The following is a 461373-nucleotide window of genomic DNA, read 5'->3' as shown; positions in this document are numbered from 1 at the left end:
GCCCTGCACGGCCCGGCCCAGGACGAACACCCACATGGCCCCGGCGGTCCCGGAGACGACGAGCCCCGAGGCGAACGAGGCGATGCCGACGGCCAGCGGCCGCAGCGGCCCCTGCCGGTCCGCCCACTGCCCGGCCAGGACCATGCCGAAGAGGCTGGTCGTGAAGTAGGCGGAGAAGGCGAACGCGTAGAGCCCGATCCCGTCCAGCTCCCGCGCGGCGACGGGCATGGCCGTGCCCACGGCGGTGGCCTCGAAGGCGATCAGGAAGACGACGGAGATGATCCCGATGCTGATCGTCCGGTACGCGGGCCCCAGGATCCCGTCCTGCGGCAGGGGCGGGACCGGCGCGGTTCTCTGGGGCACACGGGGTTCTAGGGCGCTCATCGCCCCAGAGTAAGGTGCGTACCCGCTCTGTGACCCTGTCAATTCGACGGATCCCGCCCTGGTCCCCGAGACCTAGTCCCACGGTCCCGTGTGAACGCGGCATGGCAGTCACATTGCGGCGCCCCCGAAGCCCTTCCCCGCCCCGGGGACCCCCCGTACGGTCATGGACATCACCACCTCACAGCCGTGTGCCCGAGTGGTTGAGGGACTCGCCTGCAAAGCGAGTTACGCCGGTTCGATTCCGGTCACGGCTTCTAATGGCCCGACCAGCCAAAACAAATGGGCGGCACCCCACCCGGGGTGCCGCCCATTCGGCTGTTCGTCTCAGTTCCCGTCTCAGTTGGCCGGTACGAGCACGCCGGCCGCACCGTCGTCGTCCTCATCCGGCCGGTCCGTCTCGGTCTTCCAGATCAGTCCGTCGACCTGCCTCGCCACGTCGGTCCGCACTGCGTCGACCATGTGCTGATACCGCGCGGCCATGGCCGTGGTCGACCATCCCATGAGGCCCATCACGGCCCGCTCGGGCACTCCGAGGATGAGCAGCACCGTGGCCGCAGTGTGCCGTGCGTCGTGGAGCCGTCCGTCACGAACCTTCGCTTCCACGAGCAGGGCCTTCCACTCCGCCCAGTCCCTTCGGTGCGAGGGGCTGCGCCCGTGCTCGTCGGGGAACACCCACTCCCCTTCTACCCAGCGCTTCCCAACTGCCTGTCGCTCCGCGTCCTGGGCCTCGCGGTGGGCTCGCAGTAGGTCAACGAGCTGTTCCGGGAGACCGACCGCGCGGCGACCGGCACGCGACTTGGTGACGGAGGTCTCCGGGTTGCTGCGCCGCTTCTCCGGGCAGTACCCGGCCTTCCGGCCGCAGGGGGCGCTGCACCCGTGCGCGTACTGCGGGCGGTGGCGACTACGGCGGACCACAAGGAACCCACCCTCAAGATCTACGTCATCCCACTTCAGGGCCAGCACCTCCCCCTGACGCAGCCCGAGGGCGAGCGCGACGGCCCAGCGCGCAGAATTCCGCTGCCGACCAGAGGCCTCCAGCAGCCGCTGTACCTCTTTAACGGTGTAGGGCTCCGCCTCGTAGTCGCCCGTCTTCGGCGCCTTGGCCAACTGGACCGGGTTCTTGCCGAGATGCCCGCGGCGTACGGCCTCATTGAGGGCGGTGCGGAAGGTGCGGTGCACCTGATGGGCAGTCGCGGGCTTGCTGCCGTTGGCCTGCATCTTCGCGTAGAAGATCTCGATGTGCTCGGGCGTGAGCCTGTCGAGACGGTGAGCTCCCAGGCCGGGGATGAGGTGCTTTCGCACGGCGACTCCGTACCCGACCATCGTGTTGTCGTTGACCCCGAGCGGGGCGACGTTCTCGATCCAGTGCGTCAGCCAGGCCTTGACCGTCATGGCCTTGCCCGGCTTCCGCACCGCCTTAGCCTCTCGCTCCTTCTCCAGTTTCCGTACGGCGGTCGTGACTTCGGCACGGGTCTTGCGCTCGACGTGGCGCCGGTCAGGTGAGCCGTCGTCGCGCACGCCGACCGTGACGCGGCCGTGCCACTTTCCGTCCTTCCCGAGATAGATGGAGCTGCGGCCGTTGGGCTGGCGGGTCCGCTTGTTCTCTGTCATGGGCAGCCCCTTCAGGCAGCGGTGGAGGTAGGGCGGTGCGCTTCGCGGAGCCGTGCGAGGAAGTCGTTCACGGCTTCCGCCGGCACGCGGCGAAGCCTGCCGATGGGCACGGACTCCAGCTGTCCGGAGCCGATGAGGTGAAAGCACGTGGTCCGGCCGATGGAAAGTCGCCGGGCGGCTTCCTCGACGGTCAGCAGCACCAGCGTTGAATCTGCCGCGTGGGACGCGGCGACATGGGTGTCGTGCATGGCTCGCTCCTTGGCGGGCCGCCACAGAAACCACGAAATACACAGAAACCCGGGGTGGGGCCGCTGACCTGCGGGAACGGCGGGGTGGGGACCGGTGGGTGGGCTGCCACAGAAAGGGCGGGAAGTCCCACAGAAATAGGCGGGCCGGGGTGGGCTCGTATTTGTGTGGCTCTTCTGCGGGTTTCTGTGGCAGCCGCCCGGGAGCCCTCCTTGAGGACATTCGCGCAGGCCAGGGGCCGGGTAGGGCTATTTCTGTGATTCTGTGGTTTCTGTGGCGGGGGTCAGATGGTGGGTTCGCTCAGCTGGGGGTGGATGAGGTAGCGCGGGGACGGCGGCCGGCCGCGCCCGCCGGTGCGCTGGGCGGGCTGAAAGCGGACGTAGCCGTGGTCTTCCAACAGGTCCAGCGCGGGGTCCAGATCGGCGACCGTGGGGAACTCCGAGCGGGAGAGCTTCACCATGAGGTCGCGCTTGCTGACCTCGCTCCACTTCTGGGTGCGCAGCAGCTCCAGCACGGCGTGAGCGCGGGGGGCGGTCTGGTCGGCGCCCATGAGGTCAAAGACGGCGAGGGCGTGGCCGGTGAAGTAGTCCGAGAGCTTGACCGCATCGCGCATGGTGTCGGCGGTGATGGGCTGGGTGTGCCCGTTCTCGGTGTGGGCGGCCAGGTGCAGCAGCCCTGCCAGGCGGCAAGTGGCACCGCCCAGTTTCGCGGCCCAGTTCCTGATGTGGCCGAGGTCTCCGCCGCGCTTGCGCAGCCGCGGTTCCTGTCGCCGCTCGTAGGCGGCCAGCGCTTCGTTCGCCTCGGGCGTGAGTTGGAGTACTGCCGGGTCGGTCCAGCCTGCGAGGGACATGGTCAACGCGGTGACGCGCTCCTCGTAGGCATCGGCTACGTCCTCAGAGAGAGGCTCGGGGAGCACTTCCCGGTAGCCCACGAGGTCTTCGGGCAAGGAGTAGAGAAACCGCCCCAGCAGTCCCCTGTCCCCCGCTCCTTTGATGCGGCTGATGTCTTCCAGAACCGAGGGCTGCACCGTCTGCCCCATGGTTAGAGCGGGGGATTCGATGAACTCCTCGCGCCCCCGGCGGTCGACGCGCAGCCGGTCGCCCGCCTGCCCCTTGAGGAAGACTTCCATGTTGGGGGTGCCCGAATAGCGTCCGGCGATGATGTCGAAGATGCCGCCCTCGGCGGACATGACCGAGAGCCTGCCGCCCTGTTCGGCCAGCAGCGAGGCGATGACCTCGGGGGTGGCGTCGTCGGCCAGGAGCCGGGGCTTGGTGGGCACGACGATGGACTCTGCGACCTGCGCGAGGCCGATGGCCTCGGCTACAAGCTGGTCGCGCTTGTCTGCCTCCGCGCGGGCTGCCTTCGTGGCTGCGTTGTCGGCAACCTCCTTGGCAAGTTTCGCCGTGAGCTCGGCTTCGATGATCGCTCCGGCTGACGCTGCTACAAGCAGTGCCTCGCACCTGTAGAGCGGGTTGGTCATCAGGGCGAACACCGCCGATTTCCGGCTGCCCGGGGGCAAGGCCATGACGACGAACACGTTGACGGGCTCGCGCCACCGACCTCGGACGTGAACCACGGCGCGGCCCCCAGCGGCCGTGGACAAGACCGCGAGGGCAAGAGAGGCGGCCGCATCCACGGACGTCTGCGTCTCCTCTGCCACACCGCGCACGAAGTCTCCGAGCCAGACCGGGAAGACCTCGGTGGGGAAGGCGGGGAGTTCGCGGCGGGCGGTAAGCGGGATGGGGTCTTCCCACGGCGCGGTGACGGCCTGCTGAGCGTCCAAAGCCTCGAATCCGGCCCACAGTTCCGAGCTGTCCACAGGCTGTGTGGTCATGCCGCCCCTCCCATGGCGTTGCGGGTACTGCGGTGGATGCCGTCGCGGATGCTGGCCGCGATGCGGGAAGGCGCGAGCCCCTCCGGGGCGGCGTCGGTGAGCGCGTCGGTGACCTCCGACTCCGTCAGGGTCCCCACGGCGATGAGGCGGCCGAGGGCGTACGCCGCGTTGTAGAGCGTCGTGTTCTGTGCTCCGGTGACAGCAGCCGCGACCTTGGCGACCTCGCCGTTCAGGGCGGCTGTCGCGTACCGGTCTGCCTTCCCGATGCGGGCGCGGAGCACGGCCACGGGGACCGGGTCGGGTGCGGGTGGCGTGGTGAGGAGGTCACAGAGCCACGTGGGGAGGGGGGCCGGGGGCGTGTCGTGAATGATGTCGTACGAGCCGGTGCCGACGGTGCTGCTGGCCGCGACCACGTACCCGCCCCAGGCGCGCGTGTCGACCTTCCACCCCAGGCGTCCTGCGCTCCCACGTAGCTGCTTTTCGGCGGGGGCGGTGAAGTACAGGTGCTGTCCGCCGCGGCGGGTGCGCACCGTGAACGTCTCGGTCGGCAGCCTCTCACCGGCCCGCTCGCAGATCATGGCGAACACGTCCAGGCCATCGGTCGCCCCCGCCCAGTCTGCGGGGGCGGGTCCGTCGTCGTCCTTCGGGATGTCGAGATCCACCACCAGGAGTCCGGCGGGGCCGGTGGCGATGCCGACGTTGTAAGGGGCCGCCTGCCAGCAGGCGTTGATCTGCTCGGCAGCAAGGGTGGCGCGCTGTTCGGGGGTGCGGTGGCCGTCCGTGCAGCGGCCGGTGCGGGGGCAGTTGCGTTCGGGGTGTCCGGCGGGCCGCTTGTCTCCGGGGCGGAGCGGGAAGACGGGCCAGCCGCGTTCCGCGGCGGCCAGGGCGGCGCGCAGCAGCGCGGGGTTGGGGGTTGGTGTCATGCTGGGGGTCTCCTGTTTCTGCGAAGGGACGGAGAAGCCGGGGCGGTCGGGTCTTGTGGTGAGAGGCGACCGCCCCGGGCATAGCTAGAGGTCGGTGAGTGCGGCGGTGGGGATTTCGTAGACGTCGATGACGTCGTTCACGCCGTGCCAGCGCCCGGGGGTGTGGTGGATGTAGACCACGTGCAGCGGGATTCCGTCGCGGCTGGTGAAGGCGTAGACGTTGACCGCGTCGACGTTCTTGGGGCTCTTGCGGGCGCTGCGGATGTGGGACAGGGCCGCGATCACGCTGATGCGCTCGGGCCGGTAGCTGAGACCGTCGACCTGCGTGTGCATCGTGGGGTGCTGCGTGGTGCTCAGGGCGGGGCTGGAGCTCATGGCGATCTCTCCTCAGTGGTGGCGGATCCAGAGGGCGTATTCCTGGCGGACGTAGCCGCGGGGCTCGCGGATGCTGTCCGGGTGGTCGGGGGTGTAGGGGCCGTCCGCGTAGCCGGACGGTCCGAGGCCGGCGGCGTGGTCGATCTCCATCAGCCGTCGGGCCGCTTCGACGGCGAGGGTGGCGGCGTCGCCGTGGACGGGGTCGTCGTCGGTGAGGGCGATGCGGTCCAGGAGTGCGGCCTTGCGGAGCCAGAACTCGCGGATCGCGATGCCGTGCAGGCAGTCCCGGGCACCTCGGAAGGTCCAGCCGATCTCGCTGATGATGCTCGGCGCGGTGGCGTAGGCGGTCTCGGGTGCCGGCCAGTGGCTGGGCTGCTGTTCGCCGGTGACGTAGAGGCGGACGCGGTCCCCGTCGCGGGCGGGGAGCTGGCGTACCGCGCTGGTCGCGAACGTCTCGGACAGGGCCTTGGTGATCTCGTCGGCTTCGGTCGGGGCGCAGATGACGCGGATCTCAAACATGGCTTCCTCTCGGTCAGAAGGGCGGTTCGTCGCTGTAGCCGTTGGCCCAGGGGTCGCGGTGGGCGCGTCGCCAACGGCGGGGCAGGCGCGGCAGGGGCAGCAGGGTCCAGCGGCGGTCTTCGTTCCAGCAGTGGCAGGGCTCCCAGTCGGAGCCGTCGTATTCGCCGGTCTCGGGGTGGCCGTGGGGGTGCTCGATGCCGCCGTTGCCGTCGCAGGTGCGGCAGTCGGGGCGGGGCGTGTCGGTGAGGAGCAGGGCCGGGCGCGGCCATGTGGTGCGCTGGATGCGCAGCCGCATCACGCGGCGCCCTCGGAGGCGTCTTCGGTGCGGTCGGCCATCTCGTCCAGCTTGAGGAGGAGTTCACCGAGCTGGCGGCGGGTGAGGCGTCGGGAGTAGGCGCGGTTCCAGTCCCAGCAGTCGAGTTCGACGGTCACGATCTCGTCGGGGTCGGTGTCCATGTCAGATCTCCTTGCGGTGGACGCTGGGGAGTTTGGGCAGCCCGGCGTCCGTGAGGGCCTGCGGGTTGAAGCCGGGCAGGGCGGCGCGGGTGATGAGGGCGTTGGCGAGCTGCTCGGCGTAGGCGGCGCCGGAGCGGGCCACCTCGATCTGCGCTCCGGCGCGCAGCGCTTCGACGCGTTCGACGTGGGCGTGGTCTTCGCGCCGGCCGAGGGTCTGCCGCTCATGGGCGACGCTCTCGCGGCGGTCGGTGCGCCAGTAGCGGGCCGCGAGTCCGTAGGCGACGGCGGTGGCCAGCGCCCACAGGAGGATCGGCAGTGAGAGGCCGTCGGCGTATCCGGCGACTCCGGCGAGGGCCAGGCCTCCGGAGGCGGCGAACGCGGTTCCGGCGATCACGCTGTCACCGGATCGGCCGCCGGAGGCGAACGCGCCGGCCGCCGCGGCGCCGGTGGCGAGGACGACCATCAGCGCGGCGTTGCCGACGGAGTGTTCGGCGCCGTTGGCGTTCCAGATCCGGCCCAGAATGAGCACGGTCGTGGTGGCCAGGGCGGGGGCCGCCTTGGGGGCGAGGTCGATGGCCCAGTGCTGGTAACTGATGGGTTCCATCACTGACCCCCGAGGTCGGAGACGGCGCTGATGACGGCGGTGGTGAGTTCGTTGATGGGGCCGGAGGCGCCGGTGGAGGCGAGGAAGAAGCCGAACATCATGGCGACGAACGCGGAGCCGTAGCCGAGGGTTTTGGAGCGGAGCAGGAAGAACAGGACCAGCCCGAATAGGGCGACGAGGGAGAGGGTGATGGCCATGGGTTATCCCTTCGGGGCGAACGTCTTGCGCGGGGCGGGGTTGGCGTCGCGGTAGAGGTGCAGCCAGAGGTTGTAGAGGTGGCGGCCGAGGCGGATGCGCTTGCCGTGGCCGTCGCAGCGGCGGCAGTGCTTGCCGCGCTTGAGGCGGCCCTTGCGGTCAGTCTTCATCGCGTAGCCGAAGCCCTTGCACTTGCGGCAGTTGCCGAACGGCGAAGACGCATACAGGCTGATGTAACCGACGGTGACGAGGAGCAGGCAGGCGCTAGCAAGGAAGGTGAGGGTCATGGGGTGCCTCTCGGGCGGGGTTTCCGGTGTTTTCGCAGGTCGGCTGCTAGGTGCGAGATCGCTGATGGGAGCCGGTTTGGTCTGCTAGTAGGGGTGCTAGACCTAGCAGCGCGGGCTGCTAGGTCTAGCAGCGGTGCGCGTCAGTTCGCAGACCGCTTCCCGTCACGGTGAGTGATGGCGGTGGTGATGTCGGCGCGGGCGACGCCGCGTCGGGTGGTGCCCTTGCCGGCGGTGGTGGAGCCCCATACGTCCTGGGCGGTGATGCCGTGCGGCTTGAGGTTGGTGGTGACCGTTTCGGCCTTCCAGCCGCTGTAGATCTCGGGGCGCAGGGCGGCGAGGCGGGCGGCGACCTTCTCGTTCCAGACCTTCTCTTCGTCGGCCGGCACGACCTTGAGGATGTCGGCGAGGAGGTCGAAGGAGGCTTCGCCGCTTTCGGGTTCCTGGCCGATGGCGTGGCCGGTGACGTTGCCGTACTCCTCGCGCATCCGGCGGGCCCGGACGACGACTTGTTCGGCGCCGAGCGCGTCCACGAACGCGGAGGCGACGATGCGGGGGTCGTCTCCTTCACCGGCCATCCAACAGATGCCGCGGTCGGTGCGGGAGAACATCGTGGCCCGGTATCCGGCCTTGTACATCGAGGTGCCCAGCACCATGTCGTTGGCGGGCTGGCCCATGACCTTCAGGCAGAACCGCAGCACCGCGTTCGCGGAGATGCCGGTGGGCAGCGACTTCGCGTCGGGGCGCTGCGTCCCGAACAGGGTGACCATGCCGAGGGCCGGGCCGCGCTTGCCGAGGTCAGTGCAGATCTCTTCGATTTCGGCACCGTACTTGTCGTGCTCGAAGGGAACTTGGCACTCATCGAACGCGGCCACGATCGGGTGCAGGCCCAGGCTCTTGTCGTTGGCCAGGTCCGGGGTCACCTTCGACTCCGGGCACCGCGAACGCGGCAGAGACTTGATGACCTTGGCCCTGCGGCGCAGTTCCTGGCGCAGCTCCCGCAGCGATTCGAGGACGTAGAGGATGTCCTCGTCGTCGTCCCCGGCCCGGTAGCGGTGGCAGACCGGCTCCAGCGCCCCGAAGTCGCCGGTGCCCTTGAAGTCGAACGCGTACAGCTGGGCGCGCGGGTCGAGTGCGGCGATGAGCAGGAACAGGCGCATCAGGAACGTCTTGCCCATGCGCGGGATGGAGCCGACGACCACACTGGCGAACATCAGGGTCACAGCGACGTCGCCCATGCGCTGGTCGTTGCCGAAGACGACCGGCTTGAACAGGTCCACGCTGCCCGACTTCAGCAGCGGCCACGCGGGCTTCTTGGTCTCGTTCATGGGCTTGTCACCCACCCACAGGATCAGTCGGCCCTCGTGCTCCTCAGGGTCGGACGACGGCCACACGGAGCCGACCTTGCGACGCAGGCCGGAGGCGAGCGGCTTGCGGGCCTCCATGATGTCCTCGGGGGTGACACCCCAGGGAAGGTCAAGGTCGGCGCGGTAGCCGGGCCCGTCCCGGGTGATCTCCGAGGTGAACCTCAAGCCGTTCATGTCGCCGCCCTTCTTGATGGCGGCCGACAGCTTCGCGTTGCCGATGTTGTCCAGAGCCCGGAGCACGATCGCCCCGGTCAGCTTCTGGATCTCGGTCTTGAGTACGGCGGGACCGATCACGGGCTGGTCCTGCGGTGCGCCCCAGAATCCGGCGGTGAGGACTGCGGCCGAGGCCAGGACCGCGAGCCAGCCGGGGGCCATGACGTACATGGTCAGCGCGAAGCCAGCGCCGAAGATCAGCGCCACTGTGGTGACCAGCGTCCGCAGGCGTACCCGGCTGTCGCGCTGCCGCGACAGCTTCAGGTATTCGGCAGTGTTCTCCTTGTAGACCTCGTAGGCGCGGAGGGGGGCCGCTTCGGCGTCCCACACCCAGCGGTTGGTGTCACGCACCAGACGGGCCACGCCGCGCGGGGCGTGCAGCCCGAGCTGCAGCGCGTACCAGGGGGTGCGAATGCCGTGGAAGACGGTCGAGTAGAACGCGTTGCTCGCGGCGCGCTGGGTGGTGGAGACGAACCCCGGCTTCGACTTAAGCCAGGTCGGAATGATCGGGAGCCGCTTGTAGGTGGTGACGCCCGGGGCCGGCAGGTCGGGCGAGTCGACGGGCCGGAGGGGCGGCGACTCGTCCTCGTCGTCGTCAGGGTCTGCCGGCGGGGCGGGGGCGGGGTTGGTGGGACGTTTGGTGGTGATGTCGAAGACCTCGGCGCCGGGACGCTCGGGCTCTTCGTTCTGGCCGGTGACGTAGACATCGGACACGGTGGGTCTGCTCCCTCAGATCGAGTGGGATGGAAGGGGGACCCGGACGGCGAGGCGTCCGGGTCCCCCTGAGCAGCAGAGGTGCAGGTCAGGCGGCGCGCTGTTCTTCGGGGTAGGCACAGGGCACGCACATGCCGAGCGATGCCGGGATGACGTATCCGGCGTCGGTGGAGCACTCGGGGCAGGTGCGGCGGGCGAGCATCGCCAAGGCGAGCGCGCCCCACTTGCGTGAGGTCATGGGCCGTACAGGCTTGGCCAGCTCGATGCGGTAGAGGTAGGCCACCAGCGGCCCGCGCCTGAACCGAGGCCGGAGGAGCTGCGCGGCGATCGGCTGGCCACCAGGCCGTAGCCCCTCGGCGCGGAGCTGCCGGCGGGTGGCCATGCCTTCGGGGGCGAGGCGCCACGGGTAGGTGGGTATCCCGAAGCGGGCGCCATCCGGGTCGAGGCACTTGCCGTATGTCAGCGACCTCATCAGGCAGCCGCCCGTTCGGCGCGCTCGGCCTTGAGCGTGTCGCGCAGGAGACGGCCGTTGGCGGACGAGGTACGGACCGCCTTGCGGATGGCCTCGGCTGTCAGCTCGCCATCGGTCCAGTTGGCCGTGACCGACCGGGCCTCGTCCAGTAGCTCATTCGAATCGCGCGTCGGTCGGGGAGTGCGGGCCGACTTCGGTACCCGGCCGGTCGCCCGACGCGGAACCGACTCCGCAGCGGCGACCGACTTCACCGGGGCCGACTGGGGAAGCTCGACCGGCTCGACTACCGCAACCGCCTCGGCCAGCTTCACCGACTCGATGACCGGTACCGGGTCGGCCGACTCGGGGGCGGGGAGTTCGGCCGTCACAAGCGGGGCCTCGGGGGCCGACTCCCGCAGGTCAGACCCCAACCGATTTACGGTGAACTCTGCCGTTTCATGCTGGTTTGCGGGGGCGGTGAACATGGCGGCCAGGGCGGCGTCCGCACCGCTGGTGAGCCGGTCGCGCTGGACGTCCAGGAGTCGCGCACCCAACGACGCGTCACCCAGCCCGACCTTCCGGGCCAGCTTCCACGATGTCCGGTCGGACGACTTCCGCACCCATGCCTGCGGGTGGTTCACCGCGCGGGCCCGGTGGTAGGCCAGAGACCGCACCACGGCGGCTGCCTTCGCTTCCGCCTCGATGTCGCGGCCGTCCTGGTGGACCACGATCCGCCGGGCGAGGAACGCCATGCCCTCTGCCGCGACGCACATGCCCATCGGCGTCACGGCGTAGATCACGGTGCGGCCCGGGTCATCGGCGGCCATCGCGGCCATCACCGACGCGGCGGCCGGCAGGGCCCACAGGCCCACCCGGATGATTCCCGGGGAGGACTGGCCCAGCATCGTCAGCCCGAGCAGTACCAGCGCCAGAACGGCGGTCGCGCCCTCACCGGCCGCCACCGCGCCCAGCGCCGTACCCGAGCCGTAGGCGCGGCTGATGTTGCTGAACGTCCCCACACCACCGGCGACACCGGTAGCGAGCATGGGCACGAAGGCAGCCGTCAACACGATCTTCTGCGCCTTGGTCAGTGCCTTGCGGGTCGCCATCACGCCGCCTCCCCGCTGGTGCCGCGGCGGCCGTCACGGCGGCCGTTGACCGTGCCCGCCGCAGGGACCGTCAGCCGGTGAGCGATGCGCCAGCCTCCGCCGCGCTGCTTGGCCTTGTACATCTGCTCATCCGCCAGCCGCAGCAACTCGGAGAGGCCTGCCTGATCCGCACGAGGGTTGAAGACGGCCGCGCCGATCGAAGCGCTGACCGTCAGCACGTGGCCCCCCGCCACTACCGGCTGCTCTAGTGCGGCGAGCAGGCTGTCGAGAGTCTCGGTGAGCTGACCCTGGCTGTAGGCAGGGGCGACGGCTGCGAACTCGTCGCCGCCCAAGCGGCCCACGACGGCGGAGTTGTTGAGGGCCCACTCACTCAGCCGCTCGCCAGCAGCACGGATGACCGCGTCGCCGGCGGCATGGCCGTAGGTGTCGTTGATCTGCTTGAACTTGTTGAGGTCGATCAGGCAGACCGCCCTCGGCCTGAATCGCAGCCAACGCTCGGCACGCTCCGTAAAGCCATCCCGAGTCAGCAGGCCAGACAGGGGATCGCGGCGAGCGGCCTCAATCCGGCGCCGCATCCACAGACTGTGTACGGACCAGCCCGACAAGAGCGGAAGCGCTGCGGCCAGAGCCGTCATGGTGTGGCTCATGCCGCTTCCCCCATCCGGGCGGAACGGCCGGCGTCGCGGGCAGCGCCCCGCAGGAAGGGCACCGTGCGAGTCAGCGCGTCGGCGTAGAGCGCGTCCCACGCGGCGATCTCGTCGCCACCCTCCCCCAGGGCGGCCAGCTCGGCGATGACCTCGCGGGCTACCGCCTCACGGGCGGCCCGCTCCTGGAGCGTCTCCGGGGTCAGCGGGCCGCGGAACAGGTCACGGTCGAGCCCGAGGGGCAGTTCATCGAAGCCGAGCGCCAGCTCTTCGAACTCAGCCGGGTTCACGATCTGGTGGTTACCGATGTACGAACGCATGTCGATCTCTCCTGATGAGCGAAGGGAACCGGGGCGCCTCGGTCCGTGGTGAGAGGCAGCGCCCCGGGGGTGAAGCCCGAACTTCGCGGCTCCCCTCCACCCCGCCCGTACGTGACGGGCGGGGGAGGCAACCGGCCGCAGCGCTGCGAGCACTGCGGAAGGGAGAGCGGGCCGTGCGAGCAATGCCGGGCGGTGAAGCCTGGAGATGCCTCGCAAGGCGGTTGAGCGGTGACGCGAGGGGCGCGGCTGGCCGTACCGGTCCAGTACGGCGAGCGCCCGTAGATGTCGGTGGATGACAGGAGCCTCCAAGCCGGAGGGGCGAGGCTTCACCGGCGCACCGTTGCCACGGCGCTCCGGTCCCGAGCCTGGGAGTCGGGTGCGTCATCGTCACTGCTCTGACGCCAGCAGGGCGGCGCGTAACGGGTGGCACCCCCTTTGAAGCGAGGTGTTCTCCAGAGCCAGAACGCAAGACAAGGTGTTGCCGCCGACGACTGCCCGTCGCCATGGGGACGGGGGTCACGCCCCGTCTCGTTTCGCTTGGCACTCTGTTGAGTTCTTAAGGAACGGAGGCTTCCGGCGAGGCGCGGTAGGCCGAAGACGACCTCCCGTGAGCACGGGCACACGGGACACACGCCGGAACCGAGCGGCAGCTCAAAGAGCCGCCTGGTGGTGCAGAGCCCCTCCGTGCCCTGAGGAGCACGACGAGGCCAGGCATCTCCACAGGCTTAGGGGCCCGTAGAGCAAAGCGACCTAGGTCACTTGCCGTTGATGAGAAAGCTACCTAGGTCGCTTACGGATCGTCAAGTGGCACGCTGTCCGATTCGAATCGACCTAGGTCAAGTACGCTTTCGGGATGGATTCAGAGCCGAAGAGGAAGCCCAACGCCCGTGAGATCGCCGCCAGGATCAGGGGCGAGATCGCCGCGGGGACGTTCGGCCCTGGGGACCGACTCCCCGGAGGACGGGCCTACGCCAAGAAGCTCGGCGTTTCCCTCATGACAGTCCAGAACGCATACACCCAGCTGCGGGATGAGGGGCTGGTGGAGGGTGTCTCGGGGAGCGGTACCTACGTCCGCGAAACCACCCCTGGCGAGCAGGGACCCCGCGAGGCTGCCCAGAGTCTGGCCGACTTGCAGGCCGAGGTCACGCGCGTCTCGACCGAACTGGCCGGCCTCATCAAACGAGTCGGTCAGCTGGAGGAAGTCGTGAGGTCCGCTGAGGGGCAGTCCGGCCCCTAGCGTCTCTCGCGGTGCGCATGTCGTCATGCATTAAGAGTGTCGCGGGGGAGGCGTTATGTGTACGCACTCTTGCAGCGCCCGCACCGAACTAATCCGAACTTCCACTCCCTTACGGGGTGTTGGCGCAGTCCAGCCTGCTGCAAGACTGGGGGGCATGGCCGAACTCAACGGAAACCCCGTCACCCTCGACGACCTCCAGGGCCTCGCGCTCACGAACTACGGGCACTTCACCTCCATGCGGATGGAGGACGGCACCATCAGGGGTCTGTCGCTCCATCTTGACCGCCTGGTACGCGACTGCCGCATCGTCTTCGGCGTCGAGTTGGACCGCGCACGGACGCTGAACTACATCCGCCAGGCAGCCAGCGGCATTACCGGGACCGCCGGCCTGCGCGTCACCATCTTCGACCCTGCACTCGACATGGGGCGTCCCAGCGACGCGAAAGACCCGCACATCCTGGTGAACCTGCGGCCCGCAGGTGCCATGCCGCCGCCACCTCTCACGGCCAAGACCTACGCCTTCACCCGCGACAGCGCGGCGGTGAAGCACATCGGCCTTCATCCTCAGCTGCGCCTACGCCGTGACGCCCAGATCGCTGGGTTCGATGACGCCATTTTCGTCGAACCGAACGGAAGGGTGTCCGAGGGCGGAACCTGGAATCTGGGGTTCATCGACCGGGACGGTACGGTCATCTGGCCGGACGCCCCTGTACTCCCTGGCACGACGATGCTTCTCCTCCAAGCACTCAACGCACCCAAGCAGATCTCTGCACCGGTACTCCTCGCGGACATCCCGAACATGGCGGCCGCGTTCGCCACGAACACGACGATCGGTGTGCGCTCAGTCAGCGCAATCGACGACGTGCAGTTCCCCATGGATCACCCCACGCTCACCGCATTGCGTGACGCCTACGCCGGAATCCCCGGCGAGCGCCTGTAGACGACGTGCGCCGCCGCCCAAGAGGGTGGCGGCCCTCGACAGAGGTAGCCCATGCCGCTCGTTACGAAATGGACCGGACGTGAAGTTAAGGCGCTACGCGAAGCCGTACGGATGAGTCTCATGGAGTTCGCCGACAAACTTGGGGTATCCGATCGGATCGTTTCCCGGTGGGAGGCGGACGGCGAACAAGCGTCCATCCGCATGGTGAATCAAGCGGCGTTGGACACTTTGCTCGCCAAGGCCGATAAGGACACCCAAGGCCGCTTCGTCGGCATTCTGGCTGCGGACGACGTGCCCACACACACTGTCATCGAACCTGAAGGCGAGGGGACGAGCAGCGGCGACTACGTCAAGTATCCGGGTGATGGAAGGCTCATGGCATGCGTTCCGGAAGGGATCTTCCTGTCTGGGCCCCGCGATGAACCCATCTGGGTGGACGAGTTCCTCATAGACACGTTCCCTACGACCAACGCCGACTACGCGCGGTTCTGCGCGGCAACCCGTCACGCCGTGCCCGAGCACTGGGAGAACGGCCGATGTCCCCGTGACCTCTACGACCACCCCGTCGTGCACGTAACTTGGCGAGACGCCGATGCCTACGCGACGTGGGCGGGGAAGTCGCTGCCAACAGCCGAGCAGTGGGAGAAAGCAGCGCGCGGCACGTCCGGGCGCACTTTCCCTTGGGGCGATCAAAAGACAGCGGCCAAATGCAACGTCCGAGAAACCGGCGTGGAGAGCACGACGTCCGTCTCCCGGTACCACAGCGGCGTCTCGCCGTACGGCGTGTACGACATGGTGGGCAACGTGTGGGAGTGGCTCGCAACGGCGACCACGCCAGGTCGCTACGAACTCCGCGGCAGTGCCTTCACAAGCCCACTTTTTCGGGGAGCCCCAGCTGTCCCCAACGATGCCAACAACATGATGCACGACGACGACACCGGGTTTCGCTGCACGGCGACGCCGGCGCAGATGGCATCCCAAAAACGGTGATCACGGCTGGATAGGCGCGGGAGGCTAGGCCGTGCCCTCTCAGGCCGCAAGCAATATCGCGTGCCGCCTCCACTGCAAGGCAGGATGATGTGGAGCAGAAGGCGACGGAGGATCGACATGGAGCGGCTGGAACTGATTGTCGTGCAGCTCGAAGAGGCCAAGGGCCTGATCGAGAAGGGGCGTGTGCCCCACCTGCGACTGGCGTTCATACTCCTCGACAGCGTGACCGAGCTGATTCTTCACCGGACGGTTCAGTCAGCGCTCTGGGACCAGAAGATACTCACGGGCATGCTAGCCACGTGCAAAGAGCTGGCCGCCAGCGGGCACGCAGAAGCAGCGGCAGAGATCCCTTCGATCGAGGCCAGGATCATTCCCAAGTCGGAACTGAAGAACATCGACCGCAACTTCGACGCCAAGGTGACGCTCTTGGTCGATCGCGGGACGCTCGATCCGGCACTCGGCCCCGTCCTGGAGAAGTTGCACAAGTACCGCAACGAGATGTACCACCGCGACAAGCTGAGGCGCGAAGTCCTCATGCCGGCCACTTTGATCTACTTCGACTCCGCCTGTACCGCGCTGGAGTCATATAGCCGGTTCATGGCCTTTGGCAGTGCCCCTCTAGGGCCGGAGATATCGCGGTTCACCGGAGGCGGCTCGGGCTTCATGCAGCAGAACCTCCCGCAGAAGATCGCCGCGCAGCTACGTCGCGAGGTAGGACTCGACCTGCCCCAGGTCCGCAGCGCTCTGGCCCAGTACCTCGATGCCCGGCTGGACGAAATCAGCGACAGTCTCGCGTTCATCGAGGACAACCTTGGTGTCCCGCAACTCGTGCGCGGCGACGCTCTTCGTCTCGTGCAGGCGAACCTCGCCACGAACCCAACTCTTGAACAGGTCCGCGGGAAAAAGTACCCGTACTCCAAGGCAGACATGGAGCGGTGGCGAAACGAGATCTCCGCACTGGAGTCCATCAGCGACAAGCACGACCTCGTACGCGAGTACGCAGCCATCGAAGACGCCTTCGAACCCTTCGAGCAGCTTGTCGAGAAGGCGGCGTTGGACGTCGATCGAGAAGTGCAACTCCAGATCGACATCGCCCGCGGCAAGTAGCAGGGGGCGGCCTCCTGGCTGGAACCTGCTTGCCATCGTGGATCAGGGTTTTGGGAATTTCGCTCCGCTTGAGCGTTCCCAGTGGGATCCTCCGCTCATGAGACGCAATATAGCTGCGGGAATCGCGATAGCAGTTGGCACCGGAATGATGTTAGTCAGTTGTGGGGAGCCGGCGGACTCGCCCAGGGCTGCGCGCTCCGCGACTGCGGGGCCGTCCCCGTCCCCCACCCTCGCCGTGCCGACCCCGTCTCCTGCACCGGTGTTGCCGCCGACCCCTGAGGGGGAGATCGACAGGCTTGCGGCGACGAACGGCTGGGATGTCGATGAGCTCTACCCCTCAGCATCAGCCTTCGTGCGAGACATGTGTGAATCACTTCCCGTCAGCGCCATCGACGGGGCTTCACGACCTCAATGGTTGGCGGAATACCTGGAGGGTGACGGCCGAGCAGTCTTGGAGGCGGGGATCCCGAAGCTCTGTCCTACGTGGACAAAGACCCTGAAGGAAGCGGCGTCAGGGGACTACGAGGTCTGGTTCAGCAGCGGCGGCTATGAGGTCAACTCAGAGCTGAAGCCTGGCGAGAACATGATCAAGCCTGGTACTTACCGAATCAAGGGAGACCTTAAGAACTGCTACTGGGAGCGACTGACTCGCTCTGGCGAGATCATCGACAACAACTTTGCCTCTGCTGCCCGAGAGATCACCGTAACCATCCGAGCATCTGACGGACTGTTCAGGTCCGAAGGGTGCGGAGGAGCCTGGAAGCCTGTGAGCTAGCACCGGCCAACGGTGCCGGAGTTCTGCCACCGTCTCAGTCTCCGTCTCATTCGTCTCCGTCCGCGGGCGTCCAGACCCGTTCAGATAGCGCTGGTGATCGCTGACCGCGTACTGGGTTGAACGTCCTTGAACGACTCCGGATCATGCTCTAGCTGGCGTGGACAAACCTGCAAAACGTGCGTTGCGGAGTCACACTCACCGACGGCGGGTAGCGCTGGTGCGTTGGAGTAGCCGCCCGGCGGCGCAGCTAGCGGTCGCGCCGACGGCGCGCGAAGCGGCGAACGCCTCCCCGGGTCGCTGCGGCCGCTCCAGATGTCGGGGTGGTCGGGGCCCAGTAGGCGCATGGAGTCCTCTAGGGCGCACCGCATCAGGTCGACCGCCTCCAAGTACTCACTCTCCTCAAACCAGAGCGGCACCAAGGTTTTTGCGGCTGCACCGGCCTGGCCCAACGTGTCACCAACGCCCTCACCCGGCTCGATGCCCTCCTGGGCCCTGAGCCGACCACCGGCGTCCTGCTCCTGCTCCTGCTCCTGCTCCTGCTCCTGCGAGCAGCAACGCCCCTGAGCCGTGGAACCCGGCGCGGCAACTGGGACCATCAACCTGCCCACACGCAGACACCTCCGCTGTGAACGAGCAGAAAGGGGCCGTCAGCAAGCTGACGGCCCCTCACGCAAGATCGAGGTTAGGGCCAGTCGCGGCGTGCCCGTATCACGTCGTCGACAAGGCCTGGGCCGCCGGCCGCGTAGTTGACCATTTCTCCATCCGCACTGTCCGATGACTGAACCGCAATGATGCGGGGATTGTCCGCACCAAAGAAGGTGAACATCGGGCCGCCGGAATTACCGGGAGTGATGTCGCCGTAATGGCGGCATTCCACGCCTCCATTGATGTCACTATAGGCGGCGTTGATACTGATGCCACTCTCGTAGCTGGTCCCCAGGAACCACATTTGGCCGGGGTAACCCATGTGGGTCCACCACCGCTGGCCGTTCCAATCAGGATTGTAGTGCCCCAATCCGAAGTAACCGAGTGGGCCCCCGAGCGGCTCGTACAGTCGGCAAACGGCCCGGTCGTAGGCCGCTGTCGCGCCGCCCGCCAAGTCTGGGTCGAAGCCATATACATCCGAGACGTAGGATTGAACGCCAGCGCCATGGAGCGACTTGCCGTTGTAGTACGCAGGCACGAAACGCATCCACCAATTGCCTGCTGCGACGTCATCCCATGGCACCACATGGCCGGCTGTGAGGAGAACGCGGCCGCCAACGAGTGCCCCTGAGCCTGCCTCTCCTGCGCTGGTAAAGATTTTACCCACGCAGCCCCAAGGCCAGCTTGTTTCGTTTAGTTCCTGCCGGTTGTCGGGACCGATGACCCATTTCGGCTGCAGCGTATCCCTGTCCAGTGGTCTGATCGGCTTTTTCCTGCGGCTGGGAAGAACGCGTGGCACATAGAGGAGGTCGAGCCACTCCGGACGATAGGGTGCCAAATCAACCTCGGGATCGGTCCCGGACATCGGCTCTCGCGGAAAGCCGCGGATCGCCGTTCTGCCAGGCAAGGCAACGTCGCCTGCGGTCCCAACCGGCACATCGACACGCCACAAATTACCCCCGGCTCCATCCACGCGGCAGATCTCCGGCTCAGGGGGGCCGTCACCATCGGCGAAGACATGGATGCGCTGGCGGCTGGCGAGCTCAACCATCTCGGCAGGCCGTTCCCCTGTTCCTAGGCTGGGTCGCAGCTGCGTGAGTTCCCACGGCGTCAGGGGCCGCGCGCCGTTACTGGCGTAGCGCAGGGGAGTCACCATCTGCTTCTGGATGGTCATCGAGTACCTCCGGGGCGACTGGACGGCGATCAGGCTCGGCTGCTTGTTGTGCCCACGAAGCGACTGGCAGACGCCGCCCGGGAGTCTGCACGGGCCATACCGAGCGTGTGCCGTATGCCCGCCTCTAGCAGAGCCCTAGCGATCACGGGGTGCCAAATCCTCCTTCCAGGCAACCACTGATCAGGCGGAGTCGCATCCGCTGCGGGTCGCTTCCTCTGTCTCTCGGCTTGGCCGTCGCAGGCAGGTGACCAAGACGCCAAGAGGGGCCCTGCACGCCGTAGGGAACCGGTCGCTGCAGAGCTCCGGTCGACACGCCCCGGAGGCATCACGGCGCGGGGCCGATACAGGTCGACCCATCGACGCATCCGGCAACTAGCCGCGCCTGGCTGGCTGGTTCAGCCATGACCGTCTCAGTTTCCGTCTCATTCGTCGTCGTACGTGGACGTCCGGAGCGGTTCAATCGACACCGAGGCCCAACATGGCTGCGCGCGATTGAATGACCATGAACGAGCCCGAACCAAGCTCTTCTCAGCGCGGACAAACCTGCAAAGCGAGTTACGCCGGTTCGATTCCGGTCACGGCTTCGCGGCGGGCTGCTCGGGGGAAGGCGCACCCCCGGGCAGCCTTCGCCATGTCCGAGGCCTTACCCGCCGCACTGGTTCTGCTGCTTGGCCAAGTCCATGAACTTCTTCATCAGGGCGGCGAACGTGGGGCGCCGGTCCTCCTGCTTCAGCGTGGCGGGCACAGAGGCATTGACGAACAGATCAAGATCGAAGGAGTCCGTGGGGCCCTTGCAGTTGAGGACGACGGCTGCCCCGGTGTCCCACAGCCTGCTGTTGCCCGCGTAGGGCAGCGCCTCCGGATTGCTCTTCTCGATTTCGGGGCCGAACGGCATGTTCAGCCCCGCGGGCTTACGGGTTGCCAATGCGCTGAAGCGACCCTGACCGTCGACGAGGATGCGACAGTTCGCCTCTTTCCAGTCCGCGGTCAAGCGGAGGTCGGCCGGAGCGTCCACCTGCACTTCTTTCCCCGTACCCATGAGGGGGGCAAGATCCGCAGGAGTGAACGCTCCGAAGCAGGTGGAGTCGGGCAGGACCGGGGCGGCCGCCTCCTTCTCTCCGGCACAGCCGGTCAGCAGTGCTGAACCGGCAACGACACCGGCAACGACAGCGAGCAGCGCGCGCGAGGCAGGGAAGCACAACATTCAGGAGCCGCCGTTCGACGTGGCGACCAGGTCACGGCCGACGGAATGGGCATTGGCCGTCTCGGTGGACGCCACACCGGCGAGAGCGTCGACAGTGCGTTGGGACAGGCCCGTTCCTTCCGCCGCGAGGCGCACCGAGGTCGCCGCGGACGAGCCCGCGATCCGCTCCGATTCCGCGTAGTCGATCCCCGCCTGCTGATTGCCGCCCGCGACCTTGTCCTCGATCTCCTTCTTGGCGCTCTCGACCGCGCTCGCCGCGATGTCCTCCTGAAGCGCCCCCACGACATCCCCGGCCAGCGGCACCATCTCCAGGTACTTCCCGCCGGCCGCGCTGATGACGCGGTTGACCCACTTGGCGTTGTCCTCGACGCCCTTGACGTACTCCTCCACCTTGTGGCCGTTCTCGGCGAAGACGCCCTCGGCCCGGGCCTCGGACAGGATGCCTGCGATCTGGCCGCCCGGGTGCACCGCGACCTTGATCGCCGCGTCGAGATCGTCGTGCTCGCTCCGATGGGCGAAGACGTCGTTGACGAGTGCCGTGGTGAAGGTCCGCTGGGCCGTGGTCATCGCGCCGTAGGCGTCCGGGTCCTGTCCCACCACCCCGATGAAACTGGCCATACCGGACTTGCCGAACTCGGCCATCTCACCGTTGGCCTTGATCATCCGGCTGTCGTTGCCCGCCGCCGCCTGGATGTCCGGCATGTACTCCGCCGCCATCTGCCCGAAGTGCCCGGACAGGCCGTTCAGCGGGCCCTCCGGGTCCCCCGGCTTCGCCACGACCAGTTCCGGCTTGTCGCCGATCTTCTCGACGACCCGTTCCATGACGGCCGCCATCTCCTTGGTGTGCGCGACCGGCGGCGCGTCCTCGTCGCCGGGACTCCGGTGGGAGACCGCCGCCACCAGCGCGTCGCCGAGCGCCTGCTGGGCCGGGTGCAGGTCGCCGGTCCGGGTGATGTCGAAGCTGTCCATGTACGGCTTCTTGTCGAGCATGTAGTCGACCATGCCCCGGTCCTGGCCGTGCTGCCCCTTGACCGGCTTGTCGTCCTTCGTGACGATGCCGTCCTTGTCGGTGTCCTCGCGGACCGGCTCGTTGAAGAACGCCGTCGCCGCGTCCGGGTTGTTGCCCAGCGCCTCCATGAGCCCGGTCAGCGGGTAGAAACCGCGGCCGCCCTCCTTGCCCTGGTTGAGGACCGACTCCAGGCCGTACGGAGTGTGGAACTCCCACGCCCTCGGGTCCTTGCGGTCCATGGCGATCATGTCGCGGCCGACCGAGGTCAGGAACTCCGTGTCGTACTTTCCCTCGCGCAGCAGCGCGCCGAGGGCCTGGTAGCCGTAGATCTGCCGGACGCCGCCGAAGACGTCCAGCTCCTTGCGTCCGGCCTTCATCAGCTGGGTCGTCCAGGCCGCGTCGAGGTGGTGGGGGACGTCCTTGTGCGTGGCCAGGCCGAGCATCGCGCCCATGTCGCTCTGGATGTTCGCGACCATCAGCGCCCGGTCCTTGCCGGCGGCGCCCAGGCTCGTCGCGTCCAGGGACATCTTGGAGTACATCTCCAGGGTGCCCTCGGCGCCGATCGTCCGGTAGAAGCCCGTGGAGAACTCGGGGTCCGTCCGGTTGTCGTCGAGCAGCTCCTCCAGCTCGCGCAGCGCCTCGACGTTGCGCGCCGTGCCGCCGTCGCCGGTGACCTTCTTCATCAGGTCGGCGGCGCGGGCCGCCTGCTCGGCGTCGAGGGTGTTGAACTTCGGCCCGCTGAAGTCGTGTTCGTCGGCGACGTTCGCCTGGAGGACGCGGACCAGGGAGTCGTCGGCGTCCTGTGCGTCCTCGACCGCCCGGTCGATACGGGCCTGCCACGCGTTGCGGTTCGCGTTCAGGGTCTGCTGGTAGTCGGGATCGTGCCGGGCCGCGTTCCGTTCCGCCTCCGTGGGGAGGGGGATGGCGGTGACCCGCCCCGTGGCGTCGACCTGGAAGCCGGCCGCCGGGGCCTCCGTGGCGAGCTTCTTCAGCTCGGCCTGGGCGGCCTTGAAGGTCGCGTACGCGTCGGCCAGGACCAGGTGCATGCCCTTGGCGGCCTTGGCCGCGTCATCGAACTCCTTGGCCGTCTTGTCGACGAACGGCCGCGCCACTCCCGCCGTGACCCCGCTCCACTCGGCCTTGTCGGACTTGACCTTCATGCTGTTGCGCGCGGCCTCGGCCATTTCGTCCAGCTTGCCGGCCATCGCCGTCCAGTCGGTGACCGCCGTCTGGAGTTTGTCGAGGGGTGCGTTCATGACGTTCTCGTACGTCAGCATGCCGGCGCCTACTTCAGGTACTTGTCGATGGCGGACGCCGTGAAGTCGGCGTGGAGCTGCTGCTCGTCCTTGGCGTGCGAGGCGAGCGAGTAGTTCAGGCCGTTGGAGATCGTGGCGCAGGCCGCCACGAGGGTCTTCACCTGGCTCTCCCAGACGCTGTTGGCCTTGAGCAGCGCCGCCCCGCTCGCGAAGCCCTCCTTGGTGAGGGCCCCGGCGGCCTCGGCGGTCGCGGTGGCGGCGTGCTTGCCGTCGGTCTGCAGGCGGGTGTGCAGCTTGTACGCCTCGGAGCCGATGGCACCGATGTGGTCCTGATTGAGATCGAGGCCGCCGCCGCTGCCGCTGCCGCCGCCCGGATCGGTGGGGGCCTGGTTGAGCCGCATGGAGACGTGCGCGGTGGCCGTGGCGCGAGCCGCCGACCATTCCTCGTCGAACGACATCGCGTGAACTCCCGAGTCAGAGCCGGTCGGATCAGGTCAGGTCAGGTCAGGTCGGATCAGGTCGTGCCCGTTCAGGTGGTGCGGGTTCAGATGGATCAGCGGTTGCGGCGTACGACGACCACGGTCACGGCCCCACCGATCAGCACGCAGGCTCCCAGCCCGAGCCCGATCCAGGGAAGCACGCTGCCGCTCTTCTTCTCCTCGGCCTGGGGCGCGGGCTTGGGCGCAGCCGAGTCGGGGGCCTTGGCGTCCGGCGAGCCGGACGGCTTCTTGCTCGCGTCCGCCGCGGCCAGGTCGGGCAACGGATAGACGTCGGCCGGGCCGGGGTCGCCGGGGGTCTGGAGCGCGATCCGGGGGCGGGCGATGCCATAGCCGATGTAATCGTTGCGCTGCGAGCCGTCGGTGGGCTTGCCTGCGGTGTTCAGGAGGACCCGGAGGACCTGGTTGTTGGTCCACTCGGGGTGGGCGGACCAGATGAGGGCGGCGGAGGCGGAGGCCAGGGCGGAGGCGTCACTGGTGCCGCTGGTCTTACAGACGCCAGATTTAGCGGTGCAAGCCGTGATGACGTCCTTGCCTGGCGCGGCCAAGTCAACCTGCGGACCGTGTTGAGACTCGCTAGTTGGTTCGCCCGTGGAGTCCACCGCACCAACTCCGACTACTCCCGGCGTCCCGGCCGGGTATTCAAGCTCGTTGGTCGAATTCCCTGTGTTGCCGACAGAGGCAAAGATCAGCTTGCCCTTTGAGAGGGCGTACTTCACCGCCTCGGCACGTTCCCGATCATCCTCCGGCTTGCCGGACCTACCCTGGGAGATGTTGATGATCTTGGCGTCCGAGTCTGCCGCGTATCGAATGGCCGCGACTTTCGATGGAGCCTTTGCATCCTCCAAGATGTCGGGCACACGGATCGGGAGGATCTTGACGCCAGGTGCAAGCCCGTAGGCCCCGTCACCACTCGGGTGCTTTCCAGTCCCTGCGATCATCGCCGAAATGCCGGTGCCGTGACCGTTGTAGTCGTTGTCCTTGTCACCTGGAGCATCGCCAACAGGAAAGACCGCGCCGGGCAGGACTTGCCCTTCGAGTTCCGGGATTCGGTTAACGCCCGTGTCGATCACCGCGACGGTGATTCCCTTACCTGTGCTGATCTTCCAAATTTCGTTAGCCTTCATGGCGTCGAGATGCCATTGCTGCGATCGAATGGTGTCCGCGTGAGCCGGGGTCGCGGCAACCCCGGCCAGCAGGAGACCCACCAGAGCCGCGGTCGCCTTACGCATGTGCATCCCGTGCGATGTCCGTTCTACTCAGTCGATCACCGGCGGGACAACACGACGGTTGCCCTGCCAGGTCTCTTCGTCTTCGGCCAGGTAGTCGGGGCGTTCGCCCCGCTGGTCGTCCCGTCGCCTGCCCGGAGTCTGCGCACCGGCACCCGCATGCCCCATGGCACCGACGCCCGCACCACCCGCGCCGTTGCGGACGAGGCCCGAGCCACCCTGGGTGAACGGCTGACCGGCCACGATCGGACGACCCGCCACACCAGACTGGCGCCCTCCGACGACGCCGCCCGGCTCCGAGGCCAGTCGACGGCCCGCCGGGAAGCCACTCTGGCTGCCGTGGCCACCACCGACGCCGGGACCCATGCCGCCACCGCCCACGGGGCGGCCGGCCTGAGTGCCTTCGCCGATGACAGTGCCACGCGGGATGCCCGCACTGGGGCCGGTGGACGTCACGGGGCGGCCGCCCATGATGCCGGAGTCACGTGGCGGTACGCCCGCCGGCATGCCGCCGAACCGGCCACCGGAAGCACCGGGACCGCTCGGACCCGGGAACGGACCGATTCCGCCCGGGCCGGTGACCATGCTGGGCGGCTTCCCACCGCCGACCCCGGGGAAGGTCAGGGGCGGCGGAACGGGACCGGGGTGGGGGCCGCCGGGGCCTGTGGGCAGCGGGCCACCGGGCGCGGTCGTCACCGGAGGCGCGGTCCGCTCCGGGAGCGTGGCAACCGAGTCGAGGTCCACGTTCACATCGCGGTCCGGGATCGACGGCACGGACACCGATGGGACCGTGTTGTCCGGCCGCGGCTGGTGCCCAGGCACCCATCCAGGCTCGTTGGAGGACGCTCCGCCAGGACTGCCGGACGGCGTGTAGGAGCCAGTGCCCGAACCTCCCCCGCCATGCGCCGTGCTCCCTCCACCGGAACGCGCCATCTCGCCGTTGTCGTAGCGAACCTCTGGCACCAGCACCGCCGGCGGAGGCGGGAACGTCGGGATCTCCGCCTTGTTCATCTGCAAGGTCGACTGCTCGTACGCCCCGGCCAGCTTGTTCAGCGCGATCACGGCGCGATTGTGGTTGTCATTCAGCTCATGCCACGCCGTCTGGCCGAGCGCGATCGCATCCGGTTCGTTGCGGTGCTCGCGTGCGATCTCGAGCGCTTGCTTGCGCGAGGCGTCCTCGCCCGCGTTGTAAGGGGGCATGCCCCCCTTGTCGTCCGCGGTGGGCTTGACCTCGCGCATGACCTGGGCCGCGTCGGTCATGTACTTGCCGCCGTCGGCGCTGTACTTGGACAGCACGAGCGTGGCGCTGCCCGCCTGGTTCACCCAGTTCTGGAACGCCGTGGCCGCTTCGCCCTCCCAGCCCTTGACCTTGTGATCCTTGAGCTTGTTCCCGATCGTCTCGATCGTCTTGGCGGCTTCGGTGAGCTGCGTGCCCAACTCTTCGACCTTGCCCGGGTCGAGCGACGCGACCATCGCGTGGAGCTGGGCGTGTGTGTAACCCTCAAAATCCGTCATCAGAAGCCACTGCCCTTGTCCGTCGCGTCGGCCATCTTGTCCGCGTACGGGTCGCGCTTCGGGACGTAGTCCTCGTGGGCCTGCTTGGCGATCAGGGCCATCCGCCGCTTCGCTTCTTCATCCACCTCGGCGTAGCCGCCGCCCGCCGACTGGATGGCGATGCCCAGGCCCTCGATCTGCGCCGCCAGCCCCTTCGACAGCTTCTGCAGCTCCGAGTGGACGGTGTTGTACGCCTTGTAGAGGTTTTCGGCCTCGGCGAAGCCCTTGCCCAGTGCACCCGTCGGCAGGGTGCCGTCGGCGATCTTCCCGTGGTGCGCCGGGGACTCCTGAAGCGTCGTCAGGAGGCCGTCCACCAGGTTCTTGTAGCCCTTCAGGTCCTCGTACTGGATCCGCAGCGCAGCGGCGGCCTGCGCGGTCGCCTGTGCGGCGATCGCCGCGCTCGTCGCGCCCATGGCGGTGCCGATTCCGGCCAGACCCGACCCGTTGTCCTCTGCCACGTTGGTCTCCCCGACTCCCCGTCTCCCCGAGGTCGCAGCGCCAGCGCCGCTCCCCGTCCCCGTTCGCACCAGTGTCCACGCGCGCGTGCACACTCGTACGGATCACTCTAGCGACCGGCACCGACAGCCCCAAGTCCGGGGTTGCACGTGCAATGCGGGTCACACGGTCACGAGTTGGGCGCGGCCACCGCTGCAGAGGGCCTGATCGGGAGCCTGTTGACCGGGCGGCCCGTGGCCGCGCGGACCGCCGAGGCCACCGCCGCCGGGGTCGTGACCACGGGGATCGCGCTCGCCGCCTTCGCGCCGAACGGGGCCACCACGTCGCGTTCCTCGACCAGTTTGACGATGCGAACGGTCGGGGCGTCCAGCGAGGTCGGCAGGGCGTAGCCGGTCAGGTCCGGGTGGCGGACCAGGCCGGAGACCGTGCGGAGGTTCTCCGTCAGGGCCGCGCCCACGCCCTGGGTGACGCCCGCCTCGATACGGGCTTCCAGCTGGCGGGGGTTGAGGATGCGGCCCACGTCCTGGGCGACCGCGAGTTCCACGACCCGTACCGAGCCCAGCTCGATGTCCACGTCCACCACCGCGCGGATCGCGCAGAAGGCGAGGCCCACGAAGGCGTCGCCCTGGCCGTCCGCGTCCAGGGGTTCCGTCGGGTGGGGGCGGCACTGGGCCGTCGCCCAGAGTTCCTTGCCCTCCATGGCCTCCGTGACCGTCATCGAGAACGCGCCGTCGTACGACGTGATCCGGCCGTCCGCGATCTGGAGCAGCTCGGTGGACATGCCCAGCTTGTGGGCCATCGGCTGCAGGAGCTGCGTGCGGACCATCTTCGCCGCGCGCTCCACCGCGCCGCCCGACACCCACGTGTGGCGGCCGTGCGCCGCCGGTCCGGCCGGCGGCTGGTCGGTGTCCACCGGGGCCACCGCGACCTGGTCGACGCCCAGGACCTCCTGGACGATCTGGCGGGCCAGCGTGCCGAAGCCCTGGCCGGTGTCGACCGCCGCGCAGATGACCGTGGCCACGCCGTTGACCACCTTCACCGTGGCGGTGGAGACCTCGTCGGCGCCCTCGGCGCCGAGCATGTGCACCATGCCGACGCCGTAGCCGACCCCGCGCCGCACCGCGCCCGGTTCGCCCGCGCCCTCCGGGCCGCCCGGCAGCAGCCATTCGTCCTCGGGGGTGTCCTTGGGGAGGGCGGGCAGCTCGCAGTCGCGGACCGCGCGCAGGAGTTCCGCCACCGGAGCCGGGCAGGTCACCGTCTGGCCCGTGGGCAGCAGGTCCCCCGTCGCCAGGACGTTGCGCATGCGCAGCTCCGCGCCGTCGATGCCGAGGGCGGCCGCGAGCTTGTCCATCTGGCCCTCGTACGCGGCGCACACCTGCATCGCGCCCTCGCCGCGGACGTGGCCCGACGGCGGGTTGTTGGTGCGTACCGCCCAGCCTTCGACGAAGGCGTGCGGGACGACGTACGGGCCGCAGGCGAAGGCCACCGCCGCCGCCAGGGACTCGGAGGAGGCGTCGGCGTACGCGCCCGCGTCCATCAGGATCTGCGCCTCGACCTTGACCAGCCGGCCCTCCGCGTCCGCGTGGTGGCGGTAGCGCAGCAGGGTCGGGTGGCGGTGGGTGTGGCCGAGGAAGGACTCCTCGCGGGTGGCGGCCAGCTTGACCGGGCAGCCGGTGCGCAGGGCGAGCAGGCCGAGCGGCAGCTGGAAGGCGGCGTCCTCGCGGTCGGCCGTCGCGCCCGGCACGCCGGTGACCACCACGCGCACGCGGTCCGGTTCCAGCCCGAAGCAGGCGGCGGCCAGGTCGCGGTCGGAGTGCGGGTCGGTGGAGGCGGTGTAGAGCTCGACGCCGCCGTCGGGGCGCGGCACGGCCAGCCCGGCCTCCGCGCCGATGGGGGCGGGGTCCTGGCGGCCGATCCGGTACAGGCCCTCGACGACCACGTCGCCGGTCGCCTCCGGGTCGCCGTAGCGCAGCGGGATGTGCCGGATCAGGTTGCCGTCGGGGTGCAGCGCGGGGGCGCCGAAGGACTGCTCGGGGTCGGTGACCGGGTCGAGGAGTTCGTACTCGACGGCGATCGCGGCCGCGGCGAGCCGCGCGGTGTCCGGGTGGTCGGCGGCGACGGCGGCGATGGGCTCGCCGTGGTGGCGTACCACGTCATGCGCGAACACCGGCCGGTCGGCGATCCGGCGGCCGTGCGTGGTGGCGCCGGGGACGTCGGCGTGGGTGACGACGGCCCGCACGCCGGGCATCTCGGCGGCGGCCGTGGTGTCGATGGAGAGGATGCGGGCGTGGGCGTGCGGGGAGCGCAGCACGGCGGCCCACAGGAGGCCCTCGGCCCACAGGTCGGCGGCGTAGGGGAAGGTCCCCTCGGTCTTGGCGCGGGTGTGGTCGGAGGGGACGGACGCGCCGATTCCGCGCGGTACGTGCGGCTCCGCGGACTCGTCCTCCGTCGCGGCCAGGGCCGTCACCATCGTGTTCAGCGCCGTCGTCGCCGTCGCCGCGTCCTGCCCGCTCACGCCGTGCCTCCGTGGTGGATGCCGCCCTCGCCGGGCGCTGCCTGATGCGGAATGCGCGGCTCGGACAACGCCTGAGCTGCCTGAGGCGCATGGGGCGCATGGGGCGCCTGCGGTACCGGCTCGGACGCCGCCGCCTCGCGCTCGGACACGACCTCGCGCACGGCGTCGATGACCCCCGCGTAGCCGGAGCAGCGGCACAGATTGCCGCACAGCGCCTGCCGGGTCTCCAGCTCGCTCGGGGCGTGGTTGCCCTCCAGCAGGTCGTGGATGGTCATCGCCATGCCGGGCACGCAGAACCCGCACTGCACCGCACCCGACCTGCACAACGCCTGCTGCACGTCCGAGAGTTCCCCGTTCGTCGCGAGGCCCTCGACGGTACGGACCTCGCTGCCGGCGGCCGTCGCGGCCGGGACCAGGCAGGAGGCGACCAGCCGGCCGTCGACCTGCACGGCGCAGGCGCCGCACTCGCCCTGCGAGCACCCGTCCTTGGCGCCGGCGAGGCCGAGGCGCTCGCGCAGCACGTAGAGGAGGGACTCGCCGATCCAGGCGCCGGTGACGGGCCGGTCGGCGCCGTTGACGCGCAGTACGTAGGACGCGTGCGGGTGCTCGTGATGGGCGTCGGCCCCGGTGCCCGTTTCCTCTTCGTACGTCGGCACCGCAGCCGGGAGCCGTTTGCCGGTTCCCTCGTCCGGGAGCTCCGAAGCGCTGTCGGCGGTGTCCGCACCCGGTGTCCGGTCGGCCGGGAGCTCCGCCGCGGCCAGCCCGGTCTCGGCGGGGCCGTGCCCGTCCGCACCGTCGGGCTCCGGCGCGGCCGGCTCCGCCTCGGGCTCGGCGTCGTGCGCCTCGACGGGGACGGGAACAACCGGGACGGGGGCGGAGACGGCGGCGGAGACGGGGGCGGGCTCGGGCGTGTGGCCGAAGGCCGAGAAGCCGCGGCCGTCGGTGCCGGCGGGCTGCGCGGGCTCGGCGGGCTCCGCCTCGGCCCGCATGGAGCCGAAGAGATCCAGTCCACCGGAAGCCACCGGCTGCCCGGCGGCGGTCGCGGCGGGCTCGGCGGCCCCGCCCGGTTCCGGTGCCCCGGGGAAGAACGCGAAGCCGTGCCCGTTGGTGCTCAGGGGCTGCGCGGGCTCGCCGTGCCCCGCGTGGTCGCCGTGCCCCGCGTGGTCGCCGTGCCCCAGGTGCCGGGCCGACTCCGCGTGCTCGGTGTGCTCCGCGTGCCCGGCCTGCGTCAGGTGTCCGGCCTGCCCCACGTGCTCGGCGAGCTGCGCGTGGTCGCCGCCGCGGGCGCCCTCGGCCTGCTCCGCCGCCGGGCCGTGCGCGACCTCGATGTCGTGCGGGGCCGGATGCGCCGGCTCGCCCTCGGGCAGCGGGGTGCCCACACCGGGGCCGCCCAGCACCCGCGGCCCGCGCCCTGCCGCGCCCACGCCGGGCCCGCCGACCAGCCGGCCGGCGGCGTGCGCCGTGGCGGCGGCAGCGGCCGAAGCGGCTGCGGCCGCGTCCGTGCCCGGCAGCATGCCCGCGTCCGCGTGCAGGTTCTGGCTCTGGTTGTGGTTCTGGTTCGGGTTGTGGTTCTGGTGGTCCTGGTCCCCGGCCGGCTGCTGCGTCAGGTAGGCCCACGGGGTCGGGGCGCCGCCCGGCAGCGTCGCCGGAGCCTGGCTCCAGTCGGCGTCCAGCGTGCCCGGCCGGAAGTCACCCTGCTGTTCGGGGTATTCGGCGAAGCCCGGAACGGCCCACTGGCCGGTCGTCGAAGCCGCGGCCCCGGGCTCGTGCGTCGCCTCGGGGAAGCGCCACTCCGCCGTTTCGCCCGGATCGGACGCCGGCTCCGGCTCCGCTTCGGCGAACGCCGCCGCGACCGACGCCGGGATCGGGATCGATGCCGGGATCGGCCCGCCCACGGACCCGGCCCCTGCCCCGGAACCCGCCCCGGGCGCCGGTTCGGCCGGAACCGAACCCGCCGCCTCCGGCCACTGCACCGGAATCGTCCAGGTCCCCGTGGCCGCCGGATCCGTGCTGGCCGAGCCGAGCGGCACGATCATCGGCGGCGGCACGTACCCGTGCCCGGGCGCCGCGAGCGGCTCCCCGGTGCCGAGCGCGTCCAGCATGTCCTGCGGCAGTTTCACGAAGGCCGTGGCGTCCGAGTCGTACTCGCCGCCCTGCGGGACCGGTTCCCAGCCCCAGCCCGCCGTGCCGTTCCCCTGGGTCACGTTCTCGTTCTCGTTCTCGCTCATGAGGTCAGCGCCCTCCCGAGGGCCCTGCGCGCCAGCACGGCCACCGTCCGCCGCAGATGCAGTACACCGGGAGCCACCGGTTCCCCCTGGTCGGGCACACAGGCGGCCGCGACGTACTCGCCGAAGGCCTCCAGCGCCTCGGGGGCCAGGCCCCGCTCGCCGTCCCAGTCGATCAGCGAGGCCACCCACTGCTCGGCCTCCAGCGGCCGCAGGGGCATCGGGGCCACCGCACCGATCGCACAGCGCACACCCCGGTGCGCGGGATCCAGTACGAGCCCCACGGACGCCACAGCGCGCCCCGGCCCCGTACGTCCCGTGGCCTTCAGGAACACCTGCGGCGCGTGCAGCAGCGGCACCCGCACGAAGCCGATCAGCTCACCGGGACGCAGCATCTCCCGGCCGGCCAGCAGGTGCGACACCGGGATCTCCCGCTGCCCGCCCGGGCCGACGATCACGAGTACGGCCTCCAGCGCGGCCAGCACGGGCAGCGCGTCGCCCGTGGGGGCGGAGGTGGCGATGTTCCCGCCGAGGGTGCCGGCGTTGCGGATCTGCGGGGGCCCTGCGGCGCGCGCGGCGGCCGCCAGCGCGGGGATCAGGGCGGCGAAATCCGGCCGTCCCATCCGCGCGTGGGTGAGGCCGGCACCGAGCAGCGCGTGGCCGTCCTGGTACTGCCAGCCGCGGATCTCGTTGATCCGGCCCAGGCCCACCAGGGCGGCGGGCCGCAGCAGCCCGGCGTTGACGGCGGCCATGAGGTCGGTGCCGCCCGCGACGGGCACGGCGGCGGGCATGGCGGTGAGCGCCGCCACGGCCTCGTCGAGCGAGGCCGGCAGCGTCACGGACTGCGCCGCCTGCGGGCCCCGAGGCCCCTGAGGTGAGTCCAGTGCGTGCGGTGCGTGCGTGGTCAACCCAGCTGCCCCTTCCCGATGTCCCGGTCCCGGCGCTCACGCCTGTCCGCCGTACGGTACGTCCTCACCGCCGGGACGTGGCAACTCTGGCACATCTTCCGGGCCGCCCGGCGCGAGGGTCCGCCCGGCGCCCCCCGGCCTCCGCGCGGTGCCCCGTAAGGCCCGTACGCGCCGCCGTGCCGCCTTCACCGCCGCTCCTCCCCGATCGCCCGTTTTTCCCTGTATAGGGGTGAATCGAGCCAGAGTTCCACTCCCGTTCCCTTTCGGTTCCGGTGCGCGCCCCCGCCCCCGTGTCACACGATCGGGGGCGCGCCCTCGATCGGGCGGCCGAGGACCCCGGGCCGCCGCTGCCACGGCAGCGGACCGCCCGGTGGCCGGTAGGCGACCCCGAGCGCGTCCAGCCGCGCGTAGTGCGCCGCGGCCATCCGGCCCTCGAACCAGGCGAAGTCGCGCTCCTCCGGGGCGGGCTGCCACGACCAGACCACCTCGGCGAAGGCCGCCAGCCGCGGGAACACCTGGTAGTCGACCCGGTCCTGGTTCTCCATCGCCTCGGTCCACACGTTGGCCTGCGCGCCCAGCACGTGGGCGGCCGCCTCCGGCGACAGTTTCGGCGGCACGGGCTCGAAGCGGTAGACGTCCTCCAGGGAGCGCACGTACCCGATGGGCATCGGCTCGTCCCCGGCCGCCTGACGGTGGTCCAGGTACACCTGCTGCTCGGGGCACATGACCACGTCGTGCCCGGCCTCGGCGGCGGCGATCCCGCCCGCGTAGCCGCGCCACGACGACACGGCCGCCCCCGGCGCGAGCCCGCCCTCCAGGATCTCGTCCCACCCGATCAGGCGGCGGCCTCGCTCGGCGAGCCAGCCGTCGAAGTGCCGGACGAACCAGGACTGCAGACCGTCCTCACCGTCCACCCCCAGCGCGCGGATCTGCTCCTGCGCGGCGGCCGAGGCCCGCCACTGCGTCTTGGGGCATTCGTCCCCGCCCACGTGCACGAAGGGGGAGACCTCCGCAGGGAACAGCTCCAGCAGCTCCTCGAAGACCCCCTCGTAGAAGCGCAGCACGGCCTCGGTCGGGGCGAGCACGTTCTCGCTGATCCCCCAGTCGTCCCACACCCCCAGCGCCGCGGTGTCGACGACGTCCGCGTTCCCCAGCTCCGGGTACGCGGCGATCGCGGCCTGCGAGTGCCCCGGTACGTCGATCTCCGGGACCACCCGGACGTGCCGTTCGGCGGCGTACGCGACGATCTCGCGGATGTCGTCCTGCGTGTAGAAGCCGCCGTGCGGGGTCTCGTTCCACAGCGGCGAGGCCCGGTGCCCCCACCGGCTGCGCGCCCGCCACGCGCCGACCTCGGTGAGGCGCGGGTGGCGCTTGATCTCGACCCGCCAGCCCTGGTCGTCGGTCAGATGCAGGTGCAGCACGTTGAGCTTGTGCGCGGCGAGCAGGTCGATGTACCGCAGCACCCCGTCCTTGGGCATGAAGTGCCGGGCCACGTCCAGCATGATCCCGCGCCAGCCGAACCGCGGACCGTCCGCGACGGTCACGTACGGCAGGCTCCACGTGCGGCCGGGCAGCGGCGCCTTCCGGTACGCGTCGGGCCCCAGCAGTTGACGCAGCGTCTGAGCGCCCCAGAACAGCCCGGCGGCCGTCGCCCCCGTCAGCTCCGCGCCGTCCGGGCCGATGTCGATGCGGTACGACTCCGGCCCCCGGTCCCCCGCGACGTCCGGGTCGATGGACAGCCGCAGCTCGGCGACCACGCCGGCCCCTGCGGCAGGCAGTTCCCAGCCGGTGGCCGCCCCCAGCTCCCGCCGCAGCCAGCGGGCAACGGAACCGGTGCCCGGCCCGGCGTCGAGGACCGGCTCGGGTCCGCACGCGAAGCGGCGCCCGTCCTCGTCGAGGAGGACGACCCGGGGTGCGGGGATCAGGTCCATGCGTCAGCCCTTCGCAGCGCGTTGCACTGTGCGCAACGGCCGCTGCGCAGAGTGCTCGTCGCCGCCGACCCTAACGCGGCCCACGGGCACGGAAAAGGCCCGTGGGCACGGCAAAGGCCCCCGGACGCACCGAAGCGCACCGGGGGCCTTGGTCCCGCGGAAGGGCGAGGACCTCGGGGCGGACTACTTGTCCTTGCCGCCGCCCTTGTCCTTGTCCCCGCCGGGGCCCATGGACTCGTAGATCTCCTTGCACATGGGGCAGACCGGGTACTTCTTCGGGTCCCGGCCCGGTACCCAGACCTTGCCGCAGAGCGCGACGACGGGGGTCCCGTCGAGCGCGCTCGCCATGATCTTGTCCTTCTGGACGTAGTGGGCGAAGCGCTCGTGGTCGCCGTCACCGTGCGACACCTGCGGCGTCGGCTCTACGAGGGTCCCCGTGCCAGTCCCGCGCTCGGGCTCAAGAGTGCTCATGGCACCCAGGGTACTTAACCGCGCGCCCGTCAGTTGAGCGACGGGTCGTCCGGATAGGTGGCGACCATCGCGAGCTCGTTGCGCTGACGGCGCAGGACCGCCCGCCACAGCCGCTCCGGGTCCGGGAAGGACACGTCCCCGGGCTCGGACTCCACGACGTACCAGGCCCCCTCGCCCAGCTCCTCCTCCAGCTGGCCCGGGCCCCAGCCCGAGTAGCCGGCGAAGATGCGCAACGCCCCCAGGGCCGCGGCCAGCAGCTCCGGCGGCGCCTCCAGGTCGACCAGCCCGATCGCCCCGTGCACCCGCCGCCAGCCGAGCGGACCCTCCTCGCCCGGGATGACGGCCAGTCCCAGCGCCGAGTCCAGGGCCACGGGCCCGCCCTGGAAGACCACGCCCGGGGCGCCGGCCAGGGGCGCCCAGGGCAGCAGGACGTCGCCGACGCCCACGGGGGTCGGTCTGTTGAGGACCACGCCGAGGGAGCCCTGCTCGTCGTGGTCGAGCAGCAGCACCACCGCGCGGTCGAAATTCGGGTCCGCGAGGGTGGGGGTGGCCACGAGCAGCCGCCCTGTGAGGGAGGACACCTCGGTCATGCCGCCATGATCCCGCACATTCGCCTTTTGCGGGGAGCGGGCGGGGAGATCGGATCTCGCGCAGCTCAGGGCGCACGGCAGCAGCGAGGAGCGCGCGCGGACGGAGCAGCCGGAACGCAACACTCCGCCATGTGGTGGGTACGGAGGGTGTTGTGCCGAATTCATGACAGTCCTACGGCCACGTCGGCCTTACGAACAAGGGGGTGGTGGCCCTTACCCTTTTCCCTGGCCCCCTGCCCACCCCTCTCCGGAACGCGAGATTCATGACCGGCACAGACGATGTCCTGCTTGTCCACGGCGGTACCCCGCTTGAGGGCGAGATCCGTGTCCGCGGTGCGAAGAACCTCGTGCCCAAGGCCATGGTCGCCGCTCTGCTCGGCAGCGAACCCAGCCGGCTGCGCAACGTTCCCGACATCCGTGACGTGCGTGTCGTACGCGGGCTGCTCCAGCTCCACGGGGTGACGGTCCGTCCCGGCGAGGAGCCGGGCGAGCTCGTGCTCGACCCCACCCACGTCGAGAGCGCGAACGTCGCCGACATCGACGCCCACGCGGGCTCGTCGCGCATCCCGATCCTGTTCTGCGGCCCCCTGCTGCACCGCCTCGGCCACGCCTTCATCCCCGGCCTCGGCGGCTGCGACATCGGCGGCCGGCCGATCGACTTCCACTTCGACGTGCTCCGCCAGTTCGGCGCGACCATCGAGAAGCGCGAAGGCGGCCAGTACCTCGAGGCCCCCCAGCGGCTGCGCGGCTGCAAGATCCGCCTGCCCTACCCGTCGGTCGGCTCGACCGAGCAGGTGCTGCTGACGGCCGTCCTGGCCGAGGGCGTCACCGAGCTCAGCAACGCCGCGGTGGAGCCGGAGATCGAGGACCTCATCTGCGTCCTGCAGAAGATGGGCGCGATCATCTCCGTCGACACCGACCGGACCATCCGGATCACGGGCGTCGACCGCCTCGGCGGCTACAACCACAAGGCCCTCCCGGACCGCCTGGAGGCCGCCTCCTGGGCTTCCGCGGCGCTGGCCACCGGCGGCAACATCTACGTGCGCGGCGCCCAGCAGCGTTCGATGATGACCTTCCTGAACACCTTCCGCCGGGTCGGCGGGGCGTTCGAGATCGACGACGACGGCATCCGCTTCTGGCACCCGGGCGGCCCGCTCAAGGCCATCGCGCTGGAGACCGACGTCCACCCCGGTTTCCAGACCGACTGGCAGCAGCCGCTGGTCGTGGCCCTGACGCAGGCCTCCGGCCTCTCGATCGTCCACGAGACGGTCTACGAGTCCCGGCTCGGCTTCACCTCGGCGCTCAATCAGATGGGTGCTCACATCCAGCTGTACCGCGAGTGCCTGGGCGGCTCGGCCTGCCGCTTCGGCCAGCGCAACTTCCTGCACTCGGCGGTCGTCTCCGGCCCCACCAAGCTGCAGGGCGCCGACCTGGTCATCCCGGACCTGCGCGGCGGATTCTCGTACCTGATCGCGGCGCTGGCCGCCGAGGGCACCTCGCGCGTCCACGGCATCGACCTCATCAACCGCGGCTACGAGAACTTCATGGAGAAGCTCGTCGAGCTCGGCGCGAAGGTCGAGCTCCCGGGCGGCGACCTCGTCTGAGTCCGCCTGTCCGTGCGGCCGTCGGGAAGCACGGCAGTACGGCAGTACGGACGAAAGCCCCCCGGGCCCCGCAAGGGGCCCGGGGGGCTTTTCCGTGGCCCGGCGCGGGGGCGGGGGTCACCCGGGGGCCCGACGCGCCCTGACGGGGCCTCACGGGGCCGTGCAGGGCCCGCCGGTCACGCCCGGGCCCGGACAGGCCGAAGGGCGGCCGCCCCGCCCGGGGTGGCCGCCCTTCGCCGTACTACGTATCACTGCGGCACTTCTGCCGTGCATGCCGTTCCAAAGGCCTGTGCGGCCTTCGGCGCCGGGGGCAGGACTACTTGCCCTTGGCGGCTTCCTTGAGCTTGGAGCCCGCGGAGACCTTCACGCTGTAGCCGGCCGGGATCTGGATGGGGTCGCCGGTCTGCGGGTTGCGCGCGGTGCGAGCGGCACGGTGGGTGCGCTCGAAGGTCAGGAAGCCGGGGATGGTGACCTTCTCGTCGCCCTTGGCGACAATCTCGCCGACGGTCTCGGCGAGCGCGGCCAGAACGGCGTCGGCGTCCTTGCGGGTCACCTCGGCGCGCTCGGACAGAGCGGCCACCAGCTCACTGCGGTTCATGTTGTACTCCCGTGTTCAACTTGCCTTAGAGGCGTGAGATCGAAGCCGATGCTGCCAGGGCCCTAGGACAGTCCCCGGACCCGGGTCTGAACGTCAGACCCTCTCGCCCGGTTACGCATCCTGCCCCCACCAGCGGCGGGAAAGCCAATCCGGCACCCGCCGGGGTCACACGAAAAGCGCCACAGTCACCCCGCGGTGACACTCCGTCCACGCCCTCGCTCGCACGCCGATGCGGACCGCGGACGACGCGGGCATCCCCGCAACCCTAGAGGCGCCCCGCCGGGGCCGCATCTCGCGACGCGCCGGTACGAGCAGGCCGTGAGGGCCGTCACAGACGGCCCCCGGCGCCCTCAGCCGGCGGAGGCGGCCTTGCGGACGGCGCCCGCGACCGCGCCGGCGACCTTGTCGTTGAACACCGACGGGATGATGTAGTTCGCGTTCAGCTCGTCCTCGCCGACGACGTCCGCCAGCGCGCTCGCGGCGGCCAGCATCATGTCGGTGTTCACCGTGCGGGACTGGGCGTCCAGCAGGCCGCGGAAGACGCCCGGGAAGACCAGCACGTTGTTGATCTGGTTCGGGAAGTCGGAGCGGCCGGTGGCGACGACGGCGGCGGTCTGGCGGGCGATGGCCGGGTCCACCTCGGGGTCCGGGTTCGCGAGCGCGAACACGATCGCACCCTCCGCCATGGCGGCGACGTCCTCGCCGGACAGCACGTTCGGGGCCGAGACGCCGATGAAGACGTCGGCGCCGACCACGGCCTCCTTCAGCGTGCCCGTGTAGCCCTCGGGGTTGGTGTTGTCGGCGATCCAGCGCAGCGGGGAGTCCGAGGCCGCGTCGACGAGGTCGGGGCGGCCCGCGTGCACGACACCGTGGATGTCGGCGCTCACCGCGTTCTTGACGCCCGCCGCGAGGAGCAGCTTGAGGATGGCGGTGCCGGCCGCGCCGGCGCCCGACATGACGACCTTGACGTCGCCAACTGCCTTGCCCACCACGCGAAGTGCGTTGGTGAGGGCCGCGAGCACGACGATCGCGGTGCCGTGCTGGTCGTCGTGGAAGACGGGGATGTCGAGGGCCTCGCGCAGCCGGGCCTCGATCTCGAAGCAGCGCGGCGCGGAGATGTCCTCCAGGTTGATGCCGGCGAAGCCCGGGGCGATGGCCTTGACGATGGCGACGATCTCGTCGGAATCCTGGGTGTCGAGGCAGATCGGCCAGGCGTCGATGCCGGCGAAGCGCTTGAAGAGGGCGGCCTTGCCCTCCATGACGGGCAGTGCGGCCATGGGGCCGATGTTGCCGAGGCCCAGCACGGCGGAGCCGTCCGTCACGACTGCGACGGAGTTGCGCTTGATGGTGAGGCGGCGCGCGTCCTCGGGGTTCTCGGCGATGGCCATGCACACGCGGGCCACGCCCGGGGTGTAGATCATCGAGAGGTCGTCACGGTTGCGGATGGGGTGCTTGGACGCCATCTCGATCTTGCCGCCGAGGTGCATCAGGAAGGTGCGGTCGGAGACCTTGCCGAGGCTGACGCCCTCGATCCCGCGCAGCTTCTCGACGATCTCGTCGGCGTGGGCGGTGGAGGTGGCGGCGATGGTGACGTCGATCCGGAGCTTCTCGTGGCCGGAAGCGGTCACGTCGAGGCCGGTGACCGAGCCGCCGGAGGACTCCACGGCGGTGGTGAGCTGGGAGACCGCGGTTCCGCTCGCGGGCACTTCCAGACGGACCGTCATCGAATACGAGACGCTGGGCGCCGTTGCCATGGCCGTGTTTCCTCTTCTGTCCCTGGTTCGCTTAACACACAGGGCCCCGCTCCACAGCAGGTGTGGCAGGACCTGTTGTCCGATCGTCCCACCTACCGGCCGGTACAAGGTAACCAGCTACAAATTCCGGAAAGACTCTTCCACCATACGAGATAGCAGGGGTGTTCGGAATGGTGGGTCCATACAAAACAGGTCCGCGCCCTCCACTGGTGGAGGGCGCGGACCTGGTGATTCACACGTTGATGACACCGACCCGCCATGCTCGCCTCGCGGCAAGTGGTCGCTCTAAGCGACGAAGGTTGGGCCCGGGGGCTTGGATCGAGTCGGTGCCGTACCCAGGCTAACAAAGGATCCCGGAATGTGATCCCCCTGCTCGCAGCCGGTTCGTCACACCACGCTCCCGGCCGCGGACCATACGGCCGTACGCGGCCCCGAGCAGGGCGGGACCCGGGTCTCGAGGGCGGGACCCGGGTCCCGGACCGCCGGCCCGGGCCGTCCCCGCTACGGAAGCAGCAGCTCCGCCACCCCGTCCGCGTCGGGCTTGTCCCGGTCGGACGAGACCACCGTCAGCTGCTGCGTCGCACGCGTCAGCGCCACGTACAGCACCCGCAGGCCCGCCGGGGACTCGTCCGCGATCTCCGCCGGGGAGACGACCACCGTGGCGTCGTACTCCAGGCCCTTGGCCTCCAGGCTGCCCAGCGCCACCGCCCGCTCGCCCAGGTCGGCGAGCCAGCCCGCGGCCTGCTCGCGCCGGTCCATGGCCACGACCACGCCGACGGTGCCGTCCACCTGCTCCAGCAGCCGCCGGGTCTCCTCGCGGACCGCGGTGCCCAGGTCGCCCCGCGCGGCCGTGAAACGGGGCTCCAGGCCCGTGGAACGCACCGCCGTCGGCGGCTCCATGCCGGGCATCGCCAGGCGCAGCACCCGGGAGGCGACCTCGGCGACCTCCGCCGGGTTGCGGTAGTTGACCGTCAGTGTGAACCGCCGGCGCGGCCGGCTGCCCAGGGCCTCGTCGCGGGCCGCGGCCGCCTCCTCCGGGTCGGTCCAGGAGGACTGCGCCGGGTCGCCGACCACCGTCCAGGTGCCGTGCCGGCCCCGGCGGCCCACCATCCGCCACTGCATCGGCGTCAGGTCCTGGGCCTCGTCCACGATGACGTGCGCGTACTCGGTGCGCTCCGCCGCGAGCCGCTCGGCCCGCTCCCACTGGGTCTCCTCGCGGGTCGGCATCAGCTCCTCCAGCCCGCTGAGCTGGTCGAGCGGGTCCATCTCCCGCCTCCGCCTGGGCCGCGCGGGGGCGCCCAGCAGCTGCTGGAGCTCGTCGAGCAGCGCCACGTCGTGCACGGACAGCGGACCCTTGCCGTCCGGGCCCACCCGGCGCAGCGAGCGGGCCAGCTGGCGGGTCTCGCGCGGGTTCAGGTCGCGGCGCGACCAGCGGCCGAGGTGGCGCTCGTCGGCCAGCGCGGCGAGCACCGTGCGCGGGGTCAGCTCGGGCCACCAGGCGTTCAGGAAGCCGATGAAGGCGTCCTCGGTGGAGATGTCCTCGTCGAAGGCGGAGCGCAGCTCGGCGGCCAGCTCCGGGTCGCTGTGCCGGCCGGCGCCGCCGGACTTCGCGTACAGGGCGTCGAGGAGCAGCTTGCGGGCGCGCGGGCGCAGCAGGTTGACCGGGGCGGTGCCGCTGAGCACGTTCTGCCGGATCCGGTTCAGCTCGTCGGCCTCCAGCTCCTGGCGGCGGCCGAAGGCCACCACGCGCAGCCGATCGGGGGCGCCGCCGAGCTCCAGTGCGCCCCGTACGGCCTTGCGGAGCACCTTGAGCATCCGGGAGGAGCCCTTGACGCGGGCGACGGCCGGGGAGTCGTAGGTGGTGGCCTCCGCGCCGTCGACGAGCGAGCCGAGCGCGCGGATGGCGACCTGGCCCTCCTCGCCGAGGGAGGGGAGCACGCCCTCGGTGTACGCGACGAGCAGCGGCGTCGGGGAGACGATCAGGATGCCGCCGGAGTAGCGGCGCCGGTCCTGGTAGAGCAGGTAGGCGGCGCGGTGCAGGGCGACGGCGGTCTTGCCGGTGCCCGGTCCGCCGGCGACCTCCGCGACGGAGGCGGCGGGGGCCCGGATGACCAGGTCCTGCTCGGCCTGGATGGAGGAGACGATGTCCCGCATCGAGTGCGTGCGGGCGCGGCCGAGCGCGGCCATGAGCGCGCCGTCGCCGATGGCGGGCAGCTCGCGGCCGTCGAGGAAGGCCGTGACCTCCGGCCTCATCAGGTCGTCCTCGACGCCGAGCACCTTGCGGCCCTTGGAGCGGATGACGCGGCGGCGCACGACGCGGCCGGGCTCCTTGGGCGTGGAGCGGTAGAACGGCGCGGCGGCCGGGGCGCGCCAGTCGATGACCAGCGGCGCGTAGTCGGAGTCCAGGACTCCGATGCGGCCGATGTGCAGCGTCTCGGCGATGTCGGCCGTGAGGTCCTCGCGGATCGCGTCGTCGGCGGGCTCGACGGAGGTGTACGCGCCGTCCGCGCCGCGCTCGCCGTCCTTGCCGAGCACCAGGTCGACGCGGCCGAAGAGGAAGTCCTCGAACTCGTTGTTCAGCCGGTTCAGGTGGATGCCCGCCCGGAAGACCTGCGCGTCGCGCTCGGCGAGCGCGCCGGGCGTCCCCACCTGGCCGCGCTTGGCGGCGTCGTTCATGAGGAATTCGGCCTCGTGGATCTTCTCCTCCAGACGTCGGTACACCCGGTCGAGATGCGTCTGCTCGACCGCGATCTCCCGATCGCGGACGGAATCCGCCGTGCTGTCGACAGCGGCATTCTGCGCGGCCACCAAGGCCCCCTTCTGACGTGCATGGGCGACCGTCAACCGTACGCGACCCGGCCCCCTGTCCGCACGCCCGTTCCGGAACCGGTCTCGCGGGGTGGTACGGGCGCCTAGTGCGATCCGGCCGCCAGGACGCGGCGGCGGTGCCGGGCGACGCGCTCGCGGTTGCCGCACAGCTCGCTGGAGCACCAGCGGCGCCGGTGTCCGCGGGAGGTGTCCAGGTAGACGCGGGTGCAGCCGTCGCCCTCGCAGGCCCGCAGCAGGGCGAGGTCGCCGGGGTCGGTCAGCAGCTCGACGGCGTCGCGGGCGACGGCGGCGAGCAGCGCGCCGCATTCCACGCCGCCGCACAACTCCCGCACGAGGTGACCTTCTTGGTCCCGTACGGCGCACACGCCCGGGGGTGGTCCGGCGGCCAGCGCGTTGACCCGGGCGAGGGCGTCCTCGTCGGGATCGCTCCCGAGCAGCTCCGCCCGTACGAGGGTTTCCACGTCGCCGCGCAGGGCCCGGAAGGCGGCGACCCAGTCGGCCCCCACCCGGGCGAGCGGCGTCCGGTCGGGCACCAGCCCGGCCCCGGCGAGCCACAGCCGCAGCTCGTCGCCGTCCCGGATCCACTCGTGCGGGGTGAAGGTGGCCACCAGGTCCAGGCAGACCCGCCCGGAATCGAACCGCATGCCGTCAGCCTCCCGTCGTGGGGTGCCGTACCAGATTGCCCCCGGGCGGGTCACAGCGGAAGCCCCCGAACCGGTACGGTCCGGGCCGCTCCGCGGCCCCCTGGGGCTCCGCCCCAGACCCCGCGCCTCAAACGCCGGCGGGGCTGGATTTCGCCGGCGCCGTCCGCAGGCAATCTCAGCCTCGCCGGCGTTTGAGTCGCGGGGGTCCGGGGGCAGCGCCCCCGGCAACGGCGCCGCGCGCCCCGCATCACCGCACCGCACCCCGCCTAAGGGGCCGGCGGGTCGTCGTGCAGGAGGCGCTGGAAGAGGCGGTGGTCCCGCCACGCACCGTTGATGTGGAGGTAGCGCGGCGCGAGGCCGTACCGCTCGAAGCCCGCCTTCGCCAGCACCCGCTGCGAGGCCAGGTTGTCCACCAGCGTCCCGGCCTCCACCCGGTGCAGCCCGATCTCGTCGCGGGCGGCCCGGCAGACCTCCTCCAGCGCCGCGGTGGCCAGCCCCTTGCCGTGCCAGGCGGGGTCGACCCAGTAGCCCACGCCTCCGCTGCACAGCGGCCCGCGCACGATGTTGCCGAGGTTGATCGCGCCGACGGGCGCACCCGTGGCCGTCTCCACGAACACGTACGGGACGATCCGCCCCGCCTCCCGCTCGGCGAGGACCCCCTCGATGCGTTCCCGCTGCCCCTGCTCCGTGTAGTACGCGTCCGACCGGATCGGCTCCACGTACGCCATGAACGCCCGGTTGCGCGCGAACGCCTCGGCCAGCCCGGCGGCGTCGCCGAGCGCGAGGCCCCTCATCTCCACCCCGTCAATGATCATCCCGGCACGCTAGCCGAGGACGCCCCTGGCCGTCACGGCGTCCACGGGAAGCTCCCCGTACTTGGCGTCGCCGCCCGCGTCCAGCGACAGCCGGTAGCCCCGCTTGACCACCGTCTGGATCAGGTTCGGCGCCCCCAGCGCCGCCCTCAGCCGGGCCATCGCGGTCTCCACGGCGTGCTCGTCGCGCCCCGCGCCCGGCAGGGCCCGCAGCAGCTCCGCGCGGGACACCACCCAGCCGGGCCGCCGGGCCAGCGCCCGCAGCAGGGCCATCCCGGCCGGCGGCACCGGCCGCAGCACGTCGTCCACCAGGACCGCGTGCCCCCGCAGCTCCACGCGGTGCCCGGCCACCGGCAGCACCCGGGCCCGGCCGGGCAGCTCCTTGCAGAGCAGCTGCACCAGCGGGCCCAGCCGGAACCGTTCCGGCTGCACCGTGCCCACCCCGTGCGCCTGCAGCGGCAGCGCGGTCACCGGACCGACGCACGCGGTCAGCAGCCTGCCGCGCAGCGCGTCCAGTACGGCCTCCAGTACGCCCCGCTCCTCGGCGCGGGACAGCAGCGAGGCCGCCGCCGGCGCCGAGGTGAAGCTGACGGCGTCCACGCCCCCGACGACCATCGCGTCCAGCAGCCGGTCCAGCGGCCCGAGGTCTTCCGGCGCCATCCACCGGTACACCGGGACGACCACCACGTCGGCCCCGCCGGCCCGCAGCGCCTCGACGAAGCCGGGCAGCGGCTCCCCGTGCAGCTGGAGCGCGATCCGCCTTCCGGCCACCCCCGCCGACAGCAGCCGCTGCAGTACCTCGGCGAGCGATTCCGAGTCCGGGGACCAGGTCTCGACGAGCCCGGCGGCCCGGATGGCCCCCTTCACCTTCGGTCCGCGCGCGAGCAGTTCGGCGGCCCGCAGCCGCTCCAGCAGCTCCTCCCCGACCCCCCAGCCGTCGGCCGCCTCGATCCACCCCCGGAAGCCGATGGCGGTGGTGGCCACGACCACGTCCGGTGCGCGGCCGATCAGTTCCCTGGTGGCGGCCAGCAGCTCGCTGTCGTCGGCGAGCGGCACGATCCGCAGCGCCGGCGCGTGCAGCACCGCCGCTCCGCGCCGCCGCAGCAGCGCGATCAGCTCGTCCGCCCGCCGGGCGGCGGTCACCCCGACGGTGAAGCCCGCGAGGGGACCGGTGTTCGTGTCGTCCATCGTGACCTGCCTAGTGACGCAAGGGGGGCGGTACGGGTGGACCGAGCCTGTCAACTCGGCGTGTCGGACTCGGTTCACCTGTATTTCGCCCGGGTTACACCGACGTGAGCTGCGGTTTCGTCTCGACCCCGGTGGTCTGGATCACCGCGGCCGCCGGCCGGCGAAGGTATACCGCCCACGTCACCGCGCAGCACACGGCGTAGAAGGCGAGGAAGGTGACGAAGGCCGCCGTGCCCGAGCCGGAGGTGAGGAACGCCTCCCGGAAGACCAGGTTGATGCCCAGCCCGCCGAGCGCCCCGACCGCCCCGATCAGGCCCATGGCGGCCCCGGAGAGCCGCCGCCCGTAGGCCGCCGCGGTCTCGCCGCTCATCCCGCGCGCCAGCGCCTTCGCCTGGAAGATGCCCGGGATCATCTTGTACGTCGACCCGTTGCCGAGCCCGCTCAGGACGAACAGCGCCACGAACCCGACGAGGAAGACCGGCAGCGAGGACCGCTCCGAGGCGAAGACGACCACTCCGGTCGCCGCCGCCATCGCCACGAACGTGCCCAGGGTGATCCGCGCCCCGCCGAACCGGTCCGCCAGCGCGCCGCCCACCGGCCGGATCAGCGAGCCGAGGAGCGGTCCGATGAAGGTCAGCGAGGCGGCCTGCAGCGGGGTGCGGCCGAACTGGGTCTGGAGCACCAGCCCGAAGGCGAAGCTGTAGCCGATGAAGGAGCCGAACGTCCCGATGTAGAGGAACGCCATGATCCAGGTGTGCGCGTCCTTGAGGGACTCGCGGACCGCGCCGGTGTCGTTGCGCACGGGCGCCAGGTTGTCCATCCGCGCGGCCGCCAGCACCGCCGCGATCACGATCAGCGGGATGTAGGCGGCGAGCAGGAGCCGCGGGTGCGTGGCTCCGGCGGTGGCGATGACCAGGAGTCCGGCCAACTGCACCACGGGCACGCCGATGTTGCCGCCGCCGGCGTTCAGGCCGAGGGCCCAGCCCTTCTTGCGCAGCGGGAAGAAGGCGTTGATGTTGGTCATGGAGGAGGCGAAGTTGCCGCCGCCCACCCCCGTGAGGGCCGCGACGAGCAGGAAGGTCCCGTACGAGGTGCCGGGCTCCATCACCACCAGGGCGGCCACCGTCGGCGCGAGCAGCATCAGCGCGCTGAAGACGGTCCAGTTCCGGCCGCCGAAGCGGGCGACGGCGAAGGTGTACGGCACCCGCACCAGCGCGCCCACGACGGTCGCCGTCGCGATCAGGAAGAACTTTGCGGCGGGGTCGATGCCGTATTCGGGCCCCATGAAGAGGACCATCACGGACCAGAGCGACCAGATGGAGAAGCCGATGTGCTCGGAGAGCACGGAGTAGACGAGGTTGCGGCGGGCGGTCCGCTCCCCCGTCTCCTTCCAGAAGGTCTCGTCCTCGGGATCCCACTGCTCGATCCAGCGGCCTCCCCTGCGCGGTGCGGTCGTACTGGTCATCACACGCCTCCACAGCTGTCGCGTCCGTGGTGACGACCGTAGGAAGGGCGCGTTTCGGCCTCGGTCCCCGCCGGATGACCGCCGGGAAACCTTGGTCTCACCCACCGCCCGGGCCGTGTGTGAGCCGTGCGGGCAGACGGCTGCCGGGCGGCTGTTCGAGCCATCCCCGCTCGGCCGCCAGTTCGGCGGCCGCGGCAAGCAGGGCGTCCAGCCCGGGGTGGCGCAGGCCCTCGCGCCACACCATCGACAGCGGTGACAGCGGCACCGGATCGGTCAGCGGCAGCTTCACGCATCCCGGCATGTCCAGGAAGTCCACGGTCGCCAGCACCGGATTTCGGGTCTTGGCCATGACCCGGCGGAACTCGTCCTTGCCCACGGCGACCGGCGCGGGCGGCGCCATGAGGATCCCCCGCCCGGCGAACAGCTCGCGCGCCAGCCCCGTCCACTCCAGCGTCCGCGGGTTCCCGGCGCCCACGTACACGGTCTCCCCGGCGAGCGCGTCCAGCGGTACGGACGCCTGCCCGGCCAGGGCGTGCCCCTCGGGCAGCAGCACGGCGAGCGGCTCGTACCGTACGGGGCTGCGCGCGAGCGGCGCCCGCAGCACCGGGTCCAGTCCGTCGGCGTACCCGAAGGAGACGTCGAGCCGCCCGGCCGCGATCTCGGCGGCGGCGTGGGTGAGCCCGCTCTCGAAGCGGGCCATCAGCTCGCAGTCCGGGGCGAGTTCGCGGGCCCGCTCCAGGACCGTGCGGCCGGTGCCGGGCCCGTCGGTGTTCAGGTCGACGAGCAGCGGGCGGGGCTCGGCGTTCCGGCCGAAGGCGGCGGCCAGCTCCTCGTGCGCGCGCAGCACGCGCCGGGCCGGCGGCAGCAGCCGCTGCCCGTCGGCGGTCAGCTCCACCTGCCGGGTGGTCCGTACGAACAGCGAGGTGCCCAGGACCTGTTCGAGCCGCCGGATGTCGCGGCTGAGCGCCTGCTGGGCGACGTAGAGGCGGGCGGCGGCGCGGGTGAAGTGCAGTTCCTCGGCGGCCGCGACGAACCCGCGCAGCAGCCGGGGGTCCACATCACGGGGCATCATCCCCGGAGACTAACAACAAATCCGGGTGAATGGCCTCGGAACAGGTGTTGGACCGGGGCGGGGAGGCGGCCCGAGGCTTTTCCCATGCCCGCCTCGACCACGACCACCGCCCGTGCGCCCCGCATGACCGTCACCGGCAACACCCTCGTCCTCGCCGCCGCGCCCGCGCGTTCCGCCCGCTCCCCCCGGCCGGGCCGGGGGCCCCAGGGCCCGTACCGCCGCCTGTTCGCCCTGCCCGGCGCCCGCGGGTTCACCGCCGGGAACCTGCTCGCCCGGCTCCCCATGGGCATGTTCGGCGTCAGCGCGGTCATGATGATCGCCGGCCAGCGCGGCTCGTACGCCCTCGCCGGCGCGGTCACGGCGACCGGCCTGGCCGCCACGGCGCTGGTCGCACCCTGGACCGCCCGGCTGATCGACCGCCACGGCCAGGCCCGGATCGCCGTCCCGGCCACCCTGATCGCGGTCCTCGGCTCGCTGGCCCTGATCGCGTGCGTCCGTACCGGGGCCCCCGCCTGGACCCTCTTCGCCGCGTACGCCGCGACCGCCACCACCCCCAACATCGGCGGCATGTCCCGCGCCCGCTGGACCCACCTGCTGCGCGACTCCCCGGCCTCGCACCACACGGCGATGTCCTTCGAACAGGCCGCCGACGAAATGTGCTTCATGCTCGGCCCGGTCCTGGCGGCCTTCCTCTGCGGCGCCGTCTTCCCCGAGGCGGGCACCCTCGCCGCCGCCGCCCTGCTGCTCACCGGCATGCTGGTCTTCACCTCCTGCCGCTCCACCCAGCCCCCGGTCACGGCGGCGCCCCGGCGCGGCTCACCGCTGCGCGCCCTCGGCCCGCTGCTGCCCCTCTTCCTCATCACGGGCGTGATCTTCGGCTCGATGGAGATCGCCTCGATCGCCCACCTCGACGCCCGGGGGCTGGGCGCCGCCTCCGGCCTGGTCCTGGCCCTCCAGGCGGCGGGCTCCTGCGCGGCCGGTCTGCTCTACGGCACCCTGCGCCCCCGCTCGTTGAAGGCCTGCGTGTGCGCCCTGGCCGTCCTCATGGCCCTCCCCTGGGCCGCGGCGGCCACCGGCTCGCTGCCCGCACTCGCCTGCGCGCTCCTGCTGGCCGGCATGGCCACCGCCCCGACGATGGTCACGGCGATGTCCCGGGTCCACGCCCTGACCCCCGAGGGACGCCTCAACGAGGGCATGACCCTCGCGGTCACCGCCATCTTCGCGGGCATCGCGGTCGGCGCGGCCGCCACCGGCTGGGCCGTGGAGAACGTGGGCCCGACCGCCGCCTATGCGGTGCCCACCACGGCCGCGCTGCTCGCCCTCGCGACGACCGTGCCGGGCCGATTCATGCGGCGGCCGAGTGATCATGCCCGCGTGGTACGCACGGCGGCCGCGCGCGATCCGCAATAACTGGGGGTGCCTTCCCCAGCGCCCTTCCCTTTGCGGAGGAACACCCCTTGCTGTCTGCTTCCCGCTCCCTGTCCGCGGCCCTGATCGTCGCGGCCGTCACCGCCGGCGCCCTGGTGCCCGCGACGCCGGCCCTCGCCGACTCGACGCTCCGGTTCTCCCAGCCCTACGTACCCTCGATCGCCCCCGGCAAGACGGGCCGCGTCGTCATCGCCGCCCTGGGCGGGACGGAACCGGCCGTCAGCGGAACCTTCCGCATCGCCGCTCCGGACCGGACGACCTTCCCGGAGACCCGCTTCTACTGGAACGGCCGCCGCGCCGCCGCTCCCTGTACGCGGTCGGCCGACGCCCGGCTGCTGACCTGCGACGCCGGAACCCGCGCCGGCTTCCAGTTCCCCGCGGAGGCGCAGACCCAACTGGGAGTGTCCGTACGGGTCGACGCGGACGCCCCGGAAGGAACGACGCTGACCGGCGGCGAGTGGGCGACCGACGTCCACGCGCCCGCCCTGTTCGCCGTCGCCACCGCGGTGGCCGGCCCCAAGGGCGACAAGGGAGACGACGGGCACGACGGCAAACCGGGCCACGACGGACGGCCCGGGCACAAGGGCAAGCCCGGCCCCAAGGGCGACAAGGGCGACAAGGGGGAGCGCGGCGAGAAGGGCGACGCGGGCCCCCGGGGCGAACGCGGCGACACGGGCAAGAACGGCGCCGCGGGACCCGCCGGCCCCCGCGGACCGAAGGGCCCGCAGGGACCCGTCGGACCTCAGGGGCCCCGGGGGCCACAGGGCGAACAGGGCCCGTCCCAGGGGCCGAAGGGCGACCCGGGCAGGCCCGGCCCCAAGGGACCGCAGGGGCCGAAGGGCCACAAGGGTGACCAGGGGAGGCCCGGCCAGCAGGGACCGAAGGGGCCCCAGGGGCCGAAGGGCCCGAAGGGCGACACCGGCAAGCCCGGCGACTGCAAGTGCGGCGGCGGCCACCACGACACCCCGAAGGCCAAGATCGTCACCCCCGGCAAGGGCCTCGGCGTCCGCTCCGGCCCCGGCACCCACTACAAGCAGCACGGCAAGATCCCGACCGGCACGGTGGTCGCGCTCCAGTGCAAGGTCAACGGCCAGAACGTCGAAGGCAATTCGATCTGGTACAAGCTCGCCGACGGCAGCGGCTGGATCTCCGCCCGCTACGCCCTGAACCTCAACAAGGTGCCGTTCTGCTGACGCCAACCAGCCGGGCATGACGAAGGCCCCGCAGCCGAGAAGCTGCGGGGCCTTTGCACACTCGCACCAGTTTTTCAGTACCAGTCCCGTACCGCAGACTCGTACAAGTCAGAGAGGAGCGGACACCATGTCCATAAGCGCCAGCGAAGCCAGGGCGACCCTGCTTCCCCTGATCGAGCGCGTCAACACCGACCACACCCCGGTGCGCATCACCTCAAAGAGCGGTGACGCCGTCCTGATGTCCGCCGACGACTACGACTCCTGGCAGGAGACCGTCCACCTTCTGCGCTCCCCCGCCAATGCCCAGCAGCTGATGGAAGCTGTCGCACGCGACCGGGAGGGCGCGTCCACGTTCATGAAGACACTGGATGAGCTGAGGGAGCTGGCCGGAGGCGAGGAGTGAGGAGTGTCCACTTCGCAACCCGGGTGGGATTGTTCCAGACATGACGAAGGCCCCGCAGCCGAGAGGCTGCGGGGCCTTTGCCCACATGGGATGAGTGGAGATGGCGGGAATCGAACCCGCGTCCAACGGTGCAGAAGCAGGGCTTCTCCGAGCGCAGTCCGCTGCGCTTTTCTCAGCCCCGGAGATCACACGGACAAGTCTCCGACGGGCTCAGTCACTGTTTGGTTTCCCTCCAACCCCCGTGACCGGGGCTAGAGGTTTAGATCCCTAATTGACGCCAGGATCCGGACCGGGACCACTTCCGGGCTGACGCTCCTCACAGAGGCTTCAGCTCACTGTTATTAGGCAGCGAGGGTGAAGCGGGAGTTATCGCTCTTGGAGTTGGCGATTATTGTTTGCGACATGTGGTTTGCGAGATCATTGCCGCTTCCTCGGCTCGCTTCCCCTGCATCGACATCCGCTGTCGAAACCGATCATCCCCATGTTTTTTTAACAATGTGCTCCACCCGCAAGCGGGGGGTGCTGACGCCATGGTACGCGAAGTGGACCACCGCGTGCCAGGAGATTAAACCGTACCCCGCTGACGGCGGCGAATCGCCGAGATCGTCCGGTTCGTCTCGCGGGTGTCCTGCTTCTCCCGCATGGTCTGGCGCTTGTCGTACTCCTTCTTGCCCTTCGCCAGCGCGATCTCGACCTTCGCTCGGCCGTCCTTGAAGTACAGCGACAGGGGCACGATCGTGTGACCCGTCTCCTCCGACTTGCGCTCCAGCTTGTCGATCTCCTCCCGGTGCATGAGGAGCTTGCGCTTGCGCCGGGCGCTGTGGTTGGTCCAGGTGCCCTGGCTGTACTCCGGCACGTGCACGTTGTAGAGCCAGGCCTCCCCGCCCTCCACCGACACGAAGCCGTCCACCAGCGAGGCCCGGCCCTGGCGCATGGACTTGACCTCGGTCCCCGTGAGCACGAGACCGCACTCGTAGGTGTCGATGATCGTGTAGTCGTGCCGCGCCTTCTTGTTCTGGGCGATCAGCTTGCGCCCTTTTTCCTTAGCCATAGTGCGGTCATTTTCGCACTATGGACCCACCCCGAGGCCACCCAATACCGTGACGGCCCGTTCCTCGACCCGGTCGCCCGCCGCCACGTCCGGCGTGATGCCGCTGCCGTCCAGGCTGCGGCCCGCCGGCGTGCGGTACGTGCCCACCGTCAGCTCGGCCACCGAGCCGTCCGGGAGCTCGGTCGGCATCTGCACCGAACCCTTGCCGAAGGTCCGGCTGCCGACCGCCACCGCCCGGCCCCGGTCCTGGAGGGCGCCCGTCACCAGCTCGGCCGCACTCATCGTGCCGCCGTCGACGAGGGCCACCAGCGGCCGGGCCGTGTCCCCGCCCGGGGCCGCGTGCAGGACGCGCTGGTCGCCCCGTACGTCGTACGTCGCCACGAGCCCGCCGTCCAGGAAGGCTGAGGCTGCCGTGACCGCCTCGGCGACCAGCCCGCCCGGATTGCCGCGCAGGTCGAGCACCACCCCGGCGCCGGGCGGTGCCGCGCGGACGGCTGCCCTGACCCGCTCGCCGGAACCGCGGGTGAAGGAGATGACCTTGATGACGGTGACGCCGTCCGCGCGCTGGCGTACGGTCACCGGCTCGGTGCGCAGCTGCTCGCGGCGGACGGTCTCGGTGAGGTCGGCGCCGTCCCGGCTCAGGTTCAGCACCACGGGGGTGCCGGCCGCGCCGCGCAGCAGGGCGACCACGTCGGTCACGGTGAGGCCGGTGACGGCGTGCCCGTCGACGCTCAGCAGCCGGTCCCCGGCGCGCAGGCCGGCCCGTGCGGCGGGGCTGCCGGGCTGGACCTTGTCGACCTTGATCACGCCGTCGTGGGCGCGCCCGGCCCAGACCCCGACGCCGGTCCAGTGACCGTCGAGGCCCTCGGCGAAGGCGGCGTACTCGCCCTGGTCGTAGACGGTGCCCCAGCGGTCTCCGCTGCGGCTGACCACGTCCTGGGCCGCCTTCTTGCCCGACTTCCCCTCGGCCACGGCCTCGGCGGCGGCGCGGGCCACCGCGTCGCGGTCGGCGGTGCCCGCCTCACGGGGGGCACCGGAAGCGGGGAGGTCCGTACGGACCGCGGCGGCCGCGGCGGCCGCGGCGGCGTCCTCGCGGTCCCAGCATCCGGTTAAGGCACCGGTGGCGACGGCGGCGAGGAAGGCCAACGTCAAAACGGCCCCGCGACGCAGGTCGCGGGGCCGGAGACAGAAGGCGGGCAGACCCGGCATGGCGCCGAGTCTAGGACAAGCCCCGCTCCGGTACGGATGGTTGGCCGGACCGCTAGCGGGGCGCTTGTCACACCTTCAGGTACTTGCGCAGGGCGATGAAGGCGGCCATGGAGGGCATCAGGAGGCCGATGAACAACACGTACGGGAGCTTGGCCAGCACCGATCCCCAGCCCATGAAGTCGATCAGCTGGATCTTGTCCCGCAGTCCGACGCCGTGGTCGATCACGAAGTACTGCCCGGAGACGAGCATGGCGCAGGCGAAGAGCGCGCCGATGAGGCCCGCGACGGCGGCCTCCATGATGAAGGGGACCTGGATGTAGAAGCTGGACGCACCCACCAGCCGCATGATCCCGGTCTCCCGCCTGCGGCTGAACGCCGAGACGCGCACGGTGTTGACGATCAGCAGCAGCGCCACGATCAGCATGATCAGCATGATCGCGATGGCGGCGATGTTGAGGTAGTTGAGGATCCGGAAGAGGTCGTCGATCGCCTGGCGCTGGTCGTCGACGGTGTGGATGCCGTCGCGGCCCACGAAGGCGGAGGTGACCACCTTGTACTTCTCCGGGTTCTTGAGCTTGACCCGGAAGGACTCCTGCATCTGGTCGGGCGTGATGGAGGAGGCCAGCGCGGTGTGGCCGTACTGCTCCTGGTAGTGCTTGTACGCCTCGTCGGCCGACTCGTAGGCCACCGACTTGACCAGGGACATCTGCTTGAGCTCGGACTCGATCTGCTTCTTCTGCTCGTCGGTCACGGCGCCCTTGCCGCAGACCGTGACCCCCGTGGCGCCCGATTCCTTGGCCTTGGCCGCGGCCTCACCGGCCTCCTGGGCGTCCTGCTTGTTGCAGAGGTAGATCGAGATGTTGGCCTTGTCGTACCAGTAGCCCTTCATCCTGCTCACCTGCTCGCTCATGAGCAGGGAGCCGCCGAACAGGGCCAGTGACAGGGCCACCGAGATGATGACCGCGAAGGTCATGGTGAGATTGCGACGGAGGCCGACGCCGATCTCCGACATGACGAACTGGGCGCGCATGACGTCTCAAGGGCCTTTCAGTGCTGGTAGCCGTAGACGCCGCGCGACTGGTCGCGTACGAGTCGGCCCTGTTCGAGTTCGATGACGCGCTTGCGCATCTGGTCCACGATCTGCTGATCGTGCGTCGCCATGATCACGGTGGTGCCGGTCCGGTTGATCCGGTCCAGCAGCTTCATGATCCCGACGGAGGTCTGCGGGTCGAGGTTGCCGGTGGGCTCGTCCGCGATCAGCAGGGCGGGGCGGTTGACGAAGGCGCGGGCGATGGCCACGCGCTGCTGCTCACCGCCGGAGAGCTCGCCGGGCATCCGCTCCTCCTTGCCGCCCAGACCGACCAGTTCGAGGACCTGCGGGACGGCCTTGCGGATCTCGCCCCGCGGCTTGCCGATGACCTCCTGCGCGAAGGCCACGTTCTCGGCCACCGTCTTGTTGGGCAGCAGGCGGAAGTCCTGGAAGACGGTCCCCAACTGGCGCCGCATCTGCGGGACCTTCCAGTTGGAGAGCTTGGCGAGGTCCTTGCCCAGGACGTGCACCTGGCCGTGGCTCGCCCGCTCCTCGCGCAGCAGGAGGCGCAGGAACGTGGACTTGCCGGAGCCGGAGGAGCCGACCAGGAAGACGAACTCGCCCTTCGCGATGTCGAGGGAGACTTCTCTGAGTGCGGGACGGCTCTGCTTCGGGTAGGACTTGGAGACACTGTCGAATCGGATCACGGGTGCACCACGGTCGCCGGGAGTAGGTGTGCGTGACCATACGCGAACGGGCGCGAGGTGTGGACCCGGCATCCGGACTTGCCCGATTTATCCCGGGGTCATGGGGGGTCCTGAGCGTGATTGCCCGGACGGGCCGCGCCGAATGTCGGCGAAGCTGGCACAGTGGTAGGGGGAACGGTCTGGTTCCCCACGCCGTTATAGGCATCGACACGACCGAGGGGACGAGAGGAGGAGCGCATGACATATGACCGGCTCGTGTGCGCGAACTGCGCCGCACCCGTCAGCCAGGGCCGCTGCCCGGTGTGCCGGGCGAACCGGGAGCGCCTCCAGCAGCAGGAGGGCCCCTTCTCCGGCCTGAACCCCGTGGCCCTCATCGTGCTCATGGTGGTCCTCGTGGCCGCTCTGGTACTGGTGGCCCAGCAGACCGCCTAGTCGCGGTGCCCGCGGTCTCCGTGCCGCGTACCGATCACACTCGAACACGAGGGCCCGGACACCATCGGTGTCCGGGCCCTCGTGTGTTGCGTCTGCGCGCGCTCCGCGTGATGTGGTCTGCGTTACGCGGTCTGCTCCTGCTGCTTGCGCCAGCGGATCCCGGCCTCCAGGAAGCCGTCGATCTCGCCGTCGAGCACCGCCTGCGGGTTGCCGACCTCGAACTCCGTCCGCAGGTCCTTGACCATCTGGTACGGGTGCAGGACGTAGGAGCGCATCTGGTTGCCCCAGGAGCTTCCGCCGTCCTTGAGGGCGTCCATCTTGTCCTTCTCCTCCTGGCGGCGCCGCTCGAGCAGCTTGGCCTGGAGGACGTTCATCGCGCTGGCCTTGTTCTGGATCTGCGAGCGCTCGTTCTGGCAGGACACCACGATGCCGGTCGGGATGTGCGTGATGCGCACCGCCGAGTCGGTGGTGTTGACGCCCTGGCCGCCGGGGCCGGAGGCGCGGTACACGTCGACGCGCAGCTCGGCCTCGTCGATCTCCACGTGGTCGCTGGTCTCGACGACCGGGAGCACCTCGACGCCCGCGAAGGAGGTCTGGCGGCGGCCCTGGTTGTCGAAGGGCGAGATCCGCACGAGGCGGTGGGTGCCCTGCTCGACGGAGAGGGTGCCGTAGGCGTACGGGGCCTTGACGACGAAGGTGGTCGACTTGATGCCGGCCTCTTCCGCGTACGAGGTCTCGTAGATCTCGGTGGAGTAGCCGTGGCGCTCGGCCCAGCGCAGGTACATCCGCTGGAGGCGCTCGGCGAAGTCGGAGGCGTCGACGCCGCCGGCCTCGGCACGGATGTTGACCAGGGCCTCGCGCTCGGCGTACTCGCCGGAGAGCAGGGTCCGGACCTCCATCTCGTCCAGCGCCTTGCGGACGGAGACCAGCTCGCTCTCCGCCTCGGCGAGGGTGTCCGCGTCGTCCATCTCCTGGGCGAGCTCGAAGAGCACCGCGAGGTCGTCGATGCGACCGCGCAGGGTCTCGGTCTTGCGCACCTCCGCCTGGAGGTGCGAAAGCTTGCTCGTGATCTTCTGAGCTGCCTCCGGGTCGTCCCACAGGGACGGCGCGGCGGCCTGCTCCTCGAGCACGGCGATATCTGCCCTCAGCTTGTCGAGGTCCAGGACGGCCTCGATCGACCCCATGGTCGAGGAGAGGGACTTCAGCTCTTCGGAAACATCGACGACTGCCACGGGTCCAGCGTAGCCGGTCCTCGGACAACGCCGTCCGGGCAGGCCGGATCACCCGTACTGATGACGGCTCGCACGGGCGTACGCTCACCCTATGACCGTTCTCCTCGTCAAGCGCCGCCATGTGGACCACATGCGTGTCACGACGACGAGCTGTCTGCCGCCGGACCAACCCCAAGCCTGATCCACCCCGATCCGACTTGGTCCTGTACGCGGCTCACGCGGTCCCGGCACCATCCCCGCCGGCGACCCTCCCCGCCCGCGGCCCCCGACACCACAAGGGGAACAGGACCCCGTGACATCCGAAACGGAGCCGTCATGCCGTCCGCGCACACTCTCCCCGTCCTGGACCTGTCCCAGGCCGACGACCCGGCCCAGCGGGCCGACTTCCTGAAGCAGCTGCACGCAGCCGCCAGGGACACCGGTTTCCTGCACCTGACCGGGCATGGCGTGACCGCCGCCGAGAGCGCCCGCATCCTGGACCTGACCAGGGCCTTCTTCTCCCTCCCGGAGGCCGACCGGCTGGCCGTGAGCAATCTGAACTCCCCGCACTTCCGCGGCTACACCCGGATCGGCCACGAGCTGACCGGTGGGGCCTCCGACTGGCGGGACCAGCTGGACGTCGGCGCCGAGCGCCCCGCGCCGGCGGTGGGGCCGGACGACCCGGCGTACCTGTGGCTGGAGGGCCCCAACCAGTGGCCGGCCGCCCTGCCGGAGCTCCGCACGGCGGTCCTGGACTGGCAGTCCCGGCTCGCGGCGGTGGCCCACCGTCTGCTCCAGGAGCTCCTCACCTCGATCGGCGCCCCGGCGGACTTCTTCGACGAGGCCTTCGCGGACCGCCCCCATCTGCACACCAAGCTGATCCGCTACCCGGGGTCGGCCCCGTCCGGCGCGGACCAGGGCGTCGGCGCGCACAAGGACTACGGCTTCCTGACCCTGCTGCTGCAGGACTCGGTGGGAGGCCTCCAGGTCGTCCGCGACGGGGGCTACGTGGACGTGCCGCCGCTGCCGGGCGCGTTCGTGGTGAACCTGGGCGAGCTGCTGGAGATCGCGACCGAGGGCTACCTGACGGCGACCGACCACCGGGTGGTCAGCCCGCCGGGTGCGGTGGAGCGGTATTCGGTCCCGTTCTTCTACAACCCGCGCCTCGACGCGGTCGTCGACACGGTCCCGGGCGACTACCTGCGCTCGGCGCCGGGCATCGCGCACGACGCGTCGAACCCGCTGCACGCCGAGTACGGCCGCAACGAGCTGAAGGGCTGGGTCCGCGCGCACCCGGCCGTGGCGCGGCGCTGGCACCCGGAACTGGTCGGCGTCTAAACGGGGCTCCGCCCCGCACCCCGCCGGGGCTCCGCGCCCGCACCCCTACGGCGCTCCGCGCCCGCGCCTCAAACGCCGGCGGGGCTGGAAAACCCAGCCCCGCCGGCGATCTTTCCAGCCTCGCCGGCGTTTGAGGCGCTCTTCCAGCCCCGCCGGCGTTTGAGGCGATCTTTTGAGCCTCGCCGGCGTTTGAGGCGCGGGGTCTGGGGCGGAGCCCCAGGAGGCCGGGCCGCAGGCTACGGGACCCGCGGGACCGACTGCTTGCTGTCCTGGGGTGGGGGCTCATCGCCCCCGGAGAAGGCCAGCCAGCCGCCCAGGCCCACGGCGGCGGCCAACGCCACGGCACACACGGACAGCACCAGCCGCCGCTTGCGCGCAGCCTCCGCCCGGTGCCGGGCCGCGCCCGGCCGGTGCCCGCCGGCCGGCCGCGGGACCCGCGCCGTGCCCAGCGCCCCGCCCGCCAGCTCGTCCGGCCCCGGCACCCGCATCGAGGTGTGGGTGTCACGGTTGGAGTCCGTCGCGGACCCCGGCACCAGCGGGACCACGCCCCGCCGCCGTACCGGATCGGCGGCCGGCTCCTCCGAGGGCTCGGGGTCCGGTTCCGCGTCGTCCGGCTCGTCCACGTCCAGCGGCGGCATGCCGGCCAGCATCGGCAGCATGTCCCGCAGCCGGACCGACAGCTCCGAGGCCCGCAGCCGCGAGGCCGGGGCCTTGGCCAGGCACTGCACGATGAGCTGCCACAGCTCGTCGGGGATCCCCGGCAGCGGGACGACCGTCTCGGTCACGTGCCGCCGCAGGACCGCGCCGGGGTGGCCGCCGCCGAAGGGGGTGAAACCGGCCAGCAGCTCGTACAGGACGGTGGCCAGGGCGTATATGTCCACCGCCGCCCGCGGGGGCAGGCCCTCCACGATCTCGGGGGCCAGGTAGTCCGGGGTGCCGATGATCCGGGTCGTGGGGGCCGAGGCCCGGCCCGCGGAGGCCCGCCGGGGCGAGTCGATCAGCTTGGCCACGCCGAAGTCGGTCAGCAGCGCGGGATGCGCGCCGCCGGGGCCGAGCGGGCCCTGCATGTCCAGCAGGACGTTCTCCGGCTTGACGTCCCGGTGGACGACCCCCGCCGCGTGCGCGGCGGCCAGCGCGTCGGCGACGTCCGCGACGATCGCGACGGCCGCCTCGGGGGCGAGCCGCCGCTCGCGGTCGAGGCGCGTGCGCAGGTCCGTACCGCGGACGAGGTCCATGACGAGGGCGAGGTCGTTGCCGTCCACGACGAGGTCGCGGACGGAGACGACGTGCGGATGGTCCAGGCCGAGGAGCGCGCTGCGCTCCTGGACGAACCGTCCGACCAGTTCCTGGTCGGACGCGAGGTCCTCGCGCAGCAGTTTGACGGCGACGGGCCCGTCAGGACCCTCGCCCAGCCACACCGTGCCCGCGCTCCCGCGCCCCAGGATCTGGTGCGCGGTGTACCGGCTGCCGATCTTCCGTGCCACGACTGCTCCCTCAGCGGCTGGCGTACGCACCAAAGCTACGCGGCCGGATGGGCGTTGGAGGCCGCCAGGGGGCCGGATTCGCGGCGACCTTCACTTCTGCGGGCGAAATCACGCCCCAGAAGTCGACAAATCCACGAAGTCGGCGCTACCGGGGTTCCCTTCAGGGCTGGGTGGACCCCGAGGAGCCCGTCGAGCCCGTGGCGTCCCCGACCGTGCCGACCCAGTCGACGACGTCCGAGCCCCAGGTCCACAGCTGGTCCCACCAGCCCCGGCCCGTGCCGACCCACTCCTGGAGCGGGGTGAGCTCCCAGACCAGCCAGCCCGCCACGAAGAACATCAGGATCACGACCAGGCAGCCCTTGAGGCAGCCGAGGCCGGGGATCCGCACCGGGTTGGCGCTGCGGCGGCGCGGCTCGCGCGGCTCCCGGGGAGCCGGCCGCTGCGGCGGCGGAGCCTGCGGGGGCTGCTGCTGCGGCTGGGGCTGGCGGTACTGGGGCTGCTGCGCCTGAGGCTGCTGCTGGTACGGCTGGGGCTGGTGCTGCTGCGGCTGGTAGTGCTGCGGCGGCGGGGGCGGCGCGTACTGCTGCTGGGGCGGCTGCTGCGGCCGGCGGTACTGGGGCTGCTGCGGCTGCTGGTACTGCTGCTGCGGCGGACCCTGCCCGTACGGCTGCTGCTGGGGCTGCTGGGGCCGGTGCTGCGGCGGCGGGGGCGCCTGCCGCTGCGGACGGCGGCGCAGCGGGTCCTCGTTCGGGTCGAGGTACTGGATCTGCGTCTGCTCGTTGCGGTCGCGGGCGGCCTGCATCTGCGACTGCCACGGATGCGGCTGGTCCGGCCGCTGTACGGGGGGCATCACGGAGGTCGGGTCGGCCCCGGGGGTCCCTGTGCTCTGCAGCACCGAGGTGGCGTCGGCCGCGCCGACCGGCGGCATGACGCTGGTCATGGCGTTCGGGTCGTAGGCGCCCGCGGGCCCGCCCGCCCCGGACGGGAGCATCTGGGTGGGGTCCGCGGCGCCCGGGGTCTCGGGGACCGGCGCCGGCGAGGGGTCGGGCGCGAGCAGCGCGCCGACGCCGAGCGCGGCCTCGACCTCGGCGGCCGAGGAGTGCACGCCGATGCCGGCGGCGACCACGCGCAGGCCGCGGGCCAGGCTCACGGCGCTGGGGCGCTCGTTCGGCTCCTTGCGCAGGCAGCGCTCGATGACCGTCCACAGCGGCTCAGGCACGGTCGAGGGGCGCTGCGGCTCCTCGCTGAGGTGGCGGTGGAGCACTTCGAGCGCGTTGCCGCCGGCGAACGGCGGGCGGCCGGTGAGCAGCTCGTAGAGGAGGATGCCGGCGCCGTAGATGTCGACGGCGGAGGTCTGCGGCCGGCCCTCCGCGGACTCGGGGGCGACGTAGGCCGGGGTGCCGACGAACTCGTGGGTGCGGGTCAGGCCCGGGGAGTCGGCGAGGCGGGCGATGCCGAAGTCGGTGAGCATCGGCTTCATCTGGCCGCCGCGCTCGTCGAGCAGCACGTTGGCCGGCTTCAGGTCGCGGTGCACCACGCCGTCGGCGTGGCTGGCGGCGAGCGCGTCCGCGATCTGGGCGGTCAGCAGGCTCGCGGCGACGGGTGTGAAGGGGCCATTCTCGCGGAGGTACTTGTGCAGGTCCGGGCCGTCGATCAGGTCCATGACCAGGGCGAGCAGATCGCCCTCGACGACGAGGTCGCGGGTGCGCACGATGTTGGGGTGGGTCAGGCGCAGCAGGACCGAACGCTCGCGCAGGAAGCGCATCACGATGTCGGGGTCCTGGGCCAGCTCCTCCTTGAGGACCTTGATGGCCACGGTCTCGCCGGGCTGCCCGGCGACCGCCGCCTCCGCGCCGGCGGCCTCCCTCTGGCGTGCACGCCAGACAGTGCCCGTGGCGCCGCGCCCGAGCGGCTCCTCGAGCAGGTACTTGCTGCCGACTGGCCGCACGTCTCGCGCTCCCCTGCTGTCGTCTGCTGTCGTCTTGCTGTGGTCGATCCCCTGATGGGTTTTCCGGCCCACTCTAGGGGGTGTCCCCCGGGAAGACGCCGGTCCCCGGAGGTTGGTTGCCGCACATATGCGCGAAGGGTGATGTTTGCGGGGTATGCCGGAGGCGTTTTTCCCCCTCTTTCCCCGGCTCGCCGTCGGTATCCGGTCGAGGTCCGCCGCGGGCCGTGATCAATCAAGATCATTTATCGGTGGGCCCCGGGCGTGTTGTCCGCGACAGGTGCGAGGATGCACCCGTACGGACGGCACGGGACGGGAGCCCCGCCATCCGGCAGACCTGACCGGACGACGCGTCCGTGCCGGGTGGGGGGCGACCGGGCAGCCATGCCCCGGACCTCCCTGCCGGGCGCACGCACCGCGCAGAAGGGACCGCTGACGGCGATGCAGATCCGGCTGACCGTCCTTGGGTCGCGCAGCGGCCACCAGACCGCGCCCGCCCCCGCGAGTTGTGACGTACTCGTCACCGCACCCGCCGGCACCCCGCTGGCCGCGGTCGCCTCCGGGCTCGCGGCGACCGTCGGCGGGCCCGACACCGGGGGCACGGTCGTGCTGTACGCCGGTTCCGAGCGCCTCGACCTCCAGCGGCGGGTCCTCGGCGAACCGCCCCTCGTCGACGGTGCGGTCCTGGCGCTGCACGCGCCGGTGCCGGACGTCCTGCCCGAGGACGGCCTCGGCGCACCCCAGCTGCACGTGGTCGCCGGACCCGACGCGGGCGGCGTGCACCTGCTGCACAGCGGGCAGATCCGGGTGGGCCGCTCCTCCGACGCCGACGTCCCGCTGGACGACCCCGACGTGTCGCGGATGCACTGCGCCGTGACGGTGATCCGCGACGGACGGGTCGCGGTGGCCGACCTGGACTCGACGAACGGCACCACGCTGGATGGCACCCCCGTGGGACCCCAGCCGGTCGCCCTGCCGCCGGGGGCGCTGCTGCGGGTCGGCGAGTCCACCCTGCGACTGGCGCCCGCGGGCCCGCCCCCGCTGCAGGTGACCCCGGACCTGGAGGGCCACCTCGCCCTCCCCGGCCCCGCCGCGCCCGTCCCCGGGCCGCGCACGCCCGCCTCCGGCACGGCGCCCGACGCCTCCGGCACGAACATCCCGACCGGCACGAACCCCCCGGCAGGTCCGACCGCCCCGGCAGGTCCCGCCGGGCCCGCGGCTGGACCCGCGGGCGGGCCCAGCCTGCCGACCCACCCCGCCCCGACCGGCTCCCCCGCACCCGGCGACAGTCCGACGGACGCCGACGCGCCGTCCGGGCTCCGCCCCGGCGCCCCCGACGCAGGACCGGGCCGCCGCAAGGGGCTCGGGGCATGGGCCCGCAAGTGGGTGCGCGGGGAGGACGTCCCCGAGCCCGCACCGCAGGCCGTGGCCCTCGCCGCCGCACCGGACCCCGACGACCCCGCCGCGCTGCTGCTGGCCGCGATGGGTCCCACCGAGCGCCTGTGGTCCCGTACGCCCGGCCGGCCCGGCCACGCCGCGGCGCTGCAGGTCGGGCTCGGCGCCGGCAGCCGGGTGTCACTGCCCGCCGTCGGCGCCCTCGGCCTGGCCGGCCCGCGGGCCCGGCTGGCCGGGGTCGCCCGCTGGGCGGTCGCCCAGCTGGCGGGGCTGCACGCGCCGGGGCAGCTGGAGATCGTGCTCGTCTCCACCGACCGGGCCCGCCCGCTCGCCGACCGGCGGCGCGACTGGGGCTGGCTCGGCTGGCTGCCCCACGTACGGCCCGCGCACGGCCAGGACTGCCGGCTCCTGCTCGCGTACGACCGCGACCAGGCCGCGGCCCGCACCGGTGAACTGACCCGGCGCCTCGACGACGGTCCGCTCGGCACGCACTGGGCCGCCGCCGACCCCGCGCGCGTGCGGCAGGCGGCCGAGGCCTACGAAGGCCCGTACACGCTCCTCGTCCTCGACGGCGATCCCGGGGCCGGTCCGCTGCGCGACATCACCGGACGGCTCGCCTCGCACGGCCCGGCCGCCGGGATCCACGTGCTCGCGCTCGCCGACGCCCCGGCCGCCACCCCCGCCTCACCGGTCACCGAGACGTACGAGGCCGCGTGCGCGAGCACGCCCGCCTTCCGGGACTGCGGCGCGGTCGCCCTGCTCAGCGGTGACGTGGCCACGGCCGTACGGACCTTCTCGGTCAGCGGCGGCAGGCCGGTCCCGTCCGGGGGCACCGCCACCGCCGACGCCGTCTCCGCCGCCTGGGCCGAGCGCTTCGCCCGCGCCCTGGCGCCCCTGCGCACCGGGGACGGCGGCTCCACCGGGCCCTACCGCACGACCGCGGCCGCCCTGCCCGCCACCGCACGGCTGCTGGACGAGCTGGGGCTGGCCCGGGCCACCCCGGCCTCCCTGATGGCCCGCTGGGCCGCCGCCACCGACCAGGGCCAGGGCAAGGGCGGCCTCGCCGAGATCGTGCTGGGCAGCGGGCGGCGCGGACCCGTCGGCACCGAACTGGTCCACGACGGCCCGCACCTGTTCATCGAGGGACCCGCGGGGAGCGGGCGGACCGAGCTGCTGCGCTCGGTGGCCGCGTCCCTGTCCGCGGGCGCCCGGCCGGACCGGCTCGGGCTGGTCCTCCTCGACGGGGCGGGCGGCGAGCGCGGCGACGGGCTGCTGCCCTGCACCGAACTCCCCCACGTCTCGGCCCATCTGGTCGCCTCCGATCCGCTGCGCATGCGGGAGTTCGCGCAGGCGCTGGGCGCCGAGCTCAAGCGCCGCTCCGAGCTGCTGGACGGGGTGCCGTTCGCCGAGTGGCACGCACAGCGCGAGGTCTCCGACCGGATGGTCGCGCCCCGCCAGCCCACCTCGGGCGAGCTGCGCGGCGACCTCGAACCCCAGCGCACGGGAACGCTCCGGCTGCGCGCCTCCGCCGCCCGCACGGACCCGGCCGGACCGAGCCCGCTGCCCCGCCTGGTGGTCCTGGTGGACGACCTCGACGCGCTGGTCGCGCCGGGGCTCGGCAGTACCGGCCGCCCCGCCGCCGGATCGGTGGTCCGGGCGCTGGAGGCGGTGGCCCGCGAGGGCGCCCGCCTCGGCGTGCACCTGGTGGCCGCCACCGCCCGCCCGGACCGTACGGCGGACACCGGGCCGGCCCGGATGGCCACCCTGCGCGTGGAGCTCGACGCCCCCGACCAGCCGGGCCCCGGCCGCGGCCTGCTCCGGTTCGCGGACGGCCGTACGGTCCCCTTCCAGGCGGGCCGGGTCACCGGCCGGATCCCCCGGACGGCGACCCAGCGGCCGACCGTGGTCCCGGTGGAGTGGGAGCGGATGGGCGATCCGCCGGCCCGCCGCCCGGTCCGTGAGCTGGGCAACGGGCCGACCGACCTCGCGCTGCTGGCCAGCGCCCTGGACCGGGCCTCGCACCTGGTCTCGGCGATACCCGTGCTCTTCCCGCCGTCGCCCTGACCCGCGCGTCCGCCCCCGCGACGCGGTATTGCGGGGGCGCGCGGGTCGGCGTAGACCTTGTGGTCCGGGACACACCACGGGCATCGGGGGCAGAGCCATGCGCAGGCACGGAACGAGCCGCACGACACTCACCTGGACGGCGCTCGCCGCCGCGGGAGCGCTCGCGCTCACCGCGTGCGGGGGCGACGGGGAGAAGGAACCGCAGGCACCCCAGGGCGCCACGGCCTCGCCCCGGGTGGAATTACCGAAACTGACCGGTGAGAAGGTCGAGGTCGCGGCGGTCTGGACGGGCCCGGAGCAGGAGAACTTCACCAAGGTCCTGAAGGAGTTCGAGAAGCGGACGGGAGCCACGGTCACCTTCGTCCCGGCCCAGGACCCGATCGTCACCTTCCTCGGAACGAAGATCGCCGGCGGGGCCCCGCCGGACGTCGCACTGCTCCCGCAGGTCGGGGCGCTGGTCTCGGCGGTGCAGAACAAGTGGGTGCAGCCGGTGGGACCGGAGGCCAAGGCGCAGCTGGACGCGAACTACTCGGCGGGCTGGAAGGACCTCGGCGCGGTCGGGGGCACCCAGTACGGCGTGTACTACAAGGCCGCCAACAAGTCGCTGATCTGGTACAACGCGAAGGCCTTCGAGGCGGCGGGCGTCAAGCCCCCGAAGACCTGGAAGGAACTGATCACCGCAGCCGACACCCTCTCCGCGTCGGGCACCCCGGCCGTCTCGGTGGCGGGCGCGGACGGCTGGACCCTCACCGACTGGTTCGAGAACGTCTACCTCTCCCAGGCGGGGCCGGAGAAGTACGACCAGCTGGCCAAACACCAGATCAAGTGGACGGACGACAGCGTCAAGCAGGCCCTGACCACGCTCGGCGAGCTGTTCGGGCGCAAGGACTTCCTGGCGGGCGGGACCAGCGGGGCGCTGTCCACGGAGTTCCCGAAGTCGGTGACGCAGACCTTCACCGGCGGCGACCGGCCGGCGGCCGCGATGGTCTTCGAGGGCGACTTCGTGGCGGTGAACATCGCGCAGACCGAGGCGAAGGTGGGCACGGACGCCCTCGTCTTCCCGTTCCCTGCGGTCGGCGCGAAGGCGCCGGTGGTCTCGGGCGGTGACGTTGCCGTCGCGCTGAAGCCGTCGAAGGGCGCGCAGGCGCTGCTGACCTTCCTGGCCTCGCCGGACGCGGCGGAGATCCAGGCCCGCGAGGGCGGTTTCCTCTCCCCGAACAAGGCGGTGGACCCGGCGGCCTACCCGAACGACATCCAGCGCGGCATCGCCAAGGCGCTGATCGCGGCGGGCGACGACTTCCGCTTCGACATGTCGGACCAGGCCCCGGCGGCCTTCGGCGGGACCCCGGGCGCGGGCGAGTGGAAGGCGCTCCAGGACTTCCTGGCGAACCCGTCGGACGTGGCGGGCACCCAGGCGAAACTGGAGGCGGACGCGGCCAAGGCCTACGGGAACTGATCCCGGTGAAGGCCCCGTCCCCGTCGGACCCTTCGCCCCCGTCCTCCTCGTCCGACTCCTCGTCCTCGTCCACCTCCTCTGCCGCGTCCGCCGCGTCCGCCGCGTCCGCCGCGTCGGCCCGGTCGCAGGCCTCCCGCGGGCTGTCCGCGGAGGCCCGGCGCCGCCGCCTGATCGCGGCGGCGTTCCTCCTCCCGGCCCTCGTACTGCTGGGCGCGCTCGTCGTGCACCCGATCGGCTACTCCCTCTACCGCAGCTTCTTCGACCGCTCCGGCGGCACGTTCGTCGGCGGCGACAACTACCGCGAGATCCTGAGCGACGACACCATCCGCACCGCCCTGGAGAACACGGCGGTGTGGGTGGTGCTCGCCCCGACCACGGCCACCGCGCTCGGCCTGATCTTCGCGGTGCTCACCGAACGGGTCCGCTGGGGAACGGCGTTCAAGCTGCTGGTGTTCATGCCGATGGCGATCTCGATGCTGGCGGCGGGCATCATCTTCCGGCTCGTCTACGACCACGATCCCGACCGGGGCGTCGCCAACGCGGTCTGGGTCGGGGTCCACGACACCTTCGCCGAGTCCTCGGCCTTCCCCAAGGCCCGCCCGGGCCGGGACTCGCCGCTCGCGGACGCCGGCGGGGGCGCCTTCGTGACCCGCGACCCCGTCCGCGCGGGCACCCCGGTGCTGCTGCCGCTGGTCGGGGTGGCCCCGGAGGCCCTGCCCGAGGGGACGCGGACGGCCGGCAACTCCGAGCCCGTACCGGGCAAGGTCACCGGCACCGTCTGGCAGGACTTCACCCGGGGCGGGGGCGGTGCGACGAACGTGGTCGACCCGACCGAACAGGGCTTCGCCGGGATGCGGATCGAGGCGGTCAAGGACGGCCGGGTGGTCGACACGGCGACGGCCCGCGCCGACGGCACCTTCACCCTGTCCGCGAAGGCCGACGGGGCGCAGCTGCGGCTGCCCGCCGCCAACTTCCGGGAGGCGTACGCCGGGGTGGAGTGGCTCGGCCCGTCGCTGGTCACCCCGGCGGTCATCGGGGCGTACGTATGGATGTGGGCCGGTTTCGCGATGGTGCTGATCGGGGCCGGGCTGGCCGCCGTACCGCGTGAGCTGCTGGAGGCGGCGCGCGTGGACGGGGCGAACGAGTGGCAGGTGTTCCGCCGGATCACCGTCCCGCTGCTGGCGCCCGTCCTCGCGGTCGTGCTCGTCACCCTCGTCATCAACGTCATGAAGATCTTCGACCTGGTCTTCGTGATCGCGCCGGGCGCGGTCCAGGACGACGCGAACGTGCTCGCGCTCCAGCTGTACCGGACCTCCTTCGGCACGGACGCCCATCCGGGGCTGGGCAGCGCCATCGCCGTGCTGCTGCTGGTGCTGGTGATCCCGGTGATGCTCGTGAACATCCGCCGGCTGCGCAAGGAGAGGTCCCGATGAGCCGTTCCGACGCGCCGCCGGACCCGACGGGGGGCACCGGTACCCCGGCCGCGGCGAAGGCCCCGTACGCCAAGGCCCCGTACGCCGCGACCTCGTACGCCAAGGCCTCGTACGCCAGGCTCGCCTCCGCCAAGCTCGCCGCGGGCGCGGTGCGCGTGTTCCTGGTCGCGGCCGCGCTGTTCTGGCTGCTGCCCACCCTGGGGCTGCTCCTCTCCTCCTTCCTCTCCCCCACCGACCTCAACAAGGGCGGCTGGTGGCAGGTGCTGACCGCGCCCTCGCGGCTGACCGCCGGCAACTACGAGCGGCTGCTGGCCAACGACACGATCACCGGCTCCCTCCTGAACACGTTCGCGATCGCGGTGCCGGCCACCCTGCTCGTGCTCGTCCTGGGCTCGTTGGCCGGATACGCCTTCGCCTGGCTGGAGTTCCCCGGCCGGGACTGGCTCTTCCTCGTCGTGGTCGGGCTGCTCGTCGTCCCCGTACAGGTGGCGCTGATCCCGGTCTCCGAACTCTTCGGCACCATCGGGCTGTTCGAGACCACGGCGGGAGTGGTCCTCTTCCACACCGCCTTCGGCCTGCCCTTCGCCGTGTTCCTGCTGCGCAACTTCTTCGCGCAGATCCCGCGCGAGTTGCTGGAGGCGGCCCGCCTGGACGGGGCGGGCGAACTGCGGCTGTTCACGCGGGTGGTGCTGCCGCTCGGCGGGCCGGCGATCGCCTCGCTCGGCATCTTCCAGTTCCTGTGGGTGTGGAACGACATGCTCGTGGCGCTGGTCTTCGCGGACTCGGCCAGCCCGCCGGTCACGGTCGCGCTCCAGCAGCAGGTGCGGCAGTTCGGGAACAACATCGACGTGCTGGCGCCCGGCGCGTTCCTGTCGATGGTGATCCCGCTCGTGGTCTTCTTCGCCTTCCAGCGGCAGTTCGTCTCGGGGGTGATGGCCGGAGCGATCAAGTAGCGGCAGCGGGGGCGGCCGGTCCGGCGCACGCGGGTCGACGCACCCGGCCGGCGCGCCCCCGGCAGGCGCACGCCGGCCGACATGCCACGGCCGACGTGCGCCGTTGACGCTGCGTAACCCGAATGCCACACGCTGCGTAACCCGATCGCCACGCCGGGGGTTCCTGGGCCATATGCCCGCGCCGACCCCTGGATGTGCCGTGCCCCGGTTCAGCGTCATCGTGCCCGCGTACAAGGTCCAGGCCTACCTCCAGGAGAGTCTGGACTCGGTCCTGGCGCAGTCGTACCCGGACCTGGAGCTGATCGCGGTCGACGACGCCTCCCCGGACGCCTGCGGTTCGATCATCGACGAGTACGCGGCGCGGGACCCCCGGGTGACCGCCGTGCACCTGGCGCACAACCTGGGACTGGGCCCGGCCCGCAACGCGGGCCTGGCCCGGGCCACCGGCGACTACCTGCTCTTCCTCGACGGCGACGACACCCTCGCCCCCGGCGCCCTCCAGGCCATCACCGACCGGCTGAAGGCCACCGGCTCCCCCGACGTCCTGGTCTACGACTACGCGCGCGCCTTCTGGTCGGGCGAACTGGTGCGCAACCGCCTCGCGCACCGGCTGTCCGAGGAGGGCCCGGCCAGCTTCCGGCTCGCCGACCGCCCGGCCCTGCTCGCCATGCTGATGGTCGTGTGGAACAAGGCGTACCGCCGCGAGTACGTGGAGCGCGAGGGCCTCGCGTTCCCGCCCGGCTTCTACGAGGACACCCCCTGGACCTACCCGGCGCTGCTGGCCGCGGAGTCCGTCGCCGTCCTGGACCGGGTCTGCGTCCACTACCGCCAGCGGCGCACCGGCTCGATCGTGACCACCTCCAGCCGCCGCCACCTCGACATCTTCGACCAGTACGACCGGGTCTTCGGCTACCTCGCGGGCCGCCCCGAGCTGGAGCGCTGGCGCCCGGCCGTGCACCGCCGGATGGCCGAGCACTTCTGCGCCCTGTACGCCGACCCGCGCCGCCTCCCGCGCGCCGGCCGGGCCGAGTTCTTCGGCCGGGCCTCCGCCCTGCTGCGCCGCTACCGGGCCCCGGGCGGCCGCAGCGCCCTGCCGCTGCCCCTGTCGCGGACCGACCGGGCCCGGCACACCCTGATGCGGCTGGGCACCCGGCGCACGTACCGGCTCCTGTCGGCGCTGCGCGCGGCCGGGCTGGCGCTGGGCCGCACGGCCTCGGCCCTGTGGCGGGGGCTGCGCGAAACGGGCCTGCGCGCGCACTACCGGATCCAGCGCCTCCTCCCCCTGCGCCCGGGGCTGGCGGTCTTCTCCGCGTACTGGCACGGCGGTTACGCCTGCAACCCGGCGGCGATCGAGGCCAAGCTGCGGGAACTGGCGCCGCGGATGCGGACGGCCTGGATCTGCGACCCGGCGCACGCCTCGACGCTCCCCCGGGAGACGGCGGCGCTGCGGCCGGGCTCGGCCGCGTACTGGACCGCCCTGGCCCGGGCCACGTACCTGGTGACGAACGTCAACTTCGACCGCTCCCTGGTCAAGCGGCCGGGCCAGATCCTGCTCCAGACCCAGCACGGCACCCCGCTCAAGCGCGTCGGCCTCGACCTGCAGGACCGGCCGGCGGCCACCCCGACCACGGACTTCGCGGGCCTGCTGCGCGGCGCCGACCAGTGGGACTACCTGCTGTCCGCGAACCGGCACTCCACGCTGGTCTGGGAGAAGGCCGTCCCCTCCGCCTACACCACCCTCGAATACGGCTACCCGCGCAACGACGTCTTCCACCGGGCCACCCAGGCGGACGTCCTCGAACTGCGCGAGCGCCTGGGCATCCCGGCGGGCTCGACGGCGATCCTGTACGCCCCCACCCACCGCGACTACCGGCGCAGCAGGCCGGACCACCTGGACTTCGAGCGGGTCCTGCGCGACCTCGGCCCGCGCTTCACGCTGCTGACCCGCACGCACCTCACGTACGCGGACACCGCCCCCTCGTGGGAGCCGCACCCGCGCCTCCTGGACGTCTCCTCCCACCCCTCGGTGGAGGAACTCTGCCTCGCCTCCGACGCCCTCGTCACGGACTACTCGTCCCTGATGTTCGACTACGCGGCGCTGGACCGGCCGATCGTGATCCACGCGGACGACTGGGAGGCGTACGAGGCGGCCCGCGGCACGTACTTCGACCTGCGGTCGTGCCCGCCGGGCGCGATCGCCCGGACCCAGGACGAGCTGGTGGACATCTTCACCACGGGCCACTGGCAGGGCTCGCGCTCCGCCCAGCTGCGGGCGGCGTTCCGCGCGCGCTTCTGCTCGTACGACGACGGCCACGCGGCGGAACGGGTGGTGCGCCGCGTCTTCCTGGCCCAGCCCACCCCGATCCCGGCCATCCTCCCCCTGGAGGACCGCCACCCGACCCCGGCGGCTCCTGTTGCCACTGCCCCGGACCCGGAGCCGACGCTGGCCCCGCTGACATCGAGCCCGTGGCCGTAGGGGATCAGATTCGACCTCCCCGGGGTCCGCACTCCGACGGCCCCCGGGCCGGCCACCGCGCTCAGCCCGCGTCGAGCGCGTCCAGAATCGTCCCGTCCAGATCGAGCGGGGCTCGCACCAGCGCCTGTTCCACGGTCCCTCTGGCAATGGCCGCCATGTCCACCTCGATGTGGCCGGACCCGTCAAGGCTGAAAGTCCCGCCACGTTCGAACATCAGTATGAGCGGCTCGAAAGGTGACGGCAGGTCCGGGAGGCCGGTGCGGGTGTCCGAGAGGACCGCGAAGTTCAGGGCCCACTTGAGGGTGTCCAGAACGACCGGCTGTTGCAGCCCGATCTTCTCCGCGATGCTCTTCACCAACTCGTCATCGATCCGCGCCGAAGGATCGATGCGCCCGGCGATGTCGAAGAACGGCCACTCCGTGGAACCGGTCGCCCCGGCCCACAACGCTGAGCGCCGCAGGAACTCGCGCATGAGCGCGACGCGCGAACGGGTCCGGTCGAACGAGCCGACCCAGTCGGCCCTTTCGAGCCTCGCCGCGAGGGTCACCGTCGCCGGCCCACCGGCCTTGCCGGCACCCGAGAACGCACCGCCATGACGTTTGATCACGCCGGGGAAGAGCCTGCCTTCAGGCCCGCCACCACCTGGCGGGCCAGGGTGTCCAGTTGGGCGGCCGTCACCGCGTCGCGGACGACGACCTGGCGCCAGTAGAGCGGGCCGATCAGCAGGTCGAGGGCGTGATCCGGGCTGATGCCCGCCGGGAGTTCGCCGCGGGCGACCGCGTCCGCGAGGATGCCCTGCGCCATCCTGTGCTGGCCGTCGAGCAGGGCGCCGCGTACCGCGTCCGCGATCTCCGGGTTCCGTGCCGCCTCCACCAGGAGGTCCGGGATCACCGCCGAGGCCACGGGGTGGCGCAGTACGTGGGACATGACCTCCAGCAGGGCCCGTACGTCGCCGTACAGCGAGCCCGTCGCCGGTACCGGCAGGCCGTCCACCGCGAAGGCTCCGACCAGGTCGAGCACCAGGTGCAGCTTCGACTTCCAGCGCCGGTACACCGCGGTCTTGCCGACCCCGGCCCGCCGGGCGATGCCCTCGATGGACATCTTCGAGAACCCGACCGCGGCCAGTTCCTCCACCACCGCGTTGCGGATCGCCTCGGTCACGTCCTCGCGCAGGACGGCTGCCCCGGCGGGGGCGCGGCGGGCGGGAGCGGGAGCGGGGGTGGGGGATGGAGTGGAGGCGGCAGGGTCCGTGGTCATGGGCAGAGCATATCCGGGCATCGTCACGACGATACGGTTGCGTTCCGTCGCTGCGCGCCCTAACCTCGCCGTAGCGACGATACGGGACCGTCCCATCGTCAGCGCCGACGTCCCGACCCGTCGAAAGCGACCCCTGTGACGACCGCGACCGCACCCGAAACCGCGCCCGCGACCGCGACCTCCGCGGACCTCGCGGATCTGGCCGCCGCCCACGGCCTCACCCTCAGCGGCGCCCGCCCCACGCTCCCCCGCTACATCGCGGAGCTCTGGGCCCGCCGCCACTTCGTGACCGCGTACGCGACGGCCCGCATGCAGGCCACGTACAGCACGGCCAAGCTCGGCCAGGTCTGGCACCTGGTGACCCCGCTGCTCAACGCGGCCGTCTACTACTTCATCTTCGGCATCGTGATGAAGGCCAGCCACGACGTGCCGGACTACGTCCCCTTCCTGATCACCGGCGTCTTCGTCTGGGACTTCATCGGCAGCTCCGTCAACGCCGGCACCCGCGCCGTCCACAGCAACCTCGGCCTGGTCCGCGCCCTGCACTTCCCCCGCGCGAGCCTGCCCATCTCGAGCGTCGTCCAGCTCTTCCAGCAGCTGCTCGTCACCATGGGCGCCCTGGTCGTCCTGCTGCTCGCCTTCGGCCAGACGCCCGCCCTGTCCTGGCTGCTGGCCGTCCCCGTCCTCCTGCTGATGGCCGTCTTCGCCGGCGGCTGCGCCATGATCATGGCGCGCATCGGCAGCAAGAGCCCGGACGTCAGCCAGCTGATGCCGTTCGTCCTGCGCACCTGGATGTACTCCTCGGGCGTCATGTGGTCCATCGACCAGATGCTCAAGACGGACCACCTGCCGCACTGGGTGCTGCTGATGCTCAAGGCCAACCCGGCGGCCGTCTACATCGACCTGATGCGCTTCGCGCTGATCGACAGCTTCGACGCGCACTCGCTCCCGCACCACGTGTGGCCGATCGCCATCGGCTGGGCCCTGCTCGCCGGCGTCGGCGGCTTCATCTGGTTCTGGAAGGCAGAAGAGGAGTACGGCCGTGGCTGAGACCGCGACGAAAACCGGCACCCGTGTGCCCACCGTGATCGCGGACGGCGTCCACGTCGTCTACAAGGTGAACGGCGGCGGCCGCAAGGGCGGCGCCACCGCGGCGCTCAGCCGCCTGTTCTCCCGCGGGCAGGCCCCCGGCATGACCGAGGTGCACGCCGTCAAGGGCGTCACCTTCACCGCGTACGAGGGCGAGGCCATCGGCCTGATCGGCTCCAACGGCTCCGGCAAGTCCACCCTGCTCAAAGCCATCGCCGGCCTCCAGCCGGTGGCCCGGGGCAGGATCTACTCCCACGGCCAGCCCTCCCTGCTGGGCGTCAACGCCGCCCTGATGAACGATCTGACCGGCGAGCGCAACGTCGTCCTCGGCGGCCTCGCGATGGGCATGTCCAGGCAGCAGATCCGCGAGCGCTACCAGGGCATCGTCGACTTCTCCGGCATCAACGAGAAGGACGACTTCATCTCCCTGCCCATGCGGACGTACTCCTCGGGCATGGGCGCCCGCCTGCGGTTCTCCATCGCCGCCGCCAAGGACCACGACGTCCTGATGATCGACGAGGCGCTGGCCACCGGCGACGCCGCCTTCCAGCGCCGCAGCCAGGCCCGCATCGAGGAACTCCGCGAGCGCGCCGGCACCGTCTTCCTGGTCAGCCACGGCATCAACACGGTCCGCGACACCTGCGACCGCGCGATCTGGCTGGAGTCGGGCACCCTGCGCATGGACGGCCCGTCCGACGAGGTCTGCGCCGCGTACGAGGCCTTCACCACGGCCAAAAAATAGCCCCGCCGACCCACCCCAGCCCGGCCGGCCCACTCCAGCCCGGCCGGCCCACTCCAGCCCCGCCGGCCCACTCCAGCCCCGCCGGCGTTTGAGGCGCGGGGTCCGGGGCGGAGCCCCGCTCTTTCAGCCCGGCCAATCCAGCCCCGCCGGCGTTTGAGGCGCGGGGGCCCGGGGGCAGAGCCCCCGCAACGGCGCCGCACCCGGCACACCCACGCTCACACCCACACCCACACCCACAACGGGCCGGGCCCGGGACCACAAGGTCCCGGGCCCGGCCCGTTCGGTACACCCCGCCGATCAGCTGTGCGTGCGCAGCAGCGACCGCATCGTCCGCATCGCCACCGACAGGTTCGCCAGGTCGAAGTCGTCCGAGCCCCGGATCTCGTCCAGGGTCGTCCGCGCACGCCCGATGATCGCCGTGTTCTTCTCCTCCCACGCCCTGAAGCGCTCCTCGGGAGTCGAGCTGCCGTTGCCCACCGACAGCACGTCGGCGGTCAGCGCCGCGTGCGCCGCGAACAGGTCCTCGCGGATGGAGGCGCGGGCCATGGACTGCCAGCGGTCGGCCCGCGGCAGCTCGATGATCCGGTCCATCAGCTGGGTGATGTCCAGGCGGTCGGCGAGGTCGTAGTAGACCTCGGCGACGTCCAGCGGGTCGACACCGGTGCGGTCGGCGATCGCGACGATGTCGAGCGTCGGGAAGGCGGAGGAGAAGCCGGCCACCTTGGCGGCCAGTTCCTCCGGGACGCCCTCGCCGGTCAGCTCGTCCACGATCGACTGGTACCACTCCAGGTCGGCGCCGCGCACCAGCTTCGGCACCTCCGCCCAGACCAGGCCCACGCGCTCCTCGAAGATGGCGATGGTCTCGGTGATCTGGAGCGGCTGCGGCCGGTTGTTCAGCAGCCAGCGGGTGGCACGCTCGACCAGGCGACGCGAGTGCAGCCGCACCCGGGTCTGGACGTCGGCCGCGACCTTGTTGTCGAGCGCCTCCACCGCGTCCCAGACATCGGCCAGGCCGAAGATCTCGCGGGCCGCGAGCTGCGCCCGGACGATCTCCTCCGTGGAGGCCCCGCTCTCCTCGCGCAGACGGTGCAGGAAGGTCGAACCACCGGTGTTGACGGTGTCGTTGACCAGGATGGTCGTGATGATCTCGCGGCGCAGCGCGTGCGCGTCGATCTGCTCGGCGAACTTGTCGCCCAGGGCGGCCGGGAAGTACGCGAAGAGCAGGCGGCGCAGGTACGGGTCGTCCGGCAGCCCGGTGGCGATGAGCTCGTCCGCCACCGTGATCTTGGTGTAGGCGAACAGCACGGCCAGCTCCGGCTGGGTCAGGCCCCTGCCGCTGCCCAGCAGCTCGCGGATCTGCCGGTCGGTGGGCAGGAACTCCAGCCCGCGGTCCAGCAGCCCGGCGCCCTCCAGGCGGCGCATGTAGCGCTGCTGGGCGTGGAGCAGGCTGGGGGCCTGGGCCGCGCCGTTGGCGAGCGCGGTGTTCTGCGCGTAGTTGTTGCGCAGCACCAGGTGGCCGACCTCGTCGGTCATCTGGGCGAGCAGCTTGTTGCGCTGCTTGACGGTCATGTCGCCGTCCGTGACGACCGCGTTGAGCAGGATCTTGATGTTCACCTCGTGGTCCGAGGTGTCCACGCCCGCGCTGTTGTCGATCGCGTCGGTGTTGACCTTGCCGCCGCTGCCGCCCGCACCGCTGTGGGCGAACTCGATCCGGCCGAGCTGGGTCAGACCCAGGTTGCCGCCCTCGCCGATGACCTTCGCCCGCACGTCGGAGCCGTTGACGCGGATGGCGTCATTGGCCTTGTCGCCGACGTCGGCGTGCGTCTCGGCCGTCGCCTTGACGTACGTACCGATGCCGCCGTTCCACAGCAGGTCCACCGGGGACTGGAGGATCGCCTTCATCAGGTCGGCCGGGGTCATCTTGGTGACGCCCGCCTCGATCCCGAGGGCCTCGCGGACGTGCGCGTTGACCGGGATGGACTTCGCGGCACGCGGGTGGATGCCGCCGCCCGCGGAGAGCAGCGAGGTGTCGTAGTCGGCCCAGGAGGAGCGCGGCAGCTCGAACAGGCGGCGGCGCTCGGCGTACGAGGTGGCCGCGTCCGGGGTCGGGTCGATGAAGATGTGCCGGTGGTCGAAGGCCGCGACCAGGCGGATGTGCTCGGAGAGCAGCATGCCGTTGCCGAAGACGTCGCCGGACATGTCGCCGACGCCGACGACGGTGAAGTCCTGGGTCTGGGTGTCGTGGCCGAGCTCGCGGAAGTGCCGCTTGACGGACTCCCACGCGCCGCGGGCGGTGATGCCCATGCCCTTGTGGTCGTAGCCGGCCGAGCCGCCCGACGCGAAGGCGTCGCCGAGCCAGAAGCCGTAGGCCTCCGCCACGCCGTTGGCGATGTCGGAGAAGGTCGCGGTGCCCTTGTCTGCGGCGACGACGAGGTAGGTGTCGTCCTCGTCGTGGCGGACCACGCCCTTCGGCGGCAGGACCTCGCCGGCGACCATGTTGTCGGTGATGTCGAGCAGCGCCGAGATGAAGATCTTGTACGAGGCGATGCCCTCGGCGAGCCAGGCGTCGCGGTCCACCGACGGGTCGGGCAGGTTCTTGGCGACGAAGCCGCCCTTGGCGCCGACCGGCACGATGACGGTGTTCTTGACCATCTGCGCCTTGACCAGGCCGAGGATCTCCGTACGGAAGTCCTCACGGCGGTCGGACCAGCGCAGGCCACCTCGGGCGACCTTGCCGAAGCGCAGGTGGACGCCCTCGACGCGCGGGGAGTACACCCAGATCTCGAAGGCCGGACGCGGGGCCGGCAGGTCCGGGATGGCCTGCGGGTCGAACTTCATCGACACGTAGGCGTGCTGCTCGCCCTTGTCGTTGAGCTGGAAGAAGTTCGTGCGCAGGGTGGCCTTGATGAGCGTGAGGAAGGCCCGCAGGATGCGGTCCTCGTCGAGCGAGGCGACCTGGTCCAGGGCCCCGTCGAGCTCCTCCATCATGGCGTCCACGAGCTCGCTGCCGGCCGTCTGGCGGACGGGCGCCATCCGGGCCTCGAAGAGCGAGACCAGCAGCCGGGTGGTGTGGACGTTGTTGCGGAGGGTGTCCTCCATGTAGTCCTGGCTGAAGGTGGAGCCGGCCTGGCGCATGTACTTGGCGTACGCGCGCAGGACGACGGCCTGCCGCCAGGTCAGCCCGGCGCTCAGCACCAGGGCGTTGAAGTTGTCGTTCTCCGCGTCGCCCTGCCAGACCGCGGCGAAGGCGTCCTGGAAGCGCTCGCGGGCGTCGTCGCCGAGGTAGACGTCGCCGTTCCCGGAGGAGACGGGCAGCCGCAGGCCGAAGTCGTAGATCCACGCGCTGACCCGGTCGGAGCGGCGCAGCTCGTACGGACGCTCGTCGGTGACCTCGACGCCGAGGCGCTGCAGCACCGGCAGGACCGCGGAGAGCGAGACCTGGTCACCGGCCCGGAAGATCTTGAACCGGCGCTCGCCGGGGCCCGCGCCGACGGGCTCGTACAGCGAGAGCGCGAACTCGCGGTCGCTGGCGGCGAGCCGCTCCAGGTGGAGCAGGTCGGCGACCGCGGCGCGCGGCGAGTGGTCGGCCTTGTAGCCCTCGGCGAAGGAGGTGCCGTAGCGGCGCAGCAGCTCGGCGGCGCGCTCCTCGCCGCACTCGGCGATCAGCGCTTCCTGGAAGCCGTCGGCCCAGGAACGGGCGGCCTCGACGAGGCGGGCCTCGAGGCGCTCGACGTCGGAGTCGGTCAGGACGGGCAGCTCGGTGCCCTGCGGGACGCGGATGACGAAGTGGATCCGGGAGAGGATCGACTCGGTGTTCCAGGCGGTGAAGTCGACGCTGGTGCCGCCGAGCTCCTCCCTCAGGATGTCCATCAGGCGCAGCCGGACGCCGGTGGTGAACCGGTCGCGCGGCAGGTAGACGAGCGCCGAGTAGTAGCGGCCGTACTCGTCCTGGCGCAGGTACAGCCGCAGCCGGCGGCGCTCCTGGAGGTACAGGACCGAGGTGACGATGGTCTGGAGCTGGTCGACGGGCGTCTGGAACAGCTCGTCGCGCGGGTAGGTCTCCAGGATCTGCGTCAGGTCGCGGCCGTCGTGGCTGGCCGGCGAGAAGCCGGCCCGCTCCAGGACCTCGGCGACCTTGCGGCGGATGACCGGCACGCGGCGCACGGACTCGGTGTACGCGGCGGAGGAGAACAGGCCGAGGAAGCGGCGCTCGCCGACGACGTTGCCGTCGGCGTCGAACTTCTTGACGCCCACGTAGTCGAGGTACGAGGGGCGGTGCACGGTGGAGCGGCTGTTGGCCTTGGTCAGCACCAGCAGGCGGTGCTCGCGGGCCTTGGCGCGGGCGTCGGCCGGCAGCCGGTTGAAGGACGGCGAGACCGGGTGGCCGTCCTCCTTGCCGCTGTGGTGCGGGTCGGATCGCAGGATGCCGAGGCCGGTGCCGGGCACGGCGGACAGGGCGTCGCCGTCGACGAGGTTGTACTCGCGGTAGCCGAGGAAGGTGAAGTGGTCGTCGGCGAGCCAGCGCAGCAGCTCGCGGGCCTCTTCGAGCTCGTACTCGCGCAGGTCGGGAGCGGTGGGCTCGTCGGGCAGGCCCTCGGCGATGCGCAGCGCGGCGTCGCGCATCTTCTCCCAGTCCTCGACGGACTCCCGTACGTCGGACAGGACGCGCTGCAGGTCGACGGTGATCTGCTTGAGGTCGGCGCGGTCGGTCTCGCGGTCCATCTCGACGTGGATCCAGGACTCGACGAGGCAGTCGTGGGGGCGCTCGGTCGCGGGGCCGTGCGCGTCGCAGTCGGGACCGAGGATCTCGATCAGCTTGCCGGTGATGTCACGGCGGACGACGACCTGCGGGTGGATCACGACGTGGATGCCGCGGCCCTGGCGGGACAGCTCGTTCGTCACGGAGTCCACGAGGAAGGGCATGTCGTCGGTGACCACCTCGACGACGGAGTGGCTGGAGGTCCAGCCGTTCTCCTCCACCGTGGGGGTGTGCACGCGTACGTTCGCGGTGCCCTGCGGCCGGTTCTCGGCCAGCCGGTAGTGCGAGAGCGCGGCGCCGAACACGTCGTCCGGGTCCCGGTCCGTGAGGTCCTCGGGCGCCGTGTGCAGGTAGTAGCGCTGGAGATAGGAAAGCACCGCGTCCTGGTCTGGACGCCCTCCCCGCTCGGACCCAGACGGAAGTAGCCCCCCGGCCGGGCTGTGCTCAGCTACCCGGGCCGCCCGTGTGAGCAGCTCGGCCTTTGCTTCGTCCAGCTTGGTCTGCATGTCCTCTGGCTCCTGTCGCGCGCCATTGCGTGACGTAGGTGAAGGAAGGAATGACATAGCGCCGCGAGGCGGGGTGTCCGTTCGGGATCGACGCTATGCCGTCGAGAGAGCCGACCGGGAGGGAATGAGCCATGATCGGCCTGAGGTCCCGGTGGCGGGGATCAGCGAAGGCCCGGGCACGGTCGTGCGCCGGGCGCAGGCCGGAGGCTCCAGTGCCCCCGATGACTATCGCGCTGATCACGGGTACCAGGCTATCCCGACCTACCCCCAGGTCGTCATTCGCTGCATCTGTACAAATCTTGGGGTGGAACTTTGACACTCTGGCCAGCGACACGGCCGGGCGGTCGTGCAGCGGCCTGTCCAGTCGCTATTCGGCCAGCTCACGAGCTGTTCGTACGGCCTCTGCCAGGGTGTCCACGACGGGTACACCGGCTGATTCCAGACTGCTGCGGCTGTGCGAACCGCCCGTGTAGAGGACCGCCCGCGCACCGACGTGGGCGGCGGCGAGGGCGTCGTCCACGGCGTCTCCGATGAGGACCGTACGGCCTGCCGTCACGCCCGTCCCGTCCAGGGCGGCCAGGTGACGTACGAGGTGTCCCGCCTTGGAGGTGTGGGAGGGCCCGACCCGCCCGTCGACGCGCAGGAAGTGCCGGTCGATGCCGTGCGCCTCCACCAGCGGTACGAGCTTCTCGTGGGGCGCGAGGGACAGCAGGGACTGGGTCAGCCCGTCCCGCTGCCACTCCTGGAGCAGCTCCCGGGCGCCCTCGGCGAGCGCGGCGCCCGCGGCGGCGGCCCAGTAGTGCCGGTGGAAGGCCTCGTCCATGACCACCCACTCCTCGTCGGTGGGCAGCCGCCCCATCAGGCGCTCGTAGAACTTCGGCACCGGCACGACGTACAGGTCGCGGTAGGTCTCCAGTGTGATCGGCGCGAAACCGAGCTCGGCGAAGGAGGCGTTGGTCGCGGTGATGACGGCGTCGATGTCGTGGAGGAGCGTGCCGTTCCAGTCCCAGACGATGTGGTTCGGACGGTTCGCTTCGGTCGTCGGCTGGGTCACTTCAGCAGCCCCGGAATCTCCTGGACCCCGAACCACAGCAGCTCGTGGTCCTCGGCGCCGTCGACGACGAACTGCGCGTCCGTGTCCCCGCCGTCGGCGGCGTCCAGGGCCCGTACGGCGGCGTCCACGTCCTCGTCGGCGTCATCGGCATCCACGTGCACGGCGGCGGCCACGGAGAGCCGCACGGCGGCGCCGAGGCTCACCTGGCCGAGGGTGGCCTCGTCGACGCCGGGGGTGGCGGTGGCCGCCTTGTCGTCGACGTCGAGGGCGACGACGACGCGCCGGCGCGGCGCGGCCGCGTCCGCGGCGAGCAGGCGCAGGGAGGCGGCCGCGGCGCGGTTCAGGGCCGCGTACTCCAGCTCCTCGATGTCGTCCGACACGTACCACTCGCGGAGCCCGGGGGTGACGGCGTACGCCCGCAGCGGGGCGGGGCCCAGCTCACCCGCCTTGTGCACCTCGGCGAGCCCGGGGAGGGTCAGGGGGACGTACACGCGCATGGCCGGCTGCTTTCAGTAGTCGGAAACGCCCCCAGGATACGACTCGCAGGGGGCCGGCCGGGTGAGGGACTCCGTCCCCCATCGGGCTGCGCGGCCGCGGCCGCCGGCCGTCCACCCCGGTCCCCTTCCGCGCCCCGCCACCGGCCGCGGAGGGGCCGCCGCGCACTCGGATAGGTGAACCGGGCCGCGGGGCGGCCGGGCCTCGGGCGTGGTTGCGGAGCGTGGTGGGCAACCGTAGAAGATCCCCATCAAGTTACCGCCCGGTACCGCTCCGGGCCCGGACTTTCGGGGGCAGATCGCGATGGACACCACGACGCGCGGCACGATCGGCAACGACGGGAACCGGCGCCGGCCCGGAGGCCGGACCCGGACCCGGCCCGCCGGCCGGCGCGACCCGCGGCGCCCGGCCGGACCCCCGCGCACCCTGCGGCTCGGCCCGCACCACTGGTTCGCCGAACGCCTCCTGGCGGTGGTCAGCGGCCTGCGCCCGGTCCACTCGCTCCTGGGGCACACCGTCGGCCCCGCCTACCAGCAGCTGGTCACCCTGGCCCCCGCGGACCCCCTGCGCGACCGCCTGCGCCCGGTCATCCGCCAGTGCGGCCGCTTCACCCCCGGCCCGGGAGTCATCGAAGCCTTCGCCCGCATCGCCACAGGCGACCGCCTGACGGCCATGGCCTTCCGCCTGGAACAGGGCCCAGACCTCCGCTGGCGCTGCGCAGCAGTAGAAATCCAGGGCCCCCGCCCGTAACCCCTTCCAGCCCGGCAATCCAGCCCAGCCCCGCCAATCCAGCCCCGCCGGCGTTTGAGGCGCGGGGCAGGGGGCGGAGCCCCGATCCTTCAGCCCCGCCAATCCAGCCCCGCCGGCGTTTGAGGCGCGGGGCAAGGGGCGGAGCCCCGATCCTTCAGCCCCGCCAATCCAGCCCCGCCGGCGTTTGAGGCGCGGGGCAAGGGGCGGAGCCCCGATCCTTCAGCCCCGCCAATCCAGCCCCGCCGGCGTTTGAGGCGCGGGGGCCCGGGGGCAGCGCCCCCGCAACGGCGCCGCACCCCACCCGCCACGCACGCACCACGCACGGCACGCACAAAAACACGGCCGGGGCCGGACACCACCCACGGTGTCCGGCCCCGGCCGACAGCAAACGCCCAGCCCCAGCGGGGCTACTTCTTACGGCGACGCCCGCCGGCAGCCTTCTGCGCCTTGCGCCGCTCGGCCCGCGTCATCCCGTCCCCCTCGCCGGAGGCGACATCGCTCTCGAAGTCGCCCTCGACCACGCCGCCCTCCCCGTCGACCGTAGGAGCCGAGAAGTGCAGCCGGTCCGGACGCTGCGGAGCGTCCAGCCCCTTCGCCCGGATCTCCGGCCGCGCACCCGCGCCCGCCGCGGCCGGCGCCTTCGTCAGGGACGGCGCCGCATCCTGCACCAGAACCTCCTCGACCTGCTGCTCGACCTGGACCTCCAGGTTGAACAGGTAGCCGACGGACTCCTCCTTGATGCCGTCCTGCATGGCGTTGAACATGTCGAAGCCCTCGCGCTGGTACTCGACCAGCGGGTCCTTCTGGGCCATCGCCCGCAGGCCGATGCCCTCCTGCAGGTAGTCCATCTCGTACAGGTGCTCGCGCCACTTGCGGTCGAGCACCGACAGGACCACGCGCCGCTCCAGCTCACGCATGATCTCGGAGCCGAGCGTCTTCTCACGCGTCTCGTACTGCTCGTGGATGTCGTCCTTGACGGACTCCGCGATGAACTCGGCGGTGATGCCCGCACGGTCACCCGCGGCCTCTTCGAGCTCCTCGATGGTGACCTTCACCGGGTAGAGCTGCCGGAAGGCGTTCCACAGCCGCTCCAGGTCCCACTCCTCGGCGAAGCCCTCGACCGTCTCGGCCGCGATGTACGCGTCGATCGTGTCGTCCATCATGAAGCGGACCTGCTCCTGGAGGTCCTCGCCCTCCAGGACGCGGCGGCGCTCGCCGTAGATGACCTCGCGCTGGCTGTTGAGGACCTCGTCGTACTTCAGGACGTTCTTGCGCGTCTCGAAGTTCTGGGTCTCGACCTGCGACTGGGCGGACGCGATCGCGCGCGTCACCATCTTGTTCTCGATCGGCACGTCGTCGGGGACGTTGGCCATCGCCATGACGCGCTCGACCATCTGCGCCTTGAACAGGCGCATCAGGTCGTCGCCCAGCGACAGGTAGAAGCGGGACTCGCCCGGGTCGCCCTGTCGGCCGGAGCGGCCGCGCAGCTGGTTGTCGATACGCCGCGACTCGTGGCGCTCGGTGCCCAGCACGTACAGCCCGCCGAGGTCCTTGACCTCCTCGAACTCCGTCTTCACCGCGGCCTCGGCCCGGGTGAGCGCCGCGGGGAGGGCGTGCGCCCACTCCTCGATGTGCTCCTCCGGGTCCAGGCCCTGCTGGCGCAGCTCGGCCTCGGCGAGGTCGTCCGGGTTGCCGCCGAGCTTGATGTCGGTACCGCGGCCGGCCATGTTCGTGGCGACGGTGACCGCGCCGCGGCGGCCGGCCTGGGCGACGATCGTCGCCTCACGGTCGTGCTGCTTGGCGTTGAGCACCTCGTGCGGGATGCCGCGCTTGGAGAGCTGCTGGGAGAGGTACTCGGACTTCTCGACCGACGTCGTACCGACGAGGATCGGCTGGCCCTTCTCGTGCTTCTCCGCGATGTCGTCGACGACGGCGGCGAACTTCGCGACCTCGGTCCGGTAGATCAGGTCCGGCTGGTCCTTGCGGACCATGTCGCGGTTGGTCGGGATCGGGACGACGCCGAGCTTGTAGATCTGGTGGAACTCGGCGGCCTCGGTCATGGCCGTACCGGTCATGCCCGACAGCTTCGAGTAGAGGCGGAAGAAGTTCTGCAGGGTGATCGTGGCGAGGGTCTGGTTCTCGTCCTTGATGTCCACCCCTTCCTTCGCCTCGATCGCCTGGTGCATGCCCTCGTTGTAGCGGCGGCCGGCGAGGATACGGCCGGTGTGCTCGTCGACGATCATGACTTCGCCGTCGATGACGACGTAGTCCTTGTCGGCCTTGAAGAGCTCCTTGGCCTTGATCGCGTTGTTGAGGTAACCGACGAGCGGGGTGTTCACCGACTCGTAGAGGTTTTCGATGCCGAGCCAGTCCTCGACCTTGGCGACACCGGTCTCGTGGATGGCGACGGTGCGCTTCTTCTCGTCGACCTCGTAGTCGCCGGTCTCCTCGATGCCCTTCAGCGGCTGGCCGGCCTCGCCCTTGGTCAGGCGGGTCACCAGCTTCGCGAAGTCGCCGTACCACTTCGTGGCCTGATCGGCGGGGCCGGAGATGATCAGCGGGGTACGGGCCTCGTCGACCAGGATCGAGTCGACCTCGTCGACCACGGCGAAGTTGTGGCCGCGCTGGACGAGCTCGTCCTGCGACCAGGCCATGTTGTCGCGCAGGTAGTCGAAGCCGAACTCGTTGTTCGTGCCGTAGGTGATGTCGCAGCTGTACTGCTCGCGGCGCTGCGCCGGCGACATGTTCGCGAGGATGCAGCCGACCTCCAGGCCGAGGAACTTGTGCACCCGGCCCATCAGCTCGGAGTCGCGCTCGGCGAGGTAGTCGTTCACCGTGATCAGGTGGACGCCCTTGCCGGACAGCGCGTTCAGGTACGCGGGCAGGGTGCCGACGAGGGTCTTGCCCTCACCGGTCTTCATCTCGGCGACGTAGCCGAGGTGCAGCGCCGCGCCGCCCATGATCTGGACGTCGTAGTGACGCTGGCCGAGGACGCGCTTGGCGGCCTCGCGCGTGGTCGCGAAGGCCTCGGGCAGCAGGTCGTCCAGGCTCTCGCCGTCCTGGAAACGCTGCTTGTACTCGTCCGTGAGCGCCCGCAACTCGGCGTCGGAGAGGTTGACGAAGTCCTCTTCGATGGAGTTGACCTGGTCCGCGATGCGGTGCAGTTTGCGCAGGATCTTGCCTTCGCCTGCACGCATGAGCTTGTTGAAGACGGACACCGAGGTTTGTCTCCTTGCCGGTCGGGCCTGGGCACTGTACGTACACGGGCACGGCAGGTGGGCCCCACCGCAACGGCCATCGTAAGCGAGGACGTGGCCACGTCGGGAGGTCCGCCGTTCCCGTGAGGGCACGGGTGCCCGGATTGAGAACGTACGGGGGCCGCCGAAGGTGCCGCACCGCCCGGGGGGATTCCCGAAAAGTGTTCGCCCCGGACACCGCGACGGCAGCAGAATCCGTTCATGGAGCCCACCACACTGACCACAGAGCGCCTCGTGCTGAGACCGTTCGCCCCCTCCGACGAGGACGAGGTGTACGCCGCCGCCCAGGACCCGGAGATCCAGCGGTGGACCGAGGTCCCCTCCCCCTACGAGCGCGCGCACGCGCACAGCTGGGTGAACGAGATCGTGCCGGCCGGCTGGCGCGAGGACACCGCGTACAGCTTCGTGATCCGGCTCGGGGCCGAGGGTCCGCTGGTGGCGGCCCTGGGCGTGCACCCGCGCGGCGAGGCCGTCTTCGAGATCGGCTACTGGACGGCGAAGGAGCACCGGGGCCGCGGCTACATGACCGAGGCCGTCGGCGCCGCCGCCCGCTGGGCGTTCACCGAGCTCGGCGCCGGACGCGTGGAGTGGCGGGCCGACGTGGCCAACGGGCCCTCCCGGGCCGTCGCGGAGAAGGCCGGCTTCCGGATCGAGGGAATCCTGCGCGCCGGGATCACCCACCGCGGCACCCTGCGCGACTGCCGGGTCGGCTCCCTGCTCGCCTCCGACCTCGGCCTGCCCTCGCGACTGCCGTACCTGCCCGCTGTCAGTGGCGCGTCCTAAGCTCCGCACCATGACGATGCTCTCGCTGTCCGCCGACGAGGCCCGCCGGATCGCCCTGCGCGCGCAGGGCTTCCTCGGGGCCCCCGACCGACGCGGCGGGGTCCGCGGGGTCCTGCGCCACCTGGGCGCCGTGCAGCTGGACACCATCTCGGTGCTGGCCCGCTCGCACGAGCTGATCCCGTACGCGCGCCTCGGCGCGGTCGGCCGGGACACCGTGGAGCAGGCCTACTGGACCGAGCGGCACGCCTTCGAGTACTGGTCGCACGCGGCCTGCATCCTCCCCATCGAGGAATGGCCGCATTTCGCCTTCCGCCGCCGGGCCAACCGGGCGCGCAGCCACCGCTGGCACGTCCTGCGGGACAAGGAGCTCTCGACGCGGGCGGTCCTGGACCGGCTGAAGTCCGACGGCCCGCTGACCGCCACCGAACTGGGCGGCGCCAAGAACGGCGGCGAGTGGTTCGAGTGGTCCGAGACCAAGATCGCGGTGGAGTGGCTCCTCGACACCGGCGAGGTGGTCTGCAGCGAGCGCCGCGGCTGGAAGCGGGTCTACGACCTCCCCGAGCGGGCCGTGCCCGACGCGCTGCTCCACGACGACCTGGACGACCGCGAGTGCGTGCGCCGCCTGGTCGCCCTGGCCGGCCGGTCCCTGGGAGTCGGCACCCGCGCCGACATCGCGGACTACCACCGCCTCAAGGGGGAGCAGTTCGACGCGGTGGTCGCGGATTCCGGGCTGGTCCCGGTCGAGGTGGAGGGCTGGTCCAAGCCCGCCTGGGCGGACCCGTCGGCGCTCGCGACGGACCCCCGGGGCCGCCACCGCACGACGCTGCTCTCCCCGTTCGACTCCCTGGTCTGGGACCGCCCCCGCACGGAGCGGATCTTCGGCTTCACGCACCGCCTGGAGGCGTACGTCCCCAAGCCGAAGCGGATACACGGGTACTTCGCGATGCCGCTGCTGGCGGGCGGCCGGCTCCAGGGCCGCGTCGACCCGGCCCGCGAGGGCCGCACGCTGGTCGCCCGGCAGCTCTCCCTGGCCTCCCCGAAGGCCGCCGGCCCGATGGCGCAGGCCCTGCGGGAGGCGGCGGAGTGGGTCGGCTGCGAGGACGTACGGATCGAGCGCGCGAGTTCGCCCGCGGAGGCGGCGGCCGTCGCGGCGGAACTGGCCGCCCTCTAGCGGCCGGCCGGCTAGCGGATTTCGAGGATCTTCTCGCGCATCGCGTAGACCACGGCCTCCATCCTGGAGTGCAGCTGCAGCTTCTCCAGGATGTTGCGCACGTGGTTCTTCACGGTGTTCTCGGAGATGAACAACTCCTTGGCGATGTCGCGGTTGTTCATGCCGGTGGCCACCAGTTTCAGGACCTCCAGCTCCCGGTCCGTCAGCCGGGGCGCCGGCACCAGCCTCCGCTCGTCGGTGCGCTGGATCATCGACTTGAACTCGGTGAGGAGCTTCGACGCCATCGACGGGCTGATCTGCGACTGGCCGTCCGCCACCGCCCGGATCGCCGTGGCCACCTCGTCCGTCGAGATCTCCTTCAGGAGGTACCCGGTCGCGCCCGCCTTGATCGCGTCGTAGAGGTCGGCCTCCTCGTCGCTGATCGTCAGCATGATGATCTTCGCGGAGGGGGCCACCTCCTTGATCGAGGTGCACGCCTCGATCCCGCCGCGCCGCGGCATCCGCACGTCCATCAGCACGATGTCGGGCAGCAGGTCGGCGGCCTTGTCCACCGCCTCCGCGCCGTCCCCGGCCTCGCCGACGACCTGGATGTCCTCCTCCTGCGCGAGGACGATCTCCAGTCCCCGCCGGAACAGTGCGTGGTCGTCGACCACGAGCACCCGGATGGGTTCCCCGGCCGGTTCCCCCGCCGAAGTCCCCGCGGGATCGGCCGACGGGTCCGCCCCGCGGCAGCCTGCGCCGTCTTCCCCGCGCACCGGCCCGAAGCTGTCCGCCATCGTTCCTCCCCCTGCATGTGCTGAGCTGCTGGGCCAACCGGACCCCCACAGGAGCCGGTTGACTGCCCGCCATGATTCCATGCCCGCGCCACGGCGCGGGGGAATGCCGGTGACCCTCCTGGCGGATACGCGTCATGCAGGTGCCCCCGCGGAGGCGCCGGAGCGGCCCCGCGAGGGCAACGAAGAGTGTGCTCAGCCGCCGAGCGCGCCGCCGGCGCCGCCTCGCGGCTCCTCCGAGCTGGAGGCACCGTCGGGGTTCACGTGGATGACGCCGTAGTCGTATGCGTGACGCCGGTAGACAACGCTGGGCAATTTCGTCTCGGAATCGACGAAAAGATAGAAGTCGTGGCCGACCAGTTCCATCTCGTACAGGGCCTGGTCGAGCGACATGGGTGCGGCCGAGTGGGTCTTCTCGCGGACGATGAGCGGGCCTTCGCCCTGCACTTCGAGGGATCCGATCCGGGTGATCGGGACCCCGCCCGTCTTCTCCTCGGTGACCGGCTGGCCGCTGCCGTTCAGCGACGCGATGCCCGGCACGACGTCGGCGACCTCGGCCGCCGAGATCCGGCCCGCGCCCCTGCGGGTGTAGCGCTTGTCGTGCTGCTTGCGCAGCCGGGCCTCCAGCTTGTCCTGAGCCAGGTCCAGTGCCGCGTACGGGTCGGCGGCTGCTGCCTCGGCACGGATGACGGGGCCCCGTGAATGCAGGGTGATCTCCACGCGGTCGGAACGGTCGGCCTGGCGCGGGTTGTGCTCCTTGGACACCTCGACGTCCAAGCTGATCACCTTGGCGTCGAGCTTCTTGATCCGCTCCGGATTCAGCTTCTCGGCCACGTGCTTGCGGAACCGCTCGGGCACCTCGGTCTTGCGGCCCTTGACGACGATGTCCACGCAGAACTCCGTTCCCGGATGGCTCCGCCCGACGGGGCGAAGCGTCTCCCTTTCGCACCAGACTCCGGTGAAGGCCGGAGCCTCGGACTTGGCGACTTCACCTCCTCCTCCCCCATCGGCAAGATCTAAACCCCACCGACTTCGGAGTCGAGAGACAGCCTCCTGAGTTCCTTACAACCGAACATATCCCTCTATGACGGTTGTCGGCACCCGCTACCGGAATGTACTTCCAGTCACTTGGCTGTTCCCTCGCACTACCTGCAACGATGGGCCTTCCCCGCCAGTTCCAAATCTATTCACAAGATTTTTGTTCTGTGGGAGTTGTGAGCACTTGCGCTCCCGAAGGAACCGGCCCGAAGGAGTCCGCCGGCGCGGCCACCACCGCGGCCCTCAGCACGTCCCCCGCGCCGCCGGCCAGGCCCGCGGCGCGCACCGCCCGGGCCGCCTCCGCCAGCGTCGCCCCCGTGGTGATCAGGTCGTCCACCAGCACGAGCCGGGCCCCGGCCGTCAGCCGCGCCCCGTCCCGGCACACCGCCAGCGCCCCCGCGAGGTTCTCCCGGCGCTGCCGGGCACCCAGCCCCGCCTGGTCCGCCACCGCCCGCCGCAGCCGCAGTACGGGGGCCACGCGCGCGGGAACACCGGCCCACCGCAGCCGCCCCGCGGCGGCCCGCGCGATCCTGCGCGCCGGATCGTGCCCGCGCGCCCGGACCTGCCGTCGCGCCGAGGGGACCGGCACCAGCACCACGTCCCGCGCCCCCGGACTTCCCGCACCCCCCGTGCTGCCCGTCGCCCCCGGCGCGTACGCCCCGTGCGCCACGACGGCCGCCGCCAGGGCGGCGCCGAGCACACCGGCCAGCGGCAGCGCCCCGCGCTCCTTGTGGGCCAGCAGGAGGCTCCGTACGGCCCCCTCGTAGACAGCGGCGGCCTGGACCACCGGCAGCCCCTCGGGCCGCGGAGACGGGCGCACGGGCCCCGCCCCGGCCCCGCTCAGCGCGCCCCCGCAGTCGGCGCACACCAGCATGCGGACCGCCCCGCAGCCGGCGCAGTCGACCGGCAGGACGAGCCCGGCCAGCTCCTGCCACCACCCGCGCACGACTCCACACTGACGGGCCCGACCGGAGCCCGCCACCCCTGTGGACGACGCGCCCGGCGGCAGGTCGGCCCGGGTACATCAGCGGCAGGTCAGCCCGGGTAGACCGGAGCCCGGCCGCCGGCCGCCACCGTCACCGTGCGCCACTGCGCCCCCGGCGGCAGCCACACGATCCCGTCATCGTCCGAGTACGCCACCACGGGCTTCGGCTTCGACTCGTCCTCCGTGGCCGCGACGGCGACCGCGGACAGCCCGGTCGCCCCGGGCAGGCTCGCCGCGACCATCGAGCCGTCGGCCAGCATGTAGCGGGCCTGCTGGACACCGCCGCTCTCCCGGCCCACCACGAGCAGCCGGCCGTGCGGCGCCCAGCTCATCGCCGTCACGTCCGCCATCTGCGGGGCGGCCGGGCGCAGCTCGCGCACCGACACCGCCGAGGAGTCGCCCTTGCCGTCGGGCCGTTCGATCCGCCCGGTGTACAGCTTCTTCAGGGCGCCCTCCTCCACGAGCAGCGCGATCCGCACCCCGTCGGAGGACACCTTCAGCGAGGCGATCCGCCTGCCGTCGAGCCCGGCCACCGGGACCTTCTCGGCGGTCCCGGCCCCTCCCGGCACCCGCCACAGCCCGAGGTGCTGCGGGTCGCGCTCCGCGACCCACAGGTCGCCCGACGCGTCCCAGCTGGGCGCGGTGAGCGTGACCGTCTTGCCGCCCCGGCCCGGCAGCATCGGCTGCGGCATGGGCCCGCCGCCGACCAGCGACACCACGTACAGTCCGTGCCCGTCGTCGGAGACCACGGCCGCGCGCCGCTCGTCGTACGACACCGCCGCCGAGTTGACCTTGAACCCGGGAGGGGTCGTCAGCGGCCCCGGCACCGTGTCGGGGCTGTTCTGCTCGTCCTCGCTGCCCGTGTCCAGCTTCATCCGGACCAGGCGCTTGTCGTTGTCGACGAAGTACTGGAACTCGGGGATCTTGGGCCGGCCCGCGATCGCGGCCGCGCTCACCTCGGTCACCGAGCACAGCGAGGTCGACGACTTGCCGTCGGAGCGCAGCACTTCGACCTGGTCGAGCCGGGAGCCCGTCAGGTCCTTGACCGTGTACAGGAGTTGGGTCGCCATCTTCTTGCACTGCGGCTGCGCGACGTTCTCGACCTTGTCGTTGAGCGGCACGCGCAGCGTGTTCTGGCCGTCGTACGAAAGGGACTTGGTGCCCTCGCGCAGTTCCGTCCCGGTGGGGAAGCTGGACTCCACGACGGGACCGAGCCACCTGGACGGCCCGGCGAGCAGCGACTGCACGGTCTGCGTGGTCGGGTCCATCCGCGAGTCGGGGTCGGTGCGCTGGCGCACGTAGACGGGGTCGGCGACGAGCGAGCCGCCCGCGAAGTAGTACTTGTTGACCGGCATGTAGATGCGCTGGAAGTCCGACTCGCTGAGCACGAGGCCGCTGGGCGGGGTCGAGATCCGCCACTGCTTGTCCTCGTCCTGGACGAGCTGGAGGAACTCCTCGTACTGCCCGTTGCCGGTCTCCGGCTGGTAGGCGCTGCGCTCGTCCACGGTCGCGAGCTTCTTGCCGGTCACCTTCCAGCGGGGCCCGTCGGGGTCCTTCTCGCCGCGGACCGAGACCCGGTTGAGGCCGGAGGAGAGCACGGTGACGGCCGAGCCCGGCCTCCACTCCTTCGCCGCGGTCTCGGTGAGGTACTTGCGGGCGGTCTCCAGCTGCGGGTCGTCGCTGGTCATCGCCTCCAGGAAGCCGTCGACGATGTCGGCCGCGCTGGCCTTGTCGGCGGGCGGTACACCGAACACCCGGACCTGGGAGTCGACGCCCTGCGACGCCTGCACCGGGCGGATCTCGCCGTGGTCGGGCATCGACGCGCAGCCGGCGAGCAGCAGCCCGGCCGCGCCGAGGGCGTACGCCCGTACGGTGCGCGACCGCCGGCCCCGTACCCGCGCACGCCCGGCGCGCGCGTCCTCGGGCTCAGCGTCCATCGGCTCGGTCCTCCTGTTGTGCCTGCTCGGCCTGTTGTGCCTGCTCGGCGGGTCGGGCCACGACACGGGCCCCGTTGCCCGGCAGGGCCGTCGGGTCGGCGGGCACCGGCAGCGCTCCGCCGACCGGCGACCGCGGCGGTATCGGCGACCGGTCACCGGCGTCCGCGGGCGGGTGGTCCGCGGCGGCCCGGCCCGCGGCCTCGGTGGCGGCCCTGGCCCGGTTGGCGCGGGAGTCCTCGGGTTCCAGCGGGATGGGCGAGCCCCGCAGCGGCTCGTCGGCCGTGCGCGGCAGGGTCAGGCGGAACTGCGAGCCGCCGCCCGGCTCGCCCCAGGCCTGCAGCCAGCCTCCGTGCAGCCGGGCGTCCTCGACGGCGATGGACAGGCCGAGGCCGGTCCCGCCGGTCGTGCGCGCCCGCGCGGGGTCGGCCCGCCAGAAGCGGTTGAAGACGCGGGTGGCCTCGCCGGGCTTGAGCCCGACGCCGTAGTCCCGTACGGCGACGGCGACGGCGCCGCCCGCGGACGCCAGCCGGACCACCACGTCGCGGCCCTCGCCGTGCTCCACGGCGTTGACGACCAGATTGCGCAGCACCCGCTCCACGCGCCGGGCGTCCGCCTCGGCGATGACCGGCTGGGTGTCCCCGAGGACCCGGATGCGGGTGCCCTTGTGCTCGGCGAGCGGCTCGGCCGCGTCGATGACGCGGCGCACGACGTCCCGCAGGTCGATCGGCTCGGCCTCCAGGGCGGCCGCGCCCGCGTCGAACCGGCTGATCTCCAGCAGGTCGGCGAGGAGCGACTCGAAGCGGTCGAGCTGCCCGGCGAGCAGCTCGGCGGAGCGCGCGGTGATCGGGTCGAAGTCGACCCGGGCGTCGTGGATGACGTCGGCCGCCATCCGTACCGTCGTCAGCGGGGTGCGCAGCTCGTGCGAGACGTCCGAGACGAAACGGCGCTGCATCCGGGACAGCTCCTCCAGCTGCTGGATCTTGAGCTGGAGGTTCTGCGCCATCTTGTTGAAGGCCTCGCCGAGGCGCGCGATGTCGTCCTCGCCGGTGACCTTCATCCGCTCCTGGAGCCGGCCGGCCGAGAGCCGCTCGGCGATCCCGGCGGCCATCCGCACGGGGGTCACGACCTGGCGCACGACGAGCCAGGCGATGCCGCAGAGCAGGACGACGACGAACAGCCCGGCGGTCACGATGGTGACCTTGATCAGGTTGAGGGACTCCTCCTCCTGCGTGAGCGGGAAGAGGTAGTACAGGTCGTACGGGTCCCCGTTGATGTCCGAGAGCCGCTTGCCGATGACCAGCGCGGGCTCGGGCGCCTTCTTCCCGTCCCCGCTGGTGTACCGGATCTCGGAGAAGGTCTTGAAGGCGCCGGTGGCGTGGTTGACGGCCCGGCGCAGCGACAGCGGGACGCTCGCGGTCGGGTCCACGTTGCCGGAGGCGCGGGCGCCCTTGACGCCCTGGGCGCCGGGCAGCGGCTGCTCACCGGTGCCCGCACCGAGCACGACGACCTCGAAGGCGGTCTGGCCGCCACTGGCCAACTGCTTGACCAGCGAGTTCATCCACGTACTTGCGTCCCGGCCGACCTTGTTGTCGATGGCGTCGGGCCCGTCCACGGTGGCGGGGGCGTTGGCCTTCTCCTGTGCGACCGCGAACCCTCCCGCGGCCTGGCTCTGCGCGGCCTCCTCCTTGGCTTCGAGGAGGCCCCTGCTGACCTGGGCGATGACGACGAAGCCCAGCGCGAGGACCACGGCGAGCGAGATCAGCAGAGTGGCGGCGACGACCCGGAGCTGGATGTTGCGGCGCCACAGCCGGACAGCCGGAAGCAGCGGCCGGCGTACGAGGCGTACGCACAGCCGCAGCACGGAGCTGCCCGGCGCTCCCTCACGGAGCAGCCGGCCGGCGCGCAGGTTCCCCCAGCGGGAACCGCGCCGGTCCCCGCCGGACGTGCCGGACTGCACCTCAGCTGGGTCCGGCCTTGTAGCCGACACCGCGCACCGTCACGACGATCTCGGGGCGCTCCGGGTCCTTCTCGACCTTGGAGCGCAGGCGCTGCACATGCACGTTGACCAGACGGGTGTCCGCCGCGTGCCGGTAGCCCCAGACCTGCTCCAGCAGCACCTCACGGGTGAACACCTGCCAGGGCTTGCGCGCGAGGGCGACCAGCAGGTCGAACTCGAGCGGGGTCAGGGCGATGGAGGCACCGTCCCGCTTGACCGAGTGCCCGGCCACGTCGATGACCAGGTCACCGATGGCCAGCTGCTCGGGCGCGGGCTCCTCCGAGCGGCGCAGGCGGGCCCGGATACGGGCCACCAGCTCCTTCGGCTTGAACGGCTTGACGATGTAGTCGTCGGCCCCGGACTCCAGGCCCACAACCACGTCCACCGTGTCGCTCTTGGCGGTGAGCATGACGATCGGCACGCCGGACTCGGCACGAATCAGCCTGCAGACCTCTATGCCGTCCCTTCCGGGCAGCATGAGGTCGAGCAGCACCAGGTCCGGCTTCGCCTCCCGGAAGGCAGCAAGTGCCTTGTCACCGTCTGCTACGAACGACGGCTCAAAACCTTCTCCACGCAGCACAATGCCGAGCATCTCGGCCAGCGCGGTGTCGTCGTCGACGACAAGGACGCGTCCCTTCATGGTTGACATCATCCCATTAGCTAATCGTTACCCGGCGGTGAGCTGTCCCACAGCCAAAAGGGCTGGAAATCGCCCCTCGGACCTGCGTGGAGATCAGCTCGACCAGTCTGCCCGGGATCCGGGCGACAATTGAAGGTACGGGCTGGCGGAGATCCGGGGGGACGCCTGATCCGTTCGAGGCCCCTACGTGGCACGATGGCAGCGACCAGCGCCCCCGCCGCAGCAGGTGCACGTGAAGGAGCGACGATGAACGACTCTCCGGGCTGGGCTACGCCCGGATCCTCTCCGTCCGACGGCGAGCGGCCGGATACCCCCGCCGACCAGCCGTCCGCCGACGGCGGCGCGCAGCAGCCCGGCCGGCCCGCAGGCGACCCGAAGTGGTCCGCCGAGCAGCCGCCCCCCGGCCAGTGGTCGAGCCCGGGCAGCAGTGAGAACCAGCCGCCCGCCGCCACCCCGCAGCCCGGGACCGGCTGGGGCGCGTACCCGCAGCAGCCCGGACAGGGCCCGTACGGCGGCCAGCAGGCCCCGCAGGGCGCCCAGTGGGGTCAGCCGGGCGCCTGGGGCAAGCCCCCGGCCGCCAAGCCCGGAGTCATCCCGCTGCGCCCTCTGGGCCTCGGCGAGATCCTCGACGGCGCGGTCGCCACCCTGCGCACCCACTGGCGCTCCGTGCTGCCCATCAGCTTCACCGTGGCCATCTTCGCGGTCCTGGCGATCACGCTGCTGCAGGGCTTCATGGTCGACCGGATCGCGGAGCTGGACCGCCCCTCCTCCGATTCCGACGAAGCCGTCATCAGTGCCGTGTCGGGCACCCTGGTGGCAGGCGCCGGCGCCCTGGTCGTCACGTTCGTCTGCACCATCGTGGCCACCGCCATGCTCACGATGATCTACAGCCGCGCCGTCCTCGGCCGCCCCTCCTCGGTCGGCGAAGCCTGGCGCGACTGCCGCCCGCAGCTGCTGCGACTGGCCGGTCTGACCGCGCTCGTCGCCCTCGGCGGCGGCCTGATCATCGCCATCGGCTTCGTACCGGCCGTCATCGCGGGCGTCGCCGGCATGTCCGCGGGCGGCGTCCTCGCCCTCGCCATCATCGGCGGCCTGGCCGGCTTCGCCGTCTGGGTGTGGCTGTACGTCCGGGTCAGCCTCTCCCCGTCCGTGCTGATGCTGGAGCGCAGCAGCGTCTTCCGCAGCCTGAGCCGCTCCGACAAGCTCGTCCGCCACTCCTGGTGGCGCATCCTCGGCATCTCGGTGCTCGCCTCGGTCATCGCCGGCGCCGTCGAGTTCGTCATCGGCATCCCGTTCACGATCGTCGCGCTCGTCAGCGAGGGCGTCTCCGGCGGCTTCGACCCCGACGCCCCCGCGATGAGCTGGACCTACCTGATCATCCTGGGCATCGGCCAGGTCATCGCCATGACCATCACCCTGCCCTTCAAGGCCGGCGTCTCGGTGCTCCTCTACGTCGACCAGCGCATCCGCCGCGAGGCCCTGGACCTGGAGCTGGCCCGCGCCGCCGGGGTCGAGAACTACGACGGGGCTCCCGGCACCCCCGGTACGCCGGGCACCCCGGGCGTCCCCGGCCCCACGCCCCCTCCGACCGGGAGCTGATGCGATGACCAGCCCGGGGGGACTGCCCATCAGCGAGACACCGCCGGTGACGACACCGCGCGAGGCCGCCAGCGAGGCCGCCGAACGCGAATTGTCCAAGCCGATGTACCACGAGAACGACCCCAGCCTGCTGGACCGCGCCGTGCGCCGCCTCCTCGACTGGGTGGACGACCTGTTCGGCGCCGCCGCCGGGGCGACCCCCGGCGGCACGCTGGGCGTCGTCGTGATCGTCCTGCTGATCGTGCTGGCCGTGGCGCTGCTCTGGTGGCGCCTCGGCACCCCCGCGAAGGTCCCCGCAGGAGCCGGCGCCCTGCTGGGCGAACGCGTCCGCAGCGCCGCCGACTACCGCACCGAGGCCGACGCGCACGCCGCCGCCGGCCGCTGGACCGAGGCCGTCCAGGCCCGCATGCGGGCCCTCGTCCGGTCCCTGGAGGAGCGCACCCTGCTGGATCCCCGCCCCGGCCGCACCGCCGACGAGGCCGCGGCCGAGGCCGCGGTCACCCTGCCGGGCCACGCCGCGGACCTCCGCACGGCCGCCCGCGTCTTCGACGACGTCACCTACGGCGGCCGCGTCGGCGACCAGGCCATGTACGCACGCCTCCGCGACCTCGACACGGCCGTCGAACGCACCCGGCCCGCCCTGACCGGGATCACGGGGGCCACCGCATGACGCACCCTCACGACCCCGGCACCCCGGGACGCCCTCCCAGCATGACCCACCCTCAGGACCCCGGCACGACCGGCCACGCCCCCGGCATGACGCACCCTCACGACCCGGACGCATCAGGCCGGGACGCCGACACGACCGGCCCACACCCGGCCGTCACACCGGCAGCACCAGCCACCGACCCGGCGGCCCCGGCCTCCACACCGGCGGCCCCGGCCTCCACACCGGCGGCCCCGGCCTCCACACCGGCGGCCCCGGCCTCCACACCGGCGGCCCCGGCCTCCACACCGGCGGCCCCGGCCTCCACACCGGCGGCCCCCGGCACCTCCACCGCCCTCGGCGCCGCCGCCGTCTGGCAGCGCGCCCGCGGCTTCCTCCTCGCCTTCGCCATGCTCATCGCCACCGGCGTCGCGCTGGCCGCCTTCAACTCCGGCGAGAACCGCGGCGCCCTCGACCCGCGTTCCGCCGACCCCAGCGGCAGCCGCGCCGTCGCCGAACTCCTGAAGGAACGCGGGGTCACCACCCGGGTGGTGACCCGCACTCAGGACGCCGCCGACGCCGCCGGTCCCGGCACCACCCTGCTGGTCACCGACCCCGACCTCCTGGCCCCCCGGCAGCTGTCCGCCCTCAAGGCCGCCATCGACCTGTCCGGCGGACGCACCGTCCTCGTCTCCCCCGGCCGCGCCTCCCTCGCCACCCTGGCCCCCGGCGTCCGGGCCCGCCCCTCTGGTTCCGACGAGCTCCGCGCACCCTCCTGCGCGCTGCCCGCCGCCCAGGCGGCCGGATCCGCCGAGACCGGCAGCCAGTACGGCTACCGCACCGGCGACCCCAAGGCCACCGCCTGCTACCCGGACGACGGCCACGCCACCCTGCTGCTCCTGCCGGCCCAAGCCGGCGGCGACACCGTCCTCCTCGGCTCCGGCCGCATCCTGCAGAACGAGGCCCTCGCCTCCGAGGGCAACGCCTCCCTGGCCCTGCAGACCCTCGGCAGCCACCCCCGGCTCGTCTGGTACCTGCCCTCCCCCGCCGAGGCCGCCGCGTCCGGCGGCGAGGCCGGGGACAAGAGCCTCTTCGACCTCATCCCGGCCGGCTGGTCCTGGGCCCTGCTCCAGCTCTTCCTCGCCGCCGTCCTCGCCGCCCTCTGGCGCGCCCGCCGACTGGGTCCCCTCGTCACCGAGAACCTCCCCGTCGTCATCCGCGCCTCCGAGGCCACCGAGGGCCGCGCCCGCCTGTACCGCAAAGCCGGCGCCCGCGACCGCGCCGCCACCGTGCTGCGCGCCGCCACCCGCGAACGCCTGGCCGCACTGGTCGGCGTACCGCACACCCAGGCCCACGAACCCGCGGCCCTGGCCCCGGCCGTCTCCGCCCGCCTCTCCGGCGAGCCCCGGGACGTGACCGCACTCCTCTTCGGCACCACCCCCTCCGACGACGCGGCACTCGTCGCGCTCGCCGACCACCTCGACGCCCTCGAAAGAGAGGTCCGTACGTCATGACGTACCCGGCCACCGAGTCCACGGCTGCGACCGCGGACAGCGCCCGCGCTTCCCTCGAAGCGCTCCGCACCGAGATCGGCAAGGCCGTGGTCGGTCAGGACTCCGCCGTCACCGGCCTCGTCGTCGCGCTCCTGTGCCGCGGCCACGTCCTGCTCGAAGGGGTCCCCGGCGTCGCGAAGACCCTCCTCGTACGGGCCCTGGCCGCATCCCTGGAACTCGACACCAAGCGCGTCCAGTTCACCCCGGACCTGATGCCGAGCGACGTCACCGGCTCGCTCGTCTACGACGCCCGCACCGCCGAGTTCTCCTTCCAGAACGGCCCCGTCTTCACCAACCTGCTCCTCGCGGACGAGATCAACCGGACCCCGCCCAAGACCCAGTCCTCGCTCCTCGAAGCCATGGAGGAGCGCCAGGTCACGGTCGACGGCACCCCCCGCGCCCTCCCGGAGCCCTTCCTCGTCGCCGCCACCATGAACCCGGTCGAGTACGAGGGCACGTATCCCCTCCCGGAAGCCCAGCTGGACCGCTTCCTCCTCAAGCTCACCGTCCCCCTCCCCTCCCGCGACGACGAGATCGGCGTCCTGACCCGGCACGCCGCCGGCTTCAACCCCCGCGACCTGCACGCCGCGGGCATCCGCCCGGTGGCGGGCCCCGCCCAACTCGAAGCCGCCCGCGAGGCCGTGGCCAAGGTCTCCGTCTCCCCCGAGATCGCCGGCTACGTCGTCGACATCTGCCGCGCCACCCGCGAATCGCCGTCGCTCACCCTCGGCGTCTCCCCGCGCGGCGCGACCGCCCTGCTGGCCACGGCCCGCGCCTGGGCCTGGCTCACCGGCCGCGACTACGTCACCCCCGACGACGTCAAGGCCCTCTCCCTCCCGACCCTGCGCCACCGCGTCCAGCTGCGCCCGGAAGCGGAGATGGAGGGAGTCACGGCCGACGCCGTCATCACGGCGATCCTCTCCCACGTCCCCGTCCCGCGCTGATGGCCCTCACCGGACGTGCCGCACTGCTCGCGGCCCTCGGCAGCATCCCGGTCGGCATCCTCGAACCCAGCTGGACGGGGATGCTCGCGGTCAACGGCCCGATCGCGCTGGCCTGCGCGGTCGACTACGCCCTCGCGGCGCCGGTCCGCAGCCTCCTGCTGGCCCGCTCCGGGGACACCGCCGTCCGCCTCGGCGAACCCGCGGACGTCCACCTGACCATCACCAACCCCGGCCGGCGCAAGCTGCGCGCGCGCGTCCGCGACGCCTGGCCCCCGAGCAGCTGGGTCCCGGGCACGGAGGCCGCGGCATCCCGCCACGAGGTGGTCGTCCCCGCCGGCGAACGCCGCCGGCTGACCACCCGCCTGCTCCCCACCCGCCGCGGCGACCGCCAGGCCGCCCGCGTCACCGTCCGCTCGTACGGCCCCCTGGGCCTGTGGGCCCGCCAGGGCTCCCACCTGTCCCCCTGGACGGTCCGGGTCCTGCCGCCCTTCACCAGCCGCAAGCACCTCCCGTCCCGGCTTGCCCGCCTGCGCGAACTGGACGGCCGCACCAGCGTCCTGACCCGCGGTGAGGGCACCGAGTTCGACAGCCTGCGCGACTACGTCCCCGGCGACGACACCCGCTCCATCGACTGGCGCGCCACGGCCCGCCAGAACAAGGTGGCCGTCCGCACCTGGCGCCCCGAACGCGACCGGCACATCCTCATCTGCCTGGACACCGGCCGTACGTCGGCGGGCCGCGTCGGCGACGCCCCCCGCCTGGACTCCGCCATGGACGCCGCCCTGCTCCTGGCCGCCCTGGCCACCCGCGCCGGCGACCGCGTGGACCTCCTGGCCCACGACCGCCGCCCGCGCGCCCAGGTCCAGGGACGCGCGGCAGCCGACACCCTTCCGTCCTTCGTGAACGCGATGGCACCCCTCGAACCGGAACTGGTCGAGACGGACTCCCGCACCCTGGTCTCCACCATCCTCCGCAGCGCCCCGCGCCGTTCCCTGGTGGTCCTCCTGACGAGCCTGGACGCGGCCCCGATCGAAGAGGGCCTGCTCCCGCTGCTCCCGCGTCTCACGCAGCGCCACACGGTTCTGCTGGCCTCGGTCGCCGACCCCCACATCGCGGACATGACCAAGGCCCGCGGCAGCGTGGACGCGGTCTACGAAGCCGCGGCCGGCACCCAGACCCAGGCCCAGCGCAGCCGCACGGCCGACCAGCTCACCCGCCACGGCGTCCACGTGGTCGACGCCACCCCGGACACCCTGGCCCCGTCCCTGGCCGACGCCTACCTGGCCCTCAAGGCCGCCGGCCGCCTCTGAGGACTGGGTTCTGTCTCTTTGGTCAGCGTCGTGCCCAGATGAGGATGGCGGCGAGGTGGAGTGCTGCCTGGTAGGCGATGGCGAGTTTGTCGCATCGTGTGGCCAGGGGGGCCATAACCGCTTCGAAGGCAGGTGCGTCGCCGGCCTGGCCCGCGGTGACGGTCAGGGCCAGGGACCGAGCTCGTCGGGCAGGTCCCGCCAGGGCGCGTTGGTGCGGTACTTCCACGCGATGGCCTCGAGCGTTCGGCGGCGATCAGCCCACCGCCGTCCACGGACCGGATCGGCCGGCATCAGCGGCTCGATCCGGCCCCACATCGCATCAGTGATCACTAATCGGGCAGACACATCCGATCAACTGACCAACCCGTCAAAGAGACACGCGCCGGCCGGGAGACCCCAGCCGGCTGCTCCCGCGGGGCAGTCGGGCCCTGGTCAGATCGTGACCGGGCCGTGGGCGGTGGCGAACTCGACCGAGACCAGGCCCGGTTCCTCATCCTCGACCCAGGTGACGTCGATCTGGTCGAGGGGGTGGTCGGCCGGTTCGCCGAGGAATTCGGCGATGGAGGCGGCGTCGCCGGCGATGGAGACCCCGTGGATGGTGGTGGAGGTGCGCGGGTCGGCGCTCGGGCGCTCCTCGATGGGGACCAACCACTGAAGGAAGTAGGGCAGTTCCGGGTCCTCCAGCAGTTCCAGCAGGCCGATCTGCTTCCACCTCAGGTCGAACCCGTCGGGGCGGACACGGTGGCCCTCGGCCGAGGTGCGGCCGAGGCGGGCCTCGACCGGGGCGATGTCGTCGACGGAGACCACCCAACCGAGCCAGCCGCCGCCCTCGGCGGCGCGGCGCGCGACCGCCTGGCCGAAGGGTGCGCGGTCGGCGGCGGGGTGGTCGAGTGTGGTGACGACCTCGACGTAGGTGCCGCCGCTCAGCGGGAGAATAAAATTGCGGGTTCCGAATCGCGGGTGCACGCCCCCGTCGACGAACCCGGCGCCGAGGGCCGATCCGATCCACTGGACGGTCGAGACGAAGCTGTCGCGGGCCACCGCATAGGACACATGATCAAGTCGCACTGCGCGATCATCACCCGACAACCCGTACAAATCCCGACGCCACGCCCGCCGCCCCGGCCGCGTCCGCCGTGGATTCAGCCGTGGAGCGGATCGATCACCGTCATCCCGGTGGGGGAGGCCCGGTCCAAGCCAGGCAGCAGCGCTGCCGCCTCGTCGAGGCCCACGACCCGCTCGATCAGCCGCTGCGGGGCGAGCGCTGCTGCCACAGGATTTCGATCCGGCATGCAGCACCATGCGCGCCGCACTTCCAAGAGACAGGCTCTAGTACTGCCAGCGGGGCTGGCTGCCGTCCAGACGGCAATGGATCAGGCGCCCGTTCCCGGCGTGCGTGGACCGGCCGAGGTCGGCCTTCCGGCAGAACTGGCCCGCGTTGTAGCAGTTCCCCGCGTTGGAGACGATCTCGCACTCGGTCGTCGCCGGCCGGGTCGGCGCCTTCGTCGTCGGCGGGGCCGCCGGCTTGGTCGCGGGCCTCGTCGCGGGCTTCGGCGCCTGCGTGGCGGGCGGCTTCGGGTCGGCCGTGGTGACCGAGGGACTCGGCAGGGCCGAAGGGGACACCGAGGGACTGGGCGTCGGAGACGGCGAAGGCGAGGGGTCCGCGGACGTCTGCGACGGGACCGCCGAGGACGCGACCGGCGGCAGGGACACGGCGGGACGCTCACCCTCCGCCGGACCGCAGGCGACGGTGACGCCGGCCACCACCAGACCGACCAGCACCCGCCGGACGAGGCCCCTCTTACGTCTTCCGCCTCTGTCGTCGCCACTGATTGCGCTGCGCATCGATACCCCCACCTGAAGCCGTTCGAAGGAGGGACATCATAGGAACGGATGTCCGCCTCGGCCGGTTTTCCCGCACATCGTTACGTACGCGCGCTTGGCCGTGGTGACGGCCCGGGTCCCTGCGCGTCAGTGGCCGGTGCCAGGATGACGCCCATGACGATCAAGGACATAGCCCGGCATGACGTGAGTGAACAGCGCATCGAGCAGGCACTCGACGGCATCGAACGCCAGGCCCGCCACCGCTGGCACACCATGCAGTACGACTGCTACTCCGATGACGAACTGCAGGCCCTGCGCGACGCACTCCTCGACCACACGGCCGCCCGCACGGTGGCGGACCCCCGGCCCGGCACCGCCCCGTCAGGCACCGTCCTGCGCACGGCAGCCGAGTGCGCCCTGGGACTCCTGAGCCTGGCCTGCTTCCCCAACGGCGACCAGGAGATCTCCTTCACCCTCATCGACGAGCAGCTCAGCAGCGAGGACACGGACTTCGCCGCCGTGGTGGAACTGGCGGCCACCGCGACGATCTGGCTGGACGCCTTCGCACTGTCCGTGATCAGCGGCATGGTCTGGGAACGCAACCTGGTCCTCGGACTGCTGCTGCGCAGCGACTACGCGCCTGCCATCCGTGACGGCGCCCCGCACTCGACGCTGGAATCGAAGTCGGACCCGGGCGAGCTGGCGGAGATGAACGCCCTGTGCGGCTACCTCGCCCAGGCCGAAGGGCACCTGCCCCGGCACTGGCCATCGGTCACGCTGTGCAAGCCGACCGCCGACGAACGCGCCGAGGCGACGCGGCAGCTGGATGCCCTCGCTGCACCGACGCCGGACCAGCACCTCCTGCGCGCGCTCTTGAAGGACGACCAGCCGGCCTTCGAACAGGCCCTGGAAAATCGCCTCGTCCAGCACCGGGAGAGCGCCCCTTCCGATGCGGCGCCCCGCACCCTCCTGCCGCAGAAGACCATCGCACTGGCCGCGCTGGCAGTCCAAGTACACGGCTGGGACATCCACGTCCGATCCGCCTACCTGCCGCAGACCCTGCTGAACGCCCCGGAAGGCGCCCCATCGATCAATGCCTGAACCACAGCCCTCCCCCCGGACGCGTATGAACACATACCCGGGGGGAACGGCACAGGCCTTCTCACGGGATCCCCGCCACCTCGGCCGGCCCCAGCCCGACCTCGCCCAGGCTCGCGACCGTGGCGGCCTGGCGCTCGGGAGTGAGCACGCTGCATGCTCGACATGAAGAAGATCTCTCCCCGCACGGTCCGGATCTCCGGCGGAGAGGCTGATTGTCCGAGGAAAACTGCAAACCGACCCTGAACGCAGAAAAGCCCCGCACCGGACCCCGAAGGGTCTGGTGCGGGGCTTCCCGCAATGATTGTTCGGCGGCGTCCTACTCTCCCACAGGGTCCCCCCTGCAGTACCATCGGCGCTGAAAGGCTTAGCTTCCGGGTTCGGAATGTAACCGGGCGTTTCCCTAACGCTATGACCACCGAAACACTATGAAATTTGAACGCTGGCATGAACACAGCTGTTCGTTATTTCAGAACTAACACAGTGGACGCGAGCAACTGAGGACAAGCCCTCGGCCTATTAGTACCAGTCAGCTTCACCCGTTACCGGGCTTCCACATCTGGCCTATCAACCCAGTCGTCTACTGGGAGCCTTACCCTCTCAAGGAGGTGGGAATACTCATCTTGAAGCAGGCTTCCCGCTTAGATGCTTTCAGCGGTTATCCCTCCCGAACGTAGCCAACCAGCCATGCCCTTGGCAGGACAACTGGCACACCAGAGGTTCGTCCGTCCCGGTCCTCTCGTACTAGGGACAGCCCTTCTCAATATTCCTACGCGCACAGCGGATAGGGACCGAACTGTCTCACGACGTTCTAAACCCAGCTCGCGTACCGCTTTAATGGGCGAACAGCCCAACCCTTGGGACCGACTCCAGCCCCAGGATGCGACGAGCCGACATCGAGGTGCCAAACCATCCCGTCGATATGGACTCTTGGGGAAGATCAGCCTGTTATCCCCGGGGTACCTTTTATCCGTTGAGCGACGGCGCTTCCACAAGCCACCGCCGGATCACTAGTCCCGACTTTCGTCCCTGCTCGACCCGTCGGTCTCACAGTCAAGCTCCCTTGTGCACTTACACTCAACACCTGATTGCCAACCAGGCTGAGGGAACCTTTGGGCGCCTCCGTTACTCTTTGGGAGGCAACCGCCCCAGTTAAACTACCCATCAGACACTGTCCCTGATCCGGATCACGGACCGAGGTTAGACATCCAGCACGACCAGAGTGGTATTTCAACGACGACTCCACCCCAACTGGCGTTGGGGTTTCAAAGTCTCCCACCTATCCTACACAAGCCGAACCGAACACCAATATCAAACTATAGTAAAGGTCCCGGGGTCTTTCCGTCCTGCTGCGCGAAACGAGCATCTTTACTCGTAGTGCAATTTCACCGGGCCTATGGTTGAGACAGTCGAGAAGTCGTTACGCCATTCGTGCAGGTCGGAACTTACCCGACAAGGAATTTCGCTACCTTAGGATGGTTATAGTTACCACCGCCGTTTACTGGCGCTTAAGTTCTCAGCTTCGCACGCCCGAAAGCGCACTAACCGGTCCCCTTAACGTTCCAGCACCGGGCAGGCGTCAGTCCGTATACATCGCCTTACGGCTTCGCACGGACCTGTGTTTTTAGTAAACAGTCGCTTCTCGCTGGTCTCTGCGGCCACCCCCAGCTCACGGAGTAAATCCGATCACCAGTGATGGCCCCCCTTCTCCCGAAGTTACGGGGGCATTTTGCCGAGTTCCTTAACCATAGTTCACCCGAACGCCTCGGTATTCTCTACCTGACCACCTGAGTCGGTTTAGGGTACGGGCCGCCATGAAACTCGCTAGAGGCTTTTCTCGACAGCATAGGATCATCCACTTCACCACAATCGGCTCGGCATCAGGTCTCAGCCTTATATGAGGGACGGATTTGCCTACCCCTCGGCCTACACCCTTACCCCGGGACAACCACCGCCCGGGCTGGACTACCTTCCTGCGTCACCCCATCGCTTACCTACTACCACCTTGGATCGGCGGCTCCACCACTTTCCCTTGCCCGAAGGCTCCGGAACGGCTTCACGGCCTTAGCATCAGAGGATTCGATATTGGGCGTTTCAAAGCGGGTACCGGAATATCAACCGGTTGTCCATCGACTACGCCTGTCGGCCTCGCCTTAGGTCCCGACTTACCCTGGGCAGATCAGCTTGACCCAGGAACCCTTAGTCAATCGGCGCACACGTTTCTCACGTGTGTATCGCTACTCATGCCTGCATTCTCACTCGTGAACCGTCCACAACTAGCTTCCGCTGCTGCTTCACCCGGCACACGACGCTCCCCTACCCATCACAGCGGGCGTTGGCCCTATTGCTGCAATGACACGACTTCGGCGGTACGCTTGAGCCCCGCTACATTGTCGGCGCGGAATCACTTGACCAGTGAGCTATTACGCACTCTTTCAAGGGTGGCTGCTTCTAAGCCAACCTCCTGGTTGTCTCTGCGACTCCACATCCTTTCCCACTTAGCGTACGCTTAGGGGCCTTAGTCGATGCTCTGGGCTGTTTCCCTCTCGACCATGGAGCTTATCCCCCACAGTCTCACTGCCACGCTCTCACTTACCGGCATTCGGAGTTTGGCTAAGGTCAGTAACCCGGTAGGGCCCATCGCCTATCCAGTGCTCTACCTCCGGCAAGAAACACGTGACGCTGCACCTAAATGCATTTCGGGGAGAACCAGCTATCACGGAGTTTGATTGGCCTTTCACCCCTAACCACAGGTCATCCCCCAGGTTTTCAACCCTGGTGGGTTCGGTCCTCCACGAAGTCTTACCTCCGCTTCAACCTGCCCATGGCTAGATCACTCCGCTTCGGGTCTAGAGCGTGCAACTCAATCGCCCTATTCGGACTCGCTTTCGCTACGGCTTCCCCACACGGGTTAACCTCGCTACACACCGCTAACTCGCAGGCTCATTCTTCAAAAGGCACGCAGTCACGACCGTTGTTCCGAAGAACAACGGCGACGCTCCCACGGCTTGTAGGCACACGGTTTCAGGTACTATTTCACTCCGCTCCCGCGGTACTTTTCACCATTCCCTCACGGTACTATCCGCTATCGGTCACCAGGGAATATTTAGGCTTAGCGGGTGGTCCCGCCAGATTCACACGGGATTTCTCGGGCCCCGTGCTACTTGGGAGATTCTTAAGCAAGCCGCTGATGTTTCGTCTACGGGGGTCTTACCCTCTACGCCGGACCTTTCGCATGTCCTTCGACTACATCAACGGTTTCTGACTCGCCGACCGGCCGGCAGACCGATCAAAAGAATTCCCACAACCCCGCATGCGCAACCCCTGCCGGGTATCACACGCATACGGTTTGGCCTCATCCGGTTTCGCTCGCCACTACTCCCGGAATCACGGTTGTTTTCTCTTCCTGCGGGTACTGAGATGTTTCACTTCCCCGCGTTCCCTCCACACTGCCTATGTGTTCAGCAGTGGGTGACAGCCCATGACGACTGCCGGGTTTCCCCATTCGGACACCCCCGGATCAAAGCTCAGTTGGCAGCTCCCCGGGGCCTATCGCGGCCTCTCACGTCCTTCATCGGTTCCTGGTGCCAAGGCATCCACCGTGCGCCCTTAAAAACTTGGCCACAGATGCTCGCGTCCACTGTGTAGTTCTCAAACAACGACCAGCCACCCATCACCCTGACCTATACAGATCAAGTTCACTGGGGCCGGCACTGAAGACATGACCTTACGGCCGTACCTTCAGGACCCAACAACGTGCCAGGCACGATCCCGTCCACCATCGCTGTTTTCCACGCCGAAGCAGTACTCACAGGAGGTTTCAGAAACCGTGCCAACTAATCAACGTTCCACCCTGAGCTGACCGTGCAGAACGTTTGTCTGCAATCGGTACTGTGCTCCTTAGAAAGGAGGTGATCCAGCCGCACCTTCCGGTACGGCTACCTTGTTACGACTTCGTCCCAATCGCCAGTCCCACCTTCGACAGCTCCCTCCCTTACGGGTTGGGCCACCGGCTTCGGGTGTTACCGACTTTCGTGACGTGACGGGCGGTGTGTACAAGGCCCGGGAACGTATTCACCGCAGCAATGCTGATCTGCGATTACTAGCAACTCCGACTTCATGGGGTCGAGTTGCAGACCCCAATCCGAACTGAGACCGGCTTTTTGAGATTCGCTCCACCTCACGGTATCGCAGCTCATTGTACCGGCCATTGTAGCACGTGTGCAGCCCAAGACATAAGGGGCATGATGACTTGACGTCGTCCCCACCTTCCTCCGAGTTGACCCCGGCGGTCTCCTGTGAGTCCCCATCACCCCGAAGGGCATGCTGGCAACACAGGACAAGGGTTGCGCTCGTTGCGGGACTTAACCCAACATCTCACGACACGAGCTGACGACAGCCATGCACCACCTGTATACCGACCACAAGGGGGGCACTATCTCTAATGCTTTCCGGTATATGTCAAGCCTTGGTAAGGTTCTTCGCGTTGCGTCGAATTAAGCCACATGCTCCGCTGCTTGTGCGGGCCCCCGTCAATTCCTTTGAGTTTTAGCCTTGCGGCCGTACTCCCCAGGCGGGGAACTTAATGCGTTAGCTGCGGCACCGACGACGTGGAATGTCGCCAACACCTAGTTCCCAACGTTTACGGCGTGGACTACCAGGGTATCTAATCCTGTTCGCTCCCCACGCTTTCGCTCCTCAGCGTCAGTAATGGCCCAGAGATCCGCCTTCGCCACCGGTGTTCCTCCTGATATCTGCGCATTTCACCGCTACACCAGGAATTCCGATCTCCCCTACCACACTCTAGCTAGCCCGTATCGAATGCAGACCCGAGGTTAAGCCTCGGGCTTTCACATCCGACGTGACAAGCCGCCTACGAGCTCTTTACGCCCAATAATTCCGGACAACGCTTGCGCCCTACGTATTACCGCGGCTGCTGGCACGTAGTTAGCCGGCGCTTCTTCTGCAGGTACCGTCACTTTCGCTTCTTCCCTGCTGAAAGAGGTTTACAACCCGAAGGCCGTCATCCCTCACGCGGCGTCGCTGCATCAGGCTTTCGCCCATTGTGCAATATTCCCCACTGCTGCCTCCCGTAGGAGTCTGGGCCGTGTCTCAGTCCCAGTGTGGCCGGTCGCCCTCTCAGGCCGGCTACCCGTCGTCGCCTTGGTGGGCCATTACCCCACCAACAAGCTGATAGGCCGCGGGCTCATCCTTCACCGCCGGAGCTTTCAACCCCTACCCATGCGGGCAGGAGTGGTATCCGGTATTAGACCCCGTTTCCAGGGCTTGTCCCAGAGTGAAGGGCAGATTGCCCACGTGTTACTCACCCGTTCGCCACTAATCCACCCCGAAGGGCTTCATCGTTCGACTTGCATGTGTTAAGCACGCCGCCAGCGTTCGTCCTGAGCCAGGATCAAACTCTCCATGAATGTTTACCCGTAATCGGGTGCACACATCACTTAGAGCGGGCACGTCAGGTCGGAATAAGACCGACGCGCCACAACGTCCTCGCTGTGTAATTGCCTGCGAGCATCATCCGAAGACGACCCCGCAGGTCTTTTTCAAAGGAACCTCATCCACCGAAATGGACGGGGTATCAACTTTTGGCGTTGATTTTTGGCACGCTGTTGAGTTCTCAAGGAACGGACGCTTCCTTTGTACTCACCCGCAGCTACATTCGCTGGGGCTTTCCTCCGGGCTTTCGTTCTGTTCTTGCGTTTCCGACTCTATCAGACTCTTTCGTGTCCGACTTCCTCGGTGCTTTCCAGGTATTCGCTTTCGCGCTTTCCTTTCCGGCGATTCCGACTCTATCAGAAGTTTTCCACCGGATTTACCGGCTTCGGATTCCTGAATGAGGAGTCGGCTGCACCCCGTTGGAATTCGATTCCTTGTGGGGTGAGAGAGAGTTTAAACCATCGCTGCCGAACTTGTCCAGTTCGGGGCAACCGTTCGAATCTACCTCCCCGCGAGCTCCGTGTCAACGGTCTTTGCGGGACAGACGAGGAGACTAGCAGCTCGGCAGGCTCCTGCGCACATCAGGCCGCGGTCGGGAGCGTCGCCGTCTGATCCGCGGCCTCGACGTCGCCGATCTCGCCGGCGCGGGCGGCCCTGCCGCCCAGGATGAAGACGTAGAGCAGGAAGGCGGCCTCGGCGACGACGCCGATCGTGATGCGGGCCCAGGTCGGGAGGCCCGACGGGGTCACGAAGCCCTCGATCAGGCCCGAGATGAACAGGACCACCGCGAGGCCGATGGCCATGCCCAGGGCGGCGCGGCCCTGTTCCGCGAGGGCGGTGCGGCGGGTGCGGGGGCCCGGGTCGATGACCGTCCAGCCCAGGCGCAGGCCCGTGCCCGCCGCCACGAAGACGGCGGTCAGTTCGAGCAGACCGTGCGGGAGGATCAGGCCGAGGAAGACGTCGAGGCGGCCGGCGGAGGCCATCAGGCCGAGGCCCACGCCGAGGTTGGCCATATTCAGGAAGAGGATCCAGATCACGGGGAGCCCCAGGAACGCGCCCAGAACCAGGCAGATCGCTGCCGCCTGGGCGTTGTTCGTCCAGACCTGGGCGGCGAACGAGCTCGCGGGATGGCTGGAGTAGTACGTCTCGTACTGGCCGCCCGGCTCCGTGAGCGCCTTCAGGTGCTCCGGCGCCGCGATGGCGCTCTGGACCTCGGGGTGCGTGGCTATCCACCAGCCGATGAGCACGCCGACCGCCGTCGAGAGCAGGGCGGTCGGTATCCACCAGCGGCGGCTCTTGTAGACGGCGGCCGGGAAACCCACCGTGAAGAAGAGGGCGACGTCGCGCCATCCGCCGCGGCGGGTGCCCGTCACCGTGGCGCGGGCGCGGGCGACCAGCTGGGTCAGCCGGCCCGTGAGCATCGGATCGGGGGCGCTGGACTGGATGAGGGAGAGGTGGGTGGACGTGCGCTGGTAGAGGGCGACGAGTTCGTCGGCCTCCTCGCCGGTGAGCCTGCGCCCGCGCCCCAGGAGCTGCTCCAGGCGGTCCCATTCCGCGCGGTGTGCCGTCACGAAGACGTCGAGATCCATCCGGTTGCCGCTCCCCTGTCCCAGGTCCCCTGGCCACTGCCTATTCCTAGTGTGGTCAGCTTGGCAGACTGGATGCCGAACGGGCGGGGCAGGTCACATGAGAGGTGCTGTGGTGAGCGATCTGGTGACGGGGGACGCGGTCGTCCTGGGGTTGCGGCCGGCGAGGCTGCCGAGCCGTGCGCTGGCGATCCTGCTGGACCTGGCCGTGTACGTCACCGGATACCTGATCCTCACGATCGGGCTGACCGCCGCGACCGCGTCCCTGGACGAAGCCGCCCAGGCGGCGGTCGCCGTGGCGAGCTTCCTGTTGTTGCTGGTCGGCGTGCCGATCGCGGTCGAGACGCTGTCCCACGGACGTTCCCTGGGCAAGCTCGCCTGCGGGCTGCGGGTGGTGCGGGACGACGGCGGGCCGATCCGGTTCCGGCACGCGCTGGTGCGCGGGGCCATGGGCGTCGTGGAGCTGCTGATGACCTTCGGGTCGGTGGCGTGCATCGCCTCGCTGGTATCGGCACGCGGTCGGCGGGTCGGGGACGTGTTCGCGGGGACGCTGGTGATCCGCGAGCGGGTGCCGGGGGCCCGGGTGATGCCGGTGCCCGCGCCGCCGCCGTGGCTGGCCGGGCGGTTCACCGGGCTGGATCTGTCGGCGGTGCCGGACGGGCTGTGGCTGGCGATACGGCAGTACCTGACGCGGATGAACCAGCTGGATCCGCAGGTGGGTGCCGCCATGGCGGCGAGGCTCGCGGACGATCTGGTGGCGCGCACCGGGGCTCCGCCGCCGGCCGGGGTGCCGGCGGCCGCCTTCCTGATGGCCGTGGTGCACGAGCGCCAGACGCGCGACGCCACCCGGGCCTTCCACTCCGCCGGCGGCTCCGGGTTCGCGCCCGCGCCGGTGGCCGTGACCGCACCGGCTCCGGTTCCGGTTCCGGTTCCCGCGGTGCCGACGATGCCGGTTGCGGTTCCGGGGTCCGCGCCGGTCGCGGCGCCTTACGCGGCTCCCGCTCCCGCGCCCGTGGCTCCCGTGGAGGCTCCGCGCGCCGGCGGGTTCGCGCCGCCGGCCTGAGGGGTCACTGCTCCTCGAAGGCCGAGGGCGGGGTCTCCAGGTGTTCGAGTTCGATGCCGGGGGCCGAGAGGACCACGTCGCCGGCGATGTGGACCGTGTGGACCTCGCCCGTGTCCAGGGCGCTCACCTGGTACTCGTCCACCAGGAGCGGGCCGCTGTCCGTGGGGTGTTCCTCGCGTGCCAGCAGGGCCCACGCCTGGTCGACCGTACGGGGGGCCAGTACCGGGTCGGTGAGCGCGAGGAGCCTGACGCGGGTGGCGGGGGCGCCGGGGGTCAGGCGCAGCAGGCGGGACGTCGCGACGAGGAAGGCCGGGGAGGTGCCGGTGAATCCGGGGGCGGCGATGTTGCCTTCGGTGGCCTCGGCGCCGGTGGGGTCGGTACGGACCCAGGTGACGCCGTCGATGGCGGCGCCGCGGACCTGCCAGCTCGCGGCGTTGACCTCGAGGCGGATGGGGCGGCCGAGCTCGTCGATCGCCAGGTCGACGGAACCGCGGTGGTCGCCGTTCGGTGCCGTGAGCTGGGAGACGTAGCGCCAGCCGGAGGGCCCCGGGGCGCAGTGGAAGTGCTCCTCGCCGAGGGGGGTGTGGTCGTGCGGGTCGTGGAGCGAGTAGCGGCCGCGGGGCATGGTGCACACACTTCTTGGGATCGGGGGGATTCCGGTACGGGGCAGGCCCCCGGCACGCGTGCCGGGGGCCTGCTTCACGTTCTGCCGCCGCTGATCAGGGGGTGATCAGTAGCGGTAGTGGTCCGGCTTGTACGGGCCCTCGACCTTGACGCCGATGTAGGCGGCCTGCTCGGGGCGCAGGGTGGTGAGCCTGACGCCGAGGGCGTCGAGGTGGAGGCGGGCGACCTTCTCGTCGAGGTGCTTGGGGAGCACGTAGACGTCGGTCGGGTACTCGGACGGCTTCGTGAAGAGCTCGATCTGGGCCAGGGTCTGGTCCGCGAAGGAGTTCGACATGACGAAGGACGGGTGGCCGGTCGCGTTGCCGAGGTTCAGCAGGCGGCCCTCGGAGAGGACGATCAGGACCTTGCCGTCGGGGAACTTCCAGGTGTGGACCTGGGGCTTGACCTCGTCCTTGACGATGCCCTCGATCTTGGCCAGGCCGGCCATGTCGATCTCGTTGTCGAAGTGGCCGATGTTGCCCACGATGGCCTGGTGCTTCATCTTGGCCATGTCGGCGGCCATGATGATGTCCTTGTTGCCGGTGGTCGTGATGAAGATGTCGGCCGTCTCGACGACATCCTGGAGCGTGGCGACCTGGTAGCCGTCCATGGCCGCCTGGAGGGCGCAGATCGGGTCGATCTCGGTGATGATGACGCGCGCGCCCTGGCCGCGGAGGGACTCGGCGCAGCCCTTGCCGACATCGCCGTAGCCGCAGACGACCGCGACCTTGCCGCCGATGAGGACGTCGGTGGCGCGGTTGATGCCGTCGATCAGGGAGTGGCGGCAGCCGTACTTGTTGTCGAACTTCGACTTGGTGACGGCGTCGTTCACGTTGATCGCCGGGAAGAGCAGCTCGCCGGCCTGCATCATCTCGTAGAGGCGGTGCACACCGGTGGTGGTCTCCTCGGTCACGCCGCGGATCTCGGACGCGAGCTGCGTCCACTTCTGCGGGTTCTCGCCGAGGGTGCGGTTGAGAAGGGTGAGGATGTACGCGTACTCCTCGGAGTCCGCGGTGGAGGGGTCCGGAGCCTCGCCGGCCTTCTCGAACTCGACGCCCTTGTGGACGAGCAGGGTGGCGTCACCACCGTCGTCGAGGATCATGTTCGGGCCGCCGGTGGGGGTGTTCGGCCAGGTGAGCGCCTGCTCGGTGCACCACCAGTACTCCTCCAGCGTCTCGCCCTTCCAGGCGAAGACGGGGACGCCCTGCGGGTTCTCCGGGGTGCCGTTCGGGCCGACCGCGATGGCGGCGGCCGCGTGGTCCTGGGTGGAGAAGATGTTGCAGGAGGCCCAGCGCACGTCTGCGCCGAGGGCGACGAGGGTCTCGATGAGCACGGCCGTCTGCACGGTCATGTGCAGCGAGCCGGTGATGCGGGCGCCGGCCAGGGGCTGGGCCTGCGCGTACTCCGCGCGGATCGACATCAGGCCCGGCATCTCGTGCTCGGCCAGGGTGATCTCCTTGCGGCCGAAGGCGGCGAGGGAGAGGTCTGCGACCTTGAAGTCCATGGGTGCTGCTCCTCATGGTTCGAGAGGGTGGGTACGGCTGAGCCGTGCGCCGTCCTGGGGACGGGCACCGAGCACAGTCCGTCGGGGGTCCTCTCTCCCCTCGGCCGGTCGCGAGACCGCCCGACCCGCCATCAGCAGCGACGTCTGACACTGAGCACGAATCTACACCGATCGGCGGAGCGGGCCGCAGTCAGACGAGGAACTGGCTGTGTCTTTCCTGCGGGCCGGCCGGCGGGAGGCTTTGGGGCCTTTCGGACTTTTGATCCACGCCGTGCGTGGGGCAGGATGCCGGTGGATCGGAAGCGGGCGCGATCCCCGCAGGGCCCGTGGCGCGAAGGAGATCTCAGTGACCAGTCCGGCAGAACGTCCCGTAGGCGGAGGGGCGAGCGGGCACAGGCGTCTGAAACTGCTCGCCGTCACCGCTTGTCCCACGGGGATCGCGCACACCTACATGGCCGCGGAGAAGCTCCAGCAGGCCGCCGACCGGCTCGGCGTCGACATGAAGGTGGAGACCCAGGGCTCCATCGGGGCCGGGAACGTCTTCTCTGACAACGATGTCAGGGAGGCGGACGGCGTCATCATCGCCGCGGGCAAAGAGGTCGGCCGCGAGCGCTTCGCGGGCAAGCGGGTCCTGTCCACCGGCGTCGCGGACGGCATCCACCGGCCCGAGGAGCTGATCGAGAGCGTGCAGAGTGCGCCCGTGCAGACGGGGGCCGCCGCGGTGGGCGGCGGAGGCGGGAGTGGCGGAACCGGAACCGGAGCCGGAGCCGGCGGGAGGGAGCGCAGCGCCGCGTACAAGGCGCTGATGAACGGCGTCTCGCACATGATCCCCTTCGTGGTCGTGGGCGGCCTGCTCCTCGCCGTCTCGATCGCGCTCGGCGGGCACACCACCCCCGAGGGGATCACGTTCGCCCCGGACTCCTTCTGGTACTACGTCAACGCCCTGGGCGGCCTCGGGTTCAAGCTGATGCTGCCGATCTTCTCGGGCTACATCGCCCACGCGCTCGGCGACCGGCCCGCGCTCGTGCCGGGCATGATCGGCGGCTTCCTGGCCGCCGACGCCGTGAACATCTACGGGGCGGATGCCAACGCCGGCTTCCTGGGTGCGATCGCGACCGGCTTCCTCGCCGGCTATCTCGTCGTGTGGATCAAGAAGGTCAAGGTCCCCGCGTTCGCCCGGCCGATCATGCCGATCATCGTGATCCCGATCGTGTCGACCCTGGCCCTCGGCCTCTTCTACATCTACGTCATCGGCCGGCCCATTTCGTGGGTCTTCATGCAGCTGACCGACTGGCTGAACGGGCTGACCGGCTCCAGCGCGATCGTGCTCGGCGCCCTCATCGGCCTGATGATCGCCTTCGACATGGGCGGTCCGGTCAACAAAACGGCGTTCCTCGTCGCGGTGGGCCTCATCGGCACCAACAACGCGGTCATGGGCATGGCCGCCGCCGCGATCCCGGTCATGCCGCTCGGCCAGGGCCTGGCGACGCTGATGCGCCGCAAGTTCCACAGCGTCCAGGAGCGGGAGACGGGGATCGCGGCGCTGTTCATGGGCTTCTTCGGCATCTCAGAAGGTGCCATTCCGTTCGCCGCCGCACGGCCGGCGCAGGTCATCCCCGCGAACATGCTCGGTGGCGCCGTGGCCGGTGCGATCGCGGGGCTGGCGGGGGTCGAGAACTCGGTGCCGCACGGCGGTCCGATCGTCTCGCTGTTCGGCGCCGTCAGCGGGGTCGGGATGTTCTTCGTCGCGATCGCGGCGGGTGTGGTCGTGACGGCGGTGACGACCAACGCGCTGATCGGGATCAAGCTGCGCAAGGACGGCGCGGCCGGTCGCAAGGTGCCCGAGCCGGTACTGGTGGGCGTGGGTACGGGTGCGGGTGCGGGTGCGGGCGGGACGGCCGTCGCGGCGCAGGGCGCGTCCGCGGCGCCCGCGGCCACCCCCGCCGCCGAGGCCGGGCCGCCGGAGGTGCTCTCCGGCTACCTCACGGAGCGGACGGTGAAGCCGGAGCTGGCCGCGGACTCCAAGGAGGCGGCGATCCGCGAGATGGCGCAGCTGCTGGCCGCCACCGGCAACGTCCGGGACGTGGACGAGCTCGTACGGGTCGCCCTCGCGCGGGAGGCGCAGGGCACGACCGGCCTGGGCGAGTCGATCGCGATCCCGCACGCCAAGACGGACGCGGTGACCCGGCCCACGGTGGGCTTCGCCCGCTCCGCCGAAGGCATCGAGTGGGGTGCGCTGGACGGGACGAAGGCCCGGCTGGTGTTCATGATCGCGGTGCCGGAGGCCGCGGCCGGCGACGAGCACCTGCGGATCCTGGCACTGCTGTCGCGCAAGCTGATGGACGGCGGCTTCCGGGAGCGGCTGCGGGCCGCGCCCGACGGGGCCGCGATCCTGGACGTGCTGCGCGGGATCCGGTAGCCGCAGCTGCGCCCGACGGGGTCCCTCACCTGGTGCGGGACCCCGTCGGCGTTCCCGGCGCGGCCGGCCCGTACAGTTCGGCCGCACGTCGGATCGAGCGGAGCAGGGGCGGGAGTATGGGGATGCAGGGCCGGGTGCCGGGTCGTCGGCTCGGGGTGACATCGGTGGTGCTGCTGGTGCTGGGTGCGGTTCTGGGCTGCGTCGGGGGTCTCGGCGGGTACTTCTTCATGCCGACGAGGGTCATGCCGTCGGACCACATGAGGCCGACCCACCCCACGGGCGCGTCGGTGGTCTTCAACCTGTTGACCGTCAAGGTGAACCGCGGCGACGTGGTGCTCTTCGACGCCGCTGCCTGGGGTGAGCAGCACCTGTCCGTGGAACGGGTGGTCGCGGTGGGCGGCGACCGCATCGCCTACACACCCGGGGACCGGACGCTGACCTTGAACGGGAAGCCGCTGGACGAGCCGTACGTCCTGAACGGCGATCCGGTGGCGGGGTCGCCCGGCGCGTTCAGTGTGACGGTGCCCGAGGACCGGCTGTTCGTGCTGGGCGACAACCGCGGCAACTCCGCCGACTCCCGCTACCGGTTCCAGGAGTCGCAGGGCGGAACCGTTCCCGTGTCGGACGTGAAGGGCGCGCTCATCGACGAGGGCCATCCGCTGGTCGTCGGCCTGCGGTCCGCGGCGCTCGCCGGCGTCGCGGTGCTGGGCGCCGGTGCGGTGTTCGGCGCCGCCTCGCTGCGGCTGCGCCGCCGGGCGGGGGCGGCCGCGGTGCACCCGGCGTACGCGGGGCTGGTGCCGCCGCCGGGGGTCTGAGGGCCCCGAGGCGCGGCAGGAAGGCCCCCGCGGGCTGTTGCTCGCGGGGGCCTTCGTGCGCAGTGCCAGGGGTACTGCGCCGAGTACTACTCGGCCGGGGCGGCCTCGGGGCGGTAGATGTCCGGCTCCAGGTAGATCACGCGGGCGATCGGGACCGCCGCGCGGATGCGCGCCTCGGCGGCGTTGATCGCGTCCGCGACCTGGGTCGCCGTGTCGTGGCCTTCGACCGCGATCTTGGCGGCGACCAGCAGCTCCTCCGGGCCGAGGTGCAGGGTACGCATGTGGATCACGCGGGTGACGACGTCCCCGTCGACGAGCGCGACCTTGATCTTCTCGACCTCTTCGGTGCCCGCGGCCTCGCCGAGCAGCAGGGACTTGGTCTCCGCGGCCAGGACGATCGCGATGACGATCAGCAGCACGCCGATGCACAGGGTGCCGATGCCGTCCCAGACGCCGTTGCCGGTGAGCAGGGCGAGGCCGACGCCTCCGAGGGCCAGGATCAGGCCGACGAGCGCGCCGAGGTCTTCGAGGAGGACCACCGGCAGTTCGGGGGCCTTGGCCCGCCGGACGAACTGGGTCCAGGTCTGCTTGCCGCGGATCGCGTTCGACTCCACGATCGCGGTGCGGAAGGAGAAGGACTCCGCGATGATCGCGAAGACGAGGACGCCGACCGGCCAGTACCAGGCCTCGATCGGGTGCGGGTGGTTGATCTTCTCGATGCCCTCGTAGATGGCGAACATGCCACCGACGGTGAAGAGGACGATGGAGACGAGGAAGGCGTAGATGTAGCGCTCGCGCCCGTACCCGAAGGGGTGCTGCGGCGTCGCCTCCCGCTTGGCCTTCTTTCCGCCGAGGAGCAGCAGCCCCTGGTTCCCGGAGTCCGCCAGCGAGTGGACGCTTTCCGCGAGCATCGACGAGGAGCCGCTGAAGAGGAATGCCACGAATTTGGCTACAGCGATGGCGAGGTTGGCGGCGAGTGCCGCCACGATCGCCTTGGTACCGCCCGACGCGCTCATGGGTGCAGGGTGTCCTTCCTAGCCAGTGCCTACCGGCCGCACATTGTTGCAGCCCCTGAGGCGGACGCTACGTCAGACCACCACGGTCGCGCGGAAGACCGTACCGGTTCCGGATAGTTCGACCTTTTCGCCCGCCGGCACGAAGACCGATTCGCCCGGCCCCAGCGGCAGTTCGCCGGCCTTCGGGGAGCCCGCGGTGCAGAGCAGGATCTGCGGGGTCTCGTGCGGGAGCACCCGGGAGGCGCCGCCGGGCGCCAGCAGGAAGCGGGAGAGGCGGAATTCGTCGATGGGGACCTCGTAGACCTCCTCGCCGTTGCCCTCGGGGCGCAGCACGCCGGGGTCGTCCGGCTCGAACTTCGCGATCTTCAGCAGTTCGGGCACGTCCACGTGTTTGGGGGTGAGCCCGGCGCGCAGGACGTTGTCGGAGTTGGCCAGCAACTCGACGCCGAGGCCGTCGATGTAGGCGTGCGGGACGCCCGCGCCGAGGAACATCGCCTCGCCGGGCTGGAGTCGGACGTGGTTGAGCAGCATGGCCGCGATGACGCCCGGGTCGCCCGGGTAGTCGTGGACCAGGCTGGCGTACGGGGTGTACGGGCCGCCGAGGCGCTCGACGGCCGCCGCCACCTCGTGGACGGTGTGGGCCATCTCGACGCGGTCCGCGGTCAGGACCGCGGTGAGCATCTCGCGCAGGGCGGCCTCTTCGGGGTGGGCGTGCAGCAGGTCGACGTACGGCTTGAGGCTGTCCACCTCCAGGCCCGCGAGGAGTTCGGCCGCCTCCAGGGGCGGGCGGAAGCCGCACAGCCCGTCGAACGGGGTGAGCGCGCAGATCATCTCGGGCTTGTGGTTGGGGTCCTTGTAGTTGCGGTGGGCCGCGTCGATGGGGATCCCGCGGCGCTCCTCGTCCTCGAAGCCGGCCTTCGCCTGGGCCAGGTCGGGGTGGACCTGCAGGGACAACGGGGCACCCGCGGCGAGGATCTTGAGGAGAAAGGGCAGCCGGGGGCCGAACTTGGCGACGGTGGCGGCGCCCAGCTCGCCTTCGGGGTCGGCGGCGATGACGTCCGAGAGCGCCCTTTCGCCGGCACCTCGGTCGATGCGTGAGGGGGCGCCCGGGTGGGCCCCCATCCACAACTCGGCCTGCGGCTCACCGGTGGGTTCGACGCCGAGGAGCGCGGGGAGGGCCGTGGTGGATCCCCAGGCGTAGGGGCGGATCGTGTTCGTCAGGCGGTCCATCGTCGTCTTCCTGGATAGAGCCGGGCCACTTGCGTGACCCTCAGCTGTGTCCCCCGGAAGCCAACGCCAGGTAGGCGGTGGCGAAATCCGTGACGGCGAGGAGTTCGGCGAGCTGCTCCAGCTCGGCTCCCTCCTCCGGTTCGAGCTCGCTGATCGCCGTGTCGTGGCTGAGGGCGAGCTCGCGTGCGGCGGGGGCGGCGGTGAGGCCGCCGGTCGGCCGGTCACGCAGCAGGACGATGCGGGCACGAAGGGCCTGGGGCTCTTCGACCCGGTCACGGAAGAAGTCGTCGGGGTCGGCGCCGGCGGCGAAGGCACCGGCGAGCAGGATGCCGTGGGCGGGCAGCGCCTCGGGGAGTACGGCGGCCAGCGCGGGGCGGCCGGCGAGCTCGGCGAGGGTGGCGGCGAAGCGGCGGCCCGCGGGGGCGGCGCCGGTGCCCTCGCTCCAGATGAGCGGGAGGGAGTCGGCCAGCTCGGAGGCGAGGGTCTTGGCGGGGTTGGAGTACGTGGCGATGGCCGGCCCGCAGCGTTCGGCCGTGCGGTCGAGCCGGTCGGCGACGAGCTGGAGGGTGTCGGGCGCGGCGGTGATCAGGCCGACCCGGTCGAGGAGCAGCAGCAGGGGCGTGAGCAGGGCCCACAGCGCGCCGGGGCCGGCGGCGGCGGACTCGTCGTACTCCTGGTACGGAGCCTTGGCCATCGGTACGAGGAGCCCGTGCGCGCCGGCCACCGCCTCGCTCAGCGGTGAGCGCTCGGGGGCGACGGCGACGACGGTGCAGCCGCGCCGGTAGGCCTGCTCGGCGAGGACGGCGAGCCCGGGCTCGGTGCCGTCGGTGGTGGCGAGCAGCAGCAGGTCCACGGGCCCGGCCCAGCCGGGCAGGGACCAGCGCAGCGCGCCGGCGGCGTGGGCGACGCCGGTGGGGTCCAGCCGGATCACGGGCGCGCAGGCTCCGGCGAGGGCGCCCAGCAGGTCGGCGACGCCGGTGGCGGCGGTGCCGGGCCCGGCGATCAGGACGGTGCGCGGGCGGCCGTCGGGGCGCAGCTCGGCGAGGCCCGCCTCGTTGGCGTGGCGGGCCGCGGTACGGACTCTGGCTCCGGCCTCGGCGGCGCCGCGGAGCAGGCCCCGTCGGTCGACGCGGGCGAGATCGTCCGGTGCGTCGAGGAGCGACTCGTCGAGCATGGAGGCCTCCGGCGGTGTTGACGGATCCAGGGTGGCGGAATCGGTCTCAGCGTCTGCGCTCGCGGCGTCTGCGGCGGCTCGCGGCGCGGGCAGAGCGGGGCGGGTGGATCAGGCGGGGCGGCGGGCCTCGTCCACGAGGAGGACCGGGATGCCGTCACGAACCGGGTACGCGAGGCCGCAGTCCTGGCCGGTGCAGATCAGCTCGGGGGCCGTCTCGTCGGCCGACTTGTCCTCGAGGGGCGAGTGGCAGGCGGGGCAGGCGAGGATCTGCAGGAGGCCGGCTTCGAGCGGCATGGGGCGGTTCCCTTCGGGCATGCGGTTGGGGCGAGGTCAGCGTACCGCCGAGTCACCTCCGGTGCGGCCTGGAGTGTCTCGGTTCGGGCGTGGTGGGGTTGGTGCGGCGGCGTGGTGGGGAACCCGGCTCCGCCGGGCACCGGGCGCTGCCCGGACCCGCGCCTCAAACGCCGGCGAGGCTGGATGGGTGCGGCCAAGGCTGGAGGGGCGGGCCGAAAGTGGCTTGGTGCGGCGCCTCAAACGCCGGCGGGGCTGAATTGCCCCGCCGGCGTTCATGTCAGGCGCGGATGAGGGCGAGGACCTCGTCGCGGACCTTTGTCAGGGTGGCCGCGTCGCGGGCCTCCACGTTCAGGCGCAGGAGCGGTTCGGTGTTGGAGGCGCGGACGTTGAACCACCAGTCGGCGCCCGTCACGGTCAGACCGTCCAGCTCGTCCAGCGCCGCACCCTCACGGGCCGCGTAGGTGTCCTTGACCGCCCGCAGGCGGTCGGCCTGGTCGGCGACCGTCGAGTTGATCTCGCCCGAGCCCTCGTAACGGTCGTAGGAGGCCACCAGTGCCGACAGCGGACCGTCCTGCCCGCCCAGCGCCGCCAGGACGTGGAGCGCGGCGAGCATGCCGGTGTCCGCGTTCCAGAAGTCCTTGAAGTAGTAGTGCGCCGAGTGCTCACCACCGAAGATCGCACCCGTCTTCGCCATCTCCTCCTTGATGAAGGAGTGCCCGACGCGGGTGCGGACCGGGGTGCCGCCGTTCTCGCGGACGACCTCGGGCACCGACCAGGAGGTGATCAGGTTGTGGATCACCGTGCCGGAGCCGCCGTTGCGGGCCAGCTCACGCGCCGCGACCAGCGCCGTGATCGCCGAAGGGGACACACCCGCACCGCGCTCGTCGACGATGAAGCAGCGGTCCGCGTCGCCGTCGAAGGCGATGCCCAGGTCCGCGCCCTCGGCAAGGACACGGGCCTGCAGGTCCACGATGTTCTTCGGGTCCAGCGGGTTCGCCTCGTGGTTCGGGAACGTGCCGTCCAGCTCGAAGTACATGGGGACCACGTCCAGCGGAAGGCCCTCGAAGACGGTGGGCACCGTGTGGCCGCCCATGCCGTTGCCCGCGTCCACCACCACCTTCAGCGGACGGATCGACGCAAGGTCGACCAGACCCTTCAGGTGCTCCGCATAACCCTTGAGGGAATCCTGCTCCGTCACCGTGCCCGGCACCGTCCCCGCGGGAACCGGCGGAGCGCCCTCGTCCGTCCACCGCTCCACCAGCTCACGGATCTGCGACAGACCCGTGTCCTGGCCCACCGGGGCCGCACCCGCACGGCACAGCTTGATGCCGTTGTACTGGGCCGGGTTGTGCGACGCCGTGAACATCGCACCCGGCAGATTCAGGGAACCCGACGCGTAATACAACTGGTCCGTGGAACACAGACCGATCAGGGTCACGTCCACGCCACGCGCGGACGCGCCCGCCGCGAACGCCGCCGACAGACCCGGCGACGACGGACGCATGTCATGACCCACCACGATCGCCGAAGCACCCGTCACCTCGACGAACGCCGCACCGAACAGTTCCGCCAACGACTCGTCCCACTCGTCCGGCACGACACCTCGCACGTCGTACGCCTTGACGATGTTCGTAAGATCTGCGGCCACTGCCTGCCCTCCTGAAGGTCCTGTGCGGACTGTCAACCTACCGTGCGCCAGGAGCGGCTCTTCAGACGATCGGGGCGTCAGGAATCAGGCGATCTGAGGACGCGCAGGTGACCACGGCGGGTCTCGCCGGTGACCCGGCCGCTCTGGCCGGGCCCGCCGGCCTCCGCCGCGCGCCCCGGCGGGCGGGCGGCCTCGCGGACGGCGTTGGCGAGGGCTTCGAGGTCGTCTCCGCTGGGGCGGGACGGCCCGGAGCCGTCGGACAGGCGCACGACGTCCCAGCCCCGCGGGGCTGTCAGGCGCTCCGAGTGCTCGGCGCACAGGTCGTAGCAGTGGGGTTCGGCGTAGGTGGCGAGCGGGCCGAGAACTGCGGTCGAATCGGCGTAGACGTACGTCAGTGTCGCGACGGCAGGGCGGCCGCACGCGGTGCGCGAACAGCGACGTACAAGGCTCACGACGTTGGACGGTACCGCACTCTTGACCGGGCCGCGACGACTCCACCGCCGCTCACTCCCCCGTGTCGTGCTCAGGGCTACCCTGCGGGGGTGACGGACACCCCTCTGCCTCCCCGCCCTGCCGAGTCCCCCGCCGGGCTCCCTTTCGAGCCCCGCCCGCGCCGTCGGGACCGGCACGGACGCGGGATGCGCGGTCCGGTGGCCCCTCCGCAGGTGCCGCTGTCGGCGAGCCGGGCGGAGCTGTTCGGGGACCTCGTACGGGACTCCGTGGAGCGGCTGGAGCGGCGCTGGCCGCAGCTGGCCGAGGTGGAGTTCCTGGTCGGTGACGTACCGGGACCGCCGGGCGGCGCGGACGCCGGCTGGAACGACGAGGCGGTGCCGCTGGGCGCGGTGTCGGAGCCCCGGGAGGGGCGGCCGGCCCGGATCGTGGTCTTCCGCCGTCCGGTGGAGATCCGCACCAAGACGCGGGACGAGAAGGCGATGCTGGTCCACGAGATCGTGGTGGAGCAGGTGGCGGAGTTGCTCGGGCTGTCGCCCGAGACCGTGGATCCGCGGTACGGGCAGGACTGACCGGAGCAGCCTGTCCCCGGCGGGGCCGAGGGTGCGTGCGGCGCCGTTGCGGGGGCTCTGCTGCCGAGCCCCCGCGCCGACGGCGTCGACGGGCTGATCTACCTGGTCAGGACGGAGAGGTCCTGGGCGGCCCTGGGGACCGAGACCGTGGAGTGGTCGTCCGACAGGCCCTGGACGGTGAACATCGCGATGCCCTCGTGCGGGAGGGACAGGGTGCGGGCCGCGTGGACCGGGCCGCCCGAGAGGGTCTCGACGGTGAGGGCGTAGGAGCCCTTGCCGCCCGCCGGGGCCAGGGACAGCGTCTGCGTGGTGCCCGCCTTGAGGGTGACCTCCTGGGAGGCCGGCTCACCGCCGCCGGTGCCCGGCGATGCCGTCACCCTGACCTTCGCGTCGGCCGTCGGGGCCGTCAGCGCCAGCACGGTGGCGTCCTTCTCGGGCCGGTTGTCGGCCACGGTCGCGCGTGCCCCGACGGGCCCGGTGGCCGGGACGAAGCCCAGCTCCTGCTTGGCGCCGCTGCCGCGGACCACTCGTACCGCCGCGACCACGGGGGCGGCCTTCTTGGCGTCCGCCGGGGTCAGCAGCAGCGAACCGGGCTCGCCTCGGGTCAGGTCCTTGAGGTCCATGACCGCCGTCATGCCGGCCTTGACGTGCAGCTGCTCGCTTCCCGCCGGGCTGATCGCGCCGCCCGGCCCGGCCAGGCGCAGCTTCAGGTCCGCGTCCTCCTCGCCGGGCACGAAGACGACGAGCCGTACGGAGGCGGCGTCCGCCGGGATGCCCGGCAGGACGAGCGAGGCCGACGGGTCCGCGGAGGCCGGCAGCCAGTCGGCTCCCACGCCCTCCTCACTGACCTGTACCGAGGCGCCCACGCGGCCCGCGCGGGTGGTCACGTGGGCGGTGGCGTCCGCGAGCTGGGCGCCCGGGACGAGGGAGGAGAGCAGGACGGTCTTGGTGGACTTGGGGTCGACCCGGATGCTCTCGCTGGTGCCGGCGTCGGGCTTGGCCAATCCGTCCGGGCCGAAGAGCTTGATGTCGACGACGGCCGCGGCGTCGTCGGGGTTGGTGAGGTGGACGTAGTCCTCGCGCCCCTTGGCCGTGCTGACCGCCGGGAACCAGAAGTCGGTGCCGGGCGCGGTGCAGCCGGCGCCGAGCACGCCGCGGGCCCGGCCGACCGAGACCTTGGTGGTCAGCTGCGCCGTCCAGCCGGGGGCGAGGACCCCGTCGGCGCTGCCGGTGAGGGCGGGTGCGTCGGCGCCGTTGGCGGTGGCCCCGACGGGCTTGCCCGGCTCCTTGGGCTCCAGCACCGCCTTGGCGTCCTTGGTCGCGCCGAGCAGGCGGGCCGAGCCCTTGCCCTCTCCGGCGGGGGCGCCCGGGGTGAAGGAGGTGTACGTGGTCTCCGCGATGTCCGAGGAGCTGGGTCCCGGGCACACGAGCAGGGACCGCTCCACCGGCATCCGGGCCGCGGCCGCGCCCTTGCCGTCGGCTGCGGTGCCGTCGGCGGCAGGCGTGGTGAGGGCGGCGATGCCGGTGAGGGCGGCGAGCGCCGCGGTCACGGCCGCGAGCGTCAGGGGTGCGCGCTGCTTCACTGCTGGGGGCTCCCGTCAGGACGCGGGTCGTGCTGTGCGTGGGGGTCGTAGGGCTCGTACGGCTCGTACGGGTAGGGGTACTGCTGCTGGTCCGGGTCCTGGACCGGCTGGTGCTGCGGCGGGTACGGGGCCTCGTAGCCCTGGCCCTGCTGGCCCTGGCCCTGCTGGTCGTACGACGGGTACGGCTCGTACGGGGCCTGCTGCTGCGGCTGCGGCTCGTACGCGTAGCCGCCCTGGTCGCCGTACGCCTGGTACGCGTACGTCTCCTCCCCGTACACCGGCTGCGCCGGGATCTGCGCGTACGGGTCGGCGGCCGCCGCGGTCTCCACCGGTACGGGGGCGGGCTCGGCCTCGGCGCGCAGGCGGCGGGCGCGGCGGCCCTCGCCGGCCTCGCCCGGGCCGGGCTGGGACGGGAGTGCGGCCTCCTCCTCCGGCAGGTCGTCGTCGAGCTGTGCGCGGCGGCCCGGCAGCGCCATCACCAGCAGGAGCAGGGCGAGGAAGCCCTGCGCCCAGTACCAGGCGGTCCGCAGGAGGGACTCCTCGTGGACGAGGTCGAGGCGGCCGCCGTCGGCGGGCAGTTCGAAGCCCTGCGCCCAGCCGTCCAGGGTCTTCGGCTTGAGGGGCTTGCCGTCGAGCGTGGCCCGCCAGCCGGCGTCGGCGCGGTCGGCGAGGCGCAGGGCGCGGCCCGCCTCGCCTGCGGGGATCTTGCCGTGCGCCTCGACGGGTCCGGAGGCGACGGGGATCGGGGCCTCGCCCTGCTTGCCGGGGACGATGACGGTGCGGGGCAGCCAGGGTTCGACGCCCCACAGGGCGGTGCCGTCCTGCTGGTGGCGCCGGCTCAGGCCCGGGGTGGCGTCGAGGACGCGGCGGATCTCTTCGGGGCCGCCGGGGCGGAACATGACGAAGCGGATGGCGTAGGCGCTGAGCTGGCTGGACTGGTCGGCTCCGGAGCCGGCGACCAGGTTGGAGACGACCTTGTCGAGGCGGGGGTCGCCGCCGGTGCGGGCGGTGACGTCGGCGTCGCCGAGGCGTCCGCCGGAGCCGCGGACGAGGCTGTAGGAGACGGTGGCGGGCGGGTCCAGGTCGAGGATCAGGGTGCGGGTCTGGTTGTCGTCACCGCCCGCGTCGGCGACGAAGGCCGGGACCTGCACCGGGTCGCGGCGCTCCAGCGGGCCGTCGGCGCCGGCGAGCATCCAGGTGGCTCCGGCGAGCAGCGGGCCCGCGGCGGCGGCCAGGGCGATGAGGGCGGCCAGCGGCTGGCGCCAGCCGAAGCTGCGGGCGGCGACGCGCTCCTTGGCACCGTCCGCGCCGACCGCGGCGGCCGCGATCAGGGCGAGTCCGTAGACGAGGGTGGCGGGGCCGGCCCAGGCGGTGCGGTTGACGACGACGGCCAGGAGCAGGGCGGCCAGGGCGGCGGCCCAGGCGACGGCGACCGCGAACCGGCGGTCGGTGCGCAGCAGTGCGGCCAGGGCGGCGAGGACGAGGCCGACGAGCAGCAGGCCGGTGCCCGTGCCGGGGCCGCCGGGGCTGATGCCGAGCAGGTCCAGGGCCCCGGCCGAGCCGGCTCCGTAGGGCAGTCCGGCCTCGTGCAGGAGCCGGCCGGGGTGCGTGAGCAGGCCCAGCGACCAGGGGGCGAGCACCAGGACCGGGACGGCGAGGGTGGCGAGCAGCCGCAGGCCGTACGCCTTCCACTGGGCCCTTCGCAGGACGAGCGCGGCGGTCCCGAGGACGGCGGCGAGCGGCCAGACGACGGGGGTGAAGGCGGTGGCCAGGGTCAGCAGGAGCGTGTACGTCCACACCGCGCGCCGGCTGCCCCGCGGCTCGGCGTTCCCCTCGCCGAGCGCGAAGGCGGCGACGGCGGAGCGGGCGATGAGCGGGAGCACGACGGCGAGGACGGCGGTGCCGAGGCGGCCGCCGGCGAGGGCGCCGGTCACCGCGGGGAGGAAGGCGTAGGCGATGGCGGCCCAGGCGCGCAGCAGCCGGGACTCGACGAGCGGCCGGGAGGCGAAGTAGGCGGTGAGGCCGGCGAGCGGGACGGATCCGACGAGCAGCAGCGTCAGGGCGGCCTGGGTGGAGCCGAACAGCAGGGTGGCGAGGGCGCCGAGGACGGCCAGGTAGGGCGGTGCGGCGGCGGTGGAGCCGGTGCCGACGGCGTGCCAGCCGTCGGTGTAGGCGCGCCAGAGGGCGGGGCCGGTGTCGGGGGCGGGCAGCAGGGCGCCGCCCATGAGGGAGCCGCCGCCGATCAGGCCGCGGCAGGCGGCGAGGGAGACGAGCAGGAGGAGGGCGAAGAGGACGGGTGCGGGGTTGCGGGCGATCCGCTTGAGGCGGGCGAAGCGCTCCTCGGCCACCGCGTAGTCGCCGTCCTCGCCGGGCGCGGTCAGGATGCTGCCGCCGCCGTGCCGGCCGGCGGGGGCGGTGTCGGTGTCGCGGTCACCGCCGAAGTAGCCGGCGAGCTGTTCCGCGTTGGCCCGCAGGGAGGCCCCGGGCGGGGGGAAGAGCGGGCGCAGTTCGGCGGCGGGGACGGCGGGGCGGCGGCGGGCCTTGCGGGCGGCGAGGAGGCGGCCGGGGCGGAGCAGGGTGGCGAGGAGGCCGGTGAACTCGTCGACGGCCTGGCCGGGTGCCTTGCCGACGAGGTAGGCGAGGGTGCGCAGCACGGTGCCGAACAGGACGCGCAGCAGGACGTAGGGCAGGGCGCGGCCGGAGCTGTTGGCGAGGATCGTGTAGACGGCGCCGGCCTTGTCGACGCGGTGCGGGCCGGCCGCGGTGCGTCCGGCGCAGTCGACGGTGCGGCGTTCGCGGGCGGAGGCCTCGGCGTGGCGCAGGACGGCGTCGGGGGCGACCAGGACGGTGTGGCCGGCGCTCTGGGCGCGCCAGCACAGGTCGACGTCGTCGCGCATCAGGGGCAGGCGCCGGTCGAAGCCGCCGAGGGCGTCGTAGACGTCGCGGCGGACCAGCATGCCGGCGGTGGAGACGGACAGGACGGGGCGGACCTGGTCGTGCTGGCCCTGGTCCTGCTCGCGGCGGTCGAGGCCGGTCCAGCGGCGGCCGCTGCGGGCGATGGTGACGCCGGCTTCGAGGAGCTGCTTCTTGTCGTACCAGCCGCGCAGTTTGGGGCCGATGACGGCGGCTTCGGGGTTCTCCTCGGCGACGCGGAGCAGTTCGGTGAGTGCGTCGGGTTCGGGGGCGCTGTCGTCGTGCAGGAGCCAGAGCCACTGGACGGGTTCGCCGTGGGGGAGGTCGGGGAGGTCGTACGCGTCGTCGCGCCAGGTGCGGCTGACGGGGTCCCAGCCGCTGGGGCGCTTGAGGTACGGGAGGTCCTCGGGGGTCAGCGTGCCCGCGGTGCGGGCGGCCTCGTCGACGGCGGTGCCGAATCCGGTGCGGCGGGCGAGGTGCAGGACGTGGTCGTCGCCGAAGGCCTCGGTGAGCAGTCGCGCGGAGTCGTCGGCGCTGCCGGTGTCGGCGGCGACGTGGTTCTGCGCGGGGCGTTCCTGGCCGAGGAGGCCGGCGAGTGTCCGGGGCAGCCAGCGGGCGCCGTCGTGGGCGACGAGGACCGCGGTGACGACGTGCCGGGGGAACTCGGGTGTGGCGGGGGCCTGGTAGGAGGCCGTCGACTGGCTGTGCAGGGACATCGCGGTACGGGCCCTCCGGCCGGGGGTCCGGGGGTGGTGTGCCCTCGGAGGCTGCTGGACAGCGCCCCACCCTAACGGCTGCCAAGACAGCGGTCCGCCTCCTGCGGGGAAGGTGCAGGAGGCGGACCGTGTGACGTGCTCTGTGACGTGCGTTCGATATGTCGTGCGGCGTGCGGTGGGAGCCCGGCCGGTGGTGCGTCGGGCGTCTCAGACCGCTGCCTTTTTCAGGCGGCGGCGCTCGCGTTCGGACAGGCCGCCCCAGATGCCGAATCGCTCGTCGTTGGCGAGGGCGTACTCAAGGCATTCGGAGCGGACTTCGCAGGCGAGGCAGACCTTCTTGGCCTCGCGGGTGGAGCCGCCCTTCTCGGGAAAGAAGGACTCGGGGTCGGTCTGGGCGCACAGAGCGCGCTCCTGCCATCCGAGCTCCTCGTCCGCCTCCTCGACCAGCAGTTCCTGAAACAGCTCGGTCATGTGCGCCCCTCGCTCTGTCTGTGCGTCCCCGTGATGATGTCGTCACTTATCGCTACGTAACGACACGAGTGAAATTACAAGTGCGTGGCTCCGGAGCAGTCAAGCCGAGATCTGCTATTGGGCCCCTTATTCACTCTGCGGAACCAAGCGTATGCAGTAAGTGTTCATATCGCCAAAAATCGTGACACATACATTCGGGGTCGCCGGATGCCGCCTTCACCCGTCATCCACGCCTCCCCCTCGGATGGGGTTGCGGTCCCGCCGGAGAAGCGGCGCAGATCACATTCCGGTTACGACATGGCGGGTTCTGGTTTGAGGCCCGGCACAGCGCCACATCCCCTGGCGCCCACTGCACAAACCTTTCTCCGCGCACAGCAACCGGATGAGGTGAAACTTTTCCGCCAAACCGGACATTGGGTTGACAGTCCGACCCCCGACCCGTTCTCCTTGTTCGCATGTCAGCGCCCGCAGTCGCCACCCGGACCCCCATTCGTGGGTTCCTGTGCGCTGCCCAGGTTCGCTGTTGCTGTTGCAGCTGTTGATGCCCGCGGAGCCCCCGGCTCCTCCGAGCTCCGGCCCTCCCCCCAGCAACCGCCAGCACGACTGACATCCGTCGAGGTACCCCCACGATGAACAGCACCTCCCGCGCCACCACCGCTCCCGCCCCCGTCGAGAGCGACCTCCAGATCGCCGGCGACATCCTCGCCGTCCAGCACCTCCTGCAGCCCGCCCGGGAACACCCGGCCACCGTCGCCGAGTTCGCCGGCCTCGCCCGCTCCATCGCCGAGGACCGCGCCTCCTGGGAGCACCTCGTCCAGTACGACGCCACCACCCGCTGGTACCACCGGCTGCGCACCGGCCCCGGCTACGAGGTCTGGCTGCTCAGCTGGGTCCCGGGCCAGGGCAGCGGCCTGCACGACCACGGCGCCTCCTCCGGCGTCCTGACCGTGCTCGAAGGCGAGCTGACCGAGCACACCGCCCGCGGACGGCTCACCCACCGCCCCGGGTCCCAGCGCGTCTTCGCCCCCGGCTACGCCCACGAGGTCGTGAACGACACCCTCGACGGAGCCGTCAGCCTGCACGTCTACTTCCCCGGCCTGACCGAGATGCCGATGCACAGCTGCTCCCCGGCCGAATCGGCGTCCGTACCCGCCTGACCTCGATCGGCCTGACAAACTTCGGTGCATGCGCATTGTTGTTCTGGCCGGCGGTATAGGCGGCGCCCGGTTCCTGTCCGGACTCAAGTCGGCAGTGCCCGACGCGGACATCACTGTCATCGGCAACACCGGTGACGACATTCACCTCTTCGGGCTCAAGGTGTGCCCCGACCTCGACACGGTGATGTACACCCTCGGCGGTGGCATCAACGAGGACCAGGGCTGGGGCCGCACCGACGAGTCCTTCACCGTCAAGGAGGAACTCGCGGCGTACGGGGTCGGACCCACCTGGTTCGGCCTCGGCGACCGCGACTTCGCCACCCACATCGTCCGTACGCAGATGCTCGGCGCGGGCTACCCGCTGAGCGCCGTCACCGAGGCCCTCTGCGACCGCTGGCAGCCCGGCGTGCGGCTGCTGCCCATGTCGGACGACCGGGTCGAGACCCACGTCGCGATCACCGAGGCCGGCACCGGAGAGCGCCGCGTCATCCACTTCCAGGAGTACTGGGTCCGGCTGCGCGCGTCGGTGGACGCGGAGGCCGTCGTACCCGTGGGCGCCGAGCGGGCCAAGCCCGCGCCCGGCGTGCTGGAGGCCATCGCCGCCGCCGACGTGATCCTCTTCCCGCCCTCCAACCCCGTGGTCTCCGTGGGGACGATCCTCGCGGTGCCCGGCATCCGGGAGGCGGTGGCCGCCGCCGAGGCGCCGGTCGTGGGCCTCTCCCCCATCGTCGGGGGCGCGCCCGTGCGCGGGATGGCCGACAAGGTGCTCGCCGCGGTGGGCGTCGAGTCCACGGCCGCGGCGGTCGCCCTGCACTACGGCACCGAGCTGCTCGACGGCTGGCTGGTGGACACCGCCGACGCGCATTCCGTCGCCGAGGTGGAGGCCGCCGGGATCACCTGCCGCGCGGTGCCGCTGATGATGACCGACCTGGCGGCGACCGCGGAGATGGCCCGCGCCGCGCTGGAGCTGGCGGAGGCCTCCCGATGACCGCCCCGGACCTGCCCGCGTACCAGGTGGTGGCCGTCGGCGGGATGCCGGAGGTCAGGCCCGGCGACGACCTGGCGAAGCTGATCGTGACCGCCGCGCCCGACCTGCGCGACGGGGACGTCCTGCTCGTTACCTCGAAGATCGTGTCCAAGGCCGAGGGCCGGATCGTGGAGGCGGACTCGCGCGAGGCCGCGATCGACGCGGAGACCGTCCGCGTGGTCGCGCGCCGGGGTCCGCTGCGGATCGTCGAGAACCGGCAGGGCCTCGTGATGGCCGCTGCCGGGGTGGACGCCTCCAACACCGCCCCCGGCACGGTGCTGCTGCTCCCCGAGGACCCGGACGCCTCGGCCGCCGCGATCCGGGCCGGGGTGCGCGACGCCCTGTCCGTCGACGTGGGCGTCATCGTGACGGACACCTTCGGGCGGCCGTGGCGCACCGGTCTGACGGACGTGGCGATCGGCTCGGCCGGGGTACGGGTCCTGGACGACCTGCGCGGCGGCACGGACGCGCACGGCAATCCGCTGAGCGCGACGGTGGTGGCGACCGCGGACGAGCTGGCCGCCGCCGGCGACCTGGTCAAGGGCAAGTCGGCAGGGCTGCCGGTGGCCGTCGTGCGCGGGCTGGCCCACCTCGTGGGCGAGGGCTCGTCGGCGCGGGACCTGGTGCGCACCCCGGCCGACGACATGTTCCGGCTGGGCACCTCGGAGGCGGTACGGGAGGCCGTGGCGCAGCGCCGTACGGTCCGGGACTTCACGGCGGAGCCGGTGGACCCGGGCGCGGTGCGGCGGGCGGTGGCGGCGGCCGTGACGGCCCCGGCTCCGCACCACACGACGCCGTGGCGGTTCGTGCTGCTGGAGTCCGAGGAGTCGCGGGTGCGGCTGCTGGACGCGATGCGGGACGCGTGGATCGCGGACCTGCGGGCGGACGGCAAGTCCGAGGAGTCCATCGCCAAGCGGGTCAGGCGCGGGGACGTGCTGCGGCGCGCCCCGTACCTGGTGGTGCCGTGTCTGGTGACGGACGGCGCGCACCACTACGGGCACGCCCGGCGGGACGCGGCCGAGCGGGAGATGTTCGTGGTCGCGATGGGCGCGGGCGTGCAGAACCTGCTGGTCGCGCTGGCCGGTGAGCGGCTGGGGTCGGCGTGGGTGTCCTCGACGATGTTCTGCCGGGACGTGGTGCGCGAGGTGCTGGAGCTGCCGGACGACTGGGACCCGATGGGCACGGTGGCGGTGGGGCACCCGGCGCAGGAGCCCCGGGAGCGGCCCGCGCGGTCCGCCGCGGACTTCATCCGGGTCCGGTAGGGCGTGTCTTCCGGATCCTGCCGGCCCGGCAGGATCCGGAAGACACGCCCTGGTGCTGTGGCCGGAAGGGTTTGCCGGGTCGCGGCGTCCGGTGCGGTGCATCGCAAGGCGGAGGGCCGCGGCTCGTACTGGACGTACTTGCGCGGTCCGACAACGCGGCGAGGTGCCGTGCCGGGGGCCGTGACCCGGTGAACCTTGCCGGTCACAGCACTGGCCGCGTTCAGAGACGGCCGATGTCGCTGCGCGGCATGCGGGGCGTGCGGCGGGGCGGGGTGTGGCCCGCGAGGAGGATCAGACGGGCGGCGCGGTGGCGCTGGCCCGCGTACGGGGCGAGGAGCTCCAGCATGGTGGCGTCGTCGACGTCGCGGTCGCCCGCGAGGGCGTAGCCGACGATGCCGGGGAGGTGGAGGTCGCCGGTGGTGACGGCGTCGGGGTCGCCGTTGCTGCGCTGGAGGGTTTCGGCGGAGGTCCACGGGCCGATGCCGGGGACGGCCTCCAGCCGTCGCACGGCCTCGGGCAGGGCCATGGCGGCCGCCTCCTCCATGCGGTGCGCGGCCCGGGCGGCCCGGACGATGGTGGCGGAGCGCTTGGCGTCGACCCCGGCCTTGTGCCAGTCCCAGGACGGGATCATCGCCCAGGCCCGGGCGGTGGGCATGACGTACAGGCCGGCCTCCGGCGGGCCGGGCGCGGGCTCCCCGTACTGGCGCACGAGGCGGCGCCAGGAGCGGTAGGCCTCGTCGCTGGTGACCTTCTGTTCCAGGATGACCGGGATCAGGGACTCCAGGACCAGGCCGGTGCGGGTGAGGCGCAGGCCCGGGCAGCGGCGGTGGCTGGCGTGCACGAGGCGGTGGCGGGGGACGAAGACGGCGGGGTCGTCGCCGGCGCCCAGGAGTGCGGGCAGCTGTTCCAGGAGCCAGTCGGCGCCGGGTCCCCAGGCCTCGGCGTGCACGTCCGGGCCGTGCCCGGCCACGCGGAGGGTGCCGGGGCCCGCGGGCGTCTGGCTTGTCTTCCAGACCGAGCCGTCGGGGGTCGTGCGGAAGGTGGGGTCGGCCGGGCCGCGTCTGAGCGGGCCGAGGGTGAGCCCCAGGTCGACGGGGCCGTCGGGGGTCCAGCGGCGGTCCTTGGCGCCGGCGCCGGCCGTCCGGCCCTGGCCCGCGGGCACCTCGGTGCGGCCGCCTCGTACGACGGTGCGGGTGAGGGGATCGAAGCGGCCGGCCATGTCCCGAGCGTAGCCCTGCGGGGCCTTTCCCCCGCCCCGCACCTTCCCGGAACCGGGTTCTGCCCGGACCCGCGCCTCAACCGCCGGCGGGCTGGTTGCGCTACGGCCGGCCCTGGAGCTTGGCCGACGTGGTGCGGGTGGTTCCCAGCTTGCCGTAGAGCTTCGCGCCCGGGCAGGCGGTGGCGAAGCCGTCGCGGTGGCCCGAGATGACCTTCATCGACACGTTCCTGCCCTTGGCGTAGAGGTTGCCGCCGCCGGACACCAGGGTCGTCTTCGCGCGCGGGTCCCGGCCGAAGAGGCCGAGCTTCCAGGCCGTGAGGCGGGCGACGGCGTCGACCGCCGCCGCCGACGGGGCCGTGGACGTGTAGGTGCCCAGCACCGCGACGCCCATGCTGTTCGTGTTGAAGCCCATGGTGTGCGCGCCAAGCACCGCCTTGGAGACGCCGCCCGCGCGGCCCTCGTACACCGTGCCGCACTTGTCGACGGCGAAGTTGTAACCGAAGTCCCGCCAGCCGCTGCTGATGACGTGGTAGCGGTACAGGCTGCGCAGGACCGCGGGGGCGTCCTTGCAGGCGTAGTTGTTGCCGGAGGCGCTGTGGTGGACGAAGGCGGCCTTGACCGTGCTCGTGTAGACGAAGCCCGACTCGCGCAGGCTCTCGTCCGCGCCCCAGCCCTTGCGCGTGACGATCCGCGGGCGCGGACCGATGAACGGGGCCGCGGCGGCGGTCAGCTCGCCGTCGCTCGCGAAGATCGCGTCTGCGGTGGAGTCGGCCTTGTCCAGTGCGGTGATCTCGTTCGCGCCGAGCGCGGCGTGCGGCACGTTCGCCGCGGAGGACTCCGCCGTCTCCATCGACATGGCGGGCGCCGCAACCTCGCCCTTGTCGTCGCCCTCGGGGCCGCTGTTCTTGCCGTCGGCCCCCTCCGCGGGCGTCTGCGCGCCCGGGTCGACGAGTTCGATCCGCAGGCCGGTGGGCAGCCGGGACCCCGCGCGGGTGGCCTGGGCGCCGGGTTCCGCCTGGACGCGGACCTCCACGCCGTCGGATGCGCCGACCCACAGCGGGGCGGTGGCGCCGCGGACCCGGCCGGAGCCACGTTCCGCCGCGTCGAGATCGGCCGCGTGCTCGCTGTTGTGGATCTCGACGTCCTGCCAGTCGGACCAGGTGGCGGTCCGGGCGGAGCGGGTGCGGACCTGGACCCGGCCGTGGAGTTCGGTGGCCACGTCGTCCCAGACGACGCCGACCAGCGAGAACGTCTTGACCTCGCGGGCGGCCAGGCCCTGCGTCTCGGGTCCGCCGGGGGAGGCGCTCATGCCGGGGACTCCGGGCGTGCGATCCACCGCGGGTCCCACGGGGACGAGCGGCAGCGACTGGGTGGACCCAGCCGGGTTCGCCGAGGTGACCGCGCCCGCGGAGGAAGCGGCCAGGGCCGGAATAGGGAGCGCGAGGGGCAGGGCCAGTACGGCGGCCGTCGCGACGCCGATCGAGGAAGCAAGGAATCCACGCATGACAAGGATGGTGGGGACCCGCCGGAGCGGGCGCCATCCGAGATCTGACGCTCCGTCCACTGCGCCCCGTCTCCTGCTCCCTCGTACGGAGGAGCCGGTGGCCGCCGTACGGGGGACGGGCCCGCGTACGCTGGGCCGGGTGAACGCCACTGACCGCACCCCTGCCGACCTGCTGCGATCCGCGCTCGCCGCCGATCCGGGCCGCCCGCTCGTCACCTTCTACGACGATGCCACCGGCGAACGCGTCGAATTGTCCGTCGCGACCTTCGCCAATTGGGTGGCCAAGACCGCCAATCTGCTCCAGGGCGACCTGGGGGCCGAGCCCGGGGACCGGCTCTCGCTGCTGCTCCCGGCGCACTGGCAGAGCGCCGTGTGGCTGCTCGCGTGCGACTCGGTCGGGGTCGTGGCCTCGGTGGGCGGACACCCGGGCGACGCCGATCTCGTCGTCAGCGGACCGGACACGTTGGAGCGGGCCCTGGGGTGCGACGGTGAGCGCGTGGCGCTCGCGCTGCGGCCGCTGGGCGGACGCTTCCCGCAGCCACCGGCCGGGTTCGCGGACTACGCGGTCGAGGTGCCGGGGCAGGGCGACCGGTTCGCCCCCTTCGTACCGGTGGAGGCGGACGGTCCCGCGCTGATCGTCGGCGGCGAGGAGCTCTCGCACGCGGCGCTCGTGGCCCGCGCCCGCGAGGACGCGGCGAAGCTCGGGATCGGCGAGGGCTCGCGGGTGCTGACCGGGCTCGGCTACGACACCTGGGACGGGCTCTCGGCGGGGCTCTACGCCGCGCTGGCCACGGGCGCGTCCGTGGTGCTGTGCCGGAACCTGGACCGGCTGCCGGCGGACGCGCTGGCCCAGCGGGTCGAGAGCGAGCGCGTCACCCTCACCGTCTAGGACGGGCCCGCGGTCCGCACCTCCCTTCCGCCCGCCCGGCCCTTCCGGCCCGCCCGGCCCTTCCGGCCCGCCCGGCCCTTCCGGCCCTCCCCGCCCGGCCCTTCCGGCCCGCCCCGCCGGTCACCCTGGACCGCTCATTCGCAGGATCGGGCGATTTGTCACCCGGACGGCCCTAGACACCCCCCTTCCCCCGGGCTGCTCCGACGGCCCGGGGGCAGGATCGGCAGTGGCCGGGCCCACTCGCGCGGCCGACGGTTCCGAGCTCATGGGCGAGGGGACGGACGCCAGTGACGGACAGCGCAGGCATACCGGGCGGCACCGCCGCGGCCGGAGGCGCGGGACGCCCTCCGCGCAGCCGCCGGCGCCGCCTGCTGCGCTGGATCGGCCTCGGGGCGACCTTCCTGGTCCTGGCGGGGGCGGCCACCGGCTGGTGGCTCTACAACAAGCTCGACGGGAACATCACCGAGGACACCTCCGCGGCCGCCGAGCTGAACCGCTACGAGCGCGACCGCCCGACCCACGCCGCCACCGGCGCCCAGAACATCCTGCTGATCGGCTCGGACTCGCGCTCCGGCAAGGACAACGCCGGGTACGGGCAGGACGGGGGCACCCAGCGCTCGGACACCACGATCCTGCTGCACCTGCCCGAGGACCGCAGGAGCGCGACCGCCGTGTCGATACCCCGGGACCTGATGGCGGAGATCCCGCCCTGCCTGAGGGCGGACGGGAGCCGCACCGGCGAGCGGTTCGCGCAGTTCAACTGGGCGTTCCAGTGGGGCGGGGCCGCCTGCACGATCCGTACGGTGGAGAAACTCACCGGGATCCGGATCGACCACCACATGGTGATCGACTTCGGCGGGTTCAAGAAGATGGTCGACGCGGTCGGCGGGGTGGAGGTCTGCCTCAAGGAGCCGGTGGACGACGCCGAGGCCAAGCTGAGGCTGGCCGCCGGGCGCCAGACCCTGCGGGGCGAGCAGGCCCTCGGCTTCGTCCGCGCCCGGTACAGCCTGGGCGACGGCAGCGACACCGAACGGATGGAGCGCCAGCAGCAGTTCCTCGGCTCGCTGGTCAAGAAGGTGCAGAGCAACGGGGTCCTGCTGAACCCGGCCCGGCTGTACCCGCTGCTGGACGCGGCGACCTCCTCGGTGACCACGGACCCCGGGCTGGCCTCGCTGCGCGGCCTCTATGAACTCGTAAGGGGCGTAAGGGACATACCGACCGATCAGGTGAAGTTCCTGACCGTACCCCGCCGGCCCTACGCCGCCGACCCGAACCGGGACGAACTGGTGGAGCCGGACGCGGCGCGGCTGTTCGGGCAGTTGCGGATGGACGAACCGGTGACGGTCGCCCCGCCCGAGCCCGTGACCGCAACCTCACCCCCGACCTCGGCCCCCACCACCCCCGCGGCGTCCCCCACGACACCCCCCACCACACCTCCGACCGCGTCCGCGTCCGCGCCGGACGGGACCGCCGGAACCGCGACAGCGACGCCGACCGGCCCGGAAACGGCAGGTCCGGGAACCGCCACGCCCCTCGGACCCGTCCCCACCTTTACCGGAACCACAGCCGGTAACGCCGACTGCCGGTAAAGCAATCCCAAAAGCCGGTGACCGAACCGAGTGTGATGGGCGGTTCGCCCCGTTATAAGGGGAGTGGAATTTGTCACCAGCATGGTTTGCGGCCGAACAGGGCGGATAGGGTGAGCGATCCGGTGCCCGGCCGGACCAGAGACCGGGCGCCAGCAGCCGGATCGTTGACCGGGCGCCTTGGGGGAGGCGCGTCGCGAGGCACCGACGGAGGATTCGAGCAACCGTGGATGCGCAAAGCCGTGGACGGGCGGACGAGATCGACCCCGCCGACCAGTGGGTGCTCAATCCCCGCACTGGCAACTACGAACTGCAACTGGGCGACTCCACTGCGCAGCAGCGGCCCAAGGTCGCCGCTCCGCGCAGGTCGGCGCCGGCCCCCGCCCCCACCGCTCCCTCCCCGGGCGTGCCCAAGCCGCGCCGCGGCGACGGCCCGCCCGGCGGCCGGCGCGGTGGCCGCTCCCGCAAGGGCGGAGGCGGCGGGCGCCGCAAGAAGGCGCTGCTCATCACCAGCGGGACGCTGGCGTTCCTGCTGGTCGGCGGCGGCGTCGCGGCGTACCTCTACTACGACCACCTGAACGGCAACCTCAACGTCACCGATGTCGCGGGAGCGGGCACCGGCGGTTTCAAGAAGGACCAGGCCATCAACATCCTGGTCATCGGGACCGACAAGCGCACCGGCGCCGGCAACGAGAGCTACGGCGACAAGGACAGCGTCGGCCACGCCGACACCACGATCCTGTTCCACGTCTCGAAGGACCGGACGAACGCGACCGCGCTGTCCATCCCCCGCGACCTGATCACCAACATCCCGGCCTGCCCGACGAAGCAGCCGGACGGCTCGACGAAGACGATCCCGCCCGCCAAGGGCATCCGCTTCAACACCAGCCTGGGCCAGGGCGGCCGTGACGCGGGCTGCACCATGCGCACGGTCAAGGAACTCACCGGGATCGAGGTCGACCACTTCATGATGGCCGACTTCAACGCCGTCAAGACGCTGAGCACGGCGGTCGGCGGAGTACCGGTGTGCCTGGACAAGGCCGTGAACGACGAGGGCGGCTCCCAGCTCAAGCTGGGCCCCGGCGAACACCGGCTGTCGGGCGAGCAGGCCCTGGCCTTCGTCCGCACCCGGCACGGCTTCGGCAACAACAGCGACCTCGACCGGATCAAGATCCAGCAGCAGTTCCTGGGTTCGATGATGCGTCAGATGAAGTCGCAGGAAACGCTGACCAGCCCCAAGAAGTTCCTGTCCCTCGCGGAGGCGGCCACCAAGTCGCTGAGCGTGGACTCGGGGATCGGGTCCATCGCCAAACTCACCGACCTGGCCGGTGAGTTGAAGGACATCGACACGAAGAACATCACCTTCACCACCCTGCCCGTGAAGGACAACCCCGCCGAACCGGAGGGCCAGAAGGCGACCGTCGTCGTCGAGAATTCCCTGGCCGACCCGCTGCTGCAGATGATCCGGGGGGACATCTCGCTCACGGAGGTCGAGAAGAAGGAGCAGGCCGCGAAGGAGGCGGCCGACGCGGACGCGAAGGCCAAGCAGGACGCGCTGCTCCAGGGCAACAAGGCGCCCGCGGCGAGCGTACGGGTGGATGTGTACAACGGCGGTGGCCCCACGGGCGCCGCCTCCACCACCCAGAACTGGCTGAGCGGCAAGGGCGTGCCCAAGGTGGGCAAGACCGGCAACGCGCCCGAGAAGGTCGGCGCCACGCAGCTGGAGTACGCGCCCAACCAGGCCGACCAGGCCCGGGCGCTGGCCGAGCTGCTGGGTCTGCCGGCCACCGCGATGAAGATGGGCACGGCCGACGCCGGGGCGAAGACGGCGATGAAGCTGACGCTGGGCGCGGACTTCAAGGAGCCCGGAGCCCCGCTGTCGGCGGCCCCGGACGTGCCGGCGCTGTCCGACGACGTCCAGCAGGCCCAGGCGGACAAGGCTATCTGCGCCAAGTAGCGGGACCCGGCCGGTGATACCGGCACGGCATCGACCAAGAAGGATCTTGAGGGGGACGTGTGAGGCACAGCAACGTGCGGGAGGAGGGGGCGAACGCCCGGTCCGGCGAGGACATATCCGGCGGCGGTGCGGACGCGCCCGGCGCGGTGCCGCCGCCACGGGGCGGCTCCAGAGCGGCCCGCCGTTCCGCCGGCGGCCGTCCCACCCGAAGGGGCCGGCGGCGCGTGCTGCGCTGGGTGTCCTCCGTGCTGTCCCTGCTCATACTCGGGACGGCGGCGGCCGGATACCTCTACTACCGCCACCTGAACGGCAACATCCAGACGGACGCGCTGAACCTCGGCGAGAACAGACTGGGCGGTTCCAAGCCCAACGCCTTCGGGCAGACCCCTCTGAACATCCTGCTCATCGGCTCGGACGCGCGCAACGACGCGGAGAACCAGGCCCTCGGCGGGGCCTCGGACACCTTCGACGGCCCGCCGCTGGCGGACGTGCAGATGCTGCTGCACCTGTCCGCCGACCGCAGCAACATGTCCGTGGTCTCGATGCCGCGCGACACGATGCTGATGATGCCCAAGTGCACCGAGCCGAACGGCAAGGTGCACCCCGCCAGCAAGGGGCTCGTCCAGACCAACGAGTCCCTCCAGCGCGGCGGGCCCGGCTGCACGGTCGCCGCCTGGACCGAGCTGACCAAGATCCCCATCGATCACTTCATGATGATCGACTTCAAGGGCGTGGTCTCGATGGCCGACGCCATCGGCGGCGTCCCGGTCTGCGTCGAGCAGAACGTGCACTCCCGCACCCGCGACGGCAAGGGCTCCGGCCTGAAGCTGCCGGCGGGCGAGAGCATCATCCAGGGCGAGACCGCCCTCCAGTGGCTGCGCACCCGCTACGGCTTCGAGGACGGCACGGACATCGGCCGCACCCACGCCCAGCACCAGTACATGAACTCGATGGCCCGCGAGTTCCGCAAGAACGCCAAGCTCACCAACCCGGTGAAGCTCAACAGCCTGGCGCAGGCGGCCATCGAGGCCATGGTCGTGGACACCGGCCTGAACAAGATCGACAAGCTCTTCGACCTCAGCATGGAGCTCAAGAAGGTCCCGCCGGGCCGGATCACCATGACCACCATGCCGTGGGTCTACAGCAACAAGGCCGGCCTGGAGGGACGGGTCGAGCCCAAGACGGGCGAGGCCGAGGACCTGTTCAGGATGGTCCGCGAGGACATCGCCCTCGACGGCCAGGGTTCGGCATCGCCGGCCCCCGGGAACGCCTCCACCCCGCCGGGCGCATCCGCCTCCGCGGGCACCCCGTCCGGACCGGCCCAGCAGCCGACCACCGCCCCGACCACGGCGGCGCCCGCGTCGCCCGCGAAGATCGCGGTCAGCGTCCGCAACGCGACCGGAGGCAAGGACGGCGCCGAGGTCAGGGCCAAGAACCGGGCGACCGACGTCGCGGCCCTGCTGGTCGGCAAGGGCTACACCAAGGCCACCGCCGCGACCCAGACGGGCGCCGAGGACACCACGGTGATCCGCTTCGCCGGTGACGCCCAGGCGGCCGACGCCCACGCCCTGGCCACCGCGCTGGGCCTGCCGGCGACCTCGGTGCAGAAGACCGACGAGGTGGCCGGGATCGTCCTGTTCGTCGGCAAGGACTGGCGCACCGGCAACGCGCCGACCCCGCCGCCGCCGGCCCCGACCAAGGCCCCGGACTCCGCCCGGGCGCTCAACGGCGACGACGCGAAGGCCTGCATGAAGATCCAAGAGGGCTTCACCTGGTAGGGCTTCACCTGGCAGGGCGTTCGCGCAAGGGGCCCGGTGCTGCTGCACCGGGCCCCTTCGTGCGTTCGCGCGCGCCTCAGACCTGCGAGGAGTCCCGGTGCACGGCCGGGCGACGGCTCGCGATGAGCTTGTTCGCCAGCGAGCGCGGGCTGGTCAGGAAGCCGAAGCCCCAGCACAGGTGCATGGTCGCCAGCGCGACGGGGATCTGTGCCCGGGCCTTCAGGCCGAGGCCCTTGCCCGCCGGCACGGAGCCCGCGACGATCGCCGCGACGTAGCCGGCCGGGACGGCGAAGCCCAGGGGGCTGACCGTCACGCCCACGACCACGCCCGCGGCGAGCGCGCACACGAGGGTCGGCGGGGCCAGGTAGCGCACGTTGATGGAGCCCGCGTGGTAGCGGGCCACCACGTGCCGCCACCGCCCGTAGTCCTTGTACTGCTTGGCCAGGGCCCGTACGGAGCGCCGCGGGCGGTACTGGACCTTCAGCTCCGGCGAGAACCAGATCAGACCGCCGGCTTCGCGGATGCGGAAGTTCAGCTCCCAGTCCTGGGCGCGGATGAACTCCTCGTTGTATCCGCCCTGTTGTTCCAGCGCCTCGCGCCGGAAGACACCGAGGTAGACGGTCTCGGCCGGCCCCGCCTGGCCACCGGTGTGGAAGGGCGCGTTGCCGACGCCGATCTTCGAGGTCATCGCGGCGGCGACGGCCTCTTCCCAGGCGTTCTCGCCTTCGGCGTGCATGATGCCGCCGACGTTCTGCGCACCGGTCTCCTCCAGGAGGCGGACCGCGGTCGCGATGTAGTTCGGCGAGAGCATGCCGTGGCCGTCGACGCGTACCACGATCGGGTGACGCGAAGCCTTGATGGCGGCGTTCAGCGCCGCCGGGGTCCGGCCGGTGGGATTCGGGACGGTGTGAACTCGGGGATCCTCGGCGACGAGTTCGGCGGCGATCTCGTCGGTGCGGTCCGTGGACGGCCCGAGTGCGATCACCACCTCCATCTCGCCCGCGTACTCCTGTTCCAGGATGTGGCGGACGGAATCGCGGAGGTAGTGCTCCTCATTGAGCACCGGCATGATCACCGAGACTGCGGGCTGCTGGGCGGGCATGTGGTCCTTCAAGGTCGGGTATCGGTGTCACGTTACCGCGTACGGGGGAACCCGGTGCGCGCCGAGTGATCGGTAAGGACAACGGCTGATCGTATGGGCCTACTGTTCTGTCGAATCAGCTGATCCGGCCCGTCCCCCGACTGGCCTCCCTGCTGCTCCCCGCGGAGGTGTCCACCGTGCCCCAGCCGCACCGCCCCACCCGTCCCGCCGGGCCGTCCCAGCCGCAGCGCGCCCGCCGCGGCGCCGGCGGCGGCCCGGCCCGGCGCCGGGGCGACCGCCCCCGGTGGGGAGTGCGGCTCGCGGCCGGGCTGTCGGTGGCGGTGCTGGGCTCCGGGGCCATCGGGCACGCCGTGATGACCGGCCTGGACACCGGGATCGAGCGGGTGGACCCGTTCAAGGACATGAAGAACCGCCCGCAGGCCGGGCACGGCATCAACTTCCTGCTGGTGGGCACCGACGGCCGCGAGAAGATCACCCCGGAGGAGAAGCGCGAGTACCGCCTGGGCGGGGCGCCCTGCCGCTGCACGGACACGATCATGCTGGTGCACCTGTCGGCGGACAAGGAGCGGGCGAGCGTGATCAGCCTGCCCCGCGACAGCTACACCGAGGTGCCCGCGCACCGGGACCTGGTCACCGGCAAGACCCACAAGGCCCACCCGCTGAAGCTGAACGCGGCGTACGCGGAGGGCGGGCCCAACCTGACCGTGCGGACCGTCGAGAACATGACCCGGGTGAAGATCGACCACTACCTGGAGGTCGACTTCACCAGCTTCATGAAGACGGTCGACGCGATGGGCGGCGTGGAGATCTGCACGGCCAAGACCATGCGCGACCCGAACACCGGCCTCGACCTGCTGCCCGGCAGCCACCGGCTGAGCGGCGGACAGTCCCTGCAGTACGTGCGCTCGCGCCATGTCGACGGGGCCTCGGACCTCGGCCGGATGCAGCGTCAGCAGCGGTTCATCGCCGCACTGATCAAGCAGGCGACCGGTGGCGGGGTGCTGCTGAACCCGGTGAAGTTCAAGGAGGTCAGCTCCACCCTGCTCGGCTCGGTCCGGGCCGACAAGGACTTCGGCTCGGAGCAGATGCTGGCGCTCGGACAGGCGATGCGGGACTTCACCCCGTCCTCCTCGGAGTTCGCCTCGGTGCCCGTCGGCAACCCCTCGTTCCCCGTCAAGGGCATCGGGTCCACCGTGAAGTGGGACGAGCCGAAGGCCGCCAAGCTGTTCGAGGCGCTGCGCGAGGACCGGCCGCTCGCCCCGGTCCGGCCCGGGAAGGCCGCCGCCGCCCGGCCCGCGGCGGTCCCGGTGGACGTGCCCCCGCAGCAGGTCCGGGTGCAGGTGGAGAACGGCACGCGGATCGACGGGCTGGGCGGGCGGGTCGACGCGGCGCTGCGCGCCACCGGCTTCGACACCACCCGGGCCCCGGGCAACGGCGCCAGCCGCGAGGTCAAGCGCACGGTGATCGCGTACGACCCGCGCTGGGACCGCTCCGCCCGGTCGGTGGCGACGGCCCTGCCGGGCAGCAGGCTGCGGGCGGTGGCGGGCCAGGGGCGGACCGTGCTGGTGACCGCGGGCGCGGACTACCGCAAGGTGGTGCCGGTGCGCGCGGAGGATCCGTACCAGGGCGCCTTCGGGGTGGTCACCGGCGACCAGGTGGTGTGCGGGAACTAGCCTCCGGCCCGACCTGGTTGTCCGGCTCATCCCGGTTGTCCGGTCCGCCTGCCTGTCCTGCCGTCAGTCGTCGAAGCCCTGGGCCGAGCGCTCCTCGCGCAGCGCCATGATGGCCTGGCGGCGGGCGAGGCGGTGCGTGCGGCGGATCTGGGCCTCCTGGTAGCGCCGCTCGTCCTGTTCCGTCTCCGGGAGGACGGGCGGGACCTCACGGGGCTTGCCGTCGGCGTCCACGGCCGCGAAGACGAGGTAGGCGCTGCCGACCTGGGTGGCGGGGGTGGACTCGTTCCACCGCTCCGCGAGGACCCGTACGCCGATCTCCATGGAGGAGCGGCCGGTCCAGTTGCACTGGGCCTTCACGTGGACGAGGTCGCCCACGCGCACGGGCGCGAGGAAGGCCATCTCGTCCATGGATGCGGTGACCGCCGGGCCGCCGGAGTGGCGCCCGGCCACCGCGCCGGCCGCGTCGTCCACCAGCTTCATGATCACGCCGCCGTGCACCGTGCCGAGGAGATTGGTGTCGTTGGCGGTCATGATGTGGCTGAGGGTCGTACGGGAGGCCGCGGTCGGCTTCCCGGGCAGCTCGCCCGGTATCTGTGTCATACGGACACCTTAGATCCGTACCGGAGGCATCAGCTCTGCAACAGCACCGGCACGGATCCACCCCCGGGCTGTCGGACCGCATGCCGGGGAAGGCATCCTTGGCGCATGAATGACTGGCCAGAAGGTCGTGACGACGCGTACGGGCGCGGCAGCGCGCAGCCGCAGCCCGAGGGTGTGCAGCGGATGCGGCACATCCGGCGGCAGCCGCAGCAGCAGCCGCCGCTGCCCGCGCAGCCCCCGCGCCCGGACCGGCCGGCGGGCCCTCCGCCGGCGTACGGCGTCCCTCCGCAGCAGGCGGGGAGCCACGACACGTACGGCGGTTACGACAGCGGTTACAACACCGGCCAGGTCTACGGTGCTCCCTCGGGCGGAGCTCCGGGCGGGCCGGGCGGTCCCGGCGGACCGGCGGGGCCCGGCCGTCCCGGGCGGGCGCCCGGCCCCGCGCCGGACTGGCGCAAGCGGATCAAGGTCGGTTCGATCGTGCTGGTCTCCGCGCTGGTGGTGACGACGGTCACCACGTACTTCTGGGCGGACTCCAAGGTGCGCCGCGAGGTGGACCTGTCCAAGGTCATCGAGCGCCCGAAGGAGGGCGACTGCACGACGTACCTGATCGTGGGCTCCGACAGCCGCGAGGGCATGTCCGCCGAGGAGAAGAAGAAGCTCCACACGGGCTCGGCCGAGGGCAAGCGGACCGACTCGATGATGATCCTGGCGAAGTGCTCCAGCGGGAACACCATGATCTCGCTGCCGCGCGACTCGGACGTGGAGATCCCGTCCTTCGTCGGCTCCCAGTCGGGCAAGAAGTTCCCCGCGCAGGGGCGCCGGGTCAAGCTCAACGCGGCGTACGCGGAGGACGGCCCCGAGCTGCTCGTGCGGACGGTGGAGCACAACACCGGTCTGCGGATCGACCACTACGCGGAGATCGGCTTCGCCGGCTTCGCGAACATCGTGGACGCGCTGGGCGGGGTGGAGCTGAACATCGAGGAGGGCTTCAAGGACGAGAAGTCGGGCGCCGACTTCAAGGCCGGCAAGCAGACCCTGAACGGCGAGCAGTCGCTGGCCTTCGTACGGACCCGGTACGCCTTCGCCGAGTCCGACCTCCAGCGCACCAAGAACCAGCAGAAGTTCCTGTCGGCGCTGGCCAGTCAGGCCGCGACGCCCTCGACGATCCTCAACCCGTTCTCGCTGTACCCGATGCTGGGCGCGGGCCTGGACACGCTGATCGTGGACAAGGACATGGGCCTGTACGACATGGGCCAGATGTTCTTCGCGATGAAGGGCGTCAACGGCGGTGACGGCGTCTCGATGAACATGCCGATCTCCGGCCAGCGCGGCGGCAACCTCGTCTGGGACAAGGCGAAGGTGCAGCAGCTGGTGAAGCAGATCCAGAACGACGAGAAGGTCACCGTCCGCGGGAACTGACCGCGGCGGCGCTTCCTCCCCGGCCTGCCCCGCGTCCCCGGTCTCGCCGAAGTGCCCGGTCTCCCGGGCCTCCCCGGGCCGGGGTCAGGCGTCCGGGGAGAAGCGGATGGCGGCGGCGGGCAGCTCGGCCTCGCACCACACCCGGGCCCCGGCGCGCAGTTCGTTGTCGGCCCCCACGACGGCGCCGTCGCCGACGACGGTGCCGTCCAGCACGGTCCGCGCGCCCACCGAGGCGCGGGCGCCGATCAGGCTGGCGCTCACCTGGGCGTCCGGGCCGATGACCGCGTCGTCGAGCACGATGGAGCCCTGGACGACCGCTCCGGCCTCGATCCGGGCTCCGGCGCCGACGACGGTGCCTCCCGACAGCTTGGCCCCGGCCGCCACCCGGGCCCCGGGCAGCACCAGGAACTCACCGCGGCGTCCGGGGACGGCCGGGGAGGAGACCACGCCGCGGACCAGGTCGGCGGAGGCCTGGATGATGGACTCGGGCCTGCCGAGGTCCATCCAGTAGCTGTTCTCGGTGACGCCGTGCAGCCGGGCTCCGGAGGCGAGCAGGCCGGGGAACGTCTCGCGCTCCACGGAGACGGGCCGGCCGACCGGGATGGAGTCGATGACGCTGCGGCGGAACACGTAGCAGCCGGCGTTGATCTGGTCGGTGATGATCTCTTCGGGGGTCTGCGGCTTCTCGGTGAAGGCCAGCACCCGCCCCTCGGAGTCGGTGGGGACCAGGCCGAAGGCGCGCGGGTCCTCGACCCGGACCAGGTGCAGGGAGACGTCGGCGTCGGCCGCCCGGTGCGACTCGACCAGGCCGGCGATGTCCAGGCCGGTGAGGATGTCGCCGTTGAAGACGAGGACGGCGGAGTCCGGGTCCCCGGTGAGCAGCCGCGCGGCGTTGCGGATCGCGCCGCCGGTACCGAGCGGCTCGTCCTCGACGACGTACTCCAGGTGGACGCCGAAGTCGGATCCGTCGCCGAAGTAGGGCTCGAAGACCTCGGCGAGGTAGCAGGTGGCCATCACGATGTGCGTGACACCGGCGGCGGCGGCGCGGGCTATCTGGTGGGCGAGGAACGGGACGCCTGCCGTGGGGACCATCGGCTTCGGCGTGTTCACCGTCACGGGGCGCAACCGCGTCCCTTGTCCGCCGACCAGCAGGATCGCTTCCGTCATTGCGTTCTCCCCAACCCACTCCGGCGTACGAAGGTCCAAATTTAGCCCATCGGAGTGGTGCCGAAGCGCCGCAGCGGGGCCCAGGACTCAGGTGACAAACGCCACGGCCCGCTCCCCCGGGGGAGCGGGCCGTGGCGTCGTCCGTCAGCCTCCGGTCGCGGGCGACTTCTTCGCCGACTCCGGGATCTTCGTTCCCTCGCGCAGCGCCTTCCACAGCGTGGACGCCTGCGGCTCGGCGGCCACCACGCGGTTGGGGTCGGCCTTGTCGTACGCCACGGGCAGCATGATGGTCTCCATGCTGTTGGGGTCGACGCCCTTCATGCTGCGGGCGAAGGTGGCGAGCGAAGTGAGCGACGCGAGCTCGGAGTCGGTCGTCATCGACTTGGTGGCGGCATCGGCGATCTCGAAGGTCTTGGCCGGGCTGCCGAACAGGTCCTGCTGCTTCACCTCGCTGAGGAGGGCCGTCAGGAACATCTGCTGGTTGCTGATGCGGCCGAGGTCGCTGCCGTCGCCGACGCCGAGCCGGGTCCGGACGAATCCCAACGCCTGGGTGCCGTTGAGCTTCTGGGGACCGGCGGCGAGGTTGAGGCCGCTCGCGCCGTGCCTGATCGGTTCCTTCAGCGTGATGTGCACCCCGCCGATCGCGTCGACCAGGTTCTTGAAGCCGGCGAAGTCGACCTCGATGTAGTGGTCCATCCGCACGCCGGACATCTTCTCGACGGTCTTGACCACACAGCCGGGACCGGCCTGCGGAAGGAGGGAGTTGAACATGACGCGCTCCCGGGACCCGAGCACCGTGCCGTCCTTCTTCTGGCACTCGGGTCTGGTTATCAGGGTGTCGCGCGGAATGCTGACCACCACCGCCTGCTGCCGGCCCTCGGGTATGTGCACCATCAGCGTGGTGTCCGAGAGGCCGCCGCTGCTGCCTCCGGCCAGCTCCCCGTTGGCGCCGGCCCGGGAATCGGAGCCCAGTATCAGCAGGTTCGTACCGCTGGAGGGGAGCTTCTCGGGACGGTCCGGGCCCAGGGCCTTGTTCAGGTCCACGGCGCTCAGGTTCGAGTCCAGACGGTGGTACATCCACCAGCCGGTGCCCCCGGCCACCAGCACCAGGCCCAGCGCCGTCCAGGCGATGCCGCGGCGGATGCGCTGCCCCCGCGTACGCTGCGTGCCCCCGGCGGCGGCATCGGGGCCTTGGGGCTTGCGGCGGCTGGGTGTGACCGTGTCTGTGGTCATGTTCAAGTCCTTTAGCCTAGGTGGACGTGGCCGCAGGAGTGGTGGCTGTCGGCCTGTCAGCGCCTCTGTTCATACGGCCTGTACGGCGGCGACCAGCCCGATGCGACAGCATCATAGATGCCCTTGGGCCATATTCGAACGGTGGTTCTGCGCCACTTCCCGCAGGGGCGCGGAGGGTTGTCCGGGGCAGACAACGCGAACGACCCCCGGCATGACGCCGGGGGTCGTTCGCGTATCCGCGGGGCGGGCCCGTTACGGCAGGTTGCGGGCAACTGTCACTGCTCGCCGTCGAGGCCCAGCACTGCCTTGGCCTTGTCTGTCACCTCTCCGCCGGCCTTGCCTGCGAGGGTGCCCAAGTAGCCGTCCCGCCGTGCCTTCTTCAGGTGATCCTTGACCGTCTCGGGCCGACGTTCGATCAACCGGGCGAGCCAAGGAATTGGGGCTGGAGCGCCACCTTCCGCCATAGCCGAGTAGGCCAGCGTGAGCGTCGCCAGATACCGCTCCGAGACGCCCTCGGCCGACAGGAGGCGCCCGGCAGCCTCACCGGCGGCTTCCACTTGGCGGGTGAGGTCCTCAAACGTTCGCTGGGCCTCTGGAGCCATCTTGGCCAGGGTCAACGCGGCCGCGATGTCCAGCCTCCTGAGAACGGTCGTAGAGATGCCGCGTGCAAGGTCACGTGGCTCGGCGCCATCGACGGGCTCCACGGTCATGCGCTGCGGGCCTCCCGTGATCGACCCAACCGGCCACCACATTCGGATCACCCAGCTGCCTTGCTGCTGGGTGATCTCGAATCCGCTCTCGTCTGCCTTCACGCCCCCACCGTACACCACCTAGGGTGATCCACCCTGTGTTGACAACCCAGGGTGGCCACCGTGCAGGCTGAGGCCGGGGCGGCCATGCACGACATGGGGACGGCCCATTCATCGACGGAGGGGCCGGCACCGCTGTGGCAAGAGCATGGGTAGCGCGCTCGAAAGACGGCGAGAAGAAGTGGACGACGTTCTGGTACGACCCGGGCGGCAAGCAACGTCAGAAGTCGTTCGAGACCAAGAAACTCGCCGACGACCACCGGAAGCGGAGGGAGCAGGAGCTAGACGCAGGGACTTACCTGGACGACAAGCTGGGGAAGCAGCCCGTGACGGCGGTCTGGGAGCAGTGGACCACTCAAAGGAAGCTGGAGAACAGCACCACGAAGCAGTACCGCTCGATCCAGAACACGACCCTGGAACCGTTCTTCAAGGCCCGCTCCATCGCGTCCTTGAAGGTCACGGACATCGAACAGTGGCTGCTGTGGATGGAACAGGACCGGAATTTGTCGGCCCGGACCCGGCGCCAGCGGTTCTCGTTCTTCTCCGGGATGATGGACTGGGCCGTCGTCAACGAGATCATCGGGCGCAACCCGTGCAAGAAGATCAGGCACGCGGGCAGCCGCGCCAAGGAGATACGCGAGCACAAGAGCAACGCCCGGCGGCTGACGACTCGGGAAGTGCTGGCCATGCTGAACGGGGCCCCGCCACGGTACCGAGCGATGCTCTGGCTCATGGCGGGATGCGGTCTCCGGATCGGTGAGGCCATGTCGGTCTCACGCGATCAGATCGACTTCCAGGCCAAGGTCCTGCGCGTCGATTTCCAGATTGCGGAGGACGGCGAATCCGAGTCGGGGAAGAACAGTGCGCTCCAGCGGCGGCACGTCAAGGCCCGCGACGAGGAGGAGCCGGGGCGCATCGTGCCCCTCCCGCCGAACGTGGCGCTCGAGCTGCGCAGGCACATCAAGAACCACGGCGTCTGGGGGCCGGAGCGCCTTCTGTTCCCGAACGTCACACGGACCGGGTATGTGTATGCCTCGTACTTCTACCGGCAGATCTGGTTGGCGGCCCTGACGAAGGGCGGGGTGCCCTACTGCAAGCCGCACTCCATGCGGCACTACTACGGGTCCCGGTTGCTCTACGCGGGCGTCCCTGAGAACGATGTAGCCGACTGGATGGGGCACAGCAGCACGGACGTGCTTCGTGAGCACTACCACTACATCTTCGAAGGAGCCGAGCAGCGCGGACGTGCAGCCATCGCAACCATGCTGACTCCCGGTGCCGACGACCCCACCGACCGGGCCGAAATCGCCTGACCCTGCACGAAGGGAAGGGCCCCCGGCGACATGCCGGGGGCCCTTCCCTTCGTGCAGGGTCAGCACGCGTTTCCAGCCCAGTGTCCGCCCAGGATTTCCCCAGCACGACGCCCAGGAAAGGCCCGGAACGGGCCCGAACGGACCAGAAGCCGATCACTGCTTCCAGATCACCGGAGAAGGCTCCTGACCTGCGAAAACCTTGCTACGGCAGGTTCCTGGCCATGACGATCCGCTGGACCTGGTTCGTGCCTTCATAAATTTGGGTGATCTTGGCGTCGCGCATCATGCGCTCCACCGGGTAGTCGCGGGTGTAGCCGTAGCCGCCGAGGAGCTGGACGGCGTCCGTGGTGACCTCCATGGCCACGTCGGAGGCGAAGCACTTGGCCGCGGCGCCGAAGAAGGTGAGGTCCTCGTGGGGGCCACCGCCGGACACGCGCTCCGAGCGGGCCGCGGCGGAGTACGTCAGCTGGCGGGCGGCCTCGATCTTCATGGCCATGTCCGCGAGCATGAACTGCACGCCCTGGAAGTCGCCGATCGGCTTGCCGAACTGCTTGCGCTCCTGGACGTAGCCCTTGGCGTAGTCCAGGGCGCCCTGGGCGATGCCGAGCGCCTGGGCCGCGATCGTGATGCGGGTGTGGTCCAGGGTCTTCATCGCGGTGGCGAAACCGGTGCCCTCGGCGCCGATCATGCGGTCGGCGGGGATCCGGACGTTGTCGAGGTAGACCTCGCGCGTCGGGGAGCCCTTGATGCCGAGCTTCTTCTCCGGGGCGCCGAAGGACACGCCCTCGTCGCCCTTCTCCACGACGAAGGCGCTGATGCCCTTGGAGCGCTTCTCGGGGTCGGTCACGGCCATGACCGTGTAGTACTCGGAGACGCCCGCGTTGGTGATCCAGCGCTTGACGCCGTTGAGCACCCAGAAGTCCCCGTCGCGCACGGCGCGGGTCTTCATGCCGGCGGCGTCGGAGCCCGCGTCCGGCTCGGAGAGCGCGTACGAGAACATCGCGTCGCCCTTGGCGAGCGGGCCGAGGTACTTGGCCTTGAGCTCCTCGGAACCGGAGAGGATCACCGGGAGCGAGCCGAGCTTGTTCACGGCCGGGATCAGGGAGGAGGACGCGCAGACGCGGGCCACCTCCTCGATCACGATCACGGTGGCGAGGGCGTCGGCGCCCGCGCCGCCGTAGGTCTCGGGCACGTGGACGGCGTGCAGGTCGCTGGCGACCAGGGCGTCGAGGGCCTCCTGCGGGAAGCGGGACTCCTCGTCGACCGCGGCGGCGAACGGCAGGATCTTCGCCTCGGCGAGCGAGCGGACCGACTCGCGGAGCATGTCGTGCTCCTCGGCCGGGCGGTACAGGTCGAAGTCGGCAGAACCCGCCAAGATCTCTCACTCCCCAGGGTGATGCGTGATGCTAACTACCGTTAAGTAACCCAAGCTTAGTGGCCCGGTCACGGATGGCGATATGGACGGCCTACGTGAGTTGCATGACAGCGGTGTCGACAGCAGTGGGCTCCTGGGGAACGTCCCCGCTGGTGGGCCCGACTATGCTCAGTGGCCGCAAACGGCCCCGCACCTCTGGAGCACCCATGGCCCCCCTCAGGATCACTGTGATCGGCACCGGATACCTCGGCGCGACCCACGCCGCGGCGATGGCGGAGCTGGGGTTCGAGGTGCTGGGGCTGGACGTGGTGCCCGAGAAGATCGAGCTGCTGGCGTCGGGCCGGGTGCCGATGTACGAGCCCGGGCTGGAGGAGCTGCTGGCCAAGCACGTGGCCGGGCTGCCGGGGTCGACGGGGCGCCTGCGGTTCACCACCTCCTACGAGGAGGTCGGCGCGTTCGGCGACGTCCACTTCGTGTGCGTGAACACTCCGCAGAAGCACGGCGAGTACGCCTGCGACATGTCCTACGTCGACTCCGCGATGGCCTCGCTCGCCCCGCACCTGACCCGGCCGGTGCTGGTGGTCGGCAAGTCCACGGTCCCGGTGGGATCGGCGGAGCGGCTGGCCGCGAAGCTGGTGGAGCTGTCCCCGGCGGGCGAGGACGTGGAGCTGGCCTGGAACCCGGAGTTCCTGCGGGAGGGCTTCGCCGTGCAGGACACCCTGCACCCGGACCGGATCGTGGTCGGCGTCCAGGGCGAGCGCGGCGAGAAGGTGCTGCGCGAGGTGTACGAGACGCCGATGTCGGAGGGGACCCCGCTGGTGGTCACCGACTTCCCGACCGCCGAGCTCGTCAAGACCGCCGCCAATTCCTTCCTCGCCACCAAGATCTCCTTCATCAACGCGATGGCGGAGGTGTGCGAGGCCGCCGGCGGTGACGTGGTCAAGCTGGCGGAGGCGATCGGCTACGACGAGCGGATCGGCGCGAAGTTCCTGCGGGCCGGGATCGGCTTCGGCGGCGGATGCCTGCCGAAGGACATCCGGGCCTTCATGGCGCGCGCCGGCGAGCTGGGGGCCGACCAGGCGCTCACCTTCCTGCGCGAGGTCGACTCCATCAACATGCGCCGGCGCGGCCACATGGTCGAGCTGGCCCGGGACGCCGTGGGCGGGTCGTTCCTCGGCAAGCGGGTCGCCGTGCTCGGTGCGACCTTCAAGCCGGACTCGGACGACGTACGGGACTCGCCCGCCCTGAACGTGGCCGGTCAGATCCACCTCCAGGGCGGGCAGGTCACCGTCTACGACCCCAAGGGCATGGACAACGCCCGGCGGGTCTTCCCGACGCTGGGGTACGCGGACTCCGCGCTGGAGGCGGCCCGGGGTGCGGAGGTCGTGCTGCACCTGACCGAGTGGCGCGAGTTCCGGGATCTCGACCCGGCGGAACTGGCGGCCGTCGTCACCGACCGGCTCGTCCTGGACGGGCGCAACGCGCTGGATCCGGTGCGGTGGCGGGCGGCCGGGTGGACCTACCGGGCGATGGGGCGTCCGCGGGCCTGAGCCCTCTGGGGTCGGCGGGTGGTCGGGGTGCGGGTGGTCGGGCGGGTGCGGCGCCGTTGCGGGGGCGCTGCCCCCGAGCCCCCGCGCCTCAAACGCCGGCGGGGCTGAAGATCCTGAGCGGCGAGGCTGAAGATCCTGAGCCGGCGGGGCTGAAGACCGAGGCTGGACTAGTGGGCTGCGCGGCGGGCGGTGAATTCTGCGTCGCGGAGGACGCGCTGGGCGTTGCCCCAGGTCAGCATGGTGACGTCGGACTCCGGCCAGCCCCGGTCCAGGAGTTCCGCGATCAGCCGCGGGTAGCCCGAGGGGTCGGTCAGGCCGGCCGGGCGGGGGCCCGGCGGTTCGGCGCCGAAGGCGGCGCCGAGTCCGACGCTCTGCGGGCCCGCGATCGCCCGTACGTGGTCGAGGTGGTCCGCCACGGCGTGCAGGGAGTCGCCGGTGCGCGCGGTGTCGAAGGTGACCATCGCGAGGCCCTTGGCCTCCCGCACCGCGATCAGGACCTCGTCCGGGACGTTCGCCGGATGCGGGGTCAGTGCGGCCGCCGCCGTGTTCGAGATGATCACCGGCGACTTGGAGGCGCCCGCGAGCTGGCAGGCGACCGCCGGCGGGCAGCCGGTGATGTCCAGCAGCACCGCGAGGCGGTTCGCCTCGCGGACCACCTCGTGGCCGAAGGCCGTCAGTTCCTGCTGCGCCCACGGCGCTCCGGCGGGCGCGAGGATCCGTACGCCCAGCGCGTGGAAGGCGCGCAGCGCGCCCAGGGAGTCGGTCAGCGTGCGACCGGGCACGGGGCCCAGGAACGAGGCGATCCGGCCCCGGTTGCGGGCGTCCGCCATGTCGTCGGCGCTGAGCGCCAGGCAGAGGTGGTCGGGGTAGCGGTGCATGAGGGTCAGCGCGACGTCGATCTGCTCCAGGGTGTCGGAGACCACCTGGTCGCTGGTCGCGTCCTCGCGCAGCCGGCCGGGCGGTACGAGCAGGGACCAGAACTGGGCCCCCACTCCCCCGGCGCGCAGCCGCGGGATGTCGGTGTCGACGCCGCCGTCGGGCGTGTCGATGTCGTGGTACGGGCTCTGGCGCAGGGTCCAGACGAACGTGTTGCACCCGTCCGCGACGGGATGGACGGACAGCAGCGCGGCGGCCCGTTCGAGGGCGCTCGCCGCCGTCTCGGGTGCGAGCGGGGCCGGAAGGTCCTCGGCCCCGATGCCCACGGAGTGGGGTTCATCCTGCAGGTCGGCCATGGCTTTTTGCTCCGGTCTCGGAGGCAGCAGGGAGAGATGGTGCCACCGTGACACGTGGGACGGCAGGGACGCCCGGCGGATGCGGCGTTCGGGTGACATCCCTGAAATGTGCAGGTCACACCCGTCGCCGCAACCGCCGTATCCGCGGTCCCTGCCGCCTACGCCGCTAGATCACCGCGTTCGACGGGCCCCGGGACGCCGACAGCTCGCGCGCCACCGCTTCCGCGTCGCGCAGCGCCCGTACCGCGTTGGACCAGGTCAGCTTGGCCAGGTCCGCCTTGGACCAGCCGCGCGCCAGCAGCTCCGCCACCAGGTTCGGGTAGCCGGCCACGTCGTCCAGCCCGGACGGGGTGAAGGCCGTGCCGTCGTAGTCCCCGCCGATGCCGATGTGGTCGATCCCGGCCACCTCGCGCATGTGGTCCAGGTGGTCGGCCACCGTGGCGGCCGTGGCCACCGGGCGCGGGCTCCGCGCTTCGAAGGCCCGGTGCAGGGCCATCGCCTCGGGGGTGGTGTCCAGGTGGTGGAAGCCGTGGGCCCGCAGGTTCTCGTCCGCGGCCAGGGTCCATTCGACCGCCGCCGGGAGGATGAACTTCGGGACGAAGGTGGCCATCGCGACGCCGCCGTTGGCCGGCAGCAGCGCCAGCACGTCGTCGGGGATGTTGCGCGGGTGGTCGCAGACGGCCCGCGCCGAGGAGTGCGAGAAGACCACCGGCGCGGCCGAGACCGCGAGCGCGTCCCGCATCGTCGTCGCGGCGACGTGCGAGAGGTCCACCAGCATGCCGACGCGGTTCATCTCGCGGACGACCTCGCGGCCGAAGTCGGTCAGGCCGCCGTGCCGGGGCTCGTCGGTCGCCGAGTCCGCCCAGTCGATCGTGTCGTTGTGCGTGAGCGTCATGTACCGCACGCCCAGCTGGTGCAGGGCGCGCAGCGTGGCGAGCGAGTTGTTGATGGAGTGGCCGCCCTCGGCGCCCATCAGGGAGGCGATCCTGCCGTCGGCGCGGGCCGCCTCCATGTCGTCCGCCGTCAGCGCCCGTACGAGGTCGCCGGGGTAGCGGTCGATCAGCTGGGCGACGACGTCGATCTGCTCCAGGGTGGCGCTGACCGCCTCGTCGCCCGCGTAGTCGGAGCGGACGTACACGGACCAGAACTGGGCCCCGACGCCCCCGGCGCGCAGCCGGGGGATGTCGGTGTGCAGGTGGGCGGACTGGTCGCCCGCGATGTCCCGTTGCGTCAGGTCGTAGCGCACCTGCTCGCGCAGCGCCCAGGGCAGGTCGTTGTGGCCGTCCACGACGGGGTGCTCGGCCAGCAGCTCGCGCGCCTGTGCCAGACGCTGCGCCGCGCTCACTTGCCGAACCCGAAGGAATCCGCGCTCGCGACCTTCGTGCGCAGCCGCTTGCCCTTCTCGGTGGCCTGGTCGTTGAGCTCCTGCAGGAAGTCGTTCATGCGGGCCAGCAGGTCCGCGTCGTGCGCGGCCAGCATCCGTACGGCCAGCAGCCCCGCGTTGCGCGCCCCGGCGATCGAGACGGTGGCGACGGGAACCCCCGCGGGCATCTGGACGATCGACATCAGCGAGTCCATGCCGTCGAGGTACTTCAGCGGCACGGGCACGCCGATGACCGGCAGCGGGGTGACCGAGGCGAGCATGCCGGGCAGGTGGGCGGCGCCGCCCGCGCCCGCGATGATCGCCTTCAGGCCGCGCTCGGCGGCCCGCTCCCCGTACGCGATCATCTCGCGCGGCATCCGGTGCGCGGAGACGACGTCGACCTCGTAGGGGATCTCGAACTCGTCGAGGGCCTGGGCTGCGGCCTCCATGACGGGCCAGTCCGAGTCGGAGCCCATGACGATGCCGATGACGGGGCCTGCGGCGGTGGTGCTCATACGGTGACCGTTCCTCTGAGGTAGTCGGCAGCGTGGCGTGCGCGCTCCAGCACATCGTCCAGGTCGTCGCCGTAGGTGTTGACGTGGCCGACCTTGCGGCCGTGTTTCACGTCCTTGCCGTACATGTGGATCTTCAGCTGGGGGTCGTGGGCCATGCAGTGCAGGTACGCCGCGTACATGTCGGGGTAGTCCCCGCCCAGCACGTTCGCCATGACCGTCCACGGGGCGCGGGGGCGCGGGTCGCCCAGCGGGAGGTCCAGGACCGCCCGTACGTGGTTGGCGAACTGGGAGGTGACGGCGCCGTCCTGGGTCCAGTGGCCGCTGTTGTGCGGGCGCATCGCCAGCTCGTTGACCAGGATCCGGCCGTCGGTGGTCTCGAACAGCTCCACGGCCAGGTGGCCGGTCACGCCGAGTTCCTTGGCGATGCGCAGGGCGAGGGCCTGGGCCTCGCCCGCCAGTGCCTCCGAGAGGTTCGGGGCGGGGGCGATCACCGTGTCGCAGACCCCGTCCACCTGGCGGGACTCGACGACGGGGTAGGCCACGGCCTGGCCGTGCGGGGAGCGGACGATGTTCGCCGCGAGCTCGCGGACGAAATCGACCTTCTCCTCCGCGAGGACCGGGACGCCCGCCTTGAAGGGGGCCTCCGCGTCCTCGGGGGTGCGGACGAACCACACGCCCTTGCCGTCGTACCCGCCGCGCACGGTCTTGAGGATGACGGGGAACCCGCCCACCTCGTCCGCGAAGGCCGCCACGTCGTCCGGATCGCTCACGATCCGGTGGCGGGGGCTGGGCGCGCCGATCTCGTCGAGCTTGGCGCGCATCACCCCCTTGTCCTGGGCATGCACCAAGGCGTCAGGCCCCGGGCGGACGGGGATGCCGTCCGCTTCCAGGGCCCGCAGGTGCTCCATGGGTACATGCTCGTGGTCGAAAGTGATCACATCGCAGCCGCGCGCGAAGGCGCGCAGCGTCTCCAAGTCGCGATAGTCGCCGATGACGACATCGCTCACGACCTGGGCCGCCGAGTCCTGCGGGGTGTCACTGAGGAGCTTGAATCTGATGCCGAGGGGGATACCCGCCTCGTGGGTCATGCGGGCGAGCTGACCGCCGCCGACCATGCCGACTACCGGGAACGTCACTCCTCCAGGGTATCCGCCGGTATTCCGCCATCCGGACGGGCCCTGGCGCGGACCCGCCGGTGTGCCGTGCGTCGCAGGGTGTCCGAAGGCACAGACGGGCCACAGGGGCGACACTTACCATGAGCGGGTTGACGGAGGACTCCGGACGCCCCCCAGCGGGGCGGTGACCGACAGGGACTGAACCATCAGATGAGCACTCCGGGGAACGGATCTGTTCTCGAACGCGTACGCGGCCTCGTGCGTGAGGTCGCCAAGTTCGGGGCGGTCGGGGGTCTGGGTGTGCTGGTCAACCTGGGTGTCTTCAACCTGATCCGCAACACGACCGATCTGCAGGTGGTGCGCGCGAGCGTGATAGCCACCGTCGTGGCCATCGTCACGAACTACATCGGTTTCCGCTATTTCGCCTACCGGGACCGCGCCCAGAGCGGCCGCACCCGCGAGATGGTCCTGTTCGCCGCCTTCAGCGGGATCGGCCTGGTCATCGAGAACGGCGTGCTCTACACCGCCACCTACGGCTTCGGCTGGGACGGCCCGGTCGCGAGCAACGTGTTCAAGTTCATCGGCATCGGCACCGCCACGGTCTTCCGCTTCTGGTCGTACCGCACCTGGGTCTTCAAGGCCCTGCCCGCGGCCGCACCGGCGTCCGAGCCGATACCGGAGCCTGCGCCCCTGCCCAGGCCGGAGCGCAGGCCCGCGCCGGAGCCCGCGAACAACTAGGACGGACTTCCAGTACGGCCCTCGTGCGGGCTCCCCCGTACGGACTCGCGTACGGGCCCTCGTACGGCCTCTCCCCGCGGCTAGCGCACCGTGGCCGACGGCTCGGTCCGCTCCGGCGCCGTCCGGCTGAGGAACAGCGCGAACACCGGCGGCTGCGTCTGCAGCAGCTCCAGGCGTCCGCCGTCCGCCTCCGCGAGGTCCCGGGCGACCGCGAGGCCGATCCCGGTGGAGTTGCGGCCGCTGATGGCCCGCTCGAAGATCCGGTTGCCGAGGTCGGGCGGGACCCCCGGCCCCTCGTCGGTGACCTCCAGCACCGCCTGGTTGCCGATCACCCGGGTGCGCAGGGCGACCGTGCCGCCGCCGTGCATCAGGGCGTTCTCCACCAGGGTGGCCAGGACCTGCGAGACCGCGCCCGGGGTGCCGACGGCCCGCACGCCCTGCTTGCCGGAGCGCACGATGGCCCGGCCGGCGCTGCGGTAGGCCGGCCGCCACTCCTCCACCTGCTGCTTGACGACCTCGTCGAGGTCGAAGGGGACCGCCGAGCCGGTCCGCGGGTCGCGCGAGTTCGTGAGCAGGCGCTGGACCACGTCCGTGAGCCGCTCCACCTGGGTCAGGGCGATCGTCGCCTCCTCCCGTACGGTCTCCAGGTCCTCGGTGACCGTGATCTCCTCCAGCCGCATCGACAGCGCCGTGAGCGGGGTGCGCAGCTGGTGCGAGGCGTCCGCGGCCAGGCGCCGCTCGGCGGTCAGCATCCGGCCGATCCGCTCGGCGCTGGCGTCCAGCACGTCCGCGACGCGGTCCAGCTCGGGGACCCCGTACCGCTTGTGCCGGGGCCGCGGATCGCCCGATCCGAGCCGCTCGGCCGTCTCGGCGAGGTCGGTGAGCGGGGAGGCCAGCCGGTTCGCCTGCCGTACGGCGAGCAGCACGGCGGCCACGACGGCCAGCAGCGCCACCGCGCCGACCACGGCCAGGGTCCGCCCGACCTCCCTGGTCACGGTGGAGCGGGCCTCCTCGACGATCACCATCTCGCCCTGCTCGCCGCGCGCGGTGCCGCGGATGACGCTGTCGGGGATCGGGGTGCCGACCTCCAGGGCCGGCTGCCCGGGGATGGTGATCCGCGCGTAGTGCCCGGCGCCCAGCTGTTCGGCGAGGGCGACGGGGTCGACCTGCTTCTTCTCCAGGACGTTCGCCTCGACGATGCCCACCAGCCGCAGCGCCTCGGACTCGATGCGGTCCTGGGCGCTGCTGGTGATGGTCCGGGTCTCCACGATGACGAGGGAGACCCCGAACACGGCGATCACGACGAGCACCACGGCGAGCGTGGATTGGATGAGGCGGCGGCGCATGCCCTAGAGCATGCCCTAGGGCGTCTGCGGAGCGGACCGCTCAGCTCTTCTCGAAGCGGAAGCCGACGCCGCGGACGGTGGCGATGTAGCGGGGGTTCGCGGCGTCGTCGCCCAGCTTCTTGCGCAGCCAGGAGATGTGCATGTCGAGGGTCTTGGTGGAGGACCACCAGGTGGTGTCCCAGACCTCGCGCATGAGCTGGTCGCGGGTGACGACCCGGCCCGCGTCGCGGACCAGGACCCGCAGCAGGTCGAACTCCTTGGCGGTGAGCTGGAGCTCCTCCTCGCCCATCCAGGCGCGGTGCGATTCGACGTCGATCCGCACGCCGTGGGTGGCGGGGGGCTGCACGGTCTCGGCGGCGCCGCGCCGGAGCAGGGCCCGGACCCGGGCCAGCAGCTCGGCCAGGCGGAAGGGCTTGGTCACGTAGTCGTCGGCGCCGGCGTCCAGGCCGACGACCGTGTCGACCTCGTCCGCGCGGGCGGTGAGGACCAGGATCGGGAAGCCGTGGCCCTCGGCGCGCAGCCGGCGGGCGACTTCCAGGCCGTCCATGCCCGGCAGTCCCAGGTCCAGGACGACGAGGTCGACGCCACCCTGCAGTCCCGCGTCCAGGGCGCTGGGGCCGTCCTCCCGGACCTCGACCTCGTACCCCTCCCGGCGCAGGGCGCGGGCCAGGGGCTCCGAGATGGATGCGTCGTCCTCGGCGAGCAGTACACGCGTCATGTGGGTGATGGTAGTCCGCGGCGGGTGGAACGAGAGGCCTGCCTACAGACCCCTCTCTATCTGGCCTTGTGAACGGCCGACCACCTTCGAATGTGATCGAACGGTTCCCCGCCAACCTTGTGATCCATCTCTCAAGTCCTTTCAAATCAGGCACTGTCGTGTCGTATGGTGGCGAGACGCCTGATGCACTACCTCAGGGACCTTTGTGCCGAAAAGCGCGCCGAAGGTCTCTACTTCTGTCCTGAACGGACGGGCAGTCTGAATGGACTCACCTGTCCGGGCTTGATGACAGTGAATGACCTGTGGGCCGGCCCCCTCGCGCGAAGACGAGCGAGGGGGCGTGGATCCCGGTTACGGATGTTCCTTCGCCTCCCACCCCATTGGAGGGCGAGACCCCCGGGCGTGGGGTGGAAGATCCGTCGCCGGTGCCGGCCACCCCCCACCGGGCGCGGATGAGCTCACGAAGCCAAGCGTCCCGAGCAAGCAAGGATCGACATGGCTTCCAGCCTGACGACGGCCTCACCGAGCCCCGCTCACGAGAAGACCGTCTTCGGCCACCCGATCGGCCTGGCCACGCTGTTCATGACCGAGATGTGGGAGCGCTTCTCCTACTACGGCATGCGTGCGCTTCTGGTGCTGTACCTGGTCTCCGGCGGTGTGGACGCCGCGACCGGCAGCCAGGGCGGAGGGCTCGGCTTCACGGCGGCGACGGCCACGGCGATCTACTCCGTCTACGTGGCCATGGTCTACCTCATGGCCATGCCCGGCGGCTGGTTCGGCGACCGTGTCTGGGGCGCCCGCAAGACGGTCGCCGTCGCCAGCTTCATCATCATGGCGGGCCACGTGGCGCTCGCCCTGCCCGGCCAGATGGCGTTCTTCGTCGGCCTGCTGCTGGTCGCGGTCGGCTCCGGCCTGCTGAAGGCCAACATCTCCACGATGGTCGGCCACCTGTACAAGGGCGTGGACGACCCGCGCCGTGACAGCGGCTTCACGATCTTCTACATCGGCATCAACGTGGGTGCCTTCGCGGCGCCGATCGTGATCGGCACCATCGGCGAGGTCGTCAACTGGCACCTCGGCTTCCTGCTCGCCGCCATCGGCATGGGCGTCGGCCTCGTGGTCTTCCTCGCCGCCGGCCGCACCCTGAGCCCGCAGAGCAGCCTGGTCCCGAACCCGCTGTCCCCGGCCGAGCGCAAGGCCGTGATCGTCAAGGCCCTCGCCGTCCTGGCCGCCGTCGCGGTCTTCTACACCGCGGTCGTCTCGGCAGACATGTTCACCATCAAGTGGGCGCTGTACCCGATCACGATCGCCGGTCTGATCATCCCGGTCGCGGTCCTCGTGCGCATCAAGCGGGACAAGGACCTGTCCGCCGGCGAGCAGTCCCGGATGAGCGCCTACATCTGGTTCTTCGTGGCCGCCGCCGTCTTCTGGATGATCTACGACCAGGGCGGTTCGACCCTCTCGCTCTTCGGTGACAAGAACTCCGAGCGCAGCCTGCTCGGCTGGGAAGTCCCCACCGTCATCTTCCAGTCGCTGAACCCGCTCTTCGTGGTGGCCCTGGCCCCGATCTTCGCCGCCGTGTGGGTCGCCCTGGCCCGCCGCAACCGCGAGCCCAGCACCATCGTGAAGTTCTCGGTCGCCCTGATCATCATCGGCGCCTCGTTCTTCGTCTTCTCCGTGCCGCTGAGCCAGGTCGCCGGCAACGACGCCAAGGTCACCATGTGGTGGCTGGTGCTGATCTTCCTGATGCACACGATCGCCGAGCTGTTCCTCTCCCCGGTCGGCCTGTCGGTCACGACGAAGATGGCGCCGAAGAAGTACGCCTCCCAGATGATGGGCGTCTGGTTCCTGGCCGTCACCGCCGGTGACTGCATCACCGGTCTGCTCGCTCTGGCCGACGTGAAGCTGGACGGCGTCGGGGTGATCCTCTTCCAGGCGGCCGCCGCCGTCCTCGCCGGTGTCGCGATCTACATGTACCGCAAGAAGGTCAACGCGCTCATGGGCGACGTGAACTGACCCGTCCCCGCCCCGTCGGACGAATGGCCCGGCACACCGGAAGGTGTGCCGGGCCGTTCGCCGTGCCGTGACCGGTGCCGGCGGGTGCCGGCGGGTGCTAGCGGGTGCCGCGCAGGCGGCGCCACGGGGTGAAGGTGAACACCGCTGCCCCGAGCAGGATCACCGTGCCGGCGACCAGGGCCAGGGCCTTGATGCCGCCCTCGTCCTCCGCGCCGGTCTCGGCGAGGCCGCCCGAGGTGGTGCTGCCGGTGGCCGTGGTGGTCGAGGAGCCGGATCCGCCCGGCTGGGCGGTGGTGTCCAGTTCCAGCGAGACGCCGCTGCTGGCCGCCTTGCAGGGAACGTTGATCGGCGTGGAGCCCGGCGCCATCGTGACGTCGATCGTCAGCTGGTCCGGGCTCAGCGTGACCTTGCCGCTCTTCCCGGGCTTGTAGGTGCCGGTCATGTCGTTGAGGCTGACCGGGGCCTTGTCGGGAATCGGCTCCGCGTTGGCCGGTCCGGAGACCTTGACCGTGCCGCTGTCCGCCCCGCCGAGCTTCACGTTCATCGAGGGCTTGAGGGCACCGGCGGGCAGGGCCATGGGCGCCGCCATGGCGCCCTTGGCGGTCTTGACCGTCAGGTCGTAGCTGCCGCCGTTCTTCTTGGCGTTGATCGTGACCGGGGTCTTGATGCCCCCCGGGACGACCGGCCCGCAGTCGAAGGCCACCTCGACCGGCTTGCCCGGGAAGTCGGTCTGGCCGCCTCCGCCGCCGCTGCCGCCGGAGCCCGAGGTGGAGCCGCCCGTGGTGGTCGTGGAGCCGCCGGTGGTGGTGGAGCCTCCGGTGGTCGTTCCGCCGGTCGTCGTACCGCCACTGGAGCCCGCGGACACGTCGATGGTGGCCCCGCCCTTGACCTCCCCGATCGGCGCGCACTTGGTGACGAAGGTGCCGAAGGAGAACGTCACGGCGACGTCGTACTTGCCGGGGGTCAGGCTGATCTTGCCCGCCTTGGTCAGCTTCAGCTTGCCCTTCATCGTGGACATCTGCATGGGGGCCTTCTTGGGGATCGGCGGGTTCTTCTTCTCCCCAACGACCTTCAGTTCCCCGCCCCCGCCGCCCACCGTGATCCAGCCGGTGGGCTGGACCGCGTCCTGCGGGATGTCCATCAGGTCCGTGTTGTTCGAGGCCGGCTTGACCGTCTCCCAGGACACGTCGACCTCGTCACCGACCTTGGCCGTGGCCGGGGCGGTGATCTTGGCGGTGGTCTCGCCCTCCACCGGGGCGCCGCCGCCGGCCGGTGGCACGCACTTGACCTTGAACGTGGCGTCGGCGGCCAGTGCGGGAGAAGCCGCTGTGGCAATGCCCGCGCCGCCGAGCAGCAGCGCGACCACGGCCGCGCTCACCCTCCGTTGGGTCTTCACGATGGTCCCTTCGTCGTCGAACGGTTCTCAGACGGTGCGGACGTCTGTGGTGCTGTCTCCGGCGCGCTGTCCGGGGTGAACCACGGCAGGACCGCCGTGGTGGTCCGAGGGGGCTCCGCCGGCTGGTCGGAGCGGGCGGGCGCGGCTCCCCGCAGGGCGGGCAGCCGGGGGAGGCGGGCCGTCACGGCCGAGACCGCTTCGGAGGGCCGCGCGCCGCGGTGGCGGCCGGCGGCGGGCGCGGCGCGCGCGGCGCGCGGCCGGACCCGGTCGACGACGGCCATGCCGATGCGGAAGACCGCGGCCGGGATCACCAGCAGGAGCAGGCCCCAGAAGAGCAGGACCCCGTACGGGCGGTCCACGCCCCAGGGCTGCGTGGCCACGACGGTCTCGCCGTACTTGAGGGAGATCGTGTAGTCGCCGTGGGCGCCCGCGGCGAGGGCGACGTCGAGCGCGATCTCCGCCTTGCCGCCCGGCGGGATGGTGCCCTTCCACCGGACCTCCTCCCACAGGGGGGCGAACACCCCGTGGGCGGTGCCGAGCTGGAAGACCGGGTCCTTGACGGGGGCCGAGCCGAGGTTGCCGACGGTGACCTCGAACTTCCGGGCGGGCGGGGCGCCGAACCAGGTCAGCACCCCGTCCTCGCCCTCCAGCCGGACCCCCGTGAGCATCGCCAGGCGGGCCGTGCCCGATTCCGCGGGCAGTTCGGCCACCGGATGGTCGGTGATCTTCAGGGGGGCCGCGACGGTGGACTGGTCGCCGTTGACGGAGGTGACGTTGACGACGCAGGGGCAGGGCTTGGGCGGTGCCACCACATTCAGCTGGGCGGCGAAGCGCCCGTCGTCGCCGACCGAGACGGCCGCGCCGTCGGCGTTGGCGCAGCTGTTGGTGCCGCCGATCATGTTCTGCCCGCAGACCAGCAGCATCACCAGCGTCTTGGCCCGCCAGCCGGTGCCGGTGACCGTGATCTCCGTGCCCTTGGCGGCCTCCTGGAGCGAGAGCGCCACGGTCGGCTTGGCCTCGTCGGCGGTGGCCGCCGGGGCCGCCGGGAACAGGGCGAGGACGCAGGCCGCCAGCCCCGCGAGCAGGCACCGGACCGTGCCGCCGGTCCTGCCGCCGGACTCGTCACCGGCCTTGCCGCTGGCCCTGCCGCGGGTCTTGTCGCCGGCCACGGCGTCGCTCACCTGGGCGCTCACCTGGAGGCTCCTGTCAGTTCGTGTTCCGGTGCAGGGCGCGGACCGCGCTCCTCGGGCGCCTCGCCGCGGGTCACGCCGTCCGCCGGCCGCGGCCGGGTGCGGCGGCCGCGTACGAGGAACAGCGCGGCCGACGTGGTCCCGCCGAGGGCGAGCAGGCCGAGGCCGGTCCAGCCGGCCGCCCGCCACGGCACGAACCAGGCGGAGGCCGTCCCGGTCGCCCGGGCGCCGCCGGGGGCGGTGACGGTGACCGTGACGCGGACCCGGTCGAGGACCGGCGCTCCGGGCCAGGGTTCGGTCAACTCGACCCGCCGGCCCGGGAGCAGTTCGACCGGCAGGGCGCGGGAACCGCGGCCCGGGACGTCTCCGAACCGGCCCTCGGCGCGGATCTCCAGCTCGGGGGCGAGGGTGACGTTGCCGCGGTTGACCAGGGTGTACGCGACCACCGCGGCCGCGCCCTCGCCGCGTACGGCGACGTCCTCCACGGTGAGGGCGGCCAGGGTGGGGCCGCTGACCCGCAGGTGGACCCGCACTCCCGCCTCGCGGCCGGCCTCGGTGGCGACCACGGCGGCCGGGTGGTCCCCGGGCGGGGACGCGGGCGGCACGGTGACGGTGAAGGGGACCACCGCGCGGGTGCGGGGCGGGATCTTCACGGTGGCGCCGGATCCGAAGCTGATCCAGGCGCCCGCGCCGGTGGAGACCGGGCCCTCGGAGTCCGGGCCCGTGGAGCCGGAGCCGGTGGCGTTCGGGCCGGGGCGGACCGCGAAGGCGCCGTCGGCGGTGTTGTAGGCGTCGGCCCCGCGCAGGGTGACGGTGCGCTCCTGGTCGCTGGTGTTGGACAGGGCGAGGCGGTCCTCCAGCACGGTGCCGGGGGCGCCCGCCATGTAGAAGTACGGGCGCGTGGGGTACGGGCCGCCGCCGGGGCGGGTGGTGTCCGCTCCGGCGGCGGGCTCGGCGGTCCAGCCCGGTTCGTCGGCGGCCGCGGGGTGCGCGGGGGTCGCGTACAGCGCGGCGGCGGCGAGCAGGAGCACGCCGGCGCGCTTGAGGGTGTGGAGCACGGGCATGGCCGGGGGTGCTCCGTTCAGGACCGGGCCCGCTGGCCGCGCCGGGTCAGCCAGAGCACGCCGGCGGCGCCGGAGAGCAGCACGGTGCCGCCGAGGGTGCCGAGGGCGAGGGCGGAGTCGTTGGGTCCGGTCTGCGGGAGGGTGCCCTCCGTGGTGTCGCCGCCGGACTGCGCACCGCCGCCGCCGGGGGCCGTCACGTCCAGTTCCAGCGAGGGCCCCGGGTTGTTGCCGGGGGTGCAGGTGGTCGTGGTGCCCATGGCCTTGATGGTGAGCACACCGGCGGTGAAGGTGACCTTGCCGCTCTTCTTGGGCGTGTAGGTGCCCGAGAGGTCGGTGATCTTGATGGGTGTGTCGGCGGGCGCGGCCTCGGGGTTGGGCGGACCGGAGACCGGTACGGACACCTTCTCCGCGCCGCCGACGAGGATGACGGCGCTGGGGCTCATCGCGCCCTTGCCGAGTTCGATGGGGCTGGAGGAGACGCCCTTCTGGAAGGACATCGTCAGCTTGTACGCGTCGCCGTCCTTGACGGCCTTGATGTCGATGGGCGATACCGCCGACTTGTCCCCGATGGGGGTCTTGCAGTCGTAGGCCACGTCGACGACGGCGGCACGGGCTGCGGGGGCGGCCAGCAGGACCGCCGATCCGGCCAGCGCGGAGGCCAGCGCGAGCGCGGTGGAGCGTTTCCGGTCGGACACCTTCGTCTTCCCCTCGGGCCACAAATAACTGACGACACATCAGATTGGTGGCTCAAGGTACGCCCGGGGTCTTACGGAGGGAAGACAAAGGACAGCCCCGGATTGACTGTTCGTCAGTACACCCGGCGGCCCCGCTGCCAGACGGCCGAAACGAGCGGAACGCCCGGGCGGTAGGCGAGGTGGACGTGGCTCGGGGCGTCCAGCAGGGCCAGGTCGCCGCGGGCTCCGGGGGCCAGGACGCCGATGTCGTCGCGGCGCAGCGCGCGGGCGCCGCCGGCGGTGGCCGCCCAGAGGGCCTCGTCGGGGGTCATCCCCATGTCGCGGACGGCGAGCGCGATGCAGAAGGGCATGGAGCTCGTGTAGGAGGAGCCGGGGTTGCAGTCCGTGGACAGGGCGACGGTCGCGCCCGCGTCGATCAGGCGCCGTGCGTCCGGCCACTGGGCGCGGGTGGAGAACTCGGCGCCGGGCAGCAGGGTGGCGACCGTGGTCGAGGCGGCCTGGGCGAGGGCGTCCACGTCGGCGTCGGTGAGGTGGGTGCAGTGGTCGGCGGAGGCCGCTTCCAGCTCGACGGCGAGCTGGACGCCGGGGCCGTACGAGAGTTGGTTGGCGTGGACGCGCGGGATCAGGCCGGCGGCGGCGCCGGCGGTGAGGATCGCGCGGGCCTGGTCGCCGTCGAAGGCGCCCTTCTCGCAGAAGACGTCGACCCAGCGGGCGTACGGGGCGCAGGCCGCCAGCATCTCGCCGGTGACGAGGTCGACGTAGCCGGCCGGGTCCTCGGCATAGTCCGGGGAGACGATGTGCGCGCCGAGGTAGGTGACCTCCTCGGTGTGCGCGGCGGCGATGCGCAGCGCGCGGGCCTCGTCGGCGACGGTCAGGCCGTAGCCCGACTTGGTCTCGAAGGTGGTGGTGCCCTGGCGCCGGGCCTCGTGGAGGTGGCGCAGCAGGTTGGCCTCCAGCTCGTCGTCGGAGGCGGCGCGGGTGGCGGCGACGGTGGTGCGGATGCCGCCGGCGGAGTAGCTGCGGCCGGACATCCGGGCGTTGAACTCGGCGGTGCGGTCGCCGGCGAAGACGAGGTGCGAGTGGGAGTCGACGAAGCCGGGGATGACGGCGCGGCCGGCCGCGTCGTACGCGGTGTCGGCGGCCGGAGCCTTGTCGGCGGGGCCGACCCAGGCGATGCGGTCACCGTCGATGACCACCGTCGCGTTCTCGACCAGGCCGAGCAGGCCCCTTCCGAGGGCGGGGTCGTTGGTGACGAGGCTGCCGATGTTGGTGATGGCCGTGGTGGTCATGGGGGGTTCCTCTCAAGGCTTGCTTGTCCCCCACCCCGCCCCTTCCCGAAACCGGGGCTCCGCCCCGGACCCCGCGCCTCAAACGCCGGCGGGGCTGAGTTCTTCAGCCCGTCCGGCGTTTGAGGACCGGGCCCGGGCAGAGCCCGGTTACGGGAAGGGGCGGGGTGGGGGAAAGGCCCGCCGCAGGCGCCGCGGTCAGGCGCGCAGGGCTGCGATGGACTCGGACAGGGCCGTCGGGACGTCCCCGACCAGGGTGTGGTGACCGTCGCGGACCACGTGGCGGCCGCCGACCACCGTGTGGCGGACGTCCGACGCCGTAGCGGCGAACACCGCCGTCTCGGCGCCGAGGCGCGCCGGCGCCCCCGCCGTGCGTACGGAGTCCAGCGCGATCGTGGTGAAGTCCGCGAGCGCGCCCGGCTCCAGGCGGCCCGCGTCGGGCCGGCCCAGGGCCGCGTGGCCGTCGGCGGTCGCGGCGGTGAGCAGGGCGTTCGCCGTCCAGTGGCCGCGGGTGCGGCTGCTCAGGCGCTCGTTCAGCTCCATCGCCCGGGCCTCTTCGAGCAGGTCGATCACGGCGTGGCTGTCACTGCCGAGGGAGAGCGGGCTGCCCGCGTGCTGGAGGCGGACCGCCGGGCCGATGCCGTCCGCGAGGTCGCGTTCGGTGGTGGGACACATGCAGGTGCCGGTGGTGGTCCCGCCGAGCAGGGCGATGTCCGCGTCGGTGAGGTGCGTGTTGTGGACGCCGGTGGTGCGCGGGCCCAGCACGCCGTGGTCGGCGAGGAGCTGGGTCGGGGTGCGGCCGTGGGCGGCCTGGCACGCGTCGTTCTCGGCGGTCTGCTCGGAAAGGTGGACGTGCAGGGGCGCCCGGCTCTCCTCGGCCCAGCGGGCGACGGTGGCCAGCTGGTCGGCGGGCACGGCGCGGACCGAGTGGATCGCGGCGCCGATCAGCGCGTGCTCGCGGGGCTTCAGCCCGGAGACCCGCTCGGCCCAGGCGTCGGCCGTGCCGTCGGAGAAGCGCTGCTGGTGCGGGCTCGGGGCCTCTCCGAAGCCGGAGGAGAGGTAGGCGGTGTCGAGGAGGGTGATCCTGATGCCGGCCGCGGCGGCGGCCTCGATCAGGGCCTCGCCCATGGCGTTCGGGTCGGCGTACGGGGCGCCGCCGGGGGCGTGGTGGACGTAGTGGAACTCGCCGACGTTCGTGATGCCGGCCAGCGCCATCTCGGCGTACACCGCGCGGGCGAGCGCGAAGTAGCGGTCGGGGGTGAGGTTCTGGGCGACCTTGTACATGAGGTCGCGCCAGGTCCAGAAGGTGCCGGAGCCGACCTGGACCGTGGAGCGCAGGGCCCGGTGGAAGGCGTGGCTGTGCGCGTTGGCGAGGCCCGGCAGCGTCAGGCCGCGCAGGACCTCCGCGCCGGGGGGCGGGGTGTCCACGCCGGTGCGCAGCGCCCCGATCCGCCCGTCGGCCGTGACCTCCAGGGCGACGCCCGGCTCGGTGTGGGTGCCGAGCCAGGCGTGCTCCAGCCAGTACGTCTTGTGCGCAGTCACCTGCACGCGAGTCCTTCCAGTACGTCGGCGAGGGCCAGCACTCCGGCCACGCAGTCGTCCTCGGCGGCGAACTCCCGCGGGGAGTGGGAGACGCCGGTCGGGTTCCGTACGAACAGCATCGCGGTCGGGACGGCGGCGGAGAGGATCCCGGCGTCGTGTCCCGCCCCGGTGCCGAGGACGGGGACGGCCCCGCCCAGGATCCGGTTCATCTCGTCGCGCAGGGCGTGCTCGAACTCGACGACCGGGGTGAAGGACTCCCGGACGATGCCGAGGTCGATGCCGTCCTGGTCGGCCCGCTCGCGGGCGGCCTTCTCGATGGCGGTGACGACCGTGTCGAGGGTGGCCTGGTCGGCGGCCCGGGAGTCGAGCCAGCCGCGCACGAGGGAGGGGATGGCGTTGACCCCGTTGGGTTCGACCGAGACCTTCCCGAAGGTGGCGACGGCTCCGGCGAGGGCCGCCTCGGTGCGGGCCGCCAGGACGGTCGCCGCGTAGGTGAGCATCGGGTCGCGGCGGTCGACCAGCCGGGTGGTGCCGGCATGGTTGGCCTCGCCGCGGAAGTCGAACCGCCAGCGGCCGTGCGGCCAGATCGCGGAGGCGATGCCGACCCGGTCCCCGGACAGGTCCAGGGCCCGGCCCTGTTCCACGTGGAGTTCGACGAAGGCGCCGATGCGGGCGAGCCGTTCGGGGTCGGCCCCGATGGCCCCGGGGTCGTATCCGGCGGCCTCCATGGCCTGCGGCAGGCCGATGCCGTCGGCGTCGCGCAGCTCGTACGCCTTCTCCTTGGTCAGCTGCCCGGCGGCGAGCCGGGAGCCGACGCAGGCGAGCCCGAAGCGGGCCCCTTCCTCGTCACCGAAGTTGGTGATGGCAAGTGGCCTGGCGAACTCCGCGCCCCTCCGGCGGAGTTCGTCCAGGGCCGCGAAGGAGGACACCACCCCGAGGGGGCCGTCGAAGGCCCCGCCGTCAGGGACGGAGTCCAGGTGCGAGCCGGTGACCACGGCGTCCCCCGCGAGGGGGTCGCCGAGCCAGGCCCACTGGTTGCCGTTGCGGTCGGTCTCGTACGTCAGCCCGCGCGCCTCGGCCTGCTCCTGGAACCAGGTCCGGCAGTCGGCGTCGGCCCCACTCCAGGCGTACCGGCGGTACCCGCCGGTGTCGGCGTTGCGGCCGATGGGTGCGAGGTCCGCCCACATGGCGTGGAACGACGGGGCTGCGCCCCCGGACCCGCCCGGCAGGCCCACGGCTTCGCCGGGGCCGCCCTGGCCGGAGGCCGGGCTCACCACTTCGGCCCCGCCGGCGTTTGAGGCCCGGGGGTCCGGGGGCAGAGCCCCCGGCAGCGGCGCCGCTGCCGGCCCGGAGCCCCCCGCGCCCGGGAAGTCTGCCTCGCTCACGCGTCGTCGCCCTCGCGCATCGGGATGCGGACGCCGCGCTCGTCGGCGACCGACTCGGCGATGTCGTAGCCGGCGTCGACGTGGCGGATGACGCCCATGCCCGGGTCGTTGGTGAGGACGCGGCGGATCTTCTCGCCCGCGAGGGGGGTGCCGTCGGCGACGGTGACCTGGCCCGCGTGGATGGAGCGGCCCATGCCGACGCCGCCGCCGTGGTGGATGGAGACCCAGGAGGCGCCCGAGGCGACGTTGACCATGGCGTTGAGCAGCGGCCAGTCGGCGATGGCGTCGGAGCCGTCGAGCATGGCCTCGGTCTCGCGGTACGGGGAGGCCACCGAGCCGCAGTCGAGGTGGTCGCGGCCGATGACGAGCGGGGCGGCGAGGGTGCCGTCGGCGACCATCTCGTTGAAGCGCTCGCCGGCCTTGTCGCGCTCGCCGTAGCCGAGCCAGCAGATGCGCGCGGGCAGGCCCTGGAAGTGGACGCGCTCGCCCGCCATCTTGATCCAGCGGTGCAGGGACTCGTTCTCCGGGAAGAGCTCCAGCAGTGCCTTGTCGGTCTTGTGGATGTCGGAGGCCTCGCCGGACAGGGCGGCCCAGCGGAAGGGGCCCTTGCCCTCGCAGAACAGCGGCCGGATGTAGGCGGGGACGAAGCCGGGGAAGGCGAAGGCGCGGTCGTAGCCGGCCAGCTGGGCCTCGCCGCGGATGGAGTTGCCGTAGTCGAAGACCTCGGCGCCGGCGTCCATGAAGCCGACCATGGCCTCGACGTGCTTGGCCATCGACTCGCGGGCGCGGACGGTGAAGCCGGCCGGGTCCTTGGCGGCGTAGGAGGCCATGTCGTCGAAGTCGACGCCGGTCGGCAGGTAGGCCAGCGGGTCGTGGGCGCTGGTCTGGTCGGTGACGATGTCGATCGGGGCGCCCTCGGCCAGCATCTGCGGGAGCAGGTCGGCGGCGTTGCCGAGCAGGCCGATGGAGAGCGGCTTGCGGGCGTCGCGGGCCTCGACGGCCAGCTGCAGCGCGTGCTGGAGGCTGTCGGCCTTCACGTCCAGGTAGCGGTGCTCGATGCGGCGCTCGATGGCGCGCGGGTCGACGTCGATGCAGATCGCGACGCCGTCGTTCATCGTCACGGCGAGCGGCTGGGCGCCGCCCATGCCGCCGAGGCCGGCGGTGAGGGTGATGGTGCCGGCGAGGGTGCCGTTGAACTTCTTCGCGGCGACGGCCGCGAAGGTCTCATAGGTGCCCTGGAGGATGCCCTGGGTGCCGATGTAGATCCACGAACCGGCGGTCATCTGGCCGTACATGGTCAGGCCCAGCTGCTCCAGGCGGCGGAACTCCTCCCAGTTGGCCCAGTCGCCGACCAGGTTGGAGTTGGCGAGCAGGACGCGCGGCGCCCACTCGTGGGTCTGCATCACCCCGACCGGGCGGCCGGACTGGACCAGCATCGTCTCGTCCTGCTTGAGGGTCTGCAGGGTGCGGACCATCGCGTCGTACGAGCGCCAGTCGCGGGCGGCCTTGCCGGTGCCGCCGTAGACGACGAGCTTGTCGGGGTGCTCGGCGACCTCGGGGTCGAGGTTGTTCTGGAGCATCCGCAGCGCGGCCTCCTGCTGCCATCCCAGGGTGCTGAGCTCGGTGCCTCGCGCGGCACGTACGGGGCGGGGTCCTGACATGGCGGGTGCCTCCTCCGATGTTGGTCAATCCATTCACATCCTCGCCCCCTGAATAGATTCAGTCAACAGCTGCGGTCGGCCCCGTCGAATGATGGGATGGTCCACATGGCTGCACACACGGATGTGGGCGAGGACGCCGCGGCGCGCCGGGACCGGGCCGTACGGGCCGCGGTCGAGCAGGGCCTCGTGGGCGGGGCCGACGCCGCGGAGCCCCTGACCTGCCTCCTGGACACCGCCGGGATCCGGGCCTCCGCCGCCGCCCTGACCAGCGCCTTCGCGGGCGTACTGGCCCCCGGCACCCCCGTCCTGCACGCCTTCGCCGTGAAGGCGGCCCCGCTCGTCCCGGTGCTGCGGCTGCTCGCCGACGCCGGCCTCGGCTGCGAGGTGGCCAGCCCCGGCGAGCTGGCACTGGCCCGGGCGGCGGGGGTCCCCGCCGGGCGGACCGTCCTGGACTCCCCCGCCAAGACGGCGGCCGAACTGCGCGAGGCCCTGGCGCTGGGCATCGCCGTCAACGCCGACAACCCGCAGGAGCTGGAGCGCCTCGACGCGCTGCTCGCCGCGGCGCCGACCACGGCGCCGATCGGCCTGCGGATCAACCCGCAGACCGGCGCGGGGGCCATCGACGCGCTGTCCACCGCGACGGCGACCTCGAAGTTCGGGGTGGCCCTGCGTGATCCGGGCGCGCGCGCATGGCTCGTACGGGCCTACCTGGACCGGCCGTGGCTGACCCGCCTGCACATCCACTCGGGCTCGCAGGGCGTCCCGCTCGCCCTGATCGCGCAAGGCGTACGGGAACTGCACGCGCTCGCCGAGGAGATCAACGCGGCGGCCGGGCGCCGACAGGTCGACACCCTCGACATCGGCGGCGGCCTGCCGGTCAACTTCGCCTCGGACGAGGAGACGCCGACGTTCGCGCAGTACGTGACGGCCCTGCGCGAGGCGGTCCCCGCGCTCTTCGACGGCTCGTACGGCCTGGTCACCGAGTTCGGCCGGGCCCTGCTGGCCAAGCACGGGCTGGTCCTGGCCCGGGTCGAGTACACCAAGACCAGCGGATCCCGGCCGATCGCGCTCACCCACGCCGGGGTCCAGCTGGCGACCCGCACCGCGTACGCGCCGGCGGCCTGGCCGGTGCGGATCCTGGCGTACGACGCGAAGGGCGCGGCGAAGACCGGCGACGTGGTGGCGCAGGACGTCGCGGGGCCGGCGTGCTTCGCGGGGGATCTGCTGGCGGTGGGCCGTGAGCTGCCGCGGCTGGCCCCCGGCGACCTGATCGGTGTCCCGGACACCGGCGCGTACTTCTTCACGGCCCACTACGGCTACAACAGCCTGCCCCGGCCGGCGGTCCACGGCTTCACCGTGGGCCCGGGGGGCGAGGTCCGCTTCCGCCTCGCCAGGCCGGCGCAGTCGCTGTCCGCGATCGTGGCGGAGGCGGGCGGCGCGCTGGGGGACGCCCTGCTCTAGCCCTGGGCTCCGCCCAGACCCGCGCCTCAATCGCCGGCGGGGCTGGATCTGCCCGGCGCGGCCCAAGACCTGGGGCTCCGCCCCAGACCCCGCTCCTCAAACGCCGGAGGGGCTGAAATACAGCCTCGCCCGGCCAATCCAGCCCCGCCGGCGATTGAGGCGGCTACTCCACGAACAGCCCCCTCGCGGCGGCCCTGGCGTCGAAGGCCTCCAGACGGGCCTGCGCGTCAGGCAACGCATCCGCCATCGCCTCCAGCAGCACCCGCCCCAACAACATCGGCGCACACGCAGTGTCAAAGGCCAGCCCGGTCCCCACCGGCGCCGGAATCAGCAGGTCCGAGTGGCCGGCCACCGGCGCGAACGCCGAGTCCGCGACCGTCACCACGGTCAGGCCGTCCCCCCGGGCGCGCTCCAGGGTGTCCACGACCTCCCGCGGGTGGCGCGGCAGCGCGAAGCACAGCAGCGCCGTGGCCCCCTCGGAGCGGGCCGCGTCGATGCGGTCGTCCAGCATCGAGCCGCCCTCGTCGAGGAGGCGTACGTCCGGGTGCACCTTCGCAGCGAAGTACGCGAACCCGCGCGCCTGCGAGGACGCCGCCCGCAGCCCGAGCACCGGCAGCGGGGTGGAGGCGGCGAGCAGCCGCCCCGCCTCCTGGACCGGCGCGGGATCGGCGAGCATCTCCGCGAGCCGGCGCAGGTTCTCGATCTCGCCGAGGACGGCCTGCTGGTACTCGTTGTGCGCGTCCTCCTGCGCGGCGTCGGCCCGCTCGGCGGGGGCCACCTCGCGCAGGTGGCGGCGCAGCGCGGGATAGCCGTCGAAGCCGAGCGCCACGGCGAACCGGGTCACCGACGGCTGGCTGACCCCGGCCAGTTCGGCGAGCTCCACGCTCGACAGGAACGGCACCTCCGCCGCCCCGCGCACCATGCAGTGCGCGATCCGCCGCTGGGTCGGCGTCAGCCGGTGCCCCTCGAACAGCTTCTGCAGCCGCGCCGCCGGGCTGTCACTCATGCCGTCCCCTCCGTCCCGGTGAGATATTCAGTCACGGAGCACTCTGCATTCAGTTATGCAGTGGGGCAAGCCGTGCCCGCGATCCGGATACGGGGGCTAGCCCCAGTGCCCGGGCGGGCGGCCGTTCCTACGGTGGGGGCATGGACGCCCACGCCCAAGAGCTGAAGAAGGAACTCGACGCGACGCTGGACGCCCGGCGGGAGCTGGGTCCGGAGTACGAGTCCGCGCTGGTGGACTCGTTCGTCGAGAAGGTCGACACACAGGTCCGGCGCCGGCTCGCGGAGGAACGCCTGTCCGCGGCGCGCGGCGACGCGCGGAGCCCGGCCGCGGCGGGGGTGCCGGGGGTGGACGGGAACTTCGGCGAACGCTTCGGCTTCGCGATCATCACCCTGGTCCTGGCGATCCCGCTGTCGGCCATTGCCGCGGCGCATGCGGATCTGGAGGGGCTGCTGGTGGCGTGGGCGGGGATCGTGGGCGTGAACTTCATCCACGCCAGTCGCCTCCGGCGCGGTCGGCCGAAACCCCTGGACTGAATCCGGGTTGCGCGTCCGGGTGCGGCGCCGTTGCGGGGGCGCTGCCCCCGAGCCCACGCGCCTCAAACGCCGGCGGGGCTTCAAGATCGGGGCCCCGCCCCGGACCCCGCGCCTCAAACGCCGGCGGGGCTGGAGATGGCCCGGAAAAAGGTTTGGCGGGGACCGCCGCACCCTCGGTTGCCCGAGGGGCGGGACAACGGCGGTCCCCGCGAAGGACACGGCCGGGTCAGGGCCGTCCGCGTCCGTGGCGGCCGCGCGGTCCGGGAGCCGCTCCGGAGGTGCGCAGACGCCGTTCGGTGGTGCCGGCCGGGTTCCGGTCTCCCGGATCTCCCTGCCGACAACCACCACTGTGCCGGAGCCTTGTTAAGCGGGTGCTGCCGTCACGTGTCGGGCCCGTACCGATTGTGCGAAGGCCTCGCGCGGCCCCGTGGGGACTACTTGGCGGTCTTCGCCAGGAACGCCAGCAGGTCCTGACGGCTCACCACACCGGTCGGCTTGCCCTCGACCAGCACGATGGCCGCGTCCGCCTCGCCGAGCACCGCCATCAGCTCGGACACCGGCTCGCCGGAGCCGACCTGCGGCAGCGGCGAGCTCATGTGCTTCTCCAGCGGGTCGGTCAGGGAGGCCCGCTGGGCGAACAGCGCCGCCAGCAGCTCCTTCTCGACCACGGAGCCGATGACCTCGGCGGCCATCACGTCCGGGTGACCGGCGCCCGGCTTGACGATCGGCATCTGCGAGACGCCGTACTCGCGCAGGACCTCGATGGCCTCGCCGACGGTCTCCTCGGGGTGCATGTGGACGAGGGAGGGGATGCCGCCCTCCTTGTCGTTCAGCACGTCACCGATGCGCGCGGCGGGGCCGGCCTCCTCCAGGAAGCCGTGTCCCGCCATCCACTCGTCGCTGAAGATCTTGCTGAGGTAGCCGCGGCCGCTGTCCGGCAGCAGGACGACGACGACGTCGTCCGGGCCGAGGCCCTCGGCGGCCTTGAGCGCGGCGACGACGGCCATGCCGCAGGAGCCGCCGACGAGCAGGCCCTCCTCCTTGGCGAGGCGGCGGGTCATCTGGAACGAGTCCTTGTCGGACACCGCGATGATCTCGTCGGTGACGTTCGGGTCGTAGGCGGTCGGCCAGAAGTCCTCGCCGACACCTTCGACGAGGTACGGACGCCCGGAGCCGCCGGAGTAGACCGAGCCCTCGGGGTCGGCGCCGATGACCTTGACCTTCCCGCCGCTGACCTCCTTGAGGTAGTTGCCGGTGCCGGAGATCGTGCCGCCGGTGCCGACGCCCGCGACGAAGTGGGTGATCTTCCCGTCCGTCTGGTCCCACAGCTCGGGGCCGGTGGTCTCGTAGTGCGAACGGGGGTTGTTCGGGTTGCTGTACTGGTCGGGCTTCCAAGCGCCGGGCTCGCGCGCGAGGCGGTCGGACACGTTGTAGTACGAGTCCGGGTGCTCGGGGTCGACGGCGGTCGGGCAGACCACGACCTCGGCGCCGTACGCGCGCATCACGTTGATCTTGTCCATGGACACCTTGTCAGGGCAGACGAAGATGCACTTGTAGCCCTTCTGCTGGGCCACGATGGCGAGTCCTACACCCGTGTTGCCGCTGGTCGGCTCCACGATGGTGCCGCCGGGCTTGAGGGCTCCGCTCTGCTCGGCGGCCTCGATCATCCGTACGGCGATCCGGTCCTTCACGGACCCACCGGGATTGAAGTACTCGACCTTCGCAAGGACGGTGGCCTGCAGGCCTTCGGTCACACGGTTGAGCTTCACCAGCGGGGTGTTGCCGACGAGGCTGATCATCGAGTCGTGGAATTGCACCATGTTCTCCAAGGAGGGGACTCCACGGGTTCTCCGGGAGGTCCGGCCAGAGTATGCCGAAAGGGATTGGCCGACCGTCCGTACGGGGCAGGTAGGGGTCAATGAGGACCGAGGAGGTGGCCTGAAGAGTGTCCAGGGCGAGAACGGCCCGCCGGATCGCGGCGGGGGCAGCGTACGGCGGGGGCGGACTCGGACTGGTCGGGGCCGCCGCGGTGGGGCTGGTGCTGGCGGAGGTCCAGTTCGCCAAGCGCACGGTGGGGTCCGGGCTGCCTGATCCGCCGCGCGCCGACGGACTGTACGGGAGCGAGTTCGGCGGACCGGAGCAGAGCCCGGGCCCGCTGCGCCTGGGCATGCTGGGCGATTCCACGGCTGCCGGGCTCGGCGTGCGGCGGGCCCGGCAGACGCCGGCGGCCCTGCTGGCCTCCGGGCTGGCCGCGGTGGCGGAGCGGCCCGTGGAGCTGCGCAACGTGGCCCTGTCGGGGGCCATGTCGGACGACCTGGACCGGCAGGTCGGCCTGCTGCTGAACGGCGACGCACCGGCCCCGGACGTGTGCGTGATCATGATCGGCGCGAACGACGTGACCCGCCGGATGCCGCCGACCCACTCGGTGCGGTGCCTCACCTCGGCCGTGCGGCGGCTGCGCCTGGCGGGCGCCGAGGTCGTCGTGGGCACCTGCCCGGACCTCGGCACCATCGAGCCGGTCTACCAGCCGCTGCGCTGGGTGGCGCGCCGCGTCTCGCGCCAGCTGGCCGCCGCGCAGACCATAGGAGTGGTCGCGCTGGGCGCCCGTACGGTCTCCATGGGTGACCTGCTGGGCCCCGAGTTCGCCGCCAACCCGCGCGAGATGTTCGGCCCGGACTCCTACCACCCGTCGGCGGAGGGGTACGCGACCGCCGCCATGGCCATGCTGCCGACCGTGTGCGCGGCGCTCGGCCTGTGGCCCGAGTCCGACCGGCTGGACGTGTCCCGGGACGAGGACATGCTCCCGGTGGCGAAGGCCGCGTCCGCCGCCGCGGGCCAGGCGGGTACGGAGGTCACGGCGGTCCGCGGCCCCTGGGTGCTCCTCAAGCACCGCCGCCGGCGGCGGGTCCCGGCCACGGATCCGGCCCACACGGCCGGCGCCCCCTCGGGAGGCACGACCGCCGCGCCCGACTCCGTGTGAGGTCCGGCGGGCCGGCGGGCCGTATCGGGAGGGGTCCCGCCCCCGCCCGGGCCCCTGCCGGAGCAGACTGGAACGGGGCGGCGGCGCCGCGGTGCGGGCCGCAGGAGCGACCGGCATCACACCGCACGGCCGGTGACCTGGACCGTACGGGGCGGTAACTTCGCATGCGGTCCCGCTTAGAGCCGCAACACACCCTTGGAGTCCCGATGCCCGAAGCCGTCATCGTTTCCACCGCCCGCTCTCCCATCGGGCGCGCCTTCAAGGGATCCCTCAAGGACGTCCGCCCGGACGACCTGACCGCGACGATCATCCAGGCCGCCCTCGCCAAGGTCCCCGGGCTGGACCCGCGCGAGATCGACGACCTGATGCTGGGCTGCGGCCTGCCGGGCGGCGAGCAGGGCAACAACCTGGCCCGCATCGTGGCCGTGCAGATGGGCATGGACTTCCTCCCGGGCACGACCATCACCCGCTACTGCTCCTCCTCGCTGCAGACCTCCCGGATGGCCCTGCACGCCATCAAGGCGGGCGAGGGCGACGTCTTCATCTCCGCGGGCGTGGAGACGGTGTCGCGCTTCGCGAGGGGCAACTCGGACTCCTGGCCGGACACCCACAACCCGCTCTTCGGCGACGCGGAGGCCCGTACGGCCGCCGTCGCCGAGAGCGAGGGCTCGTCCTGGCGCGACCCGCGCGAGGACGGCCTCGTCCCCGACGCGTACATCTCGATGGGCCAGACCGCGGAGAACCTGGCCCGCCTCAAGGGCGTGACCCGCCAGGACATGGACGAGTTCGGCGTCCGCTCGCAGAACCTGGCCGAGGAAGCCATCAAGAACGGCTTCTGGGCCCGCGAGATCACCCCGGTCACCACCCCGGACGGCACGGTCGTCTCCACCGACGACGGCCCGCGCGCCGGCGTGACCCTGGAGGGCGTGCAGGGCCTCAAGCCCGTCTTCCGCCCCGACGGCCTGGTCACCGCCGCCAACTGCTGCCCGCTCAACGACGGCGCCGCGGCGCTGGTCATCATGAGCGACACCAAGGCCCGCGAGCTGGGCCTGACCCCGCTGGCCCGGATCGTCTCCACCGGCGTCACCGGCCTGTCCCCCGAGATCATGGGCCTGGGCCCGGTCGAGGCGTCGAAGCAGGCCCTGAAGCGGGCCGGCCTGACGGTCGGCGACATCGACCTGTTCGAGATCAACGAGGCCTTCGCGGCCCAGGTCATCCCGTCGTACCGGGACCTGGAGATCCCCCTCGACAAGCTGAACGTCAACGGCGGGGCCATCGCCGTCGGTCACCCCTTCGGGATGACCGGTGCCCGCATCACCGGCACTCTGATCAACAGCCTGCAGTTCCACGACAAGCAGTTCGGTCTCGAGACGATGTGCGTGGGCGGCGGACAGGGCATGGCCATGGTCATCGAGCGGCTGAGCTGAGCGGTAGCGGAGGGTAGGGGCTGCCCCGAGGAACGAGGGGCGGCACCTGCCCGCAGCGGTGGCGAAGATCAGCGCGACCAGGGAAAACGAGCGGCTGAGCTAGTTGGATCAAGAGCAGGGGCCAAGCGCCGCAAGGGATCCGGCCGGATCCCTTGCGGCGTACTGACGCGGGATCTAATCCCGTCGCGGCCGACCTGTGACCGAATCTCCCCCAGGATGTGACCTATCTCCTGGGGGATCGGTGTTTGTGCAGGTCAAAGGCGATACAGGGGGTTCGCATGTGACGAATGACCTGTCCATTTCGTGACGTAATGCACTGCACGCCATTCCCAGGTCGGGACACTCTGATGTAGGAAGTCGGGGGATCGAATCACCTCAGGAGTTAGTCAGTGAGCGCCATGTCTCTTGCCCTGCTGCTGACCACGGCCGCTGCCACGGCCGTGGGCGCTGCTGCGCTGCACGCCGTCCACGGTCTGCGCAAGCAGGTCGCCGCCCTGCGCAACGACCTGTCGGCGCCGGTCCACCCCCGTGGTGTGACCGTCCCGCACGCCCGTAGCGCCGTGGAGTCCCCCGCCGCCGAGATACGAGCCGCCGTGGCCGAAGCCCTCGCCGAGGAGCGCGAGCGCGAGCTGGCCGAGGCGCGTGCCTTCTGGGCCGCGCAGGAGGCCCGCGACGCCGCCGACGCCCCCTCGCTGCTGGGCGGCCTGTCCGGGCTCGGCGACGACGTCCCGGTCTTCCTGCCCCGGCAGGCGGACATGGTGGGTCTGGAGCCGGTCCTCGGCGAGGACCACCTCGACGAGCTTCCCGGCTATCCCGAGGATTCGGCCGAGCTGGCCGCCGCCCGCCGGCGCCACCCCTCGCACCCCGACTTCGTACCGGCCCAGGCCTCGCACCCCGGTGCCGACCACGAGCGCACCGTGAGCCGCCTGGAGGAGCTCGCGGAGGCCCGTACGGCCCTCGCGGACGTCCGGCCCGGCCCGCTGGGCACGCTCGACGTGTACGTCTTCACCGACGGCACGACGCTGTGCATGACCCCCGGGCACCGGGAGACCGCGGAGCGCCTCGCCGAGGCCCTGCGCGCGGGCACCGCTCCGGTCCTGCTGGGCGGCTCGGGCATTTCCGGCGCCTACGCCCTGACCTTCTCCTGCGGTGACTCCGAGGACCCCGACAGCAACGTCTACATCCTCGCGGACCGCGTCATCGCATCGCTCTGACCTCTGCCCGCTCCACCAGCCGCACGGCCTCGTCCAGCATCCCGGACGGGGCCTTCGCGCCGTCCGGGGCGAGCGCCGCGGCGCGCAGTGCCTCGGCGAGGTCCAGCCCGGTCACCGCCACCTGGTCCCCGACGACGAAGAGGCCCGCGTCCGGCACCTCCCGCGGCGCCTCCCCGGGCGCCTCCAGCCGCTGCGCCCGTACGGACAGCTCGCGGGCCAGCTCCAGCGCCGCGGCGGCGGCTCCCTGCTGCAGGCGGCTCTGCGGCGCGGCCCGCAGTCGGTCGGCGAAACGTTCCACGACGGCGGTCAGGGGCGAAGTATCAAGCACCCGGCCGACCTTACGCGCCGCCCGGGCACCATTGCCAACGGGCGAACTCTCCGGCACGGTGGCGTGAAGAGAACAGCACGGCGATACCTCCGGAGGCGCCCATGTCCGTAGAGTTCTCCGAGCAGACCCACCGCAACATGATCGACAGAATCCCCCAGACCACCGGTCGTGAGCTCTCCGACTGGCTCCGCGCCGTCGACGAAGGCCCCTCACTCGTCCGGTTCGAGGAGAAGGTCAGCTGGCTGCGCGGCGCGCACGAGCTGTCGTACGGCCAGGCCAAGGCGATCATCCACGAGTACGACCTGCGCAGAGCCGCCCGCCGGTTCGGCTGAGCCCCCCTCCCCCGACTCCCGTGTCCCCTAGACGCGGGAAGGCCCCGCGAGCGGTGTGCTCGCGGGGCCTTCCCCATGCTGTGCGCAGGCCGGGTGGCGTGCGGGTCCCGCTAGTCGTCGCCCGAGAGGATCTGGAAGATGCGCAGCATCTCGATGTAGATCCACACCAGGGTCATGGTGAGGCCGAAGGCCGCCAGCCAGGCCTCCTCGCGCGGGGCACCGTAGGCGATGCCGTCCTCGACCTGCTTGAAGTCCAGGGCGAGGAAGCAGGCGCCGAGGATGACGCCGATGGCACCGAACAGCAGGCCGAGGCCGCCGCTGCGGAAGCCGAGGCCGTCACCGCCGCCGAAGACCGCGAACAGCGTGTTCGCGAGCATGAGGAGGATGAAGCCCAGGGCCGCGGCCATCACGAAGCCGTAGAAACGGCGGTTGACGCGGATCCAGCCCATCTTGTACGAGAAGAGCACCGCGGCGAAGACGGACATCGTGCCCAGGACGGCCTGGATGACCACGCCGGCGCCGAAGTACGTGCTGGTGGCCGCGCTGATCACGCCGAGGAAAACGCCCTCGAACGCCGCGTAGGCCAGGATCAGGCCCGGTGCGGCCTTCTGCTTGAACGACTGGATGATCGCGAAGACGAACGCGACGAGCATCGCGCCGATGGCGATGCCGTAGGACTTGCCGAGGTTGGCCGGGTCGACCGGCAGCAGCACCCAGGAAAGGGTCGCCGTCACGATGAGCGTGCCGAGCGTCATGGCCGTACGGCTCACGACGTCGTCGATGGTCATCGCGTTGGCGCGCGCCGGTGCCTGCGGCATACCCGTCGCCGGGTCGGTCGCGTACGGGTTGGTCGCGTACGGGTTGGTCCCGGCCTGCTGGTGCTGCTGCTGGGCGTCGAAGCCCGCGTAGCCACCGTTGTCGCGGCTGAACCCCCGTCGCGAGAAGACCGGGTTACTGCTCCTCATCTCACTCCTCCGTGGCCACCGAGCGCGGCCTTGCCTCAAGAGTAATGCGCTCGCAAAGAAAGCACCCTACTGCTGGAGGAGGATCTTAGGAGAAGGCATGGCGAAGCGCAGGAGATAAAGGCGGGAGCCTCGCGAGACCTGCTGAGTGCCCGGAGCCGGACTTGAACCGGCACGGCCCGAAGGCCAGCGAGGTTTAAGCTCGCCGTGTCTGCATTCCACCATCCGGGCAGGGCGTGGCGGCCCCCGTGGAAAAAAGCCTTGAACGCAGAGCCGAGCCTATCCGGAACGCCCTCGCCGCCGACCGGCCGTCAATCCGATGTTGTCTGATTTTATTGGCGCTTGAGGGACCGTCAGGCCCCAGAACGCACGGTCGGCCCGTTCTGGACGGCGATCACCCCCTTTAAGGGAATGACGGGATTTCGATGGCCTGCGCCACCCCCCGCGCCACCCTCCCCGCCACCCCGGGCCACCGCCCCTCGACCAGGGCGCCTCCACCCCTCGACGGGGGCTCCTGTCATACCAGAGGAGGAGGCGCCCGCCCTCGCCGTCAGACTCCAGTGGGCCGGTGAACAGGCACGGCGGCTGATCCGGAGCACGGGTGGCCGCGGCGAGGATGGAAACGTCCCCGCACGACAGACCGAGGAGCCGTCCCGTGACCACCATGAACTACGCCCAGCACACCACCCAGGCCGTGGCCGCCCGCGCCACCGGCCTCTCCAAGGTGTACGGCCAGGGCGAGACCCAGGTGGTCGCCCTGGACAAGGTCTCCGTGGACTTCGCCCAGGGGCAGTTCACCGCGATCATGGGCCCCTCGGGCTCCGGCAAGTCCACGCTGATGCACTGCGTCGCCGGCCTGGACACCTTCTCCGAGGGATCCGTCCGCATCGGCGACACCGAGCTCGGCTCCCTGAAGGACAAGCAGCTCACCCAGCTGCGCCGGGACAAGATCGGCTTCATCTTCCAGGCGTTCAACCTGCTGCCGACCCTGACGGCCCTGGAGAACATCACGCTCCCCATGGACATCGCCGGCCGCAAGCCCGACAAGCAGTGGCTGGACAGCGTGATCAGCATGGTCGGCCTCTCCGAGCGCCTCTCCCACCGCCCCACCCAGCTCTCCGGCGGCCAGCAGCAGCGCGTGGCCGTGGCCCGCGCCCTTGCCTCCCGTCCCGAGATCATCTTCGGTGACGAGCCCACCGGAAACCTCGACTCCCGCTCCGGCGCCGAGGTCCTCGGCTTCCTGCGCAACTCGGTGCGCGAGCTCGGCCAGACCGTCGTGATGGTCACCCACGACCCGGTCGCCGCGTCCTACGCGGACCGCGTCATCTTCCTCGCCGACGGCCGGATTGTCGACGAGATGCTCAGCCCCACCGCGGACGGCGTGCTCGACCGCATGAAGGCGTTCGACGCCAAGGGCCGCACCAGCTGACCCGGGGTCTCCCCCGAAGCCCTCCTCCAGACTTCCAGCCCCAGGACTGAGACCCCCATGTTCCGTACCGCCCTGCGCAACGTCCTCGCGCACAAGGCCCGGCTGCTGATGACGGTGCTCGCCGTCACCCTCGGCGTCGCCTTCGTCTCCGGCACCCTCGTCTTCACCGACACCCTCAAGAAGTCCCTGTCCAGCCAGTCCGCCAAGGACTACGAGGGAGTCGCCGTCTCCGTCACCTCGTACGGCCAGGGCCGCGACGAGAACGGACAGAAGGAGGGCGAGCCCGGCCTCAGCCAGCAGACCCTCGACAAGGTCAAGGCGCTCCCGGGCGTCGACTCCGTCTCCGGCCGCGTCTCCGGCTTCGCCGGCGTGGGTGACGAGAACGGCAAGCTGATCGGCTCCGGCTGGTCCAACAAGGGTGGCAACTACACCCCCGTCAAGGACGGCAAGGACCCGCGCTACGCCTTCATACAGGGCGCGGGCCCGGCCAAGGCCGACGAGGTCGCGCTCGACAAGGCCACCGCGGACGCGGGCGCGTACAAGGTCGGCGACAAGGTCCGTGTCGCCACCAACGGCCCGGTCAAGGAGTACTCCCTCGCCGGCGTCTTCACGACCGAGGACGGCGCCGTCCAGGCCGGCGGCAGCCTGGTGCTCTTCGACACCAAGGTCGCCCAGGAGCTCTACCTCAAGCCCGGTTACTTCCAGGAGCTGTCGGTCGGCGCCAAGAACGGCACTTCCGCCGACAAGCTGCTCGCCGACATGAAGCCGCTGATCGACGGCAAGCACACCAAGGCGCAGACCGGCGCGGCGCTCGCCGCGGAGCAGGCCAAGCAGATCGAGGAGGGCCTCGGCCAGATGGGCACCATGCTGCTCGTCTTCGCCGGCATCTCGCTCTTCGTCGGCATCTTCCTGATCTACAACACCTTCACCATGCTGGTCACCCAGCGCACCAAGGAGCTGGCCCTGCTGCGCGCCGTCGGCGCCAACCGCGGTCAGGTCATGCGTTCGGTGCTCGCCGAGGCCCTGGTCGTCGGCTTCGTGTCCGCCGCCATCGGCCTGGTCAGCGGCGTCGGCCTGGCGGTCGGCATGCGCTCGGTGATCGGTTCCTTCGGCGCCAAGCTGCCGGGCGGCGACCTCGTGATCGCCCCGGGCACCGTCATCGCCGCCCTGGTCATCGGCGTCCTGGTCACCACCCTCGCGGCCCTGCTGCCGGCCTGGCGCACCGGCCGGATCGCCCCGGTCGCCGCCATGGGCAGCGCCCACCTGCCGGCCACCTCGAAGTCCCTGGTCGTGCGCAACGTCCTCGGCTCGATCATCAGCGTCCTCGGCATCGGCCTCGTCCTGCTCGGCGTGTCCTCGGGCGGCAACAACGGCCGCATGAGCATCGGCGCGGGCGCCTTCTTCATGCTGATCGGCATGATCGTGCTGCTGCCGCTGCTCTCCAAGCCGGTCATCGGGGCCGTCCGCCCGCTGCTGCAGAAGGTGTTCGGGATCCCCGGCAAGCTGGCCTCCCAGAACGCCGTCCGCAACCCGCGCCGCACCGCCGTCACCGCCGCCTCCCTGGCGATCGGCCTGACCCTGGTCACGACCCTGTCCGTGCTCGGCATCACGGTGGGCAAGGTCGTCGACCGCATGAGCACCGAGAAGCTCAAGGCGGACTACCGGGTCTCCATGGCCGGCGACATCGGCGGCCTCGACGAGTCGGTGGCCGAGACCCTGGCCAAGACCCCCGGCATCACGGCCGTCTCCCCGCAGACCGCCGGCTACTTCATGGTCGGCGAGAGCTTCCGGTCCGCCTCCGGCGTCAACCCCGCCGCCATCGGCCGGCTGCTCAACGTGGAGGTCCTCAGCGGTTCGCTGGACAGCCTCGGCAAGGGTGAGCTCGCGGTCGCCGAGAAGACGGCCAAGGAACAGAAGCTCAGTGTCGGCTCCACGCTCCAGGTCCAGTACGAGGACGGGGAGAAGGGCTCCCTGAAGGTCGGCGCGGTCTACAAGGACATGGAGGGCCTGCTCTCCCCGTACGTCATCGACGACAAGATCCTCAGCCCGCACAGCGAAGAGCCGTACATCCGCGAGGTGTACGTCAACGTCGACGGCGGGGCGTCCAAGGCCGGCCAGCAGAAGGTCGTCGACGCCCTGGGCAAGAACCCGGCCATCACCGTCGCCACCCAGCAGGACATGCGCAACGAGATGGGCGGCATGATCAACACGATGCTGAACGTCATGTACGGCCTGCTCGGCATGGCGCTGATCATCTCGGTGCTCGGCGTGGTCAACACCCTGGCGATGTCCGTCTTCGAGCGGACCCAGGAGATCGGCATGCTGCGGGCGATCGGCCTCGACCGCAGCCGGGTCAAGAACATGATCCGCCTGGAGGCCGTGGTGATCTCGCTCTTCGGCGCGGTCCTGGGCGTGGTCATCGGCGTCTTCCTCGCCTGGGCGGTCGGCACCACGCTGGCGAAGGCCATGCCGAACTACGAACTGGTCCTCCCGTGGGACCGGATCGGCATCTTCCTCCTGCTGGCCGCCGTGGTCGGCGTGCTGGCCGCCATGTGGCCGGCCCGCAGCGCCGCCCGCCTGAACATGCTGACGGCCATCAAGACCGAGTAGCGCGAGCGGCCCGTACGGGCCGGGCAGGGACACCGCAGGGCCCCGGGGCGACACGCCCCGGGGCCCTGCCCGTTGTGCGCATGCGTTTCCGCTAGGCGCCCGCGCCCCAGGTGCGCAGCCGCAGCGGCAGCCCCGCGTCGCCGGCCGCCCCGGACTTCACCGCGAGGACCTGGTTGACCCCGAGCCGGCCCCGCTCGAAGCCGAGCGCGGAGGCGGCCATGTAGAGCTGCCAGACCCGGGCCCGGCCGGGGGAGGTGAGCCGTACCGCCTCGGCCCAGTGCTCCTCCAGCCGTGCCACCCAGGCCCGCAGGGTCAGCCCGTAGTGCTCCCGCAGCGCCTCCACGTCGCGGACCTCGAAGCCGGCCCGCTCCAGCTCGCCGACGGTGCTGCCGAGCGGGGACAGTTCGCCGTCGGGGAAGACGTAGGCGTCGATGAACTCGTCCACCCGGTAGGCCTCTTCGTCCGGCTCCGGAGGACGGGCGATCTGGTGGTTCAGCAGCCGCCCGCCGGGGCGCAGCAGGGCGTGCAGGGTGCGGGCGTAGTCCCGGTAGCGGTCGGCTCCGACGTGTTCGGCCATCCCGATGGAGGAAATGGCGTCGTAGGGGCCGTCCTTGACGTCCCGGTAGTCCTGGATCCGCAGCTCGACGAGGTCGGCCAGGCCCTCTTCGGCGACCCGTTTGCGGCCGAACGCGGCCTGCTCCCGCGAGAGCGTGATGCCGGTGACCCGCACGCCGTACTCGCGGGCGGCGTGCAGCGCCATGGAGCCCCAGCCGCAGCCGACGTCCAGGAGGCGGTCTCCGGGCCGCAGGGCGAGCTTGCGGCAGACCAGGTCGAGCTTGTCGTACTGGGCCTGCTCCAGGGTGGCACCGGGGCTCCAGTAGGCGCAGGAGTACACCATCGAGGGGCCGAGCACGTGGCCGTAGAAGTCGTTGCCGACGTCGTAGTGGTGGCTGACGGCCTGCCGGTCGCGTCCCTTGCTGTGCCGCTGACCGTCCTTCAGGGCGGCCTCCTCGGCGGGCGGCGCGGGCGGCGGCAGCGGCCCGGCGAGGGCGATCAGCTCGCGCACGGCGGCCCGGTGTCCGGGCTCCCGCAGCAGCCGGGTGGCCTCCGGCAGGGCGAGCGGGCGGGCCCGCTTCGCCCGGCGCGCCAGGCTCCCCAGGGCCCCGAGCGGCCCGGGCCGGCCGGCGGGCGGCAGCGGCCCGCTGTGCGCGGGCCGTTCCCACAGCAGGCCCGCCACCTGCTCCAGCAGGGCGAACAGATCGCCCTCCACCGTCAGTTCCCCCGCCACCCAGGCGCGGGCCAGCCCCAGCTCACCGGGCTTCCACAGCATCCGCCGCACGGCGCGGCGGTCGTGGATCACGAGCACGGGACCGGTGGGCGGGCCCGCCTCGGTACCGTCCCAGGCCCGGACGCGCACCGGCAGCGGGGCACCCAACAGTGTCTCGGCAACAGCGGCCAGCCGCGGCGCGGCGTCCGTCATGGCGCACCTCCACAAAAGCTCCGACCCATCCGTCTACCCATCCCGGGCGCCGGGTACGCCGAAGGGGCCGCCCGCACCACGGATGGCGGGCGGCCCCTTCGGGGTCGTACGGGTCGAGCAGGTCCTGCGGGCCGTGCTCGGGTCCTACCGGTGACGCCGGATCAGGACGCCTTGGCCTTCTCGGCCGGGGCCGCGGCGGCGGCCGGAGCCGGCGCGGGCTTGGCGGCCTCGTAGAACTCCTCGCGGGGTGTCTCCAGAGCACCGAGGGAGACGACCTCGCGCTTGAGGAACATGCCGAGGGTCCAGTCGGCGAAGACGCGGATCTTGCGGTTCCAGGTCGGCATGGCCATGCCGTGGTAGCCACGGTGCATGTACCAGGCGAGCCGGCCCTTGAGCTTGATCTTCGTCTTACCCATGACGATCATCGCGACGCCCTTGTGGAGGCCGAGACCCGCCACCGCACCCTTGTTGGAGTGCGAGTACTCGTGCTGCGGGAAGCCCCGCATGCCCGAGATGACGTTGTCGCCGAGGACCTTGGCCTGGCGCAGCGCGTGCTGGGCGTTCGGCGGGCACCAGGCGTTCTCGACGCCGGCCTTGCGGGCGGCCATGTCCGGGACCTGGGCGTTGTCGCCCGCGGCCCAGATGTAGTCCGTGCCCGTGACCTGGAGGGTCGGCTGGGCGTCCACGTGGCCGCGGGGGCCCAGCGGCAGGCCGTAGCGGGCCAGCACCGGGTTGGGCTTGACGCCGGCGGTCCACACGATGGTGTTGGAGTCGACCTCGAGGCCGTTCTTCAGCACCACGCGGCCGTCCACGCAGGAGTCCATGGAGGTGTTGAGGTAGATCTCGATGCCGCGGGACTCGAGGTGCTCCTTGCCCCAGGTGCCGAGCTTGGGCCCGACCTCGGGAAGGATCTTGTCGGCCGCGTCGACCAGGATGAAGCGCATGTCGTCGCGCTTGATCGTGGAGTAGTACTTCGCGGCGTCACGGGCCATGTCCTCGACCTCGCCGATGGTCTCCGCACCGGCGAAGCCGCCGCCGACGAAGACGAAGGTGAGGGCCTTGCGGCGGACGTCCTCGTCCGTCGTGGACTCGGCCTTGTCGAGCTGCTCGAGGACGTGGTTGCGCAGGCCGATGCCCTCTTCGACGCCCTTCATGCCGATGCCCTGTTCGGCGAGGCCGGGGATCGGGAAGGTGCGGGAGACGGCGCCGAGCGCGATCACCAGGTAGTCGAAGGGCAGCTCGTACGCCTCGCCGACCAGCGGCGTGACGACGGCGACCTTGCGGTCCTGGTCGATGCTGGTGACCCGGCCGGTGAGAACCTCTGCCTTGGGCAGCACGCGTCGCAGCGGGACGACGACGTGCCGAGGCGAGATGCTGCCTGCGGCCACTTCAGGGAGGAAGGGCTGGTAGGTCATGTACGAGCGCGGGTCGACGACCGTGACGGTCGCCTCGCCGTAACGCATCTTCTTCATGATGCGCTTGGCTGCGTACAGGCCTACGTACCCACCTCCTACAACGAGGATCCTGGGACGCTCCGTGGTGCTCATGGAACGAGTATCCAGCACCCAAAGGGGTGTCGCTCGTGAGCCCCTTCACAAGGAGTCGGAGACCCTCTGCTACACTCCGCCGCCCACGTGACGGACGTCATGGCGCCGAACGGGAACCACGGTGTAACGGGAGTCGTTGTGCACCCGTCCTGAACTGGCCTCCAAGGCCTCAAGCGGACTGGACCACCGGGATTCGTCCATACCTCTGAGGCGGAACCGGCAGGGTCCGCCGATCGCACGAACGGGAGCCGAGAGGGGCCTCAAGGCCTCCGGAGAGGCCCAAAGAACCCCTTCGTTGACCCACCAGGCCCCTTTTCCTTGTGAAGAACTTCACGAACTTCATGTGGATCACGGTCGTGGCGACCCCCCGCGAGGCCCCCTCGACGGCCGTTCCGGCGTGGACAGGACGGTTCCGTCCCGCATTTCCTCTGGAGTCCTGCCCGTACGCGAACGATTCAGAGGGCGCAGGCGCTCCTGACCGAGGGCGCCCGAGCGTGACCGCGCCGTCACCGCCGCCGCCGTCACCGTCACCGTCGCCGCCGTCACCGTCACCGCGGCGGGTCGCCGCGCTCGGCGCGGAACGGACCCGGGTTGACCCTCGACCTGGTGGAGGGCACAGGGTTCGGGTGTGGAGAGCGAGATGCGCAGTATCGGGGAGATGGCCCGCGACAGCGGACTGGGCGTGAGCGCCCTGCGGTTCTACGACGGCGCCGGCGTGCTGGTCCCGGTACGGGTGGATCCGCTGACCGGCTACCGCTGGTACGGCCCCGGCCAGGTCGCCGAGGCCCGGCTGCTGGCGCGGCTGCGCCGGGCCGGGATGCCGCTGGCGGACATCCGGCTGGTGCTCGCCGGCTGGTCCGGCGCGGACACCGACCTGGTCCGCACCCTGCTCCAGGCGCATCTGCGCCGTCTCGAACGGGGGCTGTCCGACGCCCGCAGCGAGTTCTCCGCGGTCCGAGCGCTCCTCGAACACAGGGAGATCCCCATGACTGCCCGCAGCACCGCCACCGCCCGGTTCACCGTTTCCGCGCCGGAGTTGGCCGCCTCGTTGGACGCGGTCCGGTTCGCCGTCAGCACCGACCCGGAGCTGCCGATGCTCGGCGGTGTCCTGTTCGACGCCGAGGACGGGGCGCTGCGCGTCGTGGCGACGGACCGGTACCGGATGGCCGTCGCCCGGGTCCGTACCGGCGGACACGCCGGGCCCCGGGCGCAGGCCATCGTGCCGGCGCCGCTCGCCGACGCGATGCGGGCGCTGCTGGGTGACGACGCGTCCGTCGCGCTCACCCTGGACGGTGCCCGCGTGACGCTGGAGGCGGGGGACCGCCAGACGGCCGGCCCGTGCCTCGATCACGAGTTCCCCGACTACCGCCGCCTCGTCAGCCTGCCGGCGGGGCGCCGCGTCCTGGTCGACGTGCCGGCTCTGCGCGAGGCCGTGGAGACCGGCCCCGTCCGCGCCGACGAGCGCGGGCCGGAGGGCGTGGTCCACGACGTCAGCGTGCTCAGGGTGACGGACGACGGCACGGTGTCCGTCCACGGGGACGGGGACGGAGAGGAGGACGGAGCCGGCGGCGGCGACATCGCCGTGAACCGTACGTTCCTGCTGCAGGCCCTCGCCGCCGGAGCCCGCGACCGGCTGATCCTGGAGCTCGGCGCCCCCACGGCGCCCCTGGCCGTCCGCCGGCCCGAGGACGACGGCGCCTTCTCGCTGCTGATGCCGGTCCGGCTGGAGGACTGAGGGGCGTCTTGGACGGGGAACGGCGGCGCCCCCGGCAGGTGATCACCGGGGGCGCCGCCGCGTCGGCGACCTCGTTGCGCGTGCGGTCAGGACCGCCGCTTGTCCGCCTCGACCTCTTCCGCGATCTTGATCGCGATGCCGTCCAGGATGTCGTGCTCCGAGACGACGACCTCCGAGGCGCCGGTGCGCTCCATGATCGCCAGCAGGACCAGCGCGCCGGCGCCGATCACGTCCACCCGGCCCGGGTGCATCACGGGGATCGCCGCGCGCTCGGCGTGCGTCGTCGTCAGCATCCGCTCGCTGATCTCGCGGACCTGCTCGTAGGAGATCCGGGAGTGGTGGATGGCGGACGAGTCGTACTCCGTCAGCCCGAGCGCGATCGCGGCGACCGTGGTCACCGAGCCCGCCAGGCCCACCAGGGTGCGCGCCTCGGCCAGCGGGACGGTCTCGGCGGCAAGATCCAGCGCCGCCTCGACGTCGGCCCGTATCGCGGCGATCTGCGCCTGCGTCGGCGGGTCGGTGACGACCCCGTCGACCACCAGGTGACGCTCGGTCATGCGGACGCAGCCCACGTCCACGGAGCGCGCGGCGCGGGCGTGTTCCTCGCCGACGACGAACTCGGTCGAGCCGCCGCCGATGTCCACCACCAGGAACGGCCGCTCCAGGTGTTCGTGCGCCGTGAGCTCCTTGGTGGCGCCGGTGAAGGAGAACTCCGCCTCCAGGTCACCGGAGATCACCTCGGGCTCGACGCCCAGGATGTCCAGTACGCCCCGGACGAAGTCCTCCCGGTTCTCGGCGTCCCGGGAGGCGGAGGTCGCCACGAAGCGCACCCGCTCCGCGCCGTGCTCCTTGATGACTTCCGCGTACTCGCGGCAGGCGGCGAAGGTGCGCTCCAGCGCCTCCGGGGCCAGGCGCCCGGTCTTGTCCACGCCCTGGCCGAGCCGGACGACGGTCATCCGGCGGTCCAGGTCGGTCAGCTCGACCGTGGGGCCCGCGCCGGAGGCGCTTTCGGACACGGTGCAGTCCGCCACGAGCAGCCGGATGGAGTTCGTACCGCAGTCGACGGCCGCGACCCGGGTCACGCCTGCGGCTCCTTGTCGTCCGCCTTCGCCCCGCACGGGGTGACGCAGGCGCCCTTGGCCCACCACTCCGGCAGCATGGCAAGGGCCTCGTCGCCGAAGGGGTTCACACCGGGGCCGGCGGCCAGGGAGTGGCCGACCAGCACGTGCAGGCACTTCACCCGGTCGGGCATGCCGCCGGCGCTCGGGAAGCCCTGGAGCACCTCGATGGCGTCGCGGCGCTCGATGTAGTCCTCGTGCGCGGCCTGGTAGGCGGCGGCGAGTTCCGGGTCCTCGGCGAGCCGGGCCTGCATCTCCTTCATCACGCCGTTGGCCTCCAGCGTGCCGATCGCGGAGGCCGCGCGCGGGCACGTCAGGTAGTACAGCGTCGGGAAGGGGGTGCCGTCGGGGAGCCGCGGGGCGGTCTCCACCACGTCGGGCTGCCCGCAGGGGCAGCGGTGCGCGATGGCGCGCAGCCCGCGCGGCGGGCGGCCGAGCTGCTGCTCGAACGCCTCGATGTCCGCGTCGGTCGGCTCGGTCCGGTCGGTCTGGGGCGGGGGCGTCTGCATGCCTGGAGGAAGTCTCTTCGTTCTCGTGGATGGGTACTGCGGTGTGCGGTTCAGTCGCCGGGACGGTCGGCCTTGTCGACGCCGTCCCAGACGTTGGAGTACCAGGGGCGGTCGGAGCCGGCCTGGCCGGTCCGGTGCGGTTCAGGGGGCCGGGACCCCGCGTCGCCCATGATGTAGCCGATCTCCCCCGGGCGCAGGAAGTGCAGGTGCTTGCGCGCCTGCTGCTCCGCGTACGCGTCGTCCTGCCAGCGGGCCTTCTCGTCGCGCAGCCGCTCCAGGCGGTCCCGCGCGGACGCGGCGTCCCGCTGCTGCTCCGCGATCTCCGTACGCTGGGAGACGTACTGGCGCATCGGATACGCGAGGGCGACGACCAGGGTACAGAGGACGAGCACCAGGAGCGCGGCCCGGCCCGTGAGCCGGCTGCGGCGGACCTGTCGCCGCGACTGCGAGCGGTAGACGTGGGCGGCGGTCCGCTCGCCGAGCTGCTTGAGCCTGGTCGCGGTGGAGAAGGTGGAGAACCGATCGCGGTTCCCGGCCATTGATCCGCCTCCCCTATGTACGCACTACGCAATACGTCCCCGCACACGGTACGGGACCGAGTGCGGGGACGTACGGAGGCTAGGCGCAGCCGTCAGGCATGGCTCGGCCCGAGGGTGATCAGCCCTTGAAGCGCGGGAAGGCGGAACGGCCCGCGTACACCGCGGCGTCGTCGAGGATCTCCTCGATGCGCAGCAGCTGGTTGTACTTGGCGACACGGTCCGAACGGGCCGGGGCGCCGGTCTTGATCTGACCGCAGTTCACGGCGACGGCGAGGTCGGCGATGGTGACGTCCTCGGTCTCACCGGAACGGTGCGACATCATGCACTTGAAGCCGTTGCGCTGGGCCATCTCGACGGCGTCCAGGGTCTCGGTCAGCGAACCGATCTGGTTCACCTTCACGAGCAGGGCGTTCGCGGAGCCCTCCTCGATGCCGCGGGCCAGACGCTCCGGGTTGGTGACGAAGAGGTCGTCGCCGACGATCTGGACCTTGGCGCCCAGCTTGTCGGTGAGGGTCTTCCAGCCGGCCCAGTCGTCCTCGTACAGCGGGTCCTCGATGGAGACCATCGGGTACGCGGAGACGAGCTCCTCGTAGTACTCGGTCATCTCGGCGGCCGAGCGGGACTGGCCCTCGAACTCGTACTTGCCGTCCTTGTAGAACTCGGACGCGGCGACGTCGAGCGCGAGCGCGATGTCCTTGCCCGGGACGTAGCCGGCCTGCTTGATGGCCTCGACGATGAGGTCGAGCGCGGCGCGGTTGGACTCCAGGTTCGGGGCGAAGCCGCCCTCGTCACCGAGACCGGTGGACAGGCCCTTGGTGTGCAGGACCTTCTTGAGGGTGTGGTAGACCTCGGCACCCCAGCGCAGCGCCTCGGAGAAGGACTCCGCGCCGATCGGGGCGATCATGAACTCCTGGATGTCCACGTTGGAGTCGGCGTGCGACCCACCGTTGAGGATGTTCATCATCGGAACGGGCAGCAGGTGCGCGTTCGGACCGCCGAGGTAGCGGAAGAGCGGAAGGTCCGAGGCCTCGGACGCGGCGTGCGCGACGGCGAGGGAGACGCCGAGGATGGCGTTGGCGCCGAGCGAGCCCTTGTTGTCGGTGGCGTCCAGGTCGAACATGGCCTGGTCGATCAGGCGCTGCTCGGTGGCGTCGTAGCCGACGAGCTCCGGGCCGATCTGCTCGATGACGGCGAGGACGGCCTTCTCGACACCCTTGCCGAAGTAACGGTTGGGGTCACCGTCACGCAGCTCGATGGCCTCGAATGCACCGGTGGAGGCGCCGGACGGAACTGCAGCACGGCCGGTGCTGCCATCGTCGAGGCCCACCTCGACCTCGACCGTGGGGTTGCCTCGGGAGTCCAGGATTTCCCGGGCTACGACGACGTCGATGGACGGCACGAGCATCTCCTTCTGGGATGTGACGCTGAGTGTGCGGTGGCGTGTCAGGCCGTGGGATGGCCTTGCCGCCTAGAGCCTAACCGGATCCGGGGACTCGACCGGCCGACCGCCCGGCCCCTGGGACGAAAAAGGGACCGAATACCCCTCTTCCGGGACATACGTCTCTTGATCACCGGCCCTCGGCCGGTGGCGCGCACCGCACACACCACCGCCCGGCGCGTGAGGGGAAGACGCGCCGGGCGGTGGGAAACCTGTGCTTCGTGCACATTTCTGCGGCTATGGCCGCAGTGTTCAGCTGAGCTTCAGCTTCTGACCGGGGTAGATCAGGTCGGCGTCCGAGACGATGTCCTTGTTCAGCTCGAAGAGCTTCTCCCAGCCGCCCTTGACGCCGTTGGCCTCGGCGATGGTGCCCAGGGTGTCGCCGGACTTGACCTCGTACGAGCCGTTGCCGGTCTTCGGCGCGACCGGAGCCTCGGCGCGCTCGGAGCGGGTGACCGGCGCCTCGGGGCGCTTGGTCTCCTTCTTCGGCGTGGCCTTGGTCTCGGTCTTCTTCGTCTCGGTCTTCTTGGTCTCGGTCTTCTTCGGCTTGGTCGGCGTCGTGGTGTCGCCGCCACCGGTGGACGAGGAGTTCGACAGACCCTTGCCGCAGTGCGGCCAGGCGCCCTTGCCCTGGACCTTGAGGACCTTCTCCGCGACGGCTATCTGCTGGGCCTTCGAGGCCTGGTTGGCCTGCGGGGCGTACGACTTGCCGCCGAACCCGGCCCACGTGGAGGACGAGAACTGCAGACCGCCGTAGTAGCCGTTGCCCGTGTTGATGGCCCAGTTGCCACCGGACTCGCACTGGGCGACCTTGTCCCACTCCGAGGCGGTGGCGGCGCTGGCGGTGCCCGCGGCCATCAGAGGAGCGGCGACGGCCACACCGGCGACACCGGCGAGCGTGACGATGCGGACGGCCTTGGAACCGCGGCGGTGCTTGCCCTTGCCGGAAAGCAGCATGGAGATTCTCCTCACCGACGCCTACGAGGTGAGCTGTCGGGTTCGGGCGAGTGAGTTGCCCGGCCGTGCGACCTAGCGCACGTCTTAACCCCTAGCCGGTGGCGTGACCGTCTCTCAACGGCCGCTCCCGGCACTTACCTTGGTTCCCCCGCTCCTGCCTTCGGCGCTTGACGCGACGACTGTTCCCTCCGGCCGCCGGCAGGATTCGGCGATGCGGTCGAAGGAGCCCGCGGTGGCGGGCGATTCAGAAGGTAGACAGGTCTCTCCCCGATGTTCAACGAGGAACATCGGGGAGAGAGGGCCCCTACTTGCGCTCTCCTCAAGGACATTTGCGCAGGTGAGGGCGGGGTTTGCGGAAGCCCCCAGGTGGGACACGCCAGTTGACCGAGAGAGACACATGTCTCACTTGCCGAAAACCGACATTCAACTCTTACCGGACGACTGAACTGTCCCTATTACACGGTTAGATCCAGGTTCTGGCCGGGCTTGATCAGATCGGCGTCCTCGCCGATGACCTGCTCGTTGGCCTCGTAGAGACCGTTCCAGCCGCCCTTGACGCCCTTGGCAGACGCGATGGCGGTCAGGCTGTCGCCCTCCTTGACCGTGTAGGTGGGGTTCGGCGCGCCGTCAGTCACGCCGTGCGCCTCGGGGGCGGGAGCACCTCGGTGCTTGCCGCTGCCCTCGGCGGGAGTGGCGCCCGGGGTCGCAGGGGCCGTCGTGTCGACCGGGGGCAGGCCCGGGGTCGCGGGCGGCGTCGCGGGCGAGGTCGGGTCCACCGGGAGGACCGGGACCGTCGGGTCGCCGCCGGGGGTCGCCGGGGGCGTGCCCGGGTCGCCCGGAAGGGTCGGAACCGCGGGCGGCGTCGTCGGGACGTCCGGCGCCGGCATGACGGGCAGTCCGATCGACGGGGCGTCGGGGATCAGGAAGGGGGTGCCGGACGGGCTCGGGACCGCCGGGGTCGGAGCGCCGTAGTCCGTGGAGGGCTTGCCGCCCCCGGTGGTGGGCACGGTGTCGTCGGGGCGCGACGGCGTGGGGCCGAGGGTGCTCTGCCCGCCGGGGAGACCGGGGTCCACCTGTGCGGGGGGACCCTGCCGGTCCAGTCCGGCCGAGGTCGCGCACAGCGGCCACGCCTGCGGTCCCTGCGATTGCAGCACCCGCTCGGCCACGGCGATCTGCTGGGACCGGCTCGCGAGGTCGGGGCGCTCGGCGAATTCGAGGCCGCCGGCGCTCTGCCACTGCTCCTGGGTGAACTGGAGCCCGCCGTAGGCGCCGCTGCCGAAGTTGGCGCTCCAAGAGCCGCCGCTCTCGCACTCGGCGACCTTGTCCCACGTGGAGGTGTCGGCGGCGGTGGCATTGGTGGCGGCTAGCAGCGGCAGAGCCAACGCGGAGCCAGTGACTCCGGCTGTGACTACCAGCGCGGGGACCTGGCGGGGGCGTCTGTGGCGGCCGTTCCCGGAACGCATGAGGTGCACCTTTCGCATAACAGCGGGGTAACGGCAGAACCTAGCGGCCTTTGAACGATTGTCACAAGTTCAGCCGGAAACTGACTGCAAATCAGGCGGCCTTCAGATGTTTCAACCTGTGAAGCGCACGGGAAGGGTGCGCAGGCCGCGCATGATCAACCCGCCCCGCCAGCGCAGGTCTTGGGGCGGAACAGCGAGTTCCAGATCCGGCAGACGCGTCAGCAAAGTCGCGAGCGCGGTCTGCCCCTCAAGTCGTGCGAGCGGGGCGCCCAGGCAGTAGTGGATGCCGTGTCCGTACCCGAGGTGCTGGTTGTCGGCCCTGGAGAGATCGAGGGTGTCCGGCTCGGTGAACCGTTCGGGATCCCGGTCGGCGGCCGCGAGGACGACCAGGACCGGGTCACCGGTCTCGATCCGCCGGCCGCCGAGGGTCAGCGGCTCGGTGGCGAACCGCCAGGTCGCCAGCTCCACGGGACCGTCGTAGCGCAGCAGTTCCTCGACACCGGTGGCCAGCAGTCCGCTCTCGCCGGCGGCGAGGGAGCGCTGCAGGCGCTCGCGCTGGTCCGGGTTCATGAAGAGGGAGTGGACCCCGTTGCCGATGAGGTTCACGGTGGTTTCGAAACCGGCGAAAAGCAGGATAAAAGCCATGGCGGTCGCCTCGGCCTCCGTCAGGTGGTCGCCGTGGTCGCTCGCCCGGATCAGGTCCGAGATCAGGTCATCGCCCAGATCATCCCTTTTGCGATGGATGAGCTCGCCGAGGTAGGTGCGCATCTGTTTGACCGACCGGGCGACCCCGCCGCGCGGGCCGCCGCCGTGGCGGATCATCATGCCGGCCCAGTCGCGGAAGTCGTCCTGGTCCTCGCGCGGTACGCCGAGCATCTCGCAGATGGCGTAGATGGGGAGCGGGAAGGCGAACTCGTGGATGAGGTCCGCCTCCCCCTTCCCGTCGACGCGCGGCTTTTCGACGATCCGGTCGATCAGCTGGTCGGTGAGCGCCTGCACCCGCGGGGCGAACTCGGCGACACGGCGCGGGGTGAACGCCTTCGACACCAGCCTCCGCAGCCGGGTGTGGTCCGGCGGGTCGATGTTGAGCAGGTGCGTCATCAGCTCCGCCTTGCGCTCCCCCGGGATCCCGGTTTTGCCCTTGGCGTGCGCGGGCTCCGCGTGGTGCGCCGGATTCTTGCTGAGCCGCTGGTCGGCGAGGGCCTGGCGGGCGTCTGCGTAGCGGGTGACCAGCCAGGCCTCGACCCCGCTGGGGAGCTTGGTGCGGTGCACCGGGGAGTGCTCGCGCAGCCATGCGTAGGCCGGGTACGGGTCGGTCGCGAACTCCCAGTCGAAGAGGGTCGGGCCCTCGGTGGAAGGGGTGTCGGCCGGAGTTGCGGGGGTCTGCTCATGCACCCGAAGACCGTATCCCGGCGCCGGGCCGCCATCCCATATGGCCCGTTCGTCGCGGCTGTCCGCAGATCGGCCATCACTTGACCTCACCTTCTCCGACACTCCTACTTTCGGGTTTGTGGATGTGAGGATCTTGAAAAGCAGTTTCGCTGTGGTGGAGAGACGGGCCGAGCACGCGGTCAAGTTCTTCTACTCCCACCTCTTCTGGCACAACCCCGGCATCCGTGACCTCTTCCCGGCCCACCCCGAGGACATGGAACGGCAGCGCGACCGGCTCTTCGCGGCGCTCACCCACGTGATCGCCCACCTGGACGACGGGACCCTCGGCCCCTACCTTCGCGACCTGGGACGCGACCACCGCAAGTTCCTGGTCGGCCCCGAGCACTACGCGGCCGTCGGCGCCAGCCTGCTCGCCGCGCTCGCCGAGACCTCCGGCGAGGCCTGGACCCCGCAGGTGGAGAAGGCCTGGACCGAGGCCTACCAGGTGATCGCCGACACCATGACGGCCGGCGCCGACGCGAGCGCGGACCCGCCGTGGTGGGACGCGGAGGTCGTACGCCACCTCCAGTACGGACAGGACATCGGCGTTCTGACCCTGCGCCCGCACGTCCCCTTCCCCTATGTCCCCGGCCAGTACACGAGCGTGAGCAGCGAGCGGGTCCCGACGACCTGGCGCACCTACTCCATCGGCAACGCCCCGCGCGCCGACGGAACCCTCGACCTGCACGTCAGCCGGATCGAGCGGGGACGGCTCAGCACCAGCCTGGTCCGCGAGACGCAGCCGGGTGACCTCCTGCGCCTCGGCGCCGCCGGCGGGCAGCTGACCTTCCGCCGCGAGGACCGCCCGGCCAGCCTCATCGCGGCCGGCACCGGCTGGGCGCCGATCCGGGCCATCCTGGAGGACCTCGCAGAACACCCTCCTGACCAGGACGTACGGCTCTTCGTGGTGGCCCGGGACGGCGCGCACCTCTACGACCGGCCGCTCATCGACGCGTACACCGCCTCCTGCGGCTGGCTCGGCGTCACCTACATCACGCCCGCCCCCGGGCAGCACCGCAACCAGGCCACCGACCGGCTCGCGACCGCGCTCGGCCACCGCGCCATGTGGCCGGACCAGGACGTCTACCTCAGCGGGCCGGCGCAGTTCGTCGCCGAGACCGCCGCCCTCCTGGAGGAACTGGGCGCCCGCCCCGGCCGCCTCTTCCACGACTCGGTGCCGGGCCTCGGTCAGGGCAGCGGGCCGGCGGGCCGGCCGCTGGGCTTCGGCGAGTGGTTCCTGAACCGCCCGACGCCGCACTGGTACGACCCCTCGGCCCGCGCGCCGAGGGAGTACTAAGCCGAGGGAGTACCAAGGGGGACACTGCCCGGGGCTACGCCCCCGCGTCGCCGACGCCCTCGGCGGCCCGGATCGCGTCCCGGTAGACGCGGGCCGCCGCGCGCAGCGCGGTCTCGGGGTCGATCCCCGCCGCCTCGGCGCGCGCCGCCAGCTCCAGCAGCTCGTACCCGATGCCCTCGCCGCGGGGCAGCTCGACGTCCACCCCGCCCGTACGGACCCGGCCCGCGAGCTTGGCCGCGAGCGCCAGACCGGGCTGGCCCACCGGGATCCCGTCGGTGACCGACTCCCGCTGCTTCTCGACCGCCTTGGTCCGCTGCCAGTGCGCGTGGACGTCTTCCGGGGTCTCGGCCTTCGCGTCGCCGAAGACGTGCGGGTGCCGGTGGATCAGCTTCTCCACCAGGGCACCGGCCACGTCGTCGATGGAGAACGCCTCTTCGCCGTCCTCACCGTCCCCGTCTGCCTCCTCGGCGATCCGCGCGTGGAAGACCACCTGCAGCAGGACGTCGCCGAGCTCCTCGCGCAGTTCGTCCCGGTCCCCGTCCTCGATGGCCTCGACGAGCTCGTACGCCTCCTCGATCGCGTACTTGGCCAGGCCCCTGTGGGTCTGCTGCGAGGTCCACGGGCACTCGCGCCGGACCCGGTCCATCACCTGGACCAGGTCGAGCAGGCGCGCGCCCGGCAGGTCGTAGGAGCCGGGCAGCAGTTCCAGGTCGGGCATGGAGACCCGGCCGGATCCGGCCAGGCGGGCCAGCCCGTCGGTGAGCCGCTGGTCGCCCTCGCCGCCCGGGAGCACCACGACCGTGCGGCCGCCCGCGCAGGCCTCGACCAGCTCGTGCGCGTCCGGGGTCCCGTGCGTGACCTCGATGCCCGCCTCCCGCAGGTACGGCAGCTGCGGGTGGCCGGGGTCGGCGCACAGCACCCGGTCCGCGGCGTGCAGGGTCTGCCACGCCGGCCAGGACAGCACGCCGGGGGCGACCCGGTGGCTGGTGGTCAGCAGGACGATGCGGCCCGTGGGCTCGGCGGCGGTGGGCTCGGAGTGGTCGGTCACCCTCCGAACCTACCTCCGGTCGGCGGTGTCAGGCTCCGGCGGGTGCCTGCTCGGGACGGGTCCGCTGGGTGATCCAGGGGGTCTCCCCGACGCCGAGCTTGATCTGCTTGGCGTCCCAGGCTCCGTAGCGCGGGTTGACCTCGATGTCCAGGGCCTGCACGGCGGCCCGGGCGGGCTCCTCCAGCTTCCCGTTGCCGTACTTGGCGGACAGCTTGGTCAGGAGCACCCGGTCCCGCAGGAAGCGGTCGACCTGGCCGGGGGCCATGGCGCCCTTCTGCAGGAGCAGCGCCTCGAACTGCTCGGCTCCGCCGTTCTCGTCGACGTACGCCTTGCGCTCGTCCTCGATGTCCTTCTGGGTGGCGGTGAGCCCGGCCGTCCGCGCCATCTCGTCGATGATCCGGCTCTGGAGGATCGAGTCGAGCTTCTGCCGCTCCAGGTTGGGGGTGCTCGCGATGAGTTCGGCGGCGGCCTGACCGGCCCGGTTCTGTGCGGCGCGGACGTCGTTGACCTGGGCCTGGAGCGCGGAGGTGGTGATCCGTTCGCCGCCGACGACGGCCGCGGTGCCGGGACGTGCCTCGCCCGAGCAGGCGGACAGCAGGGGCGCCGCCAGGAGCAGGGCGGTGGAGACGGAGAGCGCTGTGCGACGGTGCAAAGGAGCCTCCAGGGCCGGGAGATTGTGCGTCGGTGCACAAAGGGGCCGTGCGGTGATCGATGTTATGCAGTCAGGGTGATGCGAGCCACCGGTTCGGCCAACGATTCGCGCGCGGACTGAACACGCACCGTTCATAGGCGAGTCAGCCCGCATCGGCGGGCCCGCCGCGCCACCCGTCACCCGTACCGGTGACCCGATCGGCCGGGCGACGGCCGGATCGGCGGGCGGCCATGCGCAGGCCACCCTCCGGTCACCCGGTGGTGCCAGGGTCGGCCCACTATGCCGACACCGCACCACTCGCCGAACCACTCGCCGCACCCCTCGCCGCGCCGCCGGAGCCTGCTCGGCTCGGCGCTCGCCGCCCTGCTCACGGCGGTGGCCGTGTGCGCCGGGGACGCCGCCGCCCGCGTCTTCCCGTACGGGTCGCGCCACCGCAGCATCAACGACCTCGGCAATCAGTTCGTGCCGTTCCACGCGCACCTGTGGGACCTGCTGCACGGCCGCGCGGAGGGCGGGCTGCTGTTCAACTGGCGGTCCGGGTACGGCACGAGTCTCCTGCCGGACCTGGGCACCTATCTGGCCAGCCCCTTCGCGATCCTCGTCGGACTCTTCCCGCGCGCGGACATCGACCTCGCGGTGTACGCCGTCACGGTGCTCAAGACGGCGGCCGCGGCGGCCGCGATGGCCTGGCTGCTGCGCACGCAGCGCCGCGGGCCCTGGTGGGCGGCCGGGCTGCTCGGGGCCTCGTACGCGCTGTGCGGCTGGTCGGTGATCGAGGCCTCGTACAACCCGATGTGGCTGGACGGGCTGATCGCCTTCCCCCTGCTGTGCCTGACCGGTGAATGGGCCCTGCGCGGGCGGCGGATGGTGCTCGCGCCGCTGGTCGTTGCCGTGTGCTGGACGGCGAACTTCTACACCGCCTACATGGCGACGCTGGGTGCGGCGCTGGTGCTGCTGGTACGGGTGGTGCTGACCCGGGAGGGAGTCCGGACCCGGGTGGCGGTGATCGCGCGGGCCGCGGGGACGACCCTGCTGGGGATCGCGCTCGCGGCGCCCGTGCTGGTTCCGCTGTTCCTCAGCTCTGGGCAGGCGTACCCGGGGTGGGCCAAGGAGTTCCGGCCGGTGTCCTGGGCGGACTTCTTCGCCCGGCTGCTGCCGGGGACGTACTCCTTCTCCTCCCCCGCCGTCTTCGTGGGCACCGGGACGCTGCTGCTGGTGGCCGCGCTGCCGTTCCACCGGGCGGCGCCGGCCCGCACCCGGCTGTGGTGGGCGGGGCTCACGGTGGCCGTGGCGCTCTCCCTCCAGTGGGCACCGACCCACCTGGCCTGGCACCTCTTCGCGACCCCGAACGGAAGCCCGTACCGGCAGACCTTCGTCCTGGCCGGGATCGCCGTGATCGCCGCCTGGACCGGGCTGGCGGCGGGCCCGCCGCGGCCGCCGGCGCTGGCGGCGGGGGCGGGCGTGCTCGCGGCCGCCGTGCTGTGGGCGCACGGGAGCACCCTGGTCACGACCGGGGGGTACGTGCTGTTCGCCGGCGGGCTCGTGTCGGCGGGCGCGGCCTGGTGGGCGCTGCGCCACCGTCGGCTGGTCCTGCCGGCCGCCGGGCTGCTGGCCGCGGTGCTGCTGGCCCAGGCGGCCGCGACCACCGCCTACGGCCACAAGGGCAAGCTGGGCGGCCTCGACGACTACCCGTCCTGGGGGCCGGGCCACACCGCGCGCGCCGAGGCGCTGGCGGGGGCCGAGGGCTGGCCGGCGTACCGCACGGATCCGAGCAGGCCGGCCCTGTCGGGCAACGACCCGCTGCTGCTGGGCGGGGAGGGCGGCTCGTACTACAGCAGCCACACCCCTGCGGTGTTCACGCACACGATGGTCGCCCTCGGGGCCGGCTGGACCTCACGCGGACGCAACGTCCAGAGCATCGACAACCCGGTGACGGACGCCCTCTTCGCGGTCGGCGCGCGCCTCCAGCCCGACGGCACGGTCCGCCGCGCGGAGGTCCCCCCGCTGGTGACGACCCGCCCGCCCGGCGCGCCCGTCTCCTACGGCGAGTCCCCCTTCGCCAACCAGGAACTGCTGCTGGGGGCGCGGGTGTACGAGGACCCGCTCGCGCCCGGGACCTGCCGCGCGGGCACGGAGGCCTACCTGTGGGCCCCGGAGTACAACGCGACGGCCCGCCTCGCGGACGGTCCCGCCTTCCGCCTGAACGGCAACGCGCCCCGCAACCGGGCGGCCCTCCAGCCGATGGGCGTCTCCCGCGGTCCCTCCTCGGCCCTGGTCTTCGACGCGGCCCCGCCCCCGCGGTGGACGCTGTCCTGCCTGGACCGTGCCCGGCTCGACACCGCGGTGGCCGCCCTGCGGGCCTCGGCGGCGACCTCCCTGCGCGTCGGCTCCTCGCAGATCCGGGCCGACCTGCCCGAAGGGGCCACGGGCACGGCGGTCCTCTCCGTCCCCGCGATCGCCGGGTGGACCTGCAACGGCCGCCCGGCCGGGGCCCACCTGGGCCTCGTCGCCCTTCCCCTGGACGGCCGCACCACCACCCTGGCCTGCAGTTTCCGGCCTCCCGGCCTGATCCCGGGCACGCTGGCGGCCGGGGCCGCCCTCGTGGTCCTGGGCGGCCTGGCGCTCGGGCGGCGTCAGCGGACCTGACCCAGCCAGTGCAGGGTGCGGCGTATCTCGGCCGGGAAGGGGTGCGCCGGGCCGTGCAGGCGCTCCGCGTCGAACAGCAGGCGGGCCAGGGTGTCGTGGGCCGCCGGCCGGTCGCCGAGGGAGAGCAGCAGGTGCCCGATCCGGCGGCGGACCTCCAGGGGCAGGCCCGGGTCCGGGTTGGCGTAGTGGTTCTCGAAGAGCGGGAGCAGCGCGCGGTACTCCGCCAGGGCCGCGGCCGGCTCGCCCAGTTGCTCCAGGCACTGCGCCGCGTCGTAGCGGAAGCGCAGGGCCTGGGGATCGCCGGCCGGGAACTCGTCGGCGAGGCGGCGCAGTTCGGGCAGGGCGCGGCGGTACTGGCCGTCGTCCATCAGCGTGGCGGCGTACTGCTTGCGCAGGGAGCGCACCACCGGGGAGTGCTCCCCGTGCTCGGCGGCCGCGGCCGGCAGGATCCCGCCGAGGATGTCCACGGCCTGGGTGAGCCGCCCCTGGTCCAGGAGCTTGCGGGCCTCGTCCACGGCGCCCGGGACGTCGGCCTTCGGCGGCGCCGGCGGGGTGCTCGGCCGCGGAGGGACGACCGCGGCCCGGTCCGGCCAGGGGGCGTGCGGGCGCAGGAAGGGCCGGGTCGGGTCGAGCGGGCCGGCCGGGGGACGGCTGTCGCGGGCGGGCAGCAGCGAGGCCAGGGCCTCGTAGACCTCCTGCGCGGAGGCGGGCCGGTCCTGCGGGTCCTTGGCGAGGAGGTGCAGCAGGAGCTTCTCCAGCTCCGCCGGGACCTCCGGGCGCAGCCGGCGGACCGGGACGGGGGGCTCGTACAGGTGGCGGTGCAGGACGCCGAGGGCGGTGGACCCGGCGAAGGGCACGTTGCCGCTGAGGAGTTCGTACAGCAGCACGCCGAGGGCGTAGAGGTCGGTGTACGGGCCCACCGCGCCGCCCATGGCCTGCTCGGGCGCCATGTACGCGGGGCTGCCGATGGGCGAACCGGTGCTGGTGAGGCGGGTGGTGTCGGTGTCCATCACCGAGGCCACGCCGAGGTCCAGGACCAGCACGGTGCCGTCGGGGCGGATCATCACGTTGCGGGGCTTCAGGTCGCGGTGCACGATCGGCACCGCGTGCACGGCCGAGAGGACCGCGCACAGCTGCGCGACGACCGCGACCGCCCACTGCCAGGGGTACGGGTCGTGCTCGGCGAGGTGGTCGGCGAGGTCGGCGCCCTCGACGTAGCCCATGACGAGGTAGAGCTCGTCGCCGTCACTGCCCGCGTCGTGCACGGTGACCAGGCCGGGGTGGTCCACCTGCGCCGTGACCCGGCACTCGCGCACGAAGCGGCGGCGCAGTTCCTCGGCGACCGTGCCGGGGCCGGCGACCTTGTCGGGGCGCAGCAGCTTGACGGCGACGCGTCGGTCGAGGCGCCGGTCGTACGCCGTCCAGACCTGGCCCATGCCGCCCTGGCCGAGGATGGTGGCGAGCTGGTAGCGGTCGCCGATGAGCCGGTCGGTCACTGATTCGGGTCCTGGAAGGCGGTCTGGTTCGGGTCCTGGCGGGGGCCGCCCGGCGGCGGGGTCTGCTTGCGCAGCAGCTCGCTGAGCTCGTCGAGTTCGGCGCGGACCTGCCCGATGCGCGGCGGCGGGGTCGCCTGCGGCGGCACCTGCGGCGGGGCCGGGGCGGGGGTCGGCGCCGGCGTCGGGGTGGAGTGCACGGTGGGGGCCTGGGCGGGCGGGTAGCCGTAGGAGGGCGCGCTCTGCTGCGGGTGGGCGTAGGGCGCGGGCCGGGACGGGTACCACTGCCCGGCCGGCACGCCCGTCCGCACGGCCTCGTGGTGCTTGATGTCGGAGACGAGGAAGTACACGCAGGCCGCCAGGCCGGTGATGAGCGTGCCGAAGCCCCCCGTGTCGCTCTGCCAGCCGGTGGTGTCGCTCGTCGGGTCGAGGCCGAACAGCACGAACCAGAAGACGGAGAGGACGCACGTGGCGACCATCAGGACCCAGTCACGGGTCTTGCGGGTGACCAGTGCGAGCCGCAGCATCGAGCCCCAGGCCAAGAAGCCGCAGCTCAGGATGGGCAGCAGCGTGAACAGCACGCGCAGGCCCACCACCCCCCCGGACGAGGGCTGGGGGCCGTACTGCGGCGGAAGGCCGGGGCCGTGCATCGCTGCTCCTGACGGGCCGTGCGGAAGAAGTTTCGGCTCTGAGGGTATACAGCGTTCCCGGCCAGGAGTGAGGGGATGCGCGCAACCGTTGCACGGTCGCCGCACGGGCCCTCACTCCGGGGTGACGGTGCCGTCCGACAGGCCGTCGTGGAAGCCCTGTACGAGTTGCTCGCCGAGCCGTCCCGCCAGCCGCAGCGCGTCCTCGAACTCGGCGAGCGCCCGGAACCGGGTGCCGTAGCGCTCCTGTTCCGCGAGGGGCAGCCGGGGCAGCCGCAGCCGGCGCACGTCGAGCCGGGTGGCGGTGGAGGCATGGCTGCTGGCGCGGCGGTTGTTGGCGGTGCCGCGTACGAATCCGGCCAGGAACCACGGGTCGAGGGCGGCCGGGTCGGGGCGCAGCAGGGCCACGCCGCGGCCCGGGACGGCGCCCGCGGTGGCCTCGTCGACGACCCGGGCGACGGCGGCGCCGCCGACGAGGGGGACGAGGACGTCGCCGGGCGTGGTGAGCAGGGGCGCGTCGGCGGTGGGCGCCAGGGTTCCGGACGGGCCGGTTCCGGCGTACACGTCGTGCTCGGTGAGGACGGGGGCCGTCCCGCTCCCGCCGCCGGTGCCGGTGTGCAGCTCCAGGGCTCCGGCGCGGGCGAGTTCGCCGATGGTGGTCAGCGGCAGCCGGGCCGCGGCCCGGGCGGGCGGGGCGGCGGGCGGCGGGGTGAGCCGGACGGCCCGGCCGAGGGTCTCGCCGAGCCGCTCCCGTACGGCGCTCAGCTCGGCCGGTCCGCCGCCGGCGGCCGGAGGCGGCAGATGGCGGGCGGGGGTGAGGTCGACGTCGTCGTCCAGGAGCTCGATGACGGGCACGACGCGGCTGACGCCAGGGACCTCGGGGGCGGCGCCGGCGGCGTCGTACGCGTTCCAGGCGCCCTCCACCGTGTCGTGCACGGCGGGCCAGGCGGCCCGGAGCCCGCCGTCGGCGGCGAGGGCCGCGGTGTCGACGAGCAGCAGTCCGGCCGGGGGCGCCGCCTGGGGGGCGGGCCGGCGCAGCACCCACAGGTGCAGCGGGATCCCGTACGGCGGCGCGGCGCCGGCCGGGAGGGCGACGACGGCCCGCAGCGCGCCGCGGCGCAGCAGGTCGGCGCGGATGCGGCGGCCGGAGCGGCGGGCGGCGACGGCGGGCGGCATGAGCAGCACGGCGGTGCCGCCCTCGCGCAGGTGGGCCAGGGCGTGCTGGACCCAGGCGAGTTCGGATTCGGTGCGGGCCGGGAAGCCGTACTCCCAGCGCGGGTCGTAGGCCAGTTCCTCGTGGCCCCAGTTGCGTTCGTTGAACGGCGGGTGGCAGAGCACCGCGTCGACGGCGTCCTGGGCGAAGGCGTCGGCGCGCAGGCTGTCGGCGGCAACCGCGCGGACGGCGGCGGGCCCGTGCAGGGCGAGGCGCAGCGCGGCGAGGGCGGCGAGTTCGGGTGAGGAGTCCTGCGCGTGCAGGGCGGTGGCGCCGGAGACGGCCCGCAGCAGGGTGCCCGTGCCGCAGGCGGGGTCGAGCACCGTGAAGGGCGCGGCGCCGGCCGCTCCGGTGGAGCCGGTGCTTGCACCGGAGGGCCCGGCGAGGGCGGCCATGAGCGCGGCGAGGCCGTCCGGGGTGAGCGTGTACTGGCGGGGGTTGGCGTCGAGGTGGCGGCCGAGGAGGAACTCGAAGGCCTCGCGGGCGCCGAGTTCGGCGCCGAGTTCGGCGGCGGCCCGCAGCAGCGGCATGGCGGCGGGGCGCAGCGGGACCTCGGCGAGCGCGTGGCCCGGCCCCAGGCGCGCGCCGAGCACCCGGTCGAGGACGGGCCGCAGCCGGGCGGCCATGCGCTCGTCGGGGTCGGCGGCCAGTTCCGGCCAGTCGGCGGGCCGGTCGTGTACGACGAGCAGCGCGCTGCCGGCCTTGACGAGTGCGCTGACGGCCCCGCCGGGGTGGGCGGTGATCTGCTGCCAGACGCGCTCGCGCAGCGGGACCTCGGCGAGCTTTCCCTGGGCGCGCAGCCAGTGCTCCACCTCACCCAGGGAGAAGGAGGGGCTGGTCTCGGTACCACCGACGGGCTTGGGGAAGTCGGCGTGGCGGCGGCGCCAGTTGCTGACTGCGGCGCGGCCGACTCCGGCCAGGCGTGCGACCTCGGCCGCGGTGACCTCTGCGGCGTTCTCCTCGGACATGCCCGGGAGCATACCCCGTTGCGCGAGAGAGACCACTTCACACCGTGAACTCGGAATCTTTTGTGAACCGTGTTGACTCGGTTCACAGCTCATGATGTGATCAGGACGTCGAACAGAGCAGCCGCAGTAGTCCAAGAACAGCCGGAGAGGCAGGAGTCACACCCCATGTCCCACACCTCGCGCACGTCCTGGATCACCCGCCACACGAAGCTGACCGGCTGCGGCGCGGTCCTCGCGCTGATGACGGTCGGCGCGTGCGCCGCCCCCGACGAGGCGGGCGAGGGTTCGGGGCCCAAGCCCGCGGCCTCGGCCCCGGCCGCGAAGGGCGGCGACGCCGCGCAGAAGCCGGCCGAGGAGAAGAAGAAGGCCGCCGTCCGCGGCAGTGGCACCTTCGAGGTCGGCAAGGACGTCCAGCCGGGCACCTACCGCACCTCCGGCAACGGCGGCGGCTGCTACTGGGAGCGGAGCAAGGACTCCTCGGGCGAGATCGACTCGATCATCGCCAACGACAACGTGGTCGGCGCGAGCTACGTGACCATCGCGGCCACCGACAAGATCTTCAAGTCCAGCGACTGCAAGGACTGGGAGGCCGTGGACCCCCAGGCGGCCGGCGGATCCCCGAAGACCGAGTTCTCCGGCAAGGCGGGGATGCTCAAGGTCGGCACCGACATCGCCCCCGGCACCTACAAGTCCGCCGGCCCCGCGGAGGAGGGCGGCGGCTGCTACTGGGAGCGCGCCAAGTCCGCGGGCCACGACGTCGACTCGATCATCGCGAACGAGAACCCCACGGGCCCGGCGGTCGTGACGATCGCCGCCGGCGACGCCTACTTCAAGACCACCGACTGCGCGGACTGGAAGAAGGCGGGCTGACCCCCGTCCGGACCCCCGCCGGAATAGATCATTCCGTTTGTCCTTACGCTTGCTCGACCCCCCCTTTTCGATTCCTGCCGTAGAGAGTCCCCATGCGCACCATGCACCGCCTCACCGCCACCACCGCCCTCGCCTGCGCCGCCGCCCTCGGCCTGACCGGATGCTTCGGTCCCGACGGCCCGTTCCCCGAGCTGTCCGGCTCCGAGGTGGCCGACAAGTCCGTGACCGCCCTGCGCGGCGCGTCCTCGCTCACCGTCAGCGGGAAGATCTCGGACGAGGGCAAGCCCGTGGAGATCAACATGGCGGTCAGCAAGACCGGCGACTGCAAGGGGACGTTCTCCGGCCAGGACGGCTCCTTCGAGCTGATCCGCAACGGCGAGTTCGTGTTCATCAAGGCGGACGAGCCCTTCTACCGCGCCCAGATGAAGGACCTGCCCAAGGACCAGGCGGACCAGGCGGTCAAGCAGCTCTCGGGCCACTGGCTGAAGTCGAAGACCTCGGACGCGGACGCGAAGGAGCTGTCCGCCCTGTGTGACCTGGACGAGCTGCTCAAGGACTTCGAGGAGAGCAAGGGCGCGCAGAAGGGCAAGGTCACCACGGTCGGCGACCAGGAGGCCCTGACCCTGACCACGGAGACCACCGAGGGAACCGAGACCCTGCTGGTGGCCACCAAGGGCGAGCCGTACCTGCTGAAGGCGAGCATCACCGGCACGGAGGCGGCCGAGGTCACCTTCACCGGGATCAACCAGCCGGTGAAGGCCGACGCTCCGGCCGGCAAGGACGTCATCGACGCGGACCAGCTCGGCTGACGCGGGCCGGCTCGGCTCGGCTGAGGATCGTCCACCGGTGGAGGCCGGGCCCGCACGGGCCCGGCCTCCACGGCGTGTCAGGACCCGAGGATGGTGGTGAGGAACTCCCCCGTCCAGGCGAGCAGTTCCCGCCCGACCACCGGCTTGCCGCCGATCTTGCCCGCCTTGGGCCGCGGGATCAGCACCTGTGAGGTGGCGGGCTTGAGCACCGACCCCGGGTAGAGGCGCTTGAGCCGCAGCTCCTGCGACTCGCGCAGCTCCACCGGCCCGAACCTGATGTTGTGGCCCTGCAGGGTGATGTCGCCGACGCCGCAGGCCCGGGCGAGCATCCGCAGCCCGGCCACCAGCAGCAGGTTCTCCACCGGCTCCGGCAGCTTGCCGTAGCGGTCGGTGAGCTCCTCCCGTACCGCCTTGATGTCCGCCTCGGAGTTGGCGGAGGCGATGGACCGGTACGCCTGCAGGCGCAGCCGCTCGCCCGGCGCGTAGTCGTGCGGGACGTGCGCGTCGACCGGCAGCTCGATCTTGACCTCCAGCGGCGGCTCCTCCTCCACCCCGCCCTCGATCGCGGCCCGGTAGTCGGCCACGGCCTCGCCGACCATGCGGATGTAGAGGTCGAAGCCGACGCCCGCGATGTGGCCGGACTGCTCGCCGCCGAGCAGGTTGCCCGCGCCGCGGATCTCCAGGTCCTTCATCGCCACGTACATGCCGGCGCCCATCTCGGTGTGCTGGGCGATCGTCGCGAGCCGCTCGTGCGCGGTCTCCGTCAGCGGCTTCTCCGGCGGGTACAGGAAGTACGCGTACCCGCGCTCGCGGCCGCGGCCCACCCGGCCGCGCAGCTGGTGCAGCTGGGACAGGCCGAAGTTGTCGCCGCGCTCCACGATGAGGGTGTTGGCGTTGGAGATGTCGATGCCGGACTCGACGATCGTCGTCGACACCAGCACGTCGAACTTCTTCTCCCAGAAGTCCACGACGACCTGCTCCAGGGCCTGCTCCGACATCTGGCCGTGCGCCGTCGCGATCCGCGCCTCGGGCACGATCTCGCGCAGCTTGGCCGCCGCCCGGTCGATGGACTCGACCCGGTTGTGGATGTAGAAGCACTGGCCCTCGCGCAGCAGTTCACGGCGGATGGCCGCGCCGATCTGCTTCTCCTCGTACGGGCCGACGAAGGTGAGCACCGGGTGTCGCTCCTCCGGCGGGGTGGTGATCGTCGACATCTCGCGGATGCCGGTCACCGCCATCTCCAGGGTGCGCGGGATCGGCGTCGCCGACATCGTCAGCACGTCGACGTTGGCGCGGAGCTTCTTCAGCTGCTCCTTGTGCTCCACGCCGAAGCGCTGCTCCTCGTCGACGATGACCAGGCCCAGGTCCTTGAACCTGGTCTCCTGCGAGAACAGCCGGTGGGTGCCGATGACCACGTCCACCGAGCCCTCCCCCAGGCCCTCCAGGGTGGCCTTCGACTCGGTCTCGTTCTGGAAGCGCGACAGCGCCTTCACGTTGACCGGGAACTGGCTGTAGCGCTCCGAGAAGGTGCCGAAGTGCTGCTGCACGAGCAGGGTCGTCGGCACGAGAACGGCGACCTGCTTGCCGTCCTGGACCGCCTTGAACGCGGCGCGCACGGCGATCTCGGTCTTGCCGTATCCGACATCGCCGCAGATCAGCCGGTCCATGGGGACCGACTTCTCCATGTCCTCCTTGACCTCGGCGATCGTGGTGAGCTGGTCGGGCGTCTCCGCGTACGGGAAGGCGTCCTCCAGCTCGCGCTGCCAGGGGGTGTCGGGGCCGAAGGTGTGGCCGGGGGCCGCCATGCGCGCGCTGTAGAGCTTGATGAGGTCGGCGGCGATCTCCTTGACCGCCTTCTTCGCGCGCGCCTTGGTCTTCGTCCAGTCGGCGCCGCCGAGCCGGTGCAGGGTCGGGGCCTCGCCGCCGACGTACTTGGTGACCTGCTCCAGCTGGTCGGTGGGGATGTAGAGCCGGTCGCCGGGCTGGCCGCGCTTGGCGGGGGCGTACTCGACGAGGAGGTACTCGCGGGTGGCGCCCTGCACCGTCCGCTGGACCATCTCGACGTAGCGGCCCACGCCGTGCTGCTCGTGGACGATGTAGTCGCCGGCCTCCAGGGTCAGCGGGTCGATCGTCTTGCGGCGCCGGGTCGGCATCCGCCCGAGGTCCTTGGTGGCGGTGCGCTGGCCCGTCAGGTCGGTCTCCGTGAGGACGGCCAGGCGCAGCACCGGGTCGACGAAACCGTTGTCGAGGGAACCGCACGCGACGTGGACCAGGCTCGGCTCCAGGGTGCGCAGGTCCGCCTCCAGCCGGGCCGCGATGCCCTCGCCGCCGAGCACCTCGACGGTGCGGGCGGCGGGGCCGTGGCCCTCGGTGAGGTAGACGGTGTGCCAGCCGTCGGCGATCCAGCCCTTGGTGTCGGCCAGTGCCCGGGCGGTGTCGCCGCGGTACGCCTCCGGGGCGTGCATGGCGAGCTTGAGCGTGTCGCCGCCCGCCGTCTCGTCGGCGGCGAAGGGGGAGACCGACCACCACATCATGTTCAGCTCGCGGGCCCGGTCGCGGACCTCCGCGATCCCGCGCAGCGAGGCCGCGCCGACGTCGATGGGGGCCTCGCCGCCGCCCGCCGTCGCCGCCCAGGACGCCATCAGGAACTCCTGGCTCGTCGCCACGAGGTCGGAGGCCCGGGTCCGGACCCGCTCCGGGTCGCAGACCACGGCCATCGACCCGGCCGGCAGGACGTCGATCAGCAGTTCCATGTCGTCGACCAGGACCGGTGCCAGGGACTCCATGCCCTCGACGGCGATCCCCTCGGCGATCTTGTTCAGCAGCTCGCCGAGCTCGGGGTGCGCCTCGGCGAGGGCAGCGGCCCGCTCCCGTACCGAGTCGGTCAGCAGCAGCTCGCGGCAGGGCGGGGCCCACAGCCCGTGCTCGGCGACCTCCAGGGACCGCTGGTCGGCGACCTTGAAGTAGCGGATCTCCTCGACCTCGTCGCCCCAGAACTCGACGCGCAGCGGGTGTTCCTCGGTGGGCGGGAACACGTCGAGGATGCCGCCGCGCACGGCGAACTCCCCGCGCTTCTCGACGAGCTCGACGCGCGCGTACGCGGCGGCGGCCAGCGCCGCGGTGATCTCGCCGAGGTCGCCGCTGCCGCCCTGGCGCAGGCTGACCGGGACCAGGTCCCCGAGCCCCTTGACCTGCGGCTGGAGCACGGACCGGATGGGGGCGACGATCACGCTCACCGGCCCCGCGGCCGGGTCGTCCTTGCTCGGGTGCACGAGCCGGCGCAGGACGGCGAGCCGGCGGCCCATGGTGTCGCTGCGGGGGCTGAGCCGTTCGTGCGGGAGCGTCTCCCAGGACGGGTAGTCCACCACCTCGTCGGGTGGCAGCAGGGAGCGCAGCGCGGCGGCCAGGTCCTCGGCCTCGCGCCCGGTGGCGGTGACCGCCAGCACGGTCCGCTCGGTCTGCCGGGCCAGCGCGGCGATCGCGAAGGGCCGCGCGGCGGCGGGGCCGACCAGGTCCACGTGCATGCGGTTGCCGTCCCCGGCCGCGGTGACCGCCTCGGCGAGGGCGGCGTCCCGGGTGACGGCGTCGAGCAGTCCGTGCAGGCTCATGAAGAGGCTTTCCGTCCGGTGAAGGTCAAAGGGTGTGAGGGGCAACGCGAAGGACCCGACACGTCGCACGGGCCGGGGGTTCCACCCTACGACTCTCCCCCCACCCACGCGCGAGGGATTCGGGTCACCCGCCGGGGTGACGGCGCAGGCGTCACGCCCAGGCCGGCGCCCCGCTCTACGATGTTCCTGTTCTGACTGTCTGAGCTCGCCGCGTCGTCTTCCGCCGGGGAGACGCCTACCGGCCGAGGAGCACGAGTCCGTGACGAGCGATGCGATAGCGCGCCCGGCGCCCGTGGCGCAGGCTGCGGCGAAGCCGCGCCCCGGCTGGTGGGCGGGGCCCTGGGCGGTGGCCGCCGGGCTGTTCCCGGTCTACCTCGTGCTGTCCGTCGGACGGTTCCGGCGGATGGACTGGGCCTCCTGGGACCTGGGGATCTTCGAGCAGGCGATCCGCGCGTACGCGCACCTGCAGGAGCCCGTCGCCGACCTGAAGGGGCCGGGGGCCAACATCCTCGGCGACCACTTCAGCCCGATCATCGCGCTCGTCGCACCCGTCTACCGGGTCTTCCCGGGGCCCGTCACCCTCCTGGTCGTGCAGGCCGCGCTGTTCGCGCTGTCCGCCGTGCCCGTCACCCGGGTGGCCGGGCGGCTCCTCGGCCGGGCCCGCGGGCTCGCCGTCGGCGTCGCCTACGGGCTGTCCTGGGGCATCCAGCGGGCCGTGGAGTTCGACTTCCACGAGATCGCCTTCGCCGTGCCCCTGCTGGCCTTCGCCCTGGAGGCGGTGATCGCGCGCCGCTGGCGGGCCGCCCTGCTGTGGGGGCTGCCGCTGATCCTCGTCAAGGAGGACCTGGGCTTCACCCTCGCCGCCCTGGCCGTGGTGGTGGCCTGGCGGGCCCGGCCCACCGACCGGCGGATCGCCTGGACCGCGCTCGGCGTCGCCGCCGCGGCCTGCGTCTTCGCCGTCCTCGTCTTCACCGTCGTCATACCGGCCTTCGCCACCGCGGGCTACGGCTACTGGGACAAGATCGACGGCGACGGCCCGCTCGGCGGCATCGGCACCAAGCTCGCCACCCTGGGGTGGGTGCTGATCCCCACCTCCGGGCTGCTCGCGCTGCGCTCGCCGCTGCTGCTGGTGGCCGCCCCCACCCTGGGCTGGCGCTTCCTGTCCGGGGACGACCACTACTGGTCCACCGACTGGCACTACAGCGCCGTCCTGATGCCCGTCGTGGCCCTCGCCCTCGTCGACGCCATCGACACCGTCCGGCGCGGCGAGCGGCCCCGGCTGCGCGCGTACGCCCTCCAGCTGCCCACCGCCGTGCTCGCGGCCTCCCTCGCCCTGGCCGCGACCAGCATGCCGACGGCCAAGCTCGCGGAAGCGCACACGTACGAGAAGCCCGAGCGGGTCACGGCCATCGAGCGGCTCCTCGACCGGATCCCCGACGGGGCCACCGTGGAGGCCGACACCACGCCGCTGACCCGGCTGACCTCCCGCTGCCGGGTGCTGTGGATCGGCGGCAGCAAGGGCGTGGTCCCCGACTGGATCACCATCGACAACTCCTCCCGGTGGGCCGGCGAGGACCCCACCGGCTACGCCCGCCAGCTCCACCCCGGCGAGCAGTTCACCGTGGTGGGCGAGGCCGGGGGCGTCGTCCTCATGCAGCGGGGATGACACGACGCCGGTCCGGAACCCCCCAAGGTCCCGGACCGGCGCCTTCCCCCGTACGAACGCGGGCCCGACTACTCGCTCGCGATCGCGTTCAGGACGTTCATCCGCCCCGCCCGGAAGGCCGGGACCAGCGCGGCGAACAGGCCCACGAAGGCCGAGGCGGCGAACACCCCGAGGATCGTCGGCCACGGGATCTCCAGCACCTTCAGGCCCTGGAGCGCCAGCAGCTGCTGCGCGCTGGCCCCCCAGCCCATGCCCAGGCCCAGGCCGAGCAGGGCGCCGAAGAGGGCGATGACCACCGACTCCAGGCGGATCATGCGGCGCAGCTGGCGGCGGGAGAGGCCGATGGCGCGCATCAGGCCGATCTCGCGGGTCCGCTCGACCACCGACAGGGCCAGGGTGTTCACGACGCCCAGGACCGCGACGATGATGGCGAGGCCCAGGAGCCCGTAGACCATGTTCAGCAGCTGGCCGACCTGGTCCTTCAGGGCCTGCTTGTAGTCGGTCTGGTTGAGGACCTTGTACTGCGGGTGCTCGGCCATCGCCGCCTTGACCCCGTTGTAGGCGGCGGCGTCGGACTGCCCGTCCTTGGCGGTGGCCAGCAGCATGAAGGGGAGCGGGAGCCGGTCGGCCGGGACGTTCGCCTGGGCGACGGCGGTGCTGATGTACTTCATGCCCTTGTCGAGGTTGCCCTCGTCGCTGGTGATCGCCGCGACCTTCAGCTTGACGGTGTTGCCGCCGGTGAAGGCGACCGTCAGCTCGTCGCCGACCTTGACGCCGTGCGCGGTGGCGTAGTCCGAGCCGACCGACATGGAGTCCTTGCCGTACGCCGCCGCGTGCTCGCCGGCGACCATCTTGCGGCGGATGTCCTTGGCGTACGTCGGGTCGGTGGCGCCGAGGCCCACCTCCTCGGTGGCGCCGTCGGGAGCGGTGAGCTTGGCCTCGACCTCCCGGTAGGCGGTCACGTGGTCCAGGCCCTGGGTGGCGCGCAGGGCCTGCTCGGCCTGCGGCAGCACGGGCTGTCCGGTCATGGAGTTGACGATGTAGTCCGCGCCGACGGACTTGTCGAGCTCGTCGGTGGCGGAGGCCACCATCGAGGAGCCGACCACCGACAGGCAGGCGACCAGCGCGAGGCCGATCATCAGCGCGGCGGCGGTGGCGCCGGTGCGGCGCGGGTTGCGCAGGGCGTTGCGCTCGGCGAGGCGGCCCACCGACCCGAAGGGCCGCAGTACCACACCGGAGAGCACCCGCACCACGCCCGCGGCGAGCAGCGGGCCGATCACGATGAACCCGATGAGGCTGAAGACGACGCCCAGGCCCAGCCACATCGATCCGGGTCCGGCCTCCTCGGCGGCCGCGGCGAGGAACAGGCCCGCGCCGCCGATGCCGGTGAGGACCAGACCGAGGACGGCGCGGATGACGCCGGCCTTCTTGTCGCCGGGGGTGCCGGACTCGCGCAGGGCGGCCATCGGGGACACCTTGCCCGCCCGGCGGGCAGGGACGAACGCGGCGACGACGGTGACGACGACACCGAGGAAGACGCCGATGACCGGGGTGGTCCAGGCGACGGTCAGATCGTCCGTCGACAGGTGCATGCCCATCTGGCCCATGAGCTCCATGAGTCCGACGGCCAGGCCCACGCCCGCGCCGACACCCAGCACCGAGCCCACGACACCGAGGAGGAAGGCCTCGACGACCACGGACTTCAGGACCTGCCCGCTGTCGGCGCCGATGGCGCGCATCAGGCCGATCTCGCGGGTGCGCTGGGCGACCAGCATCGAGAAGGTGTTGAAGATCAGGAAGATGCCGACGAGGAAGGCGATGCCGGCGAAGCCGAGCATCACGTACTTCATGACGTTGAGGAAGGAGCCGACGTCCTTGCGGTTGGCGTCCGCGGACTCCTTGGCCGTCTGCAGCTTGTACGTGTCCGCGCCGACCGCGGCCGCGACGTGCTGCTTGAGCCGGTCGTCGCTCACCCCGTCCTTCGCGGTGACGTTGACGTGCGTGAACACGCCGGGAGCGCCCAGCAGCTGCTGCTGCGCGGTGGCGGTGTCGAAGTAGACGACGGCCGCACCCGGGTTGGTCACGGTGAAGGCGGCGATACCGGTGATCTTGGCGCGGATGTCGCCGGTGATGGCGATGGTGCGCAGTTCGTCACCGAGCCCCAGACCGTGCTTGTCCGCCGTGTCGGCGTCGACCATCACCTCGGTGGGGCCGCGCGGCGCCTGACCCGAGGTGATCTTCATGGACTTGAGCTCGTTGTCGCTCCAGTTCCCCGCGATGGTGGGGGCGCCGGTGGTCGAGCCCATGTTCTCGTTCTTGGAGTTGACCACCGTGACGGACATCGAGACGACGCCGCCTTCGGCGCTCTTGACGCCCTCGGCCTTGCGGACCTGCTCGACGACCGCGCCGTCCAGCACCTCGGGCTTGCCGCGCTCGGAGATCTCCTCCCCGCTCTCGGCCGTCTTCGGGCTGACCGTCACGTCGGAGCTGGTGACGGCGAACAGCTTGTCGAAGGTGGTGTTCATGGTGTCGGTGAACACCAGGGTGCCGCAGACGAAGGCGACGGAGAGCAGGACCGCGACGGCGGAGAGCGCCATCCTCCCCTTGTGCGCGACGAAGTTGCGCCGCGAGGTCTTCAGGACCATGTTGCTCATGACGTCCGCCCGCGCGCGTCGAAGTCCTTCATGCGGTCCAGGACCTGCTCCGCGGAGGGCCCGTACATCTCGTCGACGATCCGGCCGTCGGCGAGGAAGATGACGCGGTCCGCGTAGGAGGCGGCGACCGGGTCGTGGGTGACCATGACGATGGTCTGCCCCAGCTCGTCCACCGAACGGCGCAGGAAGCCGAGGACCTCGGCGCCCGCCCGGGAGTCCAGGTTTCCGGTCGGCTCGTCGCCGAAGATGATCTGCGGGCGGGCCGCGAGGGCGCGGGCGACCGCCACGCGCTGCTGCTGGCCGCCGGACAGCTCGGTCGGGCGGTGCTTGAGGCGGCCGGCCAGGCCCACCGTCTCCACGACCCGGTTCAGCCACTCCGCGTCGGGCTTGCGGCCCGCGATGTCCATGGGGAGCGTGATGTTCTCCAGGGCGTTGAGCGTGGGCAGCAGGTTGAAGGCCTGGAAGATGAAGCCGATCCGGTCGCGGCGCAGCTGCGTGAGCTTCTTGTCCTTCAGCCCGGTGATCTCGGTGTCGTCCAGGTGGATCTGCCCGCTGGTCACCGTGTCGAGCCCGGCGAGGCAGTGCATCAGCGTGGACTTGCCGGAGCCCGAGGGGCCCATGATCGCGGTGAACTGGCCGCTCATGATGTCCACGTCCACGTCGTCGAGGGCGACGACACGCGTCTCCCCGGAGCCGTAGGCCTTGACGACCTTCCGCGCCCGGGCCGCGACGGCTGCATGCCCTCCAGTGCCCCCGTGCCTGGTTTCGGTCATAGCCGTTGTCACGGTCTTTCTCCTTCTTCGGATGCGTGCGTCTGTTGGTGCGTCTGTGCGTGCGTTCCGTGCGTGCGTTCAGTGCGTGCGTCGCGTCATGAAGTCTCCGGCGGGCGGAGGTCCGGCGCGCTGGTGCCCATCGCCGTATCCGCCCGGGGGTTAACCCCACCCCCCGGCCCCTGGTCCGTAGGTTCCAGTTAAGGAGACGCCCGGGCCCCTCACCTCCTCCGCCGGGAGGAACGACCCCTGGCCCGTTGTGCGGAGCCACCCCTAGGGGTTGTCCACCCTTCGGGGGACCGGCCCTGAGGGATACCGCCGGACACCCGGCGGTGAGAAGGTGTTCCCCGCAGGTACGTGCAGGGGGAAGGGATCTCGGTGGCCGCTGGGGAGAGCACGGACGGAAGTCCGGACGGCATACCCGCCGGCCCCGCCGACACCACGCCGGGGGCAGCCGTTTCGGCCAAGGACGCGGCCGGCGGCACGACCGCGGACCGGTCCGCCGCGCGCCCCCCGGCCGCCGTGGTCGCCTCGCTGATGCTGGGCATGGCCCTCGTCGCCCTCGACAGCACCATCGTCGCCACCGCCGTCCCGCAGATCGTGGGCGACCTCGGCGGCTTCTCCGTCTTCTCCTGGCTCTTCTCCGGCTACCTGCTCGCCGTCACCGTCACCCTGCCCGTCTACGGCAAGCTGTCCGACACCTTCGGCCGCAAGCCCGTGCTGCTCTTCGGCGTCGCCCTCTTCCTCGTCGGCTCGCTGCTGTGCGCGCTCGCCTGGAACATGGCCGCCCTCATCGCCTTCCGGATCATCCAGGGCCTGGGCGGCGGCGCCCTCCAGGGCACGGTCCAGACCCTGGCCGCCGACCTGTACCCGCTCAAGGACCGGCCGAGGATCCAGGCCCGGATGTCCAGCGTCTGGGCCACCTCGGCCGTGGCGGGCCCCGCGCTCGGCGGACTGCTCGCCTCGTACGCGCACTGGCGCTGGATCTTCCTGATCAACCTGCCGCTGGCCGCCCTCGCCCTGTGGATGGTCGCCCGCCACCTGACCGAGCCCGTACGGTCACCCGGGCGCCGGGGCCCGATCGACTGGGCGGGGGCGCTGGGCGTCTTCGCCTGCGGCGGCCTGCTGCTCTTCGCGCTCGTCCAGGGCGGGGTCGCCTGGCCCTGGCTGTCCGCGCCCTCGCTGGGGCTGCTGGGCGCGAGCGCTGTGCTGGCCGCGGTCGTGGTCCGGGTGGAACGCCGGGCCGAGGAGCCGATCCTGCCCGGCTGGGTGTGGCGCCGGCGCACCATCGCCGCCGTCAACCTGGCCATGGGGGCGCTCGGCCTGCTGATGGTCGCCCCGATGGTGTTCATGCCGACGTACGCCCAGTCCGTGCTGGGCCTGGGCCCCGTCGGCGCCGGACTGGTCATGTCGGTGATGACCCTGAGCTGGCCCCTCAGCGCCGCCCTCAGCCAGCACGTCTACCGGCGCATCGGCTTCCGCAACACCGCGGCCGTCGGGATCGGGCTGGCCGCGCTGATCCTGTACTCCTTCACCCTGCTCCCCTACCCGGCCCAACCCTGGCAGCCGGCGCTGATCATGCTGCTGCTGGGCGGCGCCCTCGGCCTCTTCCAGCTCCCGCTGGTCGTCGGCGTCCAGTCCACCGTCGGCTGGTCAGAGCGCGGGACCACGACGGCCTCGGTGCTGTTCTGCCGGCAGGTCGGCCAGAGCGTGGGCGCCGCCCTCCTCGCGGCCGTGGCCAACGCCACCATCGCCGCCCGCCTGGTGGACGCCCCCGGGCCCGGACTCCCCGGCGGCCTGGACGACGTGGCCAAGGCACTGGACCGGCCGGGGCTGCTCCCCCGGGCCGCCGCCGACCACCTGCGCGAGGCCGTGGCCGCCGCCGTGGAGCACATCTTCCTCGGCGCGACGGCGGCCGCCGTGGCCGCGCTGCTGGTCCTGCTGCTGGTGGCGCCGCGCAGGTTCCCGGTCCTGCCGGAACAGCGCGAGGAGTAGCTGCCGAGGAGCGCGAGGAGCAACCGGCAACAGGCCGTGCGGAAAGCCGACTTGTCATGCCCGGGGCCAGTGGGTGACCCTCGTGCCAGGACCGTTTCCGGGGGGACCACGCATGGCATCCGCACTCTGCGCACTGGCGTTACTGGCCGCACTGGCCGGCCCGATCTGCCTGCGGCTCCACCGCCGCCCGGCCTTCATCACCGGCCGCGACGGCCGCCTGTCCACCTCGACCGCGCTCGCCCTGGCCTGGACGGTGATCCTGGTCTGGCTGCTCCTCGCGATCCTCGGCTACGGGCTCACCGCGGGCGGCGGAGTCGCGTACTTCCGGGGCACCGACGGCCCGCTGTCCACCCTGACCACGGTGTACCTGCCGCTGCTCGGCGGCCCGTACGTGGCGCTGATCGCGGCGAAGACGGTCGTCGGCCTGCGCGTGGCGAACGGCAGCCTGGCCAAGCCCGCCGCGAAGCCGACGGAGTCGGGGCGGCGGCCGCTGCGGGAGCTGATCGCGAACGACAGCGGGCGCACCGACCTGGTCGACCTCCAGTACGTCGCGCTCAGCGCCGTCACCATGCTGTACGTGGTGCTGTTCTTCCTCGCGGACGTGGGCACGGGCCTCCCGCGCCTGCCCGCCGAGATGTGGGCCCTGACGGGGGCCCCGGCGGGTGCGTACCTGGTGAACAAGATCGCCGTCCGCCCGAACCCGGTGATCACGAACGTCTCGGCGGACCACGGGCGGCTGACGGTCGAGGGCGGCGGCTTCACCGACGCCCACCTCACGGTGGACGACACCGCCCTACCCGCCACCGCCGACCCGACGGGCGCCCTGACGGCCACCCTTCCGGACACGGCGAGGCCCCCGTTCACGGTGGTGGTCACGGCCCGGGGCCTGCGCAGCGACCCGTACAGGTACGAGCCTGCGGCTCTGCCGGCGCAACGCCCGAGAGACACGCCCTGATCCTGTCCTGCACCCGGGGCATGGCGACGGGGACGGACTGACGACCCCCGCAGGGCACCCTGCGCGCCGGTCGTGACGGGGACGGGTGCGTGCCGGGGCGTCCCCGCAGGGCGCCGAACGAAACCACTCCGCACCCTCCGACGCCCCGCACGTTCGGCGCCCGAGGAGACGCCCCGGCGCGCGTCCGGCCCCGGCGCAACCGGCCCGCTCCCCTGCTCAGGCTGTCTCCTGCGGAGCGAGCCCGCCCTTGTGGCGGGCGTAGTAGCGGGCGACGCGGGCCCGGTTGCCGCAGACCGATGCCACGCACCAGCGGCGGCGGGGGTGCGCCGGCAGGAAGAGCAGGACGCAGTCGTGGGCCTCGCACTCCCGCACCTCCCCCACCTTCGGGCCGGTCAGGAGCTCCGCGACCGCCTCGGCCAGTTCCGCCGCGAGCCGCCGGGCCGGGTCGGCCGGCCGGTGCGCGGCAGCGGTCAGGCCGCCCTCCCGCGTCCAGTCCAGCACGCGGTGGGACGGCGCCGCGGACAGCGCCCCGTTCAGCACGCGCAGCGCCTCGGCCGGGGGCCGCTCACCGCTGCGCGCGGCGGCGAGCGCCGGGCGCGCGGCCTCCCGTACGGCCAGTACGGCGGCCACCTCGGCCGCGCCGACCGCGCCGAGCGGGGTCAGCCGCCCGGCCTGCGCCGGCTCGGCCAGCCAGGCCGCGAGCCCCGCCGGGTCGGCGACGAGGTCACCCTCGGCGGTGCGGGTGTTGAGGAGGTCCAGCGCGAGGGGCTCACCGGTGAGCGGGAAGGTCACTGTCACGCCGCTAATGCTACTGCAACCACTTGACCCATTAGCGATCACCGGGGAAACTAATGGAATCAAGGACACGGGAGGCATGTGATGACCGCTCGCCGCACCATTCCCACCATCCGGCACCGCACCGTCGACGTGGACGGGGTCCGCGTCGCCTACCGCGAGAGCGGCCCCGCCGACGGACCCGTGCTCCTGCTCCTGCACGGCTTTCCCACCGCCTCCCACCAGTTCGCCCGCCTGATGGACGCCCTCGGCGACACCCCGTACCGCCTGATCGCCCCCGACTACCCGGGCTTCGGCCACACCGAGGCCCCCGCCGGATTCACGTACACCTTCGACCGGCTCGCCGACATCGTGGAGGGCTTCACCGACGCCCTCGCCCTGGAGCGCTACGCCCTGTACGTCTTCGACTTCGGCGCTCCCGTCGGACTGCGGCTCGCCGCGCGCCGCCCGGAGCGGGTCACCGGCCTGATCGTCCAGAACGGCAACGCCTACGACGAGGGCCTCTCGGATGCGGCCCGCGCGTTCGCCGGACTGCGGCGCGAGGTCCCGGGCAACGAGGAGCAGGTCCGCGGCCTGTTCACCCCGCAGGGCACCCGCTTCCAGTACGAGACCGGCGTCGCCGACACCAGCCTGGTCTCCCCCGACCACTGGACCCTCGACGTCCACCACCTCGGCCTGCCCGGCCGCGCCGACGCCCAGGCCGACCTGGCCTTCGACTACGCCTCGAACCTCACCCACTACCCCGCCTGGCAGGCATGGCTGCGCGGCGCGCGGATCCCGGTGCTGGTCGTCTGGGGCGCGGGCGACCCCTTCTTCACGCCGGCGGGCGCGAAGGCGTACCTGCGGGACGCCCCCGACGCCGACGTACACGTCTTCGAGGGCGCGGGCCACTTCGCCCTGGAGACCCACCTCCCGGAAATCGCCCCACTGATCGAGGACTTCCTCCGCGAGCTGCGACCTTTCAGCCCCGCCGGCGTTTGAGGCGGTCTGTTCAGCCCCGCCGGCGTTTGAGGCGGTCTGTTCAGCCCCGCCGGCGCTTGAGGCGGTCTGTTCAGCCCCGCCGGCGCTTGAGGCGCGGGCGCGGGGTCAGCCCTCCGCAGGCGCACGCCCCGTCAGCGCCGCCAGGCTGGACCGGACATGATTCATGTGGGCCCGCATCTCCTCCTGCGACTCCGCGTGCTCCCGCAGGATCCGCTCCGTCTCCCGCCCGGCCCGCTCCTCCGCCACCCGCGCCTCCGCAAGCAGCTCCGCCGCCCGCGCCTCCGCGTCCTCCTGCCCGTGCCGCGCCGACTCCTCCGCCTCCGCGAACCCGCGCCGGGCCTCCGCCAGACGCCCCTCCGCGTGCCGATCCAGCTCCGCGTGACGCGCCTCCAGCTCCGCCTCGCGCGCCACCAGCTCCCGCTCCGCCGTCTCCCAGCGCTCCGCCTGCTCCTGCTCGCGCTCCGCCAGCGCCGCCTCCGCCCGCCGCCGCGTCTGCGCCAGCGCAGCCGCCGCCTCCGCACGCCACCCCGCCGCGTCCTGCCGCGCCTGCGCCCGTACGTCGTCGGCCTCCCGCTGCGCCCGCAGCAGCCCCTGCCGGGCCCGTACCTCCGTCTGCTCGCGCACCGCCTCCGCGTCGCCCCGCGCCAGATCCGCCGCCCGGTCCGCACGCGCCTCGGCCGCACCCAGCGTCGCCGACGCGTCCGCCCGCGCCTCCATCCGCAGGGCGTCCGCCTCCTCCTCCGCCAGCAGCAGGATCCGGCGGGCCCGCTCGCTCAGCTCGTCGTACGCCTGCGGGGCCAGCGCCGACACCGCCTCGCGCAGCCGCGCCGCATCCGCCTCCATCTGCTTGGCCAGGACCGTCAGCCGCGCCACCCGCTCCCAGGCCTCGTCACGGCTCCGGGAGAGCCGGGCGAGATACCGGTCGACCTCTTCCATGCGGTAGCCGCGACCGCGCACGGTCGCCATGGGTGCACTCATCCTGGATGCGCCTCTCTCCCGGGGATTCCCGTCAAGGATGCGCCATTTGATCCCAGAAGCCCGAATGGCCGGGCCGAGACCCCGTTCCAGGGTCCCGACCCGGCCACTGCGCCGATCACTCGTTCAGGCCGACGTCACAGCAGTCCGTCCCACATCTGCTCCAGCAGCACCGACCACCAGCTCTCCGGCGACGACAGGGCCGCACTGTCGAGCCCGGCCAGATTCGCCTGGAAATCGACCGTCCAGCGGCCCGCCTGCTCCGGCGTCAGATGCTGCCGCAGCCGCCACATGTGACCCAGCATCGCCAGGGACCGCACGAACTGCGGCAGGCTCGAATTCACGAACTGCGGCGGCACCGGAGCGCCCCCCGGACCGCCTTCCACCGGCACCGCCACGATGTGCGCGGTCCCGTACTGCACGCACAGCGCCTTGCCGAAGTCGCTTCCGACGACGAGGTACGAGCCCGCGTCCGAAGCCGGCTGCACCTGCCGCTGCGCCGCCATCTCGGCCAGCGTCGGCACCGGTTGACCCGGCACCGCCTGCGCCCAGAAGAACGGCCCGAAATCGACCGGCAGGCCCGACCACATCAGCGTCTGCGCCACGATCTCCGGCACACCCTGACGGGACACCGCCCGCTGGTCGAAACGGAACACACCCTGCGGACCGAACGCCCCGGCGAGCTCCTGCGCGATGGCATCCAGCGGGATCGCCGGCTGCAGCGGGACCTGCGGCAGCGGCGCCCGAACCGGCGCCGGGCGCGCCGGACCGTCCGCCACCTGGTGCAGCTCGCCCTGATGGGTGAGCAGGTGCCGCATGCCCTGCTGACGGCCCGCATGCTCCTTGCCGTACGGGGCCACGCTGGTGATCCGCACCTGCGGCCACGTCTCCCGGATCATCCGGGCGCAGTAACCGCCGGGCAGCTCACAGGACTCCAGCTCCGTGTGCAGCTCCAGCACCTGCTGCGGCGGCACGTTCATCGCGCGCAGCTCGTGCAGGATCTGCCACTCCGGGTGCGGGGTACCGGGCGCCGAGCGGCGGATGAGCTGCTGCTCGGAGCCGTCGGGCGCGCGGTAGCGCAGCACCGCCTGGTAGCCGGGGCCGACCGTCGGCGCGCCGGTCGGGACCGGGGGCTGCTGCGCCACGGGTCCGCCCGGCGGCGGGCCGGGGGGCGCGGGCGGCTGACCCACGGCGGGGCCGGCCAGCATCGTCGCGGCATGGTCGATCCCGCCGCCGGGCGCTCCAGGAGCACCGGGCGGACCGGGCGGCTGCGGTACGCCGGGACCCGCGAGCATCGTCGCGGCGTGAGGGGCGCCGCCACCGGGGGCCCCGGGCGGACCGGGCGGCGTCGGCGGCTGACCCGTCACGGCGGGACCCGCCAGCATCGTGGCCGCATGGTCGATCCCGCGGCCGAGCGAACCGGGAGCCCCCGGCGGACCGGGAGGACCGGGAGGCTGGGGCGCACCCGCACCCGGAGCACCGGGCGGACCCGGAGGCGCCGGCGGCTGACCCGTCACGGCCGGGCCCGCCAGCATCGTCGCGGCATGGTCGATCCCGCGGCCGAGCGAACCGGGAGCCCCCGGCGGACCGGGAGGACCGGGAGGCTGGGGCGCACCCGCACCCGGAGCACCGGGCGGACCCGGAGGCGCCGGCGGCTGACCCGCACCGGGCGCGCCGGGCGGGCCGGGCGGCTGCGGGACACCGGGACCGGCCAGCATCGTGGCGGCGTAATGCGCCCCGCCACCGGCCGAACCACCCGCACCGGGAGCACCGGGCGGACCAGGAGGCGTCGGCTGCCGACCCGCACCCGAACCCCCCGCACCACCGGCGGAAGCACCCGCACCGGGCGCGCCAGGCGCACCGGGCGGACCGGGAGGCGTCGACGGCTGACCGGCGGAGCCACCCGGACGGGAGACCTGGGCCTTGCTCGTCGGCGCGTCCGCGATGTCACTCGCCGACGCACCCAGCGCGGGCACGACCGCGGTCCTCGGCAGCTGGCTGCCGCCCGCCATCAGCGTGGTCTTCGCCTCCGAAGCCGTCCCGGACGACGGCGCGTCCTCCAGGTCCGACCCGGACAGCGGCGGCGCGAACACGGTCGCCGGCAACGGCACGGACACGTCGTCCGCACCGGAGTTCACATCGGTCCCCGCCCACGGCGTGGACCCGGTCGGCACCGCGGCCGCGGCCGGAGCCACGGCCGCCGGCACCCCGTCGTTGGCCGTCGGCTCGTACGGGATCTCGCCCCCGCGCCGCAGCGGCACCGCGTCCACGGGCGCCGAAGCCGCCACAGGCGCAGACGCGGGAACGGAAGAGGGAGAGGGAGCGGGAGCGGACGGGACATCGACGGGAGCCGCGGCCCCGGCCCCCGCCCCGCCACCCGACGCACCCGAGACCCGAGACGAAGCGGGCGGAATCCCCGCCCGGTCCGCGGCCTCCTGCAACCACTCCGGGGGACTGAGCATGAACGACGTCTGCTCCGAGTCGATCCGCGGCGGCGGAACCGAAGCCTCCGAAGCAGCGGCCGCAGCCACCGCCCCGTACTCCTCCTCGTACCGGCGGATCACCTCGCCCACCGGCAGCCCCGGCCACAGCGTCACCTCACCGCTGTCCCGCGCGATGACCAGCCGCTGCCGCCCACCACCCGACACCGGACCCGCCGCACGGTCCTCCGCCCACACCACGAACCCGAGCCCGAACTCCCGTACGCGCACCTCCCGGTGCTGGTACGCGGGCACGTCCCCGTTGATCCACTCCTCGGCGCGCTCCTGCGCCTGCGCAAAAGTCACCATCGCGCCGTCACCCCTCATCCGAACCGGACCGCGCCACGGGAACCGACCGCGCGAATCCGCCGTCCACCATCAGACCGGCCACCGTCTCCAGCTCCGGCGGGTTCCCCGCCAGTCGCTCCAGAAAGGCGTCGAAATCAGCACCGCACGGCAGCAACAACCGCTCCACGCGCTCCTGCACCGACCAGCCGTCCCGGTCGCGCGCGTCGTCGTACGGGGAGAACCACACCGAGCCGATGCCCTCGCCCTTCACCTTCAGGGCGAGCAGCCCGCCCTGCACGAAGGCCACGCACAGGTAATCCTTCGTCAGGTGGTCCCGCAGACACTTGTTGACGTACACCAGGTCATTGATCGCCGCCTCCTCACGCACCGTGAAGAACGGCTGGTCCACCAGCAGACCCAGGTCCACGTCCAGGCCCGCGCCCACCGGAGCGCAGCCACCCGCGGCCTTCAGGAACGAGCGGTACGCCTCCGGCAGCCGGTACCCGAGGTCCTCCTCGACACCCTGAACCTGCTCCTCGGCGACCGACACCACCGACTTCGGCAGCCCCAGGTGCGCCGGACGCACCTCCTGCAACGGCCGCGTCCCACGCTTGTCGTGATCCACCGGAGCCGTCACCAGCCCCGCGTGATGCCGCAGCAGCGCCTTCACCTCGACCGGGACCAGCTCCATGCGCCGCGAACCCGCCACGTGGTGCCACGTCCAGCCGTGCGGCGTCGCCACCGGCCCGACGGTGTCCCACAACTCGTGCCCTGCGGCCTTCATCGCGGCGTTCGCGGACACGTAGTCCGTCAGCCGCAGCTCGTCCACGCCGAAGCCCTCCGGCGGTTCGGCGATCTCCACCGCCGCGCGCGCGTACGCGGAGAAGTCCGGATGCCCGTTGCCGTCCATCCGCACCCCGTGGGGATGCCGAGCGGCCCGGACCGGGTCCGGGAAATGCACGACCTGCCCCGAGTAAGCGGCGTTGGGTGGCGCGGCCTGCTGCCCGAGCCGACCTGTCGTCATGGCGGTAGCCCCCTGCTGGATCTGGCTGGTTCACCACAGCCTATGCGCTGGGGCAAGAGCCTCACCCGCCCACGACCTGCGCACCTACCCGAGGGCCAGGAACATCCGAATTGATACGAATATTCGACCCCGCTTCCGCATGACAGGTGACATTTGGCAGGCTGTCCCCGCAGCACGGGGGCGTGCGCGACAGCGGTCACCACCGCCGCCACGGGAGGGAAAGCGCGACCATGCACCACACGGCAACACGCACAGAACCGGGCGACACCGCTCCGGAAGCACCAGGCACGCCGGCAGCCGCAGGCCCGGCCGGCGAAGCGACCGGTCCCGCAGGCGACCCCCGCCTGCGCTGGAGCAGCACCGACGGCCGCCCCACCGCGCCCGTCCTGCGCTTCCGCCGCGACGGCATCCTCCCCACCATCGCCGCCGCCCTCTCCGTACGCGGCGAGACCCTCACCGGCACCGCCGGCAAGGCCGACCAACCCCCCGTGCTCCACCCCCTCGTACAGGACTTCCTCGACACCCTCACGAGCGGCCAGCGCGAACGTTTCACCGGCCGATGTCCCGAAGCGATCCTGATCTCCCGCCACCTGGCCGCCGTCGAAGGAGCCCGCTCCCGGCGCGCCTCCCGCAAACCCCTCTCCGCCGGCGAAGCCCGCCGCTCCCTCAAACACGCGAAGATCACCGCCCGGCGCATCCGCGAGGACGGCGACCCCCTCCACGGCAGCTACGCACCCCCCTGCCGCTCCTGCGACGCCCTCCTCGCCCACTTCGGCGTACGCTCCGTCGACCTCACCCCATCCGAGTAGCCATGACCACCACCTCAGCCTCGTACGACCGCTCCTCGGCCACCCGCTTCCCGGTCGCCGTGGACTCCGCCCTGCGCACCGCCGGCTGGGAACCCGGCCGCTGGGACATCAAGCAGGCCGAGTACTGGGCCGACGCCCTGCGGGACCACACCACCCCCGCCGGCCACCGGCACACCGTCTTCCCCGCCGCCGTCGAGGCCTGGGCCGAATTCGGCGGCCTCACGATCACCGCCCCCGGACCCGGCCGACAGATCGCCCCCACCCCCGTCCGGCTCGACCCCCTCACCGGACTCCACCTCGCGCGCACCTTCGCCGACCTGGGCCGAGCCCTCTCCACCCAGCTCTGCCCCCTCGGCGTCGAGGCCGACGCGGGCTCCCACCTCGCCCTCGACCGCGAAGGCCGCGTCTACGGCATCGACCACACCGGCGACTGGTACCTGGGCCCCACCATCGACGAGGCCCTCACCCTCCTCCTCACCGGCCTCCAGCCCACCCGCCTGACCACGGCCTAGCCGAGTTCCGGAAGCCGCTCGCCGGCTTCCGGGTACCGCCCCTCCTCCAGCCGGAACAGGTACGCCCGCAGGTCGGCGGCAAGCCCGTCGGCCAGGTACGCCTGGAAGTCCAGCACCCCGAGCACGGCGTCATCCTCGTAGCGGTCGCGGCCGCGCCCGAACTCCGCCAGCGCCCCCACCATGTGCTCAGCGACCCGGGCGCGCTCAGCCCACCACTGCCGCACCGCCGGCGGGGTCCACCGAAGGTCCCCGTCGCAGGCGTACTCCCCGAAGGACTCCTCGTTCGCCGCGGCCACCACGTTCCGCACCTCGCGGGGATCGCGCGGCTGCCGGAACACGTACTCGACGCTCTCGCACCCGGCCGCGTAGAGCACGTTGTCCGGCGCGTGGAGCCGCCCGGTCCAGCAGGTGTCCGTCTCTGCCGTGTAGAACGGCCCGGGCACGTTCAGCCACAGCCGCTCCTCCCAGCGCCCCCCGAACAGCTTCTGGTCCTCGTCCGTCAGTTCCCCCACCGGATCCCAGCCCATCGCTACCCCCGCTCACTCGGAAGTACCGCCGACACCCGGAAGCCCCCCGCGTCCGTCGGCCCGGACACGAACACCCCGCCCAGCCCCAGCACCCGCTCCCGCATCCCGACGAGCCCGTTCCCCCCGCTGGGGAGCCCCGGCTCGGTGGCCTTGCCGTCGCACGGGCCGTTCTCCACCTGCATGGCGACCTCACCCGACCGGTGCGCGAGCCGCACCACGACCCGCGCACCCGGGGCGTGCTTGTGGCAGTTGGTGAGCGCCTCCTGCACCACGCGGTACGCGGTCTGCTCGATCTCCGCCGCGTACGCCGCCCCCTCACCGTGCACCAGCATCTCCACGGTCATCCCGGCCGCCCGCGACTGCCCGACCAGCACCTGCAGCGCGTCGAGCGAGGGCCCGTCCTCCGCACCCACCGCGAGCGCCACCGCCGCGACGGCCACGGCCGGCACGGGATCCACCACGGCCGGCTTGGGCGCCGCCCGGAGCACGCCGAGCATCTCCCGCAACTCCGTCAGCGCCTGCCGCCCCATGTCCCCCACCAGCGCCGCGTTCTTCGCCGCCCGCGCCGGATCCTTCACCGCCACCGCCTCCAGCGCGGCCGCGTGCACCACCATCAGCGACACCCGGTGCGCGACCACGTCGTGCATCTCCCGCGCGATCCGCGTCCGCTCCTCGGTACGGGCCCACTCGGCCCGCTCCTCCGCCCGGTCCGCCAGCAGCGACAGCTCCCGCTCCAGCGAGTCCGCCCGCTCCTGCAGGCTCTCCATCAGCCGCCGCCGCGCCCCGATGTACAGCCCGAACAGCACCGGCGGCACGGTCAGCGCCACCGCCACGAACCCGGACAGCACCACCACGAGCGTGGGGTCGGCCTCGACGTCGCCCCGGGTCCGCAGGTACATCACGACGAAGGTCGCGGCCAGCGACATCGAGGCCAGCGTGGCCGTGATCCGCCGCGGCACCTCGGACGAGGCCAGCGTGTACATCCCGACCACCGCGAGCAGGAGCCCCATCGCGGCCGGCGACACGGCGATCCCCACGAGCACCACGGCGATCGGCCACCGCCGGCGCAGCACGAGCGTGGCCCCCACCACGAAACCGAACAGCACCCCGACCGCGGTCGGCACCCCCGCCTCCCCGGCGAAGGCCACACCCTCCCAGGCGCACTCGACGGCGGACACCCCGCCGAGCACCACGTCCCCCACGGCATCCCGCCGCCGCACCCACCACAAAGGCGGCCCAGCGCGGCCTTCCACTTCCCCCGTACTGGTCATGCCGTCCAGCGTAAGGGCGGCCCTCAGCACAGACCCGATCAAAATTCCAGCAACCCGGCGGTAATCGCACGCACGACTGAAAGGTCCGGCCACCGAGACCTGAATCCCGCATTCCGGACGCCATTGGCGAAATGAGGCCCACGCGCGCCGGAAGGCCGGGGACGAGGAGACGCGCGCGCCGAGCAGCAATGGAGGGAGGTCGCGGGACTCGGCGCCTCCCATTTCGGCAAGACACGCTCAAGCGTCACAACCCGCGCACGAACCGCAAGAAGACGGGCGACACGCACAACGACCGCCTCTCGGTGCGCGTCCTCCAAGGCGCCGATCTTTACCGTCGCGTTGAGGGCTGGTGGTGCGGCATAGTAGGTGCCGTCGATCCGACCGCGAAGGCGTAATGTCCGGTTTAGTTGACAACGGTCCCCTGTGGTGTAATTGGCAGCACTGAGGCTTTTGGTGCCTTATGTCCGGGTTCGAGTCCTGGCGGGGGAGCTCAATCAAGTTCGGGTCCTGACCGTCACGGTCTGGACCCGCGTTCGTTTGGGGGCACTGGGGCCCCGGTATCCTTCACGGGTCCACCCCCGAAGCCGAAGGGCACACCCGTGAGCGCCAACCGCCCGGCAGCCGTCGTCGTACTCGCAGCGGGTGAAGGCACCCGCATGAAGTCGGCCACTCCCAAGGTTCTGCACGAGATCTGCGGGCGCTCGCTCGTCGGTCACGTCGTCGCCGCCTCCCGCGAGCTGGACCCCGACCACCTCGTCGTGGTCGTCGGGCACGCCCGGGAGCAGGTCACCGCGCACCTCGCCGGCATCGACGCCGGCGTCCGCACCGCCGTCCAGTACGAGCAGAACGGCACCGGGCACGCCGTCCGCATGGCCCTCGAAGAGCTCGGCGGGACCGTCGACGGCACCGTGATCGTCGTCTGCGGCGACACCCCGCTGCTGACCGGGGAGACCCTGGGCCGGCTCGCGCAGACGCACGCCGCCGACGGCAACGCCGTCACCGTGCTCACCGCCGAGGTGCCGGACTCCACCGGCTACGGGCGCATCGTCCGGGACGCCGGCGGCGCCGTGACGGCCATCGTCGAGCACAAGGACGCCACCGACGCCCAGCGTGCGATCCGTGAGATCAACTCGGGTGTGTTCGCGTTCGACGGCGCCCTGCTGGCCGACGCGCTCGGCAAGGTCCGCACCGACAACAGCCAGGGCGAGGAGTACCTCACCGACGTCCTCGGCATCCTGCGCGAGTCCGGGCACCGCGTCGGCGCGGCCGTCGGCAGCGACCACCGCCAGATCCTCGGGATCAACAACCGCGTCCAGCTCGCCGAGGCCCGCGCCCTGCTGAACGCGCGCCTGCTGGAGCAGGCCATGCTCGCGGGCGTCACGGTCGTCGACCCGGCCGGCACGTTCGTCGACGTGACCGTCACCTTCGGGCAGGACGCGATCGTCCACCCCGGCACGCAGCTGCTGGGCACCACGCACATCGCCGAGCGGGCCGAGGTCGGTCCCAACACCCGGCTGAAGGACACGCACGTGGGCGTGGGCGCCCGCGTGGACAACACGGTCGCGGAGGGCGCGGTCGTGGGTGCGCAGGCGACCGTGGGGCCGTTCGCGTACCTGCGTCCCGGCACGAACCTGGGTGTGAAGGCGAAGGCCGGCACGTACGTCGAGATGAAGAACGCGACGATCGGCGAGGGCACGAAGGTGCCGCACCTGTCGTACGTGGGCGACGCGACGATCGGCGAGTACACGAACATCGGTGCCGCGAGCGTCTTCGTGAACTACGACGGCGAGCACAAGCACCACACGACCGTCGGCTCGCACTGTAAGACGGGCTCGGACAACATGTTTGTGGCGCCGGTCACGATCGGGGACGGCGCCTACACGGCTGCCGGATCGGTGATCACGAAGGATGTGCCGCCCGGTGCGCTGGCCGTGGCCCGTGGCCAGCAGCGGAATATCGAGGGCTGGGTGGCTCGCAAGCGTCCGGGAAGTGCCGCTGCCACGGCGGCGCAGTCGGCGGCCTCGGAGGACGCCGAGGGCCACTGAGGTGAACTGACCGGAAACAGGTACGCCCGCGACGGCGTACCGTGATACGTGCACGCAATTCGGCTGGCTCACCGTGTGCGGGACGGACGCACATGGGGGCGAGCAGCTTCAACACGTCTGAGGAGACAGTGCTGTGACCGGGATCAAGACGACCGGCGAGAAGAAGCTGATGCTCTTCTCCGGCCGCGCCCACCCCGAGCTGGCCGAGGAGGTCGCGCACCAGCTGGGAGTCGGCCTCGTGCCGACCAAGGCTTTCGACTTCGCGAACGGTGAGATCTACGTTCGCTTCCAGGAGTCGGCTCGTGGCGCGGACTGCTTCCTGATCCAGAGCCACACGGCTCCGATCAACAAGTGGATCATGGAGCAGCTGATCATGATCGACGCGCTGAAGCGCGCGTCGGCACGCTCCATCACCGTGATCGTCCCGTCCTACGGGTACGCCCGCCAGGACAAGAAGCACAAGGGCCGCGAGCCGATCTCGGCGCGTCTGGTGGCGGACCTGCTGCGGACCGCGGGTGCGGACCGCATCCTCACGGTGGACCTGCACACCGACCAGATCCAGGGCTTCTTCGACGGTCCGGTGGACCACCTGTCGGCCCTGTCGGTCCTCGCGGACTACGTCGGCGCCAAGGTGGACCGCACCAAGCTGACGATCGTCTCCCCGGACGCCGGGCGCGTGCGCGTCGCGGACCGCTGGTGCGACCGTCTGGACGCGCCGCTGGCGATCGTGCACAAGCGCCGCGACAAGGACGTCGCCAACCAGGTGACGGTCCACGAGGTCGTCGGTGAGGTCCGGGGCCGCGTCTGCGTCCTGGTCGACGACATGATCGACACCGGTGGCACGATCTGCGCCGCGGCCGACGCGCTGTTCGCGCACGGCGCCGAGGACGTCATCGTGACGGCCACGCACGGCATCCTGTCGGGCCCGGCCGCCGACCGTCTGAAGAACTCCAAGGTCAGCGAGTTCGTGTTCACGAACACGCTGCCGGATCCGTCGGACCTGGAGCTCGACAAGATCACGGTGCTGTCGATCGCCCCGATGATCGCGCGTGCGGTGCGCGAGGTCTTCGAGGACGGTTCGGTCACGAGCCTCTTCGAGGAGCAGCAGTAATCGCTCCGCGGTAGATCCTTTTTGGTACGGCCTCCCCTGCCGGGTACACTCCATGAGTTGCTCGGCGAGGGAGGCCGTACCTGTTTCCGGTACGGATGCTCCGTTATCGACGCGCTCTTCGTAGCAGGCCGTTCCGGCCGGGTGACTTTCGTCCATTTCCGTCACCCCACGAGGAGTGAGCATGTCCGAGGTCAAGCTTTCCGCGAAGGTCCGCGACACGTTCGGCAAGGGCTCTGCCCGTCAGGCGCGTCGTGACGCCCTGACCCCCGCCGTCATCTACGGCCACGGCACCGACCCGAAGCACGTCAGCGTCGACGCCCACGCGCTGCAGCTGGCGCTGCGCACCCCGAACGTCCTGATCTCCCTGGACATCGCGGGCGCCGGCACCGAGCTGGTCATCCCGAAGGCCGTGCAGAAGCACCCGCTGAAGCGTTCGATCTCCCACGTCGACTTCCTGATCGTCAAGAAGGGCGAGAAGGTCACCGTCGACGTCGCGATCGTCACCGAGGGCGACCTGGCCGTCGGCGGCAACATGCTGGAGACCCTCCAGAACACCATCTCCGTCGAGGCCGAGGCCACGCACATCCCGACCGAGGTCACCGTCTCGATCGCGGGCCTCGAGGCCGGCGCCACCATCCACGCCAAGGACCTGGTCCTGCCGGCCGGCACCACGCTGGCCGTCGACGGTGACATCGCCGTCCTGCAGGTCGTCGCCCCGCAGGCCGAGGAGCCGACCGCCGAGGCCGCCGAGGGCACCGAGGCCTGAGCCTCGCCCTTTCCTCTCAGCAGTTGCTGACCGACCGCCGTCCGGCTCCACTGGAGCGGGACGGCGGTCGTCTCGTTTAAGGAGCGTGTGATGTCGGACGACGCGGCGGCGCCGTGGTTGATCGTCGGTCTGGGGAATCCCGGGCCGGAGTACGCGGGCAACCGCCACAACATCGGGTTCATGGTGGCGGACCTGCTGGCGGAGCGGATCGGCGGGAAGTTCAAGGCGCACAAGGCGCGGGCGCAGGTCGTCGAGGGACGCATGGGCCCGCCGGGGCCGGCGAACCGGCGGGTGGTGCTGGCCAAGCCGATGACGTTCATGAACCTGTCGGGCGGCCCGGTGACGGCGTTGCGCGACTTCTACAAGGTGCCGCTGGACCGGATCGTGGCGGTTCACGACGAGCTGGACATCGACTACCCGACGCTGCGCCTGAAGCTGGGCGGTGGGGACAACGGCCACAACGGGCTGAAGTCGATGACGAAGTCGATGGGTGCGGACTACCACCGGGTGCGGTGCGGCATCGGCCGGCCGCCGGGCCGGATGCAGGTCGCGGACTTCGTGCTGAAGGACTTCTCCTCGACGGAGCGCAAGGAGCTGGACTGGTTCGTGGACCGGGCGGCGGATGCGGTGGAGTGCCTGATCCAGGAGGGTCTGGAGCGTGCCCAGTCGACGTACAACTCCTGAGGACTCGGCCTTGTTCACGGATCGTTACTTCAGACAAACGATCCACGAGGGGCCAACTCTGTACGAATGCTGATGCATACCTCTTGACCGGGCCGGGCGGCCCTCAGCATGCTGAGCCGCCGCCCCCCCCCAACCGGCCCATTCCTCCCAGCGTCATCAGAGGTACCACCATGCCCATGCACAGACTCCGTTGGGCAACGACCGCCCTCCCGGTCGCGGCATCGCTCGTACTCGCGGCGGGCGCTCCCGCTTTCGCGACCGACTCGTACACCGTTCCGGTGCACCAGGCCCTCCCTCTCACCGCCACCTCGCAGGGCGTGGAGAACCAGGCCAAGTGTGCGTCGATACCGTCGTCCCAGGACGGCTGGCACTTCGTGCTGCCGGGCAACTCCACGACCTTCAAGAAGCTGACGGTGACCTTCGAGCCGGGTGGCCAGCAGGTCGTCACCGTGTTCGGCCCGCCGTCCGACAAGCACGCCTACGTGGCCTCGGTGCCGGGGGCCAAGCTCACGGCGGCCTCCGCCGAGGTGGTGGGCGGCTCGGTGGAGTGGTTCAACCTGTCGCACACCTGCCCGTCCACGGCGACCGCGTCGCCGAGCCCGTCGCAGTCGACTTCGGCCTCGCCGTCGGCCTCGACCTCGGCGTCGGCTTCGGCCAGCACGTCCGCGTCGGCTTCGGCCAGCACCTCCGCGTCGGCTTCGGCCAGCACCTCCGCGTCGGCCTCGTCGAGCACGTCGCCGTCCGGCAGCACGCAGCCGTCCGGCTCGGCCTCCTCCCCGGCCCCGACCGGTTCGACCGCCGCCACCGGTGGTTCGACGGGCGGGGGCGACCTGGCGAAGACCGGTTCCGACGCGCCGATCGGGCTGCTGGCCACGATGGCCGCCGCGCTGATCGCCGCCGGTGCCGTGCTGGTGGTCCGCCGCCGCAAGGCCGGCGCCGAGGGCTGAGTCCCGTAGGTCCGTGACACGACGGGGCCCCCGCACCACGAAGGTGCGGGGGCCCTGTCGTTCGTACGGCGGTCTGTCAGCCGGTGTTGCGCAGGCCCGCGGCGACGCCGTTGACGGTGAGCAGGAGGGCTCGGGCGAGCAGGGGGTCGGGGGTCTCGCCTCGGGCTGCGGCCGCGCGCTGGCGGGCGAGGAGGGAGACCTGGAGGTAGGAGATGGGGTCGAGGTAGGCGTCGCGTACGGCGAAGGTCTGCTGGAGCACGGGGTTGGAGCCCAGGAGGGTGTCGCCGCCGGTGATGCGCAGGACCTCGCGGACGGTGAGCTCGTGTTCGGCCTCGATGCGGGTGAAGACGTGCTTGAGGTGCTCGGGCACGAGGGTGTCGACGTAGTGGCGGGCGATCCGCAGGTCGGTCTTGGCCAGGGTCATTTCGACGTTGGACAGGAAGTTGCGGAAGAAGTGCCAGCGGGCGCCCATTTCGGTGAGGGCGTCGGCGTGGCCGGACTCGCGCAGGGCCTTGAGGCCCGAGCCGACGCCGTACCAGCCGGGGACGATCTGGCGGGACTGGGTCCAGCCGAAGACCCACGGGATGGCGCGCAGGCCGTCGAGGCCGGCGCCGGAGTCGGGGCGGCGGGAGGGCCGGGAGCCGAGGTGGAGGTCGGCGAGCTGGTCGACGGGGGTGGCGGCGAAGAAGTACGCCGGCAGGTCCGGGTCCTCGACGAGCGCGCGGTAGGCGTCGTGCGCGGCGTCGGAGACGATGTCCATGGCCGCGTCCCAGCGGGCGAGGGCCTCGTCGGACTGGCGGGGCGCGGTGTGCAGGGCCGAGGCCTGCAGGGTGGCCGCGACGGTCAGTTCGAGGTTCTCGCGGGCCAGGGACGGGACGAGGTACTTGTCGGAGATGACCTCGCCCTGTTCGGTGACCTTGATCTCGCCTTCGAGGGTGCCCCAGGGCTGGGCGAGGATCGCGTCGTGGGAGGGGCCGCCGCCGCGGCCGACGGTGCCGCCGCGGCCGTGGAAGAGGCGCAGGCGGACGCCGTAGCGGTGCGCGACGTCGCGCAGCCGGCGCTGGGCGCGGTGGATCTCCCACTGGCTGGTGGTGATGCCGCCGAACTTGGAGGAGTCGGAGTAGCCGAGCATGACCTCCTGGACGTCGCCGCGCAGGGAGACGAGGCGCCGGTAGGAGGGGTCGGCGAGCATCTCGTCGAGGATGACGTCGGCGGCGCGCAGCTCGTCGGTGGTCTCCAGGAGCGGCACGATGCCGATCTTGGCCCAGCCGCCGTGGAGGTCGATGAGGCCGGCCTCGCGGGCGAGGACGGCGGCGGCGAAGACGTCGTCGGCGCCCTGGCACATCGAGATGATGTAGGACTCGACGACTTCGGGGCCGAACTTCTCGAAGGCGTCCTTGATGGCGCCGAAGACGCCGAGGGTCTTGGCTCCGGCGGCGTCGAGGGGGGCCGGGGTGGGGGCCAGCGGGCGGCGGGAGCGGAGTTCCTTGGCCAGGAGCTTCTGCCGGTAGTCGCGCGGCATGTCGGCGTAGCGCCAGGATTCCTCGCCGAGCCGGTCGAAGAGCTGGCCGAGGGCGTGGTGGTGGGCGTCGGCGTGTTCGCGTACGTCCATGGTGGCGAGCTGGAGGCCGAAGGCGGCCAGGGTGCGGATGGTGCGGTCCATGCGGCCGTCGGCGAAGAGGGCGCCGCGGTGCTCGCGCAGGGAGGTCTGGATGAGGGTGAGGTCGGTGAGCAGCTCGGCGGTGCCGAGGTAGTCGCGGCCTTCCTCGTGGGGGGTGCCCTTGGCGAGGCGCCGACGGGTGTTGACGAGCTTCTGCCGGATGCAGGTGGCCTTGAGGCGGTACGGCTCCTCGGCGTTCAGCCGCTTGTAGCGCGGGCTGATCTCGGGGAGGCGCTCCAGGTCGGCCTGGAGGGAGGCGAGGAGTTCCTCGGTGGCCCCGGTGTAGCGGATGGAGTTGGAGAGGAGTCCGCGCAGGAAGTCGACGAGTTCGAGGGCGTCGGTGATGCCGTGCTCGTGCTGGAGGATCAGCACGTCGCGGGTGACCTCGGGGGTGACGTTGGGGTTGCCGTCGCGGTCGCCGCCGATCCAGGTGCCGAAGGTCAGCGGGCGGGTTCCGGCGGGCAGCTCGACGCCGACGCGCTGGAGCTCGGCGGCGAGGTCCTCCAGGACGTCGCCGACGGCGCCGGCGTGGAGTTCGTCGAGGTAGTAGATGGCGTTGCGGGCCTCGTCGGCGGGCTCGGGGCGGACCACGCGCAGTTCGTCGGTCTGCCAGACGAGGTCGATGTTCTCGGCGAGGCGCAGGTCGTGGCGGCGGCGGTCGCCGGCGCCGGTGACGGGCTCTTCGAGGAGGGCGGCGATGCGGCGCAGCTTGTTGAGGACGCTGCGGCGGGCCGCCTCGGTGGGGTGTGCGGTGAAGACGGGGCGGACGTTGAGGTTCTTGACCGTCTCGCGCAGGTGTTCGGGGTCGGCGTCCTTCAGCATGTCGGCGGTACGGGCGAGGAGCCCGCCTTCGGCGGCACGGTGGGCGCGCAGTTCCTTGCCGCGGTGCACCTGCTCGGTGACGTTGGCGAGGTGGAAGTAAGTGGAGAAGGCACGCACCAGCTTGGCGGCGGTCTCCAGGTCGGTGTCGCCGAGCAGGGCGGCGGCGGCTTCGCCGTCGGTCCGCGTCAGGGCGCGTACGCGTTCGACGAGGTTGAGGAGGTCCTGGCCCTCCTGGCGTACGAGGGTCTCCCCGAGGAGGTCGCCGAGGCGGCGGATGTCGGCGCGCAGCTCCGCGTTGGCGGTGGCGGCCGGGGTGACGGGGGCCTGGCCCTGGGGGGCCTGGTCAGCACTGCTCACAGGTGCGGCTCCTTGCAGTGTTCGAGCGCTACTGGGCGGTGGGCTGCCGGCCGTGCGCGGTGATGCCGCTCCCGGACTTGGTTCCGGGGGGGGATCTCCGCTCCTGGTGCGCAGCTCGGGCTGCCCGTGCGGACCGCGCTGTCCGACGTGACCAGGATAGGTGTCCGAGGCGTGTGCCTGGGCAAACGTCTCACCAGACGGCGCGTGGGCCGCCGGGGCGCACTGCGGCGCCCGGCCGCGCTCCTCTTGCCTCGGGACCCTGTTTTGCCATACTTACGATGCCGTAGGTTACGGGTCCGTAGGGTCCATGACCGGGAGCCCGTCTACTTCTCTCACCCCCCAGGGGACACCATGACCACCAGTCCCGATCTGATCGAGGGTGCAGCTACGCCCTCCGACACATCCGAACCGTCCGCCACTCTCGGCGGCGAGAACAAGCGGTCCATCGAGCAGATCGCCCTGCTGCTGTTCATCACCGTTCCCTTCGTGGCCCTGCTGGCGGCGGTGCCGCTGGCCTGGGGCTGGGGGGTGAGCTGGCTGGACCTGGGCCTGATGGTGTTCATGTACTTCCTGGCCTGCCACGGGATCACCATCGGTTTCCACCGCTACTTCACGCACGGTTCCTTCAAGGCGAAGCGGCCGCTGCGGATCGTCCTGGCCGTGATGGGCTCGATGGCGGTGGAGGGGCCGCTGGTGCGCTGGGTGGCGGACCACCGCAAGCACCACAAGTTCTCGGACCACGAGGGTGACCCGCATTCGCCGTGGCGATTCGGGGAGACGCTGCCGGCGCTGATGAAGGGGCTGTGGTGGGCGCACATCGGCTGGCTCTTCGACGAGGAGCAGACCGATCAGCAGAAGTACGCCCCCGACCTGATCAAGGATCCGGCGATCCGCCGCATCTCGCGCGACTTCATCTACTGGACGATGTTCTCGCTGGCGATCCCGCCGCTGGTGGGCGGTCTGGTGACGATGTCCTGGTGGGGCGCGTTCACGGCGTTCTTCTGGGGTTCGCTGGTGCGCGTCGCGCTGCTGCACCACGTGACCTGGTCGATCAATTCGATCTGCCACGCGGTCGGCAAGCGTCCGTTCAAGTCCCGGGACCGCAGCGGCAATGTGTGGTGGCTGGCGGTGCTGTCGTGCGGGGAGTCCTGGCACAACCTGCACCACGCCGACCCGACGTCGGCGCGGCACGGTGTGCTGCGCGGTCAGATCGACTCCAGCGCACGGCTGATCCGCTGGTGCGAGCAGCTGGGTTGGGCCACGGACGTGCGGTGGCCGTCGGCCGCCCGCATCGACGCCCGGCGCAGGGAAAGCGACGCGAAAGCGGCATGATGGGGGGCGTGGCGATCGACGGCGGTAATTCCAGCAGCGACAAGCCCCGGCGCGGCCGCCGGGTCCGGATGACGGGTGCGGAGCGCCGTCAGCAACTCCTGGACATCGGTCGGACCCTGTTCGCGGAGAAGGGCTTCGAAGGCACGTCGGTGGAGGAGATCGCGGCGAAGGCCGGGGTGTCCAAGCCGGTGGTGTACGAGCACTTCGGCGGCAAGGAGGGGCTGTACGCGGTCGTCGTGGACCGGGAGATGCGCCAGCTGCTGGACGGGGTGACGGGCGCGTTGACGGCAGGGCATCCCCGGGAGCTGCTGGAGCAGGCGGCGTTCGCGCTGCTGGACTACATCGAGTCGTACACGGACGGTTTCCGGATCCTCGTGCGGGACTCGCCCGTCGCGCAGTCGACCGGTACGTTCGCCTCGCTGATCAGTGACATCGCCACGCAGGTCGAGGACATCCTGGGACTGGAGTTCAAGGCGCGGGGGTTCGATCCCAAGCTGGCCCCGCTGTACGCGCAGGCGTTGGTGGGCATGGTGGCGCTGACGGGGCAGTGGTGGCTGGACGTCCGCAAGCCGAAGAAGGCCGAGGTCGCCGCGCACCTGGTGAACCTGGCCTGGCACGGGCTGGACAGGCTGGAGTCGAAGCCACAGCTGGTGGGCCGCCGCAAGAGCTGAGTCCCATTCCGCGCGCACACGACGGCGCCCCGTCACCGGAGGTCCGGTGGCGGGGCGCCGTCGTGTGTGCGCGTCGTCCTACGCGCCGCGGTCCTCCGGGCTGTGGTCCCCCGGGCTGTGCCGTTCCGGGCTGTGCCGCTCCAGGAACTCGAGCCGGTTGCCGACGGGGTCCTCGGAGTAGAAGCGCCGGTGACCGGGGAGGGCGTCGTCCCACACGACCTTGGCTCCCCGCTCCTCCAGTCTGTTCGCGTAGGCCTCGATGCCGGTCACCCTCAGTCCCGGGTGGGCCTTGCGGGCGGGCCGGAAGTCCTCCTCGACGCCGAGGTGCAGCTGCACCGGCCCGGCGGCGAACCAGCAGCCCCCGCGCGCGGGGAGCACGGGCGGCTTGGGGATCTCGGTCATGCCGAGGACGTGCGTGTAGAAGGCGCGGAGCCGGTCCTCCGAGTCCGGCGGCGCGGCGAGTTGGACGTGGTCGACTGCGGTCAGCACGGTCAGGCCTCCTTGCGGGCGACGGCGAAGATGCGGCGGAACGGGAAGACGGTGCCGCGTGGCCCGCTCGGGTAGGCCACGCGCAGCCGGTCTCGGTATTCGCCGAGGAAGGCGTCCGCGGCGTCCTTGTCTTCTCCGAGGGCGGTCAGGACGGGGCGCAGGGCGGTGCCCTTGACCCACTCGAGTACGGGGTCGGGACCCTGGAGCATCTGGTGGTAGGTGGTCTCCCAGACGTCGGCGGCGCAGCCGAGCGCGGTGAACCGGGCAAGGTATTCGGCGGGTTCGAGCAGGTGGATGTAGCGGGCGCCGTGGCCGGCGAGCCGGGGCCGCCAGCGCGGGGTGTCGCAGAGTTCGGCGAGCAGGGCGTGGCTGGGGGCGGTGAAGTTGCCGGGGATCTGGAAGGCGAAGGTGCCGCCGGGGCGCAGGCCGTTGATCCAGGCGCCGAAGGAGCCGGCGTGGCCGGGGACCCACTGGAGGGCCGCGTTGGAGACGATCAGGTCGTAGGGCTCCTCGGGGAGCCAGGTCGCAAGGTCCCCGTGGCGGAAGTCGAGGCTGCCGCCGCCCTTGGTGGGGCCGGCGTACTCGCCGGTGGCGCGGTGGAGCATCTCCGGGGAGAGGTCGAAGCCGGTGATGCCTGCCTCGGGCCAGCGGCCGGCGAGGAGCGCGGTGACGTTGCCGGGGCCGCAGCCGAGGTCGGCGATGCGGGCGGGGCGGTGGGGGAGCTCGGGTATGCGGGTGAGGAGGTCCAGGAAGGGGCGTGTGCGATGGCTGGAGTGCCGGAGGTACTGCTGGGGATCCCAGGTCGGGGCGGACGGCGCGGTGGACGTGGGGGTCCCGGCGCGCGCGGTATCGGAATACATGTTCGAGCCTCCCTGCTGGCGGGGCGGTCGGAAGCGGAATCTGTTCCGGCCCCCTCCATGCCCCATGCTCGCCTCACTTATATCTCGACGTCAAGATACTCATTATCAAGATACTTGTTATGAAGAGACTTCACGTCGACAGACCCCTTACACTGATCGGCATGGAGGACGAGGTCGACCGACTGGTGGCGGCATGGCGGCGGGAGCGCCCTGACCTCGACGTGGAACCGCTCGAGGTGCTCAGTCGCGTCAGCAGGCTCGCGCGCCACCTCGACCGCGCCCGCAGGCTGGCGTTCTCCGAGCACGGCCTGGAGCCCTGGGAGTTCGACGTCCTGACGTCCCTGCGGCGCGCCGGCGCACCCTACCAACTCTCCCCCGGCCAGCTGTTGACCCAGACCCTGGTCACCTCCGGCACCATGACCAACCGCATCGACCGGCTCGCCAAGAAGGGCCTCGTCGAGCGGCTCCCGGACCCCAGCGACCGCCGCGGGGTCCTGGTGCGGCTCACCCCCGAGGGCCGGGACCGCGCCGACCAGGCCCTCGCCGGGCTGCTGGCCCAGGAACGGGCGATCCTGGCCCAGCTGTCGCAGAACCAACGCGGTGATCTCGCCGGCCTGCTACGCCAGTTGACCGCTCCGTTCGACAACATCCCCGGCTAGGTCGGCCGGTCGTACGCCCGCCCGCCGGGCCAGTGCCACCGCGGCCAGGGTGGAGTGCACACCGAGCTTGCCCAGCACGTTCTGCATGTGGGTGCGGACGGTGTGCGGGGACAGGAACAGCCGCGCCGCCACGTCCTTGCGGCCCAGCCCCGCCACCATGCAGCGCAGCACCTCGTGTTCGCGCGGGGTGAGCGACTCCACGAGCCGCTCGCTGTCCGTACGGTGCTTGCGCGCCGCGGTCAGTTCGCGCAGCACTCCGGTGAGCAGTGCGGGCGGAAGGTGCGTCTCCTCGCGCAGGACCCCGCGGATCACGGCCAGCAGCCGTGAGAGCGAGCAGTCCTTCGCCACCCAGCCCGAGGCTCCCGCCTGGAGCGCGAGCGCGGCCCGGCGCGGGTCGTCGCGTTCGGCGAGGACGACCGTGCGGACCCCGGGGTGGGTCACCCGTACCCCGGCGACCAGCGCGATCCCGTCCGAGGCGGGCTGCGGTGGCCCGGCCCCCGGCTCCCGCTGGGCGGGCACGGCCCCGGCGACCGCGCCGAGATCGGCGTCGACCAGCAGGACGTCGAAGCGGCGGCCCTCGGCCACCGCGCGTTCGAGGCAGCGCAGGGCGGCGGGACCGCTGCCGGCCGCGGACACGTCCACGTCCGGCTCGGCCGCGAGCGCGGCTGCGAGCGATTCGGCGAAGATGCGGTGATCGTCGACGACGAGAACCCGGATACGAACCACAAAACCCCCAAGGGTAGGGGAACGGACGACGGCGGGTACGGCGCCCGGACCGGGTGATCCGCAGCTGCCCGGCCGCCGCCGAGACATCTCTGCACTACCCCGGACCGGACGCCGTACCCGACTTGTCTCGACCCCTGAATCAACACCGGCCCCCACCGGTGTCGCTCATCAGCGTAGGGCCGGGGGCCGCTCACGGTTGGCCGAATAGCAGAAGTTTTCCCGGCGATTTTCCGGCGCGAGCGTCCTGAACGGGCTTTGTGGTGGCTTGAAATCGCCTGCACCGAAGGTCCGGATGGCGGCTTCCGCACCGGCGCGTGCCACGGGCAGTTGCACGGGGGGCATTTCACCCGGCGCGTGCACGCCGGGCGCCCGCGCACGGCGCCCGCCCGCAGCGCACGGCCCGAACGCACGCGCCCCCCGCACCGGGCACGGTGCGGGGGGCGCGCAGGACAGCGGTGGTCCAGGGGGTACGGGTGGTTCAGGAGGCGTGCGTACGCGCGAAGTTCCACGCGTCCGTGATGATGCCGGTCAGGTCCGAGCGGCTCGGGGTCCAGCCGAGGCGCTCGTGGGCCGTGCGGGCGGAGGCGACCAGCATCGCCGGGTCGCCGGCCCGGCGCGGGGCGACGACCTCGGGGATGTCGCGGCCGGTGACCTTGCGGACGGTCTCGACGACCTCGCGGACCGAGAACCCGCTGCCGTTGCCCAGGTTGCAGATCAGGTGCTCCCCGTCGGCGGCGACCCGCAGGGCGGCCAGGTGGGCCTCCGCCAGGTCGGCGACGTGGATGTAGTCGCGGACGCAGGTGCCGTCCGGGGTCGGGTAGTCCTCGCCGAAGACCGAGATCGACTCGCGCTCGCCCAGCGCGACCTGGAGGACCAGCGGGATCAGGTGCGTCTCGGGGGTGTGACGCTCGCCGAACTCGCCGTAGGCGCCCGCCACGTTGAAGTAGCGCAGGGACACCGCGGCCAGGCCGTGCGCCACGCACTCCCCCGCGATCATGTGGTCGACGGCCAGCTTCGAGGCGCCGTACGGGTTGGTCGGCGCGGTCACCGAGGCCTCGGTCAGCAGGCCCTCCGCCGGCTCCCCGTAGGTGGCCGCGGTGGAGGAGAACACCAGCTTGCGCACGCCCGCCTCGCGCATCGCGCCCAGCAGGGCGAGCGTGCCGCCGACGTTGTTCTCCCAGTACTTGCCCGGGTTCACCACGGACTCGCCGACCTGCGAGGAGGCCGCGAAGTGCAGCACCGCCTCGTAGGAGTCGTCCAGGTGGCGGGCCGCGTCCTGGATGCGGCCCTCGATGAAGGCCGCGCCCGCCGGGACGCCGACGCGGAAGCCGGTGCTGAGGTCGTCGAGGACGGTGACCTCGTGGCCGGCCTCCAGGAGGTGGGCCGCCACCACGCTGCCGACGTATCCGGCGCCACCGGTTACCAGGTACTTGCTCACTCGCCTACTGCCTCTCGCGGGGGAGCACGCGCGGCTGGATGCGCGTGCTTGGAGACTGGCTTACCCGATTCCGCGCCCGCGGGGAAATCGGCGGCCGGCTGAGGCGCCCGCCTCAGCCGCGCGGGGCGGCGGACGGCTGCCCGGGCAGGGCCCGGTCCAGCAGGCCGGTACGGGCGGCCAGCGCGGCCGCCTCCAGCCGCGAGCCCACGCCCAGCTTCATCAGCACCCGCTGCACGTGCGTACGGGCGGTGCTCGGCGCGATCTCCATGCCCGCGGCGATCAGCCGGGTGTCCTCGCCCTCGGCGACCCGCACCAGGACCTCCACCTCGCGCGGGGTCAGCAGCCGCAGCAGCCGGCTGCCCTCGTCGTCGGGCTGGGCGGCGGGGTTCAGGAGCTCCGCGAAGGCCCCCTGCAGCAGCTGCGGGGCGATCGCCACCTCCCCCGCCCGCGCCTTGGCCAGCGCCCGCTCCACGCCCTCGATGCGCTCGTCCTGGCGTACGTACCCCGAGGCCCCGGCGGCGAAGGCGGCCGCTATCCCGCGCGGGCTGGGCACCGGGCCCAGGACGACGACGGCGATCTGCGGACGCTCCCGCTTGATGCGGACGACGGGCTCGAAGACCCCGGGCTCGGCGGGGGTGGCCGTGCCGAGGAGGCAGACCTCCGGGGCGCGGCTGATGACCAGCTCGGCGGCGCCCGCGGCCGGGGCGGCCGCGGCCAGCACCCGGTGACCGCGCAGCTTCAGGGCAGAGGCGAGCGCCTCGGCCAACAGCCGGTGCTCGTCGACCACCACGACCCGTACGCCCATTGCGGAACCACCCCCCACCCTTCTGACCCGGCAAGCTACACGCTTGTTCGACGGTGCGCGGGTGATACCGCGCAGAAGCCCCCGATCGGTGCGGACCGTTCGGGGGCTTCTGCGGTGGTGTGCGAATCAGCTCGCGGTGAAGGAGGCGAAGAGGAACTCCGCGTCGAGCTTGTCCCCGTAGGGCTTGCTGACGTTCGAACGGGACATGAAGAGCTTGCCGTTGTGGTACCGGTATTCGCCGTATTCGGGCGAGAAGCCGGTCTCGATGCGCTGGCTCGCCTTGTCCGCCGGGTTCTCCATGAGGACGGTCTCCTTCATCGTCATGCCGTCGATGCTGACGATCTGACCGCCCTTGTCGTACGGGGGGTTCTTGTAGGCGATGATGTTCGACCCGTCCATGCGCAGCGGGTGCAGGATGTACCGCTCGCCCGCGTCGGCGCGGTCGGTGGTCTGCTTGCCGGTCTCCAGGTCGAAGGAGAGCAGCTCGTTGGTGCGGCCGCTGGAGGAGCCGCCCTGGTGCTCCTGGGAGGGCACGTAGAGCTTGCCGTTGCCGACCAGCATGTTCGTGCACTTCTCGACCTCGGTGGCCCCGCACTTGGCGGCGAAGTTGCCGGAGGCGAGCGGAATGCGCGCCTTCAGCTCACCCTTCGGGTCGACGACGAAGAGGTCGCTGACGCCCTTGCCGCCCTTCGCGTTGTCGCCGACGTCGGCCGCCACGATCAGGGGCTTGGTGGAGACGATGTGGGCGTAGTCGATGCCCGCGGAGAGCTTGTACGAGGACGTGGGCGCGCCCGTGGCCGGGTCGAGGATCTGCCCGTGCAGGGTGTAGTTGGGGCTCTGGCCGCACTTGCGGATGACGCCGAGCGCCTCGCCGCCTGCGTAACCGGTGTCGCGGCAGCCCTCGTTGTCGACCTTGGGCAGCCACAGGGACTTGCCGTCGGCGAGGTTCCAGGCGGCGCCGCCCGCGGAGACTCCGGCCGCGGCGACGGTCTTGCCGCTGATGGTGACCTCGGAGAAGCTGACGGGCTTGTCGCCGCCGGTGGCGCTCTTGGCGTTGCCGGACCAGGCGAGCTTGCCGGTCTCCAGGTCGATGACGCCGACCTCGCTGCACTGCGGGTACTTGTTCTCGGGCGTGGCCGCGGTGGCCTTGAACAGGACCGCCGTCTTCTTCTCGCTGACGTGGTGGGTCGCGCCGCAGAGCTCGCCCGGGAAGGGCAGCTCCCACTTCTTGCCGCCGTCGACGAGGTTGTAGCCCACGACCTTCGACACGTCGGACTTGACGTAGGTGGAGTCGGTGAGCCAGGAACCCGTGACGGACACGATGTCGGTCACCGTCGGGAGCGGGTGGTTGTAGAGCGACTTCGACTTGGTGTTGGAGGGCACCTTCTCGGTGCCGGGCGCCGAGGCCTGGTTCTTGTCCGTGCCCGGGGAGGCGCTGGGGCCGTTGTCGGGGCCGGCCTCGGCGCCGCCGTCGCCCGACGTGTACCAGAGGCCGCCGCCGACGATGAGGACGATGGCCAGCACGGCCGCGCCGACGATCATCAGCTGGGTGCGCTTGTCGTTGCCGCCGGCCGGGGGCCCCACCGCCGGCGCGGGCGGGGGCGCGGGTGCGCCGAAGGGCGCCGGGCCGCCGGGCTGCTGCGGGTAGCCGTAGCCGGGCCCGGGCTGCGGGTACCCGTACGCGGGCTGCGCGGCGGGCGGCTGCTGTGGGGGCGCGGAGGGCGGCGCGGGCGGGCCGGGGGGCGGCGTGGGCGCGCCGAACCCGCCCGGCGGCGGATCCTGGGGCGCGCCGAAGCCGCCGGACGGCGGCTGGCTGGGGGGCGGCGGGGTACTCATGGGGTGCTCTTGCCTCTCGCTGGGCGGCTCGTGGGACGCGGTGCGGTTTTCACTTTCCGAAGACCATCAGGAACTTCTCGTCCTTGTCCTGGGCGAGCAGGCGGGACGCGGAGATGAAGAAGCGCCCGTCCACGTAGTCGACCTCCGGGGAGTAGAAGGTGCTCTCGATCGGCGCGGCGGGGCCCGAGGGGTGGCGCAGGAGTGCGGTGGGAGTGCTGCCGTCGGCCGGGATCGAGAGGACCTCGCCGCCTCGGTCGGTCTCGGCCTTGCGGTAGGCGATCAGCTGCCCGTTCGCGGCCTTGAGCGGCACGAGGGTGCGCCCCTCCCCTGCCGGGACGCGCCACTTGGCCTTGCCGGTGGTCAGGTCGAAGGCGACGATCTCGTTGGCCTTGCCGATGCCTGCCTCGGTGGGCAGGTAGAGGGTGCCCGCGTCGACGACGGCGGTGGCGCAGCCCTGCAGGGAGTCGTCGTGGCTCACGCTGCACTCGGTCGAGAAGTTGCCGTCGCCGGAGAGCGAGGTGCGCTTCTTGCCGTCGGGTCCGAGGACCACGATGGAGCGCTCCTTCGAGGTCTCGTTGGCGAGGTCGAGGACGATCGGGTCGAGCGCGTAGACGCGGGTGACCCTCCAGCCCTTGGGGAGCTTGTGGGTCCAGGTCTTCTTGCCGGTGACCGGGTCGGCGTCCTGGACCTCGACGGTCCGGTCGGCGTCGTAGCAGGTGGCGACGCCGATCAGCTTGCCGCTGCCGGCGGCGTACGCGGACGGCACGCAGCCCTCGGCCGGGCTGGCGAAGAGCTTGTCACCGGTGCTGATCCTGAAGGCGGTGGCGCGGGTGAGCCGGTTGACGGTGACGGTGTCCCCGGTCATGGCCAGGCTGGGGTCGAGGAACATGTCGAAGTCGCTCTCCTTCGTCACCTCCTTCGACCAGCCCTCCTTGCCCGCCTTGAGGTCGATCATCTTGAGCTGGTTGCAGTCGTCGGTGTCCGACGGGCCGCCGCGGTACATGACGAGGGTCTTGCCGTCGTCGGTGGTGCGGTCGGCCATGCCGCAGATCTCGGCGGGGAGGGTGATCGTCCACTTCTCCTTGCCGTCGGCGACCGCGTAGCCGTTGACGGTCTTGCCGATGGTCTTGGCGACGGTGTCGCCCACGATCCACTGGCCCTTGCTGGTCACGCCGGCGCCGGGGCCGTCGATTTTGGTGGTCTTGAGCCACAGGACCTTGTCCTCGCCCTGCTTGCGGCCCGAGTTGAGGTCGGTCTGGTGGCCGTTGCCGCCGTTGCCGTCGCCCTTGTCCACGGACGGGGAGGCGGAGGGCTTGGCGTCGGTGGACTCCTGCGCGACGGGCTTCTTCGGGTCCTCGTCGCCCATGAAGAAGGCGACGTAGCCGACGGTTCCGAGGACGAGGACGGCGGCGACCGAGGCCGCGATCAGCAGGGTCGTCTTCTTCTTCGGCGTCGCGCCGGGGGCGCCGGGCGGGGGCGGCGGGTAGCCGTGGCCGGCCTGCTGCTGCGGGACGGTGGGGGGCTGCTGCGGGTACGGGGCCGGCTGGGCGTACGGGTTCTCGCCCGCCTGCGGGTATCCGTAGCCCTGCGGCTGCGGCGGGCCGGGCAGGTGTCCGTAACCGGAAGGTGTCGGCGGCTGGTTCGGCGGCTGGGGCGGCTCGGTCATCAGCGCACACTTTCGGCTTCGTGGGGGTCGGGGAGGATGACCTTTCTATCACTGACGCCGCTCATACATCGGGCCGGTCCGCCCCCTGTTCCCAAGGGAGGACCGGCCCGTGACGCCGCCGTTATCCGGCAAGTCGGCCCGCGGAGCGGCGGAAAGCGGGGGTCCCGGGCGGTCGGGGCCGCCCGTGGTCCTCCCGGCGGCCGCTACGCCTCCTCGGCCAGCTCCAGCCAGCGCATCTCCAAATCCTCGCGGTCCGCGAGCAGTTCGCGCAGCTCCGCGTCGAGCTTGGCCACCTTGTCGTAGTCGGTGGAGTTCTCGGCGATCTGGGCGTGCAGGATGCCCTCGCGGTCGGACAGCTTGTTCAGCTGCCGCTCGATCTTCTGGAGTTCCTTCTTCGCGGCGCGCGAGTCCCCGGAGGCGGTGGACTTCGGCGCGGTGGCGGCCTGGACGGGCGCCGGGGCGGCCGCCTCGATCATCCTCAGCCGTCGCTCCAGGTACTCGTCGAGGCCGCGCGGCAGCATCCGCAGGCTCTGGTCGCCGAGCAGCGCCATCACCGTGTCGGTGGTGCGCTCGATGAAGAACCGGTCGTGGGAGATCACGATCATCGACCCGGGCCAGCCGTCGAGGAGATCCTCCAGCTGGGTCAGGGTCTCGATGTCGAGGTCGTTGGTGGGCTCGTCGAGGAACAGGACGTTGGGCTCGTCCATCAGCAGGCGCAGGATCTGCAGCCGGCGGCGCTCACCGCCGGAGAGGTCGCCGACCGGCGTCCACTGCTTCTCCTTGGTGAAGCCGAACTGCTCGCACAGCTGGCCCGCCGTCATCTCGCGGCCCTTGCCGAGGTCGACGCGGTCGCGCACGCGCTGGACGGCCTCCAGGACCCGCAGGGACGGGTCGAGTTCGCCGACCTCCTGGGAGAGGTAGGCCAGCTTGACGGTCTTGCCGACGGTGACCTTGCCGGCGGCGGGCTGGACGTCGCCCTGGGTGCGGGCGGCCTCGGCGAGGGCGCGCAGCAGGGAGGTCTTGCCGGCGCCGTTGACGCCGACGAGGCCGACGCGGTCGCCGGGGCCCAGGTGCCAGGTGAGGTGCTTGAGCAGTTCCTTCGGACCGGCGTGGACGCTGACGTCCTCGAGGTCGAAGACCGTCTTGCCGAGGCGGGCGTTGGCGAACTTCATCAGCTCGCTGGTGTCGCGCGGCGGCGGCACGTCGGCGATGAGCTCGTTGGCGGCCTCGATGCGGTAGCGCGGCTTGGAGGTCCGGGCGGGGGCGCCGCGGCGCAGCCAGGCCAGCTCCTTGCGCATCAGGTTCTGCCGCTTGGACTCCTCGGTGGCGGCGATCCGGTCGCGCTCGGCGCGGGCGAAGACGTAGTCGCTGTAGCCGCCCTCGTACTCGTGGACGTCGCCGCGCTGCACGTCCCACATTCGGGTGCAGACCTGGTCGAGGAACCAGCGGTCGTGGGTGACGCAGACGAGTGCGGAGCGGCGCTCCTGCAGGTGCCGGGCCAGCCAGGCGATGCCCTCGACGTCGAGGTGGTTGGTGGGCTCGTCGAGGATCAGGAGGTCCTGGTCGGCGATGAGCAGCTTGGCGAGGGCGATGCGGCGGCGCTCGCCGCCGGAGAGCGGGCCGATGACGGTGTCGAGGCCCTGGTCGAAGCCGGGCAGGTCGAGGCCGCCGAAGAGCCCGGTCAGGACGTCGCGGATCTTGGCGTTGCCGGCCCACTCGTGGTCGGCCATGTCGCGGATGATCTCGTGGCGGACGGTGGCCTTGGGATCGAGGGAGTCGTGCTGGGTGAGGACGCCCATGCGCAGGCCGCCGGACTGGGTGACCCGGCCGGTGTCGGGCTCCTCCAGCTTGGCGAGCATCCGGATGAGGGTGGTCTTGCCGTCGCCGTTGCGGCCGACCACACCGATGCGGTCGCCCTCGGAGACGCCGAGGGAGATGCCGTCGAGCAGGGTACGTGTGCCGTACACCTTGCTGACTGCCTCGACATTGACCAGATTGACGGCCATCAGACGCGCTCCAGGGAAGGGGTGTGGATCAGCCCCTCAGCCTAACGCTCCGGGGAGTGCCGGACCGTTCCACCAGGAGCCAGCCGCCCAGAGCCATGCCGATCGCGGCGGGCGCGGTGACCGGGAGGGCGATCAGGGTGGCGCTGTGGCCGTCGAGCAGGCCGCCGAGTCCGGTCATGGACAGGCCCAGGACGCCCAGGAGGCACAGGGTGATCCCGAGGGCGGCGACGGGGCCACCGCCGGCCCGGGCGGGGGCGGCCGGAGCGGATGCGGCGGGGGCCGGAGCGGCTCCGGCGGGGGCGGCCGGGCTCCGCCGGGCGGGGGCCTCGAAGCGGCGGAACAGGGCGACGAAGACGCCGGTCAGCGCGGCCGCGGCGAGGATCCGTACGGGGACCTGCGCCCACCAGGCGGCGGTGGCGGGGGCCGGCAGGGCCAGACCGAGGGCGAGCTGGGCCCCGTACACGCCGAGCATGGCGGTGAGGTGCCACAGGAAGGCGGTCATGGCGATGCCGTTGGCGGCGACGACCCCGCGCCAGACCTTGGGGCGGCGCAGCCACGCGCCGGCCGGCCGGGCGAGCAGCTGCACGGCGCCGACGAGCCACATGCCGTGGCACAGCAGGGCGAGGGTGGGCGGGGCCATGTTGGACACCTTCTCGCCGGGCATCCCCACCATGGACAGCGGGTACGGGCCGTACGCCACCAGCAGGACGGCCCCGGCGAGGCCCGCCACGGCGAGGACGGCGGGCCTGCGGATCCGCCCGTCGGCGCGCAGGAAGCCGAGCTGGTGGACGGCGAGCCAGACGAGGGCGAAGTTCAGGAACTCGACGTAGGGGACGCCGAGCGCGAAGCGCAGTACGTCGACCAGCGCGGCCGCCCCGGCCAGCGCGGCGAAGGCGCCCCAGCCGTGGCGCTCGTGCAGTTTCAGCAGCGGCGGGGTGAAGGCGACCATCGCCAGGTAGATCCCGATGAACCACAGCGGCTGGGTGACCAGGCGCAGCGCGGCCCCGGTCAGCCGGCCGTCGCCGTGCCCGGCGAGCTGCACGGCGAGCGCGGCCGCGGCCCACACCAGGACGAAGACGAGGGTGGGGCGCAGCAGCCGCTGGAGGCGGGCCCGGAGGAAGGCGGCGTAGACGGGGTGGCCGTCGCCGCGGCGGGCCAGCGAGCGGTAGGACAGGGCGTGCGAGAAGCCGCCGACGAAGAAGAAGACGGGCATGATCTGCAGCGCCCAGGTGAGCACCTGGAGGGCGGGCACGAGGGCGAGCAGATTGCCTATGCCGTCGCTGCTGACGGCGGCCATCAGCCAGTGCCCGGCGATGACGGTGCCGAGCGAGGCGACGCGCAGCAGGTCGACGTACCGGTCGCGGTGGGCGGGGGTGGCGGCGGCGAGGGCGGTGGCGCTGGCGCTGGCTGTCATGGGCCTACGGTCGCCCGCGGCCCGGCTCCCCCGACAGGGTGCGGGTACTCAACTCCCGCATGAGTACGGGACCGTTCCCGGGGCTCCGCCCCAGACCCCCTACGGCGCTCCGCGCCCGCGCCTCAAACGCCGGCGAGGCTGAAATACCGGGGCTCCGCCCCGCCCCCCGCTCCTCGAACGCCGGAGGGGCTGGATATGCAGCCGAGGCTGCGCAATTCCAGCCCCGCCGGCGATTGAGGCGATCTTTCAAGCCCCGCCGGCGTTTGAGGCGCGGGGGTCCGGGGGCGGCGCCCCCGGCAGCGGCGCCGCAGGGTCAGGTCGGCAGGACTGTGGCGCCCCGCGCCGGGGACGTGGCCACGCGGGTGGCTCGGCACGTGCCCGAGGCTTCCAGCGCCGCCGCGACCTTGGCCGCGGACTCCTCGTCCGCGACCAAGAAGGCCGTCGTCGGCCCCGAGCCGGAGACCAGCGCGGCCAGCGCCCCGGCCCCGGTGCCGGCCGCCAGCGTGTCGGCCAGCGACGGCCGCAGGGACAGCGCGGCCGCCTGGAGGTCATTGGCCAGCACACCGGCCAGCTCCCGCGCGTCACCCGACGCCAGCGCCGCGAGGAGCGCCGGCGAGGCCTCCGGCTCCGGGACCACCACGTCGGCGGTGAGCCGGTCGAACTCGCGGAACACCGCCGGGGTGGACAGGCCCCCGTCCGCCACCGCGAACACCCAGTGGAAGGAGCCGGCGGCCACGGGGGTGAGGACCTCGCCCCGGCCGGTGCCGAGCGCGGCGCCTCCGACCAGGCTGAAGGGGACGTCGCTGCCGAGTTCCGCGCAGATGTCGAGGAGTTCGGCGCGCGGGGTGTTCAGGCCCCACAGCGCGTCGCAGGCCAGCAGGGCCGCCGCCCCGTCCGCGCTGCCGCCCGCCATGCCGCCCGCGACCGGGATGTTCTTGGCGATGTGCAGGTGCACCAGCGGGGAGAGGCCGTTGCGGGCGGCGAGGATCTCGGCCGCCCGCGCCGCGAGGTTGGTGCGGTCCAGCGGGACCTTGTCGGCGTCGGGGCCCTCGCAGGTGACGGTCAGCGCGTCGGCCGCGGTCGCCGTCACCTCGTCGAACAGCGACACGGCGAGGAAGACGTTGGCCAGGTCGTGGAAGCCGTCGGGGCGCGCGGCGCCCACCGCCAGCTGCACGTTGACCTTCGCGGGGACCCGTACGGTCACGGCCGCCTCGCGCGCGCTCACAGGGCGGGCCTCTGCGCCGCGGGCTTGTGCTCGGCGATCGCGGCGAACTCCTCCACCGTCAGGGACTCGCCGCGGGCCTGCGGCGAGATGCCGGCGGCGACCAGCGCCGACTCGGCGCCCGCCGCAGAGCCGGCCCAGCCGGCCAGCGCGGCGCGCAGCGTCTTGCGGCGCTGCGCGAACGCCGCGTCCACGACCGCGAAGACCTCGGCCTTCGAGGCGGTGGTCTTGATCGGCTCGGTGCGGCGCACCAGCGAGACGAGACCGGAGTCGACGTTCGGGGCGGGCCAGAACACCTTGCGGCCGATGGCTCCGGCGCGCTTGACGTGCGCGTACCAGTTGGCCTTGACGGAGGGCACCCCGTAGACCTTGTTGCCGGGCTCGGCGGCCAGCCGGTCGGCGACCTCCGCCTGCACCATCACCAGGGTCCGCTCGATGGTCGGGAAGCGGTCGAGCATGGTCAGCAGGACGGGCACGGCCACGTTGTACGGCAGGTTGGCGACGAGCGCGGTCGGCGCCGGGCCGGGCAGCTCGGTCACCAGCATCGCGTCGGAGTGGACCAGCGCGAAGCGGTCCTTCCTCGCGGGCATGCGGGCCTCGATGGTGGCGGGCAGTGCGGCGGCCAGGATGTCGTCGATCTCGACGGCGACGACCCGGTCCGCGGCCTCCAGGAGCGCGAGCGTCAGCGAGCCCAGGCCCGGTCCGACCTCGACGACCACGTCGTCCGGGCGGACCTCGGCGGTGCGCACGATCCGGCGCACCGTGTTGGCGTCGATGACGAAGTTCTGCCCCTTCTGCTTCGTCGGGCGTACGCCGAGGGCGGCGGCCAGCTCCCTGATGTCGGCCGGGCCGAGGAGGGCGTCAGAAGGGGTCTCGTTGGGCTGCTGCTCTGCGGTGCTCACCGGTAAAGCGTCTCAGATCGGCCGAGTGGTGCTGAGCCGGACCGGGCCCGCGGCTCCCGGAGGTGTCGCCGCCGCGTGCTCATGGCCTGCTCATGGCCTGCTCACTGGGTGAGCCGGCGCCCGCAGTGCGGCCACGGACTCGCCCCCCGCTGCACGTAGAGCTTCTTCGCCCGGTACGTCTGCTCCGCCCCTGACGCGTCCTGTGGGCGTCCGCTGCCGCCAAGGCCCTGCCAGGTGCGGACGTCGAACTGGTAGAGCCCGCCGTACGTCCCCGAGGGGTCGGTGGCCCCGGGCCGCCCGCCGGACTCGCACTGGGCCAGCGCCGCCCAGTCGAGGCCGTCGGCGCCGCCGACGGAGCTCGGCAGGGCCTTGGTGCCGACCTTGACGAGCTGGGTGACGGGCTCGCGGACGACCTCGTCGGCGATGGGGCGGGGCTTCTGCCGGACTCCGTTGACGGTGCGCAGGCTGTACGTGACCCTGCGCGCCCCGGGCCGGCCCGCCCGCTCGACGACCTCGGTGCCGGCGAAGAGCCCGGGGTCCTTGACCTTCTCGGTCTCGTACGGAATGCGTTCCTCGCGGACCTCGCGGCTGCCGGTGATGCGCAGGACGGTGACGGTCTGGCCGTCGCGCGGGAAGTCGGTGGGGGGCACGGAGGTGGTGTCCTGGCCCTGCAGGGTGATGCCGGCCTGGTCGAGGGCCTCCTGGACGGTGGCGGCGTTGGTGCGGATGGTGCGTTCGCGGCCGTCGGCCATGAAGGTGACACTGCGTTCGGTGCGGACGCTGAGGGCCAGGCCGGCGCGCGGGACGGGGGCGGTGCGGGGGGCGGAGAGGTAGGCGCCCTCGGCGCGGATGCCGAACTGGTGCAGTGCGCCCTCGACGGTGCGGGCGGTGGTCCACACCTGGCGCTGCTGCCCGTCGAGGGTCAGGCGCAGGGGGCGGCCGTAGCGGACGACGACTTCCTCGCCGTCGTCGAGGGGTTGGCCGGGGGCGGGGGCGACGAGGTCGTGGGGGCCGACGCCGAGGCCTTCCGCGGCGAGCAGTTCGCCGATGTCGTCGGCGAAGGTGTGGAGGTTGCGCGGGACTCCGTCCACGGTGAGCCGTACCGACTTGTCGGCGGCGACGAAGGCGGTCGTGCCGCCGGCGAGGAAGGCGACGACCAGGGCCTGCGGCACGATCCGCCGCCAGTGCCCGCCGGGCGCGGCCGGAGGTTCGGCGGGGGCGGTGCGGGCGCGGCGGCGGCCGGAGCCGGGTGCGACGGGTGCCGGGAGGAGGCCGGCGGCGGCCGGGGAGTCGGCGGGGGAGTCGGCGGGGGCGCTGCGGCCGCGGGCGCGGCGGCCCGTCCCGGTGCCGGGGCCCGGCGGGGCGGGGACGACGGGGACGACGGGGACGGCCGGGCCCGCGGGACCGGCCGGGTTCGTGGCGCGGCGGCGGCCCGAGCCGGGCGCGGCCAGGGTGTCGGCGTCGGCCAGCTCGGCCGGTGACCTGCCGTCGTGGCGGCCGGGCCCGTATCCGGGTCCGTATCCGGGGACGGTGGCGGTGGCCGTCGCAGTGGCGGTGGCCGTCGCACCGGCGGAGGCGGAGGGCGCGTCCGCGGTCCGGCGGCGGCGACCACCCCGCCGGGCCCCGCCCCGCGGGGCGGGAACCCCCGCTTCGAGGTCCCGGGCTTCGAGGTCGCCGGGCGCGGGCCCAGGACCGCCCGCACCGGCCGGCCAGGCCGGGCGCTCGGCCCCGTACGCCTCCGGGAGGGGACCGCCACGGCGGTGACTGCCCTGCGTATCGCTCACGACGCTCGCTCCACTGGTGATCCGGCACCCTCTGGTTCGGGGCACGGCACCCTAGCGGAGGAGTCGTCACGCACCAAAGCCGGACGACTACCCAGCGTGTCGGAGCGGGGGGAGGATCAGTAGGCGAAGGCGCGGGCCGTGTTGGCGGCCAGCGCGGTGGCCATCGCGTCCTCGTCGATCCCGCGGACCGCGGCCATCGCCCGGACCGTCAGCGGAATGAGGTACGGCGCGTTGGGCCGTCCGCGGTACGGCGCCGGGGTCAGGTACGGCGCGTCCGTCTCGACGAGCACCAGCTCCAGCGGGGCGACGGCCAGCGCCTCGCGCAGCGGCGCCGCGTTCTTGAAGGTGACGGTTCCGGCGAAGGACATGTAGTACCCGGCGGCGGCGCACTCCCGGGCCATGTCGGCGTCGCCGGAGTAGCAGTGGAAGACGGTCCGCTCGGGGGCGCCCTCCTCGCGCAGCACGCGCAGCACGTCCGCGTGGGCGTCGCGGTCGTGGATGACGAGGGCCTTGCCCTGCCGCTTGGCGATCTCGATGTGCGCGCGGAAGGACCGCTCCTGCGCGGCCATCCCCTCCGGCCCGGTACGGAAGTAGTCGAGCCCGGTCTCGCCGACCGCCTTGACGTGGTCGAGGGCGGCCAGCGCCTCGATCTCGGCCAGCGCGTCGTCCAGGGCAGCCTCACCGCCGCCGGACCGGGCCCCCTGCCGCGACCAACTGTCCGGATCGCCGTGGACGATCCGGGGGGCTTCGTTCGGGTGAAGGGCGACGGCCGCGTGGACGTTCGCATACGCGGCGGCCGTCTCGGCGGCCCACCGGGAGCCCTTCACGTCGCAGCCCACCTGGACGACGGTGGTCACACCGACCGAGGCGGCCTTCGCCAGGCCCTCCTCGACGGTGCCCGCCTGCATGTCCAGGTGGGTGTGCGAGTCCGCCACCGCCACCCGGAGGGGCTCGGGCAGCGGCGGCGGTGCGTCCTTCGAAGCGGTGCTCATACGGCCGATCTTATGACCGGCGGAAGAACCCCATCAGCCGGGAGAGCAGGCCCCGGCCGCGTTCGGCCTCTTCGATCGAGACGGGTCCGGGGGCGTCGTGCGCCGCGGGCGACCTGCGGGGCTTCGGGGTCCGGGGGAGGCTGGCGCCCGCCGGCACGGGCCCTGCGATCCCGGGGGCGATGCGGTGGTGGTAGAGGTGGTCGATCATGCCGAGCACGGAGGAGACCTGCCCCTCCCGCATGATCCGCACCACGTGGCCGCCGCAGTTCAGGCAGGTCGGGTTGGACAGCGGGGACGGGACCCGTTCGCCCTTGATCGTGTAGATGATGAAGGGCTCGCCCCCGGCTCCCACGTGGTGCTCGATCTGGTAACCCTGCTCCCAGCCGTACCCGCACCTCATGCAGGCGAAGGAGTACGCCTCGTGCACGACCTGCACACCCGTCGCCGGGACCGGGGCGGGGGCGGGGACAGGGGCGGGTGCTGCGACGGGCGCGGGTGCCGGGGTGTCTGCGATCTCACTCATGCCAGCTCCTCTTGTTCCACTGGTGCCATTGCCAGTGGACGCCTCTCAAGGCGGGAGCGCATCAGGCCCTGTCTACTGTTGGACGGTCTTTGGGCGACTCCATGCCGAAAGCGCCCGGTGCGCGGTCTGAGCTTTGCCTTTCAGGTTAGCTCTTTACCGACTTACAGCACCTTTTGTGCCGCATTCTTTGCCGCGACGACGGCGTCGAACACCTCGCGCTTGGGTACCCCGGCCTCGGCCGCGACCGCCGCGATGGCTTCCTTGCGCCGCTCCCCCGCCTCCTCGCGCACCCGCACCCGGCGCACCAGCTCCTCGTCGTCCACGTCGCCGGGCCCGGCCGCGGGGGCGCCCTCCACGACGACGGTGATCTCGCCGCGCACGCCCTCGGCGGCCCAGGCCGCGAGCTCGCCGAGCCCGCCGCGCTTGACCTCCTCGTAGGTCTTCGTCAGTTCGCGGCAGACCGCGGCGCGGCGCTCGGCGCCGAAGACCTCGGCCATCGCGGCCAGGGTGTCGTCGAGCCGGTGCGGGGCCTCGAAGTAGACGAGGGTGCGCCGCTCGCCCTCGACCTCGCGCAGCCGGCCGAGGCGCTCGCCCGCCTTGCGCGGCAGGAACCCCTCGAAGCAGAACCGGTCCACGGGCAGTCCGGACAGGGCGAGCGCGGTGAGCACCGCGGACGGCCCCGGAACGGCGGTGACCTTGATGTCCTTCTCCACGGCGGCGGCCACCAGCCGGTAGCCGGGGTCGGAGACCGAGGGCATGCCGGCGTCGGTCACCAGCAGCACGCGCGCCCCGCCGGCCAGGGCCTCGACCAGCTCCGGGGTGCGCGCCGACTCGTTGCCCTCGAAGTACGACAGGACGCGCCCGGTGGTGTGCACGCCGAGCCCCTGGGTCAGCCGGCGCAGCCGCCGGGTGTCCTCGGCGGCGACCACGTCGGCCCGCTCCAGCTCCGCCGCGAGGCGCGGCGGGGCGTCCGCGAGATCGCCGATGGGGGTGCCGGCGAGGACGAGAACGCCGGTCGTCGAGGTGGGCTCGGTACCGCGGGGCTGGTCAGTTGTCACCCGCCCATCCTCTCAGTCCCGCGCCCCGACGCCCCCCGCCACTGGGGCGCACACAGATCTCTTCCCTACGATGTGCCGGTGACCAGTACCGCGACGCCGCCGCCCAGCCCCGCGGGGGCCCCTCCCGCCTCATCGGCGGGACGCGAAGATGAGCCGCCCACCTGGCTGCGCCGCCTGCGCGGATTCGGCTACGCGCCGGCCGCCGGCGCGTCGCCGCGCGCGGACGTCCGCAGCCGCCTGGTGCCCCCGTACGCCAAGCCGTCCCGGCAGCTGTGGATGACCTTCGGGCTCCCGCCGCAGGTGTGGGGGACCTGGCAGCGCATCCTCGCGTGGGCGGGGCCGCTGCTGGTGGCGCTGGTCGCCGGGGTGCTGCGGTTCGCGCACCTGGGCAGCCCGAAGGCGGTGATATTCGACGAGACGTACTACGCCAAGGACGCCTGGGCCACGATCCGCCAGGGCTACGAGGCGAGCTGGCCCAAGGACATCGACAAGTCGATCCTCGCCAACCCGGACGGGGTCGCGCTCCCGCTCGACCCGGGCTACGTCGTGCACCCGCCCGTCGGCAAATGGGTGATCGGGCTCGGCGAGTGGATGTTCGGCTTCACCCCCTTCGGCTGGCGGTTCATGACCGCCGTGCTCGGCACCCTGTCGGTGCTGATGCTGTGCCGGATCGGGCGCCGCCTCTTCCGCTCGACGTTCCTGGGCTGCCTGGCGGGCGCGCTGCTCGCGGTGGACGGCCTGCACCTGGTGATGAGCCGCACCGCGCTGCTGGACCTGGTGCTGATGTTCTTCGTGCTCGCCGCGTTCGGGGCGCTGCTCATCGACCGGGACAAGGTCCGGGCCAGACTCGCGGACGCGCTGCCGGTGGATCCCGAGGGCCGGACCCGGCCCGACATGACGATCGCCGAGACGCTGCGGCTGGGATGGCGTCCGTACCGGATCCTGGCCGGAGTCTGCCTGGGACTCGCCGCGGGCACGAAGTGGAACGGTTTCGTCATCCTGGCCTTCTTCGGCATCCTCACGGTGCTGTGGGACGCGGCCGCACGCCGCACCGCGGGCGCGGGCGCCCCGTACGCGGCGATGCTGCGCCGCGACGCGCTGCCCGCCTTCGTGTCGACGGTCCCGGTCGCGATCGTCACGTACGTGGCCTCGTGGTCGGGCTGGATCTTCAGCCCGGACAACGGCAAGGGCGGCTATCTGCGCGACTGGGCCGCCAAGTACGACCAGGGCAGCTCGCTGTCGTTCCTGCCGGAGTGGCTGCGCAGCCTGTGGCACTACGAGACCGAGGTCTACAAGTTCCACGTGGGGCTGACCTCGGGGCACACCTACGAGTCCAACCCGTGGAGCTGGCTGGTCCTGGGCCGGCCCGTCTCCTACTTCTACGAGTCCCCCGAGCCCGGCACCGACGGCTGCCCGGCGACGGCGGCGGGCAAGTGCGCCCGCGAGGTGCTGGCACTGGGCACCCCGCTGCTGTGGTGGGCGGGCTGCTTCGCGCTGCTGTACGTGCTGTGGCGGTGGTTCTTCCGCCGCGACTGGCGGGCGGGCGCGATCGCGTGCGCGGTGGCCGCGGGTCTGCTGCCCTGGTTCAACTACCAGGAGCGGACGATCTTCTACTTCTACGCGGTGGTCTTCGTCCCGTACCTGTGCCTGGCGGTGGCGATGATGATCGGCGCCCTGCTGGGCCCGGCGGGCTCGTCCGAACGCCGGCGGGCACTGGGCGCGATCGGGTCGGGCGTGCTGGTCCTGCTGATCGTCTGGAACTTCATCTACTTCTGGCCCATCTTCACCGGCCAGACCCTCCCGATGGACTCCTGGCGCGGCCGCATGTGGCTGGACACCTGGGTCTAGCAGCGAAAACGACGGGCCCGGCACCTGATGGTGCCGGGCCCGTCGTGTGTGGCGTGGTGTGGTGCGGGTCCCCGTCGTGGTCGTGGTCGGGCCGGTGTCAGGGGGGTGGCAGGAGGGCCGTGATCTCGTCGGGGCTCCAGTGGCCGGCCGCGCCGGGGCACCGGGCGAGGTAGTCGGCGATGGACCGTGCGTGCCAGGCGCCGGACTCCAGCAGGCCCGCCGCCAGGTGCGTCACGTAGGCGGCTGCCGGGCTGACCCAGTCCACCGCGTGCATGTCCCAGGGAGCGGTGAAGGTCAGCACCGGGATGCCGTCCAGGGCGCCGGAGCAGATCAGGGTCTCGTACCGGCCCGGTCCCAGCTCGTCGCGTCCCGTGCGCAGGACCTGGGTGAGGTCGACGTCCGCCCCGGGCTCCCGGTGCATCTCCTGGGCGGCGATGTCGGAGAACTGCTGGACGGTCACCAGGTGGGCCCGCGCGCGCAGGCGGCCCGGCGCCGACGGGTCGTAGAAGGCGCGGCCGCCCGTCCACACGACGGACTCCGTGGCGAAGTACAGGCGGCCGGGCAGTTCGACGGGCACCGAGCGGGTCGGCGCGCGGGGGTCGCGGCAGCCGGGATAGCCGCGGGCGGCGCCCGCGGGGGTGCCTCCGGCCAGGTACGCCGGGGTGCCTCCGGCGAGGTAGCAGGCCAGCCGGCCCCGGTGCATGTTCGAGCCGTAGGAGGTGTACCAGATCCGCTCGGGCAGCGGTCCGCGGCTGCCGAGCGCTTCCACTGCCGGGAGCCTCGTCGTGGTCATCAATCCATTCAACGATCTTCGCGGGCGCGATGTTCCGGTCCGGTAACAACGGCCGGAACGATCCGCTCCGCCACGTAGGGTCCACATGAAGAGTTCTTTGAACATGTTCAGAGAACTGGGGCTCCTGGGGAGGGGACGCAGTGAACGGGGCAGCGAAGGGTGCCGTCGTCGGCGGGGTGTTTCTCGCACTGCTCGGCGGCGCCGGGTACGGGGTGTACGCCCTGGTCGGGGATACCGACGGCGATGGGAAGGACGGCGACACCTCCGTCCAGGCCGGGAAGGGCAGCGGGCCGGTCGGCGCGAAGGAGACCGCCGCGACCGCCAAGGCCTTCCTGGCTGCGTGGGCGGCCGGGGACGAGCGCAAGGCCGCCGACCTGACGAACAACGCCGCGGCCGCGCAGGCCGCGGTGGGGGACTTCGAGACCAAGGCGTCCGTGTCCAAGGCCGTGATCACCCCCGGCACGCCGAACGGCGCCACCGTGCCCTTCAAGGTCGAGGCGGAGATCACCTACGAGGGCACCACCAAGCCGCTGTCCTACGACTCCCAGCTCACCGTGGTGCGTGGCGTGACCAGCGGGAAGCCGCTGGTCGACTGGCAGCCCTCGGTGCTCCACCCGCAGCTCCAGAAGGACGAGACGCTGCGCGCGGGCGCCCCGGCCAACCCGCCGGTCAAGGCCGTGGACCGCAACGGCGAGGAGCTGACCGCGGAGAAGTACCCCTCCCTGCGCCAGATCCTCGACGAGCTGCGCCAGACCTACGGCGGCAAGGCGGGCGGCAAACCCGGCGCCGAGCTGTGGATCGAGCCGGCCGCCAAGGAAGCGCCCAAGCGGACCCTGCTGACCCTGGTCGAGGGCGAGCCGAGCACGCTGAAGACGTACCTGGACGCGAAGGTGCAGGCGGCGGCCGAGCAGGCGGTCGCCAAGTTCCCGGAGGCCTCGGTGGTCGCCGTCCAGCCCAGCAACGGGCACATCCTGGCCGTCGCCAACCACCGCAAGGACGGCTTCAACGCGGCGATGAGGGGCAACCGGGCGCCCGGCTCCACGATGAAGATCGTGACGGCCGCGATGCTGATGGACCGCGGCCTGGTGGCGGCCGACAAGCCGGCGGAGTGCCCGAAGGAGGTGACCTGGGACCGCAAGTTCCACAACCTGAAGAACTTCGACCTGCCGCCCGGCACCCCTTTCGCGACCTCGTTCGCCCGGTCCTGCAACACCGCCTTCATCAAGCAGATCAAGCCCGTCGGCGACGACTCCGCGCTGCCGCAGGAGGCCAAGGAGGTCTTCGGCATCGACCTGGACTGGAAGACGGGCATCCAGTCCACCGACGGCAAGGTCCCGCCGGCGACGGGCGCGGCCGCGGCCGCCGCGTACATCGGGCAGGGCCAGATCACGATGAACCCGCTGAACGTCGCGTCCATCACCGCGACCGCCCGCACGGGCGTGTTCCGCCAGCCGCTGCTGGTCTCGCCGGAGCTCGACGGCCGGACGATCGCGACGGCGCAGCGCCGGATGAAGCCCGCGGTGCACCAGCAGCTGGTCTCGATGATGAAGCTGACGGCGACCGCCGGCACCGCCAAGGAGGCGATGTCCTCGGTCCGCGGCTCGGACAAGGGCGCGAAGACCGGCTCCGCTGAGGTCGACGGCGCGGGCAGCCCCGACAGCTGGTTCACCGGCTTCAGCGGTGACGTGGCCGCCGCGGCGATGGTCGAGGCCGGCGGCCACGGCGGCGACGCGGCGGGCCCGATCGTCGCCACGGTCCTGAACGCGGGCTGACCACCCAGCCCCACGACCCAGCCCAGCCCTACCACCCAGCCCCGCCGCCCCATCCAGCCTCGCCGCACACTCCAGCCCCGCCGGCGTTTGAGGCGCGGGGTCCGGGGCGGAGCCCCGATCTTTCAGCCCCGCCGGCGTTTGAGGCGCAGGGGCCCGGGGGCAGCGCCCCCGGCAACGGCGCCGCACCGGCACGCCACGGCCCGGCCCGGCTAGGCCGGCGCGGCGCGAACGGCCCGGATCAACGACTGGGCCCGCGGGTCGGCCGTGACCGACTTGGCGAGCGCGTTGGTGACGTAGCCGAAGCCGATTCCCGCCTCCGGATCCGCGAAGGCCAGGGACCCGCCGCGCCCGGGGTGCCCGAAGGACGCGGGCGAGAGCAGCGGCGAGGCGGGCCCGTGCAGCATGTAGCCCGGGCCGAAGCGGGTGTTGACCACCAGCACCCGGTCGGGCCCGGCCGAGAACTCCCGCGCAGCCAGGGCGGTGGTCGCCGGCGTGAAGATCCGTGCGCCGTCCTCCACCACGCCGATCGTGGCCCCGTAGAAGCGGGCCAGGGCGCGGGCCGTGCCGATGCCGTTCGAGGCCGGCAGCTCGGCGGCCCGGTACGCGGGGTCGTTCTCGTCGGGCAGCGGGTCGATGGCGGCGAAGGCGCGGCGGGTGAGGGAGTCCGGGTCGGCGTAGGCCTCGGAGACGTTGCGCCGCGGCCGGGTCCTGAGCATGCCCGCGCCCTCCGGCGGTTCGACCGGGGCCACCCGGCCCACCCGGTGGGCCTCCGCCTCCGGCAGGCCGATCCAGAAGTCCACCCCCAGCGGCTCGGCTATCTCCTCCGCCAGGAGGGAGCCCAGCGTGCGGCCGGTCGCCCGCAGCACCAGCTCGGACAGCAGCCAGCTGTAGGTCTGCGCGTGGTAGCCGTGCCCGGTGCCCGGCTCCCAGAAGGGCTGCTGCGCGGCGACCGCGTGCGCTCCGGACACCCCGTCGGCGGCTTCGGCGGCGCTCAGCCCCCGGTCCAGCGCCGGGAGGCCCGCGCGGTGCGCGAGCAGGTCGCGGACCAGGGTCTTCTCCTTGCCGCCCGCCTTGAACTCGGGCCAGTACGAGCCGACCGGCGCGTCCAGGTCGAGCTGTCCGCGCTGGTGGAGCAGCAGCGGCACGGCGGCGGCCACGCCCTTGGTCGCGGAGCGGACGATCTGCGCGGTGTCCTCGGTCCAGGGGTCGGTGCCGTGGGCGTCCCTGGTGCCGCCCCACAGGTCGACGACCTTCCGTCCGTCGCGGTACACGGCCACGGCCGCACCGCGGTCCCCGAGCACCTCGAAATTGCGCACGAACGCGTCCCGGACGGGCTCGAAGCCCTCCGCCACCGTCCCGTGGACATCCACGTCTACTCCCCGCACCTGCCGCGACGCCCCGACGGCGCCTACGTCTACGCCTACACCTACACCTACGCCCCCATGCAACGCCCGCCGGACGACCCTGCTTCCCGGGTCCCCCGAAGCGGCCCGCCGGGCCCGGCCCCGCCCGGCGGACGGAGTCGGGCGCAGCGGCTCGGAGCCCGGGAGGCGCCCCGGCGCCGATCAGTGCGAGGGGCGCGTCAAAAGGGGCGTGCGGGGGTCGAAGCCGAAGGGGAGCTCCAGCCGGTGGGCCCGCATCAGCTTCTCGTCGCACAGCAGCTCCTGCGTGCGGCCGTCGGCCGCGATGACCCCCTCGCTGAGGATCACCGAGCGCGGGCACAGCTCCAGCGCGTACGGCAGGTCGTGCGTCACCATCAGCACGGTCACGTCGAGCGAGCGCAGGATGTCCGCGAGCTCGCGGCGCGAGGCCGGGTCCAGGTTGGACGAGGGCTCGTCCAGGACGAGGATCTCGGGCCGCATCGCGAGGACGGTCGCCACCGCGACGCGGCGGCGCTGCCCGAAGGACAGGTGGTGCGGCGGCCGGTCGGCGAAGTCCGCCATCCCGACCTGGTCCAGGGCGTCCCGGACCCGTTCCTCCAGCTCCGCTCCCCGCATGCCGGCCGCCGCCGGCCCGAAGGCCACGTCCTCCCGCACGGTCGGCATGAACAGCTGGTCGTCGGGGTCCTGGAAGACGATCCCGACCCGGCGCCGGATCTCGGCGAGGTTGCGCTTCTCCACCGGCAGCCCGGACACGGTCACCGAGCCGACCCCGCCGGCGAGGATGCCGTTGAGGTGCAGCACCAGCGTGGTCTTGCCGGCGCCGTTGGGGCCGAGCAGGGCGACCCGCTCGCCGTGCCCGACGGTCAGGTCCACCCCGAAGAGGGCCTGGTGGCCGTCGGGGTAGGCGTAGGCGAGGCCGGAGACTTCCAGGGAAGGGGAGAGGTTCACAGCGTCCATCCCATCAGACAGACGGCGAGCGCCGTCACCGGGAGTACGGAGGCGTACGCCCACTGGGTGCGCGTGGCCGCGACGTCGTCGATCACCGGCATGGATCCGGCGTAGCCGCGGCTGACCATCGCGAGGTAGACCCGCTCGCCGCGCTCGTAGGAACGGATGAACAGGGCGCCCGCCGTCTTCGCCAGCACCCCCCACTGCCGGATGCCCCGGGCCTCGAATCCGCGCGAGCGGCGGGCGATGGACATCCGGCGCAGCTCGTCGGTGATCACATCGCCGTAGCGGATCATGAAGGAGGCGATCTGGACGAGCAGCGGCGGCAGCTTCAGCCGCTGCAGGCCCAGCAGCAGGGCCCGCAGTTCGGTCGTCGAGGCGAGCAGGACGGATGCGGCGACGCCCAGGGTGCCCTTGGCGAGGACGTTCCAGGCGCCCCACAGGCCGGAGACGCTCAGCGACATGCCGAGCACCTCCACCCGCTCGCCCTCGGCGACGAAGGGCATGAGCACGGCGAAGGCGACGAAGGGGACCTCGATCAGCAGCCGCCGCAGCAGGAAGCCGGCCGGGATCCGGGCCACGGCCGCGGCCGCCGCGATCAAGGCCGCGTACAGGCCGAAGGCCCACATCGCCTCGCGCGGTGTGGACACGACGACCACGACGAAGGCGAAGGTCGCGGCGAGCTTGCAGTGCGGGGGCAGGTCGTGGACCGGCGAGTGCCCGTGGCGGTAGAGCTTGTGGGCGTGGCCGGCCCCCATGTCAGCGCGCCGAGGTCGAGGTCGAGGCGGAGCCGGAGGTGGAGGTGGCCGTCGGCTCGTCGCCGCGGCGGCGGCGCACGGCCCAGAAGATCCCGGTGCCGGCGGCGACGGTGACACCGACGCCGATGACCCCGGCGAGGCCGCCGGACAGGCGGGCGTCGTCGACGTCCTTGACGCTGTAGTCGGCGAGCGGGGAGTCGGCGGCGGCGTGGTCCTCGACCTTCTCGTCGAAGCCCTTGTCGGCGGCGACCTTCTCCAGGCCGTCGGGGCTCGCGGAGGCGTAGAAGGAGACGAACCCGGCGAGGACGAGGGCGGTGACCAGGCCGGTCGCCCACACCTTCTTGGTGGAACCGGTGGAACCGGTGGAACCGGTGGCGGCCGCGGGCGCGGCGGCCGGCGCATCCACGAGGGCACCGTCGACGCGCAGCTTCAGCGGCGTCGTCAGCCCGCGGGCCGCGTGCACCAGGTCGGGCCGTACGGCGATCACGGCGCCCACGGTGGCCGCGGTGATGGCGGCTTCGCCGATGCCGATGAGCACGTGCACGCCGACCATGGCGGTGAGCACCTTGCCGAGGGGCACGTCGGTGGTGCCGCCGACGGCGTAGAGCGCGGTGAAGGCGGCGGCGGATGCGGGCACCGAGAGCAGGGCGCCGGCAAAGGCGGCCGCGGTCACGGAGCTGCGGGTGGGCGGCAGGATCCAGAGCAGCCCGCGGAAGATCGCGTAGGCGACGACGACGGTGACGACGCCCATGACGGTGATGTTCACGCCGAGGGCGGTCAGCCCCCCGTCGGCGAAGAGGATGCCCTGCATGAGCAGGACGACGGACACGCACAGCACGCCGGTGTAGGGGCCGACGAGTATCGCGGCGAGCGCCCCGCCCAGCAGGTGCCCGCTGGTACCGGCGGCGACCGGGAAGTTCAGCATCTGGACGGCGAAGATGAAGGCGGCCACGAGGCCGGCGAGCGGCGCGGTGCGCTCGTCGAGTTCGCGCCGGGCACCTCGGAGGCTGACGGCCACCGCCGCGGCTGCCGCCACTCCGGCGGCCACCGAGACGGGTGCATTGATGAATCCGTCGGGCACATGCATGGAGTGGCTCCGCTTCTTACGCAGTCTTTAACCGTTCAAGAATAGTGCCCAGTTGCAAACCGTTGGCAAGAGCGGCGGCATCACAAATAGAACCGTGCGCTTTCGTGGGAATGTGCGAGGCTGGAGGACAAACGGACGCATATGTTCCGATTTCGAGGAGTCTTGTCGATGTCAGCGACCGCCGAGAATCCCGCAGTGACCGCGACCGCCGTCGAAGAGAGGGTCCGCGCCCGTGTGATCACGGACGACCCGCTCTACCGGACGATCCCCGTCGCCCTCCGCTTCGCCCCCGCCGAGCCGCTGGCCGTACGGATCGTCTTCCCCGCCGGCCTGTCCCCCGAAGGCACCGACAACGAGTGGGTCTTCCCACGCGCCCTGCTGGAGGCCGGACTCCAGGCCCCGACGGGGACCGGGGACGTTCGCGTCTGGCCCTGCGGCCGCGTGCAGGCGGTCGTCGAGTTCCACTCCCCCGACGGGGTCGCCGTGGTCCAGTTCGACATCGCCGCGCTGCGCCGCTTCCTGCGCCGCACGTACGCCCCGGCCGCGTCCGCCACCCGTTAGGCGCAAGACACGCGAACGGCCCGGCCCCGTACCACCTGGTGATCAGGCGGTACGGGGCCGGGCCGTCGTGTCGGCGTACCTGTCGGCCGTACGGGACGGGCGACAGGAAGGACGACGGGTCAGGCGTTGACCAGCTCGCGGTCCTTGTCCGGGCCCTCCGAGGAGTCGGACAGGTGCTTGCGCAGGCTCTCGCCCTCCACGTCCACGTTCGGCAGCATCCGGTCCAGCCACTTGGGCAGCCACCAGGCCTTGTGCCCGAGCAGCGCGAGCACCGCCGGGACGATGGCCATGCGGACCACGAAGGCGTCGAAGAAGACGGCGACGGCCAGACCGAAGCCGATCATCTTGACCATCTGGTCGCTGGCGCCCATGAAGCCGGCGAAGACGGCGATCATGATGACGGCGGCGGCCACGACGACCCGCGCGCTGTACTGGAAGCCGGTCACCACCGCCTGGCCCGGGCGCTCGCCGTGGACGTACGCCTCACGCATGCGGGTGACGAGGAAGACCTCGTAGTCCATGGCCAGGCCGAAGACGACGCCCACCATGAAGATCGGCATCATCGACATGATCGGACCGGTCTGCTCCACCCCGAAGACCGAGCCGAGCCAGCCCCACTGGAAGACCGCGACGACCGCGCCGAGGGCGGCGACGACCGAGAGCAGGAAGCCGAGGGCCGCCTTGAGCGGGACCAGGATCGAGCGGAAGACCAGCATCAGCAGCAGGAAGGCCAGGCCGACGACGAGCGCGAGGTAGGGCAGCAGCGCGTCGTTCATCTTCTGCGAGAAGTCGATGTTCATCGCGGTGGCGCCGGTGACGAGGACGTTGTCCCCGCTGCCGTCGCGGATCTCGTGGACCAGGGCCTCCGTCTGCGTGGAGGACGGGCGGTCCTTCGGGATGACGGTGATGACCGAGGCGTCGCCGCCCTCGTTGGGGGTGGGCGGGGTGACGTGGACGACGCCCTCCAGGCCCTTGATCCGCTCGACGGTGGAGTCGGCGAGCGCCTTGTCCCCGTCCACGACCACCATCAGCGGGCCGTTGAAGCCGGGGCCGAAGCCGTCGGACAGCATGTCGTACGCCTGGCGCTGGGTGGTGGACACCGGCTGGGCGCCGTCGTCCGGCAGGCCCATCTCCAGCTTGCTCGCCGGGACGGCGATGACGCCGAGGCCGATCACACCGACCAGGAGCACCATCACCGGGCGGCGCAGGACGAAGCGGGCCCAGCGGGTGCCGCCGTTGGCCTTCTTCTCGGAGGCGGGCTTGCCCTTGCCGAACAGCTTGCTCTTCTCGCCCGCCGGCAGGACCTTCTTGCCCGCGAAGCCGAGGATGGCCGGGACCAGCGTCAGCGCGACGAGCACGGCGATGACCACGGTGCCCGCGGCCGCGAGGCCCATCTTGGTCAGCATCGGGATGTTGACGACGGCCAGGCCCACGAGGGCGATGACCACGGTCAGACCGGCGAAGACGACGGCGGAGCCGGCGGTTCCGGCGGCCCGGCCCGCGGCCTCGTCGCGCTCACGGCCCTCGGCGAGCTCCGCGCGGTAGCGGGAGACGATGAAGAGGGCGTAGTCGATGCCGACCGCGAGGCCGATCATCGTCGCGAGGGTGGCGGTGGTGTTGCCGAGGTCCAGCACGTTGGCGAGCGCGGTGATGGAGGAGACGCCGATGCCCACGCCGATCAGCGCGGTCAGCAGCGGCAGACCGGCCGCGATCAGCGAGCCGAAGGTGATCACGAGGACGATCGCGGCGACCGCGATGCCGATGATCTCACCGGAGCCGGTCTCGGGGGCCGCCATCAGCGCGTCGCCGCCGATCTGGACGTTCAGGCCGGCCGCCGTGGCGTCCTTGCCGGAGCCCTTGAGCGCGTCGCGGGTGGCGTCCTTCAGCTCCATGCCGCTGACGGTGTACTTGGCGCTGATGTAGGTGGTGGAGCCGTCCTGGCTCACGGCCTGCACCTCGTACGGGTTGGCCACGGAGGAGATCTGCTCCGCGCCCGGTCCCGACTTCAGCCCGGCGATGATCTTCTCGACCTCGGCCTTGGGGCCGGGGTCGGTGACCTTGACGCCCTCGGGGGCCTTGATGACGATGCGGGCGGTGGCGCCGTCGGCGGCCATTCCCGGGAACTTCTTGTCGAGCAGGTCGAAGGCCCGCTGGGCCTCGGTGCCGGGTATCGAGAACGAGCCGGAGGTGGGGGCGCCCGCCGAGGCCGCGCCGAAGACGGCGGCGAACAGCAGCGCCACCCAGGCGAGGGCGACGAGCCCGCGGCGCCGGAAGGCGCCCCTGCCGAGTCGATAGAGGAAGGTAGCCACGTTGGTGGTGCTCCCGTTCAGGTCGTGGGATGGATCCGGGTGGATCAGGGCGTGGTGAGCCGGCCCGACGACGAGAGCGGCGTGTCAGGAGCAGCAAGGAGGCATGGGGATGCCGGGAAGGGGGACGGGGAGGATCAGACGCCGAGGGCGGGGAAGACCACGGCGTCGATGAAGTCACCGAGGAAGGCCCGGTCCACCGACCGGTCCTCGATCAGCGGGAGCGCGATGAACGCCCCGATGAGCATGTGCGGTACGAAATCCAGGGCCGGGCACCCCGGGGTGATCTCGCCCCGGTCCACCGCGCGCTGCAGCATCACCTGCAGGCCGGTGATCTCCGGGTCGACGAGCAGGTCCCGCAGGGCCTTGTGGAGCTCCGGGCTCTCGTGGACCGCATGGGCCAGGCCCCGCAGCAGTGCGGTGTCCTTGGCCATCTGCGCGTCATCCGAGAGCTCCACCATGCGCGCGAAGTCGCCGCGCAGGCTGCCCGTGTCGATTTCCCGCAGCGAGACGGGCTGCGTACATCGCAGGGCTTTGGCGACCAGCTCCGGCTTGCTCCCCCACTGGCGGTAGAGGGTGGCCTTGCTGGACTTCGTACGGGCGGCGACCGCGTCCATGGTCAGCGCCTCGTAGCCGACGTCACGCAGGAGGTCGAGGACCGCCTCGTGCAGTTCGGCCTGACGTTCGGGCGTGATCCGGCTGCGCCGGGCCGCCATCGCCTCGGTCATGTCCGTGCCTCCCGCCCTTACGCGTTTTTATCGAAACGAAAGCGTTCCGTACACCCTCACCATACCCCGGCCCTCAACGAAACGAAACCGTTCCGTTTCGCTTGAGAGCGTGGCATGGATCACCTGTACGAGTTGCCAGGGCCCCCCGGCACGGAAAGCATTGGGGGGTGAGTCACGACGTCGCGTACCTCCGGTTCCCGCACCTGCACGACGACCTTCTGTGCTTCGCCACCGAGGACGACCTCTGGGTCGCCCCGCTGGTCCCCGACGACCGAACCCCCGGACGGGCCTGGCGGGTCACCGTCGACCGCACCCGGGTCAGCCACCCGCGCTTCTCCCCCGACGGCAAGCAGATCGCCTTCACCACCTGGCGCAGCCTCGACCCCGAGATCCACCTCGTCCCCGTCGACGGCGGCCCCGCCCGCCGGCTGAGCTACTGGGGCGCCACCGACACCCGCGTCTGCGGCTGGACCCCGCCCGACGAGGACGGCCGCAGCGACATCCTGGCCGTCTCCTCGCACGGCCAGCCGTTCTCCTACTTCGCCTGGGCCTACAGCCTTCCCACCGACGGCAGCCCCGGCGGCCGCCTGCCCTGGGGGCCGGTCTCCGACATCCAGGTGCACGCCGAGGACGGCGGCGAGCGGCGCACCCTGCTGCTCACCGGCAAGCCCCCGCACGAGCCCGCGGCCTGGAAGCGCTACCGCGGCGGCGCCACCGGCCGGCTGTTCCTGCACGGCAAGCAGCTGCTGGAGGACATCGAGGGGCACCTCGACGCACCGATGTTCGTGGGCGGGAGGATCGCCTTCCTCTCCGACCACGAGGGCATCGGCAACCTGTACTCCTGCCTGCCCGACGGCACCGACCTGCGCCGCCACACCGACCACGACGAGTTCTACGCCCGGCACGCCTCCAGCGACGGCTCCCGCGTCGTCTACCAGTGCGCGGGGGACCTCTGGCTCGTCGAGTCCCTGGACCCCGGCGCCGTCCCCCGCAAACTCAAGGTCCGGCTCGGGGGGCCGCGCGCGGGCCGGCGTACGTACCAGGTGCCGGCCGCGAGCCACGTCGACTCGCTCTCCGTGGACGCCACCGGGCGGGCCAGCGCGGTCGTGGTGCGCGGCAGCCTGTACTGGCTGACCCACCGCGACGGCCCGGCCCGGACCATCGCCGACACCCCCGGCGTGCGGGTGCGGCTGCCGGAGATGCTCGGCAGCGGCGGGCAGGTCGCCTACGTCACCGACGCCGAGGGCGAGGACGCGATCGAGATCGCCTACCTGCCGCGGGCCTCCGGGGAACGCCGGCCGCGCCGGCTGGCCTCGGGCCAGCTGGGGCGCGTGACCGAACTGCTCTCGGACCCGGAGGGGGAGCGGCTCGCCATCGCCTCCAACGACGGACGGCTGCTGCTCCTCGACGCCACCGAGGAGTCCAACGGCGAGGTCAGCGAGCTGATCCGGTCCATCAACGGACCCGTCACCGACCTGGCCTTCTCCCCCGACGGAACCTGGCTGACCTGGTCGCACCCGGGCGTCGGACGGTCACTGCGACAGATCAAGATGGCCCGGATCTCCGGCCCCGGAGCCCGGACCATCGTGGACGTCACCAACGGCCGCTTCGAGGACGAGAGTCCGGTCTTCACCCGGGACGGGCGCTACCTGGCCTTCCTGTCGTGGCGCGGTTTCGACCCGGTCTACGACGTGCACACCGGCGACCTGTCCTTCCCGCTGGGCTGCCGCCCGTACCTGGTGCCGCTGTCCTCCGCGACCCACTCCCCCTTCGCGCTGTCCGCCGAGGGACGCCCCGCGGCGGGCGGACTCGATCCGGTGGAAGGGGACTCGGGCGACGGCGACGGCGCCGTGACGGTGGAGGTGGAGGGGCTGGAGAGCCGGGTCACCCCCTTCCCGGTGACCGCCTCCAAGTACTCGGCCCTGTACCCGGTGCACGGCGGCGGGCTCGTGTGGCTGCGCTGGCCGATCTCGGGCGCGCTCGGCGAGACATTCGCCAACCCGAACGACATCAGCGGCAAGCCGACGCTGGAGCACTTCGACCTCACCAAGGCCCGCAAGACCGAACTGGCCTCCGGGCTGGACTGGTTCGCGCTCAGCGGCGACGGCACCCGGCTCGTCATCAACGACGACGGCGACCTGCGCGCCGTCCCGGCGACCGAGTCGGGCGACAGCGATTCGACCGTCTACCTGGACCTGCGGCGCATCCTGCACGAGGTGGACCCGGCGGCCGAGTGGCGCCAGGCCTTCGAGGAGGCCGGGCGGATCATCCGCGCGTACTTCTGGGAGCCGAAGATGTGCGGCATCGACTGGGACGGGGTGCTGCGCCAGTACCGGCCCCTGGTCGAACGGGTCGCCTCCCCCGACGAGTTCGCCGACCTGCTGCGCGAGGTCCTCGGCGAACTCGGCACCTCGCACGCCTACGTCTCCCCCGCGCGCCGCAACGAAGGCCCCCCGCACTACCAGCGCGCGATCGGCCTGCTCGGTGCCAACCTCTTCCCCCGGGACGGGGAATGGGTCGTCAGCCGGATCCTGCCCGGCGACTCCTCGGACTCCAAGGCACGCTCCCCGCTGGCGGGCATCGGCATCCGGGAGGGCGCGGTGCTCACCCATGTCGACGGGCGGCCGGTCGACCCGGTGACCGGCCCCTACCCGCTGCTGTCGGCGGCGGGCGGGACCACGGTGGAGCTGACCTTCCAGCCCGCGGAGGGCGAGGGCCGCTCCCGCCGGGTCGCCATCGTGCCGCTGATCGACGAGCGGCCGCTGCGCTACCAGGACTGGGTGTCCAAGCGGCGCGAGGCGGTCCGGGAGATCAGCGGCGGCCGGTGCGGCTACCTCCACATCCCCGACATGGGCGGCTCGGGCTGGGCGCAGTTCAACCGCGACCTGCGGATGGAGATGTCCCGGCCCGCGCTGATCGTGGACGTGCGCGGCAACGCGGGCGGCCACATCAGCGAGCTGGTGGTGGAGAAGCTGACCCGCTCCATCCTCGGCTGGGACCTGACGCGCAACGCCCAGCCGGTCAGTTACGCCTCCAACGCGCCCCGCGGTCCGATCGTGGCGCTGGCCGACGAGGCGACCTCCTCGGACGGGGACATGATCACCGCGGCCTTCAAACTCCTGGGGCTGGGACCGGTGGTGGGCCTGCGCACCTGGGGCGGGGTGGTCGGCATGACCGGCCGGCACACCCTCGGCGACGGCACGGTGATCACGGTGCCGATGAACGCCGCATGGTTCCCGGAGTACGGCTGGTCCGTGGAGAACCACGGCGTGGAACCGGACCTGGAGATCCAGCGCACCCCGCTCGACTGGGCGGAGGGACGGCACGCGCAGCTCGACGACGCCGTGCACCTGGCGCTGGAACTGCTGGAACAGGACCCGGCCCTGCAGCCGCCCGGCTACACGGACGTGCCGGACCGGCGCCGTCCGAAGCTGCCGCCGAGGCCGTAGCGCGGGTGGCGCGGCCGCAGCGCCACCCGGGCCCGTAGCGCTTGGCGCAGCGGCCCGGGTGGCGCAGCGGCCCGGGTGGCGCGAGGCACGCGCGAGGTGGCGCGAGGCACGCGCGAGGGGCGCGATCCGTACGGAACGGATCGCGCCCCTCGGAGCAGCTCGGGCGGCTGCTAGAAGCTGTCGTCGACGTCATCCCACGACTGGCGCGCCGTCTCCGGCTGCTGCGGGCTCGGCTGGCGCGCCGTGTCCGGCCGCTGCGGGCTCTGGGGCTTCTTGCCCTTCTGCGGGGCGGTGCGCTGGGGCGCTTCGTCCTTCGCGCCCTGCGCAGCCCTCTGCGCCCGGTCCCTGAGCTCGCCGGCCTTGTCCTGGAACTGGTCCTTGATACCCATGCTGTTCCCTCCATGAGGGTGTCGGTGGTTGGGCCTCGACCAGACTTGCACGGGCGGACAAAGGACGCATTTCGATCAGTTACTCTGCGTGCGCTCCTTCTCGTCGGCGGCCCCGCCGAGCCCGACAAGCCCCTTGGAAACACCGGCCAGTCGCGGCTCGAAGCGCTTCATCTCGCGCTGCCCGACCGTCGCGATGAGCCCGGGCAGGTACCCGCGCGTGCCCTGCATCCCGCGCAGCCACCACTGCGCGTACACGTGCGCCGAGCGCCGCTCGATGCCCGCGACGATCCGGTCGACGGCAGGACCGAGCGGGTACGTGCGGTTCGCCGGCCACGGCAGCCGGCTGCGCAACTCCCTCATGACCTCGTCCTGGTCGGCGCCGCGCACCATGTCGGTGTCGGTCCAGGAGAGGTAGCCGACGCCGACCTTGACGCCCTTGTAGCCGACCTCGGCGCGCAGGCAGTGGGCGAACGCCTCGACGCCGGACTTGGAAGCGCAGTAGGCGGTCATCATCGGCGCCGGGGTGATCGCGGCGAGCGAGGCGATCTGGAGGAAGTAGCCGCGGCTCTCCATCAGTACGGGCAGGAAGGCGCGGGCGGTGACGGCCCCGCCGATGAGGTTGACCTCGATCACCCGGCGCCAGGCCTCGGGGTCCGAGTCGACGAACGGCCCGCCCGCCGCCACGCCCGCGTTGGCGACGACGATGTCGACCTTGCCGAAGCGCTGCTTGACCTCCTGCGCGACGCGGGCCATGGCCTCGTGGTCGGTGACGTCGGCGTACCAGTGGTCGCTGTCGGTGTGCAGCCGCTCGGAGACCTCCTTGAGGGCCTCCGGCTCCAGGCCGACGAGGGCGATCTTCGCGCCGCGGGCCGAGAGCTTGCGGGCGAGCAGCTCGCCCACCCCGCGGGCGGCGCCGGTGACGACGGCGACCTGGCCTTCCAGACTCCTGCGAGCACTCACGGCGTCTTCTCCTTCTCGGCGGTGTCGAGATACAGCGCGGTCAGCTCGCGCACGGCACGGGTGACGGCCTCGGGCGCCTCGACCGGGGTCATGTGACCCATGCCGGTGAGCTCGGTGAGGCCGACGCAGTTCGGCAGCGCGGCGGCGAGCCCCCGGGCGTGCACGATCGGGGTGAGCCGGTCGGCGGTGCCGCCGATGACGGCCGTGGGCACGGCGAGCCGGGCCACCTCGGCGTCGAGGTCCAGTCCCGCCAGCACCCGGGACCACGCGTGGCGCACCGCGGTGGGGCAGGCGTGGACGATACGGGCGCACGCCTCGACCTTGTCGGGCGCGGAGCCGGGGCCCATGGTGGCGTACTTCAGGATCTTGCGGGCGACGGGCGTGACCGGCCCGAGCGGGGCGCGGGACCCGAGGACCGCGCCGGTGACACGGGTCCGGGCGCGTCCGGCGCGCACCGGCAGGACCTGCGCCTGCGCGACCAGCCGGGCGCTGCCGGTGCTGCACAGCAGCGCGGCGGCGGCGTGCTCGGCGAACTCCGGCCGGCCCGCGGCCGCCATGATCGTCATGCCGCCCATGGAGTGCCCGGCGACGACCGCCCGCTCCGCGGGGGCGAGGGTGGCCTTGAGGACGGCCACCAGGTCGTCGGCGAGGGCGGTGGTGCTGTGCGCCCGGCCGACGGGGCTGCGCCCGTGGCCGCGCTGGTCGTAGGCGATGACCCGGTGGGTGGCGGCCAGCGCCCGTATCTGAGCGGCCCAGAACGCGGTGGAACAGGTCCATCCGTGCGCCAGCACCACGGCCGGCGCCCCCTCGTCCCCGTGCACCTCGACGTGCAGACGGGCTCCGTCGGCGGACACGGCGACGAGCTCGCGCCGCGCGGCGGGCGGGGCGTAGGGCCCGGAGACGACGTGCGTCAACCGGCTCACGCGACACCCTCCGCAGCCCCGTCGGCGTTCGACCCTTCAGCCCCGCCGGCGTGTGAGGCGCGGGGGTCCGGGGACAGCGCCCCCGGCAACGCCGCCGCACCCGCCCCCACCGTGACGGGGACCCGCTCGCGCTCCCCCACCCGTACGACCTCGTACTCGGCAAGGTCGACCGTCCGGGTCTCCTTCCGGAACTCACCCGTCGTACCCGGCCAGACCGTCGTGTTGCGGCCCTGCGCGTCCAGGTACCAGCTGGTACAGCCGCCGGTGTTCCACACCGTCCGCTCCATCCGGGCCTGCACCTGCCGGTTCCACTTGTTCACGGCGGAGGGGCGGGCGGCGAGCGCGGCCTTCCCGCCCAGCATGCCCAGCTGCCGCAGGTAGTCGGCCATGTAGTTGAGCTGCGACTCGATCATCAGGATCATCGAGCTGTTCCCGAGCCCGGTGTTCGGGCCGATGATCGTCATCCAGTTGGGGAAGCCGGCCGCGGTCGCCCCGCGCAGCGACTGCATCCCGTCCTTCCACTCGTCCGCGAGGGTCTTGCCCTCCGCCCCCACCACCCGGTCGGCGATCGGCATGTCCGTGACGTGGAAGCCGGTACCGAAGATGATCGCGTCGACCTCGGTCTCGGTCCCGTCGGCCGCGACCAGGACCGAGCCCCGGACCTCCTTCAGCCCGGAGGCCACCAGGTCCACATTCGTCCGCGCCAGCGCCGGGTAGTACTCGCTGGAGAGCAGGATCCGCTTGCAGCCGATCCGGTAGGACGGCGTCAGCTTGGCGCGCAGCTCCGGGTCCTTGATCGACCGGGCCATGTTGGCCTTCGCGAGCGCCTCGACGAGTCCGAGCTGGTTAGGCCGCTTGGTGAAAGCACTGACCTGGAGCTCCCGGATGCCCCACAGCAGTCCCCGGCGCGCGGCGCGGGTGAAGGGCAGCTGCCGGTGCAGCCAGCGCTCCACCGCGGAGATCGCCCGGTCGGTGCGCGGCATCACCCACGGCGGGGTCCGCTGGAAGAGCGTCAGGCGCTCCACGTCGGGGGCGATGGCCGGCACGATCTGGATCGCGGAGGCCCCCGTACCGATCATGGCGACGCGCTTGCCGCCCAGGTCGTAGTCGTGGTCCCAGCGCGCGGAGTGGAAGACCTTGCCGGGGAATCCGGGGAGCCCCGGCACCTCCGGCAGCTTCGGCTCGGACAGCGGACCGGTCGCCGAGACCACCACGTCGGCGGTCAGCTCGCCCTGTGCGGTCTCGATCTCCCAGCGCAGCTCGTCCGCGTCCCAGCGCATCATCAGGACCTCGGAGTCGAGCCGGATGTGCCGGCGCAGCCCGAAGGTGTCCGCGACGTGCTCCAGGTACGCCCGGATGGCGGGCTGCCCGGAGAAGGTCCGCGGCCAGTCCGGATTCGGCGCGAAGGAGAAGGAGTACAGGTGCGACGGAACGTCGCAGGCACATCCCGGATAGCTGTTGTCCCGCCAGGTTCCGCCGACCGAGTCGGCGCGCTCCAGGACGACGAAGTCCGTGATCCCCTCGCGCCGCAGCCGCACGGCGGCCCCGAGTCCGCCGAATCCGGAGCCGATCACCGCCACTCGTACGTGCTCGCGCCCCTCGCGCCCGCCCTTGCCGCCCATGCCCGCCGCCTTCCGCTCATCCGCAGTTCCAGCCACGCAACGCCGCAACGCACCACACCATCGAAACACTGCCAGCAATCACTGGCACAATCGGGAGGGTAGAGCAGCCCCGTACTCATGGGTAGGGGTCGGACCCGGAAAGTTACTGCCGGTACGCCATAAGGTGCGACTGTGGCGAAGGACGAGACGCAAGCGAAGACGGTGCGCGAGTACCGCACGGAGGAACTGGCCCGGGCGGCCGGCATCCCGGTCCGCACCCTGCGCTTCTACCGCGAGCGCAAACTGCTCGCACCGCCCCGCCGCGAGGGGCGGATCGCCTGGTACGACGACCACCACCTGGCCCGGCTGCGCACCATCGCCGCCCTGCTGGAGCGCGGCCACACCCTCGGCGGCATCGCCGAGCTGACCGCCGCCTTCGAGAACGGCCGCGACGTCGGCCAGCTCGGCGAGCTGCTCGGCATCGGCTGGTCGGAGGAGACCCCGGTGCGGCTCACCCCGGAGGCCCTGGCCGACTACTTCGAGGGCGAGGTCACCCCGGAGAACCTGGCGGCCTCCCTGGACCTCGGCTACGTCGCCGTCGACGGCGACGCGATCGTGCACGTCAGCCGGCGCCTGCTGGACGTCTCCTCGGCCCTGGTCCGCGAGGGCGTGCCGCTGGCGGCGGTCCTGGAGACCGGCCGCCGCGTCCGCGAGCACGCGGACGCGATGGCCCTGCTGTTCACCGAGCTCATATCGACCCACATCGCACAGGACGCGCTCACCCGGCTGCGCCCGCTGGCCAAGAGCGTGGTCGAGGCCGAGCTGACGATGGCGATGGACCGCCTCCTGGCCTCCGCCGCCGGTTCCGCCGGTCCTGCCGGTCCTGCCCGTCAGGAACCCAGCGCACCCAGCTCGTAGACGACGGTCACGGGCGCGTGGTCGGACCAGCGCTCGGGGTGCGTCTCGGCCCGCTCCACGAACGCCTTCACGGCCCTGCCGGCCAGCCCGGGGGTCGCCACCTGGAGGTCGATGCGCCAGCCGGCGTCGTTGTCGAAGGCCCGCCCCCGGTAGGACCACCAGGAGTACGGCCCCTCCGTGTCGGGGTGCAGCTCCCGCACCACGTCCACGTACCCGGCGTCCGCGTACACCTTCCCGAGCCACTCGCGCTCCTCGGGGAGGAAGCCCGCGTTCTTCCGGTTCGTCTTCCAGTTCTTGAGGTCGGCCTCCTGGTGGCAGATGTTCCAGTCACCGCACACCACGACCTCGCGGCCGTCGGCGGCGGCCCGCACCTTCAGCGCCGCCAGGTACGGCAGGAACTCCGCCATGAACCGGTACTTCTCGTCCTGCTTCTCCGTCCCGGCCTCGCCCGAGGGCAGGTAGAGGCTGGCCACGGTCACACCGGGGAGATCGATCTCCAGATACCGCCCGGCGGTGTCGAATTCCTCACTGCCGAACCCGACCTGCACCCGCTCGGGCGCGCGGCGCGTGTAGAGCGCGACCCCGGCCCGCCCCTTGGCCGCGGCCGGCGCGAAGACGGTGTGCCAGCCCTCGGGAGTCCGGACCTCCTCCGGAATCTGCCCTTCCTCGGCCCGTACCTCCTGGAGGCAGACCACATCGGCGTCGGAACCCTGGAGCCACGCCCCGAAGCCCTTCTTGGCGGCAGCGCGGATCCCGTTCACATTCACGGACGTCACAGTGATCAAAACTTGCCTCCCACATCGCACAAAACGGGAGCAGCCTACTCGGGGGTGACCTCCCCCGGCTTTTCCGTCTCACGGGCGGATGGTTCCGTTCCGTACGATATTCAGATGTCTCACCGGATCCAGCTCCGCACCGTGCCGTACGACCACCCGGACGCGGTCAAACTCAACGACCAGGTCCAGCTCGAGTACCAGGAGCGGTACGACGGTGAGGGCGACGTCACCTTCCTGGACCCGGCGATGTTCGCCGCACCGCACGGCCTGTACCTCCTGGCGTACGACGCCACGGACACCCCGGTGGCGAGCGGCGGCTGGCGCAGCCAGGACGAGAACGACGAGGGCTACTCGGACGGCGACGCCGAACTCAAGCGCATGTACGTCGTCCCGGATGCCCGCGGCCTGGGCCTGGCCCGCCGGATCCTGGCGGTCCTGGAGGAGGACGCCCGCGCGGCGGGCCGCCTGCGGATGGTCCTGGAAACGGGCGACCAGCAGCCGGAGGCGATAGCCCTCTACCTCTCCTCCGGCTACACCCCGTCCCCCAAATTCGGCCACTACCGCTTCCACGCCTCCAGCCGCTGCATGGCCAAGCCCCTGAAATCCAGCCCCGCCGGCGTTTGAGGCGATCCTTCAGCCCCGCCGGCGTTTGAGGCGCGGGGGTCCGGGGGCAGCGCCCCCGGCAACGGCGCCGCACCCGCCCCCTACCGCGGGAGCCAGACGGCCCGGTCCGCCCCCCACCGCGACGGCCCCACCCCCCACTCCCCGAAGGGACTGGCGGCGTACCGCAGCACCCCGTACCCCGACCCCGTCTCCCTCAGCCACGGCCCCGCCGCATACCCCCCGCCCAGCCCCCCGCCGGCCGCCGGCCCACCGCCGGACTCCGACCCCCCACCGGAGCCCGACCCCCCGCCGGCCAACCCCCGCACCAGCCACGACCCCGTCCCCGCCAGCGAGAACCGCAGCCCCCGCCCACCCCCCTCCGCCAGCGCCCTCAGCACACCGGCCGCCACGAGATACCCCGTCCCGTGGTCCAGCGCCTGCGCCGGCAGCACCCCCGGCACACCGTCCACCCCGCACCGCGCGGCGATCCCGTACCCCGCCTGCACCAGCGAGTCGAACCCCCGCCGCCCCGCCCACGGCCCCCGCCACCCCCACGCGCACAGCTCGGCCACCACCAGCCCGGGCCTGCGCTCCAGCAGCTCCCGCGCGCCGAGCCCGTGGCGTTCCAGCGCCCCCGGCCGGTACCCCGTCACCACCACGTCGGCTTCGGCCAGCAGCCCCTCGAAGACCGCCCGGTCGTGCGCCCGCCCGAGGTCCAGCCGCGCCGACCGCTTCCCGAACCCGGTGTCCGCGTACGCGTCGTCCGCCTCCGGCAGCCCCGGCGGGTCGATCCGCAGGACGTCCGCCCCCAGCACCCCGAGCGTCCGCGTCGCGACGGGCCCGGCGATGACCCGGGTCAGGTCCAGCACCCGCACCCCGGCCGCAGGCCGGCCCTCCGGGGCCCGCCCGAGCGCCCGTCCCCGTACCCCGGTTTCCCGTACGGCCTCGACCAGCGGCTGCGGCTCCCCGTACTCCCGGGCGACGGCGACGGCCAGCCCGCCCCGCGCGTACACGAGCTCCTGCACCTCGACGGCCGCCCGCCCCGCCACCGCGGCGCGCAGCGCCTCCGGTGTCGAGGACGGCAGCCGGAGCGCCCGTACCAACGCGGCTTCGTGATGCGGGTAGTTGGCGTGCGTGCGGACCCAGCCGTCCGCCGCCTGCCAGAAACCGGACAGCGGGGCGAAGGTGACGGGCACCCGGCCCTCGACCCGCAGATGCCGTTCGCTGACGAACGCCGTCGCCACGGCGCCTTCGTCCACGACGAGGCGAAGGGCGTCCCCCGACGCGCCCCCGTCCCGCACTGCGGCCAGCTCCGCCGCGGCCAGCCCGCACACTCCGACGGTTGCCCGCGCCAATTCCCCTACCGGCAGCGGCCCTTCCCCGAGATCACCGACCCCGGTGTACCGCACCCGCTCCACGAGCTCCGGTGCGCCGCCAAGGGCCGCCCAGGCCTGGGCCGTTCCACTGTCCCGCTCATCACCGATCGTCATGAGGCCATGATTTCCCGCCCCTTTCCCGCACGGACCTGAAGTGGGTTCCCCGTTCCCCTCATGCTCACGGCGGGCGGCCGCGAAGTCAGCGGGAAGGAGGGAGGATGATCGTGCATTGCGCAAACCAGCAGGGTGGACACATGTGCAGGGAACCGGACACGATCGGCGCGGGTACGACCACGGAGGGCGGTGGGGGCGAGATCTGCCCGGACGGCCTCCAGTACTACGCGCAGTCCCTGCGGGGGCGCGCGCCCTCCGGCCCCTGTCCCCCGTGTCTGCTCGACCTGGGACTCGTCCGGCGGCTGCCCGACGGCAGCTTCGTCCCCGTTCCGCCCCGGCTCGCGGCCGGTGAGCACGTGGACCGGCTGGAGCGGGCCATCGAGGAGAAGAGGAACGCCCTGCAGGCCGTCCGCTCCTCGATCTCCCGGGCCCAGGAGGTCTATCTGGACAGTTACGCCCGCACGGACGCGCATCCGGTCCGCGCGCTCTACGGCGCGGGCACCATCGCCGCGGCCCTCTCCGCGGCCGTCCACGCCTGCCGGGACGAACTGCTGACCGCCCAGCCGGGCGGCGCACGCCCGCAGGACCTTTCGACCGGCTGATCGTCTGCGACCGCAGGATCGCCTTCGTCCCCGATCCGGGCGCGGTGCGCAGCGACGTCGCCCTGGCCATCGAGCATCCCGGGGTCGTCCGCTACCTCGCCGGCATCTTCGACCACGCCTGGCAGCGCGCCTCGCCGCTGCGCGACGTCCGCCCCGCCGGCCCCGGCGGGCTGCCGGCCCCGCTCGCCTACCTCATCGCCCGGAGCGACTTCCTGGAGGACGCGCAGCCAACGCAGCCCTGAGCAAGCCCGCTTCACCTCGCCCGGCCCGCCCCTCGGACAGGGCCCACCGGGAATGCGCGGGAATGCAGAAGATCCCGCCCGATCTTGCGATCGGACGGGATCTTCATTGTCTGTGGACCTGTGGGGATTTGAACCCCAGACCCCCTCGATGCGAACGAGGTGCGCTACCAGACTGCGCCACAGGCCCTTGCGACGTGTGAAACATTAGCATCCCCGCGCGGGTGCTCCAAAACCGATATCCCGGAGCGTCCGCGCAGGTCACCGATCACTCGTTCGCGGCGCGCGGGCGGTCGTCGCTCTCGTACTGGTCGAACAGCGGAGTGCGGCCGCCGCCCTGGCCGCGCGGGCGCGGAGTGGTCTGGGGCTTCGGGTCCGGCTTGGGGGCCGCGGGCTGGGCGCGCAGGCGGGGCTCCGTCGGCTCGGCCGTGCTCGACCGGGTCGCGCTCCAGGCGTCCGGCGTCGCGGGGCCGGTGGCGCGGGGGGCGACCGGGGCCGTCACGTACGTCGGCAGCGGGACCGGGACCGGCTCCCAGCTGTCACCGCGGGCGGGGCCGCGTTCGCGCTCGCGCTGCTGGTCCACCCACTCCGCGTGGTCGGTCTGCTCGACCAGCGCGCGCCGCCCGGCCTCCTGCGGGGAGACCGGTGGCGCGGGGTCCGGTTCGGCGCCCGCGGTCACGCCCGGGCTTCCGGTGGACTCGGGCTCGCGGCGGCGCGGGCGGTTCTCCCGCAGCTGTCGCGCGGCCGCCTCGGCGCGCCGGCGGTCCATGGTGAACTCGTAGCGCCGTCGCTCCTGGACCCGCAGGTGCACGATGTACGTGCTCAGCAGCAGGGCGGGCACGGCGGGGGCCCACAGGTAGCGCAGTCCGCCCACCGCCGCGACGACCGCGCCGAGGGTGAAGACCAGGAAGAGGAGTGCGGTGGTGCGCCGGCGGCGTGCGAGGACCTGGAGGCGCTGTTCGCGCCGGGCCCGCTCCGCGCGCTGCTCCCGTTCGGCGGCGGCCGGTCTCGGCTCCGCCCTGGTCGGGGGCACGACGAAGGCCCGGGCGTCGGCGTCGACGGAATTCACCGTTTCCGTCGCGGCGTCCGGGTCCGCGTGGGGCTGGGGCCCCGCCTCCTCGTCACCGCGCTCACGCAGCCCCTTGGCGTAACGGCGCTCCATTCCCGCCCGGCCGGAAAGCAGCCGAATGGCGGTGGAGAAGCGTTCCGTCGGACGAGCCTCGTTCAGCTCGTCCTGCCTCCGGAGCCACATGGGCACCAAGTAGGCGGCCCAGGCCCCGACAATGACTGCGTAGATGAGGCCGCTGCTGCTCACACCTCACACCGTAGAGGGGCGCGGGCGAGGGGATCGGCCAATTGGGCCGGTGTGTCGCGCGATCTCGCTGATATCACGGACTTTTTTTGTGATTCTTCGGATCAGGTTATGGATGAATCGGCGACCGACGACCTTCAATTCGAACAGATATTCGCTTATCGTTTCGACGGTCCCCTATTTCGGCGGGGACTGCGAGTGGCGGGCCCGGTGCCAGCGGCGCAGCAGCCCCTCCGGCACCTCCTCCACCGTGATCGCGTAGACGAGGTGGTCGCGCCAGGCCCCGTCGATGTGGAGGTAGCGCGGCCGCAGCCCCTCCTCGCGCAGGCCCAGCTTCTCCACGACCCGCCGGCTCGGCCCGTTCTCGGGGCGGATGCACACCTCGATCCGGTGCAGGCCGACCTTCCCGAAGCAGTGGTCGATCGCCATCGCGACCGCCGTCGGCATCACGCCGCGGCCCGCCACGTCGCGGTCCACCCAGTAGCCGACGTGCGCCGCGCACATCGAGCCCCAGGTGATGCCGGCGACCGTCAGCTGGCCCACCAGCCGGCCCTGGTACTCGATGACGAAGGGCAGCATCCGGCCCGCGTTCGCCTCCGCCCGCAGGTGGCGGACCATCTGGCGGTACGTGGGCCGCTGGATCACCGGCCCCCACGGCGCGGGCGGCGGAATCGTGGCCTCCCACGGCCGCAGCCAGTCGCGGTTGCGCTGGTTGACCTCGCGCCAGTCCTTCTGGTCCCGCAGTTTTATCGGCCGGAGCGTGACATCGCCGTCCGTCAGGACGACCGGCCAGGAGGGGCCGTTCAGCTCGAGCTCCCGGAAGGTCCCGCCGGTCTGGGGTGGTCCCCGCCCCGGATCTGGTCCACGGCGTGCGGCAGGACGCGGGACAGGACGGCCAGGCCGTCGCGCACCCCGCCCGTCGAGCCCGGAAGGTTGACGACGAGGGTGTGTCCGGCCACGCCCGCCAGGCCCCGGGACAGGGCCGCGGTCGGCACCTTCGCCAGGCCTTCGGCGCGGATGGCCTGCGGGATGCCCGGGATCTCGTAGTCCAGCACCCGCGCCGTGGCGTCCGGGGTGCGGTCCGTCGGCGAGATGCCGGTCCCGCCGGTGGTCAGGATGACGTCGTACCCGGCGGCCACGCCCTCGCGCAGCGCCTGCTCGACGGGATCGCCGTCGGGGACGACCCGCGGGCCGTCCACCGTGAAGCCGAGCTTCTCCAGCGCCTCGGCCAGCAGCGGGCCGCCCTTGTCGGCGTACACGCCCTGCGAGGCCCGGTTCGAGGCCGTGACGACCAGGGCCCTGCCCAGCGGCGCGGCCGCGCGCTCGGGGTGCCCGGGCTCGGCCGCGGGCTGCGGGTGCGCGGCCGGGGAATCGCCGGCCGCGGCGTGGTGGCTGTGCACCTCGCCGCCGCGCGGGGGGTTCACGAGCGCGCCCAGTCGCCGGACTTGCCGCCGGTCTTCTCCTCCACCCGGACGTCCGTGATGACCGCGCCCTTGTCGACCGCCTTGACCATGTCGATCACGGTGAGGCCGGCGACCGCGACGGCGGTCAGCGCCTCCATCTCGACGCCCGTGCGGTCGGTCGTCTTCACGGTGGCGAGGATCTCGACGGCGTCGTCGGCGACCCGCAGGTCGACCTTCACGCCCGAGACGGCCAGCGGGTGGCACAGCGGAATCAGGTCGGGGGTCTTCTTCGCCCCCATGATCCCGGCGATCCGCGCGGTGGCGAGGGCGTCGCCCTTGGGCACGCCCTCGCCGCGCAGCAGCTCGATCACCCGGGGGGAGACGAGGACGCGTCCACTGGCCCGCGCCGTCCGGGTGGTGACGTCCTTCCCGGAGACGTCGACCATCCGGGCCGCGCCGGCCTCGTCGATGTGGGTGAGCCTGCTCTCGGTACTCATTGCTGCGCCGCTCCGCTCTGGGCCCCGGGGGGGGGCCTGTGTGGTGCGACACACGCTACCCGTACCGGCCGGACTTCAGCTGAGCAGTACCACTTCCAGCTCGGTCCCCGGCTCCACCGAGGTGACGTCCTCCGGGACCACCATCAGCGAGTCGGCGTGCGCCAGCGCGGCGATCAGGTGGGAGCCCGATCCGCCCACCGGGCTGACCGTGCCGCTCTCGGCGTCGTACGCGCCGCGCAGGAACTGGCGGCGGCCGGCCGGGGAGCCGAGCGCCTTGTCGGCCTTCAGCACGGCCCGCACGCTCGGCCGCCGGACCTCGGACTCCGGCAGCCCCATGAGGGCACGGATCGCGGGACGCACGAACAGCTCGAAAGAGACGTACGAGGAGACCGGATTGCCGGGCAGCGCCAGCAGCGGGGTGTGGTCAGGGCCGATCACTCCGAAGCCCTGCGGCTTGCCGGGCTGCATGGCGAGCTTGCGGAAGTCGATCCCGCTCCCCACCGCGTCCCCGGAGGCCGCGTCGCCCGAGCCGACGGAGGACAGCGCCTCCTTGACCACGTCGTACGCGCCGACGCTGACCCCGCCGGTGGTGACCAGCAGGTCGGCCCGGATCAGCTGGTCCTCGATGGTGGAGCGCAGGGTGTCGGCGTCGTCCGCGACGGCGCCGACCCGGTAGGCGATGGCCCCGGCGTCCCGCGCGGCCGCGGCCAGCGCGAAGCTGTTGGAGTCGTAGATCGTGCCCGCGGTGAGCGCCTCGCCGGGCTGGACCAGCTCGCTGCCGGTGGACAGGACCACCACGCGCGGGCGCGGCCGCACCCGTACGGTGCCGCGCCCGATGGCGGCCAGCAGGGCGATCTGCGGCGGCCCGAGGACCGTGCCGGCCGCCAGCGCCAGGTCACCGGCCTGTACGTCGCTGCCGCGCGCTCGGACGTGGGCGCGGGCCTCGGCGGCGCGGTGCACCCGTACCTCGCCGCTCGCGTGCTCGGGGGCGGCGCTGGCCGGGCTCATGCCCGCGGCCGCGCCGCCGCCCGTGCCGCCGTCGGTCCACTCGACCGGTACGACGGCTTCCGCGCCGGGCGGCAGCGGGGCGCCGGTCATGATCCGGGCGGCCTCGCCGGGGCCCACGGTGGGCAGCTCACCGCTGCCCGCCGCGACGTCCCCGATGACCGCCAGCACCGCGGGGAACTCCTCGCTCGCACCCTGGACGTCGGCCGTGCGGACGGCGTAGCCGTCCATGGAGCTGTTGTCGAAGGGCGGGAGGGCGACGGGCACGGTGACGTCCTCGACCAGGACACAGCCCTGGGCGTCGAGCAGCTGGAGCTCGATGGGCTCCAGCGGCCGGACGGTCGCGAGGACGTCCGCGAGGTGCTCGTCCACGGACCACAGACGGTGGCCGGTGTCCTGCGGTGCGGAACTGCTCAAGGTGCTACATCTCCTCCGTGACGTAACGGTGAAGCCAGGTGCGGAACTCCGGTCCCAGGTCCTCACGCTCGCACGCGAGGCGGACGATGGCCCGGAGGTAGTCGCCGCGGTCCCCGGTGTCGTAGCGACGGCCCCGGAACACCACGCCGTGCACCGGACCGCCGACGCTCTCGTCGGCGGCCAGCTTCTGCAGGGCGTCGGTGAGCTGGATCTCCCCACCGCGGCCCGGCTCGGTCTCCCGCAGTATGTCGAAGATCGCGGGGTTGAGGACGTAGCGTCCGATGACCGCGTAATTGCTGGGGGCGTCCTCGGGCTCCGGCTTCTCGACGAGTCCGGTGACGCGGACCACGTCCTCCTCGTCCGTGGCCTCGACGGCGGCGCAGCCGTAGAGGTGGACGCTGGACGGGTCGACCTCCATGAGCGCGATGACGGTGCCGCCGGTGCGGGCGTAGATGTCGGCCATCTGACGCAGCAGCGGGTCGCGCGGGTCGATGAGGTCGTCGCCGAGCAGGACGGCGAAGGGCTCGCGGCCGACGTGCGGCTCGGCGCAGAGCACGGCGTGGCCGAGGCCCCGCGGGTCGCCCTGGCGGACGTAGTGCATGGTGGCGAGGTCGCTGGATTCCTGGACCTTCTTCAGCCGGTCGTCGTCGCCCTTGGCGATCAGAGCCGACTCCAGCTCGTAGTTCCGGTCGAAGTGGTCTTCCAGCGGACGCTTGTTACGCCCAGTGATCATGAGGACGTCGTCGAGTCCTGCCGCCACGGCTTCCTCGACCACGTACTGGATGGCCGGCTTGTCCACAACCGGGAGCATTTCCTTCGGGGTCGCCTTGGTCGCGGGAAGAAAGCGCGTACCGAGGCCAGCGGCCGGGATCACGGCCTTCTTGATCACGGGGTGCAACATAGTCATGGCCCGAACGATAGTGGGTCCAGCTGAACGCCAGAGTAGATCGTCGTTGGTAGATCCATTTTTGCCCCGATTCACAAGGATATTTGATTCCGTCGTGGCGCCACACACACCCACCCCCTCCGCCAAGGCCGAGCTCCGCCGGGAACTCCTCGCCGCACGCCGCGCCTTGTCCCCCGACACCTGCCGCACGGCGGCCGACGCACTCGCCGTCAGGGCCTTGGAACTGCCCGAACTGGCCGGTGCCCGCACGGTGGCGGCCTACGTCTCGGTCGGCACCGAACCCGGCACCCGCGCTCTGCTCGACGCCCTGCGCGCGGCCGGCAAGCGGGTACTGCTCCCGCTGCTGCTGCCCGACAACGACCTCGACTGGGCCGCGTACGAGGGCCCGCAGAGCCTCGCCGAGGCCGCCCACCCGGGGAAGATGCGGCTGCTGGAGCCGACCGGACCGGCGCTCGGACCGGACGCGGTGACCGGGGCCGACGCCGTGCTGCTGCCCGGCCTCGCGGTGGACGGGCGCGGCATGCGGCTCGGCCGCGGCGGGGGCTCGTACGACCGCGTCCTGGCGCGGCTGGAGCGCGCCGGGGCGCACCCCGCGCTGGTCGTGCTCCTCTACGACGACGAGGTGGTCGCGCGGGTCCCGGAGGAACCGCACGACCACCCCGTTCAGGCGGTGGCGACCCCGTCAGGGGTACGCCGCTTCAGCTCGTGACGCCGTGGCGCCATGACGCCCGCGTGACGCCTAGGACCGCTCGGGCATGAGGGTCAGGGTGTCGACGGTGGCCTTGTCGACGGCGTCCTTGCCGAAGGGCCACTCCAGCAGCTCACCCTTGGCCCACATCGTCGTCTGGTCCGTGTAGTGCGCGTTGTACGCGTGCCCGGAGGCGCCCGTCAGGTTGATCCAGCGCGACTTGTCGAGCTCGTTGAGGTTCACGACCATCCGCATCGAGGGCACCCAGGTGACCCCGTACCCGCTGGAGGCGTTCCAGCCGGTCGCGTTGACCGTGGCCTCGCCGCCGCCCAGGTCCCACGGGCCGCGGTTGAGGAGCCACTGCATGAAGCCGGGGCCCTCGGTGCCGATCGTCTGGTTCTTCAGCGTCAGCTGGTGCAGGCGGCCCCAGCTCCAGGTGGACTGGTCCTTGCCGAGCTTGGCGGTCAGCTCCCAGCGGGCGTCGGCCATGGCCCGCGCGAACAGCTCGTCACGGGTGGTGGTGGCCGGCTTGTTCAGGCCCTTGGCCGGCACGCTCCACCACTGCGACTTCTCGTCCTTGACCAGGCGGCGGACCACCTCGAACCAGCGGTCGCCGCCGTCGGGCTGCGCCGAGTCGGCGTCGCGGGTGCCGCACTCGCGGACCGTCTTGGCGAGGTCGTCGGCCGGACCGGTGCCGTTGCCCAGGACGTTCATGCAGCTGCCCTCGATCCGCAGCTCCTTGGGCATCTTGTCGCCGAAGGACAGCTTGAGGATGTTGCGCCAGACCGCGTTGAAGTAGGCGGCGGCCGCCGAGTCGGGCTCCTGCGTGTAGTTCCAGCCGTCCAGCAGCTTCTGGGCGGCGCGCACACCCGGGTCCGAGACCTCGATCTTCGCCAGCATCGGGGTCAGCAGCGCGGCGATCTCGCTGCTGTTGTCCATCTGCATGGTGCGCATGTCGTCGGTCGAGATCTTGCCGCCGTCCTTGATCTTTGCCTCGATGAGGTCGTTGATCCGCTGGCTGCGTGCGCCGTATCCCCAGTCCGTGGTCAGCAGGTGCGGGTACTTGCCCGCGCCGCTCCCGCCCTCCGCGACGGCCTGGTTGGCGGTGACGATGTAGCCGCGCGACGGGTTCTGGTCCCAGGGCAGCTCGTTCTGCGGGATGTAGCCCGCATTGCTGTCCCGGCCGCCCTTCCAGGCGTACTTGGAGTCCCAGCCGGGGGCGGGCATCCTGCCGTCGCCCTGGCCGCGCACCGGGATGCGGCCCGGGGCCTGGTAGCCGATGTTGCCGTTGGTGTTCTTGTTGTCGGCGTAGATCAGGTTCTGCGAGGGGACCTCGAAGTCGGCGGCCGCCTTGCGGAAGTCCTCGAAGGTCTTGGCACGGTCGAGCTTGAAGACCGCGTCCATGGACTTGCCCGGGTCCAGCGCGGTCCAGCGCAGGGCGATGGCGTAGCCGTCGCCGCGGTCGGGGGCGGAGCTGGCCACGGGGGCGCGGTCGCCGACCGTGCCGAGCTCCTCACTTCGGTCGGAGACGAGCGGACCGTTGTTGGTGATGCGGACGGTGATCTTCTTGCTGGCGCCGCCCGCGACCTTGATGACCTCTTCACGCGTGGTGAAGGGGAGCACCTTGTTGTCGTAGACGTAGCCCTCGGGCTTGACCTGCTCCAGGTAGAGGTCGGTGACGTCGGCGCCGAGGTTGGTCATGCCCCAGGCGATGTCGGCGTTGTGGCCGATGACCACGCCGGGCATGCCCGAGAAGGTGTAGCCGGCCACGTCGTACTGGCACTGGGGCGAGACCGTGCGGCAGTGCAGGCCCATCTGGTACCAGACCGAGGGCAGCTGCGGGGACAGGTGCGGGTCGTTCGCGAGCAGCGGCTTGCCGGTGGTCGTGTACTTGCCCGAGATCACCCAGGAGTTCGAGCCGATGCCGCTGCCGTTGGGGCCGAGGATCGCGGGGACCCGGTCCAGGGTGTCGGAGAGGGCCGACAGCTGGGTCCGCAGGCCCACGGTCGCACCCTGGGCGGTGGCGTTGCCGGCGAGGCCGGTGGCGGTGCCGGCGGTGCCCGTGCCCGTGGAGGCCTGGGAGCCGAGGGCGGCGCCGCCCGAGCCGGTGCCGGTGCCGGATCCGCTGCCGCTGCCCGATCCGCTGCCCGCGGAGCCGGAGCCGCCGGTGCCCTGGGGGGTGTACTTGCCGCCCTCGACCTTGCCGCCCTCGACGACCGGCTTGTTCCGGTCGAAGGGGTACGGCGGGTAGAGCTCGTCGATCTGCTGCTGCGAGAGCTTGGTCGACATCAGCGCGCGGTCGATCTCGTCCTGCATGTTGCCGCGCAGGTCCCAGGCCATCGCCTTGAGCCAGGCCACGGAGTCCACCGGGGACCACTGCTCGGGCTGGTAGTCGCCGCTGAGCTTGAGGGCGGCGTGCTCGACGGAGAGGTCCTTGCCGGACTTGCCCTTGAGGTAGGCGTTGACCCCATCGGCGTAGGCCTGCAGGTACTTCTTCGTCTCGGCCGAGAGCTTGTTGGCGTACTCCTCCTCCGCGACCTGGCGCCAGCCCAGCGTGCGCAGGAAGGCGTCGGCCTCGACCTGGCCGGAGCCGAACATCTCCGAGAGCCGCCCGGAGGTCATGTGCCGGCGGACGTCCATCTCCCAGAACCGGTCCTGCGCGTGCACGAAGCCCTGCGCGCGGAAGAGGTCGTCGTCGTTGTCGGCGTAGAGCTGGGGAATGCCGTGGGCGTCGCGCTTGACTTCGACGCTTCCGGTCAGGCCCGGCACCTTGAGGGAGCCGGTCGTCTGGGGGAAGGAGGCGCGCACGCTGTCCACGCTCCAGTACGCCCCGTAGCCCAGGCCCGCGAGGAGCGCCAGGACCAGCACGAGCACGATCAGACGGGCGCGTCGTCCCTTCTTCTTGACGGGAGGAGCGGTTTCGTTGGCGGGCATCGCTGTCCTTAGAGGGGCAGGGTGGTCCTGGGAGTGCTGGGAGCAACCATAGGCGCAGGACCCTCTTCGTTGATCCGCCAGGGGTCGAGGAGCTGAGGACAGGGGCGAACAGGCGTTTCACAATGTGGTTATCGCGTAAAGGGCGCGTCAAAGATTAGGTAAGGTAACGAACTACTTGCCGAACTTGCCGCCGGGAGGATCGATCCGCCGGGCGCATCGAGGAGGGCCGCCCGCTGACTGTCCACACGCTGAATGAGCTCTTGCTGGTCTGCTCGCTCGTGCTGCTCGTCGCCGTGGCGGCGGTGCGCGTCTCGTCACGCAGCGGCCTCCCCAGCCTGCTCATCTACCTCGGCATAGGCATCGCGATAGGCCAGGACGGCATCGGCAACGTCGTCTTCGACAACGCCGAGCTGACCCAGGTCATCGGCTATGCCGCGCTCGTCGTGATCCTCGCCGAGGGCGGTCTGGGCACCAAGTGGAAAGAGATCAAGCCGGCGCTGCCGGCCGCGATCATGCTGTCACTGGTGGGCGTGGCGATCAGCGTGGGCGTGACGGCGGCGGGGGCGCACTACCTGGTCGGGCTGGAGTGGCGCCAGGCCCTGCTGATCGGCGCGGTCGTCTCCTCGACCGATGCGGCGGCCGTCTTCTCCGTGCTGCGCAAGGTCCCGCTCCCCTCCCGGATCACGGGTGTCCTGGAGGCCGAGTCCGGTTTCAACGACGCACCCGTCGTCATCCTGGTGGTGGCCTTCGCGACCGTCGGCCCGGTGGACGACTGGTACGTGCTGCTCGGCAAGATCGCGCTGGAGCTGGCCATCGGCGTCGCGATCGGCCTGACGGTCGGCTTCCTCGGCGCCTACGGCCTGCGGCACGTGGCACTGCCCGCCTCCGGCCTCTACCCGATCGCCGTGATGGCCATCGCGATCACGGCGTACGCGGCCGGCGCGATGGCGCACGGCTCCGGCTTCCTCGCGGTGTACCTGGCGGCGATGGTGCTCGGGAACGCCAAGCTCCCGCACTGGCCGGCCACCCGGGGGTTCGCCGACGGGCTCGGCTGGATCGCCCAGATCGGCATGTTCGTGCTGCTGGGCCTGCTGGTCACCCCGCACGAGCTGGTCCACGACTTCTGGCCCGCCGTGGTCATCGGGCTGGTGCTGACGATGGTGGCGCGGCCCCTGGAGGTCTTCGTCAGCCTGCTGCCCTTCCGGATTCCCTGGCAGGAGCAGGCCCTGATGTCGTGGGCGGGCCTGCGCGGAGCCGTGCCCATCATCCTGGCGACCATCCCGATGGTCTCCGGGATCGAGGGCAGCGAGCGCGTCTTCAACATCGTCTTCGTCCTGGTCGTCGTCTACACCCTGGTCCAGGGGCCGACCCTGCCCTGGCTGGCGCGCAAGCTGAACCTCGGGAAGGGCGAGGAGACCGCGTCCGACCTCGGCATCGAGTCGGCGCCGCTGGAGAAGCTGCGCGGACACCTGCTCTCCTTCGAGATCCCGCCGACCTCGCGGATGCACGGCGTGGAGGTGAGCGAGCTGCGGCTGCCGCCGGGGGCCTCGGTCACCCTGGTCGTCCGGGACGCGAAGAGCTTCGTACCACTGCCGTCGACCGTGCTGCGGCGCGGGGACGAGCTGCTGGTGGTGGCCACGGATCCGGTACGGGACGCGGCGGAGGCGCGGCTGCGGGCGGTGGCCCGGGGCGGCAAGCTGGCGGGATGGCTGGGCACGGGCGAGAACGGATCCGGGCCATCCGGTTCACCGGGTTCACGTCGAGGCCCCGGTTCCCATTAGAGCGGCGTTCTAATTCGGCCAATTTAGGCGCCTTATGCCCGCTTTTATCCCCATTTCTAAGCCTCTCGCGTGCAAAGCTCCCGTTAATCGCAGGTGAAGACACGGCTTGTCACCGTAATCACAGGGCGTGGTAGAGGCTTCCCCTGTACGATGAAGGCACAACAGATCGAACCAACTCTGCCTGACGCAGAGCTGGCGCGACCGCAAAGCGGCCGTGGCTCCCTCCCGCAGTGGGTGCCCAGGTATCACTCGGTTCTGCGCAAGAGGACAGCTCTCGGGGCTCCCACATGTACGGGTGCGGCCGCTCACAAGGCGGAGCACCGCCCGCAGACGGGGACGCTCTACCAGGCAGCGGAAAGGCCAGGCCGTGACATCCGCGGTCACGACCGACAAGTCCGCCCGCCCCGGCTACGGGAAGCTCCTGCGCACGCCCGGCGCCCTCGGCTTCGTACTCCCCGGCTTCGCAGCCCGACTCCCCTTCGGCATGCTGACCATCAGCATCCTGCTGCTGGTCCAGCACACCACCGGTTCCTACGGCAGCGCCGGCATCGTCGCCGCCGTCACCGGCGTCTCCATGGCGCTGTCCGCGCCCCTGATGGGCATCTTCACCGACCGCCTCGGCCAGAGCGCCGTCCTGCTGCCCGTGGTCCTCGCGCACGCCGCCGCCGTCAGCGGCCTGACCGCGCTCGCCCTGCTGGGGGCGCCGGTCTGGGCCCTGGCACTGGCCGCCGTACCCGCCGGCGCCTCGGTGCCGCAGGTCGGACCGATGGTCCGGGCGCGCTGGGCCGCCAAGCTGGAGGGCTCGCCCCTGCTGCCGACGGCCGCCGCCTTCGAGTCCGTCACCGACGAGTTCACCTTCGTCGTCGGCCCGGTCCTGGCGACCGCGCTGTGCACCGGCGTCCACCCGGCGGCCGGCCTGGCCACCGAGGCCACGCTGACGCTGCTCGGCGGTCTGCTCTTCGCGGCCCAGCGGGCCACCCAGCCCAAGCCGCACGCCCCGTCGGCCACCGGTGAGAAGCGCGCCTTCGCGCTGTCCTTCCCGGGCCTGCGCGTCCTGATCTTCGCCTTCCTCGGGATCGGCGCCGTCTTCGGCGGCATGCAGGTCTCGCTCGCCGCCTTCTCCGACGAGATCGGCAACCCCGGGGCCAACGGCCTGCTCTACGGCGTCTTCGCCGCCGGCAACATGATCGCCGGCATCGCCATGGGCGCCATCGCCTGGAAGATCGGCCCGCGCCGCCGGCTGATCCTGGGCTACATCGGCCTCACCGCCGCCGCGTCCGTCCTGTGGGCCGCCCACTCGATCATCCTGCTGGGCGCGCTCGGCCTGGTCGTCGGCCTGTTCATCGCCCCGGCGCTGATCACCGGCTACACGATGGTCGAGCAGCTGGTCCCCGCGGGCGCCCGGACCGAGGCCTTCACCTGGCTGACCGGTTCGATCGCCTTCGGGCAGGCCATCGCCGTCACCCTGGCCGGCCGCCTGACGGACGCGCACGGGTCCTCGTTCGGCTTCCTGGTGCCCATGGCGGCCACCGCGCTCGCGCTGACCACCCTGCTGGCGCTGCGCGGGAAGCTGGCCCCGAAGGCCCCGAGCCGGATCGTGAACTCGTCCGGTCCGGGCGCCGCGCCCGCGGCCCCGGCCACGCCGGCCACCTCCTCGCCGACCTCCCGTCAGCGGTTGAACGAGCGTGGGATGGGTCACCGCGTGCCGGTGACGGTGGACTGATCCGCCGGAATACGTCACCATGGAGCGTCGTTAGCACTCATTGAGTGAGAGTGCCAGGAGGAAATTCGTGCCGACCTACCAGTACCAGTGCACCGAGTGCGGTGAGGGCCTTGAGGCCGTGCAGAAGTTCACCGATGACGCCCTGACCGTGTGCCCGAGCTGTGACGGACGCCTGAAGAAGGTGTTCTCCGCGGTCGGCATCGTCTTCAAGGGCTCCGGTTTCTACCGGAACGACAGCCGTGGCGCCTCGTCGAGCAGCACGCCTGCCTCGAAGCCCGCCTCCGGTTCGTCGTCGTCCTCGACGTCGACCGCTGCCGCCGCTCCCGCCGCTTCGTCCTCCTCGACGTCGTCGAGCACGAGCAGCTCCACGTCGGCCGCCTGATCGCTTCTCCCCGAGGCCCCGCCCGCCCCTGACCGGGCAGCGGGGCCTTCGGCATGCCCCGTTAGGGTGGGCCGCATGGTGAACGCAGAGATCGGTGTCATCGGCGGCTCGGGCTTCTACTCCTTCATGGAGGACGTCTCCGAGATCCAGGTGGAGACCCCGTACGGGCCCCCGAGCGACTCCCTGTACGTGGGCGAGCTGGCCGGCCGCCAGGTGGCCTTCCTGCCCCGGCACGGACGCAGCCACACCGTCCCGCCGCACAAGATCAACTACCGGGCGAACCTGTGGGCGCTGCGCTCGGTCGGCGTCCGCCAGGTGCTGGGCCCGTGCGCGGTCGGCGGTCTGCGGACCGAGTACGGACCGGGCACGCTGCTCGTCCCCGACCAGCTGGTCGACCGTACGAAGTCGCGCGTGCAGACCTTCTTCGACGGGGAGCCGCTGCCGGACGGGGCGGTTCCCAACGTCGTGCACACCACCTTCGCCGACCCGTACTGCCCGGTGGGCCGGTCGGTGGCGATCGCGGCGGCCCGGGGCCGGGACTGGGAGCCGGTGGACGGCGGCACCATGGTCGTCATCGAGGGGCCGCGCTTCTCGACGCGGGCGGAGTCGCAGTGGCACGCGGCGGCGGGCTGGTCGGTCGTCGGCATGACCGGGCACCCCGAGGCGATCCTCGCGCGCGAGCTGGGGCTCTGCTACACCTCGATGGCCCTGGTCACGGACCTGGACGCGGGCGCCGAGACGGGCGAGGGCGTCTCCCACACCGAGGTCCTGAAGGTGTTCGGCGAGAACGTCGGCCGGCTGCGCGAGGTCCTCTTCGACGCGGTGGCGGCCCTGCCGCCGACGGAGTCCCGCGCCTGCCTGTGCACGCACGCGCACGACGGCTGGGACCTGGGCATCGAGCTTCCCTGACCCCCTGCCGCGGGGGCATCGCGCGGCGGCTGTCACATTCGCCCCGGCTGTCCGGTCCTCCTTGATGAGGGCGGTAACAAGACCGCCCCTGCCCGGGAGATGACTGTCATGCCGCGTATCTCGCTCACCCCGCCCCGCACCCTCCTCATGCGCATCGGCTCCTGGTACTCGCGCCGTACGTACGGCAAGGTGCTCGACCCCGGCCAGGCCTACGGGCACCACTCGCGCGTGCTCTTCTCGTACGTCCGCCTGGAACAGCGGGCGGCGAAGTGGAACGCGCTCGACGCCGGTCTCAAGCACCTGGCCGTGATGGCGGCGGCGGCCCGCATCAACTGCTCGTGGTGCATGGACTTCGGCTACTGGGAGGGCCACGAGCTGGGCGTGCCGACGGAGAAGATCGAGCGGGTGCCGCGGTGGCGGGAGTCCCGCGAGGTGTTCACCGACCTGGAACTCCTCGTCATGGAGTACGCCGAGGCCATGACCGAGACCGAGCCGGCGGTCACGGACGAACTCGCCGCGGAACTGATCGCGCGGCTCGGCGAGGCGGCGTTCGTCGAGCTCACCGCGATGGTCGCCCTGGAGAACTGGCGCTCGCGCGTCAACAGCGCCTTCGGCCTGACCAGTCAGGGCTTCGCGGACGCCTGCCGGATCGCGGCCGGGCCGTGACGCCGACAATGACGGCGTGAACACGGACTTCCCCTGCGCCGACCGCAAGGTCATCGTCGCCCTCGACTTCGACGACCGCCGGGCCGCCGAGGAGCTCGTCGAGCGCCTCGGCGACGCGTGCGGCTTCTACAAGATCGGCCTGGAGCTGCTGACCGCGGCGGGCCCCGGGCTCGCGCGCGACCTCGTCGAGCGGGGCCACGAGGTCTTCCTCGACCTGAAGCTCTTCGAGATCCCGAACTCCGTCGCCGGCGCCGTCCGCGCCGCCGGCGCCCTGGGCGCATCCATGGTGACGGTGCACGGCATGGGCGGTACGGGGATCATGTCCGCGGCGGTCGAGGCGGCGCGGGAGTTCCCGCGGTTGCGGGTGCTCGCGCTGACGGTCGTCACCAGCATGACCGCCGGCGACCTCGCGGACATCGGCATCGAGGCGGACACCGAGGAGCAGGTGCTGCGGCTGGCCCGGCTGGCGGTGGGCGCGGGATGCGACGGGGTCATCGCCTCGCCGCGGGAGGCCGGGGTGCTGCGCGAGCTGCTGGGGCCGGACCGGCTGATCGTGACGCCGGGGGTGACGCTGGGGCCGGACGTGCCGGCGGGTGGAGCGGCAGGCGGATCGGCCGGTGGCTCGGTAGGGGGCCCTGCGGGCGGCCCTGTGGGCGGCTCGGCGGGCGGGCATGCGCGGGCGGGGACGCCCCAGGCCGCCTTCGCGGCCGGGGCCTCGCACGTCGTGGTGGGCCGGTCGATCGCGAGGGCCGCGGACCCGGTGGCCGCGCTGCGGCGGGCGCGGGCTGCGGGTAACTCCTGCGGGTGACGGGGTTGTCCACAGGCTGGGGACTGTCCACAGGCCCCGGCGGGATTCCCCGGGAGGCCGGATCGTGGGATGTGTCCGGGCGACGGGTCCGGGCACAGCAACTCACTCGGTCTGGTGGTGTTCGTCATGTCCCGTTGTTCCACGGCCTCTTCGACTTCCTCCGCGTGTCCCCCCGCGCGCCCGGTCCCGCCGTTCCCACCGCTTCGCGTGGGGCGGGGCGGGGACCGGCTGCACCGGGCCCTGCGGCGCAGGCGGCGGGCCGCCTCGGCCGGGCTGGCCGTCGTGGCGGCGGCCCTCGCCGTGGGCGGGACGGAAGCACAGGCTTCGCGGGGCGCCCCGCCGCCACCGGTACGGGCCTCGCACGGCTCCGCACCGCCCGCGGCGGTGCGGATGGTGTCGGCCCCCGTGCGCATCGCGGACGCCGCGACGGTGCGCCTGCTGCGGCCCGGGGACCGGGTCGACGTGGTCGCGGCGGAGCGCGCCGGACCGCCCAGGGTGGTGGCCGCGGGGGCCCGGGTTTCCGAAGTCCCCCGTCCGGACGCAGGCGTTGGGGACGGTGGGGCCCTGGTGGTCCTGTCCGTGCCCCGGGACACCGCGCGGGATCTCGTGGGAGCGGGCGCCGTGACCCGGCTGGCGGTGACGTTGTGTTGATTCGCACACGTGGCCGGTCAATTCACCTCGGGGCGGGGGCCGATTGGACACGCCGCGCCCGGACTGCCGTAACTTTCGGAACCGTTGGCTCCGTGTTCGGCACATGTGAAGAAAGGCTCAGTGGTGAGCGAGAAGAAGAAGGAGAGCGTGCTGGCAGGCTTCAAGGCCTTCCTGATGCGCGGCAACGTGGTCGACCTCGCGGTGGCCGTGGTCATCGGCGCCGCGTTCACGAACATCGTGAACTCGGTGGTCAAGGGCATCATCAGCCCGCTGATCGGCGCGGTGGGCACGCAGAGCCTGGACGGCTACAAGTCCTGCCTCAAGAGCCCGTGCGGCGTCGGTGCGAACGGCCAGCCGACGGGCGTGGAGATCCTCTGGGGCTCGGTGCTGAACGCCACGCTGACCTTCGTGATCACCGCCGCGGTCGTGTACTTCCTCATGGTGCTGCCGATGGCGAAGTACCTCGCCAAGCAGGAGGCGCGGCGCAAGGCGAAGGAAGGCGTCCAGGAGACCATGGAGATCACCGAGCTGGAGGTCCTCAAGGAGATCCGGGACGCGCTGGTCGCCCAGCGCACCAACGGCGGCGGCAGCGCCGGCCCCGGGGGTTCGCGCGACGCGTTCTGACCGCTCCGGCCGCCTCGGCCGGTCAGATGTGGTGCGGGGGCTTCTCGTCGAGGAAGCGGGCCAGGTCGGCCGCGCTTCCGCCGGCGGGCGGCCGCTCGCCCCAGCCCCGGTCGGTGTCGTCCGAGGACTGCTGGTCCAGCGGGTCGTCGAAGACCAGCCTGGGCTTGGGCCGGGGCTTCTCGGCCCCGGGGACGGGGCGCGGGGGCTGCGGGTCGGAGGCGGGGGTGCTGCTCATGCCTCCAGGGTACGGCCGCCCCGTCGCGCGACCCCGCTCAGCTGGGAGCCTCGGCACCCTTGCGGGCGTAGAACCACCAGCACACCGCCAGGCAGGTGGCGTAGAAGCCGGTGAACAGCCACAGCGCGTGGGTGACGGCCATGGCCGCGAACATCGCCGGGATGAAGAAGAAGCCGTAGGCGGCGATGGCGGAGGAGAATCCGGTGACGGCGCCCGCCTCCATCTCCGACTGCCTCATGGCGGCGGCCTGCGCCTCGGGGCCCTTGCCCTCGGCCTCCCGCATGTGCTGGTCCCGGAAGATGACCGGGATCTGCCGGAAGGTGGAGCCGTTGCCGAGGCCGGAGAAGGCGAAGGCCGCCAGGAAGCCGATGAAGAAGGCCCAGAAGTTGCCCTGGTCCCCGGCGTGCGGCAGCGCGAAGATCACCACGACCAGGGAGGCGGCCATCCCGACGAAGGACAGCAGGGTGACCCTGGCGCCGCCCACCCTGTCGGAGAGCCGGCCTCCGGCCCAGCGCATGAGTGCGCCGACGAAGGGGCCGATCCACGCATAGGTGGTGGCCTGGTAGCCCTGCGCCTCGAAGTTGTTCTTGATCAGCAGGGGCAGGCCGGCGGCGAAGCCGATGAAGGACCCGAAGGTGCCGACGTAGAGCCAGGTCATCAGCCAGTTGTGCTTGCGCCTGAAGATGATCTTCTGCCGGCTGAAGGGTGCCGAGGCCACCTTGAGGTCGTTCATCAGGAACCAGGCGAGCAGCGCCATGATCACGAGCAGCGGCACCCAGAGGAAGGCGCCGTTCTGCAGCCAGATGCCGGTGTTCTCCTTCGCGTCGTGCTGCGGACCGCCCGCCGGGGCGCCCAGCACGGCGGCGGTGACCACCAGCGGGGCGACCAGCTGGACGACGCTCACGCCGAGGTTGCCGAGCCCGCCGTTGAGGCCGTTGGCGCTGCCCTTCTCCCGCTTGGGGAAGAAGAAGCCGATGTTGGCCATCGAGGAGGCGAAGTTGGCGCCGCCGATGCCGCAGACCGCCGCGATCAGCACCAGCTCCCAGTACGGGGTGCCGGGGTCCTGGAGCGCGAAGCCGAGCCACAGCATCGGCAGGACCAGGATGATCGTGCTGAACGCGGTGAACTTCCGCTCGCCGAAGATCGGACCGATGAAGGTGTAGAGGATCCGGAAGGTGCCGCCGGTGATGCCGGGGATGGCGGTGAGCCAGAACAGCTGCGACTGGGAGAAGCCGAAGCCGACGTCGTTCAGCTTGACCACGGTGACCGACCAGACCTGCCAGACCACGAAGGCGAGCATCAGGGCCGGGATCGAGATCCACAGGTTGCGCTGGGCGACCCGGCGGCCGGTGGACTGCCAGAAGTCCTCGTCCTCGGGCCGCCAGTCGCCGATGGTGGCGCCGGGTTCGTAGGTCTCGGCGCGGTGCGAGCCCGCCGCCCGGGGGGTGGGCGTGGGAGTGGGTATGGACATGGTCATCGGTCCTTCGGGTCGAGGAGCCACAGTGCGATCACGACCAGGAAGGACAGGATCAGGAATCCCGCTCCCCACCAGGCCGTGCCGGTGTTGCCCTCCATCCACTCGTTGACGGTGACGGTCAACGCCCAGAGCTGTCCGATGACGACGGTGAGGGCCAGCGCCAGACGGGCGTTGAGCTTCGAGGACCGCTCCGGCTCCTGCTCGGTGCCGGCGCCCGGGCCGGGGCCCGTGTGCCGGATCCGCGGGTCTCCGTAGCCGCTGGTGGAGCGGATCTGCGGGTACCGCTCCCGCACCGGCCGGTTCAGCCGAGGCTGGGCACTGCCCGGCTGGTGGTCCGGGCGCGGAGGCACCTGTGCGTCGCTCATGTCCGCCTGCTCTCAGGGGCGACCGGTGCACCGGGACAGCCCAGCTGGGCCGATTCGAGGGGGTGTGCATCACCGAACTGCCGGCACAGGGCGTCCTTGGCCGGCTCGCCCGACCGGGCGATGGCGACGGCCCAGACACTGCCGTCGGGACGCTCGGTCAGGAAGACCTTGGGGAGCGGGCGGGGTGGGGGTCCCGCGGTCACCTCGCCGGTGCGGGCGTCGAAGACACCCTCGTGGCAGGGGCATAGCAGCTCGCCGTCGGGGCCCCGGTCCTCGCGCCACAGCACGGCGCAGGCCAGGTGGGTGCAGACGGCGGAGTAGCCGACGAGGGCGCCGTCGGCCAGGCGTACCGCGAGCGCCCGGTCCTCGTCGCCGGGGTAGCGGAAGGCCACGGACTGGCCGGGATCCAGCCGGTCGGTGACCTTCTTGGTCGGGGGCAGGGTCTCGCTGTCGCCGTGCCGGTGCAGGATGCCGGCGGCGACGCCGACGCCGCCGATGGCCAGGCCGCCGGAGACGGTGGCGACGATCCGCAGGTAGTCGCGGCGGGTGGTGAGGGAGTCGGCGCTGATCCGGTCACGCAGCTGTTCGGCGGCCTCGTCCCCGGCGGGATCGGAGCCCGGTGCGGGGGCGGGCTGTTGGGTCACGCTCATCGGACGTCGACTCCGCCCGCCCGTCGCCCGCCGCCACCCTCGTTCGAATGCTCTTCGCGCATGTCCACTCCATTGATCTCGACCACGGGCAGACCGCCGGGAACGGGCCACCGGACCTTGTCGGCGGGGACGACCATCGCCACTCCGGTGCTGACCATCACGTCGCCGAAGGCGAAGGAGTCGGCCACCTGGACGCCGGGGCGCTCGGCCTGGAGTTCCTCGAGGGTTCCGTAGAAGAGGGCGCCGGTGGGGCAGACCGTGGCGCACATGGGGGCCAGGCCGTAGGCGGTGCGGTCGTAGCAGAGGTTGCACTTCATCTGCAGCTTCGCCTGGAGGTCGATCTTCGGGACGCCGAAGGGGCAGGCGTTGACGCAGTTGGCGCAGCCGATGCAGCGGGTGGTGTCGGCCTGCTGGACCACTCCGTCGGCGGTCACCAGGATCGCGTCGGCGGGACAGACCTCGGCGCAGGGCGCGACCGGGTCCTCGCAGTGCATGCAGACGGTCGGAAGGGAGGCGACGGACATGCCGGGTTCGGTGTAGTCCAGGTGGATCATCGACTTGCCGCGGTGGGAGTCGCATTCGCGGCAGGCCGAGACGCAGGCCTGGCAGCCGATGCAGCGACCCGGGTCGATGAAGATCGTGCGGCCCATCATGGCGGGTCAGCTCCTCTCCGCCGTGCCACGGCCCTGCGAGGACGTGGGGGGCAGGGGGTCGGTGCGGGCGACCTGGGCCTCCGGATAGGCCTGGTGACCCGGGGCCATGGGCGGTGCCGGGACCTCGTCGACACGTTCGGCGGCCTCGATCCGGGCGGCGCAGACCTTGTACTCGGGAATCTTCGAGCGGGGGTCGAGGGCGTCGATGGTCAGGGCGTTCGCGGCCGTCGGCACGGGCCAGTGGTACGGGATGAAGACGGTGTCCGGGCGGATGGCCTCGGTGACCAGGGCCGGGAAGACCTCGCTGCCGCGGCGGGTGACCACCCGGACCGGGTCGCCGTTGCGGTAGCCGTGCGAGGGGTGGACCTCCACCCAGGGGCGCGGGGTCTGTTCGACGAGGGCGCCCAGCCGGCGGGTCTGGTTGCCGGAGAGGAAGTGGGCGACGGTGCGGCCGGTGGTGAGGGAGAGGGGGTATTCCTCGCTGTAGGGGTCCATCGGCGGGTGCCACTCGACGACCTGCAGGTGGATCTTGCCGTCGGGGTGGTAGGTCCTGCCGCCCTCGAACAGCCGGGGGGTGCCCGGGTGGTCGGTGGAGGGGCAGGGCCACATGATGCCGCCGGTCTCCTCCAGGCGTTCGTAGGTGATGCCGTAGTAGTCGTTGACCGTGCCGGCGGAGGCGATGCGGAGCTCGTCGAACACCTCGCGGGAGCCGGCGAAGTCGAACTTGTCGCCGGCCCCGAGGCGCCTGGCGAGTTCGCACATCACCCAGGTGTCGGTGCGCACTCCGGCCGGGGGCTCCTGCGCCTTGTTGTGCTTGACGACGCGGGCCTCGGTGTTGGCCATGACGCCCTCGTCCTCCGCCCACACGGTGACCGGGAAGACCACGTGTGCGTTGGCCGCGGTCTCGGAGAGGAAGAAGTCGAACTGTGCGTGGAATTCGAGGGTGTCGTAGCCCTGCTTGACCACCCGGTAGTGGGGGAGCGAGACGAAGGGGTTGTTGCAGATGCCGATCAGGCCGCGGATCTCCTGCCGCTGCATCTGCCAGACCATCTCCATCATGGAGGTGCCGGCGGGCGGGAGTTCGGACTCCTCGATGCCCCAGATCCGGCAGATCTGGCGGCGGTGCTCCTCGTTCATGATGGACCGGCCGCCGGGAAGGAGGTCGGACTTCTGGCCGTGCTCGCGGCCGCCCTGACCGTTGCCCTGGCCGGTGATGGTGCCGTAGCCGGCTCCCGGTCTGCCGAGGTTTCCGGTGGCCACGCACATGTTGATGACGGACAGGCAGTTCTCGACGCCCTGGGAGTGGTGCTCGACCCCGCGGGCGTGGAAGGCCATGGCCTTGTCCGCGCCGCCGAACATCCGGGCCACCTGGACGATCTGGGCGGCGGGGACGCCGCAGATCTCGGCGGAGCGCTCGGGCGGGTAGTCCTGGACGGTCTTCCTGACCTCGTCCCAGCCGGTGGTGTGGGCGGCGAGGTACGCCTCGTCGGTCAGCCCTTCGGCGACGATCACATGGAGCACGGCGTTGAAGAACGCGGAGTCGGTACCGGGCTTGAGGGCCACGTGGACGTCGGCGGTGCGGGCGATGGCCGTCTCGCGCGGGTCGACGACGATCAGCGAGGCGCCCCGGTCGCGTGCCCCCCAGACGTACTGGGTCATCACCGGGAAGCACTCCGCCACGTTCGACCCGGCGATCAGCAGGCAGTCGGTGAGGAGGATGTCGGAGAAGGGGTTGGCGGCCCGGTCGATACCGAAGGAGAGCTTGTTGGCGCCCGCGGCGCTGACCATGCACAGGCGGCCGTTGTAGTCGACGTGCCGGGTCTTGAGGGCGACCCGGCCGAACTTGCCGACCAGGTAGGTCTTCTCGGAGTAGAGGCTGGCGCCGCCGAGCAGGCCGAAGGCGTCGTTACCGTGGGCGGCCTGGATGCGCCGGACCTCGGAGACGGTGAAGTCCAGGGCCTCGTCCCAGGACACTTCCCGGAAGTCCTCCTCGCGGGAGCGGCGCATCAGCGGCGCGGTCAGCCGGTCGGGGTGGTTGACCTGCTGGTAGGCGTTGATGCCCTTGGGGCACAGCCGCATCCGGTTGATGTCGTGGTCGCGGGGCTCCACGCCGAAGACCTTGCCGCCCTTGTCCACGCGCAGGTACATGCCGCACTGCACCCCGCAGAAGCAGCAGTGGGTGGGGACGAGGGTCTCGCCGTTCTGGTCTGTGTGCCACTGGTCGGCGGGGATGCCGCCCGCGTCGCGGAAGTTGCGGGTGCCGGGCGGGGCGATCGAGGGGTCGAGGGGGATCGGCACGGGCCGGGACGCGGCCTTGGCGGGGTCGGTCGCGGTCACTTGAAGCCCTTCTTGACGTGGTGCAGGTAGGCGTTCCCGCGCAGCACCCGCTTGCAGCGCGGGCAGTATTCGACGAAGGCGTTGAAGTCGAGCTTCAGGTCCTGCATCGTGCCCCGCAGGTTCTCCACGTACGGGGTGGTGTCGATGGGCTCCCCGCAGCGCTTGCAGGCGAAGACCTGCTCGTCCTGCCGGGCCGTGTACTTGAACAGCTGCATGCCGACGGCGGCCGGGCGCTGGACGATGTGGAAGAACTTCCCGAACGGGATGTAGATGAGGGTGAACACCACCGACACCATGTGCAGGATGGCCAGGAACTCGTAGCCGCCGCCGTGCAGGAAGATCGAGGAGAAGGTCAGCAGCAGGCCGGTCACCGAGATCACGATCAGGCAGATCAGCGGCAGCAAGTCGTAGGCGAAGCGCTGGCCGGTGATGGCGCCGCGGTCCTTCATCCTGCGCCACAGGAAGTACGAGGCCCCGGGGATGACCAGCACGGCGGCGACGTCCAGGCCGTGGAACATCAGCCAGCCCAGGACGTTCAGCGAGTCGAAGCCGATGACCTTGATCCCCCAGATCCGCATCTCGTAGCCGGGGCCCGACCCGCTGTCGGAGGTGAAGGTGAACCAGCCCCAGGTCAGCGGGAAGGTGATGAGGGCGGCCAGGACGCAGCCCCAGAAGATGAGCTGGTGGGCGGCCCACCGGGCGCGGGAGCGGGCGCCGAGGAACTTCTGGAAGCCGAGGTAGGTGGCGATCATCTTCGGCAGGGCGGTGGGTGCCCTGCGGAAGTTGTCGGCCGAGAAGAAGCTGCCGAAGCCTTGTCTGAAGAGGCGGCGGGCGGCGGGCGCGGAGACCCAGACCGTGTACCGGTAGGCCACGCCGAAGGCCAGGAAGACCGTCGCGACGGCGTACGGCAGCAGCGCCGAGTCGAAGTCGCGGAGCATTCGGCTGCCCAGCACGATCGCGGCGACGAGCAGGAGGGAGACCGCGGCGCCGGCCAGGGTGGCCCGTTGGGCGACCCCGCGGCGCGAGCCGCCCGGCGCGGGCGGCGGCGGGCCGGGCGAGGTCTCCGTGGCCTCGCCGGCGCCGGCGGCCCCGGGGGGCGAGTGCGTGGCGGCAAGGGCTTCTGATGGCTCGGGCACAGCCCCACGCTAGGCGATCTGTACCGATTCAGCCCGCTATGCCGGATACGGAATTAGACCGAACGGGGTGACACGGCGAACCCGATGAAGGAGCCGAAGGTGCCGACGTGGAGCCAGGTCATCACCCAGGTGGGCGTTGCCCTTCTCCTGCTTCGGGTAGGAAGGTGCAGAGGATGCGCGCGGTGCCGCCGGTGAGGCCGGGGTCCGCCGTCAGCCAGAAGAGCTGGGACCGGGAGTACCCGAAGCCGACGTCCTTCAGGTTGGTCGCCGTGATGCCCCAGACCTGCCGGACGACGACGGCCACCAGCAGGGCGGGCACCGCGATCCACCGGTTGCGGGTGGCGACCCTCTTCCCCGTGGTGCGCCAGAAGGCCGGATCCTCGGGCGACCATTGCGTGATGGTGCGGCCGGGGCGGTATTGCGCCGGATCGGTGAGCGGCGGCCTGTGCACTTCCTGCGTGGCGGTACTCATGGCGTGGTCCTGAACTGGGAGAAGAGTCCTGTCCTGACCTGTCCAGGCTGCGTTCCCGGGGGCACCCCGCGGCAGCGGAGAAGGCACTGCGGGCGTTGGGACAAGGTCCCGTCGCCCCCAGTGCGTTGGCCGGTAGGCGGTGCCACCGACCCCGGCTGGTCCGGTGGCTCCCCGGGGCGTCCGCCCGGGGCACAGCGGGCGTACGGGCAGCGCGTCCGGCCTGCCGAAGGTCCGCCCTCTGGTCTCCTGGCCGGTATGGCCATCTCCCCCATGACCGCCCGCAGCCGTGACGAGGACCACCGCGCGGCCACCCCGCTGGAGCTGTTCTTCGACCTCTGTTTCGTCGTCGCGATCGCCCAGGCCGGAGCCCGGCTGGTGCACGCGCTCGCGGAGGGCCATCCCGGCACCGGGGTGATCGGCTACTTCTTCGTGTTCTTCGGGGTGTGGTGGGCCTGGATGAACTTCACCTGGTTCGCCTCCGCCTACGACTGCGACGACGTGCCGTACCGGATCGCGACCCTGGTGCAGATCTCCGGCGTGCTCGTCTACGCGGCCGGGGTGAGCCAGGCCTTCGACGAGAACGACTGGACCGTCGCCGTCATCGGCTACATCATCATGCGCGTCGCGCTGACGGCGCAGTGGCTGCGGGCCGCCGCCGGGGAGCGTGGCGCGGCCAGGGCGTCGGCCCTGAAGTACGCGGCCGGTCTGGTGGTCTGCCAGGCCGGCTGGGTGGGGCTGCTGTTCGCCCCGAACGACGCGAAGCGCTGGCTGTTCCTGGTCCTGGTCGCCGCCGAGCTGCTGGTCCCGGTGATCGCCGAGCGCGGGCACGAGACGCCCTGGCACCCCCACCACATCGTGGAGCGGTACGGCCTGTTCACCATCATCGTGCTGGGCGAGACGATCGCCGCGAGCACGGTCGCGGTCAAGTCGGCGCTCGACGAGCACGAGGCCCTCGACGTGCTGCTGCCCATGGCGGGGGGCGGGCTGCTGATCGTGTTCGCCGCGTGGTGGATCTACTTCGCCGTACCGATGCACGAGCACCTGACGTCCAACCGCGAGGCCATCCCGTGGGGCTACGGCCACCTGCTGATCTTCGCCTCCGGTGCGGCGATCGGCGCGGGCATCGAGGTCGCGGTCGAGCACACGGTCGGCAAGGCGCACATCTCGCAGACGGCCGCCAACGCCGCCGTCACCGTCCCCACCGCGGTCTTCCTGTTCATGGTGTGGCTGCTGCACTCCCGCCACTTCAAGCGCGGTCTCGCCCAGCAGCTGGTCCTGCCGGTCTCGGCCGTCGCCGTCCTCGCCTGCACGTGGACGGGCGCGTACGCGGTGCTCTGGGCGGGCCTGGTCGCGACGGCGACGGTCGCGGCCGGTCTGACCCTGTCGGAAAAAAAAGACAGCCCCGCCGACGTTTGAGGCGCGGGGTCCGGGGCGGAGCCCCGATCTTTCCGCCCAGCCGGCGCCCCCGGCAACGGCGCCGCACCGAACCGTCACTCCCGCGCCCCCGCCGCCGTTTCCAGGCCATGACGCTCCCCGCACAACGCCCCGGCGAAGCCCCCGGCAGGGAACTGGCCGAGCCCGGCTTCTGGCTGCAGCCCCCCGCCCACCGCCTCTCCGCCTTCGCCCGCCTCCGCGCGGCCGACGGCCCCGTCTTCGTCCCCGAAGGGGCCGGCCACTGGGCGCTGGTCCGGCACGCCCAGGTACAGGAGGCCAGCCGGCTCCCCAAGGTCTTCGCCAGCGCCCCCGGTGTGACCACGCCCGAGCCGGCCCGCTGGGTCAGAGCCCTCTTCGGGGACTCGATGGTCAACCTGGACGGCCCCGACCACGCCCAGCTGCGCAAGATCGTGCAGCGGGCCTTCACGCCCCGCCTGCTGGCGGCCGCGGAGGCCGACATCCACGCCGTGGCCGCCCGCATCGTGGACGACGTACTGGCCGAACAGCCGGACGAGTTCGTCTCGGCGGTGGCCTCCCGGCTGCCCCTGGAGGTCATCTGCAACATGATGGGCATCCCGGAGCGCTACCGCGCCGAGATCGCCGACCGGGTCAACCACGCCTCCGAGAACATCGGCGTGGAACGCGCCCTGGCCTCCCGGCTGCGGATGCCCGGCCGCGGGCTGCGGGCGCTCGCCCGCATGCAGCGGATGGTGGCGGGCATCGGGCGGGAGCGGCGCAAGCACCCCACCGACGACCTGATCTCGGCGCTGGTCCGCGCGAACGTCGACGGCCAGGCCCTCGGGGCCCGCCAACTCGGCGCGTTCTTCTCCCTCTTGATGGTCGCCGGGGTGGAGACCACCCGCAACGCGATCACCCATGGGCTGACCCTGCTGACCGACCACCCGGACCAGCGGGACCTGCTGCTCTCGGACTTCGAGAAGTACGCCGACGGCGCGGTGGACGAGATGATCCGCCACTCGACGCCCATCATCCAGTTCCGCCGGACGGTGGCCGCCGAACACACCATGGACGGGCACGTGTTCCGCCCGGGCGACAAGGTGGTCCTGTACTACGCCTCCGCCAACCGCGACGAGGCGGTCTTCCCCGACCCCGACGCCTTCGTCATCACCCGCTCGCCCAATCCCCACTTGGGGTTCGGCGGCGGCGGCCCGCACTTCTGCCTGGGCGCGCACCTGGCCCGGGTGGAGATGAAGGCGCTCTTCCGCGAGCTGCTCACCCGGCCGGTGGGGCTGCGCGCGGTGGGCCTGCCGGACCTGGCGGGGTCGAACTTCGACAACCGGGTCCGCTCGCTCAGGTTCGCCTTCGAGCAGCCGGCCCGGCAGCCCTGACGGCGCCCGCCCCCGGCAGCGCACGGAAGGGGGGGCCGGCCACCGGGCAGGCTGGGGGCCCGGCGGCCGGAGCGGGTGGCGGCTACTGCTGCAGGCGCCGCACGGCGAGGACGCAGTGGGCGCTGCCCGTCAGCACCGACTCGTCGCCCGCGAACGCCTGCAGGGTCTTCGCGTCGACCGGCCGCCCCGGGACCGCCTCGGGCCAGGCGCGCGTGGCGAAGAGGAAGTACGCCTGCCCGCTCTCGTTCGCCGCGGCGACCCACTCGGCGGGGGCGGTGCACTGGGCGTTCATCCCGGGCAGGGTGAGCGCGATCTGGTCGCCCTCCAGCAGGATCTGCACCGGGAAGGTGGCCGGGTTGCGGGTGCCGTCCATGACGACGTCGCCGATGGGCAGGCCGATCTCCTCCAGCAGCCCACGGGCCGCCGCCTCGCCCGCCTCACGGCCCTTCGGGCCGTCACCGAGGGTGTAGGCGAGGAGGTACGGGATGTCGTGCGCCTCGGAGGGGTCGCCGATCCAGGCGAGCACCGAAAGGGTGCCGAGCTGGGACCGGTCGATTTCGGCTTGAGTAGAAGTCATGCGCGCACCCTAGTGGTCTGTCCGGCGACCCCCTCACGGCCTTTCACCCGGCCGGGCTAGACGGCCCAGAAACCCTCTCCGGAATTCGCCTGCATGTTCGCGTCCTGGTACTGGAGCCGCACAATGCGCGCGTTTTCCGGGATTTCGAACACCACCCATCCCTCGGCCCGCTCACCGACCTCCAGGGAATCGAAGACGATCGGTTTGCCGGTCGTCAGCTCACCGGTGGACACCACCGGGTGGCGCTGCCCCGCGCTGTCGTGCGCCCACATGCGTCCGAGCGCCCCGTACGAGGCGCCGCCCACGTTGACGAAGGACATCGAGGCGGCCACCCAGCGCTTGCCGGCGGCCGGGGCGAAGTTCTTCTCGACGCTGATCGCGGGGTCCACGTAGGCGTCGAGCTCGACCTGGAGGTGCCGCCCGATCTGTGCGCCGTCCACACGTACGGGGTCACCCACGTGGGCCTCCTTCATAGCGGCCCGCGCGGGCGCGCCCTCCGCGCCCGGCACCCCGTCGTCCACCGGGACGGCGGGCGCCGCGGCCGGGGCGAGCGCGGCTCCCTCGGGGGCGCTCTGGCAGGCCGTGGCACCGAACAGGAGGAGCGGGAGGAGGGCGGTGGCGAGGACGGGGACGAGACCGGGAACGAGGCGGGGAGCGGCGGACTGGCGCATGCGGGATCCCTTCGGGGATGTATTTCGGCCAGTCTCACGCGCCCGAGCGGGCAATTGCACTCACCGACACGAGTGCACGGAGTGCACGCGTACGCCCGCCTGCCAGCACAATTCGTTCCGGCGGATTCCCGCCGCCCACAACCACCCGGAGGAACGATGGGTATTCACGGTTCCCGCATGGCCCTGGCATCGCTCTCGGCCCTGGCCGCCACGGCGGTATTCACCGCACCTGCCGACGCCACCGTTTTCGACCAGGGAATTTCCGTACAACCGTACGGTCATATTTCCCGGGACGGCGAGGTCACCCTTTCCGGCACCTACCACTGCTCCAACCCGTCACCCATGGGGGCGAAGCTCCAGATCGCGGCGGCCGTCGTCCAGGACGGCACCCGGCTCGGCTTCGGCGGCGGCGAGGCGGACTGCGACGGCGAGGAGCACGTGTGGCAGGCCACCGGCTCGCTGAAGTTCACCCCGGGCGTCCACCCGGGCGCGGCACTGGCCGAGGTCCAGCTCAACGAGATCCACTTCTCGGGCCTGATGCCGCGCTCCATCGACACGGTCGCGGAGGACCGCCAGGAGATCGAGCTGATCGACCACGGCTAGGCACCCCGCCGGGTGCGGCGACGGGCCCGGTCTCGGGGCGCACCCCGTCCGGTAGCCGCCGCTACCGGCACTCGGGGGCGACGTCCGTCATCGACATGAAGGCCACCGCCTGGCACCCGGGGACCGCGTGCGGCCGCCCCGTCGTCCAGTCCACGACGGTCGGCACCCCGACCGCCAGCAGGAGCAGGGCCAGGACGCCCGTCACGGCGGCCTTGCTCAGCCCGCGCACAACACGATCCGTTCCATGGTCCGCATCATCACCCCGCCCCCGGCGCCCCACAACCCGGGGTGACCGTCCGGTCACCTCGAGCTCCGGGGGCTGCCCGTGACGTCGAACTCGCACCACACCGCCTTGCCGTCGCCACGGGACTCCACGCCCCAGTGGGTGGCCAGCGCGTCCACCAGCAGCAGCCCGCGCCCGGTGGTGGCCGCCTCGCCCGGGGTGCGCCGGCGCGGCCACATGCTCGAACGGTCCTTGACCCACAGCCGGATCCGCCGGACCGGCTCCGGCAGCACCTCCATGGTCAGCACCGCCCCGCCGTCGGTGTGCAGCAGGGCGTTGACCAGCAGCTCTCCCGCTGCCAGCTCCACGTCGTCGGCGAGGTCCGGCATGCCCCAGTCGCGCAGCGCCTGCCGCAGCGCGTAGCGGGCCTCCGACAGTCCCTCCGGGTCCGCCTGGTGGACGTACTGGTGGATGCGCGGCGCCCGGTGGGTGCCCGGGTCGGGGGCCCTGCGCAGCACCAGCAGGGCCACGTCGTCCCCGGAGCCCCAGCGCTCCCAGAGCCGGTCCGAGAGGTGGTCGGCGAGCGCCCCGGCTCCCTGGGGGCCGGTGCGCACCGCGTGGGCCAGTGCCTCCATGCCCTGGGTGATGGTCGTGCCCGGCTCCTCCACGAGGCCGTCCGTGCACAGCACCAGCGTCTCCCCGGGGACCAGGTCGAGCCGGGTCTCGGGGAACTCCTCGCGCTCGAAGATCGAGGCCAGCCCGAGCGGCAGGCCGCCGCGCACGTTGGGCCAGCCCGTACGCCCGTCCGTGTGCCGGATCAGCGGGCCGAGGTGGCCCGCGCGGACCGCCCGTACGCCTCCCGTCTCCAGGTCCACCTGCGCGTACATGCAGGTGGCGAAGCGTTCGGTGTCGAGTTCGGCGAGGAAGCGCGAAGCCCGGGCCAACACGGTGGACGGTGGATGGCCCTCCCCCGCGTAGGCCCGCAGCGCGATCCGCAACTGGCCCATGATGGCCGCCGCGTGCGTGTCGTGGCCCTGGACGTCGCCCACGACGACGCCGACGCGGTCGCGGGGCAGCGCGATCACGTCGTACCAGTCCCCGCCGACCTCCCGTCCGCTCCAGGCGGCGTGGTAGCGGACCGCGATCTCCCCGCCCGTGATGTCCGGGATCCGGCGCGGCAGCATGGCCGCCTGCAGGCCCGTCGCGAACTCCCGTTCCTGGTCGAAGAGGAGCGCCCGCTGGAGGGACTGGGCCACGATGCCCGCCAGGCCCAGGCACAGGTTGCGCTCCTCCGGGCTGAACTCGCTGCGCCGCCGGTAGAAGAGGACCAGCCCGCCGATGGCCTTGGCCTGCGCGATCAGCGGCAGGTACGCGGCCGCGCTGAACCGGATCCGGTTCAGGTAGTCCGCGAGGAGCGGGAACTCGCCGCCGAGCTCGGTGAGCGAGGTGACGAAACGTGCCTGCCTCGTGAGCACCACGTGCGACAGCGGCAGCGAACCGTCCAGCCGGGTGAACCGGCGCTCGCTGAGGATCTCCAGCGACTCCCCGCTCAACGCGATGATCTTCATCGTGCCGCCCTCGACCAGCCCCAGGGCCAGCCCGTCGGCGCCGAGCCGCTCCAGCGCGCCCGCCCCCGTCAGCGCGGCCGTGACGTCGTCGACCGTCACCGCCCGCGACAGGACGTCCGTGGTCCGCTGCACGATCGTCGTCTGCTGGGCGCGCGCCGCCTCCAGCTTGCGCAGCAGCGTCGCGTGCGCCAGCTCCGCCGTCGCGTCCCGGACGATCCCCACGATGTGCCGCGGCCGCCCCCCGCCGTCCCGGAGCACCCGGCCCGAGGTATGCGTCCACTGGTCGCGGCCGTCGCGCCGCTGCACCATGAAGTACGCGCCGTACGTCTCCTCGCCGCCCTGCAGGACCGCGCCGATGGCCCCGCGCAGCCGGCCCGCGTCCTCCGGCGGGATGCGCAGCGCGACACCCTCCGCGGTGCCGTCGAACTCCTCCGGCCCCAGGTCGAAGACGTCCATGGCGGCCTCGTCCAGCAGCACCGTCCCCGTGCCCAGGTCCCACTCGAAACTGCCCATGCCGTTGAGCGCGAGCCGCTCCCCGGGCGCGGTCACGGGGGACTGCCGGCCCGGCTCGGCTCCGTCGCGCCCCGCCGCTGCCACGTTCGACACCACCTAACGGCCCGGCCAGCACGGCTGGGAGATCAGCCGCTCCCACTCCTCGTCGGGATGCCCCGGGAGGGTGCGCCCGGCCTCCCGCCAGCGCTTGACGACGGAGAGGTAGATCGTGGGCTGGTCGGCGGGGGAGGCCGTCGCATACGGGCCCGCGTACGGGGCGCGGTCGTACCCGGCGGTCCTGGTCGTGGGGGACTGTTCCGCACGGCTGGCGGGAATGCGTACCCAGCCGCGGCCCTGTGCTCGCTCCGCGCTCATCACGGACCCCTTCTCACCGCGGATCTCACCGCAGATACGTCTTCGGATGCCCCGGCGGTGCCCCCGGACCCGGACAGCGTCCGGGGGCAGCAGCCCGGTCGAGCCGGGCGGCACCGGGGGAGCCCGACCGCGGACCCCGGGCACCGAGGCGCTTGCGGACTCCTCTCACCAGTCTCCCCGCCGTGAAGCCCGCACCGTGCACGAATCGCATGGAAGGTCCGAATGAGGGAGCCGCCAGCAGCCCCGCGAAGAACAGACCGGGCCACGAGGACTCGAATCCGGGGCTCAGCTCCGGCGCCCGGCCCTCCCCCACGGTCGCCAGCGCGGCCCGCAGCCCCGCGTCGAGCAGGTCCAGTCGTGCCAGGTCAGGGGCGAACCCGGTGGCCGCGATGACGTGCGCGACGTCCAGCACCACGGACTCGCCCGCCCGGGTGGTCAGCCCGAGCCGGGTCCGCTCGCCGGCCGCGACCGCCCGGTGCAGCCGGTGCCCGAGCAGGACGGGAACGCGCCGCTCGAAGCGGTCCCGCAGCCACCAGGCGCCGGCCGGGCCCAGCGCGGTCGCGGCGATCCGCTCGCGGGTGTGCGCGGGCAGCCGGCGCACCGCCCACGGCAGCTCCGACCACACCCAGCTGCGCCAGCCGGTGCCGAGGCCGCTGTGGGGATCGCGCAGGGAGTGCAGCGGGGGGCGGTTCAGCGGCTGCGGGACGGTGTTCCAGTTCAGCCGGGAGCGGCGGGCGACCAGGCACGGCCGGGCCCCCTGTTCCGCCAGCAGGGCGGCGGTCTCCAGGGCCGCCTGCCCGGCCCCGAGCACGGCGACCTCGCACCCGGCGAAGCGGGTCAGGTCGCGGTGGCCGGTGCTGTGCGTGTAGTGGGCGGGCGGGAGGTCCCGCAGCGCCTCCGGGTGGTGGACGAACGGCATCACGCCGACCGCGAGGGCGACCGTACGGGCGAGCAGGGGCGGCCCCTCGGCGGTGTGGACGCGGAAGCCGTCGCCCTGCGGGGTCACTTCCGTGACGGTCACCTCCTCCACTGCGGGCGCGGCCTGCCGGGCGAACCACATCCCGTACGCACTGAACGTGCCGATCGGCAGCGGAGTGCCGTGTTCCGCGACCACTCCGCGGGTGGCGCAGTACTCGGCCAGGGTGTGCCGCCCGTCCGGCGCGGACAGGTTGGAGGACCAGGGCTCCGACTTCAGGTACATGCCGTCGGGCATGTGGTCGCGCCACGAGGCCATGGGCCGCCCCAGCAGCCGTACGTCGAGCCCCGCGGCCGCGGCGTGGGCGGCGATGGACAGCCCGTACGGGCCCGCACCGATCACCACGAGATCGTCGATCCGCGTCACGGCCCCTCCTCCAGCTCGGTGGTCACCGGCCCGGCCCGGTCGGCCGCGCCGGTCGTGGTCAACGGGTCACCAGCTCGTCCGGCTCGGCCGAGGCCTCCGGCGGGACGGGGCGGGAGGAGGCCGGCCCCGCGGAGGCGGCGGGCGGCTGGTCCCGGCCCCGCTGCCGGGGCGCGCGGACCACCGCGCGCGCCGTGCGGCGGCTCTGTGCCGGGACCCCGCGCAGGGCCCGGACCCCCTTGCCCGCGCCGCGCCCCAGGAAGGCGCCGAGCATCGCCAGGAACGGCAGCAGATCGTCGGAGGCGAACCAGGCCGTCTCGACCCGCCCCCGCTCGACGGCCGCCTTCGCGACCCGTGCCGGGTCCGCTTCCCGGTCACCGACCGGTCCGGCCTGCCCGGCCGATCCGGCTTGCCCGGCCCGCCCGGTCGGAGCGGCGGGTTCGTCGGGTCCGACGGGTCCCAGGGGTCCGACGGGTCCCAGGGGTCCGACGGCTCCGCGCGTCTGTCCCGACCCGGCCGCCCCCACCTGATCCCCGGGGCGCGCCGCCGGGCGGCGATGCGGCAGCGACCCGCCCCGGACCGCCGCGAGCAGCGCGTAGTTCTCGGCGACGAACACCCGGCCCGGACCGCCCGCGGGCTGCGGGACCCGTTGACCCGTCAGATCCAGGTACATCGCCTGGACGACGTCCAGCCCGGACGCGTCGGCGAACAGCCGGAACTGCGCGCCCGGGCGGGGGTTGAAGTCCACCAGCCGGAAGCACCCCCGCTCGTCCCGGCGGAAGTCCAGGTCCAAAATCCCCTGGTAGCCGAGCCGTTCGGCCAGTCGCAGCCCCGCCTCCTCCACCGCCGGGTCCGGCAGCCAGCGCCCCACCGCCGTCAGCCCCGTCCGCACCGGCCAGGACAGCTCCTTGCGGCCCGACCCCGCGAGCAGCGGACGCCCGTCCCGGGTGAAGGCGCCGTGGAAGAACCAGTCGGTGTCCGGCCCGGCGGGCAGGAACCGCTGGAACAGCAGCCGGCTCCCCGCCTCGGCCGAGCGCTCGTACAGCCGGCGCGCCTCGGCGGTGCTGTGCACCAGCGTGGTGCTGCGCAGCCCGTCGGCCCCTGCGGGCAGCAGCCAGGGCCGGCTCCACTTCGCGACCAGCGGCAGGCCGAGCCGCCAGGCCGCCTCCGCCACCTCGGCCCCGCTCGCCGGAATGACCGTCTCCGGGTGCGGGACGTCCCACCGCGAGCAGAGCCGCGACAACTCCGCCTTGTCGGCCACCCGGGCGGGCAGGTTGTCGGGCTGATGGGGAATCCGGAAACGCTGACGGAGCATCGGCGCGACCCGGGACACGGCGATGGCACTCAGGTCGTCCATGGCAACGAGCACGGCCGGACGGCCGATCCGCTCCGACACCCCGGTCAGGCACTCCAGCAACGCCTCGGGCGCCTCGGGGTCCAACCCGCCTTCCGGTCCGGGATGTACGGCGCGCAGATAGCGCGAACGCTTCATGGGACCTCCCCCGGCCTCGACGACGGCATGGACCTCCACGCCCTTGCGGCCAAGGGATCTGACGGCGCCGAGGGTTCCGTGGTGGAACGGATTCCGGTCGAGTCTGAGCACAACGGCGGGCACGTGGTTGGCGAACGCGTGCATGGCATCCGTGTCTTTCACCTAGTCGGACCAAGCGGGGGTGATGTGCGCCTGCTAATGGCCTATGCGGCAGTCACCGAACAGGCCATTCGTCGGATCTGATGCCTAACGTCTTTGGTAAGCACTCCGATTCAGGAAAGCTCGGGAGACGCCATGCCCAGACCACGCCGCCGACTGGCGACCACCTGCATCGGTACGGTCACGGCCGGCCTGCTGGCCACCGGTGCCGCACTCGCGACGCCCGAGGAGGACTGGCCCAAGGGCTCCGGCACCGCCATGGGCGCCTACCTCGACTACGGCCCGCCCGGGGTGGCGCGGATCCCGTACCTGTCGCGCTGGCTGGGCGGCAAGGAGATCCGGGTCGGCCACACCTATCTGCCGGGTGACTCGTGGGCGGGCATCGAGGGCCGGGTCGGCTTCCTGGAGGACTGGGCCGCATGGCGCCAGGCGGCGGACGACCGGATGTTCGTCCTCAACGTGCCCATGCAGGCGCGGAACGAAGGCCGTGTGTCCGACCGCCGGGTCTCCCGGCTGATCAAGGCGGGCGCGCAGGGCCGCTACGACCGGCACTTCAAGAAGCTCGCCGAGCGGCTGGTGTCGCTGGGCGTCCCGGACACGGTGATCGTGCTCGGCTGGGAGATGAACGGCATCACCTACACCCACCGCTGCGCGCCGGACCCGGAGAACTGGAAGGTGTACTGGAAGCGCATCGTCACCACGATGCGCGCAGTGCCCGGACAGAAGTTCAAGTTCGACTTCGCCCCGAACCGGGGTACGGACGCGATCGGCTGGACGCAGTGCTACCCCGGCGACGACGTGGTCGACATCGTCGGCATGGACTCGTACGACCAGGGTCCCGGCCAGACCTTCGACGACCAGATCTCCCAGCCGTACGGGCTCCAGCAGCACGTCGACTTCGCGAAGGCACACGGGAAGGAGATCTCGTACCCGGAGTGGGGGCTGTTCCGGCGCGGGGACAACCCGGAGTACGTCCGGCGCATGCTGAAGTGGATCGAGCAGCACAAGCCGCTCTACCACACCATCACCGACTACTGCCCGCACGGCGTGTGGCAGTGCAAGGACAACCCGGCGTCCTCGAAGGCCTTCCGCGCCGCGCTGTGGCCCGAGCGGCCCGGGCCGGTGCTCCCGATCCCCACCCCGGTGGTGCCCACGCCCGTGGTCCCGACCCCGGTGGTGCCCACGCCGGTCGTGCCCATGCCGGTGGTCCCGACCCCCGCGATCCCGACGCCCCAGGTCCCGACGCCCGCGATCCCCCTCCCCTCGCCCATGGACCCGAGCCCCGACGTCAGCGTCCCCGCGCCGGTCACCCCGAGCCCCGACCTCCCTGACCCGGTCACTCCCGGCCCGCTCGTCCCGACGCCCGAGGTCCCCGTACCCACACCCGTCCCGGTGCCCGTGCCCTCGCCGGCGGACCCGACACCCGACGTCAGCGTCCCGGCGCCGTCGCCCGCGGTGCCGTCGCCCGTCACCCCGAGCCCGCTCGTGCCGAAGCCCGCACCCACGCCGGCCCAGCCCCAGCCCCTGCCCCTGCCCCAGCCGGAGAAGCCGTCCGTCAACGGCACGCGGTGGTGCGTGCCGATCAACTTCGGCGAGTGGCTCTCCAAGCTGGTCGGCATGCAGTCGGTCTGCATCGAGCTCGACTGGGGCAAGGACTCGGACTTCTGGCCCTTCTAGGCGGGTCATCGCACCCGCAGTTCGTTGAGCCGCGCCCGCCAGTCCCTGGCGGCCGGCAACGCCTCCCGCAACGCGTCCACCGCCCGCTCGCGCCCCGTCACCTGCGACTCGTGCAGGCGCATCAGGGGCACGAGCGCGGTCGTGGCCAGCAGGAACCGCTGGTTGACGACCGTCTCGGGCCGCCAGTGGTTCTTGTACGGCTCGTTGCCGCGCAGGAAGCTCACGACCGGCCGGCCGTCGGCGAGCGCCCGCCCGGCCTCGTAGCGCAGCAGCAGCGTGGCCACGTCCACCTTGCGCGTCCGCAGGTCCGGGTCGGCCCCGTACAGGTAGCCGCCGCTCAGTCCGGCCGACAGCAGCGTGACGTTGGCCGCCACCACCTTCCCGTCGAGCCGGAACTCCGTCAGCCGGCCCTCCCCGGCCCGCACCATCCGCCGGGTGGCCCGGGTCAGGTGCTCGGCGAAGCGGGGCCGCAGGTGCTCGGGGGTGACCCCGCGGCCGCGCCACTGCTTCTCGTGCAGCCGCAGCAGCGTCCGTACGGCGCGCGGCACCTCCTGCTCGGTGACCTCGTGCTCCTCGATCCCGGCCGCGTCGGTCTTGCGCAGCTTGGCCCGGACCCGCTGGGCGCCGGAGGACGGCATCCGCTTGACCAGCTCGTCGAACGGCAGGGTGGGCAGCTCCATGCAGGTGGAGTCGGCGAGCCTGCTGCCGACGCCGGGCCACTGCCGGTACAGCTCCTCGGCGGCGGCCCCGGGACGTACCTCCCGCAGGTCGACGACCGCACCGCGGGCGGCCCGGTGCAGCCCGTGGGCCAGCGCCGGGAAGACCTGGTCGGCGTGTTCCGCCGCCACGAGCACGTCGAAGTAGTCGGTGATGGGGCCACCGAGCGGCACCAGGAGCGGCATCGGCCGGTGTACGAGCATCAGCGCGGCCGCGCCGACCAGCTCCTCGCCGCGCCGCACGAGGACGATCCGGAGCCGGCCGTCCTTGCCGTACGACAGCCACCACGAGTGCAGCCAGGCGTGGCTCTGGAAGGGGGTGGCGGTGGGACAGCCGCGGAAGAGCCGGTTCCACTGCTCCTCCAGCGCGGCGAACTGCCGGGGGTCACGGCACAGCGTCACCGACAGGGCCCCGGCGGAGCCCGGACTCATCGCACGGACTCCTTCTCCTTGGCCGAGGCCGGCTCACCCTGGGCGGGGAGCGAGGCGTACTCCTCGACCGGGGCCCCGACCGCGGGCGCGACGGCGGACCCCAGCTCGGACCCCAGCTCGGACGCCGCCTCGGACTCCGCCGTGGCATCGGCCGGGGACGCGACGGGGGATCCCGCCGCCTGCTCCTCGGGGCGCCGCGCCCGGCCCGGCCGGGCGAGCAGCCACAGGCCGCCCAGCAGACCGCCCGCGCACATCCCGACGGCTCCGCTGATGGGGGCGGACGGGGAGGCGGGGTCGGAGGGGGCCACGGCCTGGTTGAAGAGGAGCAGCTGGACACCGGTGTTCTTGGCGGCCTGATTGCTGCTCAGCGACAGGGCGTCGGCGACCGCGTTGGCGATGTCGGCGGCCTCGGCCGGGCTCTTCGACGTGCCCGTGATGGCGATCATCGGGGACTCGGGCGAGGTCTCGGCGCGCACCTGGGTGCGCAGCTGCCGGGCGCCGATGCCCGCGCGGGGCTGGGCGTAGGCGAGGGTGGAGCTGCTGGTGGCGATCCGGGCGTAGGCCTGGGCGAAGCCGAGGGCGGTGGCCGGCTCGGTGGTGTCGTCGGGCACGGCGACGACGTAGCTGGTGGCGGCGTACTCGGGCGCCTTGAGCACCCCGTACGCACCGCCCGCGGCCAGCCCCAGCAGGGCGCAGGCGGGCAGGGGCCACCACGCGGGCGGCGACACCGACCGCCTGCGCGACCTCTTCCCGGAGCGGTGGACCGGCTTCTTCGCGGCCGTCGCGGACTGCTCCGCCTGCTTCTCCGCCTGCTTCTCCGCCTTGTTCTCGGACTTCCTATCGGACTTCTTCTCGGACTTCTTCTGGTCGGCACTATCGGCCATGAGCGTGCTCGCTTCCTGGGTGAAGGGGAGTTGGTTCGGGGGGTGTACGGATCAGCCGACGCCGGTGCCACCCGGCACTTCCAGCCCGGCCGGCACATCCAGCCCGGCCGGCACTTCCAGCCCGGCCGGCACATCCAGCCCCGCCGGCGTTTGAGGCGCGGGGTCCGGGGCGGAGCCCCGCTCTTTCAGCCCAGCCGGCGATTGAGGCGCGGGGCCGGAGCCGGAGCCCCGAGGCGCCGGCGGCCCCGCGGAGCGCGGCGCAGCCGAGAGGGCGAGGTCGTACACGTCCAGCAGCTGCCGCGCGCTGCGGGCGATGTCGTAGCGGCGGACCACCGGCGGCGGGGGCAGCCGCCGCGCACCCGCCTCCATGTGGCCGCGCAGCGCCGCGACCAGCTCCTCCGTGCCGGTGCCGATCCGGCGCGCCCCGGGCGCCTGGGCGGCGGGCAGGTCGTCGATGGCCGGGCAGGTCACGTGCAGGACGGGGAGTCCGGCGGCCAGGGCCTCGACGACCGCGAGCCCGAAGGCCTCCTCCCGCGACGGGGAGACGAAGACGTCCATGGCGGCCAGCAGCGCCGGGATCCCGGGCGTGCGGCCGTCCGCGCTGTCGCCCAGCGGGTCCCGCTCGCCCAGCAGGTGGATCCGGCTCTGCGCGCCGAGTTCGGCGGCCAGCCGGCGCAGCCCCGCCCGCTCCGGCCCGTCCCCGGCCAGCAGCAGGTGCGCCCCCGGCAGCGCCGCGACGGCCCGTACCAGGACGTCGAACCGCTTGCCCGGGACCAGCCGCCCGACCCCGCCGACCACGAAGGCCCGCTCGGGCAGGCCGGTCCGGGCCCGGGTGGCCCGCCGCACGCCCTCCTCGAAGCGGAAGCGGACGGCCTCGATCCCGTTCGGTACGACGTGCACGCGCGCGGCCGGCACCCCCCACCCCTCCAGCCGGGCGGCCACGGTGTCCGACACGGCCACCGTCGCCGCGCCCAGGCGTTCGCTGGCCAGGTACAGCGCCCGCACCCCGCCCGACAGCGGCCGGCCCTCGATCTCGCCCTCGCCGAGGGAGTGTTCGGTGGCCACGGTCGCCCCGGTGCCCGCGAGCCGGGCCGCGAGGCGCCCGTACACACAGGCCCGGTACAGGTGCGTGTGCACGAGGTCGTACCGTCCGCGCCGGATGAACTTCACCAGCCGCGGCAGCGCCCCCAGGTCCCGGTTGCCCCGCATCCCCAGGTGGACGACCCGTACCCCGTCGGCGCGCAGCCCTTCGGCGACGGGCCCGGGGTTGGTCAGCGTCAGCACGTCGCACCGCATCGGCAGGTGCCGCAGCAGCAGCCGCAGTTGCTGCTCGGCGCCGCCGACCCCGAGCCCGGTGATGATGTGCAGGGCCTTGAGCGCCGTCTGGTCCGTCTGGTCCGTCTTCACCGGTACACCGCCCGCCGCAGCTCCCGCGCCTGGTGGCGCACCTGCTTGATCCGCAGCCGGGCGCCGCCGTCGGCCAGGCTGACGTGCGTACGGGGCAGGGCGTGCGGGCCCGCGAGCCGTCCGGGGTCGATGGCGCAGGCGTAGCCGTACCCGGCGGCCCGGGTGGCGTCGACGACCCGGGCGTCGAGGTGTCCGTACGGGTAGCAGAACCCCTCGGGCAGGGTCCCGGTCAGCTCGCGCAACAGGTCGCGGCTGCCCCGCAGTTCCTGCTGGAGCACCTCGTCGGTGGCCGCGGTGAGGTCCTGGTGGAGCAGTCCGTGCGAGCCGATCTCCTGTCCGGCCCCGGCGACTTCGCGGATGCCCTCGGCGGTGAGCAGGGACTTGCGCGGACCCAGCGGGTCCCACACGTTGTCCACGCCGAGCCGCCCGGGCAGGACGAAGAGGGTGGCGGTGCAGTCGTGGCGGCGCAGCAGCGGCAGCGCGTGGGTGAGGAAGTCGGTGTAGCCGTCGTCGAACGTCAGCCCGACCAGCCCGGCACCGCGCCCGGCCGCGCGGGCCCGGAGCAGTTCGCCGACCGACACCCCGCGCAGGCCGCGCGAGCGCAGCCACAGCAGCTGGGCCTCCAGGGCGAGCGGGGTGACGGTGATCCCGTACGGGTCCTCGGCGGGATCGGTGAACTCGGCGACCGAGTGGTACATCAGGACCCACGGCGAAGCGGTCCGGCGGGTGGGTGCCACCACGGCGGCGGAGGCCGTGTCGGTGTCAGCGGACATTGCGGAACCTCTGCGTGAACTGGGAGATCTGACCGGGCAGGGCGGTGACTTCGAGCGCGCGTATGGCCATGCCGGTGGCTCCGAACATGGCCGGGACCAGCAGGCAGCCGAGGGAGACGCTGAGCATCGGGTCGGGGATCATGGGACCGGCGATCCAGCCGGTGACGCACGCGGCGACGGCGGCCACGGCGAGCCGTCCGATGCTGACGGCGACCCGGCGGACCTGGATGGCGATGATCCGCGAGCCGAGGCCGGTGAGCAGCAGGACGGCGGTGGTGGAGATGCCGGCGGCGTTGGCGGCGGCGAGCCCGTAGGTGCCCCACCAGCCGACGGCGAAGGCTCCGGCCACGATGTTGACGAGCAGGCCGGCACCCATCGCGAGCGCCGGGAACCAGGTGGGCCGGGCGGTCGAGAAGAAGGGCCGGGACAGTGCCCCGACGAGGCAGTGGCCGAGGAGTCCGAGTCCGTAGACCCGCATGACGGAGGCGGTGGCGAGGGTGTCCTCATGGGTGAAGGCACCGCGTTCGAAGAGGACCTGGATGATCTGGGGCGCGTAGCCGATGACGAGTGCGGTGCCCATCAGGACGGCGAGCGAGGCCAGCGCGAGGTCCTGCTCCACCCGCCGCCGGGCCTTCTCCCGCTGCCCGCCGGCCATGGCCTGGGCGACGACGGGGAAGGTGACGGTGCAGATCATCAGGGACAGCACCATCGGCATCTGCGCGACCTTCTGCGCGTAGTTGAGGTGGGAGATCGCCCCTGAGGGGAGCGAGGCGGCCAGGAACCTCTCGACGAGCACCTGCGACTGCCGGAAGACGGCGAAGAAGATCACGGGGGCGATGACCCCGAAGGCGATGAGGGTGGGGCGGTCACGGTCGCGCTGGCTGCGCGGGGCGTTCCTCTTGGCGCGGGGCAGGCCGAAGCCCACGTTGCGGATGAAGGCGGGCAGTTGGACGAGGACCATCAGCAGCCCGCCGACGGCGACGCCCGCGGCGGCGGCCCGTACGCCCCACAGGGCGTGCAGGGCCACCATCGTGCCGATGATGCCGACGTTGTACGACACGTAGATCGCGGCGGGCGGTACGAAGGATCTGTGCGCCCGCAGAGCCGCGCTGAAGTAGCCGGTGATCCCGAAGGAGAGCACGGTCAGCGCCGTGAGCCGGGTGCACTCGACGGCCAGCCGGGGGTCGGGCAGGCCGGGCGCGAGCACGGCGACGACGGCCGGCGCGGCCACGACGAGCACGGAGGCGACGGCGGCCAGGAACACGGCCAGCCGCGGCAGGGTCGCCCCCACGAGCAGCCGTACGGGGTCCTGCGCGCGGGCCTCCCGGCGCGTGAGGCCGGCCCTGCTGGCGGCCCGCCGGGCCAGGGCGTGGCTGAAGGCGGGCACCATCAGCAGCGCCATGGCGTCCTCGATGAGCAGCGTCGAGGCCATCTCGGGCAGGGTCCATGCGATCAGGAAGGCGTCGCTGTCGTGCCCGGCACCGAAGAGGTGCGCGATGGTCTGGTCGCGCACCAGCCCGAACACCGCCCCGGCGGCGGTCAGCCCGGCGGTGACCGCGGCGGCCTTGGCCAGGAACCGCCCCAGTGGGGGGCTCCCGCCGGGGGTGGCGGGCTCGGGAAGCTCGTCCGGGCCGCCTGTCCGGCTCCCGCGGGGGGTGGCGGGTGCGGACGGGCTCCCGCCGGGGGGCGCGGATCCGGAAGGACCACCCGCGTGCCGGACACGGCCGGACCGGCCACCCGCCGTACGGCTCCCGCCCGGGGGCGCGGGTACGGCGGGATCGCCCGCGTGCGCGTGCCGGACACGGCCGAGCCGGCCGCCCGCGGACGCCGCCTGGGTTTCGGGCGCGTCGGCGGAGCCGCCCGCGGGCCGCGACGCCACCGGCACACTGCGCTTCCCCGAGGCTCCGCCCGGATACCCGGCCGAGCCGAAGACGGCCTTCCGCACCGCCGGTTCACCGCCCGGCAGCCCGCCGGCGACGAAACCGGGGTCCGCCGGGATGGGCGGGACGGGCGGGACGGGCGGGACGGGAACCGCGTCCGGATCCGGGCCGGCGCCGGGACGCCCGGGCACGCTCCGCCGGTACCCGGCGGAGCCGAACACGAGCTCCCGCACCCCCGGTTCACCGCCGGGCAGGCCGCCTGCGACGAAACCCGGGTCCGCCGGTGCCGGCAGGCCCGGGGTCGCGGAAGCCGCTGCCGAACGGGGCGCCGCAGCGCCGTTGCGCCCCGGCGGGCCCCCGGTGACGAACCCGCGGTCCGCCGGGGCCGCAGGGTCCGCCGCGCCCGGAGAGCCGGTCGGATCCTGCCCGGTGCGGCGCCCGGCCACGGGCACGTTCCGCGCGTAGCCGGCGAAGCCGGGGTCCGTCCGCTTCGGGCCGGACCCCGCGGCACCCGGGACACGGGCGTGGCCCGCCCCGGCCGGGGGGCCGGAGGCGGGCCGCCAGGGCGTGGTGTCCGTCACCGGCGAGCCGCAACCCCGGGGGCCCTACCCCGTGAACCCGCACCGAAGGCGGCCACGCGGTGCGCAGCCGCCCCACGCGGTGGACCCGCGACCCCCCGGGAGGGAAGCGCCCACCAGGCCGCCAGGCCGATGATCACTCCGGTCAGCACGGTGGACGGCCCCCCGATGTCCGCGTACAGGAAGTCGGTCAGCTGCCACACGAGCAGCCCGATCGCGATCAGCCCGCAGTCCCGCACCCCCGTGGGAGAGCCGAGCCGCCGCAGGCCGGCCACCAGCAGCGCCGCCCAGCCGCCCGCCAGCGCGATCAGCCCGATCAGGCCCTGCTCGCTCAGGATCAGCAGGTACATGTTGTGCGGGGAGAGCAGCGGCTGGCGCAGGTACGCCTGACCCGCGCCCGCGGTGTCGCTTCCGGAGGAGAGCCCGAGCGAGGCGTGCCCGTCGCGGTGGGCGGGGAAGCCCTTCAGCCCCACCCCCACCGCAGGCCGCTCGCGCCACATCGACTCGGCGGCGGCCCACATCGTGTAGCGGTCGGTCACCGACTGGTCGGGAGCGCTGGAGATCTGGGTGATGGAGGTCAGCCGCTCGGCGACCATCTCGGAGCCGACCCCGAGTCCGCCCACCAGGACCACACCCGCCGCGGCGAGCGCGAGGAGCACCTTCAGCGCCCGGCGGATCCCGGCCAGCACCATCACCAGCACGGCCGCGCCGGCGGTGGCGATCCACACGCCCCGGCTGAACGAGAGCACCAGCGGCAGCACCAGCGCCAGCGCCACGCCCCCGGCGATCCGCCGGACCCGCTGCGGCAGCCCCGGCGCCAGCGCGACCGCGGTCGCCACGACCAGCCCGTACGCCACGACCGTGGCCATGCCCATGACGTCACCGGGGCCGAAGGTGCCCACGGCCCGGACGTTCTGGCCCTGGTAGGAGGCCCCGGTGTGGGTGGCGTACTGCACGACCCCCACCGCGCCCTGCACCAGCGCCAGGACCACGAAGCACCCGGCGGCCAGCCGGAACTCCGCCGCGTCGCGCACCAGCAGCACCACGGCCGCCGGGACGAGTACGAAGACCTGGAGGTAGCGCACGAAGCCCGGCAGGGCGGCGTACGGGTCCCCCGCGGTCATCGTCGCGACCGCGAGGCCCACGGCCGGCGTCCCGAGCACGAGCACGCCGAGCGGGGTCAGCGCCCGGACCCGCCCGCGCAGCGCCTGCACCGCGCAGACGAACACCAGCAGCAGCGAGGCGGCGTCGGCCGGGCCGACCTTCCCGGAGGCGGTGGCGTCCCCCGCCGGGAGCGGGGCGAGGAGGAACAGCACGGTCGCGGCGAGCGGCAGGAGCGGCCAGTGCCGGCGCAGCAGTCCCGGCACGTCGGGCCGGGCCCAGGAACCGGGGACGACGAGGCTCATCAGCTGCCCCCCAGCCGGAAGCGGAAGAAGAAGGCCGCGGTGCGGGCGAGGATCCACAGGTCCTGCCACAGCGACCAGGTGTCGATGTAGTGGTTGTCGAAGCGGGCCCGGTCCTCGATGGAGGTGTCCCCGCGCAGGCCGTTGATCTGGGCGAGGCCGGTGATGCCGACGGGCATCCGGTGGCGGGCCTCGTAGCCGGGGTGGACGGTGGAGAACTTGGCGACGAAGAAGGGCCGTTCGGGGCGCGGCCCGACCAGGCTCATGTCACCTCGTACGACGTTCCACAGCTGCGGCAGCTCGTCCAGCGAGGACTTGCGCAGGAAGGACCCCACCGGGCTCATCCCGCGGTCGCCCGCGACCGTCCAGCGGGTGGCGGACTCGTGCTCGTCGGCGCGCAGGGTACGGAACTTCAGCAGGGTGAAGGGGCGCCCGTACAGGCCGACCCGCTCCTGCCGGAAGATGACCCCCGGCCCGTCCCAGAGCCGTACGGCCAGCGCGCACAGGCCCATCACGGGCGCGGCGGCGATCAGCGCGACCAGGGCGAGCAGGGAGTCGATGCCCCGCTTGGCCCAGCGCTCCACCGGCCGGGCCGGGCGCGGCAGCAGCGGCTGGACGGCGTACCCCCACAGCTGGTCGGCGGGGTGCACCACGCGCATGCCGGTGATCTTGGCGGTGCCGGCCGGGTCGGCGAGCCACAGCCGGCAGCCGTGGTCGTGGAAGAGCCGGACCAGGGAGGCGGTGCGCTCGTCGGCCTCCGGCGGGCGGGTGAACACCGCGTGCGTCACGGAGTTCTGGATGACCGCGCGCCGGATGTCCTCGTGGGTGGCGAGGAACGGCAGGGCGCCGGTGTCCCCGTCGGCGGCCGCCGCGGTGTCGGCGAGCCCGACCGGCCGCAGCCCGAACTCGGGTCGGCCGTGCAGGGCGGCGGCCACGGCGCTCGCCCCGGCGCCGGCTCCGACGACGAGGGCGGAGGCGGGCCGGCGCACGGCCGAACGGCGCTGGAGCTGGTTGACGAACCCGCGCCCCGCACACGCCAGGAGGACCTGGAGGCAGACGGCGGTGAGCAGCGCGCTCCAGCCCAGCGCCCGGGCCGGCTCGACGGCGGCCACGACGGCGGCCGTCCCGCACCACAGGACGGCGGACCGTCCGGCCACCGCGGGCAGTTCGAGGAGCGCGGAGGGTGCGAGCCGCGGCCGGTACAGCCCGGCCTGGGCGTGCAGCGCGGCGAGCAGTCCGGCGACCGGCACGGCCGTGAGGGCGGGCAGTCCCGCTCCGGGCAGTGTCGTCACGGCGAGTACGGCGGCCAGCGCGTCGGTGGTGAGCAGCGGGAGCACCCGGCCGCGGCGGCGGACGCGGTGCGGGCGCACGGCGGACCGGGCCTGGTCCGTCCTGGGCCCGCGCGGGGGGTGGATGGCGGTCGCGGAACGGCGGGCTGCCGCGTGGGGCGCGGGCGCGAAGGCGCTGCCGCCGGCGGGGCCCGTGCCGCCCTGCCCGGTGTGCCGGGCGGGTGCGCTGTCCATCGTCATCGGCTGATGCGCTCCTGGTTCAAGGGCCGGGGCCTGCCCAGCAGTTCGTGGTACAGGCCGGTGACCGCGTCCGTGGTCCGCCGCACGTCGAAGCCGGTCCGGGCGTGCTCCCGGGCCTGCTCCCCGAGTTCGGCGAGGAGCCCCGGCTCGGCGAGCAGCCGTCCCAGGGCTTTGGCCAGGGCCGTCGGGTCCTCCGGCGGCACGAGGCACAGGCGCCCCTGGCCGGGCGGCAGGCTCTCCCGGGCACCGCTGACGTCGGAGACCAGGACCGGGCGGCCACAGGCCATGGCTTCGAGCGGGGCGAGCGCCATGCCTTCCCACCGCGACGGCAGTACAACGAGATCGGCGGCCCGAAGCCACGGTCGGATGTCGGCGGCGGCGCCCGCGAAGAACACCCCGGGCGGGGCCGTGCGGCGCAGCCGTTCGGTGTCGGGGCCGTCGCCGACGAGGGCAAGGCGGGCTCCGGGGACGGTGCCCAGCAGCTCCGGCCAGGCCCGCAGCAGGATGTCCTGTCCCTTCTGGAGGCAGATGCGGCCCACGCAGACGGCGAGCGGTCCGTCGGCCGGGAAGGCGGCGGGCAGCGGCAGTTCGGCGCGGGCCCGGGCCCGGTCCTGGCCGGGGTCCGGTCCGCCGGGGCGGAAGTGGTCCAGGTCCACGCCGTTGCGGATCACCGACCAGCGGGCGGTGATGCCCTCGGTCTCCCCCGCGCGGCGTTCGGCCTCGCTGACGCAGAGCACCCGGTCGGCCCAACGGGCCCCGTACCGCTCCCAGCGCAGGGCGAGCGCGGCGGTGGCCCCGCCGACCGCGTCGAAGGACCAGGCGTGGGGCTGGAAGACGGTGGGCACGGTCCCGCGCGCGGCGAGCCGCCCGGCCAGCCCGGCCTTGGCGCTGTGGGCGTGCAGCAGGTCGGGGCGGACGTGGCGCAGCAGCCGCCGGGCGCCGATGACCTCGGCGGGCAGCCGGGGTCCGGGAGCCCGCCCGGCGCTCCAGGTGAGCACTTCGGCCCCGGCCGACCGGGCGGCGTCGCCGAGCGTGCCGCCCGGCGGGCAGGCGACGACGGTGCGCAGGCCTTCGGCGGTCTGTGCGCGGACGAGGTCGGTGACGACCCTGGCCACACCGCCGTCGACGGGCTGGACGAGATGGAGGACGGTCGTGGGCTGTGTCGCCCGAGGTTGTGTGGGCACGTGGAGTTGGTCTCCTGCGTTCAGCGGCGCGCGTCTGTCTGAACGAAGAGCACACCGAGGAAATGACCCTGACTTTCGCCCGTGAACCTGAAGCTCAGACTGCGGGCACCTCCGGACAGGACGGGACTCAGGTCGAACACGTCCGCGTCATATCCGAGATTATTCACATGTTCGGGCTGTCGCACGAACGACTGACTGCCGAATTCCGTGATCGTGGAATTCATAACATCATTAAAAGGATTTTCTCCGTCACTGAGGCTCACCCGGCGCCCACTGTCGGCCGTCACGGTGAGTGAGTCCCCGAGGGTGCCCCGGTCCCCGTCGTACGCGACCACCCCGACCCGGCCGGCGGACCCCGGTGGCGCGTCCAGGCCGGTGAGCCCGACCGTTCCGTCGCCGGCGCGGGCGGCCAGCCCCTCGAAGCCGTCCCACACGGAGATCCGGCGCATCGGCTCCTGCGGGTGCTCGTAGGCGACGACCAGCGTCCATCCGCCCCAGGCCCCCACCTCGGAGTGGCCCATGGCGATGTTGAGCTGGGCGACCGTCCACATCCCGGCGCCGCCCTTGCGGACCAGCGGGGTCACGTCGGCGGAGGCCTGGTAGGCGTCGCTGCCCGCGTCCGTGCGGTGGCCCATGACCGTGTCGGCGAGGACCTCCTTGTAGGCGCCGCCCGGCTCGGCGACCAGCACCCGGCCGTTGTCCTCCGGCGGCTTCTGCTCGCCCACCCGCAGGTTCCCGCCCCAGTACAGGCGGGCGTACGAGACCTTCGCGCCCTGCGGGACCTTGAGCTCGGCCCGGGTGGAGTTGTAGGTGTCCGGATCCTTGTCGACCTCGCTGTAGAACATCTCGAAGTCGCTGTTGACCCCGGCCGCGCCCCGCTTGACCTCGGCGCACGGCTCGGCCTGCGGAGCCTCCTCCTTGCGGCAGCTGATGCCGGAGTTGGAGGCGCGGACGAGCCCGCCGTGCTGCACGGCTTGGTAACGCTGCGTGAAGGGAACTCGGGGCGACTCCTTCGGTGCGGGGGCCGCGGCCCCCGCCGCGGGCACGTTCACAGAAAGCGTGAGGCAGGACAGCAGACCGAGCGTGCCGAGGATTCTGCGGGAGGAACCCATGACCCTGTCTCCATTTTCGATCAAGGGGACAAAACAGGAGTGAACTTTGTCAGAAATCAGGCTGGAAATCACGCCGGACTCGCTCGTACGGCCTTTTGGGCGATGGCAGGCACCCTCGCAACGGGCGGGTCGTTATGGGGTGGACCATTGTTCGAACCGAATGGAAATGCGGAGATGTCCGTCGGCGAGTCCCCCGGCATCCCGGGCGGCGATCTGCTCCAGGCCCCGCCGGCACCCCGATGAACGCCCGAGCGTCAACCGCACCGCGTGAAACGCCTGCATCCGGGTGAAGTCACGCAACCCGAACCGGGGTATGCCCGTTGATCCGGGTGCTCCAGTACCGGGCAATCCTGCAAAAAAGGGACGACAATGATCAAGAAGATGATGGCCTCGGCCGCGGTTGCCGCCTCGGTCGTGGGCATCGGTGCCGCCATGGCGCCGCAGGCGATGGCCATCGGGAACGACAACGGCGTCAGCAGCGTCAACGGCAACAACTCCGCGCAGATCTACGGCAACCAGGCCACGTACGGCAACATGAGCCCGCAAATGGCGCTGATCCAGGGCTCGTTCAACAAGCCCTGCATCGCCCTCCCCGCGAAGGCCAACGTGCAGTCCGTGCTCGCCCTGGTCAACGTCGGCGTCCAGGACATCCCGGTCCTGTCCAGCCCGCAGAACCAGCAGTGCACCGAGAACTCCACGCAGGCGAAGGGCGACGAGGCCCTCTCGCACATCCTCAGCAACATCCCGGTCCTGTCCGGCAACGTCTCCAACGGCAGCTGACCGAGGCCCCGCCGGCGAGGCCGTCGCACCTTCGGGTCGCGGCGGCCTCGCCGCGTGTGGAGCCCGGCTTCCACGCGCCGACGGAAATCAACGGCGCGAATCAGCCGGCCGCCCCGAATTCGAGCCGGGCATTGGGGTGAATTGCCGGAAGGCCGCCGAAAATGTGCGGTTTCCTTTTCTCGGACCAGTCGTTGTTAATTCTGCAGTGGATACGCCCCTGCGGGAAGGATCGAAATCAAAATGACGTACAAGAAGGCAGTGGTGCTGGCCGCCGGCGCGCTGATGGCAGCCGGTGCCGCCTCCCCCGCCATGGCCGACGCGGGTGCCGCGGGCAAGGCCGCGGGTTCCCCCGGCGCCCTGTCCGGCAACAACGTTCAGGTGCCGGTCAACATCCCGATCAACCTGTGCGGCAACACCGTCAACGTCGCCGCGCTGCTGAACCCCTCGTTCGGCAACGTCTGCATCAACCACTGACGAAGCGCTTGCGCCCACCAGGGCAAACCTCCTCGGGGTGGCCTCGGAGTGCACGGCGGTGCACTCCGGGGCCACCTTCGATTCCAGACCGGCCGCAGCGCCGGTAGACAGGGAAGGACCCATGCGACAGGTACTGAGCCGACAGGTACTGGGCAAGGGGATGCTCACGGCGGCGGCCGCGTCGAGTCTGCTGTCGATCGCGACCGGCGCGGCCTACGCACACACCGGGGCGACGGCCGAGGCCTCGCATTCGCCGGGCGTGCTGGCCGGCAACAGCATCTCGGTACCGGTCACCTTCGCACCGAACGTGTGCGGCAACAGCGTGGACGGCGGGGCGGCGCTCAACCCTGCGATGGGGAACACGTGTGCCACCACGACCGGCTCGCACACCGACGACGGCCACGGCTACGGGCGCCATCTCAGCCCGGAGAACGCCGAGGCCTTCGAACGCTACCTCGAGGAGCGCCAGGGCCGGCACGCCGTGCCGGAGCAGCGCCAGGAGTCGCGGCGCCACGAGGAGGCCCGGCCCGAGGCATCCCGGCCCCAGGGGCCGCGGCACGCGAAGCCGCGCCACGAGGAGCCGCGCCACGAGGGCGGTTACGGCGGCCACGGCGAGGAGGAGACCAAGGAGGAGGAGTGCGACGACCACCCCGGGTCCGCGCCGACTCCGCCGCAGGACCACACTCCGCCCGCGCCCGACCGGCCGCACCCGATGCCGGAGCCCGCGGAGGAGCACCCCGCCCCGCTGCCCCACCCGGAGCCGGTCCAGGAGGCCCCCGCCCCGGCACCGGAAGCCCCGGCCGAGGAGGCCCCCGCGCCGCGGCCGCCGCACGGAAGCCAGCCCGTGGAACACCCGGCCCCGGTACCCGAGGTCGTACCTCCCGCGGACCAGCCGCCGGCCGGCCCCGCCGGTGACACCCCCGTCCACCTGCCCCCGGCTCCGGCACCCGCCCCGGTTCCGGCACCCGCCCCGGCACCCGTACCCGCCCCGGCACAGGTCCCGGCTCCGGCGCACGTGAGCGCGCCCGTGCTGGCCGAGACCGGAGCGGGTCAGCCCGCGGCCGCGGCGGCCCTCGCCACGGCCCTGATCCTGGGCGGCGCCATTCTGTACCGGCGCTCGCGCATCGCCTGACCGGCATTACCGGTAATCGGAAGAAATATCGGCCGGAGAATCCCTCGTCGGATTCTCCGGCCGCTGTCATGCCCCCGTTCCGCACCGCGCACGCGTTCGCGTTTCCGCAGCGGCGGGGAATCGTTACCCAGGGCGAAAGCGGCGCGACGGTCGCCGCTGACGCCTCTGCCCACGAAAAGAAGAGGATTTCGATAATGAAGCTCACGAAGGTCGCCGCTGTCGTCGCCGGCTCCGTCGCCGCCCTCGGCGCCTCCGCCACCGCCTTCGCCGCCGAGCCCACGGCCGCGATGCCTCCCATGAGCCTGACCGGCGGGGTGACGGAGACGCTGAACGCGGTCGGACCCGTCACCGAGTCGCTTCCGCAGACCGTGGGCAACGGCCTGGCCGAGCAGGGCGGGACCGTCGACAAGGTCGTGGGCGCGGCCCAGAAGGTCAACAAGGTCCGCAACGACGCGCCCGGCACCGCGCTCGGCCTCGCGAACGGCGCCACCCAGGCGTCCCCGCTGCTCGGTGGTGTGCAGCTGAACGGCGGCCAGCGCTGAACCACCCCGGCCGGACTCCGGCCGACACGACTGTGGGCGCCACCGGCAAGGCCGGGGCGCCCACAGTCGGTTGTGCAGCCGACGTCAGTCGTTGAAGCAGTGGTTGCCGAACGCGGGGTTCAGCGCACCGATGATGTTCACGGTGTTGCCGCAGAGGTTGACCGGAACGTGAACCGGGACCTGGACCAGGTTGCCGGAGAGGACGCCGGGGGAACCCACGGCCGCGCCCTCGGCCGACGAGTCGGCGACGGCGGAACCGGCGGCACCGGCCGCAGCGAGACCAGCGGTGGCCAGGACCAGAGCGGCCTTCTTGGCAGAGTTCATGGGAAGTGCACCTTCTGTTCGACGTTCTGCCCCGATCCGGGGCTCACACCGAGCGAAACGGCCCACCCTTCCATGACGACACGGCCTCGCGCACGAACAGACCTGTTCGGCTCAATTGTCGTAACCATCCGACGGGTTCCGGCCACCCCGGCCCTACGGAAGGCCGGGAATCTCCGGGATCTCCGGGATCTCGGGGACCTCGGGGACCTCCGGCACCAGTTCCGCCGGCGGGGCAGGTTCGGGCAGCGCGGGCGGCACCAGCCCAGGGATCGCGGGCAGCTCCACGCCCGGGATCGCCGGGAGTTCCACCCCGGGGATCTCCGGCAGCTGGATGTCCGGCAGTTGGATGTCAGGCAGTTGGATGTCAGGCAACTGGATGTCGGGGAGCGTGATCTCCGGGATCGTGATGTCCGGCAGGCTGACGCCGGGCGGCAGGAGGGCCTTGATCTGGTCGAGGATGCCGTTGATCAGGTCGTCGACGGGTCCGGCCGCGGCCGCCCGTGCGGCGCCTTCTCGGGAAGGCACCGCACGGGACCCGTCGTCGAGGGCGCTCGCGGGGGCGGCAGCGCCGGACAATATGACGACGGCGAGGGCCGAGGGGACGAGGATGCGGGCGCGGAACGGCTTCGTGCGGTGCATGGGGGTTCCTTCGTGGTGGCGACACGCAAACGGACCCGAACGATCCGCTTACTCACCCACCGTGCGAACAGCTCGCACGGAGCGCAACCGCACCTTGAGTGACAGCGGGACGCGTACGGGCTTCGCGCAGGCGTCCGGAGGCCGCTCACCGGGCCGGAGAAATCCTCTGCCCCCGCAGGCCGTTTGAGTGAAGGCCCGGAACCAAACGCCGACGGGGCAGTTGACCAGGACGCTCCGTCAGCGGGCACTCGTGCGACAAAGGGATCAAAATGATCAAGAAGTTCATGACCGCCGCCGCCGTCACCGCCGTTGCGGTCGGCGCAGGCGCCGCCGCCGCGGCCCCGGCCATGGCCATCGGCAACGACAACGGAATCAACACCGTCAACGGCAACGGCGCCCAGCAGATCTACGGCAACCAGAAGACCCACGGCGACCTGAGCCCGCAGCTCGGCCTGGTCCAGGGGACCCTGAACAAGCCCTGCATCGGCCTGCCGGCGAAGGTCAACGCCCAGTCGCTGATCGGCGCGCTCAACATCGGTGTCCAGGACATCAACGTCCTGTCCAACCCGCAGAACCAGCAGTGCACCGAGAACTCCACCCAGGCCAAGGGTGACGAGCCGCTCTCGCACATCCTCAGCAACATCCCGATCCTCTCCGGCAACGCCTCCGTCGGCAGCTGACTTCCACTCCCTGCGCCCGTGGAGTGAGGTGACGAGGGCCCCGGCAGCGTCCAGCCGCCGGGGCCCTCGCCCGTTCCCCCGCCCCGCTACCGCCGGGAGGCACCCCCCGCACGGTCGGCGCTCAGCCGGTCCAGAAGTCCCACCACCGGGTGAGGATCAGCATCCCGATCACTCCGGTGTGCAGGGCGGGCGGAGCCCAGCCGAACTCGGTGAAGAAGCCCCGCAGCGGGCCGGGGGCGGGCAGGACGCGCGTACGGACGTTGTGCGCGGTGACCGCCCAGAACATCAGCAGGGTCGCCAGCCAGGCCAGGCAGCACCACAGGCAGAGCGCGTTGATCTCGTAGAGCGACTGGACCATCAGCCAGCTGCAGAAGCCGACGCCGAACAGCGTGCCGGCGTTCAGTCCGAGCCAGAACCAGCCGCGGTAGCGGGCGCCGGCCAGCAGGCCCGCGCCGACGCAGACCACGACGGCGTACGCGACCAGCCCCAGCATGGGGTTGGGGAACCCGAAGGCCGCCGCCTGCTCGCTCTCCATCACGCTGCCGCAGGAGACGACCGGGTTGAGACTGCAGGCGGGCTTGAAGTCCGGGTCCTCCAGCAGGAGGAACTTGTCGAGGGTGATCACCCAGGAGGCCAGCAGCCCGGCCGCGCCGGTGAGGGCCAGCAGCCAGGCCAACCCCTTGGGTACGGCTTCCCGTTCGCCCTCGGGCCGAGTGTCGAGCCGTCTCTGCTGGCGGGGAACGCCCACTGTATTCGTTGCCATGTGGCCCATAGTCCCGCGCTCCCTCCCAGAACAGACCCAACCGTGCTCATTCGTATGCAAGTTGACCTGAAGGGGTGGCGGGAACCTCCGATGCTTCCCGGACGTTTTACCGAACCCCGGACGTGATGTCAGAGCCAGGGGTTACGTTGAGCTTCCGCGAAGTGACAAGCTGCGACGGCCTGGAGACCCACCTTGAGCGATCCGTACGAGACAACCGAGGCGCACCTCGACCGACTCCTCGGCCGCGCCCTGAACTCCTTCGACCTGCCCGACAGGCTGGTCGAGCGCCTCGGCACGGCGCTCGCCCACAGCTCTTCGCTCTACACCACCCACCACAGCCCGGCGACGGGGATCTGGCGGGAGACCCACCGGCACACCTACCTGCTGACCGACGGCGGTTCGGTCTCGCTGTGGGAGCTGGCCTACCGGCTGGAGGACGACCGGACGGTCCGGCACGAGGTCTTCGCGAGCAAGGCGGAGACCTCGCTGGCCGTGGCCCGGCTGTTCGGCGAGTCCGCCGCCGGGGCGACTTTGGATCCGGTGCTGCTCCCCGGCGACGAGGAGCCGGAGAACGACGCGGCGGTGCTGAGCGCGCTGTTCGCGGCGTCGGCTCCGGTGCAGCGGCACCGGGAGTACACGGTGGAGCAGTCCGCCGACCACGCCCGGCGGGTGCTGCGCCGTGCGGAGAACGCGGACCGGCCGGGCGAGCCGCTGGCGACGCTGCTGCGCTCGGCGTACGGGCACCAGATCACGCAGGCGTTCGGTGCGCGGCAGTGCCTGTCGGACGGGCGGGACGCCGGCTTCAGCCTGTACGAGCACGCCTTCGTGCTGCTGGACGGGACCGAGGTCAGCCTGTGGGAGGTCGAGCACACGGCCACGCCCGACGGACGGCACATGTGCGAGGTGTACGAGAGCGAGGGGGCCGCGCGCGGAGCCATGGAGAGCCGCGCCCGCGTGCGGTGACACTGCCGCCGGGGTGAACGAAGACGGGCCTGGCGTTCCGGATCCGGATCAGGCCGCGGCCTGGCGGCTTAGCGCTCCGGCCGCCTCACGGCCCGAAGGCCGCCGTCGCCGCGTCGCGGAGCGGGAGGTCCAGGGGCAGGTCCTGGGTGAGGGTGACCTGGTCCGGGCGCAGGTCCGCGGGGGTGGGCATGGCGCTGCCGGGCAGTTGGACCGCGGCCGCGCCGTGGGCCAGGGCCGCGGAGAGCGCGTCCGGGCCGGTGCCTCCCGCGATCAGGAAACCGGCCAGGGAGGCGTCGCCCGCGCCGACGTTGCTGCGGACCACCGGGGCCGGGGCGGTGCCGTGGAAGGTGCCCTCCGCGGAGACCAGGAGCTGGCCGTCCGCGCCGAGGGAGGCCAGTACGGCCCCCGCGCCCAGCGTGCGCAGCTCTTCGGCGGCCTTGACCACGTCCCCCAGGGTGGGCAGCGGGCGGCCCACGGCCTCCGCCAGCTCGGACACGTTCGGCTTGATCACTTCCGGGCGGGCCGGCAGCGCCGCCAGCAGCGCCGGGCCCGAGGTGTCGAGGGCGATGCGGGCGCCCGCGGCGTGCGCGAGGGCGACCAGGTCGGCGTACCACCGGGGTTCGGGTCCGCGCGGGAGGCTGCCGCAGCAGGCGATCCAGGCCGCTTCGGCGCAGGAGGTGCGGACCGTCTCCAGGAGGAGGGCGGATTCCTCCGGGAAGAGTTCAGGCCCGGGTGCGTTGATCTTGGTGAGGGTGCCGTCCGGTTCGGCGAGGGAGATGTTCGAGCGGGTCTGGCCGGCGATCGAGACGGCCGTGACGTCCACGCCCTGCAGGCCCAGGAGTTCGGCGAGGAGGATGCCGGGGGCGCCGCCGAGCGGGAGGACCGCGGTCGTACGGACACCCGCGGCGGCCACCGCGCGGGAGACGTTGACGCCCTTGCCCCCGGGGTCGACCTGGTCGCCGGTGGCGCGCAGCACCCGGCCTCGGTCCAGCGAGGGGACCTCGTGGGTCCGGTCGAGGGAGGGGTTGGGCGTGACGGTCAGGATCATACGAGCACAACTTCCGTACCGGCGGCCTCGATCGCCGCTTGGTGAGCGGGGGCGAGCCCCGTGTCCGTGATGAGCAGGTCGACGTCGGCGAAGGAGCCGAAGCGCGCGAAGTGCTCCTGGCCCGCCTTCGCGGAGTCGGCGAGGAGGATGACGCGGCGGGCGGCGGCCATCGCGGCGCGCTTGACGGCCGCCTCGGCGAGGTCGGGGGTGGTCAGGCCGCCCTCGGCCGAGAAGCCGTTCGTCGCGAGGAAGGCGATGTCGGCGTGGATCTCGGCGTACGCACGCAGCGCCCACGCGTCGACGGCGGCGCGGGTGCGGTGCCGGACGCGGCCGCCGACGAGGTGGAGGTCGATGCCGGTGTGGTCGGCGAGCCGGGCGGCGACGGGCAGCGCGTGGGTGACCACGGTGAGCGCGACGTCGACGGGAACGGCGGCCGCCAGGCGGGCGACCGTACTGCCCGCGTCGAGGACGATGCTGCCGCCGTCGGGGAGGCGGGACAGTGCGGCGGCCGCGATGCGGTCCTTCTCGTCGGCCGCGGTGGCCTCGCGCTCGGTGAGGTCCGGCTCGAAGGCGAGGCGGCCCGCCGGGATGGCCCCGCCGTGCACCCTGCGGAGCAGGCCGGCCCGGTCGAGGGCGGTGAGGTCGCGGCGTACGGTCTCGGCGGTGACCTGGAACCGCTCGGCGAGGGAGAGCACGTCGACACTGCCCGCCTCGCGGGCGAGGTGGAGGATCTCCTGGCGGCGCTCCGGTGCGTACATGTGGGTTTACGTCCGTTCCATGCCCGAATCTGTGGCTTCGCCCCACCGTACGCCCACTTGAGGACGAAAACAAAGAAAAACGGACATGCCCACCCAAGAGGGGCGGGCATGTCCGTGTCCTGTCCCGCTGCTGCGGGCGAACGCGATCTAGGCGACCGGGGCCTTCTCGACGGCCGGATCGGTGCGCTCCGCGTGCTCGGCGGCGCCCTCGCGCTGCTCGATCGGGATCGGCTTGCGCGGCATCAGGAACATCACCGCGAAGATCACGATCAGGACGGCCACGACCCACCACAGCGCACCGCGGAAGGCCTCGACGTACGGCGGGCCGTAGACCTTGTCGTCGTCCATCAGCCCGAAGAAGACGACGGAGGTCAGGGCGAGACCCAGCGCGTTGCCCATCTGCCCGGTGGTGTTGATCAGCCCGGAGGCCGAGCCGGCGTCCTGGCGCGGCACCTCGGACAGCGTGGTGTCGTTGAGCGGGGCCACGATCAGGCCCATGCCGATGCCCATGAGGACCAGCGGGGCGGCCATCTGCCAGGAGGCGATCCCCATGCCGTAGTGCTCGGACTCCCAGATGTAGAGGAGCAGGCCCGCGGCCATGATCAGCGCACCGGCCTGGAGCACCTTGCGGCCGAACCGCGGGACGAGCTTCCCGACCGAGATGCCCGCGGCGGCCGAGACGGCGATGGAGAACGGGATGCCGGTGGTGCCGGCGCGCAGGGCGCTCCAGCCGAGGCCCATCTGCATGTACATCGTCCAGACCAGGAAGAAGATGCCGGTCGCGATGCCGAAGGTGAGCTGGACGGCGATGCCGCCGGCGAAGCTCTTGACCTTGAAGAGGGAGAGCTCGACGAGTGGGGAGCCGTCCTTCTTGATCTTGTGCTTCTCGTAGGCGATGAAGCCCGCGAAGACGAACGGCACCGCGCCCATGCAGACGAAGCCCCACAGCGGCCAGCCGTTCTCGCGGCCCTCCGTCAGCGGGAAGATCAGCATGACCATGGCGAGAGTGGCGAGGACGACGCCGACGAGGTCCAGGCGCAGGGCCTTGGGGGCCTTGGACTCACTGATGAACTTGCGGCCCAGGATCACGCCCGCGATGCCGACGGGCAGGTTGATCAGGAAGATCGGGCGCCATTCGAGTCCGAAGAGGTTCCACTCGGTGAGCAGCGCGCCGAGCATCGGGCCCGAGACGGCGCCGAGGCCCACGATCGCGCCGAACATGCCGAAGACCTTGCCGCGCTCCTGCGGAGGGAAGGTGACGTGGATGATCGCCAGCACCTGCGGGACCATCAGCGCGGCCATGGCGCCCTGGAGGAGGCGGGAGGCGACGAGCATGCCCGGGTTCGCGGCGATGCCGCAGAGCAGCGAGGCGACGGTGAAGCCGGCGATGCCGAGGAGGAAGAGGCGCTTGCGGCCGTAGATGTCACCGAGACGGCCGCCGGTGATCAGGCCGGCGGCGAAGGCGAGGGCGTAGCCCGCGGTGATCCACTGGATCGCGCTGGGGGACGCGCCGAAGCCCTCGCGCATGCTGGGTATCGCTATGTTGACGATCGTGACGTCGACCAGGTCCATGAAGGCCGCGGTCATCACGATGGCGAGCGCCAGCCAGCGGCGGCGGTCGGCGGTTGAACTGGGTGCGTCGTGGGCTACGTCGTTCCGCTCTTCTTGTACGGGCCCGTTCTCTCTTTCGGGCGATGTCTGGGACGTCTCGGTGGTCATGGAGAGAAACCTAGACGGGATGTAGGTCAGTCGGTGTCCTATTTCGCTGGCAACCTGGATTCCATGACCGACACCCCGGCACGGCTGCTCTCCCTGCTGTCCCTCCTCCAGACCCCGCGCGAATGGCCCGGAAGCGAGCTGGCGCAGCGGTTGCAGGTCAGCCCGCGGACCATCCGCCGCGACATCGAGCGGCTGCGGGACCTCGGCTACCCGGTGGAGGCCACGCTGGGGGCCGAGGGCGGCTACCGGCTGGTGGCGGGGGCGGCGATGCCGCCGCTGCTCCTGGACGACGAGGAGGCCGTGGCGATCGCGGTGGGGCTGCGGGCGGGGGCCGGGCATGCGATCGAGGGGGTCGAGGAGGCTTCCGTACGGGCCCTGGCGAAGCTGGAGCAGGTGCTGCCCTCGCGGCTGCGGCACCGGGTCGGCGCGCTGCAGACGGCCACGATCGCGCTGACGCGGGGGGACGGGTCGAGCGTGGACCCGCGGACGCTGACGACGATGGCGTCGGCGGTGGCGGGGCGGGAGCGGCTGCGGTTCGCGTACCGGGCGGGGGACGGGGCGGAGTCGCGGCGGCAGGTGGAGCCGTACCGGCTGGTGAGCACGGGGAGCCGGTGGTACCTGGTCGCCTACGACCTGGAGCGGGAGGACTGGCGGACCTTCCGGGTGGACCGGGTGGACGAGGCCTTCGCGACGGGGGCCCGGTTCGCGCCGCGGGAGCTGCCGATGGACGCGGAGGACTTCGTACGGCGGGGGCTGCGGGGCGGGGAGAAGCAGACGTACCTGGTGGAGGTGACGTTCGCGGCGGGGGCGGCGGAGCTGCCGGAGTGGCTGCGGAGCGCGGCCCTCCCGGGCGGGGGAGCTCAGACCTCGGTGCGCTTCGAGAGCGCGGATGCCCCGGAGTGGATGGTGGCGCGGCTGGCGCTGACGGGGCTGCCGTTCACGGTGCGGGGGCCGGACTCCCTGGCGAGCGCCGCCGCCGCGCTGGCCGCCCGCCTGACGGCGGCTGCGGCGCCGTAGCCGGGGCTGAAATACAGCCTCGCCGGCGTTTGAGGCGCGGGGTCCGGGGCGGAGCCCCGATCTTTCGGCCTGGCCCCGGGACCCCTGGCCCGACCCCGGGACAGGGGGAGCCCCGGCGCCTGGGGGGATAGGCACCGGGGCTCGTACAGGGGGCTGCGGGCCGCGTCAGGCCACCGCGTCGAAGCCCGTGTCGCGCGCCATCCGCTTCAGTTCCAGCAGGGCGTGCTTCTCGATCTGGCGGATCCGCTCGCGGGTCAGGCCGTGCTGCTTGCCGACCTCGGTCAGCGTCCGCTCGCGGCCGTCGTCGATGCCGTACCGCATCTTGATGATGGACGCGGTGCGCTGGTCGAGCTTGCCGAGCAGGTCCTCCAGCTCCTCGCTGCGCAGCAGCGAGAGCACGGACTGCTCGGGCGAGATCGCCGAGGTGTCCTCCAGGAGGTCACCGAACTGGGTGTCGCCGTTGTCGTCGACCGCCATGTTGAGGCTGACCGGGTCGCGCGCCCAGTCCAGGACGTCGCCGACGCGCTTCTCCGTCGTGTCCAGCTCGGCGGCGACCTCGGCGTGCTCCGGGTCGCGGCCGTTCTCGCGGTTGAACTCGCGCTGGACTCGGCGGATCCGGCCGAGTTCCTCGACCAGGTGGACGGGGAGGCGGATGGTGCGGGACTGGTCCGCAATGGAGCGGGTGATCGCCTGGCGGATCCACCACGTGGCATACGTGGAGAACTTGAAGCCCTTGGCGTAGTCGAACTTCTCGACCGCGCGGACCAGGCCGGCGTTGCCCTCCTGGACCAGGTCGAGGAGCGGCAGGCCGCTGCGCGGGTAGCGGCGGGCGACGGCCACGACGAGGCGGAGGTTCGAGCGGATGAAGACTTCCTTGGCGCGAGCGCCGTCGGCGGCCAGCGCCTCCAGCTCCTCGCGGGCCGGGGTGTCCCCGTCGCGCTCTATCGCGCCGTCGAGGATCTGCTGGGCGTACACGCCCGCCTCGATGATCTGGGAGAGCTCCACTTCCTTGGCGGCGTCGAGCAGCGGGGTGCGCGCGATCTCGTCCAGGTACATGCCGACCAGGTCGCGGTCTGCGATCTCCCCGCCCTCAGCGCGTGCGCTGCTCGTGGACTTACGACGGGCGACGGCGCGGGTTGCCATGCGTGCTCCCTTGCGATGAGTTCGGTCGCGGTGCGGCGGTCGGACGGCCACCGGCGGCGCGGTGACGCATCCTGCGGACACTCTCCCGAGTGCCCGCTTCCGAAGGAAACAACGACTGGAATCGGGACAGAATTCCCACGCTGTTCCCTCTTTTCCGAGATCTTGCAGTATCCTGCCCCGCCACGAGAGGGGCGCGAATGGCTCAGAAACCCGAAGAGGTGCAGGTCAGACCCGGAGCGGAGGCCGATCTGGCCCCACTCACGGACCTCTACAACCACTACGTCCGTGAGACGGCCGTCACGTTCGACACGGCCGTCTTCACTCCGGAACAGCGCCGCCCTTGGCTGCGCTCCCACCCTGAAGACGGTCCCCACCGGCTTCTGGTTGCCTGGACGGGCGATGCAATAGCCGGATACGCCACAAGCGGCCCGTTCCGCCCCAAACCGGCCTACGCCACGTCGGTGGAGGCGAGCGTCTATCTCGCCCCGCACGCGGTCGGCCGGGGCATCGGCACGCTGCTCTACGACGCACTCTTCGCGGCGCTGGCCGAGGAGCGGGTGCACCGCGCCTTCGCGGGGATCGCGCTCCCGAACGAGGCCTCGGTCCGCCTCCACGAACGCTTCGGCTTCCGACGGATCGGGGAGTTCACGGAGGCGGGCTGGAAGTTCGGCCGCTACTGGGACGTCCGGTGGTACGAGAAGCGGCTGGGTCCGGGCCACGGCCACCCGTCCGGGTGAGGTCGTGGCATATCCCGGCGGCACGGGACGGCACCTCCGTAGCGTCGGGGCGTCGCTTGTGCCACCCGGTCGGCGACGCCCACACTTGAGGAGGAGGTGCTGCACCCATGACCGCTCTTGCCAATGAGTCCGCCCCCGAGGCCGCCACCCCGTCTTCAGAACTGGACGAGGCCCTGTGGCTCGCATGGCAGGCCGCAGTCGAGAAACTCCCCGAGGGCTTCCGCGCAGAGATCATCGAGGGGTCCATCGAAGTGTCGCCCACCGGTCGGTACTCACACGGCAGGACCGCCAACGATTTGCGTGACGGGCTCGTACTGTTCCTGGCCGGGAGCGACTACGCCGCCCGGCAGGACATGAACGTCATCCACGGCCGCAAGGTCTTGATCCCCGACGTCTTCATCGCGCCGAGGGACACCCCGGAGCACGTCACCGAGGACGGGATCGGCATCAAGGCCTCGGCCGTGGAACTGGTCGTCGAGGTCGTCTCCCCCGGGCGCGACAGCGTGTCCCGCGACCGGGTCCGCAAGCGGCGGGCCTACGCGCGCGCGGGCATTCCCGTCTACGTTCTGATCGACGATCACGACGAACTCGGCATGGTCACCGTGCTCACCACCCCCGATCCGGACCAAGCCGTCTACGACGACGAGGTCCGAGTGGCCTACGGCACCACGGTCACCATCCCCGAGGGCCCCGCCAAGGGGTTCACGATCGGGGAAGACATCACCGGGCCGGGCCGGACGGCCTAGCCGAACTGCAGGGAGCGTTTCGAGAGGCCCATCCAGAAGCCGGTGACCGGGTCGCGGCGGGTGGTCAGGTCGCCGGTGGCCTCCGCGGCGCCGAGTGTGACGAAGAGCGGGGCGAAGTGTTCCGTACGGGGGTGGGCGAGGCGGCCCGACGGGGACTTGGTCTCGAAGTCGAGCAGGGAGTCCAGGTCGCCGGAGGCCAGCGCCTCGTGGCCCCACGCGTCGAATTCGGCGGACCAGGCGGGGACGCCCGGGCCCGGGTGCCGCAGCGCGGCCAGGTTGTGGGTGAAGAAGCCGCTGCCGACGATGAGGACGCCCTCGTCGCGCAGGGGCGCCAGCTTGCGGCCGATGTCCATCAGGCGGCGCGGATCCAGGGTCGGCATGGATATCTGGAGCACCGGTATGTCGGCCTCCGGGAACATCTCCACCAGCGGGACGTACGCCCCGTGGTCCAGGCCGCGGTCCGGGATGTCCTGGACCGGGGTGCCGGGGGCCCGTAGCAGCGACCGGACCGAGGCGGCGAGGTCCGGGGCGCCCGGAGCCTCGTAGCGGACCTGGTAGTAGCGCTCGGGGAAGCCCCAGAAGTCGTAGACGAGCGGGGCCGGTTCGGTTGCGCCGAGGGCGAGCGGGGCCTCCTCCCAGTGGGCGGAGACCATCAGGATCGCCGTGGGGCGGGGCAGCCCGGCGGACCAGGCGGCCAGTTCGCCCGGCCAGAGCGCGTCGTCCGCGAGCGGTGGCGCCCCGTGGCTGAGGTAGAGCGCCGGCATGCGGGTCCCCTGCGGGATCGGCGGGATCGCGCCCGGCGGAGTCATGGGTGCGGGGGCCGGGGTCATGGGGCGCTCCTCCGTGGTCGGTGCAGGGCTGCCGTGAAAAGACTAACCCCGCTTGGTTCAAATTTGAACCAAGCGGGGTGATCAGTCATTCCCGTGCGGGCGCCGCCGTCAGTGGGCGATCACCGGGACCTTGAGGTCGACGCCCTCGGCGGAACCGGAGGCCACCGGGCCGCCCATGTTCGGACGGCCGGTGTTGATCAGCGTCAGGGCGATGGCCGAGCTGGCGACCAGGATGCCGACCGCCCACCAGATGGCGGAGGCGTAGCCCTCGACCGCGGCCTGCGCCTGGATCAGCTGCCCGGCCGCGCCGCCCGCCGCGGCCTCGGCCGCATGGTCGGCCAGGTACGCGGTCGTCGCCGAGGCGGCGATGGTGTTCAGCAGCGCGGTGCCGATGGCCCCGCCGACCTGCTGCGAGGTGTTGACCATGGCGGAGGCGACTCCGGCGTCGGCCGGGTTCACCCCGTGCGTGGACAGGGACATGGCGGGCATGAACGCCGTGCCCATGCCGAGGCCGAGCAGCAGCTGCGCCGGCAGGATCAGCGCCGGGTACGAGGACCCGACCTCCAGCTGGGTCAGCATCAGCATGCCTGCGGCGGCGACGAGGAAGCCCGGGCCCATCAGCAGGCGCGGCGCGACGCGGGTCATCAGGCGGGCGCCGATCTGCGTCGAGCCCAGGATCATGCCCGCGATCATCGGCAGGAAGGCGAAGCCGGTCTTGACGGGCGAGAAGCCCTTCACGATCTGGAGGTAGTAGGTGAGGAAGAGGAACAGGCCGAACATCGCGATGACGGCCAGGCCGAGCGAGAGGTAGACACCGCCGCGGTTGCGCTCCAGCAGGACGCGCAGCGGCAGCAGCGGGGACTTCACCAGGGCCTCGACGAGGACGAAGGCCGCCAGCAGGACCGCCGAGCCGACGAACATGCCCACGGTCAGGCCGTCCGACCAGCCTTCGGACTCGGCGCGGGTGAAGCCGTACACGAGGGCGACGAGACCCAGGGTGGACAGGACCACGCCGGGGATGTCCAGCGGGGCGCGGTTGCGGGAGCCGGCGGGCTCACGGATGACCAGCCAGGCACCCACGGCCGCGACGATCGCGAACGGGATGTTGACGAAGAAGGTCCAGCGCCAGTTCAGGTACTCGGTGAGGAAGCCGCCGAGGATCAGGCCGACGGCGCCGCCGCCGCCCGCGATCGCACCGTAGATGCCGAAGGCCTTGGCGCGCTCCCTGGCGTCGGTGAACATGACCGCGAGCAGCGACAGGGCCGCCGGTGCGAGCAGTGCGCCGAAGGCACCCTGGAGGGCACGGGCGCCGAGCATCATGGCCTCGCCGTTCGCGGCGCCGCCGAGCGCGGAGGCCAGGGCGAAGCCGATGAGGCCGACGACGAAGGCGTTCTTGCGGCCCCACTTGTCGGCGATGCGGCCGCCGAAGAGGAGCAGTCCGCCAAAGGCCAGCGCGTACGCGGTGATGACCCACTGGCGGTTGCCGTCCGAGATGCCCAGGTCGGTCTGGGCGGAGGGCAGGGCGATGTTCACGATGGTCGCGTCGAGGACGACCATCAACTGGGCCAGGGCTATGAAGACGAGTGCCTTCCAGCGGCTGGGATCGGCAGCCAGCGGCGCAGGCGCGGCTGTTTTTGACATGGGGGTACCCACTTCACTGTGCGGAATGACTGAAAAAGGCTACTTCGTAGGCATGTGGTGCGTCACATGGTTTTCTGCCGCAGGTCTTCCAAGGTGGCTGCCGAACCCGGGAGTTCGGAGCGGGCCGGAGCCCGCAACCCGTCGAGGAAGAGCTGCAGATGACGGTGGGCGAAGCGGTCGGTGTCGAGGCAGGCGGTGCCGGGCAGAGGGCGGCTGAGCTGGGACAGGGCGACCATCAGGTCGCCGATACCGATGTCCGTGCGGACCAGTCCGGCGTCCTGGCCGGCGGTCAGCAGGGTCTCGACGGCCGTCTCCAACGCGGTGCGCGCCGCGATGAGTTCGGGGTGCTCCCGGTCGAAGTCGTCGGCGAGCGCGGGGCACAGGGCGCCGATCCGCTCGTCGGCGGCGGTGTGCGTGAAGCGGCACAGCGCGGCGAAGGCGTCCGGCTCCTCGGCGAGGGAGCCCTCGGCGGAGGCCGTGACCCGGCCCATCGTGAAGAGCACGACCTGGCGGACGAGCGTGGGCCGGTCGGGGAAGTGCCGGTAGAGGGTGGCGTTTCCGATGCCGGCCCGGCGGGCCACCTCGTCGAACGGGGTCGCGGCGCCGAACTCGACGAAGGCCTCGCGGGCCGCCGTCAGGATCCGCTCGCGGTTGCGGACGGCGTCGGCGCGCGGGCGCGGGAGGCCGGTCGCCCCGGCGGTGGCCCCGGCCTCCGCCGGGGCGCCGGGACCGGTCGTGGCCGCGGGCCCGGTCGTGACCTCGGGACCGGGCGTGACCTCGGGACCGGTCGCGACCTTGAGACCGGGCGTGACCTCGGGACCGGTCGCGACCTTGAGACCGGGCGTGACCTCGGGCGCCGCCGCCAGGCCCACGGCCACCCCGAGGACGGACGGGGCCGCCGGGGCGGTCGTGGTGGTGGGGCGCTTCATTCCGGGCCTCCCTGGCACGCGATACACGATCGGACGTGACTGTCGGACTTGACTGTCGGAGTTCATGGTCGGAGCTCATGGTCGGCTCCGCCGAAACGGGGAGCCGGTCCCCACTTGCCGGGACTCACGTACAAACGGGGATCCACTCCCCGGTTATTTCACTCCTCCGCGTGACCTGAGTCACACCCCCGTTCACGTTCGGCCTCTCCCGGCGCGCGGGCGCGCCGCGCCCGGCGGAGGGTGATCGGACAGAGCGCAGACCGGACAGGGCCGGCTGCCGCGGACCCGAAGGCGATCTCCATGCCGCAGACCCGCCACCGGATACGCAGATCACGCCGCACCAGCGCGTTCATCGGGCTGACCGCGCTGGCCCTCGGCGTCACGGCGACCGCGAGCACGGGGATATCCAGCCACGGCAACTCGGCGGCCGGAGCGGTGGCCACGACCGTCGAATCGGCTCTCGCGCCCTGCCGGATCGCCGGCACGATGGGCGTCCAGATGTCCGAGGGCCTGCCGACCCCTCCCGGGTACTCCCGCTCGACCGGGGAGGTCCGGGCCCTGAACCTGATGATCGACTTCCCCGATGCCAAGGGCGAGGGCACGGCCATGGACCGGCTGGCGGAGTTCTTCCCCCAGACCTCCGACTGGTTCCGCACCAGCTCCTACGGGCGGCTGGCCTACCGGGCCGAGGCGCCGATAGCGACCTGGCTGCGGATGCCGATGCCCTTCGCGGCGTACGGGATCGAGCGCGGGTCCGCGTACGAGCCGGGCTACCGGCAGCTCGCCGAGCACATCGCGAAGGCCGCCGACCCCGACGTGGACTTCAGCCGGTACGACCTGATCAACGTCCTGGTCACGCCGAACGCCGGGCCGTCCGCCCTGGACACCGTCCTGTCGGTGACCTTCTCGGGCAACGGTGAGGCGCCGGTCGCCGACGGGGTGCCGCTGGCCAACGCGTCCTTCGTCTACAGCCGGCAGGACGACGGCTCCGGCACCTACCGGGAGACCGGCTACCGGGTGCTCCCACACGAGAACGGGCACGTCTTCGGACTGCCCGACCTCTACACCTCCGACGGCGGCAGCACGGTCGGGCACTGGGACATCATGAGCGAGGACTGGGGCGCCAACAACGACCTGTTGGGCTGGCACAAGTGGAAGCTGGGCTGGCTGGACAGCACGCAGATCAGTTGCGCGTCGAAGCCGGGCACGAGTGACCACGTCCTGTCCCCGCTGTCGGTGCGGGGCGGGACGAAGCTGGCCTTCGTACCGCTGTCGGAGAGTGCCGGATACGCGGTGGAGGTGCGGACCCGGGCCGGGAACGACGAGGCCGTCTGCAAGCCCGGCGTCCTCATCTACAAGGTGGACTCCGACGTGGACACCGGACGCGGCCCGGTGACGGTGTCGGACAGCGCGGACGCGAGCGGCGGCTGCACCCGGCGGCCGAACGTGCACGCGGAGCTCTCGGACGCGCCGTTCCGGCCGGGCGAGACCTTCACCGACGAGAAGGCGGGCATCAGCATCTCGGTGGTGGGCGAACTGCGCACCGGCAGCTACCAGGTCCGGATCAACCGGCCGTAGCCCGTAGCCCCGTGGCCCTGTGGAGCCACAGCCCCGTGGCGCCGTGGCTCTCCGGCTCCCCGCCCCGGCCGGCGCCCGGGCGTCAGGCCCCCGCGAGGGCCTGGCGCAGGACGTCCACGACCTCGGCGCGGTGCTCCGGGGCCAGCAGGAAGAAGTGGTCTCCGTCGAACCGGCGCACCCGGCACGCCGCGGTCGTGTGAGCGGCCCAGTCATCGAGCGGCTCGTGCGGGACCAGCGGATCCGCCGTCCCGCCCAGCACGTCCAGGGGCACGTCGAGCCGTACGTCCTCGAACCCCGACGCGGCCTCCCGGCCGAGCGCGAGGTCGGCGCGCAGCACGCGCGTGAGGTGGTCCAGCATGTCCGGATCCTGCAGGACCCACTCCGGCGTGCCCCCGCCTTCCCGCAGCAGCCGGACGGCGTCCTGGTCGGTGGTGGTGGCATGGGCCCGGCGCGGAGTCCCGCCCGGCACCTGGCCGCTGACGACGGCGGCCCGGCAGTGCGGGCCGAGGAGGCGCGCGGCCCGGGTGGCGAGGAGCGCGCCGAGGCTGTGCCCGAAGACCACCGTGGGCAGCGGCGCACGGCCGAGCACCTCGTCGGACACGGAGTCCAGGACCTGGTCGAGCCGGCAGCCGGGAGGCTCGCCGAACCGGCGCTCCCGCCCGGGCAGCGACAGTCCGAGCACTTCCACGTGCTGGGGCAGCGCCTCGACCAGGGGGTACAGGGTGTTGGGGCCGGACCCGGAGTGCGGGAACACCAGCAGGCGCGCGCGGGGCGCGACGGCCGCACCCTGGAGCCGGAGCGACGGCCACCAGGGGACGGCGGAGGAGGAACGCGACCCGACCATCAGTGATTCTCCTCGGGATCCGAATTGACCGATGGTCAGACTATGCAGCGCCACGCCCCCGCTCACCCGGCTTTCACACCGACCGGCCGTCAGGTCAGGTCAGGTCAGGTGCGGGACGCGCCGGAGAGGGCCGCGTCGGGTTCGGCGGGGGTTGCGAGTGGGGTCGGTGTCGTGGCGGCGGTTCGGGGGCGGCGGCGGTCCGCTGCCTTGTGGACTCGTTTGCCGAGGCGCTGCATCGGCATCTCGACCAGGCGGTACATCAGGTGGCTGACGACCACGACGACGCCGAGGAAGATCGCCGTCCAGACGATCCGGCCGAGCGTCGAGGACGGCTGCGGCGGAACGCCCACCAGCGGTTCGACGGTGCGCAGCAGCGGGATGTGCAGCAGGTACACCGAGAAGCTGATCGCGCCGAGCCAGGTCAGCACCTTCGGGAAGCGGCGCCCCCGCAGGAGGAAGCCGATACCGAAGAGCGCCCATGCGGCGAGGTACGCGATCGACCAGGCCTTCCAGCCCGAGGACCAGGTCTGGTTCAGAGCCTCGCCCCGGTTGTACAGCCAGCCGACGAGCACGCCCGCGACGACGACGAAACCGCAGGAGAGCAGGGCCGGGACGCGGGCGAGCTGTCCGTGCTGCGCCCGGTACACCACGGTGCCGGCGAACATCGTCGCGAAGATCATCCAGGTCTCGAAGGCCGGGGCCCGGCTGTTGAGCGAGACAAGGACCAGGCCGACGCCGGCGAGCAGCAGGGCGCCCGCCCCGGTCAGGACGCGGTTGCCGCTGAGCACGCCGACGAGGCCCACGAGCACGAGCGGCGTCACGATCAGCAGGAGCTGCCGGATCGAGCCGAGCTCCGCGTTGAGGAGCCCGGTGCCGACGGCCGTACCGGTCACCAGCGCGACGCCGGCCAGCGCCACCGCGATCGGCCCGCTGTGCCGGTGCAGGCCGCGGGTGAACAGGGCGGTGACGAAGAAGTAGAAGACCATCTCGTAGCAGAGCGTCCAGGTGACGTTCATGCCGTTGATGACGCCGAGCAGGTCCTGGAGCATCAGGCCGTTCGCGACCAGTGAGGCCGGGTCGTCGCCGGTGCGCAGCAGCGCGACCGAGCCGTCCCCCGGCGGCAGCATCATGATCGAGAGAACGAAGGCGGCGATCAGGGCCGGGTAGATCCGGAAGATCCGGCCGATCCAGAAGCCGCGGACGTCACCGCGTCGTTCCAGCGAGGCCGGAATGATGTAGCCGCTGACGATGAAGAAGAGCATGACGCCGAACAGGCCCATGTCGAAGTTCCGCCAGACCATGCCCCCGAAGGGCAGCATCCGCAGCACGTCGAAGTGGTGGAGCGCCACGATCAGTGCGGCGATGCCGCGGAGCGCGTCCAGCCAGCCGAGCCGGGCACCTGGGGTGGCGGCCGGTGCGGCGACCGGCGCGGCGACCGGCGCGGCGGACGTCCGCCGGGTGAGTGTGGGTATGAACTTCACCCCGGGACGATATCCGACCCCTCTTGCCTGCCGACCGTCGTCCGTGGACCCGCCCCCTGGGATGGCCCCGGGGGTGGCCCTGTGGGCCCCGTGGCGCGGAGCTCGGTGCGGGCGGCGGCTGCACGGTCGGGCGGGTGTCTATCCGCGATCCGTGCTCGGCTCGGCAGTGTGGCCCGGGGTCGTTTCGGGTTTCGTGTAGAGGATCTCGCGCGCCTGCTCCGCGGCGCGGGTGATGCTCTCGCCGACGAAGTCGAGGAAGCGGGCGATGTTCTCCAGGCGGATGGCGGCCGGGGTGTCGGGGCCGAGGACGCCGACGCCCTGGCGTGCGGTCTCCGCGAGCTCGGCGTTGGACCGGGCGCTGGCGATCATCGACTGGTACCAGACGTCGTCGTCGACCAGGTAGCGCTCGCGGCGGCGTTCGTCGCGTTCCCTGCGGACGAGGCCCTGGCCTTCGAGGAAGGCGATGGCCTTGGAGATGGAGGCCGGGCTGACCTGGAGGCGCTGGACGAGGTCGGACGCGGTGAGGCTGCCCGCGTCGGTGGTGTAGAGGCAGGTCAGCACGCGGGCCATCATCTTGGGCACGCCCGACTGCATGAGGAGGGTGGTGAACGTCTCCTCGTACTCGCGCACCGCGTCGGCGTCGCGGCCGTCGGCCTGCGGGGGTGCGCCCGCTGCCCGGGGTGCGGTCTGCTTGCGCCGGTGGGTGCGGTGCTCGGTGGCGCGGTGGGCCAGGTCGGCGCGGTAGGCGGCGGGGCCGCCGTTGCGCATCACCTCACGCGTGACCGTCGAGGTCGGACGGTCGAGACCCCTGGCGATCTCCGCGTAGGCGAGACCGTCGGCCACTCCCGACGCGATCTGCTGACGTTCCTGCTGAGTGAGCCTGCCTCCCGGCATCACGGTCTCCTTCGTGCTCGTCGATGCCTCCACTATAGCGTTCACTTTCAATCCATTGCAACGCACGACTGTGCTCCGTTGCATTAATTTCCCAGACCATTGCAATGATTTCTGCGCCTTGAGCTGCACAGATTGAGATTTAGCGCAACGAACCCATTGAAGTATCTTTGAACGCAACGTAGCGTTTGCGTCATCGGAAACGACGAGTCCAAGGAGCGCACCATGCAGACGTTCGACACCCCGGCCCCGATCGCCACCGTCCTGGACATCCCCGCGGGACGCATCCGGTTCATCGCGGCCGACCGTGCCGACACCACGGTCGAGGTCCTGCCCGCGAACGCCTCGAACGGCCGCGACGTGAAGGCGGCGGAACAGACCACCGTCACGTACGGCGAGGGCGTCCTGCGGATCACGGCCGCGCCGGCGAAGAACCGGATCCTCGGCAACTCCGGATCCGTCGAGGTCACCGTCCAGCTGCCCGCCGGCTCCCGTATCGACGCGAAGACGGCCCTCGCCGAGTTCCGGGGCGTCGGACGGCTCGGAGACGTCACCTTCGACGGCGCGCAGGGCACCGTCAAGCTCGACGAGACCGCGAGCGCCCGCCTCACCCTCCACGCCGGCGACATCTGCGTCGGCCGACTCGGCGGACCCGCCCACATCAGCACCCAGAAGGGCGACCTCCACATCACCGAAGCCGTCCACGGCACGGTCACCCTGCACACCGAAGCCGGCAACGTCACCATCGGCGCCGCCCGCGGAATCTCCGCCACCCTCGACGCCGACACCAGCTACGGCCGGATCCACAACACCCTCACCAACACCGACGGCCCCACCGCCGGCCTCGACATCCACGCCACCACCGCCTACGGCGACATCACCGCCCGCAGCCTCTGACCCACCCGAGTGACTCGCCCGAGCAACTCGCCCGAAACCCCTGAAGGAGCACCCCTCATGACCAACCTGGCCATCGCGGCGAACGGGCTGCGCAAGTCCTACGGCGACAAGGTCGTGCTCGACGGCGTCGACCTGGCCGTCCCCGCAGGCACGATCTTCTCCCTGCTCGGCCCGAACGGCGCCGGCAAGACCACGGCCGTCAAGATCCTCTCCACCCTCATCTCCCCCGACCCCGCCTCCGGCGAGATCCGCGTCGGCGGCCACGACCTCGCCACCGACCCGCAGGCGGTCCGCGCCGCGATCGGTGTCACCGGACAGTTCTCCGCCGTCGACGGCCTGATCACCGGCGAGGAGAACATGCTCCTCATGGCGGACCTGCACCACCTGTCCAAGCGCGAAGGACGCCGTGTCGCCGCCGAACTGCTGGAGCGCTTCGACCTGGTCGAGGCCGCCAAGAAGCCCGCCTCCACCTACTCCGGCGGCATGAAGCGCCGCCTCGACATCGCCATGACCCTCGTCGGCGACCCGCGGATCATCTTCCTCGACGAGCCCACCACCGGCCTCGACCCCCGCTCCCGCCACAACATGTGGCAGATCATCCGCGAACTCGTCGCCGACGGCGTCACCGTCTTCCTCACCACCCAGTACCTGGAAGAAGCCGACCAGCTCGCCGACCGCATCGCCGTACTCAACGACGGCAAGATCGCCGCCCACGGCACCGCCGAGGAACTCAAGCGGCTCATCCCCGGCGGCCACGTCCGACTCCGCTTCTCCGACCCGGCCGCCTACCGGTCCGCCGGCACCGCCCTGCCCCAGGCCACCCGGGACGACGAGGCCCTGGCCCTGCAGATCCCCAGCGACGGCAGCCAGCGCGAACTGCGCGCCCTCCTCGACCGGCTCGACTCCGTCGGCATCGAGGCCGACGAACTGACCGTCCACACCCCCGACCTCGACGACGTGTTCTTCGCCCTCACCGGCACCGGCACCGGCGCCGGCACCGACCCGCAGCCCGGCCGGCCCACCCTGCCCGGCCAGTCCACCCTGCCCACCCAGTCCAAGGAGTCCGTCCGATGAGCTCTCTGTCCCTCGCCCTGCGCGACTCGTCCACGATGCTGCGCCGCAACCTCCTGCACGCGCGGCGCTACCCGTCCCTCACGCTGAACCTGCTGCTCACGCCGATCATGCTGCTGCTGCTCTTCGTCTACATCTTCGGCGACGTGATGAGCGCGGGCATCGGCGGCGGCGACCGCTCCGCGTACATCGCCTACCTCGTGCCGGGCCTCCTGCTGATGACCATCGGCAGCACCACGATCGGCACCGCGGTGTCCGTCTCCAACGACATGACCGAGGGCATCATCGCCCGCTTCCGCACGATGGCGATCCACCGCGGCTCGGTGCTCATCGGGCACGTCATCGGCAGCGTGCTGCAGTCGATCGCCAGCGTGGTCCTCGTCGGCGCCGTCGCCGTCGCCATCGGCTTCCGCTCCACCAACGCCACGGCCCTGGAATGGCTGGCGGCATTCGGGCTGCTCGTGCTCTTCGCCCTGGCCCTCACCTGGATCGCGGTCGGCATGGGCCTGATCAGCCCGAACGCCGAGGCCGCCAGCAACAACGCGATGCCGCTGATCCTGCTGCCGCTCCTGTCCAGCGCCTTCGTCCCGGTCGACGGAATGCCGGGCTGGTTCCAGCCGATCGCCGAGTACCAGCCCTTCACCCCCGCCATCGAGACCCTGCGCGGCCTGCTGCTCGGCACCGAGATCGGCCACAACGGATGGATCGCCATCGCCTGGTGCGTGGGCCTGACGGTGCTCGGCTACTTCTGGTCGGCCTCCAAGTTCAACGCCGACCCGAAGTAACCGACATGCCAGCGCGGGCCACCTCCCGCAACTCGCCCCGCCCGGGGGCGGCGTACTCCGACACCACGTCGCCGTACGCCGCCCCGTTCCGCCGCGACCGAGGCCCCGCGCACCCGACATCATCGAAACGCGCAGCTCACAGGGCACGGGACGGCGCCGGCCGAACCGCGCGTCTATCGAGGCGACCTTGAGCAGCCTGATCCGCTAGGCTGTCAGCGGTTCGCGATGACCCCCGCCTTCGTGGGGCTTGACGGAAACCCTAGAAGCCCAGGTCAGAGGCTTACCGCGGAAGCTGCCGAAAACGCTCCGCTCCCCTTCTCGGAACGCTCAGCCCATCGCTGCAGCTCAGAGCCCTATCGCCGACACGGTCGACACCCAGCTCACCGATGGCCGAGACGGCCCTGTCAGCCCGTCTCGGCCATCCGCCATTCAGGGCACCAGGGACAGGGCGCGTCGAGGTTCCGATCCGGGCCGCTGGCCGTCGCCGTCGCCGTCGACCATCGTCATGGCCATGCCGAAGAGCATCCTGTTCATGTGTGAAAGCTGGCTCGCATTACTCCTACCTCGCCTGTCCAATCATGATCAAATAGCGCCATGGTGTGGGACGAATGGGAAAAGGCCAAGGTAGATGTCGCTGGCGAGCGCCAGGTGTCGATGCGCCTCAATCAGCTGACCAGCGGACCTGGTGGTGGGCAGGCCGACCTGGTCGTACACCAGGATGACCTGGGCGAAGTGGGGCATGAGGCTTTCCTGCTGCATGGGCAGCTGCAGAAGCAGGCCGATATCGCTGGCGCCGGTGCCGGTGCCGACGGCTCAGGAAAAGGCTCCACGATGCAGGCCGCAGGATCCTTGAAGGCGGCCGGCTTCTCACTCGGCGGCGAACTGGAGACCACCGTGTCCGTGTGGACCTCTCAGGTGAAGACGGTCCTGCAGGCATGCGCCAACATCTCGAACCACCTGGACTACTCCAAGAAGGCGCACGCCGCGGACGATGAGGCCATCGCGGCCTCGCTCCGCAACCGCGACGGCTCGGCCGTGTCCGTCTCCCGTATCGACGAGTACCTCAAGTAGGGAGCACGGCATGGACTACTCGGACCTCATGGAACTCGACCTCACGAAGCTGGGATCCGCCGTTCAGGACTGGAAGCTCACGGCCGACGCTCTGCAGAGCCTGGGGGGACAGGCGCGCGACGGGGCAAAGGCCAAGGCCGAGAAGGCCCGTTGGGAAGGCGTGAACGCCGGTGTGACGCGCGCCTTCGTCGGCAAGACGGTCAAGGAGATAGAGGACCTCCACACGGAGGCCAAGAGCATCTTCAGCGTCCTCCAGGACGCCCACTCCGAACTGGTGGCCATCCAGCAGCAGGCGAAGAACGTGACCGCCGACGCCAAGGAGGCAGGCTTCAACGTCCGTGTGGGGCAAGGCGGAGCGGTGACGCTCGAGGATGCCCTGGTCTGCGAGGTGGACGGGCCCGGCCAGCGCAAGCAGGACCTCATGCGCTGGTACGCCGACACCCTGAGCGGAGTGGTGAGCCATGCGGCCGAGGTCGATGCCGCTGCCGTACGCGCTTTGCGCGGCAGCCACGGCGCGGATCCGCACAACGCCGGCCATGCGACGTACACCTCCCTCGACCAGGAGATGCTCCCGCGAGCACTGAAACTGGCCGGACTCGGCGAGGAGGCCGACACCAAACAGCGGAAGGAGCTGCAGCGGCTCTGGCAGTCCCTCGGCCCCGAGGCCCGGGCCCAGCTGTGGACCCAGCACCGGGACGACCTCCTGGCGGCCGGCCTGCTCCGGCCTCAGGTCAAGCGGGTCGCCGCGGACGACGGCGCTGGACGGTACGACGTCGAATCGCCAGGCATGTCGGACTACTGGAAACAGATCCAGGCCTACGGCATTTCCAACTCCGGCGACTTCATGGGCAAGACCGACGCGGCCCGGCACATGGATCACTACCTCCAAGGCACCGGCAGAACGCTCGACCTGGACGTCGATCGCATGCTGGCCGACGACCCGGCCCTGAGGGACCAGGTGGCGCGGATCCGCGCCACGGAGCAGGACGAGTGGCGGCGCCAGGCACTGGATGCCTTCGAGAAGTCAGGCGGCAAGCCTGTCGCCATCCCCGTGGAATCCGGCAGCAGCGGATACGAACACGAAAAGGGCCCGGACGGCACAAACAACTGGTACCTAGCCGTAGGCAGCGGCATGACCAACACGACCGGGGTGGTCACCGCCGTCCCCGGACCCGATGGGAAACCGCAGGTCAGCATCGACTACCAGGTCAATGTGTGGGACCGCTACAACTGGGACGGAATCAAGGCCACGCCGATCGGACCGACCACCGTCACCGATGCCGACATGGCCCGCATGCACACGACAGGGCTGGCCAGGGAGTTCGACATGCGAGGAAGCAGCTCGGTGCAGCGGCACGATCTGTCGGCGGGAGGGTCCTGGCCCGCTCCCGAGGACGCGGGGCGGGACGGCACCCGCACGGACATCGGCCGTAACGAGGCGGCCCGATGATCCGCGCGCAACGCCCGGGGCGCGCCCCGGCGCTCGCCGTGGCGGCGGTGGTGCTCGGCGCGCTCGCCGCCGGATGCTCCGGGGCGTCCGGCGGTGGCGGCAGGGAAGGCGGCCGCTCGGCGGACCCGGGGACGTCCAACTGGGTCGAGGGGGCCACCACTGAGTCCGTCGCCCGGACCCTTCACGTGGAGATCCCCTCGACTGCGACCGGTGCCCTCGCGGCGCACCGCAGTGGGTTCCAGGACGACGGGTTGATCCTGTCCTTCGTCCTGCCTGCGGAAGCCGTGGAGCCCTTCCTCACCCAGCTGAAGCCGGAGCAGCCCCTCAGACTGCGCGAGCAGCCCTTCGCCGCCGAGGCAACACCGGCCACGCCGTTCGCACGCCTGGGGCTGCCGGAACCGGATTCGCTTCCCAAGGTCCGGGAGGGGCAGGTGTGCGCTCCCTGCAAGGGCGACCTGAACTGGCTCAAGGTCGCGGTGGCGCAGATCGACGAACGGAGCAGCCGCGTCTACCTGAGAGGGGTCGACTGACGCCCGAAAAAGCCGCGGTGCGGTCTGACACCCAGCCATCCGCGGAGACAGCGGTGTTGCCAGCACACGTCAACCCGGTCGCGCCCGCCACGTGTCTTCATCGTCCGCATCAGCGACACCGAGGGGCGGGCAATCGAGCAGAGTTCACCCACGCACTCTCGATGGGGGCGTCGCAGACCTACGAAGACGGAGGCGGGAGATCCACCCTGAGTGCATCGTCCCGCTGACCACCGGATACATCGAGGAGTGAATTCCCGAGGGCCCCGTTCAGTTCTCGCCTGCGCCTGCTGGAGCAGGGGCAGCAGAAGTAGGTGACACCGCGGGGTTGGGAGTGAAGTCGAGCAGTTCAGACGCCCTGATGAAGCGCTGGCCCCGGCAACCAGGGCCGCAACTCGCAGGCGCTCAGCAAAGAGAGACCGACGGCTACTGGTGATTGCTCACCCCGGAGGAGCCGAAGGCGGTGTGCGCGTTGTCGCCGCCCCAGCCGGTCGGGCTGCGCCAGATGACATTGACACGGAAGACGTCGCGAATCGTGTCTACAGACCAGTCTTCGGCAGGCGGTTCGGAGAGGACAAGGTAGAGACCGTCGGCCGGCGCGGGCAGCGTGTGGTTGATCTCGAGCAGGCGGGTCGCGCCCGATCGCAGGTCCGCATAGGTGGAGCAGCCTGCACCCAGGGCCTCGTAGAGGAAGAGACCGTGCTGGGTGACGCAGCTGACGTCGACCACCGAGGAGTCGGCCGGCTGGAGGTCCGCCCAGAGAAGTGATGCCTTCAGCGCATGACGGACCGCCTCGTGCTTCTTGCACGTACGGTCGGCCCCGGCAGCCGCTTCCAGCGCGCGGAGGAAACCGTCCTTCGTGGTCGCAGCCGGTGTTGCGTCGGCGGTGTCCGCGGTGGTCATCTGCACCTCTTCCTTCTGATCTGGTTGGGTCGGGGCTACGGGGATCGCGCCGTCAGAGTTCGGCTTCGTCGCCATGCTGAAGCGCTCCTGGAGCTCTCGCCGTGCTTCAGCGAGGGGCCCTGCCCAGCCGGAAGCATCCAGCCCCTCCGCGAACCGACCTGCGTCGAAAGTGCCCTCCTTGAGCGCACGGTTGGTCGTCGCGGCAAGGTCTCGAAGAACTCCGAGTCGCTCTCTGTCCGGATCACCGAACAGGTGAAACACGTCGACCCAGTCGGCCTGGTCCCGGCGAAGGATGCGGTTGGCCATGCCCTGGAGTTCGGAGAGGCGGCTGCGGGCCTCGGGAACGTCGCCGTCGCTGCCGGTCAGCTCTCCCAGCACGTCCAGCGCCGCGAGATAGCGCCCCGCCATCCGCTCCGAGACGGGCGACCGGCCACGCTGATCGGCGGTGAGCACCGTCTGACTCGTGTCGTTCGCGAACACCCAGCAGTCCAGCTTGTCACCCCGGCGCGGCGGAACCGATCCTTGGCGGACGGTGAGCACGAGCGGCCGACCGATCACCGGAGACAGCGGCCTGACCTTGTAACGACCGCCAGAGACGTGGCCCACGACCTCGACCCGGACATCGCTGCCGATCCGGGGAAGGCTTTCCGCCGCGCCCGCCGGCCGGACGTCCGGTGCCGCGGGTTCGGAGTCGTCCGCGGATGCGGTGAGCGCCTCCGGCAACGCGGCGGTGTGCAGGACCGTCAGGCTTTGGGTGCTGCGGGTGAGGGCCACGTACAGCTGACGCAGCCCGGCCGGACCACGGTCGGCGATCGTCGCGGGCTCGACGACCAGGACGTGGTCGTACTCCATTCCCTTGGCCTGCGCGGCGGCCAGCACGGACACGGCATCGCGATCGCGCTCGGCGATGTCGCCACCCTCGTGGATCCGGTGGCTGATGGCGTCCAGCCAGTCGGAGTCGTCGGGAACGATGACGGCAACGGAGCGGGGGTTGTTGCCATCGCTGGTGCGCACCAGTCGTGCCACGTGGGCGAAGGTGTCGTCGAGCAACTTCCACGGTTCGGTCGCCACGGTCCGCACGGCATCCACGCCCGCCTCACGGACAGCCTGTGGATAAGGCAGGGACGGCGCGACCACGCGGGCGAGAGGGGCGACGAACTCCATGATCTCGGCGGGGACGCGGTAGCTGGTGGTGAGCTGAGCCACGCTCCAGTCGCCGTGGTCGGAGAGGAGTGCGCCGAGCAGGTCCCAGCTCGTCGGGGTGTGGGCGCCCGTCGCCTGCGCGAGGTCGCCCAGGACGGTCATGGAGCCGCCCACGGCACACCGCCGCCGCAGGGAGCGGGCCTGCATGGGTGTGAGGTCCTGGGCCTCGTCGACAACGATGTGGCCGTATCGCGGCGGGGTCTCGCCGCTGATCAGCACGCGAAGCTCTTCGAGGCAGACGTGGTCGTCGAGGGTCCACGGGTCGGCGTCGGCGCTGGCAGCGCGGGCCCGCAACAGGGCTGCCTGCTCGTCCTCGTCGAGGATGCCGTCGGCGCAGTCCCGCAGGAGGTCGGCCGAGTCGTAGAGGCTACGCAGGGCCTCCCGGGGTCCGGGGGACGGCCAGACACGTTCGACGAGGCGCTCGACCCGGCGGTTGCGTTCCAGGTCGCGGCGGATCGTGCCGGCCTGTCCGCGGCGCGGTGCGACATCGGCGAGCTCTTGGAGCAGCCGGTCGACGAATAGGCCGCGGAAGCGGTCCCGCCGCTCCCGGAAGGGCCCGTCGCCGGCGTGAGCCTGGTCGAGGAGGGCGAGGACCTCGGACTTCGGCACGCGGAGGGTCGTACTGCCGGCGGTGACGACGACCCCGGGCTCGTCGCCCTCGTAGGAGGGGGCGACGGTGAGGGCGTCGAGGGCCTCGGGTCGGTAGTCGCTCTCGACCCGGCGCCGCAGTACGGCCTCCATGCCTTCCCCCGACTTCGCCAGACGCGCCTTCGGGGAGTCCACACCGAGGGTCTCGCCCTCCCACAGTCGTTCCAGCTGGACGGCGTTGACGTCCCGGGTGCCGAGGGTGGGGAGGACCTGGCCGACGTAGTCGAGGAACCGTTGGTGGGGGCCGATGACGAGGATGTCCTGGGCCTTGAAGTGCTCGTTGTTGACGAGCCAGGTCACCCGGTGGAGACCGACCGCCGACTTGCCGGTACCGGGGCCGCCCTGCACGACGAGGATGTCCGAGGGCGAGCCGGTGACCAGCGCCATCTGATCACGGCGGATGGTCTCGACGATGTCCCTCATCCGGCCGCCGCGCGACCGCTGGAGCTCCTGCAGCAGGAAGTCGTCCGGCTGGGGTGCCTTACGCCGCTGCCGTCGTACGACATCGCCGGGCGTGGGGGCCGACGTACGTTCCGGGGCGGGGGACGCGTCCGCCTCCTCCGCCACGCTGTCGTCGGCGGCCTGGCGGGGCACCGGTACGTCGGCGGACTCGGGTACGCCGACGGGCTCGGGTACGGGTACGGGTACGGGTACGGGTACGGGTACGGGTGCCGCCGGGGAGATCTCGTCGAAGTAGCCCTCGACGATGCGCTGTACGCAGCGGAGCTGCCGGCGCAGGACCACCTCGCCCGGGTTCTCGGGCCGGGTCTCGATCCAGGTCTTCGCCTGGGGGCTGGTCCACATCAGGACCACCGGCTCGTGCGAGGCGTCGTGCACGCTACGGCGCCCGATGTACCAGGGACGCGGATCTCCTCCCGGGTCCTCCGGCGCGTCGACGCGGGAGAAGACCAGGGCTTCATCGCCGAGCCCTCCGTAAGCCTCTGCACGAGCCTCCGCTTCGGCCCGGTTGGCGATCCCGTCCTTGCCGCTCGCCGAGGCGGTGGCCGCCGAGGTGCCGCTCAGTTCGGCCAGTTTCGTGGTGTAGCAGTCGTACGCGTGGTCCACCGCCCGCTGCTCGCCGGCGAGGGTCTCGTCCCGAGTGGTGGTGCTCATGTGCGTCCTCCCTGCGGTGCCGGGGGACACCGCCACGGGCATGTGCCCGTACCCCGTGAAACAACTATCAGAAAACGGACGGTGACGAACGATCAGTTGCCGAGTTCCTGGACGAGACCGCCGGCCTCGGCCCGCCAGACCCGCACCTGGTCGTACGTGGGTCCGAGCTCGTACAGGTGGTAGTGGCACCCCAGACTCAGCTGGGACCAGAGGGCCTTCGCCCTCCGGGCCGTTTCGGCCGGCGCGACGGAGTGCAGGAGGAGCAGCTTGGCGCGCCCCGTGGTCCGGGACAGACCGGGCATCACGGCGTCCAGCACCCGGTCGACGCAGAGCTCCAGCGCGGTCCGCAGCGCGAGGCAGGCGCCGCGGTGCCGGCCGGCGGTGGTGGCGTCGGCGAGTTCGCCGTCGAGGAGGCGGTCGGCCGTCAGCAGCAGGCCTTCGACGGACGCGGGAACAGGGGTGCCCCGAGGCCAGCCTCACCCACCAGCTCCTCTATCCCTACCGCGCCGACTCCGAGTCCGTACACAGCCAGTTCGACCAGAGCCTCTGGAACCGCCGCATGATCGCCTACGGCGTCGAGCGACAGAAGATCTTCGTTCTCGGCTTCGCCCTCTCCCAGAACGCCACCAGCCACCAGATCCACCTCGAAGCCCGCAGCAACGCCCAGCAAGAGCTCCGCGTCGCCTGACGTGCCTCAACCCAACGACGGCCGCACCCGCCCCAGGGTGCGGCCGTCGACGCATTTGCACCCCGGCGGGGGCAAGCGGACAGAACGGATGCCTGGGCCGTCCCTCCTCGCCCCCGCAGCGCGCCCTGCCTCCGCGCCCACCACCTCAGCCCCTCAGAACCCCCAGGTCGAGGGCATGCCTTCGGCTCAGACCCGCGCCTGCGGCAATCCATGCGACCACTCCCAGCACGATCCGCTAGGCTGTCAGCGGTCAGACGGCTACCAGGCGCGTGCCGGGGAAAGTGTCCGCGAGGACATCTCCACCCGGGTGTGTGCACGTCATCTGACCAGCATGTTTGTCGAGACAGGTCGCGCGATCCCTCTGCGGATTCCGGCAACGTTTCCGACAAGCCCCCGCCTTCGTAGCTCAGGGGATAGAGCACGGCTCTCCTAAAGCCGGTGTCGCAGGTTCGAATCCTGCCGAGGGCACACCCCCGAGGACCCCCCGCCGTAAACGGCTGGGGGTCCTCGTCGTGTGGGGGTTAGCATGGCGCCCGTGTCGCGTGACGCCGCCTACTGAGATGTGGGCCGGGCGGTGGTCGGGCAGGCACCTGTTGTTGAAGGACCGGGCCCATGGGCATGTACGCCACCGGCTACGGGTGATCTCCCTCGGTTGTTTCGCTGCCATCGCACGCACACACACCGTGAGGAAACCCACACTCCATGTCGTCATTCAATGCAGCATCGTTCAATCAGGTTGTCATCGAAGAGTTCAGGGCGAACGCCGGCCGCGTCGGCGGGCCCTTCGAAGGTTCCGAGCTGATCCTTCTCACCACCACCGGAGCCAGGTCCGGCAAGCCGCACACCGTCCCGCTCGGCTTCGTCCGCGAGGGCGGCACCGGCGGGCACCTGCTCGTCGTCGGGTCCGCGGGCGGGGCCGACCGGCATCCCGCCTGGTACCACAATCTGCTCGCGCGTCCCCTCGTCCAGGTCGAGACCGGGACCGAGGAGTACGAGGCCGTCGCCGTGCCCGCCGAAGGGGCGCGGCGGGACGAGCTGTTCGCACACGTCGTGCGCGAGGAGCCCGGGTACGGGGATTACCAGGCGGGCACCGCGCGGGTGATCCCCGTCGTGGTGCTCCAGCGGACGCACGAGGTCCCCGCCGGGGAGGGCGGGATCGCCGGGAAGCTGCTCGACGTGCACGGCTGGCTGCGGGCCCAGCTGGCCCTCGTACGGGAACTCGTGCGCGAGGAGGAGCCGCGCGGTGGCGGGCCCGCCTCGCTCGGGCTGCAACTGCGCCAGCACTGCCTGGCGTTCTGCCACACGCTGGAGTTCCACCACACGAGCGAGGACGCGGGCCTCTTCCCGTACCTGGAGCAACAGCACCCCCACCTGCGGGAGTTCTTCCGCCGGATCGGCGCCGAGCACCGCGTCATCGCCGGTCTCCAGGAGGAGTTGGCGCGTGCGCTGGACGCGCCGGGCGCCGGGTTCAGCGAGCGGGTGGAGCGGATGAGCCGGGAGCTGGAGGCTCATCTCGACGCCGAGGAGGCGCAGTTGCTCCCGGTGCTGCGGGCTCTGGAAGCGTGACGCGGGCCTCGGCGCCGCCCTCCTCCCGGTTGCGGAAGGCGAGGGTGGCGCCGAGGGCCCGGGCCTGGCCGACGGCGATCGTCAGGCCCAGCCCGTGGCCCTTGCTCGTGCCCTCCGTGCGGAAGCGCTGCGGGCCGGTCGTGAGGAGGTACTCCGGGTAGCCGGGGCCGGCGTCGGTCACGGTCAGGGTCCGGCCGTCCACCGTGATCGTGACGGGGGCCGCGCCGTGGCCGTGCGCGTTGGCGACGAGGTTGCCGAGGATCCGCTCCAGGCGGCGCCGGTCCGTCTCCACCCGCAGGAAGGAGAGCACCTCCAGGCGGGTGTCGGTGCCGGATGCGCGGATCGTGCGCGCCGCCAGGTCCGCCAGGTCGTACGAGTCCAGCTCCACGCGTTCGCAGCGCGTGTCCAGCCGGGAGATCTCCAGCAGGTCCTCGGTCAGCGAGCGCATCGCCTGCACCCGGTCCCGTACGAGCTCGGCCGGGCGGCCCGGCGGCAGGAGCTCGGCGGCCGCGTTCAGGCCGGTCAGCGGGGTGCGGAGCTCGTGCGCGACGTCCGCCGTGAACCGCCGTTCCGCTTCGAGCCTGCGCTGCAGCGAGGCGGCCATGGTGTCCAGGGCCCGGGAGACGGCCGCCACCTCGTCCTTGTTCCGCGGGCTGTCGTCGACCCGGGCGTCCAGGTCGCCGGCGCTGATCCGGCGGGCCACCTGCGCGGTCAGGTGCAGCCGCCGGGTGATCCGGGTGACGACGAACGCGCCGATGAGGAGGGTGCCTCCGATCGCGAGCCCCGAGGAACCGAGGATGGCCCGGTCCAGTTCGGCGATGGTCCGCTCGCCGGCGCGGAAGTCCACGGAGACGGCTATCGCGGAGCCGTGGTCGGCGGGCCCCGCCGCCCACATGGCGGCGCGGCCCCGGTGCTCGCCGACCGCCGTGCCGCGCTTGCCGCCGACGGCCAGGGCGCGCAGCCGCGGGGGCAGGCCCACGGGATCGATGCCCTCGCCGCGCGGCAGGCGCGCGCCGGCCTCGTAGGCCTCGATCGTCCGCTCCAGCTTGGTGAGCGCCTTCTCGCGCGCCGTGCCGACGGTCTGGCGGGTCATGGCGCTGTGCACGAGGCCCCCGAGCAGCGCCGCGAGCCCGCAGCACATGAGGGTGATGAAGACCGTGGCCTTCCAGGTGAGGGTGGAGGTCCAGGCGGGCAGCCGCATCTCTTTCATGGTCCTCGAGGCCCGTCCGTCCTTCGCGTGGGGAGACGCGGATGGTGAGGCGATCAGGTCCCGGTGACCCTCCCCCGACGGGTCACGTTAATGCGCCCCCTTCGGCGGCAGTGCGGCGGGATCATGCCACCGGGTCGGCGTAGAAGATGACGTTGTTGGTGCGGTGCCCGTCCTTCAGCGGGCCGCCGCAGGTCAGCAGGCGCAGCTCGGGGCGGTCGGTGGCCCCGTAGACCTTGCCGGTCGGGAAGTTCCTCTTGTCCACGTCCTCGATCTCGCGGATCTTGAACCTGGCCGTCGTCCCGTCCTCGCGCGGCACCTCGACGAGGTCGCCGAGCCTGATCTTCTTGACGTCCCTCATCAGCGCCGGGCCGTGCCTGGTGTCGAAGTGCGCGACGAGCACGGAGACGCCCTTCTCGCCCGGGGTGACGCCCTGGGTCCACCAGCCGGGACTGTCCGCGTCGGTGTCGGCGTTCGGCACGCCGAGCTCGCCGGATGCCGGGTCCACCGCGAGGTCGACCATCTTCTGCGCGTCCACCCCCGCCGCGTCGATCTTCATGCCGGTCGGCCGCGACCGGGGCAGCGCCGGGACGCGGTCGCTGCTCCCCTGCGAAGACGTCAAGGGCCCACGAAGCACCTGAGGCACGTGAGGCGGGCGAGGTGGACGAGGTGGCTCGGTGGGCGCAGACGCACGAAGCCCTCCCGGCCAGGACCGGAAGGGCTGTGCCACCACGAATGCGCCGTCCCGTGAAGGGTCAGCTCAGGCCACTGCTGCGTTCGCCGATACGGTCGCCCTGCGGAGTGCCGGCCCGCTTGAGCGCGGCCTTCGTGTGCATTCCACCCTTGACCTTGCTGCGTACCGGACCGTCGAAGCCGTGACCCGGAGGGCGCGGCGGCTGTGCCTGCTCCTGCGCCTTCGCGATGGCCGCCCGGACGTCCCACTTCTGCTCTTTGTTCATCCCGTCGTCAACTCCTTCGGGAAGCACCCAATCGGACTACTGGGATCGTATGCATATAAACGGACCAACGCACCCGGACCGACACGTAAAGAATTCGGATCAAGGACGGGGCGGAGCCGGACGGCTCGGCTGCCCCAGGGTCTGGTGCACCAGGTCCTCCGGGCAGGGCGTCCCCCGCGGCAGCTGGTACTTCGCCGCCACCCGGTACTCCCCCGGCGCCGGCGCCAGCAGCTCCGTCCACACGTCGCCGGAATCGTCCGGAGCGGCCTTGAACAGGCATCCCGCCGTGTTCGCGTACTGCTTGCGCAGCGCGCCGCCCTCCCCGCTCCCGCCCCGCGCCTTCGAGGCGAAGGTCTCCTGCGGCGGCGGCACCGGCTTGCCCGCCGCGTCCACCAGCCCCAGCCACGGCGAGTGCGGGATCCGTACCAGCACCCGCCCGGCCTGCTTCACGTCGATGACCAGGCGGTCGGCGCCCGCCCGCGACACGGTGGCCGGTCCGGTGACCAGGTCCGTCGGCTCGTGGACCTTGAACAGCTGCCAGTTCGCGTCGCCCCAGATCTGCTGGAGGTACGGGAGCCCCCCGCGCACCAGCTTCGCCTCGTCCTCACCGCCCGAGTCGGGTTTGTCGGCGGGCAGCACCACGTAGTGCACGGCCCAGCGCTCAAGCCAGGCCCGGTAGCTCTCGGCGGTGAGGGTGTCGTCGTAGAAGAGCGGGTTGCGCTCCAGGTCGGCCTGCCGGTTCCAGCCGCGCGCGAGGTTCACGTACGAGGGGAAGGCGGAGGACTCGCGGTGGCTGCTGGCCGGGACCACCTCGACCCGGCCGCGGTCGGCGCCCGCCTTCTGCAGCCGGTCGACGAGCGGGGCCAGCTCGCGGTTCCAGGCGGCCACCGGGGTGGTGCGGACGATGTCCGTGATGCTGTTGGTGGTGATCCAGGCGTTCAGCCCGACGAAGGCGAGCAGCACCCCGTACCAGCGCCGCGAGCGCGGGACCTCGTACGCGAGGGCCGCGAACAGGACGGCCCCGCCGAACAGCATCACCATCCGGGTGACGTTCGAGCCGACCTGGGAGTCGATCACCCAGGTCAGGAAGACGCCGAGGGCGTAGACGGCCGAGGCGATCCGGACCGTCTTCCACCGCCTCGGGACGAGGAACAGGATCAGCAGCGCGAACACGAACGGCAGCCCGGCCGAGCCCAGCTTCATCGGCTGCGTCCCGGAGAAGGGGAACAGCCAGGAGGACAGCCCGACCACGGCCACCGGCGCCAGCCCCAGCGCGTACGCGCCCGGGCGCCGCCCGCTCAGGAACAGCGCGGCGGCGATCACCCCGAGGAAGAGCCCGGCGACCGGGCTGGCGGCCGTCGCGAGGCCGGCCAGCGGGGCCGCCGCCGCGGCCTTGGCCCAGCGCCGCTCCGCCCACTTGCGGGGCCAGCAGAAGACGACGGCGACCGCGCCGAGCGCGAACATCACGCCGAGGCCGAAGGTGACGCGGCCGGACAGCGCGTTGCACAGCAGCCCGTACACCCCGGCCAGGGCGGGCCACAGCGGCTCGCGCACGGCGCCGCGGCAGCGGGTCAGGATCATCGCCAGCAGGCCGGCCGAGACGGTGCCCGCGATCATCATCGTGGTCCGGACGCCGAGCATGTGCATGAGGTACGGCGAGACCACGCTGTACGAGACGGGGTGCATGCCGCCGTACCAGGCGAGGTTGTACGCCGAATCGGGGTGCCGGCCGACGAACTCGGCCCAGGCGTCCTGCGCGGCCAGGTCGCCGCCGCTGTTGGCGAAGCTGAAGAACCAGAACACGTGCAGCAGGCCGGCGAGGACGGTCGCGACGGCCACCGGATGGCGCCGGGCCCGGTCCAGGCCGGCCCGGAAGAGGCCGCGGGGCCATATGCCGCCGGGAGCGGGGGCGGGGGTGGGCGCGGGGGCAGTGTCGGAGGCAGGGGCGGCGGTCGGTGTGGAGGTCGGTGTGGAGGTCGGTGTGGAGGCGGTCGGCGTGGCGGCCGGGCGCTCGGGGGTCCCGGAGCCGCCGCCTTCGCCGTTGCCGTCACCGGCGGCCGGCGGTACGGCTTCCGGGCGCCGGCCCTGCTGCTCAGCGGTGGTCACTGCCACACTCCCCAACACGTCAGTCCACACCCACACCCACACCCACACCCGCACACATCCCGGGTGCCAAGACGCGCCCCGGCGCCCCGGGGTTGCCCGGGGCGCCGGAACCACGCTCTCACCGGATGTCAGCCGATGCGCGTCAGCTTGCTGCCGATCCCCGGCGCGGCCAGGTCGCTCTGCAGCGCCACCGGCACCTTGACCTGGCTCGCACCCTCGCCGACGGTCAGCACACCGACCTCGGTGCCGGCCTTCGCGGTCTGCGGCAGCTTGCCGCCGCCGTTCGCGAGCTTGACGTCGACGGTCAGCGAGGCCCAGCCGACCGCCTGCACGTCGGCGGTGGCCACGACCGGCGTCCGGTTGCCGAGGCCGTCGTCCACGTAGCCCACGACCTGGCCCTTCTTCACGACGGTCGCGCCTTCGAGGGCCTTCTGGGTGGCGAGCATGAGCTGCTTGCTCGCGGCGATGACGGTGTCGATGATCGGCGCCTTGTGCTGGCCGAGGACGGCCCCGACGATCAGCTGGTTGGTGTTGCCGATCTTCTTCTGCGCGGCGAAGAGGAGGTTTCCACCGGCCTTCGTCGTCGTACCGGTCTTGATGCCGAGCGAGTCGTTGTACGGAACCAGGCGGTTCCAGTTCGGCCAGTTCTTGCCGGACGGGTCGACCCAGCTGGGCTTCTTGGTGATGTCGAGCAGCGTCTCCATCTCCACGAGCTTCAGGCCCAGCTTCACCTGGTCCTCGGCGGTGCTGACCGTGGTCGCGTCCAGACCCGAGGGGTCCGTGTACGTGGTCTTGGTCATGCCGAGTTCCTTGGCGGTGTCGTTCATCTTCTTGACGAACGCCTCCTGGGAACCGGCGTCCCAGCGCGCGAGCAGCCGCGCGATGTTGTTGGCCGACGGGATCATGAGGGCGGCGATCGCGTCGTACTCCGAGATCTTCTCGCCCTCCTTGACCGTGTCGAGGGTGGACTCGTTGTTGACCGAGTCGTTCTTCTTGCCCTCGGTCTCGGCCGTCTTGTCGATGTCGATCATCGCGCCCTGCTCACCCTTCTTGATGGGGTGGTCGCGCAGGATGATGTACGCCGTCATCGACTTGGTGACGCTGGCGATCGGCACGGGCTTCTGCTCGCCGGACTGGCCGAGCGTGCCGAGGCCGGCTGCGGCCATGTAGGCCTGGCCCTCGGAGGGCCAGGGCAGCTGGGGCTTGGAGCCCTCGAAGGTGTACGAGGACGTCGCGGTCATGACGAGCTTCGGCTCGGGCAGCGGGCGCACCAGCTGCACGACGGCCAGGATGATCGCCAGGAGCGCGACGAGCGGGGCGTAGATCTTGAACCGCCGGACGGCCGTGCGCATCGGGCTCGGCGGCGGGGGCGGGTTGTTCGTGAGGTCCGCCAGCATGTCGAGCGGCGGCTTGGGCGGCAGGGGCTGCTGGGTGGTCCGCTCGGAGCGCGCGAGCCGCTCGGCGGCGGACACGGACGCCGAGGGGGCGGCGGGGGCAGCCGGGGCGGGAGGGGCCGGAGGGCCGGCAGGGGCCGGAGCCTTCGGAGGGAGCTGGCCGGCCTGGGGCCTGGACGAGCCGCCCTGCGGACGCAGGGGCACGAAAGTGCTGCCCTTGGGGGGCGCGGGCGTCGTCGACTTGGCGGCATCCGGCGCGGCGCCCGATGACGGGGCGGTCGGCGGCTTCACGGCGTCCGGCTTGGCGGCGTCCCGCCTGAAGGCGTCCGGCTTGGCGGCGTCCGGCTTCACGGCGCGGAAGACGGCCGTGCGCTCGCTGTCGGCCGCCTCCTCGGTCGCGGGGGCGGGCGCGGGCTTCGGGGCCCGGAAGACGGCGGTGCTCTCGCTGTCCGCAGGCCGCTCGGCCGCGGGCCGCGGCTCACGGGCCGGGGCCGCGGCAGGGCCGGAAGCGGAACCCGGCTTCACGGCACGGAACACGGCCGTGCGCTCGCTGTCCGCCGGCTCCTCGGCCGCGGGCTCGGGCTCACGGACCGGCGCCGCGGCGGGGGTCGAAGCGGAACCCGGCTTCACGGCACGGAACACGGCCGTGCGCTCGCTGTCCGCGGGCTCGTCGGCCGCGGGAGCGGACTTCGGCTTCTCCGCGGCAGGAGCCGAAGGCTTCGCGCCGGCAGCTGCGGCCGACGTAGAAGCGGAATCAAACCGGGGGGCACGGAAGACCGCAGTGCGCTCACTGTCAGCAGGCCCCGAAGCCGCGGGAACAGGCTTCGAATCCTCCGCAGCGGGAGCCGAAGGCTTCGCGCCGGCAGCTGCGGCCGACGTAGAAGCGGAATCAAACCGGGGGGCACGGAAGACGGCAGTGCGCTCACTGTCAGCAGGCGCCGAAGCCGCAGGAGCAGGCTTCGGCTCCTCCGCGGCAGAAGCCGCGGACTTCGCGTCGGCAGCCGGGTCGGACGTAGAACCGGAATCGAACTTCGGCGCACGGAAGACCGCAGTGCGCGCGCCGCCCGCAGGCTTCGCCTCGCCTGCCGAGGCCGGGGCGGGGGCCGACTCGGAAGCGGAACCGGAAGTAGAACCGGAATCCGAATCTGAATCCGAGTCCGCATCCGCCTGTTCGGCGCGAGCACCCGAAGCGGCGGCGCCCGTCGGCGCGGCATCCGGCTTGCGCCCGCGGTCCGCGGGCTTCACGTCGGCGGCGGACTCATCCGCGTCCACAGAAACGGAATCCGTGTCCGCGGCTACGGAATCCGTGTCCGCGGCTTCGCCCGACGCGGAATCGGCGTCCGACCGCGCGGATTCGTCGGTCGTGGCCACCCAGGCCGCCACCGCCTCCCGCAGCGGATCCCGCCGACCGGCCTCGGCCTCGGCCTCGACGGCAGCTTCGGCTGCGGTCTCCGCCGCGGCACCCGCTTCGCCGGCGTCGGAATCGACATCGGCATCGGCATCGGCGCCGGCATCGACGGCCTTGGCCCCGCCCTCGGGTTCCCTCGGCCGGAACACCGACAGCCTCGGATCATGCTCCGCGGACGACTCCGCCGCCCCCGGCGCTCCTGCATCTACCGACTTGTCGGGGGACTCGCCCGCCACCGTTCCTCCTCCATCGCCGCCACGTTCGGCTGTCCGAATGTCTAACAGTGTCCCGTCTCGGGAGCATCGCCCCCGTGCTAGACGAGAACGACATAGCTGCGGGTTCCCCCACAAAGCGGCCACGCGCTCTCGACAGATGAATGTGAGAGGCGTCACCCTGTCACTCATCCACGCGGGGAGGCATGGATGGGCAGGAGCCGCAGAACAATTCCGGAGGAGCTTCTACTGCTCGCCTTGGACCCGGCCACGGGTACCACGGCGCAGCCGCAGTCGCTCGACCTCGGCCTGGCCGGGGCACAGCTAGTGGAGCTGGCTCTGGCAGGACGGATAGCCCCTGATGGGGATCGTATCGCCGTGGTGATGCCACGGCCGACAGGAGATCCGACTCTGGACTCCGCACTGGAACTGCTGCGCAGGCGCGGCAGCCCGGTACGGGCCGTCCACTGGATCGGCGGACCCCGGTTGGGGCTCCGTCAGATTTACCTCGCTCATCTGGAGCGCTGCGGCATGGTCCATGCCGTCGCGGGTCAGATGTGCGGAGTGTTGCCGACAACTCGCTACCAGGCGACGGACACGGAGATCAGCCGGGAGATCCGAGCCCGGCTCGACAGTGCGATCCGCACCGGCGTACCGCCGGACCCGCGGACCGCGGCGCTTGCCGCACTGGCCCACGCGGTCGGACTCGGCAAGCACCTGTACCCCGGCAACGAGGGGCGGTCGTCCAGGTCCCGGCTGCGGGACCTGATCCGGCACGACCCGATGGGCGGACTCGTGGCGCATGCCGTGATGGACGTCCAGAACGGTGTGGCGGTACAGCCGCGCCGTGACCGCGCACCGGCACCGCCGGGCCGGGCCACGGCGAGCAGTGTCCCGCTGCAGCCGCGCCGGACGGGTGCGATGGCCCGCGCGGCCGCGCACTGATCCACCCGCAGTGGCAGGCCCGGATCCCCGGGGTCCCGGATCCCGGATTTCCGGGTCCTCGGATCCCCGGGTCCCCGGGTCCGCACCGCTCCACCGCACCACATCTCCGTCCCGTTCCACCGCAATACAGCGCAACACATCGCAACGCCATCGCCGGGACCGACGTCCGCAAAGACCCGGTTCGGGAGCCGCCAGCGCGCGGGGTGGCGGGGCCGGTTCGCCGACCCCGCCACCCCGCGCGTCTGTTTTCCCGGCCGTTCCCCAGCGGCGCCGCCCGCTTCGGTGGCAGTCTGCTCAACACCAGACACGCAGAGAGACAGCTGCTGCACGACAGAAGAAGGCGGAGGTGCCGTTCACGTGGCGTCCAATGTCAATCCCACCGTCCGACGCCGCCGACTGGGCATGGAGTTGCGCAAGCTCCGCGAGGACAAGGGCATGACGGCCGAACAGGTCGCCGAGCGCCTCCTCGTCTCCCAGTCGAAGATCAGCCGGCTGGAGAACGGCCGCCGTTCCATCAGCCAGCGCGACGTCCGCGACCTGTGCGACGTGTACGAGGTCGAGGACCGCCGGCTCATCGACTCCCTCATGCAGATGGCGAAGGACTCCCGCCAGCAGGGCTGGTGGCACGCCTTCGGCGACATCCCGTACAGCGTCTACATCGGCCTGGAGACGGACGCCGCCAGCCTGCGCACCTACGAGCCCCTGGTGATCCCCGGGCTGCTCCAGACCACGGAGTACGCGCAGGCCCTCGTCCGCGGTGCGTGGCCGGAGACCGCCCCGGCCGACGTGGACAAACGGGTCCAGGTGCGCATGCACCGGCAGAAGCGGCTCTCGGAGACGGAGAACAACAACCCGGAGCTCGGACCGCTGCGCCTGTGGGCGGTCATCGACGAGGCGGCGCTGTGCCGGCGGGTGGGCGACTCCCAGTTGATGATCCGGCAGCTCGAGTACTTGATAGAGCAGTCGGAGCAGCCGCACGTCACCGTGCAGGTGATGCCCTTCTCGCTGGGCGCGCATCCGGGCGTCAACGGCCAGTACGCGATCCTGGAGTTCCCGGACGCGTCCGACTCGACGGTCGTCTACATCGAGGGCGTGACGAGCGACCTGTACCTGGAGAAGGCCAACGACGTCCAGAAGTACAGCGTGATGTACGAGCACCTGCGCGCGCAGGCCCTCAACGTCGACGACACCCGTCAGTTCATCTCCGACACCATCAAGAAATATCAGGACAGGGGCGAATAAGCCCGTGATGCACGGGGCCGGAAGCGAAGGGGTCGGTACGGTACACCGTCACTCCCCAGCCACAGAAGGCCTGAACGGAATATGCCACTCGGTCGGGTGAATGCCCACTTCACCTATCAGGAGCTGCGGGTAGCGTCGATCAGGTCAGCCGGAGCAATGGCCGACAAGACACCGGAACTACTCGCTCACCGGAGAGAAACATGGCTATTCGTCAGGGCGCCACGGCCAACTGGATCAAGTCCTCCTACTCTGCCAACGGCGCCTGCGTCGAGGTCAAGTCCCCCGCCGTGGAGGCCATCGCCGTCCGCGACTCGAAGGTGCAGGACGGTCCGTCCCTCACCTTCGCGCCCGGCTCCTGGACCTCGTTCGTCGCCGACGTCACCGAGGGCCGGCTGGGACGCCTCGTCTGAAGATCACGACACGTCCCAACCGTCTCGCCCTCATATCGATCTGCACCACCTGTACCGCCAGCATCACCTGCACCACCTGCACCACTGACTAGAGCCCTCTCGACCGGTCCGCCGTCTTGGCCGAGGGGGCTCGGCCATGTCCGCGTACGGCCGGGTTGGCCGTCGGCCCCCTCAGCGCAGTTGGTCGACGTAGCGGTCGGTCCCCGGCACCGTCGGGATGAACGGCGCCACCAACTCCACCCGCCCCAGCCCCGCCTCCGCGACCTCGGTGTCCAGCCCCTGGAACCGGTCCCAGCAGGTCCGGGGGTCCTCCTGGAGGAACCACAGCAGCGTGAGACGGGTGTCGACCCCCTCGACCTGCTTGACGTACGTCATCCGGTCACCGGGCAGCGGGGTGGGCCGGAAGACCGTCACCATCGCGGCCGGGGAACCGTGCAGCCGCTTCGGCAGGGCGCGTGAGCGCAGCCACTCCAGCAGCTCCGCCCGCTGCTCGGGTCCGTCGGCGTCGACGACCTGGACCACCAGACCGGCGTACGGGTGGTCGAGGGCGTGGAAGTCCCGCGGGCCGGCGGCGCCGTCGCGGTAGACGGTGGCCGCGTGGTCCTGGAACGACGTGAAGACGTGGGTGCGGTCCTGGTAGACCCGCCCGTCGCGGTTCAGGCGCTTGTTGATGCCGACGGTCCACTTCATGTGCTCGTCGTAGCGGCCCTCGGTGACCCAGTACGTCGATATGTAGCAGCCGGCGGTGACCGGCTGGGCGACGGCCGACTTCTCGGGGTAGCGCAGCTCTTGGAGCTCGCGGGTGGCCACCCAGCGGCGGCCCGCGTACATCCAGGGCATGGCCATGGCGCCGGCGTAGTAGTGGTCGTCCTCGTACCAGCGGTTGTACGCGTACTCGTGGCCCGGGTGCGGTTCCACCATGGTGATCAGCGCGTGGCCGGGGCGGACGCCGTAGGGGCCTACGGCCGCGAGCTCGGCGTAGTCGTCGACGCGGGTGTCGCGCGGCGGGTTCTGCCGGGGGGCCTGCTGGGGGCTCTGCTCTCCTGTCGTCATGGGAACGGTCTAGCTGATGTGGCGTCAGATCGGGAGGGGTCGGGAAGGACGGGAAGGAACAGGCGGGAAGGAACAGGCGGGCCGGGTCAACGGCGGGCCGGACGGCGAGAGCGGGCGGCGAGGGCCCCGTCCCACCACCCGATATATAGATGCCGTCTACAACCACACATCGCTACGATGCGCGCACCCGTCTCCCGGAGGAGCTGCCCGTGTCCGCCGCTGCCGCTGCCGATGCCGCCACCGCCAAGGCCCTTGCGCCGCCGCCCGCGTTCGCCGCCCGCGCCACCTCGGTGGAGGGCTCCCCCGTACGCGAGATCCTCGCGCTCACCCAACGCCCCGGGATCATCTCCTTCGCCGGCGGCCTCCCCGCGCCCGAACTCTTCGACACCGAGGGCCTGCGGGCCTCGTACGACGCCGCGTTCGCCGTGTCGGCGCGGCGCGCGCTCCAGTACTCGACCACCGAGGGCGTGCCGGAACTCCGCGAGGCCGTCGCGGCCCGGGCAAAGGCCCGCGGCCTGCCGACGGACGCGGACGACGTCCTCATCACCTCGGGCTCCCAGCAGGCCCTCACCCTCATCACCGCCACCCTGATCGAGCCCGGGGACGTGGTGCTGGTCGAGAATCCCACCTACCTGGCGGCGCTCCAGTGCTTCGGGCTGGCGGGGGCGCGGGTGGTGCCCGTGCCCTGCGACGAGCAGGGCATCCTCCCGGACGCGCTGGCGGACCTCGTCGCGCGGGAGCGGCCGAAGCTGCTCTACACCGTCCCCACCTTCCAGAACCCGACGGGACGCACCCTGCCGGCCGCCCGCCGGGCGGCGGTGGCGGAGACGGCCGCGCGCCTCGGGCTGTGGCTGGTGGAGGACGACCCGTACGGCGAGCTCCGCTACGAGGGCTCCCACGTCCCGTGGCTCGCGGCGCAACCGGGCGCGGAGGACCGTACGGCCCTGCTCGGCAGCTTCTCGAAGATCATGGCGCCGGGGCTGCGGCTGGGCTGGCTCCGGGCGCCGGCGGCGCTGCGCCGGGCCGCGGTGGTCGCGAAGCAGGCGGCGGACCTCCACACGTCCACGGTGGACCAGCTGGCCGCGGCGCACTACCTCGCGACGGTGGACCTGGACGCCCACATAGCCACGGTGCGCGCGGCGTACCGCGAACGCCGGGACGCCCTGCAGAAGGCCCTGAGCCGGACCCTCTCGGCGGACTGCGAGTGGAACCTGCCCGCGGGCGGCATGTTCGTCTGGGCCCGCCTCCCCGAGGACCACGACGCGACGGCCCTCCTCAAGACGGCCGTGGCCCACGACGTCGCCTTCGTCCCGGGAGCCCCCTTCTACACGGGCCCTCCGGACCCCCGAACCCTCCGCCTGTCCTTCACGACGCACACCCCGCCCGAAATCACCGAGGGCGTATCCCGCCTGGGCCGCGCGCTGCAGGAGTACGGGGGTCGACAAGGAACATGACGGGGTGACAGGAGGGGGTGAGGGCGGGCAGCACTGCCCGACCACCCTGACCACCCTGACCACCCTCCGAGCTCTGCTCTGACTGATGCGATGCGAGCTGCACCAAGTGGGGAATACGTCGACTGCACGGAGATATCCAACTTCATCGCGCGGCACGCATCCGGTGAGGGGAAAGTCGTTCACCGTGGTTGCTGTGGCGCCTTGCTTGCTCAGCTGAACCCGATCTCGGTAAAGCAGCAGCCTCCGCGCTCGGCGTTGGACAGGACCTGGGTAGCGGTGAGTCGTGGGACATGCCGGAAGTACTGCCGGAAGCCCGACGCGCGGAACTTCAGGTCGAAGGCGTGACCCTGAATGTGCCATTGCGGCAGGTCCTGCCTGCCGTCGTCCGGCACCAACCGGTGCACGTCGTCGATCTCCAGCTCCGGGGACGTGTCCTTGAACCCGAGTTCCCCCTCAAGGGCCCAAACGTCTTCGAAGACGAGCGTCGCAGGGGAGACCCAGAAGGAGAAACTCTTCGCGGGCCGCACTGGGTGGACCCAGCGGACGATGTAGTCGAGGTCGAGCAGCAGACGCGGCGGGATGTCGTCGGTCTGTTGCACGTACAGGCCGTGGATGGTGGTGTCGTGCCACCCCATCTCCTCGAAGTCGGTGTCACTCCAGACACTCTTGGAGAGGCCCGATTCTTGGTGGTTGCCGCTGCTCATGCCCCTATCCAACCAGGCCACCCGCTGGGAGCCCGTCACTGATCAGAGCTGTACATCGTCAGCGGGCGCTGGCCCTGTCGTGTTGCCGGCCGGCCTCGGGTGAGCCGGCGGACCATGATGCCGATCACTGCCCAGCGGATCAGGGTCCGGACCGGGCGGGCTGCTGCCCAGATTTTCCGAACTCCCGGATTGCCCGGCCGAGTCCAGAGCAGCGGGCGCTTCGCGCCGTCGCGATCCTGGATGTTCGCGGCGACCACATGAACGGCCAGGAGCAGACCGAGGGTGTCGGTGACGATGAACCGCTTGCGGCCCTTGACCAACTTGCCCGCGTCGAAGCCCCTCGTGTCAGCCGGAACCGTATCGGCCGTGCGCACAGACTGCGGGTCGATCAGCCCCGCGCTCGGCTCGGCGTTCCTGCCGTCGGCCCGGCGGACCCGGCCGCGCAGAGCGTCGTGGACCCGCTCGACGGTGCCGTCGTCGTGCCACCAGGTGAAGTACCAGTACACCGTTGGCCAGGGCGTTCTGTGGAATCAGATTCGTCAAGCGCGGTGGTCAGTGAGCATGATCGGCGAGGTCGTCGAACAGTGGTGACGAGAGGAACTCGGTCCAGGGCCACGGAGGCGTGTCAGGAGCTTGGCGCCAGGTCAGATGCACCTGCGCGAAAGACGGGGCACCGTTGATACCGAACAGCACCTCGTCGCAGACCTCGCAGCGGGCCAGTGCGGTCACCGACTTCCCGAAGAGCGGATGCCCTTCGCCGACCTCGACGTGCAGTTGCCCTTCCAGCGAGGCCCTGACCCCCGCGTCGAGAATCTGCGTCCAGGGCTCGGGCAAGGGCAATGCCTCATGGTCGAGGAAGTGGTCATGGCTGGGTTCCATGGCCTCAGCATGTCTCACCGCCGGAGCACGGCCGGCCCCCGGCCTTGAGATCGACGATCGGTAGCAGCGTCGCGGTGGCCGGGACGCCGATCTGCCGTGGTGTCGGCCCGGCAGGGGTCGGGACATCGGTGAGCCGTTCGAGCAGTTGGTCCAGTGCGGCCTGGCCGTCGTCGACGGCGGCTCGTTCGTCGTCGGTGAGGGGGATGTTGGCCAGCATCTTCTGCAGGTTGTCCTTCGCTTCCAGCAGCTGGCCTTTGCTGGACTGCTTCGGGGTGTAGAAGTCGCAGCGTGCGCAGGCCATGCGGTGCTGGCATTGCTCGAAGAAGGTGTAGGTGCACCAGCCGTGGCCGAGGTCGTAGTACTGCCAGGGTTCGCCGCTGGCAGCGGCGCCGGAGGCGACCGCGTCACGGTCGACGAGGACTTCGATGGTGCGTACGTTTCTGGCGAAGTAGCCGGCGTCGTTGTAGGCCCTGGCCAGGGTGTTCGGGGTGAGCTTCGCGTAGTGCGTGGTGGCCTCGGGAGTTCGGTGGCCCAGCCATTCCTGCAGCTCGAAGAGGGTCATGGGCTCCTTGGCGTTGTAGAGCTGGCTGGCGATGGTGGACCGGGCCCGGTGGCTGGTGATGTTGCCGCGGACATCGGCGTTGGGGACGCCGGCCTTGCGGCAGAGCATCGGGATGATCGCCGTGTTGATGTAGTGCTTGGCGACCCGGCGGGCGCGGTGGGCGAACAGGAAGTCGGCGTACTCGTTGGTCTTGCGGTCGAGCATCGGCGGCTGAGCGGGTCTGACGGCCTGCCATGTTTCGATGGCTTGGCCCAGGAGTGGATCGACGGGTTTGGTGAACGCGGTGCCGGTCTTGTGGGTCGGCACGTCCAGCGTGCAGACGGCGTCGCGAGCGAGGACCTCTCCGGAGTCGCCGGGGATGGGCAGGCCGTCGTACTGCCAGCGGATGCAGCCCACCCGGAGGCGGGCGATCTCGTCGCTGCGTTGGCCGGCGAACAGCCAGGTCAGCGTGATGGCCCGGATCAGCTCGACGGGATAGGTACGGCCGTCCATGGTCGGCAGGTCGCCGGGCTCGAGGTTCAGGCCAGCCCAGAGCAGCTTGGCCCAGATGTCATCGGCGATCACCCGCGGGTCCGGGCCCATCAGGGCTCGGACGCTTCGTGGCGTTCTCAGGGCGTGGGCGGGGTCGAAGCGGCGCGGGATCAGTTCCCATTCGTGCAGGTCACGGAAGAATGCGCGGGGCACTTTGAGATAGCCGGACTTTGTCTGTGGCGTGAGCGGTTTGCCCAGGCGGTTCTGCGATTGCATGCCGTGGGTCCACTGGGAGAAGTCTCCGACGCTCATGCGGTCCACGGCTGCGACCCAGGACGCGCACGTCTGTCGGGTCCACTGGCCGGGCTCGGTGATCTCGGGGTGTTCGGCGGCCAGCCAGCGGCCGATTTTGGCGAGCACGCTGCGGTAGCCGCTGCGGATCTTCGGAGTCAGCGTCGATGTCGCGTACCAGTGCTCGACCGAAGCTGCCCAGGAAGCGGGGACGCCCTCCATCGCGGCCGGTCCGGCCTCGTGCCGTGACGGTGGCGGGTCCGCGTGGCCGAGCGCCGCGACCGCCCTCTGGAGGCCGTAGAAATCCTTGCCCCACTGGCCGCTCATCGCCGGATGGAGGCGCAGTGCGGCCAGGGCCTCGGTGGACAGGTCCTCCAGCAGCGGACTGCGGTTCAGCAGCAGCGTCTGGCAGATCACTGCGGCCATCTTGTCGGCGTCACGGCGATAGCCCCAGTCGGCCAGGACGGTGGAGATCCGCCCGACGGCATCGTCGACGGGATCGGCACCGAACACCCGGCTGGCCAGGGCCGGCCGCTGGAAGCGACCGAGCCGGTCGAAGGCGGCGAACTCGCCGAGCAGGTAGGCAAGAGCGATCACGAACGGCCGGGAGTTGGGGCCGATCTGCCCGCCCCACGAGCGTCGGAAGTCGGCGCCGCTGGTGTCCACCAGGTCCACCCAGTCACCCGTCGACCAGCCCCAGAAGGCCCGGCGAAGCTCGCCGCAGCGGATCAGTACCAGGCCGGCCGCGTCCCGAGCGAACCGCCGCTGGTGACGGTCGTCCGGTGGCCAGTGCATGCTGGCGAGAGCGTCCGCCAGCGGCCGCGCCAACCGCACGATCGGCCGCAGAGGCACCGCGTCGGGGCTGAGGCCGTCGCTCCGGAGCTGATCGATGCTGAGCGTCAGGAGTGTGTCCGCCTCGGCCTCCGTGAGCAGGCCGCGACGCGACGGTCATAGCGTGCAAGGTCGAGGGACCATGCCCAGGTCGGACGGCTTGTCGGCCCCGCCGTTCTCGGTTGTGCGGTCACTCGGCGACCGCCTCAGGGGCAAGGCCGCCTCGGGTGAGCATGTCCACGCGCCAGGAGTGGATCTGCTGCATGCCGCGGTTCAGTTTCTCCGCCAGGTCACGGCCCGAGAGATGAATGTAGGTCAGCGTTGACTCAGTGCTGCGGTGTCCGGCGAAGGAGGCGATGGCGTGCAGTTCCCAGCCCATCCTGGCCAGGTCGGTCAAGCACAGATGCCGAGTGGTATGGGTCGAGAACCGCGGCAGGTCGGCGGCGAGAGCGACACGCCTGATCACCTTCGACCACGTCCACAGGGTCAGCGGCTGGCCGTAGTTGCGGCGTGACTCGGACAAGAACAGCGGTCCGCGGGCCCGGCTGATCGTGGCCCGATGCGTGAGGTAGTCGGACAGCAGGACGCCGGTCGCCGCCGAGTAGGGAACGACGCGTTCGCGCCGGGTCTTCGTCGTCTCGGCCCGAATCCGGAGGGTCCGGTGAGCTGGGTCAAGGTCGTCGGTCCGCAGCGAGCACAGTTCCTCGCGACGCAAGGCCGCGTCATAGGCGAGAGCGAGCATGACCCGGTTGCGTACCGGCTCGTCACGTGCGACGGCCAGCAGGTCGAGCCACTGCTGTTCGCCCGGAATCCAAGGCAGCTTCGTAAGCCGGGGCACCAGGCCGCGCTGGTGGCCGCCGAAGTTCCTGCTGGGCGTGTAGCGACCCCGGCCGACCGGGTTCGACTCCCGAAGGCCTTCCTCGATGAGGTAGTCGTAGAACAGCCGAACCGGCACCAGCCTCTGCTGCAGCGTCGCATTCGCCAGACCAGCCCCGGAGTCCAGAACGACGACATTGCCTCCTCGACGGCTCGGCCGCGTGCTCAGCTCCTTCACGAACGCCGCCACGTGCAAACGCTTGGCGGCAACAGGATTGATCCCGTCCCGCTCACAGACCAGCAGGTACTCGGCCAGTCCCCGCGCGTACGCGTCGATCGTCCGCGGAGCACGACCCAGCTCCGTCCATACCTGCAGCCACTCGGCCGCCCGCTCATGCCGGCCCAGGACCGGCCACTTCTCCTCCAGCACCACCGCGCTGCCCAACGGATCTCCTCAGTACGTGGGGACGCCGCAGGATACGAGCTGCATCCTGCGGCGCGTGATTCCACGTAACTAATAGGAAGTCCTTGGGCAGCTGCCGCCAGGCGCACCCCGTGCGGACCACGTAGAAGATCGCGTCCACCATCCGCCGACGTGGGTGCTCCTCGCGTCGCCCGCCCTCGGCCCTCCCCGCGCCGGCGGCAGCAGCGGCTCCACCAGCGCCCACTGAGCGCCCGTCAGATTCGACGGGATACCCAGAGCCACCCACACAAGCACCAACGCCCCCACCAGCCCAGGGATACGGCAGATCTCCAACACGGTCTCAGCTTGTTCTATAACCTCAGGTTGCTGCGGAGTGCTTGCCGGTGGGGAAATTGCGGTGCGTGCCGGAACCACGCTGGGCAAACTCGCGGACATGACTGAGAAGATCACCCGCATCAACCCCGAGCAGCTGCATGAGACGCCCGGCTACCACCACATCACGGTGGTAGAGGCAGGGCGTACGGCCTACCTGGCGGGACAGTGCCCGCTTGATCGGAACGGTGACCTCGTCGGTGCCGGTTCCCTCGAGACGCAGGTCGACCAGGTGGTCGCGAACGCGCTCACTGCCCTGGCCGCGGCGAGTGCCCAGCCGCAACACGTAGTGCGGTCAGTGATCTACGTGCGGAGCGACGAGAGGGACATGCTCGGAGCCGCATGGCGTCGGCTCACCGACTCTGCCCTGGGGCCGGCATTCACCACCGCCAGCACGCTCTTGGGCGTTGCCCAGCTGGGCTTTCCCGGACAGCTCGTCGAGGTGGATCTCACCGTGGCGCTGCCTGACTGACTTCGAACGGCGTATCGATGGGTAGCCCAGCTGGGCGGGGCTTCGGCCGGGGCCGGGGGCGCGGGCTCGGGTGCGCCGTCTTCATCGGCTTCGGTGGCGGGTGCACCGTCGGCATCGGCCTCCGCGGCGGCCGCGGTCGTCACCGGCCGGTGGCTGACGGCCGACGAAGTGGTGGCGGCCGCGGTGCCGGACGCGGAGGTCCCGGGCTCGTACACCAACCCGGTCGGCATCCGGACGTTCCGCAAGCCGGACCCGCGGTTCAAGCCGCCGTCGGACCTCGCCTGCGGGCGCGTGCTCGACGCCGCGTACGCCGAGATGAACGTGAACACCGCCCCGACCGTGGCCGAGCAGACCTTCAACTGGAAGGACGACGCGTACGGGAGCAACTCGTACCTCGCCTCGTACAAGGCATCCGCCGCGCAGATCGTCTTCACCCTGCTCCGCGACGGCCTGACCACCTGCCGGTACTACGAGCAGGAGGGTCCGTCCGGGCTCCGGAAGAACACGGTGACCACCGTGCCCGCCCCGCCGCTCGGTGACGAGGCCGTGCAGTTCGAGATCTCGACGCCGACGGAGGCGGGCCGGCACGTGAGGCAGTACACGGTCGTCCGGACCGGGCACTGCGTCGTGACCTTCACCAAGAGCTCGGACGGTCACGTGGGGCAGGCCTTCCCGCCGGCCGTGATCGCACGGCAGATCACCCTGCTGGAGGAGGCCCAGCGCTGACGGGTGGCGGCACCCGACCCGATCGGCCGCCGGTCCCGGGCTCCCTGCGAGACCCTTCCCAACCCACACCGCCTCGCCTAGCCTGACGGACCGTCAGTTACGTCGCGTGCTGGAGGGCCGTCATGCTGCTGCAAGGGAAGACCGTCATCGTCTCCGGCGTCGGGGCCGGGCTCGGGCATCAGGTGGCCGCCGCCGTCGTCCGGGACGGCGGGAACGCCGTGCTCGGGGCGCGGACCGAGGCGAATCTGGCCAAGTCCGCCGCCGAGATCGACCCCGACGGGGTGCACACCGCCTACCGGGCCACCGACATCGGCGACGAGCGGCAGTGCGAGGCGCTCGCGGCGCTCGCGCGGGAGCGGTTCGGGGGTGTGGACGCCGTCGTGCACGTGGCCGCGTGGGACTCGTACTTCGGGGGGCTGGAGGACGCCGACTTCGGGACCTGGCAGCAGATCATCGACGTGAACCTGCTGGGGACCTTGAGGATGACTCGGGCCTGCCTGCCCGCGCTCAAGGAGGGTGGTGGAGGCTCGGTCGTGGTCATCGGGACGCAGTCCGCCGTCGCCGCGCCCAGTGAGGTGCATCAGGCCGCCTACGCCGCCTCCAAGGGGGCGCTGACTTCGGCCATGTACTCGATGGCCCGCGAGCTCGGCCCCCACCGGATCCGCGTCAACACCGTGCTGCCGGGATGGATGTGGGGGCCGCCCGTACAGGCCTTCGTCACCTTCACCGCCCATACGGAAGGCGTTCCCGAGGCCGAGGTGCACGCCCGCCTCACGCAGCGGATGGCGCTGCCCGACCTCGCCACCGACGGGGACGTGGCGGATGCCGCGGTGTTCTTCGCCTCCGACCGGGCGCGGGCGATAACCGGCCAGTCCCTGCTGGTCAACGCCGGTGAGCTGATGAGGTGAGCCGCACCACCGCCGGAACATCGGATCGTATGCTCGCCACATGACCACTCCGAGTGACGCTCCGACCGAAAACGCGATGCGCCGCGCGCTCCGGCGGGCGCGAGACGGCGTCGCGCTCGACGCGACCGAGGCGGCCGTGCTCCTCCAGGCGCGCGGCGAAGCCCTTCGCGACCTCGCCGCCTCCGCCGCACGGGTAAGGGACTCCGGGCTCGCCGCCGCAGGGCGGCCCGGAGTGATCACGTACTCGCGCAAGGTCTTCATTCCCCTCACCCGCCTGTGCCGCGACAAGTGTCACTACTGCACCTTCGTCACCGTCCCGGGCAAGCTCCGCAAGAGCGGCCACGGGATGTACCTCTCCCCCGACGAGGTCCTCGACATCGCCCGCCAGGGCGCCGCCATGGGCTGCAAGGAAGCCCTCTTCACCCTCGGCGACCGCCCCGAGGACCGCTGGCCCGAGGCCCGCGAATGGCTCGACGCGCACGGCTACGACGACACCCTCGCCTACGTGCGCGCCATGGCGATCCGGGTCCTGGAGGGGACCGGGCTGCTGCCGCACCTCAACCCCGGCGTCATGTCGTGGTCGGAGCTGCAGCGCCTGAAGCCGGTCGCGCCGAGCATGGGCATGATGCTGGAGACCACCGCCACCCGCCTGTGGTCCGAGCCCGGCGGCCCCCACCATGGCTCCCCCGACAAGGATCCGGCGGTGCGGCTGCGGGTGCTGGAGGACGCGGGCCGCTCCAACGTCCCCTTCACCACCGGCGTGCTGATCGGGATCGGCGAGTCCTGCGAGGAGCGGGCCGAGGCCTTCTTCGAGCTCCGGCGGATCCAGCGTGCCTACCACGGCATCCAGGAGGTCATCGTCCAGAACTTCCGCGCCAAGCCGGACACCGCCATGCGCGGCATGCCGGACGCGGAGCTGGAGGAGCTGGCCGCCGCCATCGCCGTCGCCCGCCACATCCTGGGCCCGAGCGCCCGGATCCAGGCCCCGCCGAACCTGGTGGACGCCGAGTACGCCCTGCTCATCGGGGCGGGCATCGACGACTGGGGCGGGGTCTCGCCGCTGACCCCCGACCACGTCAACCCCGAGCGTCCCTGGCCGCACATCGAGGAGCTGGCCGAGCGCACCGCCGCCGCCGGCTTCGAGCTGCGCGAACGCCTCACCATCTACCCGGAGTTCCTGCAGCGCGGCGAGCCCTGGCTGGACCCCCGCCTGCTGCCGCACGTACGGGCGCTGGTGGACGGCGGGACCGGGCTGGCGGACGAGTCCGCGAAGGTCGAGGGGCGGCCCTGGCAGGAGCCGGACGAGGGCTTCGCCGCGTACGGGCGCACCGATCTGCACGCCACCATCGACACCGAGGGCCGCACCGGCGACCGCCGCGACGACTTCGACGAGGTGTACGGCGACTGGGAGGCCCTGCGGGAGGCGGCGGCTCCGGGGATGGTGGCCGAGCGCATCGACACCGACGTACGGGGCGCCCTCGCGCAGGCCGCGGACGATCCGACGAAGCTGACCGACGCGCAGGCGCTCGCGCTGCTGCACGCGGACGGGCCGGCCCTGGACGCGCTGTGCCGGATCGCCGACGACCTGCGCAAGTCGGTCGTGGGCGACGACGTCACCTACATCGTCACGCGGAACATCAACTTCACCAACGTCTGCTACACCGGCTGCCGCTTCTGCGCCTTCGCGCAGCGGCGCACGGACGCCGACGCGTACACGCTGTCGCTGGACCAGGTCGCCGACCGGGCCGCCCAGGCGTGGGACGTCGGCGCGGTCGAGGTGTGCATGCAGGGCGGCATCCACCCGGACCTGCCCGGGACGGCGTACTTCGACATCGCGCGCGCGGTGAAGCAGCGGGTCCCCGGCATGCACGTGCACGCCTTCTCGCCGATGGAGGTCGTCAACGGCGCCACGCGTACGGGGATGTCCGTACGGGACTGGCTGACGGCGGCCAAGGAGGCCGGCCTGGACTCGATCCCGGGCACGGCGGCGGAGATCCTCGACGACGAGGTCCGCTGGATCCTGACCAAGGGCAAGCTGCCGACGGCGGACTGGATCGACGTGGTCACCACCGCGCACGAGCTCGGGATCCGCTCCTCGTCCACGATGATGTACGGGCACGTGGACCAGCCGCGGCACTGGCTCGGCCACTTCCGCACGCTGGCCCGGATCCAGGAACGGACGGGCGGCTTCACCGAGTTCGTGACGCTGCCGTTCATCCACACCAACGCGCCGGTGTACCTGGCGGGCATCTCCCGGCCCGGTCCGACGGTCCGCGACAACCGCGCGGTGACGGCGATGGCCCGGATCCTGCTCCACCCGCACATCCCCAACATCCAGACAAGCTGGGTGAAGCTGGGCGCGGAGGGCGCGGCCGAGATGCTCCGGTCCGGGGCGAACGACCTCGGCGGGACGCTGATGGAGGAGACCATCTCCCGGATGGCGGGGTCGAGTTACGGCTCGTACAAGTCGGTGCAGGACCTGATCGCCGTCGCCGAGGCGGCCGGGCGGCCGGCGAAGGCCCGTACGACGCTGTACGGGGAGGTGTCGCAGGAGCGGCAGGACGCGGCCCGCGCCTCGGACGGTCACCTGCCGGAGCTGCTTCCCGTACTGGACTGAGCGCCGGCGGAGGGGAGCCGCGCCGGGCTCCCCTCCGTCCGGGCCGGTCAGCCGACGAGCAGGTCCTTCTTGAGCTGCTTCAGCTCGCGGGCGTCGATGCCGAGGCCGTCCTTCAGGTAGCGGTCGAAGGAGCCGTACTTCGCCTTGGCCTCGTCGTAGCCGGAGTTCAGGTACTCGGGGCGCACGTCGAGCAGCGGCTTGTAGACGGCGGCCTGCTGGGCGGGCAGGTGGGAGAGGATCGCGTCGTTGGCGGCCCTGCGGTAGTCGTTGCTGGCCAGGTAGTCGGCCATGACGGTCTCGTCCGGGACGCCGAGGGCGGTCAGCAGGGAGGCGTTGGCCCAGCCGGTGCGGTCCTTGCCGGCGGTGCAGTGGAAGAGGACGGAGCGGCGGTGGTCATTGCGTATCCCGTCGAAGACCTGGGTGTACGCCTTCTTGCCGCCGCCGCCGCTGACCATGGCCTTCTCGGCGTCGACCATGGCCTTGACCGCCTCGTCGGGGGTCTTCGGCAGGGTCTGGAAGGAGCCGGAGCCGGCGAAGACGTCGGCGACGACGTAGGCGGCGCCGGCCGGGACCTTGTCAGCGTCCTTGGTGCGCTCGTCCTCCATCCTCAGGTCGAAGACGGTCTTGACGCGCAGGCGCTCCAGCTTGGCCAGGTCGTTCGCGGTCAGCTTGTTCAGGGCGTCGGAGCGGTAGATCTCGCCCATCTTGACCCACTGGCCGGTGGTGGTGCGGTAGCCGCCTGCGTCGCGGAAGTTGACGGCGCCGTCCAGCTTGACCAGGCGGTCGGCGAGGCGCAGGCTCCCGCCGCGCTCCGGCTTGAAGTCGAACCACTGGCGGTCGGCGGCGGGCAGTCCCGTGACCACGGCCCGGCCTTCGGCGCCGCCCTTGGCGACGACCTTGCCGTTCGCCTTGATCTCCACCCGCTTGGTGCCCCGGGCCTTCCACCGCAGGGTGAAGGAACCGTCGGCGCCGGCGGTGACGGTGGCCTCGGTGAACGGGATGGCGGAGCGGTCGCCCCGGTGACCGGCCCACGGGAGGTGGTCCAGGCCGGAGGCGGTGGCGGCGGGGGCCACGACCAGGGAAGCGGTGAGTGCGGCGGCGACGGCGGTCGCGGCGAGGAGAGCCTTCTTCATGCCGTGAGGCTCAGTGGCCGCGGAGAACGTCGGATGAACGAGGCGTGGCCGAAATCGACCACCCCGAAGACAAGTGGCAAAACGTGCCATCGGCCAGGTCGCGGCTGGAACTGTTCGCATTCTGGTCGATCTCCGCCCACTTACCGGCCTCTTGGCGAACCACTTCCGGATTCGATCGAATGTGTCCACTACAGTGCGGATTTCGCATGCGCGGCGGGTACGAGTCAGCAAGGGCGCGGTGCCGGGGGTGGACGAAGTGATCGGTGCGAACGACACGATGGGCGGAGCGGGCGGCCCCGGCACGGGCGGCGGCGCGCCCGCGGAACCGGCGGGCGCCGCGGACCTTGCGGGCCGCACCGGACCCACGGCACCCGCACCCGCGGCGGGACCCGCACCAACGGCCGGACCCGCGGCCACAGCCGCAGCGGCAGCCGCCGCGACAGCGGCATCCGCAGCCCCCACCGCCACCCCCACCGGCGGGCACCGCACCCTCGGCCGGAGCGTCATCACCGGCCTCTGGGGCCGCGCCGAGCAGCAGGACTTCCGCAGCCGCGTCCGCGGGGCCCTCCTCGGCTCCGCCCTCGGCGACGCACTCGGCGCCCCCCTGGCCGGCCTCTCCCTCGACGCCATCCGGGCGGCCCACGGCCCGGAGGGTCCGACCGGGCCCGCGCCCGCCCACGGCCGCCGCGGCGGGGTCACCGCGGCCACCCAGCTCACCCTTTTCACCGTGGACGGGCTGATACGGGCCCACGTACGCCGGGACACCGGAGCCTGGCACCCGCCCACCGACCTCCACCGCGCATACCGGCGCTGGGCCGCCACCCAGCACGACTGGGGCCCGGACGAGCGCCGCAAGGACAACGGCTGGCTCGCGCAGGAGGAGTGGCTCTACGCCCGCCGCGGTCCCGAGCGCGCCTGTCTGACCGGCTTCGCCGACGACGTGCTCGGCACCCTGGAGCAGCCGAAGAACCCCACCGCGCGCGACGCGGCCGCCGCCTCCCGCTCGGCCCCCTTCGGGCTGCTGGTCGGCTGGGAGCCCGCGCTGGTCCTCCAGCTCACCGTCGAATGCGCCGCGCAGAGCCACGGCCACCCCGCCGCCTCGTTCTCGGCCGGCGCCCTGGCGGTCATCGTCCACGGCCTGACCCGCGGCGACTCCCTCGACTCCGCCGTCCAGCGCACCCTGGGCATGCTGGGCGCGCGCCCCGGCCACCAGCCCGTCACCGACGCCCTCCAGCGCGCCCTGGCCGCGGTCACCCAGGGCCAGCCCGGCGCCGAGGCCGTCGAGGCCCTCGCCCCGAGCGGGGGTGATGCCGAACACGTCCTCGCCGTCGCCGTCTACTGCGCCCTGGTCGCGGAGGACATTTCGCACGGCCTGCGCCTCGCCGTCAACCACGGCGGCGACTCCGCCGCCGCGGGCGCCCTGTGCGGGGCGCTGCTCGGCGCCCTCCACGGCGAGACCGCCCTCCCGGCCGCCTGGCTCGCCGAACTCGAAGGCCGGGCCACGCTGCTGGAGATCTCCGACGACTTCGCCCTGGAGATGACCCAGGGGCCGACCCTCCACAGCCCCGCCCGTTCCGCCCCCGGCTGGCTCACGAGATATCCCCCGCTTTAGCCGCGCCTCCGGTCAATAGCCCAATAGCGGCCCCTAGTAAGACCTTACGGACTTCGGGGCGATTCCATCCATGCCACCTCGCACGCGAGTTCGTGATAAAACGATCGGCACACAAGTGAGTCGATTCGTCGCAACGGGGCGGCTGAATGCGACGGCGACATTCCTTGACAGATAAACGCATGACCGGGCGGAGTTCATGACCACCTCCACACAGCACGTCGCGGCGCCCGGAACCCGACGCGCCGGCAGGCTGATGAAGCGTCAGGCCGCGTGGAAGCCCAGTCTGCTCCCGTTCTTCGTCACGGGCATAGCCGCCTACATCGTCTCGTCCTGGCTCTACTACGACGAGAACACCCTCATGGGATGGGCCGTCACCATCCTCTGGACCCTCCCCGTCGCCAGCTCCGTCGTCGGCATCGTCGGCGCCGTGCTGACGCGCCGCCGCATCAAGCGCCAGCGCGACTGGGCACCCCCGGAGCCGGTGACCCAGGACCGCCTGATCGTGCTCGTGCCCACCATCGGACGCCACGACACCTACCCCGCCCTCGAACGCTCGGTCCTGTCGTACTGCGAGTTCATGCCCTCCTGGTTCGGCGACCTGCGCATCGAAGTGCTGACGGAGGAGGGCTGCGAGGCCGCCGAGCGCATCGACGCGCTCGCCGCCACGCACCCCCTGATCCGCGTGGTCACCGTCCCGAAGGCGTACAAGACGCCGAACGGCACGCGGTTCAAGGCCCGCGCCAACCACTACTCGCACGAACTGCGCATCGCCGAGGGCGAGGCCCTGGACGACGTCTGGGTGCTGCACATGGACGACGACACCGGCGTGGGCCCCGACACCGCCCAGCAGGTGGCCCGGTTCATCAACGCCCAGCGCCGGGCCGGCGACGACGCCAAGCACCTGGCCCAGGGGATGCTCACCTATCCCCGCGAGAACGCCGTCAACCGCCTCACCTGGCTCGCCGACGCCATCCGCCCCGCCGACGACATCGCGCGCTTCGCCGTCCTCACCGGCGGCGGCACCCCGCTCGTCGGCCTCCACGGCGAACTGCTGCTGATCCGCTCCTCCATCGAGGCGACCATCGGCTGGGACTTCGGCCCCGACTCCATCTGCGAGGACGCCCACCTCGCCCTGGTCTTCTCCAGCCGGTACAAGGGCCGCAGCGACTGGTTCTCCGGCCGCAGTTACGGCGCCTCGCCCTCCAACATGCGGGACTTCCTCAAGCAGCGCGAGCGGTGGTCCTGGGGCCTGGTCGGCCTCGCCTTCAACAAGACGCTGCCGCGCCACTCCCGCGCCCTGCTGATGTACAGCGTGACCACGTGGGTCATCGGCCCCTTCCAGCACGTCGCCGTGGTCCTCGCGGCCGGCGCGCTGATGGGCGACATCAACACCTCGCCCGTCAGCCCCTGGATCCTGCCGCTGTGGGCCATCACCATGGGCTACGCCGTGTGGATGTACTGGGAGGGGCTGAAGATCAACGCCTCCGTGTCGGCCAACGGCCGCCGCCTGTGGTGGGAGCCGCCGGCCGTGCTCCTGCTCATGCCCTTCTTCGCCATCTGGGAGGCGTGCGGCTCGTTCAAGGGCCTGCTGCGCTACCTGCGCGGAACCGAGAACCAGTTCGTCGTCATCGCGAAGCCGGCCTGATGAGAGCAGCCATGCGCCCTTCCCCGTACGTCCGCTCCACGTCCCGCGTCGCCGGTCTCGTCGCCGTCGTCGCCCTGGCCCTCTCCTCCTGCGGACTCCTCGACGACCCGGCGGCCGCGCCCGGGACCGAGGGCTCCGGCTCCTCCCGGGCCTCCGCACCGGCGTCCGCGCCCGCCTCCGTGCCGCAGGTCACCAAGCCGTGGAAGGAGGGCGATCCGGAACTGGGCGTCCAGGTCCTCTGGTACGCGGATCCGGCCGAGAAGGACAGCACCGTGCGGACGAAGGCCCGCAAGATCGTCGACTACGTCGTCGGCCGGGACATGAACTCCGTCTCGGTGTCCTTCCCCTTCGTCACCAAGGGCGTCACGTCCAGCAAGGTCGAGGCCGGACCGATCACACCGAGCACCGCCCACCTGGCCATCCTGCTCGACGAGGCCGCGGCCAGCGGGCTGCGCCTGACCGTGCGTCCGCTGCTCGACGAGCAGACGATCATGGCGCAGGACCGGCTCGCCTGGCGCGGCAAGATCAAGCCCGCCGACCCGGCCGCATGGTTCGCCTCGTACCAGCAGTTCCTCAAGCCGTACCTGGAGCTCTCGGCCCAGCACAAGGTGAAGACCTTCGTGATCGGGACGGAGCTCTCCTCCCTGGAGAACGACGCCCGCTGGAAGGGCGTCATCGACACCGCGCAGCAGTCCTTCCCCGGTGAGATCACCTACGCGGTCAACTGGGACATGTACGTCGAGCGCGACCTCACGATGCCGGTCAAGGCCGCCGGCGTGGACGCGTACTTCCCGCTCAAGGAGCTCAAGGACGACGCGCCGGTCAGCGCGATCGTCGACGGCTGGCAGAAGTGGCTCGACAAGAAGAAGGGCCCGGCGGGGCCCGGCAAGGTCCTGCTGTACGAGGTCGGCGCACCGGCCGAGAACGGCGCCTACGGGCATCCCGGCGCCTGGGCGGGCAAGACCGCTCCCCTCAACCTCCAGGTCCAGAAGAACTGGTTCGACGCCGTCTGCCAGGTGGCCCGCGCCCGCGGCATGTCCGGCCTGTACTGGTGGAAGCTCGACTTCCACCAGGACCCGGCCGCGTTCGACGCGCAGGCGGACTCCCACGACTCCTTCCTGGGCCGGCCGGCCGAGGAATCCGTCACCACCTGCTTCCGGCAGTGGTCGGGCCTCAACTGAGGCGCCGCGCTCAAGGCCTCCCTCCCTCCCCTCATTCCTTTCATTCCTTTCATTCCTTTCCGCTCCATAGGAATCAGCACATGAACGAAGCGATCCTCCTGGTCGGCGGCAAGGGCACCCGGCTGCAGCCGCTCACCCTGAGCAGGCCGAAGCCGATGGTGTCCGTGGCCGGCGTCCCGTTCCTCGCCCATCTCGTCGCCCGGGCCCGCGCGGCCGGCATCGAGCGCCTCGTCATGGCCACCTCCTACCTCCCCGAGACCTTCCGCGCGTACTTCGGCGACGGCTCCGCCTTCGGCCTGCGCCTCGAATACGTCACCGAGACCGACCCGCTGGGCACCGGCGGCGCGATCCGCAACGCGGCGCGGCTGCTCACCGGCGGCCCCGACAGCCCGGTGGCCGTGCTCAACGGCGACATCCTGAGCGGCACGGACATCTCCCTGCTCGTCGAGCGGCACCGCGCGGCGGACGCCGACGTGACCCTGCACCTCACCCGCGTGGACGACCCGCGCGCCTACGGCCTGGTCCCGACCGGTCCCGACGGCCGGGTCCTGCGGTTCCTGGAGAAGCCCACCACCGCGGCCGACATCGTCACCGACCAGATCAACGCCGGCTGCTACGTCTTCCGCCGCTCCGTCATCGACGCCATCCCCGCCGGACGGCCCGTCTCCGTCGAACGCGAGACGTTCCCCGCCCTGCTGGCCTCGAACGCCCGGGTCCTGGGGATCACCGACGACGCGTACTGGCTGGACCTGGGCACGCCGGAGGCCCTCGTACGCGGCTCCGCCGACCTCGTCCTCGGCCGGGTCGCCTCGCCCGCCCTGCCCGGACCCTGCGGTGAGGCACTGCTGCTCGAAGGCGCCCGGGTCGCCCCCGGCGCGACGGTGGCCGGCGGCAGCACCATCGGCCCGGGCGCCACCGTGCACGCCGGCGCCCACGTCAGCGGGAGCATCCTGCTCGACGGCGCGGTCGTGGAGGCCGGGGCCGTCGTGCGCGACAGCGTCATCGGGGCCGGAGCCGTCATCGGCGCGGGCACGGTGCTGGACTGCGCGGTCATCGGCGACCGTGCCCGGGTCGGCAGCGGCAACGAGCTGCGGACCGGCCTGCGCCTGTGGAACGGCGCCGTCCTCGCCCCGGACTCGGTCCGCTTCTCGCCGGACCCGCGTACATCGATCCCCGCCCAGAGCGGAGTGCAGCATGCAGCGGCCCTCTGACGACCGCGCGGTGGACGAAACGTTCCAGCTGCGCGTGGTGCAGCAGCCGCACCCCTACGCCGACAACGAGTGGACCCGCCACCAGGCCCCGCGGCCCCCGGCCGCGGAATGGTTCGACGACCAGTACGCCGAGCCCGTGACGGCCCCCGCCTCCGTACCGGTCACCGCCTCCGTACCGGTCACCGTCGCCGCACCCGTCGCCGCATCCGCGCCCGCGCCCGCTGCCGCCACCGCTCCCCTTCCCGCCACCGCCCGTCGCTTCGCCGCGGTCGACGGACTGCGCGGCATCGCGATCATCTCCATCCTGCTGTACCACACGAGCTGGTTCGCCAACGGACTCTTCGGCGTCGACGCCTTCTTCGTCCTCTCCGGCTTCCTGGTCACCCTGCTCCTCGTCCGCGAGGTGGAGCACTCCGGCCGCATCCGCCTCTTCCGCTTCTACAAGCGGCGTTTCAAGCGCCTGATCCCCGGCCTCCTGGTGGTCCTCACCGCCGTGGTCGCGCTGACCTACCTGCTGGGCACCCTGCGCGAGGCGAAGACCGTCTCCCAGCAGGCCGTCACCTCCCTGTTCCAGTACGCCAACTGGGCCCAGCTCGCGAACGGCAGTGCCTACTGGGAGGGCAACGGCACGATCGACCCGCTCGCCGCCATGTGGTCGTTGAGCGTCACCGAGCAGTTCTACGTCGTCTGGCCGCTCGTGCTGGCCGCCCTCCTCTTCGTCTGCCGCCGCCGCATCGCGGCCGTGACCGTCTTCGTGGTCCTGCTCTTCGCCGCCTCCGCGGCCGTCGCCCCCCTGCTCTTCACCGGGACGAACACCGACGCGCTGTACCTGAGCACCCACTCACGGGCCGTCGCCTTCATGGCGGGCGCCGCCGCCGCGTGCATCGTCCACCTCGTCCACCGCAGGGCCGCGCAGCGCGACCACGCCCCGGAGACGGCCGGTACGTCCGGTGCGGCCGCGCCGTCCGGCGGCGCACTCACCACGCTCCTGACCGCGACCGGAATCCTCGCCCTCGTCGCCGTCATCGTCCTGAGCGTCCTGGTCGACAGCTACCACAAGCCCTGGCTGTACCAGGGCGGACTGGCCGTCGTCGCCGCCCTGATCGCCCTGCTCGCGAGCGTGCTCTGCACGGACCGGGGCCCCCTGGTCAAGCTGCTCTCCGGGAAGATCATCACCGAGATCGGCCAGCTCTCGTACAGCATCTACCTGCTGCACCTGCCGATCTACTGGCTGCTCCAGAAAGGCCAGCCCGACATCAAGCCCTGGGCCCTGCTGATCGTGGGCGGCGGCCTGACCTGGTTCCTCTCGCTGCTGCTCCACTACGTCGTCACCGAACGCCTGCGGCTGCGCGACTGGCAGCCGCTGCGCGCGGTCCCGGTCCTCGCCGTCACCTGCCTCGCCGTCACCGCCGGCGCGTACTACCTGCCGGCCGTCACCGAGCAGGGCATGCGGCCCGACGGCAAGCCGCTCGTCGTCACGGCCGGCGACTCGCTCGCCAACGACCTCGCCACCGCGCTGAGCGGGCACGGAAAGGGCTTCGCGGTCATCGACGGCGGCATCGCCGGCTGCGGCCTGATGGGCGCGGACCGGGTCAAGGACCGCCAGAACCTCGTCGTCGAGAACTCCGACGAGTGCCGCAGGTCCGTCGAGACCTGGGCCGGCCTGCTCAGGGAGCACCAGCCGCAGAGCGTGGTCGTCCACGTCGGCTGGGACGCGACCCTGCAGGACATCAAGGGCGACGGGGTGTGGATGTCCCCCTGCGACGCGGGCTTCCGCAGCCGCTACACAGAACGCCTCAAGGCCGCGGTGGACCAGTGGCGCGAGGCGGGTCCGGAGGTGTCGATCCTGCTGATGAACGAGCGCACCGGAACCGGCGCCACCACCCCCGAGTGGGCGCGCTGCTTCAACGCCGTCGTCGGCCAGTACGTCGCCCGGGCCAACCTGCCGCAGCTCAAGCTGGTGGACTTCGCCGGGTACCTGTGCCCCGACGGCGGCCCGTGCCGGGAGAAGACGCCGCGCGGCAAGCGCATGTACCCGAAGGGCGACGACGTCCACCTGACGCCGGACGGCATGGCGTACGTCGCCCCGTGGCTGGAAGGGGAGCTGCGCAAGGCGGGCGGCGGGCAGGCGAAGTCGCCCTGACGCCTGACGCCCCCTCAACATTCGTGGGTCCAGCCCGTACCGTTGCGGGTCCCACGTCTCGGAGGTGCCAGAACACATGCGGATCGCCACGACCATCTTCCTCACCGACCGCACCGTCTCCCCCGTGCGCCTGGCCCGCAGCCTGGAGGAGCGCGGGTTCTCCGGCCTCTACCTGCCGGAGCACACCCACATCCCGGTCGACCGCGTCACCGCCGCCCCCATGGGCGGCGAGCTCCCCGAGATGTACGGACGCACCCTCGACCCCTTCGTGGCCCTCGGCCAGGCCTCCGCCGTGACCGAGCGGCTCCAGCTCGGCACCGGCATCACGCTGGTCTCCCAGCATGACCCGATCGACCTGGCGAAGCAGGTCGCCACCCTGGACCACCTCTCCCACGGCCGCTTCACGCTGGGCATCGGCTACGGCTGGAACGTCGAGGAGGCCGCCGACCACGGCGTCGACTGGCGCACCCGCCGCGAACTGGTCCGCGACCGGATGGCCCTGATGCGCGCCCTGTGGGCCCCCGAGCCCACGGCGTACGTCGGCCAGTACTCCTCCGTCCAGGCCAGCAGCGCCTACCCCAAGCCGGTCCAGGCCCCGCGCGAACTCGGCCCCGGCGCCCCCCTGTACGGCCCCCGCACCCTGATCGGCGGCGCGGCCGGCCCGAAGCTCTTCGCCGCCATCGCCGACCACGCCGACGGCTGGCTCCCGATCGGCGGTGGCGGCCTCGGCGAGTCCCTGCCGGTGCTGCGCCAGGTCTGGGAGACCGCCGGGCGCGACCCGAAATCCCTCCAGGTGGTGCCGTACGCCGTCCGGCCCACCCCCGGCAAGCTCAGCCACTACGCCGACCTCGGCATCGAGGAGGTCGTCCTGCAGCTCCCGTCGGCGTCGAAGCCCGAAGTGCTGCGCACCCTGGACGACTTCGCCCAGTACCTCTGACCGGGCCCGCGCGGCCGCCTGCGTAGGCTGGGCAGCACTGCACGCGGGGCTCGGAGGAGAGCGACATGGACACGGCCCGGATACCCGGACGCATGGGCGAGCCGTCCCCGACGGGGGCCCGGCGTCTACGGAACTCCCTCTTCTGGGCCGTGCTCATCGCGGGGGCGGGCACCCTGGGCGGCCTCATCTCGCAGTTCCCGTACGGCATGTTGTACGTCGGCGTCGTCGTCATCCTCGCCGCGGCGGGGCTCGGGGCGGCCGTCGCCGGCTCGAACTGGAACCGGGCCGGAGCCGCGGCCATCGTGGGCTTCGGGACGATGGCGCTCGGCATCTTCGCCGGGATCAACCTGAACGAGTCGTACCTCAAGCTGCTCGGCGAGCGGACGGACGCGGTGGTGCTGGAGTCCCGCCAGTACACCAACTTCAAGGGCGACGACCGGTTCTTCTGCCGTGTGGTCGACACCTCGGGCGAGCGCCACGAACTCGACCACATCCAGAACTGCTACGCCGACGTCGAGCCGGGCGGGCACGTCGTCCTCTTCAAGGACCGGCTCGGCGGCCTCGACCCCTGGATGGAGACCACCGACAGCCGCGCCCTCGACCCGCTGGCCCTGGGCATCACCGGCGGCCTCTTCCTCCTCATCGGCGGCACGATGTTCACCGCGGGCCAGCGCCGCCGCACGGACCGGGACCTCTACGACGAGCACCGCCGCAAGCACGGCCCGCCGTGGCGCTCGCGGCAATAGGCCACGAGGGCGGCCGCGTCCTGGGAGCTGATCGCGCGCGCCACCCGGCCCCGGGCGGCTCCACCGCCGTTCCGTACGCTGCCGTGCATGATCGATTCGCGTACCCACGTCCGTGTCGCCCGGCCCTCGCTCGATCTGGAGGCCGCCGAGCGGTTCTACGTCGACGGGCTCGGGCTGGAGGTGCAGTGGCGGAGCAGCGGGAGCGTGCCCGGGGAGCACGACCTGCTGATGGTCGGGCCGGCCGGGGGCGGGTGGCACTTCGAGCTCACCCGTGACGCCTCGAACCCGGTCCTGCCCGCGCCCACCGTCGACGACCTGTTCGTGCTCTACCTCGGCGAGGCGCCCGACGAGGCCTTGGTCCGGCGCCTCGCCGAGCACGGCGGGACCCGCGTCGCGTCGCACAACCCGTACTGGGACGAGTACGGCGTCACCGTCGCCGACCCCGACGGCTACCGGCTCGTGCTCTGCTCCCGCACCTGGGGCCGGGCCTGAGGCGTCACGGGCCGGCGGCCCAGAACTGTGCCAGGGCCGCCTCCTTGTACGGCGCCGGGCTCACGCTCAGGTCGCCCGCGAAGGGGCGGTCCAGTGCCACCACCAGGAGCAGGCTGAAGCCGATCAGCCCGGCCACCGCCGACACGAAGAGCAGCTGCATCTTCAGGCTGCGCAGCCCGAACAGAAAGGTGAGCGGGACCATCACGAACGCGCCCCCGTACACCAGCACCTGCAGCAGGACCGGCAGCGAGGTCTCGGCCATCGTGATGCGCGCGCGGCGCTGCGCGGCGACGTCGTTGAGGCGGGTGACCGCCTCGGCGTAGAAGGTCTCGGCCCGGACGCCCTTCGGCTCGTACGCCTGGAGGGCCTGGTACAGGGCGTGGGTCTGCGCCCCGGTCGCGTCGTAGCTCGGCCGCCCCTCGCGCATCAGGGGCCACTGCACCTCGACGACGGCGTGCGCGTACGCGCTCACCGCCTCGTGCACCTTCGCCCGGTCGGCCGGGGGGAAGGCGTCGGCGCTGCGCACGACGAGGGCCAGGTCGGTGGCCTCGGCGGCGACGATGTTCTGGGTGTTCTCCAGCTGCGTCCAGAGCGTGACGACGACGAAGGCGAGGATGATCCCGTAGATCGCGCCGAACATGCCGAGCGCGACCCCGACCATCTCGTTGTGGTCCCCCTGGGCCAGGTGCGGGAAGCGGCGCCGGGCCGCCAGGCTGCCGGCCACGGCGAGGGCGGTGAGACCGCCCACGAGGAGGACGGCGATGACGAACGTGCTGAGGTGATTGAGCAACCAGAGGATCATGCGCTGCTCAACGAGCGCGCTCGCCCCTCAGCCCCGCCTCCCGGGCGTCGGCGTAGTGGCGACTCGCTCCGTCACTCGACCTTCGGGGGCTTGGGGAGGTTGCCCAGAGCCGAGTCGGCGCCCTTCGTGGCGGCCCCCGCGGAGCCGACCGCCGAGGTGGTCACCTTGACCGCCGTCTGCGCGTCCTGGACGGTCTGGGCCGGGTGGTCGACGATGTCGACGACGCGCTGGGCGACCGGGGGCGTCTGACCGGCCGGCCCGTCGGCGTGCGCGGCGACGGGGGTGAGGACGAGTGCGGCGCCGCCGGAGACGACCAGGGCGGCGAGGGTGCGCTTCATGGCGTTCATGCCCCTCCCAACGACCCCGCCGCGCCCCGGGTCACCACCGGCGCCCGACTTTGAACGCCCGCGGCCCCGGATCGGGGGATCGATCCGGGGCCGCGGGGATGACTCGGCGGGTGGGGCTGGCAGGGGGAGGCGTCAGTCCTCGACCACCAGGGCCGGGGTGGACTTCGTCAGGACCTGGCCGCGGAAGAAGGCGGGGCTGCGGCGCTCGGTGACGAACATGATCACCAGGCCGAGGGCCAGCAGGCCGACGCCGATGACGAAGACGCTGCCGACGCCGAGGACGGTGGAGCCGGAGCCGTAGGCCGGGTCCAACATGTCGTAAAGGGTCTTGAAGAAGACCGCGGCCAGCAGCAGTCCGCCCAGGACCGGGAAGACGCCCTTGAAGAAGAGGTCACGGGAGGAGCGGCGCAGCTCGCCGCGGAAGTACCAGGCGCAGGCGAAGGCGGTCAGCGAGTAGTAGAAGCAGATCATCAGGCCGAGCGCGAAGATCGTGTCGGTCAGGACGTTCTCGCTGACCAGGGTCATCACGGTGTAGAAGGCACCGGTGGCGGCGCCCGCCATGATCGTGGCGCGGCCCGGGGTCTTGAACTTCGGGTGGACCTTGGCGTAGGAGGGCGGCAGGGCCTCGTAGGCCGACATGGCGAGGACCGTGCGGGCCACCGGGATGAAGGTGGTCTGCAGGGACGCCGCGGCGGAGGCCAGGACGGCCACGAAGAGCAGGATGCCGAGCACCGGTCCCATCACGGGGCCGGCGAGGGCCGCGAAGACGTTGCCGGAGGTCTCCTCGTTGGCGAGGCCGAGGCCTTCGCCGCCCGCGCCGACGGCCATCTGGGCGGCGACGCCGGTGGCGAGGTAGGAGCCGACCAGGACGACCATCGCGATGAGGGAGGCGCGGCCCGGGGTCTTCGTGGAGCCGGTGGTCTCCTCGTTGGTGGCCAGGCACGCGTCCCAGCCCCAGTACATGAAGATCGAGAGCGAGAGTCCGGCGGTGAAGGCCGCCATGGACTCGACCGCGAAGGGGTTCATCCAGGACCAGGAGAAGTCCAGGCCGGTGTCGAAGGTTCCGGCGGAGGCCTTCTGGAAGGCCATGGCGACGAAGACGGCGAGCACGACGAGCTGGAGGCCGACCAGCGCGTACTGGACGCCCTTGGTCGCCGTCATGCCGCGGTAGCTGATGGCGGTCGCGACGGCGATCAGGGTCAGGCAGGTGGCGATGTGGACGAGCTTGTTGTCGTCCAGGGCGGCGATCGACGGATTGTTCGTGATCTCGCCGGCCAGCAGCCAGAAGTAGGAGGTGGCGACGCCCGCGAGGTTGGAGAGCACGATGATCGTGGCGATCACCAGGCCCCAGCCGCACATCCAGCCGATCCGCGGGCCGAAGGCCTTGACGGTCCAGGTGAAGGAGGTGCCGCAGTCCGGCATGGCCTTGTTGAGCTCGCGGTACGCGAAGGCGACCAGGAGCATCGGCAGGAAGCCGGCGAGGAAGATCGCGGGCATCTGCATGCCGACTTCACCGGCGGTGGAGCCGAGCGTCGAGGTCAGGCAGTAGACGGGGGCGACGGTGGAGATGCCGATGACGGCGCTTCCCACCAGGCCGACGGACCCCTTTCCGAGGCCCTTGCCGCGAACGTCGCCCTCGGCGACGCCGCTTACCGTGTCTCCGGCCTGAGGCCGAACGTCCAGCTGAGTCATGAGTCAGGACGTTAGATGCTGCGCATTCCACATCTGGAGGATCGGAGTCCGGCAGGACAACCCCGGGAGCGCCTTGGAATCTTGAGGCCTGAGCAGTTCATGAGCACGTAATACAAGGTTCACTTCGGAATCGACCCTGCTTCAACAGGCTCCGGGGAGCAGCTTTCGGGATGCGGAAACCGCAGCCATGTCCGTTTTGTGCAAATACAAAGTTTCCCCCGTAACTTTGCGGTGACCAGTGGTAACCGCTGCACCCAGGGCGGCACCCGCATCCGCAAGACTGTCCCCATGCCCACGGCCGATGAGCTCCTCAGCGCGGAAACCGTCCGTACCCTGGCCCGGCTGCTCGCCCGCGCGGGCGGCCGCCGGTCCGCACCCGCCCTGCGCGCCCGCGCCGACGCGCTCGACGGGCTGTCCTACAGCGGCCGCGTCGCCGCCGTCCGCGACGCCGTCCTCGCCGACCTCCCCGCGGACTGGCCCGGCTTCGAGGCCGTCGTCCGCACCGCCCTCGCCGACCCCGGCTTCGAGGGCTGGATGACCTTCCCCGTCAACGAGGCCGTCGCCGCCCGCGGGCTGGAGGTCTTCGAGCCCGGGCTGACGCTGCTGCACGACCTCACCTCCCGGCTGACCGCCGAATCCGCCGTACGGCCCTTCCTGCGCGCCGACCCGGCCCGCGCCCTGGCCGTCGTACAGAAGTGGACGGACGACCCGGACCCGCACGTACGCCGCCTCGCCAGCGAGGGCACGCGGCCCCGGCTGCCGTGGGCCCCGCAGCTGCCCGCCTTCGTCGCCGACCCGCGCCCGGCCCTGCCGGTGCTGGACGCCCTCTACCGCGACGAGTCCGAATACGTCCGCCGCTCCGTCTCCAACCACCTCAACGACATCAGCCGGGACCACCCCGCGCTCGCCGTCGAGACCGCGGCCCGCTGGCTGGCCGAGCCCGCCGGTACGACGGACCGCGTCGTACGCCACGGCCTGCGCACGCTCGTCAAGGCCGGCCGGCCCGAGGCGCTGACCCTGCTCGGGCACTCCCCGGACGTGCCGGTCTCCGTGCGCGGGCCGGTGGTCACCACCCCGCGCGTCGCCGTCGGCGAGTACCTCGTCTTCGGCTACGCGGTCACCAACACCGGCGTGCTCCCGGCCGAGCTGGTGGTCGACTACGTCGTGCACCACACGAAGGCGAACGGCACCCGCACCCCCAAGGTGTTCAAACTCGTCACCCGCGCCCTGGGCCCCGGCGAAACCCTCACCGGCACCAAGCGCCACTCCTTCAAACCGATCACCACCCGCCGCTACCACTCCGGCGACCACCTGGTGCAGCTCCAGATCAACGGCCGGGTCCGCGGCGAGGCCGTTTTCTCACTGGACGCCGGATGATCACTGCGGCATGCTGCCGGTCATGACCTACGGAATCGAGTCCCAACCCGCCCGGTGAGCGCCCGCGACGAGCGCCAGGCGCTCAGCCCCCGGACCACCTCCCTCTACGACTACGCCCTCTTCCGGCACGGCATCGAACCCGAGGGGCGGATCCCCTCCGGTGGCTTCCCCCTCCCCGAGGGGTTCCCCGGAATCGACGAGGACGACGAACTCGACTACGGCCCCGCCGAAGCGGCGGTCACCGAAGCCCTCGCCCCGCTGCTGGCCGACCCGGACACCGACCGGGCCGCCGAATCCGCACAGCTGCGGCTGGCCGCGCTCCCCGTCGAGCCCAAGACCGTCCACCGGATCACCTACTGGATCGGCCGCCGCCTCACACCGGACGACCCGATCACCGGCACCGCCCGGTGCCTGGCCCGCCGACTGGCACGCACGGGCAGCCACCCGGCCGCGGTCAGCGCCGGTCTCGGCCTGCTGACCTGGCTCGGCAGACCCGAGGACGTCCCCTGCGTCCGCACCCTGGGCATGCTCGAAGGCTTCGCCGACCCGGCAGTCGAGGCCCTCGAACGGATCGACCGCCATGCGGCCGCTCTGCTGTGGCTGACCCGCCGCAATGACGAACCCCGCGTCCAGCAGCTGATCGAGGCGGTGACCAGCGAGGACTCCGACGCCGTACGGGCCTTGCTGCTCCCGCCGGCGGACCCGCCGCCCGCGCCCTGGCCCGTACCCGTCGCCCGGCTCGCCGAGGTCGTCCGGCTCGACGTCCTGCTGCGTGCGTACCCGCAGGACGCGGGGCTGGTCGGACTGGCCGGACGCATGCTCGCCGTGATGGCCGACCCCTACGTCCAGGGGCCGCGGTTCCCCGACTACTCACGTCCCGTGCCCCTGTACGAGGCGGTGGTCGCCGGGGCCCACCGGCTCACCCCGGAGCTGGACGCCCACGCCATGCTGCTGTCGCTCGCCATCGACCTGTACAGCGGTGCGGGCGCGGTCCTCGACTGGCCGCCGGGGCGCCGCGAGGAGCTGCTCGACACCCTGGGCCGACTGCTGGCCCGACCCGCCTGGGCGGCCGTGACCGGAAAGGCGGCGGACGGCGAGGGCGACGCGGGGCTGCGGGCCGGCTGGATCCGCCGCACCGGGCGGCGGCCGTTCGCCCGCCCCTGCGGGCCGGACCGGTTCCGCCTGGAGGTCGTCGTGACCGACCCGGCCGTCCGGAGCCTGGTGGAGACGCGCATCCTGGTCGACGGACTCCCCGTGGTGGCCGCGCTGTTCCCCATAGGTGTCTGCCAGGGCCCCAGGGCCCTGCTCGACAACGGCCTTCTGCGGGCCGAGGCGGAGCCCCGCGAGGTGCAGCTCGCCTGGCCGCACTGCGGCGAGTTGTGCTGCGGCGCGCTCCACGTCAGCATCCGCCGGGAGGGCGACCATGTCGTGTGGGACGGCTGGCGGGGCTCGGAGGGGCCGCAGCCCGCAGCGCTGCGATTCGACGCCGCCGCCTACGACGCCGAGATCACCCGGGCCACACAGGACCGGGAGTGGGAGTGGCCGGCCCACACGACCGCTCTGCTCATCGCCAGAGGTCTGCGGGACCGGCCCGAGCTGCTCTCCGCGTGGGACTGCGGGGAGGCCTCGGCGCACCCCTCGTGGGGCGATCCGGGGACGGTCCTGGTCTCGTTCGCCCACGAGCGCGGCCTGGGGGCCGGGACGCAGGTCCCGGACGGACCGCGGCTGTACTTCGAGTGGCTCGTCCCCGACGACGGATCCCCACCGCAGGAGCAGGCGGCCGCCGCACTCCGCCGGCTCGCGGCCGGCGATCCCCGGTTCCTGGCCAGTCTCCGTCATGCCCGCCGGGAGGACGCCGAGGCCCTCGGCTTCCCCTGGCCCGAGGAGGAAGAGGAATAGGAGCTCGGGTGGGCGCCCTTCCCGGGTGCCCGCCCGCGATCCGCGCGTGCGGACCTACGCCGTCCAGACGATCGACTGGATCTCGCTGTACGCGTGCAGGGCGTACGAGCCCACGTCGCGCCCGACTCCGCTGCGCTTGAAGCCGCCGAACGGAGCCTCCATGTTGCGGCCGATGGTGTTCACACCGATCCCGCCCGCCCGCAGCCTCCGCGCCACGCGGAACGCGCGCGCCGAGTCCCCCGACCACACGTAGTTCAGCAGCCCGAAGTCGCTGTCGTTGGCCAGCCGGACCGCCTCTTCCTCATCCCCGTCGAAGGGGACCACCACGACCACCGGGCCGAAGATCTCCTCGCGGACCACCCGCATGTCGTTCGTGCAGTCCACGAGGAGGGTCGGGGCCACGTAGAAGCCGCGGCCGTCCCCCACCACCGGGCGCTCGCCGCCGTGGGCGATCCGCGCGCCCTCCTTCTTCCCCAGCTCGATGTAGGACTCCACGCGGTCCCGGTGGGCCGCCGAGATCACCGGCCCCACCACCGTGCCGGCCGCCGCCGGGTCGCCGACCTTCATGAAGGCCAGGTAGCCGGTCAGCTTCTCCACGAGCTGTTCGTACACCGACCGGTGGACGATCACCCGGGTCGGGGCCGTGCAGATCTGTCCGGAGTAGAAGGAGAAGGTGGTGCCGATGCCCATGACCGCCGCGTCCAGGTCGGCGTCCTCGAAGACGATCGCCGCGCCCTTGCCGCCCAGCTCCATCAGCTGCCGCTTCATGCTCCGCCCACAGACCTCCGCGATGCGCCGGCCGACGGCCGTGGAGCCGGTGAAGGACACCATGTCCACGTCCGGGGAGTCGACGGCGGCCTCTCCGACCTCCACCGACTGCCCGTTCACCACGTTCACCACGCCCGCCGGCACCCCGGCCTCCGCGAGCGCCGCGGCCATCTTGAACACCGACAGCGGGTCCTGCGGGGCCGGCTTGACCACGACCGTGTTGCCCATGGCCAGGGCCGGGGCCACCTTGCCCGCCGGGTTCGCCCACGGGTTGTTGTACGAGGTGATGCAGGTGACGACCCCGACCGGCTGGCGGACCTCCAGCGCGCCCAGGATCGACGCCTTCCCCATCGGGCCGGCCTCCGTCACCTGCGGCGGCAGCCCCTTCTCCACCGGCTCCAGCGCGCCCTTCGCGTACCGCCGGAAGCGGGCGACCCCGACCCCGACCTGCATGCCGCGGGCGATCCCGGTCGGCGCGCCCGTCTCGGCCCGGGCCAGCGCCGTCCACGGCTCGAACTCCCGCTGCATGATGTCCGCGGCCCGGTCGAGGATCGCCGCCCGCGCCTCGGGCTTCGTACGCGACCAGCTCTCGAAGGCCTCGGCCGCGGCGCGCGCCGCCTCCTCGACCTGCGCGCGCGAGGCCTCGGGGGCCAGGCCCACCACCGACTCGTCCGCCGGGGCGACCACCTCGTAGTGGCCGCCCGCCGGCTCCACCCACTCCCCGCCGATGTAGAGCTTCTGCGCCTGGGCGTCCGTCACCGGGTGCTCACCGTCCTCGTGTCACGGCCCGACCGGAGCACGATCCCGGGGATCGCCCCCGTGATCTCGTCGTCGCGGATGGTCTCCACGCCGTTGACCCGTACCGAGACGATGCCGATGGCGCGCGCGTCGAGCCGGGGGCTGTCCCCGGGCAGGTCGTGGACCAGGGTCGCGGGTCCCGCCTCGATGCGTTCCGGGTCGAAGAGGACCAGGTCAGCGTGGTGGCCCTCGGCGAGGCGGCCGCGCTCGCGCAGCCCGAACAGCCGGGCCGGGTCGTCGGTGAGCATCCGTACCGCCTGCTCCAGCGGCACCAGCTTGCGGCCGCGCAGGCAGTCGCCGAGGAAGCGGGTCGTGTACGGGGCCCCGCACATCCGGTCCAGGTGGGCGCCCGCGTCGGAGCCGCCCAGCATGACGTCCTCGTGCTGCCAGGTCTCGGCGCGCAGGGTCCAGCTCGCCGGGTCGTTGTCGGTGGGCATCGGCCAGAGCACCGTGCGCAGGTCGTCGTTGGCGCAGATCTCCACCAGGCAGTGGAAGGCGTCCTGGCCGCGCTCGGCCGCGATGTCGTTCACGACCCGGCCGGAGAGGCCCTCGTTCTCCTTGCTGTACGTGTCCCCGATGACGTACCGCCCGAAGTTCGCGAGGCGCCGGAAGACCCCGGCCTCCTTGCTGTCCGCGCGGCGCAGCATCTCGGCCCGTACGCCGGCGTCGCGCAGCTTCTCGATCCGCTCGGGGACGGGCAGGCCGAGGATCTCGCCCCAGCCGGGGATGAGGTTGAGGGCGCAGAAGGTGCCGAGGGACATGTTCATGGGGGTGAGGATCGGCATCGTCAGCGCGACGATCCGGCCGCCGGCCTTGCGGGCGCGCTCGCTGGGGATGAGCTGGCGCGGGACCCGTTCGGGGACGGAGGCGTCGACGGTGAGGACGTTCCAGTTCAGCGGCCGTCCGGCGGCCGCGCTCATGTCGACGAAGAGGTCGATCTCCTCGTCGGAGAACTGGTCGAGGCAGCCGGCGACGATCGCTTCGAGCTGGGTGCCCTCGTGTTCGGCGACCGCGCGGGAGAGGGCGAGGAGTTCGGCCGGCTTGGCGTGCCGGGAGGCGACGGGGGCGCCGGCGCCGTCGGAGTGGGTGGAGGACTGGGTGGTGGACAGGCCCCAGGCGCCGGCGTTCATGGCGTCGTGGAAGAGGTCGAGCATCTGCTGCATCTGCTCGGGGGTGGGCTGGCCGCCGACGGCGTCCTCGCCCATGACGTGCCGGCGCAGGGCGCAGTGGCCGACCATGAACCCGGCGTTGACGGCGATCCGGCCGTCGAGCGCGTCGAGGTACTCGCCGAAGGTGGACCAGGTCCAGTCGACGCCCTCCTCCAGGGCCTTGAGGGCCATGCCCTCGACCTTGCTCATCATGCGGCGCGTGTAGTCGGCGTCCTGCGGGCGGTCCGGGTGGAGCGGGGCCAGGGTGAAGCCGCAGTTGCCGCCGGCGACGGTGGTCACGCCGTGGTTCATGGAGGGCGTGGCGTACGGGTCCCAGAAGAGCTGGGCGTCGTAGTGCGTGTGGGGGTCGATGAAGCCGGGGGTGAGGACGAGGCCGGTGGCGTCCTCGGTGGTGCGGGCCTCTTCCGTGACGGTGCCGGGCTCTGCGATGACGGCTATCCGCCCGTCCCGTATCCCGAGGTCTGCGATGCGGGCGGGGGCGCCGGTGCCGTCCACGACGGTCGCGCCCTTGATCAGGTGGTCGAGCATGACGTCCCTTCTGCCGGTGTGCGCGTTGCGGCCGTACAGGTCCGGGCAGAGCCCGGTGCCCGGCGGAGCCGGGTTTCCCGGGGCGCCGCCCCAGACCCCGCGCCTCAAACGCCGGCGAGGCTGAACCATCCAGCCCCGCCGGCGTTTGAGGCGCGGGGGTTCGGGGGCGGCGCCCCCGCGGCGGGGCCGCACCCGTGTGCCCCGGCCGGAGGCCGCCGGGCCGGCCGCGGCCTCGGCATCGCCTCCGGCCGGGGCCGGTGCGGGACGGCGGTCCGGGAAGGCGCCGTCCCCGTACGGGGGCCCGGGTCCGGGGCACGGGGCCGGCTGCGGCCCGTCGCCCGTCGTCCGGGGCAGCCGCTACGCGGATTCCCGGAAGCGGGTCGTGCGGTGGACCGGGTCCGTGTCGATGTGCGGGATCACGTGCTCGCCGATCAGCTTGATCGTGGTCATCGTGTCCTCGTACGAGACCCCGGTCGGCAGACCGAAGGAGAGCTGGTCCGCGCCCGCCTGCTCCCAGCGCTTGCACTGGGCGCGGACCTCCGACGGGTCGCCGCAGATCAGCAGTTCCTCGGCGATGAGCAGCTCGATGATCTCCGCGTTGTACTCCGGCAGGATCTCGGGCCACTGCGGGATCGCCTCGGGCCGCGGGAAGGTGTCGTGGTAGCGGAAGACCAGCGACTGGAAGCGGTTCATGTTGGCGTTGACGGCGATCTCGACGGCCTTGTCGTGCGTCTCGGCGCAGATCGCGGTCGAGGTGACCATGACGTTGTCGTTGACGAAGGCGCCTATCGCCTTCGCCTCCCGGATGGCCGTCTTGTACTGGTCGAGGACCCACTCCATGTCGGAGACCTTCTGCACGCTGAAGCCCAGCACGCCGAGGCCCTTCTTCGCCGCCATCGCGTACGAGGACGGGGAGCCGGCGGCGTACCACATGGCCGGGTGCGCCTTCCCGTACGGCTTGGGGAAGATCTTCCGCGGCGGCAGCGACCAGTGCTTGCCCTGGAACCCCTCGTATTCCTCCTGGAGGAACATCTTGGGGAACTCCGCGATGGTCTCCTCCCAGATCTCCTTGGTGCCGTTCATGTCCTCGATGCCGGGCAGGAAGCCGAGGATCTCGTGGCTGCCCGCGCCGCGGCCGGTGCCGAACTCGAAGCGGCCCTTGGAGAGGTGGTCGAGCATGGTGACCTTCTCGGCCACCTTGACCGGGTGGTTCACCGGGGCGAGCGGGTTGAAGATGCCGGAGCCGAGGTGGATGCGCTCGGTGGCGTGGGCGAGGTACCCGAGGAACACCTCGTTCGCCGACAGGTGCGAGTACTCCTCCAGGAAGTGGTGCTCGGAGGCCCAGGCGTACTTGAAGCCTGACTTGTCCGCCTGGATGACGTACTCGGTCTCCTCGATCAGCGCCTTGTGCTCTGCCTCGGGGTCGACCTTGGACCGCGCCTCAGGCACGTATCCCTGCACAAAGAGCCCGAATTCCAAGGGGTTCACCGTCCTTTGGTTTCTGACGTTGCGTCAGATTCGATGTCTCGACTGTTCCATCGCGGGGGCGGGAGCGTCAATAGCTGACGCTCCATCAGATACTGAGGGAGGGTGAGCCGTGGCGTCTACAGGATGCTGACGCCCGCCATCCAGCCACCGTCGATCACGAACGGCTGGCCGGTGATGTACGAGGAGTCGTCCGCGGTCAGGAAGAGCGCCAGCCTGGCGATCTCCTCCGGCTGCCCCACCCGCCCCATCGGGACCACCCGCTTGTAGAGCTCCGCCATCGCGTCCCTGGCCTCGTCGGTCATGTTCGCCGGGTCCAGCAGGCCGGGATTGGCCATCGGGGTGTCCACGGCGCCCGGGCACATCGCGTTGACCCGGATCCCCTTGCCCGCCAGCTCCAGCGCGGCCACGCGGGTGAGGCCGAGGATGGCCGCCTTGGTCGCGGCGTAGGTGCCGACGTACGCCATGCCCGTCAGGCCCGTGTACGAGGAGGTGTTGACGATGGTGCCGCCGCCGGCCGCCTCGATCTCGGGGGCCACCGACTTGATGCCGAGGAAGGCGCCCACCTGGTTGACCTGGACCACCTGCTGGAACTCCTCCAGCGGGGTCGCGGTCAGCTCGTTGAAGCGCAGGATCCCCGCGTTGTTGACCAGGCCGTTCACCGGGCCGAAGGCATCCTTGGCCGTGGCGATCGCCGCGGCCCAGTCCTCCTCGCGGCTCACGTCCATCCGTACGTACCGCGCCCGGTCCTCGCCGATGTCCTTGGCCACCGCGGCGCCCTGCTCGTCCAGCACGTCGCCGAGCAGCACCTTGGCCCCCTCCGCGGCGAAGAGGCGGGCCTCCTGCTCGCCCTGGCCTCGTGCCGCGCCGGTGATGACGACGACGCGCCCGTCCAGCTTGCCCATGCCCGTGCTCCTAGTCGCTAGTCGTCAGTCGAAGTGGCTGGTCGTTGAGGTGCGGGGCCACCTCGGCCCCGAAAGCGGTGATCTGGTCGACGAGTTCGGCGCGGTCGCGGCTGCGGAAGCGCACCTGGATCTGGTCCACGCCGAGCGCCTTGTACTCCCGCAGGGACTCGGCGAGCGCCTCCGGCTTGCCGGTGAAGGTGCGCCGTCCGGTGTCCCAGCCGGGCTCGCCGACGTACAGCGCCTCGGTGATCGCGCCGATCTCCATCGGGCCCGCCACTCCGGCCTCGGCGCGCAGTTCCCTGATCCGGGCGATCTGCGCCGGGAGCCGGCCCCGCGGGTCGCCCTGCGGGAGCCAGCCGTCCCCGCGGACCGCGGCCCGGCGGACGGCGGCGGGCGAGGAGCCGCCGACCCAGACGGGGATCCGCTCCTGCACGGGGCGGGGCAGCTGGCCCAGGTCCCTGAAGGAGAACAGCTCGCCCTCGAACTCCGGGTACTCCTCGGGCCCCAGCGCCGCCCGCAGCGCGTCCAGGGTCTCGTCGAGGACGGCCCCGCGGCGCGCGAAGTCCACGCCGAGGATCTCGAACTCCTCCTGGACGTGCCCCGCGCCGACGCCGAGGATCAGCCGGCCGCCGGAGAGGTGGTCGAGGGTGGCGTACTGCTTGGCGCTGATCAGCGGGTGGCGCAGGCCGAGGATCGCCACGTGGCTGAGCAGCCGCACGTGCTCGGTGACCCCGGCGAGGAAGGACAGGGTGGCCACCGGGTCGTACCAGACGGTGCTCATGGGGCCGGCGAGCCGCCGCGGGATGGCCACGTGGTCGCAGGTGGCCACGTACCCGAAGCCGGCCCGGTCGGCGGCCCGTGCGACCGCGGCGAGATCGGCGGCGGTGGCCGACGCCTCCCAGGGCTCGGCGTAGAGGGTGCTCTGCGACTGGACCGGGAGCTGCATCCCGTAGACCAGCCGACCTTCCGGAAATACGCGCGCCATGGCGGGCCCGCCTCGCCTTCGTCTGCCGATTCGTCATATCGGTGCCGGGCCATCGTCGTAGCTGACGGTCCGTCAGGCAAGAGGGAGAACCGGTCCGCCGGCCGAACGTCGGGGGTACTGGCGACAGGAGCCCTACCCTTGCGGTATCGGAAGGAGCAAGCTCATGGCCGACGCCACCATCCGCATCTCCGGCGAAACCAAGGACAGACTCGCCGCCATGGCCGCCGCCGAGGGGCTGTCGCTGCGCGCCTACCTGGCCCGTCTCGCCGAGACGCTGCTCACTCCGGCCGAACGGGCCGAGCGCGCCGAACACGCCCGCGCCGCGCTGCAGGACTGGAACGGCTACGCCCCGACTCCGTCCGAACAGCATGAGCTGGACATTGAGTTGGACCGGCGCCTGGCGGAGGCGAGGGGCCGGTGACGGAAACACACAGCGCGCCGGCCGAGACCGCGATGCCGACGGCCCGGGTGCCTGAGCGGCCCGGGGTCAGAAGCCTTCCGGGCCCATCACGATGACCGGCTTCGCCGCCGGGTCGAGGGTCTCCAGGACCTGCTTCATGGCTTCCTTCGGGATGCCGACGCAGCCCTGCGAGGGGCCGTCGTGGTCCACGTGCAGCCAGATGTTGCCGCCCTTGCGCTCCCCCTCCGGCTTGACCGGGTCCAGCGGTGAGGTGCCCGGCCTGCGGTTGAAGTCGATGGCGACGACGTAGTCGAAGGAGCCGGCCAGGGACTCGCCGTTCACCCCGCGGCCCGTGGCCACGAAGGAGGCGTCCTTGTCGTACGGGAGCCGGGTGCCGGGCGGCTTCGGCAGCAGCCCGCCCGCGTCGGTCAGCGCGAAGACGCCCTGGGGAGAAGTCAGGTCGCCGTACGTGCGCTCCGTGGACCAGCCCTTGGCCCCGTTGCGCGCCGGCCAGCTCGCGGCCCGGATCCAGTCGGCGCCGGCCGCGGGACGGTTGTAGAGGGCGGCGGTGGACTCCGAGGAGTCCCTGGCCCGGCCGGTGACCAGGATGAGCTGGCGCGACTCGGCGGGGATCCTGGCCCGGGTCTGCTCACTGATGCCGGTCAGGCCCTGGAGCGGGTCCCGCGGGGCTTCGCGGGGGGCTTCCCGGGGAGCGTCGCGCGCGGCGCGGTCCGCGGCCGGCGGCCGGGAGTCGGCGCGCGCCTGCGCCGCGGTGCCGCCGGCGTTCTCGTCGAGGGCGTACACCCAGCCCGCCGCGAAGGTCAGCAGGCCGAGCGTGGCGGCGAGGGCCACGCGACGGGACGTGGGCGAGGACGTACGAGTACGTCCCGCACGCGGCGTACGCGACGTACGGAGCGTGCGGGAGCGGGCTCGGCGGTGCTTGCTCATTGAACCGACCGTACATCAGCCACCCTTCACTCCGGCTGAACGCTGCCCTGCCGCCGGGAGTCTGCCACCGGGAAGCGGACGCGGACCGTCAGGCCGCCCTCCGGGCCCGGGTTGGCCTCGGCCGCCAGCTCCGCCCCGTGCGCCCGTGCGATCGACGCCACGATCGAGAGCCCCAACCCGGCCCCCTCACCTGCGGTGTGCTGCCGTTCGGCGCGCCTGCGGAACGGCTCCAGGAGCCCCGGCACGTCCGCCGGATCGATCACCGGACCGGTGTTCGACACCGTCAGTTCCCCCTCGGGGGAGGTGGACACGGCGATCCGGCCCCCGGCGCGGTTGTGACGTACCGCATTGATCAGCACGTTCCGCAGGAGGTGGCCCAGCAGGAGCCGGTCGCCTGTCACGGTCAGCGGCGCGAGGGTCCGTACGACGGTCAGCCCCTCCTGCGGGCAGGCCGCCAGCTCGGCCGCCGCCAGCGCCGCCAGGTCCACCGGCTCCGTGGACTCCAGCCCCTGCTCCGAGACGGCGAGCAGCAGCAGGGACTCGATCAGGTGCTCGCTGGAGTCGGCGACGCCGATGAGCTTGGCGCGGATGCGGGCGACCTTCTCCGGCGACGGGTCCCCGGCCAGCCCGATCTCGGCCGCCGCCCGCTGCACGGCCAGCGGGGTGCGCAGTTCGTGCGCCGCGTTCGCCGCGAACCGCCGCTGGGCGGAGACCAGATGCTCCATCCGCCCGAGCATCGCGTCGAAGGTGTCGGCCAGCTGCTTGAGCTCGCCGGGCGGGGCGTCGAGGGCGATCCGCTCGTCCAGGTTCTCCCCGGACAGGCGGCGCGCGGTCTCGGTGATCACACCGACGGGGCGCAGCACCCGGCCGGCCATCCACCAGGCGAGCCAGATCGACAGCACGGCGAAGACGGCCAGCGCGAGGAGCGAGTACATCAACAGCCGGTGGCGGGTCGCGTCGGTGACGGCGTCCGAGAGGTTCTGGGTGAACGCGTAGCCCTTGAGCTCCTCGGGGGTGGGGGCCTCGCCCGGGGGCCGACGCCGCGCCGGTTCCCAGGTGCGGCCCACGTCGGCGCGCTCGCCGGGCGAGGCGCTGGGCCTGGCACCGGGCGTGGCGCCGGGCGAAGCACTGGGCGAAGCGCCGGGCGAGGGGAGGACGTAGGCGGGGCTGACCGTGCGGACGGCCCCGCTGACGCTCGCGTAGAGGCCCTGTCCGACCAGGACGTAGACCAGCGCCACCAGGCCGCCGCCCGCGAGGAGCAGCAGCGATCCGTAGAGGGCGGTGAGGCGGCCGCGCTCGGTCCGCAGGACTCCGCCGACCGGGCGACGGGCCGCCGGGCCGCCGGTTTCCGGGCGGTCGCCGCCTCCGAGGCGGCGGGGCACGAGACGGCGGGGCATCAGACGGCGGGGCATCAGGCGGCGCGTCACGGCGCGGCGATCCGGTAGCCCGCGCCCGGCACGGTCTCGATCAGCGGCGGCTCGCCCAGCTTGGCGCGGAGCTTGCTCAGGGTCACCCGGACGGCGTTGGTGGAGTAGCTGGTGTCCTGCTCCCACACCTGCTCGATCAGGTCGTCGTTGCCGACCACGGCGCCCTCGGCGCGCAGCAGCGCCTCCAGGACGGCGAACTCCTTGCGGGACAGCGCGAGCCGGTGCCCGTCGCGGGTGGCGCTGCGCCGGGCGGTGTCGACGGCGATCCCGGCGCGCTCCAGTACGGGCGGCAGGGCGGGGCGGGCGCGCCGGCCCAGCGCCAGGACGCGGGCGAGCAGCTCGTCGTAGGCGAAGGGCTTCGTGAGGTAGTCGTCCGCTCCGAGGCCGAGGCCCTCGACGCGGTCCCGTACGGTCCCGGAGGCGGTCAGCATCAGGACCCGGGTCAGCAGCCGCTCGCGCACGACCTGGCGGCAGACCTCGTCGCCGTGCAGGCCGGGCAGGTCGCGGTCCAGGACCAGGACGTCGTACTCGCCGAGGCGCAGCCTCCGCAGGGCCTCCAGGCCGTCGGCCGCCTCGTCGACGGCGAGCGCGTCGCGGCGCAGCCCCTCGGCGATCATCTCCCTGAGGAATTCCTCGTCCTCCACCACCAGTACGCGCATGGCGTCCTCTTTACCCGAGATCGGCATTTCGCCGCCGTAAGCAGGGTGCGAGAGGGAAGCGAAAGGCCCTCTCCGCGCAGGCTCGGGCCCATGAAGCGATCCCTGATCATGACCACGGCCGCGGTCGTCACCGGGCTGACCCTGTTCGCCACCGCCTGCGCGAACGACTCTACGGACGGGAAGAAGGACTCCTCCGACAGCGCGAGCGGAGGCGGAGGCGGAGGCGGGAGCGACAGCGGCGCCGGCGCCGACGCGGACAGGGCCGTGAAGATGCGCCAGTGCCTGCGCGAGCAGGGCATCGACGTGCCGGACCCCGAGCCCGGCCAGGACCCGCGCGGGATGACGCTGGGCGGCGGCGCCGACCCGCAGAAGATGCAGGAGGCCATGAAGGCCTGCGGGATGGGCGGCCCCGGATCCGGCAAGGAGCCCACGCAGGAGGAGAAGGACAAGGAGCTCAAGTGGATCCAGTGCATGCGCGAGAACGGGGTCGCCCTCAAGGACCCTGAGTACAACGGGGGCATGAAGAGCGCCACCGAGATCCCCAAGGGTCAGGAGAAGGCCTTCGAAGAGGCCCAGAAGAAGTGCGAAACGGCCCGATGAGCAGGCGGGCCAAGTGGCTGCTGGGCTCGCTGGCCGCCGTACTGGCCGTCTCGGGCGGCGGCTACGCCGTCATGGACCGGCCGCAGCGCGACGGCGGCGGGCAGGAGCGGCGCACGGCGGGCCTGCCGCCGGCCACGGCGCCGGTGCAGCGCGGCGACCTCAGCTCGGGGCTCCAGGTGGAGGGCACCCTCGGCTACGCGCAGGAGCGCAAGCTGAACGCGGGCGGGCCGGGGGTGCTGACGTGGATCGCGGGCGAGGGCTCGGCGGTCGAGCGGGACGGGAAGCTGTACGAGGTCAACGGCCGGGTGGTGCGGCTCATGTACGGGTCCACGCCGATGTACCGGCCGCTGAAGGCCGGGGACAAGGGCGAGGACGTCAAGCAGCTGAAGCGGAACCTGCAGGCGCTGGGGTACGGGACCGGGCTCGATCCGGAGGACGGCGTCTTCACGGCGGGGACGGCGACGGCGGTCAAGCGGTGGCAGAAGGCGCACAAGGCGGCGGAGACGGGCGAGGTCGGCAAGGAGGACATCGCCTTCGCCTCGGGGCCGCAGCGGGTCCGCAGGAACGACGCGGCGGTCGGTGACGAGGCCGCGCCCGGAAAGCCGGTGCTGACGGTGACGGGCACCGAGCGCGTCGTCCGCTTCCAGATGGACGCGGCGAAGGCGGGTGCGGCGAAGGCCGGCGATCCGGTCACCGTGCGGCTGCCGGGTGGCGCCAGCGCCACCGGGAAGATCGACTCGGTGGGCGGCGCCGGCGGTGCGGACGGCCAGGGCGACGCCGCCAGCGCGGGTGGCGGCGGTGGCGGTGGCGGCGGCGCGGGCGGCGACAAGAAGGCCAAGGTCGACGTGGCCGTCACCTTCGACAAGCCCGCCGAGATCAACGCCCCCGACCAGTCCCCGGTGACCGTCGGCCTGACCGGCGAGACCCGCAAGGGCGTGCTCTCCGTACCGGTCAACGCGCTGCTCGCACTCGCGGGCGGCGGCTTCGGCGTACAGGTCGTGGAGGACGGCCGGGCGCGCGAGGTCAAGGTCGAGCTGGGCATGTTCGGCAACGGCCGGGTCGAGGTGACCGGCGACGCCCTCAAGGAGGGCATGCAGGTGGGGATCCCAAAGCTGTGACGGCCATGACGCACCCGGAGCCGGTCGTGGAACTGACCGGGGTCACCAAGGAGTACCCGGGCGGGGTCGCGGCCCTGCGCGGGGTCGACCTGAGCGTCGCCGCGGGCGAACTCCTCGCCATCGTCGGCCCGTCGGGCTCCGGCAAGTCCACCCTGCTGCACATCGTCGGCACGCTGGACCGCCCGACGGCCGGCCGCGTACGGATCGCCGGGCACGACATCGCGGCCCTGTCGGACCGTTCGCTGTCGGCCCTGCGGTCCCGGCACGTCGGCTTCGTCTTCCAGTCCTTCCACCTGGTGCCGGGCATCAGCGCCCGGGCGAACGTCGCCGAGGGACTGCTGTACTCCGGCCTCTCGCGGGCCGAGCGCGGCCGCCGCGCGGCCGAGGCCCTGGAGCGGGTCGGCCTCGGCGACCGGATGGGCCACCGGCCGCACGAGCTGTCCGGCGGGCAGAAGCAGCGCGTGGCGATCGCCCGCGCGGTGGCGGGCGCGCCGGACCTGCTGCTGGCCGACGAGCCGACGGGCGCGCTCGACACGGCGTCCGGGGAGTCGGTGATGGAGCTGCTGCACGAGCTGAACCGGGACGGCGCCACCATCGCCGTGATCACCCACGACCACGAGATCGCGGCGAGCCTGCCGCGGCAGGTGCGGATCCGGGACGGGGAGATCGTGGCGGACGTACGGAGCCGGGCGGCCGGGGCGGGGGTGGCGTCATGAGCCGTACGAGGACGCCCGAGAGCACGCCCGAGAGCACGCGCAGGAGCACGCGTACGGCGGCACGCACGGGCGCCCGCGCCCGGAGGCTGACCCCGCCGCGGCTGTCCCCGCGGGACGTCCTGCACGTCGGATCGGCCGGCCTGCGCTCGCGCCCGATGCGGGTGTTCCTGTCCGCGCTCGGCATCGCCATCGGCATCGCGACGATGATCGCGGTGGTCGGGATCTCCTCGTCCAGTCAGGCCAAGCTGCTGCGCGAACTCGACGCGCTCGGCACCAACATGCTGGTGGCGACGCCCGGCCAGGGGATGTTCACCGGCCAGGACACCAAGCTCCCCGAGGACGCCCCCGGCATGATCTCCCGCATCGAGGGCGTCGAGTCGGTCGGCACCACCGGGGACGTGGCCGAGTCCGTACGCCGTTCGGAGAACATCCCGAAGGGCGAGACGGGCGGGGTCGTGCTCAAGGCGGCCAAGGACGACCTGCTGGGCACGCTGCGTGCCGGCATCGCGAGCGGCACCTGGCTCAACGGGGCGACCGGCCGCTACCCGTCGGTGGTGCTCGGTGACGTGTCCGCGCGCCGGCTCGGCATCACCGAACCGGGCCAGCAGGTCTTCATCGGCGGCCGGTACTTCACGGTGATCGGCGTCCTGAAGCCGATCCCGCTCGCCCCCGAGATCGAGCGCTCCGCGCTGATCGGCTGGGACGCGGCCGAGCAGCTGCTGGGCTTCGACGGGCACCCGACGGCGGTGTACGAACGGTCGGCGGACGACCGGGTGGCGGCGGTCAGGAAGCTGATCCCCCAGACGGCCAACCCGCAGACCCCGAGCGCGGTCCTGGTCACCGACCCCTCGGCGGCCCTCCAGGCGAAGGCGGCCACGGAGGGCGCCTTCAGCACGCTGCTGCTGGGTCTGGGCGGGATCGCGCTGCTGGTGGGCGGGGTCGGGGTCGCCAACACCATGATCATCTCGGTGCTGGAGCGGCGGCACGAGATCGGCCTGCGCCGGTCCCTGGGCGGGACCAAGGGCCAGATCCGGATCCAGTTCGTGACGGAGTCCCTGCTCCTGTCCGGCCTCGGCGGCCTGGCGGGCATCGTCCTCGGCGGCGCGGCCACGGCGGTCTACGCCCGGGCGGGCGACCTGCCCTGGGTGGTCCCGCTGTGGGCGGTGACCGGCGGCTTCGCGTCCACGCTGGCGATCGGCACGCTGGCCGGCCTCTACCCGGCGGTCCGCGCGGCCCGGCTGTCGCCGACGCTGGCGCTGGCGGCGGCGTAGGGGGGCAACGGGGCGGGCGGACGCGGCGGTTCGGCCTCGGGCGATCGGACCGGGTGGTCGAACCGGGCGGTCGAACCGGGTGATCGGACCGGGTGATCGGACCGGGCGGTCGAACCGGGCGGTCGAACCGGGTGATCGGACCGGGCGGTCGAACCGGGTGATCGGACCGGGTGGATGGGGCGGCAAAAGGCCTGGTGCAAGCCCATCCCCCGGATCCGATCACCGGCGTACCCTGAATCGATGAGGCGAACTCCACGTCACGCAGCGCGCGTTGTCATCCTGTCCCCCGCCGGATCCGTGTTCCTCTTCCGCGAGGACAACGTGGAGGTCGGCATCCACTGGCTACCGCCCGGCGGCGGCATCGACCCCGGCGAGAGTCCCGAGGACTGCGTGCGGCGCGAGCTGCGCGAGGAGACCGGGTGGACCGACCTGGAGCCGGAGCGGCTCCTGTGCACCTGGGAGCACGACTTCACGCACCAGGGGGTCCCGGTCCGCCAGCACGAGCACGTCTACCTCGCACGGGGACCCCACCGCGAACCGGTCCTGGAGGAACCCGGCATCCACTGGCAGTGGCTCCCCGCCGAGCGCCTGGCCACCCTCGGCGAACCCCTGTGGCCCCCGCGCCTGCCGGACCTCCTGGCGAACGCCCCGGCAGAACCGGTCCACCTGGGCCTGCTGGCCTGACCCCCGGCCCGATCGGCGAGGCGCGGCCAAGGGGTGGCGATCACGTGCCACCCACTCCTTCGGGCGGATTCGCCCTCGCACGGATTCGCCTACCCCTCACCGGGCGGTGCCGGGCGCACTGGCGTGGAGTGCGCCGACCGGAAGAGGAAGCGCTGATGACCACCGCCCCGGGGCCCGCCCACGGTGTCCCCCCGATGCCCGAGCGCAGCATTCCCGCGTTGCGGGCGGCGATCGCCGCCCACGCCCCGCAGCTGCTGGGCGACTTCGAGGCCAACTGGCGGGCGAAGGTCGCCGACACCTACGACATCGGGGCGGCACCGGCTTTCCTGGCGCGCTGGTGGGGCGAGTACGCGCTCGCCAGGGACCCGCACCTCGACCACCACGTTCGTGATCTCGAGCGGCGGGCGGCCGAGCGTGCGGACCCGGACAAGGCCAGGGACCTGCTGGAAGAGACGTCGCGCATCCACCACCGGGTGGCCGCGCTCGGGCCCGGCGAGTGAGCGCAGAGTTCCCCGGGCCCCCATGGGCCACTGACCGCACCGACGTCGGGACTCTGAAGATCACGATGGCGGCCGCCCTCTTCGGAGGCGGCACGGAGATCGGCTGCGACCCGCAGAACCCCGTGGTCTCCTGCCCGGCGCCGTCCAACGCCCCCAGCGTCAACGTCGTGAACTCCCCCTAACGGGACGCGGGGGCCTTCGCCGTGGCCTTCGCGTACAGCGAGGCCGCGTACTCCCCGAGGACCGTGCTGGTCGACACGTCGTCGGTGTCCCCGCCCGTGAGGATGCCGATGATCTTCCCATCGGGGGCGATCCACGCGCTGCCGCTTGTGCCGCCCGGGAAGTCGGCGCAGTCGAAGCGCTGCTGCGTCGCGCTCAGGCGGACGGCGACCGACGTGCAGGTACGGGGAACCTTGCGGTCGGCGGGGTAACCGGTGACGGTGACCTGCTCACCCGCGCGGCCACTGGTGTCGAGCGCGGCCGCCCCGGTCACGTCCTCGATGGCGCGGCCCTGGCCGTCGGGGGCGAGGCGGGCGAAGGCCAGGTCGTAGTCGTCGTCCGTACCCTCGGCCCAGCGGTCGTCCTCGAAGACCTCCTCGATCTTCCACGTGCCGTACGGGGCGACCCCGTTGGCGTACGCGGGCGCGAAGACGGCGGTCCCGTCGCCCTGCCGGCCGTCGAGCAGGCAGTGCCCGGCGGTGATGAGGAGGTTGCGGCCGGGGCTGCTCACCACGGTGGCCGTGCAGAAGTGCTCACTGTCCAGGCCGTTCGTGAACAGGGCCCCGGTGAAGGCCGCGGGCCCACCGGGCGGCGGCGTCACGGCCGGCGGCAGGGTGGTCGCGGGCGGTGCGGAGAGCTGCGGCTTCGCCACCTGCGAGCGTGAGGGCGTCGCCGTCGGCGACATCGTCGGCGCGGCCTTCGCCCGCACGGCCGGAACCTCCCCGGGCGGCGGCGCCAGCTTGGCGACCGCGGCTGAGGCCCCCAGTGCCGCCACAGCACACAGCACCGCCGTCACGGCGGTCCGCTTGTCCACCGGCATGATGATCCTCCCGCTTTGCCCTGGCGCAGCATGCCTTGGGGGCGGGGGCGGGTGCAAGGCCGTCGCTCGCACCGGCACGGCGGAGCGGCGTACGGGTCAGGACGGCCAGGCGGTCATGGCGATGTCGGCGAGTCGTTCCAGGTCGCTGCGGCCGGCGCCGTCAGGTGAGGCGGTCAGAGGTGGCGTACGAAGCCGAGGCCCGGGCGGCCGTCGACTCGGACGTCGCCGACCGGCGTGAAACCCGTGCGGGCCAGTACGCCCTGTGAGCCGGGGTTGTCGAGGGTCGTGACCGCCCTCAGCGTGGTCAGGCCGTACTGCGTGGCCGCAATGCCGCAGGCCTCGTGGACGGCCGCCGTGGCCACTCCCCGGCCGGCGGCCTTCTCGGCGATCCGGTATCCCAGCTCGGCCGAACCGTCCGCCACGTCGACGAGGTTGACCCGCCCCACCACCTCGCCGCCGTCGCCCACCAGGACGTGGAAGAAGCACAGGCCGGCGGCCTGCTCGGCCATCAGGGCGTGGTGCCGCTCGCCGAAGTGGGCGAAGTAGTGATCGCCGCGGTCGGGAACGGACGCCGCGAAGTAGGCCCGGTTCTCCCGCTCGAACTCAAGCACGGCCGGGGCGTGGTCGAAGCGCAGAAGCTGGAGTTGAGGCACGACTCGATGGTAATCCCCCGCCCCTCCCCCCACACGCCGCCAACTCCACGGCGACAGAAGCTCGTTGGGCTTATTGATCTATCATCGCTTCGATTTCCGCACCCGTGCCACCGCACGACCGGCGGGAGGCGAATTCCGATGAGAGGCAACGAGCACGTGCGACTGACAGGCAAGCACCGGATATCCCTGGTTGCCGTGGCGGCCGCGGCCGCGATCGTGGGAAGTCTGCAGCTCCCCTCCACCGCGTTCGGCACCGAGGACACCGGGGACACCGCCCCTCCGACCGCCGCGGCACCCGACTCCCCCGCCGAGGGGCCCGACTCCCACACGGAGGACTCCGCCACCTACGGCAGCGACAGCACGCCCTTCAAGGACGGCGTCATGTCGCTCGGCGCGGAGCCTTCCCGGACCGCCGCGCGCGCGGCCGCGGCCGCCGCGGCCGCGCCGCCCCAGGGCGAGGGGTGGAAGCTGAGCGGTGCGACCAAGTGGCTGCAGACCGGCTACACGATCAAGTTCTACGACCAGAAGTCCGCGGACTGGCTGGCCCCGTACGTCCAGGCCTCCGCCGCCGACCTGCGACGCATCACGAACCTGCCGGTCACCGTCGACACCAAGCCGGTCGGCTGGGACTACACACGGCCCAAGGGCGAGGTGATCGTCGGCGTCCTGCATCGCCCCTGCCTGCCGCCCGCCGGGGAAGGCAGCATGGGCAGCACCGGCTGGAAGGTGGTCCACGACGGGTCGGGCAGCGCGAACCTCAGCTGCGGGTTCACCAACTCCTCCGTGGCGGAGACCGTGACCAGCGGCCACGCCTACATCGACAGCGAGTTCTTCACCTCGGCGGGCAAGCCGACCGCCGCCATGGGCGAGACGTACATGCGCAACCACATCAGCCACGAGCTCGGGCACACGCTGGGCCTGACACACGCCAACCGCAGCCTGAACAAGAGCGACTGCGTGAAGGGGACGGACTCCGGCCAGTTCCCCGTCATGTGCTCGCCCGCGTACGCCTACCAGGACAAGCGCGCCGGCACCTACGTCCAGCAGTTCGACGTCCAGGGCCTGCGCCGCCTCGCGGCCGGTGCCGGAGCCGCGCTCTCCCCGCAGGGCCGGGTGACCGGAATCGGCGCCAAGTGCCTGGACGCCAAGGGCGGCAAGGCGGCCAACGGCACGCAGATCCAGCTCTACACGTGCAACGGCTCCGCGGCCCAGTCGTGGATCCTGGGCAAGGACGGCACGTTCCGCGCGTTCGGCAAGTGCCTGGACAACGCGCGCAACGCGAGCACCAACGGCAACAAGATCAGCCTCCACGACTGCAACGGCTCGGCCGCACAGCGCTGGTCCGTCAACGCCAAGGGCCAGATCGTCCACGTGGCGTCGGGCAAGGTCCTCGACGTGGCGGGCGGCGCGACCGCCAACGGCACCGTGGTCCAGCTCTACACGGCGAACACGAACAAGCGCCAGGTCTGGGCCACCCCGAAGTAGCCCCACGCCCCACCCCCACCACCGGCGCACCCGGGACGGGCCGCTCCCACGCCTCCGCGGGAGCGGCCCGCCCGTCGGTCGCCGGCCGGTCCCTCGTTCACCGGCGCCTCGTCGACCGCGATCAGCCACCATCAGCCGCGTTCAGCGGCGGGCGGACCGCAGCCGCTGCCAGGCCGCGATGCCGAGCGTGATCCCCCAGAGCAGGAAGAGGCTGTACCAGAAGAGCCCCCAGGCGGCCTGCGGGTGCGCGTCCTTGGCGGCGAAGGCCGGGGACGAGACGACCCGTTCGGCGGCGAGCAGGTACTGCATCGCGAAGTACGTGAAGCCCCACAGCGTCATGCCGATCGCGGCGATCCCCGCCGGTACGGCGATCAGGCCGGCCGGGACGCGACGGCCCCACGGGCGGACCAGCGCCAGGGAGAGCACCGCGCCGCACACCGCCACCGCGCCCATCACCCAGTAGCCGATCAACGCCTCCGTGTTGCCCTGCGGGGCGGTCGCGAAGTCACCGGGGAACATGGCCGCCACCCCGGCGCCCCACCAGAAATGCGGGGCCGCGTAGCCCAGGGCGGCGGCCGCGGCCGTGTAGCCGGGCCAGGTGCGCCGCCGGGTGTGCGGCGTGGCCGGGGCCGCGGTCCCGGTGGCGGTCTCGGTCGGACTTCCGGTCGGGGTCTCGGTACCGGTCACGGGCGCCATGACGTTCTCCTGAGTGCTCGGTTCGGTGTGGCGGTCCCGGCTTCCCCCCGCCTGCTCCCAGCCTCACGGAACCGGCACCCGCGCGGATCCGGCGGCAGCACGAACCGCCCTCCCCCGCCCGGGGGAGCCTCCCCTCCCGCGGGTCGGAGCCAGGCGTGTCCTAGGGCGAAAGCCCGATCCCCCCACCCCTCCTTAGAACGCAAGCTGGCCCGATGACCGGTTGGGGAACGGGACGGGTCCTGCGGGACCGCGATGCGGGGCTCTATCTGTCCGGGGTGGTGGTCTCCGGCTTCGGCACGACCGCCATGTGGCTGGTCGCCGGGGTCTGGGTGAAGTCGCTGACCGGCTCCGACAGCCTCGCGGCGCTGACCGTGTTCGCGCTGTGGGCGCCCGTCCTGGCCGGGCCCGCGCTGGGGGCACTCGCCGACCGGCTGCCCCGGCGACCGCTGCTGGTCGGCGTCGGCCTCCTGATGGCCGGGCTGCTGCCCGTCCTGCTCCTGCTCGACTCCGCGGACCGGGTGTGGCTGCTGTTCGCCGTCCTCCTCGTGTACGGGATCTGCGGCGCCCTCCACGACGCGGCGGAGGCGGCCCTGGTGCCGCAGGTCGTCGACGGCCGGCTCCTGGGGGACTTCAACGGGCTGCGGCTGACGGCCAACGAGAGCATGAAGCTGCTCGCGCCGCCGGTGGGCGCGGCCCTGTTCGTCCGGTTCGGCGGGGCGTCGGTGGCTCTGCTCGACGCGGTGACGTTCGCGCTGGCGGCGGTGATCTTCGCCCGGCTGCGGGTCCGCGAGGAGCCACCGGGGCGGGCGGCCGCGGGCACGGCCGCGGGCACGGGCGGCTTCGCGTCGGTGCGGGAGGGGGCGCGGCAGCTGTGGGACTCACCCGTGCTGCGGCCGCTGGTGTCGGCCGGCGCCGCGGTGATGTTCCTCGCCGGGCTGAACGGCGCGGTGATCTACGCGGTCGCCGACGCCGTGCTGGGGCACGCGCCCACCTACGTGGGGGTCCTGTACGCGGTACAGGGCGCGGGTTCGGTCCTCAGCGGACTGGCGGCGGGGCCGCTGCTGCGGCGGATGCCGGAGCGGGTGTTCGCGGGCGCGGGCACGGCCCTGTTCGCGCTGGGGGTGGCGGGCCGGGCGCTGCCGTACGACGCGGTGGCGCTGGTGTGCAGCGCGGTGATCGGGGCGGGGCTGCCGTGCGTGCTGATCGCCGCGCTGACCGCGGTGCAGCGCGAGGTCCCGAACGCGGTCCTCGGCCGCGCCGCCGCCACGGCCAACACCCTGGTCTTCGTACCGAACGCGCTCGCCCTGGCGCTGGGTGCCGGCCTGGTGGCCTTCGTGGACGTACGGGTGCTGCTGCCGGCCCTCACGGTCGCGGGCCTGGCCATCGCGCTGCTGCTCGCAGCGGCGCCACCGCACGGCGGGGGCGACCGTAGCCACGGCCCGCCGCCCCCACCTCACCGGGCACACCCCTAGGAGCTCACGCCCCCGCCCCCGGACCCGCCCACAACCCCTCCCCCGTAAGCCCCAGCAACTCGATCGCGTTCCCTCGCACGATGCGGTCCACGACGTCCGGCGCCAGGTGGCCCATCTGGGCCTCGCCGACCTCGCGGGACTTCGGCCAGGTCGAGTCCGAGTGGGGGTAGTCCGTCTCGTAGAGGACGTTGGCGACGCCGATCGAGTCGAGGTTCTTCAGACCGAAGGCGTCGTCGAAGAAGCAGCCGAAGACGTGTTCCGCGAAGAGCTCCGACGGCGGGCGCAGCACCTTGTCGGCGACCCCGCCCCAGCCGCGGTTCTCCTCCCAGACCACGTTCGCGCGCTCGAGGATGTACGGGATCCAGCCGATCTGGCCCTCCGCGTACATGATCTTCAGGTTGGGGAAGCGCTCGAACTTGCCGCTCATCAGCCAGTCGACCATCGAGAAGCAGCAGTTGGCGAAGGTGATGGTGGAGCCGACCGCCGGCGGGGCGTCCGCCGAGGTGGACGGCATGCGGGAGGACGAGCCGATGTGCATGGCGATGACCGTGCCGGTCTCGTTGCACGCCTCCAGGAAGGGGTCCCAGTCGTCCGTGTGGATGGAGGGCAGGCCCAGGTGCGGCGGTATCTCCGAGAAGGCGACCGCGCGCACGCCGCGCGCCGCGTTGCGGCGGACCTCCGCGGCGGCCAGGCGGGCGTCCCAGAGCGGGATCAGCGTGAGGGGGATCAGCCGGCCGCGGGCGTCCGGGCCGCACCACTCCTCGACCATCCAGTCGTTGTAGGCCCGTACGCCGAGCAGTCCCAGCTCACGGTCCTTGGCCTCGGTGAAGGTCTGGCCGCAGAAGCGGGGGAAGGTCGGGAAGCACAGGGCCGACTGGACGTGGTTGACGTCCATGTCCGCGAGCCTCTCGGGAACCGAGAAGGACCCCGGGCGCATCTGCTCGTAGGTGATGACTTCCAGTTTGATCTCGTCGCGGTCGTACCCGACGGCAGTGTCGAGGCGGGTGAGCGGCCGGTGCAGGTCCTCGTACACCCACCAGTCGCCGATCGGGCCGTCGTCGCCCTTCGCGCCCATGACGGGAGCGAACTTGCCGCCGAGGAAGGTCATTTCCTTCAACGGGGCGCGGACGACGCGGGGGCCGATGTCCTGGTACTTGGACGGGAGCCGGTCCCGCCAGACGTGGGGGGGCTCAACCGTGTGGTCGTCCACCGAGATGATCTTCGGGAAGGTCTCCATGGCTCATACGGTAGCGCTGATCTGACGAACCGTCAGCTAGTTGGACCGTGATCGGCCATGGACGGGCTGACGTGTACGCGCAAGACAGGGCAGACTGACCCTTACACCGAACGGAAGGCAGGGGGACGACAGATGGACGGCGTACCGGCCATCCCGAGCCCGCGGAAACACCCCGGGGCCCCGACGGCTGCCGCCGCACCCGGAACCGGCCCGGGGACGGCCCGCGCACCCGGGGCAGGCCCGTCGGGAGCCGGCACCACCCCACGCCGCGCCGGGGGAACCGGAACCACCACCGGGCCCGGAACCGGAACCGCTACCGGAACCACCGCCGGAACCGGAACCAGCGCCGCGGCCCCCACCAACGCCAGCACCCCCACCACCGCGGCCCCCTCCAACGCCAGCACCCCCACCCCCACCAGCACCCCCGCCCCCACCCCCGGCGAATCCCGCTTCGCCGTCCTCGGCCCCGTCCGCGCCTGGCGCGGCGCCGAGGCCCTGCCCTCCGGCACCCCCCAGCAGCGCGCCCTGCTCGCCGTCCTCCTGCTGCGCGACGGCCGCACCGCCACCGCGCCCGAGCTCATCGACGCCATCTGGGGCGAGGACCCGCCGCAGCAGGCCCTCGCCACCATCCGGACGTACGCCTCCCGCCTGCGCAAGGTCGTCGCCCCCGGGCTGCTCGTCACCGAGTCCGGCGGCTACGCCATCCGGCTGCGCTCCGCCGCCACCCTCGACCTCGGCGTCGCCCGCAGCCTCACCGCCGACGCCGACGCGGCGCGCGCCGCCGGTGACCGCTCCCTCGCCCGCACGCTCCTGGCCCGCGCCCTCGACCTGTGGGAGGGCGAGCCGCTCGCCGGAGTCCCCGGCCCGGCGGCCTCGACCGAGCGCACCCGGCTCGCCGAATGGCGCCTCCAGCTGCTGGAGACCCGCCTCGACCTCGACCTGGAGGTCGGCCACCACGCCGAGGCCGTCTCCGAACTCACCGCCCTCACCGCCGCCCACCCGCTGCGCGAACGCCTGCGCGAGCTGCTCATGCTCGCCCTCTACCGCAGCGGCCGGCAGGCCGAGGCCCTCGCCGTCTACGCCGACACCCGCCGCCTCCTCGCCGACGAGCTCGGCGTCGACCCGCGCCCCGAGCTCGCCGCACTCCAGCAGCGCATCCTGAACGCCGACGCCGACCTCGCCCGCGCGGAGGACCCCGCCCCGGCGGCCGCCACCGTTCACGTAAGGCCCGCCCAATTGCCCGCGACCGTCCCCGACTTCACGGGCCGCTCCAGCTTCGTCGGCGAGCTCGGCGCCATCCTGTCCGGCGGCGCCCAGGACCAGGTCATGGCCGTCTCCGCGCTCGCCGGGATCGGCGGCGTCGGCAAGACCACCCTCGCCGTGCACGTCGCCCACGCCGCCCGCCCGCACTTCCCCGACGGCCAGCTCTACGTCGACCTCCAGGGCACCGAGGCCCGCCCCGCCGAACCGGAGGCCGTCCTCGGCTCCTTCCTGCGCGCGCTGGGCACACCCGACACCGCCATCCCCGACTCCCCCGCCGACCGGGCCGCGCTCTACCGCTCCACCCTCGACGGCCGCCGCGTCCTGGTCCTCCTCGACAACGCCCGCGACGCCGCCCAGGTCCGCCCGCTGCTGCCGGGCACCGCCGGCTGCGCCGCCCTCGTCACCAGCCGGGTCCGCATGGCGGGCCTCGCCGGGGCCCATCTCGTCGACCTCGACGTGATGAGCCCCGAGGAGGCCCTCCAGCTCTTCACCCGGATCGTCGGCGAGGAGCGCGTGCGCGCCGAGCGCCAGGCCGCCCTCGACGTCGTCGGCGCCTGCGGCTTCCTGCCGCTCGCCATCCGCATCGCCGCCTCCCGCCTCGCCGCCCGCCGCACCTGGACCGTCTCCGTCCTCGCCGCCAAGCTCGCCGACGAGCGCCGCCGCCTCGACGAGCTCCAGGCCGGCGACCTCGCCGTCAAAGCCACCTTCGAGCTCGGGTACGGCCAGCTCGAAGCCGCCCAGCAGCGCGCCTTCCGCCTCCTCGGGCTCGCCGACGGCCCCGACATCTCGCTGTCCGCGGCCGCCGCCTTGCTCGACCTGCCCGAGTACGACACCGAGGACCTCCTCGAAGCCTTAGTCGACTGCTCCCTCCTCGAATCCGCCGCCCCCGGCCGCTACCGCTTCCACGACCTCGTACGCCTCTACGCGCGTGCCTGCGCCGAGCGCGACGAGCAGCCGCCGAGCGGGCGCGAAGCAGCCCTGGACCGGCTGCTGGACTTCTACCTGGCCACCGCATCGGGGGTCTACGCCCTGGAGCGCCCCGGCGACCGGCTGCCCGCGCACCTGTCCGACACCCACTACCCCGGGCTGGTCTTCGCCGAGCCGCGCGCCGCACTGGACTGGCTGTACGCGGAGGCCGGCCCGCTGCTGGCCTGCGTACGGCAGGCTGCCGCACGGGGCGGCGAGACGCTGGTCCTGCGCCGGGCCGTGGACCTGCTGTGGGCGGCGAAGGACCTGGCCGAGTCGGGGGCCAACTCCAAGCAGTACGAGTCCGCCGCCGTCGCCCTGCGCGACGCCGCCCAGGCCGCCAAGGACCCGTACGCCGAGGGCCGCGCCCGCACCACCCTCACCAACGTCCACCTCGTCGCGGGCCGCTTCACCGCCGCCGACGACGAGGCCCGCCAGGCCACCGCGCTCGCCCGCGAGGCCGGCGACCCGCTGCCCAGCTGCTGGGCGCCCAACGACCGCGGGATCATCGCCCTCTACGAGGGCCGGTACGCGGACGGCGAGTGCTACCTGCTGGAGGCCATCGAGAACTTCCGCGCCGACGCCAACAACGTCGGCGAGGCCAGCGCCCTGTGCAACCTCTCCCGCATCCACGTGGAACTGGGCCGCCTCACCAGCGCCATAGACCTCGCCCAGCAGGGCATCGCCATCTACGACCGGATGGGCCTGACCCTGCGCCTGGCCAACGGCCGCTACGCGCTGGGCATCGCCCTGACCCAGGCGGGCCGGCTCGGCGAGGCCCTGGCGCAGCTCACCGAGGCGCTGTCCCTCTTCCACGAGAACCGGCAGCCGCTGTGGGAGGGCGTGACCCACTTCCGGCTCGCCGAGGCCCACCTGGCCGCGCGCCGGCCCACCCTGGCCGCCTCGCACGCCGAACAGGCCATCGCGCTGCGCGGCATCGGCGGGGAGTGGCGCCGGGCGACGGTGCTGACGGTGCTGGGCAAGGCACTGCGCCGGCTGGGGCAGACCGACCGGGCGCGGGCGTGCTGGCGGGACGCGGAGACCGTCTTCAAGCAGCTGGGGTCGGCCGAACTGGCCGAGGTGCAGGCCCTGCTCGCCTCGGAGATCGCGGCCTGACCTGCGGTGACAGCCGATGAACGCGGCGTTCATCGTTCGTTTATCGCCTCGCGGCACGATAAGGACATCGACCCGGAGCTTCGGGGGAGCCCGGGCCGGTTGGAGGACCACCCGTTCGGCGGTCATCGGGGGAATCGCCGAACGGGCCCTACCCATCCATCAGGAGAATCGATGACGACGAACGAGAACATCCTGCCGAACGACGGTGGCCTCAAGCCGCTCGACAACCATGCCTCGGGCGTCGAGATCGAGACTCTGGACAACCACGCGTCGGGCATCGAGATCAAGCCGACCGACGAGCCCGCTGCCGGCGAGGAGATCCAGACGCTGGACAACCACGCGTCCGGCCCGCGCCCGTAGAACACACACCGCACGCGCAGCACGCGGTACGCAGGACGCACCACGCACGGGGGACCAACGGGGGAACGACGTACGGGGGATCAACGGGGGAACGGCGGTCGCGGTGGCCCGGAGGGGGAGCCACCGCGACCGCCGCATGTGCGCGTCCGGACGGATCGCCCGCCCCGGCATAGGCTGACGGCGTGTTCTCCTCCCACGGACCGAGCGTCCGCGAACTGGCCGTGCAGGGTCTCTCCTCGATCGAGCGGGGCTACGACCTGCTCGCGCCGAAGTTCGACCACACGCCCTTCCGCACCCCGGACCGGATGCTCGACGCGGTCGAGGAGACCCTCGCCCAGCACGAGGGCACCTTCGGCGCCGGGCTGGACGTCTGCTGCGGCACCGGCGCCGCGATCGGCATGCTGCGCCGGCTGTGCCGGGAGCGGGTGACCGGAGTGGACCTCAGCGCGGGCATGCTCGCCGAGGCCGAGCGCACGCAGGCGCCGCTCGACGGCACGCCTGCGGTGGACTTCGTACGGGCCGACGCGCGGGCCCTGCCGGCCGGCCTCGGGAACTCCTACGACCTGGCGGTCAGCTTCGGGGCCTTCGGGCACTTCCTCCCCTCCGAGCGGCCCGCCCTCTTCTCCGGAGTCCACGCGGCGCTGCGCGAGGGCGGGGTCTTCGCCTTCCCGATCGGCGCCCCGATCCCGCCCACCTCCCCGGTGTGGTGGGCGGTGACGGGCTTCGACGCGGTGATGCGGGTGCGCAACGCGGTGTGGCGGCCGCCGTTCGTCATGTACTACCGGACCTTCCCGCTGAGCGGGGTGCGCACCGACCTGCGGGCGGCCGGCTTCACGGTCGAGACCGTGCCGCTGGAGCAGTTCGGGCGGCAGCCCGGGGGCGCTCCGCGCTGGCGGCTGGTCCTGGCCCGCCGCTCCTAGGACGGCGGTTTCCGGAGGGAGCGGGTCGGGCGGCTTGGCGGAATGTCTGCGTCAGCACCGGCGCGCAGGGGACACTTCGTGAGGGTTCGTCAGCCAGCGTCCGCACCACCCTCACCCTTCGGAGCAGCCGGTGACGTCGCAGGAAATGCCCTTAACGATCACCCCTCAGCAGGCCGCGCACGGGGTGATCCTCCCCGTGCAGCTCCCGTCCGGCCAGGCCCGCCTGCGCATCCCGTCCTGCCGCGACGGCGATCTCGTCCGCGCCCGCGTCGGCACCCAGGAGCTGCTGCTGCGCATCCACGTGTCCGGGGCGGGAGCGGGGGCGGGGGCGGGAACCGCAGGCGCGGCCGGGGCGGGCGTCGCGGGGGCCGGAGCGGGAGCCGGGGCCGGGGCCGGGGCCGCCGGTGCGCCCACCGTCGGAGCCGCGTTCGCGACCTCCAGCTGGGCCGCGGCCCAGCCGCAGCCCGCACCGGCCCCCCGGACAGGGGGCCGCGGGTGCCTCGTGGCACTCCTCGTCGCTGCGGTGCTCGTCATCGGCTTCTTCGTGCTGAGCGGCGGGGACGGGAGCGACGACGACAAGGCCTCCGCCCCCTCCTCCCCGACGCCGACCTGGTCCTCCACCTGGTCACCCACGCCCACGCCCTCGGACCCTCCGTCGGCGCCGGACCCCACCGACGCCCCGGCCGCCGCGCCCACCGGCTACAGCGCCGAGCCCAGCCCGGAGCCCAGTGCCGAACCCAGCCCGTTCGACCGGGGCACCTGCCTCAACGGGCAGCTGCCCGACTCGACGACCCCGCAGAGCGTCAGCGGCGTCGAGGAGGTGCCCTGCTCGGCGTCCGACGCGCACTACAGGGTGATCGAGAGCATCCCCGGCACCTCGGACATGGACCGCTGCGACGCCAACCCCAAGACCCAGTACGCCTTCTCCTACCGCTACATGCGCGGCGCCATCGTCCTCAACCAGTACGTGTACTGCCTCGTCGGCCTCGGCTCGTACGCCCGCTGAGCCCACCCGCGGATGCGTGATCGGCCTGCACGGTGGTGTGGGGATCCCGTACTCCTGACCGGGCAGCTGCACGACGCCCGGGGGGCGACGGCCCAGGACCGTGTCTGGCGGCACATGCGGCGGTCGGCCCGCCCTCGCTCGTCCGGGTTCAGCAGCGGGCGCGGAGTTCGCGTTTGAGGATCTTGCCGCTCGCGTTGCGCGGGAGTTCGGTGACGAACTCCACCGCGCGCGGCACCTTGTAGTTGGCCATCTCCCGGCGGGACCAGGCGATCAGGTCGTCGGCGGTGAGCGTGGAGCCGGGGCGGCGGACGGCGTAGGCCTTGCCGACCTCGCCGAGGCGGGGGTCCGGGACGCCGACCACCGCCACGTCCGCGATGTCCGGGTGCAGGCCGAGGAGTTGCTCGATCTCGGCGGGGTAGGCGTTGAAGCCGCCGACGATGAACATGTCCTTGATCCGGTCGGTGATGCGCAGGTTCCCCCGTTCGTCGAGGAACCCCACGTCGCCGGTGTGCAGCAGGCCCTCCGCCGTGATCGCCTTCGCGGTCTCGCCGGGGTCCTCGAAGTAGCCCTGCATGACGTGGTGGCCGCGGACCACGATCTCGCCCGCCCGCCCGGCCGGCTGCGGGCGCCCGTCCGCGTCCACGATCATCACCTCCGTGTCCGGGATGGCCCGCCCCGAGGTCTCGGAGATGATCTCCGCGGGGTCGCCCTGCCGGCACATCGTGACGATGCCACTGGCCTCGGAGAGCCCGTACGCGGTGAGGACGGTGGCGATGTTCAGTTCGCCCCGCAGCCGCTCGACGAGCCGGAGCGGGACCACGGCCGCGCCCGTGACGACCAGGCGCAGGGCCGAGAGGTCGTGGTGGTCGCGCTGGGGGTGGTCGAGGAGTGACTGGTGGAGGGTGGGCGGCCCGGGGAGGACCGAGATCCGCTCGGCGGCGACGTTGGCGAGGACGGTGTCCACGTTGAACACGGACTGCGGGACCATCGTGGCCCCGCGCATCAGGCAGGCGATGATCCCGGCCTTGTAGCCGAAGGTGTGGAAGAAGGGGTTCACGATCAGGTAGCGGTCGCCCTCGCGGAGTCCGGCGAGCTCGCTCCACACGTCGTAGCAGCGCAGGGACTGGGCGTGGGTGATGACGGCGCCCTTGGGGCTGCCGGTGGTGCCGGAGGTGAAGATGATGTCGGAGGGCGCCTCGGAGCGAATCGTTTCCGCGCGCTCGCGCACCGCCGCGGCCGGTACGGAGTCCCCGCCCGCCAGGAAGTCCTTCCAGGTGCGGAAGGACTCGGGGGCGTCCTCGGCGAGGACGACGACCTGCTCCAGGTGCGGCAGCCCGGGCAGGGGCCCGCGGCCCGGCCCGGCCCCCCCTTCGGCCACAACTCCGTCGACCACCGTCCCGTCCGCCCCCGATCCGGACGACCCGGCCCCGCCGGCGGCGCGGCGCAGGGAGGCGACGTAGGAGGTACCGAGGAAGGTGCCGGTGACGAAGAGCAGCCGGGCGCCGCTGCGCTCCAGGACGTACGCCGCCTCCGCGCCCTTGAAACGGGTGTTGAGGGGGACGAGCACCCCGCCCGCCGAGACGGCCCCGAGCGCGGAGACGATCCACTCCAGGGTGTTGGGGGCCCAGACGGCGACCCGGTCGCCGGGCTCGACCCCGGCGGCGATGCAGGCGGCCGCGGCGCGCTCGACGCGCTCGCCGAGCTGCGCGTAACTGACCCGGACGCGACCGTCGACGACGGCCTCGCGGTCGGCGTACCGTGCCGCTGCGGACCGGACGAGCCCCGCGATGCTGCCCCATCGCAGGTCTCCGCGCACGTCCTCGCGTACGTCCCGGCGTGTCTCGTCGCGCCCGTCGTCGCCCATGCGTGTCACCCTCCCGCGAAACCAGTAGCTGACTGTTCGTCAGATTAGCTGTAGCCTTCGCGGCTGTCAGCACTGGCGACGCACCCCGGAGGTGGCGATGGCGGCAACGCTCAAGGACGCTACGGCGATAGTCGGCATCGGCCAGACGCCCTTCGCGAAACAACTGCCCCAGTCCGAGAAGGAACTGGCCTGCCGGGCGATCCTGGCCGCCCTCGCCGACGCCGGCATCGACCCTGGCGAGGTCGACGCCTTCGCCTCCTACACCATGGAGGAGACCGACGAGGTCGAGGTCGCCAAGGCCATCGGCGCCGGCGACATCACCTTCTTCTCCAAGATCGGCTACGGCGGCGGCGGTTCCTGCGCCACCGTCGGCCACCTCGCGTCCGCCGTCGCCGCCGGCCAGGCCACCGTCGGCGTCGCCTGGCGTTCCCGCAAGCGCGGCTCGGGCCCGCGCCCCTGGAAGAACACCGCCGTCCAGCTGCCCACGCCCGCCCAGTGGACCCGCCCCTTCGGCCTGTTGCGCCCGGCCGACGAGATCGGCATGCTGGCCCGCCGCTACATGCACGAGTACGGCGCCACCCGCGACCACCTCTTCAACGTGGCCATGGCCTGCCGCAACCGGGCCAACGCCAACCCGGCCGCGATGATGTACGAGCGGCCGCTGACCCGCGAGATGTACATGACCTCCCGCATGATCAGCGACCCGCTCTGCCTCTTCGACAACTGCCTGGAGACCGACGGCGCGCTGGCCTGCGTCATCGTCTCCGCCGAGCGCGCCCGGGACTGCCGCCAGAGACCCGTCTACGTGCACTCCGTCGCCCAGGGCCTGCCCGCCCAGCACCACGGCATGGTCAACTACTGGAACGACGACCCGCTGTCGGGACCCGCCTGGACCGCCGCCCGCCACCTCTGGAAGCAGGCCGACTTCGGGCCGCAGGACGTGGACGTCGCCCAGATCTACGACGCCTTCACCCCGCTGATCCCGCTCTCGCTGGAGGGCTACGGCTTCTGCGGACGCGGCGAGGGCGCCGCCTTCACCGAAGGCGGGGCCCTGGAGATGGGCGGCCGGCTCCCCATCAACACCGGGGGCGGGGGCCTGTCCGAGGCGTACGTGCACGGCTTCAACCTGATCAACGAGGGCGTCAAGCAGCTGCGCGGCATCTCCACCGCCCAGGTGCCGGACGCCGCGACCTGCCTGGTGACGGCGGGCGAGGGTGTCCCGACGTCCGCGATCCTGCTGAGGAGCTGAGCCGACCGATGACCACCGCCGCATCCCCTTCCGCATCCGCATCCGCCACGCCTGCCTCTGCACCCGCCCCCGCAGCCGCCCCCGCCCCCGCAGCCCCGCCCGCGGACGTCCTGCTCCTGCCGGTCCCCGACGAGGACGGCGCCCCCTTCTGGGAGTACGCCGCCCGCGGCGAACTGCGCGTCCAGGCCTGCGCCGCCTGCGGCAGACTCCGCTTCCCGCCCCGCCCCTGCTGCCCGCACTGCCGGTCCTTCGACAGCGAGTGGCGCCTGATGAGCGGCCGCGGCCGCATCTGGTCGTACGTCCGGCCGCACCCCCCGCTGCTGCCCGCGTACGCCGCGCAGGCCCCGTACAACGTGATCCTCGTGGAGCTCGCCGACGCCCCGCACATCCGGCTCGCCGGGAACCTGGTGACCTCCGCCGACGCCCCGCTCGACTCGGTGGACCCGGCCCGGCTGCGCATCGGCGCACGGGTCCAGGTGGTGTTCACCGAGACGGGCGGGATGGCCGTGCCGCGCTGGCTCCTGGAGAAGCCGTGACCGTACGGGTGGAGCGGGACAAGACGACCGGGGTCGCGGTCGTCACCCTGGACCGCGAGCGCAGGCACAACGCCATCGACCTGGACACGGCCGCCGAACTGAGCGCGGTGTGGCGGGAGTTCCGGTTCGCCGAGGACGTGCGGGCCGTGGTGCTGACGGGCGCCGGGACGGCCGCCTTCTGCACCGGCATCGACCGGGACGCGGAGGTGGCGCAGCCCGCGTCCCCGTACTCGACCGACGACCCGCTGATCGCGATCGGCCCCAAGGCGGGCGACCTGTGGAAGCCGGTCGTCGCCGCCGTCAACGGCATGGCCTGCGGCGGGGCCTTCTACCTGCTGGGCGAGTCGGAGTTCCTCATCGCGTCCTCGTCCGCGACCTTCTTCGACCCGCACACGACGTACGGGATGGTCAGCGCCTACGAGGCCGTCTACATGGCGCAGCGCATGCCCTTCGGCGAGGCCGCCCGGATGTCCCTCATGGGCACGGCCGAACGGCTCTCCGCGCGGCGGGCCCACGAGATCGGACTCGTCTCCGAACTGACCGAGCCCGCGGAACTGCTCCCGGCGGCCCTGCGTGCGGCGCAGACCCTGGCCGGCTTCCCGACCGAGGCCGTACAGGGCACCGTACGGGCCCTGTGGTCGGCGAAGCAGGCCGCGCTCCAGCAGGCGCTGGCCCAGGCCCCGGCCCTGATCCGGTTGGGGAACCTGGCGCCGGAGCGGCAGGCGGAACTGTTCACGGCGCGGCGACGGGCACCGGAGCCGCGGGTGAGGTGAGGCGCGCCCCGCCCTGGCCCGGGCCCTCCTTCGGCCCGGTGGGGGCGCGTCCCCGCGCGGGTCCGGACGGCCCGGCCCGTCCGGGGCCGGCCGGCATGCGGGGCCGGGGGGCCGGGCGTAGCGTCGGGGTCGAGACCCCTACCCCGGAGGGCCGGGCATGATCCGCAACGTACTCGGCTCGCTCATGGGTCTGATCGGAGCGACGGCCGCCGTCTGGAGCCCCTTCCGTGCCTGGTACGACGGCCGTCACGGACGCGACTACCGCATCCAGGAGCTCTTCACCGCCGCCGGGATCACCGACCAGAAGGCCGCGCTGCTGGGGTCGGTCCTGCTCCCCTTCCTCTTCGCCGCCGTCCTCACGGTGGTCGCCGTCGTGCGCCGCTCGCGGCTGCTCATGGCCCTGGCCGGGGTCATCGTCCTCGGCTTCGCCATCCTGTGGATGGTCCGCCAGGGCCAGGCCGCCGGGAGCCTCTCCGTGGGCGGCGACGGCCGGGGCCTCGGCGACGGCCTCGCCAACGCCTTCGGCGCTGGCGCCCTGATCCTCCTCGGCGCGGCCGTGATGCGGGGCCGCCCCACCCGCCGCACGCGCCCCCTCCCGCCGACCACCACCACGGACCCGGATCCGGCCCCCGCGCCGGCCCCGTACCCGTACCCGGTCACCCCGGCGGACGAGCCCTGGCCGCCCACCCAGCCCAGGAACCACCCGTAGCTCCGGACTCACCGGAAACCCGTAGCTCCGGACTCACCGGACCCGCCAGACCCTCGGCTCCACCGAACCCGCGCCGGAAATGGCGGCGGCCCCGGCCCCAGGAGGGGGCGGGGCCGACCGGCCGTGCAGGCGGGTGGTGATCAGGCGGCGTCGACGACGCCCGAGGCCGCGATCTCGACCTTGCCCTTGGGGGCGCCGGACTGGGAGCCGAGGGCCTCGATCTGGTCGACGAGCTCCTGGCCCGAGACGACCTCGCCGAAGACGACGTGCTTGCCGTCGAGCCACGAGGTGACGACGGTGGTGATGAAGAACTGCGAGCCGTTGGTGTTGCGGCCGGCGTTCGCCATCGACAGCAGGTACGGGCGGTCGTGCTTCAGCTGGAAGTTCTCGTCCTCGAACTTCTCGCCGTAGATGCTCTTGCCACCGGTGCCGTTGTGGTTGGTGAAGTCACCGCCCTGCAGCATGAACTGGGGGATGACGCGGTGGAAGCCCGAGCCGGCGTAGCCGTAGCCGTTCTGGCCGGTGGCCAGTTCACGGAAGTTGCGCGCCGTCTTCGGGACGGCCTCGTCGAAGAGGGCGAAGACGATGCGGCCGGCGGGGGCGCCGTTGATGGTGATGTCGAAGTAGACGTTGCTCATGGGGTCCATCCTGTCACTCCCGGTGCGGTGCGCTACCAGGCGGGGCCGGAGCCCCGCCTCCTGGCAGGTCAACCGCTCGTACGGGTGCCCGTGCCCTTGGCCGCGTCCAGGGCGTACACACAGCGGTCCTTGCTGCACGCGTACACCACGCCCGCCTCCGCCACCGGGGCGCCCGTGATCTCGCCGCCCGTGGCCAGCTTCCAGCGGAGCTGGCCGCCCGCCGCGTCGAGCGTGTAGAGGCAGTGGTCGGCCGAACCGAAGTGCACCCGGCCGTCCGCGACCGCCGGCAGGCCGGTGATCTCGCCGCCCGCCGCGAAGCGCCACTTCGGGGTGCCGGTGACCGCGTCGAGCGTGTAGAGCGCGCTGCCCGCGCCCAGGTGGACGTTGCCGTTCGCGACGACCACCGGGTCCGGGGACTGGCGGGCCTCCGTCGCGATCCGCCAGCGGTCCTGGCCGGTGGCCGCGTCGAGGGCGTAGACGGTGCCGAGGTAGTCGACGAGGTAGACCCCGCCGCCCGTGACGGCCGCGCCCGGCGCGAAGGCCGGAGGGGCCAGGAAGACCGCGGGGGCCTCGAAGTGCCAGCGGACCCGGCCCGATGCCCGGTCCACGGACAGGACCCGGGTGCCGGCCGCGACGTAGACGTTGCCGTCCGGGGCCGGGGTGACGCGGACGGGCACGTTCCCGCAGGAGGCCGCGTCGCCGACCGGGTAGGACCAGGACTCGCGGCCGCTGCGGGCGTCGAGCGCGCGCAGCCGCGCGTCCTGCCACACGTACACCGTGCCGTCGTGGAGGACGGGAGCCGCCTCCGGGGTCTCGAAGTCGGTCTGCGCGCCGGTCAGCTCCCACAGCTTCTGGCCGCTGGACGCCTCCCAGGCCTGTACGCCGCCCCCGCGCGCGGCGGTGACGACCGTGCCCCGCTCGGCGCGCAGCGCGTACACCCAGGCGTCGGTGGACAGCCGCCAGCGCTCGGAGCCGTCGGAGGCGTCGAGCGCGTAGAGCGAGGGGCCGTCCGAGGCGTGGATCCGGCCGTCGGCGACCGCCATGGACCAGGCGACGTCGCGGGTCTTGAACTGCCGGCGGCCGCTCGCCACGTCCAGCGCGTGGACCTCGAAGGAGGTCACGTAGAGCAGGTTGCCGGCGACGGTCGGGGTGCCCCAGACCTCGTTCGACATGCGGAACCGCCACGGGCGCCAGCGGCCGCTGTCCGGGGCCGGGGCGGGGCTCGGCACGGCCGGCGCTGCGGAGGGGGTGACCGCCGAGCCGCCCGGCGGGCGGACCCAGCCGGTCGCCGAGTCGGCGGCGGAGGCGTGCGCGGCCGGGGCCGCGGCGGTCGCGCGCGGCCCGGGACCGATCGGCACGGGCGAGCCGCCGAGGCGCACGGGCTCGCCCGAGGGCACCGGGTTCATCGGCGGGTGGTGCGGGCGCTGCGGGACGGCCTGGCCGGTGCGCGGGTCCACCCAGGCGTCGGCCCCGCGCGGGCGGCGGTGCGTGGCCTGCTCGGAGGCCGGCCCCCGGGACGCGGACGCGGCGCCGTGGCCGGCGCCATGGCCGGGGCCGGGCGCGGGCACCACGGGCGCGGCGGGCGTACGGTTCCCCGCGCGCCGGGCCTCGATCATCGCGACGGCCCGTCCGGGCAGCCACGCGGACGCGGTCCCGCTCTCGTCACCGCCCTCGAACAGGTGCGGGGCGAGCTGCGCCTGCAGGTCGGCCGGGGTCGGCCGCAGCGTGGCGTCCATCTGCATGCAGGACTCGATCAGCGGCCGCAGTTCCTCGGGGAGCCCCTCCAGGTTGGGCCCCTCGCGCAGCAGCATGAAGACCGTCTCCACCGGGTTCGCCCCGTGGTACGGCGGGTGCCCGGTGGCGGCGAAGACGAGCGTGGAGCCGAGCGAGAAGACGTCGCTGGCGCCCTTGACGCTGCGCGAGTCCTTGGCCTGCTCGGGCGACATGTAGGCGGGGGTGCCGACGGCGACGTTCGTCATGGTCAGGCGGGTGTTGGAGACCCCGCTCGCGATGCCGAAGTCGATCACGCGCGGGCCGTCCTCGACGACGAGCACGTTGGACGGCTTCAGGTCGCGGTGGACGAGGCCGGCTCCGTGGATGGACTGCAGGGCCTCGGCGATGCCGGCCGCGAGCCACCGTACGGCCTGGGCGGGCATGGGCCCGCACTCGTTGACGATCTCCTCGAGGGAGGGCGCCGGGACGTAGGCGGTGGCCAGCCACGGCACGGCGGCGCGCGGGTCGGCGTCGACCACGGCCGCGGTGTAGAAGCCGGACACGGCGCGGGCCGCCTCCACCTCGCGGGTGAAGCGCACCCGGAACAGCTGGTCCTCGGCGAGCTCGGTCCGCACCGTCTTGATCGCGACCCGCCGTCCGGACGCGGACCGCGCGAGATAGACCAGCCCCATGCCGCCGGCGCCGAGCCGTCCCAGCACCTCGAAGGGGCCGATCCGTCTCGGGTCGTGCTGCGTCAGCTGCTCCACCACTCGCCTCCACACCTCCCCGTACGGGCCCTCGCCGGACCCGCTTCCACCGGCACGGGGCCCTGGGCCCCGTGCAGCGTCTCACTCCGGGCGCCGCCCGGGTCGCGCAACCCCGATTCTGTCAGGCCCGGGCCGGGTCCGGCCCCGGCACGGCGAGCAGCCCGGTGTGATCTCTCCGGCGGCCGGGTCGGGGACGGGTCGCGGACGGGCCGGGCGCGGGGTTCGGGGACGGGCCGGGCCTGGGTTCGGGGACGGGTCGGGCGCGGGGTTCGGGGACGGGCCGGGCCTGGGTTCGGGGACGGGTCGGGCGTGGATTCGGGGACGGGTCGGGGACGGCTCGGGCGTGGGGCCGCGGGGCCGGACCGCAGGTCCTACGCGTCCGGCTTCGTCCTGGGCTCGGAGAGCAGCCCGAAGACCGCCCCCTGGTTGTCGGCGACGACCGCGATCCGTCCGTAGGGGGTGTCGAAGGGGTCGGCGGTGACCCGCCCGCCGAGCCGCTGCACCAGGGCGACGGACTGGTCGCAGTCCGGGACGGCGAAGTAGGCGAGGAAGTGCGCCGGCATGATCGCCGGGAAGGCGTCGGTGATCAGGCTGCGGCCCATGACGGCCGTCTCCGGGCCGGGCGCGCTGCCGGGCGGGGACCAGATGCGGTACTCGACGCCGGCGTCGTCCTGGTCCTGCGGGACGTAGCCGAAGACCTTCGCGTAGAAGATGTCGACGGCGTCGCGGGCGCGCGTGTACACCTCGCTCCAGCAGTACGTGTACGGCTCCTGCTGGGCATCGAACCCGTGGTGGGTGCCCGGCTGCCAGAGGCCGAAGACGGCCCCGCCGGGGTCGGCGGCCATCGCGGCGGTCCCGTACGGGCCGACCGGCATCGGGTCCATCACCATCTGGCCGCCGGCGGCGCGGATGCGCCGGGCGCAGGCGTAGGCGTCGGTGGTGTAGAGGTAGATCCCCCAGACGGTGGGCATCCGGCCGTCCGGTTTGGGCGCGAGGGCGGCGACGTTGCGGCCGCGGCTGTAGGCCTGCGTGTAGTGGCCGTACTCGGCACCCGCGCTGGTCGCGAAGGTCCACCCGAAGAGCTCGCCGTAGAAGCGCTTGCCCGCCTCGACGTCCGGAAGCGAGGCGTCCACCCAACAGGGTGCGCCTTCCGCGAATGCGGCCATGGGCCCGGTTCCTTCCGTTGTGCGGGGGTATGTACCCTCCCACCTCTCGAAGCCATGGTCCGCCCGAAAACTTGTCCACAGCCTGTTGATAAGACTATTCGGGGGAAACCTCGCGGAACGGGGCGACACTCCCCCGCCCCGGCCCGCCCCGCACCGGCCGGAAATCCGCCCCCGTAGCCGTCCGGGAACACCTCCGGCCCAGGCCAGGGACCCGGTAACCCCATTTGCAGGCGGCCGAATAGCGCGCCGATCACCCCTCGGTAAGCTGACGGCATGACAGGACAAGTACGCACCGTCGACGGGCGTGTCGCCGGCCGGCGCGGCCAGGCGACGCGGCAGAAGCTGCTCGACTGCCTCAGCGAGATGCTCAGCTCCTCGCCGTACCGCGACGTCAAGGTGATCGACGTCGCCCGCAAGGCCGGCACCTCCCCCGCGACCTTCTACCAGTACTTCCCGGACGTCGAGGGCGCCGTCCTGGAGATCGCCGAACACATGGCCACCGAGGGCGCGCAGTTGACGTCGCTCGTCGAGGGCCGGACCTGGGTCGGCAAGTCCGGTTGGGCGGCCGCCGAGGAACTCGTCGAGGGCTTCCTGGAGTTCTGGCGTCGCAACGACGCGATCCTGCGGGTCGTCGACCTCGGCGCGGCCGAGGGCGACAAGCGCTTCTACAAGATCCGCATGAAGATCCTGAACTCGGTCACCAACTCCCTCACCGAATCGATGAAGGAGCTCCAGGCCAAGGGCAAGGTCGACAAGGACGTCAGCCCTGCGGCGATGGCCGGTTCACTGGTCGCGATGCTGGCCGCGGTCGCCTCGCACCAGAAGGGCTTCCAGACCTGGGGCGTCAAGCAGGCCGAACTCCGGCCGAACCTGGCGCTGCTCGTCCACCTCGGCATCACGGGCAAGAAGCCGACGAAGTAACGGCGGACCCTGTCCAGGGTCCGCCGCCCCGGCCGGCCTCGTGCCGGGGCGCACGCCACATGCCGCGCCGCCCGCCTGAGATCAGCGACGCTCCAGGCGGAACAGCCGGATCTCGCGCTCGATGCGCGCCTGGTACGTCGCGTACGGCGGCCAGAACCTCAGCACCGCCTGCCACGCCGCCGCGCGTTCCTCCCCCGCCAGCAGCCGGGCCCGTACGGCGATGTCCCGGCCTTGCCAACTCACGTCCGCGTCCGGGTGCTTGAGCAGGTTCCCGGTCCATGCCGGGTGCCCGGGGCGGCCGAAGTTGGAGCCGATCAGGATCCAGCTCGTCCCGCCGTCCTCGGGCATGCAGGCGAGCGGGGTGGTGCGGGGTTCGCCGGACTTGGCGCCCTTGGCGGTGAGGATCACGCCCGGCAGCATCTGGGCGCTGAGCATGACCTTGCCGCGGGTGAGCTTGTGCACCGCCTTGTCCATGGCGGGGATGAAGTGCGGTGCGATCTTGGCGAAGAGCATGGTCGAGGAGACCTTCTGCATCAGCTTGACGCCGACACGGGGAGCCACAGCCATCAGACGGCCACCTTCTCTGGTGCGGGCGGGGATGCGGGCGGGGTGGTGCGCGGTCCACCGGCGGGGTCCGCGTCCTGGGCTGCGCCGTGGGCCGCGCCGTGCGCCGGAGCGGGCACCGGAACCGGACCGGAGGACCCGGCCGGGACCACGGCCGGGGCGGCGAACAGGCCCGCGCGGTCCGCGGCGTGCGCGCGCAGCCGGTGGACCGGGCCGAACAGCAGCTCGTCGGCCGCCGCCCGCTTGAAGTAGAGGTGCGCGTCGTGCTCCCAGGTGAAGCCGATGCCTCCGTGCAGCTGGATCGCCTCCCCCGCGGTCAGCCGCAGGGCCTCCAGCGCCTGGGCGAGGGCGAGGCCGCCCTGGTCCGGGTCCCAGGCGGCGTAGTAGGCCGCCGAGCGGGCCGCCTGCACCTGTACGTACAGGTCGGCGAGCCGGTGCTTGACCGCCTGGAAGGAGCCGATCGCCCGCCCGAACTGCTCGCGCTGGCGTACGTACTCCACGGTGCGGGCGAGCGCCTGGCCGGCCGCGCCGACCGCCTCGGCGGCGAGCACGGCGGAGGCGGTGCGCCCGGTGGCGGCGAGGGCCCCGAGGACGTCGGCCCCTTCGTCACCCAGCAACTCGGCGGGCACATCGCGAAGTTCGATCCTGGCCTGCGGGCGGGTCTCGTCGAGCACGGCCTGCCGGGTGCGCACGAGCCCGGGCGCGTCCTCCCGTACGAGGAACAGCAGCGTGCGGCTGCGGGCGAAGCCGCCCGTGTGCGCGGCGACCAGCAGCAGCGCGGCGCTGTGCCCGTCGAGCACCTGCGCGACCTCCCCGTACAGCCGCCAGCCGCCGCCGGACGCGTCGGCGCGGGCCTGCACCCCGCCCGCGCGGCCGCCGCCGGACCAGTGCCCGGCGGTGTCCTCGCCGGTCAGCGCGAGTGCGGTGGCCAGCGCCGGCCCGGAAACGGCGAGGGCGGCGGTCAGCCCGCCGGCGGCCAGCGGCGGGAGCAGCGCGGAGCGCTGGGTCCCGGTGCCGAGGGCCGTGATCAGGGGTACGCAGAGCGCGGCGGTCGCCAGCAGCGGCGACGGGAGCAGCACCCGGCCGGTCTCCTCGCAGGCCAGGGCCAGGTCGGCGGGGGCGCAGCCGACGCCGCCGTACTCCTCGGCGACGGCGATGCCCGGCAGGCCGAGCTGCCGGGCGAGCTGCTGCCACAGCTCGCGGTCGTGGCCGGCGGCGGTGCGGACGGCGGCCTTGACCTCGTCGGGGCCGCAGCGTTTGCCCAGGATCTCGCGCAGGGTACGCCGTATCTCGTCCTGCTCCGCGGTGAAGGCGGCATCCATCGTCGGGCTCCTCCCCGTGCCGTATCTGACGGGCCGTCATGTTAGGCCCGGCGGCAGCAGATGCACAGGGGGTGGCGAGGGCGGGTTCCGGCCGCCGCCGGTGGTGAGGCCGGGGTTGAACGGCACCCGCGCGGAACGCTGCGGGCTAGCATCTGACACTACGTCAGATGTACCGTCCCCCCATGCCTGGACTCACACCTGGACCCGCGCCCCGCGCCCGCCGGAGGGTCGCGGTGGTCGGCGTCGCCCTCTCCGACTGCGGCCGGGTGGACGGCCCCACCCCCTACGCCCTGCACGCGCAGGCCGCCCGCCGCGCCCTGGCCGACTCCGGCCTGGACCGCTCCGTCATCGACGGCTTCGCCTCGGCCGGCCTCGGCACGCTCGCCCCGGTCGAGGTGGCCGAGTACCTGGGCCTGCGCCCCACCTGGGTCGACTCCACCTCGGTGGGCGGCTCGACCTGGGAGGTCATGACCGCCCACGCGGCGGACGCGATCGCGGCCGGGCACGCCAACGCCGTCCTGCTGGTCTACGGATCCACGGCCCGCGCGGACATCAAGGCCCGGCGGCGGACCTCCAACCTGTCGTTCGGGGCGCGGGGACCGCTGCAGTTCGAGGTCCCGTACGGCCACACGCTGATCTCCAAGTACGCCATGGCCGCCCGCCGCCACATGCACGAGTACGGGACGACGCTGGAGCAGCTCGCCGCGGTGGCCGTCCAGGCCCGGGCGAACGCGGCCACCAACCCGGACGCGATGTTCCGCGACCCGATCACGGTGGACGACGTCCTGTCGGGCGAGATGATCGCGGACCCCTTCACGAAGCTGCACTGCTGCATCCGCTCGGACGGAGGCTGCGCGGTGCTGCTGGCGGCCGAGGACTACGTACCGGACACCGCGAAGGCCCCGGTGTGGGTCCTGGGCTCCGGCACGTCCGTCTCCCACACCACGATGTCGGAGTGGGAGGACTTCACGGTGTCCCCGGCGGCGGTCTCGGGCCGCATCGCCTTCGAGCGGGCCGGCCTCACCCCGGCGGACGTGGACCTCGCGGAGATCTACGACGCCTTCACGTACATGACCCTGGTGACCCTGGAGGACCTCGGCTTCTGCGCGAAGGGCGAGGGCGGGGCCTTCGTGGAGAAGGGCCGCCTCCTGCGCGACGGGGAACTCCCGGTCAACACGGACGGCGGCGGCCTCTCGGCCTGCCACCCCGGCATGCGCGGCCTGTTCCTCCTGGTCGAGGCCGTCCGCCAACTCCGCGGCGAGGCGGGCCCGGGCCAGGTGACGAAGCACGGCGGCCACCTCCCCGAGGTGGCCCTGACCTCGGGCACAGGCGGCTGGTTCTGCTCCTCGGGCACGGTCCTGCTGGGCCGGGGGTGAGGGGGGCCGTACGGGGCGGGGGGCGGGGCGGCCCGCGACCCCCGGGCGGGTCGGGGGGCGCGTCCAATCGCTACGTGCTTCTCACGTCTCAGCGTCCGACGGCCGTCTGGGGCTGGACATAGACCGCCACCGATCACTACGCACTCCTCCACGCTGGCGGGCGACGGTCGGCAGGGGCTGATCAGGGCCGATGCGCGGGATGGAAGGTCGATCCTTCGGGGAGCGGGGCGCTCAGTCTGCGGCCTCGACGTTGGTGGCCGAAGTGGTGAATTCACGGCCGGACGCGCCACGGATGTACGCCAGCTCCATCCAGTGCTCGATGCCGGCGTCCGAGACGTTCTCGTTGATCACGGCCATCAGCTGACCCTCGACGCCGGAGGCGATGTCGCGGACGCGGCGGCGCAGGAGTCGGTGCGGCACGTATTCGTACTGCTCACTCATCGGACGCCTCCTGCAAGGTGCCGAGGAAGCGCTCCCAGCCGGCCAGCGCCCGGTCCAGCAGATCTGCGCTGGGCTCGCCTCTGGCCGTCACCCTCACCGAGGGGACGTCTTCCGTGTCGACGATGGACACACTGCGGCTCTGTGGCATGCGGATCACTCCTCGCTCGCGAGACCGCTTCGCCGGCAACGTGGTTCGTCCTTCATGGCGGCTCTCCCTTTCGCGGCCGAGACACCGGGCAGTGTCGTGGGCCAGCACCGATGTTCCGTCCCTCGTCAGGGCGTTGCTACCGCGTTCTCGGGACGTTTGGGACACTTTGCCGTTACGGTTCGTTCCGTCCCTGACGGGCCGTGGAGGCGAACTGTGAATCACACGCTGCGCCGAGCGATGGCGAATGCCAAGATGACCGAAGTGCAGCTCGCGGAAGCTTGCGGGGTCGATGCGAAGACGGTTGGTCGATGGATCACTGAGCCGAACCGCATTCCTCATGCCCGCCACCGATGGGCTGCCTGCGAGGCACTAGGCGAGGAGGAGGCAGCTTTGTGGCCCAATGCCGTCCGGTCGGCCCTCACCATCGGTCCGGACAGAGAAATAGTCCAGGTCTTCCCCTACCGCTCGGCCGCCCCGGCAAGCCTGTGGAAGTCCCTCGTGACGAAGGCGCAGCGCGAGCTGGTATTCGCCGGGTACACCAACTACTTCCTGTGGCTGGAGCAGGCGAACCTGGCAGGTGCGCTGCGTCGCAAGGCCCAGGGTGGATGCCGAGTGCGGTTCCTGATCGGCGACCCGAACAGCGTGGTCACGGCAGCGCGCGAGGCTGAGGAAGGCGTACCGCTGACACTTTCCACTCGCATCGCCGTGACGCTGAACGAGCTGGAGAAGCTGCGCGACGTCAGTGGCATCGAAGGCCGGTTCGAGACCGGGCACGTGAACCTTTCCGTCTTCCGGTTCGACGACGAGATGATCGTTACCCCGATCCTGGCCCGCAGGGTCGGCCACGATTCACCGATGATGCACCTACGACGCAGGCAGACGGACGGGATGTTCGACCGTTTCACCGCTCATGTCGAAGAGCTGTGGAGTCGTGGACGCGACATTCGGGGGGCGAGGCAGGATGCCCAGGCGTGACTATGAGGACGACCCCAATGCCCCCATGGCGAACAGCCTGGTGCCTGCGGCTTCCACGGTTGTCGTCGATGACGGCGGCCGGGTGTTGCTGCAGCGACGCACAGACAACAGGATGTGGGCCCTGCCGGGCGGCAGGATGGAGCTCGGGGAGAGCATCGGCGACTGCGCGGCCCGGGAGACTCTTGAGGAGACCGGCATCGTGGTTGAGATTACGGGGATCGTCGGTACGTACACGAACCCCGGACACGTCTTTGCCTACGACGATGGAGAGGTCCGGCAGGAATTCTCGATCTGCCTTCTTGCCCGCCCCACGGGGGGCAGCCTCCGGACGTCCGACGAGTCATTCGAAGTTGCGTGGTTCACCCCCGAGGCCACCGACGAGCTTCCGATGGTGCCCAGCATCCGTAAGCGCATCAACGATTGGAGAGCTGGTCGCGGCCCTGTCGTCCGCTGACGCCATGGTTCCTCGGAGAGGTTCCCTTGCAGCCCGGCCAGGCACGCAAGCCCGACTCGCATACCCTGGCCGGCAGAAGGCCCCCGCCGCTTCGATCGGCGGGGGCCTTCGTCATACCGCGGACGCTAGTCGTCGGCGCTGGTGTCGTCCGGAACAACCGAGACGATCGCGGCGGCCGATGGCCGCGGCTCGGGCACGAACACGTACGTCACCGACAGCGCGGGCATGGTGCCGCGCTGCTCCACCCGAGTGGTCCACACCTGGACGCCACCTGGCCTGACCTGCACCAGGCGCCCCAGGCGCGGTGTCCCCGAGAGCTCCACCTGCAGCTCCTTCACCGCGGTCGAGACCTCGTCCCCCAGTTCGGTGACACGCGCGGCAGCGGTGTGGGTGATCTCCACGACGACCGGGTCCCCCTGATCGCTCAACGGGTCTTCTCCTCCTTCAGGGAGTGCACGAGCGCGATCCCTTCGGCGAGTGCGTCCTCGAACCCCGGGTCGCAGCGCGTCAGTACGTGCCCCCGATAGGCGGCGATGATCTCGGACACTTCGCTCAGGTCGGTGTAGTCGACGCGCTCCAGGGTCGCGGCGAGCTCGGCCTCCATGCCCGCCAGATCTCCGGGAAACCCGAGACCCGCAGCGAGGGCTGCCCGGACCTCCCCGAGCGTGCGCATGGGCGGAGGTGCGGGCGGGGCCGTGGGCGAGACGGGGTGAGTCGTCATGGACGGAGAAACCAATCGGTCTGGGGCAAGGACAGGGCCCTCACCCGGTGTGAAAACGACGCTACTCCTCGGCCGGGGGTGGGGGAGCGAGGTCTGGCTCGTCCCTGACCGCTTGGCCGCGATGCGGGCGGCCACCGAGAAGTGCTCTTCGCTGGCGTGCCGTGCGCGGACTGGTGGCACAGCGCCGACCACAGATCGCTCCAGAGTCCGGGGCCCGGTTCCGATGCGAGCCGGTCCAGCAGCGCGGGTACGTCTTCCGCGGAGCCGTACGCATGGCTGAGCTGCGACCAATCCGTCATACGACGATCCCCTCACACGCGTGAGGCCCGCCTCGCATGCCCTGGCCTGCGGGGCCGCGGCAGTCGCCCGCCCCCGGTCCGGCCACCGCACCCGCGCGCCACCTGTGCGCCACCGGCACCACACCGGGGGGATGGATGCTCTTCAACAGCAAAGACCGCAGGGCATCGAGGGAGGTGAAAGTCATGAAGGTTTACACCAAGCCGGAGGCCAAGAAGGTCGACCAGGGCACCATCGTCGCTTCCGTGCGATAGCGGTGACGACATGCCACGCCTCCTTGACCGGGGGCGTGGCATGTTCCGCTCCAGGACACAGACGCAGACGACACAGGGGAATCGGAAGCCACATGTGCGGAATTGCCGGATTCGCTCACACCGACGGAAGCGGCCTCGCGGGGTCGGCCGACCAGATCCTGCGAGACATGGCCCGTGCGCTGCGTCCCCGCGGCCCCGACGACATGCAGTTCCACCACACGGCGCAGGCCTGCATGTCCTTCACCCGGCTCGCACTGATCGACCCTGAGGGCGGCCGGCAGCCGTTCATCAGCGAAGACGGCAATGTGATCCTCGCCTGCAACGGCGAGATCTACAACCACCGCGAACTGCGCCGCACGTTCGAGGGCCGGGCGAAGTTCCGCAGCGAGTCCGACTGCGAGGTGCTCCTCCACCTCTACCTGGAGAAGGGCATCGACTTCCTGGACGACGTCCGGGGCATGTTCGGCATCGCCGTCATCGACCTGCGCGAGCAGCGGCTGCTGCTGGCCCGGGACCGGCTCGGCATCAAGCCCCTGTTCGTCCACCGCCGCGGCGACACCGTGCTGTTCGGTTCGGAGATCAAGGCGCTCTTCGCGCACCCCGACTGCCCGCGCGAGGTGGACTGGGCGCGCGCCCTCGCCGACCAGGGTCTCAGCGCCGCCCCCGTGATGGTCGACGACGAGCCCGTGACCTGGTTCAAGGACGTGGACCACGTCCCGTCGGGCACCGTCATGAGCATCGGCCTGCGCGACGGCGCGACCCGCGTGCACCGCTACTGGGAGCTGCCGGCGCCGGCCGAGGCGGGCGACCTCCCCGAGAGCTTCTTCGTGCAGAGCATGGGCGACCTGCTCGCCTCGTCGGTCCGCGAGTGCCTGATCGCCGACGCCGAGATCGGTGTCTTCCTCAGCGGCGGCCTGGACTCGGCGGCGATCACCGCCCTGTCCGCCCACACGGAACTGCACACCTTCTCCGCCCTGACCGGCAGCACGGTGGTCAACAAGGACGCCCAGTACGCCCAGGAGACCGCGGGCCTGCTCGGGCTGCCGCACCACCAAGTGGCCTTCGGAGCCGACCGGGTGCCCTCGCCGGACGAGTGGCGGCGCCTGCTGTGGCTGATGGAGACGCCGCAGTGCGGACCGGAGCAGTTCTACAAGAGCGAGATGTACCGCTTCGCGCGCGCCGAGCGGCCCGGGCTCAAGGCGATGCTGCTGGGTTCCGGCGCCGACGAGTTCAGCGGCGGCTACAGCGTCGCCCTCTCGGGCGGCGGCGACTGGGAGGACTTCGACGGCAACCTGCGCACGCTGGCCCGCCGCAAGGCGCTCGGCACCCGCTCCCCCGTGTCCGCCTGGTGGGAGGAGACCGACCTGCCACTGCTCGGCGACGCCGCGGTGGACGCGTACGCACCGGGGGCGGTCGACGACCCGTACGGCTCCTACCTGGCGTGGAAGTTCCGCGACATGCAGCAGTACAACTTCTGGGTCGAGGACCGCACCGCCTCCGGGAACGGGGTCGAGGCGCGGGTGCCCTTCCTGGACCACCGCATCATCGAGCTGCTGGCGAGCGTGCCCCGCGCCTACCGCAAGCGGCTGTTCTGGAACAAGCAGGTCATCCGCGAGGCCGTCAGCGACATCCTGCCGCCCGAGGTGATCAGCCGTCCCAAGCTGGCCTTCTACGAGGGCGAGGGCGTCCGGCACACCCACCGGACCTTCACCCGCATGCTGGCAGGTGGCGGAGACGAGCTGGTCGAGGAGGCACTGTCCTCGCCGCGCGCCGCCCAGTACCTCGACGGGGCCAACGTCCGCCGGACGCTGCGCCGGCTGGAGCAGGACCAGAGCTCGGGCCACGTGGAGCTGCTGCTGCGCGTCGTCAACCTGGGCCTGCTCGACCTGATGACGGTCGACCCGCCCGGCAGCCGTCCGGCTCCCGGCCCCGCCCCGTACGAGGTGCGGGTGAGCGACTTCGAAGGTCCCGAGATCCGCGAGCTGTTCCCGCAGACCCGGATCGAGGAGGCGACCGTGCTGCGGCTCGCCGACGGGGTCCTCGTCCTGGACGACTCCCCGGACGCGAAGACCTCGTACGTCGTGATCGACGGCGCCCTGCGCTTCACCATCGACCAGATCACCCACGGCGACTGGCTGCGGCTGCTGCGCGCCTTCGACGGGGTGCGCCCGCTGGACTCGGCGGTCGCCTCGGTCGGCTGCGGCCTGGAGGACATGCGGCCGCTGCTGGACGAGTCGCTCGAAGCCGGTCTGCTGGAAGTGGTCCCCGGCGCGGTGACGGCCGCGAACTGAGCCGCGGTCCCGCGGCTCGGCCCCCTTTGGCACCGGCATCCGGATGTGGACGTGGATGTGCGGAAGTAACCACGAGTACGAGTGAGGTCAACCCGATGACAGCCCATCTCTACTGGGACGAGGTCTGGCGTACCGACGGCGGACGAGCGGACTGGTCGCGGCCTCACCCGTGGGTCGTGGACGAGGCCGCCCGCCTGCAGGCCCTCGGCGCCAAGGACGTACTGGATCTCGGCTGCGGGGTCGGCCGGCACGCCCTGTTCTACGCGGAGCAGGGTCTGGTCAGCTCCGCGACCGACCGCAGTCCCGAAGCCGTCCGCGTCGGTCTCGACGAGAGCGCCAAACGCGGCGTGAACATCGCCTTCGAGGTGGCCGACTTCACCGAACTGCCCTACCCGGACGCGAGCTTCGACCTCGTCCTGGCCTTCAACGTGGTCTACCACAACGACGAGGCCGGCCTGGCGCGGGTGCTCGCCGAGGTCCGCCGGGTGCTCCGCCCGGGCGGCGTCTACCAGTCCACGATGCTCTCCAAGCGCAACGGCGAGTACGGGCGCGGCGACGAGGTCAGCCCCAACACCTTCTGCCAGCCCGGCGCGCCGGACGACAAGGTCCACCCGCACATGTACGTCGACGCCGCCGACCTGGTCCGCCTGCACGAGGGGTTCCGGCTGCTCAGCGCCACCGACGCCGAGCACGAGAAGCCGGGTTCCTTCCACTGGCACTGCGTCTTCGACACGCCCGGACAGGACGTGGCGGGCACCCGTCACGGACGGTTCGCGCAGAGGGCTGGGGAATGATGCCGAAGGCGGCGCGACTGCGCGAGTTACTGGAGCGCAAGGAGATAGCCCGGATCGTCGGTTCGCGGGACGCGCTCACCGCCCTGCTGGTGGAGGAGGCCGGCTTCGACGGGCTGTGGGCGTCGAGCTTCGAGCTGTCGGCGTCCCGGGCCCTGCCGGATCTGGGCCTGCTGACCATGGCCGAGCTGCTGGTGGCGTCCTCGCACGTCAACGAGGCCACCGCGCTGCCCCTGCTGGCCGACTGCGACACCGGGTTCGGCGGCAAGATCAACGTGGTCCGCACGGTCCAGCAGTTCGAGGCGGCGGGCATCGCGGGCGTCTGCTTCGAGGACAAGGTCTTCCCCAAGCGCAACAGTTTCCTCGCCGGCCAGAACCTGGAGGACGCGCAGGACTTCGCCGGACGCATCGAGGCCGGCGCGCGCGCCCGGCGCAGCGAGGACTTCACCATCGTCGCCCGTACGGAGGCCCTCATCGCGGGCCGGGGCATGGACGAGGCGCTGCACCGCGCCCACCTGTACGCGGACGCCGGCGCGGACGCGATCCTGATCCACTCCAAGAAGCCGACGCCGACCGAGATCCTGGAGTTCCTGCACGCCTGGCGGGCCCGCACGCCCGTGGTGGTGGTGCCCACGACCTACCCGCACTGGGACCTCACCGAGGCGCAGGAGGCGGGCGTGTCGATGGTGATCTACGCCAACCACGCGCTGCGCGCATCGGTCACGGCGATGCGCGACGTCCTGGGCGAGATCCACCTCCAGGGCGGTACGGGCGGGGTCGAGGACGGGATCGCGCCGATGAAGGAGCTGTTCGGGCTGACAGGCGTCTCGAAGTGGGAGGGGTGGAGCGCGTGATCAGCGCCGAGTTCTTCTGCGCGGAGCTGGACCGGCGCGGGTTCGGGTTCTTCAGCGGGGTCCCCTGCTCGTTCCTGAAGGGGCCGTTCGCGCTGCTCGAACAGCGCGGCAGCTACGTTCCCGCGCCCAACGAGGGCATCGCGCTGTCGATGGCGGCGGGCGCCGAACTCGGCGGCACCAAGGCCGCGGTGCTGGCCCAGAACTCGGGACTGGGCAACCTGCTGGACCCGCTGACCTCGCTCGTGATGGCCTACGAGATCCCGCTGCTGCTCTTCGTGAGCCTGCGCGGCTGGCCCGACGCGGCGGACGACGAGCCGCACCACGCCGCCATGGGCGCGGCGACCCTCGGCGTGCTGCAGGCCGTGGGTGTCGCGCACGGCATCCTGGAGCCCACCGAGGCGAGCCTGTCCGCGCTGCTGGACCGGGCCGCGCGGGAGCGCGCCGCACGCCGCTCGTTCGTGGTGCTGGTCCCGGCCGCGACGGTGGACACCTGCGCCGTGTCCGCCGCCGTGGCCGACGCGTCGCCGATGACCCGGCAGGAGGCCGTGGAGGCGGTCGCCGGGCATCTGGACGGCGCGCTGGTCTACAGCACCACCGGCATGATCAGCCGCGAGCTCTTCGGCGTGCGCGACACCCCGCACACCTTCTACATGCAGGGCTCCATGGGCCATGCCATCGGCCTGGGCCTGGGCACCGCGCTGAACCGCCCCGACCAGCGGGTCGTCGTGGTGGACGGGGACGGCGCGGCCCTGATGCACCTGGGCGGCCTGGCCCTGGTGGGCGAGCGCTGCCCCGCGAACCTGACGCACCTGGTCCTCGACAACGGGGTCTACGACTCCACCGGCGGGCAGCGCACCCGGGACACCGCGATGCGCTGGGACGAGCTGGCGCTGGCGGCCGGGTACCGCACGGGGCAGGTGTGCCGTACCGCGAAGGAGGCCGACGCCCACCTGGCGGAGATCGCGGGCCTGCCCGGCCCGCACCTGGTGGCGCTGCACATCGGCCGCGGCGGGCCGACACCCCCGCGGGTAACCTCGGCGCACACCAACGCCGGGGTCAGGGCTCGGTTCCAGGCCGCGGCGGCCGACACGTCGAAGGGTCTGAAGTGACCGTCATCGCTCATGTCAGCGACCTCCACCTCGACTTGGGGGCGCGGGCGACCCTGCGCGCCGAGCGGGTGCTGAACTATCTCCGGGACATCCCCGGTCCCCTGGACGCGGTTCTGGTCAGCGGCGACATCGCCGACCACGCGACCGCGGAGGAGTACGACCAGGCGCGCGCGCTGCTCGACCTGCCGTGGCCCGTCCTGGTGCTGCCGGGCAACCACGACCGGCGGGGCCCGTTCCGGGCCGGGCTGCTCGACGAGAAGCCCGAGGACGACGAGCTGAACCGGGTCGTGCGGCTGCCCCGGGGGATCTTCGTGCTGTGCGACTCGACGATTCCGGGCAGCGACGCGGGCGAGCTGAGCGACCGTACGCTCGACTGGCTGGAGGAGACGCTGGCCGGCGAGGCGGGCCCGGAGTCCGGGCTGCCGGTCTTCGTCTGCTTCCACCACCCGCCGGTCGAGCTGCACACCCCGTACGTGGACCGGGTCCGGCAGTTCCGCGAGGAGCGGCTGGCGGCCGTCCTGGCCGGCCACCCGCAGGTGGTGGCGCTGTTGTGCGGGCACGCCCACGTCGCGGCGGCCACCACGTTCGCGGGGCTGCCGCTGCTGGTGGGCCCCGGTGTCGCGTCCACCGTGCCGCTCCCCCTGGAGGGGCGCGACCCCGTGGACTACGAGCTGGCCCCCGCGCTGGCCTTCCACGTCCTCGACGACCGGCGGCGCCTGGTCACCCACTACCGGGCGCTCGCCTAGGGGTGTCCGGGGGCGGGTCGCCGCTCACCCCGTAGCCGCTCACCCGTAGCCGCTCACCCGTAGCCGCACTCCCCGGAAACTGAGAGAAGGCCATGAGAAGAGTTCTGATCGCCAACCGCGGTGCGGTCGCGGCCCGGGCCGTCGAGACCTTCCGATCGCTCGGATGGTCCCCGATCACGGTCGCCGCCATGTCCGATCCTCAGCAGCTGCACACCGTGGACGCGGACGGCTGCGAGTACCTCGACGGCGAGGGCCTCGCCGAGACGTACGACCACGTCGGCCGGATCGTCGCGGCGGCCGTGCGGTGCGGGGCCGCCGCCGTCCACCCCGGCTACGGGGCCCTGGCCGAGGACCCCGAGCTGCCCGAGCGGCTCGCCGCCGTCGGCATCGACTTCATCGGCCCGTCCGCGCAGGTGCTCAGCGCCGCCCGCGACAAGGAGCACGCCGTCGCCGCGGCCGGGCGGCTCGGGCTGCCGGTGCTCCCGCACGCCACCGGGTACGAGGACATCACCGCGCTGGTCAAGGAGATCGGGCTGCCCGTCATCCTCAAGCCCGTGAACGGCTGCGGGGGGCTGGGGGTGCGCATCCTGCGCACCGAGGCGCAGGCGCAGGAGGCGCTCGCGCTGGTGGCCCGGGACCGGGGTGCCCGGTGGTACGCGGAGCGGTACGTCGAGCGGGGCCAGGTGGTCGGGGTGACCGTCGCCGTGGACGCGGCGGGTACCGTCGCCGCGCTCGGCGAGCGGGAGAGCCTGCTGGTCGAGGGCAGCATGAAGCTGCTGGAGGCCTCGCCCGTGGAACGGGTCGCGCCCGGGCTGCTGGAGCGCATGCGGGCGGACTCGGCACGGCTGGTCACCGGCATGGGGCTGCGCAACGTCGCCACGGTGGAGTTCATCGTGGGGCCGGCCGGGCACTACTTCCTGGAGGTCAACGGCCGGCTGCCGCTCGCCTACCGGATGTGCGAGGCGCAGACCGGGACGGACCTGATCGCCCTGCAGGTGGAGCTGGCCGGGGGCGCGTTGCTGGCACCCGGCCGGATCACGGCGGACCGGAGCGTGCACTGCCTGGAGGCCCGCCTCTTCCTCGGGGGCCCCGGCCGCGTGGAGCGCCTCGACCTGGCGCCCGAGGCGGGCGTGACGTACAACTGCGCGCTCGACGTGACGCGTCCCGTGGTCCTGGACAACATCGTCACGCAGGTCCTCGCCACGGGCGGCGGCCGCGGGCGGGTGGCCGGCGCGGTGCTGCGGGCCGTGGAAGGCAGTCGGATAACGGGGGTTACTCACTGCTCGGAAGAAATAGCCGCGTGTCTGAGGGAGTCGGGCCTGGTGCCCGACCGGCTCGGAAGCCACGCACTGGGAGTCTGACATGAACACCAACGATCCGTTCTCGACCGTCCGCGTACCCGTCGACCCGGACCTGGCCACCGCCGCCTCCGCCGCCCCGGATCCCGACCCCCGGCAGGACTGGTACCCGGAGCTGTACGCCACCCTCCACGGCCTGATGCGGCGCCATCTGGACGCGCTGCCCGGCTATTTCGTCCTGACCGGGCTGGACCACCTGAGCGAGCGGCAGGCCCGCGACTTCACCGTGGCCGTCTCGCGTATGGCCGGCGACCTGCTGCCGCAGGACGGACACGGGGCGCTGCTGCGCGACGTACGGGACCGCGGTGTGCGGCTCGGCGAGGGTCCGACCGGCCGCTACTCCGACAGCCGTCAGGGCGGCAGCCTGCACACCGACGCCGCGCACCGGCCGGGCCGTCTTCCGGACATCTTCACGCTCTTCTGCCTCCGCCAGGCGCGCAGCGGCGGCGCGCTGGTGACCGTGCACGTCAGCGACCTGCTGGAGGCGCTGGCGGACCATCCGCGGGAGCTGGATACGCTGCGGCTGCCGGTGCACTTCGACACCCGGGACGACACCCCCGGTGTGCCGCTGACGACGCAGCGCCCGGTCTTCGAGTACGAGGACGGCCGGGAGCGGATGTACTACCTGCGGGACTACATCGAGATCGGCCACCGGCACCCGCACGTGCCGCCGTTGACGCCCGCGCAGACCGAGGCGCTGGACCTGCTCGACGCGCTGCTGGACAAGCGGGAGATGCAGACCCACGGACGCCTGGAACCAGGCGAGATGATCTTCATCGACAACCGGTCGATCGTGCACGGCAGGACCGCCTTCGAGGACGACGGGGAGTCCGCCGACGGCGGGCGGCTGATGCTGCGCACCTGGATCGGACTGCCCCGCTCATGACGGACCCGCTCACGACGGACCCGGTCACCGATCTGACCCGGGCGCTCGAACGGCTCGGACTGGCCGAGTTCCTGGCCGGGTTCGACGACGACGTCCCGGACCGCCGCCGGTGGGCGGCCGGCGTCGAAGGCCTGGGCGGCCTGCTGCGCACGACGGCCGGGTTCCTGCTGCTCGGCGAGCCCGCGGACCTCGACGCGCTGCCCGCGGCGGTCGCCGCCGCGGTCCCCGAGCTGGTGGCCTGCGCGCTGGCACAGGAGCAGGGCGGCCGGGCCCAGCTGGCCGACGTCGCCCTGTTCCGGTCGCAGGGGCTGTGGCTGCTGGCCGAGCCGCCGAGCCCCTTCCCGGTGCGCCACTACTTCGGCGCCGACTCAGTCGCCCTGGCCAGACGGGGCACCTACCGGCCGGGCGACCGGGTCCTGGACCTCTGTTCCGGGCCGGGGTTCCAGGGGCTGCTGGCCGCCCAGCGCGGCGCCTCGGCAACCCTGGTGGAGCTGCTCCCGGAGGTGTCGGCCACCGCCCGGCTGAACGCGCGGCTCAACGGCCTCGCCGGGCGGACCGAGGTACGGACCGGCGATCTGTACGCGTCGCTGGGCGCGGGCGCGGGACCGTACGACCGCGTCATCGCCAACGTGCCCTTCCTGCCCAGCGTGTCGCCTCCCGGGCGGGAGGCCCCGCACGAGGGCGGCGCCGACGGGTTCTCGGTGGGCCGCCGCGTCCTGGACGGCCTGCCCGCGCACCTCGCCGAGGGCGGGTCGGCGTTCCTGACGGCCCTCCTGCTGGAGTCGGACGGCGCGCTGCTGTCGGCGGAGGAGCTGCGCGCCCGCGGCGCGGCCGACGGCTACGGCCTCACCATCACGCTCACGGACCGGATGGCCCTCGACGCCGACTCGGACCTCGTGCAGACGGTGGTGTCGGACCACCTCGACACCGACCCGCAGGCCGACCCGGCGGCGCTGGCCGCCGAGGTGACCGGGGCCTTCGCGCGGCGCGGTGCGAGCGCCGCCCGGCTGGCCTATCTGCGGGCGGACCGCGGAATGGCCGACTTTCGCATCATCGAGCCCGCCCGGACCTGAACGCCGCCTACCGTGGGGCGTTCCGACACCGGCCCCGACCTGAAAGGACCCCCTGTGACGGCGAGCACGGACGGCGGAACCGTCGACCTCACCGAGCTGGTCTCGATACGCGACACCGGGGCCGCGGAGTGGGACGCGCTGGCGGGTGACGCCGCGCTGTACTCCAGCCATCTGTGGCTGAAGTACGGCGAGGAGCTGGCCGACTGCGACCACCGGCACCTGGTCGCCTCGGCCGGCGGCCGACCGGTGGCGGCGCTCCCCACCCACCGGTTCACGGGGACCGTCCCGCACTTCTACGATCCCTCCGTGCTCTTCCCGGGCGCCGCCGAGCCCGCTTCCCCCGAGCGCCCGCTGCTGCTGGCCGGCACCCGGCTCGGCTACACCAGCGAGGTCCTGGTCGCCCCGGACACGCCCGAGCCCCTGGCCGGGTCCGCGCTGCGGGCGCTGCTGGAGCGGCTGCGGGCGCTGGCGTCCGGGTCGGGCGGCCTGGCGGCCGCGCTCTACCTCACCGACGCGTCCGTGGAGCGGCTGCTGCCCCTGCTCGGCCCGGCGGACCAGCTGGTGATGATGGACGCGGGTGCCGTCCTCGACATCGACCCGGACGGGCTGGAGGGCTACCGCAAGCGGTTCACGGCGCGCCAGTTCAAGTCACGCCGGCTGGAGATGCGGCGCTACGACGAGGCCGGCTGCCGCACCGAGGTGCGCAGGCTGTCCGAGTGCCACCAGGAGATGGGGCCGCTGTCCGCGCAGGTGCTGCGGCGGTACGGGCACCCGGTGACGGACGAGGGGGAGTCCGAACGGTTCGCCCTCCAGGCGGGCCTGTTCGACGAGGACTGCCGGATCCTGGCGGCCTACCAGGGCGAACGGATGGTGGGCTTCACCCAGTTCTTCTTCTGGGGCGGCACGATGTACGCGCGCTCGCACGGGCTGGACGACTCGATCGGGCGCGAGGCGAAGCTCTACTTCAACCTGACGTACTACAAGGCGGTGGAGTACGCCGCGGCCCACGGCTACCGCTCCCTGGACCTCAGCTGTGACGCCTTCGAGGCCAAGGTGACCCGCGGTGCGCGGCTGGAGCCGCTGTGGGGGCTGGTCCTGGACGCCCCGTGGGAGGGGAAGGTCCTCGACGCGGTCCGCGAGGCGGAGGCGGCCCGCCGGGCCGAGTTCGCCTCGTTCGACCCGGGCATCGAGACCCGGGTCGCGCAGCTGGTCGCGGCCCGGGGCTGACCGGGCGGCCGGACGTCCCGGGGGCGGCGTACTCCCGGGACGTACGGCCACCGCCAGGCCGCTGGTCAGGCCACCGCCAGGCCGCCGGTCAGGCCGCCGGTCAGGCCGCCGGTTTCACCTCGCTCGGCGTGCGGCCCCGCTCTGCGATCCGCGCCACCGGCGGGACCGCCGCCCCGGCCGCCACCATCAGGGCCGCCAGCGCGATCCAGCCCGGCGGCCCCGCCACCAGGCAGAGCGCGTTCAGGACGGCCGGTGCGACCGCGCCGCCGATGCCCACGCCCACGGCGAAGACCCCCTGGTACTCGCCCTGGGCGTGCTCGGGCGCCAGCCCGAAGGACAGCGCGTACTCCCCCGCCGTGAACAGCATCTCGCCGAAGGTCAGGGCGACCGTGCCCAGCACGATCAGCCCCACCGCCACGGGCCCGGACACCTGGGCCGCCGCGAAGACGATCAGCATGGCCGCCGCGATCACCGGGCCGCTGCGCCGCATGGCCAGCGCCCCGTGGCGCGGCGTCTCGATCCCCTTGGCCACCCTGGTCTGCAACAGGACCACCAGGGTGCAGCTGACGGCGAAGACCAGCGAGACCGTCCAGCGCGGGGCGTTCGTGTACTCGGCGATCCACACCGGCATCAGCACCGTCATGAAGACGTCGAACATCACCATGACGCCGGCGAGCATGCTGACCGCGAGGAACGGCCGGTCGGCCAGGGCGTGGCCGTGTCCGCCGCCCCGCTCCCGGGGGACCGGCGGCAGGTGCGGCAGCCGGGCCACGAGCAGGGCGGCCACCAGGTAGGACAGCACGTCGGCCAGGATCGCGATCACGTACGCGGTGCGGGTGTCGGCCTGGAGGGCGAGGCCGCCGAGCAGCGAGCCGGTGACCATCGCGAGGTTCTGCAGGGAGTAGATCCGGGCCCGGTACGCGACCCGGTCCTCGCCCCCGACGTACGCGATCAGCGCCCCGCTGATGGCCGGGAAGGCGCCGCGCCCGAGGGAGATCAGCGTGATCACCACCAGGAATCCGGCCATTCCGTCGACGGCCAGCAGCGCGGCCGCCGCCCCCGCCTGCGCGAGCAGCCCGGCGATGCCCACCTCGCGGGGCCCGAAGCGGTCCGCGAGCCTGCCGACCACCGGACCGGCCACCAGCCCGGCGAGGCCCGCCGCGGTCAGCCCGATGATCACGTTCCCCGGCGAGAGGCCGACGGAGCGTACGAAGAACAGCACCTGGAGCGGGGCCCAGCCGCCGGCCCCCAGATAGCGGACGAACAGGGCGGTGGCCAGCCCGCGCCTGAGCCGGCGTTCGGTCTCCGTCATCAGCGGTCGGTCGCGGCGTCCGCGGCGACCGGACGGGGATTGACCTCCACCCCCAGCCTCGGCGCCAGGAGCTTGCGCATCTGCTGGGCGGCCGCCTCGGCGGTGTTCGCCCGTACGACGTCCCAGCCCCGGCGGTCCGCCCACTCCAGCATGACCTCCCGGACCGCCGCCTGATGGGTCAGGAAGCTCTCCGGACGGCACTCGGGGTCCCGGCCGCACTCGTACGGGGTGATGTCGCCCTTCTTGCGGCGCAGCGCCTCCTCGGGCGTGACGTCGAAGAAGACCACCATGTCCACCGGCGCCATGGCCTCGACGATGGCGTCGACGAGGTTCTTGGGACAGCCCGCGAGCAGCTC

General features: G+C 71.9%; 393 protein-coding genes, 5 tRNA genes, 3 rRNA genes, 1 other RNA gene, 3 pseudogenes and 1 riboswitch (2 of these 406 running past the window's edge). Of the genes and pseudogenes, 162 read left to right on the top strand and 243 right to left on the bottom strand.

Annotation, left to right across the window (positions count from 1 at the left end):
* A protein-coding gene (locus tag OG534_RS22850; RefSeq protein WP_326590275.1) for an MFS transporter crosses the window boundary here: on the bottom strand, positions 1-384 show its beginning. It extends 1080 nt beyond the left edge of the window; 384 of the gene's 1464 nt are visible here — the first part of the coding sequence; its start codon is at positions 382-384; its stop codon lies off the left edge, out of view.
* 182 nt (positions 385-566) lie between these two features.
* Between OG534_RS22850 and OG534_RS22845 the strand changes: the two genes are divergently transcribed.
* Positions 567-638: transfer RNA gene (locus OG534_RS22845), tRNA-Cys, on the top strand.
* 82 nt (positions 639-720) lie between these two features.
* Here the strand turns inward: OG534_RS22845 and OG534_RS22840 are convergent.
* The 16 genes from OG534_RS22840 to OG534_RS22765 all read right to left on the bottom strand — a co-directional run bounded on the left by OG534_RS22840 (position 721) and on the right by OG534_RS22765 (position 12249).
* Positions 721-1995, bottom strand: a complete 1275-nt coding sequence (locus tag OG534_RS22840; RefSeq protein WP_326590274.1) for a tyrosine-type recombinase/integrase — start codon at positions 1993-1995, stop codon at positions 721-723.
* A gap of 11 nt (positions 1996-2006) precedes the next feature.
* Positions 2007-2243, bottom strand: coding sequence for an excisionase family DNA-binding protein (locus tag OG534_RS22835; RefSeq protein ID WP_326590273.1), 237 nt, complete (start codon positions 2241-2243; stop codon positions 2007-2009).
* 281 nt (positions 2244-2524) lie between these two features.
* A complete protein-coding gene (locus tag OG534_RS22830; protein ID WP_326590271.1) occupies positions 2525-4075 on the bottom strand; it encodes a YfjI family protein in 1551 nt (516 codons plus the stop codon).
* On the bottom strand, positions 4072-4998 hold the full coding sequence (locus OG534_RS22825) for a bifunctional DNA primase/polymerase (protein WP_326590269.1): 927 nt from the start codon (positions 4996-4998) through the stop codon (positions 4072-4074). The genes OG534_RS22830 and OG534_RS22825 overlap by 4 nt, the downstream gene beginning before the upstream one ends.
* An 84-nt stretch (positions 4999-5082) precedes the next feature.
* Positions 5083-5373, bottom strand: coding sequence for a hypothetical protein (locus OG534_RS22820; RefSeq protein ID WP_326590268.1), 291 nt, complete (start codon positions 5371-5373; stop codon positions 5083-5085).
* A 12-nt stretch (positions 5374-5385) separates the two neighbouring features.
* Positions 5386-5892, bottom strand: a complete 507-nt coding sequence (locus OG534_RS22815) for a hypothetical protein (protein ID WP_326590266.1) — start codon at positions 5890-5892, stop codon at positions 5386-5388.
* A gap of 13 nt (positions 5893-5905) precedes the next feature.
* Positions 5906-6187 carry a hypothetical protein gene (locus tag OG534_RS22810; protein WP_326590265.1) on the bottom strand — a complete coding sequence of 94 codons (282 nt, stop codon included), beginning with the start codon at positions 6185-6187 and terminating at the stop codon, positions 5906-5908.
* Positions 6187-6348, bottom strand: coding sequence for a hypothetical protein (locus tag OG534_RS22805; protein ID WP_326590264.1), 162 nt, complete (start codon positions 6346-6348; stop codon positions 6187-6189). The genes OG534_RS22810 and OG534_RS22805 overlap by 1 nt, the downstream gene beginning before the upstream one ends.
* Position 6349: 1 nt before the next feature.
* The gene (locus OG534_RS22800; protein ID WP_326590263.1) at positions 6350-6952 is read right to left on the bottom strand and encodes a hypothetical protein; all 603 of its coding nucleotides are present in this window, start codon (positions 6950-6952) and stop codon (positions 6350-6352) included.
* Positions 6952-7149 (bottom strand): hypothetical protein, encoded by a 198-nt coding sequence (locus tag OG534_RS22795; RefSeq protein WP_326590262.1) that lies wholly within the window; start codon positions 7147-7149, stop codon positions 6952-6954. The genes OG534_RS22800 and OG534_RS22795 overlap by 1 nt, the downstream gene beginning before the upstream one ends.
* A gap of 3 nt (positions 7150-7152) precedes the next feature.
* On the bottom strand, positions 7153-7434 hold the full coding sequence (locus tag OG534_RS22790) for a hypothetical protein (RefSeq protein ID WP_326590261.1): 282 nt from the start codon (positions 7432-7434) through the stop codon (positions 7153-7155).
* A gap of 140 nt (positions 7435-7574) precedes the next feature.
* Positions 7575-9725 (bottom strand): cell division protein FtsK, encoded by a 2151-nt coding sequence (locus OG534_RS22785; protein WP_326590259.1) that lies wholly within the window; start codon positions 9723-9725, stop codon positions 7575-7577.
* Positions 9726-9813: 88 nt separating this feature from the next.
* Entirely contained in the window at positions 9814-10197 is a 384-nt protein-coding gene (locus OG534_RS22780; protein ID WP_326590258.1) for an RRQRL motif-containing zinc-binding protein, read from the bottom strand.
* Positions 10197-11285 (bottom strand): conjugal transfer protein, encoded by a 1089-nt coding sequence (locus tag OG534_RS22775; protein ID WP_326590256.1) that lies wholly within the window; start codon positions 11283-11285, stop codon positions 10197-10199. The genes OG534_RS22780 and OG534_RS22775 overlap by 1 nt, the downstream gene beginning before the upstream one ends.
* Entirely contained in the window at positions 11285-11932 is a 648-nt protein-coding gene (locus tag OG534_RS22770) for a GGDEF domain-containing protein (protein ID WP_326590255.1), read from the bottom strand. The genes OG534_RS22775 and OG534_RS22770 overlap by 1 nt, the downstream gene beginning before the upstream one ends.
* The gene (locus OG534_RS22765; RefSeq protein WP_326590253.1) at positions 11929-12249 is read right to left on the bottom strand and encodes a hypothetical protein; all 321 of its coding nucleotides are present in this window, start codon (positions 12247-12249) and stop codon (positions 11929-11931) included. Before OG534_RS22765 ends, OG534_RS22770 begins: the two co-directional genes overlap by 4 nt.
* Before the next feature lie 853 nt (positions 12250-13102).
* Here OG534_RS22765 and OG534_RS22760 point away from each other — a divergent pair.
* The 5 genes from OG534_RS22760 (at position 13103) to OG534_RS22740 (ending at position 17298) form a co-directional block, all read left to right on the top strand.
* Positions 13103-13486 carry a winged helix-turn-helix domain-containing protein gene (locus OG534_RS22760; protein WP_326590252.1) on the top strand — a complete coding sequence of 128 codons (384 nt, stop codon included), beginning with the start codon at positions 13103-13105 and terminating at the stop codon, positions 13484-13486.
* Between the two features lie 154 nt (positions 13487-13640).
* On the top strand, positions 13641-14426 hold the full coding sequence (locus tag OG534_RS22755; protein ID WP_326590250.1) for an aminotransferase class IV family protein: 786 nt from the start codon (positions 13641-13643) through the stop codon (positions 14424-14426).
* A 120-nt stretch (positions 14427-14546) separates the two neighbouring features.
* On the top strand, positions 14547-15416 hold the full coding sequence (locus OG534_RS22750; RefSeq protein WP_326590248.1) for an SUMF1/EgtB/PvdO family nonheme iron enzyme: 870 nt from the start codon (positions 14547-14549) through the stop codon (positions 15414-15416).
* A 117-nt stretch (positions 15417-15533) separates the two neighbouring features.
* Complete coding sequence (locus tag OG534_RS22745; RefSeq protein WP_326590247.1) at positions 15534-16523, top strand: hypothetical protein; 990 nt, start codon at positions 15534-15536, stop codon at positions 16521-16523.
* Between the two features lie 259 nt (positions 16524-16782).
* Entirely contained in the window at positions 16783-17298 is a 516-nt protein-coding gene (locus OG534_RS22740) for a hypothetical protein (RefSeq protein WP_326590245.1), read from the top strand.
* A gap of 682 nt (positions 17299-17980) precedes the next feature.
* Here OG534_RS22740 and OG534_RS22735 read toward each other — a convergent pair.
* The 13 genes from OG534_RS22735 to OG534_RS22675 form a co-directional block, all read right to left on the bottom strand.
* Positions 17981-19117: a trypsin-like serine peptidase gene (locus OG534_RS22735; RefSeq protein ID WP_326590244.1), complete on the bottom strand. Its 1137-nt coding sequence runs from the start codon at positions 19115-19117 to the stop codon at positions 17981-17983.
* A 643-nt stretch (positions 19118-19760) separates the two neighbouring features.
* Positions 19761-20321 carry a hypothetical protein gene (locus OG534_RS22730; protein ID WP_326590242.1) on the bottom strand — a complete coding sequence of 187 codons (561 nt, stop codon included), beginning with the start codon at positions 20319-20321 and terminating at the stop codon, positions 19761-19763.
* On the bottom strand, positions 20322-22607 hold the full coding sequence (locus tag OG534_RS22725; protein WP_326590240.1) for a hypothetical protein: 2286 nt from the start codon (positions 22605-22607) through the stop codon (positions 20322-20324).
* An 8-nt stretch (positions 22608-22615) separates the two neighbouring features.
* The gene (locus OG534_RS22720; protein WP_326590238.1) at positions 22616-23044 is read right to left on the bottom strand and encodes a hypothetical protein; all 429 of its coding nucleotides are present in this window, start codon (positions 23042-23044) and stop codon (positions 22616-22618) included.
* Between the two features lie 95 nt (positions 23045-23139).
* A complete protein-coding gene (gene mycP / locus OG534_RS22715; protein WP_326590237.1) occupies positions 23140-24315 on the bottom strand; it encodes a type VII secretion-associated serine protease mycosin in 1176 nt (391 codons plus the stop codon).
* A 27-nt stretch (positions 24316-24342) separates the two neighbouring features.
* The gene (locus tag OG534_RS22710; protein ID WP_326590236.1) at positions 24343-25785 is read right to left on the bottom strand and encodes a WXG100 family type VII secretion target; all 1443 of its coding nucleotides are present in this window, start codon (positions 25783-25785) and stop codon (positions 24343-24345) included.
* A 41-nt stretch (positions 25786-25826) separates the two neighbouring features.
* Positions 25827-26324: a hypothetical protein gene (locus OG534_RS22705; RefSeq protein WP_326590235.1), complete on the bottom strand. Its 498-nt coding sequence runs from the start codon at positions 26322-26324 to the stop codon at positions 25827-25829.
* A 167-nt stretch (positions 26325-26491) separates the two neighbouring features.
* Positions 26492-28792, bottom strand: coding sequence for a xanthine dehydrogenase family protein molybdopterin-binding subunit (locus OG534_RS22700; RefSeq protein WP_326593768.1), 2301 nt, complete (start codon positions 28790-28792; stop codon positions 26492-26494).
* Positions 28793-28833: 41 nt separating this feature from the next.
* Positions 28834-31065 carry a (2Fe-2S)-binding protein gene (locus OG534_RS22695; protein ID WP_326590233.1) on the bottom strand — a complete coding sequence of 744 codons (2232 nt, stop codon included), beginning with the start codon at positions 31063-31065 and terminating at the stop codon, positions 28834-28836.
* Positions 31062-31970, bottom strand: coding sequence for an FAD binding domain-containing protein (locus OG534_RS22690; RefSeq protein WP_442807131.1), 909 nt, complete (start codon positions 31968-31970; stop codon positions 31062-31064). Before OG534_RS22690 ends, OG534_RS22695 begins: the two co-directional genes overlap by 4 nt.
* 293 nt (positions 31971-32263) lie before the next feature.
* Positions 32264-33901, bottom strand: a complete 1638-nt coding sequence (locus OG534_RS22685) for a beta-N-acetylhexosaminidase (RefSeq protein ID WP_326590232.1) — start codon at positions 33899-33901, stop codon at positions 32264-32266.
* Between the two features lie 183 nt (positions 33902-34084).
* On the bottom strand, positions 34085-34372 hold the full coding sequence (locus OG534_RS22680; RefSeq protein WP_326590230.1) for a DUF3039 domain-containing protein: 288 nt from the start codon (positions 34370-34372) through the stop codon (positions 34085-34087).
* A gap of 29 nt (positions 34373-34401) precedes the next feature.
* On the bottom strand, positions 34402-34962 hold the full coding sequence (locus tag OG534_RS22675) for a YqgE/AlgH family protein (RefSeq protein WP_326590228.1): 561 nt from the start codon (positions 34960-34962) through the stop codon (positions 34402-34404).
* A 263-nt stretch (positions 34963-35225) separates the two neighbouring features.
* Here OG534_RS22675 and murA point away from each other — a divergent pair, with 263 nt between their 5' ends.
* A complete protein-coding gene (gene murA, locus OG534_RS22670; RefSeq protein WP_326590227.1) occupies positions 35226-36566 on the top strand; it encodes a UDP-N-acetylglucosamine 1-carboxyvinyltransferase in 1341 nt (446 codons plus the stop codon).
* A gap of 316 nt (positions 36567-36882) precedes the next feature.
* On the opposite strand, the gene OG534_RS22665 is transcribed toward murA, so the two are convergent.
* From OG534_RS22665 to OG534_RS22630, 8 genes are all read right to left on the bottom strand, one after another.
* The gene (locus OG534_RS22665) at positions 36883-37164 is read right to left on the bottom strand and encodes an HU family DNA-binding protein (protein WP_007264399.1); all 282 of its coding nucleotides are present in this window, start codon (positions 37162-37164) and stop codon (positions 36883-36885) included.
* Between the two features lie 350 nt (positions 37165-37514).
* Positions 37515-38918, bottom strand: coding sequence for an NAD-dependent malic enzyme (locus OG534_RS22660; protein ID WP_326590216.1), 1404 nt, complete (start codon positions 38916-38918; stop codon positions 37515-37517).
* A gap of 501 nt (positions 38919-39419) precedes the next feature.
* Complete coding sequence (locus tag OG534_RS22655) at positions 39420-41726, bottom strand: HelD family protein (protein ID WP_326590214.1); 2307 nt, start codon at positions 41724-41726, stop codon at positions 39420-39422.
* A gap of 104 nt (positions 41727-41830) precedes the next feature.
* On the bottom strand, positions 41831-42391 hold the full coding sequence (locus tag OG534_RS22650; protein ID WP_326590212.1) for a CGNR zinc finger domain-containing protein: 561 nt from the start codon (positions 42389-42391) through the stop codon (positions 41831-41833).
* Positions 42392-42657: 266 nt separating this feature from the next.
* Positions 42658-43206 carry a GNAT family N-acetyltransferase gene (locus tag OG534_RS22645; RefSeq protein WP_326590211.1) on the bottom strand — a complete coding sequence of 183 codons (549 nt, stop codon included), beginning with the start codon at positions 43204-43206 and terminating at the stop codon, positions 42658-42660.
* A gap of 9 nt (positions 43207-43215) precedes the next feature.
* The gene (locus tag OG534_RS22640; protein ID WP_326590210.1) at positions 43216-44391 is read right to left on the bottom strand and encodes a uroporphyrinogen-III synthase; all 1176 of its coding nucleotides are present in this window, start codon (positions 44389-44391) and stop codon (positions 43216-43218) included.
* Positions 44392-44485: 94 nt separating this feature from the next.
* Positions 44486-45856: a nitrate/nitrite transporter gene (locus OG534_RS22635; protein ID WP_326590209.1), complete on the bottom strand. Its 1371-nt coding sequence runs from the start codon at positions 45854-45856 to the stop codon at positions 44486-44488.
* Positions 45857-45953: 97 nt separating this feature from the next.
* Positions 45954-46928, bottom strand: coding sequence for a LysR family transcriptional regulator (locus tag OG534_RS22630; protein WP_442807130.1), 975 nt, complete (start codon positions 46926-46928; stop codon positions 45954-45956).
* 84 nt (positions 46929-47012) lie between these two features.
* Between OG534_RS22630 and OG534_RS22625 the strand changes: the two genes are divergently transcribed.
* The 3 genes from OG534_RS22625 (at position 47013) to OG534_RS22615 (ending at position 49952) form a co-directional block, all read left to right on the top strand.
* Positions 47013-48338, top strand: coding sequence for an MFS transporter (locus OG534_RS22625; RefSeq protein WP_442807129.1), 1326 nt, complete (start codon positions 47013-47015; stop codon positions 48336-48338).
* A gap of 47 nt (positions 48339-48385) precedes the next feature.
* Positions 48386-49549 (top strand): SH3 domain-containing protein, encoded by a 1164-nt coding sequence (locus tag OG534_RS22620; protein WP_326590208.1) that lies wholly within the window; start codon positions 48386-48388, stop codon positions 49547-49549.
* 127 nt (positions 49550-49676) lie between these two features.
* Positions 49677-49952, top strand: coding sequence for a type II toxin-antitoxin system Phd/YefM family antitoxin (locus OG534_RS22615; protein ID WP_326590207.1), 276 nt, complete (start codon positions 49677-49679; stop codon positions 49950-49952).
* Between the two features lie 92 nt (positions 49953-50044).
* Here the strand turns inward: OG534_RS22615 and ssrA are convergent.
* From ssrA to ftsE, 5 genes are all read right to left on the bottom strand, one after another.
* Positions 50045-50433: a transfer-messenger RNA gene (gene ssrA, locus OG534_RS22610) on the bottom strand.
* 84 nt (positions 50434-50517) lie between these two features.
* Positions 50518-51003, bottom strand: coding sequence for an SsrA-binding protein SmpB (smpB, locus tag OG534_RS22605; RefSeq protein WP_326590205.1), 486 nt, complete (start codon positions 51001-51003; stop codon positions 50518-50520).
* Positions 51004-51021: 18 nt separating this feature from the next.
* Entirely contained in the window at positions 51022-52212 is a 1191-nt protein-coding gene (locus OG534_RS22600; protein ID WP_326590204.1) for a S41 family peptidase, read from the bottom strand.
* Positions 52213-52279: 67 nt separating this feature from the next.
* Positions 52280-53242 (bottom strand): permease-like cell division protein FtsX, encoded by a 963-nt coding sequence (gene ftsX, locus OG534_RS22595; protein ID WP_326590203.1) that lies wholly within the window; start codon positions 53240-53242, stop codon positions 52280-52282.
* 17 nt (positions 53243-53259) lie between these two features.
* Entirely contained in the window at positions 53260-53949 is a 690-nt protein-coding gene (gene ftsE / locus OG534_RS22590; RefSeq protein WP_326590202.1) for a cell division ATP-binding protein FtsE, read from the bottom strand.
* Between the two features lie 237 nt (positions 53950-54186).
* Between ftsE and OG534_RS22585 the strand changes: the two genes are divergently transcribed.
* The gene (locus tag OG534_RS22585) at positions 54187-54381 is read left to right on the top strand and encodes a hypothetical protein (RefSeq protein WP_326590201.1); all 195 of its coding nucleotides are present in this window, start codon (positions 54187-54189) and stop codon (positions 54379-54381) included.
* Between the two features lie 122 nt (positions 54382-54503).
* Here the strand turns inward: OG534_RS22585 and prfB are convergent, their stop codons facing one another.
* A complete protein-coding gene (gene prfB / locus OG534_RS22580) occupies positions 54504-55613 on the bottom strand; it encodes a peptide chain release factor 2 (RefSeq protein ID WP_326590200.1) in 1110 nt (369 codons plus the stop codon).
* 315 nt (positions 55614-55928) lie between these two features.
* Between prfB and OG534_RS22575 the strand changes: the two genes are divergently transcribed.
* Positions 55929-56930: an isopenicillin N synthase family dioxygenase gene (locus tag OG534_RS22575; RefSeq protein ID WP_326590199.1), complete on the top strand. Its 1002-nt coding sequence runs from the start codon at positions 55929-55931 to the stop codon at positions 56928-56930.
* Positions 56931-57166: 236 nt separating this feature from the next.
* Here OG534_RS22575 and OG534_RS22570 read toward each other — a convergent pair whose 3' ends face one another.
* Both OG534_RS22570 and OG534_RS22565 read right to left on the bottom strand, forming a co-directional pair.
* Positions 57167-58414, bottom strand: a complete 1248-nt coding sequence (locus OG534_RS22570; RefSeq protein WP_326590197.1) for a serine/threonine-protein kinase — start codon at positions 58412-58414, stop codon at positions 57167-57169.
* A 160-nt stretch (positions 58415-58574) separates the two neighbouring features.
* A complete protein-coding gene (locus tag OG534_RS22565; protein ID WP_326590195.1) occupies positions 58575-60362 on the bottom strand; it encodes a serine/threonine-protein kinase in 1788 nt (595 codons plus the stop codon).
* A gap of 381 nt (positions 60363-60743) precedes the next feature.
* Between OG534_RS22565 and OG534_RS22560 the strand changes: the two genes are divergently transcribed.
* The 5 genes from OG534_RS22560 (at position 60744) to OG534_RS22540 (ending at position 70136) form a co-directional block, all read left to right on the top strand.
* On the top strand, positions 60744-63818 hold the full coding sequence (locus OG534_RS22560) for an FHA domain-containing protein (protein WP_442807128.1): 3075 nt from the start codon (positions 60744-60746) through the stop codon (positions 63816-63818).
* A gap of 97 nt (positions 63819-63915) precedes the next feature.
* Positions 63916-65274 carry an ABC transporter substrate-binding protein gene (locus OG534_RS22555; protein ID WP_326590193.1) on the top strand — a complete coding sequence of 453 codons (1359 nt, stop codon included), beginning with the start codon at positions 63916-63918 and terminating at the stop codon, positions 65272-65274.
* A 140-nt stretch (positions 65275-65414) separates the two neighbouring features.
* Positions 65415-66707, top strand: a complete 1293-nt coding sequence (locus OG534_RS22550) for a carbohydrate ABC transporter permease (protein ID WP_326593763.1) — start codon at positions 65415-65417, stop codon at positions 66705-66707.
* Positions 66704-67660 carry a carbohydrate ABC transporter permease gene (locus tag OG534_RS22545; protein WP_326590191.1) on the top strand — a complete coding sequence of 319 codons (957 nt, stop codon included), beginning with the start codon at positions 66704-66706 and terminating at the stop codon, positions 67658-67660. The genes OG534_RS22550 and OG534_RS22545 overlap by 4 nt, the downstream gene beginning before the upstream one ends.
* 199 nt (positions 67661-67859) lie before the next feature.
* On the top strand, positions 67860-70136 hold the full coding sequence (locus OG534_RS22540; protein ID WP_326590189.1) for a bifunctional glycosyltransferase/CDP-glycerol:glycerophosphate glycerophosphotransferase: 2277 nt from the start codon (positions 67860-67862) through the stop codon (positions 70134-70136).
* A gap of 61 nt (positions 70137-70197) precedes the next feature.
* On the opposite strand, the gene OG534_RS22535 is transcribed toward OG534_RS22540, so the two are convergent.
* Both OG534_RS22535 and OG534_RS22530 read right to left on the bottom strand, forming a co-directional pair.
* Positions 70198-70743, bottom strand: coding sequence for a hypothetical protein (locus OG534_RS22535; RefSeq protein WP_326590187.1), 546 nt, complete (start codon positions 70741-70743; stop codon positions 70198-70200).
* Positions 70740-71393, bottom strand: coding sequence for a TetR/AcrR family transcriptional regulator (locus OG534_RS22530; protein WP_326590185.1), 654 nt, complete (start codon positions 71391-71393; stop codon positions 70740-70742). The genes OG534_RS22535 and OG534_RS22530 overlap by 4 nt, the downstream gene beginning before the upstream one ends.
* Positions 71394-71528: 135 nt before the next feature.
* Between OG534_RS22530 and OG534_RS22525 the strand changes: the two genes are divergently transcribed.
* Together OG534_RS22525 and OG534_RS22520 are read left to right on the top strand one after the other, a co-directional pair.
* On the top strand, positions 71529-72443 hold the full coding sequence (locus OG534_RS22525; RefSeq protein ID WP_326590183.1) for an ABC transporter permease: 915 nt from the start codon (positions 71529-71531) through the stop codon (positions 72441-72443).
* A complete protein-coding gene (locus tag OG534_RS22520; protein ID WP_326590181.1) occupies positions 72436-73224 on the top strand; it encodes an ABC transporter ATP-binding protein in 789 nt (262 codons plus the stop codon). Before OG534_RS22525 ends, OG534_RS22520 begins: the two co-directional genes overlap by 8 nt.
* A gap of 297 nt (positions 73225-73521) precedes the next feature.
* On the opposite strand, the gene OG534_RS22515 is transcribed toward OG534_RS22520, so the two are convergent.
* The 3 genes from OG534_RS22515 to OG534_RS22505 form a co-directional block, all read right to left on the bottom strand.
* Positions 73522-78489, bottom strand: a complete 4968-nt coding sequence (locus OG534_RS22515) for an NAD-glutamate dehydrogenase (RefSeq protein ID WP_326590180.1) — start codon at positions 78487-78489, stop codon at positions 73522-73524.
* Between the two features lie 367 nt (positions 78490-78856).
* Complete coding sequence (locus OG534_RS22510; RefSeq protein ID WP_326590179.1) at positions 78857-79543, bottom strand: HAD family hydrolase; 687 nt, start codon at positions 79541-79543, stop codon at positions 78857-78859.
* Positions 79540-80040 carry a DUF6912 family protein gene (locus tag OG534_RS22505; RefSeq protein WP_326590177.1) on the bottom strand — a complete coding sequence of 167 codons (501 nt, stop codon included), beginning with the start codon at positions 80038-80040 and terminating at the stop codon, positions 79540-79542. The genes OG534_RS22510 and OG534_RS22505 overlap by 4 nt, the downstream gene beginning before the upstream one ends.
* A 301-nt stretch (positions 80041-80341) precedes the next feature.
* Here OG534_RS22505 and OG534_RS22500 point away from each other — a divergent pair, with 301 nt between their 5' ends.
* Positions 80342-80788 (top strand): Rv3235 family protein, encoded by a 447-nt coding sequence (locus tag OG534_RS22500; protein WP_326590175.1) that lies wholly within the window; start codon positions 80342-80344, stop codon positions 80786-80788.
* Between the two features lie 407 nt (positions 80789-81195).
* Here the strand turns inward: OG534_RS22500 and secA are convergent, their stop codons facing one another.
* Positions 81196-84006 carry a preprotein translocase subunit SecA gene (secA, locus tag OG534_RS22495; protein ID WP_326590174.1) on the bottom strand — a complete coding sequence of 937 codons (2811 nt, stop codon included), beginning with the start codon at positions 84004-84006 and terminating at the stop codon, positions 81196-81198.
* 240 nt (positions 84007-84246) lie between these two features.
* Between secA and OG534_RS22490 the strand changes: the two genes are divergently transcribed.
* Together OG534_RS22490 and OG534_RS22485 are read left to right on the top strand one after the other, a co-directional pair.
* Positions 84247-84828, top strand: a complete 582-nt coding sequence (locus OG534_RS22490; protein ID WP_326590171.1) for a GNAT family N-acetyltransferase — start codon at positions 84247-84249, stop codon at positions 84826-84828.
* A 16-nt stretch (positions 84829-84844) separates the two neighbouring features.
* Positions 84845-85999: a winged helix-turn-helix domain-containing protein gene (locus OG534_RS22485; RefSeq protein WP_326593762.1), complete on the top strand. Its 1155-nt coding sequence runs from the start codon at positions 84845-84847 to the stop codon at positions 85997-85999.
* Between the two features lie 11 nt (positions 86000-86010).
* On the opposite strand, the gene OG534_RS22480 is transcribed toward OG534_RS22485, so the two are convergent.
* The 6 genes from OG534_RS22480 to mtrA all read right to left on the bottom strand — a co-directional run bounded on the left by OG534_RS22480 (position 86011) and on the right by mtrA (position 93380).
* On the bottom strand, positions 86011-86775 hold the full coding sequence (locus OG534_RS22480; protein WP_326590170.1) for a response regulator transcription factor: 765 nt from the start codon (positions 86773-86775) through the stop codon (positions 86011-86013).
* 192 nt (positions 86776-86967) lie between these two features.
* Positions 86968-87663: a ribosome hibernation-promoting factor, HPF/YfiA family gene (gene hpf / locus OG534_RS22475; protein WP_326590169.1), complete on the bottom strand. Its 696-nt coding sequence runs from the start codon at positions 87661-87663 to the stop codon at positions 86968-86970.
* A gap of 292 nt (positions 87664-87955) precedes the next feature.
* Positions 87956-88756 (bottom strand): ComF family protein, encoded by an 801-nt coding sequence (locus OG534_RS22470; protein WP_326590168.1) that lies wholly within the window; start codon positions 88754-88756, stop codon positions 87956-87958.
* A gap of 89 nt (positions 88757-88845) precedes the next feature.
* Positions 88846-90732, bottom strand: a complete 1887-nt coding sequence (locus OG534_RS22465; RefSeq protein WP_326590166.1) for an LpqB family beta-propeller domain-containing protein — start codon at positions 90730-90732, stop codon at positions 88846-88848.
* A complete protein-coding gene (gene mtrB / locus OG534_RS22460) occupies positions 90722-92689 on the bottom strand; it encodes an MtrAB system histidine kinase MtrB (RefSeq protein ID WP_326590165.1) in 1968 nt (655 codons plus the stop codon). Before mtrB ends, OG534_RS22465 begins: the two co-directional genes overlap by 11 nt.
* A 1-nt stretch (position 92690) precedes the next feature.
* Positions 92691-93380 carry a two-component system response regulator MtrA gene (gene mtrA, locus OG534_RS22455; RefSeq protein ID WP_189747360.1) on the bottom strand — a complete coding sequence of 230 codons (690 nt, stop codon included), beginning with the start codon at positions 93378-93380 and terminating at the stop codon, positions 92691-92693.
* 234 nt (positions 93381-93614) lie between these two features.
* On the opposite strand from mtrA, the gene OG534_RS22450 reads away from it, so the two are divergent.
* Genes OG534_RS22450 through OG534_RS22430 form a run of 5 tightly spaced genes read left to right on the top strand, consistent with a single transcriptional unit; the run spans position 93615 to position 99420 of the window.
* Positions 93615-94967 (top strand): hypothetical protein, encoded by a 1353-nt coding sequence (locus OG534_RS22450; protein ID WP_326590162.1) that lies wholly within the window; start codon positions 93615-93617, stop codon positions 94965-94967.
* Positions 94968-94971: 4 nt separating this feature from the next.
* Complete coding sequence (locus OG534_RS22445; RefSeq protein WP_326590160.1) at positions 94972-95637, top strand: DUF4129 domain-containing protein; 666 nt, start codon at positions 94972-94974, stop codon at positions 95635-95637.
* 41 nt (positions 95638-95678) lie between these two features.
* Positions 95679-97127 carry a DUF4350 domain-containing protein gene (locus tag OG534_RS22440; RefSeq protein ID WP_326590159.1) on the top strand — a complete coding sequence of 483 codons (1449 nt, stop codon included), beginning with the start codon at positions 95679-95681 and terminating at the stop codon, positions 97125-97127.
* Positions 97124-98110, top strand: coding sequence for an AAA family ATPase (locus tag OG534_RS22435; protein ID WP_326590157.1), 987 nt, complete (start codon positions 97124-97126; stop codon positions 98108-98110). The genes OG534_RS22440 and OG534_RS22435 overlap by 4 nt, the downstream gene beginning before the upstream one ends.
* Entirely contained in the window at positions 98110-99420 is a 1311-nt protein-coding gene (locus tag OG534_RS22430; protein ID WP_326590155.1) for a DUF58 domain-containing protein, read from the top strand. The genes OG534_RS22435 and OG534_RS22430 overlap by 1 nt, the downstream gene beginning before the upstream one ends.
* A gap of 174 nt (positions 99421-99594) precedes the next feature.
* Here OG534_RS22430 and OG534_RS38710 read toward each other — a convergent pair.
* The 4 genes and pseudogenes from OG534_RS38710 to OG534_RS22415 all read right to left on the bottom strand — a co-directional run.
* A pseudogene (locus OG534_RS38710) lies at positions 99595-99765 on the bottom strand (transposase); the annotation flags it as partial.
* 87 nt (positions 99766-99852) lie between these two features.
* Positions 99853-100488: a VOC family protein gene (locus OG534_RS22425; RefSeq protein ID WP_326590154.1), complete on the bottom strand. Its 636-nt coding sequence runs from the start codon at positions 100486-100488 to the stop codon at positions 99853-99855.
* Positions 100489-100562: 74 nt separating this feature from the next.
* Entirely contained in the window at positions 100563-100694 is a 132-nt protein-coding gene (locus tag OG534_RS22420; RefSeq protein WP_326590152.1) for a hypothetical protein, read from the bottom strand.
* A 55-nt stretch (positions 100695-100749) separates the two neighbouring features.
* On the bottom strand, positions 100750-101265 hold the full coding sequence (locus tag OG534_RS22415) for a hypothetical protein (RefSeq protein ID WP_326590151.1): 516 nt from the start codon (positions 101263-101265) through the stop codon (positions 100750-100752).
* A 153-nt stretch (positions 101266-101418) separates the two neighbouring features.
* On the opposite strand from OG534_RS22415, the gene OG534_RS22410 reads away from it, so the two are divergent.
* Complete coding sequence (locus tag OG534_RS22410; RefSeq protein ID WP_326590150.1) at positions 101419-102345, top strand: immunity 49 family protein; 927 nt, start codon at positions 101419-101421, stop codon at positions 102343-102345.
* A gap of 303 nt (positions 102346-102648) precedes the next feature.
* On the opposite strand, the gene rrf is transcribed toward OG534_RS22410, so the two are convergent.
* From rrf to OG534_RS22390, 4 genes are all read right to left on the bottom strand, one after another.
* Positions 102649-102765: ribosomal RNA gene (rrf, locus tag OG534_RS22405) — 5S ribosomal RNA — on the bottom strand.
* Positions 102766-102841: 76 nt separating this feature from the next.
* A 23S ribosomal RNA gene (locus OG534_RS22400) occupies positions 102842-105965 on the bottom strand.
* A gap of 281 nt (positions 105966-106246) precedes the next feature.
* Positions 106247-107771, bottom strand: a 16S ribosomal RNA gene (locus tag OG534_RS22395).
* The 16S, 23S and 5S rRNA genes sit together here, the layout of an rRNA operon.
* 606 nt (positions 107772-108377) lie before the next feature.
* Positions 108378-109385, bottom strand: a complete 1008-nt coding sequence (locus OG534_RS22390) for a stage II sporulation protein M (RefSeq protein ID WP_326590149.1) — start codon at positions 109383-109385, stop codon at positions 108378-108380.
* Between the two features lie 112 nt (positions 109386-109497).
* Here OG534_RS22390 and OG534_RS22385 point away from each other — a divergent pair, with 112 nt between their 5' ends.
* Positions 109498-110445 carry an RDD family protein gene (locus OG534_RS22385; protein WP_326590148.1) on the top strand — a complete coding sequence of 316 codons (948 nt, stop codon included), beginning with the start codon at positions 109498-109500 and terminating at the stop codon, positions 110443-110445.
* Between the two features lie 4 nt (positions 110446-110449).
* Here the strand turns inward: OG534_RS22385 and OG534_RS22380 are convergent, their stop codons facing one another.
* Together OG534_RS22380 and ahcY are read right to left on the bottom strand one after the other, a co-directional pair.
* Entirely contained in the window at positions 110450-111070 is a 621-nt protein-coding gene (locus tag OG534_RS22380) for a hypothetical protein (protein ID WP_326590147.1), read from the bottom strand.
* Between the two features lie 105 nt (positions 111071-111175).
* Positions 111176-112612 (bottom strand): adenosylhomocysteinase, encoded by a 1437-nt coding sequence (gene ahcY / locus OG534_RS22375; protein ID WP_326590146.1) that lies wholly within the window; start codon positions 112610-112612, stop codon positions 111176-111178.
* A gap of 346 nt (positions 112613-112958) precedes the next feature.
* Here ahcY and OG534_RS22370 point away from each other — a divergent pair, with 346 nt between their 5' ends.
* Both OG534_RS22370 and lepB read left to right on the top strand, forming a co-directional pair.
* The gene (locus tag OG534_RS22370) at positions 112959-115031 is read left to right on the top strand and encodes a fructose-specific PTS transporter subunit EIIC (protein ID WP_326590145.1); all 2073 of its coding nucleotides are present in this window, start codon (positions 112959-112961) and stop codon (positions 115029-115031) included.
* A gap of 116 nt (positions 115032-115147) precedes the next feature.
* Positions 115148-115846, top strand: a complete 699-nt coding sequence (gene lepB / locus OG534_RS22365; protein WP_326590143.1) for a signal peptidase I — start codon at positions 115148-115150, stop codon at positions 115844-115846.
* An 86-nt stretch (positions 115847-115932) separates the two neighbouring features.
* Here the strand turns inward: lepB and OG534_RS22360 are convergent, their stop codons facing one another.
* From OG534_RS22360 to OG534_RS22335, 6 genes are all read right to left on the bottom strand, one after another.
* Positions 115933-116862 (bottom strand): cation diffusion facilitator family transporter, encoded by a 930-nt coding sequence (locus tag OG534_RS22360; protein WP_326590142.1) that lies wholly within the window; start codon positions 116860-116862, stop codon positions 115933-115935.
* Between the two features lie 72 nt (positions 116863-116934).
* Entirely contained in the window at positions 116935-118092 is a 1158-nt protein-coding gene (gene manA / locus OG534_RS22355) for a mannose-6-phosphate isomerase, class I (RefSeq protein ID WP_326590141.1), read from the bottom strand.
* A 40-nt stretch (positions 118093-118132) separates the two neighbouring features.
* Positions 118133-119266, bottom strand: a complete 1134-nt coding sequence (locus OG534_RS22350; protein WP_326590139.1) for an SIS domain-containing protein — start codon at positions 119264-119266, stop codon at positions 118133-118135.
* Between the two features lie 108 nt (positions 119267-119374).
* Complete coding sequence (locus tag OG534_RS22345; protein WP_030015246.1) at positions 119375-119560, bottom strand: Trm112 family protein; 186 nt, start codon at positions 119558-119560, stop codon at positions 119375-119377.
* 277 nt (positions 119561-119837) lie between these two features.
* Positions 119838-121208, bottom strand: a complete 1371-nt coding sequence (locus tag OG534_RS22340) for a phosphomannomutase/phosphoglucomutase (protein ID WP_326590135.1) — start codon at positions 121206-121208, stop codon at positions 119838-119840.
* A gap of 77 nt (positions 121209-121285) precedes the next feature.
* A complete protein-coding gene (locus tag OG534_RS22335; protein ID WP_326593761.1) occupies positions 121286-121735 on the bottom strand; it encodes a DUF3499 domain-containing protein in 450 nt (149 codons plus the stop codon).
* A 15-nt stretch (positions 121736-121750) separates the two neighbouring features.
* Here OG534_RS22335 and OG534_RS22330 point away from each other — a divergent pair, with 15 nt between their 5' ends.
* On the top strand, positions 121751-122230 hold the full coding sequence (locus OG534_RS22330; protein WP_398564656.1) for a metallopeptidase family protein: 480 nt from the start codon (positions 121751-121753) through the stop codon (positions 122228-122230).
* A gap of 98 nt (positions 122231-122328) precedes the next feature.
* On the opposite strand, the gene OG534_RS22325 is transcribed toward OG534_RS22330, so the two are convergent.
* The 3 genes from OG534_RS22325 to OG534_RS22315 form a co-directional block, all read right to left on the bottom strand.
* A complete protein-coding gene (locus OG534_RS22325; protein ID WP_326590131.1) occupies positions 122329-123813 on the bottom strand; it encodes a DUF5719 family protein in 1485 nt (494 codons plus the stop codon).
* Entirely contained in the window at positions 123810-127442 is a 3633-nt protein-coding gene (locus OG534_RS22320) for a glycosyltransferase family 2 protein (protein WP_326590130.1), read from the bottom strand. Before OG534_RS22320 ends, OG534_RS22325 begins: the two co-directional genes overlap by 4 nt.
* Positions 127443-127649: 207 nt before the next feature.
* On the bottom strand, positions 127650-127913 hold the full coding sequence (locus OG534_RS22315; protein WP_003983763.1) for a WhiB family transcriptional regulator: 264 nt from the start codon (positions 127911-127913) through the stop codon (positions 127650-127652).
* A gap of 629 nt (positions 127914-128542) precedes the next feature.
* Between OG534_RS22315 and OG534_RS22310 the strand changes: the two genes are divergently transcribed.
* From OG534_RS22310 to OG534_RS22300, 3 genes are read left to right on the top strand one after another with little or no spacing between them, the layout of a single operon-like run.
* Positions 128543-129070, top strand: a complete 528-nt coding sequence (locus OG534_RS22310) for a cysteine dioxygenase (RefSeq protein ID WP_326590086.1) — start codon at positions 128543-128545, stop codon at positions 129068-129070.
* Positions 129071-129098: 28 nt separating this feature from the next.
* On the top strand, positions 129099-130058 hold the full coding sequence (gene cofD / locus OG534_RS22305; RefSeq protein ID WP_326590084.1) for a 2-phospho-L-lactate transferase: 960 nt from the start codon (positions 129099-129101) through the stop codon (positions 130056-130058).
* Positions 130055-131359 carry a coenzyme F420-0:L-glutamate ligase gene (locus OG534_RS22300; protein WP_326590082.1) on the top strand — a complete coding sequence of 435 codons (1305 nt, stop codon included), beginning with the start codon at positions 130055-130057 and terminating at the stop codon, positions 131357-131359. The genes cofD and OG534_RS22300 overlap by 4 nt, the downstream gene beginning before the upstream one ends.
* A gap of 220 nt (positions 131360-131579) precedes the next feature.
* Here OG534_RS22300 and OG534_RS22295 read toward each other — a convergent pair whose 3' ends face one another.
* Together OG534_RS22295 and OG534_RS22290 are read right to left on the bottom strand one after the other, a co-directional pair.
* Positions 131580-132578, bottom strand: coding sequence for a DNA-3-methyladenine glycosylase family protein (locus OG534_RS22295; protein ID WP_326590081.1), 999 nt, complete (start codon positions 132576-132578; stop codon positions 131580-131582).
* Positions 132579-132678: 100 nt separating this feature from the next.
* Complete coding sequence (locus OG534_RS22290; protein WP_326590080.1) at positions 132679-134082, bottom strand: peptidoglycan recognition protein family protein; 1404 nt, start codon at positions 134080-134082, stop codon at positions 132679-132681.
* Between the two features lie 139 nt (positions 134083-134221).
* On the opposite strand from OG534_RS22290, the gene OG534_RS22285 reads away from it, so the two are divergent.
* The 4 genes from OG534_RS22285 (at position 134222) to OG534_RS22270 (ending at position 140292) form a co-directional block, all read left to right on the top strand.
* Positions 134222-134971 carry a TIGR03089 family protein gene (locus OG534_RS22285; RefSeq protein WP_326590079.1) on the top strand — a complete coding sequence of 250 codons (750 nt, stop codon included), beginning with the start codon at positions 134222-134224 and terminating at the stop codon, positions 134969-134971.
* 287 nt (positions 134972-135258) lie between these two features.
* Positions 135259-136560 carry an LCP family protein gene (locus OG534_RS22280; RefSeq protein WP_442807127.1) on the top strand — a complete coding sequence of 434 codons (1302 nt, stop codon included), beginning with the start codon at positions 135259-135261 and terminating at the stop codon, positions 136558-136560.
* A gap of 223 nt (positions 136561-136783) precedes the next feature.
* Positions 136784-138514: an LCP family protein gene (locus OG534_RS22275; RefSeq protein ID WP_326590078.1), complete on the top strand. Its 1731-nt coding sequence runs from the start codon at positions 136784-136786 to the stop codon at positions 138512-138514.
* A gap of 59 nt (positions 138515-138573) precedes the next feature.
* Positions 138574-140292 carry an LCP family protein gene (locus OG534_RS22270; protein WP_326590077.1) on the top strand — a complete coding sequence of 573 codons (1719 nt, stop codon included), beginning with the start codon at positions 138574-138576 and terminating at the stop codon, positions 140290-140292.
* 76 nt (positions 140293-140368) lie between these two features.
* Here the strand turns inward: OG534_RS22270 and OG534_RS22265 are convergent, their stop codons facing one another.
* The gene (locus tag OG534_RS22265) at positions 140369-141394 is read right to left on the bottom strand and encodes a glycosyltransferase family 2 protein (protein ID WP_326590076.1); all 1026 of its coding nucleotides are present in this window, start codon (positions 141392-141394) and stop codon (positions 140369-140371) included.
* Between the two features lie 176 nt (positions 141395-141570).
* Here OG534_RS22265 and OG534_RS22260 point away from each other — a divergent pair, with 176 nt between their 5' ends.
* The gene (locus OG534_RS22260; protein WP_442807126.1) at positions 141571-143067 is read left to right on the top strand and encodes an LCP family protein; all 1497 of its coding nucleotides are present in this window, start codon (positions 141571-141573) and stop codon (positions 143065-143067) included.
* Between the two features lie 63 nt (positions 143068-143130).
* Here OG534_RS22260 and OG534_RS22255 read toward each other — a convergent pair whose 3' ends face one another.
* Positions 143131-143667, bottom strand: coding sequence for an acyl-CoA thioesterase (locus OG534_RS22255; protein WP_052875169.1), 537 nt, complete (start codon positions 143665-143667; stop codon positions 143131-143133).
* Between the two features lie 105 nt (positions 143668-143772).
* Between OG534_RS22255 and OG534_RS22250 the strand changes: the two genes are divergently transcribed.
* Positions 143773-145089: an LCP family protein gene (locus OG534_RS22250; RefSeq protein WP_326590073.1), complete on the top strand. Its 1317-nt coding sequence runs from the start codon at positions 143773-143775 to the stop codon at positions 145087-145089.
* Positions 145090-145173: 84 nt separating this feature from the next.
* Here the strand turns inward: OG534_RS22250 and OG534_RS22245 are convergent, their stop codons facing one another.
* The 3 genes from OG534_RS22245 to OG534_RS22235 all read right to left on the bottom strand — a co-directional run bounded on the left by OG534_RS22245 (position 145174) and on the right by OG534_RS22235 (position 148301).
* Positions 145174-146256: an NDP-sugar synthase gene (locus OG534_RS22245; protein ID WP_326590072.1), complete on the bottom strand. Its 1083-nt coding sequence runs from the start codon at positions 146254-146256 to the stop codon at positions 145174-145176.
* A gap of 144 nt (positions 146257-146400) precedes the next feature.
* On the bottom strand, positions 146401-147489 hold the full coding sequence (locus tag OG534_RS22240; protein WP_326590071.1) for an LCP family protein: 1089 nt from the start codon (positions 147487-147489) through the stop codon (positions 146401-146403).
* Positions 147490-147764: 275 nt separating this feature from the next.
* A complete protein-coding gene (locus OG534_RS22235; protein ID WP_326590069.1) occupies positions 147765-148301 on the bottom strand; it encodes a hypothetical protein in 537 nt (178 codons plus the stop codon).
* 134 nt (positions 148302-148435) lie between these two features.
* Between OG534_RS22235 and OG534_RS22230 the strand changes: the two genes are divergently transcribed.
* Positions 148436-149611, top strand: a complete 1176-nt coding sequence (locus OG534_RS22230; RefSeq protein WP_326590068.1) for a tyrosine-type recombinase/integrase — start codon at positions 148436-148438, stop codon at positions 149609-149611.
* Positions 149612-149813: 202 nt separating this feature from the next.
* On the opposite strand, the gene OG534_RS22225 is transcribed toward OG534_RS22230, so the two are convergent.
* The gene (locus OG534_RS22225; RefSeq protein ID WP_031147482.1) at positions 149814-150986 is read right to left on the bottom strand and encodes an acyl-CoA dehydrogenase family protein; all 1173 of its coding nucleotides are present in this window, start codon (positions 150984-150986) and stop codon (positions 149814-149816) included.
* A gap of 206 nt (positions 150987-151192) precedes the next feature.
* Here OG534_RS22225 and OG534_RS22220 point away from each other — a divergent pair, with 206 nt between their 5' ends.
* Positions 151193-152536 carry a UDP-glucose dehydrogenase family protein gene (locus tag OG534_RS22220; RefSeq protein WP_326590066.1) on the top strand — a complete coding sequence of 448 codons (1344 nt, stop codon included), beginning with the start codon at positions 151193-151195 and terminating at the stop codon, positions 152534-152536.
* 167 nt (positions 152537-152703) lie between these two features.
* Here OG534_RS22220 and OG534_RS22215 read toward each other — a convergent pair whose 3' ends face one another.
* The 4 genes from OG534_RS22215 to OG534_RS22200 all read right to left on the bottom strand — a co-directional run bounded on the left by OG534_RS22215 (position 152704) and on the right by OG534_RS22200 (position 156761).
* Positions 152704-153768: a membrane dipeptidase gene (locus OG534_RS22215; RefSeq protein ID WP_326590065.1), complete on the bottom strand. Its 1065-nt coding sequence runs from the start codon at positions 153766-153768 to the stop codon at positions 152704-152706.
* A gap of 166 nt (positions 153769-153934) precedes the next feature.
* Complete coding sequence (locus tag OG534_RS22210) at positions 153935-155113, bottom strand: dipeptidase (RefSeq protein WP_326590064.1); 1179 nt, start codon at positions 155111-155113, stop codon at positions 153935-153937.
* Positions 155110-155646: a 5-(carboxyamino)imidazole ribonucleotide mutase gene (purE, locus tag OG534_RS22205; protein ID WP_326590063.1), complete on the bottom strand. Its 537-nt coding sequence runs from the start codon at positions 155644-155646 to the stop codon at positions 155110-155112. The genes OG534_RS22210 and purE overlap by 4 nt, the downstream gene beginning before the upstream one ends.
* A complete protein-coding gene (locus OG534_RS22200) occupies positions 155643-156761 on the bottom strand; it encodes a 5-(carboxyamino)imidazole ribonucleotide synthase (protein ID WP_326593758.1) in 1119 nt (372 codons plus the stop codon). The genes purE and OG534_RS22200 overlap by 4 nt, the downstream gene beginning before the upstream one ends.
* A gap of 210 nt (positions 156762-156971) precedes the next feature.
* Between OG534_RS22200 and OG534_RS22195 the strand changes: the two genes are divergently transcribed.
* A complete protein-coding gene (locus tag OG534_RS22195) occupies positions 156972-157499 on the top strand; it encodes a GtrA family protein (protein WP_326590062.1) in 528 nt (175 codons plus the stop codon).
* Between the two features lie 80 nt (positions 157500-157579).
* Here OG534_RS22195 and OG534_RS22190 read toward each other — a convergent pair whose 3' ends face one another.
* Together OG534_RS22190 and OG534_RS22185 are read right to left on the bottom strand one after the other, a co-directional pair.
* Positions 157580-158845, bottom strand: a complete 1266-nt coding sequence (locus OG534_RS22190; protein ID WP_326590060.1) for an ATP-binding protein — start codon at positions 158843-158845, stop codon at positions 157580-157582.
* A 40-nt stretch (positions 158846-158885) separates the two neighbouring features.
* On the bottom strand, positions 158886-159563 hold the full coding sequence (locus tag OG534_RS22185) for a response regulator transcription factor (RefSeq protein WP_326590059.1): 678 nt from the start codon (positions 159561-159563) through the stop codon (positions 158886-158888).
* Positions 159564-160058: 495 nt separating this feature from the next.
* Here OG534_RS22185 and OG534_RS22180 point away from each other — a divergent pair, with 495 nt between their 5' ends.
* A complete protein-coding gene (locus tag OG534_RS22180; RefSeq protein WP_326590058.1) occupies positions 160059-161579 on the top strand; it encodes a peptide MFS transporter in 1521 nt (506 codons plus the stop codon).
* 97 nt (positions 161580-161676) lie between these two features.
* On the opposite strand, the gene OG534_RS22175 is transcribed toward OG534_RS22180, so the two are convergent.
* The 8 genes from OG534_RS22175 to hutU all read right to left on the bottom strand — a co-directional run bounded on the left by OG534_RS22175 (position 161677) and on the right by hutU (position 171798).
* Positions 161677-162975 carry a hypothetical protein gene (locus OG534_RS22175; protein WP_326590057.1) on the bottom strand — a complete coding sequence of 433 codons (1299 nt, stop codon included), beginning with the start codon at positions 162973-162975 and terminating at the stop codon, positions 161677-161679.
* A complete protein-coding gene (locus OG534_RS22170; protein ID WP_442807236.1) occupies positions 162972-164048 on the bottom strand; it encodes a hypothetical protein in 1077 nt (358 codons plus the stop codon). Before OG534_RS22170 ends, OG534_RS22175 begins: the two co-directional genes overlap by 4 nt.
* Before the next feature lie 116 nt (positions 164049-164164).
* Positions 164165-165229, bottom strand: a complete 1065-nt coding sequence (locus OG534_RS22165) for a hypothetical protein (RefSeq protein WP_326590055.1) — start codon at positions 165227-165229, stop codon at positions 164165-164167.
* Between the two features lie 17 nt (positions 165230-165246).
* Positions 165247-165924, bottom strand: a complete 678-nt coding sequence (locus tag OG534_RS22160) for an LPXTG cell wall anchor domain-containing protein (RefSeq protein ID WP_326590054.1) — start codon at positions 165922-165924, stop codon at positions 165247-165249.
* Between the two features lie 113 nt (positions 165925-166037).
* Positions 166038-167213, bottom strand: coding sequence for an imidazolonepropionase (gene hutI / locus OG534_RS22155; RefSeq protein WP_326590052.1), 1176 nt, complete (start codon positions 167211-167213; stop codon positions 166038-166040).
* Positions 167214-167408: 195 nt separating this feature from the next.
* Positions 167409-168752: a formimidoylglutamate deiminase gene (locus OG534_RS22150; RefSeq protein WP_326590050.1), complete on the bottom strand. Its 1344-nt coding sequence runs from the start codon at positions 168750-168752 to the stop codon at positions 167409-167411.
* Positions 168749-169939 (bottom strand): allantoate amidohydrolase, encoded by a 1191-nt coding sequence (locus tag OG534_RS22145; protein ID WP_326593757.1) that lies wholly within the window; start codon positions 169937-169939, stop codon positions 168749-168751. Before OG534_RS22145 ends, OG534_RS22150 begins: the two co-directional genes overlap by 4 nt.
* Positions 169940-170133: 194 nt before the next feature.
* A complete protein-coding gene (gene hutU, locus OG534_RS22140; RefSeq protein ID WP_326590049.1) occupies positions 170134-171798 on the bottom strand; it encodes a urocanate hydratase in 1665 nt (554 codons plus the stop codon).
* A 105-nt stretch (positions 171799-171903) separates the two neighbouring features.
* Between hutU and OG534_RS22135 the strand changes: the two genes are divergently transcribed.
* Positions 171904-173259, top strand: a complete 1356-nt coding sequence (locus tag OG534_RS22135) for a diaminopimelate decarboxylase (protein WP_326590048.1) — start codon at positions 171904-171906, stop codon at positions 173257-173259.
* 163 nt (positions 173260-173422) lie between these two features.
* Here the strand turns inward: OG534_RS22135 and OG534_RS22130 are convergent, their stop codons facing one another.
* Positions 173423-174265 carry a MurR/RpiR family transcriptional regulator gene (locus OG534_RS22130; protein WP_326590047.1) on the bottom strand — a complete coding sequence of 281 codons (843 nt, stop codon included), beginning with the start codon at positions 174263-174265 and terminating at the stop codon, positions 173423-173425.
* A 140-nt stretch (positions 174266-174405) separates the two neighbouring features.
* Here OG534_RS22130 and OG534_RS22125 point away from each other — a divergent pair, with 140 nt between their 5' ends.
* Positions 174406-174798: a hypothetical protein gene (locus OG534_RS22125; protein ID WP_326590046.1), complete on the top strand. Its 393-nt coding sequence runs from the start codon at positions 174406-174408 to the stop codon at positions 174796-174798.
* 434 nt (positions 174799-175232) lie between these two features.
* Here the strand turns inward: OG534_RS22125 and OG534_RS22120 are convergent, their stop codons facing one another.
* Positions 175233-176615, bottom strand: coding sequence for a cystathionine beta-synthase (locus OG534_RS22120; RefSeq protein ID WP_326593756.1), 1383 nt, complete (start codon positions 176613-176615; stop codon positions 175233-175235).
* A 128-nt stretch (positions 176616-176743) separates the two neighbouring features.
* On the opposite strand from OG534_RS22120, the gene OG534_RS22115 reads away from it, so the two are divergent.
* From OG534_RS22115 to OG534_RS22105, 3 genes are all read left to right on the top strand, one after another.
* Positions 176744-177778, top strand: a complete 1035-nt coding sequence (locus tag OG534_RS22115) for an SGNH/GDSL hydrolase family protein (RefSeq protein WP_326590045.1) — start codon at positions 176744-176746, stop codon at positions 177776-177778.
* Between the two features lie 206 nt (positions 177779-177984).
* A complete protein-coding gene (locus OG534_RS22110; protein WP_326590044.1) occupies positions 177985-179205 on the top strand; it encodes an acetyl-CoA C-acetyltransferase in 1221 nt (406 codons plus the stop codon).
* Positions 179206-179603: 398 nt separating this feature from the next.
* Positions 179604-180419: a hypothetical protein gene (locus OG534_RS22105; RefSeq protein WP_326593755.1), complete on the top strand. Its 816-nt coding sequence runs from the start codon at positions 179604-179606 to the stop codon at positions 180417-180419.
* Here OG534_RS22105 and OG534_RS22100 read toward each other — a convergent pair.
* Complete coding sequence (locus tag OG534_RS22100) at positions 180403-180747, bottom strand: hypothetical protein (RefSeq protein WP_326590043.1); 345 nt, start codon at positions 180745-180747, stop codon at positions 180403-180405. The two genes, OG534_RS22105 and OG534_RS22100, sit on opposite strands and share 17 nt — an antisense overlap.
* Before the next feature lie 101 nt (positions 180748-180848).
* On the opposite strand from OG534_RS22100, the gene OG534_RS22095 reads away from it, so the two are divergent.
* Positions 180849-181079 (top strand): DUF4287 domain-containing protein, encoded by a 231-nt coding sequence (locus OG534_RS22095; RefSeq protein WP_326590042.1) that lies wholly within the window; start codon positions 180849-180851, stop codon positions 181077-181079.
* Positions 181080-181189: 110 nt separating this feature from the next.
* On the opposite strand, the gene OG534_RS22090 is transcribed toward OG534_RS22095, so the two are convergent.
* Both OG534_RS22090 and OG534_RS22085 read right to left on the bottom strand, forming a co-directional pair.
* On the bottom strand, positions 181190-182044 hold the full coding sequence (locus OG534_RS22090) for a Bax inhibitor-1/YccA family protein (protein ID WP_326590041.1): 855 nt from the start codon (positions 182042-182044) through the stop codon (positions 181190-181192).
* Between the two features lie 146 nt (positions 182045-182190).
* Positions 182191-182272, bottom strand: a tRNA-Leu gene (locus OG534_RS22085).
* Positions 182273-182705: 433 nt separating this feature from the next.
* Here OG534_RS22085 and OG534_RS22080 point away from each other — a divergent pair.
* Complete coding sequence (locus OG534_RS22080) at positions 182706-183470, top strand: ABC transporter ATP-binding protein (RefSeq protein ID WP_326593754.1); 765 nt, start codon at positions 182706-182708, stop codon at positions 183468-183470.
* A gap of 57 nt (positions 183471-183527) precedes the next feature.
* Positions 183528-186080 carry an ABC transporter permease gene (locus OG534_RS22075; protein WP_326590040.1) on the top strand — a complete coding sequence of 851 codons (2553 nt, stop codon included), beginning with the start codon at positions 183528-183530 and terminating at the stop codon, positions 186078-186080.
* A gap of 91 nt (positions 186081-186171) precedes the next feature.
* On the opposite strand, the gene OG534_RS22070 is transcribed toward OG534_RS22075, so the two are convergent.
* Positions 186172-187560 carry a cyclopropane-fatty-acyl-phospholipid synthase family protein gene (locus OG534_RS22070; RefSeq protein ID WP_326590039.1) on the bottom strand — a complete coding sequence of 463 codons (1389 nt, stop codon included), beginning with the start codon at positions 187558-187560 and terminating at the stop codon, positions 186172-186174.
* Positions 187561-187721: 161 nt separating this feature from the next.
* Positions 187722-189107 carry an NAD(P)/FAD-dependent oxidoreductase gene (locus tag OG534_RS22065; RefSeq protein WP_326590038.1) on the bottom strand — a complete coding sequence of 462 codons (1386 nt, stop codon included), beginning with the start codon at positions 189105-189107 and terminating at the stop codon, positions 187722-187724.
* A gap of 628 nt (positions 189108-189735) precedes the next feature.
* Between OG534_RS22065 and OG534_RS22060 the strand changes: the two genes are divergently transcribed.
* Complete coding sequence (locus OG534_RS22060) at positions 189736-190842, top strand: DNA polymerase III subunit beta family protein (protein ID WP_326590037.1); 1107 nt, start codon at positions 189736-189738, stop codon at positions 190840-190842.
* Positions 190843-190928: 86 nt separating this feature from the next.
* Here the strand turns inward: OG534_RS22060 and OG534_RS22055 are convergent, their stop codons facing one another.
* The 7 genes from OG534_RS22055 to OG534_RS22025 all read right to left on the bottom strand — a co-directional run bounded on the left by OG534_RS22055 (position 190929) and on the right by OG534_RS22025 (position 198261).
* The gene (locus OG534_RS22055; protein ID WP_326590035.1) at positions 190929-191924 is read right to left on the bottom strand and encodes a Ppx/GppA phosphatase family protein; all 996 of its coding nucleotides are present in this window, start codon (positions 191922-191924) and stop codon (positions 190929-190931) included.
* The gene (locus OG534_RS22050; RefSeq protein WP_326590034.1) at positions 191921-192469 is read right to left on the bottom strand and encodes a DUF501 domain-containing protein; all 549 of its coding nucleotides are present in this window, start codon (positions 192467-192469) and stop codon (positions 191921-191923) included. The genes OG534_RS22055 and OG534_RS22050 overlap by 4 nt, the downstream gene beginning before the upstream one ends.
* 50 nt (positions 192470-192519) lie before the next feature.
* Entirely contained in the window at positions 192520-193008 is a 489-nt protein-coding gene (locus OG534_RS22045; protein WP_326590033.1) for an FtsB family cell division protein, read from the bottom strand.
* A 118-nt stretch (positions 193009-193126) separates the two neighbouring features.
* Complete coding sequence (gene eno / locus OG534_RS22040) at positions 193127-194413, bottom strand: phosphopyruvate hydratase (protein WP_326590032.1); 1287 nt, start codon at positions 194411-194413, stop codon at positions 193127-193129.
* A 285-nt stretch (positions 194414-194698) separates the two neighbouring features.
* On the bottom strand, positions 194699-195403 hold the full coding sequence (locus OG534_RS22035; RefSeq protein WP_326590031.1) for a transglycosylase family protein: 705 nt from the start codon (positions 195401-195403) through the stop codon (positions 194699-194701).
* A 3-nt stretch (positions 195404-195406) separates the two neighbouring features.
* Positions 195407-195579: riboswitch (cyclic di-AMP (ydaO/yuaA leader) on the bottom strand.
* Between the two features lie 279 nt (positions 195580-195858).
* Positions 195859-196785, bottom strand: a complete 927-nt coding sequence (locus tag OG534_RS22030) for a transglycosylase family protein (protein WP_326590029.1) — start codon at positions 196783-196785, stop codon at positions 195859-195861.
* A 192-nt stretch (positions 196786-196977) separates the two neighbouring features.
* Positions 196978-198261, bottom strand: coding sequence for a cytochrome P450 family protein (locus tag OG534_RS22025; RefSeq protein WP_326590027.1), 1284 nt, complete (start codon positions 198259-198261; stop codon positions 196978-196980).
* Between the two features lie 148 nt (positions 198262-198409).
* On the opposite strand from OG534_RS22025, the gene OG534_RS22020 reads away from it, so the two are divergent.
* Positions 198410-199594, top strand: coding sequence for a globin domain-containing protein (locus OG534_RS22020; RefSeq protein WP_326590025.1), 1185 nt, complete (start codon positions 198410-198412; stop codon positions 199592-199594).
* Positions 199595-199628: 34 nt separating this feature from the next.
* Here the strand turns inward: OG534_RS22020 and OG534_RS22015 are convergent, their stop codons facing one another.
* Complete coding sequence (locus tag OG534_RS22015; protein ID WP_326590024.1) at positions 199629-200642, bottom strand: nucleoside triphosphate pyrophosphohydrolase; 1014 nt, start codon at positions 200640-200642, stop codon at positions 199629-199631.
* A gap of 28 nt (positions 200643-200670) precedes the next feature.
* A complete protein-coding gene (locus OG534_RS22010; protein WP_326590022.1) occupies positions 200671-201294 on the bottom strand; it encodes a SurA N-terminal domain-containing protein in 624 nt (207 codons plus the stop codon).
* Between the two features lie 279 nt (positions 201295-201573).
* Between OG534_RS22010 and OG534_RS22005 the strand changes: the two genes are divergently transcribed.
* On the top strand, positions 201574-203940 hold the full coding sequence (locus OG534_RS22005) for a YfhO family protein (RefSeq protein WP_326590019.1): 2367 nt from the start codon (positions 201574-201576) through the stop codon (positions 203938-203940).
* On the opposite strand, the gene OG534_RS22000 is transcribed toward OG534_RS22005, so the two are convergent.
* From OG534_RS22000 to OG534_RS21990, 3 genes are all read right to left on the bottom strand, one after another.
* A complete protein-coding gene (locus OG534_RS22000) occupies positions 203928-205436 on the bottom strand; it encodes a serine/threonine-protein kinase (protein WP_326590018.1) in 1509 nt (502 codons plus the stop codon). The two genes, OG534_RS22005 and OG534_RS22000, sit on opposite strands and share 13 nt — an antisense overlap.
* The gene (locus OG534_RS21995) at positions 205433-206083 is read right to left on the bottom strand and encodes a hypothetical protein (protein ID WP_326590016.1); all 651 of its coding nucleotides are present in this window, start codon (positions 206081-206083) and stop codon (positions 205433-205435) included. The genes OG534_RS22000 and OG534_RS21995 overlap by 4 nt, the downstream gene beginning before the upstream one ends.
* 111 nt (positions 206084-206194) lie before the next feature.
* Complete coding sequence (locus OG534_RS21990; RefSeq protein ID WP_326590015.1) at positions 206195-208261, bottom strand: N-6 DNA methylase; 2067 nt, start codon at positions 208259-208261, stop codon at positions 206195-206197.
* A gap of 165 nt (positions 208262-208426) precedes the next feature.
* Between OG534_RS21990 and OG534_RS21985 the strand changes: the two genes are divergently transcribed.
* Positions 208427-209131: a hypothetical protein gene (locus OG534_RS21985; RefSeq protein ID WP_326590014.1), complete on the top strand. Its 705-nt coding sequence runs from the start codon at positions 208427-208429 to the stop codon at positions 209129-209131.
* Positions 209132-209223: 92 nt separating this feature from the next.
* On the top strand, positions 209224-209940 hold the full coding sequence (locus OG534_RS21980) for a hypothetical protein (protein WP_326590013.1): 717 nt from the start codon (positions 209224-209226) through the stop codon (positions 209938-209940).
* A 77-nt stretch (positions 209941-210017) separates the two neighbouring features.
* Here OG534_RS21980 and mfd read toward each other — a convergent pair whose 3' ends face one another.
* Complete coding sequence (gene mfd, locus OG534_RS21975) at positions 210018-213548, bottom strand: transcription-repair coupling factor (RefSeq protein ID WP_326590011.1); 3531 nt, start codon at positions 213546-213548, stop codon at positions 210018-210020.
* Between the two features lie 403 nt (positions 213549-213951).
* On the opposite strand from mfd, the gene OG534_RS21970 reads away from it, so the two are divergent.
* Positions 213952-215214: a DUF2079 domain-containing protein gene (locus OG534_RS21970; protein ID WP_326593753.1), complete on the top strand. Its 1263-nt coding sequence runs from the start codon at positions 213952-213954 to the stop codon at positions 215212-215214.
* Positions 215215-215282: 68 nt separating this feature from the next.
* Here OG534_RS21970 and OG534_RS21965 read toward each other — a convergent pair whose 3' ends face one another.
* A complete protein-coding gene (locus OG534_RS21965; RefSeq protein WP_326590009.1) occupies positions 215283-217868 on the bottom strand; it encodes an ABC transporter permease in 2586 nt (861 codons plus the stop codon).
* On the bottom strand, positions 217865-218641 hold the full coding sequence (locus tag OG534_RS21960) for an ABC transporter ATP-binding protein (RefSeq protein ID WP_398564605.1): 777 nt from the start codon (positions 218639-218641) through the stop codon (positions 217865-217867). Before OG534_RS21960 ends, OG534_RS21965 begins: the two co-directional genes overlap by 4 nt.
* 375 nt (positions 218642-219016) lie before the next feature.
* Between OG534_RS21960 and OG534_RS21955 the strand changes: the two genes are divergently transcribed.
* A complete protein-coding gene (locus OG534_RS21955; protein ID WP_326590007.1) occupies positions 219017-220633 on the top strand; it encodes an MFS transporter in 1617 nt (538 codons plus the stop codon).
* A 112-nt stretch (positions 220634-220745) separates the two neighbouring features.
* Complete coding sequence (locus tag OG534_RS21950; protein WP_326590006.1) at positions 220746-221588, top strand: hypothetical protein; 843 nt, start codon at positions 220746-220748, stop codon at positions 221586-221588.
* A 216-nt stretch (positions 221589-221804) separates the two neighbouring features.
* Here OG534_RS21950 and OG534_RS21945 read toward each other — a convergent pair whose 3' ends face one another.
* The gene (locus tag OG534_RS21945) at positions 221805-222386 is read right to left on the bottom strand and encodes a CGNR zinc finger domain-containing protein (protein ID WP_326590005.1); all 582 of its coding nucleotides are present in this window, start codon (positions 222384-222386) and stop codon (positions 221805-221807) included.
* Positions 222387-222467: 81 nt separating this feature from the next.
* Here OG534_RS21945 and OG534_RS21940 point away from each other — a divergent pair, with 81 nt between their 5' ends.
* Complete coding sequence (locus OG534_RS21940; RefSeq protein WP_326590004.1) at positions 222468-223364, top strand: alpha/beta fold hydrolase; 897 nt, start codon at positions 222468-222470, stop codon at positions 223362-223364.
* Between the two features lie 105 nt (positions 223365-223469).
* Here OG534_RS21940 and OG534_RS21935 read toward each other — a convergent pair whose 3' ends face one another.
* From OG534_RS21935 to OG534_RS21925, 3 genes are all read right to left on the bottom strand, one after another.
* Positions 223470-224330: a cellulose-binding protein gene (locus tag OG534_RS21935; protein ID WP_326590002.1), complete on the bottom strand. Its 861-nt coding sequence runs from the start codon at positions 224328-224330 to the stop codon at positions 223470-223472.
* Positions 224331-224476: 146 nt separating this feature from the next.
* Positions 224477-227128, bottom strand: a complete 2652-nt coding sequence (locus OG534_RS21930; protein ID WP_326590000.1) for an SUKH-4 family immunity protein — start codon at positions 227126-227128, stop codon at positions 224477-224479.
* 7 nt (positions 227129-227135) lie between these two features.
* On the bottom strand, positions 227136-228131 hold the full coding sequence (locus OG534_RS21925) for an SMI1/KNR4 family protein (RefSeq protein WP_326589999.1): 996 nt from the start codon (positions 228129-228131) through the stop codon (positions 227136-227138).
* A gap of 230 nt (positions 228132-228361) precedes the next feature.
* Here OG534_RS21925 and OG534_RS21920 point away from each other — a divergent pair, with 230 nt between their 5' ends.
* Together OG534_RS21920 and OG534_RS21915 are read left to right on the top strand one after the other, a co-directional pair.
* Complete coding sequence (locus tag OG534_RS21920; protein ID WP_326589998.1) at positions 228362-228940, top strand: YwqJ-related putative deaminase; 579 nt, start codon at positions 228362-228364, stop codon at positions 228938-228940.
* 2 nt (positions 228941-228942) lie between these two features.
* Complete coding sequence (locus tag OG534_RS21915) at positions 228943-229452, top strand: SUKH-3 domain-containing protein (RefSeq protein ID WP_326589997.1); 510 nt, start codon at positions 228943-228945, stop codon at positions 229450-229452.
* Here the strand turns inward: OG534_RS21915 and OG534_RS21910 are convergent.
* Both OG534_RS21910 and OG534_RS21905 read right to left on the bottom strand, forming a co-directional pair.
* Positions 229449-229979: a hypothetical protein gene (locus OG534_RS21910; protein ID WP_326589996.1), complete on the bottom strand. Its 531-nt coding sequence runs from the start codon at positions 229977-229979 to the stop codon at positions 229449-229451. The genes OG534_RS21915 and OG534_RS21910 overlap by 4 nt on opposite strands.
* 2 nt (positions 229980-229981) lie before the next feature.
* The gene (locus tag OG534_RS21905) at positions 229982-231250 is read right to left on the bottom strand and encodes a sensor histidine kinase (RefSeq protein WP_326589994.1); all 1269 of its coding nucleotides are present in this window, start codon (positions 231248-231250) and stop codon (positions 229982-229984) included.
* A 417-nt stretch (positions 231251-231667) separates the two neighbouring features.
* On the opposite strand from OG534_RS21905, the gene OG534_RS21900 reads away from it, so the two are divergent.
* From OG534_RS21900 to OG534_RS21875, 6 genes are all read left to right on the top strand, one after another.
* A tRNA-Gln gene (locus OG534_RS21900) sits at positions 231668-231739 on the top strand.
* Positions 231740-231849: 110 nt separating this feature from the next.
* Positions 231850-233295 carry a bifunctional UDP-N-acetylglucosamine diphosphorylase/glucosamine-1-phosphate N-acetyltransferase GlmU gene (gene glmU, locus OG534_RS21895; RefSeq protein ID WP_326589993.1) on the top strand — a complete coding sequence of 482 codons (1446 nt, stop codon included), beginning with the start codon at positions 231850-231852 and terminating at the stop codon, positions 233293-233295.
* 133 nt (positions 233296-233428) lie between these two features.
* On the top strand, positions 233429-234406 hold the full coding sequence (locus OG534_RS21890; protein WP_326589991.1) for a ribose-phosphate diphosphokinase: 978 nt from the start codon (positions 233429-233431) through the stop codon (positions 234404-234406).
* Positions 234407-234587: 181 nt separating this feature from the next.
* A complete protein-coding gene (locus OG534_RS21885; protein ID WP_326589989.1) occupies positions 234588-235172 on the top strand; it encodes a 50S ribosomal protein L25/general stress protein Ctc in 585 nt (194 codons plus the stop codon).
* A gap of 90 nt (positions 235173-235262) precedes the next feature.
* Positions 235263-235856: an aminoacyl-tRNA hydrolase gene (pth, locus tag OG534_RS21880; RefSeq protein ID WP_326589988.1), complete on the top strand. Its 594-nt coding sequence runs from the start codon at positions 235263-235265 to the stop codon at positions 235854-235856.
* Positions 235857-236032: 176 nt separating this feature from the next.
* Complete coding sequence (locus tag OG534_RS21875; RefSeq protein ID WP_326589986.1) at positions 236033-236803, top strand: LPXTG cell wall anchor domain-containing protein; 771 nt, start codon at positions 236033-236035, stop codon at positions 236801-236803.
* A 76-nt stretch (positions 236804-236879) separates the two neighbouring features.
* On the opposite strand, the gene ppc is transcribed toward OG534_RS21875, so the two are convergent.
* Positions 236880-239642, bottom strand: a complete 2763-nt coding sequence (ppc, locus tag OG534_RS21870) for a phosphoenolpyruvate carboxylase (protein ID WP_326589985.1) — start codon at positions 239640-239642, stop codon at positions 236880-236882.
* A gap of 351 nt (positions 239643-239993) precedes the next feature.
* Here ppc and OG534_RS21865 point away from each other — a divergent pair, with 351 nt between their 5' ends.
* Positions 239994-240974: an acyl-CoA desaturase gene (locus OG534_RS21865; RefSeq protein ID WP_326589982.1), complete on the top strand. Its 981-nt coding sequence runs from the start codon at positions 239994-239996 to the stop codon at positions 240972-240974.
* Positions 240971-241645: a TetR/AcrR family transcriptional regulator gene (locus OG534_RS21860; RefSeq protein WP_326589981.1), complete on the top strand. Its 675-nt coding sequence runs from the start codon at positions 240971-240973 to the stop codon at positions 241643-241645. The genes OG534_RS21865 and OG534_RS21860 overlap by 4 nt, the downstream gene beginning before the upstream one ends.
* 78 nt (positions 241646-241723) lie before the next feature.
* Here the strand turns inward: OG534_RS21860 and OG534_RS21855 are convergent, their stop codons facing one another.
* Together OG534_RS21855 and OG534_RS21850 are read right to left on the bottom strand one after the other, a co-directional pair.
* Positions 241724-242134 (bottom strand): VOC family protein, encoded by a 411-nt coding sequence (locus OG534_RS21855; protein WP_326589980.1) that lies wholly within the window; start codon positions 242132-242134, stop codon positions 241724-241726.
* A 2-nt stretch (positions 242135-242136) separates the two neighbouring features.
* Complete coding sequence (locus OG534_RS21850) at positions 242137-242994, bottom strand: trans-aconitate 2-methyltransferase (protein WP_326589979.1); 858 nt, start codon at positions 242992-242994, stop codon at positions 242137-242139.
* 161 nt (positions 242995-243155) lie between these two features.
* On the opposite strand from OG534_RS21850, the gene OG534_RS21845 reads away from it, so the two are divergent.
* The gene (locus OG534_RS21845) at positions 243156-243653 is read left to right on the top strand and encodes a MarR family winged helix-turn-helix transcriptional regulator (RefSeq protein WP_030386194.1); all 498 of its coding nucleotides are present in this window, start codon (positions 243156-243158) and stop codon (positions 243651-243653) included.
* Here OG534_RS21845 and OG534_RS21840 read toward each other — a convergent pair.
* The 13 genes from OG534_RS21840 to rsmI form a co-directional block, all read right to left on the bottom strand.
* Entirely contained in the window at positions 243612-244379 is a 768-nt protein-coding gene (locus OG534_RS21840) for a response regulator transcription factor (RefSeq protein ID WP_326589975.1), read from the bottom strand. The two genes, OG534_RS21845 and OG534_RS21840, sit on opposite strands and share 42 nt — an antisense overlap.
* 478 nt (positions 244380-244857) lie before the next feature.
* Complete coding sequence (galE, locus tag OG534_RS21835) at positions 244858-245817, bottom strand: UDP-glucose 4-epimerase GalE (RefSeq protein WP_326589974.1); 960 nt, start codon at positions 245815-245817, stop codon at positions 244858-244860.
* A 112-nt stretch (positions 245818-245929) separates the two neighbouring features.
* A complete protein-coding gene (locus OG534_RS21830; RefSeq protein ID WP_326589973.1) occupies positions 245930-246622 on the bottom strand; it encodes a response regulator transcription factor in 693 nt (230 codons plus the stop codon).
* Positions 246623-246748: 126 nt separating this feature from the next.
* Complete coding sequence (locus tag OG534_RS21825) at positions 246749-248458, bottom strand: outer membrane protein assembly factor BamB family protein (protein ID WP_326589972.1); 1710 nt, start codon at positions 248456-248458, stop codon at positions 246749-246751.
* Between the two features lie 49 nt (positions 248459-248507).
* Entirely contained in the window at positions 248508-250124 is a 1617-nt protein-coding gene (locus OG534_RS21820; RefSeq protein WP_326589971.1) for an outer membrane protein assembly factor BamB family protein, read from the bottom strand.
* 203 nt (positions 250125-250327) lie between these two features.
* A complete protein-coding gene (locus tag OG534_RS21815) occupies positions 250328-252130 on the bottom strand; it encodes an ABC-F family ATP-binding cassette domain-containing protein (protein ID WP_326589970.1) in 1803 nt (600 codons plus the stop codon).
* Between the two features lie 28 nt (positions 252131-252158).
* Positions 252159-253544 (bottom strand): acyltransferase family protein, encoded by a 1386-nt coding sequence (locus OG534_RS21810; protein WP_326589969.1) that lies wholly within the window; start codon positions 253542-253544, stop codon positions 252159-252161.
* A 313-nt stretch (positions 253545-253857) separates the two neighbouring features.
* A complete protein-coding gene (locus OG534_RS21805) occupies positions 253858-254769 on the bottom strand; it encodes a 4-(cytidine 5'-diphospho)-2-C-methyl-D-erythritol kinase (protein WP_326589968.1) in 912 nt (303 codons plus the stop codon).
* Positions 254766-255668, bottom strand: a complete 903-nt coding sequence (gene rsmA / locus OG534_RS21800) for a 16S rRNA (adenine(1518)-N(6)/adenine(1519)-N(6))-dimethyltransferase RsmA (protein ID WP_326589967.1) — start codon at positions 255666-255668, stop codon at positions 254766-254768. Before rsmA ends, OG534_RS21805 begins: the two co-directional genes overlap by 4 nt.
* 101 nt (positions 255669-255769) lie before the next feature.
* The gene (locus tag OG534_RS21795; protein ID WP_442807124.1) at positions 255770-257452 is read right to left on the bottom strand and encodes a ubiquitin-like domain-containing protein; all 1683 of its coding nucleotides are present in this window, start codon (positions 257450-257452) and stop codon (positions 255770-255772) included.
* Positions 257453-257568: 116 nt separating this feature from the next.
* Entirely contained in the window at positions 257569-258444 is an 876-nt protein-coding gene (locus OG534_RS21790; RefSeq protein ID WP_326589966.1) for a TatD family hydrolase, read from the bottom strand.
* A 10-nt stretch (positions 258445-258454) separates the two neighbouring features.
* Positions 258455-258967: a hypothetical protein gene (locus OG534_RS21785; protein WP_442807123.1), complete on the bottom strand. Its 513-nt coding sequence runs from the start codon at positions 258965-258967 to the stop codon at positions 258455-258457.
* A gap of 161 nt (positions 258968-259128) precedes the next feature.
* On the bottom strand, positions 259129-260025 hold the full coding sequence (gene rsmI / locus OG534_RS21780; protein WP_326589963.1) for a 16S rRNA (cytidine(1402)-2'-O)-methyltransferase: 897 nt from the start codon (positions 260023-260025) through the stop codon (positions 259129-259131).
* A gap of 78 nt (positions 260026-260103) precedes the next feature.
* Here rsmI and OG534_RS21775 point away from each other — a divergent pair, with 78 nt between their 5' ends.
* A complete protein-coding gene (locus OG534_RS21775) occupies positions 260104-261873 on the top strand; it encodes a dolichyl-phosphate-mannose--protein mannosyltransferase (RefSeq protein WP_442807122.1) in 1770 nt (589 codons plus the stop codon).
* 97 nt (positions 261874-261970) lie between these two features.
* On the opposite strand, the gene OG534_RS21770 is transcribed toward OG534_RS21775, so the two are convergent.
* Positions 261971-262666: a histone deacetylase gene (locus OG534_RS21770; RefSeq protein WP_326589962.1), complete on the bottom strand. Its 696-nt coding sequence runs from the start codon at positions 262664-262666 to the stop codon at positions 261971-261973.
* A gap of 140 nt (positions 262667-262806) precedes the next feature.
* On the opposite strand from OG534_RS21770, the gene OG534_RS21765 reads away from it, so the two are divergent.
* Positions 262807-264438 (top strand): penicillin-binding transpeptidase domain-containing protein, encoded by a 1632-nt coding sequence (locus tag OG534_RS21765; RefSeq protein ID WP_326589960.1) that lies wholly within the window; start codon positions 262807-262809, stop codon positions 264436-264438.
* A gap of 209 nt (positions 264439-264647) precedes the next feature.
* On the opposite strand, the gene OG534_RS21760 is transcribed toward OG534_RS21765, so the two are convergent.
* From OG534_RS21760 to OG534_RS21745, 4 genes are all read right to left on the bottom strand, one after another.
* Positions 264648-265808 carry a serine hydrolase domain-containing protein gene (locus OG534_RS21760; protein ID WP_326589959.1) on the bottom strand — a complete coding sequence of 387 codons (1161 nt, stop codon included), beginning with the start codon at positions 265806-265808 and terminating at the stop codon, positions 264648-264650.
* A 195-nt stretch (positions 265809-266003) separates the two neighbouring features.
* Positions 266004-266777, bottom strand: a complete 774-nt coding sequence (locus OG534_RS21755; RefSeq protein ID WP_326589957.1) for an energy-coupling factor ABC transporter ATP-binding protein — start codon at positions 266775-266777, stop codon at positions 266004-266006.
* Positions 266765-267526, bottom strand: coding sequence for a cobalt ECF transporter T component CbiQ (gene cbiQ / locus OG534_RS21750; RefSeq protein WP_326589956.1), 762 nt, complete (start codon positions 267524-267526; stop codon positions 266765-266767). Before cbiQ ends, OG534_RS21755 begins: the two co-directional genes overlap by 13 nt.
* A gap of 1 nt (position 267527) precedes the next feature.
* Entirely contained in the window at positions 267528-268613 is a 1086-nt protein-coding gene (locus OG534_RS21745) for an energy-coupling factor ABC transporter permease (protein ID WP_326589954.1), read from the bottom strand.
* A gap of 168 nt (positions 268614-268781) precedes the next feature.
* Here OG534_RS21745 and OG534_RS21740 point away from each other — a divergent pair, with 168 nt between their 5' ends.
* The gene (locus OG534_RS21740; RefSeq protein WP_326589952.1) at positions 268782-269174 is read left to right on the top strand and encodes an SsgA family sporulation/cell division regulator; all 393 of its coding nucleotides are present in this window, start codon (positions 268782-268784) and stop codon (positions 269172-269174) included.
* A gap of 119 nt (positions 269175-269293) precedes the next feature.
* On the opposite strand, the gene OG534_RS21735 is transcribed toward OG534_RS21740, so the two are convergent.
* The gene (locus OG534_RS21735; RefSeq protein WP_326589951.1) at positions 269294-271483 is read right to left on the bottom strand and encodes an MMPL family transporter; all 2190 of its coding nucleotides are present in this window, start codon (positions 271481-271483) and stop codon (positions 269294-269296) included.
* Between the two features lie 134 nt (positions 271484-271617).
* Positions 271618-272208 carry a TetR/AcrR family transcriptional regulator gene (locus OG534_RS21730; protein WP_326589950.1) on the bottom strand — a complete coding sequence of 197 codons (591 nt, stop codon included), beginning with the start codon at positions 272206-272208 and terminating at the stop codon, positions 271618-271620.
* A gap of 167 nt (positions 272209-272375) precedes the next feature.
* Here OG534_RS21730 and OG534_RS21725 point away from each other — a divergent pair, with 167 nt between their 5' ends.
* A complete protein-coding gene (locus OG534_RS21725; protein WP_326589949.1) occupies positions 272376-275657 on the top strand; it encodes a S41 family peptidase in 3282 nt (1093 codons plus the stop codon).
* Between the two features lie 170 nt (positions 275658-275827).
* Here the strand turns inward: OG534_RS21725 and OG534_RS21720 are convergent, their stop codons facing one another.
* The 4 genes from OG534_RS21720 to OG534_RS21705 form a co-directional block, all read right to left on the bottom strand.
* A complete protein-coding gene (locus tag OG534_RS21720; RefSeq protein ID WP_326589947.1) occupies positions 275828-276046 on the bottom strand; it encodes a hypothetical protein in 219 nt (72 codons plus the stop codon).
* A gap of 75 nt (positions 276047-276121) precedes the next feature.
* Entirely contained in the window at positions 276122-277006 is an 885-nt protein-coding gene (locus OG534_RS21715) for an SDR family oxidoreductase (protein ID WP_326589945.1), read from the bottom strand.
* Entirely contained in the window at positions 277003-277929 is a 927-nt protein-coding gene (locus OG534_RS21710) for an alpha/beta fold hydrolase (protein ID WP_326589944.1), read from the bottom strand. Before OG534_RS21710 ends, OG534_RS21715 begins: the two co-directional genes overlap by 4 nt.
* A complete protein-coding gene (locus OG534_RS21705; RefSeq protein ID WP_326589942.1) occupies positions 277926-279551 on the bottom strand; it encodes a flavin-containing monooxygenase in 1626 nt (541 codons plus the stop codon). The genes OG534_RS21710 and OG534_RS21705 overlap by 4 nt, the downstream gene beginning before the upstream one ends.
* 171 nt (positions 279552-279722) lie before the next feature.
* Between OG534_RS21705 and OG534_RS21700 the strand changes: the two genes are divergently transcribed.
* Positions 279723-280448 (top strand): MerR family transcriptional regulator, encoded by a 726-nt coding sequence (locus tag OG534_RS21700; RefSeq protein WP_326589940.1) that lies wholly within the window; start codon positions 279723-279725, stop codon positions 280446-280448.
* Here the strand turns inward: OG534_RS21700 and OG534_RS21695 are convergent.
* Complete coding sequence (locus tag OG534_RS21695) at positions 280421-281233, bottom strand: exodeoxyribonuclease III (RefSeq protein ID WP_326589938.1); 813 nt, start codon at positions 281231-281233, stop codon at positions 280421-280423. The genes OG534_RS21700 and OG534_RS21695 overlap by 28 nt on opposite strands.
* Before the next feature lie 105 nt (positions 281234-281338).
* Between OG534_RS21695 and OG534_RS21690 the strand changes: the two genes are divergently transcribed.
* Positions 281339-281848: a GNAT family N-acetyltransferase gene (locus tag OG534_RS21690; protein WP_326589937.1), complete on the top strand. Its 510-nt coding sequence runs from the start codon at positions 281339-281341 to the stop codon at positions 281846-281848.
* An 80-nt stretch (positions 281849-281928) separates the two neighbouring features.
* On the opposite strand, the gene OG534_RS21685 is transcribed toward OG534_RS21690, so the two are convergent.
* Entirely contained in the window at positions 281929-283317 is a 1389-nt protein-coding gene (locus tag OG534_RS21685) for a CoA transferase (protein WP_326589936.1), read from the bottom strand.
* Between the two features lie 140 nt (positions 283318-283457).
* Between OG534_RS21685 and OG534_RS21680 the strand changes: the two genes are divergently transcribed.
* Positions 283458-283919, top strand: coding sequence for a hypothetical protein (locus tag OG534_RS21680; protein WP_326589934.1), 462 nt, complete (start codon positions 283458-283460; stop codon positions 283917-283919).
* A 44-nt stretch (positions 283920-283963) separates the two neighbouring features.
* Positions 283964-284161, top strand: a complete 198-nt coding sequence (locus tag OG534_RS21675; RefSeq protein ID WP_326589933.1) for a hypothetical protein — start codon at positions 283964-283966, stop codon at positions 284159-284161.
* A gap of 113 nt (positions 284162-284274) precedes the next feature.
* Here the strand turns inward: OG534_RS21675 and OG534_RS21670 are convergent.
* The 7 genes from OG534_RS21670 to galU form a co-directional block, all read right to left on the bottom strand.
* Positions 284275-284348: transfer RNA gene (locus OG534_RS21670), tRNA-Ala, on the bottom strand.
* 78 nt (positions 284349-284426) lie between these two features.
* Positions 284427-285473, bottom strand: coding sequence for a divisome protein SepX/GlpR (sepX, locus tag OG534_RS21665; protein WP_326589932.1), 1047 nt, complete (start codon positions 285471-285473; stop codon positions 284427-284429).
* Between the two features lie 174 nt (positions 285474-285647).
* Complete coding sequence (locus OG534_RS21660; RefSeq protein WP_326593747.1) at positions 285648-286277, bottom strand: GNAT family N-acetyltransferase; 630 nt, start codon at positions 286275-286277, stop codon at positions 285648-285650.
* Positions 286274-286777 (bottom strand): MogA/MoaB family molybdenum cofactor biosynthesis protein, encoded by a 504-nt coding sequence (locus OG534_RS21655; protein WP_326593746.1) that lies wholly within the window; start codon positions 286775-286777, stop codon positions 286274-286276. The genes OG534_RS21660 and OG534_RS21655 overlap by 4 nt, the downstream gene beginning before the upstream one ends.
* 113 nt (positions 286778-286890) lie before the next feature.
* Positions 286891-287370 (bottom strand): cyclic pyranopterin monophosphate synthase MoaC, encoded by a 480-nt coding sequence (moaC, locus tag OG534_RS21650; RefSeq protein ID WP_326589930.1) that lies wholly within the window; start codon positions 287368-287370, stop codon positions 286891-286893.
* A gap of 75 nt (positions 287371-287445) precedes the next feature.
* The gene (gene glp, locus OG534_RS21645; RefSeq protein WP_326589928.1) at positions 287446-288792 is read right to left on the bottom strand and encodes a molybdotransferase-like divisome protein Glp; all 1347 of its coding nucleotides are present in this window, start codon (positions 288790-288792) and stop codon (positions 287446-287448) included.
* A gap of 4 nt (positions 288793-288796) precedes the next feature.
* Positions 288797-289699: a UTP--glucose-1-phosphate uridylyltransferase GalU gene (galU, locus tag OG534_RS21640; RefSeq protein ID WP_326589926.1), complete on the bottom strand. Its 903-nt coding sequence runs from the start codon at positions 289697-289699 to the stop codon at positions 288797-288799.
* 94 nt (positions 289700-289793) lie between these two features.
* Between galU and OG534_RS21635 the strand changes: the two genes are divergently transcribed.
* Positions 289794-290408 carry a 5-formyltetrahydrofolate cyclo-ligase gene (locus OG534_RS21635; protein ID WP_326589925.1) on the top strand — a complete coding sequence of 205 codons (615 nt, stop codon included), beginning with the start codon at positions 289794-289796 and terminating at the stop codon, positions 290406-290408.
* A 30-nt stretch (positions 290409-290438) separates the two neighbouring features.
* Here the strand turns inward: OG534_RS21635 and OG534_RS21630 are convergent, their stop codons facing one another.
* Positions 290439-293321, bottom strand: coding sequence for a penicillin acylase family protein (locus OG534_RS21630; RefSeq protein ID WP_326589924.1), 2883 nt, complete (start codon positions 293319-293321; stop codon positions 290439-290441).
* Positions 293322-293581: 260 nt separating this feature from the next.
* Here OG534_RS21630 and OG534_RS21625 point away from each other — a divergent pair, with 260 nt between their 5' ends.
* The 8 genes from OG534_RS21625 (at position 293582) to mscL (ending at position 300865) form a co-directional block, all read left to right on the top strand.
* A complete protein-coding gene (locus OG534_RS21625) occupies positions 293582-295102 on the top strand; it encodes a potassium/proton antiporter (RefSeq protein ID WP_442807121.1) in 1521 nt (506 codons plus the stop codon).
* A 367-nt stretch (positions 295103-295469) separates the two neighbouring features.
* A complete protein-coding gene (locus tag OG534_RS21620; RefSeq protein ID WP_326589922.1) occupies positions 295470-296825 on the top strand; it encodes an MFS transporter in 1356 nt (451 codons plus the stop codon).
* A 67-nt stretch (positions 296826-296892) separates the two neighbouring features.
* The gene (locus OG534_RS21615) at positions 296893-297207 is read left to right on the top strand and encodes an FmdB family zinc ribbon protein (protein ID WP_326589920.1); all 315 of its coding nucleotides are present in this window, start codon (positions 296893-296895) and stop codon (positions 297205-297207) included.
* Positions 297208-297282: 75 nt separating this feature from the next.
* Positions 297283-298116: an S-methyl-5'-thioadenosine phosphorylase gene (locus OG534_RS21610; RefSeq protein ID WP_326589917.1), complete on the top strand. Its 834-nt coding sequence runs from the start codon at positions 297283-297285 to the stop codon at positions 298114-298116.
* 108 nt (positions 298117-298224) lie between these two features.
* Positions 298225-298782 carry a carboxymuconolactone decarboxylase family protein gene (locus tag OG534_RS21605; RefSeq protein ID WP_326589915.1) on the top strand — a complete coding sequence of 186 codons (558 nt, stop codon included), beginning with the start codon at positions 298225-298227 and terminating at the stop codon, positions 298780-298782.
* A gap of 16 nt (positions 298783-298798) precedes the next feature.
* The gene (gene pyrF, locus OG534_RS21600) at positions 298799-299590 is read left to right on the top strand and encodes an orotidine-5'-phosphate decarboxylase (RefSeq protein ID WP_326589913.1); all 792 of its coding nucleotides are present in this window, start codon (positions 298799-298801) and stop codon (positions 299588-299590) included.
* A 207-nt stretch (positions 299591-299797) separates the two neighbouring features.
* Entirely contained in the window at positions 299798-300241 is a 444-nt protein-coding gene (locus tag OG534_RS21595) for a hypothetical protein (protein WP_442807120.1), read from the top strand.
* A gap of 120 nt (positions 300242-300361) precedes the next feature.
* On the top strand, positions 300362-300865 hold the full coding sequence (gene mscL, locus OG534_RS21590) for a large conductance mechanosensitive channel protein MscL (RefSeq protein WP_326589911.1): 504 nt from the start codon (positions 300362-300364) through the stop codon (positions 300863-300865).
* 22 nt (positions 300866-300887) lie between these two features.
* Here the strand turns inward: mscL and OG534_RS21585 are convergent, their stop codons facing one another.
* From OG534_RS21585 to OG534_RS21550, 8 genes are all read right to left on the bottom strand, one after another.
* A complete protein-coding gene (locus OG534_RS21585; protein ID WP_326589909.1) occupies positions 300888-301100 on the bottom strand; it encodes a hypothetical protein in 213 nt (70 codons plus the stop codon).
* A gap of 37 nt (positions 301101-301137) precedes the next feature.
* Positions 301138-302571 carry a NarK family nitrate/nitrite MFS transporter gene (locus OG534_RS21580; protein WP_326589906.1) on the bottom strand — a complete coding sequence of 478 codons (1434 nt, stop codon included), beginning with the start codon at positions 302569-302571 and terminating at the stop codon, positions 301138-301140.
* A gap of 2 nt (positions 302572-302573) precedes the next feature.
* Positions 302574-302942, bottom strand: a complete 369-nt coding sequence (locus OG534_RS21575) for a hypothetical protein (protein ID WP_326589904.1) — start codon at positions 302940-302942, stop codon at positions 302574-302576.
* Positions 302939-303592, bottom strand: a complete 654-nt coding sequence (locus OG534_RS21570) for a QcrA and Rieske domain-containing protein (protein ID WP_326589903.1) — start codon at positions 303590-303592, stop codon at positions 302939-302941. The genes OG534_RS21575 and OG534_RS21570 overlap by 4 nt, the downstream gene beginning before the upstream one ends.
* Entirely contained in the window at positions 303589-304245 is a 657-nt protein-coding gene (locus tag OG534_RS21565; protein ID WP_326589902.1) for a 4Fe-4S dicluster domain-containing protein, read from the bottom strand. Before OG534_RS21565 ends, OG534_RS21570 begins: the two co-directional genes overlap by 4 nt.
* Positions 304246-304251: 6 nt before the next feature.
* Positions 304252-306582 carry a molybdopterin oxidoreductase family protein gene (locus OG534_RS21560; protein WP_326589900.1) on the bottom strand — a complete coding sequence of 777 codons (2331 nt, stop codon included), beginning with the start codon at positions 306580-306582 and terminating at the stop codon, positions 304252-304254.
* Positions 306579-307718, bottom strand: coding sequence for an MFS transporter (locus OG534_RS21555; protein WP_326589898.1), 1140 nt, complete (start codon positions 307716-307718; stop codon positions 306579-306581). Before OG534_RS21555 ends, OG534_RS21560 begins: the two co-directional genes overlap by 4 nt.
* Positions 307719-307839: 121 nt before the next feature.
* On the bottom strand, positions 307840-308190 hold the full coding sequence (locus OG534_RS21550) for a hypothetical protein (protein ID WP_326589896.1): 351 nt from the start codon (positions 308188-308190) through the stop codon (positions 307840-307842).
* 255 nt (positions 308191-308445) lie between these two features.
* Here OG534_RS21550 and OG534_RS21545 point away from each other — a divergent pair, with 255 nt between their 5' ends.
* Both OG534_RS21545 and OG534_RS21540 read left to right on the top strand, forming a co-directional pair.
* The gene (locus tag OG534_RS21545; RefSeq protein ID WP_326589894.1) at positions 308446-309606 is read left to right on the top strand and encodes a low temperature requirement protein A; all 1161 of its coding nucleotides are present in this window, start codon (positions 308446-308448) and stop codon (positions 309604-309606) included.
* A gap of 107 nt (positions 309607-309713) precedes the next feature.
* Positions 309714-310973: a cytochrome P450 gene (locus OG534_RS21540; protein WP_326589893.1), complete on the top strand. Its 1260-nt coding sequence runs from the start codon at positions 309714-309716 to the stop codon at positions 310971-310973.
* 82 nt (positions 310974-311055) lie between these two features.
* Here the strand turns inward: OG534_RS21540 and OG534_RS21535 are convergent, their stop codons facing one another.
* Together OG534_RS21535 and OG534_RS21530 are read right to left on the bottom strand one after the other, a co-directional pair.
* Positions 311056-311550 (bottom strand): DUF5949 family protein, encoded by a 495-nt coding sequence (locus OG534_RS21535; RefSeq protein WP_326589891.1) that lies wholly within the window; start codon positions 311548-311550, stop codon positions 311056-311058.
* Between the two features lie 56 nt (positions 311551-311606).
* Positions 311607-312221, bottom strand: a complete 615-nt coding sequence (locus tag OG534_RS21530; protein WP_326589889.1) for a hypothetical protein — start codon at positions 312219-312221, stop codon at positions 311607-311609.
* A 177-nt stretch (positions 312222-312398) separates the two neighbouring features.
* Here OG534_RS21530 and OG534_RS21525 point away from each other — a divergent pair, with 177 nt between their 5' ends.
* Positions 312399-312824: a DUF6299 family protein gene (locus tag OG534_RS21525; protein WP_326589888.1), complete on the top strand. Its 426-nt coding sequence runs from the start codon at positions 312399-312401 to the stop codon at positions 312822-312824.
* 61 nt (positions 312825-312885) lie between these two features.
* On the opposite strand, the gene OG534_RS21520 is transcribed toward OG534_RS21525, so the two are convergent.
* From OG534_RS21520 to OG534_RS21500, 5 genes are all read right to left on the bottom strand, one after another.
* Positions 312886-313053 carry a hypothetical protein gene (locus OG534_RS21520; protein ID WP_326589887.1) on the bottom strand — a complete coding sequence of 56 codons (168 nt, stop codon included), beginning with the start codon at positions 313051-313053 and terminating at the stop codon, positions 312886-312888.
* Between the two features lie 71 nt (positions 313054-313124).
* Positions 313125-315212, bottom strand: a complete 2088-nt coding sequence (locus tag OG534_RS21515; protein ID WP_442807119.1) for a SpoIIE family protein phosphatase — start codon at positions 315210-315212, stop codon at positions 313125-313127.
* A 12-nt stretch (positions 315213-315224) separates the two neighbouring features.
* Positions 315225-315482, bottom strand: coding sequence for a hypothetical protein (locus OG534_RS21510; RefSeq protein WP_326589886.1), 258 nt, complete (start codon positions 315480-315482; stop codon positions 315225-315227).
* A gap of 25 nt (positions 315483-315507) precedes the next feature.
* Positions 315508-316815, bottom strand: coding sequence for an NAD(P)-binding domain-containing protein (locus OG534_RS21505; RefSeq protein ID WP_326593743.1), 1308 nt, complete (start codon positions 316813-316815; stop codon positions 315508-315510).
* A 67-nt stretch (positions 316816-316882) separates the two neighbouring features.
* Entirely contained in the window at positions 316883-318313 is a 1431-nt protein-coding gene (locus OG534_RS21500; protein ID WP_326589884.1) for a carboxylate--amine ligase, read from the bottom strand.
* 294 nt (positions 318314-318607) lie between these two features.
* Here OG534_RS21500 and OG534_RS21495 point away from each other — a divergent pair, with 294 nt between their 5' ends.
* Positions 318608-320149: a glycoside hydrolase family 26 protein gene (locus tag OG534_RS21495; RefSeq protein ID WP_326589882.1), complete on the top strand. Its 1542-nt coding sequence runs from the start codon at positions 318608-318610 to the stop codon at positions 320147-320149.
* A 5-nt stretch (positions 320150-320154) separates the two neighbouring features.
* Here the strand turns inward: OG534_RS21495 and OG534_RS21490 are convergent, their stop codons facing one another.
* From OG534_RS21490 to OG534_RS21450, 9 genes are read right to left on the bottom strand one after another with little or no spacing between them, the layout of a single operon-like run.
* The gene (locus tag OG534_RS21490) at positions 320155-321297 is read right to left on the bottom strand and encodes a GNAT family N-acetyltransferase (protein ID WP_326589881.1); all 1143 of its coding nucleotides are present in this window, start codon (positions 321295-321297) and stop codon (positions 320155-320157) included.
* A complete protein-coding gene (locus OG534_RS21485) occupies positions 321294-322181 on the bottom strand; it encodes a lipopolysaccharide biosynthesis protein (protein ID WP_326589879.1) in 888 nt (295 codons plus the stop codon). The genes OG534_RS21490 and OG534_RS21485 overlap by 4 nt, the downstream gene beginning before the upstream one ends.
* Before the next feature lie 51 nt (positions 322182-322232).
* Positions 322233-323588, bottom strand: a complete 1356-nt coding sequence (locus tag OG534_RS21480) for a glycosyltransferase (protein ID WP_326589878.1) — start codon at positions 323586-323588, stop codon at positions 322233-322235.
* Positions 323585-324361: a polysaccharide deacetylase family protein gene (locus tag OG534_RS21475; RefSeq protein WP_326589877.1), complete on the bottom strand. Its 777-nt coding sequence runs from the start codon at positions 324359-324361 to the stop codon at positions 323585-323587. The genes OG534_RS21480 and OG534_RS21475 overlap by 4 nt, the downstream gene beginning before the upstream one ends.
* The gene (locus OG534_RS21470) at positions 324351-326822 is read right to left on the bottom strand and encodes a lipid II flippase MurJ (protein WP_442807118.1); all 2472 of its coding nucleotides are present in this window, start codon (positions 326820-326822) and stop codon (positions 324351-324353) included. The genes OG534_RS21475 and OG534_RS21470 overlap by 11 nt, the downstream gene beginning before the upstream one ends.
* A complete protein-coding gene (locus OG534_RS21465) occupies positions 326819-328225 on the bottom strand; it encodes an O-antigen ligase family protein (protein ID WP_326589875.1) in 1407 nt (468 codons plus the stop codon). The genes OG534_RS21470 and OG534_RS21465 overlap by 4 nt, the downstream gene beginning before the upstream one ends.
* Complete coding sequence (locus tag OG534_RS21460) at positions 328225-329751, bottom strand: exopolysaccharide biosynthesis polyprenyl glycosylphosphotransferase (RefSeq protein ID WP_442807117.1); 1527 nt, start codon at positions 329749-329751, stop codon at positions 328225-328227. The genes OG534_RS21465 and OG534_RS21460 overlap by 1 nt, the downstream gene beginning before the upstream one ends.
* Entirely contained in the window at positions 329748-330935 is a 1188-nt protein-coding gene (locus tag OG534_RS21455; protein WP_326589874.1) for a glycosyltransferase, read from the bottom strand. Before OG534_RS21455 ends, OG534_RS21460 begins: the two co-directional genes overlap by 4 nt.
* 20 nt (positions 330936-330955) lie before the next feature.
* Complete coding sequence (locus OG534_RS21450) at positions 330956-332119, bottom strand: DUF3344 domain-containing protein (protein ID WP_326589873.1); 1164 nt, start codon at positions 332117-332119, stop codon at positions 330956-330958.
* Positions 332120-332416: 297 nt separating this feature from the next.
* On the opposite strand from OG534_RS21450, the gene OG534_RS21445 reads away from it, so the two are divergent.
* From OG534_RS21445 to OG534_RS21430, 4 genes are all read left to right on the top strand, one after another.
* Positions 332417-332827: a rodlin gene (locus tag OG534_RS21445; RefSeq protein WP_326589871.1), complete on the top strand. Its 411-nt coding sequence runs from the start codon at positions 332417-332419 to the stop codon at positions 332825-332827.
* Between the two features lie 240 nt (positions 332828-333067).
* Positions 333068-333301 carry a chaplin gene (locus tag OG534_RS21440; protein WP_326589870.1) on the top strand — a complete coding sequence of 78 codons (234 nt, stop codon included), beginning with the start codon at positions 333068-333070 and terminating at the stop codon, positions 333299-333301.
* Positions 333302-333422: 121 nt separating this feature from the next.
* Positions 333423-334433, top strand: coding sequence for a chaplin (locus tag OG534_RS21435; protein WP_326589868.1), 1011 nt, complete (start codon positions 333423-333425; stop codon positions 334431-334433).
* A gap of 194 nt (positions 334434-334627) precedes the next feature.
* Positions 334628-334975: a hypothetical protein gene (locus OG534_RS21430; RefSeq protein WP_326589866.1), complete on the top strand. Its 348-nt coding sequence runs from the start codon at positions 334628-334630 to the stop codon at positions 334973-334975.
* A gap of 84 nt (positions 334976-335059) precedes the next feature.
* Here the strand turns inward: OG534_RS21430 and OG534_RS21425 are convergent, their stop codons facing one another.
* Complete coding sequence (locus OG534_RS21425) at positions 335060-335299, bottom strand: chaplin (protein ID WP_326589864.1); 240 nt, start codon at positions 335297-335299, stop codon at positions 335060-335062.
* A gap of 153 nt (positions 335300-335452) precedes the next feature.
* Entirely contained in the window at positions 335453-335938 is a 486-nt protein-coding gene (locus OG534_RS21420) for a hypothetical protein (RefSeq protein ID WP_326589863.1), read from the bottom strand.
* A 269-nt stretch (positions 335939-336207) separates the two neighbouring features.
* Between OG534_RS21420 and OG534_RS21415 the strand changes: the two genes are divergently transcribed.
* Positions 336208-336618: a rodlin gene (locus tag OG534_RS21415; protein WP_326589862.1), complete on the top strand. Its 411-nt coding sequence runs from the start codon at positions 336208-336210 to the stop codon at positions 336616-336618.
* A gap of 121 nt (positions 336619-336739) precedes the next feature.
* On the opposite strand, the gene OG534_RS21410 is transcribed toward OG534_RS21415, so the two are convergent.
* Positions 336740-337381, bottom strand: a complete 642-nt coding sequence (locus OG534_RS21410; protein ID WP_326589860.1) for a vitamin K epoxide reductase family protein — start codon at positions 337379-337381, stop codon at positions 336740-336742.
* 192 nt (positions 337382-337573) lie between these two features.
* On the opposite strand from OG534_RS21410, the gene OG534_RS21405 reads away from it, so the two are divergent.
* Positions 337574-338344 (top strand): DUF6227 family protein, encoded by a 771-nt coding sequence (locus OG534_RS21405; protein WP_326589859.1) that lies wholly within the window; start codon positions 337574-337576, stop codon positions 338342-338344.
* An 85-nt stretch (positions 338345-338429) separates the two neighbouring features.
* Here OG534_RS21405 and pfkB read toward each other — a convergent pair whose 3' ends face one another.
* The 3 genes from pfkB to OG534_RS21390 all read right to left on the bottom strand — a co-directional run bounded on the left by pfkB (position 338430) and on the right by OG534_RS21390 (position 341869).
* Positions 338430-339392 (bottom strand): 1-phosphofructokinase, encoded by a 963-nt coding sequence (gene pfkB / locus OG534_RS21400; protein WP_326589858.1) that lies wholly within the window; start codon positions 339390-339392, stop codon positions 338430-338432.
* A complete protein-coding gene (locus OG534_RS21395) occupies positions 339389-340150 on the bottom strand; it encodes a DeoR/GlpR family DNA-binding transcription regulator (RefSeq protein WP_326589857.1) in 762 nt (253 codons plus the stop codon). Before OG534_RS21395 ends, pfkB begins: the two co-directional genes overlap by 4 nt.
* Positions 340151-340297: 147 nt before the next feature.
* Positions 340298-341869, bottom strand: a complete 1572-nt coding sequence (locus OG534_RS21390; protein WP_326589856.1) for an MFS transporter — start codon at positions 341867-341869, stop codon at positions 340298-340300.
* A 63-nt stretch (positions 341870-341932) separates the two neighbouring features.
* On the opposite strand from OG534_RS21390, the gene OG534_RS21385 reads away from it, so the two are divergent.
* Complete coding sequence (locus OG534_RS21385) at positions 341933-342886, top strand: helix-turn-helix transcriptional regulator (RefSeq protein WP_326589854.1); 954 nt, start codon at positions 341933-341935, stop codon at positions 342884-342886.
* Between the two features lie 165 nt (positions 342887-343051).
* Here the strand turns inward: OG534_RS21385 and OG534_RS21380 are convergent, their stop codons facing one another.
* Entirely contained in the window at positions 343052-344029 is a 978-nt protein-coding gene (locus tag OG534_RS21380; RefSeq protein ID WP_326589853.1) for a sigma-70 family RNA polymerase sigma factor, read from the bottom strand.
* A gap of 197 nt (positions 344030-344226) precedes the next feature.
* On the opposite strand from OG534_RS21380, the gene OG534_RS21375 reads away from it, so the two are divergent.
* Both OG534_RS21375 and OG534_RS21370 read left to right on the top strand, forming a co-directional pair.
* Positions 344227-344766, top strand: a complete 540-nt coding sequence (locus OG534_RS21375; protein WP_326589852.1) for a GNAT family N-acetyltransferase — start codon at positions 344227-344229, stop codon at positions 344764-344766.
* A 107-nt stretch (positions 344767-344873) separates the two neighbouring features.
* The gene (locus tag OG534_RS21370; RefSeq protein WP_326589851.1) at positions 344874-345512 is read left to right on the top strand and encodes a Uma2 family endonuclease; all 639 of its coding nucleotides are present in this window, start codon (positions 344874-344876) and stop codon (positions 345510-345512) included.
* Here the strand turns inward: OG534_RS21370 and OG534_RS21365 are convergent.
* The 3 genes from OG534_RS21365 to OG534_RS21355 form a co-directional block, all read right to left on the bottom strand.
* Complete coding sequence (locus OG534_RS21365; protein WP_326593740.1) at positions 345509-346321, bottom strand: dioxygenase family protein; 813 nt, start codon at positions 346319-346321, stop codon at positions 345509-345511. The two genes, OG534_RS21370 and OG534_RS21365, sit on opposite strands and share 4 nt — an antisense overlap.
* A 129-nt stretch (positions 346322-346450) precedes the next feature.
* Entirely contained in the window at positions 346451-347983 is a 1533-nt protein-coding gene (locus OG534_RS21360; RefSeq protein WP_326589850.1) for an MFS transporter, read from the bottom strand.
* A gap of 62 nt (positions 347984-348045) precedes the next feature.
* Complete coding sequence (locus OG534_RS21355; protein WP_442807235.1) at positions 348046-348849, bottom strand: TetR/AcrR family transcriptional regulator; 804 nt, start codon at positions 348847-348849, stop codon at positions 348046-348048.
* Between the two features lie 363 nt (positions 348850-349212).
* On the opposite strand from OG534_RS21355, the gene OG534_RS21350 reads away from it, so the two are divergent.
* A complete protein-coding gene (locus OG534_RS21350) occupies positions 349213-350490 on the top strand; it encodes a M6 family metalloprotease domain-containing protein (protein ID WP_326589849.1) in 1278 nt (425 codons plus the stop codon).
* Positions 350491-350572: 82 nt separating this feature from the next.
* On the opposite strand, the gene OG534_RS21345 is transcribed toward OG534_RS21350, so the two are convergent.
* From OG534_RS21345 to OG534_RS21335, 3 genes are all read right to left on the bottom strand, one after another.
* The gene (locus OG534_RS21345) at positions 350573-351334 is read right to left on the bottom strand and encodes a thioesterase II family protein (RefSeq protein ID WP_326589848.1); all 762 of its coding nucleotides are present in this window, start codon (positions 351332-351334) and stop codon (positions 350573-350575) included.
* A gap of 104 nt (positions 351335-351438) precedes the next feature.
* Complete coding sequence (locus tag OG534_RS21340; protein ID WP_326589847.1) at positions 351439-352815, bottom strand: acyltransferase family protein; 1377 nt, start codon at positions 352813-352815, stop codon at positions 351439-351441.
* Between the two features lie 138 nt (positions 352816-352953).
* Positions 352954-353709, bottom strand: a complete 756-nt coding sequence (locus OG534_RS21335) for a GbsR/MarR family transcriptional regulator (RefSeq protein WP_326589846.1) — start codon at positions 353707-353709, stop codon at positions 352954-352956.
* 222 nt (positions 353710-353931) lie between these two features.
* Between OG534_RS21335 and OG534_RS21330 the strand changes: the two genes are divergently transcribed.
* The 6 genes from OG534_RS21330 (at position 353932) to OG534_RS21305 (ending at position 359510) form a co-directional block, all read left to right on the top strand.
* A complete protein-coding gene (locus OG534_RS21330) occupies positions 353932-354603 on the top strand; it encodes a DUF4097 family beta strand repeat-containing protein (protein ID WP_326589844.1) in 672 nt (223 codons plus the stop codon).
* A gap of 57 nt (positions 354604-354660) precedes the next feature.
* Positions 354661-355677, top strand: a complete 1017-nt coding sequence (locus tag OG534_RS21325) for an ATP-binding cassette domain-containing protein (protein WP_326589843.1) — start codon at positions 354661-354663, stop codon at positions 355675-355677.
* The gene (locus OG534_RS21320; protein ID WP_326589841.1) at positions 355674-356459 is read left to right on the top strand and encodes an ABC transporter permease; all 786 of its coding nucleotides are present in this window, start codon (positions 355674-355676) and stop codon (positions 356457-356459) included. Before OG534_RS21325 ends, OG534_RS21320 begins: the two co-directional genes overlap by 4 nt.
* Before the next feature lie 594 nt (positions 356460-357053).
* The gene (locus tag OG534_RS21315) at positions 357054-357530 is read left to right on the top strand and encodes a hypothetical protein (RefSeq protein ID WP_326589839.1); all 477 of its coding nucleotides are present in this window, start codon (positions 357054-357056) and stop codon (positions 357528-357530) included.
* A gap of 10 nt (positions 357531-357540) precedes the next feature.
* Positions 357541-358980: a hypothetical protein gene (locus tag OG534_RS21310; protein ID WP_326589837.1), complete on the top strand. Its 1440-nt coding sequence runs from the start codon at positions 357541-357543 to the stop codon at positions 358978-358980.
* On the top strand, positions 358977-359510 hold the full coding sequence (locus OG534_RS21305) for a hypothetical protein (RefSeq protein WP_326589836.1): 534 nt from the start codon (positions 358977-358979) through the stop codon (positions 359508-359510). Before OG534_RS21310 ends, OG534_RS21305 begins: the two co-directional genes overlap by 4 nt.
* Before the next feature lie 423 nt (positions 359511-359933).
* Here OG534_RS21305 and OG534_RS21300 read toward each other — a convergent pair whose 3' ends face one another.
* Both OG534_RS21300 and OG534_RS21295 read right to left on the bottom strand, forming a co-directional pair.
* Positions 359934-363374: an ATP-binding domain-containing protein gene (locus OG534_RS21300; RefSeq protein WP_326589834.1), complete on the bottom strand. Its 3441-nt coding sequence runs from the start codon at positions 363372-363374 to the stop codon at positions 359934-359936.
* A 92-nt stretch (positions 363375-363466) separates the two neighbouring features.
* Complete coding sequence (locus tag OG534_RS21295; protein WP_326589832.1) at positions 363467-363676, bottom strand: hypothetical protein; 210 nt, start codon at positions 363674-363676, stop codon at positions 363467-363469.
* Positions 363677-363933: 257 nt separating this feature from the next.
* Here OG534_RS21295 and OG534_RS21290 point away from each other — a divergent pair, with 257 nt between their 5' ends.
* The 3 genes from OG534_RS21290 to OG534_RS21280 all read left to right on the top strand — a co-directional run bounded on the left by OG534_RS21290 (position 363934) and on the right by OG534_RS21280 (position 365628).
* The gene (locus OG534_RS21290) at positions 363934-364062 is read left to right on the top strand and encodes a hypothetical protein (RefSeq protein WP_326589830.1); all 129 of its coding nucleotides are present in this window, start codon (positions 363934-363936) and stop codon (positions 364060-364062) included.
* A gap of 395 nt (positions 364063-364457) precedes the next feature.
* Positions 364458-364530 (top strand) — tRNA-Arg (locus OG534_RS21285).
* Between the two features lie 234 nt (positions 364531-364764).
* On the top strand, positions 364765-365628 hold the full coding sequence (locus OG534_RS21280) for a nitroreductase/quinone reductase family protein (protein ID WP_326589828.1): 864 nt from the start codon (positions 364765-364767) through the stop codon (positions 365626-365628).
* On the opposite strand, the gene OG534_RS21275 is transcribed toward OG534_RS21280, so the two are convergent.
* From OG534_RS21275 to OG534_RS21255, 5 genes are all read right to left on the bottom strand, one after another.
* A complete protein-coding gene (locus tag OG534_RS21275; protein WP_326589827.1) occupies positions 365531-366838 on the bottom strand; it encodes a HAMP domain-containing sensor histidine kinase in 1308 nt (435 codons plus the stop codon). The genes OG534_RS21280 and OG534_RS21275 overlap by 98 nt on opposite strands.
* A 121-nt stretch (positions 366839-366959) precedes the next feature.
* Positions 366960-367457, bottom strand: coding sequence for a sortase domain-containing protein (locus OG534_RS21270; RefSeq protein ID WP_326589825.1), 498 nt, complete (start codon positions 367455-367457; stop codon positions 366960-366962).
* Positions 367458-367590: 133 nt separating this feature from the next.
* Positions 367591-367794 carry a hypothetical protein gene (locus OG534_RS21265; RefSeq protein WP_326589824.1) on the bottom strand — a complete coding sequence of 68 codons (204 nt, stop codon included), beginning with the start codon at positions 367792-367794 and terminating at the stop codon, positions 367591-367593.
* Between the two features lie 99 nt (positions 367795-367893).
* Positions 367894-369900 carry an MFS transporter gene (locus OG534_RS21260; protein WP_442807116.1) on the bottom strand — a complete coding sequence of 669 codons (2007 nt, stop codon included), beginning with the start codon at positions 369898-369900 and terminating at the stop codon, positions 367894-367896.
* Positions 369901-370028: 128 nt separating this feature from the next.
* Complete coding sequence (locus tag OG534_RS21255) at positions 370029-371936, bottom strand: D-alanyl-D-alanine carboxypeptidase family protein (RefSeq protein ID WP_326589822.1); 1908 nt, start codon at positions 371934-371936, stop codon at positions 370029-370031.
* 1188 nt (positions 371937-373124) lie between these two features.
* On the opposite strand from OG534_RS21255, the gene OG534_RS21250 reads away from it, so the two are divergent.
* The 3 genes from OG534_RS21250 to OG534_RS21240 all read left to right on the top strand — a co-directional run bounded on the left by OG534_RS21250 (position 373125) and on the right by OG534_RS21240 (position 375511).
* Entirely contained in the window at positions 373125-373859 is a 735-nt protein-coding gene (locus tag OG534_RS21250) for a GOLPH3/VPS74 family protein (RefSeq protein ID WP_326589821.1), read from the top strand.
* A 357-nt stretch (positions 373860-374216) separates the two neighbouring features.
* Positions 374217-375101 carry a helix-turn-helix domain-containing protein gene (locus OG534_RS21245; protein ID WP_326589820.1) on the top strand — a complete coding sequence of 295 codons (885 nt, stop codon included), beginning with the start codon at positions 374217-374219 and terminating at the stop codon, positions 375099-375101.
* Between the two features lie 200 nt (positions 375102-375301).
* Complete coding sequence (locus tag OG534_RS21240) at positions 375302-375511, top strand: DUF397 domain-containing protein (RefSeq protein WP_326589819.1); 210 nt, start codon at positions 375302-375304, stop codon at positions 375509-375511.
* A 171-nt stretch (positions 375512-375682) separates the two neighbouring features.
* Here the strand turns inward: OG534_RS21240 and OG534_RS21235 are convergent, their stop codons facing one another.
* Positions 375683-376564, bottom strand: a complete 882-nt coding sequence (locus OG534_RS21235) for a hypothetical protein (RefSeq protein WP_326589817.1) — start codon at positions 376562-376564, stop codon at positions 375683-375685.
* Positions 376565-376767: 203 nt separating this feature from the next.
* Between OG534_RS21235 and OG534_RS21230 the strand changes: the two genes are divergently transcribed.
* Positions 376768-378018 carry an aminotransferase-like domain-containing protein gene (locus OG534_RS21230; protein ID WP_442807234.1) on the top strand — a complete coding sequence of 417 codons (1251 nt, stop codon included), beginning with the start codon at positions 376768-376770 and terminating at the stop codon, positions 378016-378018.
* A 209-nt stretch (positions 378019-378227) separates the two neighbouring features.
* Here OG534_RS21230 and OG534_RS21225 read toward each other — a convergent pair whose 3' ends face one another.
* The 6 genes and pseudogenes from OG534_RS21225 to OG534_RS21200 form a co-directional block, all read right to left on the bottom strand.
* Entirely contained in the window at positions 378228-378722 is a 495-nt protein-coding gene (locus tag OG534_RS21225; RefSeq protein WP_326589814.1) for a hypothetical protein, read from the bottom strand.
* A gap of 215 nt (positions 378723-378937) precedes the next feature.
* Positions 378938-379240 (bottom strand): annotated as a pseudogene (locus OG534_RS21220) (transposase); the annotation flags it as partial.
* A gap of 34 nt (positions 379241-379274) precedes the next feature.
* Positions 379275-379601, bottom strand: a complete 327-nt coding sequence (locus tag OG534_RS21215) for a hypothetical protein (RefSeq protein ID WP_326589813.1) — start codon at positions 379599-379601, stop codon at positions 379275-379277.
* Between the two features lie 4 nt (positions 379602-379605).
* Positions 379606-381720, bottom strand: a complete 2115-nt coding sequence (locus tag OG534_RS21210) for a tyrosine-type recombinase/integrase (RefSeq protein WP_326589812.1) — start codon at positions 381718-381720, stop codon at positions 379606-379608.
* A 226-nt stretch (positions 381721-381946) separates the two neighbouring features.
* Positions 381947-383017, bottom strand: a complete 1071-nt coding sequence (locus tag OG534_RS21205; protein WP_326589810.1) for a tyrosine-type recombinase/integrase — start codon at positions 383015-383017, stop codon at positions 381947-381949.
* A gap of 76 nt (positions 383018-383093) precedes the next feature.
* Positions 383094-383323: pseudogene (locus OG534_RS21200) on the bottom strand (transposase); the annotation flags it as partial.
* 106 nt (positions 383324-383429) lie between these two features.
* On the opposite strand from OG534_RS21200, the gene OG534_RS21195 reads away from it, so the two are divergent.
* From OG534_RS21195 to OG534_RS21180, 4 genes are all read left to right on the top strand, one after another.
* Complete coding sequence (locus tag OG534_RS21195; protein WP_326589807.1) at positions 383430-383840, top strand: RidA family protein; 411 nt, start codon at positions 383430-383432, stop codon at positions 383838-383840.
* A 93-nt stretch (positions 383841-383933) separates the two neighbouring features.
* Positions 383934-384566, top strand: coding sequence for a hypothetical protein (locus tag OG534_RS21190; protein ID WP_326589806.1), 633 nt, complete (start codon positions 383934-383936; stop codon positions 384564-384566).
* 122 nt (positions 384567-384688) lie between these two features.
* Entirely contained in the window at positions 384689-385474 is a 786-nt protein-coding gene (locus OG534_RS21185; protein ID WP_326589805.1) for an SDR family oxidoreductase, read from the top strand.
* 40 nt (positions 385475-385514) lie between these two features.
* On the top strand, positions 385515-388091 hold the full coding sequence (locus OG534_RS21180; RefSeq protein ID WP_326589803.1) for a bifunctional FO biosynthesis protein CofGH: 2577 nt from the start codon (positions 385515-385517) through the stop codon (positions 388089-388091).
* A gap of 47 nt (positions 388092-388138) precedes the next feature.
* On the opposite strand, the gene OG534_RS21175 is transcribed toward OG534_RS21180, so the two are convergent.
* Positions 388139-389224: a tyrosine-protein phosphatase gene (locus OG534_RS21175; protein ID WP_326589802.1), complete on the bottom strand. Its 1086-nt coding sequence runs from the start codon at positions 389222-389224 to the stop codon at positions 388139-388141.
* 247 nt (positions 389225-389471) lie between these two features.
* Between OG534_RS21175 and OG534_RS21170 the strand changes: the two genes are divergently transcribed.
* From OG534_RS21170 to OG534_RS21135, 8 genes are all read left to right on the top strand, one after another.
* Positions 389472-390836, top strand: a complete 1365-nt coding sequence (locus tag OG534_RS21170; RefSeq protein ID WP_326589801.1) for an ADP-ribosylglycohydrolase family protein — start codon at positions 389472-389474, stop codon at positions 390834-390836.
* A 196-nt stretch (positions 390837-391032) separates the two neighbouring features.
* Positions 391033-392481 (top strand): glycosyltransferase family 2 protein, encoded by a 1449-nt coding sequence (locus OG534_RS21165; RefSeq protein ID WP_326589800.1) that lies wholly within the window; start codon positions 391033-391035, stop codon positions 392479-392481.
* Between the two features lie 11 nt (positions 392482-392492).
* Complete coding sequence (locus tag OG534_RS21160; RefSeq protein WP_326589799.1) at positions 392493-393662, top strand: glycoside hydrolase family 113; 1170 nt, start codon at positions 392493-392495, stop codon at positions 393660-393662.
* 80 nt (positions 393663-393742) lie between these two features.
* A complete protein-coding gene (locus tag OG534_RS21155) occupies positions 393743-394873 on the top strand; it encodes an NDP-sugar synthase (protein WP_326589798.1) in 1131 nt (376 codons plus the stop codon).
* Positions 394857-397016, top strand: coding sequence for an acyltransferase family protein (locus tag OG534_RS21150; protein WP_326589796.1), 2160 nt, complete (start codon positions 394857-394859; stop codon positions 397014-397016). The genes OG534_RS21155 and OG534_RS21150 overlap by 17 nt, the downstream gene beginning before the upstream one ends.
* Positions 397017-397092: 76 nt before the next feature.
* Positions 397093-397953, top strand: a complete 861-nt coding sequence (locus tag OG534_RS21145) for an LLM class F420-dependent oxidoreductase (RefSeq protein ID WP_326589795.1) — start codon at positions 397093-397095, stop codon at positions 397951-397953.
* A 65-nt stretch (positions 397954-398018) separates the two neighbouring features.
* Complete coding sequence (locus OG534_RS21140) at positions 398019-398699, top strand: hypothetical protein (protein ID WP_326589794.1); 681 nt, start codon at positions 398019-398021, stop codon at positions 398697-398699.
* Between the two features lie 87 nt (positions 398700-398786).
* A complete protein-coding gene (locus OG534_RS21135) occupies positions 398787-399191 on the top strand; it encodes a VOC family protein (protein ID WP_326589793.1) in 405 nt (134 codons plus the stop codon).
* Between the two features lie 4 nt (positions 399192-399195).
* On the opposite strand, the gene OG534_RS21130 is transcribed toward OG534_RS21135, so the two are convergent.
* From OG534_RS21130 to OG534_RS21120, 3 genes are all read right to left on the bottom strand, one after another.
* A complete protein-coding gene (locus OG534_RS21130) occupies positions 399196-399993 on the bottom strand; it encodes a bestrophin-like domain (RefSeq protein WP_326589791.1) in 798 nt (265 codons plus the stop codon).
* A gap of 71 nt (positions 399994-400064) precedes the next feature.
* Positions 400065-400340: a hypothetical protein gene (locus OG534_RS21125; RefSeq protein WP_326589790.1), complete on the bottom strand. Its 276-nt coding sequence runs from the start codon at positions 400338-400340 to the stop codon at positions 400065-400067.
* A 132-nt stretch (positions 400341-400472) separates the two neighbouring features.
* On the bottom strand, positions 400473-402032 hold the full coding sequence (locus tag OG534_RS21120) for an APC family permease (RefSeq protein WP_326589788.1): 1560 nt from the start codon (positions 402030-402032) through the stop codon (positions 400473-400475).
* Between the two features lie 288 nt (positions 402033-402320).
* Between OG534_RS21120 and OG534_RS21115 the strand changes: the two genes are divergently transcribed.
* The gene (locus OG534_RS21115; protein WP_326589787.1) at positions 402321-403409 is read left to right on the top strand and encodes a DNA alkylation repair protein; all 1089 of its coding nucleotides are present in this window, start codon (positions 402321-402323) and stop codon (positions 403407-403409) included.
* A gap of 54 nt (positions 403410-403463) precedes the next feature.
* Positions 403464-405308, top strand: coding sequence for a hypothetical protein (locus tag OG534_RS21110; RefSeq protein WP_326589786.1), 1845 nt, complete (start codon positions 403464-403466; stop codon positions 405306-405308).
* 54 nt (positions 405309-405362) lie between these two features.
* On the opposite strand, the gene OG534_RS21105 is transcribed toward OG534_RS21110, so the two are convergent.
* From OG534_RS21105 to OG534_RS21085, 5 genes are all read right to left on the bottom strand, one after another.
* Positions 405363-406835, bottom strand: coding sequence for an aldehyde dehydrogenase family protein (locus tag OG534_RS21105; RefSeq protein WP_326589784.1), 1473 nt, complete (start codon positions 406833-406835; stop codon positions 405363-405365).
* Complete coding sequence (locus OG534_RS21100; RefSeq protein WP_326589783.1) at positions 406832-408571, bottom strand: N-acyl-D-amino-acid deacylase family protein; 1740 nt, start codon at positions 408569-408571, stop codon at positions 406832-406834. Before OG534_RS21100 ends, OG534_RS21105 begins: the two co-directional genes overlap by 4 nt.
* A 357-nt stretch (positions 408572-408928) precedes the next feature.
* Positions 408929-410050 carry an LLM class flavin-dependent oxidoreductase gene (locus tag OG534_RS21095; protein ID WP_326593737.1) on the bottom strand — a complete coding sequence of 374 codons (1122 nt, stop codon included), beginning with the start codon at positions 410048-410050 and terminating at the stop codon, positions 408929-408931.
* A gap of 125 nt (positions 410051-410175) precedes the next feature.
* A complete protein-coding gene (locus OG534_RS21090) occupies positions 410176-410961 on the bottom strand; it encodes an SDR family NAD(P)-dependent oxidoreductase (protein ID WP_326589781.1) in 786 nt (261 codons plus the stop codon).
* Between the two features lie 10 nt (positions 410962-410971).
* Entirely contained in the window at positions 410972-411946 is a 975-nt protein-coding gene (locus OG534_RS21085; protein WP_326589779.1) for an LLM class F420-dependent oxidoreductase, read from the bottom strand.
* Positions 411947-412109: 163 nt separating this feature from the next.
* Between OG534_RS21085 and OG534_RS21080 the strand changes: the two genes are divergently transcribed.
* A complete protein-coding gene (locus tag OG534_RS21080) occupies positions 412110-412367 on the top strand; it encodes a hypothetical protein (RefSeq protein WP_326589778.1) in 258 nt (85 codons plus the stop codon).
* Between the two features lie 66 nt (positions 412368-412433).
* On the opposite strand, the gene OG534_RS21075 is transcribed toward OG534_RS21080, so the two are convergent.
* Genes OG534_RS21075 through OG534_RS21065 form a run of 3 tightly spaced genes read right to left on the bottom strand, consistent with a single transcriptional unit; the run spans position 412434 to position 415380 of the window.
* Positions 412434-413294, bottom strand: a complete 861-nt coding sequence (locus tag OG534_RS21075) for a L,D-transpeptidase family protein (RefSeq protein ID WP_326589777.1) — start codon at positions 413292-413294, stop codon at positions 412434-412436.
* A gap of 26 nt (positions 413295-413320) precedes the next feature.
* Positions 413321-414706, bottom strand: coding sequence for a sensor histidine kinase (locus tag OG534_RS21070; RefSeq protein ID WP_442807115.1), 1386 nt, complete (start codon positions 414704-414706; stop codon positions 413321-413323).
* A gap of 11 nt (positions 414707-414717) precedes the next feature.
* Entirely contained in the window at positions 414718-415380 is a 663-nt protein-coding gene (locus OG534_RS21065; protein WP_326589776.1) for a response regulator transcription factor, read from the bottom strand.
* A gap of 90 nt (positions 415381-415470) precedes the next feature.
* On the opposite strand from OG534_RS21065, the gene OG534_RS21060 reads away from it, so the two are divergent.
* From OG534_RS21060 to OG534_RS21030, 7 genes are all read left to right on the top strand, one after another.
* Positions 415471-415980: a hypothetical protein gene (locus OG534_RS21060; protein WP_326589774.1), complete on the top strand. Its 510-nt coding sequence runs from the start codon at positions 415471-415473 to the stop codon at positions 415978-415980.
* Positions 415977-417098, top strand: coding sequence for a peptidoglycan-binding protein (locus OG534_RS21055; protein ID WP_326589773.1), 1122 nt, complete (start codon positions 415977-415979; stop codon positions 417096-417098). Before OG534_RS21060 ends, OG534_RS21055 begins: the two co-directional genes overlap by 4 nt.
* A gap of 5 nt (positions 417099-417103) precedes the next feature.
* Positions 417104-417814 (top strand): ABC transporter ATP-binding protein, encoded by a 711-nt coding sequence (locus OG534_RS21050; RefSeq protein ID WP_326593733.1) that lies wholly within the window; start codon positions 417104-417106, stop codon positions 417812-417814.
* Entirely contained in the window at positions 417811-419085 is a 1275-nt protein-coding gene (locus OG534_RS21045; protein ID WP_326589772.1) for an ABC transporter permease, read from the top strand. Before OG534_RS21050 ends, OG534_RS21045 begins: the two co-directional genes overlap by 4 nt.
* A gap of 240 nt (positions 419086-419325) precedes the next feature.
* Positions 419326-419769 carry an NUDIX hydrolase gene (locus OG534_RS21040; protein ID WP_326589771.1) on the top strand — a complete coding sequence of 148 codons (444 nt, stop codon included), beginning with the start codon at positions 419326-419328 and terminating at the stop codon, positions 419767-419769.
* Between the two features lie 155 nt (positions 419770-419924).
* Positions 419925-420269: a hypothetical protein gene (locus OG534_RS21035; RefSeq protein WP_326589769.1), complete on the top strand. Its 345-nt coding sequence runs from the start codon at positions 419925-419927 to the stop codon at positions 420267-420269.
* Positions 420266-420451 carry a hypothetical protein gene (locus OG534_RS21030; RefSeq protein WP_326589767.1) on the top strand — a complete coding sequence of 62 codons (186 nt, stop codon included), beginning with the start codon at positions 420266-420268 and terminating at the stop codon, positions 420449-420451. The genes OG534_RS21035 and OG534_RS21030 overlap by 4 nt, the downstream gene beginning before the upstream one ends.
* On the opposite strand, the gene OG534_RS21025 is transcribed toward OG534_RS21030, so the two are convergent.
* Together OG534_RS21025 and OG534_RS21020 are read right to left on the bottom strand one after the other, a co-directional pair.
* Positions 420448-421302: a trypsin-like serine peptidase gene (locus OG534_RS21025; protein WP_326589765.1), complete on the bottom strand. Its 855-nt coding sequence runs from the start codon at positions 421300-421302 to the stop codon at positions 420448-420450. The genes OG534_RS21030 and OG534_RS21025 overlap by 4 nt on opposite strands.
* Before the next feature lie 179 nt (positions 421303-421481).
* Entirely contained in the window at positions 421482-421961 is a 480-nt protein-coding gene (locus tag OG534_RS21020; protein WP_326589764.1) for a GNAT family N-acetyltransferase, read from the bottom strand.
* Between the two features lie 138 nt (positions 421962-422099).
* On the opposite strand from OG534_RS21020, the gene OG534_RS21015 reads away from it, so the two are divergent.
* Positions 422100-423446 (top strand): ricin-type beta-trefoil lectin domain protein, encoded by a 1347-nt coding sequence (locus OG534_RS21015; protein WP_326589763.1) that lies wholly within the window; start codon positions 422100-422102, stop codon positions 423444-423446.
* Positions 423447-423587: 141 nt separating this feature from the next.
* Here the strand turns inward: OG534_RS21015 and OG534_RS21010 are convergent, their stop codons facing one another.
* Complete coding sequence (locus OG534_RS21010; RefSeq protein ID WP_326589761.1) at positions 423588-424142, bottom strand: DUF3995 domain-containing protein; 555 nt, start codon at positions 424140-424142, stop codon at positions 423588-423590.
* Positions 424143-424354: 212 nt separating this feature from the next.
* Here OG534_RS21010 and OG534_RS21005 point away from each other — a divergent pair, with 212 nt between their 5' ends.
* Entirely contained in the window at positions 424355-425614 is a 1260-nt protein-coding gene (locus OG534_RS21005) for an MFS transporter (RefSeq protein ID WP_326589759.1), read from the top strand.
* A gap of 4 nt (positions 425615-425618) precedes the next feature.
* On the opposite strand, the gene OG534_RS21000 is transcribed toward OG534_RS21005, so the two are convergent.
* Positions 425619-426851, bottom strand: coding sequence for an amidohydrolase family protein (locus OG534_RS21000; RefSeq protein WP_326589757.1), 1233 nt, complete (start codon positions 426849-426851; stop codon positions 425619-425621).
* A 132-nt stretch (positions 426852-426983) separates the two neighbouring features.
* Here OG534_RS21000 and OG534_RS20995 point away from each other — a divergent pair, with 132 nt between their 5' ends.
* From OG534_RS20995 to OG534_RS20980, 4 genes are all read left to right on the top strand, one after another.
* Positions 426984-430196 carry an AfsR/SARP family transcriptional regulator gene (locus OG534_RS20995; RefSeq protein WP_326589756.1) on the top strand — a complete coding sequence of 1071 codons (3213 nt, stop codon included), beginning with the start codon at positions 426984-426986 and terminating at the stop codon, positions 430194-430196.
* A 171-nt stretch (positions 430197-430367) separates the two neighbouring features.
* The gene (locus OG534_RS20990) at positions 430368-430556 is read left to right on the top strand and encodes a hypothetical protein (RefSeq protein WP_326589755.1); all 189 of its coding nucleotides are present in this window, start codon (positions 430368-430370) and stop codon (positions 430554-430556) included.
* Positions 430557-430738: 182 nt separating this feature from the next.
* Complete coding sequence (locus tag OG534_RS20985) at positions 430739-431476, top strand: class I SAM-dependent methyltransferase (protein WP_326589754.1); 738 nt, start codon at positions 430739-430741, stop codon at positions 431474-431476.
* Between the two features lie 145 nt (positions 431477-431621).
* Entirely contained in the window at positions 431622-432482 is an 861-nt protein-coding gene (locus tag OG534_RS20980; protein WP_326589751.1) for an LppU/SCO3897 family protein, read from the top strand.
* 148 nt (positions 432483-432630) lie between these two features.
* Here OG534_RS20980 and OG534_RS20975 read toward each other — a convergent pair whose 3' ends face one another.
* The gene (locus OG534_RS20975; RefSeq protein WP_326589749.1) at positions 432631-434346 is read right to left on the bottom strand and encodes a fatty acid--CoA ligase family protein; all 1716 of its coding nucleotides are present in this window, start codon (positions 434344-434346) and stop codon (positions 432631-432633) included.
* Positions 434347-434443: 97 nt separating this feature from the next.
* Between OG534_RS20975 and OG534_RS20970 the strand changes: the two genes are divergently transcribed.
* The 4 genes from OG534_RS20970 to OG534_RS20955 all read left to right on the top strand — a co-directional run bounded on the left by OG534_RS20970 (position 434444) and on the right by OG534_RS20955 (position 437613).
* Positions 434444-435595, top strand: coding sequence for a lipid-transfer protein (locus tag OG534_RS20970; RefSeq protein ID WP_326589747.1), 1152 nt, complete (start codon positions 434444-434446; stop codon positions 435593-435595).
* A 110-nt stretch (positions 435596-435705) separates the two neighbouring features.
* Positions 435706-436131 carry a Zn-ribbon domain-containing OB-fold protein gene (locus OG534_RS20965; RefSeq protein ID WP_326593731.1) on the top strand — a complete coding sequence of 142 codons (426 nt, stop codon included), beginning with the start codon at positions 435706-435708 and terminating at the stop codon, positions 436129-436131.
* Entirely contained in the window at positions 436128-436904 is a 777-nt protein-coding gene (locus tag OG534_RS20960; RefSeq protein ID WP_326589746.1) for an enoyl-CoA hydratase/isomerase family protein, read from the top strand. Before OG534_RS20965 ends, OG534_RS20960 begins: the two co-directional genes overlap by 4 nt.
* Before the next feature lie 157 nt (positions 436905-437061).
* A complete protein-coding gene (locus OG534_RS20955) occupies positions 437062-437613 on the top strand; it encodes a hypothetical protein (protein ID WP_326589745.1) in 552 nt (183 codons plus the stop codon).
* 140 nt (positions 437614-437753) lie between these two features.
* On the opposite strand, the gene OG534_RS20950 is transcribed toward OG534_RS20955, so the two are convergent.
* From OG534_RS20950 to OG534_RS20940, 3 genes are all read right to left on the bottom strand, one after another.
* Positions 437754-438251 (bottom strand): peptidylprolyl isomerase, encoded by a 498-nt coding sequence (locus OG534_RS20950; protein WP_326589743.1) that lies wholly within the window; start codon positions 438249-438251, stop codon positions 437754-437756.
* Between the two features lie 68 nt (positions 438252-438319).
* A complete protein-coding gene (locus tag OG534_RS20945; protein WP_442807114.1) occupies positions 438320-440734 on the bottom strand; it encodes a serine/threonine-protein kinase in 2415 nt (804 codons plus the stop codon).
* A 368-nt stretch (positions 440735-441102) separates the two neighbouring features.
* On the bottom strand, positions 441103-441897 hold the full coding sequence (locus OG534_RS20940; RefSeq protein WP_326589740.1) for a VOC family protein: 795 nt from the start codon (positions 441895-441897) through the stop codon (positions 441103-441105).
* A gap of 273 nt (positions 441898-442170) precedes the next feature.
* Between OG534_RS20940 and OG534_RS20935 the strand changes: the two genes are divergently transcribed.
* Positions 442171-442818 (top strand): TetR family transcriptional regulator, encoded by a 648-nt coding sequence (locus tag OG534_RS20935; RefSeq protein WP_326589739.1) that lies wholly within the window; start codon positions 442171-442173, stop codon positions 442816-442818.
* Positions 442819-442899: 81 nt separating this feature from the next.
* Here OG534_RS20935 and OG534_RS20930 read toward each other — a convergent pair whose 3' ends face one another.
* Together OG534_RS20930 and OG534_RS20925 are read right to left on the bottom strand one after the other, a co-directional pair.
* Complete coding sequence (locus tag OG534_RS20930) at positions 442900-443385, bottom strand: nitroreductase family deazaflavin-dependent oxidoreductase (RefSeq protein WP_326589737.1); 486 nt, start codon at positions 443383-443385, stop codon at positions 442900-442902.
* The gene (locus OG534_RS20925; protein WP_326589735.1) at positions 443385-444704 is read right to left on the bottom strand and encodes an acyl-CoA dehydrogenase family protein; all 1320 of its coding nucleotides are present in this window, start codon (positions 444702-444704) and stop codon (positions 443385-443387) included. Before OG534_RS20925 ends, OG534_RS20930 begins: the two co-directional genes overlap by 1 nt.
* Positions 444705-444886: 182 nt before the next feature.
* Here OG534_RS20925 and OG534_RS20920 point away from each other — a divergent pair, with 182 nt between their 5' ends.
* Positions 444887-446080: a thiolase C-terminal domain-containing protein gene (locus tag OG534_RS20920; protein ID WP_326589733.1), complete on the top strand. Its 1194-nt coding sequence runs from the start codon at positions 444887-444889 to the stop codon at positions 446078-446080.
* A gap of 231 nt (positions 446081-446311) precedes the next feature.
* On the opposite strand, the gene OG534_RS20915 is transcribed toward OG534_RS20920, so the two are convergent.
* On the bottom strand, positions 446312-446521 hold the full coding sequence (locus OG534_RS20915) for a hypothetical protein (RefSeq protein WP_326589732.1): 210 nt from the start codon (positions 446519-446521) through the stop codon (positions 446312-446314).
* Positions 446514-446669 carry a hypothetical protein gene (locus OG534_RS20910; RefSeq protein WP_326589730.1) on the bottom strand — a complete coding sequence of 52 codons (156 nt, stop codon included), beginning with the start codon at positions 446667-446669 and terminating at the stop codon, positions 446514-446516. Before OG534_RS20910 ends, OG534_RS20915 begins: the two co-directional genes overlap by 8 nt.
* 213 nt (positions 446670-446882) lie before the next feature.
* Between OG534_RS20910 and OG534_RS20905 the strand changes: the two genes are divergently transcribed.
* Together OG534_RS20905 and OG534_RS20900 are read left to right on the top strand one after the other, a co-directional pair.
* Entirely contained in the window at positions 446883-447644 is a 762-nt protein-coding gene (locus OG534_RS20905; protein WP_326589728.1) for an XRE family transcriptional regulator, read from the top strand.
* Positions 447631-448098 (top strand): NUDIX hydrolase, encoded by a 468-nt coding sequence (locus tag OG534_RS20900; protein ID WP_326589726.1) that lies wholly within the window; start codon positions 447631-447633, stop codon positions 448096-448098. Before OG534_RS20905 ends, OG534_RS20900 begins: the two co-directional genes overlap by 14 nt.
* A gap of 125 nt (positions 448099-448223) precedes the next feature.
* Here OG534_RS20900 and OG534_RS20895 read toward each other — a convergent pair whose 3' ends face one another.
* Both OG534_RS20895 and OG534_RS20890 read right to left on the bottom strand, forming a co-directional pair.
* Entirely contained in the window at positions 448224-448526 is a 303-nt protein-coding gene (locus tag OG534_RS20895) for a hypothetical protein (RefSeq protein WP_326589724.1), read from the bottom strand.
* A complete protein-coding gene (locus tag OG534_RS20890; RefSeq protein WP_326589722.1) occupies positions 448523-448819 on the bottom strand; it encodes a hypothetical protein in 297 nt (98 codons plus the stop codon). The genes OG534_RS20895 and OG534_RS20890 overlap by 4 nt, the downstream gene beginning before the upstream one ends.
* A 430-nt stretch (positions 448820-449249) precedes the next feature.
* Between OG534_RS20890 and asnB the strand changes: the two genes are divergently transcribed.
* From asnB to OG534_RS20845, 9 genes are all read left to right on the top strand, one after another.
* On the top strand, positions 449250-451661 hold the full coding sequence (gene asnB / locus OG534_RS20885; RefSeq protein ID WP_326589721.1) for an asparagine synthase (glutamine-hydrolyzing): 2412 nt from the start codon (positions 449250-449252) through the stop codon (positions 451659-451661).
* 95 nt (positions 451662-451756) lie between these two features.
* Positions 451757-452455 (top strand): class I SAM-dependent methyltransferase, encoded by a 699-nt coding sequence (locus OG534_RS20880; RefSeq protein WP_326589720.1) that lies wholly within the window; start codon positions 451757-451759, stop codon positions 452453-452455.
* Positions 452452-453306 (top strand): isocitrate lyase/phosphoenolpyruvate mutase family protein, encoded by an 855-nt coding sequence (locus tag OG534_RS20875; RefSeq protein ID WP_326589719.1) that lies wholly within the window; start codon positions 452452-452454, stop codon positions 453304-453306. The genes OG534_RS20880 and OG534_RS20875 overlap by 4 nt, the downstream gene beginning before the upstream one ends.
* Positions 453303-454415 (top strand): phosphonopyruvate decarboxylase, encoded by a 1113-nt coding sequence (gene aepY / locus OG534_RS20870; RefSeq protein WP_326589716.1) that lies wholly within the window; start codon positions 453303-453305, stop codon positions 454413-454415. The genes OG534_RS20875 and aepY overlap by 4 nt, the downstream gene beginning before the upstream one ends.
* Positions 454412-455161, top strand: coding sequence for a metallophosphoesterase (locus OG534_RS20865; protein WP_326589714.1), 750 nt, complete (start codon positions 454412-454414; stop codon positions 455159-455161). The genes aepY and OG534_RS20865 overlap by 4 nt, the downstream gene beginning before the upstream one ends.
* 92 nt (positions 455162-455253) lie before the next feature.
* On the top strand, positions 455254-456522 hold the full coding sequence (locus OG534_RS20860) for an ATP-binding protein (protein ID WP_326589713.1): 1269 nt from the start codon (positions 455254-455256) through the stop codon (positions 456520-456522).
* Position 456523: 1 nt separating this feature from the next.
* Positions 456524-457405: a TauD/TfdA family dioxygenase gene (locus OG534_RS20855; protein ID WP_326589711.1), complete on the top strand. Its 882-nt coding sequence runs from the start codon at positions 456524-456526 to the stop codon at positions 457403-457405.
* Complete coding sequence (locus OG534_RS20850) at positions 457402-458478, top strand: hypothetical protein (protein WP_326589710.1); 1077 nt, start codon at positions 457402-457404, stop codon at positions 458476-458478. The genes OG534_RS20855 and OG534_RS20850 overlap by 4 nt, the downstream gene beginning before the upstream one ends.
* A gap of 54 nt (positions 458479-458532) precedes the next feature.
* Positions 458533-459705 carry a GNAT family N-acetyltransferase gene (locus OG534_RS20845; RefSeq protein ID WP_326589709.1) on the top strand — a complete coding sequence of 391 codons (1173 nt, stop codon included), beginning with the start codon at positions 458533-458535 and terminating at the stop codon, positions 459703-459705.
* Between the two features lie 100 nt (positions 459706-459805).
* Here the strand turns inward: OG534_RS20845 and OG534_RS20840 are convergent, their stop codons facing one another.
* On the bottom strand, positions 459806-461017 hold the full coding sequence (locus OG534_RS20840) for an MFS transporter (protein WP_326589707.1): 1212 nt from the start codon (positions 461015-461017) through the stop codon (positions 459806-459808).
* Positions 461017-461373, bottom strand: partial view of a hypothetical protein gene (locus tag OG534_RS20835; RefSeq protein WP_326589706.1) — the 3' portion only. Its footprint extends 306 nt past the window's final position; only the last 357 of its 663 coding nucleotides appear in the window; the start codon falls outside the window, past its right edge — the gene reads right to left on this strand; it ends in the stop codon at positions 461017-461019. The genes OG534_RS20840 and OG534_RS20835 overlap by 1 nt, the downstream gene beginning before the upstream one ends.

It is taken from the genome of Streptomyces sp. NBC_01294, assembly GCF_035917235.1.
In the GTDB taxonomy this organism is placed as follows: Bacteria; Actinomycetota; Actinomycetes; order Streptomycetales; family Streptomycetaceae; genus Streptomyces; species Streptomyces caledonius.
The sequence above is the reverse complement of the archived record's forward strand: the minus strand, read 5'-3'. Positions and strand labels throughout refer to the sequence as shown.

What these genes read in the sequence shown, in the direction of transcription:
- OG534_RS22840 (WP_326590274.1), bottom strand. Translation starts at nt 1,995, where the DNA reads ATGACAGAGAACAAGCGGACCCGCCAGCCCAACGGCCGCAGCTCCATC.
- OG534_RS22835 (WP_326590273.1), bottom strand. Translation starts at nt 2,243, where the DNA reads ATGCACGACACCCATGTCGCCGCGTCCCACGCGGCAGATTCAACGCTG.
- OG534_RS22830 (WP_326590271.1), bottom strand. Translation starts at nt 4,075, where the DNA reads ATGACCACACAGCCTGTGGACAGCTCGGAACTGTGGGCCGGATTCGAG.
- OG534_RS22825 (WP_326590269.1), bottom strand. Translation starts at nt 4,998, where the DNA reads ATGACACCAACCCCCAACCCCGCGCTGCTGCGCGCCGCCCTGGCCGCC.
- OG534_RS22820 (WP_326590268.1), bottom strand. Translation starts at nt 5,373, where the DNA reads ATGAGCTCCAGCCCCGCCCTGAGCACCACGCAGCACCCCACGATGCAC.
- OG534_RS22815 (WP_326590266.1), bottom strand. Translation starts at nt 5,892, where the DNA reads ATGTTTGAGATCCGCGTCATCTGCGCCCCGACCGAAGCCGACGAGATC.
- OG534_RS22810 (WP_326590265.1), bottom strand. Translation starts at nt 6,187, where the DNA reads ATGCGGCTGCGCATCCAGCGCACCACATGGCCGCGCCCGGCCCTGCTC.
- OG534_RS22805 (WP_326590264.1), bottom strand. Translation starts at nt 6,348, where the DNA reads ATGGACACCGACCCCGACGAGATCGTGACCGTCGAACTCGACTGCTGG.
- OG534_RS22800 (WP_326590263.1), bottom strand. Translation starts at nt 6,952, where the DNA reads ATGGAACCCATCAGTTACCAGCACTGGGCCATCGACCTCGCCCCCAAG.
- OG534_RS22795 (WP_326590262.1), bottom strand. Translation starts at nt 7,149, where the DNA reads ATGGCCATCACCCTCTCCCTCGTCGCCCTATTCGGGCTGGTCCTGTTC.
- OG534_RS22790 (WP_326590261.1), bottom strand. Translation starts at nt 7,434, where the DNA reads ATGACCCTCACCTTCCTTGCTAGCGCCTGCCTGCTCCTCGTCACCGTC.
- OG534_RS22780 (WP_326590258.1), bottom strand. Translation starts at nt 10,197, where the DNA reads ATGAGGTCGCTGACATACGGCAAGTGCCTCGACCCGGATGGCGCCCGC.
- OG534_RS22775 (WP_326590256.1), bottom strand. Translation starts at nt 11,285, where the DNA reads ATGGCGACCCGCAAGGCACTGACCAAGGCGCAGAAGATCGTGTTGACG.
- OG534_RS22770 (WP_326590255.1), bottom strand. Translation starts at nt 11,932, where the DNA reads ATGAGCCACACCATGACGGCTCTGGCCGCAGCGCTTCCGCTCTTGTCG.
- OG534_RS22765 (WP_326590253.1), bottom strand. Translation starts at nt 12,249, where the DNA reads ATGCGTTCGTACATCGGTAACCACCAGATCGTGAACCCGGCTGAGTTC.
- OG534_RS22760 (WP_326590252.1), top strand. Translation starts at nt 13,103, where the DNA reads ATGGATTCAGAGCCGAAGAGGAAGCCCAACGCCCGTGAGATCGCCGCC.
- OG534_RS22755 (WP_326590250.1), top strand. Translation starts at nt 13,641, where the DNA reads ATGGCCGAACTCAACGGAAACCCCGTCACCCTCGACGACCTCCAGGGC.
- OG534_RS22750 (WP_326590248.1), top strand. Translation starts at nt 14,547, where the DNA reads ATGGAGTTCGCCGACAAACTTGGGGTATCCGATCGGATCGTTTCCCGG.
- OG534_RS22745 (WP_326590247.1), top strand. Translation starts at nt 15,534, where the DNA reads ATGGAGCGGCTGGAACTGATTGTCGTGCAGCTCGAAGAGGCCAAGGGC.
- OG534_RS22735 (WP_326590244.1), bottom strand. Translation starts at nt 19,117, where the DNA reads ATGACCATCCAGAAGCAGATGGTGACTCCCCTGCGCTACGCCAGTAAC.
- OG534_RS22730 (WP_326590242.1), bottom strand. Translation starts at nt 20,321, where the DNA reads ATGTTGTGCTTCCCTGCCTCGCGCGCGCTGCTCGCTGTCGTTGCCGGT.
- OG534_RS22725 (WP_326590240.1), bottom strand. Translation starts at nt 22,607, where the DNA reads ATGCTGACGTACGAGAACGTCATGAACGCACCCCTCGACAAACTCCAG.
- OG534_RS22720 (WP_326590238.1), bottom strand. Translation starts at nt 23,044, where the DNA reads ATGTCGTTCGACGAGGAATGGTCGGCGGCTCGCGCCACGGCCACCGCG.
- mycP (WP_326590237.1), bottom strand. Translation starts at nt 24,315, where the DNA reads ATGCGTAAGGCGACCGCGGCTCTGGTGGGTCTCCTGCTGGCCGGGGTT.
- OG534_RS22710 (WP_326590236.1), bottom strand. Translation starts at nt 25,785, where the DNA reads ATGGTCGCGTCGCTCGACCCGGGCAAGGTCGAAGAGTTGGGCACGCAG.
- OG534_RS22700 (WP_326593768.1), bottom strand. Translation starts at nt 28,792, where the DNA reads ATGGTGACGGCCCTGGCCGCGACGGAGGACGAGTCCGCGGAGCCGCAC.
- OG534_RS22695 (WP_326590233.1), bottom strand. Translation starts at nt 31,065, where the DNA reads ATGAGCGAGAACGAGAACGAGAACGTGACCCAGGGGAACGGCACGGCG.
- OG534_RS22685 (WP_326590232.1), bottom strand. Translation starts at nt 33,901, where the DNA reads ATGGACCTGATCCCCGCACCCCGGGTCGTCCTCCTCGACGAGGACGGG.
- OG534_RS22680 (WP_326590230.1), bottom strand. Translation starts at nt 34,372, where the DNA reads ATGAGCACTCTTGAGCCCGAGCGCGGGACTGGCACGGGGACCCTCGTA.
- OG534_RS22675 (WP_326590228.1), bottom strand. Translation starts at nt 34,962, where the DNA reads ATGACCGAGGTGTCCTCCCTCACAGGGCGGCTGCTCGTGGCCACCCCC.
- murA (WP_326590227.1), top strand. Translation starts at nt 35,226, where the DNA reads ATGACCGGCACAGACGATGTCCTGCTTGTCCACGGCGGTACCCCGCTT.
- OG534_RS22665 (WP_007264399.1), bottom strand. Translation starts at nt 37,164, where the DNA reads ATGAACCGCAGTGAGCTGGTGGCCGCTCTGTCCGAGCGCGCCGAGGTG.
- OG534_RS22660 (WP_326590216.1), bottom strand. Translation starts at nt 38,918, where the DNA reads ATGGCAACGGCGCCCAGCGTCTCGTATTCGATGACGGTCCGTCTGGAA.
- OG534_RS22650 (WP_326590212.1), bottom strand. Translation starts at nt 42,391, where the DNA reads ATGCGGTTCGATTCCGGGCGGGTCTGCCTGGACCTGGTGGCCACCTTC.
- OG534_RS22645 (WP_326590211.1), bottom strand. Translation starts at nt 43,206, where the DNA reads ATGATCATTGACGGGGTGGAGATGAGGGGCCTCGCGCTCGGCGACGCC.
- OG534_RS22640 (WP_326590210.1), bottom strand. Translation starts at nt 44,391, where the DNA reads ATGGACGACACGAACACCGGTCCCCTCGCGGGCTTCACCGTCGGGGTG.
- OG534_RS22635 (WP_326590209.1), bottom strand. Translation starts at nt 45,856, where the DNA reads ATGACCAGTACGACCGCACCGCGCAGGGGAGGCCGCTGGATCGAGCAG.
- OG534_RS22630 (WP_442807130.1), bottom strand. Translation starts at nt 46,928, where the DNA reads ATGATGCCCCGTGATGTGGACCCCCGGCTGCTGCGCGGGTTCGTCGCG.
- OG534_RS22625 (WP_442807129.1), top strand. Translation starts at nt 47,013, where the DNA reads ATGCCCGCCTCGACCACGACCACCGCCCGTGCGCCCCGCATGACCGTC.
- OG534_RS22615 (WP_326590207.1), top strand. Translation starts at nt 49,677, where the DNA reads ATGTCCATAAGCGCCAGCGAAGCCAGGGCGACCCTGCTTCCCCTGATC.
- smpB (WP_326590205.1), bottom strand. Translation starts at nt 51,003, where the DNA reads ATGGCTAAGGAAAAAGGGCGCAAGCTGATCGCCCAGAACAAGAAGGCG.
- OG534_RS22600 (WP_326590204.1), bottom strand. Translation starts at nt 52,212, where the DNA reads ATGCCGGGTCTGCCCGCCTTCTGTCTCCGGCCCCGCGACCTGCGTCGC.
- ftsX (WP_326590203.1), bottom strand. Translation starts at nt 53,242, where the DNA reads ATGCGCGCCCAGTTCGTCATGTCGGAGATCGGCGTCGGCCTCCGTCGC.
- OG534_RS22585 (WP_326590201.1), top strand. Translation starts at nt 54,187, where the DNA reads ATGACATATGACCGGCTCGTGTGCGCGAACTGCGCCGCACCCGTCAGC.
- OG534_RS22575 (WP_326590199.1), top strand. Translation starts at nt 55,929, where the DNA reads ATGCCGTCCGCGCACACTCTCCCCGTCCTGGACCTGTCCCAGGCCGAC.
- OG534_RS22560 (WP_442807128.1), top strand. Translation starts at nt 60,744, where the DNA reads ATGCCCCGGACCTCCCTGCCGGGCGCACGCACCGCGCAGAAGGGACCG.
- OG534_RS22555 (WP_326590193.1), top strand. Translation starts at nt 63,916, where the DNA reads ATGCGCAGGCACGGAACGAGCCGCACGACACTCACCTGGACGGCGCTC.
- OG534_RS22545 (WP_326590191.1), top strand. Translation starts at nt 66,704, where the DNA reads ATGAGCCGTTCCGACGCGCCGCCGGACCCGACGGGGGGCACCGGTACC.
- OG534_RS22530 (WP_326590185.1), bottom strand. Translation starts at nt 71,393, where the DNA reads ATGACCACGGACCCTGCCGCCTCCACTCCATCCCCCACCCCCGCTCCC.
- OG534_RS22515 (WP_326590180.1), bottom strand. Translation starts at nt 78,489, where the DNA reads ATGCAGACCAAGCTGGACGAAGCAAAGGCCGAGCTGCTCACACGGGCG.
- OG534_RS22505 (WP_326590177.1), bottom strand. Translation starts at nt 80,040, where the DNA reads ATGCGCGTGTACGTCCCCCTGACCCTCCCCGGGCTCGCCGAGGTGCAC.
- OG534_RS22500 (WP_326590175.1), top strand. Translation starts at nt 80,342, where the DNA reads ATGGACACCACGACGCGCGGCACGATCGGCAACGACGGGAACCGGCGC.
- OG534_RS22490 (WP_326590171.1), top strand. Translation starts at nt 84,247, where the DNA reads ATGGAGCCCACCACACTGACCACAGAGCGCCTCGTGCTGAGACCGTTC.
- OG534_RS22485 (WP_326593762.1), top strand. Translation starts at nt 84,845, where the DNA reads ATGCTCTCGCTGTCCGCCGACGAGGCCCGCCGGATCGCCCTGCGCGCG.
- OG534_RS22480 (WP_326590170.1), bottom strand. Translation starts at nt 86,775, where the DNA reads ATGGCGGACAGCTTCGGGCCGGTGCGCGGGGAAGACGGCGCAGGCTGC.
- OG534_RS22465 (WP_326590166.1), bottom strand. Translation starts at nt 90,732, where the DNA reads ATGGACGCTGAGCCCGAGGACGCGCGCGCCGGGCGTGCGCGGGTACGG.
- mtrA (WP_189747360.1), bottom strand. Translation starts at nt 93,380, where the DNA reads ATGATGTCAACCATGAAGGGACGCGTCCTTGTCGTCGACGACGACACC.
- OG534_RS22450 (WP_326590162.1), top strand. Translation starts at nt 93,615, where the DNA reads ATGAACGACTCTCCGGGCTGGGCTACGCCCGGATCCTCTCCGTCCGAC.
- OG534_RS22445 (WP_326590160.1), top strand. Translation starts at nt 94,972, where the DNA reads ATGACCAGCCCGGGGGGACTGCCCATCAGCGAGACACCGCCGGTGACG.
- OG534_RS22440 (WP_326590159.1), top strand. Translation starts at nt 95,679, where the DNA reads ATGACCCACCCTCAGGACCCCGGCACGACCGGCCACGCCCCCGGCATG.
- OG534_RS22435 (WP_326590157.1), top strand. Translation starts at nt 97,124, where the DNA reads ATGACGTACCCGGCCACCGAGTCCACGGCTGCGACCGCGGACAGCGCC.
- OG534_RS22430 (WP_326590155.1), top strand. Translation starts at nt 98,110, where the DNA reads ATGGCCCTCACCGGACGTGCCGCACTGCTCGCGGCCCTCGGCAGCATC.
- OG534_RS22415 (WP_326590151.1), bottom strand. Translation starts at nt 101,265, where the DNA reads ATGCGCAGCGCAATCAGTGGCGACGACAGAGGCGGAAGACGTAAGAGG.
- OG534_RS22410 (WP_326590150.1), top strand. Translation starts at nt 101,419, where the DNA reads ATGACGATCAAGGACATAGCCCGGCATGACGTGAGTGAACAGCGCATC.
- OG534_RS22390 (WP_326590149.1), bottom strand. Translation starts at nt 109,385, where the DNA reads ATGGATCTCGACGTCTTCGTGACGGCACACCGCGCGGAATGGGACCGC.
- OG534_RS22380 (WP_326590147.1), bottom strand. Translation starts at nt 111,070, where the DNA reads ATGCCCCGCGGCCGCTACTCGCTCCACGACCCGCACGACCACACCCCC.
- ahcY (WP_326590146.1), bottom strand. Translation starts at nt 112,612, where the DNA reads ATGGACTTCAAGGTCGCAGACCTCTCCCTCGCCGCCTTCGGCCGCAAG.
- lepB (WP_326590143.1), top strand. Translation starts at nt 115,148, where the DNA reads ATGGGGATGCAGGGCCGGGTGCCGGGTCGTCGGCTCGGGGTGACATCG.
- OG534_RS22360 (WP_326590142.1), bottom strand. Translation starts at nt 116,862, where the DNA reads ATGAGCGCGTCGGGCGGTACCAAGGCGATCGTGGCGGCACTCGCCGCC.
- manA (WP_326590141.1), bottom strand. Translation starts at nt 118,092, where the DNA reads ATGGACCGCCTGACGAACACGATCCGCCCCTACGCCTGGGGATCCACC.
- OG534_RS22350 (WP_326590139.1), bottom strand. Translation starts at nt 119,266, where the DNA reads ATGCTCGACGAGTCGCTCCTCGACGCACCGGACGATCTCGCCCGCGTC.
- OG534_RS22345 (WP_030015246.1), bottom strand. Translation starts at nt 119,560, where the DNA reads ATGCCGCTCGAAGCCGGCCTCCTGCAGATCCTCGCCTGCCCCGCCTGC.
- OG534_RS22320 (WP_326590130.1), bottom strand. Translation starts at nt 127,442, where the DNA reads ATGTCCCTGCACAGCCAGTCGACGGCCTCCTACCAGGCCCCCGCCACA.
- OG534_RS22315 (WP_003983763.1), bottom strand. Translation starts at nt 127,913, where the DNA reads ATGACCGAGCTGTTTCAGGAACTGCTGGTCGAGGAGGCGGACGAGGAG.
- OG534_RS22310 (WP_326590086.1), top strand. Translation starts at nt 128,543, where the DNA reads ATGAACAGCACCTCCCGCGCCACCACCGCTCCCGCCCCCGTCGAGAGC.
- cofD (WP_326590084.1), top strand. Translation starts at nt 129,099, where the DNA reads ATGCGCATTGTTGTTCTGGCCGGCGGTATAGGCGGCGCCCGGTTCCTG.
- OG534_RS22300 (WP_326590082.1), top strand. Translation starts at nt 130,055, where the DNA reads ATGACCGCCCCGGACCTGCCCGCGTACCAGGTGGTGGCCGTCGGCGGG.
- OG534_RS22295 (WP_326590081.1), bottom strand. Translation starts at nt 132,578, where the DNA reads ATGGCCGGCCGCTTCGATCCCCTCACCCGCACCGTCGTACGAGGCGGC.
- OG534_RS22290 (WP_326590080.1), bottom strand. Translation starts at nt 134,082, where the DNA reads ATGCGTGGATTCCTTGCTTCCTCGATCGGCGTCGCGACGGCCGCCGTA.
- OG534_RS22265 (WP_326590076.1), bottom strand. Translation starts at nt 141,394, where the DNA reads ATGCCCGCCCAGCAGCCCGCAGTCTCGGTGATCATGCCGGTGCTCAAT.
- OG534_RS22255 (WP_052875169.1), bottom strand. Translation starts at nt 143,667, where the DNA reads ATGACACAGATACCGGGCGAGCTGCCCGGGAAGCCGACCGCGGCCTCC.
- OG534_RS22250 (WP_326590073.1), top strand. Translation starts at nt 143,773, where the DNA reads ATGAATGACTGGCCAGAAGGTCGTGACGACGCGTACGGGCGCGGCAGC.
- OG534_RS22245 (WP_326590072.1), bottom strand. Translation starts at nt 146,256, where the DNA reads ATGACGGAAGCGATCCTGCTGGTCGGCGGACAAGGGACGCGGTTGCGC.
- OG534_RS22240 (WP_326590071.1), bottom strand. Translation starts at nt 147,489, where the DNA reads ATGACCACAGACACGGTCACACCCAGCCGCCGCAAGCCCCAAGGCCCC.
- OG534_RS22220 (WP_326590066.1), top strand. Translation starts at nt 151,193, where the DNA reads ATGGCCCCCCTCAGGATCACTGTGATCGGCACCGGATACCTCGGCGCG.
- OG534_RS22215 (WP_326590065.1), bottom strand. Translation starts at nt 153,768, where the DNA reads ATGGCCGACCTGCAGGATGAACCCCACTCCGTGGGCATCGGGGCCGAG.
- purE (WP_326590063.1), bottom strand. Translation starts at nt 155,646, where the DNA reads ATGAGCACCACCGCCGCAGGCCCCGTCATCGGCATCGTCATGGGCTCC.
- OG534_RS22200 (WP_326593758.1), bottom strand. Translation starts at nt 156,761, where the DNA reads ATGGTCGGCGGCGGTCAGCTCGCCCGCATGACCCACGAGGCGGGTATC.
- OG534_RS22195 (WP_326590062.1), top strand. Translation starts at nt 156,972, where the DNA reads ATGAGCACTCCGGGGAACGGATCTGTTCTCGAACGCGTACGCGGCCTC.
- OG534_RS22190 (WP_326590060.1), bottom strand. Translation starts at nt 158,845, where the DNA reads ATGCGCCGCCGCCTCATCCAATCCACGCTCGCCGTGGTGCTCGTCGTG.
- OG534_RS22185 (WP_326590059.1), bottom strand. Translation starts at nt 159,563, where the DNA reads ATGACGCGTGTACTGCTCGCCGAGGACGACGCATCCATCTCGGAGCCC.
- OG534_RS22180 (WP_326590058.1), top strand. Translation starts at nt 160,059, where the DNA reads ATGGCTTCCAGCCTGACGACGGCCTCACCGAGCCCCGCTCACGAGAAG.
- OG534_RS22165 (WP_326590055.1), bottom strand. Translation starts at nt 165,229, where the DNA reads ATGCCCGTGCTCCACACCCTCAAGCGCGCCGGCGTGCTCCTGCTCGCC.
- hutI (WP_326590052.1), bottom strand. Translation starts at nt 167,213, where the DNA reads ATGACCACCACGGCCATCACCAACATCGGCAGCCTCGTCACCAACGAC.
- OG534_RS22145 (WP_326593757.1), bottom strand. Translation starts at nt 169,939, where the DNA reads ATGTGGGCGGACCTCGCACCCATCGGCCGCAACGCCGACACCGGCGGG.
- hutU (WP_326590049.1), bottom strand. Translation starts at nt 171,798, where the DNA reads ATGTCAGGACCCCGCCCCGTACGTGCCGCGCGAGGCACCGAGCTCAGC.
- OG534_RS22135 (WP_326590048.1), top strand. Translation starts at nt 171,904, where the DNA reads ATGGCTGCACACACGGATGTGGGCGAGGACGCCGCGGCGCGCCGGGAC.
- OG534_RS22130 (WP_326590047.1), bottom strand. Translation starts at nt 174,265, where the DNA reads ATGAGTGACAGCCCGGCGGCGCGGCTGCAGAAGCTGTTCGAGGGGCAC.
- OG534_RS22125 (WP_326590046.1), top strand. Translation starts at nt 174,406, where the DNA reads ATGGACGCCCACGCCCAAGAGCTGAAGAAGGAACTCGACGCGACGCTG.
- OG534_RS22110 (WP_326590044.1), top strand. Translation starts at nt 177,985, where the DNA reads ATGCCCGAAGCCGTCATCGTTTCCACCGCCCGCTCTCCCATCGGGCGC.
- OG534_RS22105 (WP_326593755.1), top strand. Translation starts at nt 179,604, where the DNA reads ATGTCTCTTGCCCTGCTGCTGACCACGGCCGCTGCCACGGCCGTGGGC.
- OG534_RS22095 (WP_326590042.1), top strand. Translation starts at nt 180,849, where the DNA reads ATGTCCGTAGAGTTCTCCGAGCAGACCCACCGCAACATGATCGACAGA.
- OG534_RS22090 (WP_326590041.1), bottom strand. Translation starts at nt 182,044, where the DNA reads ATGAGGAGCAGTAACCCGGTCTTCTCGCGACGGGGGTTCAGCCGCGAC.
- OG534_RS22080 (WP_326593754.1), top strand. Translation starts at nt 182,706, where the DNA reads ATGAACTACGCCCAGCACACCACCCAGGCCGTGGCCGCCCGCGCCACC.
- OG534_RS22075 (WP_326590040.1), top strand. Translation starts at nt 183,528, where the DNA reads ATGTTCCGTACCGCCCTGCGCAACGTCCTCGCGCACAAGGCCCGGCTG.
- OG534_RS22070 (WP_326590039.1), bottom strand. Translation starts at nt 187,560, where the DNA reads ATGACGGACGCCGCGCCGCGGCTGGCCGCTGTTGCCGAGACACTGTTG.
- OG534_RS22065 (WP_326590038.1), bottom strand. Translation starts at nt 189,107, where the DNA reads ATGAGCACCACGGAGCGTCCCAGGATCCTCGTTGTAGGAGGTGGGTAC.
- OG534_RS22050 (WP_326590034.1), bottom strand. Translation starts at nt 192,469, where the DNA reads ATGCAGACGCCCCCGCCCCAGACCGACCGGACCGAGCCGACCGACGCG.
- OG534_RS22045 (WP_326590033.1), bottom strand. Translation starts at nt 193,008, where the DNA reads ATGGCCGGGAACCGCGATCGGTTCTCCACCTTCTCCACCGCGACCAGG.
- eno (WP_326590032.1), bottom strand. Translation starts at nt 194,413, where the DNA reads ATGCTCGTGCCGTCCATCGACGTCGTCGTAGCCCGGGAAATCCTGGAC.
- OG534_RS22035 (WP_326590031.1), bottom strand. Translation starts at nt 195,403, where the DNA reads ATGCTGCTTTCCGGCAAGGGCAAGCACCGCCGCGGTTCCAAGGCCGTC.
- OG534_RS22005 (WP_326590019.1), top strand. Translation starts at nt 201,574, where the DNA reads ATGCCGACACCGCACCACTCGCCGAACCACTCGCCGCACCCCTCGCCG.
- OG534_RS21995 (WP_326590016.1), bottom strand. Translation starts at nt 206,083, where the DNA reads ATGCACGGCCCCGGCCTTCCGCCGCAGTACGGCCCCCAGCCCTCGTCC.
- OG534_RS21990 (WP_326590015.1), bottom strand. Translation starts at nt 208,261, where the DNA reads ATGTCCGAGGAGAACGCCGCAGAGGTCACCGCGGCCGAGGTCGCACGC.
- OG534_RS21985 (WP_326590014.1), top strand. Translation starts at nt 208,427, where the DNA reads ATGTCCCACACCTCGCGCACGTCCTGGATCACCCGCCACACGAAGCTG.
- OG534_RS21980 (WP_326590013.1), top strand. Translation starts at nt 209,224, where the DNA reads ATGCGCACCATGCACCGCCTCACCGCCACCACCGCCCTCGCCTGCGCC.
- mfd (WP_326590011.1), bottom strand. Translation starts at nt 213,548, where the DNA reads ATGAGCCTGCACGGACTGCTCGACGCCGTCACCCGGGACGCCGCCCTC.
- OG534_RS21970 (WP_326593753.1), top strand. Translation starts at nt 213,952, where the DNA reads ATGGACTGGGCCTCCTGGGACCTGGGGATCTTCGAGCAGGCGATCCGC.
- OG534_RS21965 (WP_326590009.1), bottom strand. Translation starts at nt 217,868, where the DNA reads ATGAGCAACATGGTCCTGAAGACCTCGCGGCGCAACTTCGTCGCGCAC.
- OG534_RS21960 (WP_398564605.1), bottom strand. Translation starts at nt 218,641, where the DNA reads ATGACCGAAACCAGGCACGGGGGCACTGGAGGGCATGCAGCCGTCGCG.
- OG534_RS21950 (WP_326590006.1), top strand. Translation starts at nt 220,746, where the DNA reads ATGGCATCCGCACTCTGCGCACTGGCGTTACTGGCCGCACTGGCCGGC.
- OG534_RS21940 (WP_326590004.1), top strand. Translation starts at nt 222,468, where the DNA reads ATGACCGCTCGCCGCACCATTCCCACCATCCGGCACCGCACCGTCGAC.
- OG534_RS21935 (WP_326590002.1), bottom strand. Translation starts at nt 224,330, where the DNA reads ATGGCGACCGTGCGCGGTCGCGGCTACCGCATGGAAGAGGTCGACCGG.
- OG534_RS21930 (WP_326590000.1), bottom strand. Translation starts at nt 227,128, where the DNA reads ATGGTGACTTTTGCGCAGGCGCAGGAGCGCGCCGAGGAGTGGATCAAC.
- OG534_RS21925 (WP_326589999.1), bottom strand. Translation starts at nt 228,131, where the DNA reads ATGACGACAGGTCGGCTCGGGCAGCAGGCCGCGCCACCCAACGCCGCT.
- OG534_RS21920 (WP_326589998.1), top strand. Translation starts at nt 228,362, where the DNA reads ATGCACCACACGGCAACACGCACAGAACCGGGCGACACCGCTCCGGAA.
- OG534_RS21915 (WP_326589997.1), top strand. Translation starts at nt 228,943, where the DNA reads ATGACCACCACCTCAGCCTCGTACGACCGCTCCTCGGCCACCCGCTTC.
- OG534_RS21910 (WP_326589996.1), bottom strand. Translation starts at nt 229,979, where the DNA reads ATGGGCTGGGATCCGGTGGGGGAACTGACGGACGAGGACCAGAAGCTG.
- OG534_RS21905 (WP_326589994.1), bottom strand. Translation starts at nt 231,250, where the DNA reads ATGACCAGTACGGGGGAAGTGGAAGGCCGCGCTGGGCCGCCTTTGTGG.
- OG534_RS21885 (WP_326589989.1), top strand. Translation starts at nt 234,588, where the DNA reads ATGTCCGAGGTCAAGCTTTCCGCGAAGGTCCGCGACACGTTCGGCAAG.
- pth (WP_326589988.1), top strand. Translation starts at nt 235,263, where the DNA reads ATGTCGGACGACGCGGCGGCGCCGTGGTTGATCGTCGGTCTGGGGAAT.
- OG534_RS21875 (WP_326589986.1), top strand. Translation starts at nt 236,033, where the DNA reads ATGCACAGACTCCGTTGGGCAACGACCGCCCTCCCGGTCGCGGCATCG.
- OG534_RS21865 (WP_326589982.1), top strand. Translation starts at nt 239,994, where the DNA reads ATGACCACCAGTCCCGATCTGATCGAGGGTGCAGCTACGCCCTCCGAC.
- OG534_RS21860 (WP_326589981.1), top strand. Translation starts at nt 240,971, where the DNA reads ATGATGGGGGGCGTGGCGATCGACGGCGGTAATTCCAGCAGCGACAAG.
- OG534_RS21850 (WP_326589979.1), bottom strand. Translation starts at nt 242,994, where the DNA reads ATGTATTCCGATACCGCGCGCGCCGGGACCCCCACGTCCACCGCGCCG.
- OG534_RS21845 (WP_030386194.1), top strand. Translation starts at nt 243,156, where the DNA reads ATGGAGGACGAGGTCGACCGACTGGTGGCGGCATGGCGGCGGGAGCGC.
- OG534_RS21830 (WP_326589973.1), bottom strand. Translation starts at nt 246,622, where the DNA reads ATGGGCGTACGGGTCGTGGTGGTCGACGAGCACCGGCTGTTGGCCGAG.
- OG534_RS21825 (WP_326589972.1), bottom strand. Translation starts at nt 248,458, where the DNA reads ATGAGTACCCCGCCGCCCCCCAGCCAGCCGCCGTCCGGCGGCTTCGGC.
- OG534_RS21820 (WP_326589971.1), bottom strand. Translation starts at nt 250,124, where the DNA reads ATGACCGAGCCGCCCCAGCCGCCGAACCAGCCGCCGACACCTTCCGGT.
- OG534_RS21815 (WP_326589970.1), bottom strand. Translation starts at nt 252,130, where the DNA reads ATGGCCGTCAATCTGGTCAATGTCGAGGCAGTCAGCAAGGTGTACGGC.
- OG534_RS21810 (WP_326589969.1), bottom strand. Translation starts at nt 253,544, where the DNA reads ATGACAGCCAGCGCCAGCGCCACCGCCCTCGCCGCCGCCACCCCCGCC.
- OG534_RS21790 (WP_326589966.1), bottom strand. Translation starts at nt 258,444, where the DNA reads ATGAGCACCGCTTCGAAGGACGCACCGCCGCCGCTGCCCGAGCCCCTC.
- OG534_RS21785 (WP_442807123.1), bottom strand. Translation starts at nt 258,967, where the DNA reads ATGAGTGAGATCGCAGACACCCCGGCACCCGCGCCCGTCGCAGCACCC.
- OG534_RS21770 (WP_326589962.1), bottom strand. Translation starts at nt 262,666, where the DNA reads ATGACCACGACGAGGCTCCCGGCAGTGGAAGCGCTCGGCAGCCGCGGA.
- OG534_RS21755 (WP_326589957.1), bottom strand. Translation starts at nt 266,777, where the DNA reads ATGGACGCTGTGAACCTCTCCCCTTCCCTGGAAGTCTCCGGCCTCGCC.
- cbiQ (WP_326589956.1), bottom strand. Translation starts at nt 267,526, where the DNA reads ATGGGGGCCGGCCACGCCCACAAGCTCTACCGCCACGGGCACTCGCCG.
- OG534_RS21745 (WP_326589954.1), bottom strand. Translation starts at nt 268,613, where the DNA reads ATGCATGTGCCCGACGGATTCATCAATGCACCCGTCTCGGTGGCCGCC.
- OG534_RS21740 (WP_326589952.1), top strand. Translation starts at nt 268,782, where the DNA reads ATGTCAGCGACCGCCGAGAATCCCGCAGTGACCGCGACCGCCGTCGAA.
- OG534_RS21730 (WP_326589950.1), bottom strand. Translation starts at nt 272,208, where the DNA reads ATGACCGAGGCGATGGCGGCCCGGCGCAGCCGGATCACGCCCGAACGT.
- OG534_RS21720 (WP_326589947.1), bottom strand. Translation starts at nt 276,046, where the DNA reads ATGGGTATCAAGGACCAGTTCCAGGACAAGGCCGGCGAGCTCAGGGAC.
- OG534_RS21705 (WP_326589942.1), bottom strand. Translation starts at nt 279,551, where the DNA reads ATGGGCGGCAAGGGCGGGCGCGAGGGGCGCGAGCACGTACGAGTGGCG.
- OG534_RS21690 (WP_326589937.1), top strand. Translation starts at nt 281,339, where the DNA reads ATGTCTCACCGGATCCAGCTCCGCACCGTGCCGTACGACCACCCGGAC.
- OG534_RS21685 (WP_326589936.1), bottom strand. Translation starts at nt 283,317, where the DNA reads ATGACGATCGGTGATGAGCGGGACAGTGGAACGGCCCAGGCCTGGGCG.
- OG534_RS21680 (WP_326589934.1), top strand. Translation starts at nt 283,458, where the DNA reads ATGTGCAGGGAACCGGACACGATCGGCGCGGGTACGACCACGGAGGGC.
- moaC (WP_326589930.1), bottom strand. Translation starts at nt 287,370, where the DNA reads ATGAGTACCGAGAGCAGGCTCACCCACATCGACGAGGCCGGCGCGGCC.
- galU (WP_326589926.1), bottom strand. Translation starts at nt 289,699, where the DNA reads ATGACTATGTTGCACCCCGTGATCAAGAAGGCCGTGATCCCGGCCGCT.
- OG534_RS21630 (WP_326589924.1), bottom strand. Translation starts at nt 293,321, where the DNA reads ATGCCCGCCAACGAAACCGCTCCTCCCGTCAAGAAGAAGGGACGACGC.
- OG534_RS21610 (WP_326589917.1), top strand. Translation starts at nt 297,283, where the DNA reads ATGGTGAACGCAGAGATCGGTGTCATCGGCGGCTCGGGCTTCTACTCC.
- OG534_RS21605 (WP_326589915.1), top strand. Translation starts at nt 298,225, where the DNA reads ATGCCGCGTATCTCGCTCACCCCGCCCCGCACCCTCCTCATGCGCATC.
- OG534_RS21585 (WP_326589909.1), bottom strand. Translation starts at nt 301,100, where the DNA reads ATGAGCAGCACCCCCGCCTCCGACCCGCAGCCCCCGCGCCCCGTCCCC.
- OG534_RS21580 (WP_326589906.1), bottom strand. Translation starts at nt 302,571, where the DNA reads ATGTCCATACCCACTCCCACGCCCACCCCCCGGGCGGCGGGCTCGCAC.
- OG534_RS21575 (WP_326589904.1), bottom strand. Translation starts at nt 302,942, where the DNA reads ATGAGCGACGCACAGGTGCCTCCGCGCCCGGACCACCAGCCGGGCAGT.
- OG534_RS21570 (WP_326589903.1), bottom strand. Translation starts at nt 303,592, where the DNA reads ATGAGCGTGACCCAACAGCCCGCCCCCGCACCGGGCTCCGATCCCGCC.
- OG534_RS21565 (WP_326589902.1), bottom strand. Translation starts at nt 304,245, where the DNA reads ATGATGGGCCGCACGATCTTCATCGACCCGGGTCGCTGCATCGGCTGC.
- OG534_RS21550 (WP_326589896.1), bottom strand. Translation starts at nt 308,190, where the DNA reads ATGAGTACCGCCACGCAGGAAGTGCACAGGCCGCCGCTCACCGATCCG.
- OG534_RS21545 (WP_326589894.1), top strand. Translation starts at nt 308,446, where the DNA reads ATGGCCATCTCCCCCATGACCGCCCGCAGCCGTGACGAGGACCACCGC.
- OG534_RS21540 (WP_326589893.1), top strand. Translation starts at nt 309,714, where the DNA reads ATGACGCTCCCCGCACAACGCCCCGGCGAAGCCCCCGGCAGGGAACTG.
- OG534_RS21535 (WP_326589891.1), bottom strand. Translation starts at nt 311,550, where the DNA reads ATGACTTCTACTCAAGCCGAAATCGACCGGTCCCAGCTCGGCACCCTT.
- OG534_RS21530 (WP_326589889.1), bottom strand. Translation starts at nt 312,221, where the DNA reads ATGCGCCAGTCCGCCGCTCCCCGCCTCGTTCCCGGTCTCGTCCCCGTC.
- OG534_RS21525 (WP_326589888.1), top strand. Translation starts at nt 312,399, where the DNA reads ATGGCCCTGGCATCGCTCTCGGCCCTGGCCGCCACGGCGGTATTCACC.
- OG534_RS21510 (WP_326589886.1), bottom strand. Translation starts at nt 315,482, where the DNA reads ATGAGCGCGGAGCGAGCACAGGGCCGCGGCTGGGTACGCATTCCCGCC.
- OG534_RS21500 (WP_326589884.1), bottom strand. Translation starts at nt 318,313, where the DNA reads ATGAAGCGTTCGCGCTATCTGCGCGCCGTACATCCCGGACCGGAAGGC.
- OG534_RS21495 (WP_326589882.1), top strand. Translation starts at nt 318,608, where the DNA reads ATGCCCAGACCACGCCGCCGACTGGCGACCACCTGCATCGGTACGGTC.
- OG534_RS21490 (WP_326589881.1), bottom strand. Translation starts at nt 321,297, where the DNA reads ATGAGTCCGGGCTCCGCCGGGGCCCTGTCGGTGACGCTGTGCCGTGAC.
- OG534_RS21485 (WP_326589879.1), bottom strand. Translation starts at nt 322,181, where the DNA reads ATGGCCGATAGTGCCGACCAGAAGAAGTCCGAGAAGAAGTCCGATAGG.
- OG534_RS21475 (WP_326589877.1), bottom strand. Translation starts at nt 324,361, where the DNA reads ATGTCCGCTGACACCGACACGGCCTCCGCCGCCGTGGTGGCACCCACC.
- OG534_RS21465 (WP_326589875.1), bottom strand. Translation starts at nt 328,225, where the DNA reads ATGAGCCTCGTCGTCCCCGGTTCCTGGGCCCGGCCCGACGTGCCGGGA.
- OG534_RS21460 (WP_442807117.1), bottom strand. Translation starts at nt 329,751, where the DNA reads ATGACGATGGACAGCGCACCCGCCCGGCACACCGGGCAGGGCGGCACG.
- OG534_RS21445 (WP_326589871.1), top strand. Translation starts at nt 332,417, where the DNA reads ATGATCAAGAAGATGATGGCCTCGGCCGCGGTTGCCGCCTCGGTCGTG.
- OG534_RS21440 (WP_326589870.1), top strand. Translation starts at nt 333,068, where the DNA reads ATGACGTACAAGAAGGCAGTGGTGCTGGCCGCCGGCGCGCTGATGGCA.
- OG534_RS21435 (WP_326589868.1), top strand. Translation starts at nt 333,423, where the DNA reads ATGCGACAGGTACTGAGCCGACAGGTACTGGGCAAGGGGATGCTCACG.
- OG534_RS21430 (WP_326589866.1), top strand. Translation starts at nt 334,628, where the DNA reads ATGAAGCTCACGAAGGTCGCCGCTGTCGTCGCCGGCTCCGTCGCCGCC.
- OG534_RS21425 (WP_326589864.1), bottom strand. Translation starts at nt 335,299, where the DNA reads ATGAACTCTGCCAAGAAGGCCGCTCTGGTCCTGGCCACCGCTGGTCTC.
- OG534_RS21420 (WP_326589863.1), bottom strand. Translation starts at nt 335,938, where the DNA reads ATGCACCGCACGAAGCCGTTCCGCGCCCGCATCCTCGTCCCCTCGGCC.
- OG534_RS21415 (WP_326589862.1), top strand. Translation starts at nt 336,208, where the DNA reads ATGATCAAGAAGTTCATGACCGCCGCCGCCGTCACCGCCGTTGCGGTC.
- OG534_RS21410 (WP_326589860.1), bottom strand. Translation starts at nt 337,381, where the DNA reads ATGGCAACGAATACAGTGGGCGTTCCCCGCCAGCAGAGACGGCTCGAC.
- pfkB (WP_326589858.1), bottom strand. Translation starts at nt 339,392, where the DNA reads ATGATCCTGACCGTCACGCCCAACCCCTCCCTCGACCGGACCCACGAG.
- OG534_RS21395 (WP_326589857.1), bottom strand. Translation starts at nt 340,150, where the DNA reads ATGTACGCACCGGAGCGCCGCCAGGAGATCCTCCACCTCGCCCGCGAG.
- OG534_RS21390 (WP_326589856.1), bottom strand. Translation starts at nt 341,869, where the DNA reads ATGACCACCGAGACGTCCCAGACATCGCCCGAAAGAGAGAACGGGCCC.
- OG534_RS21385 (WP_326589854.1), top strand. Translation starts at nt 341,933, where the DNA reads ATGACCGACACCCCGGCACGGCTGCTCTCCCTGCTGTCCCTCCTCCAG.
- OG534_RS21380 (WP_326589853.1), bottom strand. Translation starts at nt 344,029, where the DNA reads ATGGCAACCCGCGCCGTCGCCCGTCGTAAGTCCACGAGCAGCGCACGC.
- OG534_RS21375 (WP_326589852.1), top strand. Translation starts at nt 344,227, where the DNA reads ATGGCTCAGAAACCCGAAGAGGTGCAGGTCAGACCCGGAGCGGAGGCC.
- OG534_RS21370 (WP_326589851.1), top strand. Translation starts at nt 344,874, where the DNA reads ATGACCGCTCTTGCCAATGAGTCCGCCCCCGAGGCCGCCACCCCGTCT.
- OG534_RS21365 (WP_326593740.1), bottom strand. Translation starts at nt 346,321, where the DNA reads ATGACTCCGCCGGGCGCGATCCCGCCGATCCCGCAGGGGACCCGCATG.
- OG534_RS21360 (WP_326589850.1), bottom strand. Translation starts at nt 347,983, where the DNA reads ATGTCAAAAACAGCCGCGCCTGCGCCGCTGGCTGCCGATCCCAGCCGC.
- OG534_RS21350 (WP_326589849.1), top strand. Translation starts at nt 349,213, where the DNA reads ATGCCGCAGACCCGCCACCGGATACGCAGATCACGCCGCACCAGCGCG.
- OG534_RS21345 (WP_326589848.1), bottom strand. Translation starts at nt 351,334, where the DNA reads ATGGTCGGGTCGCGTTCCTCCTCCGCCGTCCCCTGGTGGCCGTCGCTC.
- OG534_RS21335 (WP_326589846.1), bottom strand. Translation starts at nt 353,709, where the DNA reads ATGCCGGGAGGCAGGCTCACTCAGCAGGAACGTCAGCAGATCGCGTCG.
- OG534_RS21330 (WP_326589844.1), top strand. Translation starts at nt 353,932, where the DNA reads ATGCAGACGTTCGACACCCCGGCCCCGATCGCCACCGTCCTGGACATC.
- OG534_RS21325 (WP_326589843.1), top strand. Translation starts at nt 354,661, where the DNA reads ATGACCAACCTGGCCATCGCGGCGAACGGGCTGCGCAAGTCCTACGGC.
- OG534_RS21320 (WP_326589841.1), top strand. Translation starts at nt 355,674, where the DNA reads ATGAGCTCTCTGTCCCTCGCCCTGCGCGACTCGTCCACGATGCTGCGC.
- OG534_RS21315 (WP_326589839.1), top strand. Translation starts at nt 357,054, where the DNA reads ATGGTGTGGGACGAATGGGAAAAGGCCAAGGTAGATGTCGCTGGCGAG.
- OG534_RS21310 (WP_326589837.1), top strand. Translation starts at nt 357,541, where the DNA reads ATGGACTACTCGGACCTCATGGAACTCGACCTCACGAAGCTGGGATCC.
- OG534_RS21305 (WP_326589836.1), top strand. Translation starts at nt 358,977, where the DNA reads ATGATCCGCGCGCAACGCCCGGGGCGCGCCCCGGCGCTCGCCGTGGCG.
- OG534_RS21300 (WP_326589834.1), bottom strand. Translation starts at nt 363,374, where the DNA reads ATGAGCACCACCACTCGGGACGAGACCCTCGCCGGCGAGCAGCGGGCG.
- OG534_RS21295 (WP_326589832.1), bottom strand. Translation starts at nt 363,676, where the DNA reads ATGCCCGGTCTGTCCCGGACCACGGGGCGCGCCAAGCTGCTCCTCCTG.
- OG534_RS21290 (WP_326589830.1), top strand. Translation starts at nt 363,934, where the DNA reads ATGATCGCCTACGGCGTCGAGCGACAGAAGATCTTCGTTCTCGGCTTC.
- OG534_RS21280 (WP_326589828.1), top strand. Translation starts at nt 364,765, where the DNA reads ATGTCGTCATTCAATGCAGCATCGTTCAATCAGGTTGTCATCGAAGAG.
- OG534_RS21275 (WP_326589827.1), bottom strand. Translation starts at nt 366,838, where the DNA reads ATGAAAGAGATGCGGCTGCCCGCCTGGACCTCCACCCTCACCTGGAAG.
- OG534_RS21265 (WP_326589824.1), bottom strand. Translation starts at nt 367,794, where the DNA reads ATGAACAAAGAGCAGAAGTGGGACGTCCGGGCGGCCATCGCGAAGGCG.
- OG534_RS21250 (WP_326589821.1), top strand. Translation starts at nt 373,125, where the DNA reads ATGGGCAGGAGCCGCAGAACAATTCCGGAGGAGCTTCTACTGCTCGCC.
- OG534_RS21240 (WP_326589819.1), top strand. Translation starts at nt 375,302, where the DNA reads ATGGCTATTCGTCAGGGCGCCACGGCCAACTGGATCAAGTCCTCCTAC.
- OG534_RS21235 (WP_326589817.1), bottom strand. Translation starts at nt 376,564, where the DNA reads ATGACGACAGGAGAGCAGAGCCCCCAGCAGGCCCCCCGGCAGAACCCG.
- OG534_RS21225 (WP_326589814.1), bottom strand. Translation starts at nt 378,722, where the DNA reads ATGAGCAGCGGCAACCACCAAGAATCGGGCCTCTCCAAGAGTGTCTGG.
- OG534_RS21215 (WP_326589813.1), bottom strand. Translation starts at nt 379,601, where the DNA reads ATGGAACCCAGCCATGACCACTTCCTCGACCATGAGGCATTGCCCTTG.
- OG534_RS21210 (WP_326589812.1), bottom strand. Translation starts at nt 381,720, where the DNA reads ATGCACTGGCCACCGGACGACCGTCACCAGCGGCGGTTCGCTCGGGAC.
- OG534_RS21195 (WP_326589807.1), top strand. Translation starts at nt 383,430, where the DNA reads ATGACTGAGAAGATCACCCGCATCAACCCCGAGCAGCTGCATGAGACG.
- OG534_RS21185 (WP_326589805.1), top strand. Translation starts at nt 384,689, where the DNA reads ATGCTGCTGCAAGGGAAGACCGTCATCGTCTCCGGCGTCGGGGCCGGG.
- OG534_RS21180 (WP_326589803.1), top strand. Translation starts at nt 385,515, where the DNA reads ATGACCACTCCGAGTGACGCTCCGACCGAAAACGCGATGCGCCGCGCG.
- OG534_RS21175 (WP_326589802.1), bottom strand. Translation starts at nt 389,224, where the DNA reads ATGAAGAAGGCTCTCCTCGCCGCGACCGCCGTCGCCGCCGCACTCACC.
- OG534_RS21165 (WP_326589800.1), top strand. Translation starts at nt 391,033, where the DNA reads ATGACCACCTCCACACAGCACGTCGCGGCGCCCGGAACCCGACGCGCC.
- OG534_RS21160 (WP_326589799.1), top strand. Translation starts at nt 392,493, where the DNA reads ATGCGCCCTTCCCCGTACGTCCGCTCCACGTCCCGCGTCGCCGGTCTC.
- OG534_RS21155 (WP_326589798.1), top strand. Translation starts at nt 393,743, where the DNA reads ATGAACGAAGCGATCCTCCTGGTCGGCGGCAAGGGCACCCGGCTGCAG.
- OG534_RS21150 (WP_326589796.1), top strand. Translation starts at nt 394,857, where the DNA reads ATGCAGCGGCCCTCTGACGACCGCGCGGTGGACGAAACGTTCCAGCTG.
- OG534_RS21145 (WP_326589795.1), top strand. Translation starts at nt 397,093, where the DNA reads ATGCGGATCGCCACGACCATCTTCCTCACCGACCGCACCGTCTCCCCC.
- OG534_RS21140 (WP_326589794.1), top strand. Translation starts at nt 398,019, where the DNA reads ATGGACACGGCCCGGATACCCGGACGCATGGGCGAGCCGTCCCCGACG.
- OG534_RS21135 (WP_326589793.1), top strand. Translation starts at nt 398,787, where the DNA reads ATGATCGATTCGCGTACCCACGTCCGTGTCGCCCGGCCCTCGCTCGAT.
- OG534_RS21130 (WP_326589791.1), bottom strand. Translation starts at nt 399,993, where the DNA reads ATGATCCTCTGGTTGCTCAATCACCTCAGCACGTTCGTCATCGCCGTC.
- OG534_RS21125 (WP_326589790.1), bottom strand. Translation starts at nt 400,340, where the DNA reads ATGAACGCCATGAAGCGCACCCTCGCCGCCCTGGTCGTCTCCGGCGGC.
- OG534_RS21120 (WP_326589788.1), bottom strand. Translation starts at nt 402,032, where the DNA reads ATGACTCAGCTGGACGTTCGGCCTCAGGCCGGAGACACGGTAAGCGGC.
- OG534_RS21115 (WP_326589787.1), top strand. Translation starts at nt 402,321, where the DNA reads ATGCCCACGGCCGATGAGCTCCTCAGCGCGGAAACCGTCCGTACCCTG.
- OG534_RS21100 (WP_326589783.1), bottom strand. Translation starts at nt 408,571, where the DNA reads ATGCTCGACCACCTGATCAAGGGCGCGACCGTCGTGGACGGCACCGGC.
- OG534_RS21090 (WP_326589781.1), bottom strand. Translation starts at nt 410,961, where the DNA reads ATGGGCAAGCTGGACGGGCGCGTCGTCGTCATCACCGGCGCGGCACGA.
- OG534_RS21085 (WP_326589779.1), bottom strand. Translation starts at nt 411,946, where the DNA reads ATGGCGCGCGTATTTCCGGAAGGTCGGCTGGTCTACGGGATGCAGCTC.
- OG534_RS21080 (WP_326589778.1), top strand. Translation starts at nt 412,110, where the DNA reads ATGGCCGACGCCACCATCCGCATCTCCGGCGAAACCAAGGACAGACTC.
- OG534_RS21075 (WP_326589777.1), bottom strand. Translation starts at nt 413,294, where the DNA reads ATGAGCAAGCACCGCCGAGCCCGCTCCCGCACGCTCCGTACGTCGCGT.
- OG534_RS21070 (WP_442807115.1), bottom strand. Translation starts at nt 414,706, where the DNA reads ATGCCCCGCCGTCTGATGCCCCGCCGTCTCGTGCCCCGCCGCCTCGGA.
- OG534_RS21065 (WP_326589776.1), bottom strand. Translation starts at nt 415,380, where the DNA reads ATGCGCGTACTGGTGGTGGAGGACGAGGAATTCCTCAGGGAGATGATC.
- OG534_RS21060 (WP_326589774.1), top strand. Translation starts at nt 415,471, where the DNA reads ATGAAGCGATCCCTGATCATGACCACGGCCGCGGTCGTCACCGGGCTG.
- OG534_RS21055 (WP_326589773.1), top strand. Translation starts at nt 415,977, where the DNA reads ATGAGCAGGCGGGCCAAGTGGCTGCTGGGCTCGCTGGCCGCCGTACTG.
- OG534_RS21050 (WP_326593733.1), top strand. Translation starts at nt 417,104, where the DNA reads ATGACGCACCCGGAGCCGGTCGTGGAACTGACCGGGGTCACCAAGGAG.
- OG534_RS21045 (WP_326589772.1), top strand. Translation starts at nt 417,811, where the DNA reads ATGAGCCGTACGAGGACGCCCGAGAGCACGCCCGAGAGCACGCGCAGG.
- OG534_RS21040 (WP_326589771.1), top strand. Translation starts at nt 419,326, where the DNA reads ATGAGGCGAACTCCACGTCACGCAGCGCGCGTTGTCATCCTGTCCCCC.
- OG534_RS21035 (WP_326589769.1), top strand. Translation starts at nt 419,925, where the DNA reads ATGACCACCGCCCCGGGGCCCGCCCACGGTGTCCCCCCGATGCCCGAG.
- OG534_RS21015 (WP_326589763.1), top strand. Translation starts at nt 422,100, where the DNA reads ATGAGAGGCAACGAGCACGTGCGACTGACAGGCAAGCACCGGATATCC.
- OG534_RS21010 (WP_326589761.1), bottom strand. Translation starts at nt 424,142, where the DNA reads ATGGCGCCCGTGACCGGTACCGAGACCCCGACCGGAAGTCCGACCGAG.
- OG534_RS21005 (WP_326589759.1), top strand. Translation starts at nt 424,355, where the DNA reads ATGACCGGTTGGGGAACGGGACGGGTCCTGCGGGACCGCGATGCGGGG.
- OG534_RS21000 (WP_326589757.1), bottom strand. Translation starts at nt 426,851, where the DNA reads ATGGAGACCTTCCCGAAGATCATCTCGGTGGACGACCACACGGTTGAG.
- OG534_RS20995 (WP_326589756.1), top strand. Translation starts at nt 426,984, where the DNA reads ATGGACGGCGTACCGGCCATCCCGAGCCCGCGGAAACACCCCGGGGCC.
- OG534_RS20990 (WP_326589755.1), top strand. Translation starts at nt 430,368, where the DNA reads ATGACGACGAACGAGAACATCCTGCCGAACGACGGTGGCCTCAAGCCG.
- OG534_RS20980 (WP_326589751.1), top strand. Translation starts at nt 431,622, where the DNA reads ATGCCCTTAACGATCACCCCTCAGCAGGCCGCGCACGGGGTGATCCTC.
- OG534_RS20975 (WP_326589749.1), bottom strand. Translation starts at nt 434,346, where the DNA reads ATGGGCGACGACGGGCGCGACGAGACACGCCGGGACGTACGCGAGGAC.
- OG534_RS20970 (WP_326589747.1), top strand. Translation starts at nt 434,444, where the DNA reads ATGGCGGCAACGCTCAAGGACGCTACGGCGATAGTCGGCATCGGCCAG.
- OG534_RS20955 (WP_326589745.1), top strand. Translation starts at nt 437,062, where the DNA reads ATGATCCGCAACGTACTCGGCTCGCTCATGGGTCTGATCGGAGCGACG.
- OG534_RS20950 (WP_326589743.1), bottom strand. Translation starts at nt 438,251, where the DNA reads ATGAGCAACGTCTACTTCGACATCACCATCAACGGCGCCCCCGCCGGC.
- OG534_RS20940 (WP_326589740.1), bottom strand. Translation starts at nt 441,897, where the DNA reads ATGGCCGCATTCGCGGAAGGCGCACCCTGTTGGGTGGACGCCTCGCTT.
- OG534_RS20935 (WP_326589739.1), top strand. Translation starts at nt 442,171, where the DNA reads ATGACAGGACAAGTACGCACCGTCGACGGGCGTGTCGCCGGCCGGCGC.
- OG534_RS20930 (WP_326589737.1), bottom strand. Translation starts at nt 443,385, where the DNA reads ATGGCTGTGGCTCCCCGTGTCGGCGTCAAGCTGATGCAGAAGGTCTCC.
- OG534_RS20925 (WP_326589735.1), bottom strand. Translation starts at nt 444,704, where the DNA reads ATGGATGCCGCCTTCACCGCGGAGCAGGACGAGATACGGCGTACCCTG.
- OG534_RS20920 (WP_326589733.1), top strand. Translation starts at nt 444,887, where the DNA reads ATGCCTGGACTCACACCTGGACCCGCGCCCCGCGCCCGCCGGAGGGTC.
- OG534_RS20915 (WP_326589732.1), bottom strand. Translation starts at nt 446,521, where the DNA reads ATGAGTGAGCAGTACGAATACGTGCCGCACCGACTCCTGCGCCGCCGC.
- OG534_RS20910 (WP_326589730.1), bottom strand. Translation starts at nt 446,669, where the DNA reads ATGCCACAGAGCCGCAGTGTGTCCATCGTCGACACGGAAGACGTCCCC.
- OG534_RS20900 (WP_326589726.1), top strand. Translation starts at nt 447,631, where the DNA reads ATGCCCAGGCGTGACTATGAGGACGACCCCAATGCCCCCATGGCGAAC.
- OG534_RS20890 (WP_326589722.1), bottom strand. Translation starts at nt 448,819, where the DNA reads ATGACGACTCACCCCGTCTCGCCCACGGCCCCGCCCGCACCTCCGCCC.
- asnB (WP_326589721.1), top strand. Translation starts at nt 449,250, where the DNA reads ATGGATGCTCTTCAACAGCAAAGACCGCAGGGCATCGAGGGAGGTGAA.
- OG534_RS20880 (WP_326589720.1), top strand. Translation starts at nt 451,757, where the DNA reads ATGACAGCCCATCTCTACTGGGACGAGGTCTGGCGTACCGACGGCGGA.
- OG534_RS20875 (WP_326589719.1), top strand. Translation starts at nt 452,452, where the DNA reads ATGATGCCGAAGGCGGCGCGACTGCGCGAGTTACTGGAGCGCAAGGAG.
- OG534_RS20860 (WP_326589713.1), top strand. Translation starts at nt 455,254, where the DNA reads ATGAGAAGAGTTCTGATCGCCAACCGCGGTGCGGTCGCGGCCCGGGCC.
- OG534_RS20855 (WP_326589711.1), top strand. Translation starts at nt 456,524, where the DNA reads ATGAACACCAACGATCCGTTCTCGACCGTCCGCGTACCCGTCGACCCG.
- OG534_RS20850 (WP_326589710.1), top strand. Translation starts at nt 457,402, where the DNA reads ATGACGGACCCGCTCACGACGGACCCGGTCACCGATCTGACCCGGGCG.
- OG534_RS20840 (WP_326589707.1), bottom strand. Translation starts at nt 461,017, where the DNA reads ATGACGGAGACCGAACGCCGGCTCAGGCGCGGGCTGGCCACCGCCCTG.